The following is a 340339-nucleotide window of genomic DNA, read 5'->3' as shown; positions in this document are numbered from 1 at the left end:
CGAATGGCTGTGCGCCTGTTCTGCATACATTGTGAAGAGAAGATTGATCTGGAGGCTTCCAGGTGTTTTGGGTTTTTGACCCAAGGCGTCCGAGACCTTTCCCGGTGAACCTTTCGATGGCCTAGCCGGCCGGAGATTGGTGAGGGATTGGAGGAGGAAGGAAGCTTGTCGCTCTAGATCGTTCGTTGTTGGCAGCCTTGTGCTGCTTCTGACGGGTGATCGGATTACTGTTGTCTAACCGCACGGTACCGGATTTGATCTCGAGAAGCTGGTCTTAATGACAGGCTGCAAGCGAGCTGCTCGGCGTAGCTCCAATAAAGCGGTCTGTCGAACACGTCGATGGCATCATTGATCGGATTGGGTTGTAAAAGGTAGCCCGATCTTTGGGTCTGGCACATGCGGCTTGTCCGTATGGTCAGATTTGGAACCCCCTGAGCGCAAGCGAAGGGGCAAGGAATTCCAAATCCAATAGATGGTGAGCATAGACAATGAGAACGATTAAGTGTCGTAAGGGCAATTGGTGGATGCCTTGGCATGCACAGGCGATGAAGGACGTGATACGCTGCGATAAGCCGTGGGGAGCTGCGAATAAGCTTTGATCCATGGATTTCCGAATGGGGAAACCCACCTTAAATGCTTGGAGAATTTAAGTTGTACTTCGGTACGGCTTAGGTTTCCAAGCATTGAAATAAGGTATCTTATCCTGAATACATAGGGGTAAGAAGCGAACGCAGGGAACTGAAACATCTAAGTACCTGCAGGAAAGGACATCAACCGAGACTCCGTAAGTAGTGGCGAGCGAACGCGGACCAGGCCAGTGGCAATGCTGAATAAAGTGGAACGGAATGGAAAGTCCGGCCTCAGCGGGTGATAGCCCCGTACACGTAGAACAGGCATTGTCCTTGAGTAGGGCGGGACACGTGAAATCCTGTCTGAACATGGGGAGACCACTCTCCAAGCCTAAGTACTCGTGCATGACCGATAGCGAACAAGTACCGTGAGGGAAAGGTGAAAAGCACCCCGACAAGGGGAGTGAAATAGAACCTGAAACCGGTTGCCTACAAGCAGTTGGAGGGCGCAAGCCTGACAGCGTACCTTTTGTATAATGGGTCAACGACTTAGTGTGTCGAGCAAGCTTAAGCCGGTAGGTGTAGGCGCAGCGAAAGCGAGTCTGAACAGGGCGTTCAGTTCGACGCATTAGACCCGAAACCGAGTGATCTAGCCATGAGCAGGTTGAAGGTTGGGTAACACCAACTGGAGGACCGAACCCATATCTGTTGCAATAGATCGGGATGACTTGTGGCTAGGGGTGAAAGGCCAATCAAACTCGGAGATAGCTGGTTCTCCGCGAAATCTATTTAGGTAGAGCGTCGACCGAATACCCTCGGGGGTAGAGCACTGGATGGGCTATGGGGACTCACCGTCTTACTGATCCTAACCAAACTCCGAATACCGAGGAGTACTAGTCGGCAGACACACGGCGGGTGCTAACGTCCGTCGTGAAAAGGGCAACAACCCTGACCTCCAGCTAAGGTCCCCAAGTCATGGCTAAGTGGGAAAGGATGTGAGGATCCCAAAACAACCAGGATGTTGGCTTAGAAGCAGCCATCATTTAAAGAAAGCGTAACAGCTCACTGGTCTAAATAAGGGTCTTTGCGCCGAAAATGTAACGGGGCTAAAGCCATGCACCGAAGCTGAGGATTTGCAGTTTACTGCAAGTGGTAGCGGAGCGTTCCGTAAGCCTGCGAAGGGGTATCCGTGAGGAGCCCTGGAGGTATCGGAAGTGCGAATGTTGACATGAGTAACGATAAAGAGGGTGAGAGACCCTCTCGCCGAAAGACCAAGGGTTCCTGCTTAAAGTTAATCTGAGCAGGGTTAGCCGGCCCCTAAGACGAGGCGGACACGCGTAGTCGATGGGAACCACGTTAATATTCGTGGGCCTGGTGGTAGTGACGGATCTCGTATGTCGTACATCCTTATTGGATTGGTTGTGCGGCGAAGAGGTTCCAGGAAATAGCTCCACCGTATAGACCGTACCCGAAACCGACACAGGTGGTCAGGTAGAGCATACCAAGGCGCTTGAGAGAACTCTGCTGAAGGAACTCGGCAAATTGCACGCGTAACTTCGGAAGAAGCGTGACCCCATTTTACGCAAGTGGAGTGGGGTGGCACAGACCAGGGGGTAGCGACTGTTTATCAAAAACACAGGGCTCTGCGAAGTCGCAAGACGACGTATAGGGTCTGACGCCTGCCCGGTGCTGGAAGGTTAAGAGGAGAGGTGCAAGCTTTGAATCGAAGCCCCAGTAAACGGCGGCCGTAACTATAACGGTCCTAAGGTAGCGAAATTCCTTGTCGGGTAAGTTCCGACCTGCACGAATGGCGTAACGACTTCCCCGCTGTCTCCAGCAGAGACTCAGTGAAATTGAATTCCCCGTGAAGATGCGGGGTTCCTGCGGTTAGACGGAAAGACCCCGTGCACCTTTACTATAGCTTTACACTGGCATTCGTGTCGGCATGTGTAGGATAGGTGGTAGGCTTTGAAGCGCGGACGCCAGTTTGCGTGGAGCCATCCTTGAAATACCACCCTTATCGTCATGGATGTCTAACCGCGGCCCGTCATCCGGGTCCGGGACAGTGTATGGTGGGTAGTTTGACTGGGGCGGTCGCCTCCGAAAGAGTAACGGAGGCGCGCGATGGTGGGCTCAGACCGGTCGGAAATCGGTCGTCGAGTGCAATGGCATAAGCCCGCCTGACTGCGAGACTGACAAGTCGAGCAGAGACGAAAGTCGGTCATAGTGATCCGGTGGTCCCGCGTGGAAGGGCCATCGCTCAACGGATAAAAGGTACGCCGGGGATAACAGGCTGATGACCCCCAAGAGTCCATATCGACGGGGTTGTTTGGCACCTCGATGTCGGCTCATCGCATCCTGGGGCTGGAGCAGGTCCCAAGGGTTTGGCTGTTCGCCAATTAAAGCGGTACGTGAGCTGGGTTCAGAACGTCGTGAGACAGTTCGGTCCCTATCTGCCGTGGGTGTAGGAATATTGACAGGATCTGTCCCTAGTACGAGAGGACCGGGATGGACATATCTCTGGTGGACCTGTTGTCCTGCCAAGGGCATAGCAGGGTAGCTATATATGGAATGGATAACCGCTGAAGGCATCTAAGCGGGAAACCAACCTGAAAACGAGTATTCCCTTGAGAGCCGTGGAAGACGACCACGTTGATAGGCCGGGTGTGGAAGCGCAGCAATGTGTGAAGCTTACCGGTACTAATAGCTCGATTGGCTTGATCGTTCTCATTGTTCATGCTCATCAGCGCAGCATCGCTGCACTGATGATGCCGATCTTATGTCCTCACGGGCGCACCGCGATCTCACGATCGCTGCCCTGCGGACGGCGCGCCAGACGATTGGCGACGCGCTCTGCGCTTGCGGCCCCCGGCCGAAGGCGTCTGGCAAGGTCAAACAAGACGTGTTCACAAAATTAAGACAAACGAAGGCTCTGCCTTCTACCAGCTTCTCAATTGATTGCCCTTAGCCGACCTGGTGGTCATGGCGGGGTGGCCGCACCCGTTCCCATTCCGAACACGGCCGTGAAACGCCCCAGCGCCAATGGTACTTCGTCTCAAGACGCGGGAGAGTAGGTCGCTGCCAGGTCTGCTAAAGGCAATCAACAATCTTCTCCAAACAAACGTCGGCCCAAGCCGAAAGCGGGCCGCCCTCAAAGCGGCCCTTTTGCGTGATAAGCAAAAACAAAACAATAACGCGGGGTGGAGCAGCCCGGTAGCTCGTCAGGCTCATAACCTGAAGGCCGCAGGTTCAAATCCTGCCCCCGCAACCAGCTTTACTTGCGACTTGCCCGCCCCTTGGGCGGGCTTTTGCGTTTTTACCGATAGCGTCAGGATCCCAGCGAGATCGCCACGAACGTCGATTTCGATCTTTCCGTCGACCGGCGTCAGGATGATGGTCTTGACCAGCGTGCGCAGAACCTCGGCCGCCTCGGTCCTCGTCGCCCCGCAAGGCTTCGTGGAGCTGCTGGACGCGCTTACGATATTGCAGCGCCATGTTCGGATGCAGAAGGGGAGGCGGTTCATCCGCTTCGGCGACGAACAGCACAAATTCCTTTTTACGCTGTTCCAGCGTCACCATTTTCGCGTTGATCGCGTCGGCCGCGCTGCCCTTGAGGATCAGGTTGAGTAAGGTGTCGAGTTCCCGGTCGATCTTCGCAATCTGGGCCTCGGCCGACGCGATGCTGGCGTCGCTTTTTGCCATGCTCGTCTCATATTGGTCCAATGGCAGATTCACTGACACCCGAACAACGTAGTGTGGGTGAGGCGAGGTCGCTGTGGGCTCTTGTGCCGATTACGCTATCGCGATCAGGGCGCGAGTCAGATTGAAGCACCTCATTCTCCTGATCCCATGCTGGGAGGGCCATAGAGCCGATCCCGACGAGAAGCGCGGACCCGCGAACGATGTCAAATTCCGATGACGTTGGAAGCTCGATGGCGCTTGACCTCAAGGCGCCGAATAGAGAAGAGCGCCATTTTTACCCAGCCCGTCCAATCTTCATGAGATCCATGAGGCGTTGCGGGTCGATCGCCCTGCAGACCCGGCTGTTGCGCGGTTTGAGGCAGGTCATGTCCTCCGCGGCCAGCATGGCGTTGAGGACGGCTTCGTTGACCGCGTTGACGGTGGCGAGATAGACGGGGTCGAGCCAGTTGTCCGGGATCGCGGTCATGGTGCGGGGTGCGGCGGCGAGGGCGCGGCGGGTGAAGCTGTTGGCGGTGCTGAAGGCGAGGAAGATGTCGCCGGAATTGTTGCCGCCGGGGCTGCCGCTGCGGCAGATGCCAATGCCGCCGCGCTGGGCGAGCCGTTCGAGCTGGTTGGGCAGAAGCGGAATGTCCGTGGCGATGATGGCGATGATCGAGCCTTGCTCGCCATCGAACATCCGGTCTTCCCGAAGATGCCGGCCGATCGGAACGCCAAGCACCGTCAGCCAGTCGCGCAGGCCATAATTGGCCTGGACCAGAACGCCTACGGTGTATTCCCTGCCGCCGAGCTGTACGATCTGCGAGGCAGTGCCCGTGCCGCCCTTGAATTCATAGGCGATCATGCCGGTTCCGCCGCCGACATTGCCCTCCGCAATCGGCCCTGAGATCGCGGTCGTGATGGCCTGCATGGTGTGCTCTTCTCGCACGTGCTGGCCATTGATGTCGTTTAACAGGCCGTCATAGGTCTCGGCGACCACGGGCATGGCCCAGACATGATCAGGCAAAAAATCCTCGGCATGGTGACGGATCATCCATTTGGTGGCGGCAGCGTGTACCGCGCCGACGCTGTGGGTGTTGGTTAGGCAGATCGGGCCGGAGAAATGGCCGGCATGGCGGATCCAATGGCTGCCGGTCATCTCACCATTGCCATTGAGTGCGTGGATGCCCGCCCAGACGGGCCGCAGTTCCCGCGAATGTCCGCGCGGTAGGATTGCAGTCACGCCGGTCCGTACCGGACCTTCGCCGACCTTGAGCGGCCCATCGCCTGACATCAACGTCGTATACCCCACAGCAACACCCGGAACGTCGGTGATCGCATTCCAGGCGCCAGTCCGCCCCTGGAATTGTAGCCCGAGTGCGCGACCGCGCTGCTTTGTACCCTGTGTCTCCATCGCGTCTTCCTTTCGTAAAGATAATTTTATAACATTGATTGACACAAACGTTATAAATACACCAGTATTAAATTCGCCGGCCGGAAAGGCCGTGCCCAAAGGGGGAAATCACATGAAACGGAACTCCATCACCTTGGCTTGCACACTTGTTGCCGCGCTGTTGTCGCATCCAGTTGACGCAGCCGATCTCATCCGCATCGGGTCGCCCTACGTCACGACGACCCTCGACCCCGTCCGCTCGACGGCCGCGGGCAATATCGAAGCCTTCGGCCAGCTCTATGCCCGGCTTCTGCGCCGCGACGAGACCGGTGTCGTCCAGCCGGGCCTTGCCAGCGAATGGACCATTTCCGAGGATGGGCTGGAACTGGTCTTCAAGTTGCGTGCCGCGAAGTTCTCCAACGGCACGCCGATAACCGCCGAGGACGTGGCCTTCAGCCTGACGCGGGCGATGAAGGATGAGAAATCCGTCTACGGTGCAACGCTTGCCGCTGTCGAAAGCGTGAGCGCCGAGGATCCCGGCACGATCAGGGTCAAACTGAAGCATCGCTTTGCCCCGATCCTCGACAATCTCGAAGTCTTCAATGCCGGCATCGTTTCCAAGGCCGATGTCGAGGGGCGGGGAGAAAAGGCTTTCAGCGACAATCCGGTCAGCTCCGGCCCCTATCAGGTGCGCGAATGGCGGCCGAACGATCGGTTGATCCTTGAACCGAACCCGAATTACTGGCGGGAAGGGTATCCGAAGAACGACGGCGCCGAGTTTATCGAGGTCGCGAACTCGAATACCCGCGTGTCCATGCTGATGGCCGGCGAACTCGATGCGATGCGTGAGGTGCCGTGGGCGCAGCTCGAAAGCGTCGGCGCGCACGAGAAGCTGCGCATGGCGCTGGAGCCCTCGACCGTCATCTACATGACGTTGCTTAACGAACGCCGCCCGCCCTTTGACAATATCAAGGTGCGGCAGGCCGCTGCCCATGCGCTGAACGTGCCTGCCATCACCAAGGCAATGACCGAAGGCCACGCCGCGCCGGCCAACACGACGCTGCCCGCCGCCCTCGACCATCACGCCAGGGACCTGCCCGCCATCACCTACGACCCGGCGCTGGCACAGACGCTGCTTGCCGAGGGTGGCTATGACGGCAAGGAGCTGACCATGCTGATCTCCTCCAATGCCGATGCGGAAAAGCTCGCGACGCTGCTTCAGGCGCAATGGGCAGCGGTCGGCCTCAAGACGAAGATCGAGAAGGTCGATCGCGGCGTGTGGTGGGAGCGCGTGCCGGCAGGCGAATACGACCTGGCGCCGAGCTGGTGGTACAACGAGACCTCCGATCCGGACCTTGCCGTGCGCTGGGCCGTATGCGGAACGTGCGGCACGCACAGTTTCCACACCTACTATGACAATGCGACGGTGAACGAATTGACCGAGCAGGCCGTTCGCGAACTCGATCCGACCAAGCGCGGCGCACTCTACCGCGAGATTCAGAAGATCTCGACCGAAGAGGTCGCGCAGATCCCGCTCTACTACCCGCCCTATGCCAACGCCTATGCCAACGCGGTCGACGGGCTGACGCTCAGCCCGTCGCTGCAATGGTCGCTGGAAGAGGCCGTTCTCTCGAAATAGAGCACTTCCAGCCGGGGCGGCAGCGCTTCGGCGTAGGATGATGCACGAAAAACAACAAGCTAGGGCGATTTCGGTGAAACAGGGTTCACCGAAATCGCCCCAGGTCGCATGGCAACGACTCGATGGAGATCGCATGGCCTTCCTTGCCGTATTTGCAAGACGGCTGGTTTCGACCATCCCAGTGATGATCGGTATCAGCCTCGTCAGCTTCCTGCTGGTGCGCCTGTCGCCGGGCGATCCGGCCCGGCTGCTGCTCGGCGACCGGGCGAGCGAGGCGGCAGTGGCGCAATTGCGCGACCAGCTCGGCCTCAACGATGGCCTGATCGAACAATACACCGGCTATCTCGGCAATCTCGTGAGCGGCGACCTCGGTCATTCCCTGCGTTTCCAAAAGCCGGTGGTCGACCTTATCGGTCAGTTCCTGCCGCCGACATTGTTCCTCGTAGGCTATGTGCTGGCGATCAGCATTCCTTTGACGCTGGCGCTTGCCGTGCTTGCGGCGCGCTATCACAACCACTGGCTCGACCAGTTGATCCGCTTCGGCGCCATTGTCGGCATGACCTTTCCTGTTTTCTGGCTGGCGCTGATGATGGCGCGGTATTTCGGCGTGGAACTCGGCTGGTTCCCGGTCAGCGGCTATGGCGAGGGTTTCCTCGGCCATCTAAGGCATCTCTTCCTGCCCGCCGTCAGCACCGCCATCTGGCTCGTGCCGTTGCTTTTGCGCAACCTGCGCGCCACGCTGATCCAAGAAATGGAGGCCGACTATGTCGTCGCCGGCCGCTCGAAGGGCCTGCCGGAGGGCACGAATTTCGTGCGCCATGTGCTGATGAACTCGCTGATCCCGACGCTGAACCTGCTCGGCGTCATGCTGGCCTATCTGATCGGCGGGGCGGTGGTGGTGGAGATCGTCTACGCGGTGCCCGGCATCGGTACGCTGATGGTCAACGCCGTGCTCGGGCGCGATTTCGCCGTCATCCAGGGCCTCACCATCGTCTATGCGTTGCTGACAGTATCGATCACGCTGCTCGTCGATGTGCTCTCCTCGCTGATCGACCCGAGGTTCAAGCTATGACGGCCGCCGCCTTCCTCGCCCGCAATGGCGCGCTCGAACTCACGCTCGGGCTCTTCGTTCTATCGCTTTTGCTCGTGCTGGCAGTTGCCGCCCCGCATGTCTCGCCGTTCGATCCGAACGCTATCGATTTCGAGGCACTGTTGGCCGCGCCCTCCGGCCAGCACCCGTTCGGAACGGATCATCTCGGCCGCGACGTCTTCAGCCGCACGATCCATGCGATCCGCATCGACCTGTGGATGGGGGTCGCGGGGGTTGCCGCCCCGCTGGTTTTCGGCACGCTCGCTGGCCTGGCTGCGGGCTATTTCGGCGGATGGACGGATGCGATCCTCGCGCGCCTCATCGACGTGACGGTCGCCTTCCCGTTCTTCGTGCTCGTCATCGCCATCGTCGGCATCATGGGGCCTGGGCTGACCAACTATTTCATCGCCCTGGCGCTGGTCGGCTGGGTGTCCTATGCGCGGCTGGTGCGTGCGCAAGCCGCGATCCTGCGCGACAAGGATTATGTGCAGGCGGCAAGGGTCCTCGGCTACTCCACGCCTGTCATCCTTCTGCGCCACGTCATGCCCGCCACGCTGTCGGTGGTTCTGGTTTATGCCACCACGGATATCGTGATGATCGTTCTGGCCGGGGCGAGCCTCGGGTTCCTCGGTCTCGGCGTCCAGCCGCCGACGCCGGAATGGGGGGCGATGATCGCCGAAGGTCAGCCCTATGTGGTGGATGCGTGGTGGATCTGCCTTTTCCCCGGCCTTGCTGCGATCCTCATGGGCTTTGGCTTCGTTCTTGTCAGTGATGGGCTCGGAAGGATGTTGAAATCATGAGCGATACGACCATTCCCCTGCTGTCCGTCGAAGGGCTCGGCGTTTCCTTCGGGGCGCTGCGCGTCGTGCGCGATGTTGCCTTCACGCTGATGGCGGGCGAAGTGCTCGGTATCGTCGGCGAAAGCGGTTCCGGCAAGTCGTTGACCTGCCGGGCGCTGCTCGGCCTCCTGCCGGACCAGGCTAGAGTTTCGGGGCGCGTGCTTTTCGGCGGCCGAGATCTCCTTGCCTGCACGCCGCAGGAGATGCGCGCCGTGCGCGGGCGGGAGATGTCGATGATCTTCCAAAATCCCGCCTCCCACCTCGATCCGCTGCGCACCGTCGGCCATCACGTCGCCGAGCCGATCCGCCTGCATGGCGCGGCGCGCGACATCGAGGCGCGTGCCCTGGAGATCCTGCGCACCGTCGAGATCAACGAGCCGGAAAAGCGCCTGCGCGCCTATCCGCACGAACTTTCCGGCGGCATGAAGCAACGGGTGATGATCGGTGGGGCCATCGCCTGTGCGCCGCGCATCCTGCTCGCCGATGAGCCGACGACGGCGCTCGACGTGACCGTGCAGGCCCGCATCCTTGATGTGCTGCGCGATCTCAACCGCCGGCTCGGCCTCGGCGTGATCCTTGTTTCGCACGACCTGGCGGTGGTTGCGGAAATGTGCGACCGGGTCGTGGTCATGCGGCAGGGCGAGATCGTCGAAGCAGGGTCGACCCGCGACGTTCTTCACGCGCCGCGTCATGATTATACGCGGCTGCTCATCGCCTCGCAGCCGAGCCGGCTCGATCTGCCGGCAATGCCGGGACCGACGGCTGCCGCGACGCCGCTTTTTTCCATCCTCGCCCTCAGTGTCACCTACCATCCAGGCGGCGTGCTGCAACGCCGCAATGGCGCGGTGCAGGCGCTCTCGGACGTGTCGCTCGATATCCACCGGGGCGAATGTTTCGGCATCGTCGGCGAAAGCGGCTCTGGAAAGAGCACCATGGCCAAAGCGCTGATGCGGCTTGTCACGCCGTCGGCGGGGCAGATGTCGTTTGCCGGCGAGGATATCCACCGTATGAAGGGGGGCGCGCTTGCCGCCTATCGCCGCCGGGTGCAGATGGTCTTCCAGAACCCGTTCGATTCCCTCAATCCGGCGATGACCGTCGTCGACGCTATCGCCGAACCCTTGCGCCGGCACGGCATTGCCGGTGCGGCGGAGGCGCGGCGCCGCGCGCTCGACATGATGCGACAAGTGGAATTGCCGGAAACATTCGCCCACCGTCGCCCTCGGCAGCTTTCGGGTGGCCAGTGCCAGCGGGTCGGCATCGCCCGAGCGCTGATCCTCGATCCCGAAGTGCTGGTGGCCGATGAGATCACCTCGGCACTTGATGTGACGATCCAGGCGCAGATTATCCGCCTCCTCGTCCGCCTGCGGCGTGAGCGCAACCTGACGGTGATCTACATTTCGCATGATCTCGACGTGGTACGCAAATTGTGTGACCGCATCGCCGTCTTCCGCGCGGCGCGCCTCGTGGAGGTTGGCGAGACGGCGCGCGTTCTCGATCGTCCGGAAAGCGAATATACAGCGTTGCTCCGTGATTCCGTACCACGTATGCAGGTCAAGGACGGAGCGGATGCATAACCTCCGATGGCAGAGCGACCGGGAGAAGAGCATGGGTGCCGATGATGGCGAACGCTCCGGCAAGGGCGGCCGGGAAACGGATCTCAACACGTTCCTCGAACGTGGCCTTGCTGGCGAGGACATGGGGTGGTCGCGGTCCGGCCGCATGATCGCCTCGCACTTGCGCGACAACTGGGACCGCCTGCCCTACGAGACCGGCGCCTCGCTTGCCGCTGCGCTCGGACTGAGCGAAATGACGGTCATTCGCTTCATTCGCCAGCTCGGCTATGCAAACCTCAAGGATTTCAAGGAGGCGCTGAAGCCGACGGCCGGCGCGGAGGCGGCGAGCATGGGCAACGTCTTCAAGCGCCTGCAACTCGATCCGCTGGAGGAGCGCACGCTGGAGAAGAGCCTCAAGCGGGAACTGGAAGCCGTCACCGAGGCCTACAAGCTGACGACGCTGCCGCGTTGGCGCCATTGCGTCGAGACGATTGCCGATCCGCAGTTCGTCAGCGTCGTCGGTTTCCAGGCTTCGCGTGGCCTTGCCATCGATTTTTCGAGCCGCCTGCAATATGTCCGCCCGAAGGTACGGTTTTCCGAGGACCATGCTGGCGTCTTCGCTGAAATCCTTGATATGTCCGGCGAGAGCCATTGCCTCGTGCTGGTCGATACCCATTCCTATGCGCGCAAGGGCGTACTGCTTGCCGAGAAGGCGCGGGATGCGGGCATGCCACTCGTCATCGTCACCGACAAGTTCTCCAACTGGGCATATGAATATACCGACCTAGTGCTTCAGGGCGAGACCTTCGTCGAGACGTTCTGGGATTCCTCGGCGAGCCTGACGGTCATCCTTAACTTGCTGATCGATTCCATTGCCCAGCGGCACAGCAAGACCGTGCAGTCGCGCACCGAGCGCATGCGGGAGCGCGGGCAACATTTTGGCGAGTTTGATCAGCGCACCTCGCAGCACAGGGCAAGTCCCGGCCGGAATTGACGGCTATCGCTCCAGAGGATGGGTGCTTCATCGATCACCTCGCCGACGGTCCGGTGATCATTCAAAGACGAATACGGCACCTGGAACACATATTGCAACGCCCGGCACCGTCATCAAGCGCGTGCACACTACATCGTCCCGCGCAATATCGAGAACCTTCCGGTGCAGTCATGAGAACTCCTCGCGCAGCTTCCGCCTGGCGGCAAGCAGCGGATCCATGATGATGGCCAGATCAGACATATCCTCCACCAGCTCGTGAATGCGGTCTTCGAACCTGGCGGCTCCGACTACGCCGACCTTCAAACCGAAGTTGCGCAGCAGGCCACGGATGTCGTTTTCTCTGCGCCCGATAGACATGATGGGCCAGGGTTGGGTTTCGAGCTTTCGCCAGGCGTGGCAGCAGTGATGGACGATGTCTTCGCAGGACTGTCGCGCATGAAGTGCCAGAGGTTTTCGACCGGGTTCAGCTCCGGTGACTCGGGGAGGCCATCGCCGGCTTCACCCTTCCCTTCGGCTTCAACGAAGTCCTTTGCGGCCTGCCGTGCAAGCACGCGAACGAGTTCGACAAGGCGGGGATCGGGCTTCGTCGGATCGTGGACTACGGCGCGCGGCTCGCCGTGTTCTCCGGCATGGGCCTGGCTGATCAGCGTGCCACGGCTGGCAAGTTGATGAGCGGATCATCGCTCATCTGACTGATGGTTTCCAGCGTCATGTATCTGGCCCGCTGCACCGCCCATTCATCGTTCTGTTCGAGCAGCAGCGCGCCGACGAGACGGACGATGCGCCGTCGTTGGGAAAGATGCCGACGACCTCCGTGCGCCGCTTGATCTCGCCGTTAAGGCGCTCGATGGGGTTCGGCTCCGCCTCGGATGTGCCGATCTCCATGCCCAGCCCCTCGCGCCGGCCGTCTGCGTTGACGCCGACGGCGAGGATGACGGCGACCGAGACGATGCGCCCGCCGCGGCGCACCTTCAGATAAGCAGCGTCGATCCAGGCCAGTCGCCTTCGATGGGCCGCGTGGCTTCCTCCAGCCAGGCGATGGCGGTCTTCAGCCTGGTATCGTCGGTGGTGCTGTCGCGCTCGAACTCTTGCGCGGCTTCTTCCCGCACGATCTCGCCCGGTGTGGCGACGACGGCGCCGCGATGCTTCGCCCGCGTATCCAGCCGGCGCAACGTCGGGCGAGATCAGCACCAGGGCCGCGTCGCCCATGCGGATCTGGTCGAGCGCGGCATGGCGCTCCGGCAGCGAGAGAAGCCCGTTGGTCGTCACGCAGCCGCTGATCCCGTGGCGTGCAAGGCTGCGCATCAGGGATGTGAAGCCTTGTCGAACTCCAACAGGCAGCATTCCTACGGCGCGGAAATAATGTATGGCTCGCCCGTTGTCTGGTCGAGGTCAGCCGGCCGGCCGGAGCATCCGTGCCATGACGTTGTTCTTCAGGACGATGTGGTGGAAGGGCACCGCCAGCATGTGGAGAACGATCAGGGCGAGAAGCGCCACCTTCAGGACGTTGTGGGCCAGCGCCGCGCCATGGATAGCGCCGAACCAGGCGGCAAGGCCGCTGATGGAGAGGGCGGCGAGCACCGCATAGAAGCTCCAATGCGCCACCTGCGAGACGACCTTCAACGGGCCGGGCTCGTTTTCCGGCGGCGGCGGTGCGCCGTGCCTGAGGCGCAGCAGCACGCGCCAGGCGACGAGGACGAGGATCAGCCCGCCGACGGCGATATGGGCGAGGATCAGCGGCTCGAAGGCGAAGGCCTGGCCCTGCCGGACGAGCCCCCATGCGCGCGAGATCGCATCGTTGAAAAGATACTGCCCGGCCACAAGAACGGCGACGGCCCAGTGCAGCACGATCTGTGTCGGTGAATAGCCCCTCGGCTCGTTCATTTTCCTGTCCTTTCCCATTGTCGGGGCGGGAGCCGGCGCGGCTCCCGTCTCTGGTTCCGTCACGGCTTCGGCCCGTCTTCGGGGGCGGCATCCCGCCAGGCCCGCATATGCGCCATCATCTTCACCGGAAACGCCATTTCCTCGGCGCTGATCGCCTTGTCGCCGTCCGCGTCGAGCATGGCGAACGGCCGCGCGGCGAACCCCTTGCTCACCTCGGCAAGCAGTGCCTCGAATTCCGTCGCGGAAAGCTTGCCGTCGCCGTCGGCGTCGTGCTTGCCGTGCAGCGCGGCGATGCCGGCTTCGGCTTCCGTCGTCGTCACGGTGCCGTTGCCGTCGGCGTCGAACGACTTGTAGACGGGGTTCTCGCGCAGGGCCTGCATGCCCATCGGCCCCATGGGGCCATGGCCGCCCATCCGCATGCCGTGGCAGCCCCAGGGGCCGGGGCCGCCGGCGAGGGCGGGAATGGCGAATGCGGCGGCCGTCGCGGTCAAGGCCACGGCGCTCAGGGTCAGGATCGTCTTGCGTTTCATCTTGTCGCCTCATCGGTTCGGTGTTTCGATGGGGCGAGGATGGACGGACCGTGTCGCAGAAGGTTGCCGGAGGATGCGCCGATTGTATCGGTCTGTCGCAGAAGCCGGTGCGTGCGACGGGCTGCGACCGAATAGTTTTCACGCCGCCCGCTTCCCGCGCTATAGGGACTCATGAGCGAACTGGGCCGAACTCCGCACATCCTCGTCGTCGACGACCATCGCGAGATACGCGATGCTGTGACGCGCTATCTTCAGAAGAACGGACTGCGCGCGAGCGCCGCTCGCGATGCGGCCGACATGGAGGCCCAGCTGAAGACGGGCCGGTTCGATCTCGTCGTTCTCGATGTGATGATGCCGGGCGAGGACGGCCTTTCGGCCGCGCGCCGCCTTTCAACATCCGGCGGGCCGCCGATCCTGATGCTGAGCGCGCTCGGCGAGGAGACCGACCGGATCGTCGGGCTTGAGATCGGCGCGGACGACTATCTCGAGAAGCCGTTCAACCCGCGCGAGCTCCTGGCGCGCATCAAGGCGATCCTGCGTCGCGCCGACAGGCCCGAGCCGCTCGCCGGCCAGGTCGGCGGCCGCAGGCTCGCCTTCGCCGGCTGGATCCTCGACACGGATACGCGGGTGCTCGCGCGCGCCACCGACGGCGGGAAGGTCGCGCTGACGACCGCCGAGTTCAAGCTGCTGACCGCCTTCCTCGAACGCCCGCGCTTCGTTCTCACCCGCGACCAACTGCTCGACATCACCAGCGGGCGCAGCGCCGATGTCTTCGACCGGACGATCGACAACCAGGTGAGCCGCCTGCGCCGGAAGATCGAGGACGATCCCGCCCGCCCGCAGATCATCGCCACCGTCCGCGCCGGCGGCTACAGCCTTGCCGCCGACGTCCGCGAGGTGACGTGATGCGCCTTGCTCCTCGCAGCCTGCTCGGGCAACTGGCCCTGCTCATTCTCGGTGCCTTCGTCACGGCGCAGGTCATGAGCCTCTGGCTGTTCGCCGACGAGCGGGGTGCGGCGTTGCGCGCGGCAAATCGCTTCGAGACAGCCGACAGGACGGCCGCAGTCGCCCGCGCGCTCAAGGACACGACGCAAGCCGGTGCGGGGAGCATCCTTGCGGCGGTCAATTCCCGTCTCGTGCGCTTCGACCTCGGCGAGAGGCCGTTGGTCGATGGGCAGGGGACCACCCAGGAAACGGTCCGCAGCCGGATTGTCGAGCGCCTCGACAATCCGCTGGAGGTGCGCGTCGAGGATGTCTTCGTCCCCGTGCATGGCCACCGGCCGATGCCGGCCCCCTGGCTGCGGGAGCGTATGCTGGCGGCCGGCATCGGTCCCCTCGAACTCAGGATTTCCGTGCGCCTCGCCGAGGGCCGCTGGCTCAACGTCCGCTCCCGTTTCGAGCGGCCGAGGCTGCAGGTGCCGCCGGTCGTCCTCGGCACCATGGTGCTCTCGCTGTCGCTGCTGATGGCCGCCCTGTGGCTCGGGATCAGGCGGATCACGGGGCCGCTGCGCAGGCTCGCCGCCACGGCCGACGCCTTCGGCCTCGATGGTGCGCCGCCCGCCATGCCGCCCGAGGGCCCGCGCGAGGTGCGCGCACTTTGCGAGGCGCTGGCAAGGATGCAGGGGCGACTGTCGGACATGATCGCCGACCGGACCCGCATGCTGGTGGCGCTCGGCCATGACCTGCGCTCGCCGATCACCGCGCTCAGGGTCCGCGCCGAGATGGTGGACGACGAGGAGACGCGCGAGCGGATGGTCGCGACGCTGGACGAGATGCGGGAAATGGTGGAGGCGACGCTGGCCTTCGCCCGCGGCGTCTCGCGGGACCAGCCGATGGAGGAGACGGATCTTGCCGCGCTTCTGGCGGATATCGCGGGCGAGCTTTCCGAGACCGGCCCGCCCGTCGTCTTCACCGGCTCCGGGCCGGCGGTGACGGCCGTGCGCCGCATGCCGTTTCGGCGGGCGCTGCGCAATCTTATGGAAAACGCCCAGCGCTACGGCCGCGGCGCGCGTGTCGGTGTGAACGGCGGCGGCCGGACGCTTGAGATCACGATCGACGACGACGGGCCGGGTATCCCCCCCGGGGACCTGGAGCATGTCTTCGATCCCTTCGCCCGCCTGGAGACGTCGCGCTCGCGCGAGACGGGCGGCATCGGGCTCGGGCTTTCCATCGCCCGGGCGATCGTCAGGGCGCATGGCGGCGAGATCGGCCTGTCGAACCGGCCCGAAGGCGGCCTGCGCGCCACGGTCACGCTGCCGCTTGAGAGAAACTTTGTCGGCATAGGCTCGGTGAACGCTTGAAGATCAATGGGTAAAGCGGCAAAGTCAGCGCCTATCGACCCGATCTGAAAGAGACCCTATGCCAGCCGGAAGCCCGAACCTTTCCTTTATCATAAAGACGAACGCAAATCCTCTCCCGGAGGCGGAGCGCGAAGCAGCCTTTGCAAATCTTGGCTTCGGCACGCTCTTCACCGACCATATGGCGATCATCCGCTGGAGCGCCGACAAGGGGTGGCATGGAGCCGAGATCGTGGCGCGTGGCCCGATTGCGATGGATCCTGCCTCCAGCGTCCTCCACTATGCCCAGGAGATATTCGAGGGGATGAAGGCCTACCGCACGCAAGACGGTCACGCGGTGCTGTTTCGCCCGGAGGAGAACGCGCGTCGCTTCAGGGAGTCGGCGCAGCGCATGGCGATGCCGGAACTGCCCGAGGCCGATTTCATCGCGGCGGTCGACGAGCTTGTCCGCATCGACGCGAAGTGGATACCGCAGGGCGACGGGAGCCTCTATCTGCGTCCCTTCATGTTCGCCAGCGAAACCTTCCTCGGCGTGCGTTCGTCGAGAGAATACATCTTCTGTGTGATCGCCTCGCCGGTCGGCCCCTATTTCAAGGGCGGCGCGAAGGCGGTGAAGATCTGGGTTTCGCAGAACTACACCCGCGCGGCCCAGGGCGGCACGGGCGTCGCCAAATGCGGCGGCAACTATGCGGCAAGCCTTGTCGCACAGGCGGAAGCGAGCGCCGAGGGTTGCGACCAGGTCGTCTTCCTCGATGCGGCCGAGCATCGCTGGGTGGAAGAGCTCGGCGGCATGAACATCTTCTTCGTCATGGATGACGGCTCGCTCCTGACCCCGCCGCTCGGCGGGACCATCCTCCCCGGCGTCACCCGCAAGTCGCTGATCGCGCTTGCCCGCGACAAGGGGCTGACGGTGAGGGAAGAGCTCTATTCCTTCGACCAGTGGAAGGCGGATGCCGCCTCCGGCCGCATGAGGGAGGCCTTCGCCTGCGGTACGGCGGCGGTTGTCGCCGGCATCGGCACGGTGAAGTTCACCGGGGGCGAATTCATGATCGGGAGCGGTGAGACGGGGCCTGTCACGTCCGAGATGCGCGAGGCGCTCGTCGGTATCCAGAAAGGCCAGCGCGACGATCCCCACGGTTGGGTCCACACCGTTACGAAGGCCTGACGTAAAAGGGTATGCGGGACTGCTTCGGGATGGCTGGCGGATATCTCCGCCAGCCATCGCCGTTTAGAGAATGCCGGCGAGGATGCCGATCCCGGCCACGGCCGCCGCGTTCACCCGCGGTGCCGGAGAAACTGCCGTGACGAGCGCTCGTTTCGAAGGCGGGAAGTGCAGTCGGATAGACTGGGGATTTTCTGTTCATTTCGGTTTGCGTTCGCCGAAGAATTATCCAGGGCAACGGGCTTGGCCGCCCCGCGCCTTTCTCATAACCTAGCCATGCCGACATGGAAATTCCACGTCTCGTGGATCGCTTCGTAATACGCTTTCGAGCTGGGGCCTGGAGGCGTGTCGTACCTTATGCGATAAGGCGTAGCCTCGGCTGACCTGCCGACCCGTGCATCGTGGTGTCGCCAAGGGGCATCTCAAATTCACCTACCAATTGCGCGAGTGCCGCCGATTCAGCCGAGAGGCGATGCGTGACGGCGGTGCTTTCCTCGACCATGGCGGCGTTTGAAAGGCCGGGAAAGAGATGAAAGTCCTGCATCACGAGGCCGATATGGGCCGCGCGGAAGGCATCGCGCCTGCCGGTGGAAAGGGAGCTGAGATCGGTCTTTCCCCAGGAGGCGGAGCCGCTTGTCGCGGTTTCGAGCCCGGTGACGTGACGGCGAGCCGTCCGCCTGCCGGAAGGTGCGGGCGGGGAATGGAGAGCACCGGCGCGGCAAGGCCGGGAAAACGCATTTCCAGGGCGGAGATTTCGAGCGCCAGCATGGTCAGACCGTATCGAACGCGGCGTCGCGAAGCCGCAACTGGCTGCGGAAGCCGGTCTGCGGATCGGTCCAGGCGCCGTATTCCAGCACGCCATGCGCCTCGATCGGCGCGTTGTACTGCACGAAGGTCTGCCCTTCGGCGAGATAGACGACGAGGATGTTGTCCGGCCAGTCCGCATCCGAGGAGCAGAACGGGCAGAGCGACATTGGGATTTCCGTCAGGGCGATGCCCTTGCCCGTGATGTCGAAAGCCGAGCCGTGGATCGGCTCGAACATCGAGGGGAAGCGGGCTGATCCCGCGGCTTTTGGCCGGCAACCTCGATCTGGCGCTGGTCCGCCCGGGCGTGCGCCCGTTCCGCCGGCGCCTTGCCGGGCATCTGCTGCTGCATGAGACGCCGGTGGGCGTCCTATGGGCGAAGGATGCGCGCGACGCCACGCGCGACAGCGTTACCGCCATCGTGACGGCCATGGCCCGGACCTATGCCGAGACCGCCTGAACGTGGAACCCGCCGGCCGTATTGACACCGGCAAATTTTCACAATTAATATTGCAGTCGATTGACGGCTGCAATTTTTGATCTGCGCTTGCGGCTCGCCGTGCCCGGGGAGGGGTGGGGCGAGCGCGACGGCGGCTGCCGCCAGACCGGTTTTCAGGCATCGGGGAGGATTTCGATGAACGATATAGCCGCGGCGATCGACCTTGCGCAATTCCGGCGTCAGGTGGAGACCGGAACGACGATGGCGATGTGCCCGACGGCGATCGCCATCGAGAAGAACATCCCCATCTATGACGGCGCATCGGTCGACGATGCCATCGGCCCGGAATGGGCCTCGGTCATCGGCGAGGGGCCGGGCGTCTTCGTCGTCAAGCGCGCTTTCACCGATCCCGGCGCCATCGACGCGGCAAGCGAGGTCTTCCGGAAGATCATCGCCGACGAACGGGCCGCGGGCACGGCGGCTGGCGACCATTTCGCCAAGGCGGGTGCCAACGACCGCATCTGGAACAGCTTGCAGAAACTCTGCCTGCGCGATCCCGCCGTCTATGCCCGCTACATGGCCAATCCGGTGATCGACATCGCCTGCCGCGCCTGGCTCGGCCCGGGCTATCAGATCGCCACCCAGGTCAATCAGGTGCGCCCCGGCGGCAAGGCGCAGGCGCCGCACCGCGACTATCACCTCGGCTTCATGAAGCCCGAGCAGATGGCGCAGTACCCGAGCCATATCCACGCCACCGGCCCGACGCTCATCCTGCAGGGCGGCGTCGCCCATTGCGACATGCCGGCGGAAAGCGGCACGACGAAGCTCCTGCCCCATTCGCAGCGCTACCTGCCAGGCTATGTCGCCGCCACGCGGCCGGAGTTCCGGGATTATTTCGAGGAGAACTGCGTTCAGCTTCCCCTGGAAAAGGGCGACGCGATCTTCTTCTCCCCGGCGCTGTTCCATGCGGCCGGCGAGAACCGCACGGCCGATGTCGTGCGCATGGTCAACCTCATCCAGACGGCTTCGGCCTTCGCCCGCCACATGGAAAGCCTCGACCGCACCGCGATGGTCCGTGCGGTCTATCCGCATCTGGCGGCGCTGTCGCCGGCCGGGCGGCGGGCGGCGATCGCCGCCACGGCGGACGGCTATCCGTTCCCGACCAATCTCGACACCGATCCGCCGCTCGGCGGCCTCGCGCCGGAAAGCCAGCAGGACCTCGTCGCCCGGGCCGTCGAGGAAGGCTGGGACCAGGGGCGCCTCGACGCGGCCCTGGTCGCGCAGGGCGCCAAGCGCGCGGCCTGACGCATGCTTTTACCCGCAAAGGCTTCGGGCGGGGAGCGAACAGGAAGCCAACTTCGGGAGGACGTTAAGCATGAAGAAAATCCTGCAATCCCTGGCCCTCGGTGCGCTGCTGGCGACGACGGCGCTTTCCGGCGCTGCCCATGCGGATGGCGAGAAATTCGTCTGGATCAGCCACGGCCCGGACAGCGACAGCTGGTTCAACGTCATCAAGAACGCGATCAAGGTGACGAACGAGCAGATGGGCGTGACGACCGAGTACCGCAACCCGCCGACGGGCGACCTTGCCGACATGGCGCGCATCGTCCAGCAGAGCTCGGCCGCCGGCGTCGACGGCATCATCGTCACCATCGCCGATTTCAACGTGCTGGAAGGGCCGATCAAGGATGCCGTCGCCAAGGGCATTCCGGTCGTCACCGTCAATTCGGGCACGGTGGAGCAGAGCCAGAAGCTCGGCGCGCTGATGCATGTCGGCCAGCCGGAATACGAGGCGGGCCTCGGCGCGGGCAAGCGCGCGAAGGAGGCCGGCATCAAGAGCTTCCTGTGCGTCAACCACTACATCACCAACCCGGCCTCGGTGGAGCGGTGCCGCGGCTTTGCCGAGGGCATCGGCGTCGAGCTCGGCAACCAGATGGTCGATTCCGGCATCGACCCGTCGGAAGTGCTGAACAAGGTAAAGGCCTATCTCACCGCCAATCCCGATACCGGCGCCATCCTGACGCTCGGCCCCAATTCGGCCGAACCGTCGATCCGCGCGGTGAAGGACATGGGCCTCGACGGCGACATCTATTTCGGCACCTTCGACCTCTCGGCGGAGATCTCCGCCGCCATCAAGGACGGCACGATCAACTTCGCGATCGACCAGCAGCCGTTCCTGCAGGGCTCGATCCCGATCCAGGTGCTGACGAGCTATGTGCGCTACGGCGTCGCCCCGGCCAATTCCATCTTCACCGGCCCGGGCTTCGTGACGAAGGACAATATCGCGCTGGTCGAGTCCCTGGCGGGCCAGTACCGTTGATCTGACGGTTTTCGCAGGCGCGGGCGGGCAGCCGTCCGCGCCCCGGTCTTGCGAGGCCCGGTCTTTCGAGGGAGGAGACTGCATTCATGACGGACGTCATTCCAGACGCGCTGAAGGACGAGCGCATCAAGCCCGTCTCGCGGCTCCGGCGCGCGCTGATCCGGCCGGAGCTCGGCGGCATCTGCGGCACCATCCTGGTCTTCCTGCTCTTTGCGGTGGTGGCCGGCGACAGCGGCATGTTCGCCGCCGAGGGCGTGCTGAACTGGACGGTGGTGTCGGCCCAGTTCATGGTCATCGCGGTCGGCGCCTGCCTCCTGATGATCGCCGGCGAGTTCGACCTCTCCACCGGCTCGATGATCGGTTTTTCCGGCGTCATGATGGCGATCCTGTCGGTCCATATCGGCGTGCCGCTCTGGCTCGCCATCATCGCGACCTTCGTCTTCTGCGTCCTTGTCGGCGGCGTCAACGGCTGGCTGGTCATCCGCACAGGCCTGCCGTCCTTCATCGTCACGCTCGCCTTCCTCTACATCCTGCGCGGCCTGACGATCTGGGGCTCGGTCTACTTCACCCGCCAGACGATTATCGGCGGCGTGGCGGAAAAGGCGGCCGACGACTGGCTGGCGCCGCTCTTCGGCGGCAAGATCCTCGGCGGCCTCTTCACCTGGATGGGCGAGATGGGCTGGATCGCCACCTTCACCCGCGGCAACCGCGCCGGACAGCCGGTCATCGACGGCATCCCCATGCTCGTCGTCTGGGCGATCGTGCTCGTCGTCTTCGGCCACTGGCTGCTCACGCGCACCAAGTTCGGCAATTGGATCTTCGCGGCCGGCGGCGATGCGCTCGCCGCGCGCTATGTCGGCGTGCCGGTCAACCGGGTGAAGATCCTCATGTTCATGTTCTCCGCCTTCTGCGCCTGCGTCTTCGCCACCTGCCAGGTGATGGAGTTCGGCTCGGCGGCGGCCGACCGCGGCATGCTCAAGGAGTTCGAGGCGATCATCTGCGTCGTCATCGGCGGGGCGCTGCTCACCGGCGGCTACGGCTCGGTCATCGGCGCGGCGCTCGGGGCCATCATCTTCGGCGTGGTGCAGCAGGGGCTGTTCTTCGCCAATGCGGAAAGCTCACTCTTCCGGGTGTTCCTCGGCCTCATCCTGCTCACTGCCGTGATCATGAACACCTACATCCGCCGCATCATCACGGGAGAACGCTGATGTCCGCCATCGTGGAGATGAGAAACATCACGAAGCACTTCGGCCATGTCATCGCGCTGGCCGGCGTCTCCTTCGACATAAGGGCGGGCGAATGCCATTGCCTGCTCGGCGACAACGGCGCGGGCAAGTCGACCTTCATCAAGATCATGTCGGGCGTCTACAAGCCAAGCGGCGGCGAGGTGCTGGTGGAGGGCACGCCGACGCTCTTCCACAGCCCGCGCGACGCCATGAACGCCGGCATCGCCACCGTCTACCAGGACCTCGCGATGATCCCGCTGATGAGCGTCAGCCGCAATTTCTGGATGGGCCGCGAGCCGGAGCGGGGCATCTGGCCGTTCAAGACCTTCGACACCGCCAAGGCCGACGAGATCACGGTCACGGAGATGCGCAAGATGGGCATCAACCTGCGCGGGCCGGACCAGGCGGTGGGCACGCTCTCGGGCGGCGAGCGCCAGACCGTCGCCATCGCCCGCGCGGTCTATTTCGGCGCCAAGGTGCTGATCCTCGACGAGCCGACCTCGGCGCTCGGCGTGCGCCAGACGGCGAACGTGCTCAGCACCATCGACCGGGTGCGCAAGCAGGGCATCGGCGTCGTCTTCATCACCCACAACGTGCGCCACGCGCTCGCCGTCGGCGACCGTTTCACGGTGCTCAACCGCGGCCAGACGCTGGGCACGGCCGAGCGCGGCACGGTGGATGCGGCGGCCCTGCAGGACATGATGGCGGGCGGGCAGGAACTGGCGCTGCTGGAGGCCTCGCTCGGCGGCACGATCTGACGGAGGCGGAGCGAATCCGGACCGCGCGGCGACTTCGCAATAATCGATGCAAGCATGGGCGTTACGGAAAAATCCGTGCGCCATCATCCAGGGAACAGAGAGCATGAAGAAGACGCTTCGCCTTGGCCTCATCGGGTCGGGTTTCATGGGCAAGACGCATGTCTTCGGCTTTGCGGCCGCCGCGCGGGTGTTCGACCTGCCCTACGAGGTGGAGCCGGCCGCCATCGCCGACGTGACGCTCGCACAGGCGGAGGCCGCCCGCGCGGCGCTCGGCTTCCGGCGCGCCACGGACGATTGGCGCAGCTTGGTGGCGGATCCCGAAATCGACGTGGTCGACATCACGGCCCCCAATGCCCTGCACAAGGAAATGGCGCTCGCCGCCATCGCAGCCGGCAAGCATGTCTATTGCGAGAAGCCGCTCGCCCCGCTGGCGCGCGATGCCCGGGAAATGGCCGAGGCGGCGGAACGTGCGGGCGTGCGCACGCAGGTCGGCTTCAACTATCTCTGCAACCCGATGCTGAATCTTGCCCGGGAGATGATCGCGGGCGGGGAGCTCGGCGAGATCCGCTTCTATCGCGGCCTTCATGCCGAGGACTACATGGCGGACGCCGCCGCGCCCTTCACCTTCCGCCACGATCCGGCCGGCGGCGGGGCGCTGGCCGATCTCGGCAGCCACGCGCTGGCGACCGCCGAATTCCTGCTCGGCCCGATCGAGAGGGTGATGGGCGATTGCGTGACGATGATCGCCAGCCGCCCGGACGGCCGGGGCGGCATGCGCAGCGTGGAGACGGACGATGTCGGCCGCGCCTTCCTGCGCTTTGAAAATGGCGCCATCGGCTCCGTCGAGGGCAACTGGATCGCCACCGGTCGCAAGATGCAGCACGATTTCGAGGTCCACGGCACCAGGGGCGCGCTCGCCTTCTCGCAGGAGCGCTTCAACGAGCTGCATTTCTATTCCACGGACGACCGGAGGGGCCGGCAGGGTTTCCGCCGCATCGAGGCGGGGCCGGATCACGTGCCCTACGGCCGCTTCTGCGTCGCGCCCGGCCACCAGCTCGGCTTCAACGACCTGAAGGCGATCGAGGTCGCCGGCTATCTGGAGGCGATTGCGGGCCTTCGGCCCGAGCCGTTCAATTTCCGCGCCGGCCTGCGCATCCAGACGCTCGTCGAGACGATCCACGCATCCGCGCGCGCCGGCACCTGGCGTGCCGTGGACGGCGGCTGAAACGAAGGAGGAGGGAACGATGAAGACGGTTGGAGTGGGCGTCATCGGCGCGGGCGTGATGGGGGCGGAGCATGCACGCATCCTTGCCGGCGATGTCGCGGGGGCGCATCTCGTCGCCGTGGCGGATGCCGACCTGTCGCGGGCCGAGGCGGCCGCGCAGGGCGCGCGGGCGACGACGGATGCGCTGGCGCTGATCGCCGATCCCGCGGTCGAGGCGGTCCTCGTCGCCTCGCCCGATGCCACGCATCACCGGCTGGTGCTGGCGGCGATCGCCGCAGGCAAGCCGGTTCTGTGCGAAAAGCCGCTCGCCACGAGCACTGCCGAATGCCTGGAGATCGTCGCGGCCGAACGGCGCGCGGGCCGGCAACTGGTGCAGACCGGCTTCATGCGCCGCTTCGATCCGGCCTACCGCGAGATGAAGGCGACGCTCGACAGCAAGGCGCTCGGCGCGCTGCGCATCCTGCATTGCCGGCACCGCAACGCCGCGGCGCCCGCCTGGTTCACCGGCGCGATGGCGATCACCAATTCGCTGGTGCACGAGATCGACGTCTGCCGCTGGCTGCTGGCGACGGAATACAGCGCCGTCACCGTCATTCCCTGCGCGTCGGAGGCCGGAAGCAGCGGCGACCCTGCGATGTTCGTCTTCGAGACGGAGGCCGGCAGCCTCGTGTCCGTCGAGGTCTTCATAAACGCCGCCTACGGCTATCACGTCCATGCCGAGGCCGTCTGCGCGGGCGGCACGATCGGCATGGCGCATCCGGCGCTCACCCGCACGCGGCGCAGCGGCGCGCAGGAGGGCGCCTTTCCGGAAAACTGGGTTCCCCGCTTCCGCGATGCCTACCGCCTGCAGAACCAGGCCTGGATCGACGGCATTCGCAGCGGAACGCCACCCGCCGACGGCTCGACGGCCTGGGACGGTCTCGTCGCCACCTGCCTTGCCGACCAGATCGTCGAGGCGCTGGCGACGCGCCGGCGCACGCCGCTCGTGCTGCCGGAACGGCCGCGGTGAACTGCGGACGACCGGGCTTGCACCAAACGTTGCGGATTGTTCTTGACTTGCAATAAAAATTGCCTTTCTTCTGGTTCTGGAAATACGCTTGCGGGCGCCCCTGCATGGAGGAGACAGCATGTACGGTTCCTACGGTTTGTTCATCGACGGCGTCTGGTCGGGCCCCGCGCAGGGCGCTTCGACGGAGGTCGCCGATCCCGGCAACGGTGCGGTTCTCGGCAGCGTGCCGGCGGCGGGTGTCGAGGATACGGAGCGCGCGATTTCCGTCGCGCAGCGGGCCTTTCGCGGCTGGAAGGCGACGCCCGCCTGGGCGCGCGCGGACCTGCTGCACAAGGTCGCCGACGCCATGGCCGCCCGCGCGGCGGAGGCCGCCCGCCGGATCACGCTGGAGACCGGCAAGCCGCTCGCCCAGTCCGGCCGCGAATGGGGCCTCGCCGTCGAGCAGTTCCGCTGGTATGCCGAGGAGGCGCGCCGCATCTACGGCCGCATCGTCGAGAGCCGCGCGCCGGGCGGCCGGCTGGAAGTGTCGCATGAACCCGTCGGCGTCGTCGCCGCCTTCACCGCCTGGAATTTCCCGGCGGCGCTGATCGCCCGCAAGGTCGCCCCCGCGCTTGCCGCGGGCTGCGCCGTCATCGTCCGCCCCTCCGTCGAGGTGCCGGGCGTCGCGATGATCCTGTTCGATTGCCTGCGCGAGGCCGGGCTTCCCGCCGGCGTCGCCAATCTCCTGATTGGCCCCACCGCCGCCACCTACAAGCCCATCATGGCCGCGGCCGCCGTGCGCAAGGTGTCGCTCACCGGCTCCACCCGCGTCGGCCAAGAGATGATCCGCGACAGCGCCGAGACGGTGAAGCGCATCAGCATGGAGCTTGGCGGCAATGCGCCGATGATCGTCTTCGACGATGCCGATCTCGACCGCGCGCTCGATCTTGCCGTGCCGACGAAATACGCCAATGCCGGCCAGGTCTGCGTCACTCCCGACCGCTTCTACGTGCACGAGGCGCTGCACGACCGCTTCGCGGAGGGCTTTGCCGCCCGCGTCAGGGCGCTGAAGCTCGGTCACGGTCTCGACGAGGCGACGCAGATGGGGCCGCTGATCAACCAGCGCCGCATCGCCGCCATCGAGGAGATCGTCGCGGATGCCCGCGAGCGCGGCGGCAGGATCCTTGCCGGCGGGGGGCGCCCGGCGGAGATGAATGCCGGTTTCTTCTTCGAGCCCACCGTCATCACCGGCCTGCCGGACGATGCGAAGGCCATCGCGGAGGAGAATTTCGGTCCCATCGCCGCCATCACGCCCTTCGCCGCGGCCGACGAGGTGTTCGACCGCGCCAACGCCTCGGAAATGGGCCTTTCCGCCTATGTCTTCACCCGCGATGCCGGCCGCGCCCGCGAGGCGGCGGCGCGGCTGGAGGCGGGCATGGTCGGCGTCAACAGCTTTGCCCTGGCCGCGGCCGAGGCGCCTTTCGGCGGCATCAAGGCGAGCGGCATGGGCCGCGAAGGCGGCACCGAGGGCATTCTCGACTATTCCAACGTCAAGCTCGCGCAGATGACGGTCTGAGGGAGGCATCCATGATCAGGAACGGTGTCAAGCAGCGCTGGGCGGAAGGCAGGCCGGTGCTCAACGGCTGGCTCTCCATCGCCAGTTCCTTCAGCGCGGAGATCATGGCCGCGCAGGGCTATGATTCCCTCACCATCGACCTGCAGCACGGCATCGTCGGCTATGACGGCGCGGTGCCGATGCTGCAGGCCATGCGGGCAAGCGGCGTGACGCCGCTGGTGCGCGTGCCCTGGCTCGATCCGGCCGACATCATGAAGGCGCTGGATGCCGGCGCCTACGGCGTCATCTGCCCGATGATCAACACCCGCGCCGAGGCCGAGCGCCTCGTCTCCTATGTGCGCTACCCGCCCGCCGGCGTGCGCAGCTTCGGCCCGAGCCGCGCCCTGTTTTCCGCCGGTCCCGGCTATGCCGCCGAGGCCGACGACGAGATCGTCTGCCTTGCCATGATCGAGACCGCGCAGGCCTACGAGAACCTCGAGGATATCCTCGCCACGCCCGGTCTCGACGGCGTCTATATCGGTCCCGCCGACCTGACGCTCGGCCTGCAGGGCAAGCGCTACGCGCCCGGCTTCGACCGCCGCGAGCCCGAGATGATCGAGGCGATCAGGACGATCCTCCAGGCCGCCCACCGGGCCGGCAAGCGGGCGGCGCTGCACAACGGCACGGCCGACTATGCCGCCGAGGCGGTGGGTTGGGGCTTCGATCTCGTGACCGTCTCCAACGACGTACGCCTCCTCGCCGGCGCCGCCGAGGCGAGCGTCCGGGCCTTCCGCGAGCGCGTGCAGCAGGTCGCTCCCGCCGACACGATAGACAGGGGAGGATATTGAATGCCGAGGATCCTGGTGGCCGGCAAGATCCACGCGGACGGCCTTGCCGCGCTCGAATCCGCGCCCGGCGTGACGCTCGACTATGTCGAGGAGGTCTCCGCGGCAAGCTACGAGCCCTTCCTGGCAGCGGCCGATGCGCTGCTCATCCGCACCCAGCCGCTCCCCGCCGCCTTCATCGCCGCGGCGCCGCGGCTGAAGATGGTCTCGCGCCACGGCGTCGGCTACGATTCCGTCGATGTCGCGGCGCTGAACGGCCGCGGCATCCCGCTCGCCGTGGTCGGCGACGTGAATTCCCGCGCGGTGGCCGAGCACGCCGTCATGCTGATGCTCTCGGCCGCGCGGCGCACCGTGCTCTTCGACCGCAGGATGCGGCAGGGCGACTGGAACCATCGCAACAGCCTCGACGCCGACGAGCTCGACGGGCGCTCGCTGCTGATCGTCGGCTTCGGGCGCATCGGCCGGCGGCTGGCGCAGATCGGGACGGCGCTCGGCATGGCGGTGCTCGCCTATGACAAGTACCAGGATGCCGCGGAGATTGCCGCGGCGGGCGTAACGCCGGTCGACGACCTCATGGACGGTCTGCGCCGCGCCGACGTCGTGTCGCTGCATGTGCCGAAATCCGGTGCCGAGCCGCTGATCGGCGCGGCGGAGCTGGCGGCGATGAAGCGCTCGGCCATTCTCGTCAACACGGCGCGCGGCGGCCTGATCGACGAGAAGGCGCTGCTGGCGGCGCTGGAGGAGGGGCGGCTTTCGGCGGCGGGGCTCGACGTGCTCGATTGCGAGCCGCCGGCCGGCGACGACCCGATGCTCGCCTGCGAGCGGGTAGTGCTCTCCCCGCACAATGCCGGGCTCACCGAGGCCTGCGCCCGGCGCATGGCGATGGCCGCAGCGGCGAACATCCTCGATTTCTTCGAGGGCACGCTCGATCCGGCGCTCGTCGTCAACCGCACGGAGATCGCCGCGCGACCTACCCTGACGGTCGGGGCCTGAAGGCGTGCTCCGGGCGAGCGTTGCAGACGCCGGCCTTATGCAATAGTGCAAATATGGACCGGCACCGGCTCATCCCGGGTCCGAAACGAGAATCCGGGAGTAGGCCCTATGCCGAGGGTAAAGCAGTCCAACCAGCCGCCGCCGAAGACGGCGAATTACGAGACCTTCGTCAACATCGTCACCGAGGCCTATCCGAACCTTTCCGATCGTTTCCAGCAGGTCGCCCGCTTCATCACGCAGAACCCCAATATCGTGGCGATGCAGTCGATCAACGCGATTGCCGAACAGTGCGGCGCGCATCCCTCCATCCTCGTGCGCTTCGCCCAGAGTTTCGGCTTTTCCGGCTTCAAGCAGCTCCAGTCGGTGTTCCAGAGCCGCTTGTCGACGGCCGCGCCCGGCTATCGCGAGCGCATCAGCGCGCTCGACGTCGACCTGGAGAAGACCAAGCGCAAGGGCAATCTCGGCTTCCTGCACGATCTCGTCGTGCGCGATATCGCTACCTTGCAGGAGCTGTTGAACACCACGACGGAGGAGAGCCTGTCGCAGGCGGCGCGGGCGCTGAAGGCGGCCGACACGATCTTCATCGCCGGCCAGCTTCGCTCCGAGCCGATCGCCAAGTTCCTGCGCTACGTGCTGTCCATGCTGCAATGCCGGGTCATCCTGCTCGATCCGGCCGGCGGCCTTGCGCCCGAGATGGCCAAGGTGATGGGCAGGAACGACGTCTTGGTCGCCATCGCCTTCCGCCACTATGCCAAGGAGGTGGTGACGATCGCCGACGTCGCGGCCGAGAACGGCACGCCCATCGTCGCGATCACCGACAGCCAGCTCTCGCCGCTCGCCAAGAACGCGGCCGTGCTCTTCACCATCCCGGAAGACGAATATTCCTTCTCGCGCTCGCTCGCCGCGCCGATGTGCCTGACGCAGACCATCGCCGTGGCGCTCGCTGCCCTGCTGCAGGAAGACAAGAAGGGCTCGCCCGAGATCCCGACCGTCACGGGCAAACAGCGGCGCAAAGGGTAGGGACGCGCGCCGCTCGGCGTCCTGTCGCCGTGAAATGCAATAAGTATTGCAACGATTAAGAATATGAAATAAAATTTCTGAACGATGGCCGGTGCGAAAAGGCCGCTGAGGGAGGTTTACCATGTCCACCATCCGCCTGACCATGGCGCAAGCCCTGGTGCGTTACCTGTGCAACCAGTTCACCGAAATCGACGGCAAGCGCGCGCCGCTGTTTCCCGGCGTCTTCGCCATTTTCGGCCACGGCAATGTGACATGTCTTTCCGAGGCACTGGAGGCGGTGAAGGACACGCTGCCCACCTGGCGCGGCCAGAACGAGCAGTCGATGGCGCTTGCCGCCATCGGCTTTGCCAAGGCGACGCGCCGCCGGCAGATCATGGTGGCGACCAGTTCCATCGGTCCCGGCGCGCTGAACATGGTGACGGCGGCGGGCGTCGCGCATACCAACCGCCTGCCGGTGCTGCTTCTGGCCGGCGACAGCTTCGTCAACCGCCGGCCCGACCCGGTGATGCAGCAGGTCGAGCATTTCGGCAATCCGACCATCACCGTCAACGATGCCTTCAAGGCCGTGACGCGCTACTGGGACCGCATTACCCATCCCGAGCAGATCATCGCCTCGCTGCCGCAGGCCGTCGCCGTCATGCTGGACCCGGCCGATTGCGGCCCGGCCTTCCTGGCCCTGCCGCAGGACGTGCAGGAGATCGCCTGGGACTATCCCGAGAGCTTCTTCGCCCCGACCGTCCACAGGATCCCGCGTTCGCGGCCGGACCGCGACAGCCTCGCGGAAGCCGTCCGCGTCCTCAAGGCGGCGAAGCGTCCGCTGATCATTTCCGGCGGCGGCGTGCGCTATTCGGGCGCGGAAACGGCGCTCGCCGCCTTTGCCGAAAAGCACGGCATCCCGCTCTGCGAGACCATCGCCGGCAAGGGCACGGTCACCCATGACCATCCGGCCCATGTCGGCCCCATCGGCATCGTCGGCTCCACCTCGGCCAATGCGCTGGCGGGCGAGGCCGACGTGGTGCTCGCCGTCGGCACGCGCCTCATGGATTTCACCACCGGTTCCTGGACGGCGTTTTCGCCCGACGCCCGCTTCGTCTCGATCAACGCGGCGCGCTGGGATGCCAACAAGCACCGCGCCGTCGCCGTCGTCGGCGATGCGCTGGAGACGGTCGGCGAACTGGAAGCCGCCATCGGCGACTACAAGGCAGACAGTGCCTGGACGAAAAAGGGCAAACTGGAATTCGCCAAGTGGAACGAGGCGCTCGACGGCTACCAGAAGCCGACCAACGCGCCGGTGCCGACCTATGCCCAGGTCGTCGGCATCGTCAATGCGAAGGCCGGGGAGCGCGACCTCCTCATCACCGCCGCCGGCGGCCTGCCGGGCGAGGTGATGAAGAACTGGCGCGTCAAGGCGCCGAACACCTTCGACTGCGAATTCGGCTTCTCCTGCATGGGCTACGAGATCGCCGCCGGCTGGGGCGCCGCCATGGCCGATCCCACCCGCACGCCCATCGTCATGGTCGGCGACGGCACCTACATGATGATGAACTCGGACATCTATTCGACCGTGCTTTCCGGCCACAAGATGATCCTCATCGTCTGCGACAACGGCGGCTACGCGGTCATCAACCGCCTGCAGAACGCCAAGGGCACGCCGGCCTTCAACAACCTCCTGAAGGATTGCCGCGTCAAGGAGCCCTTCGCCGTCGATTTTGCCAAGCATGCCGAGGCGATGGGCGCGCTGACGCGCCGCGTCGAAAGCCTTGCCGATCTCGGCGATGCCGTCGAATGGGCGCAGGGCACCGACCGCACCACGGTCCTCACCATCGTCTCCGACGCCTTCACCTGGACCCCGGGCGATGCCTGGTGGGATGTCGGCGTGCCGCAGGTGAGCGCGCGGGCCGAGGTCAATGCCGCCAGTGCCGACCAGCAGGCCGGCCGCAGGAAGCAGCGCGTCGGCGTCTAGAGCATTTCCGGCGAACTCCGGTTCACCGGAAATGCTCTAGATTATTGTTTTTACCGCATTATCCGACGCCGAAGCGATCTCGCTTCGGCTGGAAATGCTCTCGCCTGCCTTGAAGGCGGCGCAGGTCTCCATCGCCATTCTTGCCAGGTCAAGCGTCCGGGTCTATCGACGGTTCCGGGAAACCATGATGTACGAGGACGACCATGCATGAGATCGGGAAGATCGAGGCGGCGGACAAGCCCGCCTTCTACCGCGAACTGCTCGCCCAGGCCGAGGGGCTGCTGCATGGCGAGCGCGACGCCATCGCCAATGCCGCCAACCTCTCGGCGCTGATCTACGACGCGGTCGACGATCTCAACTGGGCGGGCTTCTACTTCCTCAAAAGCCCGCAGGAGCTGGTGCTCGGCCCGTTCCAGGGCAAGGTCGCCTGCGTGCGCATTCCGGTCGGCAAGGGCGTCTGCGGCGCCGCCGTGGCGGAGGGGAAAAGCCAGCTCGTGCCGGATGTATATGCCTTTCCGGGACACATCGCCTGCGACGCGGCCTCGCGCTCCGAGCTCGTCACGCCGCTCGTGCGCGACGGCGTCGTGTTCGGGGTTCTCGATCTCGACAGCCCGTCGCCCGGCCGCTTCACGGCGGAAGACCAGGCCGGTTTCGAGGCGCTCGCCGCGCTCTACGTCTCGGCAAGCGACGCCTGAAACGGCGAACGCCCGGCTTTCCCCGGGCGTTCCTCTGATCTTGCCGGGGGCGGCCTTACGCCGCCTTCTTGCCGGCGTCGAAGGGGATCTCGATATCCACGGCGAGCGTCGAGACCTGCGCGCCGCGTTCCATCTTGATGGAGACCTTCTCGTCATCCACCTGCATGTGCTTGGAGATCGCCTTCAGGATCTCGTCGCGCAGCTTGTTGACGAGGTCGCTGTCGCCGGTGGCGGCCCGCTCGTGGGCGAGCAGCACCTGCAGGCGCTCGCGCGCTGCCGGCGCCGACTGGGCGCGGGAGAAGAAACGGAACAGGTTCATGCCGCCTTCCTTCCGAAAATCTTGCCGAGGAACGAGCGCTTGTCGCCGGGAATGGTGACCGGCAGGCTTTCGCCCTTGAGGCGACGGACAGCTTCGAAATAGGCGAGCGCCGGGGCCGAGCGTCCGTCGGCGAGCGTCACCGGGGCGCCGACATTCGAGGCGCGCAGCACGTCCATGCTCTCGGGGATGATGCCGAGCAGCGGGATCGAGAGGATTTCCAGGACGTCGTCGACCTTCAGCATGTCGCCGCGCTCTGCGCGGACGGCGTCGTAGCGCGTCAAAAGCAGGTGCTTTTCGACACGCTCGCCGTTCTCCGCCTTCAGCGTCTTGGAATCGAGGAGACCGATGATGCGGTCCGAATCGCGCACGGACGAGACTTCCGGATTGGTGACGACGATCGCCACGTCCGCATGGCGCATGGCAAGGGTCGCGCCGCGCTCGATGCCGGCCGGGCTGTCGCAGATCACCCAGTCGAAAGCGTTCTTCAGGGCGGCGATGACCTGCTCGACGCCCTCGGGCGTAAGATTGTCCTTGTCGCGGGTCTGGGACGCCGGCAGCAGGTAGAGCGTCTCGACGCGCTTGTCGCGGATCAGCGCCTGCGTCAGCTTGGCCTCGCCCTGGATGACGTTGACGAGGTCGTAGACGACGCGGCGTTCCGCGCCCATGACGAGATCGAGATTGCGCAGGCCGACGTCGAAATCCACGACCACGACCTTCTCGCCGTTTTGCGCCAGCGCGGCGCCGAGCGCGGCAGACGACGTCGTCTTGCCGACGCCGCCCTTGCCCGATGTGACCACGATTACCTTGCCCATTGACCTCTCCGTTGTTTGAACCGTCCTCGGTTCAGCCGAGTGTTGCTGCCTTGATCGTTTCGCCTTCCAGCCAGATCTGCACGGGTTTGCCGCGCAGGTCCGGTTCCATGTCGTCGGCGGTCTTGTAGAAGCCGTCGATGGCGATCAGTTCCGCTTCGAGCTTGCGGCAGAAGATGCGCGCCGAAGCATTGCCCATTGTGCCGGCCATGGCCCGGCCGCGCAGCGGGCCATAGACGTGGATCGAGCCGCCGGCGACGATTTCCGCGCCCGATGCGACCGAGCCGATGATGGTGACATCGCCTTCGGGAAAGAAAATGGACTGGCCCGAGCGGATAGGCCGGGCGACGACCATAGAGGGCACCGTGTGGATTGCCGGCGGGCTTGCGGGCGCGGCGGCCGTCTCGACGGGCTCGGCCTTGGCGGCCTTGCCGCTCTTCTTCGCAGGCTCCTCCGCGGCGGGCGCCTCGATGTCGCCGGCCGGGCGGCCGTCGGTCATCGCCGGGGGCATGTCCGCGCCGAGCAGCGAGGAGCGCGCGCCTTCGATGCCCATGACGCGCACATTGCGGGCATTGAGCTGGCTGACGAGTTCGCGAAGCTCCGCCTTCTCGATATCGAGCCCGTCGACGTCGAGGATCACCGGCCGCCGCAGGAAGAACCCGGCGGAGCGCGCGGCCAGATCGTCGAGCCGCACCAGCCAGTCCTCGAAGGGCAGCTCCGGGGTCAGCGCAAGCGCAAGGAAAGAGCGCCCCTTGAGGCGGATCGGCCGTGGTTGGGTTAACACGTCAGTCATCTTCGTTAATTTTCGGTTGCTTCGGTGTACCGATGGAATGGTTAACAAAGGGTTAACTTGCAGGTCTGGCTGGCGCGAGGCATGCGCCCTGAGGCGGCCGTGCAACGGTTCGCGCGAGGCGGGAAAGATTGGGGTTTTCGCGCGGTGTCACCCCCTCTGCCTGCCGGCATCTCTCCCACAAGGACGCCGTGCTCGATCGCCGGCAGAAAATCCCCCGGGAGGATCCGTTGGAAAGCGTCAGGCCGCTGCTTCCTGCACGAAATGCCCCGGCGATACTTCGCGATAGGTGCGCGCCGGCGGCACATAGCCGTGCGGGCGCAGCGGGCTCTTGATCTCCTCGTCGAGCGGCGGGTTGAGCTGCCCGCGCCGTGCGGGATCGGGGACCGGCACGGCGGAGATGAGGCGGCGCGTATAGGCGTGCTGCGGATTGTCGAAGATCGCCGCGCGCGGGCCGATCTCGACGATCTCGCCGAGGAACATGACGGCGACGCGATGGCTGACGCGCTCCACCACTGCCATGTCGTGCGAGATGAAGAGATAGGCGAGGCGGTGCTGTTCCTGCAGATCGAGCAGGAGGTTGGAGACCTGCGCCTTCACCGACACGTCGAGCGCGGAGACCGCCTCGTCGGCGACGATGAGCTTCGGCTGCAGCGCGATCGCCCGGGCGATCGAGATGCGCTGGCGCTGGCCGCCGGAGAATTCGTGCGGGTGCCGGTCGGCCATCGCGGCGGACAGCCCGACCTGTTGCAGGAGTTCGGTGACCCGTTCCTTCGCCTCGCGCCGGCCCATCAGGCCGTGCGCCAGCATGGGTTCGGCAATCGCCGAGCCGATGGTGATGCGCGGGTTGAGCGAGGCGAACGGGTCCTGGAAGATCATCTGCGAGGTGCGGCGCATGGCGCGCAGCGCCCCGGAACGGGCCTTCGCCACATCCTGCCCGTCGACGGTGATCGACCCGGCGCTCGGATCGACGAGGCGCATGATGGCGCGGCCCGTGGTGGACTTGCCGCAGCCCGATTCGCCGACCAGCGCCAGCGTCTCGCCGGGCTTCAGGTCGAAGGAAACGCCCTCGACCGCATGGATCTGCCCCTGCGGCAGCGCGAAGCGCACGGCGAGTTTTTCTACCTTCAGGATCGGCGCGACGCCATCGGGGACGGGCGATGTCACGCGGCCGTCGCTGGCCTTCCCGGTGGCGGGGTCGACATCCGGGAAACGGCGGGGCGCGGCGGCGTCGCCCATCGTGCCGAGGCGCGGGATGGAGGCGAGCAGCGCCTTCGTATAGACCGCCTTCGGCGCGGCGAAGATCTGCGGCGTCGGGCCGGACTCGACCATGTCGCCGCGGAACATAACGAGGGTGCGGTCCGCCACCTCGGCGACCACGCCCATGTCATGGGTGATGAACAGCACGCCCATGTTCTCCTCGCGTTGCAATTCACGCAGGAGGTGGAGGATCTCGGCCTGCACCGTCACGTCGAGCGCCGTCGTCGGCTCGTCGGCGATGAGCAGTTTCGGGCGGCAGGCGAGCGCCATGGCGATCATCACGCGCTGGCGCATGCCGCCGGAGAACTTGTGCGGATATTCGCCGAGCCGGCTCCTGGCGGCGGGGATGCGCACGCGCTCCATCAGCCGCAGGGCCTCGGCCTCCGCCGCCTTCCAGGAGAGGTCGCGGTGCAGCACCAGCGCCTCGGCGACCTGGTTGCCGATGGTGAAGACCGGGTTGAGCGAGGTCATCGGCTCCTGGAAGATCATGCCGATCGTGCCGCCGCGCACCGAGCGCATCTCCGCCTCGCTCGCTTTCAGGAGATCGCGCCCTTCGAGCAGGATGCGGCCCTCGCAGCGTGCCCGGCCGGCGGGCAAAAGGCGCATGGTGGAGAGCGCGGTGACGCTCTTGCCCGAGCCCGATTCGCCGACGATGGCGACGGTCTCGCCGGCATTCACCTCGACGTTGATGTCGCGGATGACGGCGCGCCAGCCCTCGGCGGTCTTGAAGGAGGTCGTCAGGTTCTCGATCGAGAGCACCGGCCGCTTTGCAGTGTCCGTCATGGTCAGCTTTCCTTCGCAAGGCGCGGATCGACGAGATCGCGCAGCCCGTCGCCGACGAGTTGCAGCGCGAGGACCGAGAAGACGATGGCAAGGCCCGGAAACACCATCAGCCAGGGCGCGTTGTTCATGTATTCGCGGCCGGAGGCCAGCATGGTGCCCCAGGTCGGCATGTCGGTGGAGACGCCGACGCCGAGGAAGGAGAGGCTCGCTTCCGCCAGCATCGCCGAGGCGAAGACGAAGGTCGCCTGCACGAGGATGGGCGAGGCGAGGTTGAGGAGGACGTGACGCGTCAGGATCTGCCAGGTCGGCAGGCCCATGGCGACGGCGGCCTCGATATAGGGCAGTTCGCGCAGCACCAGCGTCGAGCCGCGCACGATGCGGGCAAGGCGCGGCGCATAGGTGATGCCGAGCGCCAGGATGACCGTCGTCAGCGACGGCCCGAGCGCGGCGACCAGCGCGATGGCGAGCAAAATGTCCGGGAAGGACATCATGGCGTCGAGCAGCCGGGAGATCGGCGCATCGAGCTTGCGGAAGAAGCCGGCGGCGACCCCCATGACGACCCCGAGCACCGTGGAGATGCAGACGACGCCGAGGCTGACGAGCAGCGAGATCCTTCCTGCATAGATGGCGCGGGAGAAGATGTCGCGGCCGAACTCGTCGGTGCCGAAGAGATGGGCGAAGGACGGCGCCTTCAGCTTGTTGACGATCGACAGCTTGTTGGGCGCATAGGGCGCAACCCACGGCGCGAGGACCGCCGCCACGAGCACGACGGCAAGGATGATCGCGCCGATGAGGATGGCCTTGTTGCGGAAGAGCCGCCGCAGGCCGGCAACGAGCGGCAGGGAAAGGGAAGCGGTCATCATAGGCGCACCCGCGGATCGACGAGGATGTAGAGCATGTCGACGATGAAGTTGATCAGCACGTAGATCGCCGCGACGACGAGCAGCGTGCCCTGGATGACGGGATAGTCGCGGCGCAGGACGGCCGAGACCACGAGATTGCCGACGCCCGGCAGGCCGAACACCGTCTCCGTCACCACCGCGCCGGCGACCAGCATGGCGATGGACAGGCCGATGACGGTGATGATCGGGATCAGCGCGTTCTTCAGCGCATGCTTCAGGATGACGCGCCGTTCGCTCGCCCCTTTGGCGCGGGCGGTGCGCACATAGTCGTCGCCGAGCACGTCCAGCATGGCGGCGCGGGTGAAGCGGGTGATCAGCGCGGAATTGACGACGCCGAGCGCCACGGCCGGCAGCACGAGATGGTGCAGCCGCTCGAGGAAGGTCGTGTCCGGCCCGCCATAGCCGGAGGCCGGGAACCAGCCCTGGCCGACGGCGAAGACCTGGATGAGCATGAGGCCGAGCCAGAAGCTAGGCACGCTTGCCGCCACCATGGTCAGCGTTACCACGACCTGGTCGAACAGCGTGCCGCGCTTGACGGCCGACAGGATGCCGACCGGCAGCGCGATCGCCACCGCGATCAGGATGGAGAACAGCGTGAGGAAGAAGGTCGGCTCGGCTCGTGCGGCGAGCGCCGTCGTCACCGGCTGGTCGAGGAAGATCGACTGGCCGAGGTCGCCCTTGAAGATGCCCAGCACGAACTGGCCGTACTGGGCGATCAGCGGCGCATCGAGCCCCATTTTCGTGCGCAGTTGCGCAATGTCTTCCGGGGTCGCATCCGACCCCAGCATCACGGCGGCGGGATCGCCCGGCGTCACGCGGACGATGACGAAAACCACCGTCACGACGAGGGCGAGCACGATGGCCATGCCCCCCAGCCGGTTCAACAGTGCCCGCGCGATCCTTGCCATGATGTCCCCCTTACTTCTTGGGCGTGACGTTCCAGAAATGCGGCCAGTAGGTCGGCGTGTAGTCGGAAATGCCGGCGCCGGTGCCCGTGACCGCGTTGAAGTTGCCGACCTTGAAGAGCGGCGCATCGTCGTAGATCGCGGTCTGGATGCCCTCCCAGGCCTTCTGCTTGTCCGGGTCGGACACCGCGTCCATGTAGGCGGCGACGGCGGCCGTCTTCTGGTCGGAGACGTACCAGCCCGGATAGGTGTCGGTGATCGTGTTGATCGTCGTCGGGTCGCCGGGGAAGTTGGAATGGGTGATGAAGATGTCCCATTCCTTCGGGTCGGCGCGGCGGGTCGTCAGGGTCGCCCAGTCCACCACCTGCAGGTCGACCTTGAAGCCGGCGGCTTCGAGATAGGCTTTCGCGACCTCGCCGATCTTGTAGTGGAACTCGTACTGGCGGCTGGTCATCAGGCGCAGCGGCGTACCGTCATAGCCGGCATCGGCCAGCAGCTTGCCGGCCTCTTCCGGGTCGCCCTCGCCGTAGCGCGCGACGCCCGCCTCGGTGTACCAGAGCGAGCCCTTCGGGAAGATCGAGCCATCGACGCTGAAGAAGCGCTCGTCGGAGAAGGCGGCGAGCATCATGTCGTTGGGGTTGAGCGCGGCCTGCACGGCCTGGCGCAGCTCTTTCTTGATGAGCAGGCCTTCCTTCATGTTCATGTTGAGCGAGGCCCAGCCGGTGTTCTCGTAGATCACGGCCTTCGCCTTGCCGCTCGCCTCGATGCGCTCATAGGCGCTGACGGGCAGCGAATCGGCAAAGTCGAACTGGCCGGAGATCAGGCCCTCGACGCGGGTATTGGCGTCGGGAACCGGCACGAAGCGGATCTCCTTGGCGATGGCCACGCGCTTGCCGGCATAGTTGCTGGGCTCGCCCTCGGGGGATTTGTAGCCGTCGAAGCGCACGAGCTGGGTATACTGGTCGGGCTTGCGCTCCTTCAGCGCATAGGGGCCGGTGCCGACGAATTCGGTCAGCGTATCGGCGATCTTCTCCGAGGGCATGATGACGGAGGCCTGCGAGAAGGTGGCGAGCAGCGGCGCATAGCGCGACTTCAGCTTGACGACGACGGTGTTCGGCCCGTCCTCCGAAAGGCTCTCGACCACTTCGGCCACCTGCTTGCCCTTGGAGTTGACGGCCATCCAGCGCGTCAGCGAGGCGGTGACGTCCTTGGCGTCGAGCGCGCTGCCGTCGTGGAACGTCACGCCCTCGCGCAGCGGAATGCGATAGGTCAGGCCGTCCTCGGAAATCTCCGGCTGGGCGAGCGCCAGCAGCGGCACGGAGCGCCATTCGTTGTCATAGGTGTAGAGCGTCTCGAAAATGTGCTGGTCGATGGTCAAGACGATATCGGTCGCCGTCTGCATGACGTCGAGCGTCGGCGGCTCGCCGATGGTGGCGACGGTCAGCACGCCGTCGCTCGTCTGAGCGATGGCGAGGCTGCTGGTGCTGGCAAGCGCCGCGGCCAGCGTCATCATGGCAAATGCGTTTTTCATCTTAAATCCCTCCGGTATTCCATGGTTCGTGTGCACGCCGGCTCCCGTCCGGCGGGTGGTTCAGCTTTCAAGCCCGAGCGGATCGTCGACGCGTGGCCAGAGTTTCAGGCTGGCCTTGCGATAGGCGGTTGTTGCCGGATCGGTCGGGTAGGAGGTCGGTGCGGCGACGTAGACGATCTCGGAGGAGACCGGCTGGAAGCCCGCATGAAAATGGTTGGTGGATTTCACGAGAAGGAAGGCCTTCTGCGTGAAGTCGATGCCCTGGTTGGTGAAGATGTCGGGCTCGTAGGTCTGCGTGCGGCTGGTGATGAGCACGATGTCGATGGTCGTGCCGAGCGGGCGCACCACGGCGGCGGGCCCGAGCGTCACCCGGCTGTTGCGGAAGCTCTGCCAGCCGGCGTCGAACACGGTCTCGACCGTGACGCGGAGGTCGAGCGGCTCGCCGCCCTCCGGTCCCGACTTGCCGCCGAGCCTCAGCGCTAGCTCCGCGCCGCCCCCCGCCGCATGGCAGAAGGAGACGGCGATGGGGTCCCAGATCGTCGCCACCGCGATGTTTTCGAGGCCGCGCGCCATCATGCGGCGCAGGATATAGGTCGCGTCGCCCGCCACCCCGCCGCCCGGATTGTCCCAGACGTCGGCGATGACGACGGGCGCGTCCGGCCGCTCCGCGCGCACGGCAAGCGCCCGGTCGAGCCCGGCCTCCGTGTCGAACATCGGCATCGCCGCCTTGCGGCGCAGGCCGTAGAGTTCATGGCCGAGCCTTTGCGCCAGCGCGTCGCCCTTCGCCTTGTCGCCGTCGGTGACGACGAGGATGCGCGTGCCCATATCCGGCACGTCGCCGGCCATGAAGCCGTGGATGACGGAGATGGAGAGGATGCCGTCCTGGCCTTCCATCGTCTTCAGCCGGTCGACGAAGGAGCGCATCGGCTCGCGGCTCGTCGGGTAGAGGGTGATCATGCGGCAGTCGAAGGTGGAGATGACGGGGCGGATCTCGCCGCGCAGCGTGCGCAGCGCCAGTTCGACGACATGTTCGCCGCGCTCCTCGAAATCGGTGTGCGGGAATTCGAGGAAGGTCGCCATCAGGTCGAGATTGGCGACGCGCTTGGCGGTGAGGTGGCTGTGCGGGTCGAACTCGGCGGCGACGAGCACGTCCGGCCCGACGAGCGCGCGGATCCGCTCCAGGAGATCGCCCTCCGGATCGTCATAGCCCTGCGCCACCATGGCGCCGTGCAGGCCGAGCACGACGGCATCGACCGGCAGGGCGGCCTGCAATTCGCCGAGGATGCGGTCGCGCAGGGTCTCGTAGGTCCGGCGCTGGATGAGGCCGGCGGGCTCGGCCCAGCAGGACGTGCCCTCGATGACGGCAAAGCCTTCCGCCCGGCCGCGCCGCCGCAGGATCGGCACGACGGAGGAGCAGAGCGTCGGCGTATCGGGATGTTCGCCCGGGCCGGCATAGAACGCGGCCTTGAAGGCGTTCATGTCCGTGGGGACCGGCGAGAAGGTGTTGGTCTCGGTGGCAAGCGAGGCCGTGAAGATGCGCATGGGCGTCCGTTCCGATACGTCCAGGCCGGCCGCTGCCCGGCCGGCATCGCCCGCCGCGTGCCGCGCCGGTGTGCCTGGCCGAACGGCGCGCGCGCCGTGCTCTGGATCTAAAAAGTTCCCGTCGATGTCATCGCTGGAGCGATGTAATTTGTTTTCTCGATAATGCGATAATTTCACGTAAAGTCAATGGATGGCGGGCTTCTGGCGTGTCTTTGCGTAATCTGTTTTCTTGCGGTGCAATAAGGTGGGAAATTTTCATGGCATGCGTCCGGGCGAGAACGGCCGGCGCGCCGTCGCAGTTTCGATTCCCGCATCGATTTCAACATGTTCCAGCGCGGGCGGGAGCGGGCGGAAAGCCCGGGAAAGCGGCAGGTCATGAAAACGAGGATGCACCTGGGAGGTCTGATTTTCAGGGATCGCCGGCTTCCGTTCGATGCCGCATGCCGATTTGCGAGCGATACGTAAAATTTTTTCTGAAAACCGGGCGTGCCGGCCTGAAAATCCCTGTCTCGAAACCGGCCCGATCCCTCCTTTCGCGAAAGGATCGTCCGTGCTGCGGCGCGCGAATTGCCTGTACGGGCCATCGGACCCATTGATGCCGGCCGGCACTGTGTTATGACTGGGCGAAGAAGAAATTTATTTTCATTCAGGCGCCGGGCCGGCGCGCCGCGCAGGGGAAGGTGGGAGCCGATGGACCTTTTTCATGCCTTGTCGGATGAGGACGGCCGGCTATCGGGGCTCGACCGCAAGCTGGCGCAGCTCGCCCTCGACGATGTCGATTTCGTCGTCAACTCGTCGATCGGCGAATTGGCCGACCGGGCCGGCGTGTCGCCGCCGACCGTCACGCGGTTCTGTCGCCGGCTCGGCTGCAAGGGCTATCCGGACTTCAAGGTGCAGCTTGCCAGGCTGACTTTCGTGGGCCTGCGCTACGTCAAGCCGGAAGTGCCGACCGAAACGCCGGAGGAAGTGGCCGAGGATATCATCGCCAAGGCGCAGAATGCGCTGTTCCAGCTGCATCGCCAGCTCGATTTCGCCTCGCTCGACATGGCGGCCCGCCTGCTGCGCGGCGCCGATTTCATCCAGGCCTTCGGGGCGAGCGGCAATTCGGCGATGATCGTCAACGAGCTGCACAACCGGCTCTTCCGCCTCGGCTGCCGCATCAACGCGTCGAACGACCACAACATGAACGCGATGATCTCCGCGGCCGCCCAGCCGGGCACGGTGGTGTTCGGCTCCTCCTTCACCGGCCGCGACACGGCCCTCGTCCATTGCCTCGAACTTTTGCGCCGGCGCGGCATTCCCACCATCGTCCTCACCCAGGGCGGCTCGCCCGTGGCGGCGGCGGCGGATGTGGTGATCGCCGTCGAGATGCCGGAGGGCAAGAACATCTTCCGGCCCACCTCGACGCGCTATGCCTATCTCGCGGTCATCGACATGCTGGCCAATCTCGTCGCCTATGCCGACCGGACCAAGGCGATGAAGACGCTGCGCAGCATCAAGGAGGAACTGGTCAGTCGCCGCGACGGCGACGACCGCCAGCTTCTCGGCGACTGACGCGGCCGGTCCTCGCTCTATCGTGAGGGTTTCGGCGCGGTGTTGGAGAGTACTTCGACGCGCTGCGCGCCGACCGTCCCGTCGGCCTCCACGACGGCCTGCCAGCGGCGGTTGCCGCAGCGGACCGAAAGCCGCCAGCGCCCGGCATCCTCGCCTTCGCCGCGCTCGACGCGCGAGGCGACGAGGCCGCGGCGCATGTAATCCTGCAGCGTCTGCGTCGGCCAGCCGAAGCGCGCGGCCAGCAATTCGGCTGGCAGGAGGAATTCCCCCGCCTCGTCCCGGTGGAGGACGAGAGGATCGGCCGCGGCCGCGCTCATGGCAGCGTCTCCCGTGAGATCGGCGCGATCGCCAGGGAATCCTCGCCGCGGCTGAAGGCGATGGCGAGGCGGAAGGAATGGGCGATGCGCAGCGCCCGGTCGAGGAAGAGATCGGCGACCTCCGGCGGGCACAGCCTCTCCACGGTCGCGCGGAACAGCGTGAGCCAGCGATGGAAGTGCTGTTCCTGAAGCTCCGGTATGGCGAGATGCGGCGGCAGGGGCCGGCCGTCGTAGCGGCCGGTGCGCAGCAGCGTCGCGGACCAGAAGTCGCACATCTTCGCAAGATGCACCGGCCATTCCTCCGGCGGGATCGCGCCGTTGAAGATCGGGCCGAGCAGCGCATCCTTGCGGATCTCGTCGTAGAAGCCGTGTACCACGGCATGGATCATCGTCTCGTCGAGCACCTCCGGCAGGGGCTTGCCGTCGATGACGATGGTGCGTTCGGGGGCGGCGCGGCCTCTCATCGGATCGCCCTGTAGCTGTGCCAGGTGCCGTGACCGAGCAGCGGGAAGATGACGACGAGGCCGAGGAAGCCGGTCGCGATGGCAAGGACGGTGAGCGCCAGCACGATGGCGCCCCAGGCGAGCATGACGGGCAGGTTGCGGAAGGTGAGCGAGATGCTCGTGCCCATGGCGGTGAAGGCGTCCGTCTTCTCCGCCAGCAGCATGGGGATGGCGAAGGTGCTGATGGCGAAGGAGAAGGCGGCGAAGAGCCCTCCGACCGCCGTGCCGACGACGAGCATGCCGAGCCCTTCCGGCGTGGAGACCAGCATGGCGACGACATGGTCGAGGCCGGGGAAGGGGCGGAGCCCGACGAAGAGCGCATAGATGATGACGGCGGCGCGCATCCAAACGAGCATGAGCAGGCCGAGGATGGCGCCGGTATACCAGACCTGAGCGCCCGAGGCGGTTTTCACGAAGATCATGCGCGCAAGGCTCGGCGCGATGCCGTCCTCGAGGTCGCGGCTCTTGCGGTAGAGGCCTATCGCCACCAGCGGGCCGACCACCATGAAGCCGGCGAGCGCCGGAAAGAGGATGTAGTCGAGTTCCAGGCGGAAGAGGCCCCAGACCACCGCCAGCGACAGGAGGAAGACGGCGAAGCCGTAGGCGAGGCTCGGCAGCGGGTTGTGCCAGAGGTCGTGCCAGCCGGCGGCAAGCCAGCCGAGCGCCGCGCCGGCCGGCAGGTGGCGGCGGCGCTGTTCGGCGAGCGGCACGGGCGCGCTACCGGTCTTTTCGGTCGTTCCCATGATTATCCTTCCTCTCTTCAGCAGGAGGGCCTTGCGGCGCGATACGCGCCGTCCCGGCCTTCCGTCTTCAGGTGTTGCACGCAATCGGGCTGCGATGTCAGCGCGACATGGACGAGATGCGCATTGGCGCCGGCAAAGACCGCAAGGCCCGCCGCGACGATGAGGATCGCGGCGATCCGCCAGTTGATGCGCCCGGGCCGGGGCGCCTCGCTTGCCGCGCCGCTCATGGGCTGCCCTCCGCCAGCGTGCCGACATAGAGCGTCAGGAGCTTGATATCGACCGGCGAGAGGCGGCCGTCCCAATGGGGCATATGGCCCTGCCGCCCCGAATAGATCGAGGTGAAGACGGTCTGCGCGCTGTTGCCGTAGATCCAGGCGGCGTCGGTGAGGTCGGGCGCGCCGGCCTCCGTGCTGCCGCGGCCGTCCTCGCCATGGCAGGCCACGCAGTTGTCGGCGAAGACCTGCCCGCCGGCCTCGACCTCGGCCGTGGCGGCCGCGCTCATCGGCAGGTCGGAAAGCGAGCGCACATAGGCGGCGACGGCGCGCACCTGCTTGTCGTCGAGGATGCCGTCGCGGCCGAAGGCCATCATCTGCGAGATGCGCGTCTCGTCATTGGTGGAGTTGATGCCGATGCGGATCGTCTCGGCGACGGTTTCCGGTTCGCCGCCCCACAGCCGGGCTTTCGCCGTAAGGTCCGGGAAGCCCGGGCCGCCGGTGCCGCGCGTGCCGTGGCAGGCGGCGCAATTGTCGATGAAGAGCGTGCGGCCCGTCTCGCGCACATGCTGCATCAGGCTGTCGTCCGCGGCGATCTCCTCAAGGCTCGCCTCGGCGATGCGGCCGGTCCAGGCGGCGCGCGCCGTCGCGGCGTCCTCGACCTGCCGGGTCACGACGTTGCGCTGGTCGATGCCGAGCAGGCCCTTCGTATAGGAGACGCCGAGCGGCCAGGCCGGCATCAGGACCCAGTAGACGACGGCAAAGAGCGTCGTGACGGCAAGGAAGAACAGGACGACGCGCGGGATCGGCGTGTCCAGTTCCTCGATGCCGTTCCATTCGTGCCCGGTGGTGACCCGTCCGGTGGTGGGATCGTGTCTTTCGGTTGCCATGTCTAGTCGTCCCCCGGCCGGTCGTCTTTGTCGAGAATGCTCGTCTTGGCGCGATCGAAGCGCTTCCGGTTGCCCGGCCACAGCGCGTAGATCAGGACGCCCGCGGCGAGCGCGACGAGATAGAAAAGCCCCCAGCTCTTGGCGAAGGCGACGACGCTGTTGTGATCGACGTCCATCGCCTCACTCCGCCGTTGCCGTCTGCTGGTGCGCGGCCTGCGTCAGCTGGCCGACGATCTGGAGATAGGCGACCAGCGCGTCCATCTCGGTCAGCAGGCCCGGATTGCCGTCGAAGGCGCGCACATTCGTCGCCTCGCCGTAGCGCTCGCCGACGCCGGAGGCGCCTGCATCGTCGGGATTGGCCTGCGCGCGGGCGTCGGCGGTGGCGTTCTCGATCATCGCATCCGTATAGGGCACGCCGACGGCGCGCTGGGCGGCCAGGTGCTCGCCGAGGTCGTCGATCCGCAGCGCGTTGCGTTTCAGCCAGCCGTAGCGCGGCATCACCGATTCCGGCACCACGTCGCGCGGGTTGACGAGATGGGCGACGTGCCAGGCGTCGGAATACTTGCCGCCGAGGCGGGCGAGGTCCGGGCCGGTGCGCTTGGAGCCCCAGAGCATCGGGTGGTCGTATTTCGATTCCACGGCCAGCGAATAGGGGCCGTAGCGCTCCACCTCGTCGCGCAGCGTGCGGATCATCTGCGAATGGCAGGCATAGCAGCCCTCGCGGATGTAGAGGTTGCGGCCGGCAAGCTCCAGCGGCGTGTAGAGCCGCATGTCCGGCGCCTCCTCCACCGTCTCGTGGATGGTGAAGAGCGGCGCGATCTCGACGAGGCCGCCGATCGAGGCGACGCCGACGATGGCCAGAACGAAGCCGATGGCGTTGCGTTCGAGCTTGCGATGGAAGAATTCCTTCATCGTCATTCTCCTGCCGGCGCCGTGCCGGCCTTGCCGTAGAGGGGAACGTCGCCGGCGGGTTCCGTCGCGCGCGCCTGCCGCGCCATGCGGATCGTCATCCAGACGTTGAACGAGCAGACGACGGCGCCGGAGAGGAACAGGAGCCCCCCGAAGGCGCGGGCGATGTAGTAGGGATGCATGGCGACGAGGCTGTCGATGAAGGAATAGGCGAGCGTGCCGCTGTCGTTGTAGGTGCGCCACATCAGGCCCTGGATGATGCCTGAATTCCACATGGCGAAGACGTAGACGACGGTGCCGGCAAGCGCGAGCCAGAAGTGCACCTCGATCAGCTTGGGCGAATACATGCGTTCCTGCTTCCACATCCACGGCACGAGGGCGTAGAGCGAGCCGAAGGTGATCATCGCCACCCAGCCGAGCGCGCCGGCATGCACATGGCCGACGGTCCAGTCGGTATAGTGCGAGAGCGAGTTGACGGCGCGGATCGCCATGAAGGAGCCTTCGAAGGTGGAAAGCCCGTAGAACACGGCGGCGACCATCATGAAGCGCAGGGTCGCGTCGTCGCGCACCTTGTGCCAGGCGCCGTTGAGCGTGGCGAGCGCGTTGCCGGCGGACGCCCAGGACGGTACCAGGAGCACGATGGAGAAGGTCATGCCGAGGGTCTGCACCCATTGCGGCAGGGCGGTGTAGTGCAGGTGGTGCGCGCCCGCCCACATATACATGAAGGTGATGCCCCAGAAGCTGATGATGGAAAGGCGATAGGAGAAGATCGGCCGCTCGGCGCGCTTCGGCAGATAGTAGTACATCATGCCGAGGAAGCCGGCCGTCAGGAAGAAGGCGACGGCGTTGTGGCCGTACCACCATTGCGTCATGGCGTCCTGCACGCCGGAAAACAGCGAATAGCTCTTGGCATGGCCGAAGGAGACGGGCACGGCGAGGTTGTTGACGATGTGCAGCACCGCCACGACCAGGATGAAGGCCATGTAGTACCAGTTGGCGACGTAGATATGCGGCTCCTTGCGGCGCTGCAGCGTGCGGATGTAGATCAGGAAATAGACGACCCAGACGACGACCAGCCAGATATCGGCATACCATTCCGGCTCGGCATATTCCTTCGACTGGGTCATGCCCATCAGGTAGCCGGTGGCCGCGACAAGACAGAAGAGATTGTAGCCGATCAGCACGAACCACGGGCTGAACTGGTCCGGCAGGCGGGCGCGACAGGTGCGCTGGAGCACATGGAAGGACGTGGCGATCAGCGCATTGCCGCCGAAGCCGAAGATGACGCCGGAGGTGTGCACGGGGCGCAGGCGCCCGAAGCTCGCCCAGGCGCTGTCGACGAAGGTCAGTTCCGGCCAGGCGAGGAGCGCCGCCACCCAGACGCCGACGAACATGCCGGCGACCGCCCAGGCGAGCGACAGGATGATGCCGACCCGCGTCGGGTCGTCGTAATATTCGGAAAGCCTGCCTTCCGGCGGTTCCGGCGCAAACAGCGCGGACAGCACCACGAAGCCGAGGCCGACGCTGAAGACGAGCACGATATAGCCGTGCACGGCGAGCGGATCGCCCCGCCCGGCCACCGCCATGGCAAGCCCGGCAAGGGCGAGCGCGCCGAGCACGAAGAGGGCCAGATGGCGCTCCGAAACCGTCAATCCGGATATCATCGATACCTTCCTTTCGTATCTCACGCCGCAGCGCCGATGCCGAGCAGCGGCCCGAGCGCTGCCCTGTTGTGGACAATATCTGCAAGCGTGTATTTGTCGAGGACTGCAAGGAATGCGGCAAGCGCTTCGTGCAGCATCCCCTTCAGCCGACAGGCCGGCGAGATCGCGCAGGCGCGGCCTCCCGCCTGCATGCATTCGGCGAGCGAGAACTCCTCCTCCGTCGCCCGCACCAGTGCGCCGACGGCGATCGCGTCCGGCGTCTTCGCCAGCCGGATGCCGCCTGCCCGCCCGCGCGTCGTCTCGATGAGGCCGAGGCCGCGCAGGGTCTGCGCCACCTTGAGGAGATGGTTGCGCGAAAGCCCGTAGGCCTCGGCGACGTCGTTGACCGTGCACACGCCCTCCGGCCGCGTCGCCACATAGATCAGCATGCGCAGGGCATAGTCCGTGTGAAGCGTCATCCGCATGCTGTCGTCTCCCGGCCGGGTCGCAAAAAAGTATTCTCGATACCACTTTTAGCGCAAGCGATATCCGGCCGAAAGTGCAATAGCGTCGCAGGCGTGCGCGGGCCTTGCGCAGGTCAGGCGGAGCCGGTGAGGCGCTTCGTCCAGTCCTCCACCCGGTTGCTTTCCAGCCGGCGCGCGGCATGGGCGCGCCAGCCGTCGGCAAGAGGCTCGAGCGCGGCGATGCCGACCAGTTCCGCCCGGTTGAGCGGATCGATGTAGAAGGCGCGCCAGATGCGCGAAAGCGTCCATTCCGGCGCGCGCCGCTCGCGCAGGACGAGGCGGTCGGCGGGCGAGACGGTGCCGGGCGTGAGGACCCGGTAGTACCAGCCGGTCCGCCCGGACGCCTGCACCAGGCGCGCCATCTCCGTCCGTCCGAGGCGCTCGTTCAGCTTCCAGCAGGGTTGGCGCCCCTGGCTGACCTCGATGACCGCGGTGCCGAGTTCGAACACGTCGCCGATCGCCACCATGCTCTCCGTCAGCCCGGCCGTCGAGAGGTTCTCGCCGAAGGCGCCGGGGCTGGCGAAGAGCGGATGCGAACCGAGATCGCGGGCCCAGTCGCCATAGTGCTCGACGGGATAGTGGTGCACGGCCTTTTCCGGCCCGCCATGCCGCACCGTGTCGCCCTGCATGTCGCCGGCAAAACCGCTTTCGGAAAGACGGAGCGCGTGGTCGACGGGCGATTTGACGATGCCGCTCGGCACGCCGTGCGCGCCGAGCGGCGCGACCGTGCCGATGCGCAGGCTGAGCAAGGCAACCGCCGTCATGGTGTGGCCGCCGGCGCCGCGGCGGATCTCGGCGGGGGCGCGGACAGTGCCATGGCGATCCTCGCCCCGACGGCGATATCGTCCTCGACGCCGAAGGCCTGGTGCAGGATCGTGCCGTCCCGGCCGATCAGCACGCAGGAGGGCGTTCCGCGCCACCCGAAGCGCTGCATCGTCACCGGAATGTCCGAGCCGTCTTCCTTGAGGTCGACGCCGACCGGGGATTTCAGCTTGTATTCGTGCAGGAAAGCCCGCAGCGTCACCGGCGACATTGCCGCATGATGCTCGAAGACCGTGTGGATGCCGACGACCTGCAGATCCGTATGGGCGAAGACGCGCTCGATGCGCTGGACCTGCGGAATGGCCTGCGCCACGCAGCCGGGGCAGAGGAGCTGGAAGCTGTGCAGGAGGACGGGTCGTCCGCGCAGGCCGGCGAGCGTCAGCGGGGCGGGCGTGTTGAACCATTCGCTGACGGCGAGTTCCGGAGCAAGCGGCGTTTCAGGCAAGGTCATGGTCGTCTCCGGGTGGCGTGGCGGTGCCCGTTGCATGACAGGGGCAGGTAGGGGTAAATCTCGGCATGTTCTTTCCTTTCATTTGCCTGGAGGGGAGGAATGGCCGATCCGGCAATGGCAGTTGCCGGATCGGCGCCGGATCATTCGGCCGGCACGACCTTGCCGGGCAGGCTGAGATCGCCCGAGGCGACCTTGAACACGTTGCCGACGCACAGCAGCGGCGCATGCAGGTTGCCGTTGACCTTGAGGCCCGCCGTCACGCCGTCGAAGGACGCGCCCTTGATACCGCCGATCAGCGACAGGGGAATGGCGACGTCCACCGTATCGCCCTTGAAGCTGGTCGGGTATTCCGGGCTGTCGATGAGGAGCGGTACGCCGGGCCAGGTTTCCGGCACCTTCGGCTTGGCGCCCTCGGGAATGTCGACAACCTTGAGGCCGGCGCCGCAAGCCTTGTCCTCGGCCAGCACCACCCAGTGCGGATGCCAGACGTGGCGGTTCTTGCCGCCCTTGGCCGCGTCGTCGAAATCGGGATGGAAGGTGACGGCGAGCGCGACGATGCCCTGGCCCTTGTCGAAGCCGATCTCCGCGCTGTCGAGGCTTGTCGGCCAGACATAGGCGTAGACGCTGGAACCCTCGAACCTGCCCGTCGCATCGGGCTTGTCCTTGCCCGCCTCGCCGCGCACGCGGGTGGTGAAGATTGCGCTGTCGCCCCTGGTGACGATCGTCGTCTCGATGATGTCGAAGGCGGCCTGGACCGCTTCCGCAGGCTCGGCCTTGATGGAATGGGCGGAGGCTGTCGTCAGCCAAAGCAGGGCTGTTCCGGCGGTAAGCGCGCCGGTTGCAAATCTGCCGAACATGTTGGTCTTCCTTTCGTTTGCCTGGAGGGATGGAACTATCCCGCTTGAAAGGCATCCCAGGTGGCAGCCCGGGATGCGGGATCGGCTTCATCGTGATCGCGGCAATCGACGCGCAGCGCGCGCTGGCCGAAGGCGGCATCGACGAAATGACAGTGATGGGGGCGCGCGGCGTCCGCATGCGCGAAGGGGGAGAAATGGCGACAGGTCACGCACATGCGCTGGACGGGAATCGCTTCCGCCTCCTGCAGATGCCGGATCATCTTGACGAGGGTGAGAAGCAGGGCCTCCTGCTCGCCGTCATCGAGCGCGCCGAGGGCTTCGGCGGCAAGGCCGTCGCCGGCATCCGAGGCCGCAAGGACCGCAAGGCCCGCGGCGGTCGGCACCACGCGCACCGCGCGCCGGTCGCCCGCCTCCGGGCGCTTCTCCAGATAGGCCTTGCGCTCCAGCGCACTGATCGAATCCGTCGCCGTCGGCTGCGAGACGCCGAGATGGGCGGCGATCTCGCGCACGCCGAGGCCGCCCCTCCCGCGCCCTTCCAGGAGGGTCAGGATGGCGAGTTGCGTGGGGTTCAGTCCGCTCGCCTTCGAGCGGTTCCACTCGTCGATGCGCATGACCATGCCGACGCGGGAAAGGCCTTCGCGAAGGCGCTCGGTGATCGAATGGGGGTTGCGGGGCGTTTCCATGCGCAAAATATATAGGACTCCTATATATTTTCAAGGGCGCGGAAAAAGCATGGCGCAGGCGAGGATGTTGCGCGGTTAACACCGCGTCAGAACGATGCTTTCACCTGTCCGCCGATGTTCCAGTCCGGCTTGTCGTTCTCGCGGAATGTCGCGGAAACCGCGGTGTCGATCTGCCAGCGTTCGTCGAATTTCCAGCCGACGCGTCCGCCGAGCGTCGCGAAGTTCTGGTCGTCCGCGTTGCCCGTGGCGTCGCCCACCCAGTCGACGGAGGCCTTCGCGCCGTTCTTGCCGGCAAAGGTACGGCCGACCGCGCCGAGGATCGTGTAGTCCAGCTTCTCGTCCAGCCTGCGGCTCCAGGCGAATTCCGCGCTCACCGTGTCCGAGGTCGAGCGGCCGCCCCTGATATGGCCCGCGAAGAGGTTGTCGCCGGAGGCATCCTCGTCATAGCCGTCGAGATCCAGCCAGGCGCGGGTGAAGCGGGTGGAGAGCGCGAATTCGTTCGCCGCGTCCGGCGCATAGATCACGCCGGCCCGGCCATAGGCGCTGAACAGCGAGCCGGAGGCGGTGCCGCCGGCAAAGACGATCGAATCGAGGTTCTGGTAGCTGCGCGAGAACGATGCCGAGATGTCGGGCGATCCCCAGGCGCCGACTTCGCCGAAGGCGCGCCAGGTGGCCTGCGCGCTCGTATAGCGCACCGCGCCGGCGAAAAGGCCGAGCGTGTCGAGTGCGGCATCGGTTCGGTTGGCATGAACCATCGCCGCGCCGCCGAGAACGCTGACGCCGTTGCCGGCCTCCCAGCGCCCGTTGAAGCCGGCCGCCGCGTCGGAGCTCGCGAAGGCGGCGACATAGCTGCCCTCGTCGAAACGGGCCTGCTGGCCGAGCAGGTTCTGCGCGGTGTCCATGAGGTCGAGCGCGATGGACTGGCGCTGGCGGGCGATCTGGTCGAGCGAGGCGACCACCGAGGCCGTGGTGGTGTAGCCGATGCGGGCGAAATCGATGGAATCGATCGCCAGCGTGGATTCGAAGCCGGTCTCGTCGAGCGGGCCGGTCGCGCCGAGGATCACGGCGAGATCGAGCGTGTCCGAGCCCGACACGCCGACCCTGTCGGAAACGGCGACATCGTCCTGCAGGGGGCCCTTGATCTCGTATCGCAGGATCGTCTTGCCGTCCTTAGTGGTGCGAAGGGAGGCGGTCTGGCCGTCCTCGGTCATCGCGAAGCCGCGGTAGTCCACGGCATAGACGGTGTGCCCGCCCGGCTGGGTGACCGGCACGGAGAGCTTGCAGGTCGTCGCCGTGCGCGTCCGGCCCGAAGCGCCGCCCGCCATCGCGGAAAAATCGTCGAAGAGGATGCTCGTCGCGTTGCCGTCGGGCGAATGCGTTGCGGAAAACGTTCCGTCCGCACAGCCGTTCGCCGCCTGGGCAAGCCCCGGAAGCTGGACCGAGGCGGCGGCGAGGAGGGCGAGGCGGATCGGAAGACGCATACGAAAATTCCCTGGATAGAGGCCGGGCGGCCAGCGCGCCGCCCGGTTCATGAAGGCGTAGGATAGGACGTTTTCCGTTTCAGGAAACGCTCTGTGCCGGATTTAGCGGCACTTGCGCCATTGCAGGCGATAGACGATCGCGGCCTTCACGTCCTGCGTATCGACCGTCGCCATGGCTTCCTGGCCGCGCGTCGTGTTGACGCGGATGCTGGAATTGGTGCGCAGGTTGACGTCCTCGCCGCAGGCCGACCAGATCAGCGATTCGGCCACCAGCTTGTTGGAGATCAGGTAGTCCTTTTCCCGCGGGCCGGTGAAGGTCTGGCGGAAAGCCGGGCCGCGCGTTCCGGCGAAGAAATACTCGACGTTGAACTGCGAGCGGGCGCCGCGCGGCAGCTGGTTGAAGCCGCGATAGTCGATGGCGAGCACCGAGACGCTGCGGCCCTGCGGCACATGGACCGGGATCGCGACGTTGCAGGTCTTGCGGTCGAAGGACTTGCCGGTCGCCCCGCCGGCTTCCACGACATATTCGTCGAACAGCAGGCTCAGCGCCTTGCCGTCCGGGCTCAGCGTCGCCGAGACGCTGTTGGCCGGGCAGCCGCTGCCGCCGTAGCCGGGCTTGCCGAGCGAGATGTCGTCTGCCTGGGCAGCCGTGGCGAGAAGGAGGGATGCAAGCAGGATACCAGCGGTTTTCATGGAATTTCCTCGATTTCGAACCGAACCTGATGTTCGTTTCAATGAATGGCAGCGGTGACCTGAACCATCTCTGAGCACTGTGTTCATCCTGGAGTCATCCGGCTTGTGGCAATCTGTACGCTGCGCAGTTAACAGCATTTTAAAGAAAAATGTCCGCAAAAGAGCCTTTGAAAGGCAAAACCGTGGCAGATCGCCTGCCGGTCCCCTTCGCAGGCAAGGAGAAGCGAAATGCGCATTGTCCCGGCCCTTCCGAAAGTATTGCTGGTCGTGCTGGCGGCCGGCGCCACGCTTGCCGGCTGCACCACGGAACGGGCGCCGGATGTTCGCCCCGGCTATTCCGCAGACGTCTCGCCGGCGCTGCGGGCACACCGGCGGCGCCAGGCGATCCGCGCCGAGGAGGGCGGCTACCGGCGGCTCTACCGGCCGCGGGACTGCCGCTACGGCGCGCGCGATTGCGGCGGCTATTCGACGTTCGATCCGTCCTGACCGCCCGAATTCCGGCGTCGGTCAGGCGAGGCCCTCGGCCGCCGCGTAGGCGCTGAGCACATCCTTGATGTTGCGGTCGTCCTCGCGCGGCAGCAGGGCGCGCGTGGTGATGGAATCGAGGTGGTGCGTCATCAGCTTCGAGGCCTCCTCGGCCTTGCCGGCGATCAGGCTGTCGAGCAGTTCCTGATGCTCGGAGACGGCGCAATCGGAGGAGTGCGGGCGGCCGTAGAGCGCCAGGATCAGCGAGCTGCGGGCGACGAGTTCGTTGACGTAGCGGATCAGGCTGGCATTGCTCGTCATCTGCGCCAGGAGGGTGTGGAACTCGCCGGCGAGGCGGATGGAGGTCGCGTGCTCCTTCTTGGCCTCGTCCTCGGCCCCGATATGGGCGGAAAGCGTCTCGATCTGGTCCTGCGTCAGCCTGCCGGCGAGGGTCTCGACGACGAGGCGTTCCAGCGCGGCGCGCGTCAGGAACAGGTTGCGGCCCTCCTCGAGCGTCGGCCGCGCCACGGTCGCGCCCTTGTTCGGCCTGAGGTCGACGAGGCCTTCCTCGCTGAGCCGCACCAGCGCCTCGCGCACCAGCGTGCGGCTGACGCCGAGCCGCTCGCCGATCGAATCCTCCGGCAGCTTCGCGCCGGGCGACAGCGCCTGGTCGAGAATGGCGCGCTTCAAGGCCCGGTGAACGGCCTGCGAACGACCGCGGCCGGAATCGCCAACTGTCTTTGCCATGCGGCAGTCTCCAGAATCGCAAAAGTAACACGAAAATTGCACACAAATGTCGGGCCTGTCCACCGGCCAGCGCTTCAATACTGCGCGCGGGGCTGCGCGCGGGCCGGTCGAAAACCGTCCACGGCGTCCGGCCGTCGCTCGGCGGGTGCCGGTTTTTTTGCAAATGATGGGGTGCGGACATATTGCATACAATAATTGCATCCTATAAATAAAAAATATTGCATGCGTGCTTGGGCCGGCGAGCCGCCGTCTCCGGCGCCGGAGGAGCGAAAGCGGGAGAGGAGCGCCGATGGATACCTGCAGCACCGAGATCGGGATGGGCGAGAGGACCGCCTTCGACTTCACAGAGCTTACCGCGCGCGAGCGCTACAAGCTGATGATCGGCACGATCATCCCGCGGCCCATCGCGCTGGTGACGACGGTCGACGAGCATGGCGGCTACAACGCCGCCCCCTTCAGCTTCTTCAATTGCCTCTCGGCCGACCCGCCGATCCTGGCCATCGGCGTCGAGAACAATCCGGACATGTCCTTCAAGGACACCGGCCACAATATCCGCATGACCGAGGTCTTCACCGTCAACATCGTCTCCCACGCCATCGCCGAGGCGATGCATGTCTGCGGCACGAAGTATCCGCGCGGCAGGGACGAGCTGAAGGAGGCGGGCCTGACCGCCATGCCCGGCGAGAGGATCGCCGCGCCCTGGATCAAGGAGGCGCCGGCGGCCTTCGAATGTCGTCGCCACCTCACGCTGGAACTCGGCAAGTCGCGCCAGATCATCATGGGCGAGATCGTCTTCGCGCATTACCGGGAGGGTGCGGTGGACGGCGCCATGCATGTCGATCCGAACGTCATCGACGCCATCGCGCGCCTGGGAGGAGATACCTGCTCGACCATCCGCGACCGGTTCGAGATGCTGACGCCCAAGTTCGGCTGATCGGCGCGCGGCCGCCGGGGCATCCCATTCTTCAATTGTCAGTCGACCGGCAAAGAATCGTATACGTCGGAAAGCCTACACCTTCTCCAGAGCGGATCGCTGCCTATGTCCTTGACAGATCGCCCCGACAAAGACGTGCTTGTTCTCGGTGCCGGCATCATCGGCGTCAGCGTGGCGCTGCATCTGCAAAAGCGCGGCAGATCCGTGCTGCTTGTCGACCGCCGCGCGCCGGGCGAGGAGACGAGCTACGGCAATGCCGGCCTCATCGAGCGGGCCAGCGTCGTCCCCTACGGCTTTCCGCGCGAGATCGCGACGCTGCTGAAATATGCGACGAACCGCTCCGCGGACGTGCGGTTCCGCTGGGGCTTCCTGCCGAGGCTCTTGCCCTGGATCGCCCGGTTCTGGTTCGAATCCTCCCCCCGCCGCCTGCGCCGGGCGGCGATCGACATGCTGCCGCTGGTCGAGCGTTCCGTCGTCGAGCACACGGAGCTGATGGCCGAGGCGGGCGTCCTGCACCACGCCCGCCGCACCGGCTGGATCGAGGCCTACCGCACGCAAAAGGCCTTTGCCGCCGCCCGGGACGCCGCCCGCGCGCTGGACGCCTTCGCCATCCGCTACGATTTTCTCGGGCCGGAGGAGTTTCGCGCGCGCGAGCCGCATCTGGCGGGTTGCTTCGCGGGCGCCGTGCACTGGCTCGATCCGGTGACGGTCGCCGATCCCGGCGGGCTGGTGAAGGACTATGCCGGTCTTTTCCTGCGCAAGGGCGGCGAGATCGTAAAGGCCGATGCGGCGAGCCTTGCCGGGGGCGAGGGCGGCTGGAGCATCCGCACGAAGGACGGCACGCGGCGCGCCCGCGAGGCCGTGGTGGCGCTCGGCCCCTGGTCGGATACGGTCTACCGGCGGCTCGGCTACCGTGTCCCCCTCGCCGTCAAGCGCGGCTACCATGTGCATATCGAGCCGGCGGGCGACGCCGTGCTCAACCATCCCGTCGTCGATGTCGAGCGCGGCTACCTGCTGGCGCCGATGACGAAGGGCATCCGCCTCACCACCGGCATCGAGTTTGCCGGGCGCGACGAGGCCCCGACCCCGGTGCAGGTCGACCGCACCGAGCCCCATGCCCGCGCGGTCTTTCCGCTCGGCCGGCGCGTCGAGCCGGCGCCGTGGATGGGCGCGCGGCCCTGCCTGCCCGACATGCGACCGATCATCGGCCCGGCGCCGCGCCACGAGGGCCTGTGGTTCGCCTTCGGCCACAATCACCACGGCCTGACGCTCGGCCCGGTCACCGGGCGGCTCCTGGCGGAAATGATGACGGGCGAAAAGCCCTTCGCCGACCCGGCGCCTTACGCCATGAGCCGGTTCGGCTGAGGAACGGCCCGACAACCGGCCGGGCCATGCAGGTTTCCGGGGCCGCGCGCGGCTTCGGCAGGATCGAGGAAAGGACAGGACGCCTCATGACGACACTTCCCGCATCCGGCCGCATCGACGGCCCGGTCCTTCTCACCGCCCGCTGGGTCGTCGGCCATCGCGACGGCCGCCATGTGATCCATGACGACGGCGTCGTCGTCTTCGAGGGCGACAGGGTGGTCTTCGTCGGGCACGACTATCCGGGCGAGGTCGCAGAACGCATCGACTACGGCAATGCGATCCTGTCGCCCGGCTTCGTCGATCTCGACGCGCTTTCCGACCTCGACACGACGGTGCTCGCCTTCGACAACCAGCCGTCCTGGAAGAAGGGCAGGGTCTGGCCGAAAAGCTACATGGACCGCGCCTACGAAATGTACACGCAGGACGAACTCGCCTTCCAGAAGCGCTACGCCTTCGCCCAGCTCATCCGCAACGGCGTCACCACCGCGCTGCCCATCGCCTCGCTGTTCTACCGCGAATGGGGCGAGACGGACGCCGAATTCTCCGCCGCCGCCGATGCCGCGCATGAACTCGGCCTGCGCGTCTATCTCGGCCCGGCCTATCGCGCCGGCAACAGCTATGTTGAGGAGGACGGCCGGATCGCCTTCTTCCACGACGAGGAGCGGGGGCTGCGCAGCCTTGCCGGCGCGCTCGCCTTCGCCGAGCGCATCGAGGGACTGGCCTCACCGCTGGTGCGCGCCATGCTGGCGCCCGACCGTCTCGAAACCAACACGCCGGACCTCCTGCGCCGCACGGCGGATGCCGGCCGCGACCTCGATATCCCGATCCGCCAGCATTGCTGCCAGTCGGCGCTGGAATTCGACCGCATCACCGGCGCCTACGACATGACGCCGCTGGAATGGATGGATTCGCTGGGCGTGCTGAACGAGCGCATGCTGCTGCCGCACGGCGAATATGTCGCGGGCACACGCAATGTCGACCGGCCGGGACGCGACCTCGATATCCTGAAGAATGCCGGCGCGACGCTGGTGCATTGCCCGGTCGTCTCGGCCCGCCACGGCGGCTTCATGGACAGTTTCTCGAAATTCCGCGCCATGGGCGTGCGCATCGGCCTCGGCACGGATACCTGGCCGCCGGATGTCATCCAGAACATGCAGGTCGGCATCCTGCTGTCGCGCGTGAGGGACGGCGCGATCGATACCGTGCGCTCCGAGCACTATTTCGACGCCGCGACGCTGGGCGGTGCGGACGCCCTGCGCCGGCCCGATCTCGGCCGGCTGCAACCCGGTTCGAAGGCGGACATCATCGTCATCGACATGGGCCACGACCGCATCGGCCATGTCATCGATCCGATCCAGACCCTGATGATGGCAAGCTCCGGCCGCGACGTCACCGATGTGATCATCGACGGCCGCTTCGTCATGGTCGACGGCCGGATCCCCGGCTTCGACGCCAAGGCGGAGCAGGCACGGGCGCAGCGCCAGTTCGACGGCCTCGTCGCCCGCTATCCCGAGCGCACCTACGGCCATCCCCCCGTCGAGGAAATCTTCTCCTCGGCCTATCCGCGCCTTACCCGGTAAGGCGGGCAACCGGTTCCGGCGGCAACGAGCCATCGGAACCTGCGCCGCATCCCGGTCGTTTCCTACTGCGAACGATGGTTGATAATAGTCTATAGATTTAATAGAAAAATCTCGCTAGAGTGTCGGCACGATCTTCGCAGGAGGAATGCATGACGCTGGAAACGGATGTGGCCATCATCGGCTCGGGCTATTCGGCGGTCGCGCTGGCGCTGAACCTCGTCGACCTCCTGCCGCCGGCCGCCAGGGTCAGCCTCGTCGGCAGGGCGGCCGGGCAGGGGCGCGGCATCGCCTACGCCACCCGGGCGGAATGCCACCTCCTCAACGTGCCGGCCGGCCGCATGAGCCTTTTCGCCGACCGGCCGAACCATTTCCTCGCCTGGCTCGCCGGGCAGGGCTTTCCCTGGTCGGCCGACGATTTCGTGCCGCGCCGCATCTATGGCAGCTATGTGCGCGACTGCCTCGACGAGGCGATGAAGCGCACCGGCAACCGCGCCGCGCTCACCCTCGTCGATGCCGAGGCGCTGGGCGCCGAGGCCGGGCAGGACGGCGGCCTCGTCTTCGCGCTTTCCGGCGGCGGGCGGCTTTCCGCCCGCGTCTCGGCGCTCTGCACGGGCGCCGGCACGCGCCGCCTGCCGCTGCCGGAGGATGCGGTCCCGTCCGCGGCGCGCGCCTTCGTGGTGGAGGATCCCTGGGCCGACGCCTGGTGGGAGCGCCTGCCGGCGGACGCGGACGTGCTCTTCGTCGGCACGGGCCTCACCACTATCGACCAGATGCTGCTGCTCAGGCGCCGCGGCTTCCGCGGCACGATGCATGCCCTGTCGCGCCACGGCCTGCTGCCGCAGCCGCACCTCGCCCGCCGGGCCGACCCGGTGGAGACGGTGCTCGTTCCGGGCGAAGGCGAGGTGAGCGCGATGCTCGCGACCCTGCGCCGGCAGGCCGCAGCCGCGCCGGACTGGCGCGCCGTCATGGATGGCCTGCGGCCGGTCACGCAGGATCTCTGGAAGGGCTGGAGCGCCAGCCAGCGTGGCCGCTTCCTGCGCCACGTCGCCGCCTTCTGGAACGTTCACCGCCACCGCATGGCCCCGGCCGTCGCCGAGGAGATCGCGGCGCTGCGCCGGTCCGGCCAGCTCGTCGTCCACCGCGGCCGTCTGGAGGCGCTGCGCCTCGCGGACGGCGGGCTCGCCGCCGTTCTTCGCGACGGCCGGACGCTGGCGACCCGTCTGGTGGTCAACTGCACCGGCCTCGACCGATGTACGGTCGCCGCCTCGCCGCTGCTGGCGAGCCTTGCCGGTCGCGGCCTCGTGCAGCCCGATCCGCACGGCCTCGGCATCCGCGTCGACGACAGGGCGGCGGTTCTCGCCGGCGAGGGCGTCGGCCGCGCGCGCCTCTACGCCCTCGGCCCGCTCACCGCCGGGCATTTCTTCGAGATCACGGCCGTTCCCGATATCCGCGTCCAGGCGCGCGCGGTCGCGGCAAGCATCCATGCCGAGATCGCCGCCGGAGGACGAAAGGCTTGGATGTCATGAGTATTCCATTAAAAAGGTAGAAAATTATCGCGCGCCGCGCTATGATGGCGACCGGACGCCTCGGATCATCGGAAGAAAGGACAGCGCATGTTCTTCGAAAGAGCCGTCGGGCAAGAGGGCGCGCGGCCGGCAGGCCTGTCCGCCATGCGCATCGCGGTGATCGGCGCCGGACCGTCCGGCCTTGCCACGGCCATCGCGCTGATGCGGCGCTTCCACCGCCCCTTCGAGGCCTGGCTGATCGATGCCGAGGATGCGCCCGGCGCTTTCGCCGACGGCGCGGCCGGCCGGGCGCCGACGACGGAGCCGGCGCGAGACCTCTCCGTCGTGCCGGATCGCCCGGAGGACTTTTGCGACTGGCTGAAAGCCGGCCTGCTTGCCGGCGGATCCGTCGCGGCGCTGCGCGGGGCGCAGGACCTGCATGTGCCGCGCGGCCTGTTCCGGGATTACGTCATGGCCCGCTTCGGCGAGGCGCTCAGCCTGCGCCGAGATGTGCGCATCCGCACCTTCCGCGGGGCGGTGCGCCATGTCGGTCCTTGCGCCGAGGGGCTGCGCATCGGCTTTCGCGACGGCGAATGCGCGGATTTCGACCATGTCGTCGTCGCCACCGGTTTCGGCATCGCCCAGCGCGAGGCGGCCTCCTGGCGCGCGGCGCGGGCGGCGGCCGAACGGCTGTCGCAGGAAGAGGCCCCGCCGCCGCTGACGCTGGTCGGTAACGGCCCGCGCCTTGCCGCCATCCTGCTCGATCTGAGGGCCGGCGGCTATGCCGGCGACATCCATGTCGCCGCCGCCGCGGGCCGCCTGCCGCCGTCGCATGGCCGGGGTGAGGGCGCGGGCGGCATGACGTTCGGCGCGCCGCCCGCCACCCGCTCCCTGAAGGACGCCTTCCGCTATATCCGCCGGGCGTGTCGCGCGGCGGACGCACAGGGCGGCGACTGGCAGGGCGTCGTCGATGCCGCCTCCGCCCGCCTTGCCGCCGTCTGGCGCCATCTGCCCCAGGCCGAGCGCAACCGCTACCGGCGCCATCTTCTCGGCCTGCACCGGCACTTTTCCATCCGCATCGCCGGCGACATCCATCGCCGCCTTGCCGGCGCGTTCGAGGCCGGCCGCACCCGCTTCGTGTCGCCCCGCGATCCGGGATCGTCCGGCCAGAACACTGTCGATTGCCGCGAGATGCCCTCCGCCCGCGCGCTTGCCGGCCTTGTCGGCCGCGATGCCGCAGCGCTCAGCGTCGATGATTGCGGCCGTCTCTTAAGCCATGAGGAGGTGCTGTGCGGCCTGTCCGTGGTGGGTGCCGCCGCCTCCAGCCTCAGGCCCGGCCCCTTCACCTTCGCCGAAACGGTGCGGCAGGCCTACCGGGCCGTGCTCGATATCCAGACGCAGGGCCTTGCCAGCGTCTCGCAGCGCTGAAGGCAGCATTCGCTGCGAAGAAAGATCGGAAGAGGTGTGGAATCCGGCGTTTTCGCGCGGATGTATTTTGCGCGCGAAGACGGATGAGCTGGATGAAACGTGCGCCTTGTGCCGCCATCCGCAGGGCGTCCGTTGCGCGCTTCCGGCCCGTTTGAAACCCGTTTTGCGAGTTGCAGGGGTATTGTTGACTAACTCTACTAATTCACTAGGGTTTGTGTGGGTTAGACATCCAAGGAGGTTGACATGTCGATATTGGCCAAACGGTTCGGGGCTTTGATCGTGGGTGCCGGGCTTGCGCTCGGCGGGGTGACGGGGGCGTTCGCACAAACGACGCTGCTCAATGTCTCCTACGATCCGACACGCGAACTCTACAAGGAATACAACGACGCCTTCGCCAAGCACTGGAAGGCAGAGACGGGCGAGGACGTCACGATCCAGCAGTCGCACGGCGGCTCGGGCAAGCAGGCCCGCGGCGTGATCGACGGGCTGGAGGCCGACGTGGTGACGCTGGCCCTCGAAAGCGACATCAACGCGATCGTCGAGAAGACCGGCAAGATCAACAAGGACTGGCGCACGCGCCTTGCGAACAATTCCTCGCCCTACACCTCGACCATCGTCTTCCTGGTGCGCAAGGGCAATCCGAAGGGCATCCGCAACTGGGGCGACCTGGTGAAGGGCGACGTACAGATCGTCACGCCGAACCCGAAGACCTCGGGCGGCGCGCGCTGGAACTACCTTGCCGCCTGGGCCTGGGCGAACGAGGAGTTTGCCGGCGACCAGGACAAGATCAAGGCGTATATCAGTGAACTTTTCAAGCGCGCGCCGGTGCTCGACACGGGCGCCCGCGGCTCGCTGACCACCTTCGCCCAGCGCCAGATCGGCGACGTGCTGCTCGCCTGGGAGAACGAGGCCTATCTCGCCGGTGCCGAATTCGGCGCCGATTCCTTCGATATCGTCGTCCCGCCGATCTCGATCCTCGCCGAGCCGCCGGTCGCCGTCGTCGACGGCAATGTCGATGCCAAGGGCACGCGCAAGCAGGCCGAGGCCTATCTGGCCTACCTCTATTCCGAGGAAGGCCAGAACATCGCGGCGAAACACTTCTACCGGCCCTCCAAGCGCGAGGTGGTCAAGCCGGAGTTGCTGCAACAGCTTCCCGACATTAAGCTGGTGACGATCGACGACCCGATCTTCGGCGGCTGGGTGAAGGCACAGCCCGAGCATTTCGGCGACGGCGGGGTCTTCGACCAGATCTACAAGCCGGGGAACTGAGAGCCTTGACGACTTCTGCTGCCTCCTCCGGGCGGTGGCGACTGAGGCAGCCGAGCGTCATTCCGGGTTTCGGACTGACGCTCGGCTTTTCGCTCGCCTACCTGACCCTCATCATCCTCATTCCGCTCGCTGGCCTCGTCTGGCGCTCGGCCTCGCTGTCCGGCGCTGAATTCCTCGCAATCCTCGCCGACGAGCGCACCCTCAACGCGCTGAAGGTCTCCTTCGGCACCGCCTTCATCGCCGCCCTCGTCAATGTCGTCTTCGGCGTCATCGTCGCCTGGGTCATCGTGCGCTACGAGTTCCCCGGCCGGCGCATCGTCGATGCCATCGTCGACCTGCCCTTCGCCCTGCCGACGGCCGTCGCCGGCATCTCGCTTGCCGCGCTCTATGCGCCGAACGGCTGGATCGGGCAGATCCTCAACCTCTTCGGCATCAAGGCGGCCTTCAACCCGACCGGCATCGTCATCGCGCTCGTCTTCATCGGCCTGCCCTTCGTGGTGCGCACGGTGCAGCCGATCATGGAGGAGATCGACCGCGAGGTGGAGGAGGCGGCCGCGACGCTCGGCGCGGACCGCTTCCAGACCGTTTCCCGGATCCTGCTGCCCGGCCTCGCGCCGGCGATCCTCACGGGCTTCGCGCTCGCCTTCGCGCGCGGCGTCGGCGAATACGGCTCGGTCATCTTCATCGCCGGCAACATCCCCTATGTCTCGGAGATCGCGCCGCTGCTCATCGTCATCCGCCTGGAGGAGTTCAACTACGGCGCCGCGACGGCGATCGCCACGATCATGCTGGGGATTTCCTTCGCCATGCTGCTCGTCATCAACCTCATCCAGGCCTGGAACCGCCGGAGGTACGGCCATGGCGCATAAGCACCATTCCCCGACGACGGAAGCGCCCCTGGCCCGGTACACGCTGATGGCGCTCGCCTTCCTGTTCCTGGCGCTGTTCCTCATCCTGCCGCTCGTCGCCGTCTTCATCGAGGCCTTCCGCAAGGGGGCGGGCGAGTTCCTCGCCTCGCTCGGCGATCCCGATACGATGGCCGCCATCCGCCTGACGCTGATCGTGGCCGGCATCGCGGTGCCGCTCAACCTCGCCTTCGGCGTGGCGGCGGCCTGGGCCATCGCCAAGTTCGAGTTCAAGGGCAAGGCGTTCCTCACGACGCTGATCGACCTGCCGTTCTCCGTCTCGCCGGTCATTTCGGGCCTCGTCTACGTGCTGCTCTTCGGCGCCGGCAGCGTGCTCGGGCCCTGGCTCAAGAGCCACGGCATCGAGGTCCTGTTCGCCGTGCCGGGCATCGTGCTGGCCACCGTCTTCGTCACCTTCCCCTTCGTCGCGCGCGAACTGATCCCGCTGATGCAGGAGCAGGGCACGGGCGACGAGGAGGCGGCCTTGTCGCTCGGCGCCTCCGGCTGGCAGACCTTCTGGTACGTCACGCTGCCCAATATCAAATGGGGCCTGCTCTACGGCGTGTTGCTGTGCAATGCGCGCGCCATGGGCGAGTTCGGCGCGGTCTCGGTGGTCTCCGGCCACATCCGGGGGCTCACCAACACGATGCCGCTGCATGTCGAGATCCTGTACAACGAGTACAATTTCGTCGCCGCCTTCGCGGTCGCCTCGTTGCTCGCCGCGCTCGCCCTCGTCACGCTCGTCGTCAAGACGGCGCTCGAACTTCACTACGGCGCGGAAATCGCCGCCGGCCGCAAGCATTGACCTGAAAGGCACGCCCGTATGGACGTCAGTGTAAAAAACATCCGCAAGGAATTCGATCGATACCCCGCGCTCAACGATGTCTCGCTCGACATCCGTTCCGGCGAGCTGATCGCGCTTCTCGGTCCCTCCGGCTCCGGCAAGACGACGCTCCTGCGCCTCATCGCCGGCCTTGAGCAGCCGACCCTCGGGAAAATCTATTTCGGTGCCGAGGACGCCTCGGCGAAGACGGTGCAGGAGCGCCATGTCGGCTTCGTCTTCCAGCATTACGCGCTCTTCCGTCACATGACGGTCGCCGACAACATCGCCTTCGGCCTCACGGTGCGCCCGCGCGGGCAGCGGCCGGACAAGGCGGAGATCCGCCGCCGCGTCGGCGAACTTCTGGAGATGGTGCAGCTCTCGGGCCTCGAAAAGCGCTATCCGAACCAGCTTTCCGGCGGCCAGCGCCAGCGCGTGGCGCTCGCCCGCGCCATGGCGATCGAGCCGAAGGTGCTGCTGCTCGACGAGCCTTTTGGCGCGCTTGACGCAAAAGTGCGCAAGGAGCTGCGCCGCTGGCTGCGCGAGTTTCACGACCGCACGGGCCACACCACGGTCTTCGTCACCCACGATCAGGAAGAAGCGCTCGAACTTGCCGACCGCGTGGTGGTGATGAGCCAGGGTGCGATCGAGCAGGTCGGCTCGTCGGACGACGTCTACGACCGTCCCAACTCGCCCTTCGTCTTCTCCTTCATCGGCGACAGCGCCAGCCTGCCGGTGGAGGTGGCGGACGGCGCGATCCGCTTCTGGGATACGCCGATCGGCATCGCCCCGCGCGCCGGCGACATCGCCTCCGGCGCCGGTACGCTCTTCTTCCGCCCGCAGGATGTCGTCCTCGTCGAGGACGGGACCGCGCCGGCGCTCGAAGGTCGCGTCGCCACCTCGCGCCGGCTTGCCGGCACCCGCATCGCCGACCTCGATATCGGCCGGCCCGGCGCCCCGCACCATGTCGAGATCGAGGTGCCGCTGGAAGCGACCGCCGCCACCGGCACCACCGTCCGCTTCCGCCCGACGCGCTGGAAGACCTTCGCGCAATGAGAAAGGCCGGCGTCGCGCCGGCCTTGCCCCCTGAAGCGCCCGTGCCCCCGGCGCGGTTCGCGCGATCAGGCCTTCCCCACGCCGCCCGAAACCAGGCGTCCCTTGTGGAACGTCGCGGTGCGCTCCGTCACCCGGGCGACGGCCTCGGCCGAGCAGCTTGCCGGCGTCAGCGAGAAGCCGGCTTCGTCGCCGGCCTTCGGCCAGGCGCGGTCGCCGTCCTGGTCGAGCGGCAGCACGCCGCCGGTCGAGATGGCGAGCGAGCGCGACAGGTGGTATTCGTCCGAGCCGCGATAGAGCTGGGCGTAGAGATAGGCCTTTTCCAGCATGTCGCCGCTGCCGAAGGGCGACCAGTGGTCGATCACGCTGTCGGTGCCGGTCATGACGAAGACGCCGGCCGCGGAAAGCTGCGGCAGCGGCATCATCAGCCCCCCGATCGGCACGGTCGAGGCGATGGTCATGCCGCTCGCCGCAAGCCGGGCCGCCGTCTCCTCCAGCTTTTCCGGCGACAGCGTCGTCAGCGCGAAGGCGTGGCTGATCGTCACCTTGTCCTTCAGCGCGGGGTTCTTCTCCACCGTGTCGATCATGTAGTCGACCGCCGCGACGCCCGCCGGGCTCGTCTCATGCAGGTGGATGTCGATGCCCTTGCCGGTGTCGAGCGCGATCTGGAACATGGCGTCGAGCGACTTTTCCATGGCGCCGTCGACATTGGTCGGGTCGAGGCCGCCGACATAGTCGACGCCCATCTGCATCGCCTCGCGCATCAGCCCGTCTACCTTGGAATGCAGGAGCCCGTGCTGCGGGAAGGCGACGATCTCGCAGGCGAAGTCCTCCTTGTGCTTGTCCAGCGCCAGCTTCAGGTGTTCGAGGCTTTTCAGGCCGCTCACCGGATCGATGTTGCAATGGCTGCGGGCGACCGTGCTGCCCTTGGACTGCAGGAGGGCGATGAGGCCTTCGGCGCGTTCGACGGAGGTCGGCAGCAATTGCGGCAGCAGCGTCTCTTCGAGCGCGATCATGTCCATGATCGTCTTGCCCTGGCGCGGGCGCGGCGCCTGCCACGGGCCGCCATAGAAGGTCTTGTCGAGGTGGATGTGCATGTCGCGCATGGCGGGCAGCGCCAGCTGGCCGTTCGCCTGGTAGGTCGGCAGGCCTGCCGGCAGGCTTGCGCCCGCGCCATGCAGGGCGGCGATGCGGCCGTCCTTGATCTCCAGCGTGTGGAGCGCCGTCCGCGTGGCGACGATGACGTCGCCGTCCTTTTCGAAACCTTCCTCCAGCCGCACGCCGGCAAGAAGGTAGTGGCTGTCCTTCACGGTCGTCACGGCATCCTCCGGGGCGCAATCGGTGGTTTGGGCGGCGGCCGGGCCGGTGGTGAGGCCGGCAAGCGCGGCGGCGGTGGTGAACTGGCCGGTGCGGCTCAGGAAGGCCCGGCGGCTGTGCGATACGGCGTGCTGCAACATCGTCTCCTCGTCTGGAATGGATGGCGCCATTCTAGGAAAGGCGGGCGTCCGTTGGCAGCGACATTTGAAAATGCTGGCTATTCGATTTCCGAATGGCGACGCTCAGCGCGCCAACCCGCAGAAGGCGATAAGCCGTTCGGCGAGATCCAGCGCCACCGGCGGGGCCGTATCGCGGTAGAACAGCGCGAGCTCGAAATCCTCGACCGGCGGCAGGTGCTCGGCGGCGCCGAGGACGCGATGCGCAGGCAGGCGGCAGCTTGCCGGCAGCAGGCTGATGCCGAGCCCCGCGGCGGACGCCGCGGCCAGTGCCGCAAGGCCCCCGCCGCTGTAGCTGACGCGCCAGCGGATGCCGAGCCTGTCGAGCGCACCGCACAGTTCCTCGCGGTAGAGGCCGTTCACCGGGAAGACGGCGATCGGCACCGGCGACTGCTCGATGGCGGGATGCGCCTTGCTGTCGAGCCAGAGCAGCGGCTCCGGCCGGGCGGCGCGCGGCAGGTGCACCCGGCGCTGCTTGACGAGCACCAGGTCTAGCTCTTCCTGCCGGTAGGCGCGGTGGAGATCGGGGCTGAGCCCGCTCGTCACGTCGAGCCGCAGATGCGGATGCTCGCGCTTGAAGGCGGCGAGCAGGTCCACGGTCGGCACGGTGAAATCCTCGGGCATGCCGAGCCGCAGCACCCCGTCGCGCCACGGCCCCGTCAGTGCGTCATGCGCCTCCTCGTTGAGCGCGATGATGCGGCGGGCATAGCTGAGCAGCTTGATGCCTTCCTCGGTGAGATGCACTTCATGCGAGGTGCGCTCGAACAGGGCCCTGCCGAGCAGTTCCTCCAGCCGGCGCACCTGCTGGCTGACGGTCGATTGCGACAGCGATACCCGGTCGGCCGCGCGCGTGAAGCTCGCCGTCTCGCAGACCGCCACGAAGCTGATCAGAAGCTGCGGGCTGAACATGGGGTAACGATTCATTCTTCCGCCGCGGCCGGTTGGTCCTGGCTCTTCGTAGCCGGTCGGCGCGCGTTCCACAACGAGCGGGTCGTGCGGAAGAGGGCCGGCCGCGCGCAGGACGCGGCCGGCCTTTATGCTTAGAAGCTGACGGCGCGGTCGCCGTCCTCGTCCTTTATGCGGGTCGGCAGGCCGATCCGGTTCAGGAGGTTGATGAAGGGCTTCGGCGGCAGTTCTTCCACGTTCGCCATCTTCTTCACGTCCCATTCGCCGGTGGCCACGAGCATCGCGGCGGCGACCGGCGGAACGCCGGCGGTGTACGAGATGCCCTGCGAACCGACTTCCTCATAGGCTTGCCTGTGGTCGGCCACGTTGTAGATGAAGACGGTCTTCTCCTTGCCGTCCTTCAGGCCCTTCACATAGTCGCCGATGCAGGTCTTGCCTTCGTAGCCGGGAGCGAGCGATGCCGGATCCGGCAGCACGGCCTTGACGACCTTGAGCGGCACGACTTCCTGTCCTTCGGCGGTCTTGACCGGCTGCTCGGAGAGCAGGCCGAGGCTCTTCAGCACGGTGAAGACGTTGATGTAGTGGTCGCCGAAGCCCATCCAGAAGCGCACGTTCGCGCCGTCCATGTTCTTGGCCAGCGAATGCACCTCGTCATGGCCGCAGAGATAGGCCCGGCGCGTGCCGACGACCGGCAGGTCGTAGTCCTTGCCGATCTCGAACATCTTGTTGGTCTGCCACCCGCCGTTCTGCCAGGAATAGACGACGCCGGTGAATTCGCGGAAGTTGATTTCCGGGTCGAAGTTCGTGGCAAAATACTTGCCGTGGCTGCCGGCATTGATGTCGACGATGTCGACGTCCGTCACCGTGTCGAGATATTCGTCCTTGGCCAGCTTGGCATAAGCGTTGACGACGCCCGGGTCGAAGCCCGCGCCGAGGATGGCGGTGATGCCCTTCTCCTCGCATTCGGCGGCGCGCTTCCACTCGTAGTTTCCGTACCACGGCGGGGTCTCGCAGATCTTGCCCGGCTCCTCGTGGATCGCGGTGTCGATATAGGCGACGCCCGTATCCATGCAGGCGCGCAGCACCGACATGTTGAGGAAGGCGGTGCCGACATTGATGACGATCTCGGATTTGGTGGAGGCGATCAGCGCCTTGGTCGCTTCGATATCGAGGGCGTCGAGCGCGTGGCCTTCGAGCACGCCGGCCTGTTTCATCGCCTTCTTCTCATGGACCGACGCGACGATCTTGTCGCACTTCGCCTTGGTGCGCGACGCGATATGGATGTCGCCGAGCACGTCGTTGTTCTGGGCGCATTTGTGCGCCACGACCTGTGCGACGCCGCCGGCGCCGATGATGAGCACGTTCTTCTTCATTGGGGGGATATCTCCTTCTACCCGTTCAGGACGCCTCAGGAGAGGCTTTCTTCGTAGTCCGCGTAGGTGAATTCGCGGACGGTCTTGATCTCGCCGTCCAGTTCGCGGATGGCGATCGCCGGCATCTTCACGCCATTGAACCAGTTCTTCTTGACCATCGTGTAGCCGGCCGCATCCTGGATGGAGATGCGGTCGCCGACCTTCAGCTCATTCTCGAAATCGAACTCGCCGAAGATGTCGCCGGCCAGGCACGACTTGCCGCAGATCATGTAGCGGTGCGGCCCGGTGTTCGGAGAAAGCTTGGCCTTCTCCCGGTAGATCAGCAGGTCCAGCATGTGCGCCTCGATCGAACTGTCGACGATGGCGAGGTCCTTGCCGTTGTTCAGAAGGTCGAGCACCGTCGTTTCGAGCGTGGTCGACTTGGTGATCGAGGCTTCGCCCGGCTCCAGATAGACCTCGACGCCGTATTCGCCGGCAAAGCGCTTCAGCCGCTCGGCGAATTTTTCCAGCGGATAGTTTTCGCCGGTAAAGTGGATGCCGCCGCCAAGGCTCACCCATTCGGCCTTCTTCAGGAGCGGCGCGAATTTCTCCTCGATCACGCCGAGCATGCGGTCGAAGAGGTCGAAATCGCCGTTCTCGCAGTTGTTGTGGATCATGAAGCCGGAAATGCGGTCCATGACTGGCTCGACTTTTTTCACATCCCATTCGCCGAGGCGCGAGAAGGGGCGGGCCGGATCGGCGAGGTCGAAGCTTGAGGAGGAGATGCCGGGATTGAGCCTGAGGCCCCGGACGATGCCGGCGGCCTTGCCCGCAAAACGGTCGAGCTGGGCGATCGAGTTGAAGATGATCTTGTCGGCGTGGCTGACGACCTCGTCGATCTCGTAGTCCGCATAGGCGACGGAATAGGCGTGCGTCTCCTTGCCGAAGCGCTCGTGGCCGAGGCGCACTTCGTTGAGCGAGGAGGAGGTCGTGCCGTCCATGTAGTCGCGCATGAAGTCGAAGACCGACCAGGTGGCGAAGCACTTCAGCGCCAGCAGCGCCTTGGCGCCGGAGATTTCGCGAAGAAGCGCGATCTTTTCCATGTTGGCGAGCAGCTTGGACTTGTCGATCAGATAATAGGGTGTCGTCAGGGACATGCTGGACCTGTCTTGTTGGGGTGTGCCGGCCGCCGGCAGAAGCCGGCAACGCGATAGGAACGCGAGGCGAGGGAGGCGCAGGCCCCCCGCTCTTGCGTGGATTTCAGAAAGGGAAACCGGAAATTACGGTATCGTCGTGCGGACACGGCGATGTGACAGCGCTTTTTCGCTTTTGCCCCGCGCGCGGTGTCTCATCGGGAAAAGAGCAGGCAGGCGCGGTGTCCTGACCGGCCGCAGGGGGCCGGTGGGCATAACGGCGTCAGAGCCAGAGTGTGCCGCCGGGGCACACATCGAAAAGCGTTCTTCCGTTCGGGGGGCGTCGACCGAGCCCATCCCCGATTGGAAGAGGGCGTCGCAAGACATGGCGTCCTCCCCAACCAGCAGATGAAACCTGCAATAAGTGGGCGCTCTCTAGCACAGCGTGGCCATGGATTTCAATGCACCTCTTTTTGCGGAATTTTCCATTTTTCGCTCTTGCACCTCTAGTCGCTAGAGGTCGTAGAACCTCTTCACCAGACGAAAGAGGAATGGACGATGTCCGAAGTGAAAGAGAGCCGGTTCCGGGTGGGCGGCATGGATTGCGCCTCCTGCGCCAGCAAGATCGACACCGCCGTGCGCCGCATGCCGGGGGTTTTCGAGGTTTCCGTTTCCGTCACCGCCGGCACCATGCGCGTGCGGCACGATGCGGCGAGCGACCTGGAGGCGATCGCCCGCAAGGTTTCCGGCCTCGGCTATTCGGTGACGCCGGCTGCGGCTGCCGCGGAAAAGCCCGCGGCGGAACATGTGCACGGTCCCGGTTGCAGCCATGACCACGGCCATGGCCATGACCATGGTCACGCGCACGACCGCTCGCCGAAGGCGGCGGCCGTCGAGGGGCTGCACGGCCACGACCATGGCCCGTCCGAGGGGCCTTGGTGGAAGGGCAGGAAGGGGCGGCTGACCATCCTTGCCGGCGCGGCGCTGGTCGTCGCCTACGCCATCGGCCATCTCTTCCCGGCCGTCGAGACCTATGCCTTCGTCGTCGCCATGGTCCTCGGCCTCGTGCCGATCGCCCGCCGCGCCGTCATGGCGGCGTTCGCCGGCACGCCGTTTTCCATCGAGATGCTGATGACCATCGCCGCCGTCGGCGCGGTGATCATCAATGCGAGCGAGGAGGCGGCCGCGGTGGTCTTCCTCTTCCTCGTCGGCGAACTGCTGGAGGGCGTTGCCGCCGGCAAGGCGCGTGACAGCATACGCTCGCTCTCCGCCCTCGTGCCGAAGACCGCGCTTGTCGAAGAGGGCGGCCGGACGACGGAGGTGCCGGCCGAAACGCTTGCCGTCGGCGCGGTCATCCTCGTGCGCCCCGGCGACCGTATTTCCGCCGACGGCACGATCGTCGACGGCGAGAGCGCCATCGACGAGGCGCCCGTGACCGGGGAAAGCACGCCCGTGCGCAAGGCGGTCGGCGACACCGTCTTCGCCGGCACGGTGAACGGCGAGGCGGCGCTGCGCGTGCGCGTCACCGCGGCGGCGGCGGACAACACCATCGCCCGCGTCGTCAAGCTGGTCGAGGAGGCCCAGGAATCCAAGGCCCCGACCGAGCGCTTCATCGACCGCTTCTCCAAATATTACACGCCCGGGGTCGTCGTCGTCGCCGCGCTCGTCGCGATCATCCCGCCGCTCTTCTTCGGCGCCGTGTGGAGCGAGTGGGTCTACAAGGGCCTTGCCGTTCTGCTGATCGGCTGCCCCTGCGCGCTCGTCATCTCGACGCCGGCGGCGATCGCCGCCGCGCTTTCCGCCGGCGCCCGCCGCGGCCTTCTCATGAAGGGCGGCGCGGTGCTGGAAGGCCTCGGCAAGCTCACCGCCGTCGCCTTCGACAAGACCGGTACGCTGACCGAGGGCAAGCCCGTCGTCACCGACGTCATCGCCTTCTCGGCCCCGGCCGGCGAGCTGCTGCGCCTCGCCGCCGCGCTGGAAGCCGGCTCCAGCCATCCGCTGGCGCTCGCCATCCTCGGCAAGGCCGCGGCGGAGGGCATCGTGCCGCCGGTCGCGAGCGGCTCGCGGGCGCTCGGCGGCAAGGGCGTCGCCGCCACCGTCGAGGGCCGGGAGGTCTTCCTCGGCTCGCCGAAGGCGGTTGCCGATACGGTGACGCTTTCCGACGAGGTGAAGGCCGCCATCGCCACGCTCAACGACGAGGGCAAGACCGTCTCCATGCTGGTGGTTGACGGCGTGCTTTCCGGTGCCGTCGCCATGCGCGACGAGCCGCGTCCCGATGCCGCCGCCGGCCTCAAGGCGCTGAAGGATGCCGGCATCAAGACGGTCATGCTGACGGGCGACAATGCCCGCACGGCAAAGGCCGTCGGTGCGAAGCTGGGCATCGAGGTGCGCGCCGAGCTGATGCCCGAGGACAAGCAGCGCATCGTCGGCGAATTGCAGCGCGAGGGCCATGTCGTCGGCAAGGTCGGCGACGGCATCAACGACGCCCCGGCGCTCGCCGCCGCCAATGTCGGCATCGCCATGGGCGGCGGCACCGACGTGGCGCTGGAGACGGCGGATGCCGCCATCCTGCACGGCCGCGTCGGCGACATCGCGCTGATGACGGACCTTTCCAAGCGCACCATGCGCAACATCTTCGAGAACATCGCCCTCTCGCTCGGCCTCAAGGGCGTGTTCCTGGTGACGACCGTCATGGGCATTACCGGCCTCTGGCCGGCGATCCTCGCCGATACCGGCGCCACCGTGCTCGTCACGCTGAATGCCCTGCGTCTCCTGCGGCCGATCAGGGGATGACGGCCTTGGGCGGGATTGCCGCGGCGGGCCGAAGGTCTCAGTCGTGCTCGTCGTGGCAGAGGTCGTGGTTGGCGAGGGCCCGGATGACGTAGCAGTCGCGGATCTGGTCGGAATGGCAATGGCTGGTGATGCGCTCCAGCTCGGCCTCCAGCTTGCGCAGCCGGGCGATCTTGCGCCGCACGGTGTCGAGCTGCTCGGCGGCGATGCGGTCGGCATCGCGGCAGGGGCGTTCGGGATGCTGGCTGAGGTCGATCAGCGCGCGGATGGCATCGATGGTCAGGCCGAGGTCGCGCGCATGGCGGATGAAGGCGAGGCGATCGCGCTCCTCGCCGGAATAGCGCCGCTGGTTGCCCTCCGAGCGCTCGGCAGGGGAGATGAGGCCCATCTGCTCGTAGTAGCGGATGGTCGGAACCTTGACGCCCGTGGCCCTGGAAAGATCGCCGATCGTCAGCATCGCCTCTGCCTCATCGAGAATATTCATGCCACAGATGTGCCGGGCGCGGCGGCAAATCAAGTCTTCCTTGTCGTCCGCTCCGGAAAACGCCTGCTGACGATTTGTTGTTTGCCCCGTGAACGGCGCGCCGCGAAAATCGCCGGACCGGGCCTTGATGCTTGAGCCGCTTGAGGATTTATGCTTCGCCGCGCTTCGGATTCGGTGCGCCCGGTGGCGCATGATGCCGCTTGCGCCACAAGATTAACGAAGTTCTAAGCAATCGCTTGGAATCTGTACCCCGAGATGCGCGGCCTTGACGACGCGCCCGGACCTCTAGCAACCGAAAACGATCCATGTTTGCGCTTCGCCACCGTCTTTTCCGTGAAACCGCCCGCCTGCGCCTGCCGCTTTTCGCGCGGCTCGCCGCCGTCACCGTCGCCGGCGGCCTGCTTGCCGGCTGCATGGCCATGGACCTCGCCTCGCTGGCCGAGGCGCCGCAGCTTTCCAGCAAGGTGAAGGCGGAGATGGCGAAGAAGAAGATGCGGCCGGAAAGCCCCGTGCTGGTGCGCATCTTCAAGCAGGAGAGCGAGCTGGAGGTCTGGAAGGTCGATGCGGGCGGCCAGTACGCGCTGTTCAAGACCTATCCGATGTGCCGCTGGTCCGGCAAGCTCGGCCCCAAGACGAAGAGCGGCGACCGCCAGGCGCCGGAGGGCTTCTACCATGTCTCGGCCGGCATGCTGAACCCGAATTCGCAATATTACGTCTCGTTCAACCTCGGCTATCCGAACCGGCTGGAATCGGCGCTCGGCTATACCGGCGAGGCGCTGATGGTGCATGGCGCCTGCTCCTCCTCGGGCTGCTATGCCATGACCGACCAGGGCGTCGGCGAGATCTACGCCATCGTGCAGCGGGCGCTGGAGGGCGGGCAGCAGCGCTTCCAGGTGCAGGCCTATCCCTTCCGCATGACGACGCAGAACATGGCCAGGCATCGCGGCGATCCGAACATGCCCTTCTGGCGCATGCTGAAGGAGGGCTATGACGCCTTCGCCTTCACGCGCAAGCAGCCGAAGGTCTCCGTCTGCGGCGGCCGCTACGTCTTCAACAAGGAATTCGCGGACGGCGAGCCGAGCGATCCGCTGGCGCAATGCCCCGCGGCGCTGGGCGAGCCGGCGGGCGATCTCGTCGCCAAGCTCGGCGCGGAGCAGAGGAAGCTGGATGCCGCGCTCGTCGGCGCGGCGCCCGTGTCTGGCTTTGCCTATATGGACGGCGGCATGCATGCGAGCTTCCGCACGCTCCTCAAGCAGCAGGGCGCGAAGGGCATGGCCGCCCGCATCTCGCGCACGAAATATCCGGTCAGCCGGCCCGATGCCGCGCTGGCCGATCCCTATGACGATTGACGCGAGGACATGTATTGACTGGTGAAAGCGTAAGCCGCCGATCCTTCCTGTTATGCGGGGCGGGATTGGCAACCGCCGTTCTGGCCGGCTGCACGACGCCGGCGCGCGAGCGGGTCGCTGTCGAACCCGAACCGGTCGACACCAGCATCTATGCCGCCATGTACGGGCCGAAGCCCGACGAGCAGTTCCCCCTGCCGGCCATTCCCTACCAGAAGATCGACCGGCGCTTCTATCGCCAGATGGTGCCGAACCCGACGGGCGAGCGTCCCGGCGTCATCGTCGTCGATACGGCGAACCACTTCCTCTACCTCACCTACGAGGACGGCCAGGCCATGCGCTACGGCGTCGGCCTCGGCCGCGCCGGCTTCGAATGGGCCGGCCGCGGCGTCATCCAGTACAAGCGGGAATGGCCGCGCTGGACGCCGCCGGACGAGATGGTTGCCCGCCAACCGGAGCTGGAACCCTACAGCATCGCGAACGGCGGCATGGAGCCGGGCCTGAAAAACCCGCTCGGCGCCCGCGCGCTCTATATCTTCCAGAACAACGAGGACACGCTCTACCGCATCCACGGGTCCCCGGAATGGTGGACGATCGGCAAGTCGGTCTCGTCCGGCTGCGTGCGCATGCTGAACCAGGACGTCGTCGACCTCCACAGCCGCGTGCAGAACGGCACGCCGGTCGTCGTTCTCGGCAACGCTGCCGTCGCGGCTGCGGGTAACGGCGTGACGTCGTTCTGAGACCGGCGGTTTTAACCTCTCTTCCGTCATGGTCGGGCTTGACCCGACCACCCACGCCTCACGCGCCGCCTGGATCCTCGGCTCACGACCGAGGATGACGGGGAGGGGGCGCGGTTTGTCAACAAAAGGGGCCGGCAGCCCCGTCGTTTGACGGGGCGGCGTCTTACGTGCGCGGCTTCAGGTTTTCGGGATCATACAGCGGCTTGTAGCCGATGCCGACCACCTCGACCGGATAGGTCTCGTCGAAATATTCGATGGCGAGCTTGCGGCCCTCCTGGCAATAGGCCTGCGGCAGGTAGGCCAGCGCGATGTTCTTGCCGATGGTCGGGCCGAAGGCGATGGAGGTCGTGTAGGAGCGGCGGCCGAGGTCGTCGACCAGCACCTCGCCGGTCGCGGGGTCGACCACCGGCAGGTTGCCGAGCGGATAGCGCCTGACGCCGTTCCTGTCGGTGTTCTGCGTCATGACGAGCGTGCAGAGCATGGCAGGCTGGTGGTCGCGCGCCTTGTATTCCAGGTGCTTCGCCTTGCCGCGGAAATCCGCTTCCTTGACCTTCGGGCGGGCAAGGTCCGCCTCGATGAGGTTGTACTGGGTGAGAAGGTCGGCGTTCTGCAGGCGCAGGCTCTTTTCCATGCGGCGCGAATTGGCGTAGGTCTCCACGCCGAAGGCCATGACGCCCGTGGCGCGCAGCGCATCCCAGACGGCAAGGCCGTCCTCGTATTTCATGTGCAGCTCCCAGCCCTGCTCGCCGACATAGGAGATGCGGAAGGCAGTGACCGGCTTGCCGGCGATCTCGATCGGCTTGATCGCGGCGAAGGGGAAGTTCTCGATGTCGAGCCCGGCCGGGTCCGCGACCACCTTCTTCAGGGTTTCGCGGGCGTTCGGGCCCCAGATGCCGATGGTGATGAACTTCTCCGAGACGTCGGTGACGGTGACGTCGAGGCCGCGGTCCTCGGCGACGCGCTTCATGTAGTGGAAGTCGCGCGGGCCGGCATCGGCGCCGTTGACGAGGCGGCAGCGGTCGGCCATGCGGAAGACGGTGAAGTCGGCGCGCACCATGCCCTCGTCGTCGAGGAAGTGGGTGTAGACGCCCTTGCCGATATTGCCGTCGCCGCCGATCTTGGCCGCGCACAGCCATTCCAGCAGCTCGACATGGTCGGGGCCTTCGATATCCACCATGTGGAAATGCGAGAGGTTGACGATGCCGCAATCCTCGCTCATCGCCAGGTGCTCGGCATTGGAGACGCGCCAGAAATGGCGGCTGTCCCATTCGTTCTCGCGCACGGGAACGCGGTCGCCGTATTTCTCCAGGAGATGTTCGTTGGCCTTGTAGCCGTGCGCACGCTCCCAGCCGCCGAGCTCCATGAAGTAGCCGCCGAGCTCGACCTCGCGCTCGTAGAAGGGCGAGCGCTTGACGCCGCGGCCGCTCGCATAGGGTTCGCGGGTGTGCACGGCGGGGAAATAGATCTTCTGGGCGGCCTCGTAGGTGCGGCTCTCGATGAACGTCTCTTCGAGCTGGTGCGGGTAGAAGCGGGCATAGTCGATCGAGTTGTGGTCGATCCCGGTGCGGCCGTCCGTCATCCAGTCGGCGATCAGCTTGCCGTAGCCGGGGCCGTCCTTCACCCAGATGGCGACGCAGTACCACAGGCCCCGCACCTTCTGGCTCTCGCCGCAGGAGGGGCCGCCGGCGGCGGAGACCTGCAGGAGGCCGTTGAAGGAATGGCCCTCGTTATAGCCGAGCTCGCCGAGGATCGGCGTCAGTTCCATGGCCTTTTCCAGCGGTTCGAGGATCTGCTCCATGTCGAGGTCGCGCTGCGAGGGGGAAAGGCGCGCCTCGTGCTTTTCGAGGATGTCGCGCGGGTGGCAGAGGCGCGGATTGGTGGCTTCGTAGTAGCCCCACTCGATCTGGCCGCCCTCGGTGGTCTTCGGGTCGCCCGTATCGCGCATATAGGCGGAGTTGCCCTGGTCGCGCAAAAGCGGGAAGCCGATCTCCTTGCCGGTGCCTTCGAACTCGTTGTACGGGCCGAAGAAGGTGAGGGGATGGTCGACCGGCATGACCGGCAGGTCCTCGCCGACCATCTCGGCGATCAGGCGGCCCCAGATGCCGGCGCAGACGATGACATGGTCGGCCATGATCGTGCCGCGATGGGTGACGACGCCCTTGATGCGCCCGCCCTCGACGATCAGCGACTGTGCCGGCGTGTTGCCGTAGACCTGCAGCTTGCCGGATTTCTCGGCGGCGTCCACCAGCTTGCCGGCGACGGTCTGCGAGCGCGGCACGACGAGGCCGGCATCGGGATCGAACAGGCCGCCCATCACCTGGTCTTCCTCGATCAGCGGGAATTTCTCCTTGATCTCGGCCGGCGAGACATAGTGCGCGCGCGTGCCGAAAGCCCGGGCGGAGGAAAGCTTGCGCTTGATCTCTTCCATCCAGGCATCGTCGCCGGTGCGCGCGACTTCCAGGCCGCCGATGCGGGCGTAGTGGCCCATCTTCTCGTAGAAATCGATGGAATACTGCGTCGTCCAGACCGAGAGATAGTCGTGGCTCGTCGTGTAGCAGAAGTCCGAGGCATGCGCCGTCGAACCGATGTCGGTCGGGATGCCCGACTTGTCGATGCCCACGATATCGTCCCATCCCCGCTCGATGAGATGGTGGGCGATCGATGCGCCCACGATGCCACCCAAACCGATGATGACGACCTTCGCCTGTTGCGGAAACTCTGCCATTTGCTGGACCCCGATGAAATATTGCGGCCGATTTTAGGGCCTGCCCGCCCGCCAGTGCAGCCTGTCTGCGACGGGACCGCGACCAGTTCCGACAGTCTTCGGACAAGGCCGCGTCCGCGCTGGCCGGCATGGCGTGGATGCTGGCGGCGGGCGGAGGGTCAGGAGACCACGTTGCGCACGAAGCGCACCGGCACCGTGCCGGGATTGGCATAGGCATAGGCCTGGTCCGTCGCATAGACGGTGAAGCTGCCCGCCGCAAAATCCCGGATGACGCCCGAAAGCTCGAGCCGCAGCGTGCCCTCGGTCACGAACAGCATTTCGTGCCAGCCGGACGGATCGGGCTCGGCCGTGTAGCGCTCGCCCGGGCCGAGCGACCAGAGCCACATCTGTGCCTCCATCGTCGCCGCCGCCGTGCCCAGCAGCACCGCGGCGCTTTCCGCCCCGGCCCCCCGCCACGTCACCGCGTTGATCTCCGCCGAGGGCGCGCGGGCCGGATCGCGCACGAGATCGACGAAGCGCAGGCCCATGGCAGCGGCCAGCTTGTCGAGGCTCGACAGGCTGATATTGGCGTCGCCCCCCTCGAGCGCCACGATCATGCGCCGGCTGATGCCGGAAGCCTGCGCCAGCGCCGCCTGGCTGAGCCCGGCCGCCTGGCGAAGGCGGCGCAGATTGCCGGAGACATGGGCAAGCACGTCGCCCCGTTCTTGATCCTGCCGATTGTCGCTCATGTCGTTCCATCATCGAAAGGGCGGCGCCGCCGCGGAACGCCTTCTTAGAGCAAGTCCGGCAAAAGTGCGAAACGCTTTTGCCGCGCCCGCCCGGCCCGCAACCTTAACGGAAGATGACCAGACCCATGCATCGGTTGCATGGGTGACGTGCCAGCTTCGCGCTGTTCTGCAATGCAGCATAGCCCTATAAGACGGCTATCCAAAGACGCGGCGCCACGGACCGGTGCCGAACAGAGAGCCTCCGGAAAGGGCATCATCATGAACATGGCACGTTCCTTCAGCAATTGGCGCAAATACCGTCAGACCGTCAACGAACTCGATCGCATGACCGCCCGCGAACTGAGCGATCTCGGCATCGAGCGTTCGCAGATCAAGGTCGTCGCCCGCGCTGCCGTCGGCTTCTGACCGATACGCCGCCAACCGGCAGAATTTCCAAGACACCCGCTTCCGGCGGGTGTTTTTGCATGTGCGAACAAAACGCGCTGCGACGGGCCGTCTTGACAGTTTCAAGACATACGCTGCGCGCATCGCGCATAGCTGCCCTGCAAAACGATGCCTATCAAATAATCAAGAATCAGATATAGTCATACTTATCGAAGCAACGTACCTCCTCCCACGACGCTTCGATGATTGCAGAAGGCCCACTCCTCCTCCCAGGGCCGACTGCGGGAATGGCGACACTCCTCCTCCCAGTCGCCATTCGGTTCTATCGGAAAGCCTGCCGCACCTCCTCCCGCGGCGGGCTTTTCTGCTTCAGGGCCTTCCTTTCCTCCCCCGGACACCGGCATGCGCCGCCAGGCGCCTTTGCCCGAAATGCAAAAAGGCCCGCCGGCGGAACCGGCGGACCTTTTTCGAAAGATGGAGGTCGATCAGGCCTGCGACGTCGTGTTGTCTTCGACGGGCGCGCCCGGGCCGTTCTTCTTGATCGAGTCGATGGCGTTCTGCGCGCTGGCCTTGCTGGAATAGCCTTCCGTGGAGAACATCACTTCGCTGTTGTACTTGAAGCGGACACGAAACTCTCCGGCCTTGTCCTTGTAGATCTCAAACTTGTGCGCCATGGGCTCTCCTCCACGCAGATGGGAATCAGACACAAGCAACGTGCCAGCCCGCAAAACCGCTGGCAAGAGGCCCCCGGCCACCATCCGCCAGAAAGCGTCATCCGGCGAGGGGGCGACCGCCGCCGGCAGTCCGGAACGAGAGTTCGTCGCAAGCGGGTGATTTCATCGTCGGTAAGAATAGGAATTGCGCGGGCTCTCCCGAAAAGTTTTTCGGTGAGCCGATACAGTTCGTCCGCCCGCAGCCGCGCTGTCCTGGGGGAACAGGCTCCCAACGTGCGCACGAACGCGCGTCGTTTCAGCCCGTCGCGCAAATCGGCGGGAACGACTCTTCGGAAATGAAACATGCGCCCGCGACGGACGACGTTGGAAGGAACTGCCAAGCCGCTTCGCTCGCCTTTGTAGCGGCGGTTTGTAACAAAGCGCTTCATCCCGCCGGAGGCGGCGCGATGTCTGCAAATGATTTCAATGCGTTAGGAGAAGATTGGCTGGGGAACCTGGATTCGAACCAAGATTAACGGAGTCAGAGTCCGTCGTTCTACCGTTGAACTATTCCCCAGCAGAGGCGATGCCGGCTTGGCCGGCGCCTGTGAGGCGGGCTTATAAACAAACGGCGGCGAGATGCAAATGGTTTTTTCGGGAAAAATGCACCGGCCCGGCTTGAGCGATTTTCCGGCGTGGCGTGTCGCCGGCCCGTCATAAAAAGAATTTGGCGAACGGGCCGGGCGCTGGTAATGTCGCGGCAACGAAGATCGAGAGAGCGCCTGCTTGCAGCTTTGAAGCTTTGCGCGGCGCCATAGGCAGTAACGTGAACGACCCCGACAGCGGCGTGAAGCCGCCCGTTTCCGGGGCGCGAGATGCGGATGACGCGGGGCGGCCGAAGCGGTCGCGCCGCCGCAAGGGCAAGCAGAAGGGCGCGACAGGTCCCTCTGCCGCTTCCCTGTCCGCAGGCCAGGCGGCCGGTTCGTCCGGATCGGCTGAGCGCCCCAAGGCCACCGACGGTGGCGATACCGCGCGCAGGAACAAGCGTCGCCGACGCGGCAAGGGTGCCGGCGGCGAGAACGTGCGCCCCCTCGCGCCCGTCGGCCAGCGGGAAGCCGACCGCGACGACCAGCGCCAGGCGGAAGGCCGCAGGAAACGCCGCAAGCATCGCGGCAAGAAGGCGGGCGCGCCCGCCGCGCCGGCCCCCGCCGAGGCGGTCGTCCTCGATCCGGCGGCCGAACAGGCCGTGGACCTGCCGTCCGTTGCCCATGCCCCCGAACCGCGCCGCGAGGTGTACTTCCCGCCGCGGCCGGCCGAGCGCGATGGATACGACGCGCCGCTCTACGCCGCGCTCGACCTCGGCACAAACAATTGCCGCCTCCTCATCGCCCAGCCGACGCGGCCCGGCCAGTTCCGCGTCGTCGACGCCTTTTCGCGCATCGTGCGGCTCGGCGAAGGGCTTGCGGCGAGCGGCCGGCTCTCCGACGAGGCGATGGACCGCTCCGTCGAGGCGCTGAAGATCTGCGCGGCCAAGCTGAAGAACCGCAACATCCGCCGCGCCCGGCTGATCGCCACCGAGGCCTGCCGCGCAGCCTCCAATGGCGAGGCGTTCCTGGAGCGGGTGCGCCAGGAGACGGGGCTCGACCTGGAGATCATCAACCGCGAGACCGAGGCGCGGCTTGCGGTCTCCGGCTGCTCCTCGCTGGTCGGGCGCGAGGCGAAATCGGTCGTGCTCTTCGATATCGGCGGCGGCTCCTCGGAGATCGCGGTCATCCGCATCGGCGAGAACCGCTCCAGCCGGCTCGCCAACCACATCACGCACTGGACCTCGCTGCCGGTCGGCGTCGTCACGCTGTCCGAGCGCCATGGCGGGCGCGACGTGACGCCGGAGAGCTTCGCGGGCATGGTGTCGGAGGTCGAGACCATGCTGGCCGGCTTCGATTGCCCGGGCGATGTCGCGCGCATGGCGCCGGAGGATTTCCACCTCATCGGCACGTCGGGCACGGTGACGACGCTCGCCGGCGTGCATCTCGACCTGCCGCGCTACGACCGGCGCCGGGTGGACGGCGTCTGGCTTTCGGACGACGAGGTGACGGCCATGCAGGCGCGGCTCCTGTCCTGGGATTTCTCCGCCCGCGCGGCCAATCCCTGCATCGGGCCGGACAGGGCGGACCTGGTGCTCGCCGGCTGCGCCATCCTGGAGGCGATCCGCAAGCGTTGGCCCTCGCGCCGGATGCGCGTGGCCGACCGGGGCCTGCGCGAAGGCCTGCTCACCGACATGATGGCCGATGACGGCGTCTGGCGCCGCGGCCGCCACCGCCGCAACCAGCGCGGCGGCCCCCGCAACCCGGCAAAGCCCGAAGGACAGGCGTCATGACCAAGCCCCCGATCGGGCGCAAGCTCGGCCAGAAGGTCAAGAAGGGCAAGCTGAAGGCTTCCTCGCGCCGCTGGCTCGAACGCCATATCAACGATCCCTATGTGCAGCGCGCCAAGCTGGAAGGCTATCGCGCCCGCGCGGCCTTCAAGCTCCTGGAGATCGACGAGAAGCACAATATCCTTGCCGGCGCGCGGCGCATCATCGACCTTGGCGCGGCGCCCGGAAGCTGGTCGCAGATCGCCGCCAAGGTGACCGGTTCGAGCGATGCCGATCCGCGCGTGGCGGCCATCGACTTCCTGGAGATGGACCCGCTGCCGGGCGTCGCCATCCTCCAGATGGACTTTCTGGACGACGACGCGCCGCAAAAACTCATCGAAGCGGTCGGCGGCACGCCCAACCTCGTCATCTCCGACATGGCCGCGCCGACGACCGGCCATCGCCAGACCGACCACCTGCGCACCATGCATCTGTGCGAGGTCGCCGCCCATTTCGCCGTCGAGGTGCTGGCCGAGGGCGGCCATTTCCTGGCCAAGACCTTCCAGGGCGGCACGGAGCGCGAACTCTTGAACATGCTCAAGCAGAATTTCAGGCAGGTCATCCATGTGAAGCCCGGCGCCTCGCGGGCCGAATCGGTGGAGATGTTCCTGCTCGCCAAGGGCTTCAAGGGCCGCAAGGCGAGGGACGAGGCGGCGGAAGAGGACGCGGACGCCTGATGCTGCTCTACGCCACCGTCGGGACGAACGACCTTGCCCGTGCCGGCCGTTTCTATGACGCGGTGCTGCCGCTGCTCGGCTATGGCCGGCAGAAGCAGGCGCCGGGCGAGATCGGCTATGCGGGGGAGGACGACGTGCGCTGCCGCTTCTGGGTGGTGGAGCCGTTCAACCGCCAGCCCGCCACCTTCGGCAACGGCGTGACCGTCGCGCTCGTCGCCCCGACCCGTGCGTCCGTCGACGCCTTCCACACCGCCGCGCTCGCGGCGGGCGGCACGGACGAGGGCGCCCCGGGCCTCCGGCCGTTCCATGCGAATTTCTACGCCGCCTTCATCCGCGACCCCGACGGCAACAAGCTCGCCGCCGTGTGCGAGAGAGCGGAATAGGTTGCGCCCGGCCGGAGTGAACCCTCCGGCCGCGACGCCACCGTGGCGTGCCGAAAAGCCGTCCTGGACCGCAGCCCCGAAGAACTGCAGCAGTGTCGCTGGGATGTTTCATTCCGCGCCTCCGCGAGGAGGCAATCATGAGCCGCGTCTCCTGCCGCTTCTGCATCATGTCGTTTCGACCCACGCCTCCGTGAAGGAGGCGACCCCTCGGCATCGCGGCATGCCGGCGGTTTCAATCCGCGCCTCCGTGAAGGAGGCGACCCGCCCATCGGGCATGGCCCGTCCAGGCCGCGAGGTTTCAACCCACGCTTCCGCGATGGGGTAGGTGTAGTGCATTGTTCGCGCGGGCAAAAGTGTGAACGGGTGCGCACGGGCCGGTGGGGCATACCTTTCAGAGCATGTTGCGGTTTCCCGGTACGGGGCCGGGCGAGGGGTTTCAGGGGGATATCGCTGGTGCGAGCCGAGCTGGGATTTGCGCAGGCTTGGGATTCGCGCCGATTCGCGAGAGGAGTGAGGCGGGGTTATTTCACCGCGACGGTTTCCTCTTCCTGCGTCCTCATGCGGTGGCCGGAGACCGAGGCGCCGGCGTTCTTGGCCATGGTGAGGAAGGGCAGCACGGCGGCCAGCGTCAGGGCGGAGATGATCATGAAGGCGATCTGGAAATCGCGAAGCTCCAGCGGCGAGCCGGTCAGCGAGGTCTCGATCTCCAGGATGGCGCCGGCGACGGCCACGCCCAGCGCCAGGCTGATCTGCTGAAGCACGGCGCTCATCGAGGTCGCCTTGCTGGCGTCCGCGTCGGGGATATCGGCGAAGGACAGCGCGTTGACGCTGGTGAAGAAGAAGGACCGGGCAAAGCCGGCGATGAGGAGAACGCCGGCCATGAGCCAGAAGGACGTTTCGGGCGTGAAGAAGCCGTTCGCGAAGGTGAGGATCGCCCCGCAGACGCTGGCGACGATCAGCGTCGTGCGGAAGCCGGCGAAGGTCAGCACGCGCTTGGCGATGAATTTCGTGGTGATGGCACCGATCGCCCCGGTGAAGGTGACGAGGCCCGACTGGAAGGGCGAGAGGCCGAAGCCGACCTGCAGCATCAGCGGCATCAGGAAGGGCACCGCACCGACGGAAATGCGGAACAGCGTGCCGCCGATGGCCGCGGCCCGGAAGGCACTGTCGCGGAAGAGGCGGAGGTCGAGCAGCGGCGTGGGGTGGCGGCGGGCGTGGCGCACATAGAGCACGCCGCAGAGGAGGCCGGCCAGGGTGGCGACGATACCGATGACCGGCGGCAGGGCGGGCAGGCTGACGACCGAAAGGCCGAACATCGTGCCGGACGCGGCCACCGCGCTCAGGAAGAAACCAAGCCAGTCGAGCGGCGGCGGCGCGGCGGCGCGAATATCCGGCAGGTGAATGCCGGAGAGCACATAGCCGGCGATGCCGACCGGCACGTTGATCAGGAAGATCCAGTGCCAGGAGAAATAGGTGGTGATGAAGCCGCCGAGCGGCGGGCCGGCGAGCGGGCCGACGAGCGCGGGGATCGACAGCAGCGCCATGGCGGAGACGAGTTCGGCGCGCGAGGTGCTGCGCACCAGGACGAGGCGCGCGACGGGCGTCATCATCGCTCCGCCCATGCCCTGCAGGAAGCGCGCCACGACGAAGGCCAGAAGGCTGCCGGAAACCGCGCAGAGGATGGAGCCGACGACGAAGACGAGAATGGCGAGGCGGAAGACGCGCTTTGCGCCGAACCGGTCGGCCATCCAGCCGCTGAGCGGAATGAAGGTCGCCAGCGACACCATGTAGGAGGTGAGCGCCAGCTTGAGCGTGATCGGCCCCACGCCGAGATCGGCAGCGATGGCCGGCAGCGAGGTGGCGATGACGGTGGAATCCATCTGCTCCATGAAGAGCGCGATGGCAAGGATGAGCGGGACGATACGGTTCATCGGCAGATCGGGTTCGGAGGTCCTCTTGCGGGCCTGCCCGTCTTCTGCGCTTCCCGCCGCCGTCTGTCAAATCGCAAGACTTGCCTGCAGAACATCACCGGGCCGAAGGCTGCCCCGCGCCCGGTCATCACAAGCCCGTGATGCCGCGTGGCCGGATCGTGACAGCGGGCCGGAGGGCCCCATGTCATCTTCATGCCGATGCCGGGCGCTACACCGGCAAGGCAATCTTTCACCGAAGAGGAAGATCCATGGGACACCATTCGACACTCTCGCGCCGGTCCTTGTTTCTCGCCGCCGGCATCGGCACATTGGCCGCCCCCCTGGTGCTGAACCGCGCCGCCGTGCTTGCCCAATCGGAAAGCGATGCCACCGACATGCGTGTGAGCCCCCTTGAGACGCGCAGCCTGAAGCTCGGCAGCTTCCGCGTGCTGACGGTGCGCGACGGCATGCGCGCCTCGGGCGCGCCGAGCGAGACGTTCGGCACAGACCAGCCCGCCGAGGCCGTCGGCGCGCTGCTTGCCGAGAACTTCCTGCCGGCCGACAGCTTCGTCAACAGCTTCACCCCGACGCTGGTCGATACCGGATCGGAGGTCGTGCTGTTCGACACCGGCATGGGCGAGGGTGGCCGCGGGGCGGGCATGGGGCGCCTTCTCGAAGGGTTGAACTATGCCGGCTACACGCCGGACCAGGTCTCCGTGGTCGTCATCACCCATATGCACGGCGACCATATCGGCGGCCTGATGGAGGGCGACAAGCCGGCCTTCCCCAATGCGCGCTACGTCACCGGCCGCACGGAATACGATTTCTGGGTCAATCCCGAGCGTATGGGCACGCCGGCCGAGCAGGGCCACCAGGGCGTGCTCGCCAAGGTGCAGCCGCTCGCCGAAAAGCTGACCTTCATCGAGGACGAGGGCGAGGTCGTGCCCGGCATAAGCGGGCTCGACGCCTTCGGCCATTCGCCGGGGCACATGATCTTCCGCGTCGAATCGGAGGGCAAGGCGCTGCTCCTGACGGCCGACACGGCCAACCATTTCGTGCTCTCGCTGCAGCGGCCCGACTGGGAGGTGCGCTTCGACATGGACAAGGCGCAGGCCGCCGCGACGCGCAAGAAGGTCTTCGACATGATCGCCACCGACAGGCTCGCCTTCATCGGCTATCACATGCCGTTCCCGGCCGCCGGCTTCGTCGAGAAGGCCGGCGAGGGCTACCGCTTCGTGCCGGTGAGCTACCAGTTCGATCTCTAGAGCATTTCCAGCCGAAACGAGATCGCTTCGGCGTCGAATAATGCGGTAAAAACAATATTCTAGGATCGGAAACGAGGACGGCCCGCCGCGTCACGGGCGGGCCGTCTGGTAAAACGGGATCGCTCAGTAGCCGCGCATGTCCCGGGCGACGTCCTTCAGCATCACGACCATGCGGTCGCGCAGCTCTTCGTCGGGACAATCGACGCCCGCCGAGCGGAAATCGGCGCGGAGGCGGTTGAAGGCGCCGTCCGGCGCGCCCACGTCGGCGACCACCAGCTCGCGGGCATAGGCTTCGCCATCGGGGCGATGCATGGTGTTGGCGGCCCACAGGCCGAGCAAGGCGTTGCGGCGGGCCTGCGCCTTGAACAGGAGTTCCTGCTGATAGGCGAATTCGTTCTGGAGAGCGTCGGCCCTCTTCTTCAATGCGGACATCGTTATTCCCCCGTTTGCTTTGTTGCTGTTTTGCGCGGCCCTTTCTGTCCTGGCCACGAGACCTGTTATACACGCGAAGATTTAAAGGACCGCCAGCAGACACGGCTAAGAATCGGTCAATGCGTCAGTGCGGCAATGCGGTGGACCGGCCGCTTTTGCTATTCCCAATCCGTCATGAACGTGTTACCAGCCCTCGCCAACTTCCAAGAATTTCTTGCAAGCGACCGAGGCGGACAACTCCCAATGTTCCCCTTGGTGCGTAAGCTTTACCCTCAAAGGAACTTGGCCCATGGCGCGCATCATTGAAACGGCAACCGGTCTCGAAGCTCTGACCTTCGACGACGTCCTCCTGCAACCCGGTCACTCCGAGGTCATGCCGGGCCAGACGAACATCGCCACCCGCATCGCGCATGATTTCGAACTCAACCTGCCGATCCTCTCCTCCGCCATGGACACGGTGACGGAGAGCCGCCTTGCCATCGCCATGGCCCAGGCCGGCGGCCTCGGCGTCATCCACCGCAACCTGACGCCGGTCGAGCAGGCTGAGGAAGTCCGCCAGGTCAAGAAGTTCGAGAGCGGCATGGTCGTCAACCCCGTGACGATCGGCCCGGACGCGACGCTCGCCGATGCGCTGTCGCTGATGAAGGCGCATGGCATTTCCGGCATTCCGGTCGTCGAGAACGGCGGCAACGCCAAGGCCGGCCGGCTTGTCGGCATCCTGACGAACCGCGACGTACGCTTTGCCTCCGACCAGAGCCAGAAGATCTACGAACTGATGACCCGTGAGAACCTGATCACGGTGAAGGAAAGCGTCGACCAGCAGGAAGCCAAGCGCCTGCTTCACACGCACCGCATCGAGAAGCTGCTGGTGGTCGACGGCGACGGCCGCTGCGTCGGCCTCATCACGGTGAAGGACATCGAGAAGTCGCAGCTCAACCCGAACGCCTCGAAGGACGTGCAGGGCCGGCTTCGCGCCGCCGCCGCCATCTCCGTCGGCGATGACGGCTTCGAGCGCGCCGAGCGCCTGATCGAGGCGGGCGTCGACCTCATCGTCGTCGATACCGCGCACGGCCATTCGCAGCGGGTGCTGGACGCCGTCGCCCGCGTGAAGAAGCTGTCGAACTCCGTGCGCATCATGGCCGGCAACGTCGCGACGTCGGACGGCACCAAGGCGCTCATCGATGCCGGCGCGGACGCCGTCAAGGTCGGCATCGGCCCGGGCTCGATCTGCACCACCCGCATCGTCGCCGGCGTCGGCGTGCCGCAGCTTGCCGCCATCATGGCCTCCGTCGAGGCGGCGCAGGCCGCCGACATCCCGGTCGTCGCCGATGGCGGCATCAAGTTCTCCGGCGACCTTGCGAAAGCGATCGCCGCCGGCGCCTCGGCCGTCATGGTCGGCTCGCTGCTCGCCGGCACGGATGAAAGCCCGGGCGAGGTCTTCCTCTACCAGGGCCGCTCCTTCAAGGCCTATCGCGGCATGGGTTCGGTGGGCGCCATGGCGCGCGGCTCGGCCGACCGCTACTTCCAGGCGGAAGTGCGCGACACGCTGAAGCTGGTGCCGGAAGGCATCGAGGGCCAGGTGCCCTACAAGGGCCCGGTCTCGGGCGTGCTGCACCAGCTTGCCGGCGGCCTCAAGGCCTCCATGGGCTATGTCGGCGGCAAGGACCTCAAGGACTACCAGGACAAGGCGACCTTCGTGCGCATCTCCGGCGCGGGCCTTCGCGAAAGCCATGCGCATGACGTGACGATCACCCGCGAAAGCCCGAACTATCCCGGCGCCGTCTGATCGTTCACCGCTTGCTGATATGCCTTTGAATGCCCGGCCTTGCCGGGCATTTTCGTCTTCGGAGCCCCGCGCGAATCCTGTTTCGTTTTTCCACGCATGCGCTAGGATCGGCCGCCGGCAATCTCGCCGGTTTCACTGGGGGACAACATGAAGAAGATATTGGCTGGCGCCCTTCTGGGCCTGGGACTGGTCGTGCCTGCGCATGCGCAGACGGTCAATGCCGGCACCTACAATGTCGAAGGCACGAATCTCGACGGCTCAGCCTATGAGGGCACGGCGACGATCGAACTGACGAGCGAGACGACCTGCTCGATCGAGTGGCACACCGGTTCGACCACCTCGAACGGCATCTGCATGCTCTACGGCGATTCCTTCGCCGCCGGCTATGTGCTGGGCGATGCGGTCGGCCTCATCGTTTATCAGGTGAAGGGCGACGGGTCGCTCGACGGCGCCTGGACGATCAGCGGAAAGGACGGTTCGGGCACCGAGATCCTGACCCCGCAGTAATCGCCTCCGCCTTCGGCTTGTCGCAATGGCCCTTTCCGGTTGAGGCCTCGGCCGCAAACCCCTAAACCGGTTCGAAACGACAAGCCGAAGGATCGCCATGTCTCCCACGGAAGCCACGATCTGGCCGATGATCGCGCATGTCGCGCTCGTCTTCTGCCTCTATCTCCTGCTCTCCACGCGCCGGATGCGCGCCGTCCGGCAGGGGCATGCCCGGCCGGAGCAGTTCCGCGACAACCGCGAGGAGCCGGTCGAGAGCCTTGTCGTCAAGAATGCCATCGCCAACCAGTTCGAACTGCCGGTGCTGTTCTATGCGGTCAGCATCCTCATCTACCTCGTCGACGCCGACAATCCGGCGACCGTCGCCGGCGGCTGGCTGTTCGTGGCGCTGCGCTATGCCCATGCCTATGTGCACGTCACCGGCAATCGCCTGCGCCATCGCCGTCCGCTCTTCATCGCGGGACTGGCGGTGCTCGGCCTGTTGTGGGTCTGGCTCGGCGTCTGGCTCGCCTTGACCTGACCGGCCGGTAACGCAGTTGTGTTCGGCAGGTTTTCGCGCGGGGCCTATCTTATTTCGCGCAGAACCAGCCGGAGGATCCGCCGTGGACAAGTCGCAGATCACGCAGGCGATGATCGACGCCTATGACGAATATACCCACCTGACGCTCGATCGCCGCCGTTTCATGGAGCGCCTGACGGCGCTTGCCGGCTCGGGAGCGGCGGCCGCGGCCATCGCCCCGTTGCTGGCGGCGAATTCCGCGAGCGCCGAGATCATCGCTTCCGATGACGGGCGTCTTGCCGCCAAGGATGTCGTCTATGGCGGCAGTTCCGGTGAGATGAAGGGCTATCTGGTGCGGCCGAAGGAGGCGACGGCCCCGCTCGGCGCCGTCATCGTCATCCACGAGAACCGCGGGCTCAATCCGCATACCCGCGATGTCGCGCGCCGCATGGCGCTGGAAGGCTTCATCGCGCTCGCGCCGGATTTCCTGTCGCCTGCGGGCGGCACGCCGGACGACGAGGACAAGGCGCGCGAAATGATCGGCACGCTCGATCCGGCGGCGACGGCGGCCAATGCGGAGGCGAGCCTGCAGTTCCTCGCCAAGCTCGACGGGGCGAACGGCAAGGTCGGCGCCGTCGGCTTCTGCTGGGGCGGCGGCCTCGTCAACCGCTTCGCCACCCGCTCGCCGGAGCTGAAGGCGGGCGTCGCCTACTACGGATCGCAGGCCGCGGCGGAGGACGTGCCCGCCATCAAGGCGGCGCTGATGCTGCACTATGCCGGCCTCGACGAGCGCATCAATGTCGGTATCGACGCCTACCGCAAGGCGCTGGAGGAGAACGGCAAGACCTTCGAGATCCACGTTTACGACGGCGTCAATCACGCCTTCAACAACGACACCTCGGCCGCGCGCTACGACAAGGCCGCGGCCGACCTCGCCTGGCAGCGCACGGTGGACTTCCTGAAGAAGACCCTCGCCTGAGCGGCCCCGCAGGGAGGCCAGGTCACCATCCGGGCAGGATGTTTCCGGATCGGTGCCGCGGCACGCGCGGAAACAGCTTTACCTCCGCCTCCGGCAGGTCGTCGACGGCGGCCAGCGGCGTGATGTTGTCGAGACAGGCGCTGATATGGCTGGTGATGGCATTGGACAGCGAGGGCGAGAGGCCCGGCCGCCGCATGATGCCGATCTGAACCGGCGCGAGCGGGGGGAAGCCGTCCGCCTGCGTCAGCACCTTCATGCCGGGGCGCAGCGCCGATTCCGGCAGGACCGAAACGGCCATGCCCGCCATGACGGCGGCGGCGACGACGGTCGACGACCAGCTCGTGAACAGCACCTGGTAGTCGCGCCCGACGGAATCGAGCGCGGCGCAGGCGATCTGCCGCCACTGGCAGTCGCGCCGGCCGACGGCGAGCGGCACCGGCGCGTTCTCCGGCAGCGGATGGTTGGCCGACATCACCCAGCAGAGCGGCTCCGTGCGCACCACGTCGGACTGGCGCTGGCGCGGGTTGTGGGTGACGAGCGCGATATCGAGCTCGCCCTTGGCCATCTTCTCGGCGAGGTCCACCGAGGGCTCGCAGACGATGAAGAGCTCGACATTCGGATGGGTCTTGGCGAACCGCATGATGATCTCGGGCATGTAGCGGTCGGCATAGTCGTCCGGCGTGCCGATGCGCAACAGGCCCTCGAGGCGGTTGTCGTCGAAGGCGGCGATGGCCTCGTTGTTGAGGCGCAGCATCCGGCGGGCATAGTTGAGCAGGCGCTCGCCCTCCGCCGTCAGCCGGTTGCCGCGGCCGTCCTTCATGAAGAGCTGCTTGCCGATGCGCTCCTCGAGGCGCCGCATCTGCATGGAGACGGCCGACTGGGTCTTGAAGACCCGTTCCGCGGCCCGGGTGAAACTGCCGGTATCGGCGATCGCCACGAAGGTCTGGAGCTGGTCTATGTCTAGCGGAGCGGACATAACGATATCCATAAGATTGTTTGATTGATACTATTAGAAACATTCGTTGGACTGATCAATGGCTTTCTGCGAAAAAGCAAGTGTCGAACGCATGACCTTTCCGCCAGGCATCGTTCGGCAGGATCTGCCGCCTCCCTCGACCTCCCGGTGACGGCTCTTCTTGAAAAGCGACTTTTGAACCGCCACCCGACCCTTGCGGGCGGCGAACGATCACGGGCGCCGTGCGAAACCCCATCGAAGGACGATGGATCGCCGGGCCGGAAAGGAGAAATGCCATGCGCATGATCGACCGCAGACTGGAAATCGACAGCCTCGCAACGCGCCGCCCGGGCCAGAGCCTCTTCGCCCGCCTCCGCTATGCCGCCTACAAGCTCGTCCGCGCCTGGCAGAACCGCCGCGTGGTCAACCGGTTGAACGAGCTCGACGATCATCAGCTCTTCGACATGGGGCTGTGCCGGGGCGACGTGCAGAGCGTCCGCACCGCGTCCTTCTTCACCGATGCGGGCCTGCATCTGACGATCGCCGCGCGCGAGCGCGCCCGTCGTCACCTGCGCAGCGGCCGCATGGATTGATTTCCGATGGCGTCGCCCTATCTCCCCGGTCGACACCTGACTTCCCCGCAGGGTGAGAGCCAATAACCCTGCCGCTTGCCCGGCGTGCGACTCCCAAGGTCCGCGTCGGGCTTTTTCAAAGGATTTTCCGCCCGGCCGCTCCCGGCCTCAGGACTTGCCGCCGCCCTCCGGCTGCATGCCGCCGCGAATGGTCTCGAAGATCGCTTCGACGTTGCGTTGATAGTCCTTCTGCATTTCCAGCCCGGTATCGAACATCGTGTTGACGGCGGCTTTCAGCGAATCGGCCGGGGAGGCCGCTTGTTCACTCGGCTTGCTGCCTTCCGCCGGCTGGCCGGCCATGCCCGCCATCATGTCCTGGAAGGCCTTGGCGAAGGGATTGTCGGCAAAGGGATTGGCCGGCGCTTCCTTCTTCGTGCCGAAAAAGTCCCGGGCGGCCTGCGCGAAGGGATTGTCGGTGAAAGGGTTCGCCGGTTCGGGCTTGGGGGCCATGCCGGTCGCCTCGGCCCATTGCCGCATCATGTCGGCAAAGGGATTGGCCGGCGTCTTGCCCGCATCGGCGCCGGGAAAGAAGGGGGCGAAGGATTGCTTGAAGAGGCCGCCCATCAGCGCGCTCGCCATGACGGGCAGCATCTGCTTGTAGATGTCCTGGCCGATGCCGGTCATCTGCGCCGCCTGCGCGGCGATGGCGCGCGAGACCTCCTTGTTGCCGAAGAGATGGCCGAGAATGCCGTTGCCCTCGGCAAGCCCCTGCGGCGTGAAGGCCTTGCTGATGTCCTCGAAATATTTCGCGTGGTCGCCGGTGGTCAGCGCCGTCATGAAGGCGGCGAGATCGTAGGGATTGGCGGCGTTGCGCTTGAAACCCTCGGAGAAGGCCGGCATCAGCGCGGCGACGGCCTTGGCCGCCTGCTCCTGCGCCAGCCCGTATTGCCGCGCCATGGTCTCGACGGCATTGCCGTTCTGCGCCTGCATCATCATGTCGTAGAGCGAAAGCATAACGAACCCTTTCCCGTTGGCAGGCATGTGCCTGCACTATAACGGGAATTTCGGCCGCGCAAACCGCTTTTTGGCGTCGTGCCTCAGTACTGGTAGTCGGTGAAGACCGGCTCGACGGAACCGTTCCAGCGGCCGTTGTAGAGCGCCAGCATGTCTTCGGCGAGCGTCGCCTTCTTCGCCAGCACCTCGTCGAGCGGCGCAAGGAAGATCGCCTCGTCGATGCCGTCGCCGTTGAGCCGCGCCCGGGCGGCAAGGCCCTGGCGGGAGATCGCGACCACCTCGCGGGCGACGTCGAGCAGCGGCTTGCCGCGGAAATCGGCTCTCAGTCCTTCGGCCGGCACGGCATTGCGCAGCGCCGTCACCTCCTCGACCGTCCAGTCGCGCGTCAGGGCCTCGGCGGCATCGAGCGCGCCGTCGTCATAGAGCAGGCCCACCCAGAAGGCGGGCAGCGCACAGATGCGCCGCCACGGGCCGCCGTCGGCGCCGCGCATTTCCAGGAAGCGTTTGAGGCGCACGTCGGGGAACAGCGTGGAAAGGTGGTTCGTCCAGTCGCCGAGGTTCGGCTCCCAGTCGGCGATCTCGCCCTTCAGCGCGCCGGCCATGAACTGGCGGAAGGTGATGTGCGTGCAGTCGTGGTACTTGCCGTCGCGCACGACGAAATACATCGGCACGTCGAGCGCCCATTCGACATAGTCGATGAAGCCGAAATCCGGCTTGAAGGCGAAGGGGATGAGGCCGGCGCGGTTGTTGTCCGTGTCGCGCCAGATGTCGCCGCGCCAGGAGAGCAGCCCGTTCGGCTTGCCTTCCGCGAAGGGCGAGGAGGCGAAGAGGGCGGTCGCCATGGATTGCAGCTTCAGCGAGGCCTGCATCTTGCGGCGCATGTCGGCTTCCGAGGAGAAGTCGAGATTCACCTGGATCGTGCAGGTGCGGTACATCATGTCCAGACCCTGCGTGCCGACCTTCGGCATGTAGCGGGTCATGATGTCGTAGCGGCTTTTTGGCATGCGCGGCGTTTCCGCGAAGGTCCATTTCGGGCTGCCGCCCATGCCGAGGAAGCGGATACCGAGCGGTTCGGCGATCTCGCGCAGCGTGGCGAGGTGCTGGTTGGATTCCTTGCAGGTCTGGTGCAGGTTCTCCAGCGGCGCGCCGGAAAGCTCGAACTGGCCGCCGGGCTCCAGCGAGATGGCGCCCATGCCGGACGGTTCGGCAAGGCCGATGATGTTGCCGGCATCCATGATCGGATCCCAGCCGGTCTTGGCCTGCATGCCGTTCAGCAGCGCCGAAATGCTGGCCTCGCCGAAATAGGGCACGGGGCTGTTGTCGGCCGTAAAGAAGACGAATTTCTCGTGCTCGGTGCCGATACGGAACTTCTCCTTCGGCTTGTTGCCGTCGGCGAGGTAATCCGCCATGTCCGCGACGGTGCGGATCGGCGTCTGGTCGGTGGTATCACGGGCCATGGGCGTCTTCTTCTGAACGGATGGCGCCCGGGCGGAGTGCCGGGCCTTGGGAGGGTGCTTGGACCGGAATTAGATGCGGTGCAAGCGAATTCCTTTCAAGGCAGATTCAAAAAAACCCATTCGACTTTTTTCGAAAAAGCGCTTTCTTGCGTTCCCGCAAATCCGTGCCGGTCCGCTCAGCGCCAGTCGCCGATCGCCGCCTGGATGACGGCCATCGCCGCGACCGCCGCCGTGTCGGCGCGCAGGATGCGCGGGCCGAGCGGAATGGGCGTCACGAAGTCGAGATTGCGCAGGAGCGTGCGCTCCTCGTCGGAAAAGCCGCCTTCCGGGCCGACGAGCAGCGCGAGCTTGCGCTCCTCGATGGCCTCAAGCGCTGCAAGCGGGTTCTGGCTGCCATGGCCCTCGTCGCAGAAGACGATGCGCCGCTCGTGCGGCCAGGCGGAGAGCAGGTCGTCGAGCTTTTTCGGCGGCATCACCTCGGGGATCACCAGGATGCCGCACTGTTCCGCCGCCTCGACGGCATTGGCCTGCAGCCGCTCCAGGCTGGTGATCCTGCCCTGCACATGCTGGGTCATAACGGGTTGCAGCACGCCGGCGCCCATCTCCACCGCTTTCTGCACGATATAGTCGAGCCGGCCGACCTTCAGCGGCGCGAAGAGGTAGTGGAGGTCGGGCGGCGCCGGCTGCGGCCGGGTCTGCTCGACGGGGATGAGCAGCAGGCGCTTGCGGGTGGGGAAGGAGAGGGTGGCGTGCCATTCCCCGTCACGGCCGTTGAAGAGCAGCACGGCGTCGCCGTCGGCCATGCGCAGCACGTTGGAAAGGTAGTGGAAATGGTCCTTCGACGCCTCGAAGGGTAATCCCGCGGCAAGGGCGTCGCCGACGAAGAGGCGCTGCATCCGGTAATTGGCACGCATGGTCGTATCTCAGGTGAAAAGCGCGTTGAAGGCGAGGAAGACGGCGGCCGAAAGGGCCGCCGAAACGGGCAGCGTCACGATCCAGGCCGAGACGATCGTCATGAAGTGGGAGCGCCGCACGAGATAGCGCCGGCGCGTCTCGTCGAGATTGGCCGGCTCCTCTTCCTCGGACGCGATGCGGTTGCCGCGGCTGCGGATATAGTCGATGCGGCGCTTCGAATTGCGCGTGTACCATTCGCGAAACAGGCCGACGCCGAAGACGGCGCCGACGGCGATATGCGTCGAGGAGACGGGGATCGCAAAGGCCGACGCTGTCAGAACCGCGACGGCGGAGGACAGCGCCACGCAGAAGGCACGCATCGGGTTGAGCTTGGTGATCTCGCTGCCGACGATGCGGATGAGGCGCGGGCCGAAGAGCAGGAGGCCGAGCGAGATGCCGAAGGCGCCGATGACCATCACCCAGAGCGGGATTACCGCTCCGCCCTCGACGCCCGAACGCAGCGCCGAGACCACGCCGTAGAGCGGGCCGACGGCATTCGACACGTCGTTGGCGCCGTGGGCGAAGGAGAGCAGCGCCGCCGAACAGATCAGCGGGATGCGGAACAGGGTGCGCAGCGACTGGTTGCGGTTGTCGAGCCCTTCCGCATGGCGCCGGACGATCGGCCGCGTGACGACATAGGTGGCAAGGCCGAAGCCGACGCCGATGAGCAGTGCCGCGCGGAGGGAAAGGTCGACCGCGCCGTTGGTGCCGCCATTGGCGATGAAGGCCGCGAAGGCGCCGGCCATGACCGCCACCAGCACCGGCACCCAGGTTTTCGCCGCGCCGATCTTGTCCTCGCGGTAGATGATGAATTCCTTGATGAAGAAGAGGAATGCCGCGGCGATCACGCCGCCGAGGATCGGCGAGACGGTCCAGCTGACGACGATGACGGCGATGGCATCCCATTGCACGCTGTGGAAGCCGCTTGCCGCCGCGCCCGCGCCGATCACCCCGCCGACGATGGCGTGGGTGGTGGAGATCGGCGCATTGGCGAGCGTGGCGAGGTTGATCCAGAGCGCGGCGGAGACGAGGGCCGCCATCATCGCCCAGGCATAGGTCTCGGGGCTGGGGAAGATCGAGCGGTCGACGATGCCGAAGGCGACCGTCGCCGCCACGCCCTGGCCGGCGAGCAGCGCCCCGGCGATTTCGAAGATCGCGGCGATGACAAGGGCGACGCCCATGCTCATGGCGCGCGCGCCGACGGCCGCGCCCACATTGTTCGTCACGTCGTTGGCGCCGATGTTCATGGCCATATAGGCGGCGAGCGCCGCCGTGATGGCGACGATGAGCACGCCGGGCGTGCCGGTGGCGAACGAGCCGGCGACGGCCATGGCGACGAGGAGGAAGACCAGCGCGATGCCGACACCCGTCCACGAGCGCAGCACGAAATGCGTCGCCTGTTCGGTGAAGGTGAACTTTTCCAGGTCCTTGTCCAGCGTCGGCTTGTGTCGCTGAACCTGTGAATTGGCCATTCCTGCTGCTCCGTTGCGGAGCCCCAAGGGGCTCTCGGCCGACAGGCACTATCGCCTCAAGGCACCGGCGGCAATACGACAAGGGCCGATAGGGACGTTATCAGGCGTCGGGCGTGCCGTTCGGGGCGATTTCGGCCAGCATCGTGCGCTCGAAGGCGAGAATGAGGTTCTTGAGGCCCGGTTCCTGCACGCGGCCGGCGGCTTCCGGGCAGCTCACCCATTCGGCGCGCCGCTCGTCCTTCTCGGGGAAATTCTTGCTGAGGTCGTCGACGGCGAGCGGGAAGACGCGTACCCGGCACTCGACCTTCAGCCCGTGCGGCAGGCCCTTGAGATAGTTGTAGCTGCCGACCGGCGTGTTGCGGATGGTCCCCTTCACGCCCGCCTCCTCCCAGGCCTCGCGCGCGGCGGCCGCCGCGGCGCTCTTGCCGTCCATCGGCCAGCCCTTGGGAATGACCCAGCGTCCGGTGTCGCGGCTGGTGATGAGGAGGATCTCGATCGCCGGCTGCTGCTTCCTCACCCGATAGCACAGCGCACCATACTGCTCGCGGACGGGCCGGCGGAACATCAGATGGACGTCGCTGACGATGCGGTTGAGAATGTTCAAGGTCTTCTTCATTCCTTTGTCGGGATATGCCGTTCGAGTCGGTCTAGCCCATCTTGCTTGCGCGGGATTTGCGGCGCAAGTCAGGCTTGTGGCGGAAGCCCGCGCTTTTGCATGCGCAATTGCGAGATCCGCTGCCATTCGCCGCTGCGCTCGGCGTCGCGGATGGCGGTTGCGATATAGTCCATATGCGCCTGGGCCGCCTTTCGCGCCGCGGCCCCGTCGCCGGCCATGATCGCGGCATAGATCGCCTCGTGCTGGGCGAGCAGGTGGCCGCGCGCTTCCTCGGAGGAGAAGACGAGGTGGCGGTGGAAAAAGATCCCCTGGGCGAGCAGGCGGTAGCAGGCGCGCAGCGTGTGCAGGAGCACGATGTTGTGCGCCGCCTCGCCGATCGCGTTGTGCAGCTCCACGTCGGTTTCCAGCTCCGCATCGAAGGAGTCCCCCGCATGGGCCGCGCGCATCGCCTCCATGATGCGCGTCAGCATCTGCCGGTCGTATTCCGTGGCGCGGCGGGCGGCGAGCTCGGCGGTGATGCCCTCCAGCTCGCGGCGATACTCGACATAATCCTCCGTCGCGCGCTGGTGGCGGGCGATGAGGTCGACGACCGGGCGGGAGAACACCTGGCCGATGATGTCGGCGACATAGGTGCCGCCGCCGTGCTGGCTGACCAGCAGGCCGCGGGTCTCCAGCTCCTTCAGCGCCTCGCGCAGGATGGGGCGGGAGACGTCGAGCCGCTTGGAAAGCTCGCGCTCGCCGGGCAGCCGGTCGCCGTCGCGCAGCACGCCCTCCAGCAACAGGAGTTCGATCTGCCGCACGACCTCGTCGGAGGTGCGGCTGTGGCTGATGCGGGCGAAAAGGTCGAAGGCGGTGTCGGTCACGCTCGGAACACTAGCAATGCGCAGCGAAACTGGTCAACAATCTTGTCCAGTCGGTATGTGTGGACCTGCGTCAATGCGCCCTATCTCCAGGGGCCTGACATTTGTTAAGACTATGCTGTTGCACACGAGGGGGCAGTGCAGGACATGGCAAAGGGCAGCTTCGCCTTTCCGCAGGCGGCCGCGCGTGCGCAGGCGCTGGGGGAAATTCACGCAAGACCGTATGCGCTGGTGTCGTCGCCGCGCGTCATCTTCCAGCTCGCCTTCCTGACGGAGGGCGGCTCGGCGGTCGATCACGCCGTGATGGGGGAATTGTCGCGCTCGCGCGGCATTTCCCCGCCGGGGCGCGATGCCAGCCACCATGCGCTGAGCTGGGGGCAGGGCACGCTGCGCTGGGAGCGGCACACCGAGTTCTCGACCTATTTCTGGGACGCGCCGGCGCCGGACAAATTCGGCGGCGAGGTTCCGGTCCATCCGTTCGGCGACAGCTTCTCGCCGCCCGGCACGCTGATCTCGGGCATCCGCCTGGAGATCCGGCCCGACACGCCGGAAACCCGCGAGGCGATCTCCACCTTCGATCCGACCAGCCTCTGTTACAGCGAGATCAAGAACGGTCAGGGCGCGATCCTCACCGACTTCCGCCAGAACGGCGACGGGCTGACGCAGATCCTCATCATCGACCGCAGCATGACGGAGGCCGGGCGCGGCGCGCTCGTCCAGCGCCTGCTCGACATCGAGACCTACCGCACGCTCGCCATGATGGGCCTGCCGCTCGCCCAGTCGCTGTCGCCGGATATCCGCCGCATCGAGGACGGGCTGACCGGCATCACCAATTCCATGAAGCAGCACGCCCGCGACAGGGCCGATACGCTGCTGACCGAGATCACCCGGCTCGCCGCCGAGCTGGAGGCCAATGCGGCGCTCAGCCTCTACCGCTTCGGCGCCAGCCGCGCCTATTACGGCATCGTGCAGGAGCGCATCCGCATGCTCGCCGAAACGGCGGTGTCGGGCTACGAGACGCTCGGCTTCTTCCTGGAGCGGCGCCTGGCGCCGGCCATGCGCACCTGCCAGTCGGTGGAGGAGCGCCAGGCGAACCTTTCGCGCAAGCTCGCCCGCGCCACCGCGCTCCTCAGAAGCTGGATCGACGTGGAGCTGGAACAGCTCAATACCGGCCTGCTCAATTCCATGGACCGCCGCGCCAAGCTGCAACTGCGCCTGCAGCAGACCGTCGAGGGCCTGTCGGTCGCCGCCATCTCCTATTATGTCGTCGGCCTGTTCGGCTATGTCGCCAAGGCGGCGCACGGGCTCGGCCTGCCGATGAAGCCGGAAACGCTGACCGGCATCGCCGTGCCCTTCGTCATCGTCGGCATGTGGCTGCTCGTGCGCGCCATCCGCCATCGCCACGCGGAAGAGGACAAGCACTGAGGGGATACCTGCTGCTCAGGTCGACAGGTCGCACTGGTAGCGCGGCACGCCGTCGGTGACGACAAAGCCGGTGTCCCAGCCGAAGCCGGTCTCGTCCTGCTCTTCAAGCTTCCGCTTCGCCGCAAGGCCGCGCTGCGAGAACGCCGCCTCGGCGGCCTTCAGCGCGTCGGCGGGAAAGATCACGGCCTGATAGCTGAAGCCGCTGGCAAGCGCGGTGATATAGATTTCGATCTCCCTGACCGGCACGTCGCGCCAGGTGCCGTCGGTCACGGGCAGCACGATGTGCAGGTACTCGTCCTGCGGCCGGACGATGGGCTGACCGAAGACGGCCTCATAGCCGGCGGGAATGGCGATGGCGCCTTCCTGGCGCGCGAAGGCGTAGCTGGATTGCAGGAGGCCCGCCAGCGCGTCGCCGTAGTCGCAGGCGTCGTCGACCCCCTGGAGCAGGTCGTCGAGCGGCCGTGCGCTCGCCGCCGCCGGGAGCGCCAGCCCGATCGTCGCCGCCATCATCGCCGTCCTGCCGATCATCGCCGTTCTCTCCTCATCATGCCTCAGCGCTCCCAATAGGGCACGGGGCCGTAGAGGTCGGCGAGGTAGTCGATGAAAAGCCGCACCTTGACGGGCAGGAACTGCCGGCTCGGATAGACCGCCGAGAGCACCACGTTGCGCGAGCCCTCGTATTGCGGCAGCACCTGGGTGAGTTCCCCGCTCTTCAGCGCCGGGCCGACGTCCCAGGTCGAGCGCAGCGCGATCCCCAGGCCGGAGAACACGGCCTCGCGGACCACTTCGCTGGAATTGGTATAGAGTTGCCCCTGCGGGCGATAGGTGACGTTGCCCTCCGGCCCTTCCAGCCGCCAGACGTCCTGGGTATGCGGCGGCAGGCAGGCATGGGCGGGAAGGTCGTCGAGCGAGGCCGGCATGCCGTGGCGGGCGATGTAGTCCGGCGATGCGCACAGAACGCGCCGCACCGGGGCGAACCTGCGGGCGACCAGCGAGGAATCGGACAGTTCGCCGATACGGATGGCAAGGTCGAAGCCGCCGCCGACGATATCGGAAAAGTCGTCGGTCAGCATCAGGTTGACGACGAGTTCCGGATAGGCATCCATGAAGCCCTTGAGATTGGGGGCGATATGCATGCGGCCGAAGGAGGTGGGAGCGGAAATCCTCAGCGTGCCGCGCACCGCGCCGGAGCGGCCCGAGACGAAGGCCTCGGCCTCCTCGATGCCGGAAAGGATGCCGACGATGCGGTCGTAGAAGCCCTGGCCGGCCTCGGTCAGCGAGATCTGCCGCGTCGTGCGCTGGAAGAGGCGGCTGCCGAGGCGCTCCTCCAGCCGTTTCACCCGCTTGGAGACGACGGCGGGCGAAAGGCCGAGCGCCCGGCCGGCCGCCGACATGCTGCCCATGGCGATGACGCGGGAGAAGATTTCGAGATCGCCGAGATTGGTCATTCCATCGAGTCCATTCTTGCCGAAGCGGAGAAAATGCTTAGCATTTGCACCCTGCAATAGGAAGTGGTAAACAAAACAGACCACTTGATGCGGGAGGTGAAGAGATGGATCAGATCGGTTTCCTGGAGCCGCGGCCGGCGGTGCTGGCGCGCCGCCGCGAGATCGTCGCCGACCTGCTCGATCTCCTGCCGGAAGGCTGCCTGGTGCACGAGCCGCGCGAGCTGGTGCCCTTCGAGACGGATGCCTTCGTCTCCTATCGCCGCCTGCCGCTCGCCGTGGCCCTGCCGGAAACGACCCAGCAGGTGGCCGCCGTCCTCAAATACTGCCATCGCTACGGCGTGCCCGTCGTGCCGCGCGGGGCGGGCACCTCGCTGTCGGGCGGCGCCATCCCGCAGGAGGACGCCGTCGTCGTCGGCCTTTCCAAGATGGCGAAGATCCTGGAGGTGGATTTCGCCAACCGCACCGCCACCGTGCAGGCCGGCGTCACCAACCTTGCCATTTCCGATGCGGTCTCCGCCGACGGCTATTTCTACGCGCCCGATCCCAGTTCGCAGCTCGCCTGCACGATCGGCGGCAATATCGGCATGAATTCCGGCGGCGCGCACTGTCTGAAATACGGCGTGACGACGAACAACCTGCTCGGCGTCAAGCTCGTGCTGATCGACGGCACGGTCGTCGAACTCGGCGGCAAGGCGCTGGATGCCGGCGGGCTCGACCTTCTCGGCGTGATCTGCGGCGGCGAGGGCCAGCTCGGCATCGTCACCGAGGCGACGGTTCGCCTCATCGCCAGGCCCGAGGGCGCGCGCCCGGTGCTCTTCGGCTTCGACACATCGGAGGCGGCGGGCGCCTGCGTCGCCGACGTCATCGGCGCCGGCATCATCCCGGTCGCCATCGAATTCATGGACAAGCCCGCCATCGAGATCTGCGAGGCCTTCGCCCATGCCGGCTATCCGATGGACGTCGAGGCGCTCTTGATCGTCGAGGTCGAGGGCTCCGAGGCGGAGATGGACGCGATGCTCGCCAGCATCATCGAGATCGCCGGCCGCCACGGCGTCAAGGTCGTCAAGGAAAGCCAGTCGGCGACGGAGGCGGCGCTGATCTGGAAGGGCCGCAAGTCGGCCTTCGGCGCCACCGGCCGCATCGCCGACTATATCTGTATGGACGGCACGGTGCCGCTCGGCCAGTTGTCGCATGTGCTGCGCGGAACGGCGGAGATCGTCGAGAAATACGGCCTGCGCGTCGCAAACGTCTTCCATGCCGGCGACGGCAACATGCATCCGCTCATCCTCTTCAACGCCAACGACCCGCAGGACGCGGCCCGCGCCGAGGCGGCGGGCAACGACATCCTGAGGCTCTGCGTCGATGCCGGCGGGTGCCTGACGGGCGAGCACGGCGTCGGCATCGAGAAGCGCGACCTGATGCGCCATCAATATGCCGAGGTCGACCTTGCCCAGCAGATGGCGGTGCGCGCCGCCTTCGATCCGCAATGGCTGCTCAACCCGTCGAAAGTCTTCCCGCTCGAAGGGCGCCCCGCCGCATGACACCGATCCACGAACCGCTTTCCGAAGAGGCCGCCGCGCGCCTCGTCCAGGTCGCCGCCCTGTCCCGCACGCCGCTTGCCATCCGCGGCGGCGGCACGCGCAGCCTCGCCGACGTGCCGGAGGGGGCCGAAACGCTCTCGACCCGCGGCCTTGCCGGCATCGTCGCCTACAGCCCCGCCGAGATGACCATGACCGTGCGCGCCGGCACGCCGCTGGAGGTCGTCGAGACGGCGCTTGCCGAAAAGCGCCAGATGCTTGCCTTCGAGCCCTGCGACCTGCGCGCCGCGCTCGGCTCCTCCGGCATCCCCACCATCGGCGGCGTCTTCGCCGCCAACGCCTCCGGCCCGCGCCGCTTCGTCGCCGGCGCCGCGCGCGACAGCCTCATCGGTGTGCGCTTCGTCAACGGCAGGGGCGAGGTGGTGAAGGCCGGCGGCCGGGTGATGAAGAACGTCACCGGCCTCGACCTCGCAAAGCTGCTCGCCGGCTCGCACGGTTCGCTGGCCCTTCTGACGGAGGTCACCTTCCGCCTGCTGCCGGTGCCGGAAACGGCGGCGACCATCGTCGTCTCCGGCCTCAACGACGCGGAGGCCGCCGCCGCCATGGCGACGGCCATGTCCATGTCCGTCGAGGTCTCCGGTGCCGCCCATCTGCCGGAAAGCGTGCGCGGCCGGTTTGCCGGCGGCGCGCTGCCGGACGGGGCGGCCAGCGTGCTGCGCCTCGAAGGGCTTTCGGCCTCCGTCGCGGTGCGCAGCGAGAAGCTGGCGGCGGCCATGGGCCGCTTCGGCGCCGTGACGCGCCTCGATGCGGAGACGGCGGCCCGTCTCTGGCGCGAGATCCGCGACGCCGCGCCCTATGCCGACGGCACGCCGCGCCCGCTCTGGCGCGTTTCGGTCGCGCCCACCGCCGGCCATCAGCTCGTCGCCGCGCTGCGCCTCGAAACGGGCGTCGACGCCTTCTACGACTGGCAGGGCGGCCTCGTCTGGCTGCGCATGGAGGCCGATCCCGAGGCCGCGCTCCTGCGCCGCTACGTCAAGGCCGTCGGCGGCGGGCACGCGACGCTGCTCAGGGCCCGGCCGGAGGTGTTGGCGGCGACGGAAGCGTTCGCGCCGCAGCCGGACGCCGTCGTGGCGCTCTCGGCGCGCGTCAAGGCGAGCTTCGATCCGGCGGGACTTTTCGTGTCGCGGCTGGTGGGGTGATCGGGAAATGATCGATTTTGTCGCGGCCCCTCATCCCCCTGCCGGGACCTTCTCCCCGCAGGCGGGGAGAAGGAGGAAAACGGTGAGCCTATCCTTCCTCGCCCCGTCTACGGGGAGAGGATGCCGACAGGCAGGTGAGGGGCTGCGCCACACAGGCCGGCATGAGAAGGACTCCCGCTGATGCAGACCAACTTCACCGCCGAGCAGCTTGCCGACCCGCATGTCGCGACGTCCGAAAAGATCCTGCGCAAATGCGTGCATTGCGGCTTCTGCACGGCCACCTGCCCCACCTATGTGACGCTGGGCAACGAGCTCGACAGCCCGCGCGGCCGCATCTACCTCATCAAGGACATGCTGGAGAACGGCCGCCCCGCGGACAAGGAGGTCGTGACCCATATCGACCGCTGCCTTTCCTGCCTCGCCTGCACGACGACCTGTCCCTCCGGCGTCGACTACATGCATCTCGTCGACCATGCACGCATGCATATCGAGGCGACCTATAAACGCCCGTTCTGGAACCGGCTGACACGGGGCGTCCTCGCCGCCGTGCTGCCTTATCCCGGCCGCTTCCGCCTGGCGCTGAAGGTGGCAAGCCTCGGCCGCCCCTTCGCCGGCCTCCTCAAGCGCTTCAAGCCGCTCGAGCCCTTCGGCGCCATGCTGGACCTTGCCCCGCGCAGCCTGCCGAAGATGCCGGACAGCGCAAGACCGGGCACGCATCCGGCGGAAGGCGTGCGCCGCGGGCGGGTCGCGATCCTCTCCGGCTGCGCCCAGCCGGTGCTGAAGCCGGAGATCAACGAAGCGACGATCCGCCTCCTCACCCGCCTCGGCGTCGAGGTCGTGGCGCCGGCGGGGGAGGTCTGCTGCGGCTCGCTCGTCCACCATATGGGTCGCGAGGCGCAGGCGCTGGAGGCGGCGCGGCGCAATGTCGACGTCTGGCTCGGCGAGGTCGAGAAGGGCGGGCTCGACGCGATCATCGTCACGGCATCGGGCTGCGGCACGACGATCAAGGACTACGGCTTCATGCTGCGCCTCGATCCTGCCTATGCGGACAAGGCCGCGCGGGTCTCGGCGCTTGCCAAGGACGTGACGGAATATCTTTCGACGCTCGACCTGCCGCAGCAGGAGGCGAAGGGGCTTACGGTCGCCTATCATTCGGCCTGCTCCATGCAGCACGGCCAGAAGATCACCATGCTGCCGAAGACGCTTTTGAAGAAGGCGGGCTTCGCCGTGCGCGATCCGGCGGAAGGGCATCTTTGCTGCGGCTCGGCCGGCACCTACAACATCCTCCAGCCGGAAATCTCCGGCAAGCTGAAGGCGCGCAAGGTGAAGAACATCGAGGCGACGAAGCCGGATATCATCGCCACCGGCAATATCGGCTGCATCACCCAGATCGCGACGGGTACGGCAATCCCGATCCTGCACACGGTGGAACTCATCGACTGGGCCTACGGCGGGGAAAAGCCGGCCGTGCTTTCCTGAGGCTGTCACGCGCGGAACAGCCGCTTCGTCCCGGGATTGCTAGACAGGCGGCATTCCAGCCCCATCGGAGATGTCCATGCGCCGCCTCATGCTTTCGCTCGCCGTCCTGGCCGCCCTTTCGTCGCCCGCCTTCGCCACCGGCGGCTTCGACTGCGCGGTGAAGGACAAGAATGTCGCTTTCGAAGGGGAGGCAGGCTTCAGCTACAGCCTCGGCGGTATCCTGAATTTCCGCGGCTCGATCGAGCTGCCGAGGGATATCGCCCAGAAGGGGCTCGATAGGAAGATTGCGCTTGATCAGTCCTTCCTCACGCATCACTGGCTGCACGACGGCGAACTGCGCCTTCTCGTGCATGTCGAATCCGGCGAAGACGAGCCCTTCGCCGCCCTCGATTTCGTCATGCTGACGGTGGTCGACGCCGAGGGGTTGAACTACGAGGGCACCTATACGCTGAAGATCGAAGGCGCCGCCCTCGACGAGCCGATCCGGCGCGGCGGAAAGATCGCCTGCTCCATCGGCTGAAGACGAGGACGCCGGCGCAAGGCCGGCGTCCGGAATATCTACGGCGAGCGGCGACTCAGCCGCCGAAGCCGAAGAGGTTGCCGAAGAAATCGACGCCCCTGTCGTTGTAGCTCACGCTGCCCTGGCGGTTGCCGGGGCCGACCACGATGACCTTGGTGCCGATGTCGGCTCGGGCATAGAGATGCTCGACGTCCTTGTTCATCATGCGGATGCAGCCCGACGACATGTTCTGGCCGATCGTCCAGGGCTGGTTCGTGCCGTGGATGCGGAAGATCGTGTCGCGGCCGCCCTTGAAGAGGTAGAGCGCGCGCGCGCCGAGCGGGTTGTCCTCGCCGCCGGCCTGGGTGGCGGGCAGGATGCGGCCCTTCTTGGCCTCGCGGCGGCGCATCTCGGCGGGCGGCGTCCAGCTCGGCCATTCGGCCTTGCGGCCGACCTTCACCACGCCCGACCAGCCGAAGCCGTCGCGGCCGACGCCGATGCCGTAGCGCGTCGCCCGGTTCTTGCCCTCGACATAGTAGAGGAACTTGTTGTTCGTATCGACGATGACGGTGCCCGGCGCCTGGTCGGTGACGAAGCGCACCTTGGTGCGCTTGTACTTCGCCGCGACCTGCTTCTTGCTCGGCTGGGCGACGAGCGTCACGTCGCTGACCGTCTCGATCCGGTCGCCCGTGCGGGCCGCGGGGAAGGCATTGGCCGCCGAGACCGGCATGATCGCCGTGGCCGCGACGGTCGCGGCCAGCAAGATCGATGCGTATTTCCGCATGATATAGTCCCTCTCACTCCTGTAATTCTGCGAGGCTAACCGACTCTTGACCGATTTCAAGTCGGCTCCCGCGCAGTAAGACGATCGTGAGGGTGGATTTCTTCGATCCCTTGTGGCCCCGATACCACAAAATCAGATCACGATGACCTTCGTGCCCACCTTCACGCGCTCGTAGAGATCGACGACATCCTCGTTGCGCATGCGGATGCAGCCGGAGGAAACCGCGTAGCCGATCGTCCAGGGCGCATTGGTGCCGTGGATGCGATAGAGCGTCGAACCGAGATACATGGCGCGCGAGCCGAGCGGGTTTTCCGGCCCGCCTTCCATGAAGGCCGGCAGGTAGTGGCCCTTGGCGGCCTCGCGGGCGACCATCTCCTTCGGCGGGGTCCAGCTCGGCCATTCGGCCTTGCGGGTGATCGCGTGGGCGCCGGCCCATTCGAAGCCCGGCTTGCCGACGCCGACGCCGTAGCGCCGCGCCTTGCCGCCGGCCATGACGAGGTAGAGGAAGCGGTTGTTGGTGTCGATGACGATGGTGCCCGGCCTGTGCCCGCTCTCATAGTCGACGAGCTGCGGCAGGTACATGGGGTCGAATTTCGACTTGATGGGATTGCGCGCCGTGCCGGCCGCCGAGACCTGCTCGACGCGGACCGCGCCCTCGCGGCGGATGACGCGGCGCTGCTGCACCTTCTGGCGCTGGAGGATGCGGCGGGTGTTGACGGCCGGCTGCACGCCCTCGCCGGTGAGCTGCATCAGCCAGGGCGCGGTGAGGTCGGGGCTGACGATGATCGGCGGACGGCTCATGTAGCGGTCATTCGCCTGTGCCGCGGTGGTGGTGCACAGAAGGGTCGTTGCAAGAAGGATTCGTATCAACATCGGACGTACTCGCTACTGATCGTGCCGGGATGCGCCGCGGGACCTGGAATGCAGCGCCGGTTCGAGGAGGATGCTTGCACCGCGCGATGAAGCGAATGGTAAACGGGCGTTCATTCGATATAGACGATGCGGATAAAGCTTTGGGTAGGGTTATTGCCGGCTTTCCAAAAGTGGTTGATAAGGAGTAAATCGGAACAAAAAGGAAACGGAGGGCGCGATGGCGGCGAAGGGACTTCTGGAAGGCGACGACGGGCAGGTGCGCTGCGCCTGGCACGGCAATCTCGATGATTATCGCCGCTACCACGATGCGGAATGGGGCCGCCCCGTCGTCAGCGACCAGCGGCTGTTCGAGAAGATCTGCCTGGAAGGCTTCCAGTCCGGCCTGTCCTGGCTCACCATCCTGCGCAAGCGCGAGGGGTTCCGTGCCGCCTTCGCCGGCTTCGATTTCGACAGGGTGGCGGCGTTCGGCGAGGACGACATCGCCCGCTGCCTCGCCGATCCCGGCATCGTGCGCCACCGCGGCAAGATCGTCTCGACGATCAACAACGCCCGCCGCGCGCAGGCACTGCGCGACGAGTTCGGCACGCTCGCCCGCTACTTCTGGAGCTTCGAGCCGGGGCCGGACGAACGGCCGGCGCGGGTGGACTGGGAGACGATCGCCGCCAACCCGACGACGCCCACCTCCGTCCGGCTGTCGAAGGACCTGAAGAAGCGCGGCTGGACTTTCGTCGGCCCCACCACCGTCTATGCCTTCATGCAGGCCATGGGCCTCGTCAACGACCATGTGGAGGGATGTTTCTGCCGCGCGGACGTGGAGGAGAAGAGAAATCGGCTCGAACGGCCATAATTCGGGGCTTGCCGTCACAAATATATCTTTGATTCTACAGCGAATCATGTAGCTTCAGGTTGAGCGGCAAAATCATAGATGGCAGGTTTCGGGGTCGGCATACGCGTGCGTAGTCGCCGCGCGCCGCGTTGTGCTGAATGATCTGGCATGAGGGGGCAAATGGCGGCGAGCACATCTGAGACAGGCGATTTGCAACTGGAAGGCTGGGCCTGCGACAAGGCGCAGGAGATCATGCTGCGCGAGGGCTTCCTCCTGATCCGGTCGGCACGAAGCGGCAGCAACACCGAAATCCGCGAAACGACGCTGCTGATGGCCCGGGCCATCGCGGCCTCGCTGGTCGAGGCCTCGGCGGTTCACAGGCATCCGGCGGCCGAATAGCCGCACTGTCATGGAATGACAGAGGCCCGCCGGGAATGCCGACAGGCCTCTGTCGTTCTGGCGGCGCGTTTACTTCGCGTTCTTCGCCAGCCAGTCTTCCATCGTCCTGATCTCGCCCTCCTGGGCTGCGATAATCTCTTCGGCGAGCTTGCGAAGGCTTTCGTCCCTGCCGTATTGAAGCTCGATCCTCGCCATGTCGATCGCCCCCTGGTGATGGGCGATCATGCCGCGCACGAAATCCTCGTCCGCATTGCCGGTGAAGTCGATCGCCATGCCCTCATGCATTTTCGCATTGGCCGCGATGAAGGCCGTGGTGGAAGGGCTCTCCCCGGCCGTCCCCTGATGGGCGGAATGATCCGCCTCCTGGGCGAGGGCGGGCAGGGTGAAGGCGAGCGCGATGGCCGCGCCGAGAAACAGCGTCTTTGCGTTCATGGTCTTTTCCAGTTCTGAAAGATTGTCGAGGCCCGGACGCAAGGCGTCCGGATGATCGCGCGTCAGGACCGGGGAGGGGGATCGAGCGGCCGCAGCGCAAGACCGGCAAGCTGCCGCACGGCGGCCGTGAACCGATGGGACAGGCCGATCCTGCTTTGAAGCGGCTGCGGCCCTGCCGTCTCGATGGCGAAACAGGCCGAGCAGGCCATGGGATGCACGGCGGGATTCGTCCTGTCCTGCTCCGCCTTGCCGTGCGCCGCGCCGGCCACCGGATGGCCTGCATGCATGCCGGTCTGCGCGGCATGCTGGGTTGCAGCGATCGCCGGCACCCAGCCGGAAAGCACGGCGCCCAGAATGGCGAGGACGAACAGGAACTGTCTCATGGGGCTAGAGATAGGCAGGCGCGCGGCAAAAGAAAAGGGTCAGTTCAGGCTGCCCGGCCGCGTCGTGCCCATCTCGACGCACAGGCGCGCCACCGCGAAGGTGCCGTTTATCGCGCCGCCGCTTGCGCCGGCCGTTTCCGACTGGCCGAAGCAGAAGACCTGCCGGTAGAGGCCGGGCGCCGGGCGGATCGTCGTGGCGTAGCTGAAGGTGACCGGTGCCGTCGCCGCGTCCTCCAGCGCCTGCAGCACCGTCGCCCAGTCGGCGGGATCGTAAAGCCGGATCAGGTCCATGACGCCGCAGGGCACGCCGCCGGTGCCGTGAAGGAACGACGTCTCGGCCCCGAGGCGCAGGAGCCCGGTCGCCAGTTCCGCGCTCCACGCCTCGCAAACGAAGACGGATTCGACCTCCCGGCTGTCGATGCCGGCGAGCGCCGCCACCGAGGCGAGGCGTGCGGCGGTCAGGGGCGGTTTCAGGGTCATGCGGGGTCCGGTCCGAAAGAATGTCGATGCCGGTGGGCACCGGGGAATCGGTGCCATTCGGCCGTCGCCGGTCGGAAAACGGGCATGCGGTGCCGCTGGCCGCTTGCCAAACGGTCGGCATGGACGTTTACCTTGGCTTGAGGGTAACCGACATCGGCTTTGCCAGAAAGCAGGCCCGCTGGTCGTTTACTCGATTATAGAATGTGCGATCTTGAATTTTGCTTTCATAGGTTGAATTTGGCCGATTTCGCCCTTTCCACCGGCCATGACCTCGTCGACCAGCTTCGCGCCTATCGCCTCAAGGTCGCGCTGACGCAGGACGACATCGCCTGGAAGCTGGGCTTCTCGCCGACGACCGTCTCGCGCTGGGAGCGCGGCGTCGCGGTGCCGGATTTGCGCGCCACCGGCGCCATCGTCGATTTCCTGCGCCGCGCCGATGCGCAGACCGAGCGCCGCCTCTTGAAGGCGATCCTCAGCGCGCGCGACAGCCGCAACCTCTGGCAGGGCCGGGACATCCGCTATCTCGGCGGCTCGCAGCAGGAATACCGCGAAAGCCCTGAGATGCGCGCCGTCGTCGGCACCAGCATCCGCCGCTATCTCACCGGCTCCTATCGCGACTGCCTGGAGGACCGGGCGCTGGTGGCCGGCCTTTATGCCCGCGAGATCGCCAGCATCGAGATCTATGGCGGCACGGCGCTGTCCGTCACCTCCATCCCGGAAGGCTATGTGCAGATGAAGCGGCTTTCCTTCCAGTCGGAGATGCGCGGCATCATCCGCGGCGACACCCATTCGATCCTCATCCCCACCGCCGAGGCGCCGACGGCCTCCGCCGTCATCGTGCACAGTTGGGACGCGCTGTCGCGCCGGCCGTGACGCCGGGGCGCTTCCGCCCTTGCCGCTGCCCGCCCAATCCGCTAGGGAAACCGCAACGGAAATACAGGAATTTCGGGTATCCCGATGAGCGAAAAGCAGAAAAAACCGCAGAAGCTGAAGGCCCGCCTGCCGCGCGGCTTCGTCGATCGTGATGCCGCGGACATCCGCGCCCTCACCGAAATGACCGCGAAGATCCGCGCGGTCTATGAGCATTACGGCTTCGACCCGGTCGAAACCCCGCTCTTCGAATATACCGACGCGCTCGGCAAGTTCCTGCCGGACAGCGACCGCCCGAACGAGGGCGTCTTCTCGTTGCAGGACGACGACGACCAGTGGATGTCGCTCCGCTACGACCTGACGGCGCCGCTCGCCCGCCATGTCGCGGAGAATTTCAACGAGATCCAGCTACCCTACCGCACCTACCGCGCCGGCTACGTCTTCCGCAACGAGAAGCCGGGCCCGGGCCGCTTCCGCCAGTTCATGCAGTTCGACGCCGATACGGTGGGCGCGGCCGGCGTGCAGGCGGATGCCGAGATGTGCATGATGTTCGCCGATACGATGGAAGCCCTCGGCATCGCCCGCGGCGACTACGTCATCCGCGTCAACAACCGCAAGGTTCTCGACGGCATGCTGGAGGTCGTGGGCCTTGGCGGCGAGGAAAATGCGGCGCGCCGGCTGAACGCCCTGCGCGCGCTCGACAAGTTCGACAAGTTCGGCATTCCCGGCGTCCGCGAGCTTCTCGGCGCGGGCCGCAAGGACGAGAGCGGCGACTTCACCAAGGGCGTCGGCCTCGATCCCGCCGGCATCGAACTGCTGGTCGGCGTGCTCGACACCTCCTCCTTCGGCGATAACCTTGAGACCGTCGCTTCGCTCGACCTACGTTTTGGACGAAATGACCGCGCCCGCGAGGGCGTCGAGGAACTGGAGCAGATCGCCAAACTCGTCGCCAGCGCCGGCTACGATGCCGGCCGCGTCAGGGTCGATCCCTCCTGCGTGCGGGGCCTCGAATATTACACCGGCCCCGTCTTCGAGGCAGAGCTGCAGTTCGCCGTTACCAACGAGAAGGGCGAGAAGGTCGTCTTCGGCTCGGTCGGCGGCGGCGGTCGTTACGATGGCCTCGTCTCCCGCTTCATGGGCCAGCCGGTGCCGGCCACCGGCTTCTCCATCGGCGTCTCGCGCCTCATGACGGCGCTGAAGAACCTCGGCAAGCTCGGCCAGGACGATATCGTCGCCCCCGTGCTCGTCACGGTCATGGACGGCGATATCGAGAGCATGGGCAGCTACCAGCGCTTCACGCAGGCGCTGCGCGCCGCCGGCATCCGCGCCGAAATGTACCAGGGTAACTGGAAGAAGTTCGGCAACCAGCTCAAATATGCCGACCGCCGCGGCGCCCCCGTTGCGATCATCCAGGGCGGCGACGAGCGCGCCGAAGGCCTCGTGCAGATCAAGGACCTCATCGAGGGCAAGCGCCTTTCCGGCGAGATCGAGGACAACGCCTCCTGGCGCGAGGCGCGCGTGGCGCAGGTCTCCGTGCCGGAGGCCGAGCTGGTCGCCAAGGTCCGCGAAATCCTCGACGCGCAGGCCGAAGACCGGGCGCGCCAAGGGTGATGGGCGCCGTGCTGCAAGCCCCCCTCATCCGACCCTTCGGGCCACCTTCTCCCCGTCGGGGAGAAGGGCGGAGGGGATGCGACCTCTCGTTTTCCCCCTTCTCCCCTTGGGGAGAAGGTGCCGGCAGGCGGATGAGGGGGAGCACGACCCGCCGACCGGAGCGTTTCCCATGCCCCTGATCAACCTCCCCGCCTTCGCCCCCGATCTCATCGCCGACCTCGAACGCCTCGGCACGGAGCGGGTCGACACGCCGGTCATCCAGCCGGCCGAGCCCTTTCTCGACATGGCGGGCGAGGATCTGCGCCGGCGCATCTTCCTGACGGAGAGCGAGACCGGCAGGAGCCTGTGCCTCCGGCCCGAATTCACCATTCCCGTCTGCCTGCGCCATATCGAGACGGCCACGGGCACGCCGAAGCGCTACGCCTATCTCGGCGAGGTGTTCCGCCAGCGCCGCGAGGGTTCGAACGAGTTCTACCAGGCCGGCATCGAGGATCTCGGCGAGCCGGACGTCGCGCGCGCGGATGCGCGCGCCGTGCATGACGCGCTGACCGTCCTCATGAACCGCCTGCCGGGCGTGGCCTTCTCCGTCGTGCTCGGCGACCAGTCCGTCTTCGAGGCGGTGGTGGCGGCCTGCGGCCTGCCGGTCGGGTGGCAGAAGCGGCTCGTCCATGCCTTCGGCAACCAGGCGCAGTTGCAGCGGCTGATGGCCGACCTCTCCAATCCGGCGCGCGACGGCGTCTTCGGCCCGGAGGTCGACCGCCTCGCCATCCTCGGCAAGCTCGACGACGAGGCGACGCTGATCGCCCATATCGACGCGACCATGGAGGCGACCGGCTATTCCACCAATGCCAGCCGCAGCCCGGCCGATATCGCCCGGCGCCTGCGCGAGAAGATGGAGCTGGCCAACACGCGGCTCGATGCCCGCACGCTGGCGCTCCTCCGGGAGTTCCTGGCGCTGGAGCTGAGCCTTGCCGAGGCCCCCGGGGCGCTCGCCGCCTTCGCCGGAAAGGCCGGCCTCTCGCTCGGCGCCGCGCTCGCGCGCTTCGAAAGCCGCGTCGCGGCGCTAAGCGCGACGGGCGTCGATCCCGCGACGATCACCTATCGCGCCGCCTTCGGCCGTCCGCTCGACTATTATACCGGCCTCGTCTTCGAGATCGCGCCGGCCGGGGAGAGCCTGGTGCTTGCCGGCGGCGGCCGCTTCGACCGGCTTTTGACCCTGCTCGGCGCGAAGGAGCGCATCCCGGCCGTCGGCTTCTCGCTCTGGCTCGACCGGATCGCGGGCGTGAACGGAGCTGCCGCATGACGATCACCATCGGCCTTCCCTCCAAGGGACGCATGAAGGAGGACAGTTCGGCCGCGCTCGCCCGCGCCGGCTTCTCCGTCGTCGCCGTCGGCAACGACCGCTCCTATCGCGGCCGTATCGAGGGGCGCGACGATATCGAGATCGCCTTCCTCTCGGCCTCCGAGATCTCCCGCGAGATCGCCAACGGCACCGTCGATTTCGGCGTGACCGGCGAGGACCTCGTGCGCGAGGGACTGGCGGAGGCGGATGCCCGCGTCGAGTTCTGCGCCCGCCTCGGCTTCGGCCATGCGGATGTCGTCGTCGCCGTGCCGGAAATCTGGCTCGACGTCGACACGATGGCCGATCTCGGCGACGTCGCCCAGGATTTCCGCGCTCGCCACGGCCGGCGGCTCACCATCGCCACGAAATACTGGCGCCTCACGCAGCAGTTCTTCTCCGGCAACCACGGCATCCAGCTCTACCGTATCGTCGAGAGCCTCGGGGCGACCGAGGGCGCGCCGGCCTCCGGCTCGGCCGATATCATCGTCGACATCACCTCGACCGGCTCGACGCTGACGGCGAACCACCTGAAGATCCTCTCCGATGGCGTGATCCTGAAGTCCGAGGCCTGCCTCGTGCGTGCCCGCAAGAAGGAGCACGAGGGCGATGCGGTCGTGGCGGAGATCGTTTCGCGGGTGCGCGGCGCGCTCTGATGCGCGTCGCCCCTCACCGGAAAATTCCCGCGCCGCCCTGACATTGCCCGGCGATCCGTCCTATCTATGAGGACCCACCCGCAAGGAGTCCCCATGGCAGACCTGTCGTCCTTCCCCATCACCCAGAAATGGCCCGCAAAGAACCCCGGCATCATCCAGCTCTATTCGCTGCCGACGCCGAACGGCGTGAAGGTATCGATCGCGCTGGAGGAACTCGGCCTGCCCTATGAGGCGCACCGGATCGAGTTCGGCCCCGAGGGCGTCAAGTCGCCGGAATTCGTCTCGCTGAATCCGAACGGCCGCATTCCGGCGATCATCGATCCGGACGGCCCCGGCGGCAAGCCGATCGGCCTCTTCGAATCGGGCGCGATCCTCGTCTACCTCGCCGAAAAGACCGGCAGGCTGATTCCGGCCGATGCCGCCGGGCGCTACGAGACGCTCGCCTGGGTCATGTTCCAGATGAGCGGCATCGGGCCGATGTTCGGCCAGTTCGGCCATTTCCACAAATTCGCCGCCGACAAGGTCGCCAACAATCCCTATCCCGCCGAGCGCTACCGCGACGAGGCGAAACGCCTGCTCTCGATCCTGGAAGACCGGCTGAAGGACCGCCGCTGGATCATGGGCGACGAATACACCATTGCCGATATCACGACTTTCCCGTGGATCCGCGGCGCGGATGTCTTCTACGGCGGGCGCGAGGCGCTGGACTATGCGGGCTTCCCGGCCGTGATGGCCTGGCTGGAACGCTGCCTTGCGCGCCCGGCCGCGCTAAAGGGCCTCGAAATCCCCGCCTAGTCCTGACGCAAACGAAGAATCCGGCGGCGCGGCGATGAGTTGACGCCGCCGGTTGCGGCGCGCTACCTCTCGGGAAACAAGGACGGGGTGGAAGCATCGTGACGGGAAGACTGGTTGTTGCGGGCGGCGGTCAGGCGGCCTTTGCCCTGGTTGCCAAATTGCGCGCGCTGAAGGACGAGCGGCCGATCACCATCGTCGCCGCCGAGGCGAGCCATCCCTACCAGCGCCCGCCGCTCTCCAAGAAATATCTGCTCGGCGAGGCCGATCTTTCCCGGCTGATGTTCCGCCCGGAGACCTGGTATGCGGACAACAATGTCGAGATCCGCCTTGCGACCGAGGCCACTGCCATCGACCGCGCCGCGAAGACGGTGGCGCTCAGCGATGGCGCGACGCTGCATTACGGCGTGCTGGCGCTTGCCACCGGCGCTACGCCGCGCCGCCTGCCGGCCGAGATCGGCGGCGATCTCGACGGCGTCTTCACCGTGCGCGACTACCGCGATGCCGATCGCCTCGGCCAGGAAATGCAGGAGGGGCGCCGGGCGCTCGTCGTCGGCGGCGGCTATATCGGCCTGGAGGCGGCGGCGGTCGCGCGGGGCAGGGGGCTGCATGTCACGGTCATCGAGATGGCCGACCGCATCCTCGCCCGCGTCGCCTCGCCGGCAACCGCCACGATCCTCAAGGCCATCCACACGGCGCGCGGCGTCGACGTGCGCGAGAAGACCGGCCTCGTGCGCCTCATCGGCGAGAACGGCCGCGTCACCGGCGCGGAACTCTCCGACGGCTTCGTGCTGCCCGTCGACGTGGTGATCGCCGGCATCGGCGTCGCGGCGAATGACCAGCTTGCGCGCGATGCCGGGCTGGAGGTCGCGAATGGCATCGTCGTCGACAGCCATGCCCGCACCTCCGATCCGGCCATTTTCGCCATGGGCGACTGCGCCGTCCTGCCCTTCGAGGGCAGCCGTGTGCGGCTCGAATCGGTACAGAACGCCGTCGACCAGGCCGAGGCCGCCGCCGCCGTCATCGCCGGCGGCGATGCGGCCTATGTGCCAAAACCCTGGTTCTGGTCCGACCAGTACGACGTCAAGCTGCAGATCGCCGGCTTCTGCATGGGCTTCGACGACACCTTCGTTCGCCCAGGCCCGCGCGAAGGCAGCGTCTCCGTGTGGTATTTCCGGGGCGGCAGGCTGATCGCCGTCGATGCGGTCAACGATGCCAAGTCCTATGTGGTTGGCAAGAAGCTGATCGAGATGGGCCGCACGCCCGCGCGCGCCGCACTGGAGGATCCGGCGACCGACCTCAAGGCCCTGACGCTCTGAAACCGGCCATGCGCGAAGGTTGAGCGAGCTTTTGCCATTGGTCGTCGAGGTTGAGTCGTTTTGACTTCTGTTAAGCATGAACCCATGCCCCGGCCGCCCTTCCGGTTTAGCCGTCTCTAAATTTAGGCATTCTTTAGAGTTCTCCGGCTGAGTGGGGGCACTTCGCAGCCCATTCCGGTGATCCTTCATGCTCCGCATCCTGACCTGCCTGACCGTCGAGCACGACCTTCGTCTTGTCCTGCTCGCGGCCCTCATCTGCTTCCTGTCCTGCTATGTCGCGGTCACGCTGACGCAGAGGGCGCAAGCTGCCGGCGGCATGGCGCGCAATCTCTGGCTGGGGGCGGCCGGCACGTCGAGCGGCTTCGGCATATGGGCGACGCATTTCATCGCCATGCTGGCCTACGATCCCGGCGTCGTCATGGGCTTCGACATGGAACTGACGCTGATTTCGCTCGGCGTCGCCATCGTCGTTACCTCGATCGGCCTTGCGGTCGCCACCTACATTGCCGGGAGACGCGCCGCCATCGCGGGCGGCCTGCTGCTCGGTGCCGGCATCACCGCCATGCACTATCTCGGCATGGCGGCGCTTGAGGTGCCGGGAACCCTCCATTGGGATATCGCCTATGTGGCGGCATCGGTCGTCAGCGCCGGCCTCTTCGGGGCGCTGTCGCTGGTCTTCTGCAAGCGTCCGCCGGCGCGGGTGCGTGACCGGGCGCTCGCCACGCTGCTGATGGCGCTCGGCGTCGTCGCGCTGCATTTCACGGGCATGGCCGCGGTGACGGTCACGCCCGGCCCGGTTCCGGTGAGCGGCGACACGATCCTGTCGGTGGGCCTGATGGCGCCGCTGATCGCCGTCGTCGCCTTCTCGCTGCTCTTCACGGGGCTGACGGCCGCCGTCTTCGCCCGGCAGGCCGAGCTTGCCGCCAGCGAGAGCATGCGCCAGTTCGCCATGCTGGTGCAGGGCGTCAAGGATTACGCCATCTACATGCTCGACCCGGACGGCCGTGTCGCCAACTGGAACGAGGGCGCCGAGCGCAACAAGGGCTATAAGGCGCACGAGATCGTCGGCCGGCATTTCTCCAGCTTCTACGGCGAGGAGGACCGGGCGACCGGCCTGCCGGAACGAGCGCTGGCCACGGCCCGGCAGGAGGGCAAGTTCGAGACCGAGGGCTGGCGCTACCGCAAGGACGGCTCGCGCTTCTGGGCCAATGTGGTGCTGGATGCCATCTACGACACGAGCGGAATGCTGGTCGGCTTTGCCAAGATCACCAAGGACGTGACGAAGGAAAAGACGGATGCCGACCGCCTCGCCGAGGTGACGAAGAACCTCGATCTCGCGCTGGAGAACATGTCGCAGGGCCTCTGCCTGTTCGACAAGGACGAGCGCCTCTTGCTCGCCAACAAGCGCTACAGCGAGCTCTTCGGCTTCCCGGAAGGCCGCATCCGCCCCGGCATGACGCTGCGCGAGATCGTCGACCAGGGCGTCGCCGACGTCTTCGTCGATCCGGAGGTCTGGAAGCCGCGGGCGCGCGACATGTATGCCCGCCGCCGCGCCGCCATCCTGGCCAATGACGGCGGCGTGATCGTCGAGAAGCTGTCGAACGGCATCTCGGTGCAATTGCGCTACCGCACGCTGCCGGACGGCGCCTGGGTCGCCACCTACGAGGACATTTCCGAGCGCCTGCGCTCGGAGGAGCAGATTTCCTTCCTCGCCCGCCACGACAGCCTGACGGGCCTGCCGAACCGCGCGAGCTTCAACAACCGCCTCGAGACCGACCTGGATTCGGCGCGCCGGTTCGGCAGCAAGGTCGCGGCGATCGGCATCGACCTCGACAAGTTCAAGGAAATCAACGACACGCGCGGCCATGCGGCGGGCGACGAGGTGCTGACGACCCTGGCGAAGCGCATGCAGGCCTGCCTTCAGGCGGACGAGACGGTGGCCCGCTTCGGCGGCGACGAGTTCGCGGCCGCCAAGCGCTTCGAGGATGTCGGCGACCTGCACGACTTCATCCAGCGGCTGGAAGCCGGCCTGCACGAGGAGATCCGTATCGACGGCTACGATATCAAGCCGGGCGCGAGCCTGGGCGTCGCGATCTATCCGCAGGATGCCGACAATCTCGAAGCCCTCCTCAACAATGCCGACCTTGCCATGTACCGCGCCAAGGAGGCGCTGACGGAGCGGGTCTGCTTCTACGAGGTCTCGATGGACGAGGCCGCCCGCAGCCGCCGCCTCATCGCCAACGACCTGTGGCAGGCGGTCGAGCGCAACGAACTGCAATTGCATTACCAGGTGCAGAAGGCGGTCAATTCCGGCGACACGATCGGCTATGAAGTGCTGCTGCGCTGGCACCATCCCGTGCGCGGCACCATTCCGCCGAGCGACTTCATCCCGATCGCGGAAGAGTGCGGCGCCATCCTGCCGATCGGCGAATGGGTGCTGCGCGAAGCCTGCCGCGAGGCCGCCACCTGGAACAACGAGCACAAGATCGCCGTCAACCTGTCGCCGGTGCAGCTCGGCAATGCCGACGTCGCCGACCTCGTGCACCGGGTGCTCCTGGATACGGGCCTCAGCCCGCACCGGCTGGAGCTGGAAATCACCGAATCGACCATCATCGGCGACAAGGAGCGCGCCCTCCAGACGCTCCGCCGCATCAAGGCCTTCGGCGTCACCATCGCCATCGACGATTTCGGCACGGGCTATTCGTCGCTCGAAACCCTGCGCGCCTTCCCCTTCGACAAGATCAAGCTCGACCGCAGCTTCATGAGCGAGGTGGAGGCGAGCCCCGAGGCGAAGGCCATCATCCGCGCCATCCTGGCGCTCGGCCAGACGCTGCGCGTGCCGGTGCTGGCGGAAGGCGTGGAAACCCGCAGCCAGCTCGATATCCTGCTCGACGAGGGTTGCGACGAGGCCCAGGGCTATTTCCTCGGCCGCCCGATGCCGGTGGAGAACATCCGCCCGGGTTCGGAGACGAGCGAGGCGGCATAAGCCGCCCTACTGCCGCTTGAAGCGCCGCCCGGCGAGGTCGATCTGGAAGCGGGGGAAGATGAAGACGCCGATGATGGAGCCGGCGTACTTCTCCTCAAGGCCCGTCGATTCCCCGACGCAGAACACCGGCTGGCGCGGCGCGCCGTCGAGGTGGATGGTCGTGGAGAAGCAGAAGGACGAGGAGGAGGCCGCGGCCTGCTCGAAGAGCTCCAGCACGCGCGCGCGGTCGAGCGGCTCGTAGCAGCGGATGAGGTTCAGAAGGCCGCAGGCGCGCTGCGGCAGGCCGTGCGCCAGCGCCGCCTTGTCGCCCAGCGTGAAGAGGCCGTTGGAGAGATCGCCGGTCCAGCGCTCCGTCACGCAATATTGCGTGAGCAGTTCGTTGTCCGTCTCGTCGAATCCCATCGAGCCCGGCAGAAAGGGCGACGAGAGATCAGTCTTGATTATCTTGAACACCTACGACCTCAGGCAGTTGCTCGAATTTGGCCGACATGTCCCGCCCATGACGGCGCAGGACATGCTAAAAAGCAGTCCCGGCTGGCAACCCTCGAAGCCCGCCGAACCACTTTCTCATGTACTGAACTGCGTCCGGCTCCGGCGTTGCTATCGGATCGGACGTACGCGTGAAGACCGCCGCTGACCTTCCTTGAGATCTACCGGCGGTTTCTCTGGAATGCTTGGAGATATCCGGCTGTACGAAAAATCGGCTGTAAATCCGCCCAGTTCCAGCGCCTGACCCCCTCGTGAATCTTTAAAGTTCACTTGGAGCGTCTTTATAGTTGGTTTTTTGATGCCATCAACGGCTTTTTGATAATTATTGCATAAATGAAAAAATTCTTTTCGCGGTAACGATACAGGTCCGCCGCCGCCGGAACGCAAAAGGGGCGGTCCGAAGACCGCCCCTTCCGAACTGAACCGGATGGCTCAGATGTAAGGACCCGAAGGTCTTACATCATGTCCATGCCGCCCATTCCGCCCATGCCGCCAGGCATGCCGCCCGGTGCATCCTTCTTCGGCAGTTCGGCGATCATGGCTTCCGTCGTGATCAGCAGCGAGGCAACCGAAGCGGCGTTCTGCAGAGCCGTGCGGACGACCTTGACCGGGTCGACGATGCCGAGTGCGATCAGGTCGCCGTATTCGCCGGTCTGGGCGTTGTAGCCGTAGTTGTCTTCGTTCTTGTCGAGGATCTTGCCGACGACGATCGAAGCTTCGTCGCCTGCGTTTTCCGCGATCTGGCGAACGAGGGACTGCAGAGCCTTGCGAACGATGTTGATGCCGGCTTCCTGGTCGTCGTTTTCACCCTTGGAGGTGATCTTGACGGAGGAACGCAGCAGGGCAACGCCGCCGCCCGGTACGATGCCTTCCTGAACGGCAGCGCGCGTCGCGTTGAGGGCGTCGTCGATGCGGTCCTTCTTTTCCTTGACTTCGACTTCCGTCGAGCCGCCGACGCGGATGACGGCAACGCCGCCGGCGAGCTTGGCAAGACGTTCCTGCAGCTTCTCGCGGTCGTAGTCGGAGGTGGTTTCCTCGATCTGGGCCTTGATCTGCGCGACGCGGCCTTCGATCTCGGCCTTCTGGCCGGCACCGTCGACGATCGTCGTGTTTTCCTTGGTGATCGAGACCTTCTTCGCACGGCCGAGCATGTCGAGCGTGACGTTTTCGAGCTTGATGCCGAGGTCTTCGGAGATGACCGTGCCGCCCGTCAGGATGGCGAGGTCTTCGAGCATGGCCTTGCGGCGGTCGCCGAAGCCCGGAGCCTTGACGGCAGCGATCTTGAGGCCGCCACGCAGCTTGTTGACGACGAGGGTCGCAAGCGCTTCGCCTTCGACGTCTTCAGCGATGATGACCAGCGGCTTGCCGGTCTGGACGACGGCTTCGAGAACCGGGAGCATCGCCTGGAGGTTCGAGAGCTTCTTCTCGTGCAGCAGCACGTAAGCGTCTTCGAGGTCGGCGACCATCTTTTCCGGGTTGGTCACGAAGTAGGGCGACAGGTAGCCGCGGTCGAACTGCATGCCTTCGACGACTTCGAGTTCGGTTTCGGCGGTCTTGGCTTCTTCAACCGTGATGACGCCTTCGTTGCCGACCTTCTGCATGGCTTCGGCAATGTCGAGACCGACCTGCTTGTCGCCGTTTGCGGAGATCGTGCCGACCTGGGCGACTTCTTCCGACGTGTTGATCTTCTTGGCCTTGGCCTGGAGATCCTTGACGACTTCGGCAACGGCGAGGTCGATGCCGCGCTTCAGGTCCATCGGGTTCATGCCGGCGGCAACGGCCTTGTTGCCTTCGCGAACGATGGCCTGGGCAAGAACGGTTGCGGTCGTGGTGCCGTCGCCGGCGATGTCGTTGGTCTTGGAAGCGACTTCACGGACGAGCTGGGCGCCCATGTTCTCGAACTTGTCTTCCAGTTCGATTTCCTTGGCGACGGAAACGCCGTCCTTGGTGATGCGCGGAGCGCCGAAGGACTTGTCGATAACGACGTTGCGACCCTTCGGGCCGAGCGTTACCTTGACTGCGTCTGCGAGGACGTCGACGCCACGCAGCATCTTTTCGCGCGCGGTGCGGCCGAATTTGACTTCTTTGGCTGCCATTGTGAGAACTCCTGAAGAGGTGTCAGCTGAATTGGGAAAGGGTTATCGGCGAGAAATCAGCCGATGACGCCCATGATGTCGGCTTCCTTCATGATCAGAAGGTCTTCGCCGTCGAGCTTGACTTCGGTGCCCGACCACTTGCCGAACAGGACGCGGTCGCCGGCCTTGACGTCCAGCGGCGTGACCTTGCCGGATTCGTCACGGGTGCCGGAACCGACGGCGACGATTTCGCCTTCCTGCGGCTTTTCCTTGGCGGTATCCGGAATGATGATGCCGCCCTTGGTCTTGGCTTCGGACTCGACGCGACGAACGACGACGCGATCGTGAAGCGGGCGGAAGGTGGTGCTTGCCATTGTCTTATCCCTCGATCGAATGACATTGCGGATCACGATGTGGATCCGTTGGATTGATGTTAGCACTCCTTTGTCATGAGTGCTAGCGATGCCGAGATAGGCGGTGGTGGGTTTGGAGTCAAGAACGGCGCCTCCAAAATATTTCGCCCCGAATGGTTACCGCAGTCGCCAGATGGGAGCGCCATCGCACGCCATCAAGACGAGGCGATGAATTTTCATCCCTTTGCCGGTGCATGGGGCAAAATTGTGGGAAGAGGCTTGTTTTCTTGGCCTCGCTTTGCAATGTCAGCCGGGCTCGACCTCAAACGGGAATCCCTGATGGCTCACCGCATCCAATCCTTCCGCGACATCACGCAGCACTATGACGTGGTCCTCTGTGACGTCTGGGGCGTCCTGCACAATGGCGTCGAAGCTTTTTCCTATGCATCCGAAGCGCTCGCCGCGGCCCGCGCCGCCGGCCTTGCGGTCGTGCTGATCACCAATTCCCCGCGTCCGCATCCGGGCGTGAAAGTGCAGATCCGCGGCCTCGGCGTCACCGACGATGCCTATGACCGCATCGTCACCTCCGGCGACGTCACCCGCGCGCTGATCGCCGAGGGGCCGAAGAAGATCTATTTCATCGGTGCGGAAAAGGACCTGCCGCTGCTCGACGGCCTCGACGTCGAGCCGGTCGGCCTCGACGAGGCGGCCATCGTCGTCTGCGCGGGCCTGCGCAGCGACGAGACGGAAACCGTCGAGGATTATCGCGCCGAACTGACGGCGCTTGCGGCGCGGAAGCTCCCCTTCATCTGCGCCAACCCGGACCTCGTTGTCGAGCGCGGCCACCGCCTCATTCCCTGCGCTGGCGAGATCGCCAGGCTTTACGAGGACCTGGGCGGCACGAGCCGGATCGCCGGCAAGCCGCATCGGCCGATCTACGAGAAATCCATCGCCGAGGCGCGCGAGGTTCACGGCGATTTCGACCTTTCGCGGGTGATCGCCGTCGGCGACGGCATGCCGACCGACGTGCGCGGCGCCGAAGCCTTCGGCCTCGACGTGCTCTATATTTCGGGCGGCATCCACGCGCAGCACTATGTCGAGGCCGGCCGCACCGACGAGGCGAAGCTGGAGGCCTTCCTGAAGGATGAGGGCGCCCACCCGAAATGGTGGATGCCGCGGCTGCAGTGACGGGGAAGGGCGTCATGACGGTGTTTCACAGGAACGAGACGAGGGAGGCGCTGCCGGAGCACCTGCGCGGCGGCGTCATCGCCATCGGCAATTTCGACGGCGTGCACCGTGGCCACCAGGCGGTTCTGCAACGCGCGCTGGAGATCGCGGAGGCCCGCGGCATCCCCGCGCTGGTGCTGACCTTCGAGCCGCATCCGCGGACCGTCTTCCGCCCGGAAAGCCCGGTCTTCCGCCTGACGCCGGCGCCGCTCAAGGCGCGCATCCTGGAAGGCATGGGCTTTTCCGCCGTCATCGAATATCCGTTCGACCGCTCCTTCTCCGAAATGTCGGCGCACGATTTCATCGGCGCCGTGCTGATGGACTGGCTGCACGCCTCCGAAGTCGTCACCGGCTTCGATTTCCATTTCGGCAAGGGCAGGGAAGGCGGCCCGGCCTTCCTGATGGCCGCCGGCGAGGGCAACGGCTTCGGCGTGACGCTGGTCGATGCCTTCCGCGACGAGAACGCCTCGGTCATCTCCTCCAGCTTCATCCGCAAGCTGCTCGGCGAGGGCGCGGTGGCCGAGGCCGCCGGCCAGCTCGGCTACCGCTACACGGTGGAAGCCGAGGTCATCGACGGCCAGAAGCTCGGCCGCACGCTCGGCTATCCGACCGCCAACATGCAGCTTCCGCGGGAGGTGGAATTGCGCAGCGGCATCTACACCGTGCGCTTCCGCCGCCCCGACGGCAGCCTGCACGACGGCGTCGCCAGCTACGGCCGCCGCCCGACCGTCACCTCGAACGGCGCCCCGCTGCTCGAAACCTTCCTCTTCGACTTCTCCGGCGATCTCTACGGCGAAATCTCCGCCGTCTCCTTCTTCGGGCACCTGCGCGACGAACTGAAATTCGACGGCCTCGATGCGCTGGTCGTGCAGATGAAGCGCGACGAGGAGGAGGCGCGGGCGCTGCTGTCCGGCGTTTCGCCGCTCGGGGACATCGACCGGCGGCTCTGTTTCTGAGCGCGAACGGCGGCCTTGTCGCCGGTAAGTCGTCGGTAGTAGCCGGCAATATGTCGTCAAACCTCGCCCCACTCTCCACCGTCATGGTCGGGTCAGGCCCGACCATGACGGTGGAGGGGTTTGCGATTTGTCGATAGCCAGCGACGGCTTTGCCGCTGGTTATGTCTTTTCAAACGAACGAAAACGCCGTAAGACCGCGCGCATGATGCTCCACCGGCCGACCATCGCTCTGCGAATTACTGGCCCGGCCTTCCGCGCGCTCTGAGCGAGGCCGGAAGGTCCGGGATTTCGGGCGTTTCCCAAGGCGCCCCCGCCGTCAGTGCCTGACACCATTCCGCGCGAAAAAGACGATAACCCTACCCATGACCGATACGCCCGAAAAAGTCGATTACTCGTCCACCCTCTACCTGCCGCAGACGGATTTCCCGATGCGCGCCGGCCTGCCGACGAAGGAGCCGGAAACGGTGGCCCGCTGGCAGAAGATGGGCCTTTACAAGAAGCTGCGCGCCTCCGCCGCGGGCCGCGAAAAGTTCGTGCTGCACGACGGCCCGCCCTATGCCAACGGCAACATCCATATCGGCCACGCGCTGAACAAGATCCTGAAGGACGTCATCACCCGCTCGTTCCAGATGCGCGGCTACGATTCCAACTATGTGCCCGGCTGGGACTGCCACGGCCTGCCGATCGAATGGAAGATCGAGGAGAAGTACCGCGAGAAGGGCAAGAACAAGGACGAGGTCCCGGTCAACGAATTCCGCCGGGAATGCCGCGACTTCGCGGCCGGCTGGATCAAGATCCAGGCCGACGAGTTCAAGCGCCTCGGCATCGAGGGCGACTTCGACAATCCCTACACGACGATGAACTTCCATGCCGAGGCCCGCATCGCCGGCGAACTGCTGAAGATCGCGAAAAGCGGCCAGCTCTACCGCGGCTCCAAGCCCGTCATGTGGTCGGTGGTCGAGCGCACGGCGCTGGCGGAAGCCGAAGTCGAATATGCCGACGTCGAGAGCGACATGATCTGGGTGAAGTTCCCGATCGTTGACTGGAAACGTCACGTCTCAACTCATGCAGGCCCTCTGGAAACCGGCAAGCAAATGCCAGTCATGAAAGAGGTTGTTGATCTTGAGGGTGCCTTCGTCGTCATCTGGACGACCACGCCCTGGACCATCCCCGGCAACCGCGGCATCGCCTTCTCGTCGCGCTATCCCTACGGCCTCTACGAGGTGGAAAGCGCGCAGAACGATTTCGGCCCGCAGCCGGGTGAAAAGCTGATCTTCGCCACTCGCCTTGCCGATGAAGCTGCGGCCAAGGCGAAGCTCACCTTCAAGTTCGTCCGCGACGTTACGCCGGAAGAGCTGGAGGCGGTCGTCTGCGCCCATCCGCTGGCCTCGCTCGGCTACGACTTCAAGGTGCCGCTGCTCGATGGCGATCACGTCACCGACGATGCCGGCACCGGCTTCGTGCACACCGCACCCGGCCACGGCCGCGAGGACTTTGACGCCTGGACGGCGGCGGCCCGCGCGCTCGAAGCCCGCGGCATCTCGTCGAAAATCCCGTTCACCGTCGACGATGCCGGCTTCTACACCGCCGACGCCCCCGGCTTCGATGGCGCCCGCGTCATGGATGACAACGGCAAGAAGGGCGATGCCAACGAGCGCGTCATCAAGGCGCTGATCGCTGCCAGCAACCTGTTTGCCCGCGGCCGCATCAAGCACTCCTATCCGCATTCCTGGCGCTCCAAGAAGCCGGTCATCTTCCGCAACACGCCGCAATGGTTCGTCTACATGGACAAGGAACTGGGCGACGGCACCACGCTGCGCTCGCGTTCGCTTTCGGCCATCGACGACACCCGCTTCGTGCCCGCCGCCGGCCAGAACCGCCTGCGCGCCATGATCGAAAGCCGCCCGGACTGGGTGCTTTCCCGCCAGCGCGCCTGGGGCGTGCCGATCGCCGTCTTCGCCGACGAGAACGGCGAGGTGCTCATCGACGACGCCGTCAATGCCCGCATCCTCGAAGCCTTCGAAGAGGAGGGCGCCGACGCCTGGTTCGCCGAAGGCGCGCGCGAGCGCTTCCTGGGCAGCCGCACCGGCGAAGGCTGGACGCAAGTCATGGACATCCTCGACGTTTGGTTCGATTCGGGCTCGACGCACACCTTCACGCTGGAGGACCGCCCGGACCTGAAATGGCCGGCCGACGTCTATCTCGAAGGCTCCGACCAGCATCGCGGCTGGTTCCACTCCTCGCTGCTGGAAAGCTGCGCGACTCGCGGCCGCGCGCCCTACGACGCCGTCGTCACCCATGGCTTCACCATGGACGAGAAGGGCGAGAAGATGTCGAAGTCGAAGGGCAACGTCGTCTCGCCGCAGGATGTGATGAAGGAATCGGGCGCCGATATCCTGCGCCTCTGGGTCATGACCACCGACTACTGGGAAGACCAGCGCCTCGGCAAGACGATCATCCAGACCAATATCGACGCCTACCGCAAGCTGCGCAACACGGTGCGCTGGATGCTGGGCACGCTGGCGCACGACACGGGCGAGGAGATTGCCCATGCCGACATGCCGGAGCTGGAAAAGCTGATGCTGCACCGGCTCTCGGAACTCGATGCGCTCGTGCGCGAAGGCTACGACGCCTTCGACTTCAAGAAGATCGCCCGCGCGCTGATCGACTTCTCCAATGTGGAGCTCTCGGCCTTCTACTTCGACGTCCGCAAGGATGCGCTCTACTGCGACGCGCCGTCCTCGCTGAAGCGCCGCGCCTCGCTTTGCGTCATCCGCAAGCTGTTCGAATGCCTCGTTACCTGGCTCGCGCCCATGCTGCCCTTCACCATGGAAGAGGCCTGGCTGTCGCGGAAGCCCGATGCGGTCTCGGTGCACCTGGAACAGTTCCCGGAAGTCCCGGCCGAATGGCGCGACGACGCGCTGGAAGCCAAGTGGGAGAAGATCCGCGCCGTGCGCTCCGTCGTCACCGGCGCGCTGGAAATCGAACGCCGCGAGAAGCGCATCGGCGCGTCGCTGGAGGCCGCCCCGGTCGTCTCCATCGCCGATCCGGAGCTGCTTGCCGCGCTCGAAAGCCAGGATTTCGCGGAAATCTGCATCACCTCGGCCATCGCCGTGGTTGCCGGCGACGGCCCGGCCGAGGCCTTCCGCCTCGCCGATGTCGCCAGGGTCGCGGTCGAGCCGAAGCTTGCCGACGGGCAGAAATGCGCCCGCTCCTGGCGCATCACGACGGATGTCGGGACCGATCCGGACTATCCGGACGTCTCGGCCCGCGATGCCGCGGCGCTACGCGAGATCGGTTTTCGACGCGCGGCGTAAACGCCGCCACTTGTTGACGGCCGGCGCTTTCCGGCCGTCGACGGATGCGGATGAATTGCGCTTGCGGCCGTCATCGGCTAATGCTGCCTGAAATTGGCCGGATTTTTCCGCCATGGGACGGCGGCCGTGCCCGGGCCTTGGGGCGCCGGCCCTGCTGGAAGGGTATTCATGGGAATGACGCGAAATATTCGGGTGCGTACCGGCCTGTTCGGCCTCTTGGGCGCAAGCTTCGTTCTGACCGGCTGCATGGGGCCGACCTACGGCACGGGCAAGTCCGTCGGCGAGCAGCTGGTCGAGGATGTCGGGAACGCCGTCATGGTCAGGCCTGACAACAAGGAAGCGAAGAGCATCCGCTACCAGCCGCGCGGCGGCCTCGTCGTGCCGAAGGACGAGCTCGCGCTGACCACGCCGCAGCCGTCCGTCGCCGGCAAGGACAACCCGCAGTGGCTGGAAAGCCCCGAGGACATGCGCGAGCGCCTGCGCACCGAGGCGGACGAGAACCGCAACGACACGAACTACCGCTCGCCGCTCGCCTCGCAGGGCACGACGAACCGCAAGCTTTCGGCCGCAGAACAGACGGCCGCCTATCGCGAGGCGCGCCGCCTGCAGATGGGCGCCTATGCCGACAAGCGCCGTTACCTCAGCGATCCGCCGCTCGACTACCGCCGCCTGCCCGAGGAGGCCCAGGCCGATCTCGGCGAGCCGGAAAAGGTGAAGGAGCGCCGCCGCAAGAAGGAAGCCAAGGCGGCCAAGCAGAGCGGCTCCGCCTGGTGGCCGTTCTAAACCGATGACCCCCTATCGCATTCGTCCGGCGTCGGTCCTCGACGCCGCGACCATCCTGCGCTTCATCCGCGAACTGGCCGATTACGAGAAGGCCCTCGATGCGGTCGAGGCGACGGAAGAGACCATCGCCTCCTCGCTGTTCGGCGAAGGGTCCGTCACCCGCGCGGTGATCGGCGAGACGGCAGCGGGCGAGCCGGCCGGCTCGGCCATCTTCTTCAAGTCCTATTCGACCTGGCAGGCGAGGAACGGGCTCTATCTCGAGGACCTCTATGTGACGCCCGCCCATCGCGGCGCCGGCGTCGGCAAGATGCTGCTGCGCCATCTCGCGCGCATCGCGGTGGAAGAGGGCTGCGGGCGCTTCGAATGGAGCGTGCTCGACTGGAACACCCCGGCCATCCGCGTCTATGACGCGCTCGGCGCCGCGCCGCAGTCGGAATGGATCCGCTATCGGCTCGACGGCGACAGGCTGAAGACGTTCGCGGCGGGCTGATCAGCGCCGCTCGGCAAAGAAATCCTTCAGGATCTCCGCCGCTTCCACGCCGCTGATGCCGGAATAGACATCCGGCGCGTGGTGGCAGGTCGGCTGGGCGAAGAAGCGCACGCCGTTGTCCACCGCGCCGCCCTTCGGGTCCTCCGCCCCGTAATAGAGCCGGCGGATGCGGGCGAAGGAGATGGCGGCGGCGCAGAGCGTGCAGGGCTCCAGCGTCACGTAGAGATCGGCGCCGGCAAGGCGCTCCTGCCCGAGCTTTCCGGCGGCCGCGCGGATGACGGCGACCTCGGCATGGGCGGTCACGTCGTTGTCCGCCCGCGTGCGGTTGCCGGCGCTGGCGACGACCGCGCCGTCCATGACCAGCACGGCCCCGACCGGCACTTCGCCCCGCGCGCCGGCCGCGCGGGCTTCCGCGAGCGCGATCTCCATGAAGCGATTTGTCATCGGCGGCACGAATTCCTCTTAACCCCGGACGCCTGACCTGATAGGACACGGCAAAACGCAGGCAACACAAATGACATCCAAAGACAAGCCAAAACGGCCGGGCGCCAAGCCCGCGGGCCGCGAGAACAAGCCGCGTGGCGCCGCATCGGCCGTCGCGGGCAAGAAATCCTTTTCCGCCGGCAAGCCGTCGGGCGGCAAGAAACCGTTCGCGGACAAGCCCGCGCCGCGCGACGGCAAGCCCGTGCGCGCTGCCAAGCCGGCACCGGCCGCACCCGCCGCCGGCGCCGATCTCGCGCCGGAGCGTATCTCCAAGCTCCTGGCGCGCGCCGGCGTCGCCTCGCGCCGCGACGTCGAGCGCATGATCATGGAGGGCCGCATCCGCGTGAACGGCACGGTGCTGGATACGCCCGTGCTCAACGCCACGCTTGCCGACCATATCGAAGTGGACGGCGTGCCGATCCGCGGCATCGAGCGCACGCGCCTCTGGCTCTACCACAAGCCCGCCGGCCTGGTGACGACCAATGCCGACCCGGAGGGTCGCCCGACGGTCTTCGAGAACCTGCCGGAAGAGCTGCCGCGCGTCATGTCCGTCGGCCGCCTCGACATCAACACCGAAGGCCTCCTGCTCTTGACCAATGACGGCGGCCTCGCCCGCATGCTGGAGCTGCCGACCACGGGCTGGCTGCGCCGCTACCGCGTGCGCGCCCACGGCAAGATCGAGCAGGCCGATCTCGACAAGCTGAAGGAAGGCATCGCCGTTGACGGCGTGCTCTACGGCGCGATCGATGCGACGCTGGACAAGACGCAGGGCACCAATGTCTGGCTGACGCTGGGGCTTCGCGAGGGCAAGAACCGGGAGGTCAAGAACGTGCTCGGCGCGCTCGGCCTCGACGTGAACCGCCTGATCCGCATCTCCTACGGCCCCTTCCAGCTCGGCGAGCTGCCGGAAGGCCATGCCCAGGAGATCCGCGGCCGCACGCTGCGCGATCAGCTCGGCCCGCGCCTCATCGAGGAATCCAGGGCGAATTTCGACGCGCCGCTGTTCGACCACGCCTCCGTCGATGCCGAAGAGAAGCCGGCGCCGAAGAGCCGATCCGAGGCTCCGGCCTGGGGCGAGAAGCCCGCCGGCCGGCGCGAGAAGCCGGAAGACCGCCGCGAGCAGGCCCGCGCCCGCCTCGACACCCGCCGGGACGACCGTTTCGCCGACAAGCCGCGGGACGGCGGCCGCGACCGCGACCGCGACGAGGGCCGTTTCGACGGCAAGCCGAAGCGCGAACCGGCCGTGCGCGCCCGCAAGTCGAATGTCTGGATGGCGCCCGGCGCCCGTCCCCTTGCCGAGAAGAAGGCGGAGGCCGCCGAGGGCGTGAAGCGCGAGCCGCGCGAACGCCCTGAAGGCGCGCCGAAGACCAAGCGCTACGGCCGCACCGCCGAAGGCGCGCTGACGCGCTCGACCAAGAAGTTCGACCCGGATCGCAAGGGCCCGGCCCGCGGCCGGCCCGGCGACGACCGGGCGGAAAAGCCGCGCATCCTGAAGACGCGCGACGAGGACGGCGAATGGATTCGCGCCAGCGAGCCAGAGGCGGGCGATCGCGGCGACGGCGGCTTCGGCCGCAGGCGCTCCGGCGCCGGCGACGAGCGCGCTCCCCGCGATTTCGGCGACCGTCCGCCGCGCGGCGATCGTCGCCCGCGCGCGGAAGGCGAGCGTTCCTTCGGGGACCGCCCGGCCCGCGGCGATCGCAAGCCGCGTGCCGAAGGCGAACGGTCCTTCTCGGATCGCCCGCCGCGCCGCGACGGCGGCAAGCCGTTCGGCGGAAAACCCGGCGGCAAGTCCTTCGGCGGCAAACCGGGGGGGCGTCCCTCCGGCGGCAAGCCCGGCGGTGGCCGTCCGGCCGGCGGCAGCCGCCCGCGCGGCAAGGGGAAGTAAGCCGCCGTGCGCATCGTCGGCGGTGAATTCCGCGGCCGCGCGCTCGCAACGCCGAAGTCGGACGATATCCGCCCGACGACGGACCGCACGCGCGAAAGCCTGTTCAACATCCTCTCGCACGCCTATCCCGAGGCGCTCGACGGCACCCGCGTGCTCGATCTCTTCGCCGGCACCGGCGCCGTCGGCCTCGAATCCCTGTCGCGCGGCGCGCGCGCGGCGCTCTTCGTCGAGCAGGGCGTCGAGGGCAGGGGGCTGCTGCATTCCAATATCGAGGCGCTCGGCGTGATCGGCCGCGCGAAGATCTTCCGACGCGACGCCACGTCGCTGGGCGGCGTCGGCACGATGGAGCCGTTCCACCTGCTCTTCGCCGATCCGCCCTATGCCAGGGGCCTTGGCGAGCGGGCGCTCGATGCGGCGGCCCGCGGCGGCTGGCTGGTCGAGGGCGCCCTTGCGATCCTCGAGGAGCGTGCCGATATTCAACCTGTCGCCGTCGACGGTTTCGACCTGCTTGAGGTCCGCACCTTCGGCGAAACGCGCATGCATTTCTACCGCTACCGTCCCGGCTGATCCCTTCGCCGGCGCTGCCGAAACGAACCGGAGACCCGAGCCATGACCGACGCCCTCGTTTCCGCAACCCGGCCGCAGGCGCACGGTCCGACCGTCGCCGTCGCGCTCGGCGGCGGCGGCGCGCGGGGGCTCGCCCATATCCATGTCATCGAGGTGCTGGACGAACTCGGCATCCGCCCGGTGCTGATCTCCGGCGCCTCGATCGGCGCCGTCATGGGCGCGGCCATGGCCGCCGGCATGTCTGGCAGGGAGATCCGCGAGCATACGCTCGCCGCCATCGGCCATCCGAGCCGCATCATGAACCGCCTTTGGAGCCTCAGACCCGCCCGCTTCGCCGACGTCGTCGCCGGCGGCTTCCGCGTCGGGCAGTTCAATCTGGAACGGATCCTGAAAGCCTTCCTGCCGGAGCGGTTGCCGGAAACCTTCGAGGACCTTTCGATCCCGCTGAAGATCGTCGCGGCCGACTACTACGCCCAGTGCGAATGCGTCTGCGACAGCGGCCCGCTCTTTCCGGCGATCGCCGCCTCCGCCGCGCTGCCCGCCGTCTTCCGCCCGGTGGTGATAAACGGCCGGGTGATGATCGACGGCGGCCTGTGGAATCCCGTGCCCTTCGATCATCTCCTCGGCAAGGCCGACCTCACCATCGGCGTCGACGTCATCGGCCGCCCGCCAGCGGGCACCGCCGACGTGCCCAACAGCATCGACAGCCTCTACGGCGCCACCCAGCTCACCATGCGCTCCATCGTCACGCTGAAGCTTGAAAAAGGCGCGCCGGACATCTTTCTCCGCCCCGACGTCGGCCGCTTCCGGGTGCTCGATTTCGTCAAGGCCGAGGAGGTCCTGGCCGCCTCCGCGGGGGTCCGCGACGAGTTGAAGCGGGCGCTGGAGGAGAAGCTGTCTGCGGTTTGAGGCGGCGGTCTGCGGTGGATGTACCCCCCTCTCAGGCGCTCTCCTGTTCGTCCACATCGCTTACCGCCAGTTTCTTCGGCTTGACCAGCGGCTCCGGCTTCACCGGCTTGGTGTGCAGCATGTGCCGGCCGGCGGCGAGGCCCTCGACGGCCTGCAGTTCCAGCCGGGCGAGGTCGCGGCGGCGGATGTCGTCGCCGATGGCCTGGGCGTCGTCGGGCTCCACGCCGAGTCCCTCCAGCGTCTCCCGGCCGAAGACGAGGGCGGATTCGAATGTCTCGCGCACGTCGTGCTGCACGCCGCGCCCGCGCAGCGACAGCGTGTGCACCCGGTCGTAGGAGCGCACGAAGAGCGTGGCATTGGGATATTCCGACTGCACGAGGGCGACGATGCGGTCCGTTGCCGCCTTGCCCTGGGTGCAGATGGCGACGATCTTGGCGCGCTCGATGCCGGCGGCGCGCAGCACGTCCTTGCGCGTGCCGTCGCCGAAATAGATGCGGAAGCCGAAGGCCGCCGCCTGGCGCACGCGGTCGGTCGAATGGTCGATGACGGTGACCTCGCGCCCGCCGGCCAGAAGGATCTGCGCGGCGATCTGGCCGAAGCGCGAGAAGCCGATCATCAGCACGTCCGCGCCCGCCCCCTCGAAGTCCTCCTCCATCTCCTCCTCGATGTCCTCGACGATGAGGAAGCGCGAGAGCGCGGCGGCGATCGGCGTCAGCGCCATGGAGATGGTGACGATGGCGATCAGCAGCGAGGCGAGGCCGCCGGAGAAGATGCCGGCCGCGGACGCCGCGGTGAACAGCACGAAGCCGAATTCACCGCCCTGCGGCAGGACGAGCGCGATGCGCACCGCATCGTTGTGCGAGGAGCCGGTGAAGCGGCAGAGGCCGTAGATGACGAGGCTCTTCACCAGCATCAGGGCGGGCGTGGCGATGAGGATCGTCAGCCAGCGGGAAAACACCACGTCGAGATGCAGCGACAGGCCGACGGCCATGAAGAACAGGCCGAGCAGGATGCCGCGGAAGGGCTCCACGTCCGCCTGCAACTCATGGCGATAGGAGGAATCGGCAAGCAGCACGCCGGCGAGGAAAGCGCCCATGGCCATGGAGAGCCCGGCCATCTGCAAGAGCATGGCGGCGGCCAGCACGACGAAGAGCGCCGCGGCGATCATCGCCTCGCGCGCGCCGGTGCGGGCGATCACCTGGAACAGCGGGTTGAGCAGGTAGCGGCCGGCGGCAAACAGCGCCGCGATGGCGCCGATGGCGATGAGGAAGTCCTCGAAGGCCGTCGTGGTGTCGTGCGGCGCCTGCTCGGCGAGCAGCGGGATCACCGCCAGCAGCGGCACGATGGCGAGGTCCTGCAGGAGCAGCATGGAAAAGGCCCGCTGGCCGTAGCGCGTGTTGATGTCGCCCCGCTCGTCGAGGATCTGCATGGCGAAGGCGGTGGAGGAGAGCGCGAGGCCGAAGCCGATGATCAGCGCCCCGTCCCACCGTTCGAGGCCGCAGGCGAGGGTCAGGCCGGCGAGCGCAAGCCCGGTGAGAACGACCTGCGCCATGCCGAGCCCGAATATGTCGTGCCGCATTGCCCACAGGCGCGAGGGCTTCAGCTCCAGCCCGATCAGGAAGAGCAGGAAGACGACGCCGAGTTCGGCGACGCCCAGCAGTTCCTCGCCGTCGCGGATCTGGTGCAGGATCGGGCCGATCACCACCCCGGCGGCGAGATAGCCGAGGATGGTGCCGAGGCCCAGCCGCTTGAAGATCGGCGCGGCCAGCAGCGCCCCGCCGAGCATCATGAGGACCTCGTTGTACGGGCTGTGGGTATAGGCCATGCGGTGGGCTTTCTTCTGGTGGGGCAAGGGCGATGCGGCAAAAAAGGAGCGACCTCCCTTGATGCCCGTGCCACTGCACAATAAATGGGGCAGCAAAGAAAGGCCAAGTCATGTCAGAGACAATCGATTCCGCAAGCCTTCTCGCGCGTGCCGGTGAACTCATCGACCGCGCCGTTCAAGCGGGGGCGGATGCGGCCGATGCCGTCGTCGTCCGGGGCCGCTCCTCCTCCGTCAGCGTGCGGCTCGGCAAGGTCGAGGGCACGGAAGCCTCCGAGAGCGACGATTTCTCGCTGCGCGTCTTCGTCGGCCGGCGCGTCGCCAGCGTCTCGGCCAATCCCGGCTTCGACCTGAAGGTGCTGGCCGAGCGCGCCGTCGCAATGGCCAAGGCCTCGCCGGAAGACCCCTATGCGACGCTTGCCGGTGAGGCGGATCTCGCGAAGGACTGGCCGGACCTCGAACTCTTCGACCCGACCGCGGTCTCCACCGAGCAGTTGACCGAGGCGGCACTCGCCGCGGAAGCCGCCGCGCTCGCCGTTCCGGGCATCACCAATTCCGGCGGCGGCGGTGCCTCGGCCGGCATGGGCGGCCTGGTGCTCGCCACCTCGCACGGCTTTTCCGGCGCCTACAGCGCCAGCCGCTTCGGCCGCTCCGTCAGCGTCATCGCCGGCGAGGGCACGAAGATGGAGCGCGACTACGACTTCGATTCGAGCCTCTATTTCGCCGATCTGCGCGATGCCGAGGAGATCGGTCGCGAGGCCGCCGCCCGCGCCGTGCGCCGGCTCAATCCGCGTCAGGTGCCGACGGCGAAGAACGTCACGGTCGTCTTCGATCCGCGCGTGGCGCGCGGCATCGCCGGCCATATCGCCGGCGCGATCAACGGCGCCGCCGTCGCCCGCAAGACGAGCTTCCTGCGCGACCGCATGGGCCAGCAGGTGCTGAAGGCGGGGCTGTCCGTCACCGACGATCCGCTGGTCGTGCGCGGCTCGTCCTCGCGCCCCTTCGACGGCGAGGGCATCCGGGGCGAACGCCTCACGATGGTCGAGGACGGCGTGCTGAAACACTGGTTCCTCTCCACCTCCACCGCCAACGAACTCGGCCTGAAAACCAACGGGCGCGGCGTGCGCGGCGGCACGGCAGTCAACCCGGCCTCGACGAACCTCGCGCTGGAACCCGGCGACATCGCGCCGGAGGAGCTGATCCGCTCCGTCGGCACCGGCTTCTACGTCACGGAATTGATCGGCCAGGGCGTCAACATGGTGACGGGCGAATATTCGCGCGGCGCCTCCGGCTACTGGATCGAGAACGGCGAACTGACCTTCGCGGTCTCGGAGGTGACGATCGCCTCCAACCTCGTCGACATGTTCCAGCGCATCACGCCGGCGAGCGACATCGACCGCTCGTTCGGCACCGCCGCGCCGACGCTCGCCATCGAAGGCATGACGCTTGCCGGGACGTGAGACCATGCCGAGCCCCGCCGCCGCCTGGACCGCCGACCTCGATCTCCTCGTCGGCGCCGCGCGGCTCGCGGGCGCCCGGGCGCTCGATTTCTTCCGCAAGGGACCGGAAGTCTGGTGGAAGAACGGCGGTCGCTCGCCGGTGAGCGCGGCCGATTTCGCGGCCAACGACATCCTCAAGAAGGAACTGCTCTGCGCCCGGCCGAACTACGGCTGGCTGTCGGAGGAGACCGACGACGACGCCGGCCGGCTCGACTGCGAGACCGTCTTCGTCATCGACCCGATCGACGGCACGCGCGCCTTCATCGCCGGCAAGGACGTGTGGTGCGTCAGCGCCGCCGTGGTGCATCGGGGCCGTCCGGTCGCCGGCGTCCTCTTCGCGCCGGCGCTCGACGAACTCTTCACCGCGGCGGCGGGCGGCCCGGCGCTGAAGAACGGCCAGCCGATCCGCGCGAGCGCTCCCGACGCCGCCCGCCCGACGCGCATCGCCGCGCCGGAGGACATGGCGCACGGCATCGACCGGGGCATGATCGGCGGCGTGCAGCGCATCCCGCATGTGCCCTCGCTCGCCTACCGGATCGCCATGGTGGCCGACGGGCGCATCGACGCGACCCTGGTGAAGCGCAATGCGCACGACTGGGACCTGGCGGCCGCCGATCTCATCCTGGCAGAGGCCGGCGGCGCGCTCGTCATGCTCGACGGCGAGGCGCTGTCCTACAACCGGCCGGCCGTCAGCCACGAGACGCTGGCGGCGGCCGGACTGTCCCGGCTTTCCGGACTTGTGGAAGCCTCGCGGCATCTTGCCGGCCATTGACCTTTGGTGCGGAATACCGCAAACCCGTTGCCGAAATCGGCGTCATAAAAAGAGAGAAGACATGACCGAAAGCAAAGAACCGAAACAGCTCCTCCATCTGGTCTTCGGCGGCGAGCTGACGACGCTGGCGGACATGCAGTTCCGCGATCTCAACGCCCTCGATATCGTCGGCATCTTCCCCGACTATGCCACCGCGCTCACCGCCTGGAAATCGAAGGCCCAGCAGACCGTGGACAATGCGCATATGCGCTATTTCATCGTGCACATGCACCGGCTTCTGGATCCGCAGCAGAACTGAGGCGCGTTTCCCGACACCGTTCCGCGCGGCAGAAGCTCGCGCCGAACCAGAGCCCGGACCTTCCATGATCCCGACCGAGACGAGAGCCGCAACCAAGGTCACCTGCGCATGAGCCGGCGCCTCGCCCGTCTCGCGCTTTCGCTCTATCGCTGGGGCGGCGTCGCGCTCTATCCGATCGTCAGCCCCTATCTCACCTTCCGCGCCGCCAAGGGCAAGGAAGACCGCTCCCGCCGCCGCGAGCGCTACGGCTATGCCGGCGTGCCGCGCCCGGCCGGGCCGCTCGTCTGGTTCCATGCGGCGAGCGTCGGCGAGACCAATGCGGTGATCCCGCTCATCAAGGAAGTGCGACGCCGCGGCATCGCCGTGCTCCTGACGACGGGCACGATCACCTCGGCCAAGGTCGTGCGCGCGCGGCTCGGCACGGACGTCATCCACCAGTATGTGCCGCTCGACATGAAGCCGGCGATCAGCCGGTTCCTGGAATATTGGCATCCCGATCTCGCCATCATGGCGGAATCGGAGATCTGGCCGATGACCATCCTGGAGCTCGGCAAGCGCCACATCCCACAGGTCCTGGTCAACGGCCGCATCTCGGATCGCTCCTTCCCGCGCTGGAAGCGGCGCCATGCCGTTGCCGACGCCATCTTCGAGAATTTCGCGCTCGTCATCGCCCAGTCGGAACTCGATGCCGACCGGTTCAGCACGCTCGGCGCCTTGCCGGTGCTGGTCTCCGGCAACCTCAAGGTCGACACGGACGCGCCGCCGGCCGATTCCGCCGTGCTGCGCGGCTATCTCGACCAGATCCAGGGCCGGCGCACCTGGGCGGCGATCTCCACCTTCGATGGCGAGGAGGCGGCCGCCGGCGAGGTGCACCGGCTGCTGAAGGAGCGCACGGGCCTGCTCACCATCGTCGTGCCGCGCCATCCCGAGCGCGGCGACGCCATTGCCGACATGCTGGAGGCGAAGGGCCTGAAGGTCGCCCGCCGCACGCGCGGCGACGCTCTGACGCCGCAGACCGACATCTTCCTCGGCGACACGATCGGCGAGATGGGCCTCTACCTGCGCATGACGGAGATCGCCTTCGTCGGCCGCTCGCTGTTCGCCGAGGGCGGGCAGAACCCGCTGGAGCCGGCCATGCTCGGCTGCGCAATCCTGTCGGGCGGCAATGTGCAGAATTTCCGCGAGGCCTACCAGCAGCTCGCCCGCAACGGCAGCGCCAAGATGGTGCGCGACACCGAGATGCTGGCCAAGGGCGTGCACTATCTCCTGATGAACGACGAGATGCGCAAGCAGATGATCGAGGCGGGGCAGGAGACCGTGCACGAGATGCGCGGGGCCCTGCGCGCCACGATCAAGGGGCTGGAGCCCTATATCAACCCGCTCACCGTGAAGGCGCGGCTGCACCCGCGCCAGACGTCCTGACGAAAGGCGCGCCATGTCCAGGCCAGAGACCATTTCCGGCATCCTCTTCGACAAGGACGGGACGCTGCTCGACTATGCCAGGAGCTGGGTGCCGGTGAACTACGAGCTGGCGCGCATCGCTGCCGCCGGCGACGAGGCGCTGGCCCGCACGCTGCTTCTGGCCGGCGGCATGGATCCCGACACCGGCTATGTCACGCCTGACAGCCTGCTGGCCGCCGGCAACACGGTGGAGATCGCCGAGGGCCTGGTCGCCGCCGGCGCGCCCTTCACGGTCGAGGCGCTGGCGACGCATTTCGACGGGCTCTTCGCCAATTCGGCGCAGCTGGCCGTCGCCGTCACGGACCTTGCCCAGTTCTTCGCCACCATGCATGCCCGCGGCTACTGGCTCGGCGTCGCCTCCAGCGACAACGAGGCCTCGATCCGCGCGACGGCGAAGCACTTCGGCTTCGAGGATTACCTGCACTATGTCGCCGGCTATGACAGCGGCTTCGGCACCAAGCCGCAGCCGGGCATGGTGCTCGGCTTCTGCGCCGCGACGGGTCTCGAACCGCACCAGGTCGCCGTCGTCGGCGACAACAACCACGACATGCATATGGGCCGCAACGCCGGCGCGGGCCTCACCGTCGCGGTGCTGACGGGCACCGGCTCGCGGGAATCGCTGTCGGATGCCTCCGACTATTGCCTCGCCGACATCACCGAACTCGTCCCGCTCTTCCCCGAGGCGGCGGCCGCGCGCCCGGCGGCGTGAGCTTTGAGGGTGGTCCCTCATCCCGCTGCCGCAACCTTCTCCCCGCAAGCGGGGAGAAGGGGCTTGTGGCAAGGCCGTGCAAAACTGTCCTTCTCCCCGCTTGCGGGGAGAAGGTGCCGGCAGGCGGATGAGGGGCGGGCCACGCTCCCACAACGCCGATGCAAATCCCCCCGGTTGATTTTCCGCAACTTCTCGCGTTTGCTGCGGGAAACCGGGTCGGGACGCCCGCGGGGGACGTGATGGTAAGTGAAGCGCCGCCTTTCTGGTGGATGAAACCCGACTGGCGGGCCTATGCGCTCTGGCCGGTCTCGCGCCTCTACGGCCTGATCGCCGGCCGGCGCATGCGCAAGGGCCGGCGCGCCGAGGTGGCGGTGCCCGTCATCTGCGTCGGCAATTTCACCGTGGGCGGCGCCGGCAAGACGCCGACGGCGATCGCACTCGCCCGTGCCGCCAAGGCGCGGGGGCTGAAGCCCGGCTTCCTGTCGCGCGGCTATGGCGGCTCGCTCGACGTGACGACCGTCGTCGATCCGCATCATCACCGCGCCCGCGCCGTCGGCGACGAGCCGCTGCTGCTCGCCCGCGAGGCGCTGACCGTGATCGCCCGCCGGCGCATCAAGGGCGCGCGCAAGCTGGTGGAGGAGGGCGCCGACCTCATCATCATGGACGACGGCTTCCAGAGCGCGCAGCTCGCCTTCGATTATGCGCTGCTCGTCATCGACAGCCGCCGCGGCATCGGCAACGGCCATCTCGTGCCGGGGGGCCCGGTGCGCGCGCCGCTCGCCGAGCAGATGCGCCAGGCGAACGCGCTTCTGGCGATCGGCAACGGCAATGCCGCCGATGCGCTGATCCGCCAGGCGGCGCGGGCCGGCAAGGCGATCCATTCCGCCACCCTTACCACCGTCGGTGCCGAGGACCTTGTCGACAAGGTCGTCATGGCCTGGTCGGGCATTGCCGACAACGAGAAATTCTTCCGCACCGTCACCGAGACGGGCGCGCATCTCTACGTGACGCGCAGCTTCCCCGATCACCATCACCTCTCCGAGGACGAGGTCGCGGAACTCCTCGACCATGCCGAGGGAGTCGGCTACCAGCTCGTCACCACGGCGAAGGACAGCGTGCGCCTTGCCGGCGAGCACGGCCGCGCGCAGGAGCTGAAGGAAAAGAGCCGGGTGATCGAGGTGGAAATCCGCTTCGACGACCCCAAGGGCCCGGACGCGATCATCGATGCGGCGATTGTCAGCGCAAGGCGGCGCAAGCTGCACCGGCTGGCCGCGAAAGAGCGGGAAGGGGGTAGGCATTAGGCAATAGAGCCAATAGGGAATTGACGGTACCGCGTCCCCAGTAGTCTCTACTGCCTACTGCCTACTGCCTACTGCCTACTGCCTACTGCCTACTGCCTACTGCCTACTGCCTCTTCTGCGTCGGCAGCGCCCCGGCGCGCTTTTCGGCCTCCAGCGAGGCTTTCGCGCTGACATAGGGCTCCTGCCGCGCGACGCTCCAGTAGCGCAGTTCGTCGACGGGCACCGTCTCGCCGGTCATCGCGCAGATGACGTGCGAGCCGGGCATCAGGATCTGGAAATCGCCGTCGAGATAGCGGATCTTCGCTTCGCGGCCGCCGCGTCCTTCAAAACGGTTCATCATCGATCTCAATATCCGTCTCATCGAGGGGCACGCGCCGACCGCGCGGCCAATACCGTGCCATATCCCGGCAGGGGTGACAATTCCAGCTTTTTCGCCGGCGCGCGACCGTCGGCAGGATGGCGATGCATGGCTCCAGATTCTTGTTTTACCGCATTATCCGACGCCGCCGCGATTTTGCTTCCGCTGGAAATGCTCTAGCTCCGCCCGAACAGCCGCTCGATGTCGGAAAGCTTCAATTCGATATAGGTCGGCCGGCCGTGGTTGCACTGGCCGGAGCCGGGCGTCGCCTCCATCTGGCGCAGCAGCGCGTTCATCTCCTCCGGACGCATGCGCCGGCCCGAGCGCACGGACCCGTGGCAGGCCATGGTCGCGGCGAGGTATTCCAGCTTGTTCTTCAGGCCGCTTGCCGTGTCCCATTCGGCAAGCTCGTCGGCAAGCTGGCGCACGAGCCCGGCGGCGTCCATCTCGCCGAGCATCGCCGGCGTCTCGCGAATGGCGACGGCGCCCGGCCCGAAGCGCTCGATGCCGAGGCCGAGGCGGGAGAATTCCCCGGCATGGGAGACCAGCCGGTCGCAATCGTCCTCGGGAAGATCGACGATCTCGGGGATGAGCAGCGCCTGCGCCGCCACCGGCCGGGCATGCAGGGCGTTGCGCATCGCCTCGAAGACCAGCCGCTCGTGCGCGGCATGCTGGTCGACGATGACGAGCCCGTCCTCGGTCTGGGCGACGATGTAGTTCTCGTGCAGCTGCGCGCGCGCCGCGCCGAGCGGGTGGCGCTGCGGCTCCTCGTCGCGCGGCGCGGCGGGGGAAGGGACATAGGCCGGCTCGCTGCGCGCTGAGGGCGCGGCGAAATCGGCAAAGCCTGTCTGCCGCTCGCTGAAATGCGGCGCCGCGGCGCCCGCCGTCTCGAAGGGGCGGTAGGGCGAAGCGGCCGGGCTCCAGGGCGCCGGCGGGTGCTGCGCTTCCGGCCGGAAGGCGCGCATCAGGCCGCTTGCGCCCGTGGTCGACGCCCGGTCGCCCTCGCGGGCCAGCGCCTCGCGGATCGCGCCGATGACGAGGCCGCGCACCAGGCCCGGATCGCGGAAGCGCACGTCGGATTTCGCCGGATGCACGTTGACGTCGACCAGCGCCGGGTCGATCTCGATCGAGAGCACCGCGACGGGATAGCGCCCGTGCGGGATGGTCTCGGCATAGGCCGCGCGCAGCGCCGACCAGATCAGCTTGTCCTGCACCGGCCGGCCGTTGACGAAGGCGAACTGGTTGAGGCTGTTGCCGCGGTTGAAGGTCGGCACGCCGGCAAAGCCGGTGAGCCGCACGCCCTCGCGCGCCGCATCGATCTCGATGGCGTTGTCGCGGAAGTCGCGGCCGAGCACCTGGGCGATGCGGGCGAGTCGGTCGCTGCCCGTTGCGGGAAATTCCAGCGTCGCGCGGTCGGAGCCCGACAGCACGAAGCGCACATGCGGAAAGGCGATCGCCATGCGCCGCACGACGTCGGAGATCGCGGCGGCCTCCGCCTTCTCGCTCTTCAGGAATTTCAGGCGGGCGGGCGTGGCGAAGAACAGGTCGCGCACCTCGACCACGGTGCCGCGGTTGGCCGCGGCCGGCCGCACGGGCTCCACCCTGCCGCCGGTCACGCTGATCTCGGCGCCCTCGCTCGCCTGCGCCCTGCGGCTGAGCAGCGAGAGCCTCGCCACCGAGCCGATGGAGGGCAGCGCCTCGCCGCGGAAGCCGAGGGTGCGGATGTCGGTGAGGTCCTTGTCGAGCTTGGAGGTGCAGTGGCGGCGGATCGCCAGTTCCAGGTCGGCGGGCGCCATGCCGCCGCCATTGTCGGTGACGCGCAGCAGCGTCTTGCCGCCGCCGGCCGTCGCGATCTCGATGCGCGTCGCCCCCGCATCCAGCGCGTTCTCGATCAACTCCTTGGCGGCGCTGGCCGGCCGTTCGATCACCTCGCCTGCGGCAATCTGGTTGATGAGGGTTTCGGAAAGCTGCCTGATCGTCATGCCGCCATTTTCGCGGATTCGGCGGGGGCATGAAAGGGGCAAATCCGCTTATCCCGCCCTGCGGCGCGAGGCGGCGGAAAACCGTTTAATCAGGCTTTAATAAAATGCTGCCAACGTGCGGGGCATGCTTGTATGAACACAAGCCGGCCGGTTTCCCGGTGGACGATTTCAGCGTCGCTGGCCGCTGTCATTCCCCTAGTCCCAAGGTGCAAGACGCACCGATCAGCATGTCTCCGGGAATGCCAGACAGGCGAGGTCTGCCACAATGAATGATGTAGCGTCGTCAGACGCGAACATCCGGCTGGGTATGTTTGAGGCCGCGTGCGATATCCTCGCCGCCGCGGTGATCGTCTACGACAAGAACGATTGCCTCGTCTTCGCCAGCCGCCAGGTCCCGCGCCACTTCCCCATTCCCGCCGATGTGCTGCAGCCGGGCACGCGGCTGCGCGACGTGCTCGGCGCCATCTTCGACAGCGGCGTGCGCTACGGCATTGCGCCCGAGCAGCGCCACAAGGCCGTCAACCGCGAGGAGTGGATCTCCTCGCGCATCTCCGCCCATTGGCGCGAGCAGCACGACGCCGTCGAGCGGCTCGGCCGCGACCGCTGGATCCATTTCCGCAAGCGCCGCCTGCCGAGCGGCTACAACATCTCCACGCTCGTCGACGTCTCCGAGCAGAAGAAGCAGGAAGAGCAGTGGCGCTCGGACCTCGAGCGCATCGCGCTCACCGAGGAGATCCTCGAGACCCTGCCGTCGCCGATCGTCGTGAAGGACCGCAACCTCACCTATATCGCGGCCAACAGCGCCTTCTGCGCGATCTACAATGCCAATGCCGACGGCATTCTCGGCCGCTCGGTCTGGGACCTGGCGGATGCGGAGAATGCCGAGCGCATCGAGCGCTCCGACCGTTCGGTGCTGGAAACGGGCGAGCCCTGCAGCCTGGCGGAGCATGTCATCCGCGCCGATGGCTCCGATCTCTATGCGATAACCCGCAAGTACCGGATCGGCGCACCCGGCCACCATGCCGTCGTGACGGTGATGGACGACGTGTCGGCGCTCGCCGCCGGCAACAGGGCGGTTTCGGACGAGGGCGACGCGCTCCTTCGCGTGCCGGGCGGCTTCGTGGAGGCGCAGAACTGCTTCGATCCGGTGCGCGACGCGGAGCGCCGGCTGCTGCTGGAGCAATTGAACGCCGACGAATTGCGGGCGCTTTCCGGCCGGCGCGTCCTGGTCGCCACGCCCAATCCGCGCATCGAGGAGATCCTGGTCGGCGAGTTCAAGGCGCGCGGGGCGGATTGCTGCGCGGTGCGCAGCCTGCGCGAACACGACGCCTTCCTCGCCCTTGCCGCCCGCGAGGGCCTTTCGGTCGACCTCGTGGTGATCGACGACAACCTGCCGGACCACGCGCGCCTCCTTTCGGGCGCTCACGGCATTGCAACGCGGGTGATCGCGCCCGACGGCATCGGACCGGATTTCATGCGCACGCTGGTCGAGGAACACGAACTGCTCTCGCAGAACGCCTCGCCGCTCGGCGACATCCTCACGCCGGTGTCGCTGTCGGACGACTGGTACATCGCGACGGACATTTCCGTCATACTGCCCGGCGCCATTGGCGATATCGAGGTGCTGGTGGCCGAGGACAACCAGATCAACCAGTTCGTCTTCTCGCAGATCCTCGAGGGCATGGGTATCTCGCACCGCATCGCCGAGAATGGCGAGGAGGCCGTGATGCTCTGGCGCAAGCACCAGCCGCGCCTCGTGCTGATGGACATTTCCATGCCCGTGATGAACGGCGTCGACGCGGCGAAGGAGATCCGCGAGGCGGAGAAGCTGACGGGCACCCGCACGCCCATCGTCGCCGTCACCGCCCAGGCGCTCAATGTCGACATGCAGAACTGCATGGACGCCGGCATGGACGACTACATTACCAAGCCGGTCAGCCCCGACATGATCGAGGCGATCTATCGCCGCTATGCCGGCACGCAGCCGGAGAAATCTGTCGCATAGATTGAACGGGGCCGGTCAACCCCCCAGAATTGGGGAGGCCGGTGGGCAGGAGTGACGATCGTTTGCTATGTTTTTGTTAACGGTCATGCCTCATCGTGGGACTATCCTCGGAGGTCGCGTGCAAGTACGGGAAATCATTGATGAAGTCTGCTAATCCTGCAGCGCTGGATGTTTCCCAGACCGACCTCCATGCGATGGCCTATACGGACCCGCTGACCGGGCTCGGCAATCTCTACCGGCTGCGCGACAAGGTGCGCCAGATCGCCAAGGAGCGCGAGGAGGACCCCGCGCCGTTCGCCGTCGGCATCGCCAATCTCGACGGCTTCAAGCCGATCAACGACCTTTTCGGCCCGCGCGCCGGCGACGAGATCCTGTGCCAGGTGGCCCATCGCCTGAAGGCCTGCGTTCCCGACGGCGCCACCGTCACCCGCCATGGCGGCGACGAGTTCGCCTTCGTGCTGCCGCTGGTCTTCGAGCGCAAGGGCGCGGAAAAGATCGGCCAGATGCTGCGCGAGGTGCTTTCGGCCCCCTTCGATCTCGGCGACCGCAACGTGCGCCTGTCGGCCTCCTTTGGTTTCGCCATCTTCCCCTTCGCCGGCGAGGATTTCACCGAGCTCCTGAAGAGCGCCGACACGGCCCTCTACCGCTCCAAGCGCCGCGGCCGCGGGCAGATCACCGTCTATTCGCAGGAAATCGCCCAGGAGATGAAGCGCGCCACGCAGCTCGAGCAGGCGCTGCGCAATGCCATCATCGCCAACGAGGTGGATGTGCATTTCCAGCCGATCGTCAGCCTGCGCGACGATACGGTCGTCGGCTTCGAGGCGCTGGCGCGCTGGTGCGACGCCGATCTCGGCTATGTCTCGCCCGCCACCTTCGTGCCGCTCGCCGAGGAACGCGGCTTCATCGACGCGCTGTCCGACACGCTGCTGCGCAAGGCGGCCGAGACGGCGCTGTCCTGGCCGAAGGAGCTTTTCCTCTCCTTCAACCTTTCCTCAGCCCAGTTGATGGATCCGAAGACCGCCTTCAACACGCTGGCGATCCTCAACCGCGCGGGGCTCGATCCGCGCCGGCTGGAGCTGGAGATCACCGAGACCGCCGTCATGACGGATGCCGACACGGCGCAGAAGATCGTCGCGGAACTGCGCGGGGCGGGCGTGCGTATCTCGCTCGACGATTTCGGCACCGGCCAGTCGAGCCTCGGGCGCCTGCGCGACTTCACCTTCGACAAGGTGAAGATCGACCGCGCCTTCGTCTCGCGCATTTCCAACGACAAGGCCTCCGAGCACATCATCAAGGCGATCGTCGCCATGTGCGAGGGCCTCGATCTTGCCGTGGTCGCCGAGGGCATCGAGGATTTCTCCGAGGCGTTGAAGCTGAAGGCGCTCGGCTGCGGCATGGGGCAGGGCTATTTCTACGGCAAGCCGCAGGATGCCGTGGCCACCATGCGCTTCCTCTCCGATCGCTATGTCAGCGTCGAGAGCCGCGCCGTTTCCTGAGGCGTCTCCAAACAGGGCACTTCGCTAAAATTGTCGGCATTGGTTTAGCCGGGTGGCAAACAGCACGCGCTATGGTGGGCTCCACAGTGAATGTTCGTGAGGGAGCCACGGATGGCCAGCGTCAAGGATATGCCCGTCAGGGCGAACAACCGGTCCAATGTGCGTATTTTCGCGACGGTGCGGGTGATGCACCAGGCGACGCGGGCGCGCGTCATCGACCTGTCGCCCAACGGCATGGCCTTCGACGTGGAAAAGCCCATCCAGGCCATGCCCGGCCAGATGGTGACGGTCGAGAGCGAGGAACTGGGCCGTCTCGGCGGCACGGTGCGCTGGTATTCCAACGGCCGCCTCGGCATCGAATACAAGCTGTCGACCAATGCGCTCGCGCAGATCGCCTCCTATTTCCGCTTCTTCCACCGGGAGGTTCAGCCGGTCCTGCGCCGCTGACGCTCAGGCCTCGCCGGCGCGGCCCAGCCGGCCTTCCTCCACAAGCCAGTCCCGCACCCGCCGGGCCGGGCCGTTGAGCTCGCGCGAGCGCGGCCAGACGACATAGAAGGCGCCCTCCGTCTCCAGCACATGGCCGCCGACGGCGACGAGCGCGCCCGAGCGCACCTGCCCGTCGATGAGGTGCCGCCAGCCGAGCGCGACGCCTTCCCCCGCCAGCACCGCCTGGATCACCAGCACGTAATCGTTGATGGCGAGCCGGCGGGCCTGCGCCGGATAGCGCACGCCGGCGCTCGCGAACCATTCCGGCCAGTCGCAGGCCGATCGCACCGGCTCCTCCAGATGGATGAGCGGCAGCTTCAGAAGGTCTTCCGGCGTTGCCGGATGCCCGCGGCTCTCCACGAAGGCGGGGCTCGCCACCACGGTGATCACCTCCGGCGCCAGCAGCGCGGCGTGATAGCGCGGCCATTTCGCCGGATCGCCGCCGCGAATGCCGAGCGGGATCGGCTCCTCGTCGAGGTCGAGGTCGCGCACGCTCGTCTGGATGCGCAGGTCGATGTCGGGAAGGTCGGCGCGCAGCTTGGCGAGCCGCGGCAGCATCCACATCGAGGCGAAGGCGGTGGAGGCGGCGAGCGTCACATTCGCCTCCCGCCCCTTGGCGCGGATGTCCTCCGCCGATTTCTGGATGCGCGACAGGCCGAGCGTCACGTCCGCATGGAAGCGCTCGCCCGCATCGGTCAGTTCCACGGCGCGGTGGACGCGGTGGAACAGCGCCACGCCCAACTGTTCCTCCAGATTGCGCACCGCATAGGAGACGGCGGCCTGCGTCATGCCTAGCTCGGCCGCCGCACGGGTGAAGTTCTGGTGCCGCCCGGCAGCCTCGAAGATGATGAGGCTGGAGGCGGAGGGCAGCAGGCGGCGCAAGGTTTCCATAAATACAGCTTATAGTGTTCGCAAGTTTTTTCCAGCGTTACAAGGTGACCGATCCCGCCTAGCCTCGCTCAGGATTATGGAGGCGGTAATGGCAGACGCAGCGACGATCGAAGCACCGGCACGCAGGGGCAGGGTGCGCCCGGCCCGGCGGGAGGGCGCTGCCAAGGCGCTCGGCGTGCCCTATATCGTGCGGGGCATCCCGACCTACGACGTGTTGTCGGAGGAGAACCTGCAGAAGATCGAGCGGGCGGCGGACCGTATCCTGGCCGAAGTCGGCATCGAGTTCCGCGACGACCCCGCCGCCCTCGACCACTGGAAGCGCGCCGGGGCAAAGGTCGAGGGCCTGCTCGTGCGCTTCGAGCCCGGCATGCTGCGCGAGATCGTCTCCTCCGCGCCCGCCGAATTCACCCAGCACGCCCGCAACCCGGCCAACAATGTCCGGATCGGCGGCGACAAGGTGGTCTTTTCGCCGGCCTATGGCTCGCCCTTCGTCATGGATCTCGACAAGGGCCGGCGCTACGGCACGCTGGAGGACTTCCGCAATTTCATCAAGCTCGCCCAGTCGAGCCCCTGGCTGCACCATTCCGGCGGCACGATCTGCGAGCCGGTCGACATCCCCGTCAACAAGCGCCATCTCGACATGGTCTACAGCCATATCAAATATTCCGACCGTCCCTTCATGGGCTCGATCACCGCGGAGGAGCGCGCGGAGGATTCCATCGACATGGCGCGCATCCTGTTCGGCACCGATTTCGTCGACCGGAACTGCGTCATCCTCGGCAATGTCAACGTCAACTCGCCGCTCGTCTGGGACGGCACGATGACGAGGTCGCTGCGCACCTATGCCCGCGCCAACCAGGCCGCCGTCATCGTACCCTTCATCCTCGGCGGCGCCATGGGGCCGGTGACGAATGCCGGCGCCATCGCCCAGTCCTTCGCCGAGACGCTGGCCGGCTGCGCGCTGACGCAGCTTGAGAGGAAGGGCGCGCCGGTCATCTTCGGCAATTTCCTCTCCTCCATGTCGCTGCGCTCCGGCTCGCCGACCTTCGGCACGCCGGAGCCGGCCATCGGCTCGATGGTCGTCGGCCAGCTCGCCCGGCGCCTGAAGCTACCGCTGCGCTGCGCCGGCAACTTCTCCAATTCCAAGCTGCCGGACGGCCAGGCCATGCAGGAAGGGCTGATGTCCATGCTGTCGGCGGTGCATTGCGGCGCCAACTTCATCCTGCATTCCGCCGGCTTCCTCGACGGCCTGCTCTCCATGTCCTATGAAAAATTCGTGATGGATGCGGATCTGTGCGGCGCGCTGCATTCCTATCTCGCCGGCGTCACCGTCGACGACAACACGCTGGCCATGGATGCCTTCCTTCAGGTCGGCCCCGGCAGCCACTTCCTCGGCTGCGACCACACGATGCGCAACTACCAGACCGCCTTCTGGGACGCGGCGCTGTCCGACAACGAGCCCTTCGAGAAATGGAGCCAGGAGGGCGGCTCGACCGACATGGCGACCCGCGCCAACCGCCAGTGGAAGAAGACGCTCGCCGAATACGAGGCGCCCCCGCTGGACGCCGCCGTCGAGGAGGCGCTCCTCGACTACATGGACCGAAAGAAGGCCGCCATGGCCGACGCGTGGTACTGAGGCGTTCCGACAACGCAAAGAAAAACCCGGTGGCGCAGGGATGTGCCACCGGGCTGGAGATCAGAGGGAACCTGCCGGATTATTCGACCGGCTGGGTGGTGGCCGGAGCCGTGCCCGTATCGGTCGTCGACGAGGTCGTCGAGGTGTCGACCGGGGTGTTGGCCTGGCGTTCGGCGACCTGCTGGGCCGTCGTCTTGAATTCCGGCGCGGCCTGCAGGCTTTCGGCGGTTTCGCTCGTCGTCAGCTTGACGTCGTCGGAATCCGGAACCTGCGTGATCGCGATCTTCTCGAACGGTACGGCGACCCACTTCTCGCCGATGCCCAGGAAGCCGCCGACACCGACTACGGCCGCGGCGATGCCGCCGTCCTTCTCCATGATCAGGTCGGAAATCTTGCCGATGCTTTCGTCCGCGCTGTTGTAGACGGCCTGGCCGAGATAGGTGTTGGCGCTGATCTGTTCCGGCGACTGGGCCGTCAGATAGTCACCGCCGGCGGCCGGAGCCTGGGCCGTATCCTCGGTCGGGGTCGTTGCCGGGGTCTGAGCCGTGTCTTCGGTCGCCGTACCGGTTTCCGGCGTCTGGGCCGTATCCTCGGTTGCAGGGGTCGTCGGGGTCTGGGCGGTGTCGCCGGGCGTGGTGCCCGTGGCGTCATCGCCGGTCATGCCCGGCTGCTGCTCCATGGTCTGGGTCTCGCCGGCGGCGGGCTGGCTGGTGTCCTGCGCGTAGGCTGCCGGGGCGATGGCCGCGCCGAGGAAAAGTGCACCAGCGGCAACGGAAGTGAGAAATTTATTGGTCATCGTGAACCTGCCTTTCGTCTCGTTGGCATCAAGGCACGGCAGGCTTGAAAGGGCCGTCCGCACCGTCTGATGGACAAGGAACGGCGACCCCGGACTTTGGTTCCGATTAAAATTGCCTTCTTTTTGATTGCGGCCATGCATTTTTGACGCAGGGAGCGGACGCAGGATGCCCGGCCGCTGCCGGCCGGGCCCGTCTTCAGAGCGCGAATGCCGGCTCGAAGCGCCCCTTCACCGCAAGGCCGAGTTCGAAGGTCTGGCCGGCATGCGGATCGGCAAGGCGCCCGGCCGCATCCATGCCCTGCCAGGCGGACGTCACCAGGAGCCGGTCGGCCTTCTCGCCGATGAAGGCCGGGCAGCTCGCCTGTGACGCCGGCACCAGGTGGCGGGCGATCCTCGTGCCGTCGGGGGTGTAGACGTCGACGGCATTGGCGCCCCAGCGCGCGTTCCAGATCAGCCCTTCCGCATCGCAGACCGCGCCGTCGATGCCGCCGGGCGTGCCCGTCTCGTCGCTGAGTATTTCGGGCGTGCCGGTGGGCAGGCCGGTCTTCGGGTCGAGGGCGACGCGCATCAGGTGGTTGACGTCCGTATCGGTGAAATAGCCGATGCTGCCGTCCGGCGAGAAGCAGATGGCGTTGGGGATGGTGATGTCGGAGAACAGCTTCGTCACCGTCGTGCCGGCAATATGGTAGATCGCGCCGGAATGCTTCTCGGCGCTGCGGCCCATCGTGCTTGCCCAGAGCGCGCCGGACGGATGCACGCGCCCGTCGTTGGAGCGGTTCTGCGCCTTGTCCTCCAGCGTCACGAAGGAGGTGAGCTTTCCATCGGCGACAGTGCGCAGGAAAAGCCCCTGGTCGGACACGATGAGCTGGCGCTCGGCATCGACGACGGCGAGCACGCTGCCGAGGAAGGGCAGGGCATGGGTTGCCTTCGTCATGGTCGCCAGATGCAGTTCATGCAGGATGCGGCCCTTGATGTCGAACCAGTAGGCCTTGCCCGTCGCCGGGTCGTAGGTCGGGCCTTCGCCGAGTTCCGAGGTCACCGCGCACAGGATGCGGCCGTTGAAGGCGTGGGTCTCGCTCATTTTTCGCCTCCATAGACGCCGTCATAGGCTTCGATCGTCGCGCGGGCGCGGGCGCGCACCTCGTCGGCGCCCATACCGGCCTTGTAGAGGCTGGAGCCGAGGCCGAAGCTGCGGATGCCGATGGCGGCATAGTCGGCGAAGTTCTTCTCCGAGACGCCGCCGACGGCGGCGATCTCCAGTTCGGCCGGCAGTACGGCGCGGATCGCCTGGATGCCGGCCGGGCCGAGCACGCTGGCGGGGAAGAATTTCAGCCCCGTCGCCCCGGCGCGGGCGGCCGCGAGCGCTTCCGTCGGCGTGAAGACGCCGGGCATCGTCACCATGCCCTTGGCGGCGGCGGCGGAGATGACGTCGGGCTCGACATTCGGGCTTACCATCAGCCGCCCGCCGACATCGGCCAGCCGCGCGACATCCGCGACGGTGAGCACGGTGCCGGCGCCGATCAGGCACCCCTCCGGCGCCATCTTCACGGCGGCCTCGATGGAGGTGAAGGGATCGGGCGAGTTCAGCGGAATCTCGATGGCGGTGAAGCCGGTCTCGATCAGCGCGCCGACGACGGCCTCCGTCTCGCTCGGCTTGAGGCCGCGCAGGATGGCGATCAGCGGGTGTTTCATCGGGGGGAAGGGGATGCGGGTCATCGGTTCAGCTTTCTCGGGAGCGGGCGGATTTGGTTGCGGGTATGTTCAGAGGGACCAGAGCGCCTTGGCGCCCGCGGCAAGGCCTTTGCGCACGGCGGCGTCTGCATCGACGACGACGGGCGAGAGGCCGGCGGCGGCAAGAGCCTTCTCGTAGAGCGCGCCGAGCCCGCCGGACACGACGAGCGTGACGGGCGTGCCCTCGGCGACGAGCGAGAGGGCGCCGGCGATCTCCAGGCCGATCAGCGTGCCGGAAAGGCGCGCCTTGGCATCCACGGGCGAAAGCCCGGCGATCAGCGAACCGGCGCGCACGGAGAACATCTGGCTGGTGGCGAGCGCCGGATTGGCCACCATGCGCGCGACTGCGGCGCGGAAGGCGTCGTTGCCGCCGGCAATCGCCCCGGCATCGGCAAGCGCGTGGCTGAGGATCGTGTGCGTGGCGATCGCCTCGAACAGCTCGCCGGTCATGAAGGTTGAGAAACCGGTGACCCTGCCGCCGGAAAGGCGCACCCACTTGCTGTGCGTGCCGGGCATGCAGACGAGATGGTCGCCGTCGCCGAGCTCAGCGGCCGCGCCGAGAAGCTGGGTCTCCTCGCCGCGCATGACGTCGGGCGCGGCGGCGTCGCGCTGGGCAAGGCCGGGCAGGATGCGGATATCGGCCGGAAGGCCGGGAACCCGCACGGCGGCGGCGGGAATGTCGGCGAGCGCGGCGGGCGTGTCGAGATAGCCGGCCTCGACCCAGCCCTGTCTGGCGCCGGCCATGCCGCAGACGAGGACCGGAAGGCCGGCGGGCGCCGAGACGGCGGCAAGGTGGCTTTGCAGCACCTCGGCAAAGCCGGTGCGCGCAGCGGTCGTCATGCCTTCGCCGCTGCGGCGCTCGGCAAGCACGACGCCGTCCGTGCCGATCAGCCAGAGGCGGAAGCTGGAGGTTCCCCAGTCGACCGCGACATAGGCGGGGGCGGATACGGGTGCGGTCATCAGAGCATGCCTCCATCGACGATGAGCGTTTGTGCGGTTATGGCGGCGGCGGCGTCCGACGCCAGGAAAAGACAGGGGCCGACCATGTCGCCGGCGACGAGCGAGCGCTTCAGGCACTGGCGGGCGATGCCGCCGGCCACCGCCGCCTCGTCGATCCACAGGCGCTTTTGCCGCTCGGTCAGCACCATGCCGGGCAGGATGGCGTTGACGCGGATATTGTCCGGCCCGAGCCGGCCGGCAAGCGACTTGGTGAGGCCGACAATGCCGGCCTTGGCGGTGGCATAGCCGGGAAACTCGCCCATGTTGAGAAGATAGGCGATGGAGGAGAAGTTGACGATCGCCCCGCCGCCGGCCGCGCGCATGTGCGGCACGACCGCCTGGGCGGCGAAGAAATGGTGGCGCAGGTTCACCGCCTGGTTCTCGTCCCAGGCGTCGGGCTCCATGGTCTCGATCGCATGCCGGTCGTCGCGCGCCGCATTGTTGACGAGCACGCGAAGGCCGCCGAGCGCGCCGGCGGCCTCCTCGACCGCCCCGCGCAGCGCGGCGATGTCGCGCAGGTCCGTCCTTATATAAAGGGGCGTGTGCTCGACCGTGCCTTCAAGCGCGCAGACGAGGTCGCGGCTTTCCGCCTCGGCAATGTCGAGGAAGGCGACGCGCGCCCCGGCCGCCGCGAAGCCGCCCACCAGCGCCGCGCCGATGCCCGAGCCGCCGCCGGTGACGAGAACGCCCCGTCCCGCAATGTCCGGATAGGAACCCGCCATCGCCACTCTCCCGCAAGATATTCCATTATTTGGAACTGAGTTTGATTATTCGGAATTATTCCGTTACCCTGCCGGCCTGTCAAGGGATCACCGGGGGCTGCGGCAATGGCGAACGAACGGGACGAGGCGGGCGGCACCGGCACGCTCGGCAAGGCGATGGCCGTGCTTGAGACGGTGGCGCTGGCCGAGCGGCCGATGCGCTTCACCGAGGTGCTCGCCGTCAGCGGCCAGCCGCGCGGCACGCTGCACCGCCAGCTCTCCCATCTGGTTGAGGAGGGGCTGCTGGAGCTGCGTCCCGACCACGCCTATGTGCCGGGCCTGCGCCTGCTCAAGCTCGCCTCCGCAAGCTGGGCGCGCAACGAGTTCCGCGCCGTCGCCGCCCCCTTTCTGGAGGCGCTGCACCGGGAGACCGGCGAGACCGTGCATCTCGGCGTGCTGCGCGGGCGCGAGATCATCTATCTCGACAAGGTGGAGAGCCGGCAGGCGGTGCGCATGAATTCGCAGATCGGCAATGCCTCGCCGGTCTATTGCACCGGCGTCGGCAAGGCGGCGCTCGCCGTGCTGGATGCCGAAGCGCTCGACGTCGTCCTGTCGGGCCTGGAGTTCCGCCGTTTCACGCCGCAGACCGTCGCCGGCCGGGCGGCGCTTCTTGCGGAACTGGCGGAGATCCGCGCCAGCGGCATCGCCTTCGACCGGGAGGAGCACGAGCCGGGCATCCGCTGCGTCGCCGCGCCGGTCTTCGATGCCGGCCGGACGCTGGTGGCCGGCGTTTCCGTGACGGGACCGGCCTATCGCGTCGGCGAGGCCGAGCTCGACGACTGGGCGCCGCGCGTGCGTCATGCGGCCGGCGCCATCATGGCGGAATTGGCGGCCCGGCTCGGACCGCAACGGTAAGTCGAGGGGGAAGGCCCGCAAATGATGGCATGGTTGTCTTATGGCCCCATTTTACGGTAAATTAGAAAATCGCGCTGGACGCGGGGTGGGGGCATCATTAGCTTCCCTGACGACCAGCTGAAACGTTGCGTCGCCCGCCGCGAACTTGAGGCGCGGTTCATCGAACATACTTGCACTGGGATACGGGGGTTCCTGAGGCAAGCAGTGCATTGTGACGGCAGTTTCTTGCCGTACGGGCGCGTGCGTGCTGAAGGAAGATGACTATGGCGGATCGATTTCACACGGCTTCTGCACAGCTCCGGCACCGGTGGGAGCCGGGTTCTGCGGGCCTCGCCTCGCAGGAGGATGTCGCCGAGACGCTGAGCGGCCTTGCCCGGCACTACGGCTTTCGCGGCTATCTTCTGATCAATGTGCCGTCGGAAACCTCGACCGACTTCTCCTCCAACGTGCTCCTGACGTCCTGGCCGGACGAAATGCTCAAGACCTACGACCATGCCGGGCTGATCTTCGGCAGTCCTGTCATCGAGCATCTGCGCCAGAGCACCAATCCCTTCGCCTATGACGCGGAACGCACGAACCGCCGCAGGGTCGACGGCAAGGCGGCGATCGCGGCGGGCCTGTTCGAGCGGCACGGCCTGTCGCGCGGGGCCTATTTTCCAGCGCACAATTCGGCAGGCCTGCGCGGCGCGCTCGCCTTCGGCGGCACGCGCGAGGCGCTCAACCCGCGCGAAATGGCCGAACTCAACGCGGTGGCGAACCTCATTTTCACCGAGGTGATCGACCTGCGCGCCGGCCGCCGGCAGAACGTCTCGCTCTCACGCCGCGAGATCGAGTGCCTGTCCTGGGCGTCGGCCGGCAAGACGAGCGTGGAAATGTCGGAAATCCTCGGTCTTTCGGAATATACGGTCAATCATTATCTCAACCGGGCGACGCGCAAGCTCGATGCCGTCAACCGGGTCCAGGCGGTCGCCAAGGCGATTCGCGCCGGGCTTTTGAACTGATGCATAAAAAAACCTTGCGACTTTCTGGATTGTGTGCGGTTCGGCTCCAATTGCTCAAGGCCAAGAACAAAATTGCGGGGAACCATGACGGCTGACGAAACAGGCAGCGCCGACAACCAGCTACGGGACGAAGGCAGCGAGATCGCCGCTCTCGAAACGCAGTTCGATATCGTGCGCTATATGCGACGCAAATGCGAGGAATACGGGCTCAAGTTCTTCATCGTTTTCAACCTGCCGGGGTTCGAGGCGGAAAAGCTGTCGGCCTATTCCATCGTCAGCAACTGGCCGCAGGAGATCCTGGCGAAATACGATGCCCTGCGCATGGTCCGCCACAGCGCCGGCATCCGCAAGCTCAGGCTCACCACGGTGCCGTTCTCCTACGACATGCGCGAATGGATCGGCGAATCGTCCGAACAGCTGGATTTCGCCGAACTGCTCGACGTCATGAACGGCCACGGCATGCTGACCGGCCACTTCTTTCCCGTGCACGACGCGCTCGGCAACCGCGGCGCCATCGTCTGGGGCGGCGAGAGCCCGACGCTGGAGCGCGACGAGCGGCTGATGCTGCAGATGATCTCCGTCCACCTCTTCAACCGGCTCGCCGAGATCGGCGCGGCCTGGAAATCCGGCCAGGTCGTGCTCACCGAACGCGAGATCCAGTGCCTGAGCTGGACGGCGGCGGGCAAGACGAGCCTGGAGATCGCCGAGATCCTCGGCCTTTCCGAGCATACGGTGAACCACTACCTCAACCAGGTTACCCGCAAGCTGGAGGCGGTCAACCGTACCCAGGCGGTGGTCAAGGCCATCCGCCGCGGGCTGATCGCCTGAGCGCCAGCCGAGGCTTTCGGTCGCGGCGAATTCGTTTGGCGCGCGCCTTTCCGTGCACTATCTACGGGATATAGGGCGGCGGCCTGACGCCGCGACAGGGTGATCGAGGGTTTCATGACGGACGTAAGCAAGGAACAGGTGCTGGAACAGCTTCGCACGGTGCGCGGCCCCGACATGGACGGCAACATCGTCGACCTCGGCCTCGTGTCGGATGTCTTCATTTCCGACGGCAAGGCCTATTTCTCCATCACCGTGCCGGCCGAGCGGGCCCGCGAACTCGACCCGATGCGGGCCGCCGCCGAGCGCGTCGTCAAGGAGATCCCCGGCATCAAGGCCGCCATGGTGGCGCTGACCGCGGACAAGCGCACCGCGACCGGCCCGGCTGCCGCCCGCGCGCCGAGCCCGCCGCCGCCCGGCCGCGGCGAGGCGCACGGCCATGCCGGCCATGCCCATGCCGCCCCCGGCCAGCCGGCGCAGCGCGCAAAATCCGGCATTCCCGGCGTCGGTGCCATCATCGCCGTCGCGTCCGGCAAGGGCGGCGTCGGCAAGTCCACCACCTCCGTCAACCTCGCCCTGGCGCTGAAGGCGAACGGCCTTCGCGTCGGCATCCTCGATGCCGATATCTACGGTCCCTCCATGCCGCGCCTCCTGAAGATCTCCGGCCGGCCGCAGCAGCTCGAGGGCCGCACGATCAAGCCGATGGAGAACTACGGCATCAAGGTCATGTCCATGGGCTTCCTCGTCGATGAGGAGGTAGCGATGATCTGGCGCGGGCCGATGATCCAGTCGGCGCTGATGCAGATGCTGCGCGAAGTCGCCTGGGGCGATCTCGACGTGCTCGTCGTCGACATGCCGCCCGGCACGGGCGACGCCCAGCTCACCATGGCCCAGCAGGTGCCGCTCGCCGGCGCCGTCATCGTCTCCACCCCTCAGGACCTTGCCCTCATCGATGCGCGCAAGGGCCTCAACATGTTCTCGAAGGTCGAGGTGCCGGTGCTCGGCATCGTGGAGAACATGAGCTATTTCATCGCGCCCGACACCGGCAACCGCTACGACATCTTCGGCCACGGCGGCGCGCGCAAGGAGGCCGAGCGCATCGGCGTGCCCTTCCTCGGCGAAGTGCCGCTGACCATGGATATCCGCGAGACCTCGGATGCCGGCACGCCCGTCGTCGTGTCCAATCCGGAAGGGGCGGCGGCCAAGACCTACCGGGCGATCGCCACCCGCGTCTGGCAGGAGCTCAAGGCGCTAGAGGGCAAGGGCGCCCGCGGCGCCCCGGCCATCGTCTTCGAATAGCCGGACCGTTCGTTCCCATCGCCGTGATCTTGATTTTTATGTTGCGCCGCGCAATATGCGCGGCCGACCGCTGAGGGCGGCATACAGTCAGGAGTGTGAGCGATGGTCCTTCCCGGAGCCATGCGCCGGTGATCACGGCTTTCCGCCCCAACGGCGAGGCACGCGCCCTGCCGGCAGAGACCGATCCCGCGGCTGGCGATATCCTTGCCGGCGCCGTATGGGTCGATTTGCTCGAACCCACCCGCGCGGACGAGGCGCTGATCGAGCGCATCCTGTCGATCGACGTGCCGACGCGCGACGAACTGAAGGACATCGAGCCGTCGAGCCGCCTCTATACCGACGGCAATGCCGCCTACATGACGGCCTCGCTGATGGTGAAGGCGGAAAGCGACCTGCCGCACCTGACGGATATCGCCTTCATCCTCACGCCCGAGCGGCTGCTGACCGTGCGCTATGCCGAGCCGCGCTCGTTCTCCCTGTTCAGGAGTGCGATGCACCGCATTCCCGGCGGCTGCTCCTCGCCGACGGTGATGATCACCCGGCTCCTGGAGACCGTCGCCGACCGCACGGCCGAAATCCTCGAAATCGCCGTTTCGCGCGCCGACACGCTCTCGCTCGAAGTGTTCGGCGACAAGCGGCATCTCGCCCGCCGCCCGCCGCACTATCTGGAAGACCGCGTCATGCAGGTCTCCGCGCTCCACCGCCTCGTCGCCAAGACGCGCGACAGCCTGACGTCGCTCTTACGCGTCCTGACCTTCCTGCACGGCCTGCCGGCACTGCAGGCCGACGGGGAAAGCCTGGAACTGTGCCGCACGGTGACGCGGGACGTGCAGTCGCTCTCCGAGCATGCCAATTTCGTCGCCGGCAACATCACCTTCCTGCTCGACGCCTCGCTCGGCCTCATCAATCTCGAGCAGAACGCCATCATCAAGATCTTCTCGATCGCTTCCGTCGTGCTGCTGCCGCCGACGCTGATCGCCTCCATCTACGGCATGAACTTCGAGTTCATGCCGGAACTGCATTTCGCCTACGCCTATCCGCTGACGCTGGCGGCCATGGTGCTGTCGGCGGTCCTCCCGTTCTTCGTCTTCCGCTGGAAAGGCTGGCTCTAGGCCTGATCGTCCCATGCAAGCACATGCCGGCAGCGCTCCGCATTCCCGCAGCAGGGCGCACACGCTGTTTCTTCTCGCCCTCGGTTCCGTCGGCGTCGTCTATGGCGACATCGGCACCAGCCCGCTCTATGCGTTCCGCGAGGCGCTGCGCCCGGTCGCCGGCAACGGCCTGGTGCGCGCGGAGGTCGTCGGCCTCATCTCGCTGATGATCTGGACGCTGACGGTCATCGTCACGCTGAAATACGTGCTCTTCCTGCTGCGCGCCGACAATCACGGGGAGGGCGGCACGCTCTCCCTCCTGGCGCTGCTGACGAAGACGGCGGGGCGGCACGCCGCCGTGCTCTTCTTCCTGGGGGCCGCCGGTGCGGCGCTCTTCATCGGCGATGCGATGATCACGCCGGCGCTTTCCGTCCTGTCGACCGTTGAGGGCCTGAAGCTGGTGACGCCGACGCTCGGCGACTATATCGTGCCGATCTCCGTCGTCATCCTCGTCATGCTGTTTGCCGTGCAATCCTGGGGCACGGCGGCGGTGTCGAAGTTCTTCGGGCCGATCACCGCCCTGTGGTTCATCGTCATGGGCCTCGGCGGCGTCAACCATATCAGCGACGACCTCGGCATCCTGCCCGCCTTCAACCCCTATTACGCCGTGCTCTTCATATACAATGAGGGCTATGTCGGCCTCGTCGTGCTGGGCGCGGTCTTCCTGACGGTGACGGGCGCCGAGGCGCTCTATGCGGACCTCGGCCATTTCGGCCGGCGGCCGATCCAGTGGGCCTGGTTCTGTCTGGTTTTCCCGGCGCTGACGCTGAACTATCTCGGCCAGGGCGCGCTGGTGCTCGCCCATCCCGAGACGATCGCCAACCCGTTCTTCCTGATGTTCCCGAAATGGGCGCTGCTGCCGGTCGTCATCCTCGCGACCTTCGCGACGATCATCGCCAGCCAGGCCGTCATCACCGGCGCCTTCTCGCTGACGCGCCAGGCGATCCATCTCGGCTTCCTGCCGCGCATGGAGATCTTCCACACCTCCGAGACCCAGACAGGCCAGATCTACCTGCCGGGCGTCAACACGGTGCTGCTCTTCGGCGTGGTGCTGCTCGTCTTCATCTTCGGCTCCTCCGAGGCGCTGGCGACCGCCTACGGCATATCCGTCACCGGCGCGATGGTGGTGACGACGGTGCTGGCCTTCGAATTCCTGCGCAGGCGCTGGCGCTGGACGCTGCCAGCCACCGTCGCCGTGCTGCTGCCGCTCTTCCTGCTCGAACTGACCTTCCTCGGCGCCAACCTGCTCAAGGTGCACGACGGCGGCTATGTGCCGGTGATGATCGCCGGCGCCGTCGTCCTTCTGATGTGGACCTGGACGCGCGGCACGAAGATCCTGCGCGAGAAGACCCGGCGCATCGAGGTGCCGCTGCCGGCCTTCATCAAGTCGCTGGAAAAGCAGAGCGCGCATGCGCCCGTGCAGGTCGCCGGCACGGCGATCTTCCTCACCAGCGATCCCGATTTCGCCCCCGCCGCGCTGCTGCACAACATCAAGCACAACCATGTCCTGCACGAGCGCAACTTCATCCTGACGATCAAGACCGCCAACACGCCGCGCGTCATTCCGGCCGAGCGCTTCTCGGTCGAGAAGCTCTCGGAGCGCTTCTCGCGCATAGAAATGCATTTCGGCTTCATGGAGACGCAGAACGTGTCCCATGCGCTCGGCCTGATGCGCAAGGCGGGACACAAGTTCGACATCATGTCGACCTCGTTCTATCTCGGCCGCCGCAAGCTGGTGCCCGATGCGCAATCGGGCATGCCCATGTGGCAGGACCGGCTGTTCATCGGGCTCGCCAACATCGCCACCGACCCCTCCGACTATTTCCGCCTGCCGACCAACCGCGTGGTCGAACTCGGCTCGCATGTGGTGATCTGACGAAAACGTGAAGGGGGAGTGTGGTTTTGAAAGCACCCCTCCCCAAAGGGCGGAGGGACTTAACGGGCGGCACGCTCAGCATCCAAAATTGATGGAAAAGCAAGCTGCCGGCAGAGAGGGTCTTGCAGGCGGGCGGTGCCTTCGCATGCTCCGATCGCAATCCTGCTCCCCGATCCCCGTTTACCAGCATTAACCAACCATCAAGGTTAATGCTTCATTTTACCCTGACACGAGCCGCTTCGGGCCCGTGCTTCGGCGCGGCAGGCTCCCATACAGTCAGTTTCGGGCAGGAGGACACGCCATCCACAAGGGCGGTGCGCCTGCGCATGCGTGCGGAGTAAAAAGTTGCGTAAGCGTAGCATTCGTCATGCCGGGTTCGGACGCTTCCTCGCGTCTCTGAAGCGGGAGTGGAAAATCCCCCTTGCCATCGGCCTCGGCCTCGTCGCCACCTTTCCCACCCCGGCCGCCCATTCCGATCTTGCCGCCTATCTCGCCGGCCTCAACCGCAAGGGCGGCAACCAGACCCTGGTTCTGACCCGCTCGCCCGCCGGCTCCATCCACGAGGTCGAGATCGCCTTCGCCGACGCCATGACGACCGGCGGCATCGAAAGCGGCGCGGGCGTGGAACTGCCGGGCGGCGTGACGGCGGCGCTGCGCAGCGAGCACAAGGGCAAGGGCGGCATTCCCGACGAGGACCGCGTCAACCGCCGCGACAAGAAGGGCCGCATCGTCGCCGTCCTGCCGGTGACGCCGCCGAAGGGCTTTGCCGCCGGCTCCATCCTGGAGCGCACCAGCTTCCTGCTTTCGCCGGCCTTCGACACCGGCCAGCGCATGGCCTTCGCCAAGCCGAGGATAAAGGGCAAGGAAATCGAGATCGCCACCGCCTTCTACAAAAAAGAGCCGGTGCGCGAGAATGCCGGCGTCTCGCCGATGATCGCAAGCCTCGTGACCAACGACAATGCCGACGTGCTGGCCACCGCCTATGCCCGCGTCGAGCCGGACTATGCCCGGGAATCGCCGTTCGATTCCATCATGAAGCCGAAGAAGGAAGCCGGTCGCTTCGTGCCGGACATCGCGCCGGACGATCACGCCTGGGCCGCCACCGCGCTGCCGGCGACGGTCTTCACCGCCAAGGAGCAGAAGTGCCTTGCCGAAGGCATCTATTTCGAGGCGCGCGGCGAGGAACTGAAGGGCCAGGCCGCCGTCGCGCAGGTCATCCTCAATCGCGTGCGCAACCCCGCCTATCCGAGCACGATCTGCGGCGTCGTCTACCAGAACGAGAACTGGCGCAACCGCTGCCAGTTCTCGTTTGCCTGCGACCGCATTCCCGACCTGATCCTCTCGCCACGGCACTGGAAGGCCGCCAAGGAAATCGCCATGGCCGTCACCGCCGGAAAGATCTGGTTCGACGACGTCGGCTCCGCCACGCACTACCACGCGACCTACGTGAACCCGCCCTGGGGCCGCACGATGAAGCGCATGGTCAAGATCGGCAAGCACATCTTCTACCGCACCTATGGCGGCGGCTGGAGCTGAGGGCGGCTGTGGTGAGTCCGCGCCACGGTCCTCGCGATTCCCGGCGCGAACGATCACGCTGATGCGAGATTCCGGCTAGCCTATTGATTTTCCATTAAAAAAATGGTGCTGCGCAAAGCTTCGCCATGCCTTGACTATGCCGGCACCTAAAACTATGTTGCGGCCGACTTCGAAAGGGGTCGGATGTGGCTCGAATCCTAGCCTGCAATATGTCCGCAATGGGGCGAAAGCCCCGCGGAAGAAAGACAGGAGCATGCCATGGCCGACGATCGAAAGACAAGTCTGGAAGATCGGCTGAAGCGGCTGGACGCGGAACTCGCGGAACGGCGCAAGGACGACGGGGCGGAAAAGGCCGCCGAGGCACGGGCATCCGAGAGTCGCAAGGGCTACGCGGTCGCCATGAAGCTCTCGAGCGAGTTCATCGCCGCCGTCATCGTCGGGGCGCTTCTGGGCTATCTTTTGGACCATTTTGCGGGTACAGGGCCGTGGGGGATGATCGTTCTTCTGCTCCTCGGCTTCTGCGCCGGCGTTCTGAACGTCATGCGCGCGGCCGGCATGGTGGCATCGCCCCATCCGGTCGACAGGCTGGCAGGGCGGGAGCCCGGCAAGGCCGGCGGCGGGCGGGACGAGACCAAACCGAGGGACGGCGCCTGACGGCGCGGTCCCGCCCATGGGTGACTTCCGCCGCAAGGCGGGCAAGCGAGAGAGATAAGCGGTGTCCAACGATCCGACCCATCAGTTCCTGGTCAACAAGATTGTTCCGATCGAAATCGGCGGCATCGATTTCTCGTTCACCAACGCCTCGCTGTTCATGGTCGCCACCGTCGCGGCCGCAGTCGGCTTCCTCTATTTCACGACCGGCCAGCGCGGCCTCGTTCCGAGCCGCATGCAGTCGGTCTCGGAAATGTCCTACGAATTCGTCGCCTCGATGCTTCGCGAAGGGGCGGGCAGCCACGGGATGAAGTTCTTCCCGCTCGTCTTCTCGCTCTTCATGTTCGTGCTGACGGCGAACCTGCTCGGCATGGTGCCCTACTTCTTCACGGTCACCAGCCAGATCATCGTCACCTTCGCGCTGGCCATCCTCGTCATCGGCACCGTGATCGTCTACGGTTTCTACAAGCACGGCTTCGGCTTCCTCAAGCTCTTCGTGCCGTCGGGCGTGCCCGGCGCGCTTCTGCCGCTGGTCGTCTCGATCGAGGTCATTTCGTTCCTCTCGCGCCCGATCAGCCTCTCGATCCGTCTCTTCGCCAACATGCTGGCGGGTCACATCACGCTGAAGGTCTTCGCCGGCTTCGTCACCTCGCTGAGCGCCCTCGGCGCCCTCGGTGTCGCCGGTGCGATCCTGCCCCTTCTCATGACCGTCGCCCTGACCGGTCTCGAATTCCTCGTGTCGTTCCTGCAGGCCTATGTCTTCGCAGTTCTGACATGCATGTACCTCAACGATGCCGTGCATCCGGGTGGTCACTAAGGAAACAGTCGCCGGCGCCCTCGGGCGTCGCTCATAAGCCGCAACAACCCATTCAAGGAGTTCAACATGGAAGCGGAAGCAGCAAAGTTCATCGGCGCAGGTCTTGCCACGTTCGGTCTCGCCGGCACGGCTCTCGGCCTCGGCAACATCTTCGGCAGCTACCTGGCCGGCGCTCTGCGCAATCCGTCTGCTGCCGACAGCCAGTTCGGCCGTCTCGTATTCGGCTTCGCCGTTACGGAAGCTCTGGGCATCTTCTCGCTGCTCATCGCTCTCCTCCTCCTCTTCGCCGTCTGATATCGGCCGAGGACTGGACCATGGCCTGCGGGCCGTGGTCCATCGTACGTTCCGTACAAGATCTGAGAGTGCCCCCTGGAGGTGAGCATGTCCGTGACCCCGGCATCGGCCGAGTCCACCCCTTTCGAAATCGCCCAGGCGGAAACCCCTGCGACGTCGCATGAGACGGATACGCATGCGGCCCAGCCGGCTGGCGAGGTGCACACCGAAACGGGTGTGGCACATGGCGACGAGCACGCTTCGGGCGTCTTCCCGCCGTTCGATCAGACCACGTTCGCATCGCAGGTCCTGTGGCTGGCGATCACCTTCGGTCTGTTCTACCTTCTCATGTCGAAGGTCGTCATCCCGCGCATCGGCGGCATCCTGGAGACGCGTCACGACCGCATCGCACAGGATCTCGACGAAGCCTCCCGCCTGAAGGCGGAAGCCGACGCCGCGATCGCCGCCTACGAACAGGATCTCGCGACCGCCCGCGCCAAGGGCAACGCGATCGCCTCGACCGCCCGCGACGAAGCCAAGGCCAAGGCCGACGCCGAGCGCGCCAAGATCGAAGCCTCGCTGCAGGACAAGATCGCCGGTGCCGAGACCCGCATCGCCGAGATCAAGGCCAAGGCCCTTGCCGATGTCGGCGCGATCGCCGAGGAAACCACGGCAGCCCTCGTCGAGCAGCTCATCGGCGCCAAGGCCACCAAGGCCGAGATCGCTTCCGCCGTGAAGACGGCCGCGGGCGAATAAGGAGGACACCATGGCATTCGACGCAACATTCTATGCCTTTGTCGGCCTCTTGCTGTTCCTTGCCCTCATCGCCTACCTCAAGGTTCCGGGCATGATGGCAAAGGGCCTCGACGCCCGCGCGGAGAAGATCCAGAACGAGCTGGCGGAAGCCAAGCGTCTTCGCGAGGAGGCCCAGCACCTGCTCGCCGAATACCAGCGCAAGCGCAAGGATGCCGAGGCGGAAGCCGCAAGCATCGTCGCGGCCGCTGAACGCGAGGCGAGCGCGCTGACGGCGGAAGCCAAGCAGAAGACCGAGGAATACGTCGCCCGTCGCACGGTGCTCTCCGAGCAGAAGATCCGCCAGGCCGAGGCCGACGCGATCAACGCCGTGCGCGCCGCCGCCGTCGACCTCGCGGTTGCCGCCGCCGAGAAGGTCATCGCCGCCAAGGCCGATGCCGCCACCGGCAAGGCGCTCTTCGACAACGCGATCAGCGAAGTCAAGACCCGCCTGAACTGAGCCTTCGGCACAGCATGATTTGAGAAAGCCGGGCGAAAGCCCGGCTTTTTCGTTTGTCCGCTTGCGGCGACAAAGGTCCGGTCAATCCTGCCGGAGCGGCCGGAAGCTCATGCGGTGCAGCCGGCAGGGGCCGATGGCGGCAATGGCCTTGCGGTGCACCTCGGTGGCATAGCCGGCATGGACGGCGAAGCCGTAGCCGGGGTAGGTCTCCTCGGCGCGCGCCATCATGCGGTCGCGCATCACCTTGGCGACGATGGAGGCGGCGGCGATGGAGAGCGAGCGGGCATCGCCCTTGACGACGGCGCGGCCCTCGCAGGCAAGGCCCGGCGGCACGTCGCGGCCGTCGGCCAGGACGAGCTTCGGCGCGATCTCCAGGCCGGCGACGGCGCGGCGCATCGCGTCGAGGCTCGCCTTGCGGATGTCGATGGCATCGATGCGGCGCGACGAACTGGACGCGACGGAGACGAAGGCCGACTGCATGATCCGCGCGAAGAGCGCCTCGCGCCGGAGGGCGCTGAGCTGCTTGGAATCGTTGAGCCCGTCCGGGATATCGTCGGGATCGAGTATCACGGCGGCGGCGACGACGGGACCTGCCAGCGGGCCGCGGCCGGCCTCGTCCGTGCCGGCCACCGGCCAGATGCCGCGCGCGCGCGCGGCGGCCTCCATCTGGAAATCGGGGGCCTCGGGCAGGTCGAAGAGAAGGCGGGAATCGGAGGATGGACGGGACATGCGGCGAACCTCGCACATCCATCCGATTCCCTGCAAGTCCCCCGGCAGGAGGCGGACGCCGGAGGATTGCCGGCATGCCCCGGGGAAAGGCAGACCGGAAGGACGGGCCGGGCACGGATGCCCGGCGGGATTACCAAAGCCCTACAGCAGCGAGAGCTGCACGCCGCTGCCCGAAGGCGGCACGAACTGGTCGCAGGCAAGGCTGCGGCGGGTGCGGGTCAGCTCCAGCCGCTTGGCCGCCATCTCGAAGCGGCGGGCGATCTGCCAGGCATAGGGACCGGCGCCCTTCATGCGCTTGCCGAACTCGGCGTCGTAATCCTTGCCGCCGCGCATGGAGCGCACCAGCGACATGACGTGGCGATAGCGGTCCGGGTAGTGGCGCAGCAGCCAGTCGCGAAAGAGGGGGCTCACCTCCAGCGGCAGGCGCAGCAGCACGTAGCTCGCCTCCAGCGCCCCGGCCGCCTTGCCCGAATCGAGCACGCGCTCGATCTCGTGGTCGTTGAGGCCGGGAATGATCGGCGCCATCATGATCGCAACGGGAATGCCGGCCGCAGAAAGCGTGCGGATGGCCTCCAGCCGGCGCGGCGGGGTCGCGGCGCGCGGCTCCATGGTGCGGGCGAGCTTGCGGTCGAGCGTGGTGACGGAAAGCCCCACCCAGGCAAGGCCGCGCGCCGCCATGCGCGCGAGGATGTCGATGTCGCGCAGCACGAGCGCCGACTTGGTGACGATCGAGACCGGATGGTTGGCCGCATCCAGCACGTCGAGGATCTGCCGCATGATGCGCCATTCCTTCTCGATCGGCTGGTAGGGATCGGTGTTGGTGCCGATCGCGATGACGCGCGGCTTGTAGCCGGGTTTGGAAAGCTCGCGCTCCAGCAGCTTCGGCGCATCGGGCTTGGCAAACAGCCGCGCCTCGAAATCCAGGCCGGCGGACAGGCCCATGAAGGCATGGGTCGGCCGGGCGAAGCAATAGATGCAGCCGTGTTCGCAGCCGCGATAGGGATTGATCGAGCGGTCGAAGGGAATATCGGGCGATTCGTTGCGCGTGATGATGCTGCGCGGCTTTTCCACCTGCACCTCGGTGCGGAAGGGCGGCAGTTCCTCCAGCGTCTGCCAGCCGTCGTCGAAGGTCTCCCGCGTCACCGGCTCGAAGCGGCCGGTGAAGTTGAGGCCGGCGCCACGGCCACGCCGGCGCTCGCTCTCCACGCGCATGCCCGTCTCGGCCATCAGCGCTTCGGCAACGTCTTTCGCATGGCCGGGCGCAAGGGCGCCCTGCCTGAGGCTGGCTAGATCGTTCATGGCTGTCTCCGCCGGGGGCAGGCCCCGATTCAATGACTATATTCCTATCGCGCAAATGAGAACATTGCAAGAACAAAATTCGGAGCGCCTCCACCGCGAGTGCGGGCCGGCTTGGCTGCGGGAGGCAGTGGAATTCGATGTTGCGATGCGGTATGGGAAGGCATGCTGACAGTCATCCTGGAATGCCGCGACAACGAGGCGGAGCTTGCACAGACATTCGCGGCGCTCGTCTCCGGCGCGGTCGAGGGTATCGTGCGCGATGTGATCGTGCTCGATCACGGCTCGCGCGACGGTTCCTCGACGGTGGCCGATGCCGCCGGCTGCCGCTTTCTGACGGAGTGGGACATGAAGGATGTGCTGGGCTCGGCCCGCGGCGACTGGCTCCTGTTGCTGGAGCCCGGCGCCCGGCCCATGGTGGGGTGGGTGGATGCCGTCGTCGACCATGTGGCCGTTAACCGCAATCCGGCGCGCTTCCTCGGCTCGCGCAGCCATCGCCGGCCCTTCCTCCAGCGCCTTCTGCACCGTCCGGCGCCGCTGGAGCAGGGCTATCTCGTCAGCAAGCGCCAGGCCCTTGCGGCGCTCAGCCCCGGCATGGCGCTCGCCGGCATCGCCACGGGCGCCGGCGTTCGCCGCCTCGCGGTGGAGATGGTGCCGGCCTGGGCCGTGAAGGCCATGCGGGCGGAAGCCGGTTGAACGCTTCCGCCTGACGCCGTCAGAGCAGGAAATCGCCGCGGAAGGCGCTGGTGAGGCCGGAAAGCGCGATCTCGAAATCCGCCGCGCCGTCACCGTTGGTGTCGCCGGCGACGATGCCGCCCGAAAAGCGCAATTCGCCCGCCGTTCCGGAAAAGCCGTTCGCGCCGATGAAGTCGAAGGCCTGGTTGCCGCCGCGGCCGGCATCGGCGTCGATGTCGCGCAGGTCCACGCGGTCGCCTTCGCCGCGGTCGAAGTCGAGGATGACGTCGCGGCGCGCGCCGACGGCCGATTCGAGCCGGCCGTTGAAGTCGAAACGGTCGGCGCCGCTGCCGCCCTGCAACAGGTCCATGCCGCGCCCGCCGACGAGCACGTCGTTGCCGCCGCGCCCGGCGATCTCGTCGTCGCCCCCAAGGCCCTTGAGGACGTTTCCGACGCCGGAGCCGGCAATGGCGTCGGCGACGGCCGTGCCGGCGGCGTTCTCGATGCTGATCAGGCGTTCGAAGCGGTTGGCGCCGGTCTGCGCCAGGCCCGCGCCGAGATCGATGGCGACGCCCGAACCGCCGAGCACGTTGTCGTCGTCGCGCGCGATATAGCTGATCGAATCGGTGCCCGAGCCGCCGTGAAAGGTGTTCTGCTGGCCGACGGAGAAGAAGCTGTCCTTGCCGCTCTCGCCGAAATAGCTGCTCTTGAAGGTGCTGACGGCGATCTTGTCGTTGCCCGAGCCGGCCTTGACGATATCGGCGCGCTCGTTGGCGAAGGAGCCGAAGCCGGTGCCCACATAGGTGTCGTTGCCGGCGCCGAGCAGGATGACGTTGCCGTCCTCCTTCATGTTGACGACGCTGTCGTTGCCCTTGCCGGCATCCACCTGGTTGCGGCCGCCGAAATCGTCGGTGCGGTTGAGGATGATGGTGTCCGCGCCGCCGCGGGCGAAGATCGTCAGTTCGGTATTGTTGATGCTGCCGCCCTGGACGATGCGGTCCGCGCCGTTGGTGCCGGTGATCGTGCGTGCCATTGTCCTCTCCTCAAATCCGTCGGGGTGGGAAAGTCATAGAGGCGGTGCGGGCGGGGCGCAGTCTCCCGGGGAACAGGTCAGCCGGCCGTGCGCTTCAGGTGCTCGTCCAGCCGCGGCATGATCTCCACGAAATTGCAGGGCATGTGGCGATAGTCGAGCTGCGCCTTCAGGATGCCGTCCCAGGCGTCCTTGCAGGCACCGGGCGAGCCCGGCAGCGCGAAGATGAAGGTGGCGTTGAGGACGCCGCCGGTCGCGCGCGACTGGATCGTCGAGGTGCCGATCTTGTCGTAGGAGATGCGGTGGAAGACTTCGGAAAAGCCGTCCATGCGCTTTTCGAACAGCGGCTCCAGCGCTTCCGGCGTCACGTCGCGGCCGGTGAAGCCCGTGCCGCCCGTGGTGATGACGACGTCCACCGCGTCGTCGCGCGTCCAGGCCTCCACCGTCGCGCGGATCGCGGCCACGTCGTCCGTCACGATGGCGCGGCCGGCAAGGCGGTGCCCGGCCTCCGTGATGCGCGCGACGAGCGTGTCGCCGGAGCGGTCCGTGTCGAGGCTGCGCGTGTCGGACACGGTGAGCACGGCGATGCCGACCGGAATGAAAGGCCTCGTCTCGTCAATATGCGCCATTGTCGGTTCCTTCAAGCGTGCGCGTGGCGGCGAAAAACCAGTGCGGATGCCGGCACGCGAGTGCCGCAGCCGCGGTCCCGGCGGCCGCGTCCGTCTCGTATAGCGCAAAGCAGGTCGCGCCGGAACCGGACATGCGCACGAGGGCGGGACCTGTTGTCGCAAGGCTCTCGGCGATGACGGCGATTTGCGGGCAGAGTCGGCGGGCAGCGGGCTCCAGGTCGTTGCGAAGGCCCGAAAGCGCATCCGCCCAGCCGGCGGCGCCCGCAAGGGCAAGCGGCGGGTTGTTGCGCGAAGCGAGCGCCTGGAAGACAGCGGGCGTCGAAACGCCGACGAGCGGATTGGCCAGCACCATGGCAAGGGCCGGCAGGGCGACGGGGGTGATTTCCTCGCCGACGCCGCGCGCCAGCAGCGGCCGGCCGGCAAGGCACATCGGCACATCCGCGCCGAGGCCGAGGGCGAGCGCCTCCAGCGCATCGCCGGGCAGCGCCGCCCGCCACAGCCTAAGGAGGCCGCGCAGCGTCGCGGCGGCATCCGCCGAGCCGCCGCCGATGCCCGATGCGATGGGCAGGTTCTTTTCGAGATGGATGTGCACCGGCGGCGCCGCCTGCCCGGTCGTGGCGAGCGCCGCGCGCAGCCGGTCGCGGGCGCGGGTGACGAGGTTGTCGGCGCCGGCCGAAAGCGCCCCGCCGAAGCGGCCGCTGAGGGTGAAGCGGTCCTCGGCCGCCGGCGCAAGGCCGATGCGGTCGCCGACGGCGGTGAAGGTCACGAGGCTGTCGAGGAGGTGGTAGCCATCCTCGCGCCGGCCGGTGACGGCGAGCGCGAGGTTGATCTTGGCCGGGGCCGGCTCGACGACCGCGAACCGCGACAATGCGTCGGCGTCAGCCATGCGGCGTCAGGACTTGCGGTCGGCCGCCGTGCCCTCGGGCGAGGGGTTCTGCACCGGCTTTTCGTCCTTGGCTTCGGCGGAGGCCGGCTCGGTCTTCTTCAGTTCGGGCAGGCCGTTCTCGATCTTCAGCTTGATCTTCGGGATCTCGGCCTCTTCCGGCTTCAGGCCGAGCGCACGGTTCCACTGGAAGGTGGCCTCCAGCTTGCGGCCGACGCGCCAGTAGGCGTCGCCGAGGTGGTCGTTGATCGTCGGGTCGCCGGCCTTCAGCTCCGCCGCGCGTTCCAGCTCCGCCACCGCGTCGGAGAAGCGGTCGAGGCGATAATAGGCCCAGCCGAGCGAATCGACGATGTAGCCGTCGTCCGGCTTGATGCTGACGGCCCGGCGGATCATGTCCAGGCCCTCGTCGAGATTGATGTTCATGTCGACCCAGGAATAGCCGAGATAGTTCAGCACCTGCGGCTGTTCCGGGTTCAGCTCCAGCGCCTTGCGGAAGTTCGGTTCGGCCTTCTCCCATTCCTTCAGCCGCTCATAGGCAATGGCGCGCTGGAAGAAGATGCTCCAGTGGTTGCGCGTGGGAACCGGGCCGATGGCCGCGACGGCGCGATCGTAGAGCGCGGCCATCTCCTTGTAGTCCTTGGCATCCGACAGCACGCTGCCGAGCGCGAGATAGGAGCGCAGGTCCGCCGGATCGGCCTCGATCAGCTCCTGCAGGTGCTTCTTGGCTTCCGGCACCTTGCCCGTATCGGCGAGGTTCAGGCCGAGCTGCAGCTCGGAAATGCGCCGCATCGGCGATTTTTCCGGCACGGCGCGGTAATATTCGATCGCCCGCTCCGGCTTCTTCTGGTTCTCGGCGAGCCCGCCCAGCAGAACCAGCATGTCGTCGCTGTCGGGGTCGAGCGCGCGGGCGGCCTGGAGATAGAGCGAGACGATGTCTTCGGCGCCGTCACGGTTGAGCGCGCCGCCGATCGAGAAGAGCACGGCGGCGGCGCCCTGCGCGGCGGTGCGCACCTGCTGCTCCTGCTTCTCGCCGGCCTCGATGCTCTGGCGCAGCGCTTTCAGCGGCGCATAGCTGGTGATGAAGCTGTCGCCGACCGAGATGGCGTCGAGCGCCTTCTGCTTGTTGCCCTCATGGGCTTCGAGCCGGGCGAGCGCCATCACGGCGCGGATGAAGGTGTCCGGCGCCGCGCTCGCGCCGTTGCGGTCGAGGACGGCGTCGTTGAGCCGGGCGCGCGCCGTCGCCTTGTCACCGGCCGCGGCGGCCAGCGCCCCGGCATGGTAGTTCTTGAAGATGGCGAGCCAGTCCGGCCCCTCCATGCCGCCGATCAGCTTGAGCGCTTCCTTCGGCTTGCCGTCGCCGAACTTGGCCCAGGCGAGCAGGAGGTCGTTCATCATGCGGTCGAGGTCGTTCGGGCCGTTATAGACGAGGATCTTCTCGGCGCTCTTGTATTCGCGCTTGCGGATCGCCTCCATGCCGCGCACCACGGCGGTGATGCGCTCGACCGCGGGGTCGTTGCGCAGCGCGTCGGCGAGCTTCACGCCCTCCTCGAAATCGCCGTTCATCAGCTGCGTCACCATCAGGCGCTGCTTGACGTCCTTGTTGGTGGGGTCGAACTGCAGGGCGATCTTGTAGAGCGCGACGGCGGTCTCGTATTCCTTGTCGAAATCGGCCGTGCGGGCGGCGAGGAATGCACCGGAGAAGGTGTTGACGCTGAGCGGGTCGAACGGCGTCTCCTCGGCGGCGGCGGTCGCAGGCTTTTCCTCCGCGTAAGCCGCGGGAGGGCCGGCGAACGCGATGCCGGCCGCGATGATCGCCACGCCGGAGAGAAGCCGAAGGAGAAGGGAATGCCGCATTAAAATGCCTTTCGCCGGAAACTTTGCCGAAGCCCTGTGTGGGGAATGCCGTGACCAATCCGGTCGCGCTCGCGCCCAAATCAATCACGGACTCATGACGGCAGAGAATGGCTTTTTTGGCGCGGTGCGGCAAGAAAATCCTGCCGCCCCGATTTCGCGGCTACGGTCAGCTGACGCGGGCGATGGAGAAGTCGATGACTTCGAGCAGCGCGTTCTTCCAGGGCGAGGCCGGCAGGGGCGCCAGCGCGTCGCGCGCGATCATGCCGTAGTGCTGGGCGCGGGCGATGGTGTCCGAAAGCCCGCCATAGCGGGTGATGAGGCCGAGGGCGCGTTCGAGGTTCGCGTCGTCGCTCTTGCCGCCCTCGATGGCCTCGCGCCAGAAGGCGCGGTCTTCCGTCGTGCCGCGGCGCCAGGCGAGTATGACGGGCAGGGTGATCTTGCCCTCCCGGAAATCGTCGCCGGTGTTCTTGCCGAGGTCGGCCGCCTTGCCGCCGTAGTCGAGCGCATCGTCGACGAGCTGGAAGGCGAGGCCCAGATTCATGCCGTAGGATTTCAGCGCGTTGCGCTCGGCCCGGCCGACATTGGCGATGATGGGACCCACTTCGGCGGCCGCGGCGAAGAGTGCCGCCGTCTTGGCGCGGATGACTTCCAGATAGTCGTCCTCGGTCGTCTCCATGTTCTTGGCGACGGAGAGCTGCAGCACCTCGCCCTCGGCGATCACGGTGGCGGCGGTGGACAGCACGTCCAGCGCCTCCAGCGAGCCGACCTCGACCATCATCTTGAAGGCCTGGCCGAGCAGGAAATCGCCGACGAGCACGCTCGCCTGGTTGCCCCAGATCATGCGGGCGGTGGATTTGCCGCGGCGCATGTCGCTCTCGTCCACCACGTCGTCGTGCAGCAGCGTTGCCGTGTGCATGAACTCGACGCTGGTGGCGAGCTTGACGTGCTGGTCGCCGTCATAGCCGAACAGCGCCGCGGCGGCGAGTGTCAGCATGGGGCGCAGGCGCTTGCCGCCGGAGGAGATCAGGTGGTTGGCGACCTCCGGGATCATCGCGACGTCGGAGCCGGCCTTCGACAGGATGAGCTGGTTCACCCGCTCCATGTCGGCCTTCGTGAGATCGACGAGCGGCTTCACCGATGCCTGTTTGTTTTTGCCTTCTTCAAGCGGTATCACGACGCCCAAATGCCCGGACTCCTGTTCATTTTTATTGAAAGACAATAGAAAGCGGGGCTTCCTGCGGCAAGAGGCGAATTGTCCCGCCTTACCAATTATGGCTGGAAAACGACCGGAATGATCGAATTGATCCGCACCAACGACGCCGTCCTGCTTTCCTTTGCGGAAAGCCTGATGAAGGAGGCGGGAATCCATTGCCTGATCGCCGATCAGGCGATGAGCATCCTCGAAGGCTCCCTCGGCATGCTGCCCCGCCGTTTCCTGGTCGAGAGCGACCGGGAGGACGAGGCGCGGCGGATCCTCAAGGATGCGGGGCTGGCGGCGGAGCTGCGGGCGTGAGGGCAATGGTTTTCGCAGTGAAGGCTGCATTCGGAGCACCCCCCTCTGCCCTGCCGGGCATCTCCCTCACAGGGGGGGAGATCGACTTGGGGCAGAGTGGTGCCACGATCCAATCTCCCCCCCTGTGGGGGAGATGCCCGGCAGGGCAGAGGGGGGTAGGCCAAGCCCGCCCCCACACGCGAAGGACGGCCCGCCCATGATCGTCACCGAAACCATCGACGCCTTCCACCGCGGCCGTTTCCACGTCGTCCAACCGAAGGGCATCGGCCATCGCTCGGGCATGGACGCCATGCTGCTCGCCGCGCTGGTGGCGGGCGAGGGGCCGATGCGCGTCGCCGATCTCGGCGCGGGGGCGGGGGCTGCCGGCCTTGCCGTCGCCGCATGCAACGAGAAGGCCGAGGTGCTGCTCGTCGAGCGCTCGCCGCTGATGGCCGGTTTCGCCCGCAAGTCGGCGGGGCTTGCGGAGAACGCGGCCTTCTCGGCCCGCGTCGAGGTGCTGGAGGCCGATGTGGGTCTGGCGGGCGCGGCGCGCGTGGCGGCGGGCCTTGCCGACGAGGTCTTCGACCACGTCATCATGAACCCGCCCTTCAACGACCGCATCGGCAGCCGCACGCCGGACGCGCTGAAGGCCGAGGCCCATGCGATGGAGCACGACCTCTTCGAGCGCTGGATCCGTACGGCCGGCGCGATCCTGAAGCCGGGCGGCCAGCTCTCGCTCATCGCCCGGCCGCAATCGATCGCCGAGATCATCGCCGCCTGCGGCCGCCGCTTCGGCGGCATCGAGGTCACCGGCCTCCATCCCCGCCCGGGTGAGCCGGCGCTGCGCATCCTCGTCACCGCCATCAAGGGCTCGCGCGCGGGGCTCGCGCTGCGCATGCCCCTCGTCATGCACGAGCCCGGCCGCCACGCCTTCACCCCCTTCGTCGACGACCTCAACAACGGCCGGGCACGCTATCCGCGCCTGTCGCAACCCTGAATATTCCGTGATTGCCTTGCGTTTTCGCCCGCCATGCATACATCAGCCGGGCAGACGAACAGGAGACAGGATCGCGCGATGGCCGGATTTTTGAAGACGCTGGTGCCCAAGAGGTTCCGCAAGGAGGGGGTCGCGATCCCGGTCGTCCGGCTGCAGGGGGCGATCATGGCGGCGGGCAGCCAGTTCCGGCCGGCGCTCAATCTCGCCAGCGCCGCGCCCGCGCTGGAAAAGGCCTTCGCCTACAAGGAGGCCCCGGCCGTCGCCATCTCCATCAATTCGCCGGGCGGCTCGCCCGTGCAGTCGCGGCTGATCTTCCAGCGCATCCGCGAGCTTGCAACGGAGAAGAACAAGCGCGTGCTGGTCTTCGTCGAGGACGTGGCGGCCTCCGGCGGCTACATGATCGCTCTTGCCGGCGACGAGATCTTTGCCGACCCGACCTCGATCGTTGGCTCTATCGGCGTCGTCTCGGGCGGCTTCGGCTTTCCGGAAATGCTGAAGAAGATCGGCGTCGAGCGGCGCGTCTACACGGCCGGTACGAACAAGGCGATCCTCGATCCCTTCCAGCCCGAGCGCGAGAGCGAGATCGAATATCTCAAATCCCTGCAGCTCGAGATCCACCAGGTGTTCATCGACATGGTGAAGGAGCGGCGCGGCGCGAAACTGGCCGACGACCCCGATCTCTTCTCCGGCCTGTTTTGGACCGGCGGGCGCGGCGTGGCGCTCGGCCTCGTCGACGGCCTTGCCGACATGCGCGCGGAACTGAAGAAGCGCTATGGCGAAAAGACGCGGCTGGAGCTGGTTTCCGCGCCCAAGGGGCTGTTCGGTCGCAGGGCGCCCGGCATCGGGGGGCTTCCCGGCGACATGGCGGAGCGTATAGGCTCTGCGGGCGTGGCCGCCGTGGCGGGCCTTGCGGAAGAAAAGGCGCTGTGGGGCCGCTTCGGCCTTTCCGGATAGGGCGCCGGGAAAACAAGGGGAGGGGCGATGGCCCAGATCATCTTTCTGCTGCTGGTCGTCGGTCTTGCCTGGTACGGCTATCGCAAGTTCGTGGCCGATGCCGAGCGCTTGAGCCGGTTGCGCAAGCGTTCGGAAGAGGAACGCCGCACCGGCGCGACGGGCACGCTCGTCAAGGACCCGGAGACCGGCGAATATCGCCTGCGCCGCGACGACGACTAGGGCGATTCGCGGCAATGTCGACAGGCCGGGGACAAGGCACGGCTGTGTGCCAGCGCGGGACCGGACGGCGGGCCGCGGCGTGCGGCTCCGGCACATTAACCATGCTGCGTAAGGTTAACGCCGGATATAAGCCTTGCGGCCGCCGGCCGGCGTTGCCGCCGCGGGTGGGAAGGCCGATCTAGCGGTCAGGGGCGCCACGAGGGCGGCCCGGCAGTGAACGGAGAATACCCAATGGCCTCGCTCGACCTCGACCGGATCCGCACCATCGTCGTGACGGGCGGTGCCGGCTTCGTCGGTTCGCATATCGTCGACGACCTCATCGCCCACTGCCCGAATGCGCGCATCCGCGTGCTCGACGCCTTCACCTATGCCGCCGACATGTCGCATCTCGACGCCGCCTTCCGCACCGGCCGCGTGACCTTGCAGGAGGGCGATGTCGGCAATCTCGACCTCGTCACGGAAATCCTGAAGGATGCGGACCTCGTCGTGCATGCGGCCGGCGAGAGCCATGTCGAGCGCGCCCTGTCGGTGCCGGAGCGGTTCACGCTGGCCAATGCGCTGGGCACGCAGGTCCTGGTCGAGGCGATGGGCCGCCGCCGCGTGCCGCTGATGATCCATGTCAGCTCCGCCGAGGTTTACGGTGCCGGCAACGGCCAGCCGGTCGGCGAGATGGCGCCGCTCCTGCCCGACAATCCGCTCGGCGCCTCCAAGGCCGCCGCCGAGATGCTGATCGCCGGCCTTCGCCGCTCTTTCGGCCTCGATATCCGCGTGCTGCGCCCGGCCAACATCGTCGGCACGCGCCAGAACACCGAAAAGCTGCTGCCGCGCTTCCTCGAGCTTGCCGCCGTCGGCCGGCCGCTGCCGGTGCATGGCGACGGCCGGCAGAGGCGCGGTTTCGTCGCCATGGCGGATTTCTGCTCGGCGCTGCGCGCGGTGGTGAGGCGCGGGGCGGAGAACGCCACCTACAATGTCGCCGGCGAGGATTTTCTCGATATCCTCTCGATCACCCGCCTCGTGCTCGATGCCGTGCAGGACCCGGTCTCCGGCGTCAGCCTCACCGCCGGCCGGCCGGACAATGTCAGCCGTCCGCCGCTCGACACGCGGGCGCTGGAGGGGCTCGGCTGGCAGGCGGAGAGCACGCTCGGCCGCGAGCTTCCGAGACTCGCCGCCTGGTACGGCGCGCGCATCCCGGGCGGGCTTCGCCGCCAGGTGCGGCCGGTGCCGGGCCTTGCCCCGCAGCGCGTGCAGGCCGTCACCCAGGCCGCCGGCTCCGGCCTCTTCCGCTCGCTCGAACGGCATTGATGCATTGAGGGGGCCGGGGGCTGAAACCCTTGACCCCCAAGGCGCATCGTGGCACCAGTCCGGCACCTTTCCAAGAATGCCCGGACGAAACCGATGACCCCTGCCGCCCTGCCTGACCACATGAACCCGACGCGCTCCTTCCAGGCGCTCATCCTGACGCTGCACAACTACTGGGCGGACAAGGGCTGCGCGGTGCTCCAGCCCTACGACATGGAGGTGGGCGCCGGCACGTTCCATCCGGCGACCACGCTGCGCGCGCTCGGCCCCCGCCCGTGGCGCGCCGCCTATGTGCAGCCCTCGCGCCGCCCGTCCGACGGCCGCTACGGCGAGAACCCGAACCGCCTGCAGCACTATTACCAGTACCAGGTCATCCTGAAGCCCAACCCGTCGAACCTGCAGGAGCTCTATCTCGGCTCGCTCGCCGCCATCGGCCTCGATCCGCTGCTGCATGACGTGCGCTTCGTGGAGGACGACTGGGAAAGCCCGACGCTCGGCGCCTGGGGCCTCGGCTGGGAATGCTGGTGCGACGGCATGGAGGTCTCACAGTTCACCTATTTCCAGCAGGTCTGCGGCATCGAATGCTCCCCCGTCGCGGGCGAATTGACCTACGGCCTGGAGCGCCTCGCCATGTATGTGCAGGGCGTCGACAACGTCTACGACCTCAATTTCAACGGCCGCGAGGGCGCGGAAAAGATCACCTATGGCGACGTCTTCCTGCAGGCCGAGCAGGAATATTCCCGCCACAATTTCGAGTTCGCCGACACCGCCATGCTGCACCGCCATTTCATCGATGCGGAGAAGGAGTGCCAGGCGCTGCTTGCCGCCGGCGCGCCGGGCGACGGCAATGCCTTGCACAAATGCGTGCTGCCGGCCTACGACCAGTGCATCAAGGCCAGCCATGTCTTCAACCTGCTCGACGCCCGCGGCGTCATCTCCGTCACCGAGCGCCAGAGCTACATCCTGCGCGTGCGCACGCTGGCCAAAGCCTGCGGCGAGGCCTTCCTTCTGACGGATGCCGGCGGCGCGAACTGGGCCGGCAACGCGGCTTGAATCCAACCGGGAGGAACGACATGGAAAAGGTAGCGATCATCACGGCGGGCGGCAGCGGCATGGGCGCTGCGGCGGCGAAGCGGCTGGCGGCGGACGGCTTCAGGATCGCCGTCCTGTCCTCCTCCGGCAAGGGCGAGGCGCTGGCGGCCGAGAGCGGCGGCTTCGGCGTCACCGGCTCCAACCAGTCGAACGACGACCTGAAGCGCCTCGTCGACGGCGCGCTGGAGCGCTGGGGCCGCATCGACGTGCTGGTCAACAGCGCCGGCCACGGCCCCCGCAAGCCGATCCTCGATCTTACCGACGAGGACTGGCATACGGGCATCGACGTCTATTTCCTCAATGCCGTTCGCCCGACGCGCCTCGTCACCCCGGTCATGCAGAAGCAGAAGTCCGGCGTCATCATCAACATCTCCACCGCCTGGGCCTTCGAGCCGAGTTCGATGTTCCCGACCTCGGCGGTCGCCCGCGCGGGCCTCGCCTCGTTCACCAAGATCTTCGCCGACACCTATGCGGCCGACAACATCCGCATGAACAACGTGCTGCCCGGCTGGATCGACAGCCTGCCGGCGACCGAGGAGCGGCGCGACGGCGTGCCGATGAAGCGCTACGGCACGAGCGAGGAGATCGCCGCCACCGTGGCCTTCCTCGCCTCCGACGGCGCCGCCTACATCACCGGCCAGAACATCCGCGTCGACGGCGGCATCACCCGCTCGATCTGAAATTTGCCCCTCACTCTAACCCTCTCCCCGCAAGCGGGGCGAGGGGACTTGCCTTGCAAACGTGCATTGGTTGGGGAAACCGGCGCGGCACATCCCCTTCGCCCCGCAGCCAAGGAGAAGGTGGCCGGCAGGCCGGATGAGGAGCTTGGTATCCGCTCAAGCCAGCGTCGAAACCTTCACGCCGAGTTCCCAGACGGGCTTCAGCGTCGGCATCGCGCCGGTGGGAAGCTGGCCGGCATAGGTCTGGAGCGCCCGGCGCACACCCGACGGACGGTCGACCGCGGCGCCCATCGTATAGGCGAGGAAGAGGGCGGTGAAACCGAGGACGTTGATGGTGAGGACGAGGGCTTTCATGGCGGTTGCTTCGAGGTTCGCGTTGTTGGTGACGCGACTATCGGCCAGAACGCGCCGCCGCGCGGTTCCCCGGGTGACAGGGGTGCTTCGGGTGGACAGACGCCCTCCATCGTCCGGCAACCCTTGACCTTTCGGCCCCGTCCCCTTAACCCGCCAGCAACGAAGGACGGATCGAGGGTATGGGCATGAAGGTTCTGTTGATCGGATCGGGCGGACGCGAGCACGCCCTTGCCTGGAAGCTCGCGCAATCGCCTCTGCTGGAGCGGCTCTATGCCGCCCCCGGCAATCCCGGCATCGCCGCCTGCGCGACGCTCGTTACGCTCGACCTCGACGATCACGCCGCGGTCGCCGCCTTCTGCCGCGAGAACGGCGTCACCTTCGTGGTGGTCGGGCCGGAAGCCCCGCTCGTCGCCGGCATGGCCGACGTGCTGCGCGCCGCCGGCATCGACGTCTTCGGCCCCTCGGCCGCCGCCGCGCAACTCGAAGGCTCCAAGGGCTTCACCAAGGACCTGTGCGCCAAGTACGACATCCCCACCGGCGCCTACCGGCGCTTCACCGATGCCGCCGCCGCCAAGGCCTATGTCGAGCGCGAGGGCGCGCCGATCGTCATCAAGGCGGACGGGCTTGCCGCCGGCAAGGGCGTGACCGTCGCCATGACGCTTAACGAGGCGCTGGCCGCCGTGGACGACTGCTTCGACGGCGCCTTCGGCGCGGCGGGCGCGGAAGTCGTGGTGGAAGCCTTCCTCGACGGCGAGGAGGCGAGCTTCTTCTGCCTGTGCGACGGCGTGAACGCCCTGCCGCTCGCCTCCGCGCAGGACCACAAGCGCGTCGGCGACGGCGACACCGGCCCCAATACCGGCGGCATGGGCGCCTATTCGCCCGCCCCGGTGATGACGCCGGAGATGGTCGCGCGCACCATGAAGGAGATCATCGAGCCGACGATCCGCGGCATGGCCGCCGACGGCCACCCCTTCCAGGGCGTGCTCTTCGCCGGGCTGATGATCACGGCCAAGGGCCCCGAACTCATCGAATACAATGTGCGTTTCGGCGATCCGGAATGCCAGGTGCTGATGATGCGGCTGGAAAGCGACCTGCTGCCGATCCTGCATGCGGCCGCGACCGGCCGGCTCGACACGGTCACCGCCGCCTGGCGCGATGCGCCGGCGCTCACCGTCGTCATGGCCTCGAAGGGCTATCCGGGCGCCTATGAGAAGAACACGCCGATCCGCTCGCTGCCGGCCGACGACGCGGCCAGCATGGTGTTTCATGCCGGCACAGCGCTGAAGGACGGCCAGCTGGTGGCGACGGGCGGGCGCGTGCTCAACGTCACGGCCGTCGCAAGGACCGTCGCGGAGGCGCAAAAGGCGGCCTACCAGGCGCTCGATCGGGTGGAATGGGACAACGGCTTCTGCCGCCGCGACATCGGCTGGCGCGCCGTCGCGCGCGAAAAGGCGTAAGGCCGGGCGGGAAAAACGCCGGATCGTTCAAATTTTACCATTTCCCCTGACGGGGCCGTAACCGGCAGGCGCTATTCTCCCTACAACCATAAGGGAGACCGTTGATGCGTACCCTGCTGCCGACCTTCGCCGTCATGCTTCTTGCCGCCCCCGCCTTCGCGGGTTCGATCGAGCCCCTCGCCGCGGCATCGTCCGGCGGCTCCAGCATTTCGGCGGTCCGCTGCGACGATTGCCCGGCGCTGAAGCCGAAGCCGAAACACGCCACCTACCATGTCGATGCCATCGACCCCGGCACGCAGAAGGTGGAGATCCGCGAGGAGAACGGCGAGCGCAAGATCTTCCGCACGGAAGCCTGGATGGGCGGTTCGCCCGTGCTCTTCGTCAGCAAGGCGCCGGCGGAGGTCCATCAGGCCGCCGAGGCCGAGAAGCCGGCGAACGAGAAGGCCACGAGCCTGGAAACCGTCGATGCCGGCGCCCGCACCGGCGCGCTGGACGAGGCTGCGGCCCACCCGACGGTTACGGCCGGCATGGCGACTTCACGGGAGTTTGATCCGGCAGGGTTTGAACTTCGGCTCAACTGACCCCATATTGAGGACGCCCTGCCTCTCAGTCCCTCCAGGCTGACAGGAATCCGCGAAAGCGGACGTTTTGCGCCCCTGACCTCAAGCGGGGGCGCAAGCGTATGTGCTCCCCTCCTCAAGGCCCGACCTATCCCGCGATCCTGGAGAAATCCGCGACCGTGCCCGTTGCCGCCCGGATGGCGGAGAGGAGGGCGAGGCGGTTGGCGCGGATGGCGGGATCCTCGTCGTTGACCAGCACGTCGTTGAAGAACTGGTCGACCGGCGCGCGCAGCATCGACAGGGCTTCCATGGCGAAGCGGAAATCCTCCCCGGCGACGGCGGCAGCGGCGTCCTTCGTCGCGGTCTCCACGGCGGCGTGGAGGGCCTTTTCGGCGTCGAGTTTCAGAAGGTCGGCCGAGACGGCGCCTTCGACGACGGTGCCCTTCTTCTCCTCGGCGGCCAGAAGCTGCGTGGCGCGCTTGGTGCCGGCGAGAAGGTTGCGGCCGTCTTCCGAGGTGATGAAGGCCGTCAGCGCCTCGACGCGGCGGGCCACCATCAGGAGATCGTCGGCCTCGGGCGTCAGCACGGCGTCGATCAGGTCGTGGCGCGCGCCCAAGTCGCGCAGATAGACCTTCAGGCGGTCGTGGAAGAAGGCGACGAGGTCCGCATCCTTGACGACGGAGCCGAGCGGCAGGCGGATGTTCTTTTCGAGCAGCATGCGGATGACGCCGAGGGCGGCGCGGCGCAGCGCATAGGGGTCCTTCGAGCCGGTCGGCTTCTCGTCGATCGCCCAGAAGCCGATCAGCGTGTCGAGCTTGTCGGCGAGCGCCACGGTGAGGCCCACCTTGCCCGCCGGCACGCGGTCGGAAGGGCCTTGCGGCTTGTAGTGGTCCTCGATTGCCTCGGCGACGGCGGCGTCCTCGCCCTGGAGCGCGGCATATTTGCGGCCCATGATGCCCTGAAGTTCCGGGAATTCGCCGACGGCCTCGGTGCGCAGGTCCGCCTTGGCGAGCACGACGGCCCGGTCGACCAGCGCCGCATCGGCGCCGATGATGGGGGCGAGTTCGGAGGCCAGCTTGCGGATGCGCTCCACGCGCTGCCCCTGCGTCCCGAGCTTGGCATGGAAGGTGACGTTCAGCGCGTCGAGCTTGGCCATGCGCTGGTCGAGCGGCTTTGCGAGGTCGAGGCCGAATTTCTCGGCCGGGGCCTTCAGCGTGTCGAGGTCCGGCAGGTCGCGCTGGTCGCGCAGCCAGAAGTGCTTGGCGTCCGACAGGCGGGCGCGCACGACCTTGCCGTTGCCGTGCACGATCTCCTTGCCGCCGTCCTTCGCCTCGATGTTCGAGATGAGGATGAAGTGGTTGGAGAGCGTTTCGGCGCCCGGCTTGCGGGTGACGAAGCATTTCTGGTTCGTCTTGATGGTGAGGCGGATGATCTCCGAGGGGATCGCCAGGAATTCCTCCTCGAAGGTGCCCATCAGCACCTGTGGCCATTCGACGAGGCCGCAGACCTCTTCTAGCAGGCCCTCGTCCTCGACCAGTTCGAGGCCGCTCGCAAAGGCGATGTTGTTGGCGTCGGTGGCGATGATCTGCTTGCGGCGCTCGGCGTCGAGCACGACCCTGGCCTTCTCCAGATTGGCGACATAGTCCGCGAAGCGGCGCACGGTGATCGCCTCCGGCGCATGGAAGCGGTGGCCGTAGGTGACGTTGCCGGCGACGAGGCCGTCGACCTCGAAGGGCACGATACGGGTTTCCTCGGTCTCAGAGCCGAAAGTGCAGACGATCGACTGCAGCGGGCGCACCCAGCGCAAGGCGCCGGGCTTTGCCGAGGCGACGCCGGAGCGCATCGATTTCGGCCAGGGGAAGTTGCGGATGATGCCCGGCATCACCCCGGCGATGATCTCGTCGGCGGGGCGGCCCGGCTTGACGATGTGGGCGACGTAGTAATCGCCCTTCTTCGGGTCCGAATGGACATGAGCCTCGGAAACCGAGGCGAGGCCCGCCTTGCGCAGGAAACCCTGGATCGCCTGTTCGGGGGCGGAGGTCGTCGGGCCCCTGATATCCTCGCGCACGTCGCTCGATCGGGCGTTGAGGCCGCGGATATCGAGCGTCAGGCGGCGCGGCGTCCAGTATTCGCGCGCGCCCTCATAGGTCAGTCCCGCATCCACCAGCGCGTCGGTGACGAGCTTCTTCAGATCGCCCGCCGCCTTGCGCTGCATGCGGGCGGGGATTTCCTCGGAGCGGAGTTCAAGCAGAAGATCGGGCATGGGGGTCACTGACTGATGGATTTTTCGACTGGCGGGGACTTAGCAAGCCTCAAGCCAAATGTCATCCGCCCAAACCCGAAAAGTCGGGCCGAAGCGGCGATCGCCTACCAGCCGCCGCCTCCGCCGCCGCCCCCGCCGCCGCCGGAGGAGCCGCCGCCACCGCCCGAGGAGAAACCGGAGGAGGAGCTTTTCGGCGGATCGGGCAGGGAGGCGGTCATGGTGCCCGCCATGGAGCCGGCAAAGCCGCCCATGCGATCGGAGAAGCGGCCGGAGGAAAAGCCCTCGCCATGATACCAGGCGGGCTGGTAGGCGGCGGCGGCACCACCGGCCGCCGCGGCGGCGGCGAGCCAGCGGCCGAAGGTCTCCGACCAGGGCTTTTCGACGCCGAGCGCCACGGCGTAGGGCAGCAGGGTCTCGTAATGGCGCGGCGACATGTCCGGCGCGCCGGCCATGTTCATGCGGTCCTTCTCGGCAAGCGTCAGATATTGCCGCAGGCCCTCGATGCCGTCCATCATCTTGCGGCCGAGCGGCGTCGGCGCGCCCATCAGGAAGAAGAAGACGAGATTGGTAACGACGATGCCGCCGACGGCGGCAAAGAGCGGCACCTGGCCGGCCGCCGCGCTGGTGACGAACAGAGTGACGAGGACGCCGCCGAAAACCGTGAGGAAGACGAAGCCGACAAAGGCGATCATCGCGACGGCGAGGATGCGCGCGCCGAGCGTTTTCGCCCGGCGGAAGTTCTGCCCGAGCGCCAGCGCGAAGATCGACACGAAGACCGAGGCGAAGACCGGCAGGATGACGAGCACGATGCCTTCCTCCGGCAGCGAGCCGAAGATCAGCAGCGCCGCGAGGCAGGCGAGCGAGAGCAGGATGCCGCCGATCACCTGCGGCCAGTTGGCGAGGTAGTATTTGTAGCGGTGCTCCTTCTCCATCGCCTGGCTGAAATCGTGGCCCAGCGACTGCACGCGCTTGCCGTTCGACTTGTCGATGACGAAGGTGCTGCCCGCCGCGCCCATGGTCTTGAGGAGCGCCGCCTCGCCGGTCGGCAGGGGCCTTTCGGGCGGCTTTTGCGTGCGGGTGACGGTGATGGAATTCTTCAGGTCCTTCAGTTCGACGAGGCCCTTGACGGCAAGATTGAGGAAGGCGGCGGAAATCGCCGTCCAGCCCTGCCGGCCGAACCCCTTCTCGTCGATATAGTTGACCAGCGCCGGCGATATGCCCTCCGGCGCATCCCAGCGCGGCACGACGACGCCGCGCGCCGGGTCGCGGCCGACGGAGAGCCAGGCCCACAGATAGTAGCCGACGACCAGCACGAGGCCGCCGAAGGCGAGGAAGAGGTTGCGGTTGTCCTTGAGGAACAGCGCGCGCTCCTCCGCCGGGCTCGGCCGGCTAATGCTGCCGGCCGGCATCTTCACGCCGATCGTCAGGCCCTCGTTCGGGCCCAGCGCGCGCGTCGTCTCGAAGGTCGCCCGGTTGCCGCCGTTCTCGCCGCGCGCATCCTTGCCCGTGGCGCCGAGCGGGCCGGTGAAGACGGTCAGGTCCTGCGCCCGCACGCCCGCCGGCAGCGTCACCGTCGCCGTCGCCTTCTCGATCGGAAAGGCCCATTCGGTGCCGGTGACGTTCCAGAACAGTTCGTCATGCGCGTCGAAGAAGCGGATCTGCCGCGTCGTCTCGTAAGTCAGGCGGTACTCGTGGAAACCCGGGTCGAGCAGCACGTCGGCCGAGCCGAAATAGATGCGGATGCCGCGGCGGATGGTTTCCGTGCGGTAGGGTTCCGGCCGCCCGTCGCGCTCGACGCTCAGGATCGTGAAGCCCACCTCGCGCTCGCGCCCGCCGGCATCGACGAAGGTCAGCGGGAAATCGCGATAGATGCCGCGGCGGATCCGGTTGCCCTCGGCATGGACGCGGATCGTCTCCGTCACGGTCAGGGTGCCGTTCTTCGCGACGGCGATGTCGGAATGGTAGCGGTCGAAATATTCCTCCGCCCGGGCCGCGCCTCCGACCAGAAGGCAGAGCCACAGCGCCAGGAGGGCGGCAATCCGCATCATGAAGGGGCTCCGGAATGAGAGCGTTTCCGGGAAAAGTGGATACCGGTTTTCCGTTCGGAAATGCGACAAAACAAAATGCTCTAGAATTTTACGGTGGGCACGGCCCGGTCGGCCGGGTTCTCGATCTCGAAATAGGGCGCTTTCAGGAATTTGAAGAGGCTGGCGACGAGGTTGGAGGGGAAGCTCTCGACCTTGACGTTGAGGTCGCGCGCCGCGCCGTTATAGTAGCGGCGCGACATCTGGATCTCGTTTTCCAGCGTCTCCAGCGTCTCCTGCAGTTCGGCGAAGTTCTGGTTGGCCTTGAGGTCCGGATAGGCCTCGGCGAGCGCGAAGATGCGGCCGAGCGCCTGGCTGAGCAGGCCTTCGGCCTGCGCCCTGCCGGCGACATCGCCGGCAGGGACGGCCTGTGCCCGGTTGCGCAGTTCCACCACCTTTTCCAGCGTGTCCTTCTCGTGCGCGGCGTAGCCCTTCACGGTCTCGATGAGGTTGGGGATGAGGTCGGCGCGGCGCTTCAACTGCACGTCGATGCCGGACCAGGCCTCCTCCTTCACCTGACGCGCCTTGACGAGGCTATTGTAGATAACGATGGCGTAGAGGACGACCACCGCCGCGATTGCCAGACCGATCATGAAAGTCTCCGCTCCTTCTTTGTCCCGGGAGCGACCTTAGCATTCGCATCGCCGCAGGAAAGCCCCCGCGGCGGACAATCGGTTCTCCTGAAACGCCGCGCATCTACAGCGTGGCGGCGCCCTTTTCCTCGACGGTGCGGCCGAGCGTCTCAAGCTCGGTGTCGATCAGGTGCACGTCCTCGTACCAGCCGTCGTCCTCCACCATGGCGCTTTCGGTGGCGGCGCGCTGGAGGGCGCGGGCCTCGGTGCGCAGCTTCTCCAGCTTTGCGATCTTCTCCTCGCGCGAAAGGCCGGTGTCGTTGCGGATTGCCTGCAGCTTCAGTTCCATCGTGCTGACGGTCATCGGGAAACTCCTTGTTCGTTCCCCCGCAAAACGCCGGCAAGGCCGATTCGTTCCTCGTCACCACCTAGCGGATGGTTAGCAAAGCGGTAATGAAACGCGGCTAATGTTCGCGCAATCGAAGGTTTCGGCAGCCCGCGGCGGGCCTGCCGGTGAAGCGAGGATTTTGGTTTTGCGTATCCGTGTCTCGACCGCAATGACTGCGGCCGCCCTCCTTGTCGCGCCCGTTTCCGCCCTTGCGGGCGAGGGCGGTCATTTCTGGTCCGGCGACTGGTATCTGAAGGTCGGCGCCGCCGGCTTCGCCGCGCCGCGCTACGAAGGGGCGAAAAAGTACCTGTTCCAGGTCACGCCGATGATCTCGCTCGGCAAGGCGGGCAGCACCGTCCGCTTCTCCTCGCGCAACGACAACCCGTCCTTCGCGCTGATCGACAATGGCGGCTTTCGCGCCGGCGCGACGGGAAAGCTCGTCATGCCGCGCGACGACGACGATTCGAAGGACCTGCGCGGCCTGACGCCGGTGAAGTTCGGCGGCGAACTCGGCGCCTTTGCCGAAGCCTATCCGACGGACTGGCTGCGCGTGCGCGGCGAGGTGCGCCACGGCATCCGCAGCCATGACGGCATCGTCGCCGATATTGCGGCCGACGCCTTCGTCGACGTTCGCCCGGACGTGCGCGTCTCGGCCGGCCCGCGCGTGACGCTCGCCTCCAACGACTACATGGACACCTATTACGGCGTGAAGCCGAACCAGGTCGCCAAGTCCGGCCTTGCCGCCTACGATCCGGGCGGCGGCATCCACTCGGTGGGCGCGGGCGCGGCGATCACCTGGCAGGTCAACGAGAAGATCGAGACGAGCGCCTTTGCAGAATACAAGCGCCTCGTCGGCGACGCGGCGAAGTCGAGCCTCGTCAAGCAACGCGGCGACCGCGACCAGGTGCTCATCGGCCTTTCGGCCACCTACCGGTTCGATTTCACGCTGCCGTGAATCCTTTCGACCTGCGCGGATGCTCCTGCGGCGCGGTGCCGGCTTGACCGGCACCCTGCCGCTTGCGATCAAGGCATATGATCAGTTCTCCGTCCGATTCCGGCCGCGTCGCCGACGCGCCGTCCCGAAACTGGGTCTATCGCGTGCTGCCGCGCGCGGCCTGGCCCTATGCGCAACTCGCCCGCTGGGACCGGCCGATCGGCTGGCAGTTGCTGCTGCTCCCCTGCCTCTGGTCGGCGGCGCTGGCGGCCAATGTCTCGGCGGCCATCGGCACCTTCGATCTTGCGCGCTTCGTCACGCAGCTTTTCCTGTTCTTCGTCGGGGCCGTCGCGATGCGCGGCGCCGGATGCACCTATAACGACCTCGTCGACCACGAGATCGACCAGGCGGTGGCCCGCACCCGCTCGCGCCCGCTGCCCTCCGGCCGCGTCAGCCGCCGGCAGGCGAAGGTGTTCATGGCGCTGCAGGCGCTCGTCGGCCTCCTCGTGCTCCTGCAGTTCAATCTCTTCACCGTCGTGCTCGGCATCGCCTCGCTGGCCATCGTCGCGATCTATCCCTTCGCCAAGCGCTTCACCGACTGGCCGCAATTCTTCCTCGGCATGGCCTTTTCCTGGGGCGCGCTGATGGGCTGGGCGGCGGAGTTCTCGGAAGTTTCGGGCGCCTCGCTGGCGCTCTACGTCGCCGCCATCGCCTGGACCATCGGCTACGACACGATCTACGCCCACCAGGACAAGGAAGACGACGCGCTGATCGGCGTGCGCTCCACCGCGCGCCTTTTCGGCGAGCGGACGGGACAATGGCTGATCGGCCTCTACGGCCTGACGGTCGCGCTGGTCGCGCTTTCCTTCTGGCTCGCCGGCATCGGCATCGTCGCCTGGCTCGGCCTTGTCGCCGCCGCCGCCATGCTCGCCTGGCAGATCGCCACGCTCGACATCGACGATCCGGAACAGTGCCTGGCGCTCTTCAAGTTCAACGGCGTCGTCGGCCTCTGCCTGTTCCTCGCGCTGGTCCTCGCCATCCCCTTCGCCTGATCAGCGGTGGCGCGGCCCGCGCGAGCCGGTCTGCGGGCGGTCTTCGCCGCGGCGCGGCGTCGTCGGGTGGAGTGCGATCTCGAAGCCGCGACGCGGCGGGCGGACGCGATCGACGGTCGTGCTGTCGACGGTGCGGATGCGGCCGAGGAGGGTGGTGAAGAACTTTGCCATCGTGATCGGTCCCTTGCTGTGCGTTCCCCGGTTCGAACCCGGTGTGTTGAACGCTGTTTCCCATGCCGGGCGCGGGAAAAGTGTTCCGGAGGGAACAGGCAAGGGCATACGAAAAAGCCGGCCGCAGGGAACGGCCGGCTTTTCCGGAGGTCATGCTGTCGTCGCAGGCTCAACGCCGGGCGATGATCTCCCGGCCGTCGATCTTCATCTGCACGCCGAGCTTGCCCGTGGTGCGGCGCACGAGGAAGCGCGGGCGGCGGTCGGCGAAGTAGGAATGGCGGCGGCGCGGCTTTGCCGGGCGGCTGCCGACCGTCAGGTTGTCGTCGAGCGGCCGGGCGATGCCGTCGGCCTCGACCATCAGCATGGGGATGCGGTAGGCCTCGGCCCAGCTGCGCCAGTCGGCGGCGATGTCGCACAGGTCGTGCGCCACGAGCAGCGGGATGCACAGGTCCGGGTCGTCATGGTGCAGTTCGAGGGTGACGGTCACGTCGCCGTTGCCATGGTCGATGGCGCGGGCGGCGACGCCCTTGAAGGCGCGGGCCGGCAGGGCGATCGAGAGCGGCAGGCCGCTTGCGGGCAGGACCTTGCGCAGCACGGCGCCGCGCTCGTCGAGCGTGATGGTGGCGTCGGTTCCCTCGGCGCGCAGCTCGAAGGTCACCTGCTGCGGGAAGCGCCTGGGATCGAGCCGGAGCGTGGTGCCGGCCCAGGCCGGCTTGGAAACGGTATTCAGCATGTCTTTCGCCCTTGTTTTCCTTGAGAGCCGGTGTCCGGTCTTCCCATCGGGACTTTTCGTCCTCTGAGGGCGAGAATAGGCGTGCCCCCTTCCGAGCCGCTTAAAAATTGCGGTTAAGAAAACTTTGCGGTTCCTGATGGTTAGCAAAACCGCACGGGCTAGGGTTTAGGAGAGGTGAACGCTTGCGACAGGCCGGGACAAGCCTCGCGCGCGAGAGTGACCCCGATCGGCCCGCCCGTTTTGTCGAAAGAGACCTCTCCCATGCTGTCCACCTTTACGAGCTACAACCTCATCACGCGCGACATGCTGGTGTCGCTGGATCGCACGGCGAACGAGACGGTCACGGCCCGCGAGGCCGCGTACTACAAGGAAAACATCGGCAAGGTGACCACGGTCGACGCGTTCCTCGACGACTACCGGCTCTATTCCTACGCCATGAAGGCCTATGGCCTGGAAGACATGAGCTATGCCACGGCCTTCATGCGCAAGGTCTTGGAAAGCGACCCGTCGGACGAGAGCAGCTTCGTCAACATGCTGACGGATTCGCGCTACCGCGAGTTCGCCAACGCCTTCAGCTTCGAGGCGTCCACCGCCTCGGCGCAGACCGAGGTGCAGCTCGACGAGGTCATCGGCCTCTATTCGGCGACGGCGGCCAATGCGGGCGCGGCGATCAAGGAGGAGACGCGCTACTACAATGCCGTCATCGACACGGTGACGAGCGTCGACCAGCTCCTGAACAACGACCGGCTGCGCAGCTACGTCTTCACCGCCTTCGGCATCGATCCCACGACCTGGTCGCGCCAGACGATCCGCGGCGTGCTGACGAGCGACCTCGACGATCCGGGCAGCTACTTCAACACGCAGTTCACCGACAAGGCGACGGCCGCCCAGGCGGCCATCACGACCGCCAATGCCGAGCTGGCGACGCTGGATGCCGACGCCGACGCGGCCCGCATCGCCGTCCTCAAGGCGGAAATCTCCCGCCAGAACGCCGTCATCGCCAATGTCGAGAAATACGGCACGCTCGTCAGCGCCTTCAATTTCTCCACCGATGGCACGGCGGCGGCCGGCACGGTGCAGACCGCCGCCCAGAAGACCAGCACGAGCGAGCTCTACACGCTCTCCAATCCGCGCGTGACGACGGCCGCCGCGGTGATCCACAGGGACTATTTCGAAGGCCGGATAAGCAGCATCACGACGGCGAGCCAGCTTGCCGCCGATCCGCGCATGGTCAGCTATCTCAAGGTCGCCTTCGGGCTCGACAAGCTGTCGGTCGTCAGCTCCACCATCACCAACATCCTGACCAGCGATCCCGACCCGGCCAATCCCGACAGCTACATCAACAGGTTCGGCGGGGCGGACAAGGAGGCCTATTTCGCCATGCAGGCCGCCTTCAACTTCCAGGAGGACGGCACGCTGGCCGCGGGCGACGCGGCGCAGACCGCATCGCAGACCGCATCGGTCACGGCGGGCTACCTGACCCGCTACAACGACAAGGACGACGAGGCGGACGAACTGGCCATCAAGCGCTTCAAGGGCCAGATCGGCGCGGTGAAGACCGTGAGCGACTTCGTCGGCGAGGCCACTGTCTACGACTTCGCGTTGAAGGCCTTCGGCCTCGATCCGTCCGCGGTCTCGGCGCTGACGATCAAGAACGTCCTGAAGAGCGACCTCAACGATCCCAAGAGCTATGTGTATCAGTTGAAGGACGAGCGCTTCGTCGAGCTCGCCAAGGCGTTCAATTTCGGGGCGGACGGCAATATCACGGCGCCGAAGCTGGCGCAGTCCGAATCCGAGATCCTCGTCATGTCGCGCGCCTATGTGACGGCCAAGTCCCGTTTCGGAACGGAAGATGACAAGACCCTGGCGGAGGAGGAGGCGAAATATTACTCCATCCAGATGCAGACAGTCGAGAATGTCGAGGAATTCCTGTCCGACCCGCGCCTCGTCGCCTTCGTGCTGACGGCCAACGGCATCGACCCGGAAAGCGTCGATGCGGAGTTCATGGCGAAGATCTTCACCTCCGATCTCGACGATCCCGACAGCTTCGCCAACCAGCAGCCCGACCGCGCCTATCGCAAGATCGTCGCCGCGTTCAACTTCAACGCCGAGGGGCAGGTCGTGCGGCAGGACGATGCCGACATCCAGTCGCGCCGCGGCATCTACCAGACGATCGACAGCTACCTGCGACAGAAACTGGAAGAGGACGCCGGCAACGACAATGCCGGCGTGCGCCTGGCGCTCTATTTCGAGCGCAAGGCGGAAACGGTGATCAGCCCCTACGACCTCATCGCCGACGAGGCGCTCTTCGAGGTCTTCAAGGTGCTCTACGAACTGCCTGACGAGATCGCCAGCGCCGACATCGACGCCCAGGCCGACATGATCGAGCGCTATCTCGACCTGGAGGACCTGCAGGATTCGGAAAAGGTCTCCAAGATGATCGTGAAGTTCTCCGTGCTCTACGACCTGGAGAACCAGACCGTGACGGACCCGGCCCTTTCGGTGCTCACCAGTTCGGGCTCGGCCGGCATCAGCGCCGATCTCATGATGTCGCTGGCGCAGTTGCGCACCGGCGGCTGAAAGCTCAGCCCCTGACGACCTTGCCGGGATTCATGATGCCGGCGGGGTCGAAGGCGCGCTTGACCCTTGCCATCAGGTCCATCTCGATCGGCGCGCGCACCGCCGCAAGCTCGTCGCGCTTCAACTGGCCGATGCCGTGCTCGGCCGAGATCGATCCGCCGTAGGCGAGCACGATGGCGTGCACGAGATCGTTGATCTCGCGCCAGCGGCCGAGGAAGGCGTCCTTGTCGGCGCCGACGGGCTGGGAGATGTTGTAGTGGATGTTGCCGTCGCCCATATGGCCGAAGGAGCAGATGCGCGCCCCGTCTATGGCCTTCAGGACCGCCGCGTCCGCCTCCGCCATGAAGGCCGGGATGGCCGAGACCGGCACGGAGACGTCGTGCTTGATCGAGCCGCCCTCCGGCTTCTGTGCCGGCGACATGCTCTCGCGCATGTGCCAGAGCGCCCGGCGCTGCTCCTCGCTTGCGGCGATCACCGCGTCCTCGACCAGCCCCGCCTCGATGCCCTCGGCCAGCAGCGCCTCCATCATGCGCGTCGCCGTCTCGGGCGCGTCGGACGTCGAGATGTCGACCAGCACGTACCAGGCGTGCCGGCCGGCGAGCGGATCGCGCACGCCCGGGATGTGCCGCGTGGTGAAATCGACGCCGAGGCGCGGCATCAGTTCGAAGCCGGTCAGCGCGGTGCCGCAGCGGCTTGAGGCGCGCTCGAAGAGGGCAAGCGCGTCCTGGACGGATTTGAGCCCGGCGAAGGCCACCTCGTGGCCGAGCGGCCGCGGAAAGAGTTTCAGCACCGCGCCGGTGATGACGCCGAGCGTGCCTTCCGCGCCGATGAAGAGGTCGCGCAGGTCGTAGCCGGTATTGTCCTTCTTCAGCCGGCGCAGGCCGTTCCAGACCTCACCGGTCGGCAGCACGACCTCGAGGCCGAGGCAGAGCTGGCGCATGTTGCCATAGGCCAGCACCGCCGTGCCGCCGGCATTGGTGGAAAGGTTGCCGCCGATCTGGCAGGAGCCTTCCGAGCCGAGCGACAGCGGGAACAACCGCTCCACCGCCTCCGCCGCGCTCTGGATCTCCGCCAGCACGCAGCCGCCGTCGGCCACGATCACATTGCCGACCGGGTCGACGTCGCGGATGCGGTTGAGCCGGGACAGCGACAGGACGACGTCCGTCGCCCCCTCACGCGGCGCCGCGCCCCCGACATGGCCGGTATTGCCGCCCTGCGGCACGATGGCGGTGCGCGTTTCGGTGGCGAGCGCCAGGATCTGCGAGACCTCCTCCACCGAGCCCGGCCGCAGCACGAGCGGCGACGTGCCGTGATAGAGCCCCCGGCTTTCGACGAGATAGGGCGCGATGTCGCGGTCCGCCGTCAGCGCGTGGGCCGCGCCGGTAATGGCGGCGAAGCGGTCGATGAGGTCGGGGGAAAGCGTCGCCGGGGTCATGGCTCTGTCCTCGTTGGCGCAGTGCCGCAAGGGGCGGAAGCGCTTGGATATAGTCGGAGCGCGTCAGCCGCGCGGCGCGGCGGCGCGCTGCAGGCGGTCGTTGATCGCCTCGCCGAGGCCGTGCGCGGGGATCGGCGAGAAGGCGATGGAGCGGGCGCCGGTCGCGTCCGCCCGTTTCATGTAGCCGAAGAGATTGGCGGCCGCCTCCGCGAGGTCGCCGCCGGGGCTGAGGTCCAGCACCAGCGCCGCGTCGGCCTCGCCGGGCAGCGCCGCGCCGCCGAAGCGGATCAGAACCTCGCCGGGCGCCACGTCGCGTGCGTCGAGCCGCACCGGCGCATCGGGCGCATAGTGCGAGGCGAGCATGCCCGGCGCCTCGATCGCCGCGCCCGCCTTCTCGCTGCGCACCACCTTCAGGCCGGTGACGCGCTCGACCTCGGCGGCATCGAGCCCGCCCGGCCTCAGCAGCCGGATCGTCCCGCCCTCGACCTTGAGGATGGTGGATTCCAGCCCGACGACCGCCGGACCTGCATCGAGCACGAGTTCCAGCTTCTCGCCGAAATCCTCCGCGACATGGCAGGCGGCGGTGGGGCTGATGCGGCCGGACGTGTTGGCGCTGGGGGCGGCGAGCGGCCGGCCGAAGGCCGACAGCAGGCGGCTGGCAAAGCCCCTCGGCACGCGGATGCCGATCGTGTCGAGCCCGGCGCGGGCGAGCGGATGGATGGTGCTTTCGGGCCGGATCGGCAACACGAGCGTGAGCGGCCCCGGCCAGAAGGCCTCGGCGAGCGCGCGCGACACGGGATCGAAGACCGCGTGTTCCTCCGCCATGGCAAGGTCCGCCATGTGGCAGATCAGCGGATTGAAGCGCGGCCGGCCCTTCATCTCGTAGATGCGGGTGATGGCGAGCGGGTTGGTGGCGTCGGCGGCAAGGCCGTAGACCGTCTCGGTGGGGATGGCGACGGGCACCCCCCGGCGAAGCGTCTCGCAGGCCCGGGCCAGCGCCGTTTCCGCATCCGTGCGCGTATCCACGATATCCGCCATGTCGTCCTTCCTTGTCCGGGCTTCCTTTACAGGGCTTTGCCGGCAAAAGCCAAGGGTCGCCGTTTGCCTAAAATGCGAGCGAACGGATTAGACCGGCCGAAAGCGGCGGCTGCTATGAGAGGTTGAAAAATCACGCAGCGGGTCCGCATTGATGGCGCACAAGAAATCCTCGACGACCGATATCGCCCTGCGCGTGGCGACGGCGATGAAGCAGATGGGCATCGACGGCCTGCCGCGCAATTACGAGCTGGTCTACGAGGCCTATGCCGGCTGCAATCCCGACCTGGTGCGCGACTTCATCGCGCTCGGCAAGTACAAGACGCAGGCCGCGCTCGACGAACTGGGGCGCAAATACCTGCCGCACCAGCACGAGGCGGGCGTGCTGCAACGCTCGGCCGGCGCCATCAGCAACGAGATGGCCAATTTCATGGACCTGCTCGGCCAGGAGCGCACCTCTCTGTCGGACTACGGCCGGCTGATCGGCGAGGCCTCGCAGGTCATCCGCGATGCCGGCAGCCTCGGGGAGGGCGCGCTCGGCTCCTCGCTGGAGGCGCTGCAGCGCGCGACGGAACTGCGCGTTACCCACACGGCGGAAATGGCCGAGAAGGTCGCCGCGCAATCGGCCGTCATGGACGGCATCCGGAAGGAGATGGCGGAATTCGAGGCGATGAAGTTCATCGACCCGCCGACGCGGCTCGCCAACCGCCGCGCCTTCAACAAGGCGCTGGCCCGGGTCTATGCCAATCCCGGCCTGCCGATGCTGTGCGGCGTCGCGATTGCCGAGGTGGATGCCGAGCGGCGCTTCTCCGCCGGGCAGATCGAGGCCCTGTCGGACCACCTCGTCACCTTCTACGGCGGCCTCATCCGCCAGGCCTTCCCGGCGGGCGAGCTTGCCGTGCGCTTCGACGGCCTGCGCTTCGGCTTCCTGTTCCACACCGCCGACGAGGGCGAGGTGACGCGGCTGATCGACCTCCTGCGCGCCGCCTTCCAGACGGTGGCGCTGCGCGATCCGCGCACCGGCCGCAATCTCGGCCACCTGACGCTTTCGGCCGGGGTCTGCATGGCGGACCGCGCCGACAGCGCGCTCGACCTTGCCTCGGCCTGCGAGCGGGCGCTGGCGGAGGCGCGGGGCGCGGGCGGCGACCAGGTCGTCGTCTATGGCCGCGGCGACGAGGTGCCGGCCGGCAAGGAATGGCTGATCTACCGGGCGTCCGGGGCCTAGAGCGCCCGGATGACCTTGCGCAGCGCCTCGTTGCGCGCGCCGAGCATCAGCACGTTCTTCATGGCGAGCTTCGGATCGTCGGTGCGGAAGAGCACGCCGTTGCCGCGCACCTTGCGGTCGATCCGCAGCCGGCCTTCCTCTTCGGCCGGCGTGATGGCGACGGCGAAATACATGCGCCCCGCCTTCTTCGATATATCGGCGAAGAACTGCTCGTCCTCGCCGATCTCGGCGAAGAAATTGGCCATGTAGAAGGCCCATTGCACATTCTCGAATTCCGCGAAGCGGGAATTGGCGACGGTGATGTGGCAATAGCCGAGATGCGGCGTGCGGGCGAGCGTGCGGTGGAAGATCAGCCTGGGAAAGCGGATCGACCGATGGAAGCCGTTGATGCGGTCATGCGTGACGTTGCCGGCGCTTTCCAGCTTGCGTCCGGTGCGCTCGGCCACCTCCTGATAGCTGAGATACCGCTTCTCCGTCGGGCTCCAGGTGGTGTTCCGGTCGATGCGGCCGGTGCGTAGGAATTCGGTATGGGCGGCCGGCTTCGGCTGGTTTGCGCGCTTGTAGGCGACCGCGTCGTAATAACGGAACTTGGTTTGCTGCACGCGCCGGCACTCCATCCTCGCGACCCGATGCGATGAAGTTTATGGAAACGGCGTTAAGCATTCCTTTCCGGGCGCCCGCCGTTTTCCGTGGGGCCCGGCCCGCACGGGGCCTCAGAAATCCTGGTAGTTCAGCGGCGTGACCTCGACCAGGCGACGGCCGAGCGCGGTGGTCGTCGTGCCGTTCGCCATGATGCCCGCGTGCACCTCGGCCGTCACGGCGAGGGGGAACGACGCCGCGCCGGCGGAGGCGAACGTGACGGCGCCGGCCGTCTGCGCCCCGGTGCCGGCTTCCGCTTCGGCCCTCACCGTCGCCTTGAAGGCGCCGCCCGCCGGAATGGAGGCCGTGAGCATCCCGTCGACCGCCTCGAAGGGTTTTTCGGGCAGGAGGTCGCCGAAGGCCCAGCTCCGGGCGAGCGCCGCCTTCGTCATCGGCGCCACGTTGACGTCGATGTCGGTCAGCGCGCCCTTCACCCGGTAGGGGCAGCGCCGCTTCGAGCAGTTGACGCCGGCGGAGAACTGCCAGAGCGCGTAATTGTCCCAGTTGCCCATCGGGAAGGTATCCTCGATGCCGGGCTTGTAGCGGGCGTACCAGAGCGGCAGGCGCGAGAGGATGCGGTACTTGTCGCGGTTGAGCGCGATGAAGCGGGCGGTCGAATGGTTGGTATAGAGCACGGGATAGCGGCCCGTGCGCGTCTTGATATGGCCGGCGAAGACCTGCGCGTCCTCCAGCGACATGTAGGCGTCGGGATCGATCCCCTCGATGTCGAGCACCATCATCTCGTCGTCCTGCGGATTGGCATAGTCGAGGAAATGGTTGGCCTGGTCGACCGGATTGCCCGGTCGGGCGAGGTGATAGGCGCCCCAGAGCAGGCCCTTCGAGCGGGCGAGCAGCCGGCGCGTCTCGTAGAGTTCGCGGCTCACCGCATATTTGCGCCACATGGTCTTGCAATGGGCCACCGTGTCGCCGCCATGCTCGCCCTTGCAGCTGAAGCTTTCCGGCAGGCCGTCGGAGGCCTTGGAGATGAAGCCGGCGATGCGCGTGTCGGAGAGCATCTCGGACCAGTCGATCTCGTTCAGCTCGTAGGCGTCGATGACGATGGCGTTTTCGGGCTTCTTCCACGGCTCCACGCTGGCCGCGCCCGCGGGGAAGGGCAGGGTCGCAAGAAGAAGAAGGGCGGCCAGGCCGGAAAGATGCTTCGGGTTCATGGACGCTCCTCGTTCTGCCGCGCCTGCGCAAGCGCGCATGGTGGGCCGAACATGGTTAACGGAAGGCTAACGCGCACAAAACCCGGCGCGGAACATTGAATCGCCCGCGATGAGACCGCATATGGAACGAAAGGGACTCTGGTGCGTTTCGCGTTCAAATTGCCATTCGAGCAACAGTCGAAAGGCACCGTTAGGGAGAAATGTCATGAGACTTGTCAACAAATGCCTGGCCGTGGCCCTGTCGGCGCTCTTCGCCGCCACGCCGGTCGTTCCGGCGGGCGCCATGCCGCTTGGCGCGGCGAAGGTGCAGGCGAATGCCGCCGTCGGCAACGACGTGCAGCTGGTTCGCGACGGCGACCGCCCGTTCTGGCTGAAGCGCAATTTCCGCTTCGACGGCAATTCGCGCGACGTGCGGCGCAACTACAACCGCATGAGCACGCGCGAGCGCAATCGCCGCATCGAGCGGACCTGGAGCGGCGACGACCGGCGCTACCGCCCTCGCGACCGGGATGTCGGCTGGCGTGACCGCGACGACCGTCGCGGCTGGTATCGCGGCCATCGCGGCTACCGCTACCAGCGCCCGGGCTACCGCTACCATGACGGTTTCTGGTTCCCGCTGGCCGCCTTCGGCGTCGGCACCATCATCGGCGGCGCGATCGCCAACGACCGGACCTATGTCGGCGGCGGCAGCGCGCATGTGAACTGGTGCGCCAACCGCTACCGGTCCTACAGGGCCTACGACAACACGTTCCAGCCCTATAACGGGCCGCGGCGCCAGTGCAACTCGCCCTATAACTGACGGGCGTGACGATGAACGTGCCGGACGGTCCCCCCGGCACCTGGAGCGGGCTGACCGGTCGACGACCGGCCGGCCCGTTTCCGTTTCGGCTGCGCAAGCCGCGTTGACGTTTACGTAAAAATCAATACTCTGTCCGCCAGCACATCGCCCCGCCGAAGCGGCGGCCTTGAGGAGGATAGAGATGTACAAGGCGCCGGTCGAGGAGATTGCGTTCACGCTGAAGCATGTGGCAGGCCTTGCGCCCGCGCTCGAAGCCGGCCGCCTCGGCGATCTCTCCGACGACCTCGTCGACGCCATCCTTTCCGAGGCCGGGCGTTTCGCCAGCGAGGAGGTGGCCCCGCTCGCCGCGATCGGCGACCGGCAGGGCGCCCGCCTCGTCGACGGCGCGGTGAAGATGCCCGACGGCTGGCCGGCGCTCTACAGGGCCTGGGCGGACGGCGGCTGGAATGCGCTGACGGCCTCGCCGGATTTCGGCGGCCAGGGTCTTCCGCACATGCTGCATGTCGCCGCGCTCGAAATGTGGAACGGCGGCTCCATGGCCTTCGCGATCGGCCCGACGCTGACGATCGGCGCCGTCGAGGCGCTGGCGGCGCACGGCTCGGATCACCTGAAATCCACCTACCTGCCGAAGATGGTGTCGGGCGAATGGATGGGCTCGATGAACCTCACGGAGCCCCATGCCGGCTCGGACCTCGGCGTGATGAAGACCCGCGCCGAACGGCGCGACGACGGCACCTACCGGCTCTTCGGCCAGAAAATCTTCATCACCTATGGCGAGCACGATTTCACCGACAACATCGTGCATCTGGTGCTCGCCCGCCTGCCGGACGCGCCGCCCGGCACGCGCGGCATCTCGCTGTTCCTCGTGCCCAAATTCCTCATCAATGCGGATGGGTCGCTCGGGCCCCGCAACGATGCCTACTGCCATTCCATCGAGCACAAGCTCGGCATCCATGGCTCCCCCACCTGCACGATGATCTACGGCGACGGGCGCTTCGGCGACGAACCGGGCGCCATCGGCTGGCTGGTCGGCGAGGAGAACCGGGGCCTTGCCTGCATGTTCACCATGATGAACAATGCGCGCCTTGCCGTCGGCATGCAGGGCGTGGCGATCGCGGAGGCTGCGACGCAGAAGGCGGTCGCCTATGCGAAGGAGCGCCGGCAGGGCAAGGCGCCCGACTGGCAGGGGGGCGATATGAGCCCGATCATCGCGCACCCCGACGTCGCCCGCATGCTCCTGACCATGAAGGTGCTGACGCAGGGCGCCCGCGCCATCGCCTATGCCTGCGCCCACGCCGTCGACATGAGCCACGGCGCGGAGGCGAAGCACTGGGCCGAGCGCGCCAGCCTGCTCACGCCCGTCGCCAAGAGTTTTGCCACCGATGCCGGCGTCGACGTCGCCTCGCTCGGCGTGCAGGTGCATGGCGGCATGGGCTTCATCGAGGAGACGGGCGCCGCCCGGCTTTACCGCGACGCCCGCATCGCGCCGATCTACGAAGGCACCAACGGCATCCAGGCCATCGACCTCGTCACGCGCAAGCTGCCGCTCTCGGACGGCGACCACCTGCGCGGCTTCATCGCGGAACTGCGGGAGATCGCCGCGACGGCGAACGCGCCGGCGCTCGGCGAGACCTGCCCCCGCCTCGAAGCCGCCATCGCGGACCTCGAAGCGGCGAGCGAATGGCTGCTCGCCACGCTGGCGGAAGGCCGGCAGGCCGAAGCGCTTTCCGGCGCCACGCCCTACCAGCGCCTCTTCGGCCTGGTGCTCACCGGCGCCTACCTCGCCAAGGGCGCGCTCGCCGACGGCGGCGACGGCCGCAACGGCGAACGCGCCGCCCTCTGCCGCTTCGCCGCGGAAAACATCCTCGGCGAGACGGCGGCGCTGCGCGACCGGGTGGTCTGCGGCGCGGGGAGCCTGGAGGCGGCGCGCGTGGTGCTGGGGTAGGGGACCTGCCCGACGAGACGACGGCGATTCAGCAAACCGGCGCCGCATGTCCCTTCGCCCCGCTTGCGGGGAGAAGGTGCCGGCAGGCGGATGAGGGGCAGATGCCCGAGGAGACGACCATGACCGACCACATCCTGATCGAGCGTCCCGAAGCGGCCGCCGGCGTCCAGGTGATCCGCCTCGACCGCCCCGACAAGAAGAACGCCATCACCCGCGCCATGTACCGGGCGATGACCGAGGTGCTCGTCGCCGGCGATGCGGACGAGGCGGTGCGCGCCACCGTCTTCCTCGGCGGCGAGGGTTGCTTTTCCGCCGGCAACGACCTCAACGATTTTCTCGCCTTCGCGCAGGGCGGCACGATGGGCCGCGAGGTGATCGATTTCCTCCATGCGCTCGCCGCCCACGGCAAGCCGCTCCTTTCGGGCGTCGACGGCCTGGCGATCGGCATCGGCACGACGATCCACCTGCATTGCGACCTCACCTATGCCTCGATCCGCACCGAGTTCCGCACGCCCTTCGTCGACCTGGCGCTGGTGCCGGAGGCGGCCTCCAGCCTTCTCGCCCCGCGCCTGATGGGGCACCAGCGCGCTTTCGCGCTGCTGGCGGCCGGCGAGGGTTTTTCCGCTACGGCCGCGCGGGAGGCGGGCCTCGTCTATGCGGTCGTCGAGCCCGCCGCGGTGGAGCGCGACACGCTCGCCGCCGCCGCGCGCCTCGCCGCCAAGCCGCCGAAAGCCCTCGCCATCGCCCGCGCCCTCATCCGGGGAAACAGGGCTGAGGTGGCGGCGCGCATCGACGAGGAGGCGGCGCATTTCGCGGCACAGTTGAAGAGCCCGGAAGCGCGCGCCGCCTTCGAGGCCTTCATGGCCAGGTGACGCTCCGCGCTTGCCGGAAGCCACCCGGAAAGGCCCCCGGTTGTGCACCATTTATGGTCTGTCAATTTTAAGAGTACCTTAAACACGCTTTCCTACTGTGCGGCATCTCCGGCTTTCGCCCGGCGGCCGCATGATGCGGCCGATCTCTGCCTTCCGGCATGCCGTTCAGCATCACGCGCCCGCCCTTTCCGGCGCGCGCCCTCGGGACACCGTTCCATGGCCAAGCGCTCCAATCTGATGACGCGCATCCTCGTCGTCGCATCCCTCGTCGTCGTCGCCGCCTTCACCGGCTTCTCCCTCTATATCGACAGCCTGCAGCGCGGCGTCTTGACGAACGCCGTCGAGGAGAGCATCGACAGTTCCGGCAAGCAGGCCGCCCAGAGCATCGCCAACTGGCTGAACGCGCGCGTCTCGCTGACCGAGATGGCCGGCAACGCCGCCGGCAAGGCGGTCGATGCCGCCGGCATCGAGGCGGTGCTGCAGAACGACGTGCTCGTCGGCCAGTTCATGACCACCTATGTCGGCGACGAGACGGGTCTGTTTACCATGTGGCCGCAGTCGCAGATGCCCGAGGGCTACGATCCGCGCCAGCGCCCGTGGTATCAGGGCGCCGTCAAGGCGAACGGCAGCGTCCTGACCGAGCCCTATATCGACGCCTCCACCAACGACCTGATCATCAGCGCCGCGACGCCCGTCAGGCATGACGGCAAGCTGCTCGGCGTCGCCGGCAGCGACTTCTCGCTGAAATCGCTGGTCGACATGGTCAATTCGGTCGATCTCGGCGGCGCCGGCTTCGCCTTCCTCGTCAGCAAGAAGGGCGAGATCCTCGTGCACCAGGACAAGGCGCTCGTCACCAAGACGCTCGCCGACGCCTTCCCGAAGGCGACGCCGGGTATCGGCGGCGGCATCACGCACACGACCTATGCCGGCAGGCCGGTGCTCGTCTCCTTCGTGCCGGTCACCGGCCTGCCGTCGGTCGAATGGTATCTCGGCTTCACCATCGACAGTGGCGTCGCCTATGCGGCGATCGGCCAGTTCCGCATCGCCGCGACGATCGCGACCATCCTCGCCGTCGTCGTCATGATGGGCTTCCTCGCCACCGTGCTTTCCCGCCTCGTCGTGCGCCCGGTCAAGGACATGACCGCCGCCATGGACAAGCTCGCCGCGGGCGACGTGCGCACGGACATTCCCGGCGAGAACCGCAGCGACGAGATCGGCCGCATGGCCGCCGCCGTCGCCGTCTTCCGCGACAACGCCATCGAGCGCACCCGTCTTGAAAACGCCGCGGAGGAGGGGCGCGTGCTCTCCGAAAGCGAGCGCCGCGAGCGCGAGGCCGTCAAGGCGCGCGAGGCCGGCGAGATCCACCATGCCGTCGAGGCGCTGGCGGACGGCCTCGGCCGGCTTGCCGAGGGCGATCTCGCCCACCGTATCGACGCGCCCTTCGCCGGCCATCTCGACCGCCTGCGCACGGACTTCAACCACTCGCTCACCAAGCTGCACACGGCGATGACGACGGTCGGCCAGAACGCCCGCGCCATCGACGCCGGCGCCACGGAAATCCGCTCGGCCGCCGACGACCTCGCCCGCCGCACGGAGCAGCAGGCCGCCTCCGTCGAGGAGACCGCCGCCGCGCTGGAGGAGATCACCACGACCGTCAAGGATTCGACCCGCCGCGCCGAGGAGGTCGGCTCGCTCGTGGCGCGCACCCGCCAGGGCGCGGAAAAGTCCGGCGAGGTGGTGCGCCGCGCCGTTACGGCCATGCAGGGCATCGAAAAATCCTCGCACGAGATCTCCAACATCATCGGCGTCATCGACGACATCGCCTTCCAGACCAACCTTCTCGCCCTCAATGCCGGCGTCGAAGCGGCCCGCGCCGGGGAGGCCGGCAAGGGATTCGCGGTCGTGGCGCAGGAAGTGCGCGAACTCGCTCAGCGCTCGGCCAATGCCGCCAAGGAGATCAAGGCGCTGATCACCACGTCGGGCGAGCAGGTCCATGCCGGCGTTTCGCTCGTCGGCGAGACGGGGGCCGCGCTGGAGGCCATCGTGCGCGAGGTGCAGGAGATCAACGGCCATGTGAACGCCATCGTCACGGCCGCCCGCGAGCAGTCGACGGGCCTGCAGGAGATCAACACTGCCGTCAACACGATGGACCAGGGCACCCAGCAGAACGCCGCCATGGTTGAGGAACAGACGGCGGCCAGCCACGGCCTTGCCAGCGAGGCCGGCGCCCTCAACGCGCTGCTCGCCCAGTTCAAGCTCGGGCAGGGGGCCGGCCACGCCGCCACACCGTCACGCCGCGCGGCATAAGAATTCCAATCGGCATGTTCCCGCGCCGGCCTCCTTCGGAGGCCGGCGTTGTCATGCGGAGCGTATTGTTCTAATGTGTCAACAAACATCCGTTGACGAGGTGCCGTCATGACGATCACCACCCTATCGAGCCGGGAATTCCAGCAGAACGCCAACAGGGCGCAGAAAGCCGCGCAGGACGGTCCCGTCTTCATTACCAACCGGGGGCGGACGGCCCATGTCCTTCTGAGCTATGAGGAATACCGCCAGATCACCGGCGGTCGCCGAAGCCTTGTCGAGGCGCTTTCCATGCCCGGTCTCGGCGAGACGGAACTGGATATTCCCCGTAGCGGGGCGCGGCCGCGTCCGGCCGACCTGTCCTGATGTTCCTGCTCGACACGAATGTCCTCTCCGAATCGCGCAAGATCGGCGCCGGAAAGGCGAACGCCAATGTCGTCGCCTGGCTCTCCGCGCAGGATGCGGCGAGCTGTTTCGTCTCCGCCATCACGCTGATGGAACTGGATCTCGCGATCCTGCTGATGGAGCGGCGTGATCCGGTGCAGGGCGCGCGTCTGCGCGCCTGGATGGAGAACCATGTGCTCCCCGAGTTCTCCGATCGCACCGTGCCCGTGGACAGGAGCGTCGCGCTTGCCTGCGCGCGCCTGCATGTGCCCGATCCGCGGCCGGAGCGGGATGCCTTCATTGCGGCGAGCGCGCTCGTCCATGGCATGCGGCTCGTCACGCGCAACGTTCCGGATTTCGCGCCGATGGGGGTCGCGCTGATCAATCCCTGGGATCCGATCTGGGCGCCTACTTCTCCAGCACCGCCACCGCCTCCACATGGGCCGACCAGAGGAACTGGTCGATGGGCGTGACGAGGCGGATGCGGTAGCCGGCGGCAGTGAGGATGGCAAGGTCGCGGGCAAGGCTCACGGGGTTGCACGAGACGGCGACGATGGTCTTGACGCCGGAGCGGGCGAGTTCCTTGCACTGGTCCTCCGCGCCGGCGCGCGGCGGGTCGAAGACCACGGCGTCGAAGACCTTCAGTTCCGAGGCCATCAGCGGGCGGCGGAAGAGGTCGCGCCGTTCCACCGTCACCGGCTTCAGCCCCTGCGTGTTGCGCGCGGCCTGGTCGAGCGCCTTCAGCGCCTTCTCCTCGCCCTCCACCGCGTGCACCTTGGCCTGCCGCGCGATGCGCAGCGCGAAGGTGCCGGAGCCGGCGAAGAGGTCGGCGACGCGCCTGGCCTTGCCGAGCGCCGCCAGCACCAGCTCGGCCATGGCGTCCTCGGCGGGCTTCGTCGCCTGGGTGAAGCTGCCAGCGGGCGGCAGGACGCGCACGCCGGAAAAGTCGATCACCGGCTTCTGCGGCTCGATGAGGATCTCCCCGTCGCTGGAGACGCGGGCGATGCCGCGCAGCGACAGGATGCACTGGGTGACGGCGCGCCGCTCTTTGTCCCCCACCTTCTTCACGCCCTCGAAGGCGAGGTCGAGGCCGGAAAGGGTTTCGAGCACGGTGACGCGGAACGGCTCGGCCGAGGTGGCGATGGCGGCGGCCACGCGGCGGATCGCCTCCAGCATCGAGACGATGCCGTCGCTGGCGATCGGACAGTGGTCGATGGAGACGATGTGGTGGCTGCCGGCCTGGTTGAAGCCGAGCAGCAGGCCCTTTTCCGTCCGGCGCGCAGTGAAGACGACGCGGCGGCGTTCGCCCGGCCGGGCGATGACGAGCGGGGCGACCTCGGGCGCAAGACCCTTGGCCTTCAGCGCGTTGACGACGAGGCTCCGCTTGAAGCCGTGGTAGAGCGCATCGGCGGCGTGCTGCAGCGTGCAGCCGCCGCAGGTGCCGTTCCTGCCGTCCGGGCCGAAATGCACGCAGGGCGGCACCACCCGCTCGGGCGAGGCGACCGACATGGACATGACCGTGCCGTGGTTCTTGACCCGCGCGACGGCGACCGTCTCGCCGGGTAGCGTGAAGGGCACGTAGACAGGGCCGCCGGCCGCCTCAGCGATGCCGTCGCCGCCGCTGCCGAGCCGTGCGATGGTGAGGGTTTCCGTCGTCATGGCTTTCGGCCTCCCAGAAGAAATTCGTGATTGCCGTCGCCGCCGGTGATCGGCGAGGGGACGAGGCCGAGGCTTTGCCAGCCCATCTCCTCGACAAGCCAGCGTTCCAGCTCCGCCGCGACCGCGGGTGCGCTCTCGGGGTCCTTCAGCAGCCCCGCCTTGCTGATCGCCTCGCGCCCCGCCTCGAATTGCGGCTTGACGAGCAGGACGCAGAAGGCGCCGGGCTCGGCGAGCGACAGGGCCGGCGGCAGCGCCAGCTTCAGCGAGATGAAGGAGACGTCGGAGACGACGGCGCCGATGGCGCGCCCGTCGAGATGACCGGCATCCAGCACGCGGGCGTTCAGGCCCTCATGGCTGGTGACGCGCGCATCCGCCATGAGCCGCGGGTGAAGCTGGTCATGGCCCACATCGACCGCGACGACATGGCTGGCGCCGCGCTCCAGCAGGATTTCCGTGAAGCCGCCGGTGGAGGCGCCGATGTCGAGACAGTCGAGGCCCGCGGGATCGAGCCCGAACGCATCCAGCGCGGCCTTGAGCTTCAGCGCCGCGCGCGAGACATAGGCTTGCGCGGGATCGTCGATCTCGATGACGGCGGAGGGCGGGAAGCTCGAACTCGGCTTGGTGACGACGCGGCCGTTGACGCGCACGGTGCCGCGCGCGATGGCATCGCGCGCCCGCGAGCGGCTGGCGACGAGGCCGGCGTTCAGGAGAAGCTGGTCGAGGCGGAGGGTTTCACTGGTCTGGGACATGCGCCTCTCATGACGCTTCGGCGGCAAAGAGGCAAGCCCCGGCTGTGTGAAGCAGGCGATAGAGAGGCCCCTCATCCCCCTGCCGGGACCTTCTCCCCGCAGGCAGGAAGCAAGGATTTTCGCTCGGAATATCCCCTCATCGGACCCGTTGGGTCACCGCTGGACGTTTACCCCGCCGCGCCGACCCCGACGGCCTTCTGTCCCAGCGCGTTGAACACGGTGGAGACGATGCCGGCGCGGTCGAGGCCGGCCTTGACATACATGGCCTCGGGCTTGGCCTGTTCCATCCAGATGTCCGGCAGCACCATGGGGCGCACCTTCAGGCCGTGGTCGAGCAGGCCTTCCAGCGCCAGGAACTGCAGCACATGGCTGCCGAAGCCGCCGATCGCGCCTTCCTCGATGGTGATCAGCACCTCGTGGTGGCGGGCAAGCTGGCGGATGAGGTCGTGGTCGAGCGGCTTGGCGAAGCGCGCATCGGCGACCGTGGTGGAAAGCCCGGCCGCATCGAGGTCCTCGGCCGCGAGCAGACAATCGGCCAGCCGCGTGCCGAAGGAGAGGAGCGCCACCTTGGAGCCCTGCTTGACGACGCGGCCCTTGCCGATCTGAAGGATTTCGCCGCGCGCCGGCATGTCGACGCCGACGCCCTCGCCGCGCGGATAGCGGAAGGAGAGCGGCCCGTCGTCATAGGCGCTAGCGGTGCGCACCATGTGCTTCAGTTCCGCCTCGTCGGCCGCCGCCATCACCACGAAGCCGGGCAGGGTGGCAAGGTAGGTCGTGTCGAACGAGCCGGCATGGGTCGGCCCGTCGGCGCCGACGAAGCCGGCGCGGTCGATGGGAAAGCGCACCGGCAGGCCCTGGATGGCGACGTCGTGCACCACCTGGTCGTAGCCGCGCTGCAGGAAGGTGGAATAGAGCGCGCAGAACGGCTTGTAGCCTTCCGAGGCGAGGCCGGCGGCGAAGGTCACCGCATGCTGCTCGGCGATGCCGACGTCGAAGGTGCGGGCCGGATAGGCCTTGGCGAACTTGTCGAGCCCGGTGCCCGACGGCATGGCGGCGGTGATGGCGAGGATCTTCTCGTCGAAGCCGGCTTCCTGCACCAGCGCCTCGGCGAAGACGGAGGTATAGGCGGGCGCATTGGGCTTGGCCTTCGCCTGCGCGCCGGTGATGACGTCGAAGGTGTTGACGCCGTGATACTTGTCGGCGGCGGCTTCGGCCGGCGGATAGCCCTTGCCCTTCTGGGTGACGACGTGGATCAGCACCGGCCCCCTGGAATTGTCGCGAACGTTGCGCAGCACGGGCAGGAGATGCTCGAAGGAATGGCCGTCGATCGGGCCGATATGGTAGAAGCCCATCTCCTCGAACAGCGTGCCGCCGGTGACATAGCCGCGCGCATGCTCCACCGCGCGGGTGATCGCCCGGTCGACCGTCTTGCCGAGATAGGCCGTCAGCTTCTTGCCGAGATCGCGGAAGCCCATATAGGTGCGCCCGGAGGCGAGGCGCGCAAGATAGGCGCTCATCGCGCCCGTCGGCGGGGCGATCGACATGTCGTTGTCGTTGAGGATGACGATGAGGCGCGCATCGAGCGCGCCGGCATTGTTCAGCGCCTCATAGGCCATGCCGGCCGACAGGGCGCCGTCGCCGATGACGGCGATGACGTTGCGGTGCTCGCCGGAAAGATCGGCCGCCACCGCCATGCCGAGGCCGGCGGAGATCGAGGTCGAGGAATGGGCGGCGCCGAAGGGATCGTATTCGCTTTCCGCGCGGCGGGTGAAGCCGGAAAGCCCGTCCTCCTGGCGCAGCGTGCGGATGCGCTCGCGCCGGCCGGTGAGGATCTTGTGCGGGTAGCACTGGTGGCCGACGTCGAAGATCAGCCGGTCCTTCGGCGTGTCGAAGACCTTGTGGATGGCAATGGTCAGTTCCACCACGCCCAGCCCCGCGCCCAGATGCCCGCCGGTGCGCGAGACGGCGTCGATCATTTCGGCGCGCAGTTCGCCGGCCAGTTGCGGCAGGTCGCGATCGTCCACGGCCTTCAGGTCCGCGGGGACGTGGACCTTGTCGAGCAGGGGGGTGGCGGGTGCTTGGGTCACTCTCATGCCTCGTGTTCTCGCCCGCGTGCCCAGGCTCCGCTGCGGAACCCGGCCCGGACATGCGGTCTCGTGCCGCGCTAGCCTGTCACATGCAGAATGCGGCGCGCGATTTCAACCGTTTCAGCAAGTCTAGAGCGTATTTCGCCGGATTGATACCGCGCAATCCGACGCATTTGCGCGTTTGTTCCGGGCAATTGGGGCAATTTGCAGACCCTGGCGCGCGCATGCACATTGCCGTGATTCCCGCCGCAAGGCGCGGCTATGCCGTCTTCGAACGCGATTTTGGGCGCGCGGTTCCGTTCAGCGCCACGGCGACCGTCTTGTCCATCGTCGTCTTCTCCTTCGTCACATGCGCTCGCCCGGCAGCCGGCTCGCCTGGCGGATCCAGTCGGCAAGCGGCGCCGTGTCGAGGTCGTCGCCCTCGTGGATGTGGAAATAGCGCGTTTCCGCGGTTTTCGAGGCGACGGGCGGCACGGGATCGAGCGAAGTGCCGCGGAAGAAGGTCAGCTTGATGTATTTGGCAAAGCAATGGTAGCTGAGGAACCAGCCGTCGTCCTTCATGCCGTAGAACGGCGAGTTCCACTTCACCGCCTTCTGGACATCCGGCACCGTCTCGACGATCAGCGCGTCGAGCCTGCGGCCGACATCGCTCTTCCAGCCCGGCATCGCCGCGATATAGGCCTGGATCGGCCCGTCGCCGTAGCCCTTGGCGATCTGCGGATTGCCGCCCGAAAGCAGCACGGGTTGCGCCTTCGCGCCGGCGGGCGGCCTGGTTGCCGCCGTCTTCGCTGCCGTCTCGGACGTCTCGTCGGCCATCGCTCCGCTCCCTGTCATGCCATTTCCGCCAGAACCCGTTCAAGGTTGGTGAAATGCTGCTCCCAGCCATGACGCGCGCCGCCAAAGGCCTGTTTCTGCTCCGGCCGGAAGCCGGTCTGCTCCATGCGCAGCAGCGTTCCCGAGGCCGTCGGCGTGAGCGTGAAGCTTACCACGCTCCTGAGGTCGTAAAGCGGGTCGTCGTGTACATGGTTCCAGGTGTAGGTGAGCGTTTTTTCCGGCTCGACGGCAAGGACATCGCATTCCACGCTGCCCCAGTCGCCGCTGAGGGTGAAGCTGTGGCCGACGACCGGCTTGAAATCGTTGCGCATCAGCCATTCCGCGATGAGGTGCGGCTGCGTCAGCGCCCGCCAGAGCTTTTCCGGCGGATGGGCGATCTCGCGCTCGACGACGACGCTGCGTGTCTGGGGGCTGGCGATGGTCATTGGTCCATTCTCCTGAGCAAATTTTCAAGATCGTCGAAGCGCGACTCCCAGAACCGGGCCATCTGGCCGGTCCAGTCGACGAGCGGTGCGAGGGCGCCGAGCTGCGCGCTGTAATGGGTCTGCCGGCCCTCGTGCCGGTCGCGCACGAGGCCGGCCTGCTTGAGGAGGCCGAGATGTTTCGAGACGACCGGCTGCGAGACGCCGGCCTGCGCCGTCAGCGCCCCCACGGTCTTCTCCCCCTCGCGGCAGAGCCGTTCGAAAAGGGCGCGCCGGGTCGGGTCCGCCAGCGTGCGGAACAGGATGTCATGGGCTTCGGCCACGTCTATTCATACCTCATTGGCTATGGATAAACGTATAGCCGAATGGCTATGAATAAGTCAAGATACGAAAAGGCAGCCGAATCGATCGGCTGCCCGGTCCTGCTCTCATGTCTTCCGGCCTATGCGTCAGCCGGCCGGCAACGGCACGAACTCCTCCTCGTCGCCGGGCACGATATCGAAGCGGCCGCTGCGCCATTCCTCCTTGGCCTGTTCGATTCGCTCCTTGGAGGAGGAGACGAAGTTCCACCAGATATGGCGCCTGGAGCCGAGCGGCGCGCCGCCGAAGAGCATGATGTGACAGCCCTCGGGCCCGGCCTTCAGCGTGATCGCATCGCCGGGGCGGAAGACGAGAAGCTGGTCGGGTGCAAAGACGTCGCCGGCGACGTCGAGCGTGCCGGACAGCACGTAGACCGCGCGTTCCTCCCAGTCCGCCGCCAGCGGCGCGGATGCGCCGGGCGCCAGCGTCAGGTCGGTGTAGAGCGTCTGCGTCGGCACGCCGACCGGGGAGGTATAGCCCTCGTAGGAGCCGATGATGGTGCGCCCGGTGATGCCGTCCGCCGAGAAGGCCGGAAGGTCGGCCCGCGTCGTGTGGGCGAAGACGGGCGCCATCTCCTCGTGGCTGTCAGGCAGCGCCAGCCAGGTCTGCAGGCCGGAGATCGACTGCGGCCTGCCGCGCAGGTTCTCCGGCGAGCGCTCCGAATGCACGATGCCGCGGCCCGCCGTCATCAGGTTGACGTCGCCCGGTGCGATGACCATCTCGGTGCCGAGGCTGTCGCGGTGCTTGATCTCGCCATCGAAGAGATAGGTGACGGTGGACAGCCCGATATGCGGATGCGGCTTGACGTCGATGGCTTCGCCCGCGCGCAGCAGCGCCGGCCCCATCCGGTCGAAGAAGATGAACGGCCCGACGAGCCGGCGCTTGGCCGTCGGCAGCGCCCGCCGCACCTCCAGCCCGCCGATATCGCTCGTGCGCGGAATGATCAGATGCTCCAGCGCATCGCACGCCGCCGCATCGCCGGCCTCCGGGTCCTTTCCGGGAAAGAAACTCATATCGCCCTCCTGTCGTTGCTTCGTTCGCGGATGCTAGCGGGCGGGCAGGGGCGTGGATAGGGCGGCGGGCGTTGACGGTGTGTCGTCGGGTTGGGCTGCTTGCCGCTATCAGGTGTCGTCGGGAAGCTGTGCAGCAGCGCGCTCGGCGTCAAGTATCAACGTGGGCAAGCGCTCGATCACGATCGACCAGACGATTTCCTCATCGACATTGTCATAGGCGTGGCGAAGGAGGTTGCCGAGGTCGCGAATTTGCCGCCATGGATGGTTTGGAAGCAGCGTTTCGGCGGTTCCACCAAGCTTGCTGGCCGCCTCGGATATCCGCTCCAGGCACCGTTCCACGGCGTCGCGGACCAAGTTGTTGCGTGCGAAAGCTTCTCGATCCATGCCGACGGTATAGGTGAGGATGCTTGTCGCATTCTCGACGATATCGTGAAGTCGGGACTTGGGTCGTTCAGTAGGCAACGACGCGCTCCCGCTCCACGTTTTGCCGGAGCCTTTCCTTCTGGATCGGCTCGGGAAGTACGTCCACGGGTCGCCCAGTGAGGTTCTCGATCATCTCCTTGAGATCGACAAGGGCTCCGAAGTAGCCGAAGCCGGATTGCCGGATCGGTTCGGAAAGCTTGACGAGGACGTCGATGTCGGACTGGGCGGTATCGGTTCCGCGCGCCACCGAGCCGAACAGCGAAATATGTTCCGCCCCCGCGGCCTCAAGTTCGGCACGGTGTTCCAGAAGCTTCGCGATGATCTCGTCCCTGGTCATGGTAAAATTCTACCACGACGCGAGAAGGCCGTCGAGTTGGGGGCTTAGGCCCCGTCGAGCGGTTCCGTGCCCTGCGGCTTGCCGGCGCGGTCGAGGCGGATCTTCTCGATGCGGTTCTCGGCGGCCGAGAGCAGCGTCTCGCAATGCTTCTTCAGCGCCTCGCCGCGCTCGTAGATCTCGATGGAGCGGTCGAGCGGCACGTCGCCGCGTTCGAGGGCGGCGACGATCTTCTCCAGTTCCTCCACGGCCTGTTCGAAGGAGAGGGCGGAGACGTCGGGGGCAGCGGCGATGGCGGTGTTCATGGTCAGCCTCTCATCAGGCGAAAGATATGGGTGGCGGCGGATTCGGCGAGGCCCGTGAGGTCGTAGCCGCCTTCCAGCAGGCTGACCACCCGGTTGTTCGCCGATTTCTCGGAAAGTTCCATCAGCTTGGCGGTCGCCCAGTCGAAATCCTCGGCGACGAGGTTGATCTGCGCCAGGGGATCGCGGTGGTGGGCGTCGAAGCCGGCGGAGATGATGATCACGTCCGGCCGGAAATCGGCGACGCGCGGCAGCACGCGCGAGCGGAAGGCGTCGCGGAAATGGTCGCTGCCGTCGTTCATCGAGAGCGGCGCGTTGACGATATTGCCGGCGCCCGTCTCGTCCTTGGCGCCGCTGCCGGGATAGAGCGGCATCTGGTGCGTCGAGCAGAACAGCACCGAGGGGTCGTCGTAGAAGATGTCCTGCGTGCCGTTGCCGTGGTGCACGTCCCAGTCGACGATGGCGACGCGCTCGGCGCCGTGCGCCTTCTGCGCATGGCGCGCGGCGATGGCGGCGTTGTTGAAGAAGCAGAAGCCCATCGCCCTGTCGCGCTCGGCATGGTGGCCGGGCGGGCGGGCGGCGACGAAGGCATTGTCCGCCTTGCCGGTGAAGACAGCGTCGATCGCGGCGATGGCGCCGCCGATGCCGGTCAGCGCCGCCTGCAGCGTCGCGGGGCTGGCATAGGTGTCGGCCTCGACCTGGGCGATGTCCTCCTCGGGCATGGCGGACATGACGGCGGCAAGGTGGCGCTCGGGATGGGCGAGCAGCACGAAATCCTCGTTCGCCTGCGGCGCCTTCTCGCGCAGGAGCGGCGAGAAGCGCTCGTGCTCCAGCGCGAGGTTGATCGCCCGGATGCGGTCAGACCGCTCCGGGTGGCCCTCCGGCGTATGGTGATCGAGGAAGATCGGGTTCTCGAAGAGACACGTCGTCATGGCCGGAAGCTACCCATTGCGGTTCGTAAGGTCCACGGGAAATGGGCCGTGTCCACGGCTTTTCAACCGTCAGGGGGCGAGAAGCAGTTTTCCCGCGCGCGCCGGATCGTCCTGCCGGGCGAGCGCGGCGGGAAGGTCGGAAAGCGCAAAGACGCCGTCGACCGCCGAGGCCAGAAATCCGGCGCGGATGCCGGCAAAGCTGCGCGCGAAGGCCGCCTCGATCGCCGCGCGCGGCGCTGAATGCACCCAGTTGCGCAGCCAGAGGAAGGAGAAGGTCACCGTCTCGCGCCGGCTCGCCACCATTGCGGCATCGAGCTGCGCCCCGCTCAGCGCGCCGTACTGGATGAAGGCGCCGCCGTCGCGGACCTGCCGGAACAGCGCATTGCCGGGCTCCCCGCCGACCGCATCGAGCACCGCGTCGAGCGGCGGGGCGGCATTCGGCACGATCTCGCCGGCGAATGTCTGCGCCAGCCGCGCCGCGCTCGCCGCGCTGCGCACGAGGGCGACGGGCCGGAAGCCGGCCTCGGCAAGCAGCACCAGCAGCATGCGTCCGATGGCCGAGGCCGCGGCCGTCACCCCGACGCGCTGGCCTCCCGATGCGCCGAAATGCGCGCGGGCGGCCTCGACCAGCCGGAAGGCGGTCAGCGGGTTCACATAGGCCATGGCGGCGGCTTCGTCGGAAAGGTCGTCCCGCACGGCAAAGCACCGGTCGGCCGGGCGCAGGAGGAAGGGCTGCCACAGCCCGCTCGCGCCGATGGGCAGAACGCGCTGGCCGACGGAAAGCCCGGTGACGCCCGCGCCGAGCGTGGCGATCTCCCCGACGCCCTCGAAGCCGGGCACGAAGGGCAGGATCGTGCGGCTGCGATAGGCGCCGGTGACGGGGATGAGGTCGGACGGGTTGATCGCCGCGCGGCGGATGCGGATCTCAACCTCGCCGGGGCCGGGCGCGATGCGCTCGGCTTGCTCCAGGCCGATCACTTGCCGGGGATCGCCGAACGCTCTAACAACGGCACGAAGCATGGTTTACCCCGGGGCAGGACGTGGAACAGGCGGCAGACATCACGGTCAGCGAGGTCCGGATACCCTTCCGCGATATAGACATGCACGGCCACATGCACAATGCCGCCTATTATGCCCATGCCGAGGCGGCCGTCGCCGGGCTCTGGCGGCACCGGCCGCAGGGCGTCGGGGATCCCGTCTATTTCGTACGCAAGTCCGCCTGCACCTTCCATCGCGGCCTGAGGCTCGACGACCTTGCCCGCTTCAAGGTCTCCGTCACCCGCATCGGCGCGACCTCGCTGAGCTTCGCCGTCGGAATTTCTGCCGATGGCGCGCCGGTCGCCGACCTGGAGATCGTCTGGGTCGCCGCCGATCCGGCAAGCCGCCAGCCCGTCAACGTGCCGCAGCCGGTGCGCGACTGGCTGAAGCCGTTCCTCGCCTGACTGTCCGCTCACAGTTTCCGGAAAAGCGTGACGATCCCCATGCCGCCGCCGATGCCCATCATGGCGAGCGCCTCGGTGCCCGCTTCCGCCGTCCGCATCTGCGCGAACAGCCGCGTGACGAGGATGGCGCCGGAAGCGCCGTAGGGGTGGCCGAACGCCAGCGCGCCGCCGTCGCGGTTGACGGCGGCGGGATCGATGCCGAGCGCATCGAGGCTGGCGAGAACCTGCGCGGCGAAGGCCTCGTTGAACTCGACGAAGGGAACGTTTGCGGCGTCAAGGCCGGGATGGCGCGCGGCGAGTTTTCGCATCGCCGGCACGGGGCCGAGGCCGAGCAGGCTCGGATCGACGCCGCAAACCGCGCTGTCGACGATCTCCAGCAGCACCGTCAGCCCCAGGCCTTGCGCTTCGGCGCGCGAGGTGACGAGCACGACGGCGGCGCCGTCATTGACCGGGCAGGCATTGCCGGCCGTCACGGTGCCGTCCGGGCGGAAGACGGGCTTCAGCGCGGCGAGCTTTTCCAGCGTGGTGTTTTCGCGCGGGCATTCGTCGTGAAGGACGGGGCCGGCGGGCGTGTCGAGCGGCACGATCTCGCCGGTAAAGCGCCCGGCCTTCCGCGCCGCCACGGCGCGGCAATGGCTTTCGAGCGCGAAGCGGTCCTGCCGCTCCCGGCTTATCCCGGCATGGGCGGCGACATTCTCGGCGGCGATGCCCATGTCCGGGTCGCCGATGAAATCCGGCGCCATGCGGGCGCGGCGAAGCGGCTCCGGCGCGCCGCCCGGCGTTGTCGGCGGGCGGAAGCGCAGATGGGCGCGGCTGCTGCTCTCGGTGCCGCCGGCAAGGTAGAAGCGTCCGGCGCCCGCCTGCACCAGCCGCCCGGCAAGCGTGATCGCCTCCAGCCCCGAGCCGCATTGCCGGTCGACGGTCATGCCGGGCACGCCGACGGGCAGGCCCGCTTCCAGTGCGGCGAGGCGTGCGAGATTGCCGGCGCTGTTGGCGGCGTTGCCGAGGATCACGTCGTCGACGGCATCCGGCGCAAGCCCGGTCTCGTCGAGGATTTTCCGGATGAGCGGCACGGCGAGGCTGGCGGGTTCGACGGCCGAAAGCGTGCCGCCGATGCGGCCGACCGGCGTGCGGAAGGCCGCGGCGACGACGGGGATGCGGTCAGAGGAAACGGCGGAGCGCATCGCTCTCCTCCGCCACCCATTGCCGCACGGTCTTCGCCGCCACCTTGCCGGAAGGCGTCACCGGCAGGGCGCGGCACAGCCAGATGCGGCGCGGCTGCTTGTAGCGCGGCAGGAATTCCGACAGCGCCGCCGTGAGGGCCTGCGGCGTCAGGCCCGGCCGTTCCGGCTCGATCACCGCGACGAGCTCGATGCCGAGATCGGCATGGTCGAGGCCGAAGACATGGGCGGCGCGCACGAGGCCGGTGTCGTGCAGCGCCGCCTCCACTTCCGAAGGATAGATGTTGTTGCCGCCCGAAAGCACCATGCCGCCGGCCCGACCGAGGAGGTGCAGCGTGCCGTCCGTCGTAAGGAAGCCGAGGTCGCCGACCGTTGCGAGCCTTCCGAAGCGGGCAAGCCCGGCCCCGTCGCCCTCTCCAAGATAGCCGGTCGCGACCAGCGGGCTCTCGACGAAGACCGTGCCCGTCTCGCCCGCCGGCAATGGCCCGCCGGCGTCGTCGAGAACGGCGATCGAGACGCCCGGAAAGGCCCTGCCGACCGCCGTGGAGGAGGCGGGATCGCCCGGTGCGGTGACGGTAACGAAGCCGAGTTCGGACGCGCCGTAATATTCGCGCAGCGCCGCCTTCGGAAAATGCGCCGCGCACAGCGCATGGTCGGCCGCCGTCAGCTTCGCGCCGGCAATCGTGATGGCCGCAACGCCGGCCGTCGCCCCGTCCGCGCAGATCCGGCGCAGCATGGTCGGCACCAGGACGAGGCGGCGGATCGCGTGCGCCCGGATCGTCGTGAGCGCCGCATCCGGATCGAAATGCATGGCGGAGTGGAAGGCGCCGCCGGCCAGCAGCGTCTCGGTCATCGCATAGAGCGCGAGGCCATGGGCGAGGGGGCCGGGGGCATAGGTGCTCACCGTTTCGTCAATGCCGAAGAAGGGTGCGCCCGTGGCAAGGCTGGTCCGCCAGGAGCGCCGGTCGCGGATGATCGGTTTCGGATCGGCCGTCGTGCCAGAGGTGAAGACGATGAGGAACGGATCGTCGGCTGCCCCTTCCGGCAGGGGCGGCGCGTCCAGCGCGGCGCTTTCGGCGATCACGTCCCACGCATCGCCGTGCCGGCTCTCGACGACGAGGTCCGCTTCGTGGGCCGTGACAAGAAGGTCGGGATCGATTTTCCGGATCAGGCGCTCGCGCGTCGCCTCCGGCAGGTGCGGATCGATCAGCGCGGCGCAATTGGCGCCGGCCGTCGCGGCGGCGAAGGCGGCGGGAAAGAGCGCATGGTTGCCGGTCGCAATGGCGGCCAGCCGGCATTTCGGCCCGATGGCGCTGCGGCCTTCCGGGACGAGGGCGTCGAAAGCGGCATGGAACCGCCGGGCCGTCGCCGTGAGCGCGGCGTAGGAAAGAACCCGGTCCTCCAGGTGGAAGGCCGGGTTCCCCGGGCGTTCGGCGGCGTGCCGTTCGAGGGCGCCGGAAAGCGGCATCGGCTCAGGCGCGCTGCGGCAGCAGCGGATAGCCGGCAAGCACCGCGCGGCCGGCCAGCATGGCGATGAAGGCCTTGATGAGGTCGCCGGGCATGAAGACGAGGGCGGCGAGTGTCGTTTCGAGGAAGGCCTTGCCGCTCATATAGGCGAGCCACGGAATGCCGAAGAGGTAGACGACCAGGATGCCGCCGACGACTGCGGCGCTCAGGAACGTGAGGAACTGCGCCAGCTCGGCCTGGTCCTCCTTCACGAAGCGCTGGGCGATCAGGCCGCAGACATAGGCGCCGGGAACGAAGCCGACGAGATAGCCGGCCGTCGGGCCGGCGAAGACCGCAAGGCCGCCGCGCCCGCCCGACAGAACCGGCAGGCCGATGGCCACCAGCAGCAGCACGAGCAGCACGGCGGCCGCGCCGCGCCTTGCGCCGAGAATGCAGCCGGCCAGCATGACGCCGAGCGACTGCGCGGTGATCGGCACCGGAATGAAGCCGAGCGTGACGGGCGGCAGCAGGCCCAGCACCACGATGATCGCGGCGAAGAGGGCGACGAGGACGATGTCTCTGGTGGTCATGTCGGGTTTCCCGGTGGACAAAATTGGGTCGAATGCTTAGTGCCGCCGAAAGCCGCGCGCGTCAATCGCCATGGCGATCGTGTCGGCGTCCTTCAGCGTCAGGATGATGAGCGGCACGAGCGTGGTCATCGGCCGCACAGGCAGGCCGCGGGCCCGGTGGGCATCGGCTATCTCGCCGTAGCGCGCGAAGATCTCCGGCACGAAGCGTATGACGAGGCCGACCGCAAGACTCACGTCGGCCGCGCGCACGAAGCCGAATCGTTCGAGCGGCGTCAGGAGCCGGGTGATCTCGTCCATGAAGGCGGAGATCGCGGTCGTGGCGGTGACGGCGGCGGCGATGAGAACCAGCGCGCCGAGCCGGCAGAAGACGACCAGCGCCTCGTGCAGCGAGTGGAAGGCATAGTTCGCGGCCGCCACGAGCAGCACGGTGAAAAGCACGAAGCGCACGCGCCGGAAGGCCTCGCCGGGGCCGATGCCGGTCGAAAGATAGAGGACGGCGGAAAGCCCGAGCGCCGGCACGAGGATGCGCAGGTCCGAAACGAGGAAGAGCCCGATCGCGGCGGTAAAGAGCAGGGCCAGCTTGCCGCGCACGGGCATCCGGTGCAGCGGCGAGGAGCCCTCGATGTCGAGCCCGTTCAGCATGCCGCGATCTCCCGGTAGGCGCTAATCGCCTCCGCCGGCCGGCCGTCGGCCGCAAGCCGGCCCTCGTGGAACACCAGCACCCGGTCGAAACCGTCGAGCAGCGCGAGGTCGTGCGTGATGACGAGCACCTGTTCGGTGAGGTCCGCCACCGTGCGCTCGATGAGCGCGCGGTTCTTCAGGTCGAGCTGGTTGGTCGGCTCGTCGAGGATCAGGAGGTCCGGGCCGGTGACGAGCACGCTGGCGATCGCCCCGAGCTGCGTCTCGCCGCCGGAAAGCTCGTGCACGCGCCGCCGGGCGAGGTGGGATATGCCGAATCGCGCGAGCACCGCCTCGGTCCGCTCGGCGATCTCCGCCTTGCCGAAGCCGCGGTTCTTGAGGCCGAAGGCGATGTCCTCGGCCAGGATCGGCAGGATCATCTGGTGCTGCGGGTTCTGGAAGATGAAGCCGGTTTTCCCGCGCGCGGCGGTCTCGTCCTTCACGGTGTCGAGCCCGTCGACCGTCACCGTGCCGCCCGTCGGCTTGACGAGGCCGTTGATCAGCCGCGCCATGGTGGTCTTGCCCGAGCCGTTGAGCCCGACCACGCCGATGCGCCGTTCGCCGAGCGCAAGCGTCAGCGGGTGCAGCGCGGCGCGTCCGGCATAGGTCACCGTGGCGGCGGAGAAGACGATATCCAAAAGCGGGATCCCGTTTCGTGATGGTGGGGGAGCTATAGGCAATTCTACCGCATGTGCGAAGAGGTTTTCACGGGAACGCGCCTTCTTCCCGGGATAAGTCGGAAACGGGTGGAACAAACCGGGAATATGTGCCTATCATCATTCATGACGATTCTCCTCTCCAACGCCGAGGCCCGGCGTATCTTCCTCGCGCGGCAGGGCCTCAGCGCGCCGCCCGGGCGCCTCCTCGGCAAGGCGGACCTGCTGGCCCTCATCCACGACATCGGCTTCGTGCAGGTCGACAGCATCGCCACGGTGGAGCGTGCGCATCACCAGATCCTGTTCTCGCGCAACCAGACCTACAAGCGCGAGCACCTGGCGGCGCTGCTGGAGGAGGACGGCGAGCTCTTCGAGCACTGGACGCACGACGCCTCCATCATCCCGAGCGCCTTCTTCCGCTACTGGAAGCACCGGTTCCGCCGCAAGGAGGCCTCGATCGCCGAGCGCTGGCGCAAATGGCAGGGGGAGGGCTTCGACAAGGCCTTCGACGAGACCTATGCGCGCATCGCCTCCGGCGGCGCCGTGCTGTCGCGCGACCTGAAGGCCGACGACCACAAGTCGGGCGGCTGGTGGAACTGGCATCCGAACAAGACGGCGCTGGAATATCTCTGGCACACCGGTAAGCTGGCCATCGCCCGGCGCGAGAATTTCCAGAAGGTCTACGATCTCGCCGAGCGGGTCGTGCCGCCCCACCATCACGAGCCCGCCGTCGAGCACGATGCCTTCATCGACTGGGCCTGCCGCAGCGCGCTGGAGCGGCTGGGCTTTGCCACCCATGGCGAGATCGCCGCCTTCTGGGCGCTGATCACGCCGGAGGAGGCGAAGGCCTGGGTCGAGGCGCACCGCGCGGAACTGCGCCCCGTCCTGGTCGCGCCTTCGGACGGCGGCAAGCCGCGCGCCTCGCACGCCTTCGCCGATTTTCCGGCCTGCCTCGGCGACGTGCCCGAGCCGCCCGCCCGCCTGCGCGTGCTCTCGCCCTTCGATCCGCTGATCCGCGACCGCAACCGCACCGAACGGCTGTTCGGCTATTTCTACCGCATCGAGATCTTCGTGCCGGAGCCCAAGCGGCAATACGGCTACTACGTCTTCCCGCTGCTGGAGGGGGATCGCCTCGTCGGCCGCATCGACATGAAGGCCGACCGCAAGGCCGGCACGCTCGACGTCAAGCGGCTATGGTGGGAACCGAAGGTCCGCGCCTCCGCCGGCCGGCAGGAGAAGTTGGAGGCGGAGCTGGCGCGCGTGGCGCGGTTCGCCGGCGTGGAGACGGTGCGTTATCTCGACGGGTGGCGGGGGGAATAGGATCCTATCGAAAGTGCGGGCGTTGTCGCCGCATACCCCCCCTCTGTCCTGCCGGACAAGCCGGTGAGGATCAGCACAAGTCCGTCCCGCTGATCTGGATGCCAAAACCTTCCAGGCCGACATAGTGGCGCTCGCGCGAGGCCATCAGGCGGATCGAGGTGATGCCGAGATCCTTCAGGATCTGCGCGCCGAGGCCGATTTCCAGCCATTCGCTCTCGCGTGCCTGTGCCTCGTCATGGCCTTCGCGGTCGTGCTTGCCCTTGCGGGCGGTCGAGGACTGGCCGACGCCGACGGAGCCCTCGCGCAGGTAGACGATCACGCCGCGCCCCTGTTCGGCGATGCGCTTCATGATGCCGTCGATCTGCCGCCCTGCGCCGAAGACGTCGCCGCCGACATTTTCGAGATGCAGGCGCACCGGGATGTCCACGCCGTCGCGGATGTCGCCGAAGACGACGGCAAGGTGCTGCATGGGGTCCCAGGGCAGCGTGTAGGTCAGCGCCTTCGCCTTGCCGTAGGGCGTGTCGATGTCGAAGCCGTCGACCTGCTCGATCAGGGTCTCCTTGCGCTGGCGATAGGCGATGAGATCGGCGACGGAGACCTGCTTCAGGCCGTTCGTCTCGGCGAAGCTCGCCACCTGCGGCCCGCGCATGACGGTGCCGTCGTCGTTGACGAGTTCGCAGATCACGCCGATCGGCGGCAGGCTGGCGAGCCTGCAGAGGTCGACCGCGGCCTCCGTATGGCCGGAGCGCATGAGCACGCCGCCTTCGCGGGCGACGAGCGGGAAGATGTGGCCGGGGCGCACGAAATCCGTCGGGCCGACATTGGGATTGGCGAGGTTGCGCACCGTCAGCGTGCGGTCGTCGGCGGAAATGCCCGTCGTCGTGCCGTGCTTGAAGTCGACGGAGACGGTGAAGGCGGTGGTGTGGGCCGAATCGTTTTCCGCCACCATGGCGTTGAGGTTGAGGCGCTTGGCCTCCTCGCGCGGCATGGGCGTGCAGACGATGCCCGACGTGTGGCGCACGATGAAGGCCATCTTCTCCGGCGTGCAGTGTACGGCGGCGACGATGAGGTCGCCCTCGTTCTCGCGGCCGTCGTCGTCGGTGACGACGACGATCTCGCCGGCCTCGAAGGCGCGGATGGCATCGACGACACGCTTCTGGTCGTAGCTCATGGCAGTGTTCCTATTTCAAACGGCCGGTCTGGCCGCGGTCGCGGAGATAATGGTCGGCAATGGCGCAGGCAACCATCGCCTCGCCGATCGGCACGGCGCGGATGCCGACGCAGGGATCGTGCCGGCCCTTGGTGCGCACGTCGACATTGTTGCCGTCGGCATCGATCGAGCGGCGCTCGGTGAGGATCGAGGAGGTCGGCTTGATGGCGAAGCGGGCGACGACCGGCTGGCCGGTGGAAATGCCGCCGAGAATGCCGCCGGCATGGTTGGAGAGGAAGATCGGGTTGCCGTCGTTGCCCATGCGCATCTCGTCGGCGTTCTCCTCGCCGGTCAGTTCCGCGCTCGCAAAGCCTTCGCCGATCTCCACGCCCTTGACGGCGTTGATCGACATCAGCAGCGATGAAATGTCCTGGTCGAGCTTGCCGTAGATCGGCGCGCCGATGCCGGCGGGAACGCCCTCGGCGACGACCTCCACGACCGCGCCGATGGAGGAGCCGGCCTTGCGGATGCCGTCGAGATAGTCTTCCCAGACCGGCACGATGGCGGGGTCGGGGGCGAAGAACGGGTTGTTGCCCACCTCGTTCCAGTCCCAGTTGGCGCGGTCGATCCTGTGCTTGCCGATCTGCACCAGCGCGGCGCGCACGGAAAGGCCCGGCACGACCTTGCGGGCAAGGCCGCCGGCGGCCACGCGCGCCGCCGTCTCGCGGGCCGAGGAGCGTCCGCCGCCGCGATAGTCGCGGATGCCGTACTTGGCGTCGTAGGTGTAGTCGGCATGGCCGGGGCGGTAGCGCCTTGCGATCTCGCCGTAATCCTTGGAGCGCTGGTCGGTGTTCTCGATCAGCATGGAAACGGGCGTGCCCGTCGTGATCATCGTCTCGCCGTCGTCGTCCAGCATCACGCCGGAGAGGACCTTGACCAGGTCGTCCTCGCGGCGCTGGGTGACGAAGCGCGACTGGCCGGGCTTGCGCTTGTCCAGCCAGGCCTGCAGTTCGGCGAGCGTGAAGCGGATGCCGGGCGGGCAGCCGTCCACCACGCAGCCGAGCGCCGGCCCATGGCTTTCGCCCCAGGTGGTGACGCGGAAGAGATGACCGAAGGTGTTGTGCGACATGAGCGGAACCGGACCCCACAGGAAAGTGCGATCTCTCTTAGTGGAAAAGTGAGGGGAGGGACAAGGGTTTCGCGCTTTTACCATCAGGATGCCCGGGCGATCCAGGCCCTACGACGCCAGCTTCCAGCGCATCTCGGTGCCGAAGGCGAGGAAGGCGTCGCGGGAGAGGGGTTTTGCGAAGGCATAACCCTGCAGGAGGTCGCAGCCGAGCAGGCCGAGCATTTCGGCATGCGCCATCGTCTCCACGCCCTCCGCGACGATCTCGATGCCGAGCGACCGGCCGATCTCGATGATCGAGCGCACCAGCGCCTGCTCGTTGCGTGCGGTGAGGATGGGGGCGACGAGCTGGCGGTCGATCTTCAGCCGCTTGGGCTTCAGCTTCAGGAGGCTGACGATGGAGGTGTGGCCGGTGCCGAAATCGTCGATTTCGATGTCGATGCCGAGCGCCTTGATGCGCGCCAGGTTGGAGAGCACCACGTCGTCGCTCTCGTCGAGGAAGATCGATTCGACCAGTTCGAAGGCGATCTGGCCGGGCTGGATGGACAGGCCCGTCAGGCTTTCGATCAGGCTCTCGTCCCTGAGGCGCCGGGCCGAGACGTTGACCGAGATCTTCGGCATGATCAGGCCCTGCGCCGTCCAGCGGGCGCAATCGAGCAGCGCCTTTTCCAGGACGATGCGGTCGAGCGTCGCCATCACGTTGAGGTCTTCGGCGATCTTCAGGAAGTGGGCGGGCGTCAGCACGCCCTCGCGCGGATGGTTCCAGCGGATGAGCGCCTCGGCGCCGACGAGCTTGAGGCTGCTCGCATCGACCTGGGGCTGGTAGTAGGGCACGAATTCGTTGTTCTCGATGCCGGCCAGGATATCGTCGGCGATGCGCTTGTTCGAGATGATCTCGGCCTGCAGCGCCTCGGTGAAGAATTCATGCCGGTTCCGCCCGAGCGCCTTGGCGCGATAGAGCGCGATATCGGCGTTGACCAGCAGTTTTGCCGTGTCGATCGACCGGCCTCCGGCAAGGGCGATGCCGATGCTGACGCCGAAGCGGCAAAGATGGCCCTCATATTCGACGGGCTGCTGCATCAGGCTGATGATGCGGCGCGACAGCGCGCTGAGATCGGCCTGGTTCGTCGTGTTGGTCACCACGACGACGAATTCGTCGCCGCCGATGCGCGCCACGAGGTCGCCGGCCTGCACGCAGGCGCGCAGCACCTGCGAGGCGTGCACCAGAAGCGCATCGCCCGCGGCATGGCCGAGCGTGTCGTTGATCTGCTTGAAGCGGTCGAGGTCGATATGCAGGATGCCGACGCGGGCGTCCGCCGTCTCGCTGAGCGCCGCGATGCCGGTCAGTTCGTCGTCGAGCCTGCGGCGGTTGCCGAGCCCGGTCAGCGGGTCGTGCAGCGCATTGTGCTCGATGCGGACCCTGGCCTGTTCCAGTTCGATGTTCTTGGCGTCCGCCTGCTCCTTGGCCGTCTTCAGGCGCTCCTTCAGGATCACGTCCTGCGTGACGTCGAAGGCAAGGCCGATGAGCTTGCGGCCGCCGTCCTGGTCGTGGTGGACCTTGCCGACGGAGCGGACGTGGCGGATGTCGCCGTCCGGCAGCATCACGCGGATCTCGTGCACATAGGGCAGGTCGTGCTCGACGCAGTGGTTGACGGTCTCCACCGTCGCCGTCCGGTCGTCCGGATGCATGGCGGCGAGCCAGTCCTCGTGCGGCACGATGCCGTCGGTGAAGACGAGGCCGTAAAGCTGGTGCATGCGCTCGTCCCAATAGGTCCGGCCGCTGTCGAGATCGGCCTCCCACAGGCCGCATTCGTACGAATCGAGCGCCAGGTCCAGGCGCTGCGTCAGCCTGGCCAGTTCGGCATTCTGCACCTCGGCGTGTTCCTTCGCGCGCTGCAGCGCCTGGTTCAGCAGCACGTCCTCGGTCACGTCCCAGCTGATGCCGGTCAGCTTGTTCTCGCCGTTCGGGCCGGTGAGGCGCGAGCCGACATTGCGGATATAGTGCCAGCTGCCGTCGGGCATGAGGATGCGGTATTGCGACTTGTAGTCGTTGCCGCCGGCGCGGATCCGGTCCATCTCGCCCCCGGCGATCGCCACGTCCTCGGGATGCAGCACGGAGCGCCAGGCGTGATCGTTCGGCGTCTCGTTTTCCGGGAAGCCGTGCAGGCGGTGCATCTGCTCGTCCCAGTTGCGCGCGCCGGTGGACAGTTCGACCTCCCAGATGCCGATCTTGGAGGCATCGAGCGCGATGTCGAGGCGCTGGGACAGCGAGCGCACCTGCCGCTCGCGCGCCCGCAGGCGGGCGATGTTGCGCTGGCGTTCGCTGACGAGGCCGCCGGTCAGGAAGATCGGCACGATGATGATGAGGGCGGCGGCGGCGATGATCAGCCGGATCTCGGTGAGGTTTTCCGGCGGATGCTGCCAGCCCCTGGACGGTATGGCCGCCAGTTGCCAGCGGCCGCCCGGGAAATCCAGTGCCTGCACGACCGGGTCCTTCTCGAAGACCTCGGCATCGCCGAAGAACGGGTCGACGATGTTGTCGGGCACGCTGACATCGCGGATCGCCAGCCGGATGTCGGCCTCTTGGTGCTGGGCGCCGCCCTGCAGCGCCGGGTGGTCGGCATCGTAGAGGCCGGCATCGGTGAAGAGCTTGCGCTCGTCGATCAGGCCGTCGATGTAGCCCCAGAAATAGTGCCGCGCGTCCACATTGGTGAAGACCGGTATGAAGAGGTTGAAGCCGCGGCCGCCCCTGGCGAACTGCACCGGCCCGAACATCAGCGGGCGCCCGCGCGAGCGGTCCGTCTGGGCGGCCCGGCGGAAGGAGGGGAAGCGGTTGAAGTCGGTGTCGAGATAGTGCTGGTTGCCGTCCGGCGGGAAGGCCTGCCGGACCTTGCCGTCGGGCGCGACGCCGACACGGCGGAAATGGCTGTTCTGCAGCATCAGTTTGCGGGCGAAGACGTCGAACTGCACGGCCGCCTGCTCCGGCGCCACGGCGAACATGTTGGCCACGCTGCGCAGGGCCGCCACGTTGCTGCTCACCTGGCTCTGCAGCCGGGCGCCGACCAGCGCCAGGTCGCCCGCGACGTGGTTCTGCAACTCGTTGCGGTAGATGCGCTCGTTCTGCCGCTCGTAGACGATGCCCGCCGTCAGGATGACGCTGCCGGCGATCGCCGCCGGAACGAGGGAGGGTTTCGCCCATTCTGCTATGGACGTCAGGGCGTGGCGAAGGGCGGTCATGACGTGCAAGAAGAAGATCCCCGATGGTGGCAAAACGGTACGGGGGGCTCCTTAAGATTGCCTTTATAAGCAACTGAAATACTTGCACTTCCGTACCGTTACGGGAGGCCGGCGCAAACCCGCCCGGCGCGGGCGCGACGATATGTCCGACAATTCGGGGGATGAGCGGGCGGCGCGCCTTGATTCGTATGATCTTTCCGGCCATCCATTTCACCAGCGCTCGCGGGGGCGGGCGAATTTCGCCATATTTGGGGGGCATCTGACATGACCAGCAAAAAGACTGATTCATTTCCAGGGATTCGCAAGATGCGCCTTCTGATCGCCGTGCTGATGGCCACGGCCGTTTTCCTTTCGCCGCTCGCCGCCTCGGCCGAAAGCGCCGATGTGGAAGCCGTGATCACGAATGTCGACACGACGAGCCTCAGCCTCTCGCTCGACGACGGCAAGAAGTACCAGGCGCCGGAGGAGTTCAATTTCGACGGGCTGGAGCCGGGCGTGAAGGTGCTGGTGTTCTACACCGAGGTCGACGGCAAGCGCGTCATCAACGACCTGGAGATCATCCAGTAGGAAGCGGGGAGAAGGGGGAAACGGCGAGCCCATCGCTCCTCGCCCCGGTTGCACGGAGAGGATGCCGGCAGGCAGGTGCGGGGCCTTCGCTCCTTAAAGCCAGTGCATCCCGCTCGCATCGATCCGCAGCAGGCGGTCCTGGTGGATGGGCGTGTTGGCCGCCTCTTCCTCGTCCATGCCGTTGAGCCGGAAGGCCGCGCGGAAGACGCCGCCATGGCTGACGCAGACGGTGGGCCCGCTGACGTCGGCGAGCCAGGAGGCGATCCGCCAGGAGAGGATCTCGTAGCTTTCCGCCGCCTCTCCGGGCGGGATGAAGTTCCACTTGGCGCGGCTGCGCTCCTCGACCCGCGCCGGCGACCCGGCCGTCAGTTCGGGCAGCGTATGGCCCTCCCAGTCGCCGAAGGAGAGTTCGACGAGGCGGGCGTCGGTGCGGTAGGCGAGGGGATCGAGGCCCATGGCGCCGCGCAGGATCTCCATCGTCTCGCGCGTGCGCCCGAGCGGGCTTGCGACGAAATCGAAACCGGCCACCGTGGCGCCGAGGATGCCCTTGAGGGCGGCGCCGTTGCCGGCCGCCTGGCGGCGACCGGTCTCGTTCAGCGGAATGTCCTTCTGGCCCTGCAGCCTGCCTTCTGCATTCCACGCGGTCTGGCCATGACGGATCATGTAGATAAGCAAGGCGGGAACCTCGGCAGGAAGGCCTGTATCAGTCCTTGACGACGGAGATGTCGGGTGCGTCGACGGCCTTCATGCCGACGACGTGGTAGCCGCTGTCCGCATGGTGGGTCTCGCCGGTCACCGAGCGCGACAGGTCGGACAGGAGGTAGAGGCCGACGTCGCCGACTTCCTCGATGGTGACGGTGCGGCGCAGCGGCGCGTTGTACTCGTTCCACTTGAGGATATAGCGGAAGTCGCCGATGCCGGAAGCCGCCAGCGTCTTGATGGGGCCTGCCGAGATGGCGTTGACGCGGATGTTCTGCGGGCCGAGGTCGACGGCGAGATACTTCACGCTCGCCTCCAGCGCCGCCTTGGCGACGCCCATGACGTTGTAGTTCGGCATGACCTTCTCGGCGCCGTAATAGGTCAGCGTCAGCATCGAGCCGCCGTCGGTCATCAGCTTCTCCGCGCGGCGCGCGACGGAGGTGAAGGAATAGACCGAGATCTGCATGGTCTTGGCGAAATTCCCCGGCGTCGTGTCGACATAGCGGCCGGTCAGCTCGTCCTTGTCGGAAAAGCCGATGGCATGCACGAGGAAGTCGATCTTGCCCCAGGTCTTCTCGATGGTCTCGAAGACGGCGTCGATCGAGGCCTCGTCGGAAACATCGCAATCGCCGGCCAGCACCGCGCCGATCTCGGCGGCCAGCGGCTCCACGCGCTTCTTCAGCGCGTCGCCCTGGTAGGTCAGGGCGATCTCGCCGCCCTGTGCGTGGATGGCCTTGGCGATGCCCCAGGCGATGGAACGGTTGTTGGCGACGCCCATGATGACGCCGCGCTTGCCCTTCATCAGACCAGATGCCTGAACCATGGTTTGCCCCCTGATACGTAAGTCAGGCTTGCCTATGGCATAGGCGGCAATGGGGTTCAAGCGCGCGGGGGTTCAGGAACTGTTAGCATCCGTAACAATGGGTGCATGTTTTATGTAAGCGCCCCAATCGATTTAAAGATAGAGGCCTTCGCGCAGGCTGCGCATCAGGTCGATCATCTTGTCGTCGGGCTTTTCCCACAGGAGAAGGCGGATCTCGGCGATGAGGTCGCCCCGCTCGCCGTTCTCCGTGAGAAGGCCTTCGCCCGGAATGCGGATCTTCTGGTCGGAGCCCGACCAGGCCGGCACCGTCACCGGCAGCGGGCCGAGCGGCCCCTCGACGGTCGTCTCCCAGCCGAGCACGGCGTTCTCGATCGTCACCGGCAGGTCGACCATCAGGTCGAACCCGTCCACCCGGAAGCGGCCGGGGGCGACGCGCAGGGTGATGACGGCATCGCCTCGCCTCAGGCCCTCGATGCGGTATCCGGCCTCCTTGAGGCGGATCACCTTGCCGTCCGTCGAGCCGGCGCCGACCGGCACGCGCAGCGTCTGCCCGTCGGGCGTCTCGAGCGTCGGGCGCACCTTGTTGAGGATGTCCTCGACGCTGACGGCGACGTCGGTCACGAAGTCCGGCGCCGCTTCCGCCCTGGCGCGGCCGCCGCGGATGCGGCGGATGATGGCGGAGATGAGGTTGGCCGCCGGGGCGATGGCGCGGCCGGGCGCGGCCTCCTCCGCCTCCGGCTCGTCGGCCGCCTTGCGGGCGTCCTGCCCGGTGGCGGCGCCGTTCGCCTGCGCCTGCTGCTGCGGGCGGGGCGGGGTCTGCGATTGTGCCTGGGCCTTCGGTTCCGCCGGCTGGCCGCGCGAGTCGACGCCGAAGATGCGGGCGATCATGTCCTCGGCATCCTCGTTCGACATGCGCGCCGAGGGCTCGCTCCGCGCCTTGCGCTCGGCCTGCTGGCGGCGCATCTGCTCCATGCGGCGAAGCTCGGCCTCGCGCTGCTGGCGGTCGTAGCGGCTGCGCTTGTCGGGATCGCGCAGGATATCGTAGGCGCGGCCGGCCTCCGTGAAACGCACGGTCGCATTGGGGTCGTCATGGTTCTGGTCGGGATGCACGGCTTTCGCCAGCGAGCGCCAGGCCGCCTTGATTTCCTCCTGCCCGGCATTTTTCTTCACGCCGAGCACCGAATAGGGGTCACGCATAACTTCCACCCGTTGCCGTTTTGCCGACCATGATAGCGGGGAACGTCCTAATCACTGGTTACGGGCCAGAGTTGAAAAAGTGCAAAGAGCGCGCCTCTTCAACCCTTGAGGTCGAAGGCGAGCAGCAGCCATTCGCCGGAATTGCCAAGGCAGGTGCGGCCGGAATAGTTCGCGATGCCCTGGTAGGAGTGGCGCGTCGTCACGAAGTCGCGGCAGGGCCGCCCGGCATCGTCGCGATTCTCCGCGATGCTGCTGATGACGCCGGCGCTGCCGGAAGCGGAATTCGCCCAGGGGATGGCGCTGCCGCCGGTGCGCGCGAGGTCGGCGGAGGAGACGGCGTTGCGCACGGTGATCTCGTCGGTCAGCCGTTCCGCGCTCGCCGGCACGGAGCTGGTGCGCACGGCATCGACCTTGCTGCCGTCGAAGAGGTCGAGACCGCCCATGCAGCCCGAAAGAGAGGCGCCGCACAGGGTCACGACAACAACCGCAAGGCAATGTGCCCCGTATGGCTTTGTCTGCGCTCGCGACTTTGCTATGACGTCCACTCCACTCTGCCTCATGCAGCCAATAGATCGGCATTGAATCGAATATGAGCGAAAATGCGTTAACAAGCGGTGACTTCACCGAGCAAAACGAACCCTACGCCCTCTTCGGCACATGGCTGGAGGAGGCGGGAAAGACCGAGCCGAACGACCCGAACGCGGTGGCGCTCGCCACCGTCGACGAGGCGGGCCTGCCGAATGTGCGCATGGTCCTGCTCAAGGGGTTCGATGCGCGCGGCTTCGTCTTCTACACGAATTTCGAGAGCCGGAAGGGCGTGGAGATCCTCGGTGCGCTGAAGGCCGCCATGTGCTTCCACTGGAAGTCGCTGCGCCGCCAGGTGCGCATCCGCGGCGAGGTGGAGATCGTCAGCGATGCCGAGGCGGACGAATATTACGCCTCGCGCCCGCGCGGCAGCCGCATCGGCGCCTGGGCGTCGAAGCAGTCGCGCCCGCTGGAAGGCCGTTTCGCGCTGGAAAAGGCCGTCGCCGAATATACCGCCCGCTATGCCATCGGCGACATCCCCCGCCCGCCGCACTGGTCCGGCTTCCGCATCAGGCCCGTCTCCATCGAATTCTGGCACGACCGCCCCTTCCGCCTGCACGACCGCGTGGAATTCCGCCGCTCGCAAGACGGTGAAGGGTGGACGAAGGTCAGGATGTATCCGTGAACGGTCAGCGATAGACGGATTTCCGGTCGCCGATGCTGTATTTCGCAGACCGACGCCGGCCCAAGTTCAGCGCCGCATCAGCCGGAAGGGAATGCCGGAGGCCAGCGCGCCGACATATTTCGGCTTCTGGTAGTGCCCGTTCAGCGAGATGCGGGGCAGCGTCGTCGGCGCGTCGAAGGAGCGGGCGGAAAGCGTGCCCGGATCCGTCGTGACGGCGACGCGGAAGCCGAGGTCCTTTGCAAGCCTGTGCTCGCGCGGCGCGACGGCGGCGCGGTCGCCATAGGGATAGGCCAGCGTGTCCGGTCGGTGGCCGATGATGTCGGCGATGCGCGCTGCCGACTGGTCCATCTCGTGGCGCGCCTCCGCGTCGCCGAGGCGCGCGAGGGCCCGGTGGCTCACCGTATGGGCGCCGATCGAGGCAAGCGGGTTGACGACGAGGCTCTTCAGCTCCGGCTCGCGCATGACGAGCCGTTCGGTGATCATCAGCGGGTCGATGCCGTGGGCCTTCGCCGCCGCGTCTAGCCGTTCGATTGCCGCGGCCTCCTCCGTCTCGCTCTGGATGAAGCGGGCGAAGCGCGCATAGGCGGCCTGCTTCTGGAACGGGGTGGCGAGCGGCATGGTGACCGCGCCGGAACCGAAATCGAACTCCAGATGCGGCGCGGCGCGCAGAAGCTCCGTCAGCGTCTCCCACCAGATGCCGTGCGTCTTGCAGGCGAAGCCCGGCGCGACGAAGACGGTGAACGGCACCTTGTGCCGCGTGAAGACCGGCTGGGCATGGACCGCATTGTTGCGGTAGCCGTCGTCGAGCGTGAAGGCGGCGAAGCGCTCGCCGGCGCGCGCGATGGCGAGCCGCGCCGGCATGTCGGCCAGTGCCACGAACTGGTAGCCTTCTTCCGTGAGGTATTCGATTGCCGCATCGAGAAATTCCGGCGTGACCTCCAGATGCGCATTCGGATCGAAGGCCTGATGGACCTTCGGCCGCACATGGTGCAGCGTGAAGATCGCGCCCATGCCGCGGGCGGACGCCATCAGCCCGACGCGCTCTGCCAGATGCGCGAACTCCAGCCCGCCGGTGATCACGGCGCGCCTCAGTCCCTGTCGCATGACACTGCGGATCGGCATGTCGTCTTCGTCTTCCCTGTTCGTTTCCCAGGCGCCGTTATCGCACCCGGCCGGTATCCGAGTGGTTAACAACGGCTTTCCGACGCGCGGGGAACGGCGCCGGCGCCGCAGCGCGGCGGCGAAGGGAGGGGAAAGAGGTCAGGCCCGGGTGCCGCCCACGGTCACCTGGTCCATGCGCAGGTGCGGCTGGCCGACGCCGACCGGCACCCATTGGCCGGCCTTGCCGCAATTGCCGATGCCGGTGTCGAGCCTGGTGTCGTTGCCGACCATCGAGACGCGGCGCATGGCGTCCGGCCCGTTGCCGATCAGCATGGCGCCCTTGACCGGCGCCGTCACCTTGCCGTTCTCGATGAGATAGGCCTCCGTGCAGCCGAAGACGAATTTTCCGGAGGTGATGTCCACCTGGCCGCCGCCGAAGGAGACGGCATAGAGGCCGTTCTTCACCGAGGCGATGATCTCCTCCGGCGTCCTGTCGCCCGAGAGCATGTAGGTATTGGTCATGCGCGGCATGGGGCGATAGGCATAGCCCTGGCGGCGGCCGTTGCCGGTCGCCTTCATGCCCATCAGGCGGGCGTTCTGCCGGTCCTGCATGTAGCCGACGAGTTTGCCGTCCTCGATCAGCACGTTATAGGCCGACGGCGTGCCCTCGTCGTCGACGGTGATCGAGCCGCGGCGGTTGTCGATCGTGCCGTCGTCGACGACGGTGACGCCCCTGGCTGCCACCTGCTCGCCCATCAGCCCGGCAAAGGCTGAGGATTTCTTGCGGTTGTAGTCGCCTTCCAGCCCGTGGCCGACCGCCTCGTGCAGCATGACGCCCGGCCAGCCGGAGGAGAGCACGACATCCATCGTGCCCGCCGGCGCCTCGACGGCTTCAAGGTTGACCAGTGCCTGGCGCAGCGCCTCGTCGGCGCCGAAACGCCAGCTCTCCTCGGTGAGGAAGGCATCGAAGGTGGTGCGCCCGCCGACGCCGTAGCTGCCGGTCTCCTGCCGGTCGCCCTCGCCGGCGACGACGGAGATGTTGACGCGGGTCATCGGCCGGATGTCGGTGACGCGGTGCCCGTCGGCGCGCAGGATGTTGACCACCTGCCAGCTCGCGGCGATCGAGGCCGTCACCTGCCGCACCTTCGGGTCCTTGGCGCGCAGATACGCGTCGATTTCGGTGAGGAGGGCGACCTTCTGCTCGAAGCTCGGCGTGCCGATCGGGTTGTCCGGCGTATAGAGCCGGCGGTTGGTGCCCTGCGGCGCGGCGGCATAGTCGCCGGAATAGCCGCGTGTGACGGCGCCGGCCGCATCGGCCGCGCGCTTCAGCGCGGCGAGCGTCATCTCGCCGGAATGCGCATAGCCCACCGCCTCGCCGGCGACGGCCCTAAGGCCGAAGCCCTGGTCTGTATTGAAGCTGCCGCCCTTGAGGCGGCCGTTGTCGAAGGAGAGGGATTCGGCCTGCGCATGTTCGAGGAAGAGTTCGCCGTCGTCGGCGCCCTTCAGCGTCTCCTTCAACGCCGCCTGCACGGACGCCTCGTCGGCATCGAAGAGGGAGAGGAGATCGGTGTTCATGGCTGGCTCCGCGCGCATTGGACTTCGGGGTTCATGTAAGTCCCCGGGCGGCGGGCGGCAAGCCCGCCGGAAGACTGCTCACGGCAGCGCGTCGTAGCCTTCGCCGAAACCCTTGAGGTCGACGGGGATGCCGATGCCTTCCTCGGGCGACTGGAAAACGATGAAGGTCGCCGTCGCGCCGGAGCGGAAGGTTTTCAAAAGCTCGTCCTCAAGCACCACTTCGGCATAGCAGCCGTCGGAGAAGCAGCGCACGAAATAGGCGCGGCCGATGTCCTTGCCGTCGACATTGAGGCCGAGGCCGTTCGGCAGGAGAACGCCGAGCGGTGCGAGAACGCGCAGGATCTTCGCCTTGCGGTCGGCGGTCTTCAGCACGACGACGGAAAGGCCGAGTTCCGGCCGGTCCTCGGCCAGCACGTTCTGCATCAGCGCGCACTGTTCGCCGGAGGCGCCGGCCGGCTGGTCGCAGACGATCGACCATGCGCCGTGGTTCGATTTCACCGTGCCGGGCTGCTGGGCTGCCGAAAGGGAAGGGAGCGCGAGCGCGCCGAGCCCGAGCGCGCCGAGCCCGAGCGCGGCAAGGCCAAATGTCGCGCGGGACAGCCGGGAAAGGGGAGCAAAACCCATGAAAACCTCGGAATCTCGAATCAGTCGGGCTATCTTTGAAGGGGCAGGGGTGAAATGAAAAGCCCCGAGCGCTCATTTCCAATTGATTGAAGGCGGAAATTGGACCGCCGCCGCACTCATTATAATAGGGGGCGCACAGGGCCGGCGAGGGGCCTTCCGGCGGGATCGCCGCAACCAAGCCTTTCATGCTATAGGGAATTATGAAGAAACTGTGGGGAGCGGGGCGATGCTTTTGCTTTTGCGCAAAAATGCCGCACGGCCTGTCCCCCATGGCGGTTGCGGCGAGCATGAAACTGTGGTTTTAAGCACTCAGTATAGCAGGGATTCTGCGCGTCTGTTTGATCCCGATCAAACGCCTTGGGGAGATACGTTGTGAAAAACAAAGCTTTTGCAGTTCTGGCCGCGATCGGCTGTCTGCTCTTTGCTTCCACCGCTTTCGCTGATCAGCCGTTCGACTGGCAGAAGGGCCTCCAGCCCGCCGCGACCTCGATGATGGAAGAGATCCGCTGGTTCGAGCAGTATACACTGTGGTTCATCGTCCCTATCACCCTGTTCGTTCTCGTGCTGCTCGTCGTCGTCGTCGTGAAGTTCCGCGAAAGCAAGAACCCGGTCCCGTCCAAGACCAGCCACAACACGGCGATCGAGGTCGTCTGGACGCTCGGCCCGGTCATCGTTCTCCTGTTCCTCGCCGTTCCCTCCTTCCAGCTCCTGACCAAGCAGCTCGCCCCCACGGAAGAGCCGGAACTGACGATCAAGGCCACCGGCTACCAGTGGTACTGGGGGTATGAATACCAGGTCGGCGAGAGCCCGCTCTCCTTCGACAGCATCCTGCTTGCGGACGGCGATCGTGCCGCCGCCGGCAAGGAAGACAAGGGCGTCTATCCGCGCCTCCTGGCCGTCGACAACGAAGTCGTCGTTCCCGTCGGCAAGCATGTCCGCCTCCTCGTCACCGGCGCCGACGTGATCCACGCCTTCGCCATGCCCTCCTTCGGCGTGAAGATCGACGCCGTGCCGGGCCGCCTCAACGAGACCTGGTTCAAGGCCGACCGCGAAGGCCTGTTCTACGGCCAGTGTTCCGAGCTGTGCGGCAAGGACCATGCGTACATGCCGATCGCCATCCGCGTCGTCTCGCAGGAGAAGTACGATACGTGGCTTGCAGCCGCCGCGACGAATCTCGGCGACGCAAACAAAGCCCTGATGGCGTCGGTCGACGGTGCGGCGAAGTCCGTCAACGTCGCCGAAAACGCCGCGCAGTAATCCCAAGGGAGAGAGACCATGGCCGGAACATCCGCTGCCCACGGCGATCACCACGATCACCACGAACACAAGCCGCTCACCTTCTTCCAGCGTTGGTTTCTGTCGACCAACCACAAGGACATCGGCACCCTCTACCTGATCTTCGCGATCTGTGCGGGCATCATCGGCGGCACGCTGTCGGTGGTGATGCGCATGGAACTGCAGGAGCCGGGCATCCAGATCTTCCACGGTCTCGCCCAGATGGTCTACGGCTTCGAGGGCGATGCCGCCATCGACGGCGGCAAGCACATGTTCAACGTCTTCACGACGGCGCATGCGCTCATCATGATCTTCTTCATGGTCATGCCGGCCCTCATCGGCGGCTTCGCCAACTGGATGGTGCCGATCATGATCGGCGCGCCGGACATGGCCTTCCCGCGCATGAACAACATCTCGTTCTGGCTGATCGTCCCGGCCTTCCTGCTGGTGCTGCTGTCGATGTTCGTCGAAGGCCCGGCAGGAGCCTACGGCGCGGGCGGCGGCTGGACGGTCTACCCGCCGTTCTCGACATCCGGCCAGCCGGGTCCGGCCATGGACTTCGTGATCCTCGGCCTGCATATCGCCGGCGCGTCCTCGATCCTCGGGGCGATCAACTTCATCACCACGATCCTCAACATGCGCGCGCCGGGCATGACGCTGCACAAGATGCCGCTCTTCGCCTGGTCGGTTCTGATCACCGCCTTCCTGCTCCTGCTCTCGCTGCCGGTCCTGGCAGGCGGCATCACCATGCTGCTCACCGACCGCAACTTCGGCACGGCCTTCTTCGCGCCGGAAAACGGCGGTGACCCGATCCTCTTCCAGCACCTGTTCTGGTTCTTCGGTCACCCGGAAGTGTACATCCTGATCCTGCCCGGCTTCGGCATCGTCAGCCACATCGTGTCGACCTTCTCGCGCAAGCCGATCTTCGGCTATCTCGGCATGGCCTATGCCATGGTCGCCATCGGCGCCGTCGGCTTCATCGTGTGGGCGCACCACATGTACACGGTCGGCATGTCGCTCGACACGCAGCGCTACTTCGTCTTCGCCACGATGGTCATCGCGGTTCCGACGGGCGTGAAGATCTTCTCCTGGATCGCGACGATGTGGGGCGGCTCGATCCGCTTCACCACGCCGATGGTCTGGGCGATCGGCTTCATCTTCCTGTTCACGGTCGGCGGCGTCACGGGTGTCCAGCTCGCAAACGCCGGCCTCGACCGCGCCCTGCACGACACCTACTACGTGGTCGCCCACTTCCACTACGTGCTGTCGCTCGGCGCCGTCTTCGCCATCTTCGCGGCCTGGTACTACTGGTTCCCGAAGATGACCGGCTACATGTATTCGGAATTCCTCGGCAAGCTGCACTTCTGGGTCATGTTCATCGGCGTGAACCTGATCTTCTTCCCGCAGCACTTCCTCGGCCTTGCCGGCATGCCGCGCCGCTACATCGACTATCCGGATGCCTTCGCCGGCTGGAACGCGGTCTCGTCCTACGGCTCGTACATCTCGGCCTTCGCCGTGCTGATCTTCCTCTTCGGCGTCTTCGAAGCCTTCTCCAAGAAGCGCGTCGCCGGCGACAATCCGTGGGGCGAAGGCGCGAACACGCTGGAATGGCAGCTTTCTTCGCCGCCGCCGTTCCACCAGTGGGAACAGCTCCCGAAGATCAAGTAGGATCTTCAAGACTTGGGGCCGCCGGCAACGGCGGCCTCAGTACTGAGAATGCCGGCGGAGGTCGGACGGTTCGTTGGATAGTCCGACGCTTACCCCATCCTCGGGCTTGACCCGAGGATGACGATGGAGAGGGAAGGGCATGAGGCCATCTCTCCCGGACAGTAGAACGGAAAGAACATGACGGTCATCGAGCATCACGAAACGGTTCCGGGCGGCGGCGAGGTCTATCTCTCCGAAGCGTCGCCGCGTGATTTCTTCGAGCTTCTCAAGCCGCGCGTCATGTCGCTCGTCGTCTTCACGGCCCTTGCCGGCCTCGTCGTCGCGCCGGGCGAAATCAACCCGTTCATCGCCGCCATAGCGATCCTCTGTATCGCCGTGGGCGCCGGCGCTTCCGGTGCCCTCAACATGTGGTACGACGCGGATATCGACGCGGTCATGAGCCGCACCGCAAAGCGTCCCATCCCCTCCGGCCGCATCCGCCCGGAAGAAGCGCTCGCCTTCGGCCTGACGCTGTCGGCCTTCTCGGTCGCGATCCTCGGCCTTGCGGTCAACTGGCTTTCGGCGGGCCTGCTCGCCTTCACCATCTTCTTCTACGCCGTCGTCTACACGATTTGGCTCAAGCGCTCGACGCCGCAGAACATCGTCATCGGCGGCGCGGCCGGCGCCTTCCCGCCGATGATCGGCTGGGCCTGTGTCACGGGCGGCGTCTCCATCGAGAGCATCGTGCTCTTCCTCATCACCTTCCTGTGGACCCCGCCGCATTTCTGGGCGCTCGCCCTCTTCAAGATGCGCGACTACGGCGCCGTCGGCGTGCCGATGCTGCCGAATGTCGCCGGCGAGCGGACCACCAAGGTGCAGATCCTCGTCTATGCGGTGCTGACCGCCGTCATCGCCGTCGTGCCGACCTTCCTGGGCCTTGCCAGCTTCGGCTACGGTCTCTTTGCCGCAGCCCTCGGCCTCGGCTTCGTGTGGTACTCTGTCGGCGTGTTGCGCATGCCGGAGGGCGACGTCGCGATGGTGCCGGCCAAGAAGCTCTTCGCCTTCTCCATCGTCTATCTGTTCGCGGTCTTCTCCGGCCTGATGGTCGACCACATGATCGCCTCGTTCGGATGGGTGCTGTAATGGAAACCGTAAACCTCACGGAAAACCAGAGGAAGGCCCGCCGCGGCCGCAACATCGCGCTCGGCGCGGTGCTGCTCGGCCTCGTCGTGCTGTTCTACGTCGTAACGCTGGTAAAATTCTCCGGCGGAATGGCAGGCTGACGATGAGCGAGACGCAAAAGACCGAGAAAAGCGGCCCCGAGAAAAGCGGAGTGGGCAACGGCACCATCGTCGCCATCTGCTGCTCCTTCGTCATCGGCATGGTCGGCATGGCCTATGCCGCGGTGCCGCTCTACGAGATGTTCTGCCAGGTGACGGGCTACGGCGGCACGACGCAGCGCGTCGAGCAGGCCTCCGACGTGATCCTCGACAAGAAGATCAAGGTACGCTTCGACGCCAATACCGGACCCGGCCTTGCCTGGAGCTTCGAGCCGGTGCAGCGCGAGGTCGAGCTGAGGATCGGCGAGACCGTGCAGATCATGTACCGGGCGCGCAACAACGCCTCCGTGCCGACGACCGGCCAGGCGACGTTCAACGTCACGCCCCAGGCCGCCGGCGCCTATTTCAACAAGGTCCAGTGCTTCTGCTTCACCGAAACCACGCTGAAGCCGGGCGAGGAACTGATCATGCCCGTCGTCTTCTTCGTCGATCCGGCGATCGTCGAGCCGGTCGAGACGAAGGGCATCCACACGCTCACGCTGTCCTATACCTTCTATCCGCATGAGGCGTCGAAGCCGGTGGCTTCGGCTGCGGAGGTGAAGGCGGACGACGCGAACAAGCTTTGAATACCATGCGTTTCCGGCTATGCCGGGAACGGAACGCGATACATTGGGGATAAGTCAGATGGCCGATGCGCATCAGAAGAAACACGATTACCACATCATCGACCCCAGCCCGTGGCCGCTGCTTGCCTCCATCGGCGCCTTCATCCTGGCGCTCGGCGGCATCGGCTACATGCGCTACCTCTCGGGCGGGGCTTTCCACCTGTTCGGCGTCAATCTCGCCACGCCGTGGATCTTCTTCATCGGCCTCGCCATCACGCTCTACACCATGTACGCCTGGTGGGCCGATACGGTGAAGGAAGCCCATGAGGGCCACCACACCCGCGTCGTCTCGCTGCACCTGCGCTACGGCATGATCATGTTCATCGCTTCGGAAGTGATGTTCTTCGTCGCCTGGTTCTGGGCCTTCTTCGATGCCAGCCTCTTCCCGGGCGAACTCATCCAGGCCGCCCGCGTCGAGCATACCGGCGGCGTCTGGCCGCCGAAGGGCATCGAGGTCCTCGATCCCTGGCACCTGCCGCTCTACAACACGGTCATCCTGCTGCTCTCGGGCACCTGCGTGACCTGGGCGCACCACGCGCTGCTGCACAACGACCGCAAGGGCCTCGTCAACGGCCTGGCGCTGACGGTCGCGCTCGGCGTGCTGTTCTCCTTCGTGCAGGGATACGAATATGCCCATGCCCCGTTCGCCTTCAAGGAATCCATCTACGGCGCCACCTTCTTCATGGCGACCGGCTTCCACGGCTTCCACGTCCTGGTCGGCACGATCTTCCTGATCGTCTGCCTCATCCGCGCCATGCGCGGCGACTTCACCCCGAAGCAGCATTTCGGCTTCGAGGCTGCCGCCTGGTACTGGCACTTCGTCGACGTCGTCTGGCTGTTCCTCTTCTTCTCCATCTACATCTGGGGTGGCTGGGGCGCGCCGATCGCGCATATGTAAGCGAGCCTCGACCGCTTTTTCGAAACGGCCGCAGCGATGCGGCCGTTTCCCGTTCCAGGCGCCTTTGTCGCGGCCTTTCGGTTGGACGGGCGGCGGGCAGGGCGGTATAGGAATGTATGCGTCGGTTTGGCCCCTCATCCCCCTGCGGGGAGAGGATGCCGGCAGGCAGGCGAGGGGCCTTGCCGCCTGAACCATGAGCCCGCGGCACCCCCCGGGCGTGAACACACGGACAAGACCATGCACGAGGACAAGGCACTCTATCCCCCCGTAGACCCCTTCAGCACAGGGGTGCGCGGCTGCTGCCCGCGCTGCGGCCAGGGCAAGCTGTTCGACGGGCTGCTCAAGGTGAAGCCGGCCTGCGCCAGTTGCGGGCTCGACTATTCCTTCGCCGATTCGGGCGACGGCCCGGTCGTCTTCGTGCTGCTCATCGTCGGCTTCATCGTCGTCGGGGCGGCGCTGTGGATGGAGGTGAACGTCAATCCGCCGCTCTGGGTGCACTTCCTCCTGTGGATCCCGCTCGTCATCGTCCTCGGCCTCGGGCTGACGCGCGTTCTCAAGGGCCTTTTGATCGCGCTGCAATACCGCAACAATGCCCGCCCCGGCGAAATCGACCGTGGCTGAGGTGCCGGCCGGCGCCCTGCCGCGCAAGGGCAGGGGCAAGGCGATCCTCACCGGCATCGCCTTCCTCCTCGCCCTCGCCATCCTGCTGTCGCTCGGCACCTGGCAGGTTCAGCGCCTCCACTGGAAGGAACAGCTTCTGGCCGACATGGCCGCCCGCCGCGTCGCTGCGCCGGTGGCGCTCGCCGATATCGAGGCGATGGCGAAACGGGGCGAGGATATCGAGTACCGCCCCGTCACGGTTTCCGGCATCTTCGCCAACAACAAGGAGCGCCACTTCTTCGCCACCTGGCGCGGCCGGACCGGCTACCACGTCTATACCCCGCTCCAGCTTGCCGATGGCCGCTTCCTCTTCGTCAACCGGGGTTTCACGCCCTTCGAGGCGAAGGAGCCGGAAATGCGCAAGCAGGGCCAGCTTACCGGCGTGCAGAGCGTGACGGGCCTTGCCCGCGCCCGCCTTGCCGAAAAGCCGTCCTCCATCGTGCCGGAGAACGATCTCGCCAAGAACATCTTCTACTGGAAGGACCTCGACGCGATGGCGGCGAGTACCGGCATTGCCGCCGACAGGCTGGTGCCCTTCTTCGTCGATGCGGGCGATGCGCCGAACCCCAAGGGCCTGCCGATCGGCGCCGTCACGCAGTTCGACCTGCCGAACAACCACCTGCAATATGCCGTCACCTGGTATGGCCTCGCCGCCGCCCTTTCCGGCGTCGGCCTCTTTGCCGTGCTGCGGCGCAAGGGTGCCTGAAAGCGCGATCACGCTGTTTTCGCTTGGCGCGGCGGCGCTCGCCGGCCTATATGGGGCGCAAGGCTCCCGACCATCGCCGGATACTGATACGCATGATTGATACCCGACCGGACTTGACCATCAGGCTGTGTGGCCCGCGCGGCTTCTGCGCCGGCGTCGACCGCGCCATCCAGATCGTCGTCCTGGCGCTGAAGGCCTATGGCGCGCCGGTCTATGTGCGCCACGAGATCGTGCACAACCGCTATGTCGTGGAGGGGCTGGAGGCCAAGGGCGCGATCTTCGTGGAGGAGCTCGACGAGATCCCGGAAGAGCATCGCCAGCAGCCGGTCGTCTTCTCCGCCCATGGCGTGCCGAAATCCGTGCCCGCCGATGCCGAGGCGCGCAACCTCTTCTATCTCGACGCGACCTGCCCGCTGGTCTCCAAGGTGCACAAGCAGGCGATGCGCCACCAGCGCCTCGGCCGCCATGTCGTGCTGATCGGCCATGCCGGGCATCCCGAGGTGATCGGCACGATGGGCCAGTTGCCGGAAGGCTCCGTCTCGCTGGTCGAGACCGTCGAGGACGCCGACAGATATGTGCCGCCGGACCCGGACAATCTCGGCTTCGTCACCCAGACGACGCTCTCGGTGGACGACACGGCCGGCGTCATCAAGCGCCTGCACGAGCGCTTCCCGAACCTCACCGCGCCCGCCGCCGATTCGATCTGCTACGCCACCACCAACCGGCAGGAGGCCGTGAAGCAGGCCGCGCCCGGCTGCGACCTCTTCCTCGTCGTCGGCGCGCCGAACTCGTCCAATTCCAAGCGCCTCGTCGAAGTGGCGCTGCGCGCCGGCGCGACGAAATCCGTGCTCGTGCAGCGCGCCGCCGAGATCGACTGGGAGACCATCGGCGACATCCGCACGGTGGGCCTTTCGGCCGGCGCCTCGGCGCCCGAGGTCATCGTCAACGAGATCATCGAGGCTTTCCGCGCTCGCTACAATGCCGTCGTGGAGCTTGCCGATACGGTCGAGGAGAACGAGCACTTCCTCGTCAACCGCGAACTGCGCGCCATCGAACTCACGCCCGCCGACATGGCCTTCGTCAATGGGGAATAGGGTGGTGCAGGTCCTGCCGCGGATTGCCCCTCATCCCCCTGCCGGGACCTTCTCCCCGCAAGCGGGGCGAAGGGACAGGACGGCGCGCCCAGCGTTCCTCGCCCCGCCTGCGGGGAGAGGATGCCGGCAGGCAGGTGAGGGGCAGCAACCCGCTCGTTCGTCAATTGATTCCACCCCGCAAACCTGAGACCCGCCGTGGCCGTCTATACCGATATCACCGAAGACGATCTGTCCCGCTTCCTCACCGCCTACGATGCGGGCACGCTGCTCTCCTACAAGGGTATCGCCGAGGGCGTGGAGAATTCCAACTTCCTGCTGCACACCACGAAGGGCGCGTTCATCCTGACGCTCTACGAAAAGCGCGTCGATCCGGGCGACCTGCCGTTCTTCCTCGGCCTGATGCACCATCTGGCCGAACGGGGCCTGTCCTGCCCGCTGCCGCTGCCGCGCAATGACGGCGCGCTGCTCGGCGAACTGTCGGGCCGCCCCGCCGCGATGATCTCGTTCCTGGAAGGCATGTGGCTGCGCAAGCCCGCGGCGAAGCATTGCCGCGAGGTCGGCCGGGCGCTGGCCGAGATGCACCTGGCCGGCGACGGTTTCGAGATCACCCGCGCGAATGCGCTCTCCGTCGGCGGCTGGCGGCCGCTCTGGGAAAAATCCGCCGACCGGGCCGACGAGGTGGAGGCGGGCCTGCAGGACGAGATCGCCGGCGAACTCGCCTTCCTGGAGGCGAACTGGCCGAAGGACCTGCCGTCGGGCGTCATCCATGCCGATCTCTTCCAGGACAATGTCTTCTTCATCGGCGATGCGCTGTCGGGGCTGATCGACTTCTACTTCGCCTGCAACGACCTCTTCGCCTACGACGTCGCCATCTGCCTCAATGCCTGGTGCTTCGAGAAGGACGGCGCGTTCAACCTGACCAAGGGCATGGCGCTGCTGGAGGGCTACGAGAGCGTTCGCCCGTTGTCCCGTGAGGAAGCCGCCGCCCTGCCGCTGCTGGCACGCGGCTCGGCGCTGCGCTTCTTCCTGACGCGGCTCTACGATTGGCTGATGACGCCGCCCGGCGCGCTGGTCGTCAAGAAGGACCCGCTGGAATATCTGCGCAAGCTGCGCTTCCACCGCCAGATCGGCAACCCCGTGGAATACGGTCTGCCGCGATGAAGCATGTCGATATCTTCACGGACGGCGCCTGCTCGGGCAATCCCGGTCCCGGCGGCTGGGGCGCGGTGCTGCGCTACGGCGAGGTCGAGAAGGACATGTGCGGCGGCGAGGCCGAGACCACCAACAACCGCATGGAACTGACGGCCGCCCTCTCGGCCCTCGCCGCCCTCAAACTACCGTGCGAGGTCGATCTCTACACGGATTCGAAATACGTCATGGACGGCATTTCGAAATGGATCTTCGGCTGGAAGAAGAACGGCTGGAAGACCGCCGACAAGAAGCCGGTGAAGAACGGCGACCTCTGGCAGGCGCTCGACGCGGAGCGGGCGCGTCACAAGGTGGAATGGCACTGGGTCAAGGGCCATGCCGGGCACCCGGAGAACGAACGCGCCGACGAGCTTGCCCGCAAGGGCATGGCGCCGTTCAAGGCGGCAGGCAGTAGGCAATAGGCAGTAGGGGAAGCCGGGTTCCCTAACCCCCTACTGCCTAATTCCTCTTCAAAGCTGCTCGATCATCGCCGCTGCGCCGGAAACGGTCGCCTGGCCGGGGCTTTCCTCGATGTTCAGCGCCTTCACCACGCCGTCCTCGACGAGCATGGAATAGCGCTTGGAGCGCACGCCCAGCGTGCCGGCGGAAAGGTCGATATCCATGCCGAGCGCCTTGGTGAAGCCGGCGTCCCAGTCGGCAAGGAAGCGCAGCTTGCCGCCGCCGCCCGTGGAATTCGCCCAGGCGCCCATCACATGATGATCGTTGACCGCGACGACGGCGATGTCGTCGACGCCCTTGGCGAGGATCGCGTCGCGGTTTTCCAGATAGCCGGGCAGATGGTTCAGCGAGCAGGTCGGCGTGAAGGCGCCCGGCACGGCGAAGAGCACGACGCGCTTGCCGGCGAAAAGGTCGGCGGTCGAGATGTCGGCGGGACCGTCCGGCGTGCGTTCCTTGATCTTGAGGTCGGGCAGCTTGTCTCCAACGGAAATGGTCACGGCGTCTCTCCTGTCTGGTATGGGATGGCGAAGGGCCTGCCGGCCCGCCGGCGGCACTATAAGCAGCGCCGGCGAAAGTGCGAAACGGTTTTCCGCGCGAAGCGGACGGCGCGCTCACTCCACCTTGAGCGGAGCTTCCATCGTCTTTTCGCCGGCCCGGAGCGTCAGCAGGATCGGATTCTTCTCCAGGTCGAACGCCTTCGGCCGGTGCAGCACCGGCACGTCGGCGACGAAGGCGTCGCCGTCCCGCCGCACCGGGCCGGCCGCGCCGAATTCGAACGGGGCGCCGGAGAGGAAGACGTCGGCGGGGGCTGCGCCCGCCGGGGCCTCGAAGCGCACGGAGATCGTCTTGCCGTCCGCCGACCAGCGGCCGTCGAGCGGCCGGAAGCCGTCGCCGGCCGCGCCGGGAAGCGTCGCCTCGGCGGCACTGATCGCGGTCTCCTCGAGCGGATTGGTGAAGCCTTCGCCGCCGGTCTCCACGGTCAGGTCGGCCTGCACGGGAATACAGATGTCCTTGCACACGCCGAGGAAGACCGTGGCGGTCACCGGCCCGCCCGCCGCCCCGCCGAGCGTCATCGGCAGGCGCACCGGCGCATCGTAGCCGATATAGTGGTTGGCATCGTCGCCAAGCCGATGCGGCGCGGGAAAGCCGATCGCCGTCAGCCTCGCGCCGGAGACGGTGATCGACGGCGGGATGCCGCTGCCGCCGGGGTCGCGCCAGTAGGTCTTCCAGCCGTCGTGCAGGCGGATGTCGAGCATGGCGCGCGCCGCGCCGCCGGCATCTGCCGGAAGCACCACGAGGCGCACGTCGCCGCCCGGCGTTTCCACCCAGGGCGAGGTCGCCGCCATAGCGGCGGAGGGCAGCAAAAGCAGCGCGATTGCAGCGGTTTGCAGGCGTTTCATGGCTCAACATCTAGCGCCGGGGGCGCGGGCTTTCCAGCAACAAAAGCGTATGAGGCGATCATAAAAGCTTGATCGCCCGGCCCGGCACCATACCTTTGTTGCAGGGCTGGCGCGCCGTGCCGGCGAAAAGAACGCTTTTCATTTGATGGCGAATTGGTAGGCTAGACACGCTATGGCTATTTCGGTTCTGAAAAACAAGCGAGAGCGCGGCTTCCTTGACGGTCAGTTCCTGATCGCCATGCCGGGCATGGCCGATGCCAATTTCACCCGTACCGTCGTCTATATCTGCGCCCATTCGGACGACGGTGCCATGGGCTTCGTCATCAACCGGTCGCAGCAGTTGAATTTCTCCGACGTGCTGCTGCATCTCGACCTGCTCGGCGAGGACGAGGTGATCCGCCTGCCGGGCGCGACGCTGGATTTCCCCATCCGCTGCGGCGGGCCGGTGGAGAGCGGGCGCGGCTTCGTCTTGCATTCGGACGACTACATGTCCGAATCCTCCATTCCCGTCAGCGACGATATCTGCCTCACCGCGACGCTCGATATCGTGCGCGCCATCTCCCGCGGGCGCGGCCCCGAGAAGGGCCTGATGATGCTCGGCTATGCCGGCTGGGGCGCGGGCCAGATCGAGAACGAGATCGGCGCCAACGGCTGGCTGTCCTGCCCCGCGCACGAAGAGCTGATCTTCGACACCAATCTCGACAGCAAATACGAGCGGGCGCTCGGTCTGATGGGCATCACGCCCGCCATGCTCTCCGCCGAGGCCGGCCACGCCTGAGCGGCACGGCAAATTTTCTCTTGCGCCACCGGAACCTGTTGCAGCGCACGCCGTTAAATTAGCGCGTCAACAACTACGCTTGCTGAAGGAGAAATACAGTGGGTAGCACGAGCGACAAGATCAAGGGCACGGCCAACGAAGTGGCGGGCAAGGCAAAGCAGGCCGCGGGCAAGGCCGCCGATAGCCCGAAGCTGCGCGCCGAAGGCGCCGCACAGGAGACCAAGGGCAAAACCCAGAAGGCAGTCGGCAAGGCGAAGGCCGCCGTGAAGGGCGCGGTCGACCGCCTCTGATCGCAGGGGGCGGGGCGCGGTGCGCCACCCCCTCTGCCCGGTAGGGCAGAGGGGGTACGCCTCTTCCGACCGGACGTATGCCCGGGAAAATCGCGATACCCATATCACCAGGCCGGGGGCCTCATGAAACTCTTCACCTGCGCGACATGCGGCCAGACCACCCATTTCGACAACCGCGCCTGCGTGCGCTGCGGCTCCACGCTCGGCTTTCTTGCAGAGGACATGGTGCTGCATGCCCTGGTGCCGGACGGCGAGGGATTCTGGAGGATCGCGCCGGGCGAGGGCGTCTACCGCTTCTGCGACAATGCCGTGCACGATGTCTGCAACTGGCTGCTGCCGGCCGACAGCCCGCACGCCTTCTGTGAAGCCTGCCGCCACAACCGCATCGTGCCCACCACGGACCCGAAGGGGCTGGCGCGCTGGCGGCGCATCGGCGCGGCACAGCGCCATCTCTTCTATTCCATCCTGCGCTGGAAGCTGCCGCATCCCACGCGCGAGGAGGACCCGGCCGGCGGCCTGGTCTTCGATTTCCTCGCCGACGCGGTGGATGCCGGCGGCAATGTCGTCCAGGCTGCGATGACCGGCCATGAGGACGGCCTCGTCAGCCTGCGAGCCGCCGAGGCCGACGACGCGGTGCGCGAGGGCGTGCGCGTCTCGATGGGCGAACCCTATCGCTCGCTGCTCGGCCACTTCCGCCACGAGATCGGCCATTTCTACTGGACCCGCCTCGTGCGCAACGAGGCGACGCTGGAGGAGGCCCGCCGCCTCTTCGGCGACGAGCGCGCGGACTATGCCGCCGCCCTCCAGCGCAACTACGAGCAGGGCCCGCCCGCCGATTGGCAGCAATATTTCATCAGCACCTATGCAAGCTGCCATCCGGCCGAGGATTTCGCCGAATGCTGGGCGCATTTCTTCCACATCGTCGACACGCTGGAAACCGCCCGCGCCTTCGGCCTCATCACCGACCCGAAGGGCCATGAGGAACTGGAGGCCGAGGTCACCTTCGATCCCTACCGCGCCCCCGATGCCGGCCGCCTCGTCGAAGCCTGGATCCCGCTCAGCGTCGCCATGAACGCCATCCAGCGCTCGATGGGCCAGCCCGACAGCTACCCCTTCGTCCTGCCGCCGCCGGTTCTGGAGAAGCTGGATTTCATCAACGGGCTGGTGAGGGAAGCAGGCAATAGGAATTAGCCAATAGGCAGTAGGGGTTGGCCTATTGGCTACTGCCTAATCCCTCCTCACGCCCGCTTCATCAGCGGAAAGCGTTCCTTCAGCAGCCGCAGCACGGAATCGTAGCCGATCGGCGGGCCGAAGAGGTAGCTCTGGCCGAATTCGCAGCCCATGTTGCCAAGCTCGATCGCGTCCTCCTCGGACTCGATGCCCTCGGCGACGACCTGCATTTCGAGTTCCCGCGCCATCGAGATGACGGAGCGCAGGAGGACGGTGCGCTTGTCCGAACCGTCGCGCACCAGCGCCTTGTCGATCTTGATCGTGTCGAAGGGGAAGCGGGTGAGATAGGAGAGGGAGGAATGGCCCGTGCCGAAATCGTCGAGCGCGAGGCCGAGGCCGACATCCTTCAATTTGGTGAGGATCAGGCGGGCCTGTTCCGGGTTCTCCATCACGACGGATTCGGTGAGTTCCAGCTTCAGCTTCTGCGGTTCGCAGCGCGTCTTGGCGAGCGCCGCGCGCACGTCGTTGTAAAGCTCGTTGTTGATGAGCTGGGCGCTGGAGAGATTGACCGAGACGAAGACGGGCAGGTCGCCGGTCTGCAGCTGCCAGTCCATCAGGTCGCTCGCCGCCTTGTCGAAGGCGAAGAGGCCGAGCTGGTTGATGAGGTCGGAGCTTTCCGCGATCGGGATGAATTCCGTCGGCGAGATGTTGCCGCGCTTGGGATGGTCCCAGCGCATCAGCGCCTCGAAGCCGGCAATCTCGGCATCCGAGAGGCGCACGATCGGCTGGTAGACGAGCGAGAGTTCCTTGCGCTCGATGGCGCGGCGCAGGTCCGTCTCGATCTGCAGGCGGTCCGCGCCGAAGGTGCGGAAGGCGGGGCGGAAGGGCTCGACGCGGTTGCCGCCGCCCTTCTTGGCGCGGTACATGGCCAGTTCCGCGTCGTTGAGCAGGCCCGGCGCGTCCTCCTGCTGGTCGACCCAGGAGACGAGGCCGATCGAGGCCGTCAGGATGATCTCGCGCCCGCCGAAATTGATCGGCACCATGATCGCCTTGCTGACCGCGTCGGCGAAATCGGCGACCTTGGCGGGGTCCCGTTCCGACATCAGGATAAGGCCGAACTGGTCGCCGGCAAGCCGCGCCAGCGTGTCCTGCGGCTTCAGGAGGCGCCGCAGGCGCCGCGTCAGCGCGATGAGGATATTGTCGCCGGCGGCGATGCCCAGCGCGTCGTTGACCTGCTTGTAGCGGTCGATGTCGATGGTCAGCACCGTCGGGCGCACATTGTCGGAGCTTGCGGTCAGCGACAGGATCGCCTGCAGGCGGTCGAGGAAGACCTGGCGGTTCGGCAGGCCCGTCAGGTTGTCGTGCAGCGCGTCCTGCAAAAGCCGGTCGACGGAGTTCTTCTGCTCGGTGATGTCGATGATCGTGCCGACGCAGCGGATGATCTCGCCATTGGCGCCGAGCACCGGCCGGGCGCGGATGGCGAGCCAGTGATAATGGCCGTCCTCGGCGCGCACGCGGAACTGATGGTTGAGGCGGCCCTTGCGGTGCTCCAAAAGCACGTCGAGCGTCGCGCGAAAACGGTCGCGGTCGTCGGGGTGGAGGCGCGGCAGCCAGTTGCGCGCAGGGCCGTGCATGACGCCGGGGGCGAGGCCGAGCTGGATGGAAATGTCAGGGATGGTGACGACGCGGTCGCGCGCCACGTCCCAGTCCCAGACCGTATCGCCCGAACCCGTCAGCGCCAGCGACTGGCGCTCGAGATCGGAGAACAGGCCCTGGCTGTAGGCGCCGCCGGCGAAGGCGTGCTGCATCACCGTGAAGCCGATGAGAAGCACGATGAGAACGAGGCCGCCGCCGAGCGCCGGCTGGATGATGTCGTTGTTGAGCTGTCCCGTCACCGTCAGCCAGGCGCCGAACAGCCAGACGAGGATCAGCGCCCAGGCGGGCACGAGCAGGATCGCGCGGTCGTAGCGGTTGAAGCCGAGATAGGCGATCAGCACGATGCCGACCGTGCCGGTCAGCGCGAAGGAGAGGCGGGCGATGCCCGAGGCGATCGGCGGATCGTAGATCGCGACGCCGAAGAGCAGGCCGAGGCCGAGAATCCAGGCGAGCGTCGCATAGGAGAGATGCGCGTGCCAGCGGTTGAGGTTGAGATAGGTGAAGAGGAAGACGACGAGGCCGGCGGCGAGGAACACCTCCGTGCCGGCGCGCCAGATGCGCTCGTCGCCCGCCGTGATGCTGATGAGTTTCGACAGGAAGCCGAAATCGACGCAGATATAGCCGAGCACCGCCCAGGCGAGCGCCGCCGTCGCCGGCAGCATGGAGGTGCCCTTCACCACGAAGAGGATGGTGAGGAAGACGGCGAGCAGGCCGGCGATGCCGAGCACGATGCCGCGATAGAGCGTGAAGGCGTTGACCGTGTCCTTGTAGGCGTCCGGCGCCCAGAGATAGATCTGGGGCAGGTCGGGCGTCGCCAGTTCCGCGACGAAGGTGACGACCGTGCCGGGGTTCAGCGTGATGCGGAAGACGTCCGCCTCGTCGCTCGGCTGGCGGTCGAGCGCAAAACCCTCGCTCGGCGTGATCGAGATGATGCGTTTCGCCCCGAGATCCGGCCAGAAGAGCTTCGACTGCACGAGGCGGAAATGCGGGGCGACGATCAGGCGGTCGATCTGCTCTTCCGAAACGTTGGCGAGCGCGAAGACGGCCCAGTCGCCCTGGTGGTCCTCGGACGTGGCGCGCACCTCGATGCGGCGCACGATGCCGTCCGTGCCGGGCGCCGTGGAGACCTGGAAGGCCTCGCCCCGGCCCGTATAGATCTCCGTGGTGGCGGTGAGGTCGAGGGCGGTGTCGTCACGGGAGATCTTGACGGGTTCGACGGCGAAGGCACGCCCCGTCATCATGCCGGCGAGGAGCATCGTGGCGAGGAGGATGAGGGCGAGCAACCGGCTGGCATGCAGCGTTTGCGGCACGGATAAAGACTTCATTGAAACTGCATGGTCCTTAGATCTGCCTGTCCTGCCGCGCCCGGTGCCGCCTAGGGCCGCCCGTCGGCCGCCAGAAGCGAAAACATCAGGTGGTCGCGCCACTCCCCGTTTATCTTCAGATACTCCCGAAGGTAGCCTTCCTGTCGAAAGCCGGCCTTTTCAAGGAGACGGATGCTTCTTTGATTGTCAGGAATACAGGCTGCCTCGATACGGTGCAACTGAAGGCTGGAAAAGATATACGGTATGACGAGTTTCAGGGCGCCGTGCATGTGGCCCTGGCCGGCATGGCGCTCGCCCATCCAGTAGCCGATCATGCAGCATTGCGCCGCCCCGCGCCTGATATAGCCGATGGTCAGCCCGCCGAGCAGCGCCTTCTCCTCGCGCGTGAAGACGAAGAGCGGCACGGCCTGGCCGGAGGAAAATTCCTGTTCGTTTCTCAGAACGCGGGCGCGAAAGGCGCTTTCCGTCAGTTCGTCGTTGCGCCAGGTCGGCTCCCAGGGTTCCAGGAAGCGCCGGCTTTCCGAGCGCAGCTGATACCATTGCCGGTAATCGTGGAAACGGGGCAGGCGCAGGACGTGCCGGTCGCCGGCAAGTTCCACGGTGTCGGGCTGCCGGGACAGAAACCGAAAAACCGACCGTGCCATTCGCCCTCCGCGCACGCCGATCCGTGGCGTGCCTTGTCCGGCAAGATTATGCCGAGAGGCTCGCCGGCGTCAAATGGTCCTGAGGGCGGGCGGCGAGCCTCTCCGGCGGCAAAAGCCCCGAAAAAACAAAACCCGCCTTGCGGCGGGTTGCGTCGTGAAAAGCGGTGAGCGTGCTGCTCCTGCCGGTCGTCTCAGCCGAAAACGAGGAAGCCCTTGACGGCGGACTTGATGTTCGCGCGCGAGATGCCGAGGTCCTGCAGGGCGCGGTCGTCGAGGGCGCCGAGTTCACGGACGGCACGGCGGTCGGCGGCGTTCTTCTTGAGCTTTGCGATGATGTTCATGGGTCAACTCCTTTGGGTTGCCCATGATATAAACAATCCCTTGCCCGGAAAAAATGCATATGCTTGCAGCGGAGGCATGCGTTTAATGCATGACGGCGGCCGAGGGGCACGAAGCCCCCTCAGCTTGCCGCGCGGTCGGGCAGGGCCTGGCGCGACAGCGAGCGCGTGATGTCGCCGGTCGGGACCAGGTGATCCAGCGGGCCGATGGCCGAGATGGTCGGCACCGTGTCGAAGAACAGGCGGCCGGCAAGGTCCGTCAGGCGCTCGATGGTGATGCCGGCGAGGCGCTCCATCAGTTCCTCGTTGGGGATCGGGCGGCCGTAGAGCATCATCTGGCGGGCGATCTGGCCGGCGCGGGCGGCCGGGCTTTCCTGGCCCATCAGCAGCTGGGCGCGGATCTGCGCGCGGGCGCGCTCGATTTCCTGCTGGTCGATCGTCTCGGACGACTTTCTCAGTTCGTCGAAGATGACGGGCATCAGCTCGGGCAGGTTCTCGCCGCCGGTCGCGGCGTGGATGCCGAAGATGCCGGTGTCCGAAAAGCCCCAGTGGAAGGCGTAGATCGAGTAGCACAGGCCGCGATGCTCGCGCACCTCCTGGAAGAGGCGGGAGGACATGCCGCCGCCGAGGATGTTGGCGAGGATCTGCGAACAGTAGAAGTCGCGGGCGTGATAGGCCTTGCCCTCGAAGCCGAGGAGGACCTGGGCGTCCATCAGGTCGCGCGTCTCGCGCACGTCGCCGCCGGTATAGCGGGCGGGCTCGAAGACCGGGGAGATTTTTGGCGCGGTGGGGAGCCGGGAGAAGCGATCCTCCACCTGGCGCACGAATTCCTGGTGGTCGACGGCGCCGGCCGCCACGACGAACATGCGGTCCGTCGTGTAGTTGCGGTCGAGATAGGAGCGGATCTCGCCCGGCGTGAAGGAGAGCACGGTGTCGGGCGTGCCGAGGATGGCGCGGCCGATGATCTGGTCGCGATAGGCGACCTCGGAGAACCTGTCGAAGACCACGTCGTCGGGCGTGTCGTTCGCCGCGCCGATCTCCTGCAGGATGACGTGCTTCTCGCGGCGAAGCTCGTCCTCGTCGAAGACGGATTCCGTCAGGATGTCGGCGAGGATATCGACCGCGAGCGGGACGTGGTCCTTCAGCACGCGGGCGTAGTAGGAGGTGGTCTCCGTCGAGGTGGCGGCGTTGACCTCGCCGCCGACATTCTCGATTTCCTCGGCGATCTGGCGGGCGGAGCGGCGCTCCGTGCCCTTGAAGGCCATGTGTTCGAGGAGATGGGCGATGCCGTGCTCGTCCGTGGTTTCGTTGCGCGACCCCGACTTAATCCACACGCCGAGAGCGACGCTCTCGAGATGCGGCATGTTTTCGGTCACCACGGTCAACCCGGACGCGAGCCGGGTGCACTCAACTTTCATCATGCGCACTTTCTGCGTTTCTAGCCTCGAACCCGCGTGTGTTTCCCGATGAAGTCTTCGACCGCATCGAGCTTCGCATCCAGGACGTCGAACCGCTCCTCCCTTTGCATGAGGTCAGCAAGCCACGTCGGAAGCGCCGGGTCAATACCGCTGGCCGATTTTACTGCGGCGGGGAATTTCGCCGGATGGGCGGTGGCGAGGGTGACCATCGGCGCGCCGGGCTTCTCGTGCCTGGCGGCGACGAAGACGCCGATCGCCGAATGCGGATCGAGCAGGTAGCCGGTCTCCTTCAGCGTATCGCGGATGGTCGCGGCCACCTGCTTTTCGGACGCGCGGCCGGCGCGAAAATCCTTGCGGATCGCCTTCAGCGCCTTTTCCTCTATGTCGAAGGCGCTGGATTGCTTGAGGCTTTCCATGGCCCGGCGCACCGCGCCGGCATCCCGGCCATGGGCCTCGAACAGGAGGCGTTCGAAGTTGGAGGAGATCTGGATGTCCATCGAGGGCGAGGTGGTGGCCTTCACCTCCTTCATCTCGTAGCGGCCGGTCTTCAGCGTGCGTGCGAGGATGTCGTTCTCGTTGGTGGCGACGACCAGCTTGTCGATCGGCAGGCCCATGCGCTTGGCGGCGTAGCCGGCGAAGATGTCGCCGAAATTGCCCGTCGGCACGGTGAAGGAGATCTTGCGGTCCGGCCCGCCCAGCGTCACGGCGCTGGTGAAGTAGTAGACGATCTGGGCCATGATGCGCGCCCAGTTGATCGAGTTGACGCCCGAAAGCTGCACCCGGTCGCGGAACTTCGCATCGTTGAACATCGCTTTGACGAGGTTCTGGCAATCGTCGAAATTGCCCTTGACGGCGAGCGCGTGGACGTTCCCCTCCCTGGAGGTGGTCATCTGGCGCTGCTGCACCGGCGAGACCTTGCCTTCGGGGAAGAGGATGAAGATGTCGGTGCGCTCGCGGCCGGCAAAGGCGTCGATCGCCGCCCCGCCGGTATCGCCCGACGTGGCGCCGACGATGGTGGCGCGTTCGCCGCGGGTGGCCAGCGCATGGTCCATCAGGCGGGCGAGAAGCTGCATCGCCACGTCCTTGAAGGCGAGCGTCGTGCCGTGGAAGAGCTCCATGACGAAGGCGTTCGGCCCGGTCTGCACCAGCGGCGCGATCGCCGGATGGCGGAAGGTCGCATAGGCCTCGTCGATCATCGCGCGGAACGTGTCGGAGGGTATGTCGCCCTTGACGAAGGGCGAGAGCACCGTGAAGGCGATCTCCTGGTAGGACTTGCCGCGCAGCGCCCGGATCTCCTTCTTGGAGAAGGTCGGCCATTCACGCGGCACATAGAGGCCGCCGTCGCGGGCAAGACCCGCCAGAAGCGCATCGGAGAAGCCGAGGGAAGGGGCCTCGCCCCGGGTCGAAACATAGTCCACGTTGAAACGTCCTTGGGAGGGTTGATGACTTTGAGCGACGGAAATCGCGAGAAACGGCTGTCGCTTCGTACCAATGCTCCGCCGCCCCGTCTAGAGCGCCGCGCGTGCGCACGAAGGCATGGGAATGCCGTATCGAAATTCTGCGGGCGGATCCAATCGACAATCGATTTTTCGCCACGTCGCTGCTATAGACCATCGCCTGGGGTCGTGAGAAGGCCCGCCAGAAGAGTTCCGAAAGGCTTGCACGCCGGGGGCGGAGCCTGATCGCAGGGGTTACAGTATCGTGTTTGGAATGACTATCCGCCGCTTTCTCGGCCTATCCCTTCTCGCCGCCGCCGCCGGCTGCTCGCAGACAGACAAGCCCGCCGATCTCGGCGTGACGAGCGACCCGTCGGGCGTGCAGACGACCGCCCAGCAGCAGACGGGCACCGCCGTCGTACAGGGCTCGTGCCCGCAGGTCTACCTGCGCGACGGCACGGCCGTGCTGCGCCGCTACGCCAAGGGCGCCAAGGACGATCCGCAGAAGCTGCTCTACCAGGTGACGCTCGCCGACTCGACCCGCCAGTGCGTTCTGAACCAGAGCCAGCTCGTCATGACCGTGATGGTGCAGGGCCGCGTGGTGACGGGCCCGGCCGGCAGCGGCGGCTCGGTCAACGTGCCGATCCGCGTCGCCGCCACGGACGGCAAGACGACGCTCTATTCCGAACTCGTCCAGCAGGCCGTCGACACGGACGCCGGCCAGTTCGTCTTCACCAAGGGCGACGTCGCCCTGCCGGGCGGCTCCGGCGGCTTCACGAAGGTCTATGTCGGCTTCGACGAGGGGCCGTACAACACGAAGTGACGGCTTTTGCCGAGCAAATGAAAAAGGCCGCGGGAGCATGCTTCCGCGGCCTTCTTGTTCCTGGGGGCAATCGGCTCAGATCGCTTCCTGCCACTCCGCCAGCGCCGCGATGACGCCCGGCAGTTCGCTCATGCGCGAGATCACGGTCTCGGCGCCGGCTTCCGTCAGGCGGTCGGCGTGGGAGGGGTAGGTGTGCGAGGCGCCGGTGAAGCCGACGACGCGCATGCCGGCGGCGCGCGCGCCGGCGATGCCGTGCACGGAATCCTCGATGACCAGCGTGTTGGCCGGGTCCGCGCCGAACTGCTTTGCACCATGCAGGAAGATGTCCGGCTTCGGCTTGACGCGATCGGGGCCGAGGTCCTTGGCCGAATAGACATAGGGGCCGAAGACCTCGCGCAGGCCGACCTTCGAGAGCATCATGTCGAGGCGGTGTGCGGCGGAGTTCGAGCAGATGCAATAGGGCTTGCGGATGCGCGAGAGCATCGACTTGACGCCCTCGATGACCTTCACCTCCTGGGCGAGGCGGGCGTCGAGCAGCTTTTCCGACTTGTCGAGCAGCGAGGCGGAGAGCGGGATGGCGGCCTCGCGCTCGACGGCGAGCAGGATGTTCTGCCAGGTCATGCCGGCGAAGCGCTCGCCCATCTCCTCCACGCCGATCGGATAGCCCGCATCGGTCAGCAGCGCCGATTCGACCTCGGCCGCGATGATTTCCGAATCGACCAGGACCCCGTCGCAGTCGAAGATGATGAGATCGAAACCGTCCATGACAAACCGTCTTTCAATGGCGCAATTGCCCGCAAGGGGCGGGACGCGGGCAGGCGTCGGGAATTGCGGATGGAACGAAGGGGCGGGATCGCCCGTAAAGCCGCGGTCTGCCTACACGAAACGACGCGTTGCGACAATTGCCGATTCCGGGGGCGAGCCATGCGGTGGTTCGTGGGAAGGCAGCGGGATGAGGGTGGCTACTCCGGAAACAGTGCCAGGAACCGCCGCTCGCCCTCGGCGGTGAAGCGGATGGCGCGGCTGTCCTTCTCGCGCTTGGCCCAGCCGTCGGCGATGAAGCGGGCGAGCAGCGCCTCGCCGAGCGAGCCGGCAAGGTGCGAGCGCCGTTCACTCCAGTCGAGGCAGGTGCGGCAGAGTGGGCGGCGCTGGGTCTTCAGCGCGGCAAGGTCGATGCCGATCCCGGCGATGCGCGCCTCGCCTGAGGGCGTCAGCGCCGCCTCCTCGCCGTCGAGCGTCACGGCGCCGTCGGCCACCAGACGGTCGAACATGCGCACGCCGAAATCGCCGGCAAGGTGGTTGTAGCACACGCGCGCCTTGCGCAGCGCCGGATCCTTCGGGCCGGGGCGGGTGCGCATCAGGCCGCGGTCCGCCGCAAAGCCCATGATGTTTTCCAGCAGCAGCCCCACCCCGTCGTCGGCGAGCGCGAAATAGCGATGGCGGCCCTGCTTGCGCTGGACGATGAGCCCGCCGCCCTCCAGCCGCGAGAGATGGGTGCTGGCGGTCTGCAGCGTGACGCCGGCCGCGCCCGCAAGCTCGCTCGCCGTCAGCGCCTGCCCGCCCATCAGCGCGGTCAGCATGTTGGCGCGGGCGGGGTCGCCGATCAGCGCGCCGATCCGGGAAATGTCGGGGCCTTCTTTCATACTTCGATGGTAGTCGAAGCATCTGCGTTCGGCAATGTGGAAAATGGGGCATCGCAAACACGAGGAGACGACGATGATCACCTGCTTCATCCGCTACGAGATAGATCCGTTCCGCAAGGACGCCTTTGCCGCCTATGCCCGCAACTGGGGCGAGGCGATCCCGCGCTGCGGGGCCGATCTCATCGGTTATTTCGGTCCGCACGAGGGTTCCGCCACCACCGCCTACGGCGTCTACACTATCGAAAGCCTCGCCGCCTACGAGGCCTATCGCGCCCGTCTTGCCGCCGATCCGCTCGGCCGGGAAAACTACGAATTCGCCCGCGCCGAGCGCTTCATCCTCAAGGAGGACCGCATCTTCCTGAAGAACGTCTCGCAGCCGCACGCGCCGAGGGTGACGCCATGATCGCCGTCATCTTCGAGGTGGTCCCGGCGCCCGGCCGCATCGACCTCTATCTCGACACGGCAAGGGACCTGCGCCCGCTGCTCGACGATATCGACGGCTTCATCTCGATCGAGCGCTTCCGCAGCCTCACCGACCCGACGCGCCTCCTGTCGCTCTCCTTCTGGCGCGACGAGGCGGCGGTGAAGGCCTGGCGGACCAGCGAGCAGCACCGCGCCGCCCAGGCCCTCGGCCGCGCCGGCGTCTTCGACAGCTACCGGCTGCGCATCGCCAGCGTCGTCAGGGACTACGGCCTCAACGACCGCGACGAGGCGCCGGACGACAGCCGGGCGTTTCATGCGGCGTGAGCGGGCGGGGAGGGGCAAGCTGCGGACGCGGCATCCGTGCAGGGCAGAGGGGGGTTCCGTCATATGCCGCCGTTTGCCGAAAACACCATTTCCCGGCCTACTGCACCGCCACCTCCGAGCGCTCCCCGGCCTTCACCGTCGCCGTGGCCTCCTTCGGCGCGAGGTCGCCCTCGTATTTCACCGCCACGACATAGTCGCCCGGCGGCAGCGTGTCCTGCCATTCCGTGCCGTAAGCGTAGGACATGGACTTCCGCTTGCCCTGGATGTCCTTGGCGGCGGTAAGGATCTCGATGAAGTTCGCGCCGGGCGCCGTGATGGCGAGGACCCCGGCATTGATGTTGACGGTGATGTCCTTCGTCTCGCCCGCCTTGACGGAAAAGGGAATCTCGCCTGTTGCTGAGCCTAGCTTGGCCGTCAGCACATGGTCGCCCGGCGGCACGTCCAGCTTCGTGCCGGTGCCGTAGGTATAGGCGATGCTCTTGCGGGTGCCGTCGATGTTCTTGCTGGCGGCGACGACCTCGAAGAAGACGCTGCCGGAATCGACCTCCGGCCCGCCCTCGCCATAGACCGCCTTGTTGAACACGACGCCCGAGCCGATGACGAGGTCGCGCTCGATCGTCCCGCCCGCCTTGACGGCCACCGTTTCCTCGACGATGGCCGGGCCGATCCTGCCGGTCAGCTTGACGTCGCCGGCCGAGGCGTAGAATTTCGCCGTGCCGTAATAGGTGGTGGAATGGTCGCCGAAGGCGATCTCGACGCCCGCATTGGCGTCGTCCTCGGCATCCTGCGGCGTGCGCTTGGGGTGGATCGTCACATGGCCGGCGTCGAAATTGACGAAGGGCTTTGCGACCGCGCCGTCCTTCACCTCGAAGGGCGCTTCGCGCTTGATCGCGCTTTGCAGCGCCGCGACGGCGACATATTTGCCCGGCGGGTAGTTGCCGGAGAACGCGCCCTTGTACTGGCTTTCCAGGGGGGCGCCGGCCGACTTGCCGCCCGCATCCGCCTTGTAGATCCGCCAGAACACGCTGTCGTTGTCGCCGAGCGAGGGGCCGCCCTCGGCAAGGACGCTGTCGAACTCCGTGTTGAATTCGGCGACGGGCTCCGGTTCGGGCTCGGCTTGCGCCACCTCCTCGGCCGGCTTTGCCATCGGCGCTTCCGCCACCGTCTCCGTCAGCGCGGCGACGAGCTGGGTCGCGTCGGACGCCTGGAAATACTTGCCGCCGGTGTTTTCGGCAAGGCAGGCGACCTGCCTGCCTTCCTCCTCCGTCAGGCCGAAGCCGACGACATGGGTGGTGAAGTCGACACCCTTCCCCTCGAGCGCCGAGGCGAGCGCGCAGGGATCCGCCTCGCAGGTCTCCAGCCCGTCCGTCACCAGCACGACGGTCGCCTTGTCCTCGGTATATTTCAGAATGTCGGCCGCCTGCTCGACGGATTGCGTCAGCGGCGTCTTGCCCTTCGGGTTCAGCCCCGAGACGAAGGCGGTGATCGCCTCTCCGGTGCCCGCGCCCGGCGGCACGGCCAGCTCGATATCGCTGCACGAGCCCTTCTCGCGGTGGCCGTAGACCATCAGGCCGAGTTCGGTGCCGGCGGGCACGGATTTCAGCACCGTGCCCAGCGTCTCGCGGGCGATCTCGATCTTGCTGCGCCCGCCTATCTGGCCCCACATGGAGCCGGACGCATCCAGCACGATCATCGTCTTGTCGGCGGCACTCGTCCCGGTGGCGGCCAGAAGCCCCGCCAGAAGCATGAAGGCGGCTTTCAATCGCACGTCTTTCCTCCCCGTATCCTTCAAAAAATGCCGACCATCCACGCCGGCAGGGCTCAGCGATGCTGTTTCATGACGGGCGAGGCGGAGCGTCTATTCGATCTTGCGGGCAAGCGTCTCGAGCGCGGCTCGCAGGGGCGGCAGGTCGCGCACGACGACGGTCCAGATCATGTCGTCGGCAATGCGATGATATTCATGGCGCAGGATGTTGCCGATGCCGCGGATCGCGCGCCACGGAATGTCCGGGGCATGGGGCAGGAGTTCGTCGGGAATGTGCCGGCTGGCCTCGGAGAGGATTTCGATGGCCCGCTGGATCGCCAGCCGCAAAATGTCGTCCTTGCCGAAATCCGCCCGCGTTTTTCCGGAAAGGGCCGTCTCGATCAGGGTGATCGTGTCGAGCATGTCCCGCAGAACCGGTTCGACATCCCGCGCCATCAGAAGATGCGGATCGCCGATCGCTCGATCCGATCCCTCAACCGCGGATGCAGGCTGTTGCGCGTCGTGACGTCGACGTCGCCGCCGAATTCGTCCTCCAGCAGCAGCTTGATGCGGGCAAGGTCGATCAGCGAGAAGCTGTCCCCGTTGTCGTGGTCGATGAAGAGGTCGAGATCGCTTGCCGGGCCGGCTTCGTTCCGCGCCACGGAGCCGAAGAGGTAGAGCGACGTCGCGCCGAGCGCCCGGACGGCGTCGGCCCGCTGTTTCAGCCTCGCGATTGTTTCGCTCCTCGTCATATTGGCATTCTAGAGCAATTCCGGTGAAAGCGCGAAGCGGTTTTGCACCCGGTGCAGCCGTCGATGCAACGCCATGTCCGGAAAATTTCCCGAAACCGTTCAGCGGGTTCAGCCTTTGGTAACCATCTTCGGTAACCATAAGCGTCAGTCCCGTTCAGAGTCAGCGTATCAGCGAGTATCCCATGCCATCTGTCCTTTCGCTTGCAGACGTCTCCCGTTCGCCCCGCAAGAGCGGCTGGCTCGACACGATCATCAAGGGGGACTGCGTCGCCGCGCTCGAAGCGCTGCCGGACCAGTCCGTCGACGTCATCTTCGCCGATCCGCCCTATAACCTCCAGCTCGGCGGCGCCCTGCACCGTCCCGACCAGAGCCTGGTCGATGCGTGCGACGACGCATGGGACCAGTTCGCCTCCTTCGAGGCCTATGACGCCTTCACGCGGGCCTGGCTGCTCGCCTGCCGCCGCGTGCTGAAGCCGTCGGGCACGATCTGGGTCATCGGCTCCTACCACAACATCTTCCGCGTCGGCGCGAGCCTGCAGGATCTCAACTTCTGGATCCTCAACGACATCGTCTGGCGCAAGACGAACCCGATGCCGAACTTCAAGGGCCGCCGCTTCCAGAACGCGCACGAGACGATGATCTGGGCGACGCGCGACCCCAAGGCCAAGGGCTACACCTTCAACTACGACGCCATGAAGGCCGCCAACGACGACGTGCAGATGCGCTCGGACTGGCTGTTCCCGATCTGCAACGGCGGCGAGCGCCTGAAGGGCGAGGACGGCAAGAAGGTGCATCCGACGCAGAAGCCGGAAGCGCTGCTCGCCCGCGTCCTGATGGCCTCCTCCAGGCCGGGCGACGTGGTGCTCGATCCGTTCTTCGGTTCCGGCACGACCGGCGCGGTGGCAAAGCGCCTCGGCCGCCATTTCGTCGGCATCGAGCGCGAGCAGGCCTATATCGACGCCGCCCGCGCGCGCATCGACGCGGTCGAGCCGCTGGGCAGCGGAACCCTGTCCGTCATGAGCGGCAAGAAGGCCGAGCCGCGCGTCGCCTTCAACACGCTGATCGAAAGCGGGCTGATCGCGCCCGGCACGGTGCTCACCGATGCCCGCCGCCGCCACAGCGCCATCGTGCGCGCCGACGGCACGCTCGCCTCGGGCAGCGATGCCGGCTCCATCCACCGCCTCGGCGCGAAGGTCCAGGGGCTCGACGCCTGCAACGGCTGGACCTTCTGGCACTATGCCGACGGCGCCGAGCTGAAGCCGATCGACGCGCTGCGCGCCGTCGTGCGCGCCGGCATGGCGGGCCTCGAATAGGCCGACGGGCGATATCACCGTTTCTCCAGCTGCGGCCTCCGGTGTTCCCTGCACCGGGGGCTGTGGCTTTCAGGGGGGCGGGTTTTTCGCGGCCGCGCCTCCCGATTTTCCAGCGGCGCGATTCAGGTGATGTTAACCATCAACGGCTTAGTGTGACCTCGAAAGTACATCAGGCCAAGCAACGGAAATCGTTGTGGAAAGCCAGGGCCGATCAACCGGCCGGGCAGGCCGGATATCGCCTTTCCGGTTTTCGTACCTTCAGTCCCGGAAATGCGAAAACGCCCGGAGCCCTGCGGCTCCGGGCGTTTCGGTTTCAGGTACCGTTCAAAGCGCGATGCCGTGCGCGGCAAGGTCCGCCTTCAGCTTTTCCGGGTCGGTGAACTGCACTGCGTTCCAGCCGGCAAGCCGCGCGCCCTCGACATTGGCTGGAGCATCGTCGATGAAGAGCGTGTGGCCCGGCGAAAGGTCGAAATCGCGCGTGTGCTTCTCGTAGATCGCAGGGTCCGGCTTGATGAGGCCGATCTCGCCCGAAACGGTCACGCCGCGCGGCATGTCGAGGAAGGGATAGAGTTTTCGCGCCTCCTTGAACGTGTCGGCGGCGAAATTGGTGAGCATGGTCACGTCGCGGCCGTCGGCGATCAGCGTCTCCATGATCGCCACGCTTTCCACATAGGCGTGCGAGACCATCTCGTGCCAGTGCTTGCGGAAGGCACGGATGTGTTCGCTGCGGTCGGGATGGATGTCGATCAGCAGCGCCTCGGCCTCCTCCCAGGCGCGGCCGCGGTCCTGCTCCAGGTTCCAGTCATGGGTGCAGACATTGGTGAAGAACCAGTTGCGCTCGGCGTCGTCGGGAATGAGGCGGGCATAGGGAATGTGCGGATCGTAGTGGATCAGCACCCTGCCGATGTCGAAGACGATGTGTCGGATGTCGATGCTGTTCATGCTTTCCTCGCTTGTGTCGGGCAGTAGGAATTAAGCAACAGGCAGTAAGGAAAAGCAGAGCAGGCGGACGCTAGAACATTTCCGGTGAACTCCGGTTCGCCGGAAATGTTCTAGATTCTTGTTTTTGCCGCATTATCCGACGCCGAAGCGACTTCGCTTCAGCTGGAAATGCTCTAGCCCGCTCGCTTGTCTTCTCGACTGCCGCTCCTTTTCCCTACTGCCTGTTGCTTAATTCCTGCTGCCTCGAAAACGCATCCGGTACGGCCTGCCTTATCGCCTTCTTCATGACGGTCGGCAGCGCCTCGCCGTCGAGCGTTTCCTTCGCCTGCCACCAGCCGTCGCCGGCCTCGGCACGGTGCGGCACCATGGAACGGTAGATGGAGAGGCGCAACTCGAAATGCGTGAAGACGTGGGTGACGGTGCCGCAGGCCTGCCAGTCGGCCGCAAAGGGCGCGGCGGCAGGGCCGGTCTCGCCGTCGATGCGCGCCGTCCAGCCGCTGCCGGGCACCTCGGTCATGCCGCCGAGAAGGCCGGTCTCGCCGCGCTTGCGCAGGAAGATCGCACCCGTCTCGTCCTCGGCGACGAAGGCGGCGCCAAGCCGCACGGGCTTCTCCTTCTTCGCGGCCTTGCGCGGATAGAGTTCCGGGTCCTCGCGTCCGAGCACGCGGCAGGTCCCGTTGAGCGGACAGAGCGCGCAGGCCGGCCGGCGCGGCGTGCAGATCGTCGCGCCGAGATCCATCATGGCCTGGGCGAAATCGCCCGGCCGGTCCGCCGGCGTCATGGCGTCGACCAGCGCCCGCATCCCGGGCTTTGCCGCGGGCAGGGGCGTCTCGATGGCGTGGAGGCGGGAGATGACGCGCTCGACATTGCCGTCCAGCACCGCGCTCTTCCGGTTGAAGGCGATGGCGGCGATCGCCGCGGCGGTATAGTCGCCGATGCCCGGCAGGGCCTTCAGCCCCGCCTCGCTGTCGGGAAACACCCCGCCATGCTCGAAGGCGACGGCCTCGGCGCATTTCTTCAGGTTGCGCGCGCGGGCATAGTAGCCGAGGCCCGCCCAGGACTTCATCACGTCCTCCGTCGCGGCCTTCGCAAGGTCCGTGACCGTCGGCCAGCGACCGGTGAAGAGCGCGAAATAGGCCTTGACCGCCTGCACCGTCGTCTGCTGCAGCATCACCTCGGAAAGCCAGACGCGGTAGGGATCGGGCCTGATGCCGCGGGCGGCCATCGGGGGGCTTACCCGCCAGGGCAGGTCGCGGTGGTGCCGGTCGTACCAGGCAAGGACGAGATCGGCAGGCGCCGCGATGCGAGGAGCTTGGGTCATGGTTTGCCTGGACGGGGTCGATGCGACCCGTGGTGCGAGCGCGGCCTGATGCAGAACGCGCGCACATTTCTGCTGGAATCGTTCTATAACTGGCGAAGCAGGCGACGATCTTCAAGTCGGTTTTCGCCGGAACAGGACTATTTCCCCGATCGGGAGAGGCATGTGAACACCATCAAGGCGCCCCGGCGCGGCCCAAGACGCGGCATCGTCCAGATCAGCGAAGTGGCCAACGGCCTCATCGATCCGGTGCTGGCAAAGCGCGCCGGCATCAACACGATGCTGCTCGGCTCGTGGGACGAGATCGCGGGCGCGGAATTCGCCGAATGCACCCGGCCGGAGCGCATCACCTGGCCGCGCCGCGCCTCGGAGATGACGGGCGAGGGCGGCGGGCACCAGCCGGGCGTCCTGACGATCGCCTGCGAGGGCGCCCGCGCGCTCTTCCTCAGCCACCAGCAGGGCGAGATCATCCAGCGCATCAACGGCTTCTTCGGCTATCCCGCCGTCAGCCAGATGAAGATCGTGCAGAAGCCCGTCAGTTCCCATGCCAGCCGCCGGCCGAAACCCCGCCCGCTGACGGGCGAGGCCGCCCGGCATCTCGACGACCTCGTCGACGGCATCGAGGGCGACGCGCTGAAGGCGGCGCTGAAACGGCTCGGCACGGCGGTGCTCGGCCGGCGCCGGTAAGGGGCGGCCGAGCACCGCCGCCCACCATGGAACGGTCACATTTCTTTGAAGTTACTCGCCTCAACTCCGCTTGTTCCCGCCCCAAAGCAGGTATAACGGGTGGGTCCGAAGCAAGACCGGGGAATGCGCGAAGCAGCCTTCCCGGGACGCGCCCACGGATCCCAGAATTCCCATCCCGACAGGAGAGACCATGTCCCTTTCCGAAATGAGCCTGATGAAGCGCCTTGCGACCGGCGTCGCCGTTGCGGCGCTCGCCGTGACGCTGGCCGCCTGCTCCGACGAGAAGAAGGAGGAGGCCGCCAAGGCGCCCGAAACCGGCCAGACGACGACGGGCTCGACGACGGCCACCTCCTCCGAGACGACGGCCGCCACCACGACGAGCGAGACGGCCCAGGCGCCGGCCGCCGAGGCGAAGTCCGTCGAGCTGCCCACCGCCGACGGCGACGTGGACATGGCCGAAGTGCTGAAGGCCGGCGCGCTGCCGGAAATGGCGCTCGGCGAGGAAAGCGCCCCGGTCACCATCGTCGAATACATGTCGACGACCTGCCCGCATTGCGCCGCCTTCCACAACAACACCTTCGACGCGATCAAGACGAAGTATGTCGACAGCGGCAAGGTCCGTTTCGTCATGCGCGAATTCCCGTTCGATCCGCGCGCGGCGGCCGCCTTCATGCTGGCGCGCTGCAAGCCGCAGAACCCGGCCGAGCTTTCGGACGCCGCGCAGTATTTCCCGATGATCTCCATGCTGATGAAGCAGCAGGAGACCTGGGCCGCCGCGCAGGACGGCCGCGAGGCGCTGCTGCAGATGTCGAAACTCGCCGGTTTTACACAGGAGAGCTTCCAGGCCTGCTTGACGAACCAGAAGCTTCTGGATGATGTGAACGCGGTGCGCGAGCGCGGCGCCAAGGAATTCGGCGTCGCGGCGACGCCGACCTTCCTGATCAACGGCAAGCGTTATTCGGGGGACATGTCGGTTGACACCATGTCGGCCCTCATCGACAGCATGCTCTGATCCTTCGACCGGCTTTACGGCGGGCGACGGCGGAAGCCGTGCGCCCGCTTTCCGCCTTCGGGCTGATTGGGTTGCGCTGCCCCTCATCCCCCTGCCGGGACCTTCTCCCCGCAGGCGGGGAGAAGGGGCAGAGCGGCGCGCCCAGCGCTCCTCGCCCCGCTTTCGGGGAGAGGATGCCGGCAGGCAGGTGAGGGGCATACCGCGCCGCAGGGGCGCCGCATGAAGTTCACAAAACTCCGCCTCCTCGGCTTCAAGTCCTTCGTCGAGCCCACCGAGTTCATCATCGAGCGGGGCCTGACCGGCGTCGTCGGGCCGAACGGCTGCGGCAAGTCGAACCTCGTCGAGGCGCTGCGCTGGGTGATGGGGGAGAATTCCTACAAGAACATGCGCGCGTCCGGCATGGACGACGTCATCTTCTCCGGTTCCGGCAACCGCCCGGCGCGCAACACCGCCGAAGTCGGCCTCTTTCTCGACAATTCCGACCGCACGGCGCCCGCCGCCTTCAACGGCGAGGACGAGATCCAGGTCACCCGCCGCATCGAGCGGGAAAACGGCTCGATCTACCGCATCAACGGCAAGGAAGCGCGCGCGAAAGACGTGCAGCTGCTCTTCGCCGACGCCTCCACCGGCGCGCGCTCGCCCTCCATGGTCGGGCAGGGCCGCATCGGCGAGCTCATCCAGGCAAAGCCCCAGGCCCGCCGCCAGCTTCTCGAAGAGGCCGCCGGCATTTCCGGCCTGCATTCCCGCCGCCACGAGGCGGAACTGCGCCTGCGCGCCGCCGAGACCAATCTGGAGCGGCTCGACGACGTCACCTCGCAGCTCGAAAGCCAGATCGAGAGCCTGAAGCGCCAGTCGCGCCAGGCGAACCGCTTCAAGGCGCTCTCCGCCGATATCCGCCGCCACGAGGCGATGCTGCTGCACATCCGCTGGGCGCAGGCCAAGGAGGCCGAGGCCGAGGCGGACAGCCACCTCAACCAGGCGACCTCGCTCGTCGCCGAGCGCGCCAACGCCCAGATGCAGGCAGCCAAGGAACAGGCCGTCGCCAGCCTGAAAATTCCCGAGCTGCGCGAGAACGAGGCGAAGCTTGCCGCCGTGCTGCAGCGCCTGCAGATCGCCCGCGCGCAACTCGAAGAGGATTCCGCCCGGCTGCTGCGCCGCCGCGACGAACTTACCCGCCGCCTCGCCCAGCTTGCTGAGGACATCTCCCGCGAGGAGCGCATGGTGGCCGACAATGCCGCCGTGCTGGAGCGCCTGACGGCCGAGGAGGAGGAGATCGGCGAGATCCTCGCCGAGGCCGACGAGCGCGCAGAGGGCGCGCGCGAGACGATGGAGGCGGCCGCCGCCAGGCTTTCCGAAAGCGAAGCCGCGCTCGCCGCGGTCACCGCCGAGCGCGCCGAAGCGCAGGCGTCGCGCAACCAGCTCGAAAAGGCGATCCGCGACCTTGCCGAACGCCACCTGCGCCTCGGCCAGCAGCACGCCGCGCAGGCCCGCGAGCTTGCGGAGATGGACGCCCGCATCGCCGCGCTGCCCGACCCGGAAGAGCGCCGCGCCGCCGTTTTGTCCGCCGAGGAAGCGCTGGAGGCGGCCGGCGAAATGCTTGTCGCAGTGGAAGAGGCGCTGGAGGAGGCCCGCTTTGCCGAATCCGCCCTGCGCGGCCCGGTCGATACCGCCCGCGCCCGCCTTGCCGGCATCGAGACGGAGGCCCGCACGATCCGGCGCATGCTGGAGGCCGGCGGCAGCGGCGGCGCCTTCGCGCCCGTCGTCGAGGATGTCGATGTCGACCGTGGCTACGAGACGGCGCTCGGCGCGGCGCTCGGCGACGACCTCGATTCGCCCGCCGACAGTTCCGCCCCCGTGCATTGGCGCCTGTCCGGTGACGCCTCCGGCGACGCCTCCCTGCCGCAGGGCGTTCCGGCGCTGATCGACCATGTCCGCGCGCCCGCCGTGCTCGCCCGTCGCCTGGCGCAGATCGGCATTGCCGCCAGCGTCGAGGAAGGGCTGTCCCTGCTGCCGAAGCTCAAGGCCGGCCAGCGGCTCGTCACCCGCGAGGGCGCGGTCTTCCGCTGGGACGGCCATGTCACCGGTGCCGATGCGCCGAGCGCCGCCGCGCTCCGCCTCGAACAGAAGAACCGCCTCTCCGAGCTGGAGATCGAGCTGGAGGGCGCCCGCGCCGCGCTCGGCGATGCGGAGGCCGACCTTGCCCGCGCCGGCGAAACCATCCGCGCCGAGACGCAGCGCCAGCAGCAGGCGCGCGAGGCCCAGCGCGCCGCCGCCCGGAGCCTTGCCGCGGCGCGCGAGGGGCTGGAGGCGGCCGAACGGGCCTCCGGCGATCTCATCCGCCGCCGCGCCGTCCTTTCCGAAACCGGGGCGCAGATCGAGGCGCAGGTGGAAGAGGCCGCCGTCTCGCTGGAGGATGCCCGCGCCGCGCTGGAAGAGGCGCCCGACCTTGCCGGTCTCGACCTCAGCCTTCGCACCCACACGATGGAGGTTGCGACCGACCGCGCGACGCTGGCCGAGACGCGCGCCGCCCATGACGGCCTTGCCCGCGAAATGGCCGACCGCCGCCGCCGGCTGATGGCCATTTCGGCCGAACGCGAGACGTGGACGAGCCGGGCCGCCAATGCCGCGACCCATATCGCCACCCTGCGCGAGCGCGCCGCCGAAGCGCAGGAGGAGATGGAGGAACTGGCCGAGGCGCCCGACGAGATCGAGGACAAGCGCCGCGAACTCCTGACCGGCCTCAGCAATGCCGAGGCCGCCCGCCGCGAGGCCGCCGATGCCCTTCAGGCGGCGGAGAACCGCCAGCGCGAGGCCGATCATGCCGCCGCCACCGCGCTGTCGCAGCTTGCCGAGGCGCGCGAGACGCGGGGCCGGGCGGAAGAACGTCTCGTCTCCGCCCGCGAGCGCCGCGTCGAGGGCGAGGCGCGCATCCGCGAGGCGCTGAACTGCGCGCCGCACGAGGCGCTGCGGCTGACCGGCCACCCTGCGGGCAGCCCGCTGCCCGATCCGCGCGAGCGCGAACGTGAGCTCGACCGGCTGAGGATGGAGCGCGAACGGCTCGGCGCGGTGAACCTGCGCGCCGAGGAGGAGCAGCGGGAACTGACGGAGAAGCGCGACGCGCTCGTCGCCGAACGCGAGGACATCATCGAGGCGGTGCGCAAGCTGCGCTCGGCGATCCAGAGCCTCAACCGCGAGGGCCGCGAGCGGCTGCTCGCCGCCTTCGACGTGGTCAACGTGCAGTTCCAGCGCCTGTTCACCCATCTCTTCGGCGGCGGCACGGCGGAACTGCAGCTGATCGAGAGCGAGGACCCGCTCGACGCCGGCCTCGAAATCCTCGCCCGCCCGCCGGGCAAGAAGCCGCAGACCATGACGCTCCTGTCGGGCGGCGAGCAGGCGCTGACGGCCATGGCCCTCATCTTTGCCGTCTTCCTCACCAATCCGGCGCCGATCTGCGTGCTGGACGAGGTGGACGCCCCGCTCGACGACCACAATGTCGAGCGCTACTGCAACCTGATGGACGAGATGGCCGCCTCCACCGAGACCCGCTTCGTCATCATCACGCACAATCCCATCACCATGGCCCGCATGAACCGCCTCTTCGGCGTCACCATGGCCGAACAGGGCGTCTCCCAGCTCGTCTCCGTCGACCTGCAGACCGCCGAGCAGCTGCGTGAGGCGTCGTAGCGATCCCGCGCCGGCCGTGCTAGAATTCCGCGATGCCGGAGGCACGGAATGAAGCTGTCGATTGCCAAAGAACTGGAGGACTACATCGCCGGAGAGGTCGAGAGCGGCCGCTTCACGGATGCCAGCGCCGTGGTCAACGATGCGCTGCGCCTGCATGAAGCCTATCTGGCCGCCATTCGCGAGGACGTGCGCAAGGGGCTCGGCGATCTCTCCGCCGGCCACCATCGGCCCGTGACGGCGGAGGAGTTCCTGGCCAGGGCCCGGGCTTCGGCATCCTGATCGTGCGCGCCTTCCGTTTTACGGACAGCGCCGAGAAGGATGTGGACGCGATCCTCGCCTATACGATAACGACGTGGGGAGACGCCCAGGCGGAAGCCTATATCGGCGGCCTCTATCAAGTGCTCGCACTGATCGCCGAAAAGCCAGCCATCGGCCGCCTGCGCCCTGAATTGGCGCCGGGTCTGCGCAGCTTTCCCTATCGCGAGCATCTCGTCTTCTACATGCTTTTCGAAGATGCCGTTCTGGTGATCCGGGTACTGGCGGCGCGGCAAGATATCGGAACAGGCCTTCTCGAAACATAGGAACAAATCCCCCTCTCGCGCATTGAACAGCGCCTGCCGTTTCCGCAGGCAATTCGTCGCAATTGGGGATCGACTGTGAGAAGAGACGCACTTTACATGATCATCGGCGCCCTCGTCGTCGTGGTGGCCGGGTTTTCCTACTATGCCTGGCAAGAAGAGAAGAAGCCTGACGGCGTCGAGATCCGCCTCGACCAGCAGGGGCTTTCCATCGAGGGGAATTGAAGGCCGTTCGAACGCGCTTTTGCCGGAATTGCTCCAGGCCGTGTTCCCGCTAGGGGCACGGCTTTTATTCGGCTCTCGTAATGTTGCGTCGCAGTCACAAAATTGATGCATTGCAGCAAGAAACCGGTGATGCCGCGTTTTCAACAGGATGCAGTTCATGTAGATTGCGCGGACGCATAGGGAGGCGTGCATGGACAAGTGGGTCTATACCTTTGGGGGAGGCCGTGCCGAGGGCAGCGCGGGCGATCGCAACACGCTCGGCGGCAAGGGCGCGAACCTTGCCGAAATGTGCAATCTCGGCCTGCCGGTGCCGCCCGGGCTCACCATCGTCACCGCCGCCTGCAACCACTATTACGACAGCGGCCGCCGGCTGCCGGAAGACCTGAAGGATCAGGTCCGCGCGGGGCTGCGCCAGATGGAGGGCATCACCGGCCGCCTCTTCGGCGATACGGCAAAGCCGCTCCTGCTGTCCGTGCGCTCCGGCGCGCGCGCCTCCATGCCCGGCATGATGGACACCGTCCTCAATCTCGGCCTCAACGACCGCACGGTGGAAGCGCTCGGCCAGGATGCCGGCGATGCGCGCTTCGCCTGGGACAGCTACCGCCGCTTCATCCAGATGTACGGCGACGTCGTCATGGGGCTCGACCACGAGGTCTTCGAGGAAATCCTGGAAGACGAGAAGGGCCGGCTCGGCCACGAGCAGGATACCGAGCTCTCCGCCGCCGAATGGCAGCACGTCATCGCCCGCTACAAGGAGACGATCAGGGAGGAGCTTGGCGAGGAATTCCCGCAGGATCCCGAAGTCCAGCTCTGGGGCGCCGTCGGCGCCGTCTTCGCGAGCTGGATGAACGCCCGCGCCATCACCTATCGCACGCTGCACAACATCCCCGCCGTCTGGGGCACGGCCGTCAACGTCCAGGCCATGGTCTTCGGCAATCTCGGCAATTCGTCGGCCACCGGCGTCGCCTTCACGCGCAATCCCTCGACGGGCGAGAACACGCTCTACGGCGAATTCCTCGTCAACGCGCAGGGCGAGGATGTCGTGGCCGGCATCCGCACGCCGCAGAACATCACCGAGGAGGCGCGCATCGCGTCCGGCTCCGACCGGCCGTCGCTGGAAAAGCTGATGCCGGAGGCCTTTGCCGAATTCCGCGGCATCTGCGACCGGCTGGAGCGGCACTACCGCGACATGCAGGACCTCGAATTCACCATCGAGCGCGGAAAGCTCTGGATGCTCCAGACCCGCTCGGGCAAGCGCACCGCGAAAGCCGCGCTGAAGATCGCCGTCGACATGGCGACGGAAGGGCTGATCAGCGAGGGCGAGGCCGTCGCGCGCATCGATCCCGCCTCGCTCGACCAGCTCCTGCACCCGACCATCGATCCGCGCGCGCGCCGCGACGTCATCGGCTCCGGCCTGCCGGCCTCGCCGGGCGCGGCGACGGGCGCGATCGTCTTCACCTCGGAAGATGCCGTTCAGGCGGAGGAGGAGGGCCGCAGGGTCATCCTCGTGCGCATCGAGACGAGCCCGGAGGATATCCACGGCATGCACGCCGCCGAGGGCATCCTGACGACCCGCGGCGGCATGACCAGCCATGCGGCCGTCGTCGCGCGCGGCATGGGCACTCCTTGCGTTTCCGGCGCGGGCACGCTGCGCGTCGACCTGCGCAACGAGCTTCTCATCGCGCAAGGGGTGACGCTGAAGAAGGGGGACGTCATCACCATCGACGGTTCTTCCGGCCAGGTGCTGAAGGGCGAGATCCCCATGCTCCAGCCGGAACTGTCGGGCGATTTCGGCCGCATCATGGAATGGGCGGACCGCACGCGGCGCATGAAGGTGCGCACCAATGCCGAGACGCCGGCGGATGCCCGCGCGGCGCGCTCCTTCGGCGCGGAAGGCATCGGCCTCTGCCGCACCGAGCACATGTTCTTCGAAGGCAGCCGCATCAATGTGATGCGCGAGATGATCCTTGCGGAGGATGAGGCCGGCCGCCGCGCCTCGCTGGCAAAGCTGCTGCCGATGCAGCGCTCCGACTTCGCGGAGCTTTTCGAGATCATGCACGGCCTGCCGGTGACGATCCGCCTGCTCGATCCGCCGCTGCACGAATTCCTGCCGAAGAGCGACGAGGAGATCGCCGAGGTCGCCGCCGCCCTTGCCATCGAGGAGGCGGCGCTGCGCCGGCGCGTCGATACGCTGCACGAGTTCAACCCCATGCTCGGCCATCGCGGCTGCCGCCTCGCCATCTCCTATCCGGAGATCGCGGAGATGCAGGCGCGCGCCATCTTCGAGGCCGCGGCCGAGGCGGCCAAGACGACGGGCGCGGCCGTCGAGCCGGAGATCATGGTGCCGCTCGTCGGCCTCAAGGCGGAGCTGGATTACGTGAAGGCGCGCATCGAGGCGGTCGCAAAGGCGGTGATCGCGGAAAGCGGCGTGCCGATCAGCTATCTCGTCGGCACGATGATCGAGCTGCCGCGCGCTGCCCTTCGCGCCCATGTCATCGCCGAATCGGCCGAGTTCTTCTCCTTCGGCACCAACGACCTGACGCAGACCACCTTCGGCATTTCGCGCGACGACGCCTCGGCGTTCCTGTCGACCTATATCCAGAAGGGCATCGTCGAGCAGGACCCGTTCGTCCAGCTCGATTTCGACGGGGTCGGCGAACTCATCCGCATCGCCGCCGAGCGCGGCCGCCGCACGCGGGGCGACTTGAAGCTCGGCATCTGCGGCGAGCACGGCGGCGACCCGGCCTCGATCCATTTCTGCGAGGAGGTCGGGCTCGACTACGTCTCCTGCTCGCCCTTCCGCGTGCCGATCGCACGGCTCGCGGCAGCGCAGGCGGCGTTCAACGGTAAGGCCTGAGGCGACCGGGCCTAGCGCCGCCGGACGGGCACGTAGACATAGGTCGGCCGGTCCCAGAACGGCGATTGCACGCGCGCCGCGCGGAAATCGGCGCGCCGGTCGAGATCGATGCGCTGCAGGCATTCGGCAAAGGCGTCCGTGCCCATGCGGAAACCGTAGGACCGGCACCTGGCCTCGTCACTGGCGCGCACGTCGGCGGCCGTCTGGCAGCCGGCAAGCAGGAGGGCGGTGGCGGCGAGGGCGGCAAAACGAACAGGCATCTTGGACATGCGGGCTCCGGCGAACTGTTGCGCGCCATGGATAGGCCCGACGGCGCGCCGCGGCAAGGTCTCGTCAGATGCGCTGCAGCACATCCACGAAGGCGTCGGCGAAGCGCTTGAGGTCCTGCATCGCCGCGTCGGGCGTTTCCACGCGGATCGCCGCGCCCTCGGCGTCGAGCAGCGCGAAGACCACGGCAAGCGCGCCGTCCTCGCCCTGCGGCACGCGCAACGCCGCGATGCGCCGGCAATCCTCGGCAAGGCCGGAGGCGGGCAGGTCGAAGAGGAAGTCGCCGCCGATCTTGCCGGCGGCCGCGCGCACGGCCTCGGCAAAGCCCGCCTCGTCGCCGGAAAAGCCGTCGAGCGAGAGTTCGAGTTCCAGAAGCTCCAGGGGGAGGGCGGGCTCGGCCGCGGGCGCGGCGATAGCGGTGTCGGCAGCCGTCTGCGTCGGCAACATCATCTTGCTCCTTGCTCTACCCCCGTTCGTGAACCGTCGTTAACGAGCGTGGCGAATTTGCGGCGCACAAGGATTTTTACGGCGCACGATCCCCTTGTCCCCGGCCATGATGCCGCACCGGGCAAGGGGGCGGTTGAGGCTCCGGTGAAAGCTCAACCGCGCGCCGCAATGTCTTAAAACGATTCCGGTTTCGGCGAATTTGCAGTAGGAGAAGGATGCGGCACGAAGCGCCGCGGGCGCATCCGGTGAGGCCATGGCAATCACGATCCAGTACGAACGGCCCGTTTCCCATGCGGCGCACTGGGCGCGGCGCATGGCGCTGTTCTCCTGCCTGCTGTTCGTCGCCGCCGTGCTGTCGCATCGCTTCGGCCCGCTGACCACGCCGCATTTCCTGGCGCTGGCCGGCTTTGCCGCGGCCGTGGCGGGCGCGGCGGTGCTCCTGGCGGTCATCGGCCTTGCGCGGCTGTGGCAGGTCGGCGCGCGCGGCGGCAAGGCGGCGCTTGCGGCGCTGCTGCTCTGCCTGCTGCCGCTCGGTTTTGCGGGCGCGGCGGCCTATGCCTATTTCGACAGGCCCGCGCTCTACGACGTGACGACGGACACCGCCGCCGCCCCGCCCTGGCTTGCAGAGCCCGCCGCCGGGCAGGACTGGCTGCCGCGCATCGGCCCGGTCGGCGCGCGTGACCGCGCGGTGCAGATCGCCGCCTATCCCGGCCTGTCCGGCCGGCGCTACGACGGCGCGCTCGACCGCGTCTACCAGGGCGTGCGCAAGGTCGCCGCCGCCTACGGCATCACGATCACCGCCGAGGACGGCCTCGACAACATTCTCGCCGACCTGGAGGACCTCGTCATCGACCCCGCCAAGGTGGCGCAGAGCCAGGAAGCGCTCGGCGACGTGCCGATCCCCGAGGCGCGTCCGCTGGAGACGCCGCTCATTCCCCGCATCGGCGGCGCGGGCGACGTGCTGCTGCAGGGCGAATGGCGCTCGCCCGTCTTCGGCTTCCGCTTCGACGTGGTCATCCGCCTGCGCGAGGAGGCGGAGACGACGCTGGTCGACATGCGCGCCGCCTCGCGCTACGGCCCGCACGATCTCGGCTTCGGCGCGGCGCTGGTCGAAGGCTACCTGAAGGCGCTCGACGCGGAACTGTTGGGCATCGCCGGCGATTGATCCTACGCGCCCGGCGCGGGGAAATAGAGCCCCTTCAGCGCGGGCGGCCCCTCGGTCACCACCTCGCCGCGCGCGACGAGGTCCTCCAGATGCGCCAGCACCGAAAGCGCCGCCGCGCCGTGCAGGCGCGGGTCCGTCTCGCGGTAGATCACCTTCACCATGTCGGCGATCGTCCGGTCGCCGGCGCGCACGCGCTCGCGCACCGCCCGTTCGCGCATGCGCCGGTGCGTCCTGAGGCCGCGCAGGAAGGCGGCCGGCTCGGTGACGGGTCCGCCATGGCCGGGCAGGTAGAGCCGGTCGTCGCGCTCCAGCAGCCGGTCGAGCGAGGCCATGTAGTCCGCCATGGCGCCGTCGGGCGGGGCGACGATGGTCGTCGCCCAGGCCATGACATGATCGGCGGAAAAGACGATGCCTTCCGGCCCGTCGAGCGCGAAGGCGGCGTGGTTGGCGGTGTGGCCGGGGGTGAGCAGCGCTGTCAGCGCCCAGCCGTCGCCGGCAACCGTCTCGCCATGGCCGAGCGTGATGTCGGGCACGAAGTCCACATCCGAACTTTCCGCGAAGGGATTGCTCTCGCCGGCATGCAGCGGCCGCGCCGCCCGGTGCGGACCCTCCGCGACGATGGTCGCGCCCGTCTCGGCCTTCAGCCGGCGGGCGAGCGGCGAGTGGTCGCGGTGGGTGTGGCTGACGGCGATATGGGTCACCTCGCGCCCGGCGAGCGCGCGCATCAGCGCGGAAAAATGCGCCTCGTCCTCGGGCCCGGGGTCGATCACCGCCACCGAGCGGTCGCCGACGATGTAACTGTTGGTGCCGTGGAAGGTGAAAGGGCCCGGATTGTTGACGGTGATGCGCTCGACGCGCGGCGCCACCGGCACGGCCTCGCCATGGGCGGGCTTGAATTCGAGGCTGAACTGCGGGGCTTCCCGGCCGGTGTCGCTTGCGGTGGTCACTTGCATTCGATCTCGATGAGGCTCATGGGCGCGACGAATTGGGGCATGGCGGCTCCTCGTTGGAAAGGGCAGGGCGGGCGCCCGGGCCGGACCCTATCGCCCCGGCGTGTCCCTGCCAAGCGCCCCCTGCGAGACCGCCGCGGCCGGAGAATAATGGCCCCGGGCGGAACTTAAGCATTGTCCGCGCTGCCCGCCTTTGCTATCAGGCTCCGGCCGTGTTGGGGCGTCGCCAAGCGGTAAGGCACCGGTTTTTGGTACCGGCATTCCCAGGTTCGAATCCTGGCGCCCCAGCCAGCTCCTCCTTCTTCAAGCCAGAATCGCGGTTTTCCAGCACTTCCGACTTAGCTGGGAATCGAATTCGGGGCACTGTCGTACAGGATTGTCTTACACGACTGTCGTACACGGCTGTCTTACGGGAAGGCGAACAAGGTCCTGCTCACCCTTTCAGAAAGGGTTCAGCATGACGGCAATTCAGCACGTTTTCAGACGCGGTTCGGTCTACTGGTGGCGACGGCGTTTACCGAATGGAATCGGCGCGCGTGCTTGGATGCGGCTCGAACTGAGCCTCAACACCAAGGAGATGGAACTGGCGAGGAGGATTGCGCCCGAGCTTGCGCTCGCCAGCGATCGTCTTTTGCCAGCCTTGAAGAGCAAGATGATTTCCCCCGAAGACGCCAAGAGGATACTGATTCAGGTTGCGACGGAGCACAGCAATTATCTCGACGCCATAACGTCCGGCCGTGACGCCCAGAAATCCCGCAGGAGCGAGGCCGTGTCGGCATGGGCCATTCGGCTCTATGCGGCCCAAGGGGAGAACGCTGCCATAGGTCCGATCGAGGAGCGCGCGTTGCACGCGGCCGGTCTCGACGACAGCATGATTGACGAGGTCAGGAATAGTCTTGAATTCCACAGGACATCCGGCTTCGCCCGCCCCGGCAGACAGAAACTCGAAGGTATCCTGAAGCAGTACGACATCCCACTTGTCGACGGTCATTTCCGGGAGGCAGAATCAATCTACATGCGCGGTATGGCGGCAGCGCTCCTCAACACGGAGCGGCGTTGGTCCGGCATGCGGGAAGACGATCTTGCACTTGTGCAGGCCGCGCTGTCCGCTCAGGTCGTGTTACCGACCGCGACAGCCGCGTTAGCGCCCTCTGCACGGCCGGTCCCCGAGCAATTTCCGCTGGCTGCGCAGGCTCCGGCCACAGCCTGCCCGGTGGCCCGGCAACCCGGCGGGACGGCAGCCGCACAGCCTGCCGCGGCACAAGAAGTTCAGGGGGATGATGCCGACGATGTCGACCTCGAAGAGGAGATGTTCGGCACGGAAGGCCGTGGCCTTGTCGAACTTGTGACAAGGGCAGCGGATGAGCGGCTGGCATCGGGCGACTGGAACGACAAGACCTGCAAGCAGCATATAGCCCTCGCAAATCTATTCGTCCGATTCATCGGACATGATGATCCTCGAAGAATGCGGCAATCGCACATCGCCGATTTCAAGAGTATTTTCTACAGAATGCCGAAGCACTACGGCAAATCTCCGAAGGATTTTGATCGTAGTGTCGCTGAAATCCTCAAGCGCGCGGAGGATTTGTCCGCCGATGAAAGAGGATTTTCCACCAGCACGATCAACAGACATATGACGCAGATGGGAAATATCGTCGGTATCTGCAAGCATGCAGGTTACCCCTTTGGTCACTATGAAGGTGTCGCAGGATTGCGATCGAAGAGGAAGGGAGACATTCGCGACGAGCGAGGCCGGTTCAGTACTGATGAACTCTCGGCTTTATTTAGTCTTCCTATCTGGAACGGCTCGGCAAGCGAGAGCGAACGACTGGATAACGGTGAGACTGTTTTCCATGATGCGGCCTATTGGTTGCCGCTTATGGCGGTTTATAACGGCGCGCGGCGTGAGGAGAATTGCGGGCTCTTGCTTAGTGAAATTGACGACGATGGCGAACTGCCGTGTTTTCGCATCGAAAACAATTGGATTCGCAAGTTGAAGAATCCCCAATCAAAGCGCCGTACCCCGATTCACCCGGAACTCGTTCGACTGGGTTTTCTCGAATATGTGGCCACGATGCGTAACTCTGGCCACCAACTGCTGTTTCCCGAACTGCGGGCGGCAAATGCCGCGACGCCGATGGGAGACGTCTTCGACGACAGCTGGCAGAGAATGCGCGCCGCCGCGCTGCCGGATGCCAAGGAGGAGGGGAAGGTGCTTCATTCCCTGCGGCATTGGTGCAACAACGAAATGAAGCAGGAGGGTGTTCTGCCGGAGATCAGGAGGGATATCCTCGGTCATTCCAACGAAGACATGAACGAAGGCCGCTATACCGACCCGGCGCGGTTGAAGGTCATGGCGCGGGCTTTGTCCGTGCTTCCCCTTCCATCCGCCAACCTGTCGCGGCATCCGATCCGGCTGATCGGACAGGTCGTCAATCATGAGGCACGCCCCGGGAGGTCGAAGAAGCCGAGCTCCTGATCGTTTTGCGGTAGGAGCCGACACCGCGAACCAATCGGGTCGGGTCGGTCGACGTGACCGAGTTCTCCTTCAAAGTGCGGGCGTGCGTGCCGTTGCGAACGAACGCTGATTTCAGGTGACGGTTCGATCAGCAGCTGTCGTCGAACACAATCGGTGTTTTATCGACTGCCTTGTCCAGGATCCTGTTTATCGCGGTGCGGAAAGCTTCCTCTTTCTTCACCGTGTCCTGAGCGCCGGGCATCGTCCACCATCTGGTGGCAAGCTGTGGGCCGAGTGCATTCATCAATTCCGGATACAGTATCTTTTTCGGACGCCGGTCGGGAATGCCTCGCGGAAAGCATTGTCTAAGTCGAGCGACAATCAGTGACTTGTAGCCCGGCTCGATTTCGATTTTCGCCTTCCACGGAAAAATCCGGCAGGGGTTCGGCCGCAGGATGATGTTGCCTGAATAGAACTTCAAAAGCCCCTGCGACCTGAACGATATCTTCTGATAGAAGACGTTACGTTTGGTGCGCAAACGTGGGCCGACCGCCCCGGTCAGATCGAACGTCGCGGATTCCCATTCTTCCGGTCTTATATCGCGGCGCTCGAAATACAGTGATGCCTCGAGTTCGCCAGTGGCTGTTATCTCGCCCTGCTTCAGATGCTTCTGCAATTTTGGGAAGAACGTTTCCAACCGTGGAAAGTGCTTGGTTTCCCCGTCGAAATCCACATAGCTGTCGCCGAAATACGTGTCCTGCAACACATGCAGGCCGTAACACTGTATGGCATCTGCCGGCTTCCGCTTGTCCCAGTCCCAATATGAGCTGTCGTTCTCAGCCGAATAGTATTTGTTTGTCTTGCCCCAGACGCGCTTGCCGGCGTAAGACGGGTAGTAATGCCGATGCACCGCCTCGGCGAGAAGCGTGTCGATCCAGGTCGCCGTCATTTCCAGCGTCCAGAAATCCATTTCTTCGGTGAAGGCGCTCAGGTCTCCCAACCGGCTTGCCAAAGGGCCTATCTTGCCTTCCAGCGCTTCCTGTTCTGCCTGCTCCGGGGTTAGAAGGCCTTTTTCGACCTTCTCAACCAGAGCATCTCTCCGCTTTTTCTGCATTTCGAGAGCATAGGCCTCCGTTGCCTCGTAGGGGATTGGGTCCGCGTCTTCGGGCGTATTGCACGGCCGTACCGGCAGTAGGGCCATGACACTGAAGTCAAATGGTTTCGTGGGCGGTGTTTCGGATTTATCGGCCATTCGCCTCCTCCTGCGGGTTCCTTGTCTACGGCCTCGGAAGCTAAAAAAAGCGAAACCGAAAACGTTAGGAAAGTCTCAATGCCGGGTGACGCGGCGGATGGGCGTCGTTATCAGGTTTGTCAATTAATGATTGTGTTGATCTGTTATATTTCTCGTATTGGATGCATTCCGTACATATAGCCATGTAAGTCATTGGCAAATATGAGAGCACGAGTACAACTATAGGGGGTGATCAATTTTCTGGGAGGGTGCATTGTAGCGTCGTGTCCAACCAGGACGGCAACTCTGATCGTTGCCGCACAACACGAAAAGGAAACGACATGCAGACCTTGAGCAACGAAGAGATCGAATGCATCGCGGCAGTGCGATCCTTCAAGGAGCGCTTCGACACCACCTTCGTTCCCGCCCATCCGTTCATGGACGGCTATGCGCTGGCCGTCTTCGCGGACTGCGCGAAGGTGGTGCCCGTGACGCAGGTCCTGCGCGGCGGGCCGAACTTCAACCGCATCTTCCTCGACCCCGGCTATTCGAGCCTCATCGTCTCGCAGGCGATCGACCTCGGGGGCGAGAGCGATCTGGTCACGATCATGCGCGTGATCCGCCGCACCAACGATCAGGCGCTGCCGTCGCAGAAGGAGGTGAAGCGTGCCACCAAGGCCTCCGTGACCTTCATTCACCGCGTCGAGGATCTCCAGACCGAATGGCTGCTTCGTGGTCTTTCGTCGACGCACCACTGATCGCGCTTCGGACGCGGGCCGGGACCACGGCCCGCCGTTCCACCGTTTTCCAGATACAGGCATTGAAGGAGACAGCCATGTACGACCATCGCATCGAACCGACCCAGGCCGCTATCGACTGCATCCTGGCATGGCGCCAGCACCTGAACAGCCTCCGGCCCTGCGTCGTGCTGGCGGCGGACTTCCTGCCCGACCGTGTCGAAACGCATGTTTTCCTCGACAGGGTCACGCCGGGTTCGATCCGTCTTTCCCTGAACGGCGACGGGCGGCCGGTCACCGCGGCCAATATCGCGGCGGCGCTCGGGCCGCGTGACGTCGCCCGCGCCGCCGCTTGCCTGGTGGACGCTGCCGCCGGGTGTGAAGAGCACGACCCGGTCCACCTGTGCCGCTACATCGGCGCCGTCCTCTTCGGTCAGGTCGCCCGCTACCCGCTCGACCGGCCGGATACCAGCGCGCCGCCGAGGCGCGGTCCGTCGTGACCCGCTGACGCCGGTCTTCCTGCCGCGACGGTCCGACCTGATCGTCGGCTGCCGCGGCAGGAAGACCGGCCCTTCCACCCATGGTGCTTCATCGTGACGCCGCCGTGCTCCGGCGGCGTGAGGAGGAAGCATTGTCCCGATGTTTCCGGCATCGAATCGTAAAGGAGTAAAACGATGCGCAAGACCATGAAAGCAAACCCCAAGCCGAAGAAGGCGCCCGCCGTCGTCATTCCGGCGGAGCACGAACCGCTCCTCACCGAGGTCCATGACGCGATCAAGGCGATGGGCCGCCGGACCACGGGCCAGGCCTTCGAGCTGGGCCACCAGCTCGCCCGCGCCAAGGCCGTTCTTCCGGAGAAGATGTTCGGCCGCTGGACGAGCACGGTTTGCGGCTACACGCCGCGCCAGGGCCGCAACTACGTCGCCATCCACGAGCACCTGCAGGAGCACCGCGCGCGGCTGGAGGCGGCGGCCGTCGTGCCGACGGTCCTGTTCGTGCTGGCAAGCGCGAAGCCCGAGAAGATCGAGGCGGTCCTGGCCGTCGTCGAGAGCGGCGAGCGCCTGACCGTCGGCCAGGTGAAGAACCTGGTCAAGGACGGTGACGATGTCCAGCCGGAACGGAAGACCGCGATCGGCGGCTTGGCGGGCCTGCGTCGCGCCGCGGAGGCCAAGCTGAAGGATGAGCTCACGCAGTTCACGGAACTGAGCAAGCGCATCCTCAAGGCCGTCGAGCCGGTCGCGGAACTGCTGGCAAACGGGAAGCACGTCTCCAAGAAGTCGCTCGCCGACAAGGTCGAGGTGGACGCGTACAAGGCGTCCAGTCTCCTGCGTTCGGCGATCTTCCCGGAGCGGGTCGATGCCGGCCGGGCCACCAATCGCGGGGCGGATGATGCTCTGGTCGGCTGGGGCGGCGCCCCGGCCCTGTTCGGCCGTCTGGGCGATTCTCCCCGCTGGCCGGGCAAGGACGAGTTCCCGACCTGGGTGACCGGCACGGTGCTGCCCATGCTGCGCTTCGTCGTACATGGCGATCCGCTGCCGGGCATGCACCAGGAGGCCACTCCCACTCCGGCGGACGATGCAGCAGGGGAAGCCGCCCCCGAAGACCGTCTGACGCTGGAAGACATTCCCGCGCTGGAGGGACCGTCTGAAGAGGACGACGGCGATGCTGCTGACGACCCGGTCGCTTCGGATGCGGAGGTGCCCGTCGTGGAGGCGGAGCCGCAGGCACCCGGGAAGCGTCGTGCGATGAAGGAGAGCCTGACCGGTGTCTAGGCCGACACCCAACGGTCCCGCCGGTGCGATGTCGCCGGCGGGATCGAACGCGCGCGGTCTCACGGGGAGTTCAAGTCGAGCCGGGTTGCCATGCCGTGCGCCGACATCGGTTCGATGTGCGGGCACCTCATCGCAAATCGGGGCAAATCGGGACACATCATCTCAATTTACCCTGACGCGATTCCGATGTCGGGCTTGGCGATTCCGGTTTCCGAAGCCGCGATTCCTATGCAAACGGCGTTTGTTTTCGCTGGAGAAGCGCACCGCGAACGCCACCCGTGCCAGCGGACCACCGACTGGCTTCCCGTTTATCAACATAGCGGCAGGGCGTGGGCGAGGGGCCTTATGGCGATGCCGCAAATGAAGGAGAGAGTGATGGCCAGAAAGCCCAAAAAACAACGCAACGCCGAGCAGGTGGTCCGCCAGCAACGGGTGAGGGACGCGGCGCGCACGAAACGCCGTCCCTCCCGCGACGACATCGCCCGCATGTTCCTCTGGCAGATGGTTGCCGGGGTTCAAGGCAAACGGTCCGATGCGCGTGCGGTCCTCGACAAGATGCGCGACGAGATTGTCGAGGGCCTCGAGCGGCAGGGCTTCGATGTCAGGCAGAGCGAGGACGTCTTCGAGGCGCTTGTCGACAAATACGCCGACGGCCTGTTCCCGTTTCGGCCGAAGTGGCATCTGGGTCCTGAAGGCGGGCCTTCTCCGTTTTGATGACTGGGACTTATCTCAATCTCGATCATGGCGCTTTCTTTCCCCGTCTACTCGCCCTTCCATTCCCCGTTGTCGTGGAAAGCTCTTCCATTGCCGACTGGACTATCCATTTCTGCAAACGGCGTTCGCCAAAATCAACGTATTCCCCCCGTTACTCCCGATAACGACGTTTGCGGTGGAATCGCTTTTCCTGAACGGCGGCGAGTTGGCAACGGCCGTCAGGCAGGCGCTGCCAACCCGCCTGTCGCAAGGGCTGGATGCGGAAATGATTTCCGCATCGGCGGCCTCTACGAGGGCCTGGCTGCCGCATTGCCGATCATGGCGCGCAGTTCGTCACCCGAGACGACACCGGTCGCGCTGAGACGTGTTGCGATCTCGAGGTGGAGATCACGATGCTCCTCCAGCAGTGTCCGGGCGATGGCCTCGGCGGCGATGAGGCGCGTATTGACGCGATCGGCAAGCTCACGATCGAGGGCCAGATCGCTCATCGTGATGCCGGGCGAGCGATAGACAAGCGGCTGATGGCAGGAGAAGCCGAGCCTTGTCTCGGCGGCGAGCGCCATTTCCGTTGCCCGCGCCAGGTCGCTTTCATCGGCGCCGCCGGCTCCGGCAAGCGTCTCGCCGATCACCAGCACCTCCGCCGTGCGTCCCGCCAATAGCGCGGCCATGGTGTTCATCAACCAGGCCTCGTTCTGCGGCAAGCGGCTGTTTGCAACGGTCGCAACCATGCCGAGGCCATGAAGCCCGACGCTCGCGGCCTTCACCTCTGCAATCCCGGTCAGCATGTAGGCCAGCGCGTGGCCCGCCTCGTGAACACTTGCCCGCCAGCGCAGATCGTCGGACATCGCCGCCTGCCCATTGCGCAGGGAGGTTTCCAGATCGGCCCACGTCATCGTGCGCCCCTCACGCCGCAGCTTGCGCCGCACGTCCCGGACCAGCCGTTCGATATCGGCTCCGGTTCTGCCCAGCGCCAACATCGCAAGCGGGCGCAGGCCGTTCAGGGATGAAGAATGATCGGTAGCATTAGTCATGGCGAGGTCCTTTCTCTGCCTGCGGCTTCGGGGCAGATTTGCGCCGCACGGACGGTTTCCCGTTGATCGGTGGCGGTGGGCGAAGACGCCGTGGCGTGGTTGTGGCAGGCGCGGAAGCCAGCACCGCGTCGAGATCTGTCCCGAGGTGATGGCCAAGGATGCTGATCAATGTTTCCGCATCCGGCATCGGAATGCGAACATGGGTTTCCAGCCGCCCCGAGCGCAGCAAGGCCGGATCGATCTTCTCCGGGAGATTGGTCGCGCCGACGACGATGATGCCTTCCGACCTCGAAGCACCGTCCAACAGTTCCAGCATGCGATTGATCAGCGACGCCCAATAGTCATCGTAGTTCCGGCTTCCTGCTCCCTGCCGCGTGCCGATATTGTCGATTTCATCGATGAACAGGATGGCAGGCGCCCGATCCCTGGCGATGGTGAAGGCGCCCGACATTCGCTTCAGCACGTCGCCGAGATAGCCGGGTTCAAGCCAGTGCGCGACAGAGGTGGCGAGCAGCGGTACCTGTAGCGTATTGCATAGCGCGCGGGCGAAGGTCGTCTTGCCGGTTCCGGGCGGGCCGGACAACAGCAGTTTCGTGCTCATCTCGTCCCAGCGCAGCTTCCCGTCCCGCCAGAGCGACAGGTCGGCCTTGAGGTCGAGCGCCCAGTCGCTTGCCGGCCCGTAGCCGGCGAGCGTCTCGACGGACAACAGGCGCTCTTTCGCCGTCGGCTTTCCCGCCGCCACTGCTTTCGCCCCTTCATCACCGCCGACGGCATTGATTGCGACCGGCTCGACCACCTCGACGCCGACATCCTGCCGCTTCTTCTTTGCAGCCTCCTTACTGTGCCATGTCGTTTCGCTGGCTCGCCCTTTGCCGGATCGCTGCTTTCGGCCTGTTGCGCTTCGGCCGTCCTTCCGGTCTTCGTCCTCCTCCGTTGCGAGCCGCTCGACAAGCATCGCCAGGATCGACAGCGTCTGCTCGGCATTTCGCCCGGGGCGGACGGCAAGGGCGACGTCATCGATCGTCAGCGCCGCCGGATCGAAAGCCATGTCGTCCATGACAGCAAAGCTCTGCTTCGGGGGGATGCCGGCACAGACATGCAGCAGCTCCGCGACCATGGCACGATCGATCCCTGTGCATTCGAGCACGAGATCGGCTGTCTCGGTCACGACGGGTGTCAGGGCGAACGGCGTTTCGTCGACAAGAAAGATCGGCGCGGGTTCGTCGAGAAGCGTCTGGCGGAGATACTGGCGAATGTCCTTGTCGTCCGTGAACCCGACCGTAATGCCGGACAGCGTCTTCAGCTTGCGCCGGCTCAACACCGACTGCTGCTGCCTGTAGCGGCCGGACAGCGGATTGTCGCGGAGAACGTCCTCGAGGGCTGCCCGGAACGGCAGGAGCAATCCGTCCTCGAGCATCATGCCGACGCACAGCTCGAAACGCGGCACGGGCGCCTTCAGCAGGACGAATGGCGCCGCCGGGCGCAGCGCCTCGATCAGCGCGGCGGTGTCGGGCAGGCTGGAGCCGACGGCGCGGGCGACGAGAAGGGCGACGGCCGCATGGACCGGGTTCGGCGGCGGCAGGTGTTCGCGCAGCAGGGCGGCGACATAGGGAAAGTCGATACCGGATGCAGCACCCACTGTCCTGCCGCCTACCTTCACGCGTCGTGCTTTCCTGGTTTTCCCGGTCTGCTGTTCGTCGGGTGCTCCGATCGTCCGGCACTCGAATGTCACCATTCCATCGGCCGCATCCTCGTCCGGCACGATAAAGGTGACGGGTTCGTCACCACGACGGCGAAGCGCGCCACTCGCACCCATCATCCGTGCGACGGTCTTGCGGTCCAGCGCAGGGGTGCCGGTCAGAACATGCCGTGCCTGGTCGGCAATCTGCCAGACGGTACCCTTCCGCTCCTCGCCGCCGACGAAGGCGGAGGTCAGCAATCCCGCATCGACCGCCCGTTCATAGAGCGTCAGCACGGCGCGGCGACGAAGGCGTTTCAGGAGATGGCGCGTCATGCGATCGGTCAGCGTCTCCATCATGCATCCTCCCCGGATAGTGGCGTGCAGAACCGGCGGTTTCCCGTCAGCCAGTCGTGCACCACGCGGCAGGTCGGATCGCCCTTGTCGCAGAGATCGAGCAGCCATGTCCGCAACTGCGGTGGCAGGCTGTCGAGACGAATGCCCTTGCGACACGCAAAGCGGATCGTGGTTCCCACGACGGATGCGACATGTGCGGCATGGTCTTCAGCGGAAACAGCGTGCTCGTCGTGGGATGCGACGGCGGTGATCTCGGATACGGACCCGGACGGCGTCGGGAACGTCATCACCGGCAGACGCTGCGGGATCGGGAAGGGAAGGATGTTGGAAGTCGGTTGCGTCATGGCAGACGTCTCCTCATTGCCTGTCCAAGGGATCAGGCGCAAACAGTTCAAAACGGAAGGAAGGCAGAGCCGGACCGGCTACGGACTGGCGGCCCGTGGCGCGCGTGCGAAGCCGATCGACACGGGAGACCGTGTCGAGCCGCAGACATCGTCGTCATCGCAGTGAAGCGTCCGCGCTTTCCTGGCCTTGCCGTCGGTATTCATCGCCGTGCCGGCATCCCGTCGACCGGTCAGCGCCGCCGACCAGTTCTCCTCGACCCGGCGCCGGAAGAGTTCGCGCAGCCGCGCCATGGCCTCACCTGCTCCGCTGACTTCAAGAAGATGGTCAAGGTGCGAGATCGGCCAGACACCGCCGTCGATATCTGCCTTTTGGTTTGCTGCGTTGAGGATCACGACGCGCACTTCCTTCGCACGAAGACGACGATGCTCCTTGTAGAGCAGATCGGGAACGACGAGTGCCGCCGCCAGCATGCGATGCTTCAGTTCGGCGATGCGGGAGAGCTCGTAGGAGCCGAGGCTTCGCTTCACGTCGACGAGATGCGCGATCTCGCTTCGGCGGTTCAAGATCAATAGATCGGGCGTATAGCTTTTGCGCCCGCCGCTGTCGGCGTCGAGGCTGAGCGAACGGTACAATGCCGGATCGTTCATCTCGACCAGTTCGCTCGCCGCCTTCGTGACCGGCAGACGAAGATTCTGCGTCAATACGACAAGGTCTGGATTGCGGCCGGCGACGAGGCCGATGCCGCGCTCCAGCAATCTGCCTTCGGTGGCCGGCACGGCGCGAAGCACGGAGGTCACCTCCGTCATGCCGGTATCGAGCGCACGGCCGAGCGTATCGCGCGCCAGGCCGGATGCGACGACCTCATCGACGAGGGCTTCGAGGGAAGGCAGCAGGACCGCGAGGTCTGCGGCGTGGGGATAGGTCGGCGTCGAGGCGCCGCTGTCGGTGTTCAGGGTCATGATGTCTCTCCTGTCGAGGATCAGGATCGCCAGTGCGGCAGACGGCGGACGCAGGTCCGCGCATGCGGAAATGATTTCCGCATCGGCCGCAGAACTGACGATCGGTTGCGATCAGCCGCGGGTACGCGACAGCGGTGCGGAACGGCAGGTTTCGACAGAAGGACGGAGAGAAGATGCTTCCCCATGGGAAGCGAAGCATTTAAGGGTCGACATAGCCGGTAGCCTTTCACGAGAAGGTTTCTGGTCAGGCCCTCGGCGGATGCTCCAACATCCTCGGGGGCCGCTAAGTGTCTGCAGGGGTTTCAGTATTGGCAGACCCGACTGGCATAGCCCGGAGAAGTCGATCCGGCAAGCGATCGGAACGCACCCGGAACAGACAGAGCTCCGGTATGGTTAACGCTATGCGGAACCCGACACCTGGGTTTCGATGAGCGCTGTATAGGAAGAGGGAAGCACCAATCTCCCCGCTCGCTGCAACTTCCTTCAAGGAGTTGCAAGGCTGATCATAGCGCCTGTAAAATGCGGCGCCCGAATTTCACCTCGGCTTCCACGACGCGCATACATGCGTCGGCAGTAGCTTCAAGCGGCTTCTCGCAAAAGACCGGTTTGCTGGACGCAATCGCCTTCATAACATATTGCTCGTGATTTTCGCCGGCCGTAGCCAAGGCGACGGCTTGCACGGATTTCTCTCCGATGAGTTAAAGTCTGAAGAGTACACTGCGGCCCTCTCGCGATGGCGGCCATATATGACATGTCGCAAGCCGAACGGCCGCGTCCGTCAAGTTGGTGTAATTTCGGGTGGGTTCCGGGCCGTCATGATCAGGCGGCTCTGGGTGTAATTTGAAGTGTAGTTTCCTCCTCGATTGTTGGTGGATTTAGCTCGGCCATCGCCTCGACCTGCATGTATCGGCTCAGGAGCTGCCATTCGTCGTTGGCTTCGAGCAACACCGCGCCGATGAGGCGAACGATGCTGTCCTCGTTGGGGAAGATGCCGACGACATCGGCACGGCGCTTCACTTCCTTGTTCAGCCTCTCCAGCGGATTGGTGCTGTGGAGCTTGGTGCGGTGTTGAGCGGGAAACGCCATGTAGGCCAGCACGTCGGCCTCGGCGTTGTCCATGAAGGTGCCGAGCTTGGGCCATCTGGCGCGGAGCTGGTCGGCGACATGCCGCCAGGTCTGGACGGCATTGTCGTGGTCGGGCTGTATGAAGGCCTGGCGGATTGCGGCGGCGACCATGGTGTGCTGCCCCTTGGGAACATAGGCCAGCGCGTTGCGCATCGCATGCACGCGGCACCTCTGCCATGTTGCGCTGAGGATGCGGGTGATGGCGGCCTTCAGCCCCTCATGAGCATCGGAGATCACCAGCTTGACGCCGGTGAGGCCCCGGCGCACCAGATCGCGCAGGAAGCTCGTCCAGAACGGCTCGGCTTCGGAGGGGCCGATGTGCAGACCGACGATTTCCCTTTTCCCGTCCGTGTTGACGGCCACCGCGATTATCGCCGCCACCGACACGATGCGACAGAGCTGGCTCGGGAAATCTGCACAGCGGGGATAAGTGGAGTTTCTGCCTGACTTCGGCTTAGATGCCGGGAACAGGAGAGACCATGACGAGACGACCGCGCCGGAACCATAGCCCGGCTTTCAAGGCGAAGGTGGCACTTGCCGCCATCCGAGGTGAGCAGACGCTGGTGGAGTTGTCCCAGCAGTTCGATGTGCACGCCAACCAGATCAAGCAATGGAAAGACCAGCTCCTTGAGGGGGCGACAGGTGTGTTCGGCGATGAAACGAAAGCGGAGCCGTCGGGTCCGACCATCGATGTCAAAACGCTGCACGCGAAAATCGGCGAACTGACACAGGAGAACGATTTTTTATCCGGTGCGCTCGGCAAGGCGGGATTGCTGGGCGGAAAGAAATGATCGACCGCGAGCACAAGCTATCCGTCGTGCGCCAGGCGAAGCTTCTCGGCTTCAGCCGTGGCAGCGTCTACTATCTGCCTCGTCCGGTGTCTGACGGCGATCTGGCCCTTATGCGCCGGATTGACGAATTGCATCTCGACTACCCCTTTGCCGGAAGTCGGATGTTGCAAGGGCTCTTGAGAGGAGAAGGTCTGGAGACCGGGCGGCGACACGTCGCCACGCTGATGAAGAAGATGGGCATCGAGGCGATCTACCGCCGCCCGAACACCTCGAAACCAGCGCCAGGGCACAAAATTTATCCCTACCTCCTACGAAAGCTGGCAGTCACCCGGCCCAATCAGGTGTGGGCAATGGACCTGACCTACATCCCCATGGCGCGGGGATTTGTCTATCTGTGCGCCGTCGTGGACTGGTTCAGCCGGAAGGTCTTGTCATGGCGGTTGTCGATCACGATGGAAGCAGCCTTCTGCATCGAGGCGGTGGAGGAGGCACTTGCCCGTCATGGCAGGCCGGAAATCTTCAATACCGACCAGGGATCGCAGTTCACCTCCATCGACTTCACCGCCGTGCTGAAGAGGTCACAGATCGCCATCTCGATGGATGGCAAGGGTGCGTGGCGAGACAATGTCTTCGTCGAGCGGCTCTGGCGTTCGATCAAATACGAGGAAGTCTACCTCCATGCCTACAAGACTGTGTCCGAGGCACGCGCTGGCATCGCCCGATATCTGAACTTCTACAACACCAGACGCCCACATTCATCCCTTGACCGGCGGACGCCGGATCAGGCCTACTTCAACGCGCTGACACCATTGATGGTGGCGGCATAATCGAGGCGGAAATCCACTTAGCGAAACGCCCGAAGCTGTTCAGACAAACCGAGCCACCTCTAGCGGCAGGCAAACTTGATATCGTTTTCAAGGTTGTTCTGCTTATTTGCCGCGTTTATCGATCGATGGCACTCGCTAACTTCCGCCGCGCTTGTGGTCGTCGGTCAAAATGCTGTCCACACTGGTAAAAACCGTAGTTGCCGGGCTGGACCCGCTTCACGCTTTCCGCCTAGTCTCCCCGGATGACCGCCACAAGGGCGTCATTCATGACCGTTGGTTCGCTGGGAGGTAAAACATGCAATTCTTTTCGTTCAAGGCAATGGCTGGTGCGGCGCTCGCCGTCGGCATGATGATGCAGGGGGCGGTTGCCCAGGATATGCAGTTCTTCCGCATAGGCACTGGGGGTACGGCCGGCACCTACTATCCGATCGGTGGCCTGATTGCGAACGCTATCTCCAACCCGCCCGGCTCGCGCGCCTGCGACGAAGGTGGCTCCTGCGGCGTGCCTGGTCTTGTCGCCACCGCCGTCGCCTCGAACGGCTCGGTTGGCAATGTCAACTCGATCAACGGCGGCACGCTTGAGGCCGGCTTCAGCCAGTCGGACGTCGCATACTGGGCGCAGACCGGGACCGGCCTGTGGGAAGGCCAGCCCGCAGTCGAGAAGCTGCGGCTGATCGCCAACCTCTATCCCGAGAGCATCCATCTGGTCGCGCGCAAGGATGCGGGCATCGCCTCGGTTGCCGATCTCAAGGGCAAGAAGGTCTCGCTCGACGAGCCGGGCTCGGGCACGCTGGTCGATGCCAAGATCATCCTCGAAGCCTTCGGCCTCACGGAATCCGACATCTCTCCCGAGTATTTGAAGCCCGACCAGGCCGCCGACCGCATGCGTGACGGTGCGATGGACGCCTTCTTCTTCGTCGGCGGCTATCCGGCGGGCGCCATCGCCGAACTGTCCAGCCAGCACGATGTCGTGCTGGTGCCGATCACCGGCCCCGAAGTGGACAAGCTGCGCGAGACCTACACGTTCTTCGCGACCGACAACTTCCCGGCCGGCACCTACAATGGCCAAGAAGCGGATGTTCCGACGATCTCGGTGGGTGCGCAGCTCGTGACTTCGGCCGACCTGTCGGAGGATCTGGTCTACGGCATCACCAAGGCGCTGTTCAACGACACCACGCAGAAATTGTTCGCCGCCGGCCATGCCAAGGGCAAGAATATCACGCTGGACAATGCCGTGCAGGGTGCGGGCATTCCGTTCCATCCCGGCGCGGAGAAATTCTACCGCGAGGCTGGCAAGCTGAAATAAGAGGCTAGGGCTCTTCGGGGACGCGGTCCGGCCGCGTCCCTTTCTCAATCACGAAAATCCCGGGGAATTGCATGACCGAACAGACCCGCCAGCTGTCCGAGCAGGAATTGAGGGCAATAGAGGAGGAGTTCGACCCCGAGGCCCGGTTCCGCACTCTGCTTCGGCCCGTGGCGATCCTGGCCGGGATCATCATGTTCCTGCTGTCATGCTATCATTTCTACACCGCCGGCTTCGGCATTCCGCGTGCGACCGTGCATCGTGGCCTGCATATGGGAGTCACGCTGTTCCTGGTCTTCCTCAGCTTCGCGGCCTTCAATTCAGGGCGGAACCGGACGACCGGTTTCGTGATCCTCGGCCTGCCGGTCGTCGACTGGCTCTTCGCCATCGGGGGAGCGGTCAGCGCCTTTTATGTACCTTGGATCTACGACCAGTTGCAGTTCCGCATCGGCAATCCCAATTCGCTCGATATCGCCATGGGGACGATCCTGCTGGTGATACTGCTTGAGGCGGTGCGCCGCTCGATGGGTTGGCCGCTGCCCGTCATCGCGATCCTGTTCATCTGCTATGCCTGGTTCGGGCGATGGATGCCGGGGATATTCGTCCATCCCGGCGCAGATTGGTCGGGAATCGTCAATCACCTCTATCTGTCCTCGCAGGGCATCTACGGCACCGCGCTCGGCGTGATCGCGACCTATGTATTCCATTTCGTGCTGTTCGGCGTGATGGCGCAGAAAATCGGGCTTGGGCAACTGTTCATCGACCTCGCCACGGCGGTGACCGGACGCTTCGCGGGCGGGCCGGCCAAGGTCTCGGTGATTTCCTCCGCGCTTCTGGGAACGATCTCCGGCTCCTCCATCGCCAATACGGTGACGACGGGCGCACTGACCATCCCGGCGATGATCAAGATCGGCTTCAAGCGCCATTTTGCCGCCGCCGTCGAGGCCGCCTCGTCCACCGGCGGCCAGATCACCCCGCCGGTGATGGGAGCCGTCGCGTTCCTCATGGTCGAGTATCTCGGCGTTCCGCTCCGCACCATCCTGATTGCGGCGATCGTACCCGCCTTCATGCATTTCTTCGGCGTGCTGGTGCAGGTGCATCTGGAGGCCAAGCGTCTCGGCATCCGCGGCCTCAGGCAGGAAGAGCTGCCGAAGGCCTGGAAGGTGCTGCGCGAGGGCTGGCTGTCGATGTTCCCGCTGCTGCTTCTGGTCTGGATGCTGATGTCGGGCCGCACGCCCTTCCTGTCGGCCTTCTGGGCGATCACCGCCTGCATGGCCGTCTATGCGATCCAGACGGTCCGGGCCTCCGGCCTTGTCGCCGGTGCGAAGGAATGGGCCGCCGGTATCTATGAAGGCTTCGTCTCGGGCGCGAAGAGTTCGCTGTCCGTTACCGCCGCCGCGGCGCTGGTCGGGGTGGTGATCGGCGTGGTGACGCTGACGGGTATCGGCTTCAAGATCGCCTTCATGGTCACCAGCATCGCACAGGATTGGGCCGGCTCGGTGCATGGCTTCCTCGCGTTCCTGCCTTTCGAGCTGTTCAGCCTTGAGACGCTGGCGCTGCTGTTCACGCTGATGATGACCGCCGTTGTCTGCATCCTGATGGGCTGCGGCATCCCGACGACGGCAAACTACATCATCATGGTCGCGGTGGCGGCCCCCGTGCTCGGCATGATGAACGTGGAGCCGCTGGTAGCGCATTTCTTCGTCTTCTATTACGGCGTGCTGGCAGACGTCACGCCGCCGGTGGCGCTGGCGGCCTATGCGGCTTCCGGGATAGCCGGTGCCAATGCGTTCAAGGCGGGCAACACTGCCTTCCGGCTGTCGATGGGCAAGGCGCTGGTGCCGTTCATGTTCGTCTTCTCCCCTTCGCTGCTGCTGGTCACGCAGGGTTTCACCTGGAGCGCCTTCGTGCTGACCTTTACCGGGGCAGTGCTCGGGATCGTCGCACTGTCGGCGGCAATCACCAACTGGCTGATCGGCCCGCTGCTGTGGGTCGAGCGTGTGCTTCTGGCGGTCGCGGCCCTGCTGATGATCGCGCCCGAGCTGATCTCGACACTGATCGGTGTCGTCATCCTGGGGCTGATCACGCTGCGGCAGGTGCTGACGGGCGGCGCGCCCGCATCGAACGCAACGTGAAGAAAAAAAGAGGCAGATGTCGATGTACCGCGTCTGGAGTTATGTCGCCGACTATTCGCTGCTGCTGGTCAGCGGTGCGGCAATCGCATTGTTCTGGGCCAATCTCTCGCCCGGCAGTTACCATGCCCTGGTGCATTTTCCCCTGTGGAGCGGCGGCCCTGTCGGGGCGCTGGAAAGCCACGGCGGGCATTCCCTCCGGGTGATGACGCTGCATTTCCTGTTCAACGACGTGCTGATGGCTTTCTTCTTCGCCATGGCCGCCAAGGAGGTCTGGGAGGCCGTGGCGCTCAGGGACGGCTCCCTGCGCGGCCGCAGGGCGCTGACACCGCTGATCGCGACCGTCGGCGGCATGGCCGGCCCGGTCGTCGTCTATCTCCTCCTCGCATCGGCTCTCGGTGTGCTCGGCGACGTGTCGCGCGGCTGGGCCATTCCCACGGCCACCGATATCGCCTTCTCCTATCTCGTCGGGCGGGTGGTCTTCGGCGCGCGGCATCCGGCCATCGGCTTCCTCCTGCTCCTTGCCATCGCCGACGACGCCGGCGGGCTGGCGATCCTCGCCGTCTTCTATCCCTCGGGCGAGGTGGCGCCGGCCTGGCTGCTGCTGTCGCTCGCCGCGGCGCTCGGCGTCTATTTCCTGGCCAATGCGCTGCCGCGCCGGCTGGACAGGGGAGACCAGGACCGGCCCCATTCCACCTGGCTGCGCAAGACGCTCGGCTTCTGGCCCTGGGCCTTGGCCGGCGCGATGAGCTGGTACGGCTTCCAGATGGCCGGCCTGCATCCGGCGCTCGGGCTGCTGCCCATCGTGCCGACCATTCCCCATGCGGAGCGGGAATTCGGCATCTTCGCCGAGGAGGAGCGCTACCAGACCGACCTGCTCAACGTCATCGAGCATGCCCTCAAGGTGCCGGTGCAGTTCGTGCTGTTCGGCTTCGGGCTGCTCAATGCCGGCGTCGAGTTCTCGGCGATCTCCGAGCCGACATGGCTGGTGCTCCTCGGCCTCGTCATCGGCAAGCCGCTGGGCATCACCCTGTTCGGCTGGCTTGCGGCCTATCCGCTGCGGCTCGGCCTGCCGGAGGGCATGGCCGTGCGCGACCTGCCGGTCGTCGGCTGCGTGGCGGCCATCGGCTTCACGGTGGCGCTGTTCGTCGCCTCGGTCGCCTTCCCGGCCGGTCCCGTGCAGGACGCGGCCAAGATGGGGGCCTTGCTCAGCCTCGGCAGCGCCGTCATCGCCATCGCCGCAGGCCGCCTCTTCGGCGTGCGCAAGAAGGCGTAGGTTTCTGGAACGCGGCAGGTCGGAGCGATACTCCCGACACGCCTTTCGAAAGCGGAGCATTCGGCGACAATCGCGGGAACATCCCCCGCGCTACCATCACGCTTCTTCTTCTCCCGCTCGCAGCCCGTTTATCTGATCGAAGTTACGGCCGAGACCAGATCGAATGCTCGATCTTGCCCTTCAATTCCGGATAGGCTTCCGGATCGAAGCGCGGCTCGTGCGTCTTCTTCTGGTCGAAGTAGTCCTTTGTCAGCTTGGCGACCGTTCCGGAGAGCAGCACGATGGCGACCAGGTTGACCGACGCCATCAGGCCCATCGCCGCGTCGGCCATGTTGAACACGACCGCCACCGTCGTATAGGCACCCCAGATCACCATGAGCAGGACGGCCACCCGGAGCCCGCTGATCGCCCCCCTGTTGTCGAGATTCAGGAAGACCATCGCGTTCTCGGAATAGGCGTAATTGCCGATGATGGAGGTGAAGGCGAAGAAGAAGATGGCGATGGCGATGAAGTAGCGGCCGGCCTCGCCGATATGGGCGACCATGGCTTCCTGCGTCAGCGGCGTTCCGGTGAGCTCCGAGCCGGGCGTCATGACGCCGGAGAGCAGGATCATGATGCCGGTGGCCGTGCAGATCAGGATCGTGTCGATGAAGACGCCGAGCGCCTGTACGAAGCCCTGGCTGGACGGGTGGTGCGGGGAGGGCGTGGCAACGGCGGCGATGTTCGGCGCGGAACCCATGCCGGCCTCGTTGGAGAACAGGCCGCGCTTGACGCCGTTCAGCATGGCCCCGGCGATGCCGCCCGCCGCCTGCTCGATGCCGAAGGCGCTCTTGACGATCAGTGCGATAACGCCGGGCACTTCGGTGATGTTGGCGACGACCACGTAGAGAGCCATGCCGAGATAGGCGACGGCCATGAACGGGACGACATATTCCGCCACCTGCGCGATCTGCCGGATACCGCCGAAGATCACGATACCGGTCAGTACCGCGAGCGCGACGCCGACCCAGATCTTGTCGACGCCGAACGCGCCCTGCATGGCGTCGGCGATGGAATTCGCCTGCACCGCGTTGAAGACGAGACCGAAGGCGATGATGAGGCAGACCGAGAAGATCATGCCTGCCCAGGGCGCGTTGAGCCCACGGGCAATGTAGAAGGCCGGACCGCCGCGATACTGGCCGTTGTGATCCGTGACCTTGTAGAGCTGTGCGAGCGCGCTTTCGGAATAGGCCGTCGCCATGCCGACCGCTGCGACGACCCACATCCAGAACAGCGCCCCCGGCCCGCCGAGGAAGAGGGCGACAGCTACGCCTGCGAGATTGCCCGTGCCGACGCGTGAGGCGAGGCTGGTGCAGAGCGCCTGGAATGGTGTGATGCCGCTGGCGTCACTCGCTGGCGCCCGCATCACCGACCGGAACAGTTCCGGGAAATGCCGGAACTGGATGAAGCCCAGCCGCAGCGTGAAATAGATGCCGACGGCGATCAGCCCGTAGATGAGGACATAACCCCAGAAGATCGTGTTCAGGAAGTCGATGATGGCGTTCAGAACGGTCACGGCGGCCCTCTCCGAAAGGAATGCTCATTGACACCCATCGCCAACCGGGCGCGCGACGCCCTGGTTGTCTCGGTAACCGGATCGTTGCACGGGAGTTGTGAAACCGCAAGTTTGAACGCGCGCTTCAGCGCTCTTTGGCTACCTCTTCCTTACGCCCGGCAAACCAGTTGGCCAGAAGCGCGCCGGAGATGTTGTGCCAGACGCTGAAGATGGCGCTGGGAACGGCGGCGATCGGCGAGAAATAGGCGGTCGCCAGCGCCGCGCCGAGGCCTGAATTCTGCATGCCGACCTCAATGGCGATCGCCTTGCTCTTGGCGAGCGACAACCCTGCGGCGCGCGCTGCGAAGAAGCCGAGCAGGTAGCCGAGCCCGTTGTGCAGGATGACAATGGCGAAGATCATCAGGCCGGACTGGACGATCGACGTCTTCGACGCGCCGACCACGGCCGAAACGATGAGGACGATACCGATGACGCTCACGAGGGGAAGTGCGGGCACCGCCGCCTTGACGACGCCGGGCAGCAGCTTCTGAAGGAGCGCACCGAGCGCGAGCGGCACGAGGACGACCTTGACGATGCTGAGGAACATCGCCCAGCCGTCGACCGGAAGATACTGGCTGGCGAACAGCCAGACGAGGAAGGGCGTGATGAGCGGCGCGGCCAGCGTGGTGACCGAGGTGCAGGCGACCGACAGCGCGACATCGCCCTTCGACAAATAGGTCATGACGTTCGAAGACGTGCCGCCGGGGCAGCAACCGACGAGGATGACGCCGGCGGCCACCTCGGGCGGCATCGGAATGATCCGCGTCAACAGCACGGCGAGAAGCGGCATGATGAGGAACTGGCCGAGCACACCGATTGCGACATCGAAGGGACGTTTCACCACTTCGCGGAAATCGTCCACCGACAGGGTCAGGCCCATCCCGAACATGATGATCGCCAGAAGCGTGACGATCCACGGGACGAACTGCTTGAAGGTTTCGGGGAAAAAGAAGCCGAGGACCGCGAAGAGGATGACCCAGCCGGCGAAGGTCTTGCCGACGAAGGCCGAAACGGATGCCAATGCTTTCACAATGCTTGCTCCAACCGGAAATATCTGCCGCGGGTCTATACGCACTTGTCCTTCTGTCAAGCCGGCAAACCGTTGCCGATGCCAATGGAAGCGGTTATCTGCCCGCCGGGCAGTCGCTCGGCGAGGTCTCGCCTTCCCCGGCAGATGCCGCATTTCTGGCGGAGGGTGCGAACCGTTTCTCTATGAGACGGCGGGAGGCATGACGCCGAGCGGACGGCTGTGACCATTCCCGGCCTGCTCTAATCCGCCCTGCTTGCGGCTTTTGCTGTGACCCCGCCAAGCCTGCGATATACGCCCCGAACGCAGGTTCCAATTGAATGGATTTTGCTGACCCTTGGTGCCAGGCCGCCGCCAGAGGATTCTGAGGGAGCAGAAAGACGGCGGCCTGGACTTTGCCGGCATGTCATAGCCGCACAAGGTGCCACTAATTGTCAACTGATAAACAGACGTTGTGCAGGTGAGCGTAAGAAAGATTTTCAGGTTGAATATTTGTACCGTGTGGAACTACTATTCTATTATTCTTTGCTAATGTTTCCGTTCAGGCCAGAGGGCGCTTTCCTGCGCGACTTATTTTCTTAAGCTCGCTGAATCTTCGAATTCCTCGCGCGGCGAGGATCGACTTGAGCTTTACGAAAACCTCCGCCGTCGCGGCGGCGTCGCCCATGGCCGTGTGGCGTAGCGCTTCCGGCAGATGCATGGAAAGTCGGCGTGTGATAGCGTCCAGTGTATGGGACTCCTGCGGGCCGAAGATCATGATGGAGAGATGTCCCGTATCCAATACGGGATTGTCGAACTGGATGCCGAGAGCGTTCTCGTGCCGATAGAGAAACGCCATGTCGAAGGGAGCATTGTGGGCAACGAGAACGGCGTTTCCGACAAACCTGTGGAAGCGCTCCACGACGTCGAGTACGCTTGGCGCGCCGGTCACCATCGTGTCCGTCACCCGATGGATGGCCGATGCAGCCGCGGGAATGGGGCGGCCCGGATTGACGAGCGTCTCGAATGTCTCGCCCTGCACGATCCTGCCGTTGACGATTCTCACGGCGGCGATCTGAACCAGTTCGTCTCCTTGCTCCGGTAGCAGGCCTGTTGTTTCCGTATCGAAGACGACATAGGTGAGATCGTCAAGCAATGCGTCGGCGAGCTTGTCGTAGCTGGCGCGGGAGAGCAAGTCGAAGTCATACGTGACCGTGCGGGGCAATTTCGCGGCGGACGGCTCCAACGACTGCAGCGGTGTTTCACTTTCCCTGATGCCGGCAAAGGGGGAAGGCCAACCGGCTGTCTGGCAAGCCTCGAATCGATGTTCCAGCTCCTGCATTGTCCTGTCGAGGCCGGCGAAATCATGATCGAGACGCAGAGCCGCTCCGTCCCTCGATGTCTCGGCGGCTGACTTGAGGGCCGCGACCACTGGTCGGATGACGACGAAGATATCGTTCAAGAGAATGTCACGACGGGCAAAGGCGGTGATCTCTGCGGTCACATCGCGAAGCGTCATCACATAGGCGCCGACGTCGCCGTCATTGTCGCCGGCAAGGCGTATGCGGCCTGCCAGCCGGCGCCCACCGGTTGGAAGTGAACAGACGAACTCGATGATCGCATCCGGCATGGCCGCTTCGAGCAGACGTCGATGCGCATGGCGGATCGCGCCATCGTCGAGATAGTCGAACAGGCTGCGATCCAGGCAAACGGGAATATCCGGGCTGCCCAGCAGGTGCTGGGCGACGCTGTTGTAGAAAACGAGATGGTGGCGGCCGGTGCACAGCAGCACGGCAGGGGGAACATCGGACAGCATCTGCTCCAGTTTGCCCTTGTCCGCCAGCAGCCGAGAGGTTTCCCGTGCAACCGTCTCTGCGAGATTGTTGCGTGCACGGTCCAAAGTAGCAGCAGCAGCGGCGGCGGCGGTGGACAGATCGCCGAGATGGGGAGTCTCTGGAATCTCCATTCTCTCGGTGACGTCGGCATGTGCGCGCACGCGCATTGCCGCCGCGATCTGCTCGACCGGCCTTGCGACATGTTTGTCGAATAGAAGCCACGCTCCGACGAGAAGGCCGATGAGACCGAAGCCGGTGGCGATGCCCGTCCGCAGGAGTGCGCCGAGAACTTGCGGTTCCGTGTTGCGGTGGTAACCGAACCAGAGGCCAACCGCGAGAACCGTGAGGCTGCCTGCTGTAATCGCGGCGAAGAAAGCCAGAATTCGCTTGCGTGGTCCCGATCTCAACGGTCTGCCTCCTGAATAGTCGCGGGTTCCCGTACCTAGCCGCAGGCGATGTTCAGGACCGTGTCGTCAGGCGCGAGCTCTCTCCAGCTTACTCCCGTCAACTCGCCGCTTTCCGCTATCGAGACGCTTTCACCCACGAGATCGGCCCGCCTGTGTGTCGAGCAGTCGAATGCGACCTTGACCAGGGTGCCCGGTTGCCAGCGGGCTGCGAAGAGGAGGTCGACGATGACCTGGGCAGGGAAATCCGGGTGGCGCTGGATGGTGCGGGTATCGAGCGCGGTATAGCGCGTGACGACAGGCGCGATATAGGACCAAGGCCGCCACGGGGCGCTCTCCTCATTGTGCCAGGCGGCGACCACGCCATCAGGCTGAGCAGCGAGGGAGCGTGAGAACCAGCTATATTCGCTCCAGACGGAAAAGCCCAGGATGCCGATGCCGGCGGCGGCCGGTACGAGCCATTTCGGGAGGAACCCCCGGCTCAGATGGCGCAGGGCCATGGCGACGCCGGCCAGCGCGATGCCGGCGACGATGGCCGCGATCAATTCATAGAGCATGACGGTCCTCCTATACCGGCGCGCTTCCCCGGTGGGCGAGGGCGGATTGCATCGTTCTGACCACGACGAAGGCGTCGCGCAGATGGGAACGCTCGAAGTCGCCGAACTCATAAGGTCCCAGATAGTTGTCGGGCTTGCGTCCGGCCTTGATCTGGGCTGCCTGGTTGCGTAGCCGGAATTCGGCGATAAGGTCGTACGCCGCGACGAGATCGCGCGCCCCGGCTCCGGAAATCACCCCGGTTTCCTCGGCTGCCAGAAGGCGCGCGCGCGTATTGGCGGGTGTGAGGCGTCCGATCAGGGCATAGACACGGCCGAGATCGACGACGGGGATCACACCGCTGTGCTTCATGTCGATCTGGTTGCGGTGCTCGCCGCTGCGCAGCGTCGCGAAACCGCGCAGAAGGCCGAGCGGCGGAGTGTGCTTCAGCGAGTTGCTCGTCATGTGGGCGACGAAGATCGAGTTGCGGCTTGCCTGCTCCAGCGTCTCCGCTTGAAGGCTGCTGTAGAGTGCAGCGTCGCCCGCGATCGGGCGCAGATCGAACATGACGCTGGCCAGCATCTGCGCCATCGGATCGGGCGTGGTGATCCAGCTCTGGAAGTAGGTGCGCCAGACGCGCACCGGCTGGCACCAGCGGGGATTGGTCGCCATCATGTCGCCGGGGCAATAGACATATCCGCATGCATTGAGGCCGTCGCTGACGAAGCGCGCGAGGGTATCGAACCACGGCCGCTGTTCTTCGACGAAGCTGTCATCGATGAAGAGGCAATTGTCCTGGTCGCTGACGCCGGTCTGCTCCTGCCGTCCCTGGCTGCCGCAGGCAAGCCAGACATAGGGAACCGGCGCCGGCCCCAAGTTCTCTTCGGCGAGCTGTATGAGCCTGCGTGTGACCGCGTCGGCGATATTCGTGATCAGCCGCGTCACGATCTCATGGGCATTGTTGCCGCCGACGAGTTGGACGAGGAGGGCCGGGATACGCGCAGTCGCGGCGCGCAATGTCGGGATGCCGTCCGCCTCCGCGATCTCGCGGATGATATGGGCTGAGGAGAGCGCCTGGAACCGGGTGAGGTCGGTTTGTGTGATCATGCCGACGAGCATGCCGCCGTCGACGACGGGAAGGTGGCCGATGCGATGCTCGAGCATGAGGTTGAGCACGTCCGAGCCGAGCGCGTCGATCGGCAGGCCGATCGGGTCGCGTGTCATGACGGCGGAGACGGGCGTGGTGGTGGGGTCTCGTTCCTCCGCCAAGACCCGCATCGCAAGATCGCGTATGGTGAGCAACCCGACCAGACGTCGATCCTCGATCACGCCGAGAGAGGATACCTTGTGCTCGCGCATGAGCCGTGCGGCGTCGCGCACGTTGTCGGCGGGCCCGCAGGAATGGGCAGGACTGGACATCAGTTCACCGACCTTGCGGATCGCCATGTCGCTGCGACGCGGCTCGGCGTGGCGGCCACGGGCGAAAAAGCGCCGGAAGACGGGCTGTTCCACCATCAGCCGGCTGAAATCGCCTGCTGGCAAGATCAGGATCAGGGTTTCGGTGAGTGCGACGGCGGTGGTTGCCGCTTGCCCTTCCGCCATCAGGCCGCGCTCGCCGAAGGAATTGCGCGCGGACAGACGGGAGATCACGCCGCCTGTCGGGTCGATGATCTCGACGTTGCCGTCCATGATCAGGCAAAGGCCGGGGAGCGGTTCCCCGTGCCGATAAATGGTGTCGCCTGCGGTAAAGGACTGACAGGAGAAGCTTGCTGCGATCCGGTCGAATTCCGGCCGTGGCAAGCTGTCATAGGGATGGACGGATTCAAGGAATTTCGCGACGTTCGCCGGCATTGAGGCCATGACAGTCCTGACAGGTCCGCGGTTGCGATCGGCGTTACGGATGGTTTGAAGGCGGGCGGCGCAAGCCGCCCACCTTCAGGCTCGTGCATTATCAGTGGCCGGTCGCTGCTCCCGCGCCGCGTGGAACACGAATGGATTCGACGAGATCCTGAACGTGCTTCGGCGGAGCGGCTGTTGCGGCCGAGATGACATATGCCACCGCGAAGTTGATCAGGGCGCCGATGGGGCCGAAGGCCGTCGGCGGAATGCCGAACAGGTAGTTCGACGGCACGTTCTCCAGCATGTTCGTCCCGGCGACGAAGAACCAGCCGAGATAGGTGAACAGGTAGAGGCAGGTGACGACGAGGCCGACGACCATGCCGACGGTCGCTCCGGTCGAGTTGATGCGCTTGGAGAAGATGCCCATCATCAGCGCCGGGAAGATCGTGGCGGCGGCAAGGCCGAAGGCCAGAGCAACCGTCTGGGCGGCGAAGCCCGGAGGATGGAGGCCAAGCAGCGTTGCGATCAGGATGGCGCCGGCCATGGCAATGCGGGCGGCCATCAGCTCGTTCTTCTCCGAGATGTCCGGCTTGAGCCAGTCCTTGATCAGGTCGTGACTGATCGCCGAGGAGATGGCGAGCAGGAGACCGGCGGCCGTCGAAAGTGCCGCGGCGAGACCACCGGCGGCGATAAGGCCGATGACCCAGCCCGGCAGTTGCGCGATTTCCGGGTTCGCCAGAACGAGGATGTCGTTGTTGATCGTCAGCTCGTTGCCGGACCAGCCACGCTCGGCAGCCTTGGCCGCGAAGCCCTCGGACGCATCGTTGTAGTACTGGATGCGGCCATCGCCGTTCTTGTCCTCGAATTTCAGAAGGCCGGTGACTTCCCAGTTCTTCATCCAGTCAGGACGCTCGTCATAGAGTACGGCTTCCTGTTCGGTGCCGCCAGGGAAGATCGTGCTGATGATGTTGAGGCGGGCCATCGCGCCGACGGCCGGTGCGGTGAGATAGAGGAGGGCGATGAAGACCAGCGCCCAACCGGCGGACCAGCGCGCATCGGCCACCTTCGGAACGGTGAAGAAGCGAATGATGACGTGGGGCAGGCCTGCGGTGCCGATCATCAGCGAGAGCGTGAACAGGGTCATGTTCAGCATGGAACCCTGGCCCGTATAGGCATTGAAGCCGAGGTCGGTGACGACTTGATCGAGCTTCTGCAGCAGCGGCAGGCCCGATTCGGTATGGGTACCGAACAGGCCGAACCACGGGATCGGATTGCCGGTGAGCTGCAGCGAGATGAATACCGCCGGGATGGTGTAGGCGATGATCAGGACGACATACTGGGCGACCTGCGTGTAAGTGATGCCTTTCATGCCGCCGAGAACGGCGTAGACGAAGACCACCGCCGCCGCGATCCATAGGCCGGTCGAGGATTCCACTTCGAGGAAGCGCGAGAAAGCGACGCCGGCACCCGTCATCTGGCCGATGACGTAGGTCACGGAGATGATGATGAGGCAGACGACGGCCACGAGGCGGGCCGACTGACTGTAGAAGCGGTCGCCGATGAATTGCGGCACGGTGAACTTGCCGAATTTGCGCAGGTAAGGCGCAAGCAGCAGCGCGAGCAGTACATAGCCGCCGGTCCAGCCCATCAGATAGGTCGAGTTGATGTATCCGCCGCCGGCGATGATGCCGGCCATGGAGATGAAGGAAGCGGCCGACATCCAGTCGGCGGCCGTGGCCATGCCGTTCATGACCGGGTTGACGCCCCGATTGGCGGTGTAGAATTCGGCTGTGGAACCCGCTCGGCTCCAAATGGCGATGCCGATGTAGAGTACGAAGGACGCACCCACGATCAACAGGTTAAGCGTATATTGATCCATGTGCCTGTCTCACTCTTCATCAACGCCGTGTGCACGGTCGATCTTGTTCATGTATGTGGCGTAGTAGAAGATCAGCGCGATGAAGATCACGATCGATCCCTGTTGCGCGAACCAGAAGCCAAGATCGGTGCCGCCTACGGGAATAGCGGATAGAGCGGGCCGCAGCAGGATGCCGAACCCGTAAGAGACGATTGCCCATATCGCGAGGCAGATATAGATGATGCGAATATTCGCTGACCAATAGGCGTTGGACGAAGAGTTTTCCGTCACGACTGTTCCTCCCTTTTATTGATAAGGCGCGCGTTGGGCGCGCCTTCCCCAGTTCCCCCCGGTACTCCCATAGCAGGAGGATCAACCGTTAACGCATACCCTTTCCGAAACGGTCAGTATATTCGCCGTTAGTAGGGGTAATCTTGTTCCCTATATTCAACGTTTTGCTTATGTTGGAGCTTTTCAAGCGAGAACGTGGAATTTGTTCCAGGCTGGCTGCGGAACGCTCCTGGACTATGGTTTTCTCATACGTGCGACGATCATCTCGGCAATGGGAATGGCCGAGGTGGCAGCGGGTGAGGGGGCGTTGCAGACATGCAGCATGCGATCCGTCCCGGCGAAGAGGAAATCGTGGATGAGCGCGCCGTCGCTCCGCACGGCCTGGGCGCGGATGCCGGCCTCGCAGGGCAGGAGGTCCGAGAGGGTGAGGCTTGGACAGTATTTGCGGCACTCCTCGAGATACCCCCGCTTCCACAGCGAGTTGCGCAGTTCCACCATGGCGGATTTGCGATTGGCGAACACGGTTTTCCAGAAGCCGGGAAAGAGGGCGTAGTCGACTATGTCGGCAAGGTTGAAGGAGAGATGCGGATAGCCTTCGCGGGCGAAGCCGATCACCGCATTGGGACCGACCGTCACGCCGCCGTCGATCATGCGCGTCAGGTGGACGCCGAGGAAGGGAAGGGCCGGATCCGGGATCGGATAGACGAGATGGCGCACGATATCGTTGCGGGTCGCGGGCAGGCGGAAATACTCGCCGCGGAAGGGCACGATGCGATGCTCGATGGAGAGGCCGGCGAGGATCGCCAGCCGGTCCGATTGCAGGCCTGCGCAGGCGACCAGCTTTCGCGCCCGCCAGCTTTCGTTCTTAGCGGCGATGTCGACGGCGTCGACGCTCTCGCGGATGCCGGTGACGCGGGTGGACAGGCGGATATCGCCGTCGAGCGCCCCGATGCGCCGTCCCATGGCTTGGCAGATTTCGGCATAGCTGACGATGCCTGTCGAGGGGACGAAGAGCGCGCCCCGGCCGCTGATGTTCGGCTCGCGCTCCCTCAACTCGTCTTCGCCGATGCGATGGACCTCGATGGTATTCTGCCTGGATCGCTCATACAGCATGTCCATGCGCTGCATTTCGACGTCGGACGTGGCGACCAGCAGCTTTCCGCAGGTCTCGAAACGAATACCGTTTTCGACGCAGAAGGTCTTGGTGGCCTCGGCGCCCCTGCGGCACAGCTCGCCTTTCAGGCTGCCGGGCGGATAGTAGATGCCGGCATGGATAACGCCGCTGTTGTGGGCGGTCTGGTGCCTGCCGAGCGCGTCTTCCTTCTCGATGAGGATCAGGCTGCTGCCGGGCCTGTCCTCAAGAAGGCGCATGGCGGTCGCGAGCCCGACGATGCCGCCGCCGATGATGCAATAGTCGAAAATCATCAGACTGTCCTATGCGTTCCCGTGCTTCTTTCGAAAACCTGTAAGGCCGCGCCGAGACATCTTTTCGTTGAGCGTGCGCAGGGGAATGCCGAGGCTTGCCGCTGCCCGCGCGGTGTTGCCGCCGTTCCTGTCCAGCGCCTCGGCGATGGCATGGGCCTCGTAGGCCGCGAGGCGATCCGGTAGGGCAAGCGTATCGGAGGAAAGCGGTGCGTCCGCTGCGGCCGGGGTTGGCTCGTCCAGGCCGAGGGCAAAGCGCTCGGCCTGTGCCTTGAGCTCGCGTACATTGCCGCGCCATTCCTGCTGCTCGAGCACGGCGATCCGGCTGGCGGGAACCGTGCGGACGGGGCGGCCGTAGCGCTGCGCCGCGAGAGCGGCGAAATGCCCGAACAGGAGGCCGATGTCGTCGCGCCGCTGGCGCAGCGGCGGAATGCGGATGTCCACGGTCGCCAGACGGTAGAAGAGGTCCTCGCGAAAGCGCCCCGCGGCAATGTCTGCCGCAAGGTCGCTCTTGGCGGCCGCGACGATCCTCACGTCGACGGGGCGCAGGCGGTTCTCGCCGAGCCGCTCGATGGTGCGCTCCTGCAGCACGCGCAGGATCTTGGCCTGCAGGCCGAGCGGCATGGACTCGATCTCGTCGAGGAAGACGGTGCCACCGGCGGCATGCTCGAACTTGCCCTCGCGGTCGGCGAGCGCGCCAGTGAAGGCCCCTTTCACATGGCCGAAGATCTCGCTCTCGAAGATGCTTTCCGGCAGCGCGCCGCAATTGATCGCCACGAAGGGCGCCCCGGTGCGGCGACTGAGCCGGTGAAGGGCCTGGGCGACGAGCTCCTTGCCCGTGCCCGTTTCGCCGATGACGAGGACGTCGATGTCCACGTCGGCGAGCGTCTCGACGCGGCTGCGAAGGTCGCGGATTGCCGGACTGTCGCCGATGATGGCGTTCGCCTCGCCTTCGCCGCCGACGAGGCTCCGCAGGCGCGATATCTCCTGCTTCATGCGCCGCTTCTCCACCGCCTTGTCGAGCACGGAAAGAAGGCGGTCGGCATCGTAGGGCTTTTCCAGGAAATCCTCGGCGCCCTGCTTCATCGCCTGGACGGCAAGGCTGACATCGCCATGGGCGGTGATCAGCACGACGGGGATGTCGCCCTTCTGGCGGACGACCGAGTTGAGGAGGGTCATGCCGTCTATGCAGGGCATGCGCACATCCGTCACCACGACATCCGGCGCCTGGCGCGACAGGGTCGTGAAGGCCTCTTCCGGACTGTGGAACGCATCGACGGAGAAGCCGCTGACGGTGAGCCAGTCCGTGGCCGCCTTCAGCAGGTCGCGGTCGTCATCGATGAGAAGAATGCGGCCACGGCTCACTGCGCTGCCTCCAGCCGGCCGGCGCCGCGCCTGCCGAGCGGCACGGAGATCGTGGCGCGGGTGCCTCCGCCCGCCACCTCGGCGAAGCGGATCTCGCCGCCGCATTCCCGAACGATGGTTGTGGCGATCGAAAGCCCAAGGCCGAGGCCTTCGCCGGTTAGCTTGGTGGTGAAGAAGGGCTCGACGATGCGGTCGCGATGCTCGGGCGCGATGCCCGATCCATTGTCGGTGATCGTTACTTCCACGCGCCCGTGATCCTGCGAGCGGCGGATGACGATGGACGGATCGGGACGGCCCTCGACCGCATCCAGCGCGTTCAGGAGCAGGTTGAGCATCGCCTGCTCGAGCTTCAGCGCGACGGCGATCACCACGGGCGAGGGGGTCTCCGCCTCGATGACCGGGGTGACGCCGAGTGTCTTCGCACGCGGTGCCGCAAGGTCCGCTACGTTGCGGATGACCGTGTCGATGGAGACATCCTCCAGCTCCGAGGCATCCTTGCGGGCGAAGGTCTTCAGGTGCTTGACGGTGCGCTGCATGCGCCGAACGAGGGAGCGCGCGTCGATGATGCGTTCGCCGGCGGCCCCGGCCTCCTGCTTGCCGGCCAGCACGCCGGCTGTCGCGAGCGTGGCGTCGAGTGCCGCGAGCGGCTGGCTCACCTCATGCACGATCGCCGCCGACATGCGGCCGAGCGCCGCCATCTTCTCGGAATGGATGAGGCCTTCCTGCGCGTGGCGTAGCTCCTCCTCGGTCTTCCGGCGCATATCGATCTCGCAGGCGAGGTCCCGCGTGCGCTCGGTTACCATACGCTCCAGCATCTCGCCCTGCCGCAGCCGTATGCGGATGAGTTGGGCGCGCTGGTGGAGGAAGTAGAGCGCTCCGGTTGCCAGTAGGCCGGCGATCAGCGTCGCGAGCGCCCAGAAGCCGGCGAGCTTCGCCGTGTCGGCGGTGCCGGTTGCCGCCAGCACGCGCCAGCCATCCGACTCGATGGTTGAGAAGCGGGCGAGCAAGCGGCTATTGCCTTCATGAAGGCTGAGCGCCGGGTCTTCCGCCGTTCCGGCGGGCAGCACCACGCCATCCGGCAGAATCGGCCTGCGCGCCGAGAAGTCGGCGCCCACATAGGTGCGTTCCTCGGAAAGCCGTGCCGAGGCCTCCGCCCCTAGAGGGGCCAGCGGCCGGTACTTCCAGTCCGGGTTGCCCGAGAGGAAGACGATCCCCCATCGGTCGGCGATGGCGGTCTGCACGCCTGCCGCTTCCCAAGCCGATTCCATGAGCGAAAGGTCCGCCTTGGCCACGACCACGATGGGCGGTTCGCCCGCGATGTCGATGCGCGTGGCGAGGAAGTAGCCGGGTTTCCCGGTCGTCACGCCGATCGCATAGTAGCGCCCGTCACCTTCGCGCATCGCGTTGCGGAAATAGGGGCGGAAGCTGTAGTCCTGCCCGACGAAACTCTCTGATGTCGCATGGTTGCTGGCCGCGAGCGTGATGCCGCGTTCATCGAGAACGTAGAGTTCCGCCGGGCCTGCCTGCTTGACGATGGTCTCTAGGTAGCGATTGGCGGCGGCAAGCGAGGCTTCGCTGTGCTCTCGGTCGGCCAAGGCGCGGATGCGCGCATCCTCGCCGACCACCGCCGGCAGGTAGCGGAAACGCCCGATCTCCGTCTCGATGGCGCGATTGGTCAGAACGAGGCTGCGCTGGAGCTGGACTTCCAGCGTGGCGAGCGCCACGCCGTTGGCGAGATGATAGGCGACAAAGGGCACGATGCATGTCGCAATGAGCATTGCTATCGTCATGCGGCCGATGGTGCGCGTCATTCTCGGGCCGATCCGTGCCTTGGTCCTCGTATCCATGACCTTAACGCCATATGTGGAACGGCCCGATTAGCAAGATGGTTTCTGCGTAAATCCCCGTCGGACGGTGCAGTCATATGTCCGGCCTGTCAGCGCGGTCATAGCCGCTGGCCACGATGATATCCGCGATGCCGATCGCCTAATCACTTTCACGCGCTCGAAGCGCATTGCGTCAGACGGTCTGATCGGTATCGAGGTGTCGCCCCTCGGGTTCATCACTCATTTGGCACCTTGCTTGATCCGACGGCGAACCGCCGGAGCCTCTCCTGTCCTATACTCTGGTCATGCTTCCCGGCGCTTGGTAGGTGCCGCCCTTGACGAGAAGCGCCCATATCGTGCGCGCGATCTTATTCGCCAAAGCGACAGCAGCAACTTTGTACGCTTTGCGCGCCAGTAACGAAACGACCCAGGCTGGCAGCTTGACCCCACGGCGAGCCTGCTTCAGGACCGAGGTTGCCCCCACGATGAGTAAGGTGCGCAACTGCTTATTACCTTGCTTTGAGATCTTACCCAGCCGCTCCTTTCCTCCGCTGGAATTCGCCCTTGGTGTAATGCCGATCCAGGCCGCCAAATCTCGCCCTGTGCGGAAGGCTTCGGGATCATGGACAGCGGCGCGAACGCTTGCCGCGATGATTGGCCCTACGCCGGGGATGGTAGTCAGCCGACGAGCCGCTTCATCGGTTTTCACGGCCGCGATAATCTTGGCGTCGAGCGCCTCGATCCTGGCCGTCAGCTTTTCTATTTGCTCGGCCATTTCAAGGAGCGCTACCCTGGCCGAGTTTGGCAGACGGCCGTCACGATCGTCGCGCAAAATGGCAATGAGTTTGGCAATGCTTGTCATTCCGGTGGCAGCGACAACCCCAAGCTCAGCCATATGGGCACGCATGGCGTTTGCAGTCTGGCTTCGCTGACGCACGAATAGCTCTCGCGTTTTCAAGACCATGCTTGCAGCCTGCTCCTCAGGTGATTTGACGGGCACAAAGCGCATTGTTGGCCGCGTGACCGCCTCGCAGATTGCCTCAGCATCAGCCGCGTCGGTCTTGTTGCGTTTGACGTAGGGCTTCACATAGGCGGGCGGCATCAACCGCACAGTATGACCCAATTCACCAATCGCGTTGGCCCAGTAGTGGGCGCTCCCGCATGCTTCCATTCCGACAAGGCATGGTGAGATTTGGCGAAAGAACTCCAAGACCTGTGATCGCCGCAAAGCACGTCGGACAGCGACATGTCCATCTTCCGTAATGGCATGAACCTGAAAGATGGACTTGGCCAAATCCAGTCCGACTATGGTAATCTTTTCCATGGAACGGTCCCTTCTATCTTGTGGCGATTGGCGTCACCACATTAGGCATCCTCGATGCCGGTGCGAAGGGCCGTTCCACACCATCACTTGCACACGGAAAGAACAGGAGAATGGCGTCGCGCGCGCGTTTTGCCGGCCGAAGTCATTTGCCGCCGTGCGCGGCGAGGCAGGGACGCAGCACGAGCGGCCGGCCCTCGATGCGGCCGAGTTCCCGGCAACCACCCGCATCGCAGAGCGTCCAGCCGGAAACAGTGGCGCCGGATGCGGCGAGCACGAGCTCGGGGAGTGGCGGCATTTTCGGCTCCCACACCCACCAGCCGTCCATGCGGCGCGCGCCTTCGCCCGGCTCCATCCCTGCGCCCGATCCTTTGACTCGCGCCTGCCGGAGCACCAGCCCCGCAGGGGTCGCCATCCAGCTTTCCTGCCATGCGATCTTCTCCACCGAATGGGTCCAACTGAGGGTGAAGAGGCCAGCGGCAACGGCGATGGCCTTGCCGCTGGCGATGCAGACGAGCGTGCTCATGCCGTGCGCGGCGCGTCCGCCTCACGGGCCTTGCGCCAGACGAGGACGGCGAAGACCGCTCCGAGGGCGAAGCCTACCTCGTCCGTCAAAGGTAGTGCGGCGAGCATGGAGAAGGACGCGGCCGTCGCCAGCACGCGCTCGAAGAGCGAGAGGCGGACGGCGGCGAAGCCGATCACCGCCGCGCCCCACAGGGCGATGGCGAAGCCCGTCTTGAAGACGATATAGGCGACCGCCACCGGATAGCCGAGGGTGAAGGCGAGCGCTCCGCCGTCCTGCAGCATGAGCGCCGGGGAATAGACCGCCATGAATGGAATGACGAAGCCCGCCGCGGCCACCTTGATGGCTTCGAAGGATATCTTCAGGCCGCTCTCGCGGGCGATCGGCGCGGCGGCGAAGCAGGCGAGCGCCACCGGCGGCGTCAGGTCGGCAAGAATGCCGAAATAGAACACGAACATGTGGCTGACGATCAGCGGCACGCCGAGTTCCAGGAGTGCGGGCCCGGCGATCGACGACGTGATGATGTAGTTGGGGATCGTCGGGATGCCCATGCCGAGCACCAGGCACGTCACCATGGTCAGCAGCAGCGACAGGAACAGACTCTTGCCGCCGACCGAAACGATGAACTGGCCGAAGGTGTTGGCCGCGCCGGTCAGCGTCATCGTGCCGATGATGATGCCGACGAGCGCGCAGGCTATGGCCACCGGCAGCGCGGTCTTGGCGCCGTCCGCCAGCGCGTCGCGGCAGATCATGAGCGTCTCGCGCCCGCCTTTCCAGACGGCATTGGCGACGATCAGCACGGCCAGGGCGACCACCACGACCTTTATGCCGAACTTGAAAAAGGCGGCGGCGACGAGACCGAGGCCGATCCAGAAGATGACCTTAACGACAGTCGAGGGAAGGCCGCGGGCGATCGAGCTGCCGAGAATGAGCAGTAGGGTGAAGCCGAGGCCCACCGTGCCCGCGAAAAGCGGCGTGTAACCGGAGAAAAGCAGCCAGACGAGCGCGGCAAGTGGAAGGATCAGGTACCAGCCTTTGGCGATGGCCGCGCGCGCCGACGGCAATTCGTTCCTGGGCAGGCCCAGCAGACCGCGCTTTCCTGCTTCCAGATGCACCATCCAGAAGGCGGAGGCGAAGTAGAGGATGGCCGGGATGAGGGCCGCCTTGACGATCTCATGGTATTCGACCCCGAGCGTCTCGGCCATGATGAAGGCGACGGCTCCCATGACGGGCGGCATGATCTGGCCACCCATGGAGGCGGTCGCCTCTACGCCACCGGCAAAGGCTGGGCGGTAGCCGAACCGCTTCATCAGCGGGATCGTGAACTGGCCCGTGGTGACGACATTGGCGACGCCCGAGCCGGAGATCGTACCCATCAGCGCGGAAGAGATGATCGAGACCTTCGCGGCCCCGCCGCGCCGTGCGCCGACGAGGCTGAGCGAGACGTCGTTGAAGAGCTGGATCATGCCCGCCTTTTCGAGGAAGGCTCCGAACAGGATGAAGAGGAAGATATAGCTCGACGATACCAGCGTCGGAATGCCGTAGATGCCCTCCGTCCCGTAGGCCATGTGGTCGATGACCTGGGAGAAGCCGTAGCCGCGATGATCGACCGGAGCGGGCAGGTACTCGCCGAAAAGGCAATAGGCGAGGAAGACGCCTGAGATGATCGGCAGCGCCGGCCCCATCAGGGCCCAGGCGGCAGCGAAGACAATGCCGATCCCCAGCACCCCGAAGACGATGTCCTGCGGTAGCGGGTCGCCCGCACGCACCAGAAGGTCGGCATATTCGTAGCACTGGTAGGCGGCCACGGCCGCCCCGAGCGCCGAAAGAGCCCAGGCGACGATGCGCACTGCCCCGCCGCGGCCGGACATGGCGGTGAGCAGCGGGAAGATCAGGACGGTGACGAAGCCGACATGCACCGCGCGCACGAGCTGGCTCGGCGGGTCGATGAGATGGGCGGCCGTCGCGATCTGGAAGACGGAGAACAGGAAGGCGATCGCGAAAAGTAGGCGTCCTTCCGGCGAGGCGGGAAATACGCCCGCGAGCGCGTCATGCTTGCTGAGGTCGGCGGCGGCGCCATCGACCGTTCCTTGGGTATCGTGCATCGGTTCCTCCCGGGCGGCGTGTGGCGAAGAGCGACCATGCGGCGATCATCCCCGCCGCATGGTCGCGTCCCGAAACCTCAGAGCAGCCCTTTCTCCTTATAGAAGCGCTCGGCACCCGGATGCAGGGGGATCGGCATACCCTTCAGGGCCTCCTTGAGATCGATCTGCTCGGCCGCCTTGTGCGCAGCGATCATGGCCGGCAGGTTCTCGAAGAGCTGCTTGGTCATCTGGTAGGCGGTTTCGTCCGAAACCTCGGAATGCGTGACGAGGAAGTTGACGACGGCGACCGTCGAGACATCCTTGTCCTGGCCCTGGTAGGTGCCGGCCGGAACGGTGGCCGCGATATAGGGCGCGCCGAGTTTGGCGGCGATGTCTTCCGGAACGGCCACCATCTGGACGTCGAGCGAGGTGGCGAGGTCCTTGAAGGACGAGACGCCGAGGCCGGCTGATTGCAGCGTGGCGTCGAGCTGGCGGTTCTTCATCAGTTCCACGGATTCGGCAAAGGGCAGGTATTCCGTCTTGCCGAGGTCGTCATAGCTCATGCCGGCGGCCGTCAGGATGGCGCGGGCGTTGAGTTCCGTGCCGGATTTCGGCGCGCCGACCGAAAGGCTCTTGCCCTTGAAGTCGGCAAGCGTGGCGATGCCCGATTCCTTGGACGCCATGATCTGGATGTAATTGGGATAGATGGCGGCGATGCCGCGCAGCTTGTCGAGCTTAGCCTTGAACCCGGCCTCTGCGTCGCCTTCCCAGGCGAGCTTGACGGAATCGCCGAGTGCGAAGGCGATCTCGCCGCGGCCCTGCTGCAGCAGGTTCAGGTTCTCGACCGACGCCTTGGTCGCCTGGACCTGGACGCGCGAGCCTTCGATCTTGTCACCGTAGATTTTGGACAAGGCGACGCCGAGCGGATAATAGACCCCGGACGTGCCGCCGGTCAGGACGTTGATGAACTCGTCGGATCTCGCCGAAGTGATGGACGCGGCCATGGTCAGGGTGGCGACAGCCGCGATGGCGGCGCGTTTGACGGCTTTCTTCATGGAAAACTCCTCCCGTTGTAGAATGGACGCGGTTTTCTCCTACCGCGCCATCCTCCATTCGTTGCAAAAGCCGGGCCAAATCTAAACCGTTGTATTTTCTCGCAGCGAGCCATGGATCGAGGATCGATCAGGCAGGAAATTGCCAGACCCTGACTTGGTTCGGCAATAACATGCCGAAACAAAACTCCCGAATCGATGTTTCCGGCGGTCAGCACGATCGCCTTTTAAAGTTGGAGTGTCGATTTCCGCTTGCCGTCCAGACGATGGCGGGGATGGCGGATACATCGTGTATGCATCGATGCAAAGGCGTGCGGGAATCAGTTCGATGCCTGCCGGATTTTCTTCAAACGTCAGCGGTTGAGGTCAGATCCTTCGGCAGCGAGGCCGAGCGTTGTGCATGAGTCCGAAGCCTGTTCAATAAACCAGGTGCGCGAATTTTTTTTCCACTAGAGAATTTATGTAGAAACACGATTTCTGTTTGATTGAATCGTGGCGACTTGTCTGAATGTACATACGTATACGCTCATATGTAGAAGAGATAGATTTACACGAAATATAAGTGTATCCTGTAGGAATTTGACATGATATTTCATGGTTGATAGCCTTAATCCATTGAAATGAATGGATGGGGTTATGTATGCTTAGAAAATCGTGTGTCGCTACCGCTCTGGTGGGCCTTTCCTTTCTCCCTGCTGGCGTGATTTCTGCCGCTTCTACGAGTGCAAATGCTAACGCGCAGGACGCTGCTGCATGTGGCACCGAGAAGAAGATCGACATAGCCGAGATGACCTGGCCATCGGCGGCGGCGCTTGCGCATATCCATGCGATCATCCTGGAGCACGGTTACGGTTGCTCGGTCGAGATCGTGACGGGAGACACCGTTCCGACCTCCGCATCGATGATTTCGCGCGGCACGCCTGCCGTTGCACCGGAGCTGTGGACCAGCACGGTCGAGGAAGCCTGGGAGAAGGGCATTGCGGACGGTATCGTCGTCAAGCTCGGCGATGCCATCACGGACGGCACGGTCGAGGGCTGGTTCATTCCGCGCTACATGCAGGAAAAGCATCCTGAACTGAAGACCGCCGAAGCGGTGATCGCCCGGCCCGATCTCTTCCCGGACCCGGAGAACGGCGACAAGGGACGGCTGTATTCGTGCCCTCCCGGCTGGGCGTGTGAGCTGTCGACCTCGGCGCTCTATGAAGCCTTCGATATGTCCGGCAAGGGATGGAACCTGTTCTCGCCAGGCTCCGGCGGGGCTCTCGATGCCTCGATCGCGCGCGCCTTCACCCGCGAGGAGCCGATCCTGTTCTATTACTGGGGGCCAACCTCGATCCTCGGTAAATTCGATGCGGTCCAGCTCGACCTTGGCCCGGCGAAGCCGGACGTCTACGCCTGCAATACGGACACCGACTGCACGGACGCCCCGGGCATCACCGCTTACCCGTCTTCCCCGGCGATTATCGGCGCTGCGTCCTGGTTGCCGAAGGAAGCGCCGGCCGTCGCCACCTATATGGCCAAGGCCGGCCTGAGCAATGCCCAGATCAGCAAGCTCCTCGTTTATGGCGATGAGAACAAGGCCGATGCGGACGAAACCGCTCGCAACTTCCTCAAGACGGAGCAGGACGTTTGGACGGGCTGGGTTCCGGCCGAGGTTGCCGAGAAGGTACGAGCCTTCCTGAAGTGATGGCGGCGCGGCCATCTCCACGTCTGCAAGCGACCGGGCCATCTGCCCGGTCGCATTTTCTTCTGGCGGGTTTTTCAATCGTACATTTTAAGGGGAGCGTATGTTTCCGGAACTGATCGACACAAAGCCGCTCAGGCGCGCCGTCGACGACGGGTTGAGTTGGGTGGTGCGCAACTGGGGCGGCGAGCTTGAGACTGCGGCCTATCCGTTGCTGATGCTGCTGAACTGGATCGAACGACTGCTCATCGCGACGCCGTGGTGGCTGTTCATCGCCTTCTTCGTCGGCCTCGCCTTCATGGCGACACGCAATTGGCGACTGCCGCTTGTCGTCTTCCTGGGACTGGTTTTCCTCGGCCTGATGCAATTGTGGCGTGACGCGATGATAACCACGGCGCTGATGATTGCCGCCACGCTGACGGCGATCGTCATCTCCATTCCGGTCGGCGTGTGGATGTCGCGTTCGGACCGTGTCCGCCAGATGGTGACGCCCGTACTCGACCTGATGCAGACCCTGCCGAGCTTCGTCTATCTCATCCCGACGGTGATGATCTTCGGGCCGGGCAAGATACCGGCATTGCTCGCCACCATCGTCTATGCATCGCCGCCCCTGATCCGGTTGACGGATCTTGGCCTGCGCAATGTGGATCCGGCGGTAATGGAGGCGAGCCGCGCGTTCGGCACCTCGGCCACGCAACGTCTGTTCGGGGTACAGATCCCGCTCGCATTGCCTACCATCCTCGCCGGCATCAACCAGACGACGATGATGGCGCTCGCCATGGTGGTCATCGCCTCGATGATCGGTGCGGGCGGTCTCGGCTATCAGGTGCTTCAGGGCATCGGCCGGCTTGAGGTCAGCCGCGGGCTGTTCGCCGGTCTCGGTATTGTCGCGCTCGCCATCGTGTTCGATCGCATCACCCAGGCCTATGGCCGGCGCCTCCAGGAGCGGATCGGCGTCGGGGAGGTTCGCTTATGACGGAACACGCTCAGTTTCATGATCCCGCTTCTGCGGCCGGATCGGACGACCTCGCCATCATCATGCGGGGCGTCACCAAGATTTTCGGCCCCGATCCGCAGGCGGCGCTGGCGCTGCTGCAGCGGGGGAGATCCAAGGCCGATGTGCAGTCCGAGACCGGCCACGTCGTCGGTCTCGACAATGTCTCGCTCGATATCGAGAAAGGGCAAATATATGTTGTGATGGGCCTCTCAGGCTCCGGCAAGTCGACGCTGATCCGCCATGTCAACCGGCTGATCGAGCCGACGGCGGGCGAAATCGTCGTCAATGGCGAAAAGGTGCTCGACATGACGATGGCGCAGCTCGGCGGTTTCCGGCGCACCCGCATCGCAATGGTATTCCAGAAGTTTGGATTGCTGCCGCATCGTTCCGTCATCGAAAATGTCGCCTATGGCCTGGAAACACGTGGCGTGGGCAAGGCCGAGCGACTGGAAAAGGCTGCTCACTGGATCGGGATCGTCGGACTTTCCGGCTACGAGAAGTCACGTCCGCGCCAGCTCTCCGGCGGTCAGCAGCAGCGTGTCGGTCTTGCCCGGGCGCTGGCCATGGACACCGATATCCTGCTGATGGATGAAGCTTTCTCCGCACTCGATCCCTTGATCCGTTCGGGCATGCAGGAACAGCTTCTCGAGCTGCAATCCTCTTTGAACAAGACCATCCTGTTCATCACGCATGATTTCGACGAAGCTCTGAAGATCGGCAACCGGATCGCCGTGCTCAAGGACGGGGCCGTGCAGCAGGTGGGCAAGCCGGAAGAGATCGTGCTCAGCCCGGCGAACGCCCATATCGAGGAGTTCGTGCGTGATGTGAACAAGGCGCGGGCGATCCATATCCGCACGATCATGGAGAAGGGCACATTCGAGCCTTGCGAAATGGCGATGCCGGCCGATGCGCGGTGCGAAGACGTGCTGCCCTGTTTTGACCAGCATGAATGGGTGGGGGTTCTCGATGAGGCAGGCAGGCAGATCGGACGTGTCAGGGCGCGACACGTGATCAAGGCGCTGGCGCGCTATGCGCCGTCGAATGGGTCGTTGTAAAAAGTGCTGTTCGGCCCGGCGCCGCGACGCTGAATTGGAAGGCCCGGCCGAAGCCGGGCCTTTCTATGTTTCGGAATGAATCCGTGGTGGGACTGCGTCGGAATTTGAAGACGAGCGCTTTCCAATGGAAGCGAGTCCCGAGCGGCTGCGGAATCGGGCCTACTGGTCCGCTCCTGCGGACAGGGCTGCATGCTCCTTGTCGTGCAGAGCGAAGCGGTCGAGCATGTGCGCGCTCGCCTCGTTGACGCCGGCGACCGTGACGTCGACGCCCTGGCGGCGGTATTTGAGGACGATCTTGTCGAGCGCGCCGACGGCGGTGATGTCCCACAGATGGGCCTGCGAGACGTCGATCGTGACCTTGCGCAGCGTCTCGCCGAAATCGAAGGCGGCGACGAAGCTCTCGGCCGAAGCGAAGAAGACTTGCCCGTCGACCTGATAGGTGCGCTCGGCGCGGATGTGTCACATTGATGCCGAGGGTAACTGGTTGAGCGCAATCCGGCCCATACGGGAGGCTCTTGCGATTGGAAAACCGGCCTCGGTTTGCTAGAAGAGATTCGGGTGTCACCGCATGGAGTGGGTAGGCAGGTTTTATGCGCAGGTCGGGCCGCCGCGCGGAGAGACCGTATCCATGAAACGCACTTATCCTGCGCAGAAGCGCCGCCATGCCCAGATTCTCACCGAACGCGCGCTCGCGTCCCTCGAGCGCTTCCTGCATATCGAGGCGGTCAGCGGCGCGGTCCTGATGGTCGCGGCGGCCGTCGCCCTCGTCTGGGCGAACTCCGCCTTCTCGGAAAGCTACCATCTCCTCTGGCACATGTCCTTCTCGGTGGGGCTGGGGGAATTCGTTTTCGACCGGCCTCTCCATTTCTGGATCAACGACGCGCTGATGACCGTGTTCTTCCTCGTCGTCGGCATGGAGATCCGGCGGGAGATGCACGAGGGCGCACTGAGCGACCTGCGTCAGGCGTTCCTCCCTATTGCGGCGGCTATGGGCGGCGTGGTTGTGCCGGCGTTGGTCTACCTAACCCTGAACAGTTCCGGCTCGCAGGCGCAAGGCTGGGCCATTCCAACGGCCACGGATATCGCCTTCGCCGTCGGCGTTCTGGCGTTGCTCGGCAAATCCATACCGGGCAATGTACGTGTGTTCCTTCTGACGCTGGCGATCATCGACGATATCGTCGCCGTCCTCATCATCGCCTTCTTCTATTCCGGCGGTCTGGAATATAGCGGCTTTGCCGTTGCCGCCCTTGGCATCATCATGGTGCTCGCCCTCCAGAGAATGGGCGTCGGGTCGGCCTATGTCTATGTGGTGCCGGGAGCGGTCATCTGGTCCGGCCTGCTGATGACCGGCGCGCATCCGACGCTGGCGGGCGTCGTGCTGGGGTTGATGACGCCGGTTACCTCCGTGAGCCTGCGTGAAAAGCCGCTGGACGCCCTGTCGCGCATCGCCAACGAGCTGCTGGGGCTGGAGCAGAACGGAAAAACTGATCATATGGCCGGTCCGCTCAAGGAACTGCGCCGCACCCAGCGGGAACTCCTTCCGCCCGTCGTGCGCGTGCAGGCGGCCCTGCATCCGTGGGTGGCCTATGGGGTGATGCCGCTGTTCGCGCTGGCCAATGCCGGAGTCAGTTTCGCCGGTGTCGACCTTGCCAGTGGCGCTCCGCTCTGGGTGATGGCCGGTGTCGGAATCGCCCTCGTTCTGGGCAAGCCGCTCGGCGTCGTTTCGGTAAGCTGGCTGCTGGTGCGCCTCGGCCTGTGCCGTTTGCCGCCCGGCATGGGGTGGGGCGGCATCTTGCTCATCGGGCTGCTGGGAGGCATCGGCTTCACCATGTCCATCTTTGTCTCGATGCTGGCATTCACCGACGAGGGCATGCTCGCCGCCGCGAAGCTGGGCGTGCTTGCGGGGTCGGTCGTCTCGGCGCTGCTGGGGCTGGGATGGGGCTACCTCTATGCCCGCAAGGACCGACAGAGGGCATAGCCTCCGTTGATATCCTGCCAAGCCGGAATTTCGAGCCATCTCTCATGGGAGTTCGGCGCCGTCGGAGGGGCCTATACGCAAGCCGGTTCGTTCACGCGGACATCTTTGAGAGCGCTTGAAGGTCGCTGCCGGTGGGGTTCTGGAACACGCGCAGGCCGAACTCCGGCAGGATCGCCAGGAGATGATCGAATATGTCCGACTGGATGCCCTCGTAGACGGCCCAGGCTGTCGTGTTGGTGAAGCAGTAAATCTCCAGCGGCAAGCCTTCCGGCTCCGGTGGGAGTTGGCGCACCATGATCGTCATGCCCTGATGGACACCCGGATGGCTGCGCAGGTAATTCTCCACATAGGCGCGGAAGGTGCCGATGTTAGTGGCGCGGCGCGTGTTGGCGGGGATGCGGGCACGCTCGCCGAGCTTGCCGTTCCATTCGGCCAGTTCTTCCTGCTTGTGCCTCAGGTAGGTTTCCAGCCGGTCGAGCCTGGAGAGGTTTTGCTCTTCATCCGCCGTCAGAAAGCGGATGCTGGTCTGATCGAGATGGAGCGCGCGCTTGATGCGCCGGCCGCCCGATTCCTGCATGCCGCGCCAGTTCTTCACCGGCTCGGTGACGAGCTTGCGGATCGGGATGGTGGTGACGGTCTTGTCGAAGTTCTGGACCTTGACGGTGTGAAGAGCGATCTCGACGATATCGCCGTCGGCGTTCTGGCCGGGCATTTCGATCCAGTCGCCGACACGTACCATGTCGGTGGAGGAAATCTGGATGCCGGCGACAAGCGACAGCAGCGTGTCCTGGAAAACCAGAATGAGGACGGCGGCCATCGCGCCGAGACCGGATAGCAGGATCAGCGGCGAGCGGTCGATCAGCGTGGCGATCATCAGCAGCGCCGCGATGACGTAGACCGCGATCTTGAAGACCTGGATATAGCCTTTGATGGGTTTGAGCCGCGCATCGGGCCGGCGGTGATAGATTGTGTCGACGATGTTGAGGGCCGCGCTGATGGCCATGGCGACCGTCAGGATCATGAAGGCGCTGGAGACGTTGCGCACCACGACGACGACGAAGGCGGGCAGGTTGGGCACGAGCGCGATGCCTGCCGAGATGACGAGTGCCGGCATGATATTCGCAAGCCTCTCGATCAGGCCGTGCCGGCGCAATTCCGGATCGCGGCCGTAGGCGGTGAAGGCCAGCACGCGATTGAGCGCACGCACCAGCAGCGCCTTGACCACATAATTGGCGAACAGCGCGGCAAATGCGAGAACGAGGAGGGCCATCCCGGTCGTCAGGATTGGGTGGATATTGGCAAAGTTCGAGATCATTGGTAGCCCTGAATGTCTGAGCGACGCCCCTTGTGGGATCTGCCGCCAAAAGGAACGGTGGCCGGCGGCGAGCCCTATGGCTGCGCGCCGTCTTCGTCTTCGAGGCGCGATGCGATCTGGCGCATGCGCCTGTTGAGCGCTTCGATATCTTCTTCAGCCTGACGGACTGCCCGGCGCAACTCGGCTGGATCATCATCGGGCCTTTGTTCCGAGAGGCCGGCCCCAAGGCCGGTCAGGAGCCAGGAGGGGCTGACGCCGAGAATGCCCGCCATCATCGCGAGCCTGTTGGCGCGCGGGACGTCGCGGTCGCGTTCCCAGGCATTCCAGCTTGCCGGAAGAACGCCGAGACGCTCAGCGGCCTCCTCGGCGGAAAGGCGGCATGCCTCTCGGGCCATTGAGATACGGCCGCCGAGGGTGTCGTCGCAATCGGAAGCAATATTGTTGCCAAACATGGTTCATTCTCCAATCTGTCGGAATGGAAAACAGCGGGAACAGTCCCCGAGCGGGTCGGGGACGTTCGCGAGGACGTAACGAGGACAGTCCTAAGCAGCCTGCAGCTTTTCTCTCTCGGTGGAGAGACCCTTCTAGATCGCCACGCACATGCCGAGCAGCACGAGCGCAAACGGTATGCCGGTCGTCAGGGCGGCGGCCTGCAATGCGGCAAGACCTCCGGCCAGCAGCAGGACGATTGCCACCAGCCCTTCGAAGATCGCCCAGAACACACGCTGCGGAACCGGCGCGTCGACCTTGCCGCCGGCCGTGATCGTATCGATCACCAGTGAGCCGGAATCCGAGGAGGTGACGAAAAATACGACGACCAGCACGATTCCGAGGAACGATGTGATCGCCGAGAGCGGAAGTCCCTCCAGCATTACAAAGAGCTGCAGTTCGAGCGCGGCATCGGCAACGGCGCTCGATCCCTGTTCGATCACCTGGTTGAGCGCTGCCGTCCCGAACGCCGTCATCCATAGTACGCAGACCGCCGATGGGATCAGCAGCACGCAGACCAGGAACTCCCGCACCGTCCTGCCGCGCGAAACACGGGCGATGAACATGCCGACGAAGGGCGACCAGGATATCCACCAGGCCCAATAAAAGGCGGTCCAGCCGTCGAAGAAATGCTGGTCGGTCCTGCCGACCGGATTCGAGAGGGCCGGCAGGTTCACGAGATAGGCGGTAAGATAGTCGAAGAAGCCGGTCACGATGGCGAAGGTCGGCCCGACGAGGATGACGAAGAGCAGCAGGAGAGCGGCCAGCGCCATGTTGATCTCGCTCAGCCGCTTCACGCCGGCGTCGAGGCCGGCGACCACCGAGAACAGGGCAATCCCGGTGATGCCGATGATGAGCAGAACCTTGGAGGTGTCCGTGATCGGCATCCCGAAGAGATGGTTGAGGCCGGCATTGGCCTGCCCGGCGCCAATGCCGAGAGAGGTTGCGAGGCCAAACAGGGTCGCGAAGACCGCCAGCACGTCGATGACATGGCCGGGCCAGCCCCAGACACGCTCGCCGAGCAATGGATGGAAGACGGAGCGCACGGTCAGTGGCAGGCCGCGATTGTAGGCGAAGAAGGCAAGGCCCAGTCCGACGACGGCATACATCGCCCAGGGATGCAGGCCCCAGTGATATATCGTCGCCGCCATGGCAAGGCGCCGCGCCGCGTCGGCGTCGCCCGGCGCTCCGCCCAGTGGCGCCCAGCTATCGGGCGTTCCCGCATCGGCTGCAAAGGAAGACGTGAAATGCGAAACCGGCTCCGAAACGCCGTAGAACATCAGGCCTATGCCCATGCCTGCGGCGAACAGCATGGCGAACCAGCCGGTGTAGGAAAAGTCAGGCGTGGCGTCCTTGCCGCCCAGCCGGATGCTGCCGAAAGGCGTGAAGATCAATACGATGCAGAACAGGACGAAGACGTTGCCCGCTATGACGAGGAACCAGTCGAAAGAGTCCGTGACCGCCGGTCGAAGCCAGCCGAGAAACTCCGTTACGGGACCCTGGAAGATTGCGGCGATGAAGACGAAAAGAACGATGATGCCACCGGAGACGAAGAAAACCGGGTTGTGTATGTCGAGGCCGAATATCTCGATGTTGTCTTGGCCGACCTCATAGTCGGTTTCGTTCAACTCGCTCATTGGCAATTCCTTTCGCTTTGGTCCGAAGGCCTATTCGGACACAATTCCTCCAGTTGGAATGAAGTGTCGTTATTCCACGAATGGCCGGGCATGGCAAATCTGTGGCAAAAAAGCGGCGGCATTCTTGGCGCGGGAAGCCAATCGTTCTCTTGCTCGTAGAGCGCTCGTCCGGTCCCGGCCGATGGATGGTCGGCTATGGGCTTGCGGAATGAAGCGGGGTAGGCTTGTATAATCTTGGACCCCGAAAAGGCACGATGCGTGTGCCTTCATTACAACTTCATCAGTCACGAGGATAGCGGATGAGCTCAGTCGAAACAAAAGTGGAGCGCATCGCAAATGTTGCCGCAAACGTCGCTTGCGTGATTATTTCGTTCCTTCTGATCTTTCCGCTGATCGCTCGCTTCGTTTGAATGAGGGACTTTGCGTCTCGACGGGATTGCTTGGCGGCTTGAATGGATAGTAGACGCAAGGTGCTCCCTGCCGGACCGGATCGAATGCTCGATCTTGCCCTTCAGTTCCCGATAGGCATCGGGATCAAAGCGTGGCTCATGGGTCTTCCTCTGGTCGAAGCTGCCCACGTAAGTGTCGGGAGATGAGCGAGGTTCCATCCGATCGGATACTGGTTTTAGCCCTCGGATCAATCGTGTCATCGACCGGATCGGTGGCGTCGGTTTGGTGGTTGTCGACTTCTACCGCGCCGCGCGGATAGGCACGCCAAGTGCTGGAACAGGCATTTTTCCGGTCTTGCCGGCGGGAAGGCGAACCAGCGCCTCCCCCCCACGCAGCCATGTCGCGTGCGTGCGGCGGAGTGCATAGAGTGTGATCCATGCGCTCCGTCTGTTTTGTCTTGAGCTTTCCGGCCCATGAATATCGACCGGGCGCACCTCAACTAGGCGGAAATTATTTCCGCATTTTCGCTTGCCGCTGATGGAGGGTATCTTATTTAGAATTTTCCACCGGACTGTCGTACCGGATTGTAGTACAAGACTGTCGTAACGGTATATTAGGTGAAAGGGATTTGTTAACCTTCTCAAAGGCTTGCAAATGAGCTGGATTCCTTAGCTGGGAATCCTGGCGCCCCAGCCACGGCTGTTTTTATCAATAAAATCAAAAATTTGGGAAATCCTGGCGGAAGCTGGGCGTTGCCGCCTCGTGGATGCTCCCCATAGGACCTACCTTGGGGTGCGCACCGACCACGCCATCCAGCACTTCACGGCTCGGAGCATCGGTGTTGCCGACAAGTCCATCATGCCGGTGCTCCTCGGCGGCAACACCAATGCGCCGACCATGATGATCGGCGAGAAAGCCGCGGATATGATCAGGCGCGGGACGGACAGGCGCACCGGCACGCCGGGAGGCGGTCCCGCCCGGTGATGCAGGACTGCCCGTCATGTATTTGTGCCTGTCCATCGCACAGGCCTCATTGAAATGATGAGCAATGCCTCTATTTTGGTCTTGCCGTGTGAGAGCCGGCAGAGATCAACAGGGAGTAAGACATGGGTATCTTCAGTTCCATCAAGGAAAAGCTTTTCGGCAAGGCGGAGGAGAAGCCGGCGCAGACCGTTACGGCCGAGGCCGTGAAGCCGGTGACGGCGGATATGTCCGCGACGCCGACCGTCAGCAACGAGGCGGTGGCGACGTCGACCGGAAGCCAGCCCGTTGCCGCTACTGCGAGCCAGCCGGTGGACGTCGCCGCGATCCTCGACGCGGCCGTCGCCAAGAACGGCCAGAAGCTCGACTGGCGCCGCTCCATCGTGGACATGATGAAGGCCCTCGGCATGGATGCCAGCCTTCAGGAGCGCAAGGAACTGGCCGACGAACTCGGCTATACCGGCGACAAGAGCGATTCCGCCAGCATGAACATCTGGCTGCACAAGGCCCTCATGAAGGCCCTCGCCGACAACGGCGGCAAGGTGCCCGCCGACCTGCTCGACTGATCAAAAGCGCAATGCCCGCCGGATGCGCCGGCGGGTCTTGCGGCCGCATCGCGCGGCACTTTTCAGGCGAACGTTCCCACCGGTTTTCCAGGTCGTAGAAATCGGCAAGCACGCGGCCCTCGCGAAGTCTGCCGGGCCGCGGCTTACGAGGCCGCGTCGAGCACCTTCTCGCAATGGGTCGGGCCGCCCTTCGGATCGACGCGGTCGGCGACGGCGCGGATGGTGTTGATCCGGTAGGCCTCGTTCACCGTCAGCTCCACGGTGCAGGACTTGCCCTTCGCAAAGCCGCCGCGCCACTTGTAGAGCGTCGTGCCGCCCATGCCGGCCGTGTCGGAGATCGGCGGGCCGTAGGCCGCAAAGAAGCTGCCGGCGGTCTTGCCGTTCCAGCGGGCCTGCAGCGGGTTGGACGCGATGACGGCGGTGGTGCATCCGGCGAGGGCAAGCGCGACGCCTGCCAGAATTGCAATGCGGGAGTTCATGGGTGCCATTTCCTTGGGGCTTCGGTGCGGCCGCGACTGCGGGCCTGGCATCGCCATAGCGCAGCGCGCCGGAAAGGGGAATCGCCGCCGCGCGAACTTTGCCGCCCTCCCGCGCGAAGACGCGTCAAACGTGCGGATTTGCAACAGTTCGCATCGCGGCCCGTGCGCGGCGGAGGCCCGGCGGCGGATGCCGGGCCGCCTTCGCGTCACAGGATGAAATCCGCCTTGTCGAGATTGTCGAGGTCGAATTTCTTGAGGATCAGGACGTCGTTGCCGCCGAGCTCGATATGCACGTCGCTGCCGACCTGGTCGGCCTTCGCCAGCACCTTCTTGACGCTGGAGAAATCGTAGGAGCGCAGGTCGATGTCGTCGACATTGTTCTTGAAGTCGGTGATCGTGTCGCGGCCGTAGCCTTTCTTGAAGATGAAGTCGTCGGCGCCCTTGCCGCCGGTCAGCGTGTCGTTGCCCGTGCCGCCGTTGAGCTTGTCATTGCCGAGCATGCCGCCGAGCTTGTCGTTGCCGCCGTTGCCGATCAGGTGGTTCTTGGCCTGGTTGCCGAAGATCGTATCGTTGCCCGCGCCGCCCTTGGCATTCTCGATGAGCGAGCGCAGATCGCCCCTGAAGACGAGCGCGTTGAAGATGTTGCCGCGGGCGAAGCCGTCGTTCGGCCCGCCGCCGAGATTGGCAAGCTGGATATCGCTGAACACCGAATAGGAGCCCGGCCGAAGGTCTATCTCGACTCCGGTCTTGTAGGCGGAAAGGTCGTAGGTGTCCTTGCCGCCGCCGTCCCATATGGTGGCGAAGATGCGGTTGCCGCCGGCGTCGATCGCGACCTTGCCGTTGACGAACGTATCGCCGGTGCCCGGCTTCCACTTGTAGACGGTCGTGCCCTTGTTCGTCGAGTAATCCGCGCCGTACATGTGCTGGAGCGCGTAGATATCGGCCATCATGAAGGTCTGCGGGGCGCCGAACTCCTCGTATTTGTACGGGCCGCCGCTATCGCCGACGAAGGCGTTGTAGGTCATCAGCGTGTATTCGGGCGTGTTCCATTCCGGCTGTATGGCGCCGAAGCCGCCGGTCTCGTGGGCGTGCTTGAGGCCGAGGGCATGGCCGAGTTCGTGCAGCATGGTGTGCCAGGCATAGTTGCCGGCCTTCGGCGTGCGGTAGTCGTTGACCGTGCCGATATATTGCGTGCCGAACCAGATGTCGCCGCCCGTCTCGTGCCCGGTGGGCAGATAGGCATAGGCCGTCGGGGGCACGTCCGACTGGGCGAAGCGCAGCGTCGCCGTGCCGGTCGAGCCGGCCTTGAAGTTCAGGTTGGTGAAGCCCTCGACGGAAAAGCCGTCATTGGCCTTGTTGCCGAAGCTCGTTTCCATGGCGAAGAGCGCGGCCTTCTTCTGCATGGCCGAGATCGTGCCGAAATTGCTGCTGCTTTCCCTTGTGTAGGAATAGCTGCCCGGCGAGGTTGGAAACGCATAGGTGATCGTCGTGCCGCCCCAGGCCGTGCCGTAGAGCACGGAATCGATGAATTGCGATCCCGTCGCGAAGACCGTCTTGGTCGTCTTGCCTGTTCCCGTCATTGTCCGTGTCCCTTCGATAAACGTGCCGGATCGGTGCTGTCGGTGGTCTGGTATCCTGCTGTCGGGCCGCGCCGGCATGACCGGCTCGAGAGTATCCCATTGCCGGGGAAACGTTCATGCAAGAAGGCTTATTCACGCGTGGAAGAACAAATTTGGTTATTTCGCGCTTCTCGCCGGGAAGGGGACCGGGCGGCCGCGCCGTCAATGGGTCGTCGGCACGTCGTCCTCTTCGAGGAACGAGGCGATGCCGTCGCGCGCCACGGTCGCGAGGAATTCGTCGAAGGCCTCCCGGTCGGTCGCGAAGGGCTCGTCCCACTCGAAGAGGTCTTCCTTCTCCGTGACGACCTCCAGCTTCCAGTCTCCCTGCGTTCCGGCCGGCCGGAAGATGTCGACGAGAACGGTGACGCTGTCCTCGGTATATTCGCCGGACAGTTCGGAATGTTCGAGCTTGGGTTTCTTGGCCATGGTCTTCCTCGACGGATGCAGGCGGCGGTCGCCGCAAAGGCACGGTTATCCTATCTTCGCGAGGAGCGCAAAGCCACAGGACGCTGCCGGCGCGGTCACCCGGCAGCGTCGGCTCTTGCGCGCTAGCCCAGCATCGGCCAGGTGTCGGACAGCTTGTAGCCGCCCGGATAGGGGTCGGACGGGTCGAGCATCAGCTGCGAGGTCCCGCTGATCCAGGCGCGGCCGGTGATCGAGGGGACGATCGCCTTCTGCCCGCCGATCGTCGTTTCGCTGACGATCCTGCCGACGAATTTCGAACCGATGATGGAAATGCCCGTCAGCGTCTCGCCTTCCTTGAGTTCGCCGCGGGCATGGAGGATCGCCATCCGCGCCGACACCGCCGTGCCGGTGGGAGAACGGTCGATCTTGCCGGGCTGGATGGCCACGACCGACTTGGCCGTAAGCCCGCCATCCTCGCGGTGGAGGGGGCCGGCGAAGAGGCAGAAGGAGATATGGTTCCAGCCGGTGTCTTCCGGATGCGAGAAGCCGAGTTGCCGGTTGGCGGCATTGGTGATCCCGATCCCGGTCTCGGCGATCAGGCGTGCATTCTCGGGCGAAAGATCAAGGCCGATCTCCGCGGGATCGACCACCACGAAGCTGTCGCCGCCATAGGCCGTGTCGACGGTGATCGTGCCGAGGCCGGGAACGTCCAGCCTGGCGCCGAGCTTCTGCGCGAAGCTCTTGACGTTGGTGACGGTGATCTTCTCGGCCTTGCCGTTGCGGCACTCCGCCACGACCTCGACAAGGCCCGCCGGGGCTTCCAGCACCATGCGGGTCTCCGGCTCGGTCATCGGGATGATGCCGCTGTCGAGGAGAACCGTCGCCACGCAGATCGAGTTGGAGCCGGACATCGGCGGCGTGTCCTCCGGCTCCATGATGATCCAGCCCATCTGCGCCCTGGGGTTCTTCGGCGGCACCAGCAGGTTGACATGGCGGAAGACCCCGCCGCGCGGCTCGTTGAGCACGAAGTTGCGCAGCGTCTGGTCCTCGGCGATCCAGCGCGACTGTTCCCAGACGGTATTGCCGGGCGGCGGCGCGATGCCGCCGACGATGACGTCGCCGACCTCGCCTTCCGCGTGGCAACTGACGATATGGACGATCTTGGAGGAACGCATGGTCTTGTCCTTCTTGCGCGCTGCGGCGCACCGGCTGTATATTGTCTTTGGTCCAAAAAACGTATACGATCTACGAAATACGTCAAGGGCCGCTTCCCCGCGCAAGCGGATTGGACATTGAGATCGTCCATGATAATCGCTACCTCGATTTCCGTCTTTCGATGACGACCCGGAGTTCGAAATGCCGCTTGTGACCGCGAAGGTGCCGAACCTGGGCAAGGCGCCCAGCGCATCCGACATCATCCTGACCTTCCTTCGCGACGCGATCACCGACGGTTCGCTCGACCAGGGCGAGCCGATCCGCCAGGACGAAGTGGCCCGCCTGTTCACCGTCAGCAAGATCCCGGTGCGCGAGGCGCTGAAGCGCCTGGAGGCGGAGGGCTTGGTCGAGTTCCATCGCAATCGCGGCGCAGTGGTCACCAGCGTCTCCGATCCGGAACTGGCGCAGATCTTCGAGGTGCGGGCCATCCTGGAAGCGTCGGCGATCCGGTTCTCGATCCCGCACATGGGGGACGAGACGTTCGCGCGCGCGCGCGCCTTCTGCGAGGCTTTCGCCGCGGAAACGGACGTCGCGCGGTGGGCGCAGCTCAACTGGCAATTCCACAGCTGCCTGTACGAGGACGCGCAGAGACCGTTCCTCGTCACCACCATCCGCTCGGTCAACGACCGGCTGGAGCGGTTTCTTCGCATCCAGCTCACCCTTTCGCGCGGAAAGGAGATCGCCGACAGGGAGCACCGGGAAATCCTCGATGCCTGCGAGGCGCGCGACGCCGAACGGGCGGGCCGGCTCGTTCACGAGCACATCATGGGGGCCTGCCGTTCCCTCCTGGAGCACCTGCCGAAAACCAGGATGCCGTAGCGGCCTACGCCGCGCCGTCCTCGCGCCAAAGCGAGACGAGCGGGCCGGCGGAGCCGTAGACCGGATCGCTTTGCGGAACGGGCAGGGTGGCGATGATCTTCCGCTCGCCGTCGGTCGGGGCGGCCGTCTCGATATCGGCATACTGGCCGGGCGGATAGCCGCCGATCACGAGGAAGTCGCCGCTTGCCGAATTGCGCTTGTGGCCGGTGCCGGCCGGCAGCACCAGGCAATCGCCGCCGCGCACCTGCAGCACCGCGCCCTCCGGCCCGCCGATCAGGAGTTCGGCGCTCCCTTCCGCGATGCCGAGCACCTCATGGGCGCCGACATGGTAGTGCTGGTAGGAGAAGACGCCGTTGCGCCAGAGGCCCTGCCAGCCCGCGTCCCGGAACAGCCGCTCGAAGGCGGCCGCGCGATCCGCCGCCCCTGCCGCCAGCACGTCGCGATAGACCAGCACCGGCAGGAACGGATGGTTCGGCACCCATTCGCTGGCGGGAAAGAACAGCGTTTCCGGTTGTTTCACCATCGTCTCACGAGGCCTCCTCGCCGGGATAGGGTCTCTCCTTCAGGAGACGGGCGGCGTGCACCGTGTTGCGGGCGACGAGATCGAGCGTCGAGCGCACGACGTCGGGAATGTCCTCAAGATCGACGAAATTGACCGAGCCCATCGCCTCGCCCACCCAATAGGTCACGGCATTGGCGGGAATGGTGAAGCCCACGTCGTTCAGCGCCTGGAAAAGCTCGGCCGAGACGTGATGCGCCCCATCCTCGTTGCCGACGACGGCGACCGCGGCGACCCGGCCGTAGGAGACCATGCGGCCCTTGTCGTCCTTCTCCTCCAGGAAGGCGTCCATGCGCTCCAGCGCCCGCTTGCAGACGCTCGACGGCTGGCCCATCCAGATCGGCGTGCCCATGACGAGGATGTCGGCGTCGAGGATCTTGTGGCGGATGCCCGGCCAGTCGTCGCCGTTGCCCTCGTCCGAGGTCACGCCCGGCTTGATGTCGAAATCGGCGAGCTGCAGGAAATCCGTGGTCACGCCGAGCGGTTCCATGGCGGCGGCAAGCAGCTTCAGCATGCGGTCGGTGGAGGAGGGAGCCTCGGCGCTCCTCGTCTTGAGGGTGCAGTTGAGCGCCAGCGCTGTCAGGGTCATGTTCGCCTCGCCATGGTTGGATCGAGTACGAACCGCTCCGTCCGCCGATTGTTCCGGGAACCGATGCGCCAATGCCGCATTAGGCCTCCAGATATCCGGTTCCGGAGGTTTCCATGGACAACAAGGACAGACTGATCCTGGCACTGGCGGCGCTGCTGCGCGCCGAGCGCGAGACGCGCGGCGCGCTGATGGACGCGCTGGAGGAGAACGAGATCTCGCGCGAGACGCTGCTCGCCATCCTCTCCGATCCCATCCCCGTCGTCACGCAGGATGACATAGCCTTCGCCGAGCGCTTCGCCCTGTCGAAACACCTGCCGCTCGAAGGGAAGGGCTGATGGCGCCGCGCGCCTTCTGGAAGGGCTATCTCAAGCTCTCGCTCGTCACCTGCCCGGTCGCCATGTCGCCGGCGATCTCGCAGGAGGACAAGGTCCGTTTCCGCACGCTCAACGGCAGGACGGGCAACCCGGTCGTCAGCCGCTATGTCGATGCCGTCACCGGCAAGGCGGTGGACGAGGACGACGAGGTGAAGGGCTATCCGCGCGGCGAGGACGACTATGTGATGCTGGAGGACGAGGAGATCGAGGCGGTGGCGCTGGAAAGCACGCGCACCATCGACATCGAGACCTTCGTGCCGCGCGAGACCATCGAATGGATCTGGTACGATTCCCCGCATTACCTGGTGCCGAACGACACGGTGGGCGAGGAGGCGTTTTCCGTCATCCGCGAGGCGATGGCCGTAACGGGCACGGTCGGCATCTCGCGGCTGGTGCTCTACCGGCGCGAGCGCGCGGTGATGCTGGAGCCCCGCGGCAAGGGCATCGTCGTCTGGACGCTGCGCTACGGCGACGAGGTGCGCGAGCAGGAGGATTACTTTTCGGGATTGAAGGCGGCGAAGCCGGGCTCGAAGGCCCTGGCGCTGGTCAAGACGCTGATTAAGGAACGCACCAAGGCCTGGGACCCGAAGATGGCGGACGATCCGGTGCAGGACCGGCTGCTCGACATCATCGCGGCCAAGAAGAAGGGCCGCAAACGTCCGGCAAAGCCGAAGACGCCGCCGCCGACGTCGGGCAATGTCATCAACATCATGGATGCCCTGCGCAGGAGCATCAAGGCGGAAGGCAAGGGGAAATAGCTCAGCCCTTCGCCTTGCCGGTCTTCAGCGGCTCGGCGGCCTTGTCGAAGTCCGCCCAGGGGTCGGCGGCCAGCGCCTGAAGGCGCGTCGGCGCGTTCTCCACCGTGAAATAGGCCGGGCCGATATCGGCGCTGAGCTCGCTCCAGGCGAGCGGCATGGAGACGGCCGCACCGGGGCGGGCGCGCGTCGAATAGGGGGCGACCGCCGTCATGCCGCGCTGGTTGCGCAGGTAGTCGATGAGGATCTTGCCGCGGCGCTTCGACTTGGTGATGGTCGAGACGTATTTCTCCGGGGCGTCCTTCGCCATCGCATCGGCGATGCCCTTGCAGAAGGCCTTGACCGCCGGCCAGCGTGCCGAGGGCTTCAGGGGCGCGCAGACATGCAGGCCCTTGCCGCCGGAGGTCTTGACGAAGGTGTTGAGCCCGGCCGCCTCAAGGCGCCGGCGCGTCTCCTCGGCCGCCTCGACGACCGCCTGCCATTCAACGCCCTCGCCGGGATCGAGGTCCATGACGATGCGGTCCGGCCGCTCCCAGTCGGCGAGCGTCGAGCCCCAGGGATGGATCTCCAGCACCGCCGACTGCACGAGGCCCATCAGGCCGTCGAGATCCTCGATGGCGACATAGGGCTCGTCGTCCTTCTCGGCGGGATCCTGCACCGCGACGATATTGGCATCGATCCCCTTCCAGGCGTGCTTCTGGAAGAAGGCCTGGCCCTCGATGCCGGCGGGCGCGCGCAGCAGCGCCAGCGGCCGGCCGACGATATGCGGGGCGATATGGCGCCAGACCTCGGTATAGTAGTCCGCAAGCCCTTCCTTGGTGACGCCCTCGCCGGGCCAGTAGACGCGGTCGGGATGGGTGAGGCGCACGGTGCGGCGCGGCGGCTTTTCCGCTTTCGGTGCGGTCGATGTCCCGGATTTCGGCATTTCGGCGACGACCTCCCTTGCCGGCTTGTCTTCCCTGAGGCCACGGAACGAGGCATGGCGCAGATGGCCGTCGGCGGTCCAGGCGCGGAACTCCACCTCGGCCACCAGCTCGGGCCGCACGTAGCGGGCCTGGCGCGCCTCCTCCGCCGTCAGCTTCCGGCCGAACGGGCTCTCGTCCGTGCGCATGCGCGAAAGGCGCTTGAAGAGATCGGCGGCCACAAGCGCGCTGAAGCCGGTGCCGACGCGGCCGACCGGCTTCAGCGCGCCGTTTTCATAGACGCCGAGCACCAGCGAGCCGATCGCCTGGCGCGAGACGGTGGAGGGCACATAGGCGCCGATCACGAATTCCTGCCGGGCCGAGCATTTCGACTTCACCCAGCCCTTGCTGCGGCCTTGCCGGTAGGGCGCGTCGCGCAGCTTGGAGACGACGCCTTCGAGGCTCAGGCGGCAGGCATGGCGCAGCACCAGTGCGCCGTTCTCGTCGAAATGGCCGCTATAGCGCAGGATGCCGTCCGTCGCCGGCACCAGCTTTTCGAGGAGCGCCTTGCGCGTCTCGAGGGGCAGGCGGGTCAGATCGTAGCCGTCGAGATGGAGAAGGTCGAAGACGTAGAAGGTGAAGCGGTCGTCGCGCCCGGCGCTGAGATCGGCCTGGAGGGCGGAGAAGTCGGACGCGCCGGCGCCCGTCTCGACCACCAGTTCGCCGTCGATCAGCGCCGTTCCGGCCGGAAGGGCCGCCAGCGCCGCGCTCACGGCCTTGCCGAACTTCTTCGTCCAGTCCAGCCCGCTGCGCGTGAGGAGTTTTACCCGGCCCGCCTCGATGCGCGCCTGAAGCCGGTAGCCGTCGAACTTGATCTCGTGCAGCCAGCGTTCGCCCGCCGGCGGCGCGCTCGCGAGCGTGGCGAGCGTCGGCGGCAGGAAGTCCGGCAGCTTCGCCTTGCGCGCGCCCTCAAGGCCGCTCGCGTCCGGCGCTTCCGGCTCCGGCCCGGCCTTCTTCGGCTCCGCCTTCTTCCGCGCGGACTTGCGGATGCGGCCCGTCTTCGAGGACCAGCCGGGCGCTTCTCCCGCGACATCGGCGATGCCCCGGCCGGTCTTCACCGATTCCGGGCGTTCGTCGAGCAGGTCGTCCTCGTCTTCCGGCACGGCGAACTCGTCGTCGCCCTTGATCAGCAGCCAGTTCTCGCGCTTCTCGCCCGGCTTGCCCTGCATGCGCACGAGGTGCCAGCGGCCGTGCAGCTTCTCGCCGTCGAGCGTGAATTCCAGGTGTCCCTTGGCATAGGCCTTTCGCGCATCGCCGATCGGCTCCCAGGTGCCGCGGTCCCAGACGATGACGGTGCCGCCGCCATATTCGCCCTTGGGGATCGTGCCCTCGAAGTCGCCATAGGCGAGGGGGTGGTCCTCCACATGCACGGCCAGCCGTTTCTCGCCCGGCACCAGGCTCGGGCCGCGCGTCACGGCCCAGCTCTTCAGCACGCCGTCCATTTCGAGGCGGAAATCGTAGTGCAGCCGTGTCGCATCGTGCTTCTGGACGACGAAGCTGTGGCCGCCCTTGCGGGCCTTCCTGCCGCGCGGCTCGGCCGTGGCCTTGAAATCCCGCTTCTGCCGGTAGACGTCCAGCGTCGCCATCGTCACCCTGCCTTGCGGCGGCTTGCCGCCGTCTTGCGTGCAGCCGGGGCCTTCTTCGCCTTGCGCCTCGCGGGCTTCCCGTCCTTCCCGGCGCTCTGGCGCAGGGCGTCCATCAGGTCGATGACCTTGCCCTCGGCCTTCGGCCTGACGGGCTTGATCTTCCGGCCCTCGATCTTCGCCTTGACGACCTCGGCCAGCGCCGCGTCGTAGCGGTCGTCGAAGCTTTTCGGGTCGAAGCGGCCGCTCTTCGTCCTGATGATATGTTCGGCAAGCTCCAGCATCTCGCCCTTCAGCCTGATGGCGGGGATGTCGGAAAAGGCCTCCTCGGCCGAGCGGACCTCGTAGTCGTAGTTGAGCGTGGTGGCGACGAGGCCGTCGCCGGCGGGGCGGATGAGGAGGGTGCGCACGCGGCGGAAGAGCACGGTCTGGGCCAGCGCCGCCACCTTCCTCGCCTTCATGCCCTCGCGGATGAGCGCGAAAGCCTCCGCGCCGTGCCGGTCGGAGGGCGCGAGATAATAGGGCTTGTCGAAATAGAGGTCGTCGATCTCGTCGCAGGCGATGAAGGCCTCTATCTCCAGCGTCTTGTCGCTTTCGGGCACCGCGGCGGCGATTTCCTCCGGGTCGAGCGCGATATAATCGTTCTCGCCGGTTTCGTAGCCTTTCACCTGGTCCTCGCGCTCCACGACCTTGCCTGTTTCGCTGTCGATGAACTCGCGGTGCAGCCGGTGCCCGGTCTTGCGGTTGAGCATGTGGAAGGCGATGCGCTCGCCGGTCGATGCGGCGGTATGGAGCGCCACCGGACAGACCAGTTCGCCCACCTTCAGGAAGCCTTTCCAGTTCGCTCTCGGCGCCACGCGCATTCTCCCGTTCCAAAGCGGAGGCAATGCCGGCCGGGCCGGAATGTTCCCCGCAGAGGGGCGCCGGCCTCAGGGCGTCGGGTTGCGGCCGGCGAAATAGGCGGCGAGGGCGGCAATGTCGTCCGCTTCGAGATTGGCGGCGGCTTTCGTCATCACCTCGCGGAACGGACCGCCGCCGCGCACCTTGGCCGTGAAGAGCGTCAACTGGTTTTCGAGATAGGCGCCCGGCTGGCCGGAAAGGCGGGGAAAGGCGGGATTGGCGTCCGCCTTGTCGTGACAGGAGAGGCAGGCGGGAATGCGCCGCTCCGCGTCGCCCGTGAGGGCCAGCATCTCGCCGCGCGACGTGTCGCCGGAGGCTGGTTGCGCAACGCCTGCGGGCCGGGCGGCGAAATGGCGGGCGAGGGCGCGGTAGTCCCCGTCGTCCAGCTTTTCCATCGCGACGGCCATGACGCCGCTTGCCCTCCCTCCCTCCGCATAGGCGGCGAGCGCCTGTTCGAGATAGGCGGCGGACTGGCCGGCAAGGCGCGGGATGAGGCTTTGCGCGTCGAGCCGCCCCGGCGCATGGCAGCCCTCGCATGTCGCGGCGACGCCCTCGGCCCCGGCCGGCCGCCCCGCGGCAAGGCCCGCGAGATCGCTGTAAGCCGCCGCGTCGAGTTCCGGGTAGCGGCGCAGGAAGGCGACCATGGCCCAGGCCTCGTCCGCGCGCCCGGCGACCGGCCAGGCCGGCATGCCGGTGAAGCGCACGCCGTGCTGGACAATCCGGAACAGTTCGGCATCGCTCCAGGTGGGGATCTTGTCCGTGAGGTCCGGCGGGGCGGGCAGCATGTGGCGAACGCTCTCCGGCCGCGGCCGGGCCGGCGAGCCGTGGCAGATGGCGCAGCCCGCCTCGAAATGCCCCGCCGCCATCGGCAGCATGCCCGCAGTGAAGGCCGGGACCGGCGTCCCGATCGCCGCGGTCCGGACCGAGGAGCGCATCACCCAGTGCAGGAGCCAGTCCGTCGCCTTCCAGTGGCCGGTGCTCGCGCCGACGCCGATGATGCCGGACCAGGCGACGATGAGCGCACCCAGGGCGCCCGCGACGACGAGGCCGGCGACATGTCTCCAGCCGATTAGCATCGCGGTTTCTCCGCCGGCAGGCCCGCATCGTCCCGCAGGATGCCGGCAAGCAGCAGGATGCCGCCCGAAAGATAGGCGAGCGCCCCGACCATCAGCATGACGACCCCGCCGATCTGCTGGTCCGCGGCGGCCGTAAGGGAAATGCCGAGGCAGGTGACGCCGCCCTCGCCGTAGAGGGGGCGGGGCGCGAGCGCCAGCAGAACGCCGAGAAGGGTCATGTGCATGGAGGTGAAGAGGAGCCCGACCGTGCCGGCAAGCCGGCCTTCCCCCGGCCGGAAGCAGGCATGCCAGAGCAGGACGCCCGCCGCAAGGAAGCTTGCCTGCTCGGCGAGGGTCACGGCGAGGCTCGCCTCGGCGATCTCCCGCAGGACGGGCAGGTGCCAGAACCAGACGACCGCAAGCTCGATGAGCGAGGCGAGCATCGGGCCGATCCGGCTCGTGCCCGGCGGCGGATCGAACCGCGTGCCGCGCAGTCCATAGGCGATGAGCGGCGCGGCGACCGCCACGGTGCCCATATGGACGATCATGTGGGCCGTGAACGAGCCGCTGCCGAAGCTGGCAACGAGCGCCGTGCCGAAAAGGGCGAGGAGGCCGAGGCCGAGGATGCGCGCGAGGGTCGTCATGGCTGGCAGGTCCCGATGAAGACGAGCGGCACGGCGACGAAGAGCACGGCCACGAAGCTGAGGCCGGAGAGGAGCAGGGTTGCGAACCCCTGGAAGAGCAGGCGGTCCCTGCGGGTCGGCTCGTCGTGCGGCGGATCGCCCGAGCCGAAGCCCCATTGCCGCCAGGCGAGGAAGGCGGAGAGCACGATGCCGGCAAGGGCGGCCGCGGTGACGAGGCCGAGCGCAAGGCGCATCGCCTCGAAGGAGAAGGGGGCGGCGTCCGCCCTGGCGCAGGTCACCGCGACTGTGACGTAGCAGGCGAGGAAATGCAGCGCCCAGATGGTCGGCGCCGTGAAGAGGGTCCAGAGGCTTTCGATTTCCTTCGGGATCAGGCGCATGGGCATCACCTGGATCCCGGAAACAGGCCGATGACGCCGAAGGACGTGATCGCGGTGATGACGAGGAAGTGCCAGTAGAGCACGACATTGACGAGATCCATGTCGTGGCGCGCGTCCATCCGGCCGGCAAGGCTGCGCGCAAGGCAATAGAGCTGCATGACGACGCCGACGCCGCCATGCGCCACGGTCCACAGGGCGACGACCCAGACGATGGCCGGATAGACATGGGCGGTCGGGTCCATGCCGGTGAGATAGGGCCCGGCAAGGCCGGCGCAACCCGCCGCGAGCGTCAGCACCAGGGAGATGACGAGCCAAAGGCGCGTGAGGGCCGGCCGGTCGCGTCCATTGGCCCCTCGCGCCAGCAGCATGGCGAGCCAGGCCAGCGTGAAGAGGCCGGCGGCCACGAGCGGCCACAGCATGCCGGGCCCGGCATGGCCGGCCGTGAAATCCTTGTGGATGGTCCAGTAGAAGAAATAGCCGAACATCAGGCTGGCATAGGCGGTGCCGTCGCCCGCCATGGTGATGAACATGGCCCACCAGCCGACCGATTGCGGCCCGGACGTATAGAGCGGCAGCGTCGTGCCGAGCCCGACGTCGCGCATCTCCTGCCGGGGGATGACGGCGGTGCCTGTCCAGAGCCAGGCGATAAGGGCCGCAAGGGTCGCCAGCGCGCAGACGATCGTCACGATCCACCAGTGGAAGGTGAGCGCGATGAAGACGCCGCCCAGCGAGAAGGCGGCAAGGATGCTGAGGACCGAGGTGCCGCCGACGCGCAGGCACTGCACGGGCTCGGCATCGAGCACAGAGGTGACGAGCGTCTCGCGCGCGCCGTCCTTCGCGTCGGGCAGGTAGAAGCGGCCGGCCTTGATGTCGTCGATGATGCCGGGCTGATCCCAGATGGGATAGCGGCTTTTTATGACCGGGATGGAGCGCACGCCCCACTTTTCCTCCGGCTCGCTGATCCATTCCAGCGTGCCGGCGTTCCACGGGTTCTGCTCGCCCTTCGGCTGGCGGTGCCTGGGCCTGACGACATCGATCGCCACGAGGGCGACGCCGGCGGCGAAGACGAAGGCGCCGATGGTGGACAGGAGGTTGAACCAGTCCCAGCCGATCCCGGCCGGATAGGTGAAGACCCGCCGCGGCATGCCGCGCAGCCCGGCGAGATGCATCGGGAAGAAGGCGAGGTTGAAGCCGGAGAACATCAGCCAGAAGGCGATCTTGCCCAGCCTGTCGGAGAGTTTCTTGGCGCCCAGCAGGGGATAGTAATAGTAGATGCCGGCGACGACCGGGAAGAGCATGCCGCCGATCAGCACGTAGTGCAGGTGGGCGACGATGAAATAGGTGTCGTGCGCCTGCCAGTCGAAGGGCACGAGCGCCACCATGACGCCCGTCAGGCCGCCGATGATGAAGATCGCCAGCCCCCCGGCGCCGAACAGCATCGGCACGGAGAAGATAACGCGGCCGGCGAGCATGGTGGCGATGAACACGAAGATCTGCACGCCGGTCGGGATCGCGACCGCCTGCGAGGCGGCGGAGAAGAAGGCGAGCGAGATCTGCGGCAGGCCCGTCGTGAACATGTGGTGCACCCACAGGCCGAAGCTTAGGAAACCGGTGCCGACGGCGGCGAGCACGATCCACGAATAGCCGACGATGGGGCGCTGCGAGAAGGTCGGCACGATCATCGCCATCAGCGCGATGGCCGGCAGGAAGATGATGTAGACCTCCGGATGGCCGAAGATCCAGAAGAGGTGCTGCCAGAGCAGGGGATCGCCGCCGCGCGCCGCATCGAAGAATGGCCAGTCGAACATCCGCTCCATCTCGAACAGGATGTCGCCGGCGATCAGCGGCGGGAAGGCGAAGAGGATCATGCCGGCGACGATGAGGAGATACCAGGAAAAGAGCGGCATCATGTTGATGCGCATGCCCGGCGCCCGGCACTTCATGATGCCGACGATCAGTTCCACCGCCGCGGCGATCGAGGCGACCTCGATGAAGGAGAGGCCGAGCAGCCAGATGTCGGCGCCGATGCCGGACGTGTCCTTGTCGGTGGCGAGCGGCGGATACATGAACCAGCCGCCATTGGGCGCCGCGCCGAAGAAGATGGAGCCGCAGACGAAGACGCCGCCGAGCGCGAAGCTCCAGAAGCCGAAGGCCGAGAGGCGGGGGAAGGGCAGCTCCCGCGCGCCGAGCATGGAGGGCAGGAGGAAGATCGCCACCGCCTCGAAGATCGGCACGGCGAAGAGGAACATCATGACCGTGCCGTGCAGGGTGAAGGCCTGGTTGAACGTGTCGGCGGAGAGGAAGTCGTTGTCCGGCACGGCAAGCTGCACGCGCACCAGAAGGGCCAGCACCCCGGCGAACAGCATGAAGAGGAAGGCCGCCGCGCCGTACCACAGGCCGATCTCGGTGTTGTTGACCGAGGTCCAGTAGCGCCAGCCCGACGGCGTGCGCCAGACCGCGCGAAGCTCGGCCTCCTGCGCCGCCCGCTCCTGTTTCGAGAGTTCCGGTCTTGCCGCGTCGGTCATTCGAGCTCCACGAGATAGTCGGCGATGGCGGCGATCTCCTCGTCCGGCAGCATGTCGAAGGCCGGCATCTGCACGCCGGGCTTGAGGGCCTGCGGATTGCGGATGAAGCGCGCGACGTTTTCGGCCGTGTTGGCGAGCGTGCCGGCACC

At 66.2% G+C, this 340339-nt stretch carries 321 protein-coding genes, 3 tRNA genes, 2 rRNA genes and 6 pseudogenes (1 of these 332 cut by a window edge); 160 read left to right on the top strand and 172 right to left on the bottom strand.

What is annotated here, in order from left to right:
- Positions 1-496: 496 nt before the first annotated feature.
- From AB3G45_RS22175 to AB3G45_RS22165, 3 genes are all read left to right on the top strand, one after another.
- Positions 497-3294: ribosomal RNA gene (locus AB3G45_RS22175) — 23S ribosomal RNA — on the top strand.
- 247 nt (positions 3295-3541) lie between these two features.
- A 5S ribosomal RNA gene (rrf, locus tag AB3G45_RS22170) occupies positions 3542-3656 on the top strand.
- A gap of 107 nt (positions 3657-3763) precedes the next feature.
- Positions 3764-3840, top strand: a tRNA-Met gene (locus AB3G45_RS22165).
- Here AB3G45_RS22165 and AB3G45_RS22160 read toward each other — a convergent pair.
- Both AB3G45_RS22160 and AB3G45_RS22155 read right to left on the bottom strand, forming a co-directional pair.
- Positions 3819-4271, bottom strand: coding sequence for a hypothetical protein (locus AB3G45_RS22160; RefSeq protein WP_367832603.1), 453 nt, complete (start codon positions 4269-4271; stop codon positions 3819-3821). The two genes, AB3G45_RS22165 and AB3G45_RS22160, sit on opposite strands and share 22 nt — an antisense overlap.
- 274 nt (positions 4272-4545) lie before the next feature.
- A complete protein-coding gene (locus tag AB3G45_RS22155) occupies positions 4546-5661 on the bottom strand; it encodes a P1 family peptidase (RefSeq protein ID WP_367832602.1) in 1116 nt (371 codons plus the stop codon).
- 112 nt (positions 5662-5773) lie between these two features.
- Here AB3G45_RS22155 and AB3G45_RS22150 point away from each other — a divergent pair, with 112 nt between their 5' ends.
- The 5 genes from AB3G45_RS22150 to AB3G45_RS22130 all read left to right on the top strand — a co-directional run bounded on the left by AB3G45_RS22150 (position 5774) and on the right by AB3G45_RS22130 (position 11755).
- Complete coding sequence (locus tag AB3G45_RS22150; RefSeq protein ID WP_367832601.1) at positions 5774-7279, top strand: ABC transporter substrate-binding protein; 1506 nt, start codon at positions 5774-5776, stop codon at positions 7277-7279.
- A gap of 133 nt (positions 7280-7412) precedes the next feature.
- A complete protein-coding gene (locus tag AB3G45_RS22145) occupies positions 7413-8351 on the top strand; it encodes an ABC transporter permease (RefSeq protein ID WP_367832600.1) in 939 nt (312 codons plus the stop codon).
- Positions 8348-9169, top strand: coding sequence for an ABC transporter permease (locus tag AB3G45_RS22140; RefSeq protein WP_367832599.1), 822 nt, complete (start codon positions 8348-8350; stop codon positions 9167-9169). The genes AB3G45_RS22145 and AB3G45_RS22140 overlap by 4 nt, the downstream gene beginning before the upstream one ends.
- Positions 9166-10782, top strand: a complete 1617-nt coding sequence (locus tag AB3G45_RS22135) for a dipeptide ABC transporter ATP-binding protein (protein ID WP_367832598.1) — start codon at positions 9166-9168, stop codon at positions 10780-10782. Before AB3G45_RS22140 ends, AB3G45_RS22135 begins: the two co-directional genes overlap by 4 nt.
- Before the next feature lie 31 nt (positions 10783-10813).
- Entirely contained in the window at positions 10814-11755 is a 942-nt protein-coding gene (locus tag AB3G45_RS22130) for a MurR/RpiR family transcriptional regulator (protein ID WP_367832597.1), read from the top strand.
- A gap of 96 nt (positions 11756-11851) precedes the next feature.
- On the opposite strand, the pseudogene AB3G45_RS22125 reads toward AB3G45_RS22130, so the two are convergent.
- From AB3G45_RS22125 to AB3G45_RS22105, 5 genes and pseudogenes are all read right to left on the bottom strand, one after another.
- Positions 11852-12094, bottom strand: a pseudogene (locus AB3G45_RS22125) (IS110 family transposase); the annotation flags it as partial.
- Positions 12092-12237, bottom strand: a pseudogene (locus AB3G45_RS22120) (IS630 family transposase); the annotation flags it as partial. The pseudogenes AB3G45_RS22120 and AB3G45_RS22125, both read right to left, overlap by 3 nt.
- Positions 12238-12398: 161 nt before the next feature.
- Positions 12399-12774 (bottom strand): annotated as a pseudogene (locus tag AB3G45_RS22115) (transposase); the annotation flags it as partial.
- Between the two features lie 373 nt (positions 12775-13147).
- On the bottom strand, positions 13148-13639 hold the full coding sequence (locus AB3G45_RS22110) for a cytochrome b (RefSeq protein ID WP_367832596.1): 492 nt from the start codon (positions 13637-13639) through the stop codon (positions 13148-13150).
- A 59-nt stretch (positions 13640-13698) separates the two neighbouring features.
- Positions 13699-14169 carry an EF-hand domain-containing protein gene (locus AB3G45_RS22105; protein ID WP_367832595.1) on the bottom strand — a complete coding sequence of 157 codons (471 nt, stop codon included), beginning with the start codon at positions 14167-14169 and terminating at the stop codon, positions 13699-13701.
- Positions 14170-14340: 171 nt separating this feature from the next.
- Here AB3G45_RS22105 and AB3G45_RS22100 point away from each other — a divergent pair, with 171 nt between their 5' ends.
- Genes AB3G45_RS22100 through AB3G45_RS22090 form a run of 3 tightly spaced genes read left to right on the top strand, consistent with a single transcriptional unit; the run spans position 14341 to position 17631 of the window.
- Positions 14341-15075 (top strand): response regulator, encoded by a 735-nt coding sequence (locus tag AB3G45_RS22100; RefSeq protein ID WP_367832594.1) that lies wholly within the window; start codon positions 14341-14343, stop codon positions 15073-15075.
- A complete protein-coding gene (locus AB3G45_RS22095) occupies positions 15075-16469 on the top strand; it encodes an ATP-binding protein (protein WP_367832593.1) in 1395 nt (464 codons plus the stop codon). The genes AB3G45_RS22100 and AB3G45_RS22095 overlap by 1 nt, the downstream gene beginning before the upstream one ends.
- Positions 16470-16527: 58 nt before the next feature.
- The gene (locus AB3G45_RS22090) at positions 16528-17631 is read left to right on the top strand and encodes a branched-chain amino acid aminotransferase (RefSeq protein WP_367832592.1); all 1104 of its coding nucleotides are present in this window, start codon (positions 16528-16530) and stop codon (positions 17629-17631) included.
- 767 nt (positions 17632-18398) lie between these two features.
- On the opposite strand, the pseudogene AB3G45_RS22085 reads toward AB3G45_RS22090, so the two are convergent.
- Positions 18399-18617 (bottom strand): annotated as a pseudogene (locus AB3G45_RS22085) (hypothetical protein); the annotation flags it as partial.
- A gap of 449 nt (positions 18618-19066) precedes the next feature.
- On the opposite strand from AB3G45_RS22085, the gene AB3G45_RS22080 reads away from it, so the two are divergent.
- The 12 genes from AB3G45_RS22080 (at position 19067) to AB3G45_RS22025 (ending at position 32459) form a co-directional block, all read left to right on the top strand.
- Positions 19067-20176: a phytanoyl-CoA dioxygenase family protein gene (locus tag AB3G45_RS22080; RefSeq protein WP_367832591.1), complete on the top strand. Its 1110-nt coding sequence runs from the start codon at positions 19067-19069 to the stop codon at positions 20174-20176.
- Positions 20177-20246: 70 nt separating this feature from the next.
- A complete protein-coding gene (locus AB3G45_RS22075; protein ID WP_367832590.1) occupies positions 20247-21191 on the top strand; it encodes a sugar ABC transporter substrate-binding protein in 945 nt (314 codons plus the stop codon).
- An 86-nt stretch (positions 21192-21277) separates the two neighbouring features.
- Positions 21278-22399, top strand: a complete 1122-nt coding sequence (locus AB3G45_RS22070) for an ABC transporter permease (protein WP_367832589.1) — start codon at positions 21278-21280, stop codon at positions 22397-22399.
- Complete coding sequence (locus tag AB3G45_RS22065; protein WP_367832588.1) at positions 22399-23175, top strand: ATP-binding cassette domain-containing protein; 777 nt, start codon at positions 22399-22401, stop codon at positions 23173-23175. Before AB3G45_RS22070 ends, AB3G45_RS22065 begins: the two co-directional genes overlap by 1 nt.
- Positions 23176-23278: 103 nt before the next feature.
- Entirely contained in the window at positions 23279-24400 is a 1122-nt protein-coding gene (locus tag AB3G45_RS22060; protein WP_367832587.1) for a Gfo/Idh/MocA family protein, read from the top strand.
- A gap of 19 nt (positions 24401-24419) precedes the next feature.
- Positions 24420-25409 (top strand): Gfo/Idh/MocA family protein, encoded by a 990-nt coding sequence (locus AB3G45_RS22055; RefSeq protein WP_367832586.1) that lies wholly within the window; start codon positions 24420-24422, stop codon positions 25407-25409.
- 118 nt (positions 25410-25527) lie between these two features.
- Positions 25528-26964: an NAD-dependent succinate-semialdehyde dehydrogenase gene (locus AB3G45_RS22050; protein ID WP_367832585.1), complete on the top strand. Its 1437-nt coding sequence runs from the start codon at positions 25528-25530 to the stop codon at positions 26962-26964.
- A gap of 11 nt (positions 26965-26975) precedes the next feature.
- Positions 26976-27791 carry an HpcH/HpaI aldolase/citrate lyase family protein gene (locus tag AB3G45_RS22045; RefSeq protein ID WP_367832584.1) on the top strand — a complete coding sequence of 272 codons (816 nt, stop codon included), beginning with the start codon at positions 26976-26978 and terminating at the stop codon, positions 27789-27791.
- Positions 27792-28781, top strand: a complete 990-nt coding sequence (locus AB3G45_RS22040) for a hydroxyacid dehydrogenase (RefSeq protein ID WP_367832583.1) — start codon at positions 27792-27794, stop codon at positions 28779-28781.
- Between the two features lie 108 nt (positions 28782-28889).
- A complete protein-coding gene (locus tag AB3G45_RS22035) occupies positions 28890-29801 on the top strand; it encodes a MurR/RpiR family transcriptional regulator (RefSeq protein WP_367832582.1) in 912 nt (303 codons plus the stop codon).
- 121 nt (positions 29802-29922) lie between these two features.
- A complete protein-coding gene (gene iolD, locus AB3G45_RS22030; RefSeq protein WP_367832581.1) occupies positions 29923-31764 on the top strand; it encodes a 3D-(3,5/4)-trihydroxycyclohexane-1,2-dione acylhydrolase (decyclizing) in 1842 nt (613 codons plus the stop codon).
- A gap of 203 nt (positions 31765-31967) precedes the next feature.
- The gene (locus tag AB3G45_RS22025; RefSeq protein ID WP_367832580.1) at positions 31968-32459 is read left to right on the top strand and encodes a GAF domain-containing protein; all 492 of its coding nucleotides are present in this window, start codon (positions 31968-31970) and stop codon (positions 32457-32459) included.
- Positions 32460-32514: 55 nt separating this feature from the next.
- Here the strand turns inward: AB3G45_RS22025 and minE are convergent, their stop codons facing one another.
- The 9 genes from minE to AB3G45_RS21980 form a co-directional block, all read right to left on the bottom strand.
- A complete protein-coding gene (minE, locus tag AB3G45_RS22020; protein WP_064329066.1) occupies positions 32515-32778 on the bottom strand; it encodes a cell division topological specificity factor MinE in 264 nt (87 codons plus the stop codon).
- A complete protein-coding gene (gene minD / locus AB3G45_RS22015) occupies positions 32775-33590 on the bottom strand; it encodes a septum site-determining protein MinD (RefSeq protein WP_367832579.1) in 816 nt (271 codons plus the stop codon). Before minD ends, minE begins: the two co-directional genes overlap by 4 nt.
- Before the next feature lie 31 nt (positions 33591-33621).
- Positions 33622-34380, bottom strand: a complete 759-nt coding sequence (minC, locus tag AB3G45_RS22010) for a septum site-determining protein MinC (protein ID WP_367832578.1) — start codon at positions 34378-34380, stop codon at positions 33622-33624.
- Positions 34381-34617: 237 nt separating this feature from the next.
- Positions 34618-36420: a dipeptide ABC transporter ATP-binding protein gene (locus AB3G45_RS22005; protein ID WP_367832577.1), complete on the bottom strand. Its 1803-nt coding sequence runs from the start codon at positions 36418-36420 to the stop codon at positions 34618-34620.
- A gap of 2 nt (positions 36421-36422) precedes the next feature.
- The gene (locus AB3G45_RS22000; protein WP_367832576.1) at positions 36423-37283 is read right to left on the bottom strand and encodes an ABC transporter permease; all 861 of its coding nucleotides are present in this window, start codon (positions 37281-37283) and stop codon (positions 36423-36425) included.
- Positions 37280-38221 (bottom strand): ABC transporter permease, encoded by a 942-nt coding sequence (locus tag AB3G45_RS21995; protein ID WP_367833646.1) that lies wholly within the window; start codon positions 38219-38221, stop codon positions 37280-37282. Before AB3G45_RS21995 ends, AB3G45_RS22000 begins: the two co-directional genes overlap by 4 nt.
- Before the next feature lie 19 nt (positions 38222-38240).
- Positions 38241-39758 (bottom strand): ABC transporter substrate-binding protein, encoded by a 1518-nt coding sequence (locus AB3G45_RS21990; RefSeq protein WP_367832575.1) that lies wholly within the window; start codon positions 39756-39758, stop codon positions 38241-38243.
- A gap of 60 nt (positions 39759-39818) precedes the next feature.
- On the bottom strand, positions 39819-41300 hold the full coding sequence (locus AB3G45_RS21985) for a M81 family metallopeptidase (RefSeq protein ID WP_367832574.1): 1482 nt from the start codon (positions 41298-41300) through the stop codon (positions 39819-39821).
- A 255-nt stretch (positions 41301-41555) separates the two neighbouring features.
- Positions 41556-41909 carry a hypothetical protein gene (locus tag AB3G45_RS21980; protein WP_367832573.1) on the bottom strand — a complete coding sequence of 118 codons (354 nt, stop codon included), beginning with the start codon at positions 41907-41909 and terminating at the stop codon, positions 41556-41558.
- 81 nt (positions 41910-41990) lie between these two features.
- Between AB3G45_RS21980 and AB3G45_RS21975 the strand changes: the two genes are divergently transcribed.
- Positions 41991-42854 carry a MurR/RpiR family transcriptional regulator gene (locus AB3G45_RS21975; RefSeq protein WP_367832572.1) on the top strand — a complete coding sequence of 288 codons (864 nt, stop codon included), beginning with the start codon at positions 41991-41993 and terminating at the stop codon, positions 42852-42854.
- 17 nt (positions 42855-42871) lie between these two features.
- Here AB3G45_RS21975 and AB3G45_RS21970 read toward each other — a convergent pair whose 3' ends face one another.
- The 15 genes from AB3G45_RS21970 to AB3G45_RS21900 all read right to left on the bottom strand — a co-directional run bounded on the left by AB3G45_RS21970 (position 42872) and on the right by AB3G45_RS21900 (position 53582).
- Positions 42872-43171 carry a DUF6522 family protein gene (locus AB3G45_RS21970; protein ID WP_367832571.1) on the bottom strand — a complete coding sequence of 100 codons (300 nt, stop codon included), beginning with the start codon at positions 43169-43171 and terminating at the stop codon, positions 42872-42874.
- A complete protein-coding gene (locus AB3G45_RS21965; protein WP_367832570.1) occupies positions 43168-43635 on the bottom strand; it encodes a group III truncated hemoglobin in 468 nt (155 codons plus the stop codon). The genes AB3G45_RS21970 and AB3G45_RS21965 overlap by 4 nt, the downstream gene beginning before the upstream one ends.
- On the bottom strand, positions 43632-44417 hold the full coding sequence (locus AB3G45_RS21960) for a DUF2189 domain-containing protein (protein WP_367832569.1): 786 nt from the start codon (positions 44415-44417) through the stop codon (positions 43632-43634). Before AB3G45_RS21960 ends, AB3G45_RS21965 begins: the two co-directional genes overlap by 4 nt.
- A 17-nt stretch (positions 44418-44434) precedes the next feature.
- The gene (locus AB3G45_RS21955; protein ID WP_367832568.1) at positions 44435-44644 is read right to left on the bottom strand and encodes a hypothetical protein; all 210 of its coding nucleotides are present in this window, start codon (positions 44642-44644) and stop codon (positions 44435-44437) included.
- Positions 44641-45519 carry a cytochrome-c oxidase, cbb3-type subunit III gene (ccoP, locus tag AB3G45_RS21950; RefSeq protein WP_367832567.1) on the bottom strand — a complete coding sequence of 293 codons (879 nt, stop codon included), beginning with the start codon at positions 45517-45519 and terminating at the stop codon, positions 44641-44643. The genes AB3G45_RS21955 and ccoP overlap by 4 nt, the downstream gene beginning before the upstream one ends.
- Before the next feature lie 2 nt (positions 45520-45521).
- Positions 45522-45695 (bottom strand): cbb3-type cytochrome c oxidase subunit 3, encoded by a 174-nt coding sequence (locus AB3G45_RS21945; RefSeq protein WP_367832566.1) that lies wholly within the window; start codon positions 45693-45695, stop codon positions 45522-45524.
- 4 nt (positions 45696-45699) lie between these two features.
- Positions 45700-46431: a cytochrome-c oxidase, cbb3-type subunit II gene (ccoO, locus tag AB3G45_RS21940; protein ID WP_367832565.1), complete on the bottom strand. Its 732-nt coding sequence runs from the start codon at positions 46429-46431 to the stop codon at positions 45700-45702.
- A 2-nt stretch (positions 46432-46433) separates the two neighbouring features.
- The gene (gene ccoN / locus AB3G45_RS21935) at positions 46434-48092 is read right to left on the bottom strand and encodes a cytochrome-c oxidase, cbb3-type subunit I (RefSeq protein ID WP_367832564.1); all 1659 of its coding nucleotides are present in this window, start codon (positions 48090-48092) and stop codon (positions 46434-46436) included.
- A gap of 20 nt (positions 48093-48112) precedes the next feature.
- Positions 48113-48556 carry an Rrf2 family transcriptional regulator gene (locus AB3G45_RS21930; RefSeq protein WP_367832563.1) on the bottom strand — a complete coding sequence of 148 codons (444 nt, stop codon included), beginning with the start codon at positions 48554-48556 and terminating at the stop codon, positions 48113-48115.
- A gap of 113 nt (positions 48557-48669) precedes the next feature.
- Positions 48670-49359, bottom strand: coding sequence for an MOSC domain-containing protein (locus AB3G45_RS21925; RefSeq protein ID WP_367832562.1), 690 nt, complete (start codon positions 49357-49359; stop codon positions 48670-48672).
- On the bottom strand, positions 49356-49868 hold the full coding sequence (locus AB3G45_RS21920; RefSeq protein ID WP_367832561.1) for a redoxin family protein: 513 nt from the start codon (positions 49866-49868) through the stop codon (positions 49356-49358). Before AB3G45_RS21920 ends, AB3G45_RS21925 begins: the two co-directional genes overlap by 4 nt.
- A 140-nt stretch (positions 49869-50008) precedes the next feature.
- A complete protein-coding gene (locus AB3G45_RS21915) occupies positions 50009-50725 on the bottom strand; it encodes a hypothetical protein (protein WP_367832560.1) in 717 nt (238 codons plus the stop codon).
- Between the two features lie 35 nt (positions 50726-50760).
- Positions 50761-51408 carry a MarR family winged helix-turn-helix transcriptional regulator gene (locus tag AB3G45_RS21910; RefSeq protein WP_367832559.1) on the bottom strand — a complete coding sequence of 216 codons (648 nt, stop codon included), beginning with the start codon at positions 51406-51408 and terminating at the stop codon, positions 50761-50763.
- An 86-nt stretch (positions 51409-51494) separates the two neighbouring features.
- Complete coding sequence (locus tag AB3G45_RS21905; protein ID WP_367832558.1) at positions 51495-52889, bottom strand: DUF4360 domain-containing protein; 1395 nt, start codon at positions 52887-52889, stop codon at positions 51495-51497.
- A gap of 102 nt (positions 52890-52991) precedes the next feature.
- Positions 52992-53582, bottom strand: a complete 591-nt coding sequence (locus tag AB3G45_RS21900) for a DUF4360 domain-containing protein (RefSeq protein WP_367832557.1) — start codon at positions 53580-53582, stop codon at positions 52992-52994.
- Positions 53583-53810: 228 nt separating this feature from the next.
- Between AB3G45_RS21900 and AB3G45_RS21895 the strand changes: the two genes are divergently transcribed.
- The gene (locus AB3G45_RS21895; RefSeq protein WP_367832556.1) at positions 53811-54068 is read left to right on the top strand and encodes a hypothetical protein; all 258 of its coding nucleotides are present in this window, start codon (positions 53811-53813) and stop codon (positions 54066-54068) included.
- A 21-nt stretch (positions 54069-54089) separates the two neighbouring features.
- On the opposite strand, the gene AB3G45_RS21890 is transcribed toward AB3G45_RS21895, so the two are convergent.
- Positions 54090-54794: a GntR family transcriptional regulator gene (locus tag AB3G45_RS21890; RefSeq protein ID WP_367832555.1), complete on the bottom strand. Its 705-nt coding sequence runs from the start codon at positions 54792-54794 to the stop codon at positions 54090-54092.
- Between the two features lie 316 nt (positions 54795-55110).
- Between AB3G45_RS21890 and AB3G45_RS21885 the strand changes: the two genes are divergently transcribed.
- From AB3G45_RS21885 to AB3G45_RS21845, 9 genes are all read left to right on the top strand, one after another.
- Positions 55111-55728 carry a flavin reductase family protein gene (locus tag AB3G45_RS21885; RefSeq protein ID WP_367833645.1) on the top strand — a complete coding sequence of 206 codons (618 nt, stop codon included), beginning with the start codon at positions 55111-55113 and terminating at the stop codon, positions 55726-55728.
- A gap of 105 nt (positions 55729-55833) precedes the next feature.
- Positions 55834-57093, top strand: coding sequence for an NAD(P)/FAD-dependent oxidoreductase (locus AB3G45_RS21880; RefSeq protein ID WP_367832554.1), 1260 nt, complete (start codon positions 55834-55836; stop codon positions 57091-57093).
- An 86-nt stretch (positions 57094-57179) separates the two neighbouring features.
- Entirely contained in the window at positions 57180-58673 is a 1494-nt protein-coding gene (locus AB3G45_RS21875) for an amidohydrolase family protein (protein WP_367832553.1), read from the top strand.
- A 149-nt stretch (positions 58674-58822) separates the two neighbouring features.
- Positions 58823-60199, top strand: a complete 1377-nt coding sequence (locus tag AB3G45_RS21870) for an FAD/NAD(P)-binding protein (RefSeq protein ID WP_367832552.1) — start codon at positions 58823-58825, stop codon at positions 60197-60199.
- A gap of 87 nt (positions 60200-60286) precedes the next feature.
- Positions 60287-61606, top strand: coding sequence for an FAD/NAD(P)-binding protein (locus AB3G45_RS21865; RefSeq protein WP_367832551.1), 1320 nt, complete (start codon positions 60287-60289; stop codon positions 61604-61606).
- A gap of 243 nt (positions 61607-61849) precedes the next feature.
- Positions 61850-62875, top strand: a complete 1026-nt coding sequence (locus AB3G45_RS21860) for a sulfate ABC transporter substrate-binding protein (protein ID WP_367832550.1) — start codon at positions 61850-61852, stop codon at positions 62873-62875.
- Between the two features lie 5 nt (positions 62876-62880).
- Positions 62881-63744: a sulfate ABC transporter permease subunit CysT gene (cysT, locus tag AB3G45_RS21855; protein WP_367832549.1), complete on the top strand. Its 864-nt coding sequence runs from the start codon at positions 62881-62883 to the stop codon at positions 63742-63744.
- A complete protein-coding gene (gene cysW / locus AB3G45_RS21850; protein WP_367832548.1) occupies positions 63734-64585 on the top strand; it encodes a sulfate ABC transporter permease subunit CysW in 852 nt (283 codons plus the stop codon). The genes cysT and cysW overlap by 11 nt, the downstream gene beginning before the upstream one ends.
- An 18-nt stretch (positions 64586-64603) precedes the next feature.
- A complete protein-coding gene (locus tag AB3G45_RS21845; protein WP_367832547.1) occupies positions 64604-65656 on the top strand; it encodes a sulfate/molybdate ABC transporter ATP-binding protein in 1053 nt (350 codons plus the stop codon).
- A gap of 65 nt (positions 65657-65721) precedes the next feature.
- Here AB3G45_RS21845 and AB3G45_RS21840 read toward each other — a convergent pair whose 3' ends face one another.
- The 4 genes from AB3G45_RS21840 to AB3G45_RS21825 all read right to left on the bottom strand — a co-directional run bounded on the left by AB3G45_RS21840 (position 65722) and on the right by AB3G45_RS21825 (position 70561).
- Positions 65722-67110 carry an amidohydrolase family protein gene (locus tag AB3G45_RS21840; protein ID WP_367832546.1) on the bottom strand — a complete coding sequence of 463 codons (1389 nt, stop codon included), beginning with the start codon at positions 67108-67110 and terminating at the stop codon, positions 65722-65724.
- A gap of 102 nt (positions 67111-67212) precedes the next feature.
- Positions 67213-68070 carry a LysR family transcriptional regulator gene (locus tag AB3G45_RS21835; protein ID WP_367832545.1) on the bottom strand — a complete coding sequence of 286 codons (858 nt, stop codon included), beginning with the start codon at positions 68068-68070 and terminating at the stop codon, positions 67213-67215.
- 116 nt (positions 68071-68186) lie between these two features.
- Positions 68187-69425, bottom strand: a complete 1239-nt coding sequence (locus AB3G45_RS21830; protein ID WP_367832544.1) for a saccharopine dehydrogenase family protein — start codon at positions 69423-69425, stop codon at positions 68187-68189.
- A gap of 35 nt (positions 69426-69460) precedes the next feature.
- Positions 69461-70561 carry a carboxynorspermidine decarboxylase gene (locus AB3G45_RS21825; protein ID WP_367832543.1) on the bottom strand — a complete coding sequence of 367 codons (1101 nt, stop codon included), beginning with the start codon at positions 70559-70561 and terminating at the stop codon, positions 69461-69463.
- A gap of 534 nt (positions 70562-71095) precedes the next feature.
- On the opposite strand from AB3G45_RS21825, the gene AB3G45_RS21820 reads away from it, so the two are divergent.
- Positions 71096-73330 carry a heavy metal translocating P-type ATPase gene (locus AB3G45_RS21820; protein WP_367832542.1) on the top strand — a complete coding sequence of 745 codons (2235 nt, stop codon included), beginning with the start codon at positions 71096-71098 and terminating at the stop codon, positions 73328-73330.
- 37 nt (positions 73331-73367) lie between these two features.
- Here AB3G45_RS21820 and AB3G45_RS21815 read toward each other — a convergent pair whose 3' ends face one another.
- Entirely contained in the window at positions 73368-73784 is a 417-nt protein-coding gene (locus AB3G45_RS21815) for a helix-turn-helix domain-containing protein (protein WP_367833644.1), read from the bottom strand.
- Between the two features lie 440 nt (positions 73785-74224).
- Between AB3G45_RS21815 and AB3G45_RS21810 the strand changes: the two genes are divergently transcribed.
- Positions 74225-75160 carry a L,D-transpeptidase family protein gene (locus AB3G45_RS21810; protein ID WP_367833643.1) on the top strand — a complete coding sequence of 312 codons (936 nt, stop codon included), beginning with the start codon at positions 74225-74227 and terminating at the stop codon, positions 75158-75160.
- Between the two features lie 14 nt (positions 75161-75174).
- Entirely contained in the window at positions 75175-75897 is a 723-nt protein-coding gene (locus AB3G45_RS21805) for a L,D-transpeptidase (protein ID WP_367832541.1), read from the top strand.
- Between the two features lie 163 nt (positions 75898-76060).
- Here the strand turns inward: AB3G45_RS21805 and AB3G45_RS21800 are convergent, their stop codons facing one another.
- The gene (locus tag AB3G45_RS21800; RefSeq protein WP_367832540.1) at positions 76061-78622 is read right to left on the bottom strand and encodes an FAD-dependent oxidoreductase; all 2562 of its coding nucleotides are present in this window, start codon (positions 78620-78622) and stop codon (positions 76061-76063) included.
- 158 nt (positions 78623-78780) lie between these two features.
- Positions 78781-79350 (bottom strand): helix-turn-helix domain-containing protein, encoded by a 570-nt coding sequence (locus AB3G45_RS21795; RefSeq protein WP_367832539.1) that lies wholly within the window; start codon positions 79348-79350, stop codon positions 78781-78783.
- A 258-nt stretch (positions 79351-79608) separates the two neighbouring features.
- On the opposite strand from AB3G45_RS21795, the gene AB3G45_RS21790 reads away from it, so the two are divergent.
- The gene (locus AB3G45_RS21790) at positions 79609-79755 is read left to right on the top strand and encodes a DUF1127 domain-containing protein (RefSeq protein WP_367832538.1); all 147 of its coding nucleotides are present in this window, start codon (positions 79609-79611) and stop codon (positions 79753-79755) included.
- Between the two features lie 464 nt (positions 79756-80219).
- Here AB3G45_RS21790 and AB3G45_RS21785 read toward each other — a convergent pair whose 3' ends face one another.
- The 3 genes from AB3G45_RS21785 to AB3G45_RS21775 form a co-directional block, all read right to left on the bottom strand.
- Entirely contained in the window at positions 80220-80408 is a 189-nt protein-coding gene (locus AB3G45_RS21785; RefSeq protein ID WP_064329144.1) for a YegP family protein, read from the bottom strand.
- Positions 80333-80836 carry a DUF6538 domain-containing protein gene (locus tag AB3G45_RS21780; protein WP_367832537.1) on the bottom strand — a complete coding sequence of 168 codons (504 nt, stop codon included), beginning with the start codon at positions 80834-80836 and terminating at the stop codon, positions 80333-80335. Before AB3G45_RS21780 ends, AB3G45_RS21785 begins: the two co-directional genes overlap by 76 nt.
- A 54-nt stretch (positions 80837-80890) precedes the next feature.
- Positions 80891-80964: transfer RNA gene (locus AB3G45_RS21775), tRNA-Gln, on the bottom strand.
- Between the two features lie 249 nt (positions 80965-81213).
- On the opposite strand from AB3G45_RS21775, the gene AB3G45_RS21770 reads away from it, so the two are divergent.
- The 3 genes from AB3G45_RS21770 to AB3G45_RS21760 are packed head-to-tail and all read left to right on the top strand — an operon-like array spanning position 81214 to position 83860.
- Complete coding sequence (locus AB3G45_RS21770) at positions 81214-82764, top strand: Ppx/GppA phosphatase family protein (protein ID WP_367832536.1); 1551 nt, start codon at positions 81214-81216, stop codon at positions 82762-82764.
- Positions 82761-83477, top strand: a complete 717-nt coding sequence (locus AB3G45_RS21765) for an RlmE family RNA methyltransferase (protein ID WP_367832535.1) — start codon at positions 82761-82763, stop codon at positions 83475-83477. The genes AB3G45_RS21770 and AB3G45_RS21765 overlap by 4 nt, the downstream gene beginning before the upstream one ends.
- Positions 83477-83860 carry a VOC family protein gene (locus AB3G45_RS21760; RefSeq protein WP_367832534.1) on the top strand — a complete coding sequence of 128 codons (384 nt, stop codon included), beginning with the start codon at positions 83477-83479 and terminating at the stop codon, positions 83858-83860. The genes AB3G45_RS21765 and AB3G45_RS21760 overlap by 1 nt, the downstream gene beginning before the upstream one ends.
- A gap of 521 nt (positions 83861-84381) precedes the next feature.
- Here AB3G45_RS21760 and AB3G45_RS21755 read toward each other — a convergent pair.
- Positions 84382-85791: a DHA2 family efflux MFS transporter permease subunit gene (locus AB3G45_RS21755; protein WP_367832533.1), complete on the bottom strand. Its 1410-nt coding sequence runs from the start codon at positions 85789-85791 to the stop codon at positions 84382-84384.
- Between the two features lie 248 nt (positions 85792-86039).
- Between AB3G45_RS21755 and AB3G45_RS21750 the strand changes: the two genes are divergently transcribed.
- The gene (locus AB3G45_RS21750; protein ID WP_367832532.1) at positions 86040-87035 is read left to right on the top strand and encodes an MBL fold metallo-hydrolase; all 996 of its coding nucleotides are present in this window, start codon (positions 86040-86042) and stop codon (positions 87033-87035) included.
- 123 nt (positions 87036-87158) lie between these two features.
- Here AB3G45_RS21750 and AB3G45_RS21745 read toward each other — a convergent pair whose 3' ends face one another.
- Positions 87159-87467, bottom strand: coding sequence for a DUF1476 domain-containing protein (locus AB3G45_RS21745; protein ID WP_367832531.1), 309 nt, complete (start codon positions 87465-87467; stop codon positions 87159-87161).
- Positions 87468-87756: 289 nt separating this feature from the next.
- Between AB3G45_RS21745 and guaB the strand changes: the two genes are divergently transcribed.
- The 4 genes from guaB (at position 87757) to AB3G45_RS21725 (ending at position 91235) form a co-directional block, all read left to right on the top strand.
- Complete coding sequence (guaB, locus tag AB3G45_RS21740; RefSeq protein WP_367832530.1) at positions 87757-89253, top strand: IMP dehydrogenase; 1497 nt, start codon at positions 87757-87759, stop codon at positions 89251-89253.
- Positions 89254-89400: 147 nt separating this feature from the next.
- The gene (locus AB3G45_RS21735; protein WP_367832529.1) at positions 89401-89760 is read left to right on the top strand and encodes a hypothetical protein; all 360 of its coding nucleotides are present in this window, start codon (positions 89401-89403) and stop codon (positions 89758-89760) included.
- A gap of 97 nt (positions 89761-89857) precedes the next feature.
- Positions 89858-90277: an MAPEG family protein gene (locus AB3G45_RS21730; RefSeq protein WP_367832528.1), complete on the top strand. Its 420-nt coding sequence runs from the start codon at positions 89858-89860 to the stop codon at positions 90275-90277.
- An 82-nt stretch (positions 90278-90359) separates the two neighbouring features.
- Positions 90360-91235 carry a dienelactone hydrolase family protein gene (locus AB3G45_RS21725; protein WP_367832527.1) on the top strand — a complete coding sequence of 292 codons (876 nt, stop codon included), beginning with the start codon at positions 90360-90362 and terminating at the stop codon, positions 91233-91235.
- Positions 91236-91257: 22 nt separating this feature from the next.
- Here the strand turns inward: AB3G45_RS21725 and AB3G45_RS21720 are convergent, their stop codons facing one another.
- Positions 91258-92211 (bottom strand): LysR substrate-binding domain-containing protein, encoded by a 954-nt coding sequence (locus tag AB3G45_RS21720; protein WP_367832526.1) that lies wholly within the window; start codon positions 92209-92211, stop codon positions 91258-91260.
- A 275-nt stretch (positions 92212-92486) separates the two neighbouring features.
- On the opposite strand from AB3G45_RS21720, the gene AB3G45_RS21715 reads away from it, so the two are divergent.
- Complete coding sequence (locus tag AB3G45_RS21715) at positions 92487-92783, top strand: DUF1127 domain-containing protein (RefSeq protein WP_367832525.1); 297 nt, start codon at positions 92487-92489, stop codon at positions 92781-92783.
- 147 nt (positions 92784-92930) lie between these two features.
- On the opposite strand, the gene AB3G45_RS21710 is transcribed toward AB3G45_RS21715, so the two are convergent.
- The 6 genes from AB3G45_RS21710 to AB3G45_RS21685 form a co-directional block, all read right to left on the bottom strand.
- Positions 92931-93776, bottom strand: a complete 846-nt coding sequence (locus tag AB3G45_RS21710; protein ID WP_367832524.1) for a DUF937 domain-containing protein — start codon at positions 93774-93776, stop codon at positions 92931-92933.
- An 83-nt stretch (positions 93777-93859) separates the two neighbouring features.
- Complete coding sequence (locus AB3G45_RS21705; protein WP_367832523.1) at positions 93860-95233, bottom strand: glutamate--cysteine ligase; 1374 nt, start codon at positions 95231-95233, stop codon at positions 93860-93862.
- A 176-nt stretch (positions 95234-95409) separates the two neighbouring features.
- Positions 95410-96147 (bottom strand): 16S rRNA (uracil(1498)-N(3))-methyltransferase, encoded by a 738-nt coding sequence (locus tag AB3G45_RS21700; protein WP_367832522.1) that lies wholly within the window; start codon positions 96145-96147, stop codon positions 95410-95412.
- Between the two features lie 9 nt (positions 96148-96156).
- Positions 96157-97659 carry an inorganic phosphate transporter gene (locus tag AB3G45_RS21695; protein WP_367832521.1) on the bottom strand — a complete coding sequence of 501 codons (1503 nt, stop codon included), beginning with the start codon at positions 97657-97659 and terminating at the stop codon, positions 96157-96159.
- A 100-nt stretch (positions 97660-97759) separates the two neighbouring features.
- Positions 97760-98263 (bottom strand): NUDIX hydrolase, encoded by a 504-nt coding sequence (locus AB3G45_RS21690; protein ID WP_367833642.1) that lies wholly within the window; start codon positions 98261-98263, stop codon positions 97760-97762.
- Between the two features lie 80 nt (positions 98264-98343).
- Positions 98344-99138: a FadR/GntR family transcriptional regulator gene (locus AB3G45_RS21685; RefSeq protein WP_367832520.1), complete on the bottom strand. Its 795-nt coding sequence runs from the start codon at positions 99136-99138 to the stop codon at positions 98344-98346.
- Between the two features lie 144 nt (positions 99139-99282).
- Between AB3G45_RS21685 and AB3G45_RS21680 the strand changes: the two genes are divergently transcribed.
- Positions 99283-100560, top strand: coding sequence for a DUF3422 family protein (locus AB3G45_RS21680; protein WP_367832519.1), 1278 nt, complete (start codon positions 99283-99285; stop codon positions 100558-100560).
- Between the two features lie 15 nt (positions 100561-100575).
- On the opposite strand, the gene AB3G45_RS21675 is transcribed toward AB3G45_RS21680, so the two are convergent.
- Positions 100576-101088, bottom strand: a complete 513-nt coding sequence (locus AB3G45_RS21675) for a hypothetical protein (RefSeq protein ID WP_367832518.1) — start codon at positions 101086-101088, stop codon at positions 100576-100578.
- A gap of 23 nt (positions 101089-101111) precedes the next feature.
- Positions 101112-102008: a LysR family transcriptional regulator gene (locus AB3G45_RS21670; protein WP_367832517.1), complete on the bottom strand. Its 897-nt coding sequence runs from the start codon at positions 102006-102008 to the stop codon at positions 101112-101114.
- 104 nt (positions 102009-102112) lie between these two features.
- Between AB3G45_RS21670 and AB3G45_RS21665 the strand changes: the two genes are divergently transcribed.
- The 4 genes from AB3G45_RS21665 to AB3G45_RS21650 all read left to right on the top strand — a co-directional run bounded on the left by AB3G45_RS21665 (position 102113) and on the right by AB3G45_RS21650 (position 106744).
- On the top strand, positions 102113-103549 hold the full coding sequence (locus AB3G45_RS21665; RefSeq protein WP_367832516.1) for an FAD-linked oxidase C-terminal domain-containing protein: 1437 nt from the start codon (positions 102113-102115) through the stop codon (positions 103547-103549).
- The gene (locus tag AB3G45_RS21660; protein WP_367832515.1) at positions 103546-104745 is read left to right on the top strand and encodes an FAD-binding protein; all 1200 of its coding nucleotides are present in this window, start codon (positions 103546-103548) and stop codon (positions 104743-104745) included. Before AB3G45_RS21665 ends, AB3G45_RS21660 begins: the two co-directional genes overlap by 4 nt.
- Positions 104746-104925: 180 nt before the next feature.
- Positions 104926-106224, top strand: a complete 1299-nt coding sequence (glcF, locus tag AB3G45_RS21655; protein WP_367832514.1) for a glycolate oxidase subunit GlcF — start codon at positions 104926-104928, stop codon at positions 106222-106224.
- A gap of 76 nt (positions 106225-106300) precedes the next feature.
- Positions 106301-106744 carry a hypothetical protein gene (locus AB3G45_RS21650; protein ID WP_367832513.1) on the top strand — a complete coding sequence of 148 codons (444 nt, stop codon included), beginning with the start codon at positions 106301-106303 and terminating at the stop codon, positions 106742-106744.
- A gap of 55 nt (positions 106745-106799) precedes the next feature.
- Here the strand turns inward: AB3G45_RS21650 and AB3G45_RS21645 are convergent, their stop codons facing one another.
- Positions 106800-107507 (bottom strand): L,D-transpeptidase, encoded by a 708-nt coding sequence (locus AB3G45_RS21645; RefSeq protein WP_367832512.1) that lies wholly within the window; start codon positions 107505-107507, stop codon positions 106800-106802.
- A 132-nt stretch (positions 107508-107639) separates the two neighbouring features.
- Complete coding sequence (locus AB3G45_RS21640; RefSeq protein WP_367832511.1) at positions 107640-108380, bottom strand: L,D-transpeptidase; 741 nt, start codon at positions 108378-108380, stop codon at positions 107640-107642.
- A 217-nt stretch (positions 108381-108597) separates the two neighbouring features.
- Between AB3G45_RS21640 and AB3G45_RS21635 the strand changes: the two genes are divergently transcribed.
- Positions 108598-109227, top strand: a complete 630-nt coding sequence (locus tag AB3G45_RS21635; RefSeq protein WP_367832510.1) for a DNA-3-methyladenine glycosylase I — start codon at positions 108598-108600, stop codon at positions 109225-109227.
- A gap of 159 nt (positions 109228-109386) precedes the next feature.
- On the top strand, positions 109387-109605 hold the full coding sequence (locus tag AB3G45_RS21630) for a hypothetical protein (protein ID WP_367832509.1): 219 nt from the start codon (positions 109387-109389) through the stop codon (positions 109603-109605).
- Between the two features lie 69 nt (positions 109606-109674).
- Here the strand turns inward: AB3G45_RS21630 and AB3G45_RS21625 are convergent, their stop codons facing one another.
- The 3 genes from AB3G45_RS21625 to AB3G45_RS21615 all read right to left on the bottom strand — a co-directional run bounded on the left by AB3G45_RS21625 (position 109675) and on the right by AB3G45_RS21615 (position 110900).
- Positions 109675-110037 carry a DUF305 domain-containing protein gene (locus AB3G45_RS21625; protein ID WP_367832508.1) on the bottom strand — a complete coding sequence of 121 codons (363 nt, stop codon included), beginning with the start codon at positions 110035-110037 and terminating at the stop codon, positions 109675-109677.
- Between the two features lie 62 nt (positions 110038-110099).
- Positions 110100-110420: a hypothetical protein gene (locus AB3G45_RS21620; protein WP_367832507.1), complete on the bottom strand. Its 321-nt coding sequence runs from the start codon at positions 110418-110420 to the stop codon at positions 110100-110102.
- Between the two features lie 39 nt (positions 110421-110459).
- Positions 110460-110900, bottom strand: a complete 441-nt coding sequence (locus AB3G45_RS21615; protein ID WP_367832506.1) for a hypothetical protein — start codon at positions 110898-110900, stop codon at positions 110460-110462.
- Positions 110901-111137: 237 nt separating this feature from the next.
- On the opposite strand from AB3G45_RS21615, the gene AB3G45_RS21610 reads away from it, so the two are divergent.
- The 7 genes from AB3G45_RS21610 (at position 111138) to AB3G45_RS21580 (ending at position 120473) form a co-directional block, all read left to right on the top strand.
- Positions 111138-111773 (top strand): helix-turn-helix domain-containing protein, encoded by a 636-nt coding sequence (locus AB3G45_RS21610; protein ID WP_367832505.1) that lies wholly within the window; start codon positions 111138-111140, stop codon positions 111771-111773.
- A gap of 84 nt (positions 111774-111857) precedes the next feature.
- Positions 111858-113381, top strand: coding sequence for a histidine--tRNA ligase (hisS, locus tag AB3G45_RS21605; RefSeq protein ID WP_367832504.1), 1524 nt, complete (start codon positions 111858-111860; stop codon positions 113379-113381).
- A 169-nt stretch (positions 113382-113550) separates the two neighbouring features.
- Entirely contained in the window at positions 113551-114684 is a 1134-nt protein-coding gene (locus AB3G45_RS21600; protein WP_367832503.1) for an ATP phosphoribosyltransferase regulatory subunit, read from the top strand.
- Positions 114681-115376: an ATP phosphoribosyltransferase gene (hisG, locus tag AB3G45_RS21595; RefSeq protein ID WP_367832502.1), complete on the top strand. Its 696-nt coding sequence runs from the start codon at positions 114681-114683 to the stop codon at positions 115374-115376. The genes AB3G45_RS21600 and hisG overlap by 4 nt, the downstream gene beginning before the upstream one ends.
- Before the next feature lie 93 nt (positions 115377-115469).
- Positions 115470-116171 (top strand): glutathione S-transferase C-terminal domain-containing protein, encoded by a 702-nt coding sequence (locus AB3G45_RS21590; RefSeq protein WP_367832501.1) that lies wholly within the window; start codon positions 115470-115472, stop codon positions 116169-116171.
- A gap of 98 nt (positions 116172-116269) precedes the next feature.
- Positions 116270-117487, top strand: a complete 1218-nt coding sequence (locus tag AB3G45_RS21585) for an NAD(P)/FAD-dependent oxidoreductase (protein ID WP_367832500.1) — start codon at positions 116270-116272, stop codon at positions 117485-117487.
- Positions 117488-117674: 187 nt separating this feature from the next.
- On the top strand, positions 117675-120473 hold the full coding sequence (locus AB3G45_RS21580; RefSeq protein ID WP_367832499.1) for an EAL domain-containing protein: 2799 nt from the start codon (positions 117675-117677) through the stop codon (positions 120471-120473).
- Positions 120474-120479: 6 nt separating this feature from the next.
- Here AB3G45_RS21580 and AB3G45_RS21575 read toward each other — a convergent pair whose 3' ends face one another.
- From AB3G45_RS21575 to groES, 3 genes are all read right to left on the bottom strand, one after another.
- On the bottom strand, positions 120480-120926 hold the full coding sequence (locus AB3G45_RS21575; RefSeq protein ID WP_367832498.1) for a hypothetical protein: 447 nt from the start codon (positions 120924-120926) through the stop codon (positions 120480-120482).
- 491 nt (positions 120927-121417) lie between these two features.
- Positions 121418-123058: a chaperonin GroEL gene (groL, locus tag AB3G45_RS21570; protein ID WP_367832497.1), complete on the bottom strand. Its 1641-nt coding sequence runs from the start codon at positions 123056-123058 to the stop codon at positions 121418-121420.
- Between the two features lie 56 nt (positions 123059-123114).
- Entirely contained in the window at positions 123115-123411 is a 297-nt protein-coding gene (gene groES, locus AB3G45_RS21565) for a co-chaperone GroES (protein ID WP_367832496.1), read from the bottom strand.
- Positions 123412-123729: 318 nt separating this feature from the next.
- Here groES and AB3G45_RS21560 point away from each other — a divergent pair, with 318 nt between their 5' ends.
- From AB3G45_RS21560 to AB3G45_RS21540, 5 genes are all read left to right on the top strand, one after another.
- Positions 123730-124578: a TIGR01459 family HAD-type hydrolase gene (locus AB3G45_RS21560; protein ID WP_367832495.1), complete on the top strand. Its 849-nt coding sequence runs from the start codon at positions 123730-123732 to the stop codon at positions 124576-124578.
- A gap of 14 nt (positions 124579-124592) precedes the next feature.
- Complete coding sequence (locus AB3G45_RS21555) at positions 124593-125573, top strand: bifunctional riboflavin kinase/FAD synthetase (protein ID WP_367832494.1); 981 nt, start codon at positions 124593-124595, stop codon at positions 125571-125573.
- 362 nt (positions 125574-125935) lie between these two features.
- Positions 125936-128890: an isoleucine--tRNA ligase gene (gene ileS / locus AB3G45_RS21550; protein ID WP_367832493.1), complete on the top strand. Its 2955-nt coding sequence runs from the start codon at positions 125936-125938 to the stop codon at positions 128888-128890.
- A gap of 168 nt (positions 128891-129058) precedes the next feature.
- Positions 129059-129673 carry a hypothetical protein gene (locus tag AB3G45_RS21545; RefSeq protein ID WP_367832492.1) on the top strand — a complete coding sequence of 205 codons (615 nt, stop codon included), beginning with the start codon at positions 129059-129061 and terminating at the stop codon, positions 129671-129673.
- A 4-nt stretch (positions 129674-129677) separates the two neighbouring features.
- Positions 129678-130163, top strand: a complete 486-nt coding sequence (locus AB3G45_RS21540; protein WP_367832491.1) for an N-acetyltransferase family protein — start codon at positions 129678-129680, stop codon at positions 130161-130163.
- On the opposite strand, the gene AB3G45_RS21535 is transcribed toward AB3G45_RS21540, so the two are convergent.
- Positions 130164-130607 (bottom strand): nucleoside deaminase, encoded by a 444-nt coding sequence (locus tag AB3G45_RS21535; RefSeq protein ID WP_367832490.1) that lies wholly within the window; start codon positions 130605-130607, stop codon positions 130164-130166.
- A gap of 70 nt (positions 130608-130677) precedes the next feature.
- Between AB3G45_RS21535 and AB3G45_RS21530 the strand changes: the two genes are divergently transcribed.
- The 3 genes from AB3G45_RS21530 to AB3G45_RS21520 are packed head-to-tail and all read left to right on the top strand — an operon-like array spanning position 130678 to position 134007.
- Complete coding sequence (locus AB3G45_RS21530; protein ID WP_367832489.1) at positions 130678-132531, top strand: pseudouridine synthase; 1854 nt, start codon at positions 130678-130680, stop codon at positions 132529-132531.
- Positions 132532-132537: 6 nt separating this feature from the next.
- Complete coding sequence (rsmD, locus tag AB3G45_RS21525) at positions 132538-133098, top strand: 16S rRNA (guanine(966)-N(2))-methyltransferase RsmD (RefSeq protein ID WP_367832488.1); 561 nt, start codon at positions 132538-132540, stop codon at positions 133096-133098.
- 42 nt (positions 133099-133140) lie between these two features.
- Positions 133141-134007 (top strand): patatin-like phospholipase family protein, encoded by an 867-nt coding sequence (locus tag AB3G45_RS21520; RefSeq protein ID WP_367832487.1) that lies wholly within the window; start codon positions 133141-133143, stop codon positions 134005-134007.
- 31 nt (positions 134008-134038) lie between these two features.
- Here the strand turns inward: AB3G45_RS21520 and AB3G45_RS21515 are convergent, their stop codons facing one another.
- Entirely contained in the window at positions 134039-135832 is a 1794-nt protein-coding gene (locus AB3G45_RS21515; RefSeq protein ID WP_367832486.1) for a monovalent cation:proton antiporter-2 (CPA2) family protein, read from the bottom strand.
- Positions 135833-135942: 110 nt separating this feature from the next.
- Here AB3G45_RS21515 and AB3G45_RS21510 point away from each other — a divergent pair, with 110 nt between their 5' ends.
- From AB3G45_RS21510 to lpxK, 6 genes are all read left to right on the top strand, one after another.
- Complete coding sequence (locus tag AB3G45_RS21510) at positions 135943-137289, top strand: TldD/PmbA family protein (RefSeq protein ID WP_367832485.1); 1347 nt, start codon at positions 135943-135945, stop codon at positions 137287-137289.
- Positions 137290-137293: 4 nt separating this feature from the next.
- Complete coding sequence (locus AB3G45_RS21505; RefSeq protein ID WP_367832484.1) at positions 137294-138100, top strand: 3'(2'),5'-bisphosphate nucleotidase CysQ; 807 nt, start codon at positions 137294-137296, stop codon at positions 138098-138100.
- Between the two features lie 61 nt (positions 138101-138161).
- Positions 138162-138398, top strand: a complete 237-nt coding sequence (locus AB3G45_RS21500; protein WP_367832483.1) for a DUF4170 domain-containing protein — start codon at positions 138162-138164, stop codon at positions 138396-138398.
- A 108-nt stretch (positions 138399-138506) separates the two neighbouring features.
- Entirely contained in the window at positions 138507-139820 is a 1314-nt protein-coding gene (waaA, locus tag AB3G45_RS21495) for a lipid IV(A) 3-deoxy-D-manno-octulosonic acid transferase (protein WP_367832482.1), read from the top strand.
- Positions 139821-139833: 13 nt separating this feature from the next.
- Positions 139834-140568, top strand: coding sequence for an HAD family hydrolase (locus AB3G45_RS21490; protein ID WP_367832481.1), 735 nt, complete (start codon positions 139834-139836; stop codon positions 140566-140568).
- Between the two features lie 239 nt (positions 140569-140807).
- Complete coding sequence (lpxK, locus tag AB3G45_RS21485) at positions 140808-141869, top strand: tetraacyldisaccharide 4'-kinase (protein WP_367832480.1); 1062 nt, start codon at positions 140808-140810, stop codon at positions 141867-141869.
- A 103-nt stretch (positions 141870-141972) separates the two neighbouring features.
- Here lpxK and AB3G45_RS21480 read toward each other — a convergent pair whose 3' ends face one another.
- Both AB3G45_RS21480 and mutL read right to left on the bottom strand, forming a co-directional pair.
- Complete coding sequence (locus tag AB3G45_RS21480) at positions 141973-142209, bottom strand: DUF2093 domain-containing protein (protein WP_367832479.1); 237 nt, start codon at positions 142207-142209, stop codon at positions 141973-141975.
- A gap of 194 nt (positions 142210-142403) precedes the next feature.
- Positions 142404-144209 (bottom strand): DNA mismatch repair endonuclease MutL, encoded by a 1806-nt coding sequence (mutL, locus tag AB3G45_RS21475; protein WP_367832478.1) that lies wholly within the window; start codon positions 144207-144209, stop codon positions 142404-142406.
- A gap of 307 nt (positions 144210-144516) precedes the next feature.
- Between mutL and AB3G45_RS21470 the strand changes: the two genes are divergently transcribed.
- The 3 genes from AB3G45_RS21470 to AB3G45_RS21460 all read left to right on the top strand — a co-directional run bounded on the left by AB3G45_RS21470 (position 144517) and on the right by AB3G45_RS21460 (position 148157).
- Positions 144517-146214 (top strand): response regulator, encoded by a 1698-nt coding sequence (locus tag AB3G45_RS21470; RefSeq protein WP_367832477.1) that lies wholly within the window; start codon positions 144517-144519, stop codon positions 146212-146214.
- 140 nt (positions 146215-146354) lie between these two features.
- Positions 146355-147710: a putative bifunctional diguanylate cyclase/phosphodiesterase gene (locus AB3G45_RS21465; protein ID WP_367832476.1), complete on the top strand. Its 1356-nt coding sequence runs from the start codon at positions 146355-146357 to the stop codon at positions 147708-147710.
- 111 nt (positions 147711-147821) lie between these two features.
- The gene (locus AB3G45_RS21460; RefSeq protein WP_367832475.1) at positions 147822-148157 is read left to right on the top strand and encodes a PilZ domain-containing protein; all 336 of its coding nucleotides are present in this window, start codon (positions 147822-147824) and stop codon (positions 148155-148157) included.
- Positions 148158-148160: 3 nt separating this feature from the next.
- On the opposite strand, the gene AB3G45_RS21455 is transcribed toward AB3G45_RS21460, so the two are convergent.
- A complete protein-coding gene (locus AB3G45_RS21455) occupies positions 148161-149087 on the bottom strand; it encodes a LysR substrate-binding domain-containing protein (protein WP_367832474.1) in 927 nt (308 codons plus the stop codon).
- 76 nt (positions 149088-149163) lie between these two features.
- Here AB3G45_RS21455 and AB3G45_RS21450 point away from each other — a divergent pair, with 76 nt between their 5' ends.
- Complete coding sequence (locus AB3G45_RS21450) at positions 149164-150723, top strand: trimethylamine methyltransferase family protein (protein ID WP_367832473.1); 1560 nt, start codon at positions 149164-149166, stop codon at positions 150721-150723.
- 79 nt (positions 150724-150802) lie between these two features.
- On the opposite strand, the gene AB3G45_RS21445 is transcribed toward AB3G45_RS21450, so the two are convergent.
- From AB3G45_RS21445 to AB3G45_RS21425, 5 genes are all read right to left on the bottom strand, one after another.
- Positions 150803-151519 carry a PRC-barrel domain-containing protein gene (locus AB3G45_RS21445; protein WP_367832472.1) on the bottom strand — a complete coding sequence of 239 codons (717 nt, stop codon included), beginning with the start codon at positions 151517-151519 and terminating at the stop codon, positions 150803-150805.
- 196 nt (positions 151520-151715) lie between these two features.
- Positions 151716-152600 (bottom strand): SMP-30/gluconolactonase/LRE family protein, encoded by an 885-nt coding sequence (locus tag AB3G45_RS21440; RefSeq protein ID WP_367832471.1) that lies wholly within the window; start codon positions 152598-152600, stop codon positions 151716-151718.
- Complete coding sequence (locus AB3G45_RS21435; RefSeq protein WP_367832470.1) at positions 152597-153235, bottom strand: 2-dehydro-3-deoxy-6-phosphogalactonate aldolase; 639 nt, start codon at positions 153233-153235, stop codon at positions 152597-152599. Before AB3G45_RS21435 ends, AB3G45_RS21440 begins: the two co-directional genes overlap by 4 nt.
- 45 nt (positions 153236-153280) lie before the next feature.
- On the bottom strand, positions 153281-154210 hold the full coding sequence (locus AB3G45_RS21430; protein WP_367832469.1) for a 2-dehydro-3-deoxygalactonokinase: 930 nt from the start codon (positions 154208-154210) through the stop codon (positions 153281-153283).
- Entirely contained in the window at positions 154210-154971 is a 762-nt protein-coding gene (locus AB3G45_RS21425; protein ID WP_367832468.1) for an SDR family NAD(P)-dependent oxidoreductase, read from the bottom strand. Before AB3G45_RS21425 ends, AB3G45_RS21430 begins: the two co-directional genes overlap by 1 nt.
- A 105-nt stretch (positions 154972-155076) precedes the next feature.
- On the opposite strand from AB3G45_RS21425, the gene AB3G45_RS21420 reads away from it, so the two are divergent.
- The 12 genes from AB3G45_RS21420 to AB3G45_RS21365 all read left to right on the top strand — a co-directional run bounded on the left by AB3G45_RS21420 (position 155077) and on the right by AB3G45_RS21365 (position 166546).
- Complete coding sequence (locus AB3G45_RS21420) at positions 155077-155865, top strand: IclR family transcriptional regulator (protein ID WP_367832467.1); 789 nt, start codon at positions 155077-155079, stop codon at positions 155863-155865.
- A gap of 263 nt (positions 155866-156128) precedes the next feature.
- Positions 156129-156866 (top strand): LuxR family transcriptional regulator, encoded by a 738-nt coding sequence (locus tag AB3G45_RS21415; protein ID WP_367832466.1) that lies wholly within the window; start codon positions 156129-156131, stop codon positions 156864-156866.
- Positions 156867-156950: 84 nt separating this feature from the next.
- Entirely contained in the window at positions 156951-157694 is a 744-nt protein-coding gene (locus AB3G45_RS21410; RefSeq protein WP_367832465.1) for an autoinducer binding domain-containing protein, read from the top strand.
- A gap of 114 nt (positions 157695-157808) precedes the next feature.
- Positions 157809-158990 (top strand): iron-sulfur cluster carrier protein ApbC, encoded by a 1182-nt coding sequence (gene apbC / locus AB3G45_RS21405; protein WP_367832464.1) that lies wholly within the window; start codon positions 157809-157811, stop codon positions 158988-158990.
- 128 nt (positions 158991-159118) lie between these two features.
- On the top strand, positions 159119-160102 hold the full coding sequence (locus tag AB3G45_RS21400; RefSeq protein WP_367832463.1) for a magnesium transporter CorA family protein: 984 nt from the start codon (positions 159119-159121) through the stop codon (positions 160100-160102).
- Positions 160103-160115: 13 nt separating this feature from the next.
- Positions 160116-162017: a potassium transporter Kup gene (locus tag AB3G45_RS21395; protein WP_367832462.1), complete on the top strand. Its 1902-nt coding sequence runs from the start codon at positions 160116-160118 to the stop codon at positions 162015-162017.
- Between the two features lie 360 nt (positions 162018-162377).
- A complete protein-coding gene (locus AB3G45_RS21390) occupies positions 162378-163553 on the top strand; it encodes a cell wall hydrolase (protein WP_367833641.1) in 1176 nt (391 codons plus the stop codon).
- A 258-nt stretch (positions 163554-163811) separates the two neighbouring features.
- Positions 163812-164207: an AtpZ/AtpI family protein gene (locus AB3G45_RS21385; RefSeq protein WP_367832461.1), complete on the top strand. Its 396-nt coding sequence runs from the start codon at positions 163812-163814 to the stop codon at positions 164205-164207.
- 61 nt (positions 164208-164268) lie between these two features.
- Positions 164269-165021 carry a F0F1 ATP synthase subunit A gene (locus tag AB3G45_RS21380; protein WP_367832460.1) on the top strand — a complete coding sequence of 251 codons (753 nt, stop codon included), beginning with the start codon at positions 164269-164271 and terminating at the stop codon, positions 165019-165021.
- A gap of 66 nt (positions 165022-165087) precedes the next feature.
- Positions 165088-165315: a F0F1 ATP synthase subunit C gene (locus AB3G45_RS21375; RefSeq protein ID WP_069059650.1), complete on the top strand. Its 228-nt coding sequence runs from the start codon at positions 165088-165090 to the stop codon at positions 165313-165315.
- Positions 165316-165402: 87 nt separating this feature from the next.
- The gene (locus tag AB3G45_RS21370; RefSeq protein ID WP_367832459.1) at positions 165403-166050 is read left to right on the top strand and encodes a F0F1 ATP synthase subunit B; all 648 of its coding nucleotides are present in this window, start codon (positions 165403-165405) and stop codon (positions 166048-166050) included.
- Positions 166051-166060: 10 nt separating this feature from the next.
- Entirely contained in the window at positions 166061-166546 is a 486-nt protein-coding gene (locus tag AB3G45_RS21365; RefSeq protein ID WP_367832458.1) for a F0F1 ATP synthase subunit B, read from the top strand.
- 81 nt (positions 166547-166627) lie between these two features.
- On the opposite strand, the gene AB3G45_RS21360 is transcribed toward AB3G45_RS21365, so the two are convergent.
- Positions 166628-167293 (bottom strand): ribonuclease HII, encoded by a 666-nt coding sequence (locus tag AB3G45_RS21360; RefSeq protein WP_367832457.1) that lies wholly within the window; start codon positions 167291-167293, stop codon positions 166628-166630.
- 123 nt (positions 167294-167416) lie between these two features.
- The gene (locus AB3G45_RS21355; RefSeq protein WP_367832456.1) at positions 167417-168574 is read right to left on the bottom strand and encodes a PA0069 family radical SAM protein; all 1158 of its coding nucleotides are present in this window, start codon (positions 168572-168574) and stop codon (positions 167417-167419) included.
- Between the two features lie 162 nt (positions 168575-168736).
- Here AB3G45_RS21355 and AB3G45_RS21350 point away from each other — a divergent pair, with 162 nt between their 5' ends.
- Entirely contained in the window at positions 168737-169267 is a 531-nt protein-coding gene (locus AB3G45_RS21350) for a glycosyl transferase (RefSeq protein ID WP_367832455.1), read from the top strand.
- A gap of 19 nt (positions 169268-169286) precedes the next feature.
- Here AB3G45_RS21350 and AB3G45_RS21345 read toward each other — a convergent pair whose 3' ends face one another.
- The 5 genes from AB3G45_RS21345 to AB3G45_RS21325 all read right to left on the bottom strand — a co-directional run bounded on the left by AB3G45_RS21345 (position 169287) and on the right by AB3G45_RS21325 (position 174825).
- Entirely contained in the window at positions 169287-170279 is a 993-nt protein-coding gene (locus AB3G45_RS21345) for a calcium-binding protein (RefSeq protein ID WP_367832454.1), read from the bottom strand.
- A 77-nt stretch (positions 170280-170356) separates the two neighbouring features.
- Positions 170357-170905, bottom strand: a complete 549-nt coding sequence (gene moaB, locus AB3G45_RS21340) for a molybdenum cofactor biosynthesis protein B (protein WP_367832453.1) — start codon at positions 170903-170905, stop codon at positions 170357-170359.
- Positions 170892-171791, bottom strand: coding sequence for a 4-(cytidine 5'-diphospho)-2-C-methyl-D-erythritol kinase (locus AB3G45_RS21335; protein ID WP_367832452.1), 900 nt, complete (start codon positions 171789-171791; stop codon positions 170892-170894). The genes moaB and AB3G45_RS21335 overlap by 14 nt, the downstream gene beginning before the upstream one ends.
- Before the next feature lie 6 nt (positions 171792-171797).
- Entirely contained in the window at positions 171798-173642 is a 1845-nt protein-coding gene (locus AB3G45_RS21330; protein ID WP_367832451.1) for a tetratricopeptide repeat protein, read from the bottom strand.
- A 166-nt stretch (positions 173643-173808) separates the two neighbouring features.
- Entirely contained in the window at positions 173809-174825 is a 1017-nt protein-coding gene (locus tag AB3G45_RS21325; RefSeq protein WP_367832450.1) for a polyprenyl synthetase family protein, read from the bottom strand.
- Between the two features lie 108 nt (positions 174826-174933).
- Between AB3G45_RS21325 and AB3G45_RS21320 the strand changes: the two genes are divergently transcribed.
- The 7 genes from AB3G45_RS21320 to AB3G45_RS21290 all read left to right on the top strand — a co-directional run bounded on the left by AB3G45_RS21320 (position 174934) and on the right by AB3G45_RS21290 (position 180375).
- Positions 174934-175155, top strand: coding sequence for a DUF2007 domain-containing protein (locus AB3G45_RS21320; RefSeq protein WP_367832449.1), 222 nt, complete (start codon positions 174934-174936; stop codon positions 175153-175155).
- Between the two features lie 196 nt (positions 175156-175351).
- Positions 175352-176131: a tRNA1(Val) (adenine(37)-N6)-methyltransferase gene (locus AB3G45_RS21315; RefSeq protein ID WP_367832448.1), complete on the top strand. Its 780-nt coding sequence runs from the start codon at positions 175352-175354 to the stop codon at positions 176129-176131.
- Between the two features lie 78 nt (positions 176132-176209).
- Positions 176210-177085, top strand: coding sequence for a S49 family peptidase (locus tag AB3G45_RS21310; protein ID WP_367832447.1), 876 nt, complete (start codon positions 176210-176212; stop codon positions 177083-177085).
- A 27-nt stretch (positions 177086-177112) separates the two neighbouring features.
- The gene (locus tag AB3G45_RS21305) at positions 177113-177304 is read left to right on the top strand and encodes a hypothetical protein (RefSeq protein WP_367832446.1); all 192 of its coding nucleotides are present in this window, start codon (positions 177113-177115) and stop codon (positions 177302-177304) included.
- Between the two features lie 231 nt (positions 177305-177535).
- Entirely contained in the window at positions 177536-178606 is a 1071-nt protein-coding gene (locus tag AB3G45_RS21300; RefSeq protein WP_367832445.1) for a dTDP-glucose 4,6-dehydratase, read from the top strand.
- Between the two features lie 93 nt (positions 178607-178699).
- Positions 178700-179656 carry a glycine--tRNA ligase subunit alpha gene (locus AB3G45_RS21295; protein ID WP_367832444.1) on the top strand — a complete coding sequence of 319 codons (957 nt, stop codon included), beginning with the start codon at positions 178700-178702 and terminating at the stop codon, positions 179654-179656.
- A 20-nt stretch (positions 179657-179676) separates the two neighbouring features.
- A complete protein-coding gene (locus AB3G45_RS21290) occupies positions 179677-180375 on the top strand; it encodes an SDR family oxidoreductase (RefSeq protein WP_367832443.1) in 699 nt (232 codons plus the stop codon).
- Positions 180376-180531: 156 nt separating this feature from the next.
- Here the strand turns inward: AB3G45_RS21290 and AB3G45_RS21285 are convergent, their stop codons facing one another.
- The gene (locus AB3G45_RS21285; protein ID WP_306034023.1) at positions 180532-180729 is read right to left on the bottom strand and encodes a hypothetical protein; all 198 of its coding nucleotides are present in this window, start codon (positions 180727-180729) and stop codon (positions 180532-180534) included.
- A gap of 185 nt (positions 180730-180914) precedes the next feature.
- On the opposite strand from AB3G45_RS21285, the gene purD reads away from it, so the two are divergent.
- A complete protein-coding gene (purD, locus tag AB3G45_RS21280) occupies positions 180915-182186 on the top strand; it encodes a phosphoribosylamine--glycine ligase (protein WP_367832442.1) in 1272 nt (423 codons plus the stop codon).
- Between the two features lie 104 nt (positions 182187-182290).
- The gene (locus AB3G45_RS21275; RefSeq protein WP_367832441.1) at positions 182291-182767 is read left to right on the top strand and encodes a plant virulence effector HPE1-like domain-containing protein; all 477 of its coding nucleotides are present in this window, start codon (positions 182291-182293) and stop codon (positions 182765-182767) included.
- 127 nt (positions 182768-182894) lie between these two features.
- Here AB3G45_RS21275 and glyS read toward each other — a convergent pair whose 3' ends face one another.
- The 4 genes from glyS to AB3G45_RS21255 form a co-directional block, all read right to left on the bottom strand.
- Entirely contained in the window at positions 182895-185009 is a 2115-nt protein-coding gene (gene glyS / locus AB3G45_RS21270) for a glycine--tRNA ligase subunit beta (RefSeq protein ID WP_367832440.1), read from the bottom strand.
- A 104-nt stretch (positions 185010-185113) separates the two neighbouring features.
- Entirely contained in the window at positions 185114-187057 is a 1944-nt protein-coding gene (locus AB3G45_RS21265) for a DUF2207 domain-containing protein (protein ID WP_367832439.1), read from the bottom strand.
- A gap of 80 nt (positions 187058-187137) precedes the next feature.
- Complete coding sequence (locus AB3G45_RS21260; protein WP_367832438.1) at positions 187138-187686, bottom strand: LemA family protein; 549 nt, start codon at positions 187684-187686, stop codon at positions 187138-187140.
- Between the two features lie 103 nt (positions 187687-187789).
- Entirely contained in the window at positions 187790-188029 is a 240-nt protein-coding gene (locus tag AB3G45_RS21255; RefSeq protein ID WP_367832437.1) for a hypothetical protein, read from the bottom strand.
- Between the two features lie 169 nt (positions 188030-188198).
- Between AB3G45_RS21255 and AB3G45_RS21250 the strand changes: the two genes are divergently transcribed.
- Positions 188199-189008 carry a MipA/OmpV family protein gene (locus AB3G45_RS21250; RefSeq protein ID WP_367832436.1) on the top strand — a complete coding sequence of 270 codons (810 nt, stop codon included), beginning with the start codon at positions 188199-188201 and terminating at the stop codon, positions 189006-189008.
- A 77-nt stretch (positions 189009-189085) separates the two neighbouring features.
- Positions 189086-190039, top strand: a complete 954-nt coding sequence (gene ubiA, locus AB3G45_RS21245) for a 4-hydroxybenzoate octaprenyltransferase (protein ID WP_367832435.1) — start codon at positions 189086-189088, stop codon at positions 190037-190039.
- On the opposite strand, the gene AB3G45_RS21240 is transcribed toward ubiA, so the two are convergent.
- Together AB3G45_RS21240 and AB3G45_RS21235 are read right to left on the bottom strand one after the other, a co-directional pair.
- A complete protein-coding gene (locus AB3G45_RS21240; protein ID WP_367832434.1) occupies positions 190040-190210 on the bottom strand; it encodes a hypothetical protein in 171 nt (56 codons plus the stop codon).
- Positions 190211-190379: 169 nt separating this feature from the next.
- Positions 190380-190943, bottom strand: a complete 564-nt coding sequence (locus AB3G45_RS21235; RefSeq protein WP_367832433.1) for a DUF6101 family protein — start codon at positions 190941-190943, stop codon at positions 190380-190382.
- A gap of 261 nt (positions 190944-191204) precedes the next feature.
- Here AB3G45_RS21235 and AB3G45_RS21230 point away from each other — a divergent pair, with 261 nt between their 5' ends.
- Entirely contained in the window at positions 191205-193523 is a 2319-nt protein-coding gene (locus AB3G45_RS21230) for a DUF1217 domain-containing protein (RefSeq protein ID WP_367832432.1), read from the top strand.
- Positions 193524-193527: 4 nt separating this feature from the next.
- On the opposite strand, the gene AB3G45_RS21225 is transcribed toward AB3G45_RS21230, so the two are convergent.
- The gene (locus AB3G45_RS21225) at positions 193528-194958 is read right to left on the bottom strand and encodes an FAD-binding oxidoreductase (protein WP_367832431.1); all 1431 of its coding nucleotides are present in this window, start codon (positions 194956-194958) and stop codon (positions 193528-193530) included.
- Positions 194959-195021: 63 nt separating this feature from the next.
- The gene (locus tag AB3G45_RS21220; protein ID WP_367832430.1) at positions 195022-195996 is read right to left on the bottom strand and encodes an L-threonylcarbamoyladenylate synthase; all 975 of its coding nucleotides are present in this window, start codon (positions 195994-195996) and stop codon (positions 195022-195024) included.
- A 151-nt stretch (positions 195997-196147) separates the two neighbouring features.
- Between AB3G45_RS21220 and AB3G45_RS21215 the strand changes: the two genes are divergently transcribed.
- On the top strand, positions 196148-197218 hold the full coding sequence (locus AB3G45_RS21215) for a diguanylate cyclase (RefSeq protein ID WP_367832429.1): 1071 nt from the start codon (positions 196148-196150) through the stop codon (positions 197216-197218).
- Here AB3G45_RS21215 and AB3G45_RS21210 read toward each other — a convergent pair.
- Positions 197215-197820, bottom strand: a complete 606-nt coding sequence (locus AB3G45_RS21210; RefSeq protein ID WP_367832428.1) for a DUF6656 family protein — start codon at positions 197818-197820, stop codon at positions 197215-197217. The two genes, AB3G45_RS21215 and AB3G45_RS21210, sit on opposite strands and share 4 nt — an antisense overlap.
- Before the next feature lie 111 nt (positions 197821-197931).
- Positions 197932-199026, bottom strand: coding sequence for a glycoside hydrolase family 25 protein (locus AB3G45_RS21205; protein ID WP_367832427.1), 1095 nt, complete (start codon positions 199024-199026; stop codon positions 197932-197934).
- Between the two features lie 409 nt (positions 199027-199435).
- On the opposite strand from AB3G45_RS21205, the gene AB3G45_RS21200 reads away from it, so the two are divergent.
- The 6 genes from AB3G45_RS21200 (at position 199436) to AB3G45_RS21175 (ending at position 205803) form a co-directional block, all read left to right on the top strand.
- A complete protein-coding gene (locus AB3G45_RS21200) occupies positions 199436-199825 on the top strand; it encodes a BA14K family protein (protein ID WP_367833640.1) in 390 nt (129 codons plus the stop codon).
- Positions 199826-200006: 181 nt separating this feature from the next.
- Positions 200007-201770 carry an acyl-CoA dehydrogenase gene (locus tag AB3G45_RS21195; RefSeq protein ID WP_367832426.1) on the top strand — a complete coding sequence of 588 codons (1764 nt, stop codon included), beginning with the start codon at positions 200007-200009 and terminating at the stop codon, positions 201768-201770.
- A 119-nt stretch (positions 201771-201889) separates the two neighbouring features.
- The gene (locus AB3G45_RS21190; protein ID WP_367832425.1) at positions 201890-202642 is read left to right on the top strand and encodes a crotonase/enoyl-CoA hydratase family protein; all 753 of its coding nucleotides are present in this window, start codon (positions 201890-201892) and stop codon (positions 202640-202642) included.
- Positions 202643-202858: 216 nt separating this feature from the next.
- Complete coding sequence (locus tag AB3G45_RS21185) at positions 202859-204949, top strand: methyl-accepting chemotaxis protein (RefSeq protein WP_367832424.1); 2091 nt, start codon at positions 202859-202861, stop codon at positions 204947-204949.
- Positions 204950-205057: 108 nt separating this feature from the next.
- Positions 205058-205312, top strand: a complete 255-nt coding sequence (locus AB3G45_RS21180; RefSeq protein ID WP_367832423.1) for a type II toxin-antitoxin system Phd/YefM family antitoxin — start codon at positions 205058-205060, stop codon at positions 205310-205312.
- Complete coding sequence (locus tag AB3G45_RS21175; RefSeq protein ID WP_367832422.1) at positions 205312-205803, top strand: type II toxin-antitoxin system VapC family toxin; 492 nt, start codon at positions 205312-205314, stop codon at positions 205801-205803. Before AB3G45_RS21180 ends, AB3G45_RS21175 begins: the two co-directional genes overlap by 1 nt.
- On the opposite strand, the gene AB3G45_RS21170 is transcribed toward AB3G45_RS21175, so the two are convergent.
- The 12 genes from AB3G45_RS21170 to AB3G45_RS21115 form a co-directional block, all read right to left on the bottom strand.
- Positions 205739-206989, bottom strand: a complete 1251-nt coding sequence (locus AB3G45_RS21170) for a class I SAM-dependent RNA methyltransferase (protein WP_367832421.1) — start codon at positions 206987-206989, stop codon at positions 205739-205741. The genes AB3G45_RS21175 and AB3G45_RS21170 overlap by 65 nt on opposite strands.
- Entirely contained in the window at positions 206986-207738 is a 753-nt protein-coding gene (locus AB3G45_RS21165) for a TlyA family RNA methyltransferase (RefSeq protein WP_367832420.1), read from the bottom strand. The genes AB3G45_RS21170 and AB3G45_RS21165 overlap by 4 nt, the downstream gene beginning before the upstream one ends.
- Before the next feature lie 167 nt (positions 207739-207905).
- Entirely contained in the window at positions 207906-209825 is a 1920-nt protein-coding gene (gene dxs / locus AB3G45_RS21160; protein ID WP_367832419.1) for a 1-deoxy-D-xylulose-5-phosphate synthase, read from the bottom strand.
- A gap of 345 nt (positions 209826-210170) precedes the next feature.
- Positions 210171-210641 carry a DUF1801 domain-containing protein gene (locus tag AB3G45_RS21155; RefSeq protein ID WP_367832418.1) on the bottom strand — a complete coding sequence of 157 codons (471 nt, stop codon included), beginning with the start codon at positions 210639-210641 and terminating at the stop codon, positions 210171-210173.
- A 14-nt stretch (positions 210642-210655) separates the two neighbouring features.
- Complete coding sequence (locus tag AB3G45_RS21150) at positions 210656-211084, bottom strand: SRPBCC domain-containing protein (RefSeq protein ID WP_367832417.1); 429 nt, start codon at positions 211082-211084, stop codon at positions 210656-210658.
- Complete coding sequence (locus AB3G45_RS21145) at positions 211081-211404, bottom strand: ArsR/SmtB family transcription factor (RefSeq protein WP_367832416.1); 324 nt, start codon at positions 211402-211404, stop codon at positions 211081-211083. The genes AB3G45_RS21150 and AB3G45_RS21145 overlap by 4 nt, the downstream gene beginning before the upstream one ends.
- Before the next feature lie 126 nt (positions 211405-211530).
- Positions 211531-212454: a pirin family protein gene (locus tag AB3G45_RS21140; RefSeq protein ID WP_367832415.1), complete on the bottom strand. Its 924-nt coding sequence runs from the start codon at positions 212452-212454 to the stop codon at positions 211531-211533.
- 108 nt (positions 212455-212562) lie between these two features.
- Positions 212563-212916, bottom strand: a complete 354-nt coding sequence (locus tag AB3G45_RS21135; protein WP_367832414.1) for a DUF86 domain-containing protein — start codon at positions 212914-212916, stop codon at positions 212563-212565.
- Complete coding sequence (locus AB3G45_RS21130) at positions 212906-213214, bottom strand: nucleotidyltransferase family protein (protein ID WP_367832413.1); 309 nt, start codon at positions 213212-213214, stop codon at positions 212906-212908. The genes AB3G45_RS21135 and AB3G45_RS21130 overlap by 11 nt, the downstream gene beginning before the upstream one ends.
- Before the next feature lie 44 nt (positions 213215-213258).
- Positions 213259-213516 (bottom strand): exodeoxyribonuclease VII small subunit, encoded by a 258-nt coding sequence (locus tag AB3G45_RS21125; protein ID WP_367832412.1) that lies wholly within the window; start codon positions 213514-213516, stop codon positions 213259-213261.
- A 2-nt stretch (positions 213517-213518) separates the two neighbouring features.
- Positions 213519-214445 (bottom strand): histone deacetylase family protein, encoded by a 927-nt coding sequence (locus tag AB3G45_RS21120; protein ID WP_367832411.1) that lies wholly within the window; start codon positions 214443-214445, stop codon positions 213519-213521.
- A gap of 69 nt (positions 214446-214514) precedes the next feature.
- The gene (locus AB3G45_RS21115) at positions 214515-215465 is read right to left on the bottom strand and encodes a zinc-dependent alcohol dehydrogenase family protein (RefSeq protein ID WP_367832410.1); all 951 of its coding nucleotides are present in this window, start codon (positions 215463-215465) and stop codon (positions 214515-214517) included.
- A 20-nt stretch (positions 215466-215485) separates the two neighbouring features.
- Here AB3G45_RS21115 and AB3G45_RS21110 point away from each other — a divergent pair, with 20 nt between their 5' ends.
- Positions 215486-215887 (top strand): acyl-CoA thioesterase, encoded by a 402-nt coding sequence (locus tag AB3G45_RS21110; RefSeq protein WP_367832409.1) that lies wholly within the window; start codon positions 215486-215488, stop codon positions 215885-215887.
- Between the two features lie 8 nt (positions 215888-215895).
- On the opposite strand, the gene AB3G45_RS21105 is transcribed toward AB3G45_RS21110, so the two are convergent.
- From AB3G45_RS21105 to AB3G45_RS21085, 5 genes are read right to left on the bottom strand one after another with little or no spacing between them, the layout of a single operon-like run.
- The gene (locus tag AB3G45_RS21105) at positions 215896-217071 is read right to left on the bottom strand and encodes a thiolase family protein (RefSeq protein WP_367832408.1); all 1176 of its coding nucleotides are present in this window, start codon (positions 217069-217071) and stop codon (positions 215896-215898) included.
- Complete coding sequence (locus AB3G45_RS21100; RefSeq protein WP_367832407.1) at positions 217049-218536, bottom strand: class I adenylate-forming enzyme family protein; 1488 nt, start codon at positions 218534-218536, stop codon at positions 217049-217051. Before AB3G45_RS21100 ends, AB3G45_RS21105 begins: the two co-directional genes overlap by 23 nt.
- 4 nt (positions 218537-218540) lie before the next feature.
- A complete protein-coding gene (locus tag AB3G45_RS21095; protein WP_367832406.1) occupies positions 218541-219104 on the bottom strand; it encodes a biotin transporter BioY in 564 nt (187 codons plus the stop codon).
- 36 nt (positions 219105-219140) lie between these two features.
- Complete coding sequence (locus AB3G45_RS21090) at positions 219141-219746, bottom strand: energy-coupling factor transporter transmembrane protein EcfT (protein ID WP_367832405.1); 606 nt, start codon at positions 219744-219746, stop codon at positions 219141-219143.
- On the bottom strand, positions 219740-220420 hold the full coding sequence (locus AB3G45_RS21085) for an energy-coupling factor ABC transporter ATP-binding protein (RefSeq protein WP_367832404.1): 681 nt from the start codon (positions 220418-220420) through the stop codon (positions 219740-219742). Before AB3G45_RS21085 ends, AB3G45_RS21090 begins: the two co-directional genes overlap by 7 nt.
- A 144-nt stretch (positions 220421-220564) precedes the next feature.
- Here AB3G45_RS21085 and AB3G45_RS21080 point away from each other — a divergent pair, with 144 nt between their 5' ends.
- On the top strand, positions 220565-221758 hold the full coding sequence (locus tag AB3G45_RS21080) for a winged helix-turn-helix domain-containing protein (protein WP_367832403.1): 1194 nt from the start codon (positions 220565-220567) through the stop codon (positions 221756-221758).
- A 70-nt stretch (positions 221759-221828) separates the two neighbouring features.
- Here AB3G45_RS21080 and ribB read toward each other — a convergent pair whose 3' ends face one another.
- The 3 genes from ribB to AB3G45_RS21065 all read right to left on the bottom strand — a co-directional run bounded on the left by ribB (position 221829) and on the right by AB3G45_RS21065 (position 227271).
- Positions 221829-222929, bottom strand: coding sequence for a 3,4-dihydroxy-2-butanone-4-phosphate synthase (gene ribB / locus AB3G45_RS21075; protein ID WP_367832402.1), 1101 nt, complete (start codon positions 222927-222929; stop codon positions 221829-221831).
- A gap of 10 nt (positions 222930-222939) precedes the next feature.
- Positions 222940-224037 (bottom strand): chorismate synthase, encoded by a 1098-nt coding sequence (gene aroC / locus AB3G45_RS21070; protein ID WP_367832401.1) that lies wholly within the window; start codon positions 224035-224037, stop codon positions 222940-222942.
- Between the two features lie 108 nt (positions 224038-224145).
- Positions 224146-227271 (bottom strand): EAL domain-containing protein, encoded by a 3126-nt coding sequence (locus AB3G45_RS21065; RefSeq protein ID WP_367833639.1) that lies wholly within the window; start codon positions 227269-227271, stop codon positions 224146-224148.
- A 306-nt stretch (positions 227272-227577) separates the two neighbouring features.
- Between AB3G45_RS21065 and AB3G45_RS21060 the strand changes: the two genes are divergently transcribed.
- On the top strand, positions 227578-227838 hold the full coding sequence (locus AB3G45_RS21060; RefSeq protein ID WP_367832400.1) for a DUF1344 domain-containing protein: 261 nt from the start codon (positions 227578-227580) through the stop codon (positions 227836-227838).
- A 93-nt stretch (positions 227839-227931) separates the two neighbouring features.
- On the opposite strand, the gene AB3G45_RS21055 is transcribed toward AB3G45_RS21060, so the two are convergent.
- The 4 genes from AB3G45_RS21055 to AB3G45_RS21040 all read right to left on the bottom strand — a co-directional run bounded on the left by AB3G45_RS21055 (position 227932) and on the right by AB3G45_RS21040 (position 231033).
- Positions 227932-228513: a histidine phosphatase family protein gene (locus AB3G45_RS21055; RefSeq protein ID WP_367832399.1), complete on the bottom strand. Its 582-nt coding sequence runs from the start codon at positions 228511-228513 to the stop codon at positions 227932-227934.
- Between the two features lie 28 nt (positions 228514-228541).
- Positions 228542-229360, bottom strand: a complete 819-nt coding sequence (fabI, locus tag AB3G45_RS21050) for an enoyl-ACP reductase FabI (protein WP_367832398.1) — start codon at positions 229358-229360, stop codon at positions 228542-228544.
- Between the two features lie 132 nt (positions 229361-229492).
- A complete protein-coding gene (locus tag AB3G45_RS21045) occupies positions 229493-230557 on the bottom strand; it encodes a DnaJ domain-containing protein (RefSeq protein ID WP_367832397.1) in 1065 nt (354 codons plus the stop codon).
- A 98-nt stretch (positions 230558-230655) separates the two neighbouring features.
- Entirely contained in the window at positions 230656-231033 is a 378-nt protein-coding gene (locus AB3G45_RS21040) for an RT0821/Lpp0805 family surface protein (RefSeq protein WP_367832396.1), read from the bottom strand.
- A 113-nt stretch (positions 231034-231146) separates the two neighbouring features.
- Here AB3G45_RS21040 and pdxH point away from each other — a divergent pair, with 113 nt between their 5' ends.
- Positions 231147-231767, top strand: coding sequence for a pyridoxamine 5'-phosphate oxidase (gene pdxH / locus AB3G45_RS21035; protein ID WP_367832395.1), 621 nt, complete (start codon positions 231147-231149; stop codon positions 231765-231767).
- Between the two features lie 66 nt (positions 231768-231833).
- On the opposite strand, the gene AB3G45_RS21030 is transcribed toward pdxH, so the two are convergent.
- From AB3G45_RS21030 to AB3G45_RS21020, 3 genes are all read right to left on the bottom strand, one after another.
- Positions 231834-232889 carry a polysaccharide deacetylase family protein gene (locus AB3G45_RS21030; protein ID WP_367832394.1) on the bottom strand — a complete coding sequence of 352 codons (1056 nt, stop codon included), beginning with the start codon at positions 232887-232889 and terminating at the stop codon, positions 231834-231836.
- Between the two features lie 138 nt (positions 232890-233027).
- A complete protein-coding gene (tldD, locus tag AB3G45_RS21025) occupies positions 233028-234443 on the bottom strand; it encodes a metalloprotease TldD (RefSeq protein ID WP_367832393.1) in 1416 nt (471 codons plus the stop codon).
- A gap of 78 nt (positions 234444-234521) precedes the next feature.
- Positions 234522-235067, bottom strand: coding sequence for an invasion associated locus B family protein (locus AB3G45_RS21020; protein ID WP_367832392.1), 546 nt, complete (start codon positions 235065-235067; stop codon positions 234522-234524).
- Between the two features lie 372 nt (positions 235068-235439).
- On the opposite strand from AB3G45_RS21020, the gene coxB (AB3G45_RS21015) reads away from it, so the two are divergent.
- The 11 genes from coxB (AB3G45_RS21015) (at position 235440) to rnhA (ending at position 244902) form a co-directional block, all read left to right on the top strand.
- Positions 235440-236324, top strand: a complete 885-nt coding sequence (gene coxB, locus AB3G45_RS21015) for a cytochrome c oxidase subunit II (RefSeq protein WP_367832391.1) — start codon at positions 235440-235442, stop codon at positions 236322-236324.
- A gap of 18 nt (positions 236325-236342) precedes the next feature.
- Positions 236343-238010 (top strand): cytochrome c oxidase subunit I, encoded by a 1668-nt coding sequence (gene ctaD, locus AB3G45_RS21010; protein ID WP_367832390.1) that lies wholly within the window; start codon positions 236343-236345, stop codon positions 238008-238010.
- Positions 238011-238187: 177 nt separating this feature from the next.
- Positions 238188-239132, top strand: a complete 945-nt coding sequence (locus AB3G45_RS21005) for a heme o synthase (RefSeq protein WP_367832389.1) — start codon at positions 238188-238190, stop codon at positions 239130-239132.
- Positions 239132-239272: a hypothetical protein gene (locus AB3G45_RS21000; protein ID WP_367832388.1), complete on the top strand. Its 141-nt coding sequence runs from the start codon at positions 239132-239134 to the stop codon at positions 239270-239272. Before AB3G45_RS21005 ends, AB3G45_RS21000 begins: the two co-directional genes overlap by 1 nt.
- A 2-nt stretch (positions 239273-239274) precedes the next feature.
- Positions 239275-239895, top strand: a complete 621-nt coding sequence (locus AB3G45_RS20995; protein ID WP_367832387.1) for a cytochrome c oxidase assembly protein — start codon at positions 239275-239277, stop codon at positions 239893-239895.
- A 58-nt stretch (positions 239896-239953) separates the two neighbouring features.
- On the top strand, positions 239954-240832 hold the full coding sequence (locus tag AB3G45_RS20990) for a cytochrome c oxidase subunit 3 (protein WP_367832386.1): 879 nt from the start codon (positions 239954-239956) through the stop codon (positions 240830-240832).
- Between the two features lie 237 nt (positions 240833-241069).
- Positions 241070-241453 carry a DUF983 domain-containing protein gene (locus tag AB3G45_RS20985; RefSeq protein WP_367832385.1) on the top strand — a complete coding sequence of 128 codons (384 nt, stop codon included), beginning with the start codon at positions 241070-241072 and terminating at the stop codon, positions 241451-241453.
- Entirely contained in the window at positions 241422-242198 is a 777-nt protein-coding gene (locus AB3G45_RS20980) for an SURF1 family protein (protein ID WP_367832384.1), read from the top strand. Before AB3G45_RS20985 ends, AB3G45_RS20980 begins: the two co-directional genes overlap by 32 nt.
- 92 nt (positions 242199-242290) lie before the next feature.
- Complete coding sequence (gene ispH, locus AB3G45_RS20975) at positions 242291-243292, top strand: 4-hydroxy-3-methylbut-2-enyl diphosphate reductase (RefSeq protein WP_367832383.1); 1002 nt, start codon at positions 242291-242293, stop codon at positions 243290-243292.
- 195 nt (positions 243293-243487) lie between these two features.
- The gene (locus AB3G45_RS20970; RefSeq protein WP_367832382.1) at positions 243488-244453 is read left to right on the top strand and encodes a homoserine kinase; all 966 of its coding nucleotides are present in this window, start codon (positions 243488-243490) and stop codon (positions 244451-244453) included.
- Positions 244450-244902 (top strand): ribonuclease HI, encoded by a 453-nt coding sequence (gene rnhA / locus AB3G45_RS20965; protein ID WP_367832381.1) that lies wholly within the window; start codon positions 244450-244452, stop codon positions 244900-244902. Before AB3G45_RS20970 ends, rnhA begins: the two co-directional genes overlap by 4 nt.
- A gap of 48 nt (positions 244903-244950) precedes the next feature.
- Here the strand turns inward: rnhA and AB3G45_RS20960 are convergent, their stop codons facing one another.
- Both AB3G45_RS20960 and AB3G45_RS20955 read right to left on the bottom strand, forming a co-directional pair.
- The gene (locus AB3G45_RS20960; RefSeq protein ID WP_367832380.1) at positions 244951-245436 is read right to left on the bottom strand and encodes a peroxiredoxin; all 486 of its coding nucleotides are present in this window, start codon (positions 245434-245436) and stop codon (positions 244951-244953) included.
- A 114-nt stretch (positions 245437-245550) separates the two neighbouring features.
- Positions 245551-246339 (bottom strand): protein-disulfide reductase DsbD domain-containing protein, encoded by a 789-nt coding sequence (locus tag AB3G45_RS20955; RefSeq protein ID WP_367832379.1) that lies wholly within the window; start codon positions 246337-246339, stop codon positions 245551-245553.
- A 172-nt stretch (positions 246340-246511) separates the two neighbouring features.
- Here AB3G45_RS20955 and AB3G45_RS20950 point away from each other — a divergent pair, with 172 nt between their 5' ends.
- The 3 genes from AB3G45_RS20950 to AB3G45_RS20940 all read left to right on the top strand — a co-directional run bounded on the left by AB3G45_RS20950 (position 246512) and on the right by AB3G45_RS20940 (position 248598).
- Positions 246512-247117, top strand: coding sequence for a YqgE/AlgH family protein (locus tag AB3G45_RS20950; protein ID WP_367832378.1), 606 nt, complete (start codon positions 246512-246514; stop codon positions 247115-247117).
- Between the two features lie 98 nt (positions 247118-247215).
- Positions 247216-247407 (top strand): CsbD family protein, encoded by a 192-nt coding sequence (locus AB3G45_RS20945; protein ID WP_367832377.1) that lies wholly within the window; start codon positions 247216-247218, stop codon positions 247405-247407.
- Between the two features lie 123 nt (positions 247408-247530).
- On the top strand, positions 247531-248598 hold the full coding sequence (locus tag AB3G45_RS20940) for a putative zinc-binding metallopeptidase (RefSeq protein ID WP_367832376.1): 1068 nt from the start codon (positions 247531-247533) through the stop codon (positions 248596-248598).
- Between the two features lie 47 nt (positions 248599-248645).
- On the opposite strand, the gene AB3G45_RS20935 is transcribed toward AB3G45_RS20940, so the two are convergent.
- The 5 genes from AB3G45_RS20935 to thrC form a co-directional block, all read right to left on the bottom strand.
- Positions 248646-251489 (bottom strand): EAL domain-containing protein, encoded by a 2844-nt coding sequence (locus tag AB3G45_RS20935; RefSeq protein WP_367833638.1) that lies wholly within the window; start codon positions 251487-251489, stop codon positions 248646-248648.
- 119 nt (positions 251490-251608) lie between these two features.
- Positions 251609-252202, bottom strand: a complete 594-nt coding sequence (locus AB3G45_RS20930; protein WP_367832375.1) for a GNAT family N-acetyltransferase — start codon at positions 252200-252202, stop codon at positions 251609-251611.
- 191 nt (positions 252203-252393) lie between these two features.
- The gene (locus AB3G45_RS20925; RefSeq protein ID WP_367832374.1) at positions 252394-252543 is read right to left on the bottom strand and encodes a DUF1127 domain-containing protein; all 150 of its coding nucleotides are present in this window, start codon (positions 252541-252543) and stop codon (positions 252394-252396) included.
- Positions 252544-252662: 119 nt separating this feature from the next.
- Positions 252663-253961, bottom strand: a complete 1299-nt coding sequence (locus tag AB3G45_RS20920) for a M16 family metallopeptidase (protein WP_367832373.1) — start codon at positions 253959-253961, stop codon at positions 252663-252665.
- Between the two features lie 17 nt (positions 253962-253978).
- On the bottom strand, positions 253979-255376 hold the full coding sequence (thrC, locus tag AB3G45_RS20915; RefSeq protein ID WP_367832372.1) for a threonine synthase: 1398 nt from the start codon (positions 255374-255376) through the stop codon (positions 253979-253981).
- Between the two features lie 292 nt (positions 255377-255668).
- Here thrC and AB3G45_RS20910 point away from each other — a divergent pair, with 292 nt between their 5' ends.
- Complete coding sequence (locus tag AB3G45_RS20910) at positions 255669-256217, top strand: hypothetical protein (protein WP_367833637.1); 549 nt, start codon at positions 255669-255671, stop codon at positions 256215-256217.
- 75 nt (positions 256218-256292) lie between these two features.
- On the opposite strand, the gene AB3G45_RS20905 is transcribed toward AB3G45_RS20910, so the two are convergent.
- Both AB3G45_RS20905 and AB3G45_RS20900 read right to left on the bottom strand, forming a co-directional pair.
- Positions 256293-256982: an HAD family hydrolase gene (locus AB3G45_RS20905; protein ID WP_367832371.1), complete on the bottom strand. Its 690-nt coding sequence runs from the start codon at positions 256980-256982 to the stop codon at positions 256293-256295.
- Positions 256983-257179: 197 nt separating this feature from the next.
- Positions 257180-257860 (bottom strand): ArsR/SmtB family transcription factor, encoded by a 681-nt coding sequence (locus AB3G45_RS20900; RefSeq protein WP_367832370.1) that lies wholly within the window; start codon positions 257858-257860, stop codon positions 257180-257182.
- Between the two features lie 73 nt (positions 257861-257933).
- Here AB3G45_RS20900 and AB3G45_RS20895 point away from each other — a divergent pair, with 73 nt between their 5' ends.
- Both AB3G45_RS20895 and AB3G45_RS20890 read left to right on the top strand, forming a co-directional pair.
- A complete protein-coding gene (locus tag AB3G45_RS20895) occupies positions 257934-258263 on the top strand; it encodes an NIPSNAP family protein (RefSeq protein WP_367832369.1) in 330 nt (109 codons plus the stop codon).
- The gene (locus AB3G45_RS20890) at positions 258260-258607 is read left to right on the top strand and encodes an antibiotic biosynthesis monooxygenase (protein WP_367832368.1); all 348 of its coding nucleotides are present in this window, start codon (positions 258260-258262) and stop codon (positions 258605-258607) included. The genes AB3G45_RS20895 and AB3G45_RS20890 overlap by 4 nt, the downstream gene beginning before the upstream one ends.
- Positions 258608-258704: 97 nt before the next feature.
- Here the strand turns inward: AB3G45_RS20890 and AB3G45_RS20885 are convergent, their stop codons facing one another.
- From AB3G45_RS20885 to AB3G45_RS20875, 3 genes are all read right to left on the bottom strand, one after another.
- Positions 258705-260375: a VWA domain-containing protein gene (locus AB3G45_RS20885; RefSeq protein WP_367832367.1), complete on the bottom strand. Its 1671-nt coding sequence runs from the start codon at positions 260373-260375 to the stop codon at positions 258705-258707.
- A 90-nt stretch (positions 260376-260465) separates the two neighbouring features.
- Entirely contained in the window at positions 260466-260807 is a 342-nt protein-coding gene (locus AB3G45_RS20880) for a DUF86 domain-containing protein (RefSeq protein ID WP_367832366.1), read from the bottom strand.
- The gene (locus AB3G45_RS20875; RefSeq protein ID WP_367832365.1) at positions 260807-261103 is read right to left on the bottom strand and encodes a nucleotidyltransferase family protein; all 297 of its coding nucleotides are present in this window, start codon (positions 261101-261103) and stop codon (positions 260807-260809) included. The genes AB3G45_RS20880 and AB3G45_RS20875 overlap by 1 nt, the downstream gene beginning before the upstream one ends.
- Positions 261104-261285: 182 nt before the next feature.
- On the opposite strand from AB3G45_RS20875, the gene AB3G45_RS20870 reads away from it, so the two are divergent.
- The gene (locus tag AB3G45_RS20870; RefSeq protein WP_367832364.1) at positions 261286-262416 is read left to right on the top strand and encodes a site-specific DNA-methyltransferase; all 1131 of its coding nucleotides are present in this window, start codon (positions 261286-261288) and stop codon (positions 262414-262416) included.
- Positions 262417-262740: 324 nt separating this feature from the next.
- Here AB3G45_RS20870 and AB3G45_RS20865 read toward each other — a convergent pair whose 3' ends face one another.
- Positions 262741-263358 (bottom strand): HAD family hydrolase, encoded by a 618-nt coding sequence (locus AB3G45_RS20865; protein ID WP_367832363.1) that lies wholly within the window; start codon positions 263356-263358, stop codon positions 262741-262743.
- Between the two features lie 214 nt (positions 263359-263572).
- Entirely contained in the window at positions 263573-264679 is a 1107-nt protein-coding gene (mutY, locus tag AB3G45_RS20860) for an A/G-specific adenine glycosylase (protein WP_367832362.1), read from the bottom strand.
- A gap of 162 nt (positions 264680-264841) precedes the next feature.
- Between mutY and AB3G45_RS20855 the strand changes: the two genes are divergently transcribed.
- The 7 genes from AB3G45_RS20855 (at position 264842) to ppdK (ending at position 273719) form a co-directional block, all read left to right on the top strand.
- Positions 264842-265363, top strand: coding sequence for a DUF721 domain-containing protein (locus AB3G45_RS20855; RefSeq protein WP_367832361.1), 522 nt, complete (start codon positions 264842-264844; stop codon positions 265361-265363).
- Positions 265364-265553: 190 nt separating this feature from the next.
- Positions 265554-266375: a DsbA family protein gene (locus AB3G45_RS20850; RefSeq protein ID WP_367832360.1), complete on the top strand. Its 822-nt coding sequence runs from the start codon at positions 265554-265556 to the stop codon at positions 266373-266375.
- 219 nt (positions 266376-266594) lie between these two features.
- A complete protein-coding gene (gene smc, locus AB3G45_RS20845) occupies positions 266595-270059 on the top strand; it encodes a chromosome segregation protein SMC (RefSeq protein ID WP_367832359.1) in 3465 nt (1154 codons plus the stop codon).
- 48 nt (positions 270060-270107) lie between these two features.
- Complete coding sequence (locus AB3G45_RS20840; RefSeq protein WP_367832358.1) at positions 270108-270338, top strand: type II toxin-antitoxin system ParD family antitoxin; 231 nt, start codon at positions 270108-270110, stop codon at positions 270336-270338.
- Between the two features lie 2 nt (positions 270339-270340).
- The gene (locus tag AB3G45_RS20835) at positions 270341-270640 is read left to right on the top strand and encodes a type II toxin-antitoxin system RelE/ParE family toxin (RefSeq protein WP_367832357.1); all 300 of its coding nucleotides are present in this window, start codon (positions 270341-270343) and stop codon (positions 270638-270640) included.
- A gap of 96 nt (positions 270641-270736) precedes the next feature.
- Positions 270737-270862, top strand: coding sequence for a hypothetical protein (locus AB3G45_RS20830; RefSeq protein WP_367832356.1), 126 nt, complete (start codon positions 270737-270739; stop codon positions 270860-270862).
- Between the two features lie 190 nt (positions 270863-271052).
- Positions 271053-273719, top strand: coding sequence for a pyruvate, phosphate dikinase (gene ppdK, locus AB3G45_RS20825; protein ID WP_367832355.1), 2667 nt, complete (start codon positions 271053-271055; stop codon positions 273717-273719).
- A gap of 11 nt (positions 273720-273730) precedes the next feature.
- On the opposite strand, the gene AB3G45_RS20820 is transcribed toward ppdK, so the two are convergent.
- A complete protein-coding gene (locus AB3G45_RS20820; RefSeq protein ID WP_367832354.1) occupies positions 273731-273988 on the bottom strand; it encodes a hypothetical protein in 258 nt (85 codons plus the stop codon).
- Between the two features lie 64 nt (positions 273989-274052).
- On the bottom strand, positions 274053-274433 hold the full coding sequence (locus AB3G45_RS20815) for a hypothetical protein (protein WP_367832353.1): 381 nt from the start codon (positions 274431-274433) through the stop codon (positions 274053-274055).
- A 259-nt stretch (positions 274434-274692) separates the two neighbouring features.
- Between AB3G45_RS20815 and AB3G45_RS20810 the strand changes: the two genes are divergently transcribed.
- On the top strand, positions 274693-275598 hold the full coding sequence (locus tag AB3G45_RS20810; RefSeq protein WP_367833636.1) for a DUF1499 domain-containing protein: 906 nt from the start codon (positions 274693-274695) through the stop codon (positions 275596-275598).
- 2 nt (positions 275599-275600) lie between these two features.
- On the opposite strand, the gene AB3G45_RS20805 is transcribed toward AB3G45_RS20810, so the two are convergent.
- Positions 275601-276551, bottom strand: coding sequence for an MBL fold metallo-hydrolase (locus tag AB3G45_RS20805; RefSeq protein ID WP_367832352.1), 951 nt, complete (start codon positions 276549-276551; stop codon positions 275601-275603).
- Between the two features lie 213 nt (positions 276552-276764).
- Here AB3G45_RS20805 and AB3G45_RS20800 point away from each other — a divergent pair.
- Positions 276765-276839, top strand: a tRNA-Gln gene (locus AB3G45_RS20800).
- A gap of 166 nt (positions 276840-277005) precedes the next feature.
- On the top strand, positions 277006-279027 hold the full coding sequence (locus AB3G45_RS20795; RefSeq protein ID WP_367832351.1) for a DUF6538 domain-containing protein: 2022 nt from the start codon (positions 277006-277008) through the stop codon (positions 279025-279027).
- A 127-nt stretch (positions 279028-279154) separates the two neighbouring features.
- Here the strand turns inward: AB3G45_RS20795 and AB3G45_RS20790 are convergent, their stop codons facing one another.
- Positions 279155-280258, bottom strand: coding sequence for a hypothetical protein (locus AB3G45_RS20790; RefSeq protein WP_367832350.1), 1104 nt, complete (start codon positions 280256-280258; stop codon positions 279155-279157).
- 320 nt (positions 280259-280578) lie between these two features.
- Here AB3G45_RS20790 and AB3G45_RS20785 point away from each other — a divergent pair, with 320 nt between their 5' ends.
- From AB3G45_RS20785 to AB3G45_RS20770, 4 genes are all read left to right on the top strand, one after another.
- Positions 280579-280995, top strand: a complete 417-nt coding sequence (locus AB3G45_RS20785) for a hypothetical protein (protein ID WP_367832349.1) — start codon at positions 280579-280581, stop codon at positions 280993-280995.
- A gap of 77 nt (positions 280996-281072) precedes the next feature.
- Positions 281073-281474: a hypothetical protein gene (locus tag AB3G45_RS20780; protein WP_367832348.1), complete on the top strand. Its 402-nt coding sequence runs from the start codon at positions 281073-281075 to the stop codon at positions 281472-281474.
- Between the two features lie 174 nt (positions 281475-281648).
- On the top strand, positions 281649-282746 hold the full coding sequence (locus AB3G45_RS20775) for a hypothetical protein (RefSeq protein WP_367832347.1): 1098 nt from the start codon (positions 281649-281651) through the stop codon (positions 282744-282746).
- 375 nt (positions 282747-283121) lie between these two features.
- Positions 283122-283460, top strand: coding sequence for a hypothetical protein (locus tag AB3G45_RS20770; RefSeq protein WP_367832346.1), 339 nt, complete (start codon positions 283122-283124; stop codon positions 283458-283460).
- Positions 283461-283747: 287 nt separating this feature from the next.
- Here AB3G45_RS20770 and AB3G45_RS20765 read toward each other — a convergent pair whose 3' ends face one another.
- The 6 genes and pseudogenes from AB3G45_RS20765 to AB3G45_RS20740 all read right to left on the bottom strand — a co-directional run.
- A complete protein-coding gene (locus AB3G45_RS20765) occupies positions 283748-284491 on the bottom strand; it encodes an ATP-dependent Zn protease (RefSeq protein ID WP_367832345.1) in 744 nt (247 codons plus the stop codon).
- Positions 284484-286430, bottom strand: coding sequence for an ATP-binding protein (locus AB3G45_RS20760; RefSeq protein WP_367832344.1), 1947 nt, complete (start codon positions 286428-286430; stop codon positions 284484-284486). The genes AB3G45_RS20765 and AB3G45_RS20760 overlap by 8 nt, the downstream gene beginning before the upstream one ends.
- 95 nt (positions 286431-286525) lie before the next feature.
- Positions 286526-286870: a hypothetical protein gene (locus tag AB3G45_RS20755; protein ID WP_367832343.1), complete on the bottom strand. Its 345-nt coding sequence runs from the start codon at positions 286868-286870 to the stop codon at positions 286526-286528.
- 78 nt (positions 286871-286948) lie between these two features.
- Positions 286949-287830 (bottom strand): hypothetical protein, encoded by an 882-nt coding sequence (locus AB3G45_RS20750; RefSeq protein WP_367832342.1) that lies wholly within the window; start codon positions 287828-287830, stop codon positions 286949-286951.
- A 503-nt stretch (positions 287831-288333) separates the two neighbouring features.
- Positions 288334-288510 carry a Gfo/Idh/MocA family oxidoreductase gene (locus tag AB3G45_RS20745; protein WP_367832341.1) on the bottom strand — a complete coding sequence of 59 codons (177 nt, stop codon included), beginning with the start codon at positions 288508-288510 and terminating at the stop codon, positions 288334-288336.
- A 139-nt stretch (positions 288511-288649) separates the two neighbouring features.
- Positions 288650-289348: pseudogene (locus AB3G45_RS20740) on the bottom strand (IS256 family transposase); the annotation flags it as partial.
- A gap of 86 nt (positions 289349-289434) precedes the next feature.
- Between AB3G45_RS20740 and AB3G45_RS20735 the strand changes: the two are divergent.
- The 4 genes from AB3G45_RS20735 (at position 289435) to AB3G45_RS20720 (ending at position 295284) form a co-directional block, all read left to right on the top strand.
- Positions 289435-290573 (top strand): IS3 family transposase gene (locus AB3G45_RS20735; protein ID WP_367832340.1). Its coding sequence is split into 2 segments (ribosomal slippage): positions 289435-289693 and positions 289693-290573, totalling 1140 coding nucleotides; the frame shifts between segments, so codons are not numbered across the junction.
- 295 nt (positions 290574-290868) lie between these two features.
- Entirely contained in the window at positions 290869-291879 is a 1011-nt protein-coding gene (locus tag AB3G45_RS20730; RefSeq protein ID WP_367832339.1) for a TAXI family TRAP transporter solute-binding subunit, read from the top strand.
- A gap of 71 nt (positions 291880-291950) precedes the next feature.
- Positions 291951-294011: a TRAP transporter permease gene (locus AB3G45_RS20725; protein WP_367832338.1), complete on the top strand. Its 2061-nt coding sequence runs from the start codon at positions 291951-291953 to the stop codon at positions 294009-294011.
- 16 nt (positions 294012-294027) lie between these two features.
- On the top strand, positions 294028-295284 hold the full coding sequence (locus AB3G45_RS20720) for a Na+/H+ antiporter NhaA (protein WP_367832337.1): 1257 nt from the start codon (positions 294028-294030) through the stop codon (positions 295282-295284).
- A 142-nt stretch (positions 295285-295426) separates the two neighbouring features.
- On the opposite strand, the gene AB3G45_RS20715 is transcribed toward AB3G45_RS20720, so the two are convergent.
- The 14 genes from AB3G45_RS20715 to AB3G45_RS20650 all read right to left on the bottom strand — a co-directional run bounded on the left by AB3G45_RS20715 (position 295427) and on the right by AB3G45_RS20650 (position 314241).
- Positions 295427-296830: an alanine/glycine:cation symporter family protein gene (locus AB3G45_RS20715; protein ID WP_367833635.1), complete on the bottom strand. Its 1404-nt coding sequence runs from the start codon at positions 296828-296830 to the stop codon at positions 295427-295429.
- Positions 296831-296963: 133 nt separating this feature from the next.
- A complete protein-coding gene (locus AB3G45_RS20710) occupies positions 296964-297908 on the bottom strand; it encodes a bile acid:sodium symporter family protein (protein ID WP_367832336.1) in 945 nt (314 codons plus the stop codon).
- A 538-nt stretch (positions 297909-298446) separates the two neighbouring features.
- Positions 298447-300126: an exonuclease domain-containing protein gene (locus AB3G45_RS20705; RefSeq protein WP_367832335.1), complete on the bottom strand. Its 1680-nt coding sequence runs from the start codon at positions 300124-300126 to the stop codon at positions 298447-298449.
- 35 nt (positions 300127-300161) lie between these two features.
- Positions 300162-300680, bottom strand: a complete 519-nt coding sequence (locus tag AB3G45_RS20700; protein WP_367832334.1) for a hypothetical protein — start codon at positions 300678-300680, stop codon at positions 300162-300164.
- Between the two features lie 10 nt (positions 300681-300690).
- Complete coding sequence (locus AB3G45_RS20695; RefSeq protein WP_367832333.1) at positions 300691-302508, bottom strand: DUF294 nucleotidyltransferase-like domain-containing protein; 1818 nt, start codon at positions 302506-302508, stop codon at positions 300691-300693.
- Positions 302509-302608: 100 nt separating this feature from the next.
- Entirely contained in the window at positions 302609-304375 is a 1767-nt protein-coding gene (locus tag AB3G45_RS20690) for a sodium:solute symporter family protein (protein ID WP_367832332.1), read from the bottom strand.
- Positions 304376-304384: 9 nt separating this feature from the next.
- Positions 304385-304645 carry a DUF4212 domain-containing protein gene (locus tag AB3G45_RS20685; protein WP_367832331.1) on the bottom strand — a complete coding sequence of 87 codons (261 nt, stop codon included), beginning with the start codon at positions 304643-304645 and terminating at the stop codon, positions 304385-304387.
- Positions 304646-304879: 234 nt separating this feature from the next.
- On the bottom strand, positions 304880-306067 hold the full coding sequence (gene lhgO / locus AB3G45_RS20680; protein ID WP_367833634.1) for an L-2-hydroxyglutarate oxidase: 1188 nt from the start codon (positions 306065-306067) through the stop codon (positions 304880-304882).
- Positions 306068-306079: 12 nt separating this feature from the next.
- Positions 306080-307432, bottom strand: a complete 1353-nt coding sequence (locus AB3G45_RS20675) for a sigma-54-dependent transcriptional regulator (protein ID WP_367832330.1) — start codon at positions 307430-307432, stop codon at positions 306080-306082.
- Positions 307429-309243 (bottom strand): ATP-binding protein, encoded by a 1815-nt coding sequence (locus tag AB3G45_RS20670; RefSeq protein WP_367832329.1) that lies wholly within the window; start codon positions 309241-309243, stop codon positions 307429-307431. Before AB3G45_RS20670 ends, AB3G45_RS20675 begins: the two co-directional genes overlap by 4 nt.
- A 307-nt stretch (positions 309244-309550) precedes the next feature.
- Entirely contained in the window at positions 309551-310582 is a 1032-nt protein-coding gene (locus AB3G45_RS20665; RefSeq protein ID WP_367832328.1) for an IS110 family transposase, read from the bottom strand.
- A gap of 142 nt (positions 310583-310724) precedes the next feature.
- Positions 310725-311105 carry a DUF1850 domain-containing protein gene (locus AB3G45_RS20660; RefSeq protein WP_367832327.1) on the bottom strand — a complete coding sequence of 127 codons (381 nt, stop codon included), beginning with the start codon at positions 311103-311105 and terminating at the stop codon, positions 310725-310727.
- Positions 311102-313207 carry a TRAP transporter permease gene (locus tag AB3G45_RS20655; RefSeq protein WP_367832326.1) on the bottom strand — a complete coding sequence of 702 codons (2106 nt, stop codon included), beginning with the start codon at positions 313205-313207 and terminating at the stop codon, positions 311102-311104. Before AB3G45_RS20655 ends, AB3G45_RS20660 begins: the two co-directional genes overlap by 4 nt.
- Before the next feature lie 77 nt (positions 313208-313284).
- A complete protein-coding gene (locus AB3G45_RS20650; protein WP_367832325.1) occupies positions 313285-314241 on the bottom strand; it encodes a TAXI family TRAP transporter solute-binding subunit in 957 nt (318 codons plus the stop codon).
- Positions 314242-314911: 670 nt separating this feature from the next.
- Between AB3G45_RS20650 and AB3G45_RS20645 the strand changes: the two genes are divergently transcribed.
- The 3 genes from AB3G45_RS20645 (at position 314912) to AB3G45_RS20635 (ending at position 317974) form a co-directional block, all read left to right on the top strand.
- Positions 314912-315925: a glycine betaine ABC transporter substrate-binding protein gene (locus AB3G45_RS20645; protein WP_367832324.1), complete on the top strand. Its 1014-nt coding sequence runs from the start codon at positions 314912-314914 to the stop codon at positions 315923-315925.
- Positions 315926-316025: 100 nt separating this feature from the next.
- Entirely contained in the window at positions 316026-316898 is an 873-nt protein-coding gene (locus AB3G45_RS20640; protein ID WP_367832323.1) for an ABC transporter permease, read from the top strand.
- Positions 316895-317974, top strand: coding sequence for a glycine betaine/L-proline ABC transporter ATP-binding protein (locus tag AB3G45_RS20635; RefSeq protein ID WP_367832322.1), 1080 nt, complete (start codon positions 316895-316897; stop codon positions 317972-317974). Before AB3G45_RS20640 ends, AB3G45_RS20635 begins: the two co-directional genes overlap by 4 nt.
- Before the next feature lie 159 nt (positions 317975-318133).
- On the opposite strand, the pseudogene AB3G45_RS20630 reads toward AB3G45_RS20635, so the two are convergent.
- A pseudogene (locus AB3G45_RS20630) lies at positions 318134-318412 on the bottom strand (STAS domain-containing protein); the annotation flags it as partial.
- A gap of 190 nt (positions 318413-318602) precedes the next feature.
- On the opposite strand from AB3G45_RS20630, the gene nhaA reads away from it, so the two are divergent.
- The gene (nhaA, locus tag AB3G45_RS20625) at positions 318603-319952 is read left to right on the top strand and encodes a Na+/H+ antiporter NhaA (protein ID WP_367832321.1); all 1350 of its coding nucleotides are present in this window, start codon (positions 318603-318605) and stop codon (positions 319950-319952) included.
- Positions 319953-320043: 91 nt separating this feature from the next.
- Here nhaA and AB3G45_RS20620 read toward each other — a convergent pair whose 3' ends face one another.
- From AB3G45_RS20620 to AB3G45_RS20610, 3 genes are all read right to left on the bottom strand, one after another.
- Positions 320044-321267, bottom strand: a complete 1224-nt coding sequence (locus tag AB3G45_RS20620; protein ID WP_367832320.1) for a mechanosensitive ion channel family protein — start codon at positions 321265-321267, stop codon at positions 320044-320046.
- A gap of 74 nt (positions 321268-321341) precedes the next feature.
- A complete protein-coding gene (locus AB3G45_RS20615; protein ID WP_367832319.1) occupies positions 321342-321719 on the bottom strand; it encodes a helix-turn-helix domain-containing protein in 378 nt (125 codons plus the stop codon).
- 132 nt (positions 321720-321851) lie between these two features.
- Positions 321852-323393 (bottom strand): BCCT family transporter, encoded by a 1542-nt coding sequence (locus AB3G45_RS20610; RefSeq protein ID WP_367832318.1) that lies wholly within the window; start codon positions 323391-323393, stop codon positions 321852-321854.
- Between the two features lie 1062 nt (positions 323394-324455).
- On the opposite strand from AB3G45_RS20610, the gene AB3G45_RS20605 reads away from it, so the two are divergent.
- Together AB3G45_RS20605 and AB3G45_RS20600 are read left to right on the top strand one after the other, a co-directional pair.
- On the top strand, positions 324456-324767 hold the full coding sequence (locus AB3G45_RS20605; protein WP_367833633.1) for a GMC oxidoreductase: 312 nt from the start codon (positions 324456-324458) through the stop codon (positions 324765-324767).
- A gap of 122 nt (positions 324768-324889) precedes the next feature.
- Entirely contained in the window at positions 324890-325330 is a 441-nt protein-coding gene (locus tag AB3G45_RS20600; RefSeq protein WP_367832317.1) for a DUF3597 domain-containing protein, read from the top strand.
- Positions 325331-325473: 143 nt separating this feature from the next.
- Here AB3G45_RS20600 and AB3G45_RS20595 read toward each other — a convergent pair whose 3' ends face one another.
- From AB3G45_RS20595 to AB3G45_RS20580, 4 genes are all read right to left on the bottom strand, one after another.
- Positions 325474-325809 (bottom strand): hypothetical protein, encoded by a 336-nt coding sequence (locus tag AB3G45_RS20595; RefSeq protein WP_367832316.1) that lies wholly within the window; start codon positions 325807-325809, stop codon positions 325474-325476.
- 206 nt (positions 325810-326015) lie between these two features.
- A complete protein-coding gene (locus tag AB3G45_RS20590) occupies positions 326016-327389 on the bottom strand; it encodes a M10 family metallopeptidase (protein WP_367832315.1) in 1374 nt (457 codons plus the stop codon).
- 201 nt (positions 327390-327590) lie between these two features.
- Positions 327591-327854, bottom strand: a complete 264-nt coding sequence (locus AB3G45_RS20585) for a hypothetical protein (RefSeq protein WP_367832314.1) — start codon at positions 327852-327854, stop codon at positions 327591-327593.
- Positions 327855-327976: 122 nt separating this feature from the next.
- Entirely contained in the window at positions 327977-329008 is a 1032-nt protein-coding gene (locus AB3G45_RS20580; RefSeq protein WP_367832313.1) for a proline racemase family protein, read from the bottom strand.
- Positions 329009-329189: 181 nt separating this feature from the next.
- On the opposite strand from AB3G45_RS20580, the gene AB3G45_RS20575 reads away from it, so the two are divergent.
- Positions 329190-329867, top strand: a complete 678-nt coding sequence (locus AB3G45_RS20575) for a GntR family transcriptional regulator (protein ID WP_367832312.1) — start codon at positions 329190-329192, stop codon at positions 329865-329867.
- A gap of 4 nt (positions 329868-329871) precedes the next feature.
- Here the strand turns inward: AB3G45_RS20575 and AB3G45_RS20570 are convergent, their stop codons facing one another.
- Positions 329872-330390, bottom strand: a complete 519-nt coding sequence (locus tag AB3G45_RS20570; protein ID WP_367832311.1) for a cupin — start codon at positions 330388-330390, stop codon at positions 329872-329874.
- Between the two features lie 4 nt (positions 330391-330394).
- On the bottom strand, positions 330395-331015 hold the full coding sequence (locus AB3G45_RS20565) for a flavodoxin family protein (RefSeq protein WP_367832310.1): 621 nt from the start codon (positions 331013-331015) through the stop codon (positions 330395-330397).
- 113 nt (positions 331016-331128) lie between these two features.
- Here AB3G45_RS20565 and AB3G45_RS20560 point away from each other — a divergent pair, with 113 nt between their 5' ends.
- The gene (locus AB3G45_RS20560; protein ID WP_367832309.1) at positions 331129-331350 is read left to right on the top strand and encodes a hypothetical protein; all 222 of its coding nucleotides are present in this window, start codon (positions 331129-331131) and stop codon (positions 331348-331350) included.
- Complete coding sequence (locus AB3G45_RS20555; RefSeq protein WP_367832308.1) at positions 331350-332147, top strand: Ku protein; 798 nt, start codon at positions 331350-331352, stop codon at positions 332145-332147. The genes AB3G45_RS20560 and AB3G45_RS20555 overlap by 1 nt, the downstream gene beginning before the upstream one ends.
- Before the next feature lies 1 nt (position 332148).
- Here the strand turns inward: AB3G45_RS20555 and ligD are convergent, their stop codons facing one another.
- From ligD to coxB (AB3G45_RS20520), 7 genes are all read right to left on the bottom strand, one after another.
- Positions 332149-334692, bottom strand: coding sequence for a DNA ligase D (ligD, locus tag AB3G45_RS20550; protein WP_367832307.1), 2544 nt, complete (start codon positions 334690-334692; stop codon positions 332149-332151).
- Between the two features lie 2 nt (positions 334693-334694).
- Positions 334695-335546, bottom strand: a complete 852-nt coding sequence (locus tag AB3G45_RS20545; RefSeq protein WP_367832306.1) for a Ku protein — start codon at positions 335544-335546, stop codon at positions 334695-334697.
- A gap of 72 nt (positions 335547-335618) precedes the next feature.
- Positions 335619-336665 (bottom strand): c-type cytochrome, encoded by a 1047-nt coding sequence (locus AB3G45_RS20540; protein WP_367832305.1) that lies wholly within the window; start codon positions 336663-336665, stop codon positions 335619-335621.
- Positions 336659-337288 carry a cytochrome c oxidase assembly protein gene (locus tag AB3G45_RS20535; RefSeq protein WP_367832304.1) on the bottom strand — a complete coding sequence of 210 codons (630 nt, stop codon included), beginning with the start codon at positions 337286-337288 and terminating at the stop codon, positions 336659-336661. The genes AB3G45_RS20540 and AB3G45_RS20535 overlap by 7 nt, the downstream gene beginning before the upstream one ends.
- Positions 337285-337665, bottom strand: coding sequence for a hypothetical protein (locus tag AB3G45_RS20530; protein WP_367832303.1), 381 nt, complete (start codon positions 337663-337665; stop codon positions 337285-337287). Before AB3G45_RS20530 ends, AB3G45_RS20535 begins: the two co-directional genes overlap by 4 nt.
- A gap of 5 nt (positions 337666-337670) precedes the next feature.
- Positions 337671-340190, bottom strand: a complete 2520-nt coding sequence (gene ctaD, locus AB3G45_RS20525) for a cytochrome c oxidase subunit I (RefSeq protein WP_367832302.1) — start codon at positions 340188-340190, stop codon at positions 337671-337673.
- Positions 340187-340339, bottom strand: the end of a protein-coding gene (coxB, locus tag AB3G45_RS20520) for a cytochrome c oxidase subunit II (protein ID WP_367833632.1). 771 nt of this gene lie beyond the right edge of the window; only the last 153 of its 924 coding nucleotides appear in the window; the start codon falls outside the window, past its right edge — the gene reads right to left on this strand; it ends in the stop codon at positions 340187-340189. The genes ctaD (AB3G45_RS20525) and coxB (AB3G45_RS20520) overlap by 4 nt, the downstream gene beginning before the upstream one ends.

Source organism: Shinella sp. S4-D37 (assembly GCF_040812195.1).
GTDB lineage: Bacteria > Pseudomonadota > Alphaproteobacteria > Rhizobiales > Rhizobiaceae > Shinella.
The sequence above is the reverse complement of the archived record's forward strand: the minus strand, read 5'-3'. Positions and strand labels throughout refer to the sequence as shown.

Bases quoted from the DNA above. Each gene is read 5' to 3' on its own strand.
- AB3G45_RS20870 (WP_367832364.1), top strand. From the start codon at position 261,286: ATGCCATCTGTCCTTTCGCTTGCAGACGTCTCCCGTTCGCCCCGCAAG.
- AB3G45_RS20905 (WP_367832371.1), bottom strand. From the start codon at position 256,982: ATGGACGGTTTCGATCTCATCATCTTCGACTGCGACGGGGTCCTGGTC.
- fabI (WP_367832398.1), bottom strand. From the start codon at position 229,360: ATGGTTCAGGCATCTGGTCTGATGAAGGGCAAGCGCGGCGTCATCATG.
- AB3G45_RS22160 (WP_367832603.1), bottom strand. From the start codon at position 4,271: ATGGCAAAAAGCGACGCCAGCATCGCGTCGGCCGAGGCCCAGATTGCG.
- AB3G45_RS21375 (WP_069059650.1), top strand. From the start codon at position 165,088: ATGGAAGCGGAAGCAGCAAAGTTCATCGGCGCAGGTCTTGCCACGTTC.
- AB3G45_RS20935 (WP_367833638.1), bottom strand. From the start codon at position 251,489: ATGCTCCTCGCCGGCATGATGACGGGGCGTGCCTTCGCCGTCGAACCC.
- AB3G45_RS21090 (WP_367832405.1), bottom strand. From the start codon at position 219,746: ATGCTGAACGGGCTCGACATCGAGGGCTCCTCGCCGCTGCACCGGATG.
- AB3G45_RS21765 (WP_367832535.1), top strand. From the start codon at position 82,761: ATGACCAAGCCCCCGATCGGGCGCAAGCTCGGCCAGAAGGTCAAGAAG.
- iolD (WP_367832581.1), top strand. From the start codon at position 29,923: ATGTCCACCATCCGCCTGACCATGGCGCAAGCCCTGGTGCGTTACCTG.
- AB3G45_RS21620 (WP_367832507.1), bottom strand. From the start codon at position 110,420: ATGAGACAGTTCCTGTTCGTCCTCGCCATTCTGGGCGCCGTGCTTTCC.
- AB3G45_RS21370 (WP_367832459.1), top strand. From the start codon at position 165,403: ATGTCCGTGACCCCGGCATCGGCCGAGTCCACCCCTTTCGAAATCGCC.
- AB3G45_RS21845 (WP_367832547.1), top strand. From the start codon at position 64,604: ATGGACGTCAGTGTAAAAAACATCCGCAAGGAATTCGATCGATACCCC.
- AB3G45_RS21170 (WP_367832421.1), bottom strand. From the start codon at position 206,989: ATGACGACGGAAACCCTCACCATCGCACGGCTCGGCAGCGGCGGCGAC.
- AB3G45_RS20595 (WP_367832316.1), bottom strand. From the start codon at position 325,809: ATGAACTCCCGCATTGCAATTCTGGCAGGCGTCGCGCTTGCCCTCGCC.
- AB3G45_RS21670 (WP_367832517.1), bottom strand. From the start codon at position 102,008: ATGACCAATCTCGGCGATCTCGAAATCTTCTCCCGCGTCATCGCCATG.
- AB3G45_RS21260 (WP_367832438.1), bottom strand. From the start codon at position 187,686: ATGATCGGTCTGGCAATCGCGGCGGTGGTCGTCCTCTACGCCATCGTT.
- minD (WP_367832579.1), bottom strand. From the start codon at position 33,590: ATGGGCAAGGTAATCGTGGTCACATCGGGCAAGGGCGGCGTCGGCAAG.
- AB3G45_RS21600 (WP_367832503.1), top strand. From the start codon at position 113,551: ATGCCCCTGATCAACCTCCCCGCCTTCGCCCCCGATCTCATCGCCGAC.
- AB3G45_RS21435 (WP_367832470.1), bottom strand. From the start codon at position 153,235: ATGACCCGCATCCCCTTCCCCCCGATGAAACACCCGCTGATCGCCATC.
- AB3G45_RS22025 (WP_367832580.1), top strand. From the start codon at position 31,968: ATGCATGAGATCGGGAAGATCGAGGCGGCGGACAAGCCCGCCTTCTAC.
- AB3G45_RS21975 (WP_367832572.1), top strand. From the start codon at position 41,991: ATGGACCTTTTTCATGCCTTGTCGGATGAGGACGGCCGGCTATCGGGG.
- AB3G45_RS20575 (WP_367832312.1), top strand. From the start codon at position 329,190: ATGCCGCTTGTGACCGCGAAGGTGCCGAACCTGGGCAAGGCGCCCAGC.
- AB3G45_RS21080 (WP_367832403.1), top strand. From the start codon at position 220,565: ATGACGATTCTCCTCTCCAACGCCGAGGCCCGGCGTATCTTCCTCGCG.
- AB3G45_RS21555 (WP_367832494.1), top strand. From the start codon at position 124,593: ATGACGGTGTTTCACAGGAACGAGACGAGGGAGGCGCTGCCGGAGCAC.
- AB3G45_RS21450 (WP_367832473.1), top strand. From the start codon at position 149,164: ATGGAGGCGGTAATGGCAGACGCAGCGACGATCGAAGCACCGGCACGC.
- AB3G45_RS21155 (WP_367832418.1), bottom strand. From the start codon at position 210,641: ATGGCCGACGAGACGTCCGAGACGGCAGCGAAGACGGCGGCAACCAGG.
- AB3G45_RS21490 (WP_367832481.1), top strand. From the start codon at position 139,834: ATGTCCAGGCCAGAGACCATTTCCGGCATCCTCTTCGACAAGGACGGG.
- AB3G45_RS20785 (WP_367832349.1), top strand. From the start codon at position 280,579: ATGCAGACCTTGAGCAACGAAGAGATCGAATGCATCGCGGCAGTGCGA.
- AB3G45_RS21235 (WP_367832433.1), bottom strand. From the start codon at position 190,943: ATGCTGAATACCGTTTCCAAGCCGGCCTGGGCCGGCACCACGCTCCGG.
- AB3G45_RS20805 (WP_367832352.1), bottom strand. From the start codon at position 276,551: ATGCAAGTGACCACCGCAAGCGACACCGGCCGGGAAGCCCCGCAGTTC.
- AB3G45_RS20955 (WP_367832379.1), bottom strand. From the start codon at position 246,339: ATGAAACGCCTGCAAACCGCTGCAATCGCGCTGCTTTTGCTGCCCTCC.
- AB3G45_RS21760 (WP_367832534.1), top strand. From the start codon at position 83,477: ATGCTGCTCTACGCCACCGTCGGGACGAACGACCTTGCCCGTGCCGGC.
- AB3G45_RS20980 (WP_367832384.1), top strand. From the start codon at position 241,422: ATGCCCGCCCCGGCGAAATCGACCGTGGCTGAGGTGCCGGCCGGCGCC.
- guaB (WP_367832530.1), top strand. From the start codon at position 87,757: ATGGCGCGCATCATTGAAACGGCAACCGGTCTCGAAGCTCTGACCTTC.
- AB3G45_RS21180 (WP_367832423.1), top strand. From the start codon at position 205,058: ATGACGATCACCACCCTATCGAGCCGGGAATTCCAGCAGAACGCCAAC.
- AB3G45_RS21630 (WP_367832509.1), top strand. From the start codon at position 109,387: ATGGCGGCGAGCACATCTGAGACAGGCGATTTGCAACTGGAAGGCTGG.
- AB3G45_RS21865 (WP_367832551.1), top strand. From the start codon at position 60,287: ATGTTCTTCGAAAGAGCCGTCGGGCAAGAGGGCGCGCGGCCGGCAGGC.
- AB3G45_RS22155 (WP_367832602.1), bottom strand. From the start codon at position 5,661: ATGGAGACACAGGGTACAAAGCAGCGCGGTCGCGCACTCGGGCTACAA.
- ppdK (WP_367832355.1), top strand. From the start codon at position 271,053: ATGGACAAGTGGGTCTATACCTTTGGGGGAGGCCGTGCCGAGGGCAGC.
- ispH (WP_367832383.1), top strand. From the start codon at position 242,291: ATGATTGATACCCGACCGGACTTGACCATCAGGCTGTGTGGCCCGCGC.
- AB3G45_RS20795 (WP_367832351.1), top strand. From the start codon at position 277,006: ATGACGGCAATTCAGCACGTTTTCAGACGCGGTTCGGTCTACTGGTGG.
- AB3G45_RS21640 (WP_367832511.1), bottom strand. From the start codon at position 108,380: ATGTTGATACGAATCCTTCTTGCAACGACCCTTCTGTGCACCACCACC.
- AB3G45_RS22145 (WP_367832600.1), top strand. From the start codon at position 7,413: ATGGCCTTCCTTGCCGTATTTGCAAGACGGCTGGTTTCGACCATCCCA.
- AB3G45_RS22075 (WP_367832590.1), top strand. From the start codon at position 20,247: ATGAAGAAAATCCTGCAATCCCTGGCCCTCGGTGCGCTGCTGGCGACG.
- AB3G45_RS20985 (WP_367832385.1), top strand. From the start codon at position 241,070: ATGCACGAGGACAAGGCACTCTATCCCCCCGTAGACCCCTTCAGCACA.
- AB3G45_RS22105 (WP_367832595.1), bottom strand. From the start codon at position 14,169: ATGAAACGCAAGACGATCCTGACCCTGAGCGCCGTGGCCTTGACCGCG.
- AB3G45_RS21195 (WP_367832426.1), top strand. From the start codon at position 200,007: ATGTACAAGGCGCCGGTCGAGGAGATTGCGTTCACGCTGAAGCATGTG.
- AB3G45_RS21730 (WP_367832528.1), top strand. From the start codon at position 89,858: ATGTCTCCCACGGAAGCCACGATCTGGCCGATGATCGCGCATGTCGCG.
- moaB (WP_367832453.1), bottom strand. From the start codon at position 170,905: ATGGCGCATATTGACGAGACGAGGCCTTTCATTCCGGTCGGCATCGCC.
- AB3G45_RS21900 (WP_367832557.1), bottom strand. From the start codon at position 53,582: ATGAAAACCGCTGGTATCCTGCTTGCATCCCTCCTTCTCGCCACGGCT.
- nhaA (WP_367832321.1), top strand. From the start codon at position 318,603: ATGAAACGCACTTATCCTGCGCAGAAGCGCCGCCATGCCCAGATTCTC.
- AB3G45_RS21860 (WP_367832550.1), top strand. From the start codon at position 61,850: ATGTCGATATTGGCCAAACGGTTCGGGGCTTTGATCGTGGGTGCCGGG.
- purD (WP_367832442.1), top strand. From the start codon at position 180,915: ATGAAGGTTCTGTTGATCGGATCGGGCGGACGCGAGCACGCCCTTGCC.
- AB3G45_RS20540 (WP_367832305.1), bottom strand. From the start codon at position 336,665: ATGCTAATCGGCTGGAGACATGTCGCCGGCCTCGTCGTCGCGGGCGCC.
- AB3G45_RS21930 (WP_367832563.1), bottom strand. From the start codon at position 48,556: ATGCGGATGACGCTTCACACGGACTATGCCCTGCGCATGCTGATCTAT.
- AB3G45_RS21955 (WP_367832568.1), bottom strand. From the start codon at position 44,644: ATGAGCGGCGCGGCAAGCGAGGCGCCCCGGCCCGGGCGCATCAACTGG.
- AB3G45_RS21835 (WP_367832545.1), bottom strand. From the start codon at position 68,070: ATGAATCGTTACCCCATGTTCAGCCCGCAGCTTCTGATCAGCTTCGTG.
- AB3G45_RS20815 (WP_367832353.1), bottom strand. From the start codon at position 274,433: ATGTTGCCGACGCAGACGGCTGCCGACACCGCTATCGCCGCGCCCGCG.
- AB3G45_RS21335 (WP_367832452.1), bottom strand. From the start codon at position 171,791: ATGGCTGACGCCGACGCATTGTCGCGGTTCGCGGTCGTCGAGCCGGCC.
- AB3G45_RS20570 (WP_367832311.1), bottom strand. From the start codon at position 330,390: ATGGTGAAACAACCGGAAACGCTGTTCTTTCCCGCCAGCGAATGGGTG.
- AB3G45_RS20640 (WP_367832323.1), top strand. From the start codon at position 316,026: ATGTTTCCGGAACTGATCGACACAAAGCCGCTCAGGCGCGCCGTCGAC.
- AB3G45_RS21580 (WP_367832499.1), top strand. From the start codon at position 117,675: ATGCTCCGCATCCTGACCTGCCTGACCGTCGAGCACGACCTTCGTCTT.
- AB3G45_RS21745 (WP_367832531.1), bottom strand. From the start codon at position 87,467: ATGTCCGCATTGAAGAAGAGGGCCGACGCTCTCCAGAACGAATTCGCC.
- AB3G45_RS21060 (WP_367832400.1), top strand. From the start codon at position 227,578: ATGCGCCTTCTGATCGCCGTGCTGATGGCCACGGCCGTTTTCCTTTCG.
- AB3G45_RS21615 (WP_367832506.1), bottom strand. From the start codon at position 110,900: ATGACCCTGAAACCGCCCCTGACCGCCGCACGCCTCGCCTCGGTGGCG.
- AB3G45_RS22000 (WP_367832576.1), bottom strand. From the start codon at position 37,283: ATGATGACCGCTTCCCTTTCCCTGCCGCTCGTTGCCGGCCTGCGGCGG.
- AB3G45_RS22040 (WP_367832583.1), top strand. From the start codon at position 27,792: ATGCCGAGGATCCTGGTGGCCGGCAAGATCCACGCGGACGGCCTTGCC.
- AB3G45_RS20535 (WP_367832304.1), bottom strand. From the start codon at position 337,288: ATGACGACCCTCGCGCGCATCCTCGGCCTCGGCCTCCTCGCCCTTTTC.
- cysW (WP_367832548.1), top strand. From the start codon at position 63,734: ATGGCGCATAAGCACCATTCCCCGACGACGGAAGCGCCCCTGGCCCGG.
- ccoP (WP_367832567.1), bottom strand. From the start codon at position 45,519: ATGGCAACCGAAAGACACGATCCCACCACCGGACGGGTCACCACCGGG.
- ccoN (WP_367832564.1), bottom strand. From the start codon at position 48,092: ATGATATCCGGATTGACGGTTTCGGAGCGCCATCTGGCCCTCTTCGTG.
- AB3G45_RS21360 (WP_367832457.1), bottom strand. From the start codon at position 167,293: ATGTGCGAGGTTCGCCGCATGTCCCGTCCATCCTCCGATTCCCGCCTT.
- AB3G45_RS20530 (WP_367832303.1), bottom strand. From the start codon at position 337,665: ATGCGCCTGATCCCGAAGGAAATCGAAAGCCTCTGGACCCTCTTCACG.
- AB3G45_RS21625 (WP_367832508.1), bottom strand. From the start codon at position 110,037: ATGAACGCAAAGACGCTGTTTCTCGGCGCGGCCATCGCGCTCGCCTTC.
- AB3G45_RS21175 (WP_367832422.1), top strand. From the start codon at position 205,312: ATGTTCCTGCTCGACACGAATGTCCTCTCCGAATCGCGCAAGATCGGC.
- AB3G45_RS20910 (WP_367833637.1), top strand. From the start codon at position 255,669: ATGACTATCCGCCGCTTTCTCGGCCTATCCCTTCTCGCCGCCGCCGCC.
- AB3G45_RS21965 (WP_367832570.1), bottom strand. From the start codon at position 43,635: ATGAGAGGCCGCGCCGCCCCCGAACGCACCATCGTCATCGACGGCAAG.
- AB3G45_RS21810 (WP_367833643.1), top strand. From the start codon at position 74,225: ATGGCCATGGACCTCGCCTCGCTGGCCGAGGCGCCGCAGCTTTCCAGC.
- AB3G45_RS21345 (WP_367832454.1), bottom strand. From the start codon at position 170,279: ATGGCACGCACGATCACCGGCACCAACGGCGCGGACCGCATCGTCCAG.
- AB3G45_RS20830 (WP_367832356.1), top strand. From the start codon at position 270,737: ATGATCATCGGCGCCCTCGTCGTCGTGGTGGCCGGGTTTTCCTACTAT.
- waaA (WP_367832482.1), top strand. From the start codon at position 138,507: ATGAGCCGGCGCCTCGCCCGTCTCGCGCTTTCGCTCTATCGCTGGGGC.
- AB3G45_RS21230 (WP_367832432.1), top strand. From the start codon at position 191,205: ATGCTGTCCACCTTTACGAGCTACAACCTCATCACGCGCGACATGCTG.
- AB3G45_RS20775 (WP_367832347.1), top strand. From the start codon at position 281,649: ATGCGCAAGACCATGAAAGCAAACCCCAAGCCGAAGAAGGCGCCCGCC.
- AB3G45_RS21385 (WP_367832461.1), top strand. From the start codon at position 163,812: ATGGCCGACGATCGAAAGACAAGTCTGGAAGATCGGCTGAAGCGGCTG.
- AB3G45_RS21790 (WP_367832538.1), top strand. From the start codon at position 79,609: ATGAACATGGCACGTTCCTTCAGCAATTGGCGCAAATACCGTCAGACC.
- groES (WP_367832496.1), bottom strand. From the start codon at position 123,411: ATGGCAAGCACCACCTTCCGCCCGCTTCACGATCGCGTCGTCGTTCGT.
- AB3G45_RS20790 (WP_367832350.1), bottom strand. From the start codon at position 280,258: ATGGCCGATAAATCCGAAACACCGCCCACGAAACCATTTGACTTCAGT.
- AB3G45_RS20565 (WP_367832310.1), bottom strand. From the start codon at position 331,015: ATGACCCTGACAGCGCTGGCGCTCAACTGCACCCTCAAGACGAGGAGC.
- AB3G45_RS21020 (WP_367832392.1), bottom strand. From the start codon at position 235,067: ATGGGTTTTGCTCCCCTTTCCCGGCTGTCCCGCGCGACATTTGGCCTT.
- AB3G45_RS22150 (WP_367832601.1), top strand. From the start codon at position 5,774: ATGAAACGGAACTCCATCACCTTGGCTTGCACACTTGTTGCCGCGCTG.
- AB3G45_RS22135 (WP_367832598.1), top strand. From the start codon at position 9,166: ATGAGCGATACGACCATTCCCCTGCTGTCCGTCGAAGGGCTCGGCGTT.
- AB3G45_RS21830 (WP_367832544.1), bottom strand. From the start codon at position 69,425: ATGAAGAAGAACGTGCTCATCATCGGCGCCGGCGGCGTCGCACAGGTC.
- AB3G45_RS21795 (WP_367832539.1), bottom strand. From the start codon at position 79,350: ATGAGCGACAATCGGCAGGATCAAGAACGGGGCGACGTGCTTGCCCAT.
- AB3G45_RS21130 (WP_367832413.1), bottom strand. From the start codon at position 213,214: ATGACCAGGGACGAGATCATCGCGAAGCTTCTGGAACACCGTGCCGAA.
- AB3G45_RS21275 (WP_367832441.1), top strand. From the start codon at position 182,291: ATGCGTACCCTGCTGCCGACCTTCGCCGTCATGCTTCTTGCCGCCCCC.
- AB3G45_RS20655 (WP_367832326.1), bottom strand. From the start codon at position 313,207: ATGCACGATACCCAAGGAACGGTCGATGGCGCCGCCGCCGACCTCAGC.
- AB3G45_RS21265 (WP_367832439.1), bottom strand. From the start codon at position 187,057: ATGATGCGGATTGCCGCCCTCCTGGCGCTGTGGCTCTGCCTTCTGGTC.
- AB3G45_RS21780 (WP_367832537.1), bottom strand. From the start codon at position 80,836: ATGAAGCGCTTTGTTACAAACCGCCGCTACAAAGGCGAGCGAAGCGGC.
- AB3G45_RS22070 (WP_367832589.1), top strand. From the start codon at position 21,278: ATGACGGACGTCATTCCAGACGCGCTGAAGGACGAGCGCATCAAGCCC.
- AB3G45_RS21590 (WP_367832501.1), top strand. From the start codon at position 115,470: ATGGCAGACCTGTCGTCCTTCCCCATCACCCAGAAATGGCCCGCAAAG.
- AB3G45_RS20850 (WP_367832360.1), top strand. From the start codon at position 265,554: ATGTCCCTTTCCGAAATGAGCCTGATGAAGCGCCTTGCGACCGGCGTC.
- AB3G45_RS21535 (WP_367832490.1), bottom strand. From the start codon at position 130,607: ATGACAAATCGCTTCATGGAGATCGCGCTCGCGGAAGCCCGCGCGGCC.
- AB3G45_RS20725 (WP_367832338.1), top strand. From the start codon at position 291,951: ATGACCGAACAGACCCGCCAGCTGTCCGAGCAGGAATTGAGGGCAATA.
- AB3G45_RS20890 (WP_367832368.1), top strand. From the start codon at position 258,260: ATGATCGCCGTCATCTTCGAGGTGGTCCCGGCGCCCGGCCGCATCGAC.
- AB3G45_RS21945 (WP_367832566.1), bottom strand. From the start codon at position 45,695: ATGGACGTCGATCACAACAGCGTCGTCGCCTTCGCCAAGAGCTGGGGG.
- AB3G45_RS20590 (WP_367832315.1), bottom strand. From the start codon at position 327,389: ATGACGGGAACAGGCAAGACGACCAAGACGGTCTTCGCGACGGGATCG.
- AB3G45_RS21120 (WP_367832411.1), bottom strand. From the start codon at position 214,445: ATGACGACGTGTCTCTTCGAGAACCCGATCTTCCTCGATCACCATACG.
- AB3G45_RS20840 (WP_367832358.1), top strand. From the start codon at position 270,108: ATGAAGCTGTCGATTGCCAAAGAACTGGAGGACTACATCGCCGGAGAG.
- AB3G45_RS21885 (WP_367833645.1), top strand. From the start codon at position 55,111: ATGGGCGAGAGGACCGCCTTCGACTTCACAGAGCTTACCGCGCGCGAG.
- apbC (WP_367832464.1), top strand. From the start codon at position 157,809: ATGACGGACGTAAGCAAGGAACAGGTGCTGGAACAGCTTCGCACGGTG.
- AB3G45_RS20895 (WP_367832369.1), top strand. From the start codon at position 257,934: ATGATCACCTGCTTCATCCGCTACGAGATAGATCCGTTCCGCAAGGAC.
- AB3G45_RS22100 (WP_367832594.1), top strand. From the start codon at position 14,341: ATGAGCGAACTGGGCCGAACTCCGCACATCCTCGTCGTCGACGACCAT.
- AB3G45_RS22050 (WP_367832585.1), top strand. From the start codon at position 25,528: ATGTACGGTTCCTACGGTTTGTTCATCGACGGCGTCTGGTCGGGCCCC.
- AB3G45_RS21500 (WP_367832483.1), top strand. From the start codon at position 138,162: ATGACCGAAAGCAAAGAACCGAAACAGCTCCTCCATCTGGTCTTCGGC.
- AB3G45_RS21755 (WP_367832533.1), bottom strand. From the start codon at position 85,791: ATGAACCGTATCGTCCCGCTCATCCTTGCCATCGCGCTCTTCATGGAG.
- AB3G45_RS20660 (WP_367832327.1), bottom strand. From the start codon at position 311,105: ATGAGCACGCTCGTCTGCATCGCCAGCGGCAAGGCCATCGCCGTTGCC.
- AB3G45_RS21665 (WP_367832516.1), top strand. From the start codon at position 102,113: ATGGATCAGATCGGTTTCCTGGAGCCGCGGCCGGCGGTGCTGGCGCGC.
- AB3G45_RS21215 (WP_367832429.1), top strand. From the start codon at position 196,148: ATGGCGCACAAGAAATCCTCGACGACCGATATCGCCCTGCGCGTGGCG.
- AB3G45_RS21185 (WP_367832424.1), top strand. From the start codon at position 202,859: ATGGCCAAGCGCTCCAATCTGATGACGCGCATCCTCGTCGTCGCATCC.
- AB3G45_RS21910 (WP_367832559.1), bottom strand. From the start codon at position 51,408: ATGGAAACGCCCCGCAACCCCCATTCGATCACCGAGCGCCTTCGCGAA.
- AB3G45_RS21785 (WP_064329144.1), bottom strand. From the start codon at position 80,408: ATGGCGCACAAGTTTGAGATCTACAAGGACAAGGCCGGAGAGTTTCGT.
- AB3G45_RS21330 (WP_367832451.1), bottom strand. From the start codon at position 173,642: ATGCGGCATTCCCTTCTCCTTCGGCTTCTCTCCGGCGTGGCGATCATC.
- AB3G45_RS21410 (WP_367832465.1), top strand. From the start codon at position 156,951: ATGACGGCTGACGAAACAGGCAGCGCCGACAACCAGCTACGGGACGAA.
- AB3G45_RS21840 (WP_367832546.1), bottom strand. From the start codon at position 67,110: ATGTTGCAGCACGCCGTATCGCACAGCCGCCGGGCCTTCCTGAGCCGC.
- ubiA (WP_367832435.1), top strand. From the start codon at position 189,086: ATGATCAGTTCTCCGTCCGATTCCGGCCGCGTCGCCGACGCGCCGTCC.
- AB3G45_RS21455 (WP_367832474.1), bottom strand. From the start codon at position 149,087: ATGGAAACCTTGCGCCGCCTGCTGCCCTCCGCCTCCAGCCTCATCATC.
- AB3G45_RS21355 (WP_367832456.1), bottom strand. From the start codon at position 168,574: ATGAACGATCTAGCCAGCCTCAGGCAGGGCGCCCTTGCGCCCGGCCAT.
- AB3G45_RS21635 (WP_367832510.1), top strand. From the start codon at position 108,598: ATGGCGGCGAAGGGACTTCTGGAAGGCGACGACGGGCAGGTGCGCTGC.
- AB3G45_RS20925 (WP_367832374.1), bottom strand. From the start codon at position 252,543: ATGAACATCATCGCAAAGCTCAAGAAGAACGCCGCCGACCGCCGTGCC.
- AB3G45_RS20930 (WP_367832375.1), bottom strand. From the start codon at position 252,202: ATGGCACGGTCGGTTTTTCGGTTTCTGTCCCGGCAGCCCGACACCGTG.
- AB3G45_RS22045 (WP_367832584.1), top strand. From the start codon at position 26,976: ATGATCAGGAACGGTGTCAAGCAGCGCTGGGCGGAAGGCAGGCCGGTG.
- AB3G45_RS21545 (WP_367832492.1), top strand. From the start codon at position 129,059: ATGGGAATGACGCGAAATATTCGGGTGCGTACCGGCCTGTTCGGCCTC.
- AB3G45_RS21960 (WP_367832569.1), bottom strand. From the start codon at position 44,417: ATGGGAACGACCGAAAAGACCGGTAGCGCGCCCGTGCCGCTCGCCGAA.
- AB3G45_RS21990 (WP_367832575.1), bottom strand. From the start codon at position 39,758: ATGAAAAACGCATTTGCCATGATGACGCTGGCCGCGGCGCTTGCCAGC.
- ccoO (WP_367832565.1), bottom strand. From the start codon at position 46,431: ATGAAGGAATTCTTCCATCGCAAGCTCGAACGCAACGCCATCGGCTTC.
- AB3G45_RS21225 (WP_367832431.1), bottom strand. From the start codon at position 194,958: ATGACCCCGGCGACGCTTTCCCCCGACCTCATCGACCGCTTCGCCGCC.
- AB3G45_RS22055 (WP_367832586.1), top strand. From the start codon at position 24,420: ATGAAGACGGTTGGAGTGGGCGTCATCGGCGCGGGCGTGATGGGGGCG.
- AB3G45_RS21305 (WP_367832446.1), top strand. From the start codon at position 177,113: ATGGCCCAGATCATCTTTCTGCTGCTGGTCGTCGGTCTTGCCTGGTAC.
- AB3G45_RS21470 (WP_367832477.1), top strand. From the start codon at position 144,517: ATGTTTGAGGCCGCGTGCGATATCCTCGCCGCCGCGGTGATCGTCTAC.
- AB3G45_RS21905 (WP_367832558.1), bottom strand. From the start codon at position 52,889: ATGCGTCTTCCGATCCGCCTCGCCCTCCTCGCCGCCGCCTCGGTCCAG.
- mutL (WP_367832478.1), bottom strand. From the start codon at position 144,209: ATGACGATCAGGCAGCTTTCCGAAACCCTCATCAACCAGATTGCCGCA.
- AB3G45_RS20900 (WP_367832370.1), bottom strand. From the start codon at position 257,860: ATGAAAGAAGGCCCCGACATTTCCCGGATCGGCGCGCTGATCGGCGAC.
- AB3G45_RS21815 (WP_367833644.1), bottom strand. From the start codon at position 73,784: ATGCTGACGATCGGCGATCTTTCCAGGGCCACGGGCGTCAAGGTTCCG.
- AB3G45_RS21480 (WP_367832479.1), bottom strand. From the start codon at position 142,209: ATGATGAACCGTTTTGAAGGACGCGGCGGCCGCGAAGCGAAGATCCGC.
- AB3G45_RS21095 (WP_367832406.1), bottom strand. From the start codon at position 219,104: ATGACCACCAGAGACATCGTCCTCGTCGCCCTCTTCGCCGCGATCATC.
- AB3G45_RS21735 (WP_367832529.1), top strand. From the start codon at position 89,401: ATGAAGAAGATATTGGCTGGCGCCCTTCTGGGCCTGGGACTGGTCGTG.
- AB3G45_RS21005 (WP_367832389.1), top strand. From the start codon at position 238,188: ATGACGGTCATCGAGCATCACGAAACGGTTCCGGGCGGCGGCGAGGTC.
- AB3G45_RS20670 (WP_367832329.1), bottom strand. From the start codon at position 309,243: ATGACGCGCACCATCGGCCGCATGACGATAGCAATGCTCATTGCGACA.
- AB3G45_RS21000 (WP_367832388.1), top strand. From the start codon at position 239,132: ATGGAAACCGTAAACCTCACGGAAAACCAGAGGAAGGCCCGCCGCGGC.
- AB3G45_RS21205 (WP_367832427.1), bottom strand. From the start codon at position 199,026: ATGAACCCGAAGCATCTTTCCGGCCTGGCCGCCCTTCTTCTTCTTGCG.
- AB3G45_RS21240 (WP_367832434.1), bottom strand. From the start codon at position 190,210: ATGGCAAAGTTCTTCACCACCCTCCTCGGCCGCATCCGCACCGTCGAC.
- AB3G45_RS21420 (WP_367832467.1), top strand. From the start codon at position 155,077: ATGGCGAACGAACGGGACGAGGCGGGCGGCACCGGCACGCTCGGCAAG.
- ctaD (WP_367832302.1), bottom strand. From the start codon at position 340,190: ATGACCGACGCGGCAAGACCGGAACTCTCGAAACAGGAGCGGGCGGCG.
- AB3G45_RS21045 (WP_367832397.1), bottom strand. From the start codon at position 230,557: ATGCGTGACCCCTATTCGGTGCTCGGCGTGAAGAAAAATGCCGGGCAG.
- AB3G45_RS20560 (WP_367832309.1), top strand. From the start codon at position 331,129: ATGGACAACAAGGACAGACTGATCCTGGCACTGGCGGCGCTGCTGCGC.
- AB3G45_RS21510 (WP_367832485.1), top strand. From the start codon at position 135,943: ATGTCAGAGACAATCGATTCCGCAAGCCTTCTCGCGCGTGCCGGTGAA.
- AB3G45_RS21310 (WP_367832447.1), top strand. From the start codon at position 176,210: ATGGCCGGATTTTTGAAGACGCTGGTGCCCAAGAGGTTCCGCAAGGAG.
- AB3G45_RS22130 (WP_367832597.1), top strand. From the start codon at position 10,814: ATGGGTGCCGATGATGGCGAACGCTCCGGCAAGGGCGGCCGGGAAACG.
- AB3G45_RS21430 (WP_367832469.1), bottom strand. From the start codon at position 154,210: ATGACCGCACCCGTATCCGCCCCCGCCTATGTCGCGGTCGACTGGGGA.
- AB3G45_RS21970 (WP_367832571.1), bottom strand. From the start codon at position 43,171: ATGAGCGCGGCCGCGGCCGATCCTCTCGTCCTCCACCGGGACGAGGCG.
- AB3G45_RS21165 (WP_367832420.1), bottom strand. From the start codon at position 207,738: ATGTCCCAGACCAGTGAAACCCTCCGCCTCGACCAGCTTCTCCTGAAC.
- AB3G45_RS22140 (WP_367832599.1), top strand. From the start codon at position 8,348: ATGACGGCCGCCGCCTTCCTCGCCCGCAATGGCGCGCTCGAACTCACG.
- AB3G45_RS22110 (WP_367832596.1), bottom strand. From the start codon at position 13,639: ATGAACGAGCCGAGGGGCTATTCACCGACACAGATCGTGCTGCACTGG.
- AB3G45_RS21710 (WP_367832524.1), bottom strand. From the start codon at position 93,776: ATGCTTTCGCTCTACGACATGATGATGCAGGCGCAGAACGGCAATGCC.
- AB3G45_RS21895 (WP_367832556.1), top strand. From the start codon at position 53,811: ATGCGCATTGTCCCGGCCCTTCCGAAAGTATTGCTGGTCGTGCTGGCG.
- AB3G45_RS20880 (WP_367832366.1), bottom strand. From the start codon at position 260,807: ATGGCGCGGGATGTCGAACCGGTTCTGCGGGACATGCTCGACACGATC.
- AB3G45_RS21140 (WP_367832415.1), bottom strand. From the start codon at position 212,454: ATGAGTTTCTTTCCCGGAAAGGACCCGGAGGCCGGCGATGCGGCGGCG.
- AB3G45_RS21190 (WP_367832425.1), top strand. From the start codon at position 201,890: ATGACCGACCACATCCTGATCGAGCGTCCCGAAGCGGCCGCCGGCGTC.
- AB3G45_RS20700 (WP_367832334.1), bottom strand. From the start codon at position 300,680: ATGCTCTATGAATTGATCGCGGCCATCGTCGCCGGCATCGCGCTGGCC.
- AB3G45_RS21350 (WP_367832455.1), top strand. From the start codon at position 168,737: ATGCTGACAGTCATCCTGGAATGCCGCGACAACGAGGCGGAGCTTGCA.
- glcF (WP_367832514.1), top strand. From the start codon at position 104,926: ATGCAGACCAACTTCACCGCCGAGCAGCTTGCCGACCCGCATGTCGCG.
- tldD (WP_367832393.1), bottom strand. From the start codon at position 234,443: ATGAACACCGATCTCCTCTCCCTCTTCGATGCCGACGAGGCGTCCGTG.
- AB3G45_RS22060 (WP_367832587.1), top strand. From the start codon at position 23,279: ATGAAGAAGACGCTTCGCCTTGGCCTCATCGGGTCGGGTTTCATGGGC.
- groL (WP_367832497.1), bottom strand. From the start codon at position 123,058: ATGGCAGCCAAAGAAGTCAAATTCGGCCGCACCGCGCGCGAAAAGATG.
- AB3G45_RS21065 (WP_367833639.1), bottom strand. From the start codon at position 227,271: ATGACCGCCCTTCGCCACGCCCTGACGTCCATAGCAGAATGGGCGAAA.
- AB3G45_RS21415 (WP_367832466.1), top strand. From the start codon at position 156,129: ATGGCGGATCGATTTCACACGGCTTCTGCACAGCTCCGGCACCGGTGG.
- AB3G45_RS21750 (WP_367832532.1), top strand. From the start codon at position 86,040: ATGGGACACCATTCGACACTCTCGCGCCGGTCCTTGTTTCTCGCCGCC.
- ctaD (WP_367832390.1), top strand. From the start codon at position 236,343: ATGGCCGGAACATCCGCTGCCCACGGCGATCACCACGATCACCACGAA.
- AB3G45_RS20610 (WP_367832318.1), bottom strand. From the start codon at position 323,393: ATGAGCGAGTTGAACGAAACCGACTATGAGGTCGGCCAAGACAACATC.
- AB3G45_RS21220 (WP_367832430.1), bottom strand. From the start codon at position 195,996: ATGGCGGATATCGTGGATACGCGCACGGATGCGGAAACGGCGCTGGCC.
- AB3G45_RS22080 (WP_367832591.1), top strand. From the start codon at position 19,067: ATGAACGATATAGCCGCGGCGATCGACCTTGCGCAATTCCGGCGTCAG.
- ribB (WP_367832402.1), bottom strand. From the start codon at position 222,929: ATGAGCTACGACCAGAAGCGTGTCGTCGATGCCATCCGCGCCTTCGAG.
- AB3G45_RS21660 (WP_367832515.1), top strand. From the start codon at position 103,546: ATGACACCGATCCACGAACCGCTTTCCGAAGAGGCCGCCGCGCGCCTC.
- AB3G45_RS21920 (WP_367832561.1), bottom strand. From the start codon at position 49,868: ATGACCTTGCCTGAAACGCCGCTTGCTCCGGAACTCGCCGTCAGCGAA.
- AB3G45_RS21915 (WP_367832560.1), bottom strand. From the start codon at position 50,725: ATGTTCGGCAGATTTGCAACCGGCGCGCTTACCGCCGGAACAGCCCTG.
- AB3G45_RS21680 (WP_367832519.1), top strand. From the start codon at position 99,283: ATGGCAAAGGGCAGCTTCGCCTTTCCGCAGGCGGCCGCGCGTGCGCAG.
- AB3G45_RS21105 (WP_367832408.1), bottom strand. From the start codon at position 217,071: ATGCGCTCCGCCGTTTCCTCTGACCGCATCCCCGTCGTCGCCGCGGCC.
- pdxH (WP_367832395.1), top strand. From the start codon at position 231,147: ATGAGCGAAAATGCGTTAACAAGCGGTGACTTCACCGAGCAAAACGAA.
- AB3G45_RS20780 (WP_367832348.1), top strand. From the start codon at position 281,073: ATGTACGACCATCGCATCGAACCGACCCAGGCCGCTATCGACTGCATC.
- AB3G45_RS21300 (WP_367832445.1), top strand. From the start codon at position 177,536: ATGGCCTCGCTCGACCTCGACCGGATCCGCACCATCGTCGTGACGGGC.
- hisS (WP_367832504.1), top strand. From the start codon at position 111,858: ATGAGCGAAAAGCAGAAAAAACCGCAGAAGCTGAAGGCCCGCCTGCCG.
- AB3G45_RS20580 (WP_367832313.1), bottom strand. From the start codon at position 329,008: ATGCGTTCCTCCAAGATCGTCCATATCGTCAGTTGCCACGCGGAAGGC.
- AB3G45_RS21425 (WP_367832468.1), bottom strand. From the start codon at position 154,971: ATGGCGGGTTCCTATCCGGACATTGCGGGACGGGGCGTTCTCGTCACC.
- AB3G45_RS20755 (WP_367832343.1), bottom strand. From the start codon at position 286,870: ATGACGCAACCGACTTCCAACATCCTTCCCTTCCCGATCCCGCAGCGT.
- hisG (WP_367832502.1), top strand. From the start codon at position 114,681: ATGACGATCACCATCGGCCTTCCCTCCAAGGGACGCATGAAGGAGGAC.
- AB3G45_RS20995 (WP_367832387.1), top strand. From the start codon at position 239,275: ATGAGCGAGACGCAAAAGACCGAGAAAAGCGGCCCCGAGAAAAGCGGA.
- AB3G45_RS21505 (WP_367832484.1), top strand. From the start codon at position 137,294: ATGCCGAGCCCCGCCGCCGCCTGGACCGCCGACCTCGATCTCCTCGTC.
- AB3G45_RS20950 (WP_367832378.1), top strand. From the start codon at position 246,512: ATGGCTATTTCGGTTCTGAAAAACAAGCGAGAGCGCGGCTTCCTTGAC.
- AB3G45_RS21530 (WP_367832489.1), top strand. From the start codon at position 130,678: ATGACATCCAAAGACAAGCCAAAACGGCCGGGCGCCAAGCCCGCGGGC.
- AB3G45_RS21440 (WP_367832471.1), bottom strand. From the start codon at position 152,600: ATGAGCGAGACCCACGCCTTCAACGGCCGCATCCTGTGCGCGGTGACC.
- AB3G45_RS21645 (WP_367832512.1), bottom strand. From the start codon at position 107,507: ATGCGGAAATACGCATCGATCTTGCTGGCCGCGACCGTCGCGGCCACG.
- AB3G45_RS21520 (WP_367832487.1), top strand. From the start codon at position 133,141: ATGACCGACGCCCTCGTTTCCGCAACCCGGCCGCAGGCGCACGGTCCG.
- AB3G45_RS21465 (WP_367832476.1), top strand. From the start codon at position 146,355: ATGAAGTCTGCTAATCCTGCAGCGCTGGATGTTTCCCAGACCGACCTC.
- AB3G45_RS21365 (WP_367832458.1), top strand. From the start codon at position 166,061: ATGGCATTCGACGCAACATTCTATGCCTTTGTCGGCCTCTTGCTGTTC.
- AB3G45_RS20765 (WP_367832345.1), bottom strand. From the start codon at position 284,491: ATGACTAATGCTACCGATCATTCTTCATCCCTGAACGGCCTGCGCCCG.
- ileS (WP_367832493.1), top strand. From the start codon at position 125,936: ATGACCGATACGCCCGAAAAAGTCGATTACTCGTCCACCCTCTACCTG.
- AB3G45_RS22005 (WP_367832577.1), bottom strand. From the start codon at position 36,420: ATGACGGACACTGCAAAGCGGCCGGTGCTCTCGATCGAGAACCTGACG.
- AB3G45_RS20615 (WP_367832319.1), bottom strand. From the start codon at position 321,719: ATGTTTGGCAACAATATTGCTTCCGATTGCGACGACACCCTCGGCGGC.
- AB3G45_RS21825 (WP_367832543.1), bottom strand. From the start codon at position 70,561: ATGTCCCTGACGACACCCTATTATCTGATCGACAAGTCCAAGCTGCTC.
- AB3G45_RS21030 (WP_367832394.1), bottom strand. From the start codon at position 232,889: ATGCCGATCCGCAGTGTCATGCGACAGGGACTGAGGCGCGCCGTGATC.
- AB3G45_RS21255 (WP_367832437.1), bottom strand. From the start codon at position 188,029: ATGACCGTCAGCACGATGGAACTGAAGCTGCAGGCAATCCGCAACGAC.
- AB3G45_RS20820 (WP_367832354.1), bottom strand. From the start codon at position 273,988: ATGTCCAAGATGCCTGTTCGTTTTGCCGCCCTCGCCGCCACCGCCCTC.
- AB3G45_RS21870 (WP_367832552.1), top strand. From the start codon at position 58,823: ATGACGCTGGAAACGGATGTGGCCATCATCGGCTCGGGCTATTCGGCG.
- minE (WP_064329066.1), bottom strand. From the start codon at position 32,778: ATGAACCTGTTCCGTTTCTTCTCCCGCGCCCAGTCGGCGCCGGCAGCG.
- AB3G45_RS21125 (WP_367832412.1), bottom strand. From the start codon at position 213,516: ATGAACACCGCCATCGCCGCTGCCCCCGACGTCTCCGCCCTCTCCTTC.
- AB3G45_RS21720 (WP_367832526.1), bottom strand. From the start codon at position 92,211: ATGTCCGCTCCGCTAGACATAGACCAGCTCCAGACCTTCGTGGCGATC.
- AB3G45_RS21460 (WP_367832475.1), top strand. From the start codon at position 147,822: ATGGCCAGCGTCAAGGATATGCCCGTCAGGGCGAACAACCGGTCCAAT.
- AB3G45_RS20750 (WP_367832342.1), bottom strand. From the start codon at position 287,830: ATGACCCTGAACACCGACAGCGGCGCCTCGACGCCGACCTATCCCCAC.
- ligD (WP_367832307.1), bottom strand. From the start codon at position 334,692: ATGGCGACGCTGGACGTCTACCGGCAGAAGCGGGATTTCAAGGCCACG.
- AB3G45_RS22090 (WP_367832592.1), top strand. From the start codon at position 16,528: ATGCCAGCCGGAAGCCCGAACCTTTCCTTTATCATAAAGACGAACGCA.
- AB3G45_RS21715 (WP_367832525.1), top strand. From the start codon at position 92,487: ATGCGCATGATCGACCGCAGACTGGAAATCGACAGCCTCGCAACGCGC.
- AB3G45_RS20720 (WP_367832337.1), top strand. From the start codon at position 294,028: ATGTCGATGTACCGCGTCTGGAGTTATGTCGCCGACTATTCGCTGCTG.
- lpxK (WP_367832480.1), top strand. From the start codon at position 140,808: ATGGTAAGTGAAGCGCCGCCTTTCTGGTGGATGAAACCCGACTGGCGG.
- AB3G45_RS20940 (WP_367832376.1), top strand. From the start codon at position 247,531: ATGAAACTCTTCACCTGCGCGACATGCGGCCAGACCACCCATTTCGAC.
- AB3G45_RS21695 (WP_367832521.1), bottom strand. From the start codon at position 97,659: ATGGCCAATTCACAGGTTCAGCGACACAAGCCGACGCTGGACAAGGAC.
- AB3G45_RS20865 (WP_367832363.1), bottom strand. From the start codon at position 263,358: ATGAACAGCATCGACATCCGACACATCGTCTTCGACATCGGCAGGGTG.
- AB3G45_RS21705 (WP_367832523.1), bottom strand. From the start codon at position 95,233: ATGGCCCGTGATACCACCGACCAGACGCCGATCCGCACCGTCGCGGAC.
- AB3G45_RS21800 (WP_367832540.1), bottom strand. From the start codon at position 78,622: ATGGCAGAGTTTCCGCAACAGGCGAAGGTCGTCATCATCGGTTTGGGT.
- AB3G45_RS21890 (WP_367832555.1), bottom strand. From the start codon at position 54,794: ATGGCAAAGACAGTTGGCGATTCCGGCCGCGGTCGTTCGCAGGCCGTT.
- AB3G45_RS22095 (WP_367832593.1), top strand. From the start codon at position 15,075: ATGCGCCTTGCTCCTCGCAGCCTGCTCGGGCAACTGGCCCTGCTCATT.
- minC (WP_367832578.1), bottom strand. From the start codon at position 34,380: ATGACTGACGTGTTAACCCAACCACGGCCGATCCGCCTCAAGGGGCGC.
- AB3G45_RS20555 (WP_367832308.1), top strand. From the start codon at position 331,350: ATGGCGCCGCGCGCCTTCTGGAAGGGCTATCTCAAGCTCTCGCTCGTC.
- AB3G45_RS20635 (WP_367832322.1), top strand. From the start codon at position 316,895: ATGACGGAACACGCTCAGTTTCATGATCCCGCTTCTGCGGCCGGATCG.
- AB3G45_RS21820 (WP_367832542.1), top strand. From the start codon at position 71,096: ATGTCCGAAGTGAAAGAGAGCCGGTTCCGGGTGGGCGGCATGGATTGC.
- AB3G45_RS21560 (WP_367832495.1), top strand. From the start codon at position 123,730: ATGGCTCACCGCATCCAATCCTTCCGCGACATCACGCAGCACTATGAC.
- AB3G45_RS20695 (WP_367832333.1), bottom strand. From the start codon at position 302,508: ATGCCGGCGAACGTCGCGAAATTCCTTGAATCCGTCCATCCCTATGAC.
- AB3G45_RS21445 (WP_367832472.1), bottom strand. From the start codon at position 151,519: ATGACCAATAAATTTCTCACTTCCGTTGCCGCTGGTGCACTTTTCCTC.
- AB3G45_RS20875 (WP_367832365.1), bottom strand. From the start codon at position 261,103: ATGACGAGGAGCGAAACAATCGCGAGGCTGAAACAGCGGGCCGACGCC.
- AB3G45_RS21515 (WP_367832486.1), bottom strand. From the start codon at position 135,832: ATGGCCTATACCCACAGCCCGTACAACGAGGTCCTCATGATGCTCGGC.
- mutY (WP_367832362.1), bottom strand. From the start codon at position 264,679: ATGACCCAAGCTCCTCGCATCGCGGCGCCTGCCGATCTCGTCCTTGCC.
- AB3G45_RS20620 (WP_367832320.1), bottom strand. From the start codon at position 321,267: ATGATCTCGAACTTTGCCAATATCCACCCAATCCTGACGACCGGGATG.
- AB3G45_RS21985 (WP_367832574.1), bottom strand. From the start codon at position 41,300: ATGCGCATCTTCACGGCCTCGCTTGCCACCGAGACCAACACCTTCTCG.
- smc (WP_367832359.1), top strand. From the start codon at position 266,595: ATGAAGTTCACAAAACTCCGCCTCCTCGGCTTCAAGTCCTTCGTCGAG.
- AB3G45_RS21285 (WP_306034023.1), bottom strand. From the start codon at position 180,729: ATGAAAGCCCTCGTCCTCACCATCAACGTCCTCGGTTTCACCGCCCTC.
- AB3G45_RS20920 (WP_367832373.1), bottom strand. From the start codon at position 253,961: ATGATGAAAGTTGAGTGCACCCGGCTCGCGTCCGGGTTGACCGTGGTG.
- AB3G45_RS22065 (WP_367832588.1), top strand. From the start codon at position 22,399: ATGTCCGCCATCGTGGAGATGAGAAACATCACGAAGCACTTCGGCCAT.
- glyS (WP_367832440.1), bottom strand. From the start codon at position 185,009: ATGCCCGATCTTCTGCTTGAACTCCGCTCCGAGGAAATCCCCGCCCGC.
- AB3G45_RS21395 (WP_367832462.1), top strand. From the start codon at position 160,116: ATGCAAGCACATGCCGGCAGCGCTCCGCATTCCCGCAGCAGGGCGCAC.
- AB3G45_RS20770 (WP_367832346.1), top strand. From the start codon at position 283,122: ATGGCCAGAAAGCCCAAAAAACAACGCAACGCCGAGCAGGTGGTCCGC.
- AB3G45_RS21295 (WP_367832444.1), top strand. From the start codon at position 178,700: ATGACCCCTGCCGCCCTGCCTGACCACATGAACCCGACGCGCTCCTTC.
- AB3G45_RS21675 (WP_367832518.1), bottom strand. From the start codon at position 101,088: ATGATCGGCAGGACGGCGATGATGGCGGCGACGATCGGGCTGGCGCTC.
- AB3G45_RS20600 (WP_367832317.1), top strand. From the start codon at position 324,890: ATGGGTATCTTCAGTTCCATCAAGGAAAAGCTTTTCGGCAAGGCGGAG.
- AB3G45_RS20665 (WP_367832328.1), bottom strand. From the start codon at position 310,582: ATGGAAAAGATTACCATAGTCGGACTGGATTTGGCCAAGTCCATCTTT.
- AB3G45_RS20585 (WP_367832314.1), bottom strand. From the start codon at position 327,854: ATGGCCAAGAAACCCAAGCTCGAACATTCCGAACTGTCCGGCGAATAT.
- AB3G45_RS21115 (WP_367832410.1), bottom strand. From the start codon at position 215,465: ATGCTTCGTGCCGTTGTTAGAGCGTTCGGCGATCCCCGGCAAGTGATC.
- AB3G45_RS21320 (WP_367832449.1), top strand. From the start codon at position 174,934: ATGATCGAATTGATCCGCACCAACGACGCCGTCCTGCTTTCCTTTGCG.
- AB3G45_RS21880 (WP_367832554.1), top strand. From the start codon at position 55,834: ATGTCCTTGACAGATCGCCCCGACAAAGACGTGCTTGTTCTCGGTGCC.
- AB3G45_RS20990 (WP_367832386.1), top strand. From the start codon at position 239,954: ATGGCCGATGCGCATCAGAAGAAACACGATTACCACATCATCGACCCC.
- AB3G45_RS21150 (WP_367832417.1), bottom strand. From the start codon at position 211,084: ATGACCATCGCCAGCCCCCAGACACGCAGCGTCGTCGTCGAGCGCGAG.
- AB3G45_RS21290 (WP_367832443.1), top strand. From the start codon at position 179,677: ATGGAAAAGGTAGCGATCATCACGGCGGGCGGCAGCGGCATGGGCGCT.
- AB3G45_RS21700 (WP_367832522.1), bottom strand. From the start codon at position 96,147: ATGCGTGCCAATTACCGGATGCAGCGCCTCTTCGTCGGCGACGCCCTT.
- AB3G45_RS22035 (WP_367832582.1), top strand. From the start codon at position 28,890: ATGCCGAGGGTAAAGCAGTCCAACCAGCCGCCGCCGAAGACGGCGAAT.
- AB3G45_RS21925 (WP_367832562.1), bottom strand. From the start codon at position 49,359: ATGACGGCGGTTGCCTTGCTCAGCCTGCGCATCGGCACGGTCGCGCCG.
- aroC (WP_367832401.1), bottom strand. From the start codon at position 224,037: ATGTCGCACAACACCTTCGGTCATCTCTTCCGCGTCACCACCTGGGGC.
- AB3G45_RS21315 (WP_367832448.1), top strand. From the start codon at position 175,352: ATGATCGTCACCGAAACCATCGACGCCTTCCACCGCGGCCGTTTCCAC.
- AB3G45_RS21875 (WP_367832553.1), top strand. From the start codon at position 57,180: ATGACGACACTTCCCGCATCCGGCCGCATCGACGGCCCGGTCCTTCTC.
- rnhA (WP_367832381.1), top strand. From the start codon at position 244,450: ATGAAGCATGTCGATATCTTCACGGACGGCGCCTGCTCGGGCAATCCC.
- AB3G45_RS21650 (WP_367832513.1), top strand. From the start codon at position 106,301: ATGCGCCGCCTCATGCTTTCGCTCGCCGTCCTGGCCGCCCTTTCGTCG.
- AB3G45_RS21540 (WP_367832491.1), top strand. From the start codon at position 129,678: ATGACCCCCTATCGCATTCGTCCGGCGTCGGTCCTCGACGCCGCGACC.
- AB3G45_RS20650 (WP_367832325.1), bottom strand. From the start codon at position 314,241: ATGAAGAAAGCCGTCAAACGCGCCGCCATCGCGGCTGTCGCCACCCTG.
- AB3G45_RS20730 (WP_367832339.1), top strand. From the start codon at position 290,869: ATGCAATTCTTTTCGTTCAAGGCAATGGCTGGTGCGGCGCTCGCCGTC.
- AB3G45_RS21100 (WP_367832407.1), bottom strand. From the start codon at position 218,536: ATGCCGCTTTCCGGCGCCCTCGAACGGCACGCCGCCGAACGCCCGGGG.
- AB3G45_RS20690 (WP_367832332.1), bottom strand. From the start codon at position 304,375: ATGGATCAATATACGCTTAACCTGTTGATCGTGGGTGCGTCCTTCGTA.